Raw genomic sequence first — 334124 nt, forward strand, 5'->3', positions numbered from 1 at the left:
CTGACCGCCGATGCGCTGGCCGATGGCCGGCTGGTCGCCCCTTTCGGCGTGCGAGCTGAAAGCGGGCTCGGCTACTGGATGGTGACCTCGGCCACCAAAAGCGAAAGCCGAAAGGTGCGCGACTTCAAGGCCTGGGTCCGCGAGGAGATCGAAGCGACCAAGGCGCAGTTCCGGGCGCTCGACAGCGCCGCCTGAGCTCGTTTGAGCATGATCTTGTCCGAACGCCGCCATGCACTTTTCGCGATCATGCCTGGAGGCCCAGTCGATCGCGGTGGAAAGGCCGGGCGCAGCGGTCTATGTAAGGATCAGACCCCACAATCACGGCAGGCAGGATCATGACCACACATTCGCGCGGCGTCTCGGCAACCATCGACCCGGTGAAGCTCGACAGGCTGGCCGAAGTCGCCGTCAAGGTCGGGTTGCAGCTGCAGCCGGGACAGGACTTGGTGCTGACGTCCTCGATCGCGGCGCTGCCGCTGACCCGGCGCATCGTCGAGCATGCCTATAAGGCCGGCGCCGGGCTGGTGACGCCGATCTTCAACGACGACGAGATCACGCTGGCGCGTTTCCGCTATGGCGCCGACGCCGGCTTCGACCGCGCCGCCGGCTGGCTTTACGAAGGCATGGCGAAAGCCTTCGCCAACAATGCGGCGCGGCTTGCGGTGCGCGGCGAGGATCCGTCTCTGCTGTCGGCGCAGGACCCGGCCAAGGTGGCGCGGGCCAACAAGGCGAATTCGATGGCGTACCAGCCGGCGCTCGAAAAGATCACCGGTTTCGACATCAACTGGAACATCGTGGCATATCCGGATGTTGCCTGGGCTCGCCAAGTGTTCCCGGGCGAGCCCGACGATGTCGCGGTGGTGAGGCTCGCCGACGCGATCTTCTCGGCCTCGCGCGTCGATGTCGAGGATCCGATCGGCAACTGGAAGGCGCACAACGCGGCCTTGGCCGAGCGCACGAAATGGCTGAACGAGCACAATTTCCACGCGCTGCATTTCACCGGACCGGGCACCGACCTCACCGTCGGCCTGGCGGAAGGTCATGAATGGATGGGCGGCGCTTCGACGGCGAAGAACGGCATCACCTGCAATCCGAACATCCCGACCGAGGAAGTCTTCACCACGCCGCATGCGAGGCGCGTCGAAGGCCATGTCTCCTCGACCAAGCCGCTCTCCTACCAGGGCACGCTGATCGACGAGATCTCGGTGCGCTTCGAGGGCGGTCGGATCGTCGAGGCCAAGGCCTCGAAGGGCGAGGACGTTCTGAAGAAGGTGCTGGACACCGACGAGGGCGCGCGCCGGCTCGGCGAAGTGGCGCTGGTGCCGCATTCCTCGCCGATCTCGAAGAGCGGCCTGCTGTTCTTCAACACGCTGTTCGACGAGAACGCCGCCTGCCACATCGCGCTCGGACAGTGCTATTCGAAGTGCTTCGTCAACGGCGCCTCGCTCAGCCAGGACGAGATTGCCGAGCGCGGCGGCAACAAGAGTTTCATCCACATCGACTGGATGATCGGCTCGGACAAGATCGACATCGACGGCGTCGGCAAGGACGGCAGCCGCGTGCCGGTGATGCGCAAGGGCGAGTGGGCCTGAGAGACCCGACGCGGAGACAGCCTTGGACGTGGCGGTAAAGCGCGTCTACGAAGCGCCGGAGAGGAGCGATGGCCAGCGGGTGCTTGTCGACCGCGTCTGGCCGCGCGGCGTCTCCAAGAAGGACGCCGCGCTGGACCTTTGGCTGAAGAAGATCGCGCCGAGCACCGAACTGCGCAAATGGTTCGGGCATGATCTCGAACGATGGCCGGAGTTCCAGAAGCGGTACTGCGCCGAGCTGGACGGCAACGAGAAGGCTGTGGCGCAGCTGCGAGAACTGCTGCGCCACGGCAAGGTGACGCTGCTCTTCGGCGCGCATGACGAGGCGCATAACAATGCGGTGGCGTTGATGGGGTATTTGCGGAGGGATTAACCTCTCTCGTCGTCATCCTCGGGCTTGACCCGAGGATCCATGCCGTGACTGTCACCGAAGGACGCAACGGAGCAGAACTCTTAAACCGCCACAATGCTTTAGCGTCGCGGCATGGAATCCTAGGGTCTGCGCGCGTCGCTTCGCTCGTTGCTCGCCCTAGGATGACGAGGGATAGTGTGCCGCGCCTGACGAATCCTACTTCACCGCCTCTTCATAAACATCCGGCTTGAAACCAACCAAGATGCGGCCACCCACCTCCAGCACGGGCCGCTTGATGATAGTGGGCTTGGCGAGCATCAGCTTCTTCGCTTTCTTCTCGTCGAGCGCTTCCTTGTCCTTCTCCGGCAGTTCGCGAAAAGTCGTGCTGCCCTTGTTGAGCAGTCTCTCCCAGCCGACCTTATCGACCCAGCCATTCAGCCTTTCCGCCTCGATCCCTTCGGCGCGATAGTCATGGAAGCGGTAGGGAAGGTCGCGGCTCTCCAGCCAGACGCGCGCCTTCTTGATCGTGTCGCAGGTGGTGATGCCGTACATGGTGATCGTCAATTCGGACCTCGGGCGGATGGATTGCGAATCTGGCCGAATCCTAGGCTTGCCTTGCCCGCTTTGCCAGCGTGACTACGTGAAGACGATTTGGCGCTCTCCATGGCGGCCGGAATATCATCTTGGCCGCCATGTCTGATTTTCAGATCCTGCAACGAAGATTCGGAATGCCAGACGCCGATCGGCTTCAATAGTAGAAGCGCTCTTCGCTGATCTTGCCGTTCTTGACCGTATAGAGGCCAACCTCATCCATTTTGACGCGTTCGCCGGTAGATTTGGGCGTCACGTCAAAGGTGAAGCGCAAGGCGAACTGGTCGCCATTGACGTACGGGCCCTCGATCGAGCCGCCGTGAACCTCATGGTTCGCTTCCCACCATTCGCCCTTCTGCTTTACGGCGTCCCTGCCGCTGCAAACGGCCATGGGACCTTCCATCGCCTCGTAGCTGACGATGTTATCGGCATTGTATTTCGCGGCGGCGCCGCGGTTGTCGCCCTGCTTGAGGAGTTCGGTGAAATGCTTGGCGACTTCGGCAGTGGTCATGATTTCCTCCCGGTTTGGACAGACCCCAGATAGGGAGCTCCCTCGTGACCTGCCATCGCCGAAGCGTCGGTAGCTGACAAATCGTGTCAGGATCGAATGCCGGTCTGCTAATAACACCCGCGCTCGATCGCCAGCCGGCGCACCAGCGCCAGCACGGTGTCGATGGCGGGCGTCGGCTGGCCGGTCAGGCGGCCAAGCTCCTGCACTGCCGTTACCAGCGCGTCGACCTCCATCGGGCGGCCGCGTTCGAGGTCCTGCAACATCGAGGTCTTGTGCTCGCCGACGTCGCCGGCGCCCTTGATGCGCCGGTCGACGGGGATCAGGAAGCGCACGCCGAGGCGCTCGCCAATCGCCTGCGCCTCCAGCATCATGGCGCGGGCGACGGCCCGCGTGGCTTCATCTGCGACGATCGCCGCGAGCGTGCTGCCGGTCAGCGCCGAGATCGGGTTGAACGAAAGATTGCCCCAAAGCTTCACCCAGATTTCCGAACGTATGTCCTCGCGGACCGGCGCCTGCAGCCCGGCCTTGACCATCTCGCGCGCCAACACACTCACCCGCTCGCTCTTTTCGCCCGAAGGCTCGCCGAGCGAAAAGCGCGTGCCCTCGACATGGCGGATCCGCCCGGGCGCATCGACCTCGACGGCCGGATAGACGACCGAGCCGATGACGCGCCCGGGCCCGATGGTCTCCCAGATCCTTCCGCCGGAATCGACCGCATCAAGCCGCGTGCCTTCGAGCGCGCCGCCGGACTTGTAGAAGTACCACCAGGGCACGCCGTTCTGCATGGTGACGACGGCTGTCCCCTCGCCCAGCAGCGGTGCAATCTCGCCCAGCGCCGGCGCCAGCGAATGCGCCTTCAGCGCCAGCACCACGTAATCCTGAATGCCGAGTTCTTCGGACGTGGCCGCTGCCCTCACGCGCGCGATCGTCTCCTTGCCGTCCTCGATCAGGCGTAGGCCATCGGCCTCGATCGCTTCGAGATGCGCGCCGCGCGCCACGATCGACAGATCGACGCGGCCGGCAGTCGCCAGCTTGGCGGCGAGATAGCCGCCGATGGCGCCGGCGCCGAAGACTGTAATGCGCATCAGCTCAAACCGAGCTTCGCCGCGAGGCCTATGCGCTGCAATTTGCCGGTGGCGCCCTTCGGGATCTCGTCCAGGATCACCACCTTGCGCGGCACCTTGAAATCGGCGAGCCGAGTCGCGGCAAAGCCGCGAATGTCGGCCTCGCTGGCGCTCTGGCCTTCCCGCAGCACGACAGCGGCAGCCACTTCCTCGCCGAGCTTGTCATGCGGCATGGCGAAGGTGACGACCTGCGCCACCGCCGGATGATCCATCAGCACGCCATCGACCTCGACCGGCGAGATCTTTTCGCCGCCGCGATTGATGATCTCCTTCAGCCGGCCGGTGACGCGCAGATAATTGTCCTCGTCCAGCACGCCCTGGTCGCCGGTGTGGAACCAGCCATGCGCGAAGGCGCTGGCATTGGCGTCCGGATTCTTCTCGTAGCCGGCGGTGACGTTCGGGCCGCGAATGACGACCTCGCCGATCTCGCCGGGCTCGAGCAGCCTTCCATCCGGCGCCATGACGGCCACTTCCGGTCCGGCCGAGGCGCCGACGCTGCCCGGCTTGCGCAGTCCGGGTGGCAGCCGGTTGGACGCCATCTGGTGCGCGGCCTCGGTCATGCCGTAGGCCTCGATCACCGGGCAGCCGAAAGTCGCCTCCAGCTCTGCCATGACCTGCGCCGGGAGTGAGGCCGACGACGAGCGGATGAAACGCAGCTTCGCTTCGGCCAGTTGCCCGGGATTGCGCGCGGCGCGCGGCAGGATCGCCTGGTGCATCGTCGGCACCGCCGTATACCAGGTTGGCTTCGCTTCGGAGAGCCATTGGAAAAAGCGCAGCGCGTTGAAGCCCGGCGTGCAGAAGACGCTGGCGCCGGCGGCGAGCGAGGACAGCACCGCCGCGATCAGCCCGTGAATGTGAAACAGCGGCATGATGTTGAGGCAGCGGTCGGCCGAGCCCAGGCCCAGCGTGGCGCCGATATGCGCGGCCGAGGCGGCGAGGTTGGCGTGGCTGAGCGGCACCAGCTTCGGCCGCGATGTAGTGCCGGAGGTATGCAGAAGGAGAGCGGTGTCGCTGTCTTCGGCCAAGCCGGAGGCAACCGGCGGCCCGACCGGGCCGCCCTCGATGGTGAAGATGCCGGCCGGCGCGCCTTCAGGCACCGCCAGCCGCAGCACCGCAATGCCGAGGCGTTCGGCAACTTCGACCGAGGGTCCTTGCTCGTCCTTGCCGACAAGGATCGCCTTGACGCCGATGTCCCTCAGATAGAAATCGAGCTCGTCGGCCCGGTAGGCTGGATTGAGCGGCGCTGTGGACGCGGCTGCGGCGACCGCGATGAAGGCCGTTGCCATCTCCGGGCCGTTCGGCAGCACGATGGCAACGCGGTCGCCACGGCCGATGCCGAGCGTGTTGAGCCGGGTCACGGTCTCTTGGATCAGACGGCGCAGCCCCCCATGCGAGAGGACTGTCCGGTCGGGCGCGGCGATGGCTGGCGCATCTTCGGCGCCGGGCGCGAGGCGATGAGCAAGATCAAAGGGTTTTTCGCTTGTTGTCATGGTTCCAGACTATGTTTCGAACGATCGGCCGATGTCCAGCAAAGGGCTGCTCAGTATCCGAGCGCCAAGCCGTCCTTGCGCGGATCGGAGGCGCCGGTCAGCGTGCCTTTTTCCCAATCGATGAGCACCGCCTGCCCGCCGCCGAGCGGATGGTCTGGCTCGACAACACGATGGCCGCGGCGGCGCAGGCCTTCGACCGTATCGGGACGCACGCTTCGCTCGGCTTCCACGACGTCGTGATTGTAAAAGACGCGCGGCGCATCCAAGGCCTGCTGCGGATCCATGCCGAAGTCGATCATGTTGGTCAAAAGATGGACATGGCCGAAGGGCTGATAGCCGCCGCCCATGACGCCGAAGGGCATCACGGCACGGTCGTCCCTCACCATCATGCCCGGCATGATCGTGTGCATCGGCCGCTTGCCCGGCGCTATTGCGTTCGGATGCTTCGGATCGAGCCGGAACGAAGTGCCGCGGTTCTGCAGCACGACGCCGGTCTTCGGACCGACGACGCCGCTGCCGAAGGAATAATAGGTCGAGTTGATGAAGCTCACCGCGTTCCGGTCGCGGTCGACGACGGTGATGTAGACCGTGTCGCTGCCCGGCAAATCGACGCGCGGCAAATGCGTCATGGCGCGTTCCCGGTCGATCTCGGCGCGCAGCCGGTCGGCATAGGCGATGGAGAGGAGTTCCTTCACCGGCACCGCAACGTGATCCTGATCCGCGAGCAGATTGTCGCGGTCGCGATATGCCAGCCGGCCGGCCTCGATCTCCAGATGCAGGCGCTCTGCGCCATTCGGTTCAAGCGCGCCGAGATCGAAGCCAGAGAGCACGTTCAGCATCAATAGCGCGGTCAGGCCCTGATTGTTCGGCGGCATCTGCTGGATGTCATGACCGCGATAGGAGGTGCTGACCGGCGTCTTGTAGTCGCCTTTCGTCGCGGCGAAATCGTCCAGCGTATGAAGGCCGCCGAGTTGGCGAAGCCGACCGACGATGTCTTCCGCAACAGCGCCTTCGTAGAAACCGGCGCGGCCGCGCTTAGCGATGATGCGCAGCGTTTCCGCCAGTTCCGGCTGGCGATGCACATCACCGGGCTTTGGCGGCTTGCCGCCCGGGAGGAAAATGCGCGTCGCCACTTCGTCGGCCGACAGGTCGGTTTCCGGATCCTCCCAGTCGAAGGCGACGCGGTCGTGTACGACGTAGCCTTGTTCGGCGTAATGGATGGCGGGAGCGAGCGCTTCGGCTATGCCCTTTCGGCCATGGTCTTCCAACAGCCGACACCAGGCGTCGACGGCGCCGGGAATGGTGACCGCGTGCGCGCCCTGCTTCGGCAGCTCGCTGAAACCTCTCTCCAGATACCAGTCGACCGTAGCGGCCTGGGGCGCGCGGCCGGAGCCGTTGAAGGCGATCACATTGCCTTCTCCCTTCGGGCAGTAGAGCACGAAGCAGTCGCCGCCGATACCGGTCGATTGCGGCTCGACAACCGCCTGCACGGCCGCGGCGCAGACAGCCGCATCCATGGCGTTGCCGCCGGACCGCAACATGTCGATGGCGGCAAGTGTGGCGAGCGGATGCGAGGTCGCGGCCATGGCTTCGGTGGCGCGGACCGGCGAGCGGCCTGGAAACTGGAAATCACGCATTCTGTTCGAGGTATCCCTGTATTCTCAACGTCCGCGGCCGAAAAGCTGGGCGGCGGACAACAAGACGATCGATAGCACGATCAGGCAAGTCGAAATGGCGGCAATCGTCGGATCGATCTGGTCGCGCAATGCATTGAACATGCGGCGCGTCAGCGTCGTGGTCTCACCGCCCGAGATGAAGAGCGACACCACCACCTCGTCGAAGGAGGTGATGAAGGCAAAGAGCGCGCCCGAGACGATCGAGAAGCGCAACTGCGGCATGGTCACCTGGAAAAAGGCCGCGAAGCGGCCGGCGCCAAGGCTGCGCGCCACCATCTCCTGGTTCATGTCGTAAGAGCGCAGCCCCGACAGGACGGTGAGCACGACCAGCGGCAACGCCTGGACGGTGTGGGCGATGACGAGGCCGGTCAGCGTGTTGTTGAGGCCAATGCGGGCATAGAGAAAGAAAGTGCCGATGCCGATCAGGATGACCGGAATGATCAGCGACGCCGTGAGCAGCGCATTGATGGCGCCGGTCAGCCTGAGCGTGCCGGCGTTGATGGCATAGGCAGCTGCGGTGCCGAGCGGCGTCGCCACGATCGCGGTCATCACCGCCACCTTCACCGAGACGATGGTGGCGTCGCGCCATTCGACGGAACCGAAATAGCTCTCATACCAGCGCAGCGACCATTGCTCGGGCGGGAACTGCAGCAGCGTCGAGCCGGAGAAGGACATGATGACAATAATCACCGAGGGCGCGATCAAAAACAGCATGACGAGGCCGCCCAGCAGATAGAGCCAGAGGCGTTGCCAATGCGTTATAGGCAGGCTGCTTTCGGCGCTCATCGCTGGCTCCAAACGCCGGTGGCGCGCGCGCCGAGCAGCCACTGGAAGAAGCCGAGCAGCGCCAGCGTGACGGCAAGCAGCACGACGCCGAGCGCAGCACCCGCGCCCCAGTTCGAGTAGAGGCTGGTCGCCTGCTCCATGCGCATCGCCCACATGATGACCTTGCCGCCGCCCATCAGCGCCGGCGTGACGAAAAAGCCGAGGCAAAGCACGAAGACGATGACCACGCCGGAGGCGAGGCCCGGCAGCGACAGCGGGAAAAAGATCTGCCGGAAGGTGGCGGCGGGGCTGGCGCCGAGATTCATGCCGGCGCGCAGGCAGTCGACATCGATGGTCTTCATCGAAGCATAGAGCGGTAGCACCAGGAAGGGCAGCATGATGTGGGTCATGCCGATGACGACGCCGGCAAAATTGTTGGCGAGCGGCAGCGGCTGGGCGATCACGCCGAGATCGATCAGCCAATTGTTGATCAGCCCCTTGCGCTGCAGGATGACCAGCCAGGCATAGGTGCGCACCAGCACCGAGGTCCAGAACGGCAGGATGACGAAGATCAGGCAGATCGAGGCGGCGCGGCGCGGCAGTTGCGACAGCATATAGGCCAGCGGGTAGCCGAACAGCACGCAGGCGCCGGTGACAACAAAGGCAACCTTGAAGGTGGTCGCGAAGGTCTTGATGTAGGACGCCTGCTCGAAGAAGCGCGCGTAATTGGCGAGGCTGAGCTGGCCGCTCTCGTCGAACAACGACAACCAGAACAGCCAGCCGATCGGTACGATGATGACGGCGAATACCAGGAACAGCCCGGGCGACAGCAGCGCCAGAAGCCCCAGCGCCTGGCGCCTGGCATCCGAGCGCAATGCCCAGGCGTTGAGTTCCCCGTCCTGCCCGACGGCGTGACCAAGACTGGCGGACCCGACGCTCATTGATCCGACACCAGCACGACGTCCTGGGCATCGATGCCGAGCGCGATCGGCTCGCCCGGCGCCGGCAGCTTCGCCAGCACGTCGCTGCGACAATAGTCGCGCAGCGTCACCTGGCGGCCGTCGCGAAGCGTCGCATAGCAGATGAAGCTGTCGCCCTGATAGATGACATCGCCGACCGTTGCCGGCAGCGCGTTGACGGGACGTGCCTGATCCGCGTCGGCGAGCAGCCGCAATTTCTCCGGCCGCACCACCATCAAGTGCCGACCGGCGGACGGCGCCGGGTCATTCATGCGCAGCTTCCGATCCTCATACCAGACGCTGCCGTTGCGGCATTCGACCGGGATGAAATTGGATTCGCCGATGAAGCCGGCGACGAACTTCGTCTTAGGCCGGGCGTAGAGCACCTCGGGCTGGTCGATCTGCTCGATGCGTCCGGCATTCATGACCGCGATGCGATCGGACATGGTGATCGCCTCGCGCTGGTCATGCGTGACGTAGACCGTTGTCATGCCGAGCCGCCGATGCAGGTTGCGCAATTCGATCTGCATGTGCTCGCGTAAGCCTTTGTCGAGCGCCGACAGCGGCTCGTCCATCAGCACGATGCGCGGCTCGAAGACGATGGCGCGGGCCAAAGCCACGCGCTGGCGCTGGCCGCCCGAAAGCTGGTCGACGCGGCGCTCGCCGAGACCTTTCAGCTGCACCAGGTCCAGCGCCCGCTCGACACGCTCGGCCGTTTCCGCCGCCGATACGCGCCGCTGCTTCAGCGGAAAGGCGATGTTGTGGAAGACGTTCATATGCGGGAACAGCGCATAGTTCTGGAACACCATGCCGATGTTGCGCTTGTGTGGCGGCATGGTGATGATCTCCTCGCCGCCGACCGTGATCGAGCCGGCAATGGCCCGCACAAAGCCGGCCAGGATCATCAGCAGCGTGGTCTTTCCCGACCCCGACGGACCGAGCAGCGTCAGGAATTCACCGGCCGCGACATCGAGGCTGAGATCGCTCAGGATGGAGAGCGCGCCGAAGCGCTTCTCGATACCGTGGATGCCGATGGGAAGCGCTGTCGGCGCAAGAGACAAGAGCATCTCCTTCAACTCCGGATCATTGATAGCGCGGCGGAGCAGCGCCTCGTCGCGCCGCTCCGCCGCGCAGTCGTTATTGCTGGATCAGGTTGTTGAACTTCTCCGTCGCCTCGACGAGGTTGTCGCGCCAGAACTCGGGATCCTGAAGCACCTGCTTCTTGACGTTGTCGGGCGCGGAGTTGATGTCCTTGATGCGCTCCTGCGGGATCTTGCCGGTCTCGAAGGCCTTCTCGTTGGCCGGGCCGTTGTCGACATAGAGCGGCAGATTGGCCTGGAGGTCGGGGCTGACGAACTTGGCCAGCGCTTTCATCGCGAGGTCCTTGTTCTTCGAGCCCTTCGGGATGACCATGCAGTCGGCGGTAAGCACACCCTGGTCGAAGGAGAAGCTGACAGGTGCGCCTTCCTTCCTCAGGGTGCCGGCGCGGCCGTTCCAGATGCTCGCCATATCGACCTCACCGTCCTTGACGAGTTGCATGGCCTGCGCGCCCGAGGTCCACCAAGCGTCGATGTGACCCTTGACCTTGTCGACGGATTGCAGCGCGCCGTCGATGTCGACCGGATAGACCTTGTCGATCGGAGTGCCTTTGGCGAGCGCCGCGACGCTCAGTGTCTCCGTCGCCTGGCTGCCGGAGAGCGCCCGCCGGCCCGGGAATTTTTCCACGTCCCAGAAATCGGCCCAGGTCTTCGGTCCCTTGTCGCCGAAAACATCGGTTCGGTAGATCAGCACGACGGACGTGTAAGAGATGCCAACCCAGTCGTCATGGACGAGCTTCGGGTTGATGCCGCTGTTGTCGATGACGTTGTAGTCGAGCTTTTCGAACAGGCCCTCCTTGGAACCGCGCGCGCATTCGTCGGCGCCAAGCTCGGTGATGTCCCATTTCACCGCATTGCCGGTGACCTGCAGGCGCACGTCGTCGAGGCCGTTGGTGGTGTCCTGCTTGATGGTGATGCCGAGCTCCTTGGCCGTTGGATTGAAGAAGGCCTTGGTCTGTGCCTCCTGATAGGTGCCGCCCCATGAGGCGACGGTGATGGTGTCGGCGGCCGAGGCCGGAACGGCGGCCGAGGCCAGCAGGCCGGCTACGGCCAGACCGTGAATGCAAAGTCTCTTCGTCATTTTCGCTTCTCCAACCGGTGTTCCCATTATCGTTGATTTGGTATGCGAATTTGTATACAATTTTGACTGTAATTCTCCGGAAGCCGATGTCAACATGTGCCGAGCGTTTTTTGGGCGGCGATGAGTTGAGGCTTCGGGTCGGGAGCGTTTGATACGGCCCTGTTTCAAGCAGGAGCCAAAAGGCACTAGACTGCGAATCCCAGACTGACCGTTGGAGGCGGGACGCTTGAGCAAGGAGAGAAAGAACACGCTGCGCGATTCGGTGTTCGAGAAGCTGAAGGCGTTGATCATCACCGGCCAGATCCCGCCAGGCGGCCGCGTGACCGAGAACGAGATCGCCGAGCGCCTGAAGGTGAGCCGCACGCCGGTGCGCGAAGCCTTCAACCGTCTCGAGCGCGACGGCCTGGTGATCGGACGTCCGCGCCAGGGCTATATTGTTGCCGAGTTCAACCTGACCATGTTCCGCGAGGCCTTCGACATTCGCGAGCTGCTCGACGGGCGCGCGACCGAGCTGGCAGCGGCGAACGCGACCGCCGCCGACAAGGCGCGGCTGCGCGACATGCTCGCCGAATGCGAACGGTTGGCGGCAATCCCCGACCGCAGCACACGAGAGAAATTTGAGGAGCTGCAGGTCGGCATCGATCTGCACCGGGTGATCGCCGAGATCAGCGGCAACGAGATGCTGCACGGCATGCTTTGCGGCATCCTCGACAAATGCCAGCAATATGTGTGGACCGAGCTTCTGTGGCTGGACGAGTGGAAGCTCACCCGCGAGGAGCATACGGGCATCGTCGACGCGATCTGCGCCGGTGATGTCGCTTTGGCCGGCGAGCGCGCTCGCGCGCATGTGCGCGGCTCGCGCGAGAACATCCTGCGCCTGCTGCAGGCCAAGTCCGATTATCAGGGCTTTTTCGCCAAGGCTTCGTGAGGCCGGCGATCAGTTCGAGAGCACAGGGCAGTTGGCGCCACGCCGCAGGCTGATGTGCGCTACGTCGCCGATGCTGAATCGAAAACCGTCGGCGCGGCGTGGGGCATCGATGACGATTGCAGTCCCCTGCCCCAGTTCGACGTGAAGGCGCAGCGTGCGACCGTGGAAGACGATGCCACTCACCCGCGCCGGCGCGGTGCCTTCGGCGGCCTCGGTGGCCGCCTCAAGATCCTCCGGACGAACGCCGATGGTTCGTGCGTCGCCGACAGCCGGTGTCTCGCCGGTTTCCGGTATGGCCTCCAGCGGCAGCTCGCCGGCGGTAAAGCGCAGCCGCTCGCCGTCGCGCCCGACAAAGCGTGACTGCAGGAGATTCATGGTGCCGATGAACGAGGCGACGAACCGCGTCGCCGGACGGTCGTAAAGCGTCGCGGGCGGCGCGATCTGCTCGATGCGGCCCTTGTTCATGACGACGATGCGGTCGGAAATCGACAGCGCCTCGGTCTGGTCGTGCGTGACCATGACGAAGGTGGTGCCGAGCCGGGACTGAAGCCGCTTGAGCTCGACCTGCATCTGCTCGCGCAGATGCGCGTCGAGGGCCGACAGCGGCTCGTCGAGCAGGAGCACACGCGGCTCGCAGACGATGGCGCGGGCAAGCGCGACGCGCTGGCGCTGACCGCCCGACAGTTCGGAGATGCGGGCGCGCAGCTTGTCGGCTAGGCCGACCATGTCAAGCGCCTGACCGACGCGCTTGGCCTGCTCGGTACCGGACAGTTTGCGCAGCGAGAGGCCGAAGCCGACGTTCGCCGCGACGTCCATATGCGGGAACAGCGCATAGTCCTGAAAGACGGTGTTGACCGGACGGTCGAAGGGCCTCAGACCGGTGATGTCACCGCCTTCGAGCAGCACGTTGCCGCTGGTCGGGCTCTCGAAGCCGGCGATGACGCGCAGGCTCGTCGTCTTGCCGCAGCCTGAGGGGCCGAGCAGGGTCAGGAACTCGCCCGCCGCAATGTCGAGATCGACCGCATCGAGCCCGACCACGCCGCCCGGGAAGACCTTCGAGACGTTCTCTAGACGAACGAGCGCGTCAGGCGCCATCGCGCACCTCGGAGGGTTTTGTCGTGTTGACCCACAGGATCTGGCAGCGCTCGGCGCCCGGATTGCGGAAGGCATGCAGCAGCGTGCTCTTGAAGCCAAAGCTGTCGCCGGCCTTCAGCACATAGGCCGTGGCGTCAACCACCAGCTCGACCTCGCCCGTCATCACGAAGCCGAATTCGTGGCCGGCATGGGCATAAGCCTCGGCGGTGCCGCCGCCGGCCTCGACCGTCACCAGCATTCCGGTGAGTGTGGCGGCGGGCGGCGACAGCAGCGCCTTGGCGATGCCCTCGGACTTGACCGGGATTGCGCGCCGCTTGTCGGCGCGCACGCAGTAGAGGTCGTTGACCGCTTCATCGCCGTCGGCGATCAGGGCCGAGGGCTCGATGTCGAGGGCGGCGGCCAGCGGCCAGATCACCTTGACGCGCAGCGAGGACATGCCGCGCTCGATCTGGCTGAGCGCGCCGATCGATATGCCGGCCTTGGCTGCGAGCTCGGCCAGCGACAGCTTGCGCTCGAGCCTTAGCGCCCGCACGCGCCGGCCGACACGGACGTCGGCATCGTCCTTCGGTTTTGCCTCGTCAACAATGTCCATCAAATAGTCCTTGTTGTCTTTCCACCGGTGCGGCGCAGCGCCGCCAGGCTCCCCCTTCTCCCCTTGTGGGAGAAGGTGTCGCCGAACGCGACGGATGAGGGGTGTTCCAGCGAAGTAAGACGTCGGCGTTCCCTGGATCACCCCTCATCCGCCTCGGCGCTGCGCGCCGATCCACCTTCTCCCACAAGGGGAGAAGGCAAGTGCGCTCAGCCGCCGGCTTTCACCTTCTCGAACATCTTGGCGACGTCGTCGTTCTGCTTCATCGGTCCGGTGAAGATCGTGCTCTTCAGCATCACGTCGGGATCCGCCGGCAGCTGCAGCTTGTCCAGCTCGTCTTTCGACACGCCGGCGAAGGCGGTCGAAAGCGAGCTGCCATAGCCGTAGGACTGGATGAGGTACTTGCCCGAATCGGCGTCGAGCCGGCTGTTGATGAAGTCATAGGCGAGATCGACGTTCTTGGCGTCCTTCAGCATGACGAAGCCGCAGGCCCAGGTGAGCATGCCTTCCTTCGGCTTCATGAACTCGACCGGCACGCCCTGCTTCTTCAGCGATGTGGCCGACGCGTTCCAGGTCATGGCGGCGACCAACTGGCCGCTGGCCAGCGCCTGCTCGACCGAGGTCATGTCGGTGGTGTAGCTCGACAGCAGTGGCCGCTGCTCGCGCAGTTTCGCCGCGACTTTTTCCATCTGCTCCGGCGTCATGTCGAAGGGGTTCACGCCAGCCAGAAGTGCCGCGACGATCGGCGTGTCGTGCACGGCGTCGATGGTCGCCATGCGGCCGGCATATTGCTTGTCCCACAGAAGGTTCCAGCTCGCCTCGGGGTTCTTCACCAGATCGGTCCGGTAGAGGATCGAGGTGTTGCCCCAGTCCCACGGCACCATCCAGACCTTGCCGTCGCCTGCCTGCAAGTCGGGCAGGTTCTTGAACACCGGGAAGATCGAATCCCAGTTCTTGATGCGCTTGGTGTCGATCGGCTGCAGCAGGCCTTCCTTGTTCCAGCGCGCCACCTTGTCGTAGCAGGGATGGGCGATATCGGGCCGGAAGCCGGCCTTGACCTTGGTGAAGGCATCGTCGTCGTCGCCGAAGATCGTCGCCTCGACGCCGTCCGGATGCGCGGTAAGGAAGCTCTTGTTGAAGTCGGGCAGCTCGTAGCCCGACCAGGTGAAATATTGCAGCTTGTCGGCGGCCAAAGCGACGGTCGACGACAGCGCCAGGGCGAGTGCGGCTAGACCCGCGCGGGCCTTGTATCCCGTGATCGATTTCAGGTGGACTGTCATTTTCGTTCTCCTCTTCTTTGTTGTGGTTCAGGCTGGATTGCGGCGCGCGGCGCCGAGGCCGCGATGGCGCAGGATCTCGGCGAGGGTGGCGATGACGAAGGACACGGCCAGGATTACCGTTCCGAGCGCCATCACCGTGGGCAGCGAACGCGGGAAGCGCAGTTGGCTCCAAATGTAGAGCGGCAGCGTCGGCTCGGTGCCGGCGAGGAAGAAGACGACGATGAACTCGTCGAAGGAGGTCAGGAAGGCAAGCATGAAGGCCGACAGCACCGCCGGCAGGCTGAGCGGAAGCATGACGCGCCGGAACGTTGTCCAGTCCGACGCCCCAAGGTCGAGCGCCGCCTCGCGAATGGTCTTTGGGATCGCGGCGAATCGACTGCGCATCACCACCACCGTCGTCGGCAGCGCCACCAGGATATGGCCGAGCACGATTGCAACGCGCGACGGGCCGAGGCCAATGAGATTGACCAGGATCAAGAGCGAGATGCCGACGATGACGCCGGGGATCAGGATCGGCAGCCGGGCTATGGCACTGATCGTAGCCGCGAGCGGCGAGCGGCCGTAAAGGTCCATATAGGAAACGGTGATGCCGCAAAGCGTTGCCCCCGAGGCAGCAACGACACCGATGACGAGACTGTTGGCCAAAGCGCCGGACAGCGCCGGATTGCCGTAGAGGGTCTCGTACCAACCGAGCGTGAAGCCCTGCAGCGGAAACGCCGCCTGGATGGAATCGTTGAAGGAAAACAGCGGGATCAAAAGGATAGGCAGATAGAGGAAGACGAGATAGGCAAGCACATAGAGGCCGAGCCAGCGACCGCCCGCATTTGCCTCTTTGCGCGCCGCGCTCATGTGCGGCTGCCAAACCGGCGGTCGGCGCCGCGCGCGACCAGGACCACGCACAGGATGACCAGCATGACGCAGACCGACAGGGCCGCGCCGAACGGCCAGTCATTGGCCTTGCCGAATTGCGACTGGATCAGCGTGCCGATCATGGTGCTGGCCGGGCCGCCGACCATAGCCGGCGTGACATAGTCGCCGACGGTCGGCACGAAGACGACGAGAGCCGCCGCCAGCACGCCCGGCATCGAATTGGGCAGCACGACGCGGCGGAACGACGTGAACGGGCGCGCGCCGAGATCGGAGGCGGCTTCGAGCAGCGATTTCGGGATGGTATCCAGCGCCACGTAGATGGGCAGGATGGCGAAAGGCGCGTAGGCGTGCGCAAGCGTCACCACCACCGCCGCCGGCGTGTTGAGGAAGGCGAGCGTCGGCTCCGACCAGAGGCCGCTTTCGATGAAAGCCGAGTTCAGGACGCCGTTATAGGCAAGCACGATCTTCCAGGCAAAGACGCGCAAAAGGTAGCTGGTCCAGAACGGCAGCGTGACCAGGAAGAGCAGCAGGTTGCGCCGACGGCCGGCATGGAAGGCGAGGTAGTAGGCGACCGGATATGCAGTAGCGACGGTGGCGAGCGTCACCAGGCCGGCGATGACCAGCGAGCGCAGCGTCACCGTCCAGTAGAGCGGATCGGTGGCCACAGTTACGAAGTTTGCCGCCGTCAAGCCGGCGCCGAGCAGCGAGCCGTCATTGCTCCTGAAGGCAAGGAAGAGCACAAGGCCGAGGGCAAAGAGGATGAGGAAGAAGGTGACCAGCCCGCCGGGCAACAGCATGGCAAAGCGGAAGACCGGCGAGATGCGGGTTTCCGGCGATGGCCGCGCTGCAACGATGGTGGACATCTGCTAGCTGCCCATCGGATTTTGAAATCCGCCAATGATTTTTCATATTCCTGAAACTGTCAAGCTAAATCGGTGATGCGCTGCACGCGTTCAACTCAGCGCTCGAAGGCATCCAGCATCCGATACCAGGCGATGGTGGCGGCAACGCCGACCTGGCGGAAGGCGTGGAGCGGGATCGGCCGGATCGGCGACAGCGGGAAAGGCAATTGACTGACATCGCCGGTCGCGAGGTACCCCGCCATGCGCTTGCCCAGCGCGCTCATCAGTCCGACGCCCCTGCCCTGGCAACCGACCACGGCGAGCAGGCCCTTCTCCGGCTCATGCAGGTGCGGAAGATGATCCGGGGTCATCGCCACACGGCCGAACCAGCGCTTTTCGACGGCGATGCCGGCAAGCGCCGGATAGAGGCGCAGCAGCGCGCGTTCGCAATGCGCCCAGTCGGCCGCGCTTGAAGGCAGGGCCATGCGGCCGCGTCCACCCAACACCATCCGGCCATCAGGGCCCTTGCGGTAATAGACCAAGATGCGGCGGGAATCGGAAACGGCTTGCCCCCCGGGCAGGATGCTTGCCGCAAGCTCGGCCGGCAGCGGCGCCGTGGCGATCTGGAAGGAATGCAGAGGCACAATCGTCCGGGCAAGCCCGGGGAGCAGGCCGTCCGTATAGGCGTTGGTGGCGAGCACGACCGCCTTCGCGCGCAGTTCGGCGCCGCCTTGCGTGGAGACCCGCCAGACGCGCGCTTCCTTGGTGAGCCTCACCACCCGCTGCTGTTCGGCGATCCCGACGCCGACGTCCGATGCGAGGCGGGCAAGCTCGAGCGTGTAGGACAGCGGATCGATGACGCCGGCGCGGCGGTCGAGCCAGCCGCCAAGATAGCCCTTGGCGCCGGTCATCGCGGCGATCTCGGCCCGGTCGAGCAGCTTGACGTCGGCGCCGCGCGCCCGCCATTGCCGATCCCGGTTCGCCGCCGCCTTCAGCGCTGTCTCGGTGTGCGCGGCCTGGATCCAGCCCTTCCGCGTGAACGGCACCGCAAGCTTCTCGTCACGGATCACATCGAACACCGCGTCGGCCGTGGAGGCGGCGAAGTCGACCAGGGCCTCGCCGCGCTCCTTGCCAAAGTGCTCGATCAGCCATTCGGGATCATATTTGAGGCCGGGAATGACCTGGCCGCCGTTCAAGCCCGACGCGCCCTGCCCGATCGCGCCGGCATCCAGCACCTGGACGGAAAGACCGGCGCGGGCCGCGTGCAAGGCGGTCGACAGACCCATGATGCCGCCGCCGACGATCACCGCGTCGAGCGTGCCGTCGCTCGACAGCTCGGACTGGAACGCCGGAGCTGTTGGGGGCTTTTGCCAGATCGGATCGGAAAAGGCTGCGGGCAATTGGTCACCTGAGGCGCTGGAGGCTCGTGAAAATCCTATTGCTGATTTCATGAGCTTGAAAGGGGACCCGATGGGCCAGTCGGCGCTTGGCTATGTGACAGCATGCCATTGGCTCATAACCTCGCCATCGATGGGATAGACGTTTGCCTTAAATCCGGGGAAAGTGCCGCGCGACAATCGAGAGGACAGAAGACCATGACCGATTTAACCCGCCTCCCTGGCGACGGCCTTTTCGTCGGCCGCGCCAGGATCAGCGAAGCCTCCCATCCGCTGGTGGTCACGGTGCGCGCAGGCGAGGTCATCGACATCACGTCGAGCGCGGCGCCTACCGTGCGCGACCTCTGCGAGCTGAAGGACCCGGCCGCCTACGTGCGCTCGGCCCGCGGCGAGGCAATCGGCGCGCTGGAAGACATCGCAACCAACAGCTTCGAATCTCCCCGCGACGCCAAGAAGCCGATCCTGCTCTCCCCCGTCGACCTGCAGGCGGTGAAGGCTTCCGGCGTCACCTTCGTCGTCAGCCTGCTCGAGCGCGTCATCGAGGAGCAGGCGCGCGGCTCGGCGGAAAAGGCCGACGCCATCCGCGACGACATCGCCGGGCTGATCGGCCATGATCTCTCCAAGCTCAAGCCAGGCTCGCCGGAAGCGATGGAGATCAAGGCCAAGCTGATTTCGCGCGGGGCCTGGTCGCAATATCTGGAAGTGGGCATCGGCCCCGATGCCGAGATCTTCACCAAATGCCAGCCGATGGCCTCCGTCGGCTTCGGCGCCGATGTCGGGCTGCATCCGGTCTCCACCTGGAACAATCCGGAGCCGGAGATCGCCATGATCGCCGACAGCTTAGGCCGCATCGTCGGCGCCACGCTCGGCAACGATGTCAATCTGCGCGATGTCGAAGGACGCTCGGCGCTGCTGCTCGGCAAGGCCAAGGACAACAATGCTTCCGCCTCGCTTGGACCTTTCATCCGGCTCTTCGACGAGACCTTTTCCATCGCCGACGTGAAGCGCGCCACGGTGCGGCTCAGCGTCGAGGGCGAGGACGGATTTTCGCTGGAGGGCGCAAGCTCGATGGCCGAGATCAGCCGCTCGCCGGAAGAGCTGGTCAAAGCCGCGATGGGACCGCATCACCAGTACCCGGACGGGCTGGCGCTCTATCTCGGCACCATGTTCGTGCCGTCGAAGGATCGCGGCGAAAAGGGCAAGGGCTTCACCCACAAGGTCGGCGACATCGTCACCATCTCGTCGGAAAAGTTGGGCGCGCTGACCAACCGGGTGCGCCTGTCGCCCGACTGCCCGCCCTGGACCTACGGCGCCAGCCACCTGATGCGCGATCTCGCCAGAGCCGGTCTGATCTAGCAGCGGATCACAACGGCATACGCTTGCTCATCACTGGAGGCTGATGAGCGCAGCGGCGTTTGCCGGGAAAATATCACGGTAACTGATGCAATCTGATGGGATTGCTGATGGCGTGCGGAGCTGTGCCAACATCCATTGACGATCGAGGCTTGCCAGCGGCCGAAAAAGGGAATGCTCTAGAGGCGTCCGGTCGGCGCGGGCAGGAAGATGCGACACTTGAGGACCGCATCGCGCCTGATGTGGAGGTGGTTTTCAACATGGGAGGAAATCGATGCTTTCGAGGCTGAGACTGTTCGTGCTTGGCTTGATCGCGGCAATCGCCATTCCGGCGATGGCCGAGGCCAAGACCTTCTACTGGATTTCGCATGGCGGGCCGGCCGATCCGGTCTGGACCTACTTCCTGGCCGGTGCCAAGCAATGGGCGACCGACACCGGCAACAAGGTGAACACCTCGTTCCACAATGGCGACGTTGCCTCGCAGCAGGAGGCTGTTCGCGCCGCCATCTCGGCCAAGGCCGACGGCATCGTCACCACCAGCCCCGATCCGGGCAGCCTCGTCGAGATCGTCAAGGAGGCCCGCGCGGCCAACATTCCGATCATCAACTTCAACACGCCCGACCCGAAGGCCAACTTCAACGCCTATGTCGGCGGCGACAACGTCACCTTCGGCAAGCACTGGGCGCAGTATCTGGTCGACAAGGGCCTGGTGAAGAAGGGCGACTTCGTATGGATGCCGGTGGAGGTGCCCGGCGCCACCTATGGCGTGCAGGAAGAGGAAGGCATCAAGAGCGTGTTCGAGCCGCTCGGCATCACCTATGAGGTGACCGAGGCGACGCTCGACCAGGCCGAAGTGATCAACCGCATGGTCGACTATCTCACCGCCCACAAGGGCAAGGTGAAGGCGATCATCGGCCTCGGCGACCTCGTCACAGGCTCGGTCAAGCGCGTCTTCGACCAAGTCGGCGTCAAGCCGGGCGAGATCCCCGTTGTCGGCTGGGGCAACTCGCTCGACACCACCCAGGAAGTGCTGAACGGCTATGTCAACGCCGCGCAGTGGCAGGACCCGCAGGCGACCAGCTACATCGCACTTTCGATGGCGGCGATGGCGTCTGCCGGCATTCCTCCGGGCTTCAACGTCATCACCGGCGCGCTCTATGAAAAGGATACTGCCGGCGTTTATGACAAGATCCTGTCCGGCAAGTAATTGCTGACATTAACGGTCGCGGCTTTCGGGCCGCGATCGCTTCCTGGACCGTCGAGTCCTGACTGATCGCAGCGGGCTCGCCAATCATTCACATCGCGGGCCCAATGGAAAACCGTTCCTTCATCCAAAGTTTCATCGCGCGGCCGGAATTCGGGCCGTTGGTGCTGCTGATCGTCGAACTCGTCATCTTCTGGGGCATCAATCCGGATTTCCTGTCGCCGCAGAACATCTCGAACATCCTCGCCTTCACCGTCGAGCTTGGGCTGATCGCGCTGGCGATGACCTTGCTGATGACGTCGGGCGAATTCGACCTGTCGGTCGGCTCGTTGTTCGGCTTCTCGCCGGTGCTGATGTGGACGCTGTTCAACGGCGGGGTCACCTCGCTGGAGATGGGCTTAGCCATCGCGCTGGTGGTCGCGGCCTTGATCGGGCTTGTCAATGGCTGGTTCGTCACGCAGCTCAAGATCCCGTCCTTCCTGGTCACGCTCGGGATGCTGCTCGTCGTGCGCGGCACCGCGCTTTTCGTCACCGACGGCTTTCCGCAGCGCACCTGGAGCGCCGAAGGCAGCTGGCTTGCGGACATCCTGGTCGGCGACTTCTACATCGGCCCGTTCCGCATCTATGCCTCGCTGTTTTGGTTCATCGGCGCCGCGATCGCGCTCGGTTACGTGCTGACGCAAAGCCGCACCGGCAACTGGATCCAGGCGGCCGGCGGCAATCCCAACGCGGCGCGCGCCCGCGGCGTCAATGTCAGCCGGGTCAAGATCGGCCTGTTCATCCTGTCGGCGGTGATGGCCTCGCTCGCCGGCGTGATCTCGTCGCTGCGCACCTCGGCCGCCAATCCGAACAGCGGCACCGGCTACGAGCTCGAGGTCATCGCCATGGTGGTCATCGGCGGCACGGCGCTGACCGGCGGCCGCGGCACCATTATCGGCACGGTGCTCGGCATCCTGATCCTGCGCGTCATGCGCAACGGCATCGTGCTGATCGGCGTTCCGGGACTTGCCTACAACATCTTCATTGGCGCGATCATCCTCGGGATGATGGCGCTGCACTCATGGCTCGAACGCCGGCACCAGGCAGGGACTTGAAGACGATGGCCGAGCCTCTGATCCGCATGACGAACATCCGCAAGTCCTATGGGCGCGTACAGGCGCTGGTGGACGCCAGCTTCCACGTCAACGAAAAGGAGATCGTCGGCCTGCTCGGCGACAACGGCGCCGGCAAATCGACGCTGATCAAGGTGCTGTCGGGCGCGGTGCCGCTGACCAGCGGCGACATTTTCGTGCGCGGCAAGAAGGTGAATTTCCGCAGCACCAGCGACGCGATCGCTGAAGGCATCGAGACGATCTATCAGGACTCCGCGCTTGTCACGCAGCTGTCGATCGCCCGCAACCTGTTCCTGGGGCGCGAGCCGATCAAACCGCCGCGTTTCCTCAACCGCATGGACCAGGAGGCGATGAACACGGTGGCACGCGACCTGCTCAAGCAGGTCGGCATCTCCAAAAACATCCCGCCGACGACGCCGATCGGCTCACTATCAGGCGGCGAGCGGCAAGCAGTGGCGATCGCGCGCGCCATGCATTTCGACAGCGACCTCATCATCCTCGACGAGCCGACCAACAATCTCGGCGTCGCCGAGACGCAAGGGGTGTTGAGCTTCGTGCGCGGCGCCCGCGATTCCGGCCACTCCTGCATCTTCATCGCCCACAACATCCACCACGTGTTCCAGGTCGTCGACCGCATCGTGGTGATGCGCCGCGGCAAGGTGGTGGCCGATGATATCGATCCGAAGAAGACCACCGTAGCGGACGTCGAACGCGTCATCACCGGCATGTCGGACAAGGAGATCCGCGATGCGATTTCCGACGGCCCGCAGCCGCATGGCTGATTTGGCCTGACCTTGATTTTTAACTGGGGCTCGATCCTATCCCATGACCGGACCCATGAAAGCGACCGTAGCCGACATCGCCAGAAGCTGCGCCCTGTCGACCGCGACGGTCGACCGAGTGCTCAACAACAGGCCGGGCGCAAGCGCGGCCAACCGGCAGCGCGTCTTGGAGGCGGCAAAGCAGCTCGGCTATCTGCCGACGCTCGATCAAGTCGTGCTGCCGTCGAAGCCGGCGCATCTCGAATTCTTCCTGCCGATCGGCAGCAACGCCTTCATGGCCGACCTTGCCCATCATATCGAGGACTTTGCAGGGCGCCTGCCGCTGGTCGCCTCCTGCCGCATCCACAACCTCGCCGGCATATCGCCGGGCGCGCTGCAAGGCGCGATCGAGAACCTCTCGCTCAAGGCCAATGGCGTCGGCGTCATCGCCGTCGACCATCCACGCACGCGCAACATTTTGCGCGAGCTGGTCGAGGCCGGCATCCGGCTGGTCACGCTGGTTTCCGATGTGCCGGCGGCCCCTCGCTCGGCGTATGTCGGCATCGACAACCGGGTTGCCGGACGCACGGCGGCGCTGCTGATGGGCCGCTTCCTTGGCGGCCGGATCGGGCACCTCGCGATGGTCGTTGGCTCGCGCTCCTACCGCGGCCACGAGGAGCGCGAGATGGGTTTCCGCTCGGTGCTCGCAGAAGAGTTCCCCAATCTCACCGTCTCCAGCGCCGTCGAGATCAACGACGAGCCCGACGCCAGCTACAGCGCGACCATGAAGGCCTTGCACAACGAACCGGAACTGCTCGGCATCTACTGCGTCGGCGCCGGACGCTCCGGCGTGGCCAAGGCGTTGCTCGAGGCCAAGCCGCGCAGAAAGCCCGTCTTCATCTGCCATGACCTGACCAGGGAAACGCGCCGCTACCTCGTCGACGATCTCGCCGACGTGGTCATCGACCAGAACGCCCGGCTGATTGCCGAGCAAGCAGTGATCCGCCTGCTCGGCTCGATCGCCTCGTCGGCGCCGTACCTGACCAAGAAATTCATCGAGCCCCGGCTGATCATGAAGGAAAACGTGCCGGTGCAGTAGGCGCGAATGGCATCATGCCGTCGCCTCACTGATTTGTCAGACGATTGATCCGGCAAATCTGCACACCAGCTATGCACGTTTCGCAGTTGCCGAATGGTTGGGCAAATCGTAATCATTGCGGCGTCGGATGTCTTCCTCCTCCCAGACACCGGCGCTGAATGCGGTGCTCCTCCTCCCGCGCCGTATTCGAAATCGAAGCCCGCTGCCTCCTCCTCCCGGCAGCGGGCTTTTTCTTTGCCTGCACTTAGGCGGAGCGCCCCTCACCCGGATATTGCCGAGTCGAATTGCCTTGCAATTCGAGCAATCCGAACTCTCCTGGGGAGAGAGGAGACGGGTCAGCGCCGGCGCTAGCCTGGCCGCGAAGCGGCCGCATCAGGGGAAGCCGCCTTCAGCGTGCCCGGAACGAGGCGATCAGGCTCTCGGCCATGCGCACGAACTGCGCGCTCGGGCCCTCGGCGCCAACGCTCTGCATCGAGACGCGCGCGCCTTCGAGCAACAGCGACAGCGTATCGGCGAGCAACTCGGCCTGGCCGATGCCGGCATCGCGGCAGAGCGCAACCAGCTTCTCGCGCTGGGCTTCCTTCAGTTCCTTGATGACGCGCCGTGCCGGGTGATTGGTCTCGGTGAGCTCGACGGCGGCATTGGCCATGTCGCAGCCGCGACTGTCGGCGCTGAGCAGCTCTGAAGCCTTGCGGACCCAGGCATGCAACTGCGCGAGCTTGTCGCCGGGATGCTCGGCCTCGAACTCGTCCCATATCCTTGAAGCCTTCGCCGCCGTGGCGCGCAGGCATTCGATGATCAGATCGTCCTTGGATTCGAAGTGACGATAGAGCGTCATCTTGTTGGTGCCGGCAGCCTCCGTGATGGCGTCGACGCCGACGCCCTTGATCCCGTGCTTGTGGAACATGTCCTGCGCCGTTTCCAGGATGCGATCCCGGGGGCGGGAACGTTCCGCAACGCCGTCAGGCATCATGCTCTCCTTTCGTCGTTTCCAAAAAAACCAAGGTCACCTCTTGACTAGGGTGTTACCGGTCTGTAACTTTCAGATGTTACTTACTGGTAACACCTATATCACTCCCCGTCAAACGACAAGGCCCACCGATAGCCCTGCCAGAGTGAGATAGGACAGAAAACCTGCCTGTCATGCGGCTTCGGCCGGTGAAAACGAGAAAAAAGCGGTCCGTGATCATCCGATGCGGGCCGCAGCAAGGAGCCGCTCCTATGCAAAAGCGCAAAGACCTGACGATCGACGAAGCCATCCGGGATCCGATGATCCGGCTGGTGATGAAGGCTGATGGGGTCGATCCCAACGCCTTCGAACGGATGCTGCGCTCGCGCGCCGCGGAACAGGCGCCGGACGATGTCCTGCCATCCTTTTTGGAGGATTCCGGCTCCGTCCGGGCCCGGCGCCTGCGCCATTTTGCAAAACCGTTCGGCGAGGCATCCGCGTCATGGTGAACTTCTTCATCCACCGCCCGATCTTCGCATCGGCGATCGCCATCATCATGGTGCTCGCCGGTGCGATCGCCTATTTCCTGCTGCCGGTCTCGCAGTTCCCTGACATCACGCCCCCGCAGGTCGTGGTCAGCGCCCATTATCCAGGCGCCAGCGCGCAGGTGGTGGCCGATACGGTCACCACGCCGCTGGAGCAGCAGATCAACGGCGTGCAAGGCATGACCTATATGTCGTCGACGAGCTCGAATGACGGCTCCTCGACCATCACCATCACATTCGACGTCGGCTATCCGCTGAGCACCGCGGCCGTCGACGTCCAGAACCGCGTCTCGCAGGCCGCATCCTCCCTGCCGGCCATCGTCAACCAGGGCGGCGTCACGATCAAGAAGCAGAACCCGAACTTCGTTCTGATCGTCGACCTCACCTCGCCCGACGGCTCGGTCGATCCGGTGGCGCTGAGCAACCTCGCCTATCTCCAGGTCGTCGATCCGCTGAAGCGGCTGCCTGGCGTCGGCGACGTGCAGATCTTCGGTGAACGGCGCTATTCGATGCGCGTCTGGCTCGATCCGGACAAACTGGCCAATCTCGGCATCACCGCCGTCGATGTGCAGAACGCCATTTCCGAGCAGAACGTGCAGGTGGCGGCGGGCAAGATCGGCCAATCGCCGGCGCCGGCCGGCACCGCCTTCGAGATGCAGGTCAATGCGGTCGGCCGTTTGAGCGACCCGAAGGAATTCGGCGACATCGTCGTGCGCGCCAACTCGCAGAACGGCTCGCTCGTGCGTCTGCGCGACGTCGCCCGCATCGAGCTCGGCGCGCTGCAATATTCGTCATCGGCCTTCTTCGGCAAGGACCCGACCGTGGTGCTCGCCGTCTACCAGATGCCCGGCTCCAACGCGCTTGACCTGCAGCAGCGGGTCAAGGACAAGATGCAGGAATTGTCGGCGCGCTTCCCGAAGGGCGTCCACTACGCCATGCACTACGATACGACGCGCTTCGTCTCGGCCTCGATGCATGACGTGCTGATCACGCTCGGCGAAGCGCTGGTGCTGGTGGTGGCTGTCGTCTTTATCTTCCTGCAGAGCTGGCGCACCACCATCATCCCGACCATCGCCATCCCGGTGTCGTTGATCGCGACGCTGGCGGTGATGTACATGCTGGGCTTCTCGCTCAATATGCTCTCGCTGCTCGGCATGGTGCTGGCGATCGGCCTTGTCGTCGACGACGCCATCGTCGTGGTCGAGAACGTCGAGCGACAGCTGGAGGCCGGCCTCAAGCCGCTCGCCGCGACGCGCGCGGCGATGGCCGAAGTGACTGGCCCAATCATCGCCACCACCGCGGTGCTGATGGCGGTGTTCATCCCGGTCGCCTTCATTCCCGGCGTTTCGGGACGGCTCTACAACCAGTTCGCGCTTACCGTTGCGATCTCGGTCGGCATCTCCGCCTTCAACTCGCTGACGCTGAGCCCGGCGCTGAGCGCCGCGTTCCTGCGCCATCGCGGCGAAACGCAGTTCGTGCTGTTCCGCTGGTTCAATGCCGGCTTCGACTGGCTGTCGCATGCCTACGCGCATGGCGTGCGCATTCTGATCCGGCTGCGCTGGGCCATGCTCGGCCTGTTCGCGGCGGGCTTGGTCGCCACCTATTTCGTCTGGCAGAAGCTGCCCTCGACCTTCCTTCCGGTGGAGGACCAGGGTTATTTCTTCGTCGTCATCCAGTTGCCGGACGGCGCTTCGCTGGAGCGCACCGACGCGGTGGCGCAGAAGGCGCGCGACATCCTGCAGAACACGCCCGGCGTCGACATCGTCGGCTCGATCAGCGGCCTGAACTTCCTCACCAGCGCCGCGCAATCGAACTCGGCGGTGGAGTTCGCCATCCTGAAGCCGTGGGACGAACGCGGGCCCGACCAGAACGCATCGAAGCTGGTCGCCGAGGTGCGCAACAAGTTGCTGCAGATACCGGAGGCGTTTGCGCTCTCATTCGATCCACCCTCGATCCCGGGCCTCGGCACGACCGGCGGCTTCGAATTCCAGGTGGAAGACCTTTCGGGCCGCGGCAGCGCCGCGCTCAACGAGGTCACGCAGGCGCTGATCGCGGAAGCACGCAAGCAGCCGGAGCTCAATCCGCAGCAGCTGTTCTCGTCCTTCTCGACCTCGACGCCGCAGTTCAACTACGACCTCGACCGCAGCAAGGCGAAGCTGCTCGGCCTCAACCTGCCCGACGTGTTCAACACGCTGCAGATCTATCTCGGCTCCCTCTACGTCAACGACTTCAACCTTTTCGGCCGCACGTTCCGGGTGACGATCCAGGCCGACAAGGACGCGCGCGGAAACGCGAACGACATCTCGCGCCTCTACGTTCGCAATGCGTCCGGCGGGATGGTGCCGCTGAGCACACTGGGCAAGCTGGTGCCGATCGTCGGTCCCGAGACCGTGCCGCATTACAACAACAATGCATCCGCCCTCATCAACGGCGGCGCGGCGCCAGGCTTCTCGTCCGGACAAGCGGTCGCGGCGATGGAGCGGGCGGCGGCAAACGTGCTGCCGCGGGACTTCGGCTATGAATGGACCGGCATCACCTATCAGGAGCTCCAGGCCGGATCGATCGCCTCGATCGTGTTCGGCCTGGCGATCGTGTTCGTCTTCCTGATCCTGGCGGCGCAGTATGAAAGCTGGGCGATGCCCTTCATGGTGCTGCTCGCCGTGCCGCTCGCCTTGTTCGGCGCCTTCGTCGTGCTCTTGCTGCGCGGCATGCAGATCGACGTCTACTCGCAGATCGGTTTCGTCATGCTGATCGGCCTGGCGGCGAAGAACGCGATCCTGATCGTCGAGTTCGCCCGACGGCGCCGCGAGGAAGGCCTGACCATCGTCGAGGCGGCGATGGAAGCCGCGCGGCTGAGGCTGCGGCCGATCCTGATGACGGCCTTCGCCTTCATCCTCGGCGTGCTGCCGCTGATGTTCGCGACCGGCGCGGGCGCCGCCAGCCGGCAGTCGATCGGCACCACCGTCTTCGGCGGCATGGTGGCGGCGACGATCCTGTCGCTGGTCTTCGTGCCGGTCTTCTACGCGGTGATCGAGAAGCTGCGCGAGCGCGGCGGCGAGAGCGAACCTGCCGCGGGGCCTCAACATGCCCCGCACCAACAAGAGATTGAACCGACCGCCGAGCCCGTCCGGCTCGCCCAGGCGGCCGAATAGGATTGGAGACCAACATGCGTAAATGGAAAATCGCTTTGGGAACGGCGGTCGCGCTGGGCGCAATCTCGGTGGCAAGCGTGCACCTGCTCGACATGGGCAATCTCAGCCTCAGCGCCAGCACTGCGGGCGCGGCACCTGCGCCCAAGGCGTTCGTCATGCCGGTCCCGGTGGTCAACGTCGTCAAGAAGACGCTGCCGATCTATCTCGACTACGCCGCGCGCGTCGAGCCGATCCGCAACATCACCCTGCAGGCGCGCGTGCCGGGCTATCTGCAGGAGCAGACGGCGCAGGACGGCAGCGACGTCAGGCAGGGCGACCTGCTTTACCGGATCGCGCCCGAGGACTACCAGGCAGCGCTCGACCAGGCGAAGGCGCAGGTGCAGCGCGACGCGGCAGCGCTCGAATACGCGCGGTCCAACCTCGGCCGTGGCACCGACCTTGCCAAGGCCGGGTACCTCGCCAAGGACAGCTTCGACCAGCGCACCAGCAACTTGCGCACGGCCGAAGCCGCCCTTGCGGTCGACCAGGCGGCGGTGCGGACGGCCGAGCTCAATCTCGGCTATGCCGAGATCAAGGCACCGTTCTCCGGACGGATCGGCCGCAACCAAGCCTCGGTCGGCACCCTGGTGAGCGTCGCCGGCACGGTTCTCAACACGCTGGTGCAGCTCGACCCGATCTACGTCACCTTCAATCCGAGCGAGACCGACCTCGTCCAGATCGAGCAGGCGAAGGCCAACGGTCCGATTGCGGTCGACGTGCTGTTGCCCGGCGAGACCGAGCCCAGCCAGAAGGGCCAGCTCACCTTCATCGACAACACGATCGATCATTCGACCGGCACGATCACGGCGCGGGCGACGATCGGCAACGCCAAGTTCGCGCTGCTGCCCGGGCAGTATGTGCGCGTGCGGCTGCATGTGAAGGAGCAGCCCAATACGCTGATGGTGCCGCAGGTGGCGCTGGGTTCCAGCCAGCTCGGCAAATACCTGTACGTCCTCGGCAAAGACAACACTGTAGACCAGAAGCTGGTGTCGCTCGGCCCGACCGACGGCGATCTGATTTCCGTCACCTCAGGCATCTCCGAGACCGACCAGGTGATCACCGGCAATTTGCAGAAGATCGGACCCGGAATGCCGGTTTCTCCCTTGCCGCAAACGAAACCGGCCAGCTGATAATCCCATCAGTCCCGGTCCGACGGCGCCCTCGACACCCACATCGAGGGCGCCGTTTTGTTTGCGCGCCTGCAACCGGGAAAAAATCGATAGCCACCCTCTTGTTGGATTGTCGACAATCTGCTTGTCTTGCAGTCGGTTCATCCCGGAGTGGCCCACATGTCAAAGCTGGATTTCAGTCCGATCGCGGATACGACGCGCAGGGCCGAGATCGTCGCGCTGCTCAGGCGCGCCATTCTGACCGGCCAGCTGGAGCCTGGGCAGAAGCTCAACGAACTCCGCATTTCCGAGCAGATGCGGGTAAGCCGCGCGCCGCTGCGCGAGGCGATGCGCGAGCTGGTGCAGGAAGGCATCCTGACCAGCATTCCCTATGCCGGAACCTTCGTTGTCGACGTCGCCGCCAAGGACATCGTCGACGCCTATTCCCTCAACAAGGTGCTCGACGACTTTGCCATCCAGCTCGCCTGGCCGCAGCGCGACCAGCGCTTCTTCGACGAGCTCGACCGCCGCCACGAAGCGGTGAAGCAGGCGACGCGGGCGCTCGACACCACGCGCCAGATCGAGACGGCGCTGCAGCTGCACGGGCTGGTCTATGAGTGGGCCGACAATTCGGTGCTGCTCGAAACCTGGCAGCGGCTGACCAGCCGGCTGCAAATGTATTTCGCCCTGCACCAGCGTGCGCGGAACGAGCCGGTACCGGCCGAGGACCTGCACGAAACCTATGTGGCGCTGCTCAAGGGCACGGACATGCGCGCTGCCCAGCGCCATGCCCGCGAGCATATCGACAACGATTTCGAAGCGCTTCTTGCCTATGCGCGCAGCCTCGAAAAGCGCGCATCGAAGGGCGCCTGACAAACCCGCGGACAAACGGACACCAACGTGAAGATCAAGAGCATAAAAGCCTACCATGTCGTGCAGCCCTTCGTGGACGGACCCTACCGCATGTCCAAGGGCCGGGTCGCCGACTGTTTCGATGCGGTAATCGTCGCCATCACTTCCGACACAGGGGTGACCGGCTGGGGCGAGATGGCGCCGCTCGGCAATTTCTATTCTGCCGCGTTTCCGGCGGGAACGCGCGCGGGCGTGCCGGAGATCGCGCCGCATCTCATCGGCCATGACCCACGCGGGCTGGCCGGCATCGTCAGGTTGATGGACACGGTGTTCAAGGGCCATCCCTACGTCAAAGCCGCGCTTGATATGGCTTGCTGGGATCTCGCTGCTCGCGCGGCCGACGTGCCGTTGGTAGCGATGCTCGGCGGCCGCGAGAGCGAGACGGCGGAACTTTACCGGGTCGTGACCCACGGCACGGTCGACCAGATGGCGGCACTTGCCAAGCGCATCGTTGCCGAAGGCTACCATCGGCTGCAGGTCAAGGTCGGCGGCAATGTCGGTGACGACATCGAGCGCGTGAGCGCCGTCGCATCAGCCGTGCCGAAGGGCACGGTGATCTTCTGCGACGCCAATGCCGGCTGGACGCCCTACCAGGCGCGCCAGTTCGCCGATGCCACGCGCGGCATCGACTATACTTTCGAACAGCCCTGCACGACGATCGAGGAGAACATGTCGGTGCGCCGCATGCTCGACAAGCCGATGGTGCTCGACGAATCCGTCACCTCGCTGGGCGAGATGCTGGAAATCCATCGCCGTGGCGCCGCCGATGGGCTGACGCTGAAGATCTCGCGCCTCGGCGGCGTGACCCAGACGCGGCTGATCCGCGACGTCGCCGTCGATCTCGGTTTCATGATCACCGTCGAAGACACCGGCGGCGCGGAGATCGACACCGCCGCGATGGCGCATCTGTCGCTGTCGACGCCGGAAGAGCGCCGTCTGCATGCCATCGCCTTCCACGAATGGGTGACGGTGCGCACCGCCTCCAACAAGCCGCCGGTCGCGGGCAGCCGTATGGGCATTCCCGACGGCGCCGGGCTCGGCATCGACGTGGTGCCGGACCTGCTCGGCAAGCCGTTCTTCAAGATCGGCTGAGATGAAGATCGGGAGCAGCGCCGCAACGCCGATCGCGCTAGCAGGCTTTTCGCTGAGCTGAACTGGGAGATCGCCAAAAGGAAAGGAGACCGGCAAATATCGAATCGAGGCGGCCACGATTTCGATCGGGGCTGCACGCCCGAGCTAGGCATGCATCAAGAAAATCTGACTTTTCCGCTTCAAGGAGCGGATGGACCGGACCAAACTGCATGTTACAGTTCGTTCGACTGAATTCTTGACGATGGCCGGGACCGGAGAACTCCACGGAACGTCGTCAACCGGAATGCACTCGCCAACCACAAGAACTGGGGAAGGGTTTAGACCCATGAGCAAGAACTACCGCGTCCTCGATCTCATCCGGCGCAACCGCACGCCGCTTGAAAATCACCTCATCGACGGCCTCATCGACGGCCGCGTCAGCCGCCGCGATTTCGTGCGCCACGGCAGCCTGCTCGGCCTGTCGCTGCCGCTTCTCGGCCGCATCGGCATGGCCGCCGGCTTCGGCGCCGCGCCCTCGCTTGCCCGCGCCCAGGGCGCGCCGGGCGCCACCATCCGCGTCGGCAGCAGCGTGCCGGCCGCCGCGATCGACCCGGTCACCATCGCCGACGCCGGCGGCCTGCTCGTCATGCAGCAGGTCGCCGAATTCCTCTGCGTCGACGGCCCCGATCTGGTGCTCAAGCCGGCACTGGCCGAAAGCTGGAAGCCGAATGCCGATGGCTCGGTGTGGACGTTCACGCTGCGCAAGGGCGTCAAGTTCCACTCAGGCGGCGAGATGAAGGCCGAGGACGTGGTGGCCAGCATCGACCGGCTTGCCGATCCCGCCAACTCCTCCAACGCGCTGTCGGTGTTCAGCGGCATCCTCTCGAAGGGCGCCAGCAAGAAGGTCGACGAATACACGGTGGAATTCCATCTCGACGCGCCGAACGGCAACTTCCCCTATATGCTGTCGTCCGACAACTACAACGCCGTCATCATCCCGGCGAGCTACAAGGGCGATTACGAAAAGAGCTTCGACGGCACCGGGCCGTTCAAGCTGGAGAAGTACACGCCCAAAGTCGGCGCCTCCTTCGTTCGCAATGAGAACTACTGGGGCGAAAAGGCCCTGCCGGAGCGCACCGAATTCACCTTCTTCACCGATATCCAGCCTCAGATCCTGGCGCTGCAGGGCGGCCAGATCGACATCATCAATCAGATGCCGGTGCTGGCGGGCGTCGCCGTCCTCAACGATCCGAACGTGAACGTCATCAGCCTGAAATCGTCGGCGCATCAGCAACTGCATCTGCGCTGCGACGACGGTCCGATGAAGGACCCGCGGGTACGCCGCGCCATCGCGCTCAGCATCGATCGCAAGAAGTTGGTCGCCGGCCTGATGAAAGGGCGCGCCCAGGAGGGCAATGACAGCCCGTTCGCCGGGGTCTATCCGTCGACGGACACCAGCGTGCCGCAGCGCGAGCAGGACATCGCGCAGGCCAAGCAGCTGATGGAGGCGGCCGGCGCCGGCAAGGGGTTCAAAATAACGCTGACCACCGAGCGCTATCTGGAAATCCCCGAGTACGCGCAGCTGATCCAGAACTGGGTCAAGGAGATCGGCATCGAGCTCGAGCTCAACATCCTCGACCAGAGCGCCTATTACGGCGATGCGGTGTTCGGCAAATCGAACTGGCTGGATTCGGTGATGGGCATCACCGACTACGGCCACCGCGGCGTGCCGAACGTCTATCTCGCCGCGCCATTGAAGAGCGAGGGCACCTGGAATGCCGCGCATTTCAAGAACAAGGACTATGACCAGCTGGCGACCAGCTATATCGCGGCCCTCGACCTCGAGGCGCAGAAGGCTGTAGCCGGCAAGATCCAGAAGCTGCTGCTCGAGGAAACGCCGGTGATCTTCGGCTATTTCTACGACTACCTGACTGCGACGGCGAAAGGCGTGGCGGGCGTACAGCCCACCGCCATGTCACAGCTGTTCCTCGAAAAGGCTTCGAAAGCCTGACGCGAGGGAGCAAGCTTATCCCTGACATCCGGCTCTCGACGGAGAGCCGGCTCCAATAGGAGTATTCGCCATCCTCGGCTTCCTCATCCGGCGCCTGGCTCTGTCGCTCGTGACGCTGTTCCTGCTCAGCGTCATGGTGTTCCTGGGCGGCCAGGTGCTGCCCGGCAATGTCGGGCGCGCGATATTGGGGCCGTTTGCCGACCAGCGCGCCGTCGACGCGCTCAATCACTCGCTCGGCGTCGACCGGCCGCTGCTCGTCCAGTACGGAAGCTGGATCTGGAACTTCCTTCATGGCGACATGGGCACGTCCTACATTTTCCGCGCGCCGGTGGCGCCCTTCGTCATCGACGCTTTGGGCAATTCGATGAAGCTGGCGCTCGTCGCCTTCGTGCTGGTGGTGCCGATCGGCATCCTCGGCGGTGTCATCGCTGCGCTCAACCTCAACCGGCCGCTCGACCGCATCATCAGCCTCGGCGGACTGTCTGTGACGGTGCTGCCCGAGTTCGTCACCGGCATCATCCTGATCTTGATCTTCGGCGTCTGGCTGCGCTGGCTGCCGATCGCGGCGGCCTGGCCGAAGGGTGCCGGCGTCTTCACCCAGCTCTATTATCTCATCCTGCCGTCGCTGCCGCTGTTTCTGGTGCTGTTCGGCTATATCGCTCGCATGGCGCGGTCGGGGATGATCGAGGCGCTCGATTCCGACTATACGCGCACCGCGGTGCTTAAAGGTCTGCCGTGGCGCACGGTGATCTGGCGGCATGTGCTGCGCAACGCGCTATTGCCGACCATCACCGTCATCGCAACCCAGACCGGCTACCTCATCGGCGGCCTTGTCGTGATCGAGACGCTGTTCCGCTACCAAGGCATCGGCTCGCTGATCTTCACCGCCGCGCGCGGCAAGGATTTTCCGATGCTCGAGGCCGGCATCCTCACCATCGGCATCGTCTATGCGGTGGCCACATTGATCGCCGATTTCCTCTATTCGGTGCTCAATCCGCGCATCCGGCTGCGAGCGGAGCAATGAGCGCGACAGACACACCCGCTAACCTGCCAACGCCGGACGCCGCGACACAGCGCAGCCCCTGGGGCGAGGTGCTGCATTCGCTCTTGCGATCGGGAACCTTCCTCACCGGGCTCGGCATCGTCCTGCTCTGGATCGTCTGCGCGCTGTTCGGCGAGCATTTCGTCCCCTACGATCCGCTTGCCGACGACATCATCAACGCGCTGGCGCCACCGTCGGCCGAGCACTGGTTCGGCACCGACCAGATCGGCCGCGATGTCTTCTCGCGGGTCATCGTCGGCTCGCGCGATATCCTGACGGTGGCACCTTTGGCCACGATTCTGGCGACCATTGCCGGCACCGCGCTCGGGCTCGTCATCGGCTATTTCCGCGGCATCGTCGACGATATCGTCAGCCGTATCCTCGAAGCCTTCATGGCGATCCCGGTGGTGATCATCGCACTGCTCGCCATCGTCGCGCTCGGCACCTCCAAGATCACCGTGATCGTCGTCATCGGCTTGAGCTTCGCACCGATCATCGCCCGCACGGTGCGCTCGGCGGTGCTGGCCGAACGCGAGCTCGATTATGTCGCGGCGGCAAAACTTCGCCACGAAGGCGCGCTGCACACGATGTTCGTCGAGATCCTGCCCAACGTGATCCCGCCGATCCTGGTCGAGACGACGGTGCGTCTGGGCTATGCGATCTTCGCCGTCGCCACGCTTTCCTTCATGGGCTTCGGCATCCAGCCGCCCTCGCCCGACTGGGGACTCTCGATCTCCAGCAATTACGGCATGATCGGCGGCGGGTTCTGGTGGACGGTGCTGTTCGACGCGCTGGCGATCGCCTCGCTGGTGATCGGGGTCAACCTGGTGGCCGACGGCGTCCATGGAGCGTTCAATGACTGACAGGGACGCGCTCGAGCTCAACGATCTCTCGGTCGCCTATCGCGTCGGGCGCCGCAACCGGGCGGTGCTGCGCAATGTCAGCTTCAAGATCGGCCGCGGCGAGGCCTATGGGCTGGTCGGCGAATCCGGCTGCGGAAAGTCGACCGCGGCGCTGTCCGTGGTCCGCTACCTGCCGCGCAACGGCTCGATCACCGGCGGCTCGATCGCGCTCGACGGCCAGGATGTGATGAAGCTCGATGCCGAGGCGCTCAGACGCGCCCGCGCGGAAAGTGTCTCCATGGTCTATCAGGATCCCGGCAAGGCGCTGAATCCATCACTGCGCATCGGCCGCCAGCTCACCGAGATCTTCGAGCTTGCCGGCATGTCGGGACAGGCGGCGAGCGACAAGGCGATCGCGATGCTCAATCTTGTGCGCATCTCGGATCCGGCCAGTGTCATGCAGCGCTACCCTCACCAGCTTTCCGGCGGCATGCAGCAGCGCGTGGCGATCGCCATGGCCTTGGCCAACGACCCCTCGATGCTGATCCTCGACGAGCCGACGACGGGTCTCGACGCGACGGTCGAAGCCGAAGTGCTCGACCTCATCGCGCAACTGCGCCGCGAGCTTTCGGCCTCAATCCTGTTCATCAGCCACAACCTCGCCGTGGTCTCCAACATGTGCGACCGGGTCGGCGTGCTCTATGCCGGCATGCTGGTCGAGGAAGGCTCGACGAAGGACGTCTTCAACGATCCGCGCCATCCCTACACGGTCGCTTTGCTGCGCTGCCTGCCGCGCGGCGGCCAGCGCAAGGACCAGGGCCGGCTCGACACGATCCCCGGCTTCCTGCCCGGCATCGGCGCCACGATCGTCGGCTGTGCCTTCGCCGACCGCTGCGCGCTGGCGACCGAGCGCTGCCGCACCGAGCCGCCGCCGCTCTATGAGCTTGGAGGCGGCCGGCTGTCGCGCTGCCACTATCACGACAAGGCGCAGTCGCTGCCGCGCGCGACACCCGCCGAGATTGCCGCCGTCGCGCCGAAGCACGCACCGCCCGTGCTGCAGGTCGAGGGGCTGAACAAGACCTATGCCAGCCATGGTCGTGCATTGAGGGCGGTGAAGGACGTTTCAGTCAGCCTCCGGCCCGGCGAGGCGCTCGGGTTGGTCGGCGAGTCCGGCAGCGGCAAGACCACCTTCGCGAGGCTGCTGCTCGGCCTCGTGCCGCCGGACGAGGGCGGCAGCATCGAACTGGAGGGCAAGCAGTTGGCGCCGCGGCTTGCCAGCCGCTCGGAGGACCAGGTCAAGGCGGTGCAGATCGTCTTCCAGAATCCGGATTCGGCGCTCAACCGTTCGCATTCGATCCGGCATATCCTCAGCCGCGCTTTGAAGCGGTTGGGCGGGCTCACCGGCAAGTCGCTGGAAGCGCGCCTCGAAGAGCTCGTCCGCTCGGTGCGGCTCACCGACCGGCATCTCGCCGTCAAGCCGCGGCAGCTTTCGGGCGGTCTGAAGCAGCGCGTGGCGATCGCCCGCGCCTTCGCCGGCGATCCGCGCATCGTCGTCTGCGACGAGCCGACCTCGGCGCTCGACGTGTCGGTGCAGGCGGCGATCCTCAACCTCTTGGCCGACCTGCAGTCGAAGCAGGATGTGAGCTACATTTTCATCTCGCACGACCTCGGCGTGGTGCGCTATCTGTCCGACAAGATCGCGGTGCTCTATCTCGGCCGCATCATGGAGTTCGGACCGTCGGAAGCGGTGTTTTCCGGCCCGCATCACCCTTACACGGAAGCTCTGTTGTCGGCCGTTCCGAAACTCGACCGGACGGAAAGCTCGCGCATCCGCCTCGACGGCGAAATCCCGAGCGCGGCCAACCCACCCACGGGTTGCGTTTTCCACACGAGATGCCCGCGCAAGATCGGCGCGATCTGCGAGACGCAGGAGCCGGAACTAAGCGAGGCCGAGCCCGGGCACACAATCCGCTGCCATATTCCTTTCGCGGAGTTGGCAAGGCTGCAGAAGCCGAAGGCCGTGGAGCCGGCATAGTCGCCGCCAGCAAACGACAACGCCTGCTGGATTCGCTGCGCCGATGGCTGGCGCAAGGGCGGCAAGCGCGCTGACACCGGCGCGGCCCTCCGTCAGCGACGTCCACGGCGTCCGCCGGGCGGCAAACCTCGTTTCGCCGCATAGGGGTCCCTCGCGCCTCGATCCTGCCGGATCTCCCCCCCGCCCCGCATCGTCTCGGAGTCTCGTTTTAGCTCATTCCTAAGACGACCGCCGAAATGGCGGTTGAAATATTTTTCAAACGGTCATAGGAATGTTCAAAGAGTGATCGCGGCGCGGGCGGCGCCAAGGACCGGAGGAAGCGACATGTCCCATCCGCAATTCGCAGCGGAACTCCTGCAGCGCGCTGAGAAACAAGGACCGATCACCATCGGTCTCGCCGGCGCCGGACAGATGGGAACAGATATCGTCGTTCAGGTCGCACTCATGCCGGGCATGCGCATCGGCGCCATTTCGGAGGTCAGGCCGCAGGCGGCGATCGATGCGGCGCTGCTGGCCGGCCATGATCGTTCCGATATTGTGCAGGCGCCCAATGCCCCGGCCATTGATCGCGCCATCGAGGGCGGCAAGATCGCGGTCACCGAGGACCTGCATGCGCTCGCCGCCGCCGGCCGCATCGACGTGATCATCGACGCAACCGGAAATCCCAATGTCGGCACGCTGTTTGCGCTCGAGGTGATGAAGAACGGCAAGCATATCGTCATGCTAAATGTCGAGGCCGACATCACGATCGGCCGATTTCTGAAGGAAGAGGCGCGCAAGGCCGGCGTCGTCTACACAGGTGCGGCGGGCGACGAGCCTGCCTGCACGCTGGAGATCATCGGCTTCGCCAGAAGCCTCGGCTTCAACATCGTTGCCGCCGGCAAGGGCAAGAACAATCCGCTGAAGTTCGACGCCGTGCCGGCCGACTACGAGAAGGAGGCGGCCGAGCGCAACATGAATGCGCGCATGCTGGTCGAGTTCGTCGACGGCTCGAAGACGGCAATCGAGATGGTGGCGATCGCCAACGCGACGGGACTGGTGCCCGACGTGCCAGGCATGCACGGCCCTACCGCGACGCTAGAAGAACTCGCCAGCGTGCTCTGCCCGCGCGAGGATGGCGGCGTGCTTCATCGCAAGGGCGTTGTCGACTATTCGATCGGCAAGGGCGTCGCGCCCGGGGTGTTCTGCATCATCGAAACCAAGCATCCGCGCGTGCTGGAGCGAATGATCGACCTCAAGGTCGGCAGGGGCCCCTATTTCACGATCTTCCGGCCCTATCACCTCACCAGCCTGGAAGTGCCGCTGTCGGCGGCGCGCGCCGTGGTCTACAAGCGCGCCGACATGGAACCGCTCGACCATCCCGTGGCCGAGGCGGTGGCGGTGGCCAAGACCAGTCTCGGCACCGGCCAGTCGCTCGGCATGATCGGCGAGAACGACTACCGCGGCTTCGCCATGACTTGGGAGGACGCGCGCGCCAAGGGCGCGCTGCCGCTCGGGCTTGCCGAACGCGCCAAGGTGGTGAAGCCGGTCAAGGCCGGCGACTTCCTGACCTATGAAAACTGTGTACCCGACGATTCGATGGTGATAACCCAGATCCGCCGTCGTCTCGACCAGTCGGACGGACGGTTCGTAACCAACGCGGCCTAAAGCGCGTCGCGCGGAAACGGATCCAGGCGACGCGCTTTAGGTCCTTGTTTTTATGCATCTCGTTTTCGCAAAACCGCTGCACACTTTTGCGCGACATGCTCTAACCCTCCGGATCCCAGCCTGATGGACGATGTGGTAATCGGGATCGACGCCTCGACAACCGCCGTGAAGGCGATTGCTTTCGCGCGCGACGGCTCGGAGCTTTTCCAGGCACGCGAGACCTATCCGCTTTCCAATCCGGCGCCCGGCCATTTCGAGCAGGACGCCGAGCATTGGTGGGCGGCGCTGCTGTCGGCGCTGCAACAAGTCGCCAAGGCGATCGATGCCTCACGCGTTAAAGCCATCGCAATCGCGCACCAGCGCGAGAGCTTCACGCTGATCGACAACGCCGGCAAGCCGCTCATTCCCGCCATATTGTGGCTCGACGAACGCGCCCGCCGCCAGGTGGCGCGGCTTTCGGAAGAACTCGGCCGCGAGGCGATCCGCGACTGGAGCGGCAAGCCGCCGGACCCGACGCCGGCGCTCTACGCTTTGGCCTGGCTGATGGAGCACCGGCCGCAGGCGCTGGCGGAAGCGGCCGCGGTGGTCGACGTGCACGCGTTCTTCGTCCACCGGCTCACCGGGCGACTGGTCACCAGCACGGCGAGCGCCGATCCGCTCGGCCTGCTGGACATCGCGCATGGCGTCTGGCACCCGAGGCTGGTCGAGGCGGCGGGACTGCGGCCGGAGCAACTGCCGGAGCTCGCAGCCCCTGGCGCGGTCTGCGGCACGTTGTCGGAAAGCGTCGCGGCGGCGATCGGCCTGAAGGCCGGCACGCCGGTTATTGCGGGCGCCGGAGACGGCCAGGCGATGGGCCTCGGCATGGGAGTCTACGGGCCCGGCAAAAGCTATCTGTCGTTGGGCTCAGGCGTCGTCAGCGGAAATTATTCCGGTACGGTGACAACGTCGGATGCATTCCGCACGCTGGTTTCGCCGACCGGCTCCGGCTTCATGCTGGAGACGGTGCTGCGTTCCGGCATGCAGTTGGTCGACTGGATCGTGCGCACTACCGGCGCGCCTTCGGCCGCGGTGCTGGAAAAGGCTGCAAAGGAAGTCGCGCCAGGCAGCGACGGATTGCTCGTCATGCCCTATTGGGCCGGCGTCATGAGCCCTTACTGGGACGGCTCGGCGCGCGGCGCCATCGTCGGCCTGTCGCTCGATCACGAGCCAAAGCATCTCTTCCGCGCGGTGCTGGAGGGCATAGCGCTGGAGCAGGCGATCGCCACCGAGGCGATGGAGGAACAGACCGGCAAGGCCGACGCGATGATCGCGGCCGGCGGCGGCACCAATTGCGCACTGCTGATGGAAATCATGGCGAGCGTGCTCGAGCGCCCGCTCTTCGTCTCGCCGGTCAACGAAGCAGCGGCGCTGGGAGCCGCCATGCTCGCGGCCTCGGCAATCGGCTGGTTCGCGTCACCGGAAGAAGCGGCAAAGGCGATGGCGGCACGGCCGGCACGCCAGGTCGATCCTGTCGAGGCGCTTGTTCCGACCTACCGCGCACGCAAAGAAGTCTATCGTGATCTCTATCACGCGACACGCGATATCCACACGCGGCTCGGCGCGATTACCGGAACTACCGGCTAAGCAGCCCCTTGGCCGCGTCTTCGTCGGTGATCAGCACCGAGACCTTCGTATTCGCAAGTGCGGCGCGCATGACGGCGATCTTCTCCCGCCCGCCCGACACCAGGATGGTGGTCGGAATGTCGGAGAGATCCTGCAGCGGGTAGGCGCAGACGCGGCGGTTGACCTCATGGTCAACGATGCGGCCCTCGGCATCGATGAAGTGGCAGAGGATATCGCCGACCGCGCCCGCCGCCTGCAATTCCTCCAATTCGCTGGGCTTGATGAAACCGTAATTGGCGATCGGGCTGTCGTTGGAAAAGGAGCCGACGCTGAGCACGGCGATGTTGGCGCGCCGCGCCCTAAAGACCACATCCTGGACGCTGCGCTGGCTCATGAAGGCATCGCGCTGCTCCGGCCTGTCGGCATAGACGGGCACGGGCAGCAGATAGCATTCTGCGCCGATCTTCTCAGCGAATTCCCAGGCGCTCTCGGTCGGATTGAGCGGCTGCGCATGGGTGAGGCCGCCAAGCATCGAGACCACCGTGGTCCTGGCGATCGGCCGCCTGGGCAATTCGTTGATGGCGAATTTCAGCGTCCTGCCCCAACCCAGTGCGATAACGTCGCCCGCATTGACGTTGTCGGCGAGATAGGCGGCGGCGGCATGGCCGATCATCAGCGGCGCGTTGCTCCTGTCGGCAGCCGACGGCACGACCACCGCCTGGCTGAGGCCGAAGCGCTGCTTCAGGCGTTCCTCCAGCTGCACGCATTCGACGACGCTGTCGCGAATGCGGAACTGGACGACGCCCTCCTCGCGCGCGGCCGACAGAATCCGGTGCACCTTGATACGGCCGACGCCGAGGATCTCCGAGATCCGCTCCTGCGTCAGCCCTTCGACATAATAGTGCCAGGCGGCTCGGGCCTTGAGCTCGGCATCCGGAAAACGCGAGACCTTGTCGTTCTCGATCACCGCCATGCTTTATGCCTCCGTATGCGCTCGACTTCCCTATGGCAAACTGTCGGTTCACGCAAACTGCCGCCGAATGGCTGCGCGGCACTTGACAATTTTCTGATGAACGTTTTAGCTGAACAAAATTGCAGATCAAAGATAAATTGTTCACAAGGGAGGATGCCTGGTGAACAAGAGCGGAAGGCAAGGCACGCCTAACCGCTGACGGAGGAGACGAAGTGGCCGTGAGCAACGAGACGAGCGAGTTGAAGGCTGGCACCGGCGCCGCGCAGGCCGCTTCCGGTACGAAGCTTTCGGCGCTGTTTGCCGGAACGATGGGACCGCTGATCGGGCTGGTGCTGCTGTGCCTGGCCCTGGCGCTGACCACCGACACCTTCCTGACGGTACGCAATATCCTCAACGTGCTCGACCAGGTGACCGTCCTCGGCATCATGGCGATTGGCATGACGCTGGTCATCCTGATCGGCGGCATCGACCTTTCCGTTGGCTCGGTGCTGGCGCTGGCCTCGATGGTGATGGGCTATGTCGCCTATCCCGACTATCTCAATCTCGGCGTCCCGGCGGGCATCGCCGCGGCGCTCGTCGTCGCCGCCCTCTGCGGCCTGGTGTCGGGCCTGCTGGTGACGGTGACGAAACTGCCGCCCTTCATCGCGACGCTTGCCATGATGTCGGTGGCGCGCGGCCTCGCCAACATGATCACCGACGGCTCGCAGATCGTCGGCTTTCCCGACTGGTTCACCAACCTCTCGATCGTGCGCCACTTCGGCTTCCTGTCGGTCACCGTCGGGCTGATGATCGTGCTGGCGATCGTCTTCGCGATCTTCCTCAATTACCGCGCCACCGGCCGCAGCCTCTACGCGATCGGCGGCAGCGCCGAGGTTGCCCGCCTCTCCGGCATTCCGGTGAAGTCGCTGACCAACTGGGTCTACGCAATCTGCGCACTGCTGGCGGGACTGGCCGGCATCGTGCTCGCGGCCCGGCTCGATTCCGTGCAGCCGAGCTCGGGCGTCGGCTACGAGCTCGACACGATCGCCGCGGTGGTGATCGGCGGCGCCAGCCTTTCCGGCGGCATCGGCTCGATCGGCGGCACGGCGATCGGCGTCCTCATCATCGGCGTGCTGCGCAACGGCCTCAACCTGCTCGGCGTGTCACCCTTCATCCAGCAGGTGGTGATCGGCGTGGTGATCGCGCTGGCCGTTGCCACCGATACCTGGCGGCGGCGCCGCCAATAGGAATTCGCCCGGATGTCCGGGCGGAACGGATCGGTCGATCCGAGACTGGGACTGTCCGGCCGAGGGCGCCGCGATGCGCAGGCGGACAGATTGAACACCAACGGAGGAAAAACATGCTGACCAAACGTTCACTGCTGCTTGCGGCCGCGGCCATCGTCCCGCTGCTCGGCCTGTCCGATGCCGCCTCGGCCAAGGACGCCAAGAAGCTCGGCCTCGCCGTCGCCAATCTGCAGGCGGACTTCTTCAACCAGATCAAGCAGTCGGTCGAAGCCTATGCGAAGGAGAAGGGCATCGAGGTCATCACTGTCGACGCCAAGGGCGATTCGGCCACGCAGGTCAGCCAGGTGCAGGACCTCGTCACCCAGAACATCGACGCGCTGATCTATATCCCGGCCGGCGCCACCGCCGCGACGGTGCCGACCAAGACCGCGAAGGCCGCCGGCATCCCGGTGGTCAATGTCGACCGCAACGCCGACGGCGCGCCCGGCGACACCTTCATCGCTACCGACAGCGTCAACTCGGCCAAGGGCGTGTGCGACTACATCGCCAAGCAGGCCGGCGGCAAGGGCGAGATGGTGATCATCCATGGCCAGAAGGGCACGACGCCGGAAGTCGACCGCTCCAAGGGCTGCGGCGAGGCGCTCAAGGCCTATCCGGATATCAAGGTGGTCGGCGAGCTCTGGAGCGATCAGTGGCACCAGGACGAAGGCTTCAAGCTGGCGCAAGACCTGCTGCAGGCCCATCCGAACGTGTCGATCATCTTCGGCCAGGCCGACGCGCTGGCTCTGGGCGCCGCGCAGGCGGTCAAGGTCGCCAACCCCGACCACAAGGTCTGGATCGCCGGCTTCGACGGCGACGTTGCGGCGCTCAAGGCGCTGAAGGAGGGCGTGTTCGACGTGACCGCGACGCAGCAGACGCAAGGCATGGGCCGGCTCGCCGTCGACTCGGCGATCAAGATCGTGGCGGGCGAAAAGCTGCCGGCCGAGCAACTGCAGGACGCGACGCTGACCACCAAGGACAATGTCGCGCAATTCATCGAGAAGCATCCGTAAGGCGGCAACCGTTGAGAGAGCGCCACGATGTCCACTGAACCTCGCCAAAGCGAAAGCCCGCATAACGGGCTCTTCGTCAACGGCCTCTGCAAGAGCTACGGACCGGTGCAGGTCCTGGCCGATGCGAGCTTCGAGGTGCGGCCGGGCGAGGTCGTGGCGCTGCTCGGCGAGAACGGTGCCGGCAAATCGACGGTATCCAACATCATCGCCGGTTCGACCAAGCCCGATGCCGGCACCATCATCTGGCGGGGGAAGCCCTATTCCCCCGCCAATCCCGCCGCGGCCATCGAGGCCGGCGTCGGCATGATCCATCAGGAATTGAAGCTGCTGCCGGCCCTGTCGGTGGCGGAGAATGTCTATGTCGGGCGGCTGCCGATGCGGGGCGGCCGCATCGACCGGGCAACCATGAACGCGAAGGCCTCGGCGCAATTGAAGCGCCTCGGCCTCGACGTCTCGCCGGAGCGCAAGGTGCGCACGCTGCGCGTCGCGGCACAGCAGCAGGTGGAGATCGCCAAGGCGCTGACGCTGAATGCCGAGCTTCTGATCCTCGACGAACCGACCGCCGCGCTCGGCGGCGAGGAGACGGAGCTGCTGTTCAAGCAAATCCGCAAGCTCAAGGCCGAAGGCATGTCCTTCATCTATATCAGCCACCGGCTGGACGAGATCGCTCAGATCGCCGACCGTGTGGTGGTAATGCGCGACGGCCGCATCGTCGCCCGGCACGAGCGCGCCGACATCCCGGTGCGCACGGTCGTCGAGCAGATGGTCGGACGCAGCGTCGAACGCATGTTCCCGAAGCTGTCGGCGCCGGGTACCGAGACAGTGCTCGAAGTCGAGAACCTGTCCTCGCCGGAGCGCAGCTTCAACAATGTTTCGTTCGCGGTGAAATCGGGCGAAATCCTGGGCATCGCCGGGCTGATCGGCGCCGGCCGCACCGAACTGGTCAGGGCGATCGCCGGCGCCGATCCAATCTCGTCCGGCGCGGTGCGGGTCGCGGGCCAGCCTGTTCATCTCAGCGGCCCCGCGGCGGCGATCAGGGCCGGCGTCGTGCTGGTGCCGGAGGACCGCAAGGAACAGGGCGTCGTATTGGAGCAGACGATCGGCGAGAACCTCGCCATCGGCAATTTCGATCATGTCGCACCGAAGGGCTGGGTGTTTCCCAAAGCGGTTCAGAGGTTCGCCGAGGCCGGCATATCGAGGCTCGGCGTCAAGGGTCGGCCGAACCAGGCGGTCTCAAAACTTTCCGGCGGCAACCAGCAGAAGGTGATCATCGCCAAATGGGTGTCGCGGCCGCCCAAGGTGTTCATCCTCGATGAGCCGACGCGCGGCATCGACGTTGGCGCCCGCGCGGCGATCTACGACGTCATCGCCGACCTTGCCCGCTCGGGCATGGCCGTGGTGGTGGTGAGCTCGGATCTCGAGGAGGTGCTGGGGCTTTCGCACCGGGTTCTGGTGCTGAGCCGCGGCCGCCAGCGCGGCATCCTCGATCGCGACGAAGCAAGCAATGTCGCCGTGATGGAACTCGCCACGAGCTGAGGGCACGGCAGATGGGAATAAAGCGCAGCAGGTGATAGCCTCCCAAGCACCGGACCGCGCGGGGCGCCAGCAGGGCTGGCGCCCCTTCTTTCAGGGAGAGGGAGAAAGATGAAACTGTTCGATATTGATGGCGACGTGGCGCTGGTGACGGGCGCCGGCAGCGGCATCGGTCAAGCGATCGCCATCGGTTTGGCGGAAGCCGGCGCCGATGTCGCCTGCTTCGGCCACAGCTCGAAGGGCGGGCTGGAAGACACGGCCGACAAGATCAGGGCGCTCGGCCGCAAGGCGCTGGTGCTGACCGGAACTGTCACATCGCAGAGCGATCTCGCGGCAGCGGTCGAACGCGTCGAAAAGGAACTCGGCGCGCTGACGATCGCGGTCAACAATGCCGGCGTCGCCGGTGCCGAACCCGCCGAGACGCTGCCGATGGAGAAGTGGCAGAAGCTCTACGACGTCAATGTCAGCGGCGTGTTCCTGTCCTGCCAGGCCGAGGCGCGCGTCATGCTGCCCCGCCGCAAAGGCTCTATCATCAACATCGCCTCGATGTCCGGCTCGATCGTCAACCGCGGCCTGACGCAGGCGCACTATAATTCGTCCAAGGCGGCGGTGATCCACATGTCGAAGAGCCTCGCCATGGAGTGGGCCGATCGCGGCCTGCGCGTCAATGTGGTGAGCCCCGGCTACACGCTGACGCCGATGAACAAGCGGCCGGAGGTCGCCGAGCAGGTCAAGATCTTCGAGCGCGACACGCCGATGGGCCGCATGGCGAGGCCTGAGGAAATGGTCGGGCCGACCGTGTTCCTGGCGAGCCGGGCCGCGAGCTTCGTCACCGGCATCGACCTCATCGTCGATGGCGGCTTCGTCTGCTGGTAGGAGAAAGAAAAAGTGCAGAAGCGTTTCGAAGGAAAGACGGCAATCGTCACAGGCGCCAGCGGCGGCATCGGTGCGGCCATGGCGAGGCGTTTCGCGGCGGAAGGTGCGGCGGTCGTGATCAGCGCCATTGATCCGCGCGTCGACGAGGTCGCCGCCGGCCTGAAGGCTGCGGGCGCGAAGGTCGCCTCGATGCGCATGGACGTGACGAAGAAGGACGAGGTCGAAGCGCTTTACGATCTCGCGGAGAATGAATTCGGTCGGGTCGACATTTCGGTGCAGAACGCCGGCGTCATCACCATCGCCAAAATCGAGGCGATGACGGAATCCGAGTGGGACAAGGTGATGGCGGTGAACACGAAAGGCGTGTTCCTGTGCTGCCAGGAAGCGATCGCGCGCATGCGCAAGCACGGCCAAGGCGGCCGGCTGATCAACACCGCGTCCGGCCAGGCGCGGCAGGGTTTCATCTACACGCCGCATTACGCGGCGTCGAAATTCGGGGTTGTCGGCATCACGCAGAGCCTGGCCAAGGAAGTGGCCAAGGAAAAGATCACCGTCAATGCCATCTGCCCCGGCATCATCGACACCGACATGTGGGCCTATAACGACACCGCATGGGGCAAGCTGCTCGGCGACTACAAGCCGGGCGAGCTGATGGCGGAATGGGTGAAGAACATCCCGATGGGCCGCGCCGGCAGCGGCGAAGACGTCTCAGGCCTCGTCAGCTTTCTCGCCAGCGATGACGCGGCCTACATCACTGGACAGACCATCAATGTCGACGGCGGCCTGATCATGTCGTGAGAAGGCCTGCGATGCGTTGAGTGACCGCGGCGCCAGCCTCACTGCGACCCAGGCAGCCGGGTCGCGACAGCCGATTTCATCGCCGGTTCTGCGACATAAGACGGCTTGCCGCCGTGATTGCGCTCCTGTATCGCCACCGAATATGTTCACCTCGAGTGAAATAAATCGGCGGAAAGTTGAGGGCGCCATGGCGAAGAAGACGACCGACACCAAGCCTTCCAGCGCTAGCGCCCAAGCCAAGCCGTTGCCGAAGAGCGTCTCGGCGGACGGGCGAACCGTGCGAACCATCCGCGCGCCGCTGACGCAGAATCCGCACGCCGTCCGCGACACGCGCGAGAAAGTGCTGGAGGTGGCGATCGGCCATGAGGTGCGCGCCTTCCGCAAGAAGCTGGGCATCACCGTCGCCGATCTCGCGGCCGCCACCGACATTTCGTTGGGCATGCTGTCGAAGATCGAGAACGGCATCACCTCGCCGTCGCTAACCACGCTGCAGGCGCTGTCGCGGGCGCTCGGCGTGCCGGTCACCGCCTTCTTCCGCCGCTTCGAGGAAGAGCGCGCCGCCGTCTTCGTCAAGGCCGGCGAAGGCGTCGACGTCGAGCGGCGCGGCACACGCGCCGGCCACCAGTACAATCTGCTTGGACATATCGGCGCCAACACCAGCGGCGTGGTGGTGGAGCCCTATCTGATCACGCTGACCGAGGACTCCGACGTGTTCCCGACCTTCCAGCATGCGGGTATGGAGTTCCTCTATATGCTCGAGGGCGAGGTCGTATACCGGCACGGCAGCAATCTCTATCCGATGAAGCCGGGCGACAGCCTGTTCTTCGATGCCGATGCGCCGCATGGGCCGGAAGAACTGACACAGCTGCCGATGCGCTATCTCTCCATCATCTGCTATCCGCAGAACAGCACGACCTGACCAACCCGAACCCGGACATCGTTCGGTGACGCATTCGTCGAAGGTCCGACCTCGCGAAGCATTTCCGTGGCATTTCCACCAGCTCGTGCCGGCGTTGTGCCGTCCGCGGTAATTTTCCTGCAGGCAAATAGTTTTATCCACAGGCAATCCTGCGGCGGACCCCCAAACCGTTTACCGAACGGAAAACCGGCTTGACAACTTCGCGGTTCGGGCAGAACTTATGAAAAAAATTTCACTCTGTTGAAAGAGTGGACGCCCGGTCGATTGCGGGGCCGGACGTCGAGAAAAGGGGAAAAACCGATGTCCGACCTTAAGCAGCGCATCGAAGCGCTGTACCGTTCCGACGTGCGCGGATCCGTGCTCCTGATCGTCTGCCTTTGGGCGACGATCCTCTTCGTCCTCTTGATGACCTGGGCCTACATCCCCGACAGCGGGATCAAGCTCGTGGTGGTGATCGCCGCGGCCGCGGTGCTGATCTTCAACACCGCCGCCATCCTGGCGATGCTCAACCACTACAAGGAAGACAAGGATTTCATCTACGGCCTCGACATCAAGAACGCCGATGCGTTCCGCAACCGCCAGTCCTGAAGGGAGAAAGCATGTCCCGCTACATTCCGCCGGAGCAGAGCAAGGCCGGTCAGGTCTTCGACATCGCCGTCGTCGTCGTCGCCATTTTCGTGGCGCTTTGGTTGCCGCTGAAACTCGGCCTCGCGGGTGCTGCGAAATCGATCGACGTGCTCGACGCCAAGACCTGGGAAGCGCTCGGCCAGAACGCGACCATGGCCTCAATCTGGGAAAAGCTCGGCTACACGCCGGAGACCGCCCACGACATCATCCAGAACCGCTTCCATTACATCATCGACTGGCCGACGCTGATCATCATGGCGGTGGTGCTGATCGCCTATTTCGTCTTCATGTTCCGCGCCTCCGATCGCGAATATCGCGAGGTGATCAACGAGAAGTTCGACGGCAAGTAACCCGGGAACACGATCATGTGGATGACAGTCTCTTACGCATGCTGGGGCATCTCGATCCTGCTCGCGCTGTGGATGCTCTACGACTGGTTCAAGGTCGACACGACCTATTCCGAGGAGACGCTGACCTCCTCGCGCGAAGGCGAGCTTGAAGCCGTCTCCGAAAAGCACCGGATCTGAGTGGAGCCTCACCAATGACAGTCGCGGTTGAAACGAGAGAAACGGTGGTCCACGGCGACCGGGTCTCACTGCTACGCGTGCTTGGCCCCGCCCATGTCTGGGCGCTCGGCGTCGGCATCGTGCTGGTCGGCGAGTTCACAGGCTGGAATTTTGCCGCCGACAAGGGCGGCGCGCTCGCCGCGCTGATCGTCTGCTGGATCGTCGGCCTGCTCTACACCTCGGTCGCCATGATCGATTCCGAGGTGACGTCCACCGTCGCCGCCGCCGGCGGCCAGTACGCGCAGGCCAAGCACATCGTCGGGCCACTGATGGCTTTCAACGTCGCGCTGTTCCTGGTCTTTGCCTACACGATGCTCGAAGTCTCGGATGCGATCCTGCTCGGCGACACCATCGTTGCCAAAGCAGGTGTCGAGGGATTGACCCACAATTCCTTCATCGCCGCCACCATCGTCGTGCTGGCATGGCTCAACTATCGCGGCGTGCTGATGACGCTCAACGTCAACTTCGTCATCACGGCGATCGCCTATATCTCGATCGTCATCCTGTTCTTTTCGGTCAGTCCATGGACGCAAGGGGCGGTGCTGAAGCTCAACGAACTGGTCACTCCCGGCAACGCGCTGCCCTATGGCTGGATCGGCGTGATCGCCGCCTTCCAGTTCGGAATCTGGTACTATCTCGGCATCGAGGGCACCACGCAAGCGGCCGAGGAAGTGCGCTCGCCGGCGCGTTCCCTGCCCTATGGCACGATGGCCGGCATGATCACGCTTCTGATCGCCGCCGCCATGACCTGGTATGTCTGCGCCTCGCTGATGCCGTGGGAATATCTCGGCATCACCTATTATCCGCTCTGGGACGCCGGCAAGCTGACCGGCAGCCCGCTGCTCGAGAACCTGCTCTTCATCGCGACGCTGCTTGCAGCCCTTGCCTCGGCCAATGGCTGCATCAATGACGCCGCCCGCGCCTGGTTCTCGCTCGGCCGCGACCGCTACCTGCCGAGCTGGTTCTCGGCGGTGCATCCGAAGTATCGCACGCCCTATCGGTCGATCCTGTTCCTGCTGCCGATCGCGCTGGCCTTCGCCTTCATCGCCGATCTCAACCAGGCGATCACCTTCTCGATCCTGTCGGGCGTGCTGCAATACACCTTCATGAGCATCAACATCATGATGTTCCGCAAGAAGTGGCCGCTCGGCTCGATCCGCCGCGGCTACACGCATCCCTTCCATCCGCTGCCGGCGATCGTGCTGTTCTGCCTGTGCGTGGTGACCTTCTTCGCCATCTTCCTCGGCTTCGGCTCGCAGCTGATCGCGATGATCGCCTTCTACTTCCTGATCTCGCTGTGGTTCCACTTCTACCGCTACAAGTTCGTGCGCCGCGGCGACCAGTTCACCATGCCCTGGCCGAAGCCGCAGGGCTATTGAACGGAAAAAGACCCGCCGCCAGGCGGCGGGTCTTGGCGTGTCGAGATGTCTGAGTTGACGTCAGTCTTGTTTGCCGGGGCGATCGTATTTGCGGTCGTCCTTCACCTTGCCTGGCTTGCGCGCTCCAGCCGCAACAGGGCCAGGGCGGCGCTCGCCAAAGACGAGGCCGCCGTTCGCGCCGTCATTCGCGACGCGATCGACGTCTCCGACGGCACGGCCGGCGTCGCTACCTGGGCGGGTTCGCATAACGGCGAGCGCGCGCAGGTGCGCACCATCGTCGACACGCTCGCAACCAGGAAGCTTCCCACGCGCTGGCTCAGCGTGTCGATCACCGAGCCTGTCGCGGTGCCCGGTGTTTTCGATATGATGATGCGGCCGGGATCGCCGACGACCTTCTCCAATTTCGACCATCTCGAACACACCCTTCCGAAGACGGTGGCGTTCCCCGACGAGGCGGTGCTGCGGACAAACCGCAAAGGCGTCGTCTTCCCGCAGGAGGTGATCGCCGCGCATGCCGGGATCTTTGCCGAAGGCCACGCCAAGGAATTGCTGATCACGCCGAAGGGCGTGCGCATCGTGTGGCTGCTGGCCCAGGCCGATCGGGCGCGCTACGGTGTGTTCCGGCAAGCCGCTTTCGGCGACGCGAGGCTCGATCCGGCATTGATCGGAAAACTGCTCGGAGCCGCAGCCTCGGTTCGCGACGCGATCAACCAGTGCGAGAGGCAGGCCGCATGAGCAACGCCACCGAACCCGCCGCCCGGCCTTCGAACCCTTATCTTGTGCTGGCCTCCGCGATCGCCCTGCCGGGCAGCGGACATGTCATGCTCGGCTTGCCGGCGCGGGGCCTGCAGTTCCTGTTCTTCATGGTGATCCTCGGCTGGGTCACAACCAAGGTGGCGCCGGCGGATGCCAGCTTCATCGGTCGCCATGCCGGCGGGTTCCTGATCTATGCGCTGTCGATCCTCGATGCCTACAGGATAGCGCGCGTTCGCCACGCGATATGGGCCCACGGCCATCCCGACGGCGACAACGCTACAGGCGGCGCGAGAACGGAAATATAATCAGAGGAAAATTTCTTTCATGCCATTGAATTCGCGGATCTCATTCGGTACACCATCTGGAAGCCACAAACGTCGGAGGCTGACATGTGCGGAATCGTCGGACTTTTCCTCAAGGACAAGACGCTGGAGCCGAAGCTCGGCGCGATGCTGTCGGAGATGCTGATCTCGCTCAGCGACCGCGGTCCGGACAGCGCCGGCATTGCCATCTATGGCGCGGCGACCGGCAATGAGGCCAAGATCACCGTGCAGTCGCCGAAACCCGAGCGCGATTTCCGCGGCCTCGACGTCGAGCTCGCCAAGGGGGTCGGCGCGCCGGTGAGCGTCGCGGTGAAGTCGACGCATGCGGTTATCCGCACCACGCCCGACAAGGTCGACGCCGCGCGTGAGGCGCTGCAGTCGCTTCGGCCCGATATCCGCATCATGGGTGCCGGCGAAGCGGTCGAGATCTACAAGGAAGTCGGCCTGCCGGAAGCCGTCGTCCATCGCTTCGACGTGCGCTCGATGACCGGCACACATGGTATCGGCCACACCCGCATGGCGACGGAATCGGCGGTCACTACGATGGGCGCGCATCCCTTCTCGACCGGCGCCGACCAGTGCCTGGTGCACAACGGTTCGCTCTCCAACCACAACAATGTCCGCCGCGAGCTGGTGCGCGAAGGCATGACCTTCGAGACGGAGAATGATACGGAAGTGGCGGCCGCCTATCTCTCCAACCGGATGGCGCGTGGCAAGAATCTCGGCGAGGCACTCGAAGGCACGCTCTCCGACCTCGACGGCTTTTTCACCTTCGTCGTCGGGACCAAGAACGGTTTCGGCGTTGTGCGCGATCCGATTGCCTGCAAGCCGGCCGTGATGGCCGAGACCGACCAGTATGTCGCGTTTGGCTCGGAATATCGCGCGCTCACCAAATTGCCCGGCATAGACAATGCGAGGGTCTGGGAGCCGGAGCCTGCAACGGTCTATTTCTGGGAGCATTGAGTTCATGCCTGCAACACCCATGCCGAAGGCGCAGCGCGAGCAAGGCCATGCGAGGGTCTTCGACCTCGCTGAACAGTCGCTGCGCGAGCTGAACCAGGCGCTTCATCAGCTGACCCCCGGCTCGAACGAGACCGCCTGGGAAGTGCTCAACCCGAAAGGCAGCCATTCGGTCGCCGTCGGCGTCGACCGGCCGATCAGCATCGATGTGCGCGGCAGCGTCGGCTATTACTGCGCCGGCATGAATGACGGCGCCGCGATCACCGTGCATGGCTCGGCCGGCCCCGGCGTCGGCGAGAACATGATGTCCGGCTCGATCGTGGTCAAAGGCGATGCCAGCCAGTATGCCGGCGCCACCGGCCGCGGCGGCCTCTTGGTCATCGAGGGCAATGCTTCCTCGCGCTGCGGCATCTCGATGAAGGGCATCGATATCATCGTGCACGGCAATATCGGCCACATGTCGGCCTTCATGGCGCAGTCCGGCAATCTGGTGGTGCTGGGCGATGCCGGCGACGCGCTGGGCGATTCCATCTATGAGGCGCGGCTCTTCGTGCGCGGCAAGGTCGAAAGCCTGGGTGCCGACTGCATCGCCAAGGAGATGCGGCCCGAGCATATCGAACTGCTGCAGGGCCTGCTCGACAAGGCCGGCGTCACCGACGTCGAGGCTTCGGAGTTCAAGCGCTACGGCTCGGCCCGGAAGCTCTACAATTTCAATATCGACAACGCCGACGCGTATTGAGGCAAGATGACCTACCGCAACCCGCCAACGACGCCACGCAAGTCCGCGACCTTCGACGACTACACGCTTTCCGAAATCCGCCGCGCGGCCGCGACCGGCATCTATGACATCCGCGGCGCCGGCGCCAAGCGCAAGCTGCCGCATTTCGACGACCTCCTGTTCCTCGGCGCCTCGATCTCGCGCTATCCGCTTGAAGGCTATAGGGAGCGCTGCGACACCAGCGTGGTGCTGGGCTCGCGCCACGCCAAAAAGCCGATCGAGCTGAAGATCCCGATCACCATCGCCGGCATGAGCTTCGGCTCGCTCTCCGGTCCGGCCAAGGAAGCGCTCGGCCGAGGCGCGACGCTTTCCGGCACCTCGACCACTACCGGCGACGGCGGCATGACCGAGGAAGAGCGCGGCCATTCGAAGACGCTGGTCTACCAATACCTGCCGTCGCGCTACGGCATGAACCCGCGTGACCTGCGCCGTGCCGACGCGATCGAAGTTGTCGTCGGACAGGGCGCCAAGCCCGGCGGCGGCGGCATGCTGCTGGGACAGAAGATCTCCGACCGCGTCGCCGAGATGCGCACGCTGCCCAAGGGCATCGACCAGCGCTCGGCCTCGCGCCATCCCGACTGGACCGGCCCGGACGATCTCGAGATCAAGATCCTGGAGCTGCGCGAGATCACCGACTGGGAGAAGCCGATCTACGTCAAGGTCGGGGGCGCCCGTCCTTATTACGACACCGCGCTTGCGGTGAAGGCCGGCGCCGACGTCGTCGTGGTCGACGGCATGCAGGGCGGCACCGCCGCGACCCAGGAAGTATTCATCGAGAACGTCGGTCAGCCGACGCTCGCCTGCATCAGGCCGGCGGTGCAGGCGCTGCAGGACCTCGGCATGCACCGCAAGGTGCAGCTGATCGTCTCCGGCGGCATCCGCAACGGCGCCGATGTCGCCAAGGCGCTGGCGCTCGGCGTCGACGCGGTGTCGATCGGCACCGCCGCACTCGTGGCGCTTGGCGACAACGACCCGCGCTGGGAGACGGATTACAACGCGCTCGGCACCACGGCCGGCGCCTATGACGACTGGCACGAAGGCAAGGACCCGGCCGGCATCACCACGCAGGATCCCGAGTTGATGAAGCGCGTCGATCCGATCGCCGCCGGTCGGCGGCTCGCCAACTACTTGAAGGTGATGACGCTCGAGGCTCAAACCATTGCCCGCGCCTGCGGCAAGAACAGCCTGCACAATCTCGAGCCCGAGGACCTGGTCGCGCTCAGCATCGAAGCAGCCGCCATGGCCGGCGTGCCGCTTGCCGGCACCAACTGGATACCGGGGAAGAACGGCTTCTAGGACACACCATCCAGGATCACATAAGCGAGGAACTATAATGGGGAACGATCTCGCCGCATTCGCCAAGGAGAACGGCGTCAAATACTTCATGATCTCCTACACCGACCTGTTCGGCGGGCAGCGTGCCAAGCTGGTGCCGGCGCAGGCGATCGCCGACATGCAGAAGGACGGCGCCGGATTTGCCGGCTTCGCCACGTGGCTCGATCTCACGCCGGCGCACCCCGACATGCTGGCGGTGCCGGATCCGGATTCGGTGATCCAGCTGCCGTGGAAGCCGGAGGTAGCCTGGGTGGCGGCCACGTGCGTGATGGACGACAAGCTCGTCGACCAGGCGCCGCGCAACACGTTGAAGCGGCTGATCGAAGAGGCCGCCCGCGACGGCATGCATGTCAAGACCGGCATCGAGGCCGAGTTCTTCCTGATCTCGCCGGACGGCAGCGCTATCTCCGACCAGTACGACACGGCGTCGAAACCCTGCTACGACCAGCAAGCGGTGATGCGTCGCTATGACGTGATCGCCGAGATCTGCGACCATATGCTGGCGCTGGGCTGGGGTCCGTACCAGAACGACCATGAGGACGCCAACGGCCAGTTCGAAATGAACTGGACCTTCGATCACGCGCTGGCGACCGCCGACAAGCACTCTTTCTTCAAGTTTATGGTCAAGTCAGTTGCGGAAAAGCATGGGCTGCGCGCGACTTTCATGCCCAAGCCCTTCCAGGGCCTGACCGGCAATGGCTGCCATGCGCACATCTCGGTGTGGGACGAGACCGGCAAGACCAATGTCTTCGCCGACAATTCGGAGGAGCTCGGCCTGTCCGCCAAGGGCAGGAACTTCCTCGGCGGCATCATGAAGCATGCTTCGGCACTTGCCGCGATCACCAATCCGACGGTCAACTCCTACAAGCGCATCAACGCGCCGCGCACCATTTCGGGCGCCACCTGGGCGCCAAACACGGTGACCTGGACCGGTAACAACCGTACCCACATGGTGCGCGTGCCGGGACCGGGCCGCTTCGAGCTGCGTCTGCCGGACGGCGCCGCCAATCCCTATTTGCTGCAGGCAGTGATCATCGCTGCCGGCCTCGACGGCATCCGCTCGAAGGCCGATCCCGGCAAGCGCTACGACATCGACATGTACCAGTTCGGTCATACCGTGACGGATGCGCCGAAACTGCCGCTCAACCTGCTCGATGCGCTGCGTGAGTTCGACAAGGACAAATCGCTGAAGGCGGCGCTGGGTGAGGAATTTTCGTCGGCATATCTAAAGCTGAAGCAACAGGAATGGAATTCCTATGCTTCGCACTTCACGCAGTGGGAGCGCGACCACACGCTGGACATCTAAAGCCCGTCGGCCGTGCAATCCGATGCGATAGAGAAGAGTCGGCGTGGGCGAGCGGCCTCGGAATGATTTCATGAAATACTCGATCTTCTCGCTCGCCCGTGCCGCCCTCTCCGGCCACAAGACCTGGAAGCCGACCTGGCGGGATGCGGCTCCGAAGGATCGCTACGACGTGGTGATCATCGGCGGCGGCGGGCACGGGCTGGCGACCGCCTGGTTCCTCGCCAACGAGTTTGGCATCCGCAACGTTGCGGTGCTGGAGAAGGGCTGGATCGGCTCCGGCAATGCCGGCCGCAACACCACCATCATCCGCTCCAATTACGGCCTGCCCGGCAACACCGGCTTTTACGAATTGTCGATGAAGCTGTGGGAGCGGATGGAGCAGGATTTGAACTACAACGCGATGGTCAGCCAGCGCGGCGTCATCAACCTCTACCATTCCGACCCGCAGCGCGACGCCTTTGCCCGACGCGGCAACACCATGCGCATCAACGGCATCGATGCCGAGCTGCTCGACCAGGCGGCGCTCAGGAAGATGATGCCGTTCCTGAACTTCGACAATGCGCGCTTCCCGGTGCAGGGCGGGCTGTTGCAGCGACGCGGCGGCACGGCACGTCACGATGCCGTGGTCTGGGGCTACGCGCACGCGGCGAGCGAGCTCGGCGTCGACATCATCCAGAACTGCGAAGTCACCGGCTTCATGCGCGACACCAACGGCAAGGTCTCCGGCGTCGAGACCTCGCGCGGCCGGATCGGCGCCGGCAAGGTCGGCATGGCGGTCGCGGGCAGTTCCTCACGCGTCGCGGCGATGGCCGGACTGCGCCTGCCGATCGAGAGCCATGTACTGCAGGCCTTCGTCTCCGAAGCGATCAAGCCGCTCCTGCCCAACGTCATGACCTTCGGCGCCGGGCATTTCTATGTCAGCCAGTCGGACAAGGGCGGGCTGGTGTTCGGCGGCGACATCGACGGCTACAACTCCTATGCCCAGCGCGGCAATCTGCCTGTCGTGGAGGATGTTTGCGAAGGCGGCATGGCGCTGATCCCGATGATCGGCCGCGTGCGGCTTCTGCGCCAGTGGGGCGGCATCATGGACATGTCGATGGACGGCTCGCCGATCATCGACAAGAGCCCGGTCGACGGCCTCTATCTCAATGCCGGCTGGTGCTATGGCGGCTTCAAGGCGACGCCTGGCTCCGGCTTCGTCTTTGCTCATCTCATCGCCCGCGATCAATCGCACAAGGAAGCCGCCCGCTTCCGCCTCGACCGGTTCCAGCGCGGCGCCATGATTGACGAGAAGGGCCAGGGCGCCCAACCAAACCTCCATTGAAGACCCGACCATGCGCATAGTCTGTCCCTTCTGCGGCGAACGCGAACTCGGCGAGTTCACCTATCTCGGCGACGCCAAGCCGCAGCGCCCGCCTGCCGATGCCGGTGAAGACGCCGTCTACGACTACGTCTACCTGCGCGACGACATCGCCGGTCTGATGAGCGAGCATTGGTATCACGGCGGCGGCTGCCGGGCTTGGCTGAAGGTCAAGCGCAACACGCTGACGCATGAGATTTCGGCTGTCGAGCCGGCGGCGGGCGCCGGCTCCGCCAAGGTTGGTGCTTGATGCGCGGCAACCAGGCAAACCGTCTGCCCGCCGGTGGCCTTATCGACCGTTCGGCGCCGCTCAGCTTCCGCTTCGACGGTAAGACACTCTCCGGCTTCCAGGGCGATACGCTTGCCTCGGCGCTCGTCGCCAACGGCGTCAAGCTGGTCGGCCGCTCGTTCAAATATCACCGCCCGCGCGGCATCCTGACGGCGGGTTCGGAAGAGCCCAACGCTCTGGTCGAACTGCGCAGTGGCGCGAGGCGCGAGCCGAACACCAAGGCAACGACCGCCGAGCTCTATGAAGGGCTCGAGGCCGCCAGCCAGAACCGCTGGCCGTCGCTCAATTTCGACGTCATGGCGGTCAACCAGCTCTTCGCGCCGATTTTCGTCGCCGGCTTCTACTACAAGACCTTCATGTGGCCGGCGAAATTCTGGGAAGCGATCTACGAACCGGCGATCCGCCGCGCCGCCGGCCTCGGCCGCGCGGCGGGCATTCCCGATCCCGATCGCTATGACAAAGCATGGGCGCATTGCGACGTGGCGATCGCCGGCTCCGGCCCGGCCGGCCTCGCCGCCGCCGTTGCCGCCGCGCGCTGCGGCGCGCGCGTCATCCTGTGCGAGGAGGATTTTGTCCTCGGCGGGCGCTTGCTGGCCGATGGCGGTACGATCGACGGGCTGCCGGCGGCCGAATGGATTGCCCGTACCCTGGACGAACTCGCGGCGATGCCGGACGTTCGCATCATGACGCGCACGACGCTGTTCGGCGTCTATGACGGCGGTACCTATGGCGCGATCGAGCGCGTCAACGACCATCTGTCCCTACCGCCGGAGCATCAGGTGCGGCAGCGGCTTTGGCGTATCGCCGCCAAGCGCTGTGTCGTCGCGGCGGGCGCGATCGAACGTCCCATCGTCTTTGCCGGCAACGATAAGCCTGGCGTGATGATGGCGTCGGCCATGCGCAGCTACATCAACCGCTACGCCGCTGCACCGGCGCGACGCATTGCGCTGTTCACCAACAATGAGGATGGCTGGCGCACGGCGGAGGCTGCGATCGCAACCGGACTGCAGGTCGCTGCGGTGATCGATGGGCGGCCAGACGTTTCGCCGGCCCGTCGCTCGCTGGCCGGCAAGGGCGGCTTCCCGGTGCTCAACGGCTCAGTCAGTGGCGTCGACGGCGGCAAGAGCGGTGTGCGCAAGATTTCCGTGTCGCTGACCGGCGGCGCGCGCGCCGAAGTCGAGGCCGACGGGCTTGCCGTCTCCGGCGGCTGGAACCCGGTGGTCGGCCTCACCTCCTATCATCGCGGCCGGCCGAAATGGCGCGACGATATCGCCGCCTTCGTGCCGGACGGCGCGCCGCCCGGCATGGTGGCGGCAGGCGCGGCGAACGGCGCCTTCGGCCTTGGCGCCTGCCTGCGGGAAGGTTTCGAGGCAGGTGCGGCAGCGGCGCGCGATACGGGACGGAGCGGCAACGCCGGATCGGCGCCCCTCGCCGACGACGAGGCCTTTTCGCTGACGCCGCTCTGGCATGTCGCCGGCAAAGGCAAGGCCTTCGTCGACCAGCAGCATGACGTGACGGCGTCCGATGTCGAGCTGGCGCAGCGCGAGGGTTTCGAGTCGGTCGAGCATCTGAAGCGCTACACGACGCTCGGCATGGCGACCGACCAGGGCAAGACCTCGAATGTCGCCGGCCTCGCCATCATGGCGGCGGTGTCGGGTAAATCCATTCCCGAAACCGGAACGACGATCTACCGGCCGCCTTATGTGCCGGTCGCCATCGGCGCCTTCGCCGGTCACCATCGCGACGAGAATTTCCATGCGACGCGGCTGACGCCGTCGCATCACTGGGCGGCCGAACAGGGCGCGGTGTTCGTCGACACCGGCCTGTGGAAGCGCGCGCAATGGTATCCGTTGCCCGGCGAAAAAGACTGGCTGGAATCGGTGACCCGCGAGGTCAAGGCGGTGCGAAGCGGCGTCGGCTTCTGCGATGTCTCGACGCTGGGCAAGATCGACGTGCACGGCCCGGATGCCGGCGCCTTCCTGGACCGCGTCTATATCAACGCGTTCTCCAGCCTCGCAGTTGGCAAAGCGCGTTATGGACTGATGCTGCGCGAGGACGGTGTCGTCTATGACGACGGCACCACCTCGCGCCTGGCCAAGGACCATTATTTCCTCACAACCACGACCGCCAAGGCTGGGCTGGTGATGCAGCATCTCGAATTCTGCCGCCAGGTCCTATTCCCCGAACTCGACGTGCAGCTGACCTCGGTCTCAGACCAGTGGGCGCAATTCTCCATCGCCGGTCCGAAGACCCGCGATCTGATGAAGGAGATCGTCGATCCGGCCGAAGACCTGTCGAACGAAGGCTTTCCGTTCATGGGCGCGCGCGAAGTCAAGCTGCGCGGCGGCATCAAGGCGAGGCTGTTCCGGATCTCCTTCTCCGGCGAGATGGCGTTCGAGATTTCGGTGCCGGCGCGCTACGGCGAGGCTCTGGCGCGCAACCTGATGATCGCGGGAAAGCCGTTCGGCGTGACGCCTTACGGCACCGAGGCGCTCGGCGTGATGCGCATCGAAAAGGGCCATGTCGCCGGACCGGAGCTCAACGGCACCACAACGGCTGCCGATCTCGGTCTCGGCAAGATGATGTCGACCAAGAAGGATTTCATCGGCCGCGTCATGGCCGGCCGCGAAGCACTCGTCGCGCCGAACCGGCAGGTGGTCGTCGGCATCAAGCCGACCGACAAGGCGCGCCGCCTACGCTCCGGCGCGCACATCGTTCCCAAGGGCGAGACCCCCGGACCAGACAACGACCAGGGCTATATCACCTCGGTCTGCTTCTCACCGGTGCTCGACCAGTGGATCGGGCTCGGCCTCGTCGAGCGTGGCCGTGCGCGCATTGGTGAGATCGTGCGCGCTCATGATCCGCTGCGTGGCGAGGAGTACGATGTCGAGCTCTGCAATTCCGTCTTCTACGATCCGGATGGAGGGCGCCAGCGTGGCTGATTTTTCCTGGAACATCCGCAGCCCGCTCGAGCGCGCCCTGGTCGCCGGCCGTTGTGGCGCGCCGGGCGAAGCCGGCGTGTCGCTGACCGAGATCCGCAATTTCGACCTCGTTCAGGTGATGGCGCGTCGCGGCAAGGCGGCCGAGACGGTCAATGCCGCGAAGGCTCGCTTCGGCGTCGCCGCACCGGAAACACCCAAGGCGGCCGACACGGCCGACGCGACGCTGATCTGGTCAGGACCGGACCAGTTTCTGGTGCTGTCGAGAGGCGGCGGGCAAAGGATGGAGACCCTTGCCCGCGTGTTTGCCGGTTTGGCCTCGCTTTCCGATCAATCACATGCGCGCGCGTTGATCAGCGTTTCCGGCGACAAGGCGCGCACGATGCTGGCCAAGCTGTCGTCGATCGACCTGCACCCCGAAATATTCCCGGTCGGCACGGCAGCCGCCACCTCGATCGACCATACCAGCGTGACGCTCTGGCGCGGGAAGAACCGACAAGACGGCCAGGCCGTGTTCAACCTCTTGGTATTCGCAACCTTTGCCGAAAGCCTGTGGCATACGATGCTCGACTCGGCCGCGGAGTATGGCGTGACGGTCGCGCATTCCGAGGAATTGGCGTAGGCGCCTCGCCGAGCGCGCCGCGGCGGCGCGAGGCGTTCTTTCGATGCGCATCATCCGCCACCGGCTTTCGCCGATGGCGGATGATTCGAGGTTGCCACCTTCTTATTCCGCAGCCAGCGCCAGCTGCGGTCTTTCGATGCCTTCGACCTGTTCCGGCTCCTGCGCCTGCTCGCCTGTCTTGGCCTTCTTGGGCTCGCGGCCGAAGAACAGGGCATAGCCCGCCGGCAGCACCAGGATGGTGAGCACGGTGGCGACGAGGATGCCGCCCATCATGGCGTAGGCCAGAGGCCCCCAGAAGACGGCGCGCGAGATCGGGATCAGCGCAAGCACCGCGGTCAGCGCCGTCAGCATGATCGGGCGGAAGCGGCGCACCGCAGCGCCGACGATCGCTTCCGATCGATCCATGCCGGCGGCGATGTCCTGGTCGATCTGGTCGACCAGGATGATCGAGTTTCGCATGATGATGCCGAGCAGCGCGATGACGCCGAGGATGGCGACAAAGCCGAAGGGCGCGCCGCTGATCAGAAGGGCTGCCGCGGCACCGATGATGCCGAGCGGGCCGGTGGCCAGCACCAGCATCGACTTGCCGAAATGCTGCAGCTGGACCATCAGCAAGATGACGATGACGGCCAGCATGATCGGTGCCTTGGCGGCGATCGAGGCCTGGCTTTCGGCCGAGTCCTCCGCGCCGCCCTGGATCTCGATCTTGTAGCCGGGGGCAAGGCCGGCGCGCAGGTCCTTCATGTCGTTGTACATCTTGGTGACGACGTCGTTCGACTGCACGCCATCCGGCAACGTGGCGCGCACGCTGATGGTCGGCAGACGGTCGCGCCGCCACTCGATGCCCTGCTCCATCACGGGCACCACTTTCGCCACCTGGGACAGGGGCACGGAGCCGCCGAAGTCGGTCGGGATGTAGACGGAGTCGACCGAGGACAGCAGATGACGGGTCGCCTCCGGCTCGCGGGCGACGATCGAGACCGTCTCTTCGCCGTCGCGGAAATCGTCGAGCGGCGCACCGGACATGGTTGCCTGCAGCATCTGGCGAATGCGCTGCGATGTGACGCCTAGTGCCCGGGCTCGGTCCTGGTCGATCACCAGCTTCATCGCCGGCACCGGCTCCAGCCAGTCGTCATGGACGGCGCCGAGCAGCGGGTTTGCTTCGAACCTTGCCTTCACCTCGTCGGCGATGCGGCGCACCTCCTGGCGATCCGGCCCCATGATGCGCATTTGCACCGGCCAGCCGGTCGGCGGCCCGAGGAACAAACGATCGACCTTGGCGCGGATCGACGGGAAGTCCTTGGCGAGGATGCCTCGCATCTTGACGATCAGCCGCTCGCGCGCCGGCTCATCCTTGGCCATCACCAGAAGCTGGGCAAAGTTCGGATTGCGAAGCTGCTGGTCGAGCGGCAGGAAGAAGCGCGGAGCGCCCTCGCCGATATAGGTGGCGATGAAGCGCTTGTCCTGGTCGTCCATCATCTTCGCTTCGAGAGCCTTGGCTTGGTTCTCGACCTCCTTGATCGATGTACCTTCCGGCAGCCAGAGATCGACCAGGATTTCCGGACGTGACGACTGCGGGAAGAAGTTCTGCGGGATGAACTGGAAGGCCCAGAGGCTGGTGCCGAAAGTGACCAGCGTCATCGCCAGCACGATGATGCGGTGGCGCACGGCCCAGGTGACCGTCGCGCGCAGCCGCCGGTAGAAGCCGGTGTCGAAGACGTCGTGGTGGGTGCCGGCGTGCTTGCGCTGCTTCAGGATCATGTAGCCCAGCCAGGGCGTGAAATAGACCGCGACGAACCACGACACGACCAGTGCGATGCCGACGACATAGAACAGCGTGCGCACATATTCGCCCGCGGTGGAGGCCGCGAAGCCGACCGGGATGAAGCCCGCGGTGGTGATCAGCGTGCCGGTCAGCATCGGGAAGGCGGTCGAGGAATAGGCGAAGCTCGCCGCCTCGATCTTGACCAGCCCCTCCTCCAGCTTGCGCTCCATCATCTCGACGACGATCATGGCGTCGTCGACCAGCAGACCGAGCGCGATGATCAGCGCGCCGAGCGAGATGCGCTGCAGGTCGATGCCGATCTCGTACATGATGGCGAAGGTGGCGGCTAAAACCAGCGGGATGGCGATCGCGATCACCAGGCCGGAGCGCCAGCCGATCGACAGGAACGAGACGACGAGAACGATCAGCAACGCTTCGCCGAGCGCCTCCATGAATTCGTTGACGGCATCCTTGACCACCTCCGGCTGGTCGGAGATCTGGTCGACCGCAACGCCATAAGGCAGACCTTCTTCGAAGCGCTTGTAGGTCGCCTCGACATCCTTACCGACGTCCCTGACATTGAAGCCCTTGGCCATGACGACGCCGACCTGGACGCTTTCGTGGCCGTTGAAGCGGTACTTGCGCTCATAAGGGTCCTCGAGGCCGGAAGAGACCGTGGCGATGTCGCCAAGACGCGTCACCTGATTGCCGGCGCGCAGCCTCAGCTCGCGGATATCGGCGGCCTTGGTGACGTCGCCCTCGACCGAGATGCGAACCGAGCGCAAGCCGGTATCGACCGAGCCCGCCGGATCGACGGCGTTCTGCCCTTTCACGGCATTCTGCAGGTCAAGCACCGTCAGGCCGCGCTCGGCGAGCGCCTTGGAGGACACATCGATATAGATCTTCTCGGGCTGGTCGCCGATGATGACGGCCTTTTCGACGCCCGGCGTCGCCAGCAGCATGTCGCGCGCCTGAACGGCGAATTTCTTCAGCTCGGGATAGGTGAAGCCGTCGCCGCTGATCGAATGCAGCGTGATGAAGGTGTCGCCGAACTCGTCGTTGAAATAGGGGCCGAGCAGGCCCTGCGGCAGTTCGTTGGCGATATCGCCGACCTTCTTGCGCACCTGGTAGAAGGCATCCTTCACCTCCTCGGCGTTGGTGTCGCCCTTTACCTGGAGCGTGATGATGGCGCTGCCGGCGCGGGTGTAGGAGCGGACAAAGTCGAGATGCGGCGTCTCCTGCAGCTTGCGCTCGATCTTGTTGACGACCTGGTCTTCCATGTCCTGGATCGAGGCGCCCGGCCAGACTGCCTGCACGACCATGACGCGGAAGGTGAAGTCCGGGTCTTCCTTCTGGCCCATGCGCATCAGGCCGAGCGCGCCGGCCAGGATAATGAGGCCGAACAGGAAGCGCGCGATGTTCGGATGCCCGATCGCCCAGCGCGAGAGGTTGAAGGGACGCTTTTCAGTGCTGCTGTCCGTGGTCATGGCGCAGGTCCAGTCCAATTGGCGGCAAGGCAGCATGCCTTGCGGCTCATGAGTTCTCGGTGGGCTTCCGGGCGGCGAGCACCTCAAGCGGAGAGAGACTCGCAATCGCGCTCGACGCGGCCGTGGTGCGGGGGATACCAATGCCGCGTCTCGTCGATCGGGCGATTTCGCCGCCCGGAACCCATGCCCTGCCCGGCTCGCGGCTCACGGCAGCGAGGTCGGGAAAGGCGTTCTTTCGCCTGGTTAGCGCAGGCTGCTGGTGGCGGCGACGTCATCCTCCGCCGAGGCGGACTGCTGGGCGGCATCGCCGGAAGGCTTCACTTTCAGATTGTCGGTCATGAACTGTGTGCCGGCGGCCACCACCACGTCGCCCTGCTTCAAACCTTCGGCAACGGCAACGCCGTCGGCGGTGAAGTTCGCCACCTTGATCGGGCGCGGATGCACCGTGTCGGACGCGCGGTCGACCGTCCAGACGATGTGCTTGCCGTCCTTCTCAGCCATGGCGGTCAGCGGGATAGACACCAGCTGCGCCTTGCTGCCGACGGTCGCCGCGACATTGGCGGTCATGCCGAGCAGCACCCGCGGATCGTTGGGCAGCGACACCCGGACCGCAAAGGTGCGCGACTGCGGGTCGGCGCTGCCGGCCACCTCGCGGACCTTGCCGTCAAGGGTCAGCGCCTCGTCCGACCAGAAGCTCGCCTTGACCTCCTTGCCCGGCCGGAAGCCGGCGATGTCCATTTCCGGCACCGCGATCAGCACTTCCTTCTCGCCGTCGACGGCAACCGTCATGACCGGCGTGCCGGCGCCGACCACCTGACCGATATCGGCCGAGATGGCGGTGACGATGCCGGCCTTGCCGGCTTTGAGATCGGTGTAATGGACCTGGTTCTGCGCCTGGGCCAGGGTCGAACGGGCGGCATCGCGCGTCGCCACGGCCTGATCATAGCTCAGAACGGCCTGATCGAGCTGCGACTTAGGCGCGAAGTTCTTGGCATAGAGCTGCTCGGCGCGCTTCCTGGCGAGATCGACGGTCTCGACCTGCCGCTCGGCGGCGTCGAGGCTCGCCTCGGCGCTCTTCACCGACAGCTCGTAGTCGGAGGGGTCGACGCGGGCAAGCACGTCGCCCTCGTTCACATGCTGGCCGATGTCGACGAGACGCTCGGTGACCTTGCCGGCGATGCGGAAGCCGAGATTCATCTCGGTGCGGGCGCGCACTGAACCGGAATAGTCGAGCTGGCGCGTGGTCTCGGCCTCGCCGATCTCGACGACCTTCACCGGCCGGATGACTTCCTGGGCTTCCGCTTTCTTCTCTTGGCTGCAGCCGGCAAGCCCGAGCGCCGCGACAACGACGCCGACGACTGGGAGGCCCGCGGCCGGCAGCCTGCGGAGGATGGAACTGGACAAAGACACCTTAGCACTCCCGAACTGGAGATAAACGTCGACCGGCACCCGGCGGGGCAGCGGCTATTTCAAGGCTCTGATTGCGTAGTCGATGAGGTCGTCCGGCATTGCCCGGTTGGTCTTGGCAAGGCACTGAGCGACCATCTGCGGATGGCATAGGATGACGGTGGAGGCGCCGAAACAGCGCGAGGCGATCACCGGGTCCTGCTTCCTGAACTCGCCGGCCTCTATGCCGTCGCGGATAACGTCGGCGAGCAGGTCGTGGATGCGGTCGACATGCTTGTCGATGACGCCCCAGTCGCGCTCGAGCGCGACGATCACCATCTCATGCACCTTCTGGTCGTCGAGCATGACTTCCAGCGTCATCTTGTACTGGGCGTGAACGTAACGGCGCAGCCGCTCCTCCGCGCTGATCGGCAGGCGCGAAATCTCGTAGGCCATTGCGTAGCTGGCGCCGAGCATGCGGCCGCAGACGGCCTGGTGGATTTCGACCTTGGAGGCGAAGAAGCGGTAGATGTTGGCCGGCGACATGCCGAGATCGCGGGCAATGTCGGCAACGTTGGTCTTGCCGTAGCCGTAATGCCGGAACAGGCGCTCGGCACAGTCGAGAATGCGCGTCACATTCTCCTGTCTGGCGGGGTCGGCCACGATGTTGGCGGGTTCTGACATGGTGCTTTCGATTTACGAGTGACGAATTTCAATTTTCGTCACTCGTAAATCGAAAGCGGCCCGGAGTCAACGCGGAATCGATATGCGCGTGCAAAATGGTGACAGATGGTGACAGTTGCGAGGGTGGGCGTGGGTCACACTGACGACTAGCCATTGACGCCTGTGACGTCGTCATCCACGGGCGGAGCAAGGAGCGAAGCGACGCGCGCAGACCCGAGGATCCATTCCGTGACCTATGTCAAAGAATACAACGGTATCAATAGTGTACGCCAATATACATCTGACGTCCAATTCGCAACCGCTGGGACATCGCCGCATGGTCACGGAATGGATCCTAGGGTTTCCGCGACGTCGCTTCGCGACTGCTCCACCCTAGGATGACGAACTCAGAGGCCCTTCGCCATTTCCCTCAACCTGAACTTCTGGATCTTCCCCGTAGACGTCTTCGGAATCTCGGCGAACACCACCGCCTTCGGCACTTTGAAGCGGGCGAGCAACACACGGCAATGCTCGATGATCTCGGCCTCGCTCGCAACCTTGCCGGGCTTCAGCTCGACATAGGCGACAGGCACCTCGCCCCATTTCTCGTCTGCGCGGGCAACCACTCCGCAAGAGGCGACGGACGGATGCTTGTAGAGCGCGTCCTCGACCTCGATGGACGAGATGTTCTCGCCGCCCGAGATGATGATGTCCTTGGAGCGGTCCTTGAGCTGGATGTAGCCGTCCGGGTGCATGACACCGAGATCGCCGGAGTGGAACCAGCCGCCGGCAAAAGCCTCGTCGGTGGCCTTGCGGTTCTTCAGGTAGCCCTTCATGACGATGTTGCCGCGGAACATGACCTCGCCGATGGTCTGGCCGTCGGCCGGCGTCTCGACCATCGTCTCGGGGTTCATCACGATCAACCCTTCCAGCGCGGCGTAGCGCACGCCCTGGCGCGCCTTCTTCGCCGTCCTCGGGCCCTTCTCCAGCTCGTCCCACTCATTGTGCCATTCGTTGACGACGGCCGGCCCATAGGTCTCGGTCAGGCCGTAGAGATGGGTGACGGCGAAGCCGGCATCGGCCATGCCGGAAAGCACCGCCTCGGGCGGCGGCGCGGCGGCCGTGTTGAAGGTGACGGCCTGGGCGAACTGGCGCTTATCCTCGTCTTTCGCGTTGATCAGCACCGACATGACGATCGGCGCGCCGCAAAGATGGGTAACGCGGTGGTCGGCGATGGCGTCATAGATCGGCTTTGCCCGTACCCAGCGGAGGCAGACATGGGTGCCGGCTTGCACGGCGAGCGTCCAGGGAAAGCACCAGCCGTTGCAGTGGAACATCGGCAGCGTCCAAAGATAAACGGCGTGCTTGGCCATGCCCGCATGGATGGTGTTGGTGTAGGCCATCAGGGCGGCGCCGCGATGGTGGTAGACGACGCCCTTTGGATTGCCGGTCGTGCCGGAAGTATAGTTGAGCGAGATGGCGTCCCATTCGTCGTCGGGTATCGACCATGCAAAAGCCTCGTCGCCGCCGGCGACGAAGTCCTCATAGTCGAGCGAGCCGATCCGCTCGCCCTTCGGATAGGGCGCATCGGCGGCGTAGTCGGGGTCGTCATAGTCGATGACCAATGGCTTGGCCTTGGCCGATGCCAGCGCCTCCCTGACCACGCCCGAGAACTCGCGGTCGACGATCAGCACCTTGGTGTCGGCATGGTCGAGCTGAAAGGCGATGACGGCGGCATCGAGGCGGGTGTTCAGCGAATGCAGCACCGCCTTCACCATCGGCACGCCGAAATGCGCCTCCAGCATCGGCGGCGTGTTCGACAGCATCACCGTTACCGTATCCCCCTTGCCGATGCCATGCCTCGACAGCGCCGAGGCGAGCTTCAGCGACCGCCGCCAGAAATCGCGATAAGAGATGCGCTGGCTGCCGTGGATAATGGCGACATGGTCGGGATAGGTCTTGGCCGCCCGCTCAAGGTAGGTGAGCGGCGTCAGCGGCTGGTGGTTGGCGGCGTTCCGTTCGAGATCCTGTTCGTAGGGATTGGCCATCCCATCCTCCCCAAAAGTCTTTTCGAGCTTTCTAACCGCAGGCCCGCGATCATGCCATCCCCCTGAACGACCGGGAAATGCTATGACATGAGCGCTCGGTAGAAGAGCAGCCCGGAACATGCCGGCGCCGGAGGACGAATAACCCAGCAGGCTGGATTTGACTTTTGTCGAGAGCCGTGACTAATGTCAGCCGAGGAGGCGGCATGGCGATCCGACCGGCAGAACAGCTCATCCACAAGGCCGCCTGGCTTTACTATGCGCATGGCCTTCGCCAGGACGAGGTGGCGAACCAGCTTAAGATTTCGCGCGCATCGGTCGCCATGTATCTTCGCAAGGCGCGCGAGACCGGCATCGTCAACATCTCGACCTCGACGCAGCTTTTCACCGATGATGTCATGGCACGCAGGCTGGAGGACGCCTTCAAGCTCGACGCCGTCTGGATCGCGCCGGAAAACGCCTATGTCGCCGACCCGTCGACCGACATCGCCGTCCTGGCGGCGAGCGTCTTCCTGGAACTGGTGAGTAAAGGCGACCGCATCGGCGTCGCCTGGGGCCGCACGGTCTACACCATCGCCGACATCATGTCCTATGCCGATCTGCAGGACGTCACCGTGGTGCAGCTCTGCGGCAATCTCGGCGCGCCCTATTCCTACCGACCCGATCAGTGCACGATGGAGATCGCGCGGCGGCTGAACGCCAAGGGTCTGAATTTTTACGCGCCGCTGGTGCTGTCCACGGAAGAATTGGCAGAGGGCCTGCGCGCCGAGCCGGTGATCCGCGACCAGCTTGCCGGCATCGGCGACTGCGATCTCGCGCTCTATTCCGTCGGCGCCGTGGACGCCGACAGCCATCTGGTCAAATGCGGCGCGCTGACGCCGGCCGAAATGGCCGCGCTCCGCAAGGAAGGCGCGGCCGGCGTCATCGCCGGACAGATCATCGATGCAAGCGGCGAGGCGCTCGACTGTAGCTACAACCGGCGGGTCATTTCCGCCGAGCTCGCCTCGCTGCGCGCCATCGGGAAGCGGCTGATGGTGGTGCAGGAGGACAGCAAGTTCGAGCCGCTGCTGGCCGCAATCGCCGGCGGCCTCTGCACGCATCTGGTGGTCGGCGCACATATGGCCGGGCGCCTCCTCGATCACGCCGGCGCGGTCAGCAAAAAGGCCTCGTAGGAAACCACCCTCGCCGCGTCTGTCATCAAGACGTCGCGGCTTCCTGTTCATGAGCAGACAAAATACGGAATCGGACGGAACGACATGAAGAACCTTTGGATCGACGCTGACGCGGAAAAGATGGTTGCCGACTACGCCAAGCAGGGCGTCCGCCGCGACCTTGCGCTGCGCGTCTACACGACCCGCCTGCTCGGCGGAGAGCCGCGGCTGGTGCTGCATGGCGGCGGCAATACTTCCTGCAAGACCAAGGCCACCGATCTGGTCGGTGACGAATGGGACGTGCTTTGCGTCAAGGGCAGCGGCTGGGACATGGCCGTCATCGAGCCGCAAGGCTTGCCGGCGGTGAAGATGGGCGCGCTGCTCAAGGCGCGCGCGCTGGACACGCTCTCCGACGAGGACATGGTGGCGCTGCAGCGTTCCAATCTCATCGACCCCGCCTCGCCGAATCCATCGGTCGAGACACTCCTGCACGCCTTTCTGCCGCTTAAATTCGTCGACCATACGCATTCAACCGCGATCCTTGCCATCGTCGACCAGGAGAACAGCAAGGCGCTGGTGAAGACGGTGTTCGGCGACAAAATGGGCTACCTGCCCTACATCAAACCGGGCTTCGAGCTCGCCAAGGTCGCGGCGGACGTTTTTGACGCCGACCCCAGCGTCGAAGGCCTGATCCTCGACAAGCACGGCATCTTCACCTTCGGCGACGATGCCAAGCAGGCCTATGACCGCATGATCCACTATGTGACCATCGCCGAGGACTATATCGCCAAGAACGGCAAGCCGCAGGCGACCAAGGCGGCGCTGCCGGTAAAGCTCGCCAAGGCGAGCGACATCGCGCCGACTCTGCGCGGCGCTGTCGCAGTGGCGCGCGGCGAAGGCCGCTTCGACCGCATGATCAGCGATTTCCGCACCTCGGATGCGATCGTCGATTTCATCAATTCGGCCAGGATCGCCGAGCTGGCCGGACGCGGCGTGTCGACGCCCGATCTTTCGATCCGCATCAAGACCGGACCGATGGCGGTCCCGGCTCCCGACGCCGACAAGCTCGGCGACTACAAGGCCGCCGTCCGCAGCCATGTCGAGGCTTTCGCCAAGGACTACCGCGCCTATTTCGAGACCAACGACGCGCTGGATGACGTCAAGCGCACCATGCTCGACCCGATGCCGCGGCTGACATTGGTGCCGGGCCTCGGCATGTTCGGCCACGGCCGCACGCTGAAGGACGCGAAAATCGCCTCCGATGTCGGCGAGATGTGGATCGAGGCGGTGCGCGGCGCGGAAGCCATCGGCAATTTCCAGCCGCTCTCCAAGGCCGACCTCTTCCCGCTCGAATACTGGTCATTGGAGCAGGCCAAGCTCGCCTCGAACAAGCCGAAGCCGCTGACCGGCCAGGTGGCGTTGATCACCGGCGGCGCCGGGGCGATCGGCGCCGCGACGGCGAAGCTGTTCGCCGCAAACGGTGCGCATGCGGTCATCGTCGATCTCGATCCGGCCAAGGCCGCGGAAGCGGCAAAGGCGGCGGGTAACAATTCGATCGGGGTCGGCGCCGACATCACCAGCCCGGCCGAGGTGCGCGCCGCCTTCGACAAGGCGGTCGCGGTCTATGGCGGCGTCGACATCCTGGTCTCGAATGCAGGCGCGGCCTGGGAAGGCCGGATCGGCGAAATCGACGACGCGCTGCTGCGCAAGAGCTTCGAGCTCAACTTCTTCGCCCACCAGTCGGCGGCGCAGAACGCGGTGCGCATCATGCTCGAACAGGGCACGGGCGGCGTGCTGCTGTTCAACACCTCCAAGCAGGCGGTCAATCCCGGGCCGAAATTCGGCGCCTACGGCCTTCCCAAGGCGGCGACGCTGTTTTTGTCGCGCCAGTATGCCCTGGACTACGGCGCCTACGGCATCCGCTCGAACGCGGTCAACGCCGACCGCATCCGGTCCGGGCTTTTGACCGACGCCATGATTGCCAGCCGCTCGGGCGCGCGCGGTGTCTCGGAAAAGGAATACATGTCCGGCAATCTGCTCGGCCAGGAAGTGACGGCCGACGACGTGGCGCAAGCCTTCCTGCATCAGGCACTGGCCGAACGCACCACGGCCGACGTGACGACGGTGGACGGCGGCAATATTGCCGCGGCGCTGCGCTGAAGAAACAAGGAGATCTCCCTGAGCGGCCCGTCGCTTTCCCAGAACGACGGACCACTCTCTCCGTGTCGCGACCCAGGTCAGGACTGAAGCCCATTTCACGTCTGCTGGAAAACTGCTCCAACCGGTCAAAATCCGCGCAAATCTTTTGCTTATTGCTCGAACAGCTTTAAGGGGGTGCCTTGCCCCTCGCTTGCGGGACACAAAGCTGGAGCCGCTATGCAAACCAGGGAAGTGCCTTATTTCAGCCAGTGGGAATCGCCCGGCATGACTCTGCCGCTGTTGGCGGAGGGACCATCGGCTCTGCACCGCGACCCGCTGTGGCGCAATTCCGGCGCCGAAACGATTGAGGATTATGCACGCTGGGCCGTGAATGTCTGCGGCATGGCCTGCCTGAAGATGATCCTTGCCGCGCGCGGCGAAATTCATCCGACGCTTGAGCTCGCGCGCGCCTGCACGGCCTATGGCGGCTATGTCGTCAATGAAGGCGACGGTACGATCAAGGGGCTGATCTACGAGCCCTTCGTCCGGTTCGTGCGCGAACGTTTCGGCCTGCTCGCCGAGACGATGACGAATGTCGATGCGGCCACGGTGCCCGGTCTGCTTTGCAAGTGGCGCTACTTCATCGCCTCGGTTCATCCAGGTATCCGCTGGCCCGAGCGCGAGCCGCCGTCGAAAGGCGGGCATCTGGTACTGGTGACGGCCGCCTCGCCAGGCGAAATCCGCTTCCACAACCCTTCGGGACACGTCAGGCAGAGCCAGGCGGACGTCACGCTACCGCTCGCCAGTTTCGACCGCTTTTTCGCCCGGCGCGGCATCGCCGTCGGTTTCTGATCCTTGAGCATTGTGGAGATGTCGATGGCCGAAAAAAGACTGCGTATTGGTGTGCTCTTTGGCGGGCGGTCCGCCGAGCACGACGTGTCGGTGCTTTCGGCGAACAATGTCATGGGCGCGCTGGAGCCGGGGAAGTACGATGCCGTTCCGATCTTCGTCACCCGCGAAGGGCAATGGCTGCTCAGCCGCTTCGAGGACGGCGCGCTGGCGACACCGTCGAACGGAGCGGAGGTCTGTCTGGTGCCCGGCGGGCATGGCCGAATGCTGGCCGTTCCGGCCGAAGGGCCGCCTTACGAGTTGCCCGCGATCGACATTCTGTTTCCCGTCCTGCACGGTCTCCATGGCGAGGACGGCGCCGCGCAAGGACTGGCGGAGGTGGCGCGCGTGCCGCTTGCCGGCTGCGGCATTCTCGGTTCGGCCACGGCGCTCGACAAGGATATCGCCAAGCGGTTACTGAAGGCGGCCGGCCTGCCCACGGCACGGTCCAGCACCATCCTGCCCGAGGCCGCGCCTGGCTTCGCGGAGATCGAGCAGGCGCTCGGACTCCCGGTCTTCATCAAGCCGGCCCGCCAGGGCTCTTCCGTCGGCGTCAGCAGGGTCTCCGACGAAACGGGCTATCAGGCAGCGCTCGCCGAAGGCTTCAGGCACGACGGCAAGCTGCTGGCGGAGGAATTCATCCGCGGCCGCGAGATCGAATGCAGCGTGCTTGAGGACACGGAAGGTGGCCTCTTCGTCTCCCGTCCCGGCGAGATCGTGCCGTCCGAAAGCCACGGCTTCTACAGCTATGACGCCAAATATATCGATAAGGATGGAGCAGCACTTAAGGTGCCCGCCGAACTGCCCGAGACGATCGAAGGCGAGATCCGCGAGACGGCGGCGAAGGCGTTTCGCGCGCTGGGTTGCGACGCGATGGCGCGCGTCGACTTCTTCGTGAGACCGGACATGACGTTCCTGATCAACGAGCTCAACACCATTCCGGGCTTCACCGACATCAGCATGTACGCCAAGGCAATGGCGGCAAGCGACATCAGCTACCCGGAAGTCATCGACCGGCTGGTGGCGCATGGGCTGGCGCGTGCCGCCCAATCTACCTGAGCGACTCCGGGAATAAAAAGAGCGGCCCGAGAGCCGCTCTTTTGCCTTCAGGCGCGTGGCCTACTTGGCGTTGGGGTTCGGCATCCAGGCCGGCATGGCGACATCGGCATGGGCGAACTGCGGCAGCTTGGCCGACAGGTCTTCCATGTTCTTGATGTCCTTGTCGATAAGTTCCTTCTGGGTGATCAGCGTCGGCGGCACGATGACGTTGTGGCCGGGATCCTCGCCGGCGAGCAGCTGCGCCAGCGCGCGCACCGAGACCTGGCCGACGACTGCCGGGTTGGTCGCGGCGGTGGCGGCCCAGGCGCTGTCCGGCTCGCGCATCGCGGCGATGTCGGACGTCGAGATGTCGGCCGAGTAGATCTTGATGCCCTTGTTGAGGCCGGCCTCGTCGACGGCGATCTTCACCCCCTTGGCGAACTCGTCGTAAGGCGCGAACATCACCTTGATATCGGGATGCGCCTGCAGCACCGAGCGCGCCTGGTTGGCGACGGAATTGGCGATCGGATTGTCGAGCGTGCCGAACATGGCGACCTCGCTGATGCCGGAATGTTTCTTCTTCACGTCGACCCAGGTTTCGTTGCGGCGGTCGAGCGGGGCGATGCCGGCGACATAGACATAGCCGGCTTTCCAGGCGTCGCCATTGTCCTTGACCGCCTGTTCGAGCGCGAGGCGCGCGAGATCGCGGTCGGACTGCTCGATCTGCGGGATCTTCGGGTTCTCGACATTGACGTCGAAGGCGACGACCTTGATGCCCGCGTCGACGGCGCGCTGGGCGGCGTCCTTCATCGATTCTGTCAGGCCGTGCTGGATGATGATGCCCTGCACGCCGAGCGCGATCGCCTGGTCGACCATGTCGGCCTGGAGCGCTGCGTCCTGGCGGCTGTCCAGCACGCGCAGATCGACGCCGAGCGCCTTGGCCTGCGCCTCGACGCCGGAGAGATAGGCCTGGAAGAAGTCACCGGTGGAGAGATAGCGCACCAGCGCGATCTTGACGCCCGGCTTGTCGAATGGCGCCGGACGGTCCGCCGCCAATGCTGTGCCCTGCATGAGCAGCGCCGCGCCCGCGAGGCCGAGTGCGGCCTTCCCTAAAAGTCTCCTTGTGATGCTCACTTCTTCCTCCGTTTTGTTCTCAATGCCCCGGTCGAAACTATCTCTTGCCCCTGCCGGAAAGGGCGAAGGTGAAGACAAGGGCGACGACGAGAACCGCGCCCTTGACGAAATCCTGCGTGTAGTAAGGGGCGTTCATCATCGTCAGGCCCTGCAGCAGGACGCCGACGAACACCGCGCCGACGGCCGTGCCGAAAGCGTTCGGCTTGGCGGCGCCGAGCACCGCGTAGCCGATAAGCGCCGCCGCTACTGCGTCGAGCAGCAAATTATTACCCGAGGCGATATCGCCGCGTCCAAGCCGGGCAGCGAGCAAAATCCCGCCGATCGAGGCAAAAACTCCCGAAATGACATAGGCCCAGATCTTGTATGCCTTGACAGGCGCGCCGGCCAGTTCGGCGGCGCGTTCGTTGCTGCCGACGGCATACATCATGCGGCCGAAGCGGGTGTATTCGAGGAAGAACCAGATGAGCGCGGCGAGCACGATGAGCACCACCACCGAGACCGGGATCAGGTTCGGAATGAAGAAGTCGATGCGGTGGCGGCCGAGCGCCAGGAAGGCTTCCGAGAACTTGCCGTTGGCGACCGAGCCGTCGGGCATCGTCATGCCGGTGGCGATCGAGCGGCCTTCGGTCGGAATGCGTTGCAGGCCGAGCAGCAGGAACATCATGCCGAGCGTCGCGAGCAGATCCGGCACGCGCATGTAGACGATGAGCCAGCCATTGATGAGGCCGACGACCGCGCCGATCACGAGGCAGGCGATGACGGCGACGACGGCGTTCTGCTCCAGCACAACCATGGCATAGGAAGCCGCCATCATGGCGCTGGTGGCGACCGAGCCGATCGACAGATCGAAGCCGCCGACGACAAGTGTCGCGGTGACGCCGAGTGCCAGCACGCCGGTGATCGCGACCGACTGGAAGATGAAGACGGCGCTTTGCGGCGAGGCGAAGCCGTCGGCGGCGATCGCGAAATAGGCGATCAGCCCGACCAGCAGGATGATGAAACCATAGCGGATGGCATAGTCGCGCAATGTCATCGAACGCCCCCGCGCTGCTGCCCTCTCCGCCAAACTGGAACTCATGCCTGCACTCCAAGTCTCGTCATCCATGCGATCTCACGCCGCGCTGGTGAGCGGCCCGCCGGCCACCTCAGCCAGCAGCCGATCGAGATCGATGTCATCGTTCCTGTGCTCGCCGACGATCGCGTGCTCCGACATCACCAGGATGCGGTCGGCGGTCTCCAGGGCCTCGTCGATCTCTGTGACGAAGAGCAGTGTGGCGCGGCCGTCGGCGCTCGCCCTGAGCTTGGTTGCGATGTCGCGCCGAGCCGAAATATCGACGCCCTGGAACGGCTCGTCGAGGATGAACAGGCGCGAGGCCTGCGACATCCAGCGCGCCACCATCACCTTCTGCTGGTTGCCGCCCGAAAGCGCGGAAAGCTCGTCCTTCTCGGAGCGGCAGACGATGCCGAGCTCGCCGATCTGGCGGCGTGCGGCAGCCCGTTCTGCCCGCTTCTTCATGACGCCGAAGCCGGACATGCGCTTGAGAAACGGCAGGCTGATGTTGCGTTCGATGTTGAAGCCGCCGACGATGCCGCTCATCGCGCGGTCCTTGGCCACAAGGAAGACGCCGGCAGCGATCGCCTCGCGCGCGGATCCCGGTGCGTAGGGCTTGCCGTCCATATGCATGGTGCCGGCGAGCGGCCTGCGCACGCCGAACAAAGTTTCTGCGAGCGCCGTCTTGCCGACGCCGACCAGGCCGGTGATCGCCACCACCTCCCCAGCGCCGAGCGTCATCGAAATCGGTCTGGCGCCGGGCGCCAGCTGCAGGCCTTGGACGGTAAAGACCGCGCGCGCCGAGCTTCTGGCAATGACGCGGTCGAGCAGTATCTTGCGGCCGAGCATGGCGTTGACCGCGCCCTCATAGTCGAGCGGCTTCCGGTCGAACAGGCCGGAGACGACGCCGTCACGCATCGAGACGATGCGGTCTGCCAAGCGCCTGATGTCGGACATGCGATGCGAGATATAGAGGATCGCGACACCCTGCCCGCGCAGCCTGTCGATCAGCGCAAACAGCCGGTCGGCCTCGGCGCTCGACAGCGAGGAGGTCGGCTCGTCGAGGATCAGCACTTTCGGCTGGTGCGCCATGGCGCGGGCAATCGCGACCATCTGACGATCGGCGAGCGAGAGGTCCGCGACGCGTGCCTTAAGATCGAGCGTAAGCCCCATGCGGTCGGCTACGGTCCTGGCTTCGACGCGGACATTGGCGGGCCTGAACAGCAGCGATGCGCCCTTGCCGCTCAGCCGGTCGAGCGTCAGGTTGGTGGCGACGTCGAGATCGGCGACAACGCCGTCATTGATGTTCTGATGAACGGTGACGACGCCGGCGCGGATCGCTTCTGCCGGCGAGCCGGGATCGAAGGCCTGGCCGGCGAGCCGCATCGTGCCGCCGCCGCGCGCGTAAACGCCGCTGACGATCTTGACCAGGGTGGATTTGCCGGCGCCGTTGGCGCCCATCAGCACGGTGACCTCGCCCGCATAGAGATCCAGCGCGATGCCGCCAAGCACCTCGTTCTGGCCGAAGGATTTCCTCAGGCCGTCCACACGGAACACGGCATCTGCGCCCATTCGTTCCTCCCTGATCGATGACGCTATGGGCTCACTCGGCAATTGTCAACACGATTGACAATTGCCAGAGCGCTCCCTAGCTTGGCCCGGCCGCCGTGGCTCCGTTATCGTGGGACACCACGCGCAGGAGGGAGAGGATGACCGGGAAGTTCGAAGCATTGTCGGTGGAGTCGCTGCCGCAGCGGCTCGGCGAGACCACGGCGCTTACCGAGCGCATTGGCAAGGACGCCGGCCACTGGAAAGTACGCGAGGTCGGCGACGGCAACCTGAACCTCGTTTTCATCGTCGAGGGCGACCAGGGCGCGGCGGTGGTCAAGCAGGCGCTGCCCTATGTGCGCCTGGTCGGCGACAGCTGGCCGCTGCCTTTGAAGCGCGCTTTCTTCGAGTATCACGCCTTGACGAGGCAACAGCGCCGAGCGCCAGGCTCGGTGCCGGCGATCTATTATTTCGACGAGGACCAGGCGCTTATTGTCATGGAGTATCTGGCGCCGCCCTACATCATCCTGCGTCGCGCGCTGATCGACGGCCGCGAGCTGCCGAACATTGCGCGCGACATCGGCCTGTTCATGGCCCGAACGCTGTTCCGCGGCTCGGACCTCTCAATGCCGACAAAAGAGCGCAAGGCCGATCTCGCGCTGTTCGCCGACAATGTCGAGCTCTGCGACATCACCGAGAACCTGGTGTTCTCCGATCCCTATTTCGACGCCGAGATGAACCGGCACACCAGCCCGCAGCTCGACCGCCTGGTGGCCGAATTGCGCGCCGACCGCGACCTCAAGGTCGAGGCGCAGCGGCTGAAGCACCTCTTCGCCGCCAATGCCGAAACACTGCTGCATGGCGACCTGCATTCCGGTTCGATCATGGTGACCGACACCGAGACCCGGATGATCGATCCGGAATTCGCCTTCTACGGCCCGATCGCCTTCGACGTCGGCATGCTGCTCGCCAATTTCTGGATGGCCTTCTTCTCGCAGCGCGGCCATGAGCAGAAAGGTAGCCGGGATTCGATGCGCGCCTACCTGCTTAAGGTCACGGCCGAGAGCTGGGCGGTGTTCCGCGCCGAGTTTTCGCATTTGTGGCGAACCGAGCGCACCGGCATCCTCTACCAGAAGAGCCTGTTCGAGGATCAGGGCGACCTGCTCGGTTCCGAACAGGCGCTCGACCACATGCTTTCCGGCATCTGGACCGACCTGCTCGGCTTCGCCGGCATCGAGGTGCACCGACGTATCCTCGGTCTCGCCCACAATGCCGATTTCGAGACCATTGCCGACGCAGACCTTCGCGCCAAATGTGAAGCAAAGGCGCTGCGCTTCGGCCGCCACATCGCCGTGAACCGGCGTCAGATCCACAGCATCGACGAGGTCAACGCATTGGCCGCGCTGGTCGAACAGGAGAAGAGCCTTTGAACGTCGGCGAACGCCACTATCGTACAATTTGGCTCAGCGACGACAAACGCTCGGTCGACATCATCGACCAGCGCTGGCTGCCGCATGAGTTTCGCGTCGAGACGATCGGAACCGTTCCCGGCATCGCCACCGCGATCCGCGACATGTGGGTGCGCGGCGCGCCGCTGATCGGCGTCACCGCCGCCTACGGCGTCGCCATCCAGATGACCGACGATCCCTCGGACGAAGCGCTCGACGCGGCGTGGGAGACGCTGCACAAAACGCGACCGACGGCGATCAACCTGCGCTGGGCGCTGGACGAGATGCGGCGTTTTCTGAAGCCGCTGGCGCCGGGAGAGCGCGCCGAGGCCGCCTACCGGCGCGCCGCCGAGATCGCAGACGAGGATGTCGGGCTCAATCGCGCCATCGGCGAGAACGGGCTTGCCATCATCAAGGAGATCGCGGCGAAAAAGAAGCTTGGCGAGGCGGTCAACATTCTCACCCATTGCAATGCCGGTTGGCTGGCGACGGTCGACTACGGCACCGCCACGGCGCCAATCTATCTGGCGACGGAAGCCGGCATTCCGGTCCACGTCTATGTCGACGAGACCAGGCCGCGCAACCAGGGCGCCCAGCTGACCGCCTGGGAAATGGCCGGCCACGGCGTGCCGCACACGCTGATCGTCGATAACGCTGGCGGGCATCTGATGCAGCATGGCGACATCGACATGGTGATCGTCGGCACCGACCGCACGACGGCCAATGGCGACGTCTGCAACAAGATCGGCACCTATCTCAAGGCTTTAGCCGCCGCCGACAACGACGTCCCTTTCTATGTCGCGCTCCCCTCGCCCACCATCGACTGGACGGTCGCCGACGGGCTTGCGGAAATCCCGATCGAGGAGCGCGCGAGTGACGAGGTTTCGCTGGTGTGGGGTAGGACGGCCGACGGCAAGGTCGCGCAGGTGCGCGTCTCGCCCGACGCGACGCCGGCGGCAAACCCCGCCTTCGACGTGACGCCGGCTCGGCTGGTGACAGGGCTGATCACCGAGCGCGGCGTGGCGAAGGCTTCGCGCGAGGCGCTGAAGGCAATGTTTCCCGAGCGCAGCTAATCTTAGCCCGGTGCTCTCGGCCGTGCTCACGCCGCACAACTATCATGAGAGCGCCGAGCACCGCCGCTTCTTCCACGAGCATTTTTTGGTGAAGGGCAAGGAAGCGGCGAAGGCCTGCGTCGAAATCCTTGCCGCGCGCGAGCGGATCGCCGCTTAGGCTCGACTCGGGCCGGATTTCAGCCCTGCAACAAGAATTGCGGCCGAAAGGGCTTCAAAAGGTTGCGGTAGGTCAGAAATCCGGCCAGAAGCAACGGGGCCGCCCGCCCGGGCGGCCTTTTCAAACACGGGCTCGAACCAGATACGGGAGACTATTCGTTGGCTCGCATCACACTGAGACAATTGCTCGACCATGCCGCCGAACAAGGCTATGGCGTGCCTGCCTTCAACATGAACAACATGGAACAGGGCCTCGCCATCATGGAGGCGGCCGAGGAGACCAAGTCGCCGGTCATCCTCCAGGCGAGCCGCGGGGCGCGCGCCTACGCCAATGATGTGGTGCTGGCCAAGCTGATCGACGCGCTGGTCGAGATCCACCCCGACATTCCGGTCTGCATGCATCTCGACCACGGCAACAACGAAGCGACCTGCGTCACCGCGATCCAGTACGGCTTCACCTCGGTGATGATGGACGGCTCGCTAAAGGAAGACGGCAAGTCGCCGGCCGACTACGCCTATAATTCCGGCATCACGCGCCGCGTCGTCGATATGGCGCATTGGGGCGGTGTCTCGGTGGAAGGCGAGATCGGCGTGCTCGGCTCGCTGGAGAGCGGCGGCGGCGAGCAGGAGGACGGCCACGGCGTCGAAGGCGCCATCAGCCACGATCAGTTGCTTACAGACCCGGTGCAGGCCGAGCAGTTCGTGCGCGACACCCATGTCGATGCGCTGGCGGTGGCCATGGGCACCAGCCACGGCGCCTACAAATTCTCGCGCAAGCCGGATGGCGCGGTGCTGGCGATGAACGTGATCGAGGAGATCCATCGCCGCCTGCCCAACATGCATCTGGTCATGCACGGCTCGTCATCGGTGCCGGAGGAGCTGCAGGAGATCATCAACAAATATGGCGGCCAGATGAAGCCGACCTGGGGCGTGCCGGTGGAAGAGATCCAGCGCGGCATCAAGCACGGCGTGCGCAAGATCAACATCGACACCGACAACCGCATGGCGCTGACCGGCGCGATCCGCAAGGTGCTGACCGAGAACCCTTCCGAGTTCGATCCGCGCAAATATCTGACGCCGGCCATGGCGGCGATGAAGAAGCTCTGCAAGGAACGTTTCGAGCAGTTCGGCACAGCCGGCAACGCGCCGAAGATCAAGCCGATCCCGTTGTCGGAAATGGCCAAGCGTTACAAGTCCGGCAGCCTCGACCCGAAGTTCGGCTGAGCCACCTCCTCCCGCGACCGGGTTCCAGCTGGTCGCGGGAGCACGCCCGCCCTCCCACGGCACCAGTTCCGCGGAACCTCACGTCATCGGCATTGGCCAAGGAACCATCCATAGCCGAGCTTAGTTGAACTGTCCTGACGCAATGGAGGGTGCGCCGACCGGCGTCGCCGACGGGAAATGCTCGAGCCGCTCTGCTGCGACATGCCGCTTCATCCGACATGGCCGGATCTCGTTGCGCGGCTGTTGCTGACGCTGGTCGCGGGCTTCCTCATCGGCTTGAATCGCGAAGCGCGCGGCCATTCCGCCGGCCTGCGGACGACCATCCTGGTCGGCCTCGCGGCGTGCGTCGCCATGGTCCAGGCCAACATGCTGCTCGACGTTGCCGGCAAGGGACCGGACTCATTCGTGCGCATGGATGTGCTGCGCTTTGCGCTCGGCGTGCTCACCGGCGTCGGCTTCATCGGCGGCGGCGCCATCCTCAGGCGCGGCGATCTCGTCACCGGAGTGACCACCGCCGCCACCATGTGGATCATGACGATGATCGGGCTGGCCTTCGGCGGCGGCCAGTTCGGCCTCGGCGCGATTGCTACAGCATTGACGCTGGTGACGCTGCAGGCCCTGAAGTGGGTCGATCTCAAGATCCCGCGCGACCATAAGGCGATCCTTGCGGTCTCATGGCCGAAGACAGCCCCGCCCGACCTCCAGGAGATCGTGCGGCCGCTCGGATACGATGCCCGCTTCGTTGGCATGGAGCACGATGCCGACCGCGACCGCGTCGTGTTTTCCTTCCAAGTCAAATGGCGGCAGCCAGATGCAGTCGAGCCGTCAACTGAGGTGCTGGCGCTGGTCGGCCAACACTGCGAGATCGAGCGGTTTGAATTGATCAGCGAGAAAGCGCCCTGATCAGCGTCAGAAGGGTGGCGAACCTATTCGGCTGCGCTTGGCGTTTCCGAATCCGGGCGAATAAGCTTGATGTCCGCTCCCGCCGCCCAGGCGCCGATGTCCTCCCGGCGCAGCGCCGCCGCCATCATGTCGGGAAAATGGTCCGGCGTGCAGGCGAAGACCGGGACGCCCAATGCCGCGACCGAGCCGGCCATGGAAGAGTCGTAGCCGGGACGGCCCTGGTCGGTGAGCGCCAGGAGCACAACGACATTGACGCCCGACCGCACCAGCGCAGCCAGCCGACGAAGCAGTTCCTGACCGTTGCCGCCTTCGTAGAGGTCGGTGATGAGGACGAAATGCGCTTTGGTCGGCCGCTCGATGCGCTCGGCGCAATAGGCGACCGCCTGGTTGATGTCGGTTCCGCCGCCGAGCTGGACGCCGAACAGCACCTCGACCGGATCGCTGAGCTCGTCGGTCAGATCGACGATCGCGGTGTCAAAGCAGACCAGCTTGGTGCGCACGACCGGCAAGGAGGCCATCACGGCCGCGAAGATCGAGGCGTAGATGACCGAACTTGCCATCGAGCCGGACTGATCGACGCAGAGCGTCACTTCGTCGAGGTCGACCAGCCGACGCTGGCGGCGCATGAAGCCGACGAGCTTTTCCGGCACCACGGTCTTGTGGTCTGGCTGGTAGTGGCGAAGGTTCGCCGCGATAGTGCGCGGCCAGTCGATGTCGCGCTGCCGCGGCCTGTTGGTGCGCCTTGAACGGTCGAGCGCGCCGCGGATCGCCTCGGCGGTTTTCTGCTCGAGACGCTGCATCAGCTTGGCGACGATGTCGGAAATGATCGAGCGGGCAATGTCCTTGGTCTTTTCCGGCATCGCCGAGCGCAACGAGACCAGATCGGCAACGAGATTGACGTCGGCCTCGATCGCCTTGAGGAATTCCGGCTCCATCAGCATCTGCTTCAGGTTCAGGCGCTCGAAGGCGTCCTTCTGCACGACCTGGACCACCTGCTCGGGGAAGAAAGAGCGGATATCGCCCATCCATTGCGCGACGCGCGGCGCCGAACGGCCAAGCCCGCCGCGCCGCTTGCGCGGATCGCCGGCGTCGCCGCTGCCGTCGCCGTAGAGCGCATCGAGGGCTGCCGAAAGCCGCCGGTCCTCCTGCGACAGCGCCGAGGAGGACTCATCGTCGGCGCCGATCGCCAGGCGCCAACGGCGCTCCCGCGTCCCTTCGATCGGATGAAGATCGGGTCCGACCGTTTCATCATCCATGGTTGGGCTCCCCCGTAAGCAGCTTGCCGAGGAGACCAAAATGCCGGCGCCAGGCCTCGCCGCCATCGGGTGCCGGCGTCAGTCCGGCGGGCAGGCTCGCCCTGCGGCCGAGCACGGCCTCGATCAGGCGGCGGCGCTCCATGCTGTCGAGATTGGAAAATACGCGGCGCAGCAAAGGCAGATGCGCAACGAAGGCGTCCTCGTCGAGCGATGCCAGCCAGGAATCGACAGCGCCGCGCAGCCCCTCGTCATAGATCAGCCTCTGGCCGGCGCCGCTGAAGAAGCCTTCGAAAAAGGCGGCGGCATCGATGACCGGCGTTCCGGGCGACAGCCGCTTTGCCAAAAGGCCGGCCGTGGCCTCGGCCGAGAGGTGCCCGGCCTCGTAGAGCAGATGTGCGGCGCAGCCAGCAACGAGCGCCGTCGAGCGCGATGAATCGAGCACGGCCGCAAGGCCGTTCAGCCAGGCATCCAGGACATGCTCGTCCGGTTCGACCAGCCTGATCGCCTCGTCGGCCTTGCTCAGCGCCGCCATCAGCGCTGCGGCGGCCTGCGCGTCGAGATCGCGCGCGGCGTAAGGCAGCGCGATCGCGCCTTCGATGACCAACCGCTCCAAGAGGCCGGCAAGGCGCTGCGTCTCGGTTTTGCGCGCTTCGCCATAGCGGATGATGTCGGCAAGTGGGGGCACCGACGCAAGGAGCTCCAGGCATTCGCTGCTATGCGCCGCCTTCTCCTCGAGCGCGGCGAGGCCGGCCGCGGACGCCTCGCTCAAGGCGGCGGTGATCGCGCTTTGCACCAGCGTGGCCAGAGCATCGAGCGTCGAAGCGGCGCCGATCATCTGGACAAGCCGTCCGTTGGCGGCCTTCTCGATGGTCGGTCCGTAAATCAGGTTTTCGACCAGGCGCACGGCGTATTCCGGCTGCCAGGCCAGCAGCCAGCGCTCGCGGAACGTGCCGCGGCTGCGGCCGACATCCGTCAGCCTGCCCCAGTTCACGCCGAGCACGTTCAGCCGGTGCAGAAGCGTCGACCGAAAGAGACCGCTCTCGCTGCGCAGGTCGATGGAGAGCTCGCGCTCCAGTGCTTCAGGCTTGAGCCGCGCGGCCTTCTGGTTGCGCTGCAAATCATCGATCAGCGGCGCGAGCGGCGTGTCGGCTGGAATCTCGCCGACATCGGCGCCGAGCAGCAGCTCGGCCTCGACCATCTTCCACAGCAAGGCCTCGCCGTTGAAGAGCGCCGCGATCGAGGCCTCACGCAGTTCCTCGAAACCCGGTTTCGGGCGCTCGCGTATGGCGGCAAGCGCCCGCGCCAGACGCTCCGCCTCGATCAGCGAGGCGGTCGAAATTATATGGCCCTTGGCCCTGAGAACCGAAGCGACCCGCGCGAGCCACAGCACCGAAGCGTCATCCTGCCCGCGCGTCTGCCACAGGTGCTTGCTCCAGCCCGGCGCGACGACACCGGCGCCATAGCCATAACCCAGCGCCAGCCGCGGTCCGGTCCATGGCGCGAAGGTCATCGTGGTCTTGCGCCGGCCGATGCCCTTGAGCAGTGCCTGGTCGCTCTTTTGCGTATGCGCAGCTTGCAGGGCGGGCACATGCCACGCGCCGCAGACGACGGCCAGCGGCCCGTCGATTTCTTTGCGCGCAGCGGCGATCTCCAGCCGCATATGCGCCTCGCGCATGGCCTCGAATTTGCCAATGGACGTCTCGCCGTCGCGCAGCGTCGTCATCGCGTCGGCGATGGCAGCAAAGATCGGCCCGGGTGCGGGATTCTGCTCAATGATATCGGACCACCAGCTTTCGCCGTCCTCATAGCCGGCGGCGCGCGCTAAAGTGCCGATCGGATCAAGGATCCGTGAGCTTGCTTCGCTCTGCTCTTCGGTGGCCTCCGGTTCGTCCGCATCGGCGTCGGTCGAACCCTCGGGCCCGTGCTCGGCAAGCCGCGCGGCGGACGGCAAGTCGATGAAACGCAGCGCCGCCTTGTTGGCGACAGCCCACAGCGCCGCCTGATATTCGGGAGAGAATTCGGCGAAGGGCCAGAAGCGCGTCGCGGCGGGATCGTCCTCGGGGTAGCAAAGCAGTGCCACCGGCGGCTTCATGTCCGGGCTGGCAAGCAGGGGCAGCAAGGGCGAGGCATCCACCGGCCCCTCGATCAGCACGGCGGCCGGCTGCAATTCCTGCAACGCTCTAACCAGGCTCGCGGCGGAGCCCGGCCCATGATGGCGAATGCCGAAATAGCTGATGCCGCCTTGCGTCATGGCTCAGATGGCCGCGTTGAGCGCCGCGTAATAACCGGCGTAGTCCGGCCGCTTCTTCAGCACCGTCTCCAAATATTCCTCAAGCACGACCTTGTCCTGGACCGGGTCCTTGACGATGGCGCCGACCAGGCTTGGCGCCAGGCCTTCGGCGTGGAGCTTGCCGCCGTCGAACCAGGCCGCCTGGCTGAGGCCGCTGATCATCGTGGCGATCGCCTCGGCGGTGGAGAGCGAGCCCGACGGCGTCTTCAGCGTCACCTTGCCGTCGGCGGTCGCGCCGGAGCGCAGCTCGCGGAAGATGGTCAGCACGCGCGCGATCTCCTCGCCGACATTTTTCGGCACCGGCAGGTCCAGTCCGCCGGCCATCTCGCCGACGCGCCGGGACACGATCGAGACCTCTTCCGCCATGTCCTCCGGCAGCGGCAGCACCACGACATTGAAACGGCGCTTCAGCGCCGAGGAGAGTTCGTTGACGCCCTTGTCGCGATTGTTCGCGGTGGCGATGATGTTGAAACCGCGCTGCGCGTAAATCGAGGTGTTCAGCTCCGGCACCGGCATCATTTTTTCGGACAGCACGGTGATCAGCGTGTCCTGCACGTCGGAGCCCATTCGCGTCAGTTCCTCCAGGCGGCAGAGCTTGCCTTCCTGCATGGCGCGGTAGAGCGGCGTCGGCACCAGCGCCTCCTGGCTCGGCCCCTTCGCCAAGAGCTGCGCATAGTTCCAGCCGTAGCGGATCTGATTCTCATCGGTGCCGGCCGTGCATTGCACGATCAGCGTCGAGTTTCCCATGATGGCGCCGGCGAGATGTTCCGAGACCCAGGATTTTGCCGTTCCCGGCACGCCGAGCAGGAGCAGCGCCCGGTCGGTCGCGAGCGTCGCCACCGCGGTTTCCATCAATTGCCGACGTCCGACATATTTCGGGGTGATAAGCGTGCCGTCGCCCGCCTTGCCACCCATCAGGTAAGTGAGGACGGCCTTGGGCGACAGGCTCCAGCCGGCAGGCTTCTGGCGGTCGTCGTCGCGCGCGAGCGCCTGCAGTTCGGAGGCATAGACCTGCTCGGCCGGAAGGCGGATGGCTGCGTTCATGCGATCTTCTCCGGGTTCATCATCTCTCGGATTGCGAAGGGTTTCCGGCCAGCGCTGCATTGAGCCGCAGCAGGCCGATGGATGGGGAAGCGGGCGACAGGCCGGCGGCGATCACCTCGTCGATCAATTTTTCCGCCGCCTCCGGATTGGCCAGAAAGCCCAGGGTCTCGAGATATTGCTCGGCGCTTCGTTTCATGACGTCGTTGTCACCCGAGACGGCGGAACGCAGCGCTGGAAGCGTCTTGCTCCTTGCGAGGTCGCTCCATTCCAGCCAGCCTGCTTCCGCGCCTTCGACCAGGTTGAGCGCGGCCAGATTTTGCCCATCATCCAGGATCTGCCTGATCAGGACACGCTTCCTGCCGTTGTCCAAGCGCGACATGAGCTGGAGGACGAGAAGCGCCAGCCTGCCGCCGGCGGCGACAAGCAAATCCGCCAAACAGGCGACCGCCGCATCGCTGCCGGACACCGCGATCATTCGAACGAGAAAGAGATCGGCACCCTCATCGACGCCGAACTGCCATGCGCCAATGAAATCGGGCTCAGTCTTGCCGAATTGGGCGACGAGATCGCCGAAGTAACAGGACGCGAACAGGTCGGCGCGACGCGACTGTTGCGCAGGCGACTTGGGCTTTATCGGCGTGTAGGTGGTGCGGCGGCGGATGAAGCCGGATTTGCCTTCCTCAATGAAAGCGGCGAGCTCGGCTATCGAATCTTTCGACGCGCCATCCGCTGGATCGCTACGTTCACCCAACCTTGCCAGGAGCCGGCCGGCCGTTTCGCGCACCTTGCCTGAGCGATCGGCGGACAGGCTCTTTAGAAATGGAATGTCATCGGCACTCAAGCCGAAGCGCATCAGCTCCACGAGCGCAAGCCTGACCTCCGCCGGCTCGCTCGCTCCCTTGGTCTCAATCAACGTCCGCGCCAAGGGCATGGTGCGCCGTAATTCGACCAAAGCTGTACGGCGCGCCGCAGGATAAAAATCATCCCAGGTTTCAGCGGTGAGTTGTCCTCGTCGAGACTGCCTGTCGCCATCCGCGCCTGCTTGCCAGTCGACCCAGGGAGCATAGATATCTGGGCTTTCCTGATCCGACGCAGCAGGCATCCAATCCATCGGATGCAGCACGAAGCCTCGGCTGGCGACGAGTGTGGCCACGCGGGTCTTGAGCCTCGCATCAGCGGCGTATTTCAATGCGGCACGCAGCAACGGTCGCAGCCAATCAGGAAGCATCGGCAGCGCGAGCATCGGCAGCGGCGGACGGCGTTTCAAGGTTTTGGGCGCCGCCGGCCGAAGCGCGACATCCAGCGCCTGCGCGGCGATCGCCAAGAGCCGACGTTCCTGCTCGTCCGAGCTGGAGGCAGCCGCGAACTCCTTCCATTCGGCGGGCGCCAATTCGAAAGCGGCGCCGCCCGAAATCCAGTTGTCGCGAAGCCTCGCCAGCCCTGCCTGCTCGAGCTCGTTCATGAGAGATTGAGCCTCCCGATGCTGCTTTGTGAGGCCAGAAGCTCGAGCCTGGCGCCGTTCCACAGTGCTGCCGTGACTGTCAGATCGAGGCCAAGCAAGGTCTGGTTGACGGAGCCGGCGACTGGCAGGGCGATGCCATGCGAATCGTTCGCCGCCTGCCACCAGGCGCCATCCTTCTCGTCCAGCGCGATCGCGCCCGCCGGCAGGAGGATCGGACAGTCGGACAGCCACGGCGCGCCGTCCTGGAAAGCTGCATAGGCGGCCAGCGGATCGCCGGCAGCGTTCGGAGCAAAATCGGGCCAATTGCCGGGCGACGCATCGCCCAGGCGTTCTGCGACCAGTGCGCGAAGCGGAATTCGGGATGGATAGAACACCAGCCTCGCCTTGAAGCGGTCCCCCGGCGCGAAGGCGCCGGAGCGGCGCCCGGCCGAGGCCGGGAAGAAGTCCAGGAGGACGGCAAATCGTGGGATTGGGCTTTTCAGATCGAGCAGCCAGGTCGCGTGGCTGACCAGGCCGTCGCGACGGGCCTCGATCTTCTCACCCAGCACCTCCCAGTCGCTCTCGACCTTGACGGCATCCGGATTGGCAAGGATCTGGTCGCGTGTTTCGGATGTCGAGACCAGGCGCTTCAGCTCGGCATCGTCGGGCGCGGCACGCCAGGCCTTGGCGAGCAGCACCAGCTTACCCAGCTCTCGGATAGCGGCGTCCGGCCGCTCTTCGCTGCGCAGCGCCATCAGTTTCGCGGGCAGCTCGTCGATACGCCCGGCCAAAGCGGTCGCCTTGAGGTCTACAAGCCGCGCCGCGATGCGGCGGCAGCGCTCGCTGCTGGCGTCGACAAAACCGGCAAGGCCGAGCCGAAGCTGGTCGGCAACCCACTGATCCAATTCGTCGAGCGCTGCCGACACGGCACTTCGCGTGTCCTCGGCGCGCTTGCGCTGCGCCGCCTCGCGGCGCTCGGCGGCCGCGGCGTCTTCTACGGCAGCGCTTTGCTCGGGCCGCAACGCCTCGTCGATGCTTTTGCTTTCCGCGCTTGCCGGCGCCGGCGTCGGCGGCTGGCCCGACTTGCGGCGCCGCCCGAGCCAGTCATTGACCCATTCCGGCGTCTGGTCGACCCGATCGAAGCTGGCGGGCGCGGTGGCGCCGATCCACATCAGCCCCAGTATGTGCTTGCACGGAAATTTTCGCGATGGACAGGTGCATTTGTAGCCGTGGTCGCGGGCATCGAATGCGACGCGGTAGGGATTCGACCCCGAGCCCTGGCATTCGCCCCAGATGAGGCCCAGCTGTTCGTTTGTCTCGAGACGGGGCCAGTTCGACCGCTTGGTCAGCTTGGCGGCGGCGCCGAGTGAAGCCTGGTCGGGCGCGAGCGCCTCGATTGTTTTCAAATCCAGCTGCAAGCCGCTCCCTCATGACCCCCGAAGCATGATATCGCGACGATAGATACCTGTTTGCGGCGCGCTGGTGTAGCTCCAGCCGCTGAAAAGTTGACGCCCTGTCTAACGTTGCGTTGCCCTGTTCATCGTCAGGCGCGCGAACCCACCAGGACGGCGTGCACAGCATAGGCGCGGCGATCCTCGGCGCTGACGGCCAGCCGATCGGCACGCTGTCCATCGCCTCCCCTGTCTCGCGCGTCGACGATGCGGTGGCGGCCCCCGGGCGAGGCGGCGATCAGGGCGGCGAGGCTCATCTCGGCGCGGCTGACCGGCGAGGCATGACTCATCTTCCCCGTTGCGGCGAAGATGGTTAGGTGCTGCCGACGCCGTCCCGATGGCAGCTGGCGTCGTGCCCCAGCTTCTCCAAGCCTGACTTCATCATCTGCCTCCTCCACCAGTCGCTTCGCGTTCCGCAACCGGCGGATTTCGCGGCCGAATTCCTCACCGTCAAACAGCGTCCTGGTAAAATTCGATCGGCTGTCCATCGGGATCGGCGATGAAGATAAACAATCGTCCCGTGTATGGATCTGTTCGGATGGGCTCCACCTCGACGTCTCGCGACCGAAGCAGCTCGGCTGTCGCCTCGACCGAGGCGACCGAGAATGCAATATGCCTTAATCCACAGGCCTCGGGCCTGCTGGGCCGGCTTGGCGGATCAGGGAAACTGAACAGTTCGATCTGGATGGGACCGTGACGCAAATCGCACTTCCAAGACTGCCTTTCGGGGCGCCAGTTTTCGGCCAGAACGACGAAACCGAGCTTGTTCGTGTAGAACTGCTTGGAGGTCTCATAGTCATTGCAGATGATTGCGACATGATGGACAGCCAGCAGCATCAGATTGGCCTCCCGTAAAGCGTCGATAACGGCGACGCAGCACAGTCGCATCGGCTATGCCTTGGCGCAACTAGGTGGCGACACCGGCCATGCCGGCTCGGGCGAGCATATCTACAAAGTCCGGCTACCCTCCCTCAAGCCGGAGGGTTATCCGAGCGCTATCCACGCCGTCTTGAGGTCGGTGTACTTCTCGATCGCGTGCAGCGACTTGTCTCTGCCGAAGCGGGACTGCTTGAAGCCGCCGAGCGGTACCGTGATGTCGGCGCCGCCATAGGTGTTGACGTGGACGACGCCGGCATTGATGGCGCGCACCATGCGATGCGCGGTCGAACGCTTCGAGGTGCACACGGCAGAAGCAAGACCATAGACGGTGGCGTTGGCAAAGCGCACCGTCTCTTCCTCGCTTTCGAAGCGCATGACGCCGAGCACCGGCATGCACAATGTGATGTTCGGCCGCGTCGTCGACATCCGCCATGGCAGCGACGAGGCGGCGCTGCTCTATGTCGGGCGCAACTACATGCAGCCCAGCGCACTGGGAGTTTCGGTGGCTAGTCGGTCAGTCTGGCGCTGACTCCGACTCGATCAGGCTTTCCAGCATGTCCAGCAGGCGCTCGTACTGCTCGGCGCCGTAACGCTTCTCGATGGCGTCGTAGATGGCGGTGCGCTCGGGCGCCAGCTCCTCGATCAGCGCCACGCCGGCCGGGCTGATGGCGAGCAGAGCGCGGCGGCCGTCATCCTTGACCTTGTTGCGGGTGATGAATTCGCGCTCGTCCAGCGCTTTGATCATGCGGGTGAGGCTGGGCGGCAGGATCGAGGCGCGGTTGGCGAGCTCGGTCGCTTCCAGCGGACCGGTCTCGGCAAGCACGCGCAGCACGCGCCATTGCTGCTCGGTGATGTCGTGGCGAGCAAGCATCGGACGAAAATGCGCCATGATCACTTCGCGGGCGCGAAGCAGAGCCATGGGCAGGGAAGGGCGGGTGCTGGGCGGCAGCAGAGTCAACTCTCCGAAAGTTCCAGTCCAGTACGACTCGCAACAGAAATTAACGCTCGGATCGCAGCTATATCCGCGATTTCTCCGAGAGCGGCAATCCCGTCCCCGACGACCCAGTCGACATGGAGACCAAGCACTTGACATTCGGTCGCCAAGCCCTTGCCCCACATGGGGATCGAATATTCGGCGAATCTCGACGCGAAGGTCGAGATGAGCGAGCTTTGCGCGCTCGTTTCACGCATCATCCTCGAGACGCGGCCTGTTCGAGCCCGGCGCCGCGCGGGTGCGCGCCTTTCGTGCAGATCCCTATGCGATCGCGGACCGGCTCCCCGAGAACGGCTTCATCGAAATGGATTTCCGCATCGGCAGGGGCCGCAGCGCGGAGGAGAAGAAGCGGACCGGCGAGGCGATCTTCACGGGGGTCATCGCGCGCGTTCTATGTCGACACGCTCGGCCTGCAGGTGAGCGACGAGACCAGCGACGCGATCTATCTGCGCGCGCTTGAGGAGCGCGGCCACCCCAGCCCGCGCGAGGCAGACCTGCGCTGGATCGGCGCCATCGTGTCGCGCAACGGCGAGGTGGAGGAGACGGGGCTCGGCGCCGGCGTGCTCGATCATCCGGCCAAGGGCATTGTGTGGCTCGCCAACCGGCTTCACCAATACGGCATGCAAATTGAGGCCGGACAGGTGGTGCTGTCGGGCTCCTTCATCCGGCCGGTCGAATGCCGGCATGGCGATCGGATCGTCTCCGATTTCGGGCCCTTTGGTGCGATCCGCATCGCTTTCGCCTGACCGGCCGCGCGAATTTGCAAGCTGCGCGCTGCCCCAAAGAAAAAGGCCGGGCGCGAAAGCGGCCCGGCCAAGAAATGAAGGTCATAACCTTCAGAGGGGAACATCGCCCGGCGCAATGGGAGGAAAACACCGAGCGATGGCCTCTATTTGGGGCGGTTGCGGTATATTTTCCACGAACTGAATTCCAAAAACTGGCCGAAAGGCGAAAAAATTATCGCGCGGGCAGCGGCAAAGCTCAGCCGGCCGCCGCTGCCTTTTCCAGAAGATCGGCATAGTGCTGCCGGGCCACGTCGGGATGCGACCTCAGACGGCTCTTCAGCACATTGGTTCCGACGTTGCGGAAGAGCGGATTGTCGGGATCGCTGGCCGGCCCGCGCGCCTCAGCCGCCAGTTCCTGCGGAAGGTCGAGCAGCGGGATGGTCGCGTCGAGCCGGGCGCTGAAGAAGAACGGCACCGAAATCCGCTCGACGCCTGGCGGCGGTGTGACGACGCGGTGCACGGTTGCTCTCAGATACCCGTTCGAAGCGAGTTCGAGCAGTTCGCCGATGTTGGCCACGAGCGTTTGCGGAATCGGATCCACATTCACCCAGCTGCCATCATATTCGACCTGCAGCCCCTTGTTCTCGTCCTGCAGCAGAAGGGTGAGGAAACCGCCATCCTTATGCGCGCCGACGCCCTGGTCGTCACCGGTGGCGTCGCGGCCTGGGTAGCGCACGATCTTCATGCGGTGGTTGGGCTCGCTGCCATAGATCGGGTCGAAGGCGTCCTCCGGCTGATCGAGTGACAGCGCGAAGGCCTTGAGCAGCCGGATGGCTACCTCCGTCGCCTTGGTCTGCCAGGCAAGCAGCGCCGGCTTCAGTTCGGGCAACGCAGCCGGCCACTGGTTCGGACCTTGCAGCCGGGTCCAGGCCGGCACGCTCGGCCCTTGCGAAATGGTCGCGCGCTCGACGCCGATGTCGAGCTGCTCGCGCCAGTCGGCCTTGCCCCTGGTCAGCTCGCCGCCGGCACGCGTGTAGCCGCGAAATTGCGGCGACTTCACCATGTCGATGGCCAGCTTGTCGGCCTCCGACAAGGCAAAGAAGCGCCGCGCGGCATCCAGCACCGCGTCGATGTCCGGCTGCGTTATGCGGTGGCCGCTGAGATAGAAGAAGCCGACATCGCGAGCGGCGGTGCGCAGATCAAACAAGAAGGTCCGCAGTTCCGACTCGCCCTGCTCCAGTCGGTCGAGATCGAGCACCGGGATTATTCTGGCCATGGACAGCTTTCTCTTGGCGGCAACTCTCTGTTTTTCGCAAGTCCGGACGGAAAACCGATGCGCACTTTTCCTGGAATTGCTCGAGCAACCCCGCCGCACGATGACATGCGCGTCATTGCAGGTGAAGAAACGCGCCAACCAATCTCGTTGCAAATGGAGCAAGCCGCCGCTCAATTCCCGGGTTTTCGCGGCAAATTGCGTTCATTCGACTTCCGCTTCTCCCGTTTCGCCTATCCGCGATGATCCAGCCACGCGACCAGCCGGTCACACCACTGGATGCCGCAGACCAGCACGATCAGCACCACCACCGCCGCAACCATGACGCCGGTCTCGCGTCGGGGCGCGTTATTGCACGGTTCGTGGAATGGATCGTCAGAACGTCTCGACCCAGGGCCTCAGCTCGACCTCGAAGCTCCAGGCGCTGCGATGCTGGCGGTGGACTGCGAGATAGGTCTCGGCGATCGCGTCCGGCGAGAGGCGGCGATCCGGCCGGTCTGGCTCGGCCGCCTGCCCGGGCGGCTCGATCTGGCCGTCGATGATGAAATGCGCGACATGGATGTTCTTCGGACCTAGCTCGCGCGCCATCGACTGCGCCAGCCCGCGCAGCCCGAATTTCGGCATGGCGAAGCCGGCCGAGCCGGAGAAGCCCTTGAGACTCGCAGTGGCGCCGGTGAACAGGATCGAGCCGGAGCCGCGCGCAACAAGCCGGCGCGCCGCCTGCTGGCCGACGAGGAAGCCGCCATAGGCGCCGACGAGCAGGGCCTGCTTGACCGCCTCCGGATCGAGCTCGGCGATCGGGCCGCGCGTGCGGCCGCTGGCGTTGAAGACGGCAATTTCGAGGGAGCCGGCCTTGTCGGCCGCCTCGAACAGCCGCGCGACTGTGGCGGCATCCGACACGTCCGTCTCCACCGCCTGCGCACCCGTCTCCTGAACCAGCGCGGAGAGCTTGTCGACATTGCGGGCGGCCAGCACGACGCGAAAACCTTGCTTGCCGAGGAGCCGCGCCAGCGAAGCGCTGAGGCCAGCTCCAGCGCCGGCGATCACTGCGACATTGGCGGCCATGTCGTTCCTCCTGCGAGTACGCGTTTTTCAGTTGAGATCTATAATCGCACAAGCTCGCTCCTTCGGCGGCAAGAGGCAAGGACTAGGTTGCTCCGTTTTGGCAGTGCGACACAAAGGCGGTGCACGGTGAGAGGTCCCGGCGCATCCGAAAGACTTGCCTGTCGCGCCGATCCGTCCGACACGTGGTCCAGCGGCGATTCGAGGAACGACCATGGAACCAATCTGGGCCGTCGGCCTGATGACCGGTACGGTGCTTGACGGCAATATCGACGTGGCGCTGATTAAAACCGACGGCGAGCGCATCGCCGACACCGGCACATACACACTGGCCCCCTACCCGCAATCGATCCGCACCCTGCTCGAAGAGACCCTGCGCCAAGCACGCGTCTGGAATTTCGAGGGGCCGGAGCCGACGATTTTTCGCGAGGCGGAGGAGGCGCTGACGCGCGCGCAGTCGGCGGCGGTCAGGGATTTGGTCGAAAGCCAGGGCATGACGATGGCCGATATCGGCGTCGTCGGCTTCCACGGCCAGACGGTGCTGCATCGCGCCCCGCAGCCGCGACGAATCGGCCGCACGCGCCAGCTCGGCGACGGCGAGCTGATGGCCGCCCTGCTTGGCACCAAAGTCGCCTATGACTTCCGCACGGCCGATGTGGCGGCCGGCGGACAAGGCGCGCCGCTCGCTGCCGCGTATCATGCGGCGCTGCTCAAAGAGGCCGACGCCAGCGGCGACACCGCGGTGCTCAATCTGGGCGGCGTCGGCAACATCACCTGGTGGGACGGCAAAGACAACATCGTCGCCTTCGACACCGGGCCGGCCAATGCGCCGGTCAACGATTTCATCAAGGCGAAGGGCCTCGGCGAGATGGATCGCGACGGCAGACTGGCTGCCGCGGGTACGGTCGACGAGGCAAGGCTAGAGCGGCTGCTGCAGCATCCGTATCTGACGAAGCCTTACCCAAAATCGCTTGACCGCTTCGACTTCACCGCGGCCATGGCCGACGGGCTCGGCGCGGAGGACGGCGCGGCGACGCTGACGGCTTTCACCGTCTCGGCGGTCGGCAAGGCGCTCGATCTGTTGCCGCGCCGGCCAAGACGACTGGCGGTCAGCGGCGGCGGCCGCCGCAACCCGACCATGATGGCGATGCTCGGCCAGCGTGCCGGCGTCGAAGTGGTGCAAGCCGAGACGCTCGGCTGGAAGGGCGACGCGGTCGAAGCGGAATGCTTCGCGTTCCTCGCGGTGCGCGTGCTGCGCGGCCTGCCGATCAGCTTTCCGAGCACCACCGGGGTGCCGCAGCCGATGCGCGGTGGAAAGCTCGCGGGTTAAGACAACTTCTTCTGCAGGAAGATGCGGCTGCGGCCGACCGGAAAATCGGCGAGCGTGCCGAACGGCTGGTAGCCCTGGCGCTGATAGACCTTGGCCGCGGTCGGATTGAAAGTGTCGATCCACGCGGCCTGGCAGCCGCGCGCCAGCGCTTCCCGTTCGGCTGCGTCCAGCATGCTCGCGGCGATGTGCCGGCCACGCCAGGTTTCGTCGACCCAGAGCCATTGCACATAGAGCCAGCCCCAGGCGGTGTAACCGGAAATGCCGGCGACGATCGCGCCGGCGTCGTCGCGAACGAAGACGGCGAGCGTCTTCCGGCCCGAGGCACCGACATCGCTGTCGTTGAAGGCGGTCAAGCCCTCGCCGACACGGGCGAGATCCTGCGGCAAGGGCTCGGCGGTGATCTCGAGCGTCATCTTCATGGTGGCTCCGGTGCGGTTCGGAAGCCAGCCTTAGCCAAGGAGCGAAGCGACACGCAAGCCTATTGCCGGGCAGAGCGCCACGCCGCGGCCGATGCCGCCACCAGCATCAGCAAGGCGGCGACCAGGGCGCAGTTGGCGAAGCCGAGGGCGGTGTAGAGCGGGCCGAAACCGGCGGTGCCGACGGTTACGGCGAAATAGGTGACTGCGCTGTTCAGGCCCATGATCGTGCCGCGCCGCGCGGCGTCGAGCGCGGTGAGCCGCATCACCAGAACGTTCAGCCCGAAATGGTTGGCAAGGCCCCAGACGGCGATCGTCGCCATCAGCAGGCCGAAGGTGCCGCTGGCCGAGGCGATCGCCACATAGACGGCGGCGACCAGCAGATAGGCGAAGGGCATGACCCGACGGGCGCCGAGACAGTCGATGACGCCGTCGAGCAGCGCCGCCGCGCCGAAGCCGAGCCCGTAAGCGATCGCCGCCAGCCCGTTGGCGCTGACCGGCTCGCCGAGACCTTCATGGAGATGATCGCCGAGATAGCCGTAGACGCCATAGAAGGCGGTCATGAAGGCGCCGCAGGCGATCAGCAGCGGCAGGATTCCGGGCACAGCCAGCGCGCCGAGCGGCGACGGAGCGGGACCGCTTTTCCTGGTGTCGCGCAGCGAGCTGACCGACAGGCCGGCGACGGCGGCTCCGGCGAGAAGCGCGACAGCGGCGAAGACGGCCCGCCAATGGATCAGATCGGCAAGCACCGCCGACAGCGACACTCCGGCGACCATGGACAGCGTCCAGCCGGTCAGCACGACGCCGATCGTTCCGCTCTCGCGGCCGGGCGGCGCGATCGCTGCGGAGCTGGCGTAGATCGCCGGCATGGCGACGCCAGCAGCGATGCCGGCAACGAGCTGGGCCGCGACCAGCGCCGCCACCGTCGGCGCGAGCGCGCTACCCACCAGCGCCAGCGCAAGCAACAGCAGTGCGCCCTGCAGCATGCGGCGGGCGCCGATCCGGTCGATATAGCGGGCAAGAAAAAGCGCGCTGGCCGAGGTGCCGAGGCCGAAGGCAGCGGCGGCCGTCATCACCGCCGGCACGCTTGCCGCGAAGGATGCCGCGACGGCGGGCGCTATCGGCCCGAGAACCAGTGAGTTGGAGCCGATGACGGCGATGCAGCCGGTGAGCAGGTAGGCTGCGGCCGGGATCGGTGCACGGGACGCCGCAGTCAGAATCGCTGATTGCTCACTGTTCGACATATCTCCATAATGACCGAATTGAATTCAGCATCAATGGAGAATTTCCAATGGACTCAGAAACAGATGACGTTCAGCGGAACAAGCAGCCAACCCGTGAGGTCGACCCGATCGACCGAAAAATATTAGGCGTTCTGGTCGACGATGCGACCATCAGTTATGCGGAGCTCGGCGATCGCGTCGGCCTGTCGCCACCGGCGGCGCATGAGCGGGTGAAGCGGCTCAGGCGCAGCGGCGCCATCCGCGCCACCTCGGCGATCATCGATCCGAAGGCGGTGAAGAAGCCGCTGCTCGCCTTCGTGCACATCGATACCAGGGGCTGGGGCAAGACGCCGGAATTGATGGCGATCTCGGAATGCCCGGAAGTGGAAGAGATCCATTCGGTCGCCGGCGACACCTGCATGCTGCTCAAGGTACGCACCGAGGACACAAGGGCGCTGGAAGGCCTGCTGTCTCGTATCTACGAGACGCCGGGCGTGGTCTCGACGCGCAGCTATGTGGTGCTTTCAACCTATCTCGAACGGCCGGTCCAGCCAGAGATCACGGCCGAATGGCCGGCACCCAAACATATGGCGACGCCTGTCTACTAATCCGCCGGCTTACGGGATCGTGGCCCTGCGATAGGTATCGAGGACGCGCGTGACGCTGGCAATCAGAAGCTCATGCGCGGTCGGCGTGATCCGACCGGCGCCGACCTCGGCATCGAGATGGCCGAGATACTGGCTAATCAGGGGGCGTGGAATTTCACGCTTGCCGAGTGCCGCCAGCAGCGCTTCGGTCGCATGCTGTGCGTCGGGCAATGGCCAGTAGTAGCGGATGCGGTCGCTGAAGGAGAAATGCCGCTGCAGGCGCTGCTCGTCAGGCGATCCCGGATAATATTTCTGCCAATCGCCGGGCGAGGCCAGCATGATGCGTTCCATCGCGGCCAGCAAGCTTTCGCGCGAGGGATCGGGCGCGAGCGCGTCGGCGATGTGGCTCAGGCCATAGAGCGCCTCGCGCAACGCGAAGGTGAGCCAGGGGCCGACCTTGAGGATGGCGAAGCCGTCGCGCACGAGCGCGGCCAAAGCTTCCGCGGGCTGATAGTCGGTCGAATGCGCCTCGAAGACGAATTGCGGCTGGCTTTCCAGGGCCGCGACCAGCTTCGTCGCCCTCTCGGGCGCATAGGCGATGATGTCGGCATTGCCGAATTCGACGCCGGGCTGAACGACGACACCGACGGCCCGGGCAAAAGCGGCATCGAGGCCGAGACGGGAGAAGGCCTGGCGATGGAGCTCGACCGTGCGGAGCGCATCGGCCGGCTCGGTCACATGCATATGGTCGAGCGCTTCCAGCGCGCCGCCCGGAACCGGCACTTCGGTGCCGATGATGTAGACGGGTTTTTCACCGCCCGAGCGGGCGACCGCCGCCTCGGCAACCGCCGCAAGCTCGGCCGCGCGCGCGGCAATCGTCTCGTCGGCGAGTGCCACGGAATCGTCGGCACAAGCCATGCTGGTGTCGAGATGCAGCTTGGTGAAGCCGGCGGAGGCATAGGCGTCGATCATCGCCGCCGCCTTGTTCATCGCTTCCGCCGCGGGCAAATGCTTCCACGGATTCGGGCCGAGGTGATCGCCGCCGAGGATCAGCCGGTCGAACGGAAAGCCGGTCCTGCCTGCTTGCGTCTCGACGAAGGCTCGAAAGGCGGCCGGGGTCATGCCGGTATAGCCGCCCTCGTGATTGACCTGGTTGCAGGTCGCCTCGATCAGCACATCGGCGCCATTCCTCGCGCCGTGGCGGAGCGTCGCTTCGATCACCAGCGGGTGCGCCGAACAGATCGAGGCGATGCCGCCCTTCGCGCCTGCCGCGCGGCGAGCGGCGATGCCAGCAAATCTTGCCGTGGCGCCGGTCATGCGCGTGCGGTCGCTTTTGCGATGAAGGCCTCGACGTCGGCGAGCCGGTGAATGCCTTCCATCGGCCCCTTGCGGGTAACGGCGAGCGCGCCGCAGGCATTGGCGATGCGCAGTGCATCGGCGGGCGAGGCACCGCGCAGCCAGAAGGAAACGAAGGCGGCGCCGAAGCAATCGCCGGCGCCGGTCGGATCGACTTCCTCGACCACAAAGCCGGGCATGGCGAGCGTGCCCTTGCGGTCGTGATAAGTGGCGCCATCGGCGCCTTTCTTCAGCACGATGCAGGAGATGCCTCGCCCCAGCAATTCGCGGACCGCGGCCTGTTCGTCGCTGGCGGAGGAGAAAAGGAACAGTTCGTTGCCGCTCGGCAGGAAGACATCTGTCTGCGCGAGCACATGATCGAGCGCCTGACGCGTGCCGGACGCCTGCATGATCTCGCGACGGATGTTCGGATCGAAGGACACCGTGCCGCTCTTGGCCTTCACGGCCGCGATCGCGGCGAGTGCGACGTCGGTGGCGCGATCGGAAAAAAGCGAAGAGCCCATGACATGGACATGATCGGCTCCGGCCAAGAGCCGCTTGGCGGCATCGTCCATTTCCAAAAGGCCGGCGGCGCTGTTCCGGATATTGAAAACAAAATGCCTGGATGCATCGGTCCGGTAGGCGACGAAGGCGGTGCCGGTTGCATGGCCTTCACGGACGGCGATTGCCGAAACGTCGGCGCCGAGCGCGCTGAGCCGGTCGATGTTCAACTGGCCGAAATCGTCCCCGCCGACGGCGCCGATGAGACCCGCAGGCTGGCCGAGCGCCGCCGCTTGGCCGATGAAGATCGCCGGGGCGCCGGACGGAAAGGGGCCGGCCAGCGGACCGGGCTCGAGGAAGCTCTGGCCGATTGATTCCGCCATGATCTCGACGAGGATCTCGCCGGCTGAGACCAGCTTCTTCATCACGTCCTCCCAGCATTCGCCATGCATGGCTTTAGGGCTTGGAATACGGCCCCCTCTTTTTCACGTCAATTAATAAATTTACGCATGGAATAATTTCTCCGGACGCGTTGAAACTTGCGGAGCTTCCTGTAAAGTTTCAACTTGCAGACGCACGCCGATGCGCCGTATGAGCGCCGGAGCAGCGCCATGGGAGCGAGGTTCCATGCCGCGAGGGTTTGGATGCCGATGACTCACAAGACGATGGAGGAGTTCGCCCGTTCCTGCGGCGTCTCCAGGCCGACCTTGTCGAAATTCTTCGACGATCCGACCAGCGTCAAGCCGGCGACGCGAAAACGCATCGAGGATGCGCTGCGCTCGTCCGACTATCAGCCCAATCTGTTCGCGCGAAACCTCAACCGCAAGCGCACCCGCAGCATCGGCATCGTCGTGCCGACGGTGACCGACCCGTTCTATTCCGAGATGGTCAGCCGCATCGAACTCAGGCTACGCGACGAAGGCTATTGGCCGATCGTCATTTCCTCGCATGGATCGAGCGAACTGGAAGCCGAGGCGACGCGGACGATCTTGTCGTTGAAGGTCTCCGGCGCGCTGATAGCACCGCTCGGCCAGCGCTCGGACCAGCGAGCGATCGAGAAGCTGACGCAGGCGATCCCGATTGTCTATTTCGACACCTATCTCGAAGGCGGCACGCCTTTCGTCGGCAACAACAATGTGCAGAGCATGTCGACCATCGTCGACTATCTCTGCCGCTCGGGCGATGCCCCGGTCTATTTCGATATTCCGCACGTCAATCATAATTCGCGCGAGCGGGTGGAGAGTTATGTCAATGCCATGAAGCGGCTCGGGCAGGAGCCGCTCGTCTTCGGCAATACCGACGACTACACATGGGAGTTCGAACGGATCGGCTACGAACAGACGGAAAAGCTGCTCGGCAATGGCGGCCTGCTGGGCAAGACCATATTGTGCGCCAACGATCGTCTCGCCTTCGGCGTGATGGCGGCCGCCTTCTCGAAAGGGCTGAAGGTGGGCCGCAAGGCGGATTGCGACCTGCGGGTGGCTGCGCATGACGACCATCCGCTCAGCCGCTACACCTGCCCGGCGCTCACCACCATGGCGCAGGATTTCGCGGCGATGGCCGGAAGCAGCGTCGAGACGCTGCTTACCCTGCTCGACGAGGACGGCGCGCCCGTCGCGGCGAAGGTCAATCTCGACGCGACGCTGGTGATGCGCCAGTCGGCCTAGGGATACCGAACTCCCGCTGGGCGATCACGGCGCCTCAGGCAAGCAGGCTCGCCGCCTCGTCTTCGCCGAGCAGCGGCGGCTGGTCGACCGAGCCGACGACGGCGACGGAGTTCCGGCTTTCGCCGGAGGCGAGGATCGCTTCCATGACCTCGAGCACGTGCAGCGCCAGTTCGCCGGACGCGCGGGGTCTGCGCCCTTCCAACAGCGACCGCGCCAGGTCGGCGACGCCGAGCATGCGATAGTTGGCGCGGTCCGGTGCGGCATAGGGCCAGTTGCGCGCGCCGTAGAGCTCGCCTTCGCTCTCGAAATCCTTCCAGTCGGCGCCGTGCGCCGATAGCGAGACCGTGCCGCCAAACGTGTCGGGATCGGGTAGCCTGATCGAGCCTTCCGTGCCGTGCAGCTCGATCGGATGGTTGGAATGCTTGAAGACGTCCCAGGAGGCGCCGAAGGTGACGGTGGCGCCGCAGTGGAATTCGAGCAGCGACAGGATGTTGGTCGGCGTGCCGACCCTGAAGCTGGTGTTTTTGTAAGGGCCTTCGGCGGTGATCAGGCGCTCGTCCTGACCGCGCGTCGTCATCACCATGACGCGGGCGACCGGGCCGAGCAGGTTGACCAGCATCGTCAGGTAGTATGGCCCCATGTCGAACACTGGACCGCCGCCCGGCTGATAGTAGAATTGCGGATTGGGATGCCAATGCTCCATGCCGCGCCCCATCATGAAGGCGGTGCCGGTCACGGCGCGGCCGATCGCGCCCTCGTCCATTAGGCGGCGGGCACGCCGCCCGGCTGCGCCGAGGAAGGTGTCTGGAGCCGAGCCCAGCAGCAGATCGCGCTTCGCCGCCTCCGCGACCAGCCGGCGGCCCTCGCCGGCCGAGGTCGCCAGAGGCTTTTCCGTGAAGACGTGCTTGCCCGCGGAAAGCGCCGAATGGGTGATGTCGAAATGCGCCGACGGAACGGTGAGGTTGAGGACGAGATCGACCTCGGGATCGGCCAGCAGCGCATCGACCGGCAGCGCGCGGATACCGTATTCCCTGGCCCGTAGCGCGGCCATGTCGGCGGAAATATCGGCGCAGGCGCGCAGTTCCACGCCGGCGAAAAGTGCTGCGTTGCGCAAATAGGTCATCGATATGTTGCCGCAACCGATAACGCCGATACCGAGCTTCGCTCCTGACTTTGCTTGCATTTTCCTTCCGACCTCCCGATGCGGCATCGCCGCAAACAACCCGCTGCAACGGGCGGCGGACCATGTTCCCTACTCGCTATAGCGCATTTTAAATCTTGACGCGCGTAAAATTTTTATAGAGCATGTGAAAATGCTGGCTCGACATCCGAGGCCGCCAGCTCAAAACGATTGAGGAATTTTGCACTCATGAGCCTAGGAACCAAGGTGCGCCTTGCGCGCCTCTTCTCGCATCCGTCCGGGAAGCTTTTTGGCGGCGCGGTCGACCACTTTGTCGGCTACGGCGACGTGCGCAAAGGCGGGCTTGCCGATCTGCCCGGTGCGCTCGCGCGCGTCATGATGGGCAAACCCGACTACGTCAGCATCCAGCCCGGCACCGCGCGCCATCTGTGGCCGCAATATGCGGGCAAAGCGTCTCTGGTGATCCAGGCGGGCTGCTTCACCCCAGACGATCGCATCAGCGAGCTGATTGCAACGCCGGAGGATGCGGTGCGCGCCGGGGCCGATGCGTTGGCCGTTGCCATTCCGGTGCGCGGCGCGACCGAGGGTAAGTACATACGCTGGCTGACCGACTCGGTGAATGCGGCGGCACGCTACGGCATGCCGGTGGTGGCGCATATCTACCCGCGCGATTTCACCGACGGAGCAAAAATCGTCTTCACCCCCGACGAGATCGCCTATGCGGCGCGCATCGGCTACGAGTCCGGCGTCGACGTGATCAAGATAGGCTACACGGGCGATTTCGAGTCGTTCCGAGAGACCGTCCGGACCTGCCCGGTGCCGGTTGTGATCGCGGGTGGTCCGAAGACCGAGACGCTGCTCGGCGCCCTTCAGCAGACGGCGGACGCCATACGTGCCGGCGCGCGCGGTGCCGTGGTCGGTCGCAATCTCTGGGGGCATGGCGATCCGGAGAAGGCGGCACTTGCCTTTCGGAGCGTCATCCATGACGGCCTTTCGGCAGAAGACGCCCTGGCGAAGGCGGGTGCCTGAACGATGCCCACCGTCCCTTCAATCCTCGGCTTCGGCGCTATTGCGATCGACGACATCGTCTATGTCGATCAGCCGTTGTCGGCGGGCAAGGGGAAGGTTCTGCAAACTGCCCGAACTTTCGGCGGAAATGTCGCGACGGCCCTTGCCGCCGTCGCGCGGCTCGGCGGAACCGCCGGGTTCGTCGGATGGCTAGCCAGTGCCGCTGACGACGCCGTGCTGTGCGATCTCGTTGCGAGCGGAGTTGAAACCGCATTCGCGCCGCGCCACCCGCAGGCACGCCCGGTGCGCTCGCGGATCACCGTCGGCTCGGATGGGGAGAGGTTCATCGCGTATGACGACGAAGCGATGCTGGGCACCGCGCCAGACTTTCCGGACGAGGTCCTCAGCCGCGCGGCCGTCCTGATCGTCGATAGTTACGCGATCCGGTCGATGGATGTCGTGGCTCGGGCTCGCGATCTCGGCCTTGCAATCCTCGGCGATATCGAATGGAGCAGCGGCCCAGCCACCGAGAGGCTGATCGGGCTCTGCGACCATCTCATTCTTCCCCTCGGCTTCGCGCGGACTGCCACGGGCGGCCGATCGCCCGCCGAGATGCTCGACGCATTGTGGATGCCGTCGCGGTCCACCGTGGTTCTGACTGACGGCGGCAGGGGCGTCTATTATCGCGGACGCGACGAGGCAGGGCTCTGGCACCTGCCTCCGCACCGGGTTGCCGTCGTCGACTCGACCGGCGCCGGTGACTGCTTTCACGGTGCCTATGCCCATGCATTGACGCGCGGAGCCGAGACCGCAGGCCGGGTCGCATTCGCGGCCGCGGCCGCGGCCCTGTCGATAACGGGGCGTGGCGGGCGCGAGGCGCTGCCGACCGAGGGCCAGGTCACGGAACTCTTGGCATCGACGAAAGCCCCGTCGGCAGTCGAACTGAAATCGCACCTCGATACCGGAACATAGTTGAAACTATCCGAGGAACATTCGCAGGCGAACATAGGCCGATAATAATCATAAAAACGAGCGGCTTAGCCTTGTGGAGGGAGGAAGATGGCAGAAGTCATTCTTGAGAATATCTGCAAGACCTATGGGAACAACTTTCACGCAATCGACCAATTGAACCTGTCGGTCGAGGATGGCGAATTCTTGATTCTCGTCGGGCCGTCCGGCTGCGGCAAATCCACCGCGCTGCGAATGATCGCGGGGCTGGAGGACGTGACAAGCGGCAGCCTGCGGATCGGCGGAGTCGACGTCGTCGACATGCCGCCCAAGGACCGCGACATCGCGATGGTCTTCCAGAGCTACGCGCTCTACCCGCATATGACGGTGTTCGAAAACATCGCCTTTTCGATGCGGCTGGCAGGCAAGCCGAAGGCCGAGCGCAAGAAGCGGGTGGACGAGATCGCCAAAACCCTTCAGCTGACATCTCTGCTCGACAGCAAACCCGCGAACCTTTCAGGCGGACAGCGTCAACGGGTTGCCATGGGCCGCGCCATGGTGCGCGAGCCGGCCGCCTTCCTCATGGACGAACCCCTTTCCAATCTGGACGCGAAGCTGCGTGTTCAAATGCGCGCCGAAATCACCAGCCTGCAAAAGCAGCTCGGCGTCACGACCATATACGTGACCCACGACCAAACCGAGGCGATGACGATGGGGGACAGGGTCGCGGTGTTGAAGGGCGGCGTGCTGCAGCAGGTCGACACTCCCAAAAGACTCTATGAATCGCCGGTGAACGCCTTCGTTGCCGGCTTCATCGGTTCTCCTTCGATGAACCTGTTCGAGGGGACGCTGACGGGCGACGAACTGATGTCCGGCACCTTCGCCATCCGGCTGCAGGACGCAGCCTTCGTGCGCAGGCCGTCCTTGAGGTCGTATGCGGGGCGCAAGGTCGTGTTCGGGATCCGACCGGAGGATCTCTATGACAGCAGTCTCGAATCCGGCCGCAAGTATCAGACGATCCCCGCAAAGGTGACCTCGATCGAAGAACTCGGGTCCGAACACATCGTTCATCTCAGCATCGACGCGGTGCGGGTGGACTCCGGCGATCCGGACGCGGTGCACGATTTCGGCATGACCTCGAACGCGGTGGCGAAATTCGAACCGGTCAGCACAGTCCTGCCCGGCTCGGAGATCCGCTTGGCCGTAGACGACGCCAAGCTCCATTTCTTCGATCCCGAAACGCATCTGGCGATCTGAAGATTTGTCGCAGAGCCCGCAGGCAGGAGCGATGCGCCTGCGAAAGTACTCGTGAGAAGACTTCTGAATGAAGCAGACGATCGTCCGCATTGTGCGGTCGATCTTAAGAAGGAGGAGAAAATGACGTTTCGGATACGACCCGCGATGCTGAAAATGGCCGCGGCCGCATGGCTGCTCGGCGCAACCGGCGCCATGGCGGACACGACGCTGGAATTCACGCAGTGGTGGGAGCCAGAGCTGCCCGCAGGCTCCTTGCGCAAAATCATGGACGAGTTCGAGGCTGCAAACCCCGGGATCAAGGTGACGCTGGTCAGCGGCCCCTATGCGACCACGCGAGACCAGATCTCGGTCGGTGCTGCGACCGGAACGCTTAGCGACGTTGTCGGTCTCGATGGCGCCTGGGTGAACAATCTGAATGCGCAAGGTGCGCTTTCCGACATGAACCCGATGATGGATGCGAGCAAGTTCGACAAAGCCCAGGTCGCGGACATCATCAAGGTGGACGGCAAGGCCGTGATGTTCCCGGTCGCTTCGTTCGTCTATCCGGTGTTCGTCAATCTGGACCTCGCCGCCCAGGCAGGCGTGACCAAGCTGCCGTCGACCCGCGCGGAGTTCCTCGAAGCCGCCAAGAAGATGACCCATGCCGACAAGAACCAGTATGGCTGGGTGCTGCCGCTGTCGCTGCAGACGCCGTCCGGCGTTCAGAACGACATGATGTCGTGGGTTTGGGCTTCGGGCCAGTCGATGATGGCGAATGGCAAGCCCGACCTCGAGGGCAAACCGGTGGTGGATATGCTCAGCTTCGTGAAATCGCTCAACGACGCCGGCACCATCTCGCCCGGCATCGCCACCAAGACGGAACAGGAGAAGGTCGAGGAATTCGTCAACGACCGGGTCGGGATGATGATCGACTCGCTCGCGCATGTGAACCTCATTCGCAAACGCAATCCCAAGCTGAACTTCGACCTCATCCCGGTCCCGGTCGTGGAGAACTACAACGGCAAGCGCGGCCTTCCCTATGCCTCCTGGGGCATCGGTATCTCTGCCGGCTCGAAGCACCAGGAGGAGGCCTGGAAGCTCGTCCAATATCTGATGAGTGAAAAGGTGAACGCCAAGCTCGTGTCGCTTGCAAACGCCTTCCCGGGCAACGTCAACGCCAAGCCCGATTTCGTGACGTCCGACAAGGCATTCGCAAAGGCTTTCGAAATCTTCAAGACCGGTTATCTCGCCAACGAGTTCACGGGTCTGCCGGTGGCGGAAGACCTGATGACCCAGTTCGACGTGGAAGCCCAGAAGATGCTTGCCGGCGAGCAGTCTCCGGAACAAGCCGCAGCCAACGCTCAAAAGGGCTGGATGGCGAAATTCTGATCGGCCTGTTCCCCGTTCACTTTCCGACCGGGTGGCCTGACTTCGGGCAGGCCACCCGGCCACAACGGATCGGTGGACCCGTGTTCCGAAGCTCACCTTCTCTTGAAGGCGTATTTCAAGGTTGGCACATGACCCCGCAGAAGCGCTCCCATCACAGACTGAAACGAGCGGTCGCACCCTATTTCTATCTGTCGCCCTCGCTCCTCATAATCGGTCTTCTGATGCTGCTGCCGATGGTGACGGTGATTGCCTATTCGTTCCAGAACAGCGCGGTGCTGCGCCGTGACCCATCCTTTGCCGGACTGAAACACTACCAGGCGATCTTTGCCGATCCGGTGTTTTGGGCTTCGCTGTGGCACACGCTCTACTTCACTTGCATGAGTGTCGTTTTCCACATGACCATCGGCATGGTCTTCGCACTCATGCTGAACAGCGACCGCATCAATCCGATGCTGCGCAATATTCTGCGCGTGCTCTACATACTGCCTTGGCTGTTCACTGCGGTGATTATCGCCGTGATCTGGCGCCTCCTGCTTGAGCCGAACGGGGTCGTGAACAGCATTCTCATGCAGATGGGCATCATCGGTTCCAAGGTCGAGTGGTTTTCCTCGCCCGAGACCGCGCTGCACGCCGTCACCTTCGCCAATATCTGGGCGGGGTACCCGCTTTTCATGGTCAGCCTGCTCGCAGGCCTGCAGGGCATTCCCAAGGATTTCTACGAGGCCGCCGATATCGACGGCGCCAAGGCCTACCAGAAGCTGATCTTCATCACGATCCCGCAGTTGATGCCGATCATCATCAGCATCTCGCTGCTCGACTTCATCTGGACCATGCAGGTCTTCCCATTGATCTGGATAACGACGGGCGGTGGTCCGATCTACTCGACCGAGGTCCTCAGCACCTACACCTATAAGCTGGCGTTTTCGAGCTACAACCTGTCTCAGGCGTCGGCGAGCGCTGTGGTCATTCTGCTGATCTCGCTTGGCCTGACGCTGTTCTACGTCCGTTATCAAAAGGCTCGGTAGTCACCATGAGGAAAAGGCACACGCCGAAAGACAGGCTGATCACCGTCGCGCTGCATGTCGCGCTTGCCGCGGGGCTCTTTTTCGCGGCCTTCCCGATCTACTGGATGCTCAGCAGCTCGTTCAAATCGAATACTGAAATCTTTGCCCTGCCACCAACCATCCTGCCGAAGGCCTTCACGCTGGAAGCGTACGCAGCCATCGTTGGCGACCCGGTAAAGCTGCGCTTCTTCTTCAACAGCTACTTCGTGGCGGCAGCGGTGACCGTGCTGACGGTGCTGATCGCCTTGCTGGCGGCCTACGGGTTCAGCCGCTTCAACTTTCGCGGCAAGGGCAGCCTGAACACACTCATCATCAGCACGCAGACGATTCCGCCGATCACGCTTCTCATCCCCTTCTTCGGGCTTGTCGTCTCATATGGCATCTTTGACACCTATATCGCGCTGATCCTGACTTACCTGGTGTTTACGCTGCCCTACGCGATCCTGCTGATGACGGGATATCTCAACACCTTGCCCCGCGATCTCGATGAAGCGGTGGCTGTCGACGGCGGCACCAGTTGGACAGCGCTTTGGCGGGTGATCGTCCCGATCTCGCTGCCTGGTATCGTGGCGACGTCTGTCTACACCTTCCTGTTATGCTGGAACGAATTTCTCTTTGCGCTGACGCTGACCAAGTCGACGTCCATGCGCACCGTGCCGATCGGCATCCAGCTGTTGATGGGGCAGCACGCCTTCGAATGGAACCAGATGATGGCGATGAGCGTGCTCGGCTCGTTACCGCTTTTGCTCATCTACCTCGTTGCCCAGAGATTCTTCCTCGCAGGCATGACCGCGGGCTCGGTCAAGTAGGACGTCCCTCCCATGAAGACGCAGAGCGACACCAAGGAATGGGCGGTATCAAGGAATGAAAGAATGAACGTGAAAGACCTCAAAGTCGGCTGCCAGACTTTTACCTGGGAGATGCTCGGCGACCGTTTTGGCGGCGGCCCGGACGATCTCATCAAGGCGATTTCCGACGGCGGCTATGCCGGCATCGAGATCACCGACACGATGATCGGTCGCTATGCCGGCAAGCCTGCGGAGTTCGCCGCCGCGTTGAAGGCATCCGGCCTCATGCTGGTCTCGTTCGCCTTCGGCTCGAAGAGCGGCTTCACGCTCAAGGAGAAAATCGGCGAGGACCTCGAAACCGCCGGTCGCTGGATCGACTTCGCCGCCGCCTTTCCGGGAGCGCTGGTGTCGATGGGCTCGGCAACCGTCGTCTCCGACGGCCCGCGCGACCACAAATTCGCCATCGCCGCCGAGGTCTACAACAAGGCCGGCGAACTTGGGCGCAAGGCCGGCGTGCAGGTGGCTGTGCATCCGAGCTCGCATCACAACACGCTGCTCTTCGACCGCGCCGATTATGACCGCATCTTCTCCCTGCTTGACCCATCGCTGGTCGGCTGGGTGCCGGACACCGGACACATCTTGCGCGGCCGTCAGGACATGGCCGATACGCTCACCACCTATCGCGACCGCATTCGCTATGTGCATCTGAAAGACGTCGATGCCAACGGCAGTTGGGCGATGCTCGGCCAGGGTGTCTGCGACACGGCTAAGGTGATCGAGATCGCAAGCGCCGCGCCCAACTTCAACGGCTGGCTGGTGCTGGAGGAGGAATCCGAAACCGCCGCCGCCGATCCGGCTGGCGCGGTGAAGACCAATCGCCAGACCATGCGCGGCTACGGGGCTTGAGGCGATGATCCGCAAACAAGACCGTCGTCTTCGTGTCGGTGTGCTCGGCTGCGGGCCGATCGCGCAGTTCGCGCATCTGGAATCCTGCGTGAAGGCAGCCAATGCCGACCTCTACGCGATCTGCGACGCGGCGCCCGACCTGCTTGCGCGCATGAGCGCCACCTACGAGCCGCAAAAAATGTATGGCGACTATGACGAGATGCTCGCCGACCCCAAGTTGGAGGCGGTGATCGTCGCGACGTCCGACGCCTACCACGTGCCGATGTCGATCAGGGCGCTCGAAGCAGGCAAGCACGTGCTTTGCGAAAAGCCGATCGGCATTTCCGTCGAAGAAGGCGAGAGGCTGGCGGAAGCGGTCAAGCGCTCCGGCAAGGTGCTTCAGGTCGGGCATATGAAGCGCTTCGACCCGGCGCTGGAGGCGGCGCGCGATTTCGTGCGCGACGAGATGGGCGAGATCCTCGCGCTGAAGGCCTGGTATTGCGATTCCACTCATCGCTACACCAATACCGACGCCGTGCAGCCGCTGCCCGTCACCAGCAAGCTGGCGAGGAAGCCGGCCGGCAATCCGAAGGCGGACCTGAGACAGTATTTCATGCTGGCGCATGGCTCGCATCTGGTCGACACGGCGCGCTTCCTGTGCGGCGACATCACCGCCGTGCGCGCGCGGCTCAACCAACGCTTCGGCGCTTATTGCTGGTTCGTCGAGACGGAGTTCGCCAATGGGGCGCTCGGCCATCTCGACCTGACCGTTGCGGTGCGCATGGACTGGCACGAGGGCTTCCAGCTCTATGGCGAGAACGGCTCGGTGATCGCGAAGACCTTCAATCCCTGGTATTTCCGCGCCAGCGAGGTCGACATTTTTCATGAGAAGGACGCGACGTCGCGCAAGCCGCTCGGCGCCGACGGCCACTTCTTCCGCCGCCAACTGGAAGGCCTCGCCGGCACGGTGCTCAACGGCGCGCCGCAGCGCGGCGCTACCGTGGAGGACGGGCTCGCTTCGATCCGCGCCATGGTGGCGATCGCCCGCTCGGTCGAAAGCGGCCAGCGCGTTGAGCTCGCCGGCGTCACCGGAGCGGTCTGATGCAGGTCGGGGTGTTCGCCAAGGCTTTTCCAGGCGGCGAGCCGGCCGGCGTGCTCGCCGCCGTTCGCGAAGCGGGCTTCGCAGTCACCCAGTTCAACCTTGCCTGCGCCGGCCTGCCGTCGGTGCCGGACGATGTTCCAGACGCGACGATCCGCGCCATCGACGCAGCGGCCAAGGCTAGCGGCGTCGGTCTCGTCGCGCTGTCGGGAACCTACAACATGGCGCATCCCGACAGCCGGGTGCGCGATGACGGGCTGCGGCGGCTCGGGGTGGTCATTGAGGCAGCCGCGAGGCTTTCGATCCCGCTGGTGACACTGTGCACCGGAACGCGCAACGCCGAGGACCAATGGGCGCACCACCCCGACAATGCCGATCCCTCGGCTTGGGCCGACATGGCGCGGGAAATGGAGAAGGCGCTTCAGCTCGCCGAGCGCCACGGCGTCGATCTCGGCATCGAGCCGGAGCAAGCCAACATCGTGACCTCCGCCGATGACGCCGTGCGGCTGATTTCCGAGATAGGCTCGGAGCGGCTGCGCATCGTGCTCGACCCCGCCAATCTGTTCGAGCGAGCGAATGCCGACGAGGCACGCGGCATCGTTGCCGAAGCGGTCGAGCGCACGGCGGGTCATGTCGCGCTTGCGCACGCCAAGGACCGTTTCGCCGATGGGCGCTTCGCCACGGCCGGACGAGGCGTGGTCGACTTCGACGACTTCGTCGCTCGCCTGAGGGCCACAGGCTTCGACGGGCCGCTGGTGACGCACGGGCTTTCGGCCGAGGAAGCGCCGGGCGTCGCCCGCTTCCTCAAGGGGCTCATGTGATGGGCACGCTGCTGCGCGACGGTGCCACGCTGCATATGACCGACACCGGCGAAGGCCTGGCGGTCGTCTTTCAGCATGGGCTCGGCGGCGGCGAGGCGCAGGTCGCGCAGACTTTCCCCGCAGGCTTCCGGCGCATCACGCTGGAATGCCGCGGGCATGGCGGCTCTGGGCTTGGCAAGCGGCGGCCGTTCTCGTTCGAAATCTTCGCTGACGATGTGCTTGCCGCCGCCGATCGTGCCGGCCTCGACCGCTTCGTTGCCGGCGGCGTCTCGATGGGCGCCGCGATCGCGCTTCGCCTCGCCTGCCGTCATCCGCGGCGCGTCGCCGCCCTGGTCCTGGTGCGGCCGGCATGGACGTTTTCGCCGGCACCGCAGAACATGCAGCCGATCACCGAGGCCGCCGAGCTCATCCTGGAACACGGGGCCGACAAAGGGCGGACGATCTTCGCACGATCGGACACGGCCACGCGGCTCTACCGCGAGGCGCCCGACAATCTGTCCTCGCTGCTCGGCTATTTCGACCGGCCCGACGCCAAGGAGTTCGCGCAAGTGCTCGCCGACATCGCCGGCGACGGTCCAGGCGTTTGCGACCGCGACGTCGCGGCGCTCGACATTCCTGCGCTGGTCGTCGGCAACGCGATGGACGCGGTGCATCCGCTGTCGAGCGCCTACACGCTTGCCGCCGCGATGCCCCGCGCGGTCTTCGCCGAAATCACGCCGAAGGCGCGCAACAGCGCCAGACATTTCATCGAACTGCACGAGCAGATCAGTTCCTTCCTCCAGTCCAACTCGAATGCCCGGAGCCTCATTCCGTCATGACCGCCAAACCCGTCTCCGGACCCGCGGCAATAGCCGCACTGCCGCGCAACCGGCTTATCGGCGAATTCTCGCTGTGGTCGGCGGATCTCGCCAATATGGAGCGCGACCTGAAGCGCATCGAAGCCCATGTCGATCTGCACCATATCGACGTGGCGGATGCCCGCTTCACGCCAGGCTTCCTGTTCTTCCCCGACATGGTGGCGCGCATCGCCAAGCTGACGGCGAAGCCGATCCACGTCCATCTGATGGTCGAGGCCGAGATCGTCGAGGCTCAGACGCGCCAGTTCATCGAGGCTGGTGCCGATCTCGTAACCATCCATGCCGAGAATGGCGCGGCAGGCTTGCGCGCCGTGAAGCTGGCGCGTGAGCTCGGCGCGGAGGCCGGCGTGGTGCTGCGGCTGGAGACGCCCCTTGAAGCGATCGAGCCGTTCCTGCCACGCGTGGCCTTCGTGACGCTGCTCGGCACCTCGATCGGGGTCAAGGGACAGAGCCTGTCCGAGGAGGCCTGCCCAAGGCTGACCGAGGCTCGCGCGCTGATGAGGAAGGCCGGCCGCGAGGCCGACATCCGGCTCGCAGCCGATGGCGGCATCCGCCATGAGACGGTGCCGCTGCTGCGTGCCGCCGGCGCCGACACGGTGGTGCTGGGCTCGCTCGCTTTCGGCGATCCCGATCTCGCCCAGCGCATGGCCTGGCTGCATGGACTGAAGGCCGCCGCCTGATGAGCACGATCGCCCTTGCCTTCGATCTCGGCGGCACGGAACTGCGCGGCGCGCTGGTCGAGCGCAGCGGCGAAGTCGTTAAGCGCGTCTCGGCGCCGACGCTTGCCGGCGCCGGATCGGAAGCGGTCATCGGCCAGATCATCGCGCTTGCGGACAGGCTGCTTAAAGAACACCCGCAGGCAAAGGTCAGCGGCATCGGCATGTGCGCGCCGGGGCCGCTCGACCCCAAGGCAGGCATCGTCATCGGGCCGCCGACGCTCGCCGGCTGGCACAACGTGCCGCTGATCGACATCCTCAGCCGCCAGTTCGGCTTGCCGGTACGGCTGGAGAACGACGCCAATGCCGCGGCGCTCGGCGAGTGGCGTTTCGGCGCCGGCCGCGGCGCGGGCTCCTTGGTGTTCGTCACCGTCTCGACCGGCATCGGCGGCGGCGTGGTTGCTGATGGCCACATCTACCATGGAAGGCGCGGGCTCGCGGCCGAGATCGGCCACATGACGATCACCGGCGAAGGCGACCGCTGTTTCTGCGGCAACGTCGGCTGCTTCGAGGCCGTTGCTTCCGGCACCGCCCTCGGGCGCCGGGCGACGCGGCTTACCAAGCCAGGCGACGGCTCGGTGCTCAGACGTCTTTCCGACCACGGCGACGTCTCGGCCCGGCATGTCGTGGATGCCGCGCGCGCCGGCGACGCGGTCGCCTGCGAACTGGTCGAGACCGAGGCGAAATGGCTGGGCATCGGCTTCACCAATCTCCTGCATCTCTATTCGCCTGACCTGATCGTCATGGGGGGGGGCCTCGCAAACGGGTTCGATCTGCTGGCGCCGGGCATCAGGGCGACGGTCGAGGAACGCGCCATGCAAGCCTATCGCGACGTGCCGATCGTGCCGGCCGAGCTCGGCGATCGCGCCGGGCTGGTCGGCGCGGCAAGCCTGATCCTGTGGGAGGGCGAGCCGGGAACGGCGCTGGCGATGGTGCAGAACGAGCAAACGAAGCTCGGCGAAACGACCGGCGCTTCGGCCCGATCGATCATCGAACGGATGAAGGAGAGCGAAGGGAACTGAGACCGCCCGCCTTCCTATTGTCCGCGCCCGCCTCGGTCTTGGGCTGAGGTCGTGCCAGAAGATAAAGGGCGGCCACGTGCGTAATCATCAGCAGGGGCACATAGATGATCGGGATCGCGTATGCGGCGCCCAGCTGCCCGGCCTGCGCGGGCAGATGAAGCACGGTGCCGTGATAGTAGTCGCCGACGAGGTCGACTATTCCCACCAGATTGAAGGCCGCGACGGACGGCCAGAAGATCGAGGACCGCTTCACGCCAAGCAGCGCCAGCATGGCCAGCAGCCCGGTCGCGAAATCGCCATAGGCGGCAAAGACCGCGAAGTCCGCCGGGAGGTTCGGGCCAACCACGCCCGGAACCAGGAAGACCAGCCCGAAGAAGCGGAAGCTGTGCAGCGTCGCGATGGCGCGCTGCGCCTCGACGCGGTCCATGAGCCTGAGCCTCGGCCAGATATAGGCGCCGAAGCAGAGCAGCCACGGGACGTAGCCCAGGACGAGATGGATGTTGAAGATCGTGGCCGGCGTCATACTTGCCTCCCGTTAGAGATTGGCTGGAACGGCTTCGAATACCGCCTTCAGGATACCGAGACGGCCTTCCAACAGAGATTTAGCGAAGGCGGCGGCCCCGACGCCCGCAACCGCACGCGATCCAAATCGTCGGTCATTGCCACTTCCCTCCAGCCTTCCAATCGACAACACAGATACGACCGCTTTGTGCCGGGAATTATCCGCGATAATCTCAATGGGTCATGAAGCAAAACTTCACAGTCCGGCATGGCGCCCTCGACGGCGTCGAGGCGTTCCTGAGCGTCGCCAGGCATCGCAATTTCCGCAAGGCGGCGGCGGAGCTCGGCGTCACGCCATCGGCGATCAGCCAGGCGGTGCGGACTTTGGAAGCGCGCATCGGCGCCGCGCTGTTCGTCCGCACGACACGCAGCGTCGGCCTGACCGAAGCCGGCGAGCGTTTTTTCTCGCGCGCCCGGCCAGCCTTCGAGGAATTGGTAGCAGCAAGCGAGGTCGCGCGCGAAATCGGCCAGCGGCCGGCTGGACTTTTGCGCCTGTCGGTTCCGCCTGCGGTGGTGCCGACGCTGCTGGAGCCGATGATCGCATCCTTCTGCCAGGCCTATCCCGAGATTGAGCTGGAGATCGTCGCTAGCGGCGAGTTGGCGGACCTCGCAGCCGAGGGATTCGACGCCGGTATCCGGCTCGGCGACCTCATCGCGGCCGACATGGTCGCGGTTCGACTGACGCCGTCCTTCCCGATGGTGGTCGTCGGCAGTCCCGACTATCTACGCCAGCGAACAACGCCGGAGCGCATCGAGGATCTGCGCCACCATGCCTGCCTGCGCCTGCGCCGATCGAACGGTTCGGTCGCGCCGTGGCGCTTCGCCAAAGGCAACAAGGCGGTCGAGGCAATCGTTTCCGGGCCGTTCATTGCACACGACTATCCCACGCTGCTTGGCGCTGCGATCCAGGGCGCCGGGCTTGCCCAGGTGCCCAGCCCGATTGCCGCCGCGGCGCTCGCGGACGGGCGCCTCGAAACGCTGCTTTCGGCCTTCGCCGCGACATCGCCGGGTGTCTTCCTCTACTACCCGGAAAAACATCAGGTCCTGCCCAAACTGCGCGCATTCATCGATCACATCAGGCATCGAGGCGGCGCCGAGACCTCCCGAAAACGGCCACGGGAACGGCAGGCTCAGGTTTAGCGCATCAGGCCGATCGGGCAGCGATCCACGACTGGATGGGGTGGCGATAGCGCAGGCCGGCGTCAAAGTATCGGTGGTGCGGCTTCCGCAGGTGCATGACACGATGAAGCAAGGCCTGATCTCGCCGCTGGTGGCGCTGACCCGCGCCAGGGGTGTCAGCCTATCTCGGCCTAACGGGGCACACGCTTCCTTCAGGCGCGGAGCAGATCAGCGAGGCTGTCGGACTTCTCGACCTTGTCGGTGAGATCGAGCCCCGAGAGCAGATCGACCAGATGGCTGTTCATCAGCGCCGCGGCGTCGGCGCTGTCGCCGGCTTCAATGGCGTCGACCAGCGCGTGATGGGCATGTTTCTCGCAGGTCGCGTCGCGGCGTTTCCAGTAGAGCGCGATGATCAGCGAGGAATGCGAGACGAGGTCGCGCACGAAGTTGGTGAAGACCGAATGCGCCGCGATTTCGGCGATGCCGACATGGAAGCGCGCCGACAGCATGATGGCGTCGCTGTCGCGACCGGCATGCAGCGCCTCATGCTCCTTCTCCAGGTGCATTCGCAATTGCGCGATGTCGGAGGGCACCGCAGCCTTTGCGGCGAGCGCCGCCACCTTGGGTTCGATCAGTGCCCTCGCCTCGAACACTTCGCGCGCCTCGATCTTGGAGGGCTGTGCGACGAAGGCGCCGCGGTTGGGCTCCAGCCGCGCCAGCCGGTCATGCGCAAGGGCCTGCAAGGCGGCGCGGACGACGGTGCGACTCACCGAATAGATCGACGCCAGCTCGTCCTCCGGCAGCTTGGTGCCCGGGGCGAGACGATGGCTGACGATGGCGTCTCTCAGCCCATAGTAGATCGGCGACCAGCGCGCTGCCGGCTTGTCGTCGCGATCGGCTTCTCTGAGTACCGTCAACATGCTTTCAATGCGCAGGCCCGACGCGGCCCGCTCTGCCCCCAAATCGCCAGCGGCCGGTCCAATCTAATGGCGCTCGCGCCCCGGTCAATCCCGCGGGACCGATCTCCCGGGGCCACGTTTAGCCAGGCGAACCGGCGCCCGGGGGAGACGCCGAAGCGAAGATACCCGCGAAACGCTTGCCTCGCGGGGCGGTATAGCCGCCGATCTTCGATGTCTTCAAGCCGACCTTGAACAGGCTCTCGGCCAGGGTGACGGCGCAGACGACGCCGTCAAGCACCGGAACGCCATGCTCTTCCGACAGGCTGTGCGCAAGGTCGGCCATGCCGGCGCAGCCCAGCACGATCGCCTCGGCGTGATCCTCGCGAATGGCGCGCGCGATCTCGTCCGAGATCCGATGCCTGGCGTTCGAGCCTGGCCGTTCAAGCTCGAGCACGGCGACTTCCGACGAGCGCACTTTGGCGCAGCGCGAGGAAAGACCGTATTTCGCAAGGTTGTGCTCGATGGCGGGGACTGAGCGGGCAAGCGTGGTGACCACGCTGAACTTGCCGGCGACAAGGCTGGCGAGATGGAAGGCCGCCTCGCCGATGCCGATGACCGGCGCTTCGGTCGCGCAGCGCGCGGCGTCGAGCCCGGTATCGTCGAAGCAGGCGATCACATAGGCATCCGCCGCCGGCGCCTTGCTCATCTCGGCGATGATGCCCGGTACGGCAAACACCTCGTCGAAATAGCCCTCGATGCTCGGCGGCCCATCGGCCGGATTGACAGCGACGATCTCGGTTCCTGAGGACGCGACGCTTGTCGCCGCCTTGCCGATCTTGCCGGTCATCGAAGCGGTCGTGTTGGGGTTGATGACGAGTATGCGCATGGAAATCAGCCTCAGATCTCGCCGCCGAGATAAAGACGCTTGACCCGGTCGTCGCTCAGCAGTTCGGCGGAGTTGCCGCTCAGGGCGACGCTGCCGGTGGTCAGCGCATAGGCGCGCTGCGAAATGCGAAGCGCCATGCGGGAATTCTGCTCGACCAACAGAACGCTGACCTTCTCGTCGCGGTTGATGGCGACAATCGAGCGGGCGATGTCCTGGACAAGTTTTGGCGCGACTCCGAGCGACGGCTCGTCGAGCAGCAAAAGCTTCGGCTTGGCCATCAGCGCGCGGCCGATGACCAGCATCTGCTGTTCGCCGCCGCTCATCGTGCCGGCAGCTTGGGAGAAGCGCTCCTTCAGCCGGGGAAAGCGCCCCAGCACCATCTCCAAGGTCGCCGCGATCTCGGCCTTGCTCGAGCGCGTGAAGGCGCCCATCAAAAGGTTGTCCCTGACCGTCATATAGGGAAAGACGCGGCGCCCTTCCGGCACCATGGCGATGCCCATCTTGACGATCTCGTCTGGAGCGGCGCCGTCGATGCGCTTGCCGCTGTAGTGGATCTCGCCGGACCTAATCCGGTTGAGCCCGGTGATGGCGCGCAGGATCGACGACTTGCCGGCGCCGTTGGCGCCGATCAGCGCGACGGTCTCACCCTCATTGACCTCGAGCGAGACGCCCTTCAGCGCATAGACGTGATCGTAATAGAGTTCGACGCCGGCGAAGTTCAGGATCTGGTTCATAGCCCGATCGCCTCGTCTTCGCTGCCGAGATAGGCTTCGATGACCTTCTCGTTGGCCTGGATTTCCGACGGTGTTCCCTCGGCGATCTTCTGCCCGAAATTGAGCACCACGATACGGTCCGAGATCTTCATCACGGCCGGCATGTCGTGCTCGACGAGCAGGATGGTGAGGCCGAGATCGCGCAGGCGCCGCACCATCGCCACCATGCGCATCGTCTCGTCGTGATTCATGCCGGCAAAGGGCTCGTCGAGCAGCAGGATCGAGGGATCGGTGGCAAGGCCGATGGCGATGCCCAGCGCCCGCAAATGGCCATGTGGCAGGTTGCGGGCGATCTCGCTGGCAAGCGAAGCCAGGCCGAGCAGCGCCAGGATCTCGTCGGCGGACTGGCCGAAAGCCGCTTCGTCGGCCTTGGCCGTGCCGGTGCCGAGAAAGAAGCCGACGAGGCTCGCCTTCGAGCGCAGATGATGCGCGATAATGACGTTGTCGCGCACGCTCATGTTCTTGAAGATCGTCGTTTCCTGGAAGGTGCGCACGACGCCCTTGCGCGCGGCGATATGCGGCGCCATGCCGGAGATGCGTTCACCCTTCAGGCGGACCTCGCCGGACGTTGGCCTGAGGAACGACGAGATCAGCTTGAACAGCGTCGATTTGCCGGCGCCGTTCGGACCAATGACCGAGAGAATCTCCTTCTCGCGCACCGAGAAGGAGACGTTGTTAACCGCGACGAGACCGCCGAAGCGCTTGGTGATGCCGGAAACTTCGAGCATTTCGGCCATGGCTCAAGCCTTCTTCCGGGTCGGAACCGTGAGGCTGAGCAGGCCGTTTGGCAGCACCAGCATCAAAACGATCATCAGGCCGGAATAGATCAGGAGCTGGAATTGGCCGGTCTGGAACAAGAGGTCCCAGCCGAAATAGAGCACCAGCGTGCCGAGCATCGGACCGAACACGTAGCCGAGGCCGCCGAGGAAGCAGTTCAGCATGAAGTTGACGGAATCGGTGACCGTGAAGCTCGACGGATAGATCGACTGCGAGATGGCGGCGAAGATGGCGCCGGCGAGACCGCCGAAGAAGGAGGACACCGCATAGGCGATGACGCGCAGATAGGCGATGTTGACGCCGATCGAGGAGGCGAGTTCCTCGTTCTGCTGCAGCGACTGGCAGAGCTTGCCGATGCGCGAGTTGACCAGCCGATACATCACCGCGAAGCAGCCCACCATCAGCGTGACCGCCAGCAGGTAGAACGCGAGCCGCGAATTCTGCAGCGTGGCGAAGTCCGGGATGATGGTCAGCCCGAAGACCGAGAGCGCACCGGGCAGCGGGATGCTGACGATGCCCTTGGCGCCGTTGGTGATCGGCAGCGCCAGCGCCAAGAGCCGCACGACCTCGGTCAGAACCAGCGTCACCATGGCGAAATAGACGCCGCGCAACCGCAGGATCGGCAGACCGATCAGCACGCTCGCGCCGGCGCAGAAGAGACCCGCGACAGGCAGCGTCAGCCAGAACGACCAGCCGTGGTTCATCACCAGTATGGCCGAGACATAGCCGCCCATCAGCGCATAGGCGCCCTGGCCGATATTGATGCGACCGATGTAGAAGGTGAGCCACACGCCGGCGCTGGCGATGCTGAGCAGCGCCACCGAAGTCAGCGTGTAGTAGAGGTCGATGCGGCCGCTGGCCGAGATCGCGGCCGGCACGGCGATGAAGACGATCGCCAGGAAGGCTGCGACCGAAGCGATCTTCATGTTGCGATTGCGGGTCATGGCGCGATCAACCCCACGGCTTGCCCATCAGCCCGTTGGGGCGGATCGACAGAAACACCATCAGGGCGGCGAAGATGACGAGATAGGTGACGTCGCCATATTCGCGCAGCGCGGTGAGGCCAACCGATTCCATCATGCCGAGGATGAAGCCGCCGGCGATCGCGCCGCCGACGACGCCGGCGCCGCCGATCATCACCATCAGGAAGGCCTTGATCGAGATCGGGCCGCCAATGCCGGAATTGACGCCGGTGATGGTGACCAGCAGGCCGCCGACAACGCCCGCCAGCATGGCACCGAGCGCGAAGCCGATCATGGAATAGCGGTCGACCCTGACACCCATCAGCTGGGCCGCGACACGGTCCTGAGCGAGCGCGCGCATGGCGCGGCCGACCCGGCTGTACTGCATGTAAAGGACAAAGGCGGCGATGAAGACGATGGCCAGAGCGCCGACAACCAGGCGGTCATAAGGCATGATGATGCCGGCCTCGTTGAAGACGCCTTTGACGATCTTGGGAACGCCGCGCTGCTTCTCACCGAACATGAGCAGGATGACGGCGTCGAAGAAGAAGGCCGTCGCGGCGGCGAGCAGCATGGTGCTCTCCTCGCGGTGACTGCGGCGGATAACCGTTCGAAAGAGGAATTTCTCCATCAGCGCGCCGATGACGGCGAGCGTCACGCCGGAGGCCAGCAGCGCCACGACGAAAGGCAGGCCGAGTTGGCCGTAGACGGTATAGGTGATGAACCCGCCCAGAACGTACATCTGCCCGTGGGCGAAATTCAGCACGTTCATCAGGGCGAAGATCAGGGTTAGCCCGAGCGCGATCAGCGCGTACTGGGCGCCGAGATACAATCCGTTGGCGATGACCTGTTCCATGGATCCTTCGATCTTCCGCGGGGTCCGAGCATCGCCCGGACCCCCGGCATTCGGGAGGAAGTAACCTTAGGAACCCAAACCTAGTCGACGGAGCCGACGAACAGGGTCTGGAAAGCGCCGTCCTTGTATTCGTTGACCACCATCGGCACGGCTAGCTGACGCTTCTGGCCGAAGGAGGTCGCGCCGACATAGCTCAGCTTGGCGTCGCCCTTGAGAAAGGGGTTGGGCGCCGAGAAGGTGTCCATGGTCTTCTTGAATTCGTCGACATTGTTGATAGCGGCCGGATTGGCCTTCATCGTCTCGATGATGTACTCCAAAGCGTAGACCTTGGTATTGGACTCGTCGTTATACTCGCCGAACATCTTGGTGTAGCGGGCGACGAACTCCTTCATCTCGTCGGAAGCGATCTCCGGCGTCGAGGCACCGCCGACGGAGATGAAGCCGTTGGCGTATTCGCCGGCGCCCTCCTCCAGAACCTTGGCGTCCTGCGCCGTCTCGGTCGAGATCAGGCCCTCGAAGCCGAGCTCGCGGGCGGCGCGGATGAGCAGCGGCGCGTTGGCCGGCGCCACGCCGGACAGCACCAGCAGATCGGGCTTCAGCGCGACGATCGGGGTCAGCACCGGCGTGAAGTCGCGGGTGTCGTTCTGGTACGTGTCGTTCTGCGCGACGACGTCGAGCCCGAGCGCCTTGGCCGCCTCGACGCCGCTGTCACGCTGGCTGAGCGGGTCGGATTCGTTCGCGGCGACAAAGGCGATCGTCTTCACGCCCTTGTTTTCCTTGAGGTATTTATAGATCGCCGGGCCCGACTGGTAGTTGGCGATCATGCCGAGCACGGCGTTCGAGGCCGGCTTCTGGTAGAGCGCCTTCGGGAAGGCGTAGGGGAAATAGATGATGCCGTTGGCCTCGGCGACAGGGCGCACCGCAGCAGCGCCGTCATCGACATTGGGTCCGACGACATAGTGGATGCCCTCCTGCGCCATCTTCTCCATGCCGGCGATGGCGCGCTTGGGATCCTTCTGGTCGTCGAAGGTGACGATGTTGATGTTGTAGGTGTCGTTGCCGATCTTGACGCCGCCTTTTTCGTTGAGCCAGGCGGCGCGCGTCTGCATCGAGCGCACATTGGACGTGCCCCAGGCGGCGGCGGGACCGCTGGTGACACCAACAAAGCCGATCTTCAGTTCCTTGTTTTCAGCCTGCGCGGACGGGATGCCTATGGCGGCCATGGCCAGGGTCGAGACGGCGCCAAGCACCAGCGATTTCAAAGTCGAGCGTCGGTTGATCATATCGGTTCCCTTCTGGTTATCGCGCTTTTGTTTTTGCTCATTGGCTGCGCGGACAGCCTATGGGAAGCCGCCTGGGACAGATTGTCAACAGATTTCTTTGTTATTGTATACAATGTTTGGGCTGAATGTGTGCGACGGCAGAGCGGCCCAACCGCGGGGCAGGCTGAGGACTGGCTGTCCGAACGGCCAGCCACCTCGGCGAACGATCAGTTCGCGGCATGATCAATGGAGGCGGTCGCGGCTTGCCGACGGCTGGCCCGTACGAATGGCGCGGGGCAGACCTTATTTTCCGCAGTGATGGTCGTTGATTTTGTTCAGCGCGTTCGCGTCCGGCCCCCTCCGGTGGTACGAACATGCGCCCGCCGCCGAAGTGACCAGCATGGCGTCATAGTAGCGCGGTCCGCCGAACAGGATGTCGATGAGGTCGCCTTGGGCCGGAACGTAGCGCTCCTGCTCGACCGGGCGCTTGAGCTGCCGGTCGCCGGCGAACGCCGCGCCGGACACGCCAATGACCGTGGCCAGAACGAGAGCGGAGATCGCAAGGTTTTTCGTCATCGGCGGCACCCTTCCGGCCATTCGGATCAGCAGCATATCCAAAATCGGCAGCGGAGCAAAAGTTCCCCGACTCCACATTCAAAATAGCTTGGCCCGATTGGGCGCTACACTCCTTCCCCGGAGTTGCTGCGGCTACTCGAAGGAGTAGGTAAAACCTTCCTTGGACGCGCCGACGGTGACCTTCGTCATCTTCGCGCCCTCCAGCGAGCGGTTGAGCACGCCGCGGCTGAGCTCCGGCAGCAGCGTGTTGGTGAGGATGGCGTCGATCATGCGGCCGCCGGACTCGATCTCGGTGCAGCGCGCCTTGACCAGATTCATGACGCCGTCGCCGATGACCAGTTCGGCATCGTTGGTTGCTTTAAGCCGCCGCGCGATCTTGCCGAACTGATGGCGGGCGATCGCCTCGATCATCGAATCCGACAGTGGATAATAGGGTATGGTGACCACCCGACCGAGGAAGGCGGCCGGGAAAACTTTCAGCAGCGGAGTGCGCAGGGCCGCGTCGAGATCGTCGATGCCGGTCCGCACGGTGCCGCTCTTGGTGCGGTCCATGATGACGTCGGAGCCGACATTCGAGGTGAGCAGGATCAACGTGTTCTTGAAATCGATGCGCCGGCCCTCGCTGTCGTCCATCATGCCCTTGTCGAAGACCTGGAAGAAGATTTCGTGGACGTCCGGATGCGCCTTCTCGACCTCGTCGAGCAGGATCACCGAATAGGGTTTGCGCCGCACCGCCTCGGTCAGGATGCCGCCCTTGCCGTAACCGACATAGCCGGGCGGCGCGCCCTTGAGCGTCGAGACGGTATGCGCTTCCTGGAACTCGGACATGTTGATCGAGATCAGGTTCTGCTCGCCGCCATAAAGCGTCTCGGCAAGCGCCAGCGCGGTCTCGGTCTTGCCGACGCCGGAGGGGCCGCAGAGCAGGAATACGCCGACCGGCTTTTCCGGCGCGCCAAGGCCGGCGCGGCTGGTCTGGACACGTTTGGCGATCATCTCCATGGCGTGATCCTGGCCGACCACGCGTTCCGAAAGGGTCGCGGCCAGCCTGAGCGCTTTCTCGGTCTGGCTGGACAGCATCCGACCGGTCGGGATGCCGGTCCAGTCCTGCACCACGGCGGCGACCGCATTGCGATCGACCGAAGGCAGGATCAGCGGCGTCTCGCCCTGCGCCGCGGCAAGCTCCGCCATCAGCTCGCGCAGCCGCGCGAGATCGGCAGACGAACCGGCCGATCCCTCGGCGATCGTTTCTCCGACGACCGCCTCGGGTTCGACCGCCTCGCCCTTCGCCGCCTTGGCTTTCGAGCCCTTGGATTTCGCGGGCTTGGTTTCAGCCGCCTTGCTCTCGGGCGCCTTTGCTTCGGGAGTTTCGGACGCAGCCGGCTCAGCCGCTACGGTTTCCTCCCCGGCCTCCCCCCCCGCCGCATCGAGCGGCACACCTTCACCGCGCAGTTTAGCGCGCAGGTCAAGAATCTCGGCGACCAGTGCTTTCTCGCGATCCCAGCGCGCCTGGGCGGCGGCTAAGGTGGTCTCGGTTTCCGCCAGCCCGGCATCGACGCGAGCCTGACGGTCGGCGACCTCGATGCCGATCGCCGCCTCGCGGCCGATGATGCCACTCTCGACCTCCAGCGCCTGGCGGCGGCGCAGAATGTCCTCGACCTCGGCCGGCGTCGCATGCTGCGAGACCGCAACGCGCGCGCAAGCCGTGTCGAGCAGGCTGACGGCCTTGTCCGGCAGTTGCCTGGCCGGAATGTAGCGGTGCGAGAGCGCGACCGCCGCCTCGATCGCCTCGTCCAGTATCTGGACCTTGTGGTGCTGCTCCAGGACGCCGGCGACGCCGCGCAGCATCAGCACGGCCACAGCTTCCGACGGCTCCTCGATCTTGACCACCTGGAAGCGGCGCGTCAGCGCCGGGTCCTTCTCGATATGCTGCTTGTATTCGGCCCAGGTCGTGGCGGCTATGGTGCGCAGCTCGCCGCGCGCCAGCGCCGGCTTCAAAAGATTGGCGGCGTCGCCGGTGCCCGCGGCACCGCCGGCGCCGATCAGCGTATGCGCCTCGTCGATGAACAGGATGACCGGCACCTCGGAGGCCTGAACCTCGTCGATGACCGCCTTCAGCCGCTTCTCGAACTCGCCCTTGACGCTGGCGCCCGCCTGCATCAGCCCGACATCGAGCATGCGCACGCTGACATTCTCAAGCGTCGGCGGCACGTCGCCCTGGGCGATGCGGAGCGCAAATCCTTCGACCACCGCCGTCTTGCCGACGCCGGCCTCGCCGGTCAGGATCGGGTTGTTTTGGCGGCGACGCATGAGGATGTCGACGATCTGCCGGATTTCCGGGTCGCGGCCGACGACCGGGTCGATCTTGCCGTCGCGGGCGCGCAGCGTGAGGTCGGTCGCGTATTTGGCCAGCGCCGAATCTCCGCCCGGACCGCGCTTCATCGGCTGTTCGGCGGCGGCAGAGGCGGGAGGTGTGCCGGCTTCGAGCGAGCCTTCGGTGACATCGGCGAAACGGGAAACGACGCCGTCGGCATCGATTTTGTCGAATTCGGCGCTGATTTTCGACACCAGGCCTTCCAGTACCGGCGTCCTCAGGCAGGCCAGGAGGATATGGGCGCTGCGCACCTCCTCGACGCCGAACTCCAGCGTCGCCAGGTTCCAGCCTTCCTGGATGGCGTGGAAGATGTGATCGGAGAATTCCTCGACGGAGGTCGCGCCGTAAGGCAGCTTGTCGATGGCCCGGGTCATGTCAGCCGTCAGCCGGCTGACGTCCAACCCGGCATCGGCGATGATCATCTGCACGTCCGAGCGCTCGGACAGCACCAGTTGCTGGATGAAGTGGACGAGCTCCACATAAGGATTGCCGCGCAGCTTGGCCGTGTCGGCCGCGGCCTTGAAGGCGCGCACCCCCGTGGCGTTGAGCTTGGCGACCAGTTCCTTACGCTTGAAGCTCTGCGATGACCGGCGCTGTTCCATTCGAACCTGCTCCCGCAATCTGCCAACCGTACCCTGCCATATAAGCGGCGGCTTGACAAAGCCGTGTGACGGATAAGGCGTTTGGATCCATCCGGGCGGCACTGCCCGGTTACACAAGCTCTGCAATGTCGTGCAAGAAATACCGGATTGCGGTCCGGGCTATGCGAGCCATTTCACATACCCGGCCCGGCAATCGCGCAATGGGTTTTGCTGAAAGAAACGGTCGCGTTTAGCATCCGTTAGTTTTTGAGCAGCTGCTCAATTGTCGTGACGCGAGGCCGGTGGTAACGTTGCGTCACATAGGGTCTCAGGGCCGCTGGCTGGGGGTTAGTGTGATTGATCTCGCACTCTGGCTGAATCCTCTGAACGGTGAAAATCCGTCGGGAGAGGACTTGCGTAACGACCCGGCCTTTCATGAGCTGGAGCGCCTGACCGAACAGCAGAAAAAGGTCGAATACGAAGGAAACAACAAATCGGAAGTCGATGTTCCGGTCGACTGGTCCGTCGTACTCACCAAGGCGGAGGAGTTGCGGTCGCACGGGCGGGACCTGCGCCTCCTCGTCCTGGTTGTGCGTGCCCTTGCCAACGAAGAACAGCTGGGCGGGCTCGCCGAAGGCCTGACGCTGATCGCCCAAACCTTCGACAGGCATTGGGAAACGATGCATCCGGCACTGCGCTCTGGCGCCACGCCGCGCGAGGCTGCCTTGCGGCGCATCAATGCGCTGATCGACCTGCAAAACAGCCAGGACGGGCTGCTCAAGGATCTGCGCGGCATGGTCTTCTTTGCGCCGCGCACGGTCGGCCCGATCAAGGGAGAGGACCTGGAGAAGGGCAGCCTCGACGAACACGTCATGCTGCAGGAGGCTGCTTCGGGACTGGGCGCGGCGGAAAAGGCGGCGCTGGTGAGCGGCCACAACCAGCTGGTGAACCGGGTGCGCACCGGGTGCAAGGCGCAAGTCGATCAGGCCGGCGAGGCGATGACCTCGCTGCTCGCCGACGCCCGCGCGGTGATCGCCGCTCTCGACGAGGTCGACGCCGCCCTCAACAAGCGCATCGACGGCAATGGCCCCGCCATTCCGGAATTGAGACGCTTCCTGCAGCGATTGCTGACGACGCTGGAGCGGAATTCCGCCGCCGGTGCCGGGGCGAACGGGGCCGCAAAGCCAATCCCGCAGCCGGCGGAACCGGCAGCGCCCGGCCCAAACGGCCATGGCGCCGAAAGGATGGGCGCCGAAGCGAGGGGAGCCGAATCGATGGCAAGTGTCGCAAGCTATGCGGAACCGGGCGCCGGGCTGCCCGACCGGATCACCTCGCGCGACGACGTCGTCAAATGCCTGGATCTCGTCGTCGCCTTTTATGACCGCACCGAGCCGTCGAGCCCGATCCCGCATCTCGCCCGCCGCGTGCGCCGCATGGTGCACATGGATTTCGTGGAATTGATGGAAGATCTCGCCCCATCGGGGCTGAAGGAGTTCCGGCTGCTTGCCGGTGTCCCCGATCCGAAGAAGCCGGCCCAGAAGGATGAAAGGTAACAAGCATGCCAGCAGAGAGCAAAGCGAAGGTCATCGAAAGAAACCGCGCCCCGCGCGTGCAGATCGCCTATGACGTCGAGACCTACGGCAGCCCGACAACGATCGAACTGCCGTTCGTCATGGCCGTGATGGCCGATCTTTCCGGCGCTTCACAGACCAAGGAAGCGGTGAAGTCAGTGCTCGACCGCAACTTCGTCGAGACCGACGCCAATCGGTTCCCGAAGTTCATGGAGGCCATGGGGCCGCGGGTGAAGGCACGAGTAAAGAACACACTCCCGCAAGCCGAGGGCGCCGAGCGGGACGAAGAGCTCGCGATCGATCTCACCTTCTCCAAGATGGGCGATTTCGCGCCGGACAAGATCGCTGAGCAGGTCCCGCAACTGGCCGAGATCCTCAAGATGCGCCGGCAGCTCGAAGAGCTGCTCGGCTTCATGGACGGCCGCGTCGACGCCGAAAAGCGCATCGCGCAGCTTCTGAACAACGAACCGCTGCTGAGCAAGATCGCCGGCCAGGCGATTTCTGAGGGCAAGGGCGAGGAGTAAGTCATGGCTGAACAGCAAAAAACCGCAGCCGCCACCGCCGAGGCGGAAGCGATTGACCTCGGCGAATTCAGCGGCCTCCTGGAAAAGGATTTCAAGGTCAAGAAGGACGACAGCGAGAAGCTCCAGCAGCTGGTGCGCAACCTGGCGCTGGCGGCGCAGTCGCGCTCCGAAACCACCACCATCTCGTCCAATGCGATCAAGTCGATCAAGTCGCTGATCGCCGGCATCGACAAGATGCTGACGACGCAGGTCAACGAGATCCTGCACGCGCCGGAAGTGCGCGAGATGGAAGGCACCTGGCGCGGCCTCTGGTATCTCGTCAACAACACCGAGACGGATACGAAGCTCAAGATCCGGGTGATGAACATCTCCAAGGAACAGTTGGCCGACACGCTGGAAGACTATGAAGGCCAGATGTGGGACCAGAGCCCGATCTTCAAGAAGGTCTATACGGACGAGTATTCGATGCTGGGCGGCGAGCCGATCGGCTGCATTCTCGGCGCCTACGAATTCTCGAACCATCCGCGCGACGTCGGCCTGCTGCGCAACATCTCCGGCGTCTGCGCCTCGGCGCACACGCCCTTCATCGCCGCCGCCTCGCCGCGCCTGTTCCGCATGGACAGCTGGCAGGAACTGCCCAACCCGCAGGACCTGCAGATGATCGTCAACAACCCGGCCTATGCCTCGTGGCAGTCGCTGCGCGAGAGCGAGGACGCCCGCTATATCGGCCTCACCATGCCGCGGGTGCTGGCGCGCCTGCCTTACGGCTCGGAAACCGTTCCGGTGAAGGGTTTCACCTTCGAGGAAGAGGTGGGAGGCGACCACAACAAATATGTCTGGATGAACGCCGCCTTCCCGATGGGCGTCAACATCAACCGCAGCCACAAGCTTTTTGGCTGGGGCACACAGATCCGCGGCGTCGAAAACGGCGGCACGGTGCTCAACCTGCCGGTGCACGCGTTTCCGACCGACGACGGATCGATCGCGATGAAATGCCCGACGGAAGTCGCTATCGACGACCGGCGCGAAGCGGAGCTCGCCAAACTCGGCCTGATGCCGATCCTGCACCGGAAGAACACCGACCTTGCGGCCTTCATCGGCGCCCATTCGCTGCAGGACGACGAGACCCGAGCCGGGCGTCTGGTCGATCCCGACGCGCAGGCCAACGAGCGGCTCAGCGCCAACCTGCCCTACCTGTTCCCGGTCTCGCGCTTCGCCCACTACCTCAAGGCGATCGCGCGCGACAAGATCGGCTCGTTCAAGGAACGCACCGACATGCAGATCTGGTTGACCGAATGGATCAACCGGTACGTGCTGGCCAATCCAGCCTTTGCCGACGACAAGGCGCGCGCCAAGCGCCCGCTCGCCGCGGCCGAGGTCCAGGTCGACAGTGTCGAAGGCCGGCCCGGTTACTACAACGCCCGTTTCTATCTGCGTCCGCACTACCAGCTGGAAGGCATCAATGCCTCGCTCCGGCTGGTGTCCGAACTGCCGTCAGTGAAGGGGTGAAATCGCAAGCATAGTCATCTTGTTTGGTTTGAGAGCGGTGGAGAAAGACAATGCCTTCAATGAAGATCGATGGTTTTCTGAAAGTTCCGGACATCAAGGGTCCCAGCGTGCGCGACGGCCACGAAGATGAGATCGAAGTCCATGGCGTCGACTACAAGATGATCGCGCCTTACGATCCCAATTCGCTCTCGCGCCGCGGGCGCGTATCCTTGGGGATGATCAAGTTCACCAAGCATTACGACAAGGCGTCGCCTTACCTGAAGAAGGCGCTGTTCGACAACAAGGCGCTCGACGAAGTGGTGTTTTCGGCGCGCCGCACCATCGACGGCGAGACCAGCGATTATCTGGTGGTGACGCTCACCGACGCTTCGATCATGGAATACGACATGAAGCAGGCCGATGACGAGGCCGACCTGATCGAGGAAGAAGTGAGCTTCGCCTACAAGAAGATCAAATTCGTCTACGACAAGGACGACGAGATCGAAATGGATGTCTATGTCGGCAAGTGAGGCCAAAAGGGCCGGCGCAAGGGCGCAGCTCGCCGGCAGTTCGCGAGCAAAGCGCGAGGCGGTCCAGCCCTCCCTCTGGGACCGCCTCATCAACGACCTGCCCGGGCTGACGTCGGAGATCGAGGGGCTGCGTCGCCTGCTGGAAGAAGAACTCGGCGCCGAGCGCGTCGAGGCTCTTCTTGCCGGCAGCGCACGCACCATCGATGCCGATGCGGAACTCACCCCCGACCAAAAGCGGCGCCTGCACCGTCTGGTGTTCCAGGCCGAACATCGCGCCGAGATCGAAAGCCGCGGCGTGGTGGTGTCGGCGCGGGTGCTCAGGGAAGCCGTCCGGCGCGACATCGAAGCCTTGTTCAACACCGAGCGCTTCGAGTCCGTTCCGATGCTTTCCGATGCCGAGCACGAACAGCCCCTGGACGAGCTGCCGTCGCTTGCCGACTTTCCGGAGGTGCGCCGCAGCGTCGTGAACTACGGCGTGCCGTCCTTCTCCGGCCGCTCCTCGCGGGACTTCGACCGCGATACCCTGGCGCGCGAGATCCGCGCGGTGCTCGCCACCTTCGAGCCGCGGCTCAAGGAAAGCGCCACGACGGTCAATGTCACCCTTGGCGACAAGAGCGTCGGCCTGAAGATCGAGATCGACGCCGTGCTGATCATGACGCCGACGCCGGAGCGCATGCGGCTGCGCACCACGATCAATCTCGACAACGGCCTGGCGCGAACCGAATTCCGGGAGACCTGAGATGGATCGGGCCTTCGTCGAATATTACGAAGAAGAACTGACCCATATCCGGGCGCTCGCGGCCGAATTCGCCGATATGCATCCGGCAGTCGCCCGCAATCTTTCCCTCGACACCGTTCCCTGCCCGGACCCCTATGTCGAACGGCTGCTCGACGGCGTGGCCTTCCTTGCCGCGCGCACGCGGCTGAAGGTCGACGCCGAGCGCTCGCGCTTCTCGCGCGCCGTGCTCGACGTGCTTTACCCGGACCTGGTCACCCCGGCGCCGGCAACGGCGATGGCGGTGCTGAAACCCGGCCAGCAAGTGCAGTCGATGATCGCCGGTCATACAGTCGCGCGCGGCACACGACTGGTCTCCAGCCTGCATCCGGGGCTGTCGACGCGGTCAACCTTCAGCACCGCGCAAGAGATCACGCTATGGCCGATCGCGATCACCTCCGTCAGCTATTTCCAGGATCGCAGCGCGCTGGCTGCCGCCGGCATCGGCCCAGTCGCCGGCGCGCGCGGCGAGGCAGCGCTGCGCGTCGCGCTTGCGCGCACCGGAAAGGGCAAGCTCAGCGAGCTGTCGCTCGACCGTCTCGATCTCTATTTCGCCGGTCGCACCAAGGCGCCGCTCCTGTTCGACGCGATCTTCGGGGCCTGCTCGGCCGTCGGCGCGCGGGCGGAAGGAAAGACCAATCCGCTATCGGCGCTGCCCGAGCCCGAGATGGTCGGCATCCGCGACGACGAGGCGCTGATGCCGCGCACCCGCCCGACCTTCGAGGGCTACCGCCTGCTGCGCGAATATTTCATGGTCCCCGAACGCTTCCACTATGTGCGGGTCGCCGGCCTGCAGCCGGTGGTGCGCAGATGCGAGGCGGGGATGGAGATCATCTTCCTGTTCCGCCGCCCGGTGCCCGAGCTCGCCGACGTTGCGCCGGCCGATTTCGAGCTCTTCGTGACGCCGCTGATCAATCTCTTCGAGCGCGAATGCAACGTCATCGAGATCGATCCGCGCAGGACAAGGCAAGTGCTGCATGCCGATCGAACCAGAGCGCGCGATTTCGAGATCTTCCGCGTCACCCGAGTGGAGAATGCCGACGCGGAGGGCAGCGAGGCCGAGATTCCTGAGCTTTTCAGCCTGGGGCAGAACCGCGGCAGCGGCTGGGTGTATTCGACCGAGCGGCGCCCTCGCAGGGCCACCGAAGATGAGCGTCGCGACGGCCTGACCCGCACCTCCTACACGGGAGACGACGTTTTCCTCTCGGTGTCGCGCCCGGCCGGCAGCCCGGCCAACCGGCCGCTCAAGCGCCTCGACATCATGGCGCTTTGCACCAATCGCGACCTGCCGATCCTCGACGACACACCGACACTGACGCTAGAGACGGCGGACCCGGTGGAGGCCGTCAGGCTGCTCGGCGCGCTGCGGCCGCCCCAGCCGTCGATCCCGGCGTCGCTGCCGGCGGGCGCCGAAGGCGAATCCCGCGCCGACAATCTTGCCTGGCGGCTGGTGGCGCAGCTCTCGCTCAACTTCTTGAGTCTCGCCAAGGAAGGCCGCGGCGTCGATCCGCTGCACGCGCTGCTCGATCTTTATGCCGACCGCGGCGACCCGAGCCTCGCCCGCAACGTGCATTCGATCACCCGCATCGACTCGCGCCCGGTGATCGAGCGGCTCAAGATCGACGGGCCGATGTGCTTCGGGCGGGGCACGGAAGTGACGCTGCATGTCGACCAGTCGGTGCTGGCGGGCCAAAGCACGCTTTTGCTTTCGGCCCTGCTGGCGCGGCTGTTTGCCCGCCATGCCGGGATAAACGGTTTCGTGCGGACACGCACGCGGCTGCTGCAGAAGCAGGAGGATGTGCCATGGCCGATGACGCCCGGCAATCGCTACCTGATCTAGCACGACCCGCCCCGAGCGAAGCCGCCCCAGACGGAATCGGGGCGTTGTCGGAAAGCTTCGACTTCTTCGAGCTGCTGCGCCGGCTGGAGCAGAGGGGCGGGCTGTTCGGCTATTCCGGCCAGGCCAATCGCGAGCCGGCGCGGCTCGGCCAGCATGTCCGCCTGAGCTTCTCGGCCAGGGACGTGATGAAATTCCAGGAAGCGGGCGAAAAGGCTCCGGCGCGAGTGACCGTCGCCAATCTCGGACTGCTCGGGCCCGAAGGGCCGATGCCGCTGCATCTGACGCGCTGGGTGCTCGACCGGCTGTCGCAGCGCTGGTTCACCGGCACGCAAGCGGAGCAGACCAGCGACACAACCTTCGTCGACTTCGTCAACATCCTGCAGCATCGGATGATCGCGCTTTACTATCGCGCCTGGGCCGACGCTCATCCGGCGGTGCAGGTCGAGCGCTCGGTCGGCGGGCGCGTCCGCGCCATGCTGGAAGCAATGTCGGGGATCGGCCTTCCCGGCACCCAGGATGCCGAACTCGACGCGGTGCGGCTGCGCCAGGCCGGCTCGCTGGCCCGCCAGGTCGACGGTCCGGAACGGCTGACCTTGTTTCTTGCCACGGCCTTCAACGTGCCGGTCGAGATCAAGGAATTCGTCGCTTCCTGGATCACCATACCGGCGGCACTGCAGAGCCGCGTCGGCAAGGCCTATGCGGCGCTCGGGCGCGGGGCGACGATCGGCCCGCGCGTCTTCAGCCGCCAGAGCCGGATCGAGTTGCGCGTCGGCCCGCTCGATCTCGACGCCTTCAAGTCGTTCCTGCCCGGAGAGCGGCGCCTCGCCCTCTTCAAGAAAGCGGTGCGCGACATGATCGGCGAAGCGCTGGACATCGATTTGCGCATCGTGCTGGCGCGCGACGCCGTGCCGCCGCCGAAGATCGGAACCGTCCAGCTCGGCCGAACCTCCTGGCTTGCGCGCCCCGCCGAGAAGGGAGACGCCGACGATCTCAAGCTGCGCACGATCGTCGGCTGGCGGCCGGAAATGGCGGAGGCGGCCGCATGAGCCTGCTGCTGACGCTGGAACAAGGCCCGCGCTCCCAGGTGGTCAGGCAGACGAGGCTGGACGAAGGCGAGCTGGTGATCGGGCGCAGCGCCGATGCCGGCTGGCAGATCGATGATCCGGACATGTTCGTGTCGCGCGCCCATTGCAAGATCAGCGGCGGCCGCGACGGCTACTTCGTCACCGACACGTCGAGCAGCGGGCTGTTCATCGACGATTCCGACAGCCCGCTCGGCACCGGCAGGTCGGCACGGCTGCAAAGCGGCATGCGTTTGAGACTGGGCGACTACGTGCTCTATGTCGAGGTCCAGCCAAGCGCGAGCCAGACTTCGGTCAGTGAGGTCGCCAACCATTCCGCCGCCGCCTGGTCGGCGCCTCAGCCGCGATCTTCGCCCAGCATCGGCGGCGACGATTTCTTTTCGGCCAAGGTCGAGGAGGAGCCGCGGCGGCCGCGACCGGCCGATCTGCCGGACCCGTTCGAGCAGCCTGTGCCCGGCGCGTATGACCGCGCCTCGAACCAGCGCAGTTCGCCCGCCTTCGACGACCCATTCAGCCTCGACCCGGTGGCGACACCGGCCTCGGACGACGAGTCGGCAACTGGCCAGTCCGATCCGTTCGGCTTCGGCGACATGCCCTCGCGCGGCGATACGGCGCAGCCGGCGCCGAAACCGACCGGCTTCGACGACTTCGGCTTCGGTCCCGCCGCGACGCCTGCCTCCGCCAACGGCGCGCATACGGCCCGTCGCAGCGAGCAGCCGGCCGAAAAGCCGCAGGTCGCTCCTCCGCGGGACTTCCCGGCGCGCACGCCCGAGCCGCCTCCCCCGCCGCGCCCGGCTCCCGCGCCCAGGCCGTCCCGTGCAGCTCAGCCTGCGCCCGGCGATATGGCGCTGCGCGCAGCCTTCCTGCGCGGCATGGGGGTCGAGGAGGCCGATTTTCTCGGGCGCGACGCGATTGCCGAGATGGAAAAATTCGGGCGCGAGTACCGGCTGATGCTGGACGGGCTGATGCAGCTTCTGCGCAAGCGCGCCGAGGAAAAGGGCAGCGCGCGCGTTGCCCAGACTGTGGTCGGCGCCTCCGAGGTCAACCCGCTCAAATTCCTGCCGACGGTCGAGGATGTCATCGTGACCATAATCTCGGAGCGCAGTCCCGGCTTCCTCTCCGGCGAGGCGGCGATCGGCGATGCGGTGAAGGATCTCGCGCAGCACCACGTGCGCGCCTGGCGCGGCGTTCAGGCAGCGCTGCGGCGCATGATCGACCGCTTCGATCCGGCGACGATCGAGGAAGAGCTGAAATCCAATTCCGCGATCGGCAACCTGCTTGCGGGCGGCCGCAACGCCAAGCTGTGGGAGCTTTACCAGAAACGCCATCGCGACATCGCCCAAAGCGCGGAATCGAGTTTCCTGGGCGAGATCGGCGCAGACTTCAGGGACGCATACGAAGAGGAGTAGGACATGATCGATCGACGCGAATTCATCGTTGCCCTCGGCGCGACGGGGCTGCTTGCGGCTTGCCAGAGCGGCCCGCCGAAACCATCGGTTATCTCGGTCAACGTGACCGGTGGCGCCGGCATGAATCCGGGACCCGGCGGCGGCGATCGACCGGTGACTGTGCTGGTGATGCGGCTTGCCAGCACCGGCAAGTTCAATTCGGCCGATTATTTTGCGCTGCAGGGCGATGCGGGGTCCGCACTTGGAGCCGACCTTATCGGATCCGATTCGATCTCCGTCGCACCGGGCAAGACGGCGGCCAAGACCATCACGGTCGAACCGAACGCGACGGCGCTCGGCTTCGTCGCGCTGATCCGCGAACCCGGCGGACGCAACTGGCGCACGACCAAGTCGGTGTCGGCGGGATCGAAATTCACCATCAACGTCACGCTAGGCGGCGGCGGTATTTCCGCCTGACGGCGAGACAGAAGTTGGCAGTGCAGAGAGCAGCGGCATGAGCGACGCAAACAGGGTGCTATGGTCCGAGGGGCTCTTCCTGAGAACCCAGCATTTCCAGCAGCAGGACCGGTTCTTCGAGGCGATGGTGCGGGGCGCGCTGCAGGCCGGCCAGCTCCATACGTTCGGCTTCCAGCAGCTAACGCTCGATCAATCGCTGCTCGATGCAGGCCAGGTTTCTATCGTGTCCGCCCGGGGTATTTTCCCCGACGGCACGCCCTTCTCCATCCCGGAAATGATGGACGCGCCGAAACCGCTGCCGGTCACGGCGGATACCGGCGCCGGGCCGGTGCTGGTCGCGCTGCCGCTCGAGCCGCCCGGCGGCGTCGGTTTCGACCCGGCGCATGCCGCGTCGACCGGCGCGCGCTATCACGGCAGGATCGTGTCGGTGCGCGATTCCGTGCAGGGCGGCGCCGACCCGGAAGAGATCGAGATCGCCCGCCCGCAGGCGGTGCTGCTTGCGCCCGGCAAATCGGTCGGCGGCTATACCGCGCTGCCGGTCGCCGACATCAAGGGCGTGCGGGCCGACGGCGGCGTCTCGCTCGACGAGAGCTTCCTGCCGCCGACGCTGATCACAGGCGCGGTCGCCTGGTATCGGCAATTGCTGCAGGAGGTCGTCACCGGTCTCGACCAGATCGCCGAAGCGCATGGCAAGATGGTGATGGGCGGGCCCGGCCGCAGCGTCGAGGACCTGCTGATGCTCCACCTTGCCAATGCGGCCAAGCCGCGGCTCGCCCACATGCTGGCGCAAGATGTCTTCCATCCGGCCGAGCTCTATCTCGAGCTCGCCGGCCTCGCCGGCGAAATGGCGACTTATGGCTCCAGCTCGCGCCGGCTCGGGGAGCTGCCGGCCTATGACCACATGGCGCCCGGTCCTGCCTATATGGCCCTGGCGGACGCCTTGCGCTCGCTGATCCTCAGCCTGCGGTATATCGAGCCGAAATCGCGCGCGCTGCCGGTCATGCGGCATGCCACCAATGTCTGGAAGGTGCGCATCGACAACCCGAAGCTTCTGGTGGCCAGCCGCATCGTCATCCGCGTCGGCTCCGAACTGTCGGAAGACGCGCTGCGCAAGATCTTCGTCAACCAGGCCACCGTCGGGTCCGCCGACCAGTTCGAGGGGCTGTGGAAGTCGCGCCTGCCCGGCATTCCGCTGAAGCCGCTGCATTCGCAGCCGCGCGAGATTCCCTATGACGGCGACCGGCTGTGCCTGGAGCTGGACCAGAAGAGCGAGCATTGGGCCTCGCTGCTCGACGCCCCCGGTTTCGTCATCGGCGTTTCCGGCGTGCTGCCAAGCGAGCCGCAGGTCGACTGCTATTCGGTGAACAGGTGAGGCCATGAGCCGGGATGATCCTTTCGGACTGTCGGAGGATCGCGAACGCACGCGCATCAGGCTGACGGGCGCTTCGCCCCGGCCGATGGCGCCGCTGGCGCCGGGCGCGCCGGTGAAGCGCGCGCGCGCCCATCCCAATGTGCTGATCAATAGCTTCGCGCCGCTGCTCGAATTCGCGCCGGAGTTGGAAAGCGCGCTGGCGCCGGAGAACCCGGAAGTGCTGCGCACGCGCCTGCTCGAGGAGCTCGTGCGCGCACGCGATGCCGCGATGGCCGCGGGCTCGTCGCTGGAGCGGGCCGATCAGGCCGCCTGGGCGGTGGCGGCCTTGCTCGACGATCTCGCGCTCAACACGCCCTGGGGCGGCGCCAGCGCCTGGCCACGCCAGCCGCTGGTGGTGATGCTGCGCGGCGACGTCGATGCCGGCACGCAGTTCTTCTCGCGGCTCGACGAACTGGAGCGGCATCCGAACCGCGACCGCGAAATGCTGGAGTTGCAATATTATTGCCTGGCGCTCGGCTTCCGCGGCAAATATCGCGTGCCTGGCCGCGCCGGCGACCGCTCGCTCAATGCCGTTCGCGTGGCGGCGGCGCGCTTCCTGCGCAATGCCGATGCCGAAGATGCGCCGCTGTCGCCGAACTGGAAGGGCGTGATCGCCTCGGACGAGCCGCAGCGCTTCATCGTACCGATCTGGGTGATGGCGCTGGCGGCCGTGGTCATCGCCGCCGCTGCTTATGTCGGCCTGTCGATGGGGCTGAGCAGCCAGGCGGTCGAGCTCTCCGCCCTGGTCCGCGCTTTGCCGCCGCCCTCGCGGGGCGACGTCACCCGCGCCGCGCCCAAGGTCGACGCGCCCGAACCCGAGGCGCCGCAGCCGGAACCGGTCGATTTTGCGCTGCTGCCTGAATTCAAGGCCGAGGCGCCGGATGGTCTCAAGCCGGCGCTGAGCGGGACCGAGAGCGTGTCGCTGGCCAAGCTCGTCATCCAGTCTTCCAATCCCGAACTGTTCCAGTCGGCGCGGCCGACACTCACTCAGGGCTATGAGCCGCTGATCGAATCGATCGCCAAGGTGATCCTCGCCAATCAGGAACTCATCGGGAACGTCACGGTGGTCGGCCACACCGACAATGTGCGCCTGCAGAAATCCAACCCGCTTTCGTCGAACCAGCGGCTGTCGGAAGCGCGCGCCGAGACCATAGCCAACCTTCTGGTGCAGGCCGGCGTGCCGCAGGAGCGCATTCATTCGGAAGGCCGCGCCGAGACCGATCCGGTGGCCGACAACTCGACGCGCGAGGGCCGCGCGCTCAACCGCCGCGTCGAGGTCCTGGTCGAGAAGAGGCTCTGATGTTCATCCTGCGCTTCCTCTGGGCGGTTCTCACTTCGCGCTTCCTTTGGACGCTGATCGGCATCGCGCTGCTTTCCCTGCTGATCTGGGTGTTCGGCCCGATCGTCCAGGTCGGCCCGTATGCGCCGTTCGATTCCGACAATGTGCGCATCGCCATCATCGCCGGGCTGATCATCCTGTGGCTGATCTGGCTGATCATCGCGCAGCGCCGCGCGATCCGCGCCAACCGCATCTTCGTCGCCGAGATCGCCGCGCCCGTGGCGGAAAAGCAGCTCACTCCTGGCGAGGAAAGCGTTGCCGCAGTCGGCGCCAAATTCGGCGAGGTGATGGCGGAGCTCAAGCGACGCAAGCTCGGCGGCCGCAAATTCCTGCGCGAGATGCCTTGGTATGTCATCGTCGGACCGCCGGCCACGGGCAAGACCACGGCGCTGCGACAGTCAGGCCTCAACTTCCCGATCGATCTCACCGACGATCTGCAGGGCGTCGGCGGCACGCGCAATTGCGACTGGTTCTTCTCGGAGAATGCGGTGCTGATCGACACCGCCGGCCGTTATGTCCAACAGGAGAGCCAGCCGGATGTCGACGCGACGGAATGGCTGGGTTTCCTCGATCTTCTCAAGAAGCATCGTGGCCGCCGCGCGCTCAACGGCGTCATCGTCGCGCTGTCGATCGATGCGCTTTCGGAAGGGGACGAAGCCATCAAGGCGCATGGCCGCAAGATCCGCCGCCGGCTGGCGGAGCTGAACGACCGCCTCGAAATCCGCCTTCCCGTCTACCTGATGCTGACCAAGGCCGACCTGATCAAGGGGTTCGAGGCCTTCTTCGGCGGTCTCTCGACCGCCGCCCGCGAGCAGGTATGGGGGACGACCTTTCCGCTCGATGCCCGGATCGATGCCAAGACCGTCGAAAGAGAGCTCGCCGCGCTTGCCACGGAGCTGGAGCGGCGGCTGGTGCCGCGTCTGGAGGACGAGGACAAGCTCGGATCGCGCGCGGAAATCTTCCGTTTCCCGGCCCAGCTCGCCAGCCTCTCCGAGCCGATCCAGGTGCTGATCGAGGCGATGTTCGGCGAAAGCCGCTACGAGGAAGCCGCCTGGCTGCGCGGCCTCTATCTGACCTCGGCGACACAGGAAGGCGCGCCGATCGACCGGCTGACGGCGGCGCTGTCCTCCTCCTTCGGGCTGCCGCCGCGTCGCGCGATGCTGGCGCCGCGCGTCGAGAAGCGCAGCTTCTTCCTGCGCAATCTCCTGACCGAGGTCATCTTCAAGGAAGCGGGTCTCGGCACCTTCGACCCGTTAGCGCAGCGCCGCCGCGCCTGGATCTGGCGCGGCGCGGCTGCGGCTTGCGCGCTTGCCGCCCTTCTGGCGGGCGGACTGTTCACCTGGTCCTATCTCGACAATCGCAACGCGATCACCGAGCAGGCCGGCCAGTTCGAGGCGCTGCAGGCGCCGCTGACCGACGTCTCCGCCACGCCGGCTTCGGTGGAGCAGCCGACGATGGATGGGGCGCTGGCCGCGATGGATGCGGTAGCGACGGCGCGCACCGCACCGCCGGATGCTGTCCACAATTTGCTCGGCCCGACCGCTTCGGCCGAGCTCGTGCGCGCCCAGACCGACACTTACGACCACGCGCTGCGCAATGTGCTCGAGCCACACATGGTGGCGCTGCTCGAGGCCACGATGTGGCGACAGATCCGCGATCCGGATTTCATGCTCGGCGCGCTGAAGACCTATCGCATGATGACCGGCCTGTCGCAGATGGACACCGACTTCGTGCAGAACTGGTGGGTGAACAGTCTGCCGGAATTCGCGCCCGCCCCGCCCTTCCCGACCGCCGACGCCGAACAGCACCAGCTTGCCGCGATCCGCCGCATGGCGGTCGACGACAGCTACATCGCCCCGGACAAGGAGCTGGTGGCCGAGGCGCTGAAGACGGTGTGCACCATCTCGCTGCCGGAGCGCGCCTACAAGCAGTTGCTCGCGGATCCGGAAGTGGCAGCCGTCAAGGAATGGGTGCCGGCCAATTTCGCCGGCCCGAACGGCGCCAAAGTGTTCGCGCGCCGCTCCGCCAAGACGCTGCGCGTCGGCGTTCCCGGCGCCTACACCTATGCCGGCTTCCACGACGCCGTTCTCGATCGCGTCGAGGACGTGGCGGCGCAGGCGGCGCTTGATCGCGCGGTGTTTGCCGGCGGCTGCTCGGAGAATGCCGAGACCTCGGTCTCGGCGCTGTCCGAGGACATTCTGAAGCTCTACTACGACGACTACATTTCGCAGTGGGACAGCTTCCTGCGCGACATGCGGCTGGCGCCGCTGACCGACCTCAATGTCGCAAGCGAAAATCTCAAGGACCTTTCGAGCGCCGATTCCGCGCTGAAACGCCTCCTCACCGCCGTCGTGCAGGAACTCGATCTCACCCGTTCCGACGAAGCGCCGGCTGACAACAAGAACGGCGCCGCCGCCAAGAGCGGCTCGAAGCTGCTCTCCAAGCTCGGCAAACTCGGCAAGGTCGTGAAGACGGGAGCGAAATTACTGCCGCGCGCGGGCTCGGCCGAGCAGGTCGACATGACCGGCAGCCTGGTGGCCGAACACTTCAAGCCGCTCAAAGGCACGATCGCCGAGGTAGACGGCCAGCCGCCGGCGCTCGACGCAGCCGTGGTGGCGCTGACGGCGCTGTCCAATGTGCTGCAGACGGTGTCGGCCAACCCCGACCCGCAGGACGCCATCAAGAAGCAGGGCGGCCTGGCCGAGCTGACGGGGGCGGTCGCTAGACAGGCGCAGATCCTGCCTTCGCCGATCAACGACTGGCTGGGCGGGATTGCCGGCGACACCAGCGGCCTGTCGCAGAAGGCGGTCACCAACGAGCTCAACGCCATCTGGCGCGCCGACATCCTGCCCTTCTGCCAGGCGGCGCTCAACAACCGCTATCCGTTCAGCCCTGAGAGCGCGGTCGACGTCAATGTGCGCGACTTCCAGCGCCTCTTCGGCCCCGCCGGCCTGATCGACGCCTTCATCAACGACCATCTGATCAACTATGTCGACACCGCCAGCCAGCCGTGGAAATGGCGGGCCGATTTCGGCCTCGACGCGGCCGCGCTGGCGGCGTTCGAGCAGGCACGGCACATCCGCGACGACCTGTTTCCCGGCGGCACCGGCCCGGTGATGAACTTCACGCTGGAGCCAAAGGACCTGTCGCCCAACGTGGCGCGGGTGACGCTCAACCTCGATGGCCAGAACCTCGTCTACTACAACAACGCGACCCGGCCGCAGCCGATGACGTGGCCCGGCAAGGACGGCACCGGCGTGATCTCGCTCGCCTTCCAACCGGTCGACGGCTCGCCCGAGGTGATGCTCAACGAGACCGGCAGCTGGGCGTGGCTGAGGATGCTGCGCGGCGGCAAGTTCGCCGGAACCAACCTATCCGACGTCTATAGCCTGCGCCTCGGCACGAAAGGCATGTATGCCGATTTCGAGCTCAAGGCGGCCAGCGTCGAGAACCCCTACACACTCGAGATGTTCAAGAAGTTCACATGTCCGCCGCAGATATGAGCACCGGCTTCTACGGCAAGATGCCCGCCACCGGCGATTTCGTGACGCGGCGGCTGCCGGGCGATTTCGTGCGCGTCTGGGACCGCTGGCTGGCGCAGCAGATCGTCCCGCTGTTTGGCCACGATGCGTGGCAGACGGACACTGCCTTGCGCTTTCTCGCCGGCCCCGCCTCGTTCGGCGCCTCGGCCGGCGTCATCGTGCAGAGCGCCGACAAGGTCGGCCGACAGTTCCCGCTCAGCGTCGTCGCACGGCTTGCCGAGGCGCCGCTCAGGCTGGCCTATTCGGATGCCTGGTTCGACCGCATCGAGGAAGCGGCCTTCGCCGCGCAACGGGGCGAACTGACGCCCGACGAACTGGATGCCGCGCTGGGCGCCCTGCCCGCGCCGGCGGTCGATGAGGATGGCGATGTCATCGACGACCTCGTCATGTGGACCGCGCGCACGGATATCTTCGACGTCGACCCGCAGGCGCCGCAAAAGACGGTGGAGCGGATCTTCGCCGCGAGTTGGGAGACCGCGCCTGTCCTACCGTCAGCCTCTGTCGATTGAGGAGGATGACCAATGTGGCTTTTGTCGAACCACACGCCGTTCGCAGTGGAGCGCAACTGGACCCGCGATGAGCGCGGTCATGAGGTCTGGCTGGTAGCGATCAAGGGCTCGTTCGAAATCGATCCGGACGGCAAGCAGACATTGCTGAAAGACCAGACGCCGGTGACCAAGGCTCCGCTTTTTGGCGCGGATGCCAACGAACTCCTGGACGAAAGCGATTTCAACATCGAGAAGAAGCACACCGACGTGCTCATCGATGGGCATGTCTGCGCGCCTGAAGGCCAGCCTAGCCCGGAAGTGATCGCGCGTATCAAGATCGGCGACCTCGACAAGGCCATCAGGGTCATCGGCGACCGTGTCTTCGTGCCTGGCCCGGTTTCAGTTCGCACGACTCGGCCACAGCCTTTCTCCGAAATGCCGATCAGTTGGCGGCGGACGTATGGCGGCACGGATATGGAGGCGTCGAGGCCGGACTGGGACGAGCGTAATCCACTCGGCACCGGCTTTAGTGCCAATCCGCAAAGGCTTGTCGGCAAGACGGCGCCGAACTTCGAATATCCGGATGCGCCCTATCGCGATCATCGCAGCGGCAGGCCGGCTGCCTTCGGCCCGGTGGCACGGCACTGGCAGCCACGAGCGAAACACGCGGGTACATATGGCGATGCATGGGTAAAGACGCGAGACCCGCTCTTGCCGCTTGACTTCGACCGTCGCTACTACCAATGCGCGCCTGAAGATCAACAAACGAAGGCGCCGCTCATCGGATACGAAGACGTGCGTCTCGGCAACTTCACAACAGACGGCTTCTGGCAGTTCCTGCTACCGCGTGTGACCTTCGTCGTCACCACCGAGTTCTACGGCCGGCCAGATCGAAAACATGATGAGGCGACGATCCACACTTTGCGCATCAACCCAGATCTCAGGCAGTTTTCGATCACCTGGATGTCGACGCTGCCGGTGCCCTTTGACGAAGAGCGTTTGAAGAACACGACGGTGCGGATCAAGCGGCGGAGCGGTGTATCGCCGACTGTCGCTGCCACCGGTGTGTGGCTGGTGGACGATTTCTGATGGCTAAGGGGCAAACCATCGTGGTGGCCGGCGTCGGCGCGCGTACACCCCTCGGTTTCGACGCGGCATCAAGCGCGGCGGCAGTGCGGGCCGGCCTTTCGGCCATCCAGGACCACCCTTACATGGTCGACCGGTTCGGCGAATTGATGAAGGTGACGAGAGACAGCGGCATCGACATAATGCTCAATGGGCCGGACCGCGCCGTTGAAATCGCCTTTGCGCCGGCGATGGATGCACTGCAGCCGTTGCTCGCGGCGGCGCCATCGACGGAAGTGTCGCTGATCCTCTCGACCGGAGAATCTCGCCCCGGCCAACCGGAGGGCTTCACCGTTCAGGTCAATTCCAAGCTGCGCAATCGGCTTTCGCAGCATGTGATCCTGGAAGGCGGCGGATCTACCGCGGGCGGGCATGCCGGTGGCCTGCTCGCGATCTATCACAGCTGCAAACTGCTGCGCGACGGCAAGGTCAAGTTTTGCCTCGTAGGAGGGGTCGACACCTATCTGGAGCCGGAAACCCTCGAATGGCTGGACGAGACTGAACAGTTGCATTCTGAAGGCAATATCTACGGCTTCTGCCCCGGCGAGGCGGCGGGCTTCTGTCTGTTGACCACGTTGGCCAACGCCCGCGCCATTGGCTTGCAGCCACAGCTGGAGATCGTCGCGGCATCGACCGCGAGCGAAGAAAGCCGGATCAAGACTGAAACGGTAGTGCTTGGCGAAGGCCTGGGCGCGGCGTTCGGGACTCTGTTCGAGGATGCGCCAGCCGACCTGGTCGACCGCATCATCTGCGACATGAACGGCGAACGCTATCGCGGAAACGAATACGGCTTTGCCGTCATCCGTAATCCGGGCCGCTTCAGGAACGCCGCCGATTTCGAAACCCCAGCTGACTGCTGGGGCGATGTCGGCGCGGCCTCCGGGCCGCTCTTCGTAAGCCTCGTCATCGAGGCGCAAGCCCGTAACTATCAGAAAGGGCCTTTGTCGCTGATCTGGGCGAGTTCGGAAAATGGTGCCCGTTCGGCGATCCTGCTCGGCTCGCCCTGACGGCTGGACCGGCCATGGGACGTCGCGGTGACTACTGAACGTTGGGTACCGCCATCCAGTTCGATCCCGGTGAAAAGCGGTGCAGCCATGCGTCGGTGGCGCCCGCATTGGATATGAAGCCGTCGCCGGCCAGCGGACCGACCACGTCTAGGATGTATCCGTCCATCACCTCGGCCATGCGTTGGTAGACAAGCACCTTTTTGGCCAGCCGGTTGCGGTCGAGCGCATCCGGTTCGTTACCTAGCACGAATACTGTGGCGTGCCGCTGGTCAAACACCGTTACATCAGGATCGGCGCGCAGGTCTTCAGTGCGCGCAGCGACATTAAGATCGTCCCTGAAAGGGGAGCCCAGCGCATTCAGCCAACACGGCGATTTCAACTCGCTTCGCATCCTGAAGGGCGTGAGATCGAGCATATCGATATCGATGCCCCAGAAGCGTCGCGCCTTGGCATAGATTTCGGTGAAAGCCTCGTCCTTCTTGTCTCTTGCGAAGGCGAAGACCGGCCCACCATGCCCGGAAAAGACGTCTATGCGATCCACCAGTCTCCGCAGAAGCCCAGCCAATTGCCCGGTCGCGAAATCGAGAGGAAGGAGAAAGCGGACATACCAGGCCAGCCCCTGCTTCCTTCGCTTGAGCGCCTCGATGTTCAGGTTGAATGTTCCCTGCGCATCGTCAATCTCGCAACCATCCCAGAGCTGTGCCTCAACGGATCGGCCCTCGCTTATACGCTTTCGCGCCGCTTCGAAGAAGCTGTAGGGCGCGCGCCCGACCGTGCGCGCCGATTGCGTAAGGATCGGATTCGCGACCTGCGACCAGAATGGCAGTTCGGCGATCTTGAACAGCCTGATGCGGTCCTTAGGACAGACCGCGCGGTAGAGATCGAGAATCCAGTCGAAATCGTCGACTGTCAGTCTTTTTGGATAGATCACCACCTCAAACAGGACCTTGTTGAGGGGCGCATCGCCGACGATGCTCGATTTCAGAAGCGCGTCGGGAAACCCCGGTGGAGGTTTTCCCGGATCACTGACTGTCTTCATCGTCGGTATCCGCCCCTTCGCGCTCGACATCAATGGAGTGCCTCAGCGACTTTAGGAACTCGGTGAGGTATTCGTCGAAATCGCGGTATTCGCGCGTCAGCTTGCCGTCCTCATATTCCTTGAACGTCGCCTGTCCACCTGATGCCGGCGGCCACATGAAGAGATAGTTGTTGGTGTCCTCGCCCAGCACGACAGCGACTGCGTCCTCGGCCGGGTTCTCATCGCCAAAGTCCTCAAAGACCTCCCAGACCATTTCGAGCGTTTCCTCGAACCAGTCCTCGCGGCTTCCCCTGGTCCCCAAAATAGCGGCATCGCCGTCGAAGTCGGTCCAGCCGTCGTGCATCAAGAGGAATGCGCGATAGGAGGGCTCGATGGGAAAGCCGCACTTCTTCTCGAAGCGGGCTATGTCGTTTTCAGTCGCCGGCTCCGCCGGCGGATCGGTCATGTCCTCATCAAGCGTCAGCCTGTCGAGCTCGCGCTTGGCCTCCAGAAGCGCGGCCACCAGTTCCGCGCGCTTTTTCTCGTTCAGCATGATGGCTCCATCAACAGCAGTCTCCTCGCACTCCGGTATGCTGGTCGGGGCCGCTTGTTTTCAAATCGCTCATCGCGCCGCCGATCCATTTGTTCGGCCGGCGCGACATCCAGCGCAGATTGGAACCGCGTGTCGGATGGCCGTTGTGCTGGATTTCCTGGACGTGGTCCGGACTGAACAGCTTGTATTTCGGCCGGGTGCTTTCGGCCTTTTCCTTCAGCTTCTTCTTGCAGCCGGGCGAAACGTCGTGGAAGCCCATATCCTCGGGCTTGCCTTCGCCACCCGGGCCCTTGCCCAGCCTGGCGTAGCGCTTGATCGACTTGCAGACGTTGTTGCCTGAGTTTCTCGTGCCGGCGCCATCGGGCCCGTATCTCTTGCCAGCCTGTTTGACATCGGTGAACTCCGAGCTCTTTCTGCCTTTCAAAGCGTCATTGTATGCCTTGATCTTGGCGCAAATCTCTTCGAGCTCGCACTTGTCGTACTCCTTGCGCGGCCGCCCGGATTTCGTCTTTCCTTTCGGCGCTCCATCGCACAGGATCACCAGCACAGTGCCTTCGGTCTTGCTGCGCGGGTCGATATTGCCGCCGAGATCGACCGTGTTCTTGTCATTGTGGAACTTCTTGTCGGTATGACGGCAGGCATTCTGGCCGTCCATTTTCACGTCGAAGGAATAGGTGATCCAGTCCGTCGCCTTCATGTTGACGTTGGACTTCACGCCGCCGACAGTGCCGGGTTCGTCGCCATTGCTGCGGCTGTAGTGAGACCCCTTGATGGCAATCATCTTGCCCTTGGCAAAGACCGTCGTCGTGCCGTCGGAGAGCGATGACTGTTCGGCGATATTGGGGTAAGGAAGCGGAACCGGCCCACCCGGACTTGGCGTCTTGCAGACGTCCGGTATCGTCGCCATCGACAGGCCGACAGTGCCCTTGTAGGTCAGGCCGAGATTGTTGACGGAGATGTGTGATGGCATCGCCTTACAACCCCTTTGACCATTCTTTTACCCGTTCCGCCACCGGCAGATAGGGCGGGCTGTCGTCGAAATGCGTTGCGAATGCATCGCCCAACACTTCCGGCTCGACGGAGAACAGCTGGTCCTCAGAGCGCGCCTGCGGAAACAGCTCAAGAAAAGCGGCCCCCGCCGACGCGGCCAGAGCTGGCGCGCGCATCTGGTGGATTAGCCAATGCAGCAAGGTGCGGTCTCCCAGCATGCCGGCGCCGCGCACCGCCACCGCTGCCGTCTCAGGCGATTTCAGCAGCCCGCCCATCCAGGCCCGCACATCCTTATCGGGCGCTGCCTTGACCGCGGCCCGCAGCGCCCTCATGGCGTCAGGACCTCCACCAACCGCCACCTTGCGTAGCTCGGCACTTGCCAGGTCGCCGGAACCAAGTTCCGTCAAAGCCCACGCGGCCCAGAACCGGGGCTGCCCTTGGCCATCCTCAAGAGCTGCGCGCAATTCCTCGACCAGGTCGGTTCGCCGCAGCTTGCCGGCCAGACGGAGGCTGGCGGCGCGGACGCGGGCATCGGGATCGCGCACGAGCCGCGATAGCATCTGCTTGGGATCGACACCGTGCCCAAAGCAGGCCGAGATGCCCAGAAAGCGCTTGAACGCGTCCTGCGCGCTGATCCAATGGCGCACCTCGGCAGCGATTGCCTGTGGCTTGTGCCAAGCCAGCGCGCCAATCAGACCGCATGCGTCGTCTTCGCTTTGACGGCCGAGCTCGACAGCTTCGGCCAGACGGCGGCTCTCACTCTGCTCGATCGCCATCCAGGCGTAGAGGAACAGTTCGCCCTTGTCGGGGAAGTCCTCATAAGCGGCGACGACGATCGGCCAGGCGGCCGAGCCGGCGATGCGCAGACCATCGAGATTGGCTTCGAGACGGCCGTCGACCATGGCGACGACGGCAAGATTCGGCGGATCGGCCTGCATCAGCGTGTCGCGCTTCGCCCAGAAGAACGCGGCCTGTTCAGCGTGCTGCCTGACGATGCCGGCGACGATCGGCCGTTCCGGCTTGCCTTCAGCGGTCTGATTGCGGGTTGCAGCCATGTCAATTGAGGTCGATCGAGCCGCCACGGATTCGGTTGGCGGCACTTGCATGGCTGGTGACGTAGGTGCCGCGAATGGTGATGCGGCCATCCTTTTCCATGAGGATCGTCGCCTTGCCGCAGCGCAGCTCAATACGCTCGTCGCCGATGATGCGAACACGCTCGCCGTCGCGCAGGATTTGCGGCGCGGCGGTCTTGCGCGCCGGCTCGACGATGCGGCCGACAATCAGCGGCTTCATCGCATTGCCTTCCTGGAACAGCAAGGCAACCTCTTGCCCGATCATGTCGGCCGCCAGTTCGGTCAGGCTATGCGCAGGCAAAGCGGCTTCTTCCGGGTTGCCGGGGAACACCACCAGCGGCGAAGCGGCATCATCGAAACCGAGGAAGATGCCGATCACCACGCCATCGATGCGTTCGCGCAAGTTGCTCATCGCCACCCCCTCAGTTCTCGCTGATCTTCGAGGCTTTCATGACTATATCGCTCGATGCCTTGATGGTGATCTTGCCCGATCCCTTGATCGAGATGTCCTTGCCCTCAATTCCGATCGAACCGTCCTTCTTCATCATGATCTTAGCCGATCCGGTCTGGATCAGGATCTCGTCGCCGGCATTAATCACCAGCTTCTTGCCGACATTGATCGAACTGTCCTCTCCAACTTTGATCGAACTGCTCTTCCCAATGCCCAGCGAATGAGCGCCTCCGATGTTCGTCGAGTCATCCGCTCCGATACTGGCACTGCGTGCCGCGCCGACATTGAATGACTGGGCGCTCCCAATTGTCACGCTTTGATCCGCGCCGACATTGACGGTCTGCGCCGCACCGATGTCCCAACTGTCGGCGGCGCCAATACTGTGGCTTTGATTGATCCCAACGCTCACCGACCGCGACGCGCCGATCGTGTTCGTCTGCGAAGCGCCCACGGTCCTCGCCTCAGCCGCCCCAACCGTATCGACACGCGCCGCACCCACCGTCACCGTCTGCACCAGCCCAACCGTCTGCGAGTGGTTGGCGTCGATATTCTCCGTCGAATTCGCCACGACATGGATGGTCTCGTTCGCATGCACCGTCAGTGAACGGTTCGCCCCCACCGTTTCGGTGTCGTTGCTGCCGATGTTGGTCGTCTGGTCGACGCCGATCTTGACGGTCTTGTTGTTGCCGACGTCCTCGTCAAGGTTGTGGCCGACGGAGTGCTTGGCGTCGTGGTCGATGCGGTCGGACTGGTCGTGCTGCACCAGCTTGTTGCGGTCGTGCTTGATCAGCAGGTGGTGGTCTTTCTGCGCCTGGAAATTGACCAGTTCGGAGCCGGCCTTGTCCTCGAACATCAGCTCGTTGTAACCGCCGCCGCCCTTTGAGGAATTGGACTTCCAGCCCGATTGCGTCGCATTGCCCGGCAGCCCGTAGGGCGGCATCTGCGATGCGTTGTAGACCCGGCCAGTGATGATCGGCAGGTCCGGGTCGCCTTCGATGAAGTCGACGATCACCTCCTGGCCGATGCGCGGGATCTGAATAAAACCCCAGCCGCTGCCGGCCCAGGTTTGCGACACGCGCACGAAGCAGGAAGAGTTCTGGTCCTTCTTGCCGAGGCGGTCCCAGTGGAACTGCACCTTCACGCGCGCATATTTGTCGGTGAAGATTTCCTCGCCCGAGGGGCCCACCACCGTCGCTGTCTGTGGGCCGCGCATGATCGGCCGCGGGGTGATGCGCGGCGGCCGGTAGGGCAATGTGGCGGGCGCCACGCCGAGCACCACCTTGAAATTCTCGCTATGGGCCTCGTTCTGGGTCCGGTAGCCCGGATCGAACAGCCGGTACTCGGCGCTGATCACCAGATAGTCCTGGTTCTGGTCGTCGCGCGGAAAGCTTTCCAGCTTGAACTTGCAGCCAGAGAAGAGGCCGCGCACGGTGCCCACCGCCGTGCTGCGCTGGTGCACGGCCTGAAGCTCCTCGCGGCGAATTCCCGCAATCGCGTCGCCTCGCCCGACATCGAGATGCGCGCCGGGCTGGCGATAGTTTTCGCCCGCGGCCTCCTTGTGGCTGAACGGCTGGGCGGACTTCGCCATCAAATCCGCGCCGGGCTTCTCGAAATCAAAGTCGGTGTGGGCATAGGCCCCCGGCCGCACCGCGCTGCCTGGAATCCATTCGGTGATGTACTCGACGTCGCGCCGCGAGCCCTGGCCCTCGAAATTGTAGAGCACCTTCTCGTAGCCGGGTGCCGGCTTCAGCTTGCTCATCGCGTCGCAGAGCACCAGGGTATGCTTGCCCTCGTCATGCTCGAAGAAATAGAAGATGCCCTCGTGCTCAAGCAGCCGCTGCACGAAATCCAGATCGCTTTCGTCATACTGGACGCAATATTCGCGCTGCGGATAAGACCCTTGCAGCCGCTTCTCGAATTTCGCGATGCCGTATTTCGAGAAGATTTTCTCGACGATCTCGACCGCCGTCATATTTTGAAAGATGCGGCAATCGGTGGTGTTGCCGAGGAACCAGAGCCATGGCCTGACCATCGCCTCATAAAAGCCGAGCCTGTCCTCGATGCGGATGAGCTTGAATTCCGACACAAGCCCGCTGAACCAGCGTTTCGGATCGGATTCGCCCTCGACCGAAACGACGCCGCCCAGCATCTTCAGCGGATCGACGTCGTGGCTTTTGGAGACGAAGCCGACCGTATAGGCGAAACAACGGCTGATCTCGTCGCGCCCGACGAGATGGGTGAAGGTCAGCACATCGCCGCCAACGGGCGTCTGCACAACCGTGGCGCGTTCGTTCGGCATGGGTCGTGCCCCTCCTGGACGCGGCCGCCAGTATGATGGATTGAAGCCCCCGCTATGTTAACCGCATCACGTTCGGGAACTTTTCGCACCCATCGCACCGGACCTTTTTCAGCCTAGCACATGTTTGGTGGCGGCCAAATAACAGCTGTGGCTAAACCCGACATGCGCCGGTGTGAAACGCTCCTCTCCCGCCGCGCTCGCAAGCTGCTAGAATGCCAGAGCATTTCTCGGAACCGCGCATAGCGGTTTTCCGTCGGAGTTGCGTGAAAAACAAGCATTTGTTGACCAAGTTCGGCGACGCTTCCGGATGTTCATCTCGCTCCAGATCAGCAATGTCGACAGGCTGCCATCCGGCGCCGCCGCGAGCTACGCCGCCCGCGACCGCAGCTTCGAGATCGGCCGCGAGAATTGCGACTGGACGCTTTCCGATCCGGACAAGATCATTTCGGGCCGGCATTGCGAAGTCCGCTTCCAGGCGGGCGGCTTCTGGCTTTACGACATCTCGCGCAACGGCACCTTCGTCAACGGCTCCAGCCAGCGCATGGCCGGTCCGCACCGGCTGGCGCATGGCGATCGGATGCTGATCGGCCGCTATGTCGTTGCGGTATCAATTGACGAGGAAGGCGCCGCCGCCGCCCACCCGCGAACCCGGCCCGCGTCGACGCAACGCGAGCTGCCGCCATCGACGGGCAGACCGCTGGAGCTCGGCAAAGAGCCCTTCTTCAGTCGGACGGAACAGCGGCCCGGGACGGGAGCGGCATCGACATCTTCGGCGCTGCGGCCGCCCCCAGCGCCGGCGAAGCCGGGTGGCCAGCCGGCGGGAACCGATATGCTGCTGCAGGATATCGCGAAGGCGGCCGGCATTTCGCCCGACCTGCTTCAAGCGCGCGATCCGCATGAGGTGGCCGCCGAGATCGGTACCGTGCTGAGGACCACCATCGAGCAACTGTCGCTGCTGCTCAAGGCGCGCGCGGCGGCCAAGGTGCTGGCCAAGAACGCCAACCGCACGATGATCGGCGCCGAAAACAACAACCCGCTGAAATTCGTTCCCGGCACCGACGACATACTGGAGATCATGTTCGCCAAACGCCGGACCGGCTATCTCGACGCCGCGCACAGCGTCGAGGACGCCTTCCGGGACCTCAAGACGCATGAATTGGCAACTTACGCCGCCATGCAGGCAGCGCTTTCCAGGCTGCTCGACGACCTGTCGCCGGAGGCCATCGCCAGGAAGCTGCCGCCGGCCTCCTTCTCATCCAAGAAGAGCCAGGCGTGGGATGCCCTCGTCGCCACCTGGCGGACGATGGAGGAGAAGCATGAAAACGGCATGCTCGACGTCTTCCTGGCCTATTTCAGCGAAGCCTACGCCAAGGCCAGCAAGCAGAAGTAGTAGACCGGGGCTATGTGACGGGTCTCACAGAAGAAAGCGCTGCTTCGAGCATCCTGCTTTCCGATTTCAATCAGCTGCCTGTACGGTTAGGATAACGTACGGAAGCTTGCCTGGCGGGCAAAGCGGCGTGGCTTGGGGCGTGTGCAGCAATGTCATGTTTCGGCGAGATGAGCCTTTCCATCCGGCCCGCCGCCAAAGCTCGGCATGAAAAGCCGGCAGCCGACCTCATTTCCCGTCAAGGAAATGTTCGCCGCGCCACGACGGTGGATCGACGATGAGTTCGAAGGACGATCCCTCCCGGCCGGCGGACAAGACCGTCATCCGAGCGCCACGGCCTAGACAACGCTCGCCCGCGGCTCCCGCAAGTTCCTCTTCGGCTGGCGCTGAGCCCGCTGCGACACCCGCCAGGGAATCGACGGTTTTCGACCCCGGCGTCGGCCGGCGGATGCCGACAGGCTGGTCCTCCGGAACCGTGGTCGTTCAAAACCCGGTTCCCGGGGCTGCCGCTGCAGCGGCGGCGCCCGCGTTGCAACAGGAAATCCTGCTTAGTGCCGCGGATGGCGTGAATTACGCCGCGGCAAATCCAATCCTCGCGGCCGCGGCGCCCTTGCTGATGCTGTTCGGCCAGCTGCGGCTGATCCCGGTCGAGCGGCAGGCGGCCCCTTTGGCAGAGCACATCACCGAAGCGATCGAGACATTCGAGCGGGAGGTGGCGAAAGCCGGCATCGCCGAGGAAGACGCCCGGATTGCTAAATTTGCTCTATGCGAAACCGCCGACGATCTGGTCGGCAACGTGCCGTGGCCGAAGGACGACGGCTGGAGCGCGCACAGCCTGGTGGCTCGGTTATTCCACACCAAGCCCACCGGCGCCGGTTTCTACGAGGCGCTGAACAAGATCCTGGGCCGGCCGGAAGGTCATAACGACCTGCTCGAACTGATGCATGCCTGCCTCTCGCTCGGGTTCGAGGGGCAGTATCGTGGGAGGGTCGGCGAACGGGACGCGCTCGAACGCGTCCGGCGCGACGTCTACGACACGATCCGCTATTTTCAACCGCGCGCCAGGGACGACATCTCGCCCCATTGGCAAGGCATGGCGGCGGCGCTGTCAAAGTCCCGGGCGCGGTTGCCGCTATGGGCGGTCGCGGCCGCCGCCGCGACCCTGGTGACGGCGGCCTTCTTCGGATTACGGATCCTGATCACCGACGAGGGCGACGCAACAGCCGGCGAATTGCTGGCGCTCAATCCCTCGACGCCGGTCACCATCGAGCGCGCGAGCGTCGCTCCGGTTGCCGAGCCGGCTGTAGCCGCTCCGCCGGAAGCCACCCCGCCGCCTCCTGCCGTTCCCACCGTAACCCAGATCGACCGCATACGCGCCGCGCTCGCCAGCGAAATCGCCGGCGGCGGGCTGACGGTCGGCACCAAGGGCAACTTCATCGTGGTCGAAATCAGCAACCAGCTCTTGTTCACGCCCGGGCAAGCCGAGCTGAAGCCGGAGTTCCAGCCCATCGCCGCGGACATCGCCACGGCTCTCGATGCCGAGCCCGGACCAATATGGATCGTCGGCCACACCGACAATGTGAAGCCGAAGAAGTCGAGCCAGTTCAAATCGAACTTCGATCTTTCCGTCGCGCGCGCCAAAGCCGTCCAGTCAATGGTGGCGAACGAGCTCAAAGACCCATCGCGGGTCGCGGTCGACGGCAAGGGCGAGGACGAACCGATCGCCGACAATGCGACGGCGGATGGCCGCGCCAAAAACCGCCGCGTCGACGTGATGATCCCGAAGGAGGAGACGTTGTGAGCGCGCGCGGCGGGGAGCGGCACTGATGCGCTGGGTGCTGCGGCTGTTCAGCCTGCTCGCGCTTGCCGGCTTCTCGGCTGCGGTCTGGTATGCCGGGCCGCTGATCCGGTATGCCGATACACGTCCGCTCGGACCGGTCTGGCTCCGGACAACGATCATCGGCGTGGCCGTCGCGCTGCTCGCAATCTTCTACGGCATCCGCTTCTGGCAAGCGCGCAAGGCGCAGAAGGCGATTGAGACGGGCATCGTTCGCAGCGGCGACCGCAACGACGATTCAGGGGTGCTCGAAGCGCGTATGAGCGAGGCCATCGCGACCCTGAAGCAGTCGAGCGGCAGGCGCAACTTCCTCTATGAGATCCCCTGGTACATCATCATCGGCCCGCCGGGCGCCGGCAAGACGACGGCGCTGGTCAATTCGGGGCTGAAATTTCCGCTTGCCGGCTCCGGCAATGCCCAGCCGCTGGCCGGGGTCGGCGGCACGCGGTCCTGCGACTGGTGGTTCACCGAGGATGCCGTGCTGATCGATACGGCCGGCCGCTACACGACGCAGGATTCGGATGCCCAGCGCGACAAGGCGAGCTGGCTCGGTTTCCTTGGACTGCTCAAGAAGTACCGCACCCGGCAGCCGATCAACGGCGTGATCCTCGCCATCAGCGTCGCCGATCTGATCGGCTTCGACGACCAGCAGCTCGATGCGCATGTCACCGAGATACGAAGCCGGCTGCGGGAGTTGCACGAGACGCTGAAGATCCAGTTTCCGGTCTACCTGCTCTTCACCAAGGCGGACCTTATCGCAGGCTTCATGGACTATTTCGGCGATTTCGATGAAGTCCGCCGACGCAAGGTCTGGGGCGCGACGTTCCAGACCACCGACCGCAACAGGAACATGGTCGGCGAAACCTCGGCCGAGTTCGACGCGCTGGCCAGGCAGCTTGCGGACGAGATCGCCGACCGCCTGCAGGACGAGGCCGATCCGGTGGCGCGCATCGCGATCTTCGGCTTCCCGGCCCAGTTCGTCGCGCTGCGAACCCGCGTCGTGCGGTTCGTCACAAGCCTTTTCGATGCCTCGCGGGCCCAGGTAAATGTCAGCCTGCGCGGCCTTTATTTCTCTTCGGGCACGCAGGAAGGAACACCGATCGACCAGGTGCTGGGCGCGATCGGCCGCAATTTCGGCAGCGCTTCGCAGGCGCATCTTTCCGGTACCGGCAAGAGCTTTTTCCTGCATGATCTTCTGGCGAAGGTGATCTTCCCCGAGGCCGGCTGGGTCTCGTTCGACAGGACAGCGGAGCGGCGCGCCAGGCTCGCCAGGTTTGGCAGCCTCGCCGCAATCGCATTGGCAGCTTTTGCAGCGCTCGGCGTGCTGGGCCTCAGCTACTTTGCCAACGAGTCGCTGATCGGCTCCACGAGACAGGCGATGGCGCAGTATCGGGACGGCGCGGATTCGCTGCTCAGGAGCACGACAGTTACCGATGTCGACCTCGAAAACGTCATCGGCCCGCTCGATCAACTGCGCAACCTGCCGGCGGGATATGAGACCGCCGGCCAAACGAAGCCGATCGAGGAGAGTTTCGGGCTCAGCCAGCGGGAGAGGCTTCTGTCGGCGTCCAAATCCGCCTATCGGCAGGCGCTGGAGCGTAGCTTCCGCTCGCGCCTGCTGGTTCAGGCGGAGCGCACGATCCAGGCCAAGATGGCCGACCCGATCGCGCTCTACGAACCGTTGAAGATCTATCTGATGCTGGGCGGCAAGGCGCCCAAGGTCGACGACGAGCTGATCGTCTCCTGGATGAAGCAGGATTGGGAGGAAAACCGCTACCCCGGCGAGAACAACCGCGAAGGCCGCGCGCAGCTCGAAAAGCATCTGCGCGCCATGCTGGCGCTCGACGATGCCTACGACCCGGTGTTCGAGCTCAACCAGCCGCTGGTCGAGGCCGCGCAACGCTCGCTCGGACGCATGAGCCTTGCCGACCGCGCGTCGGCGCTGATCAGATCGGCGGTCTATGCGGCAAGGCTCCAGGATTTTTCCGTTGCCGCCAAAGCCGGTCCGGAGGCGCAGCTGCTGTTCGAACGCATGGACGGCGCAGAGCTCGCCGACCTTGGCGTTCCCGGCCTCTACACCAAGGCGGGGTTCAACGGTTTCTACCTGCCGCAGCTCTCGCGCATCGCGCAAATGCTGGTCGATGACCAGTGGGTTCTCGGCGGCGGCGGCGAGCAGGGCGGCATCGATCAGGACCTGCCCAGGCTCGGCCCCGAACTCATCGATCGCTACGGCAAGGAGTTCGCCTCCGCCTGGAACGGCGCGCTCGATCAATTGAAATTCAAGGCGATGCTGAAGGACAAGCCGCAATATATCACGCTCTCCGCCGCCGCCTCGCCGGACTCGCCGCTGGACCGGCTGTTCACGGCCATTGCCGATGAAACCGCCCTGACAAAAGACGGCGCCGCCTTCGCAGGCGACACCGGAACGGCGCAGCAGGACCCGGTCGTTATGGCCAAGGGTCTCGCCCGCATCGGTCTGCAGATCGCCGGCGGCAAGTCGCAGAGCCGCGCCGGGGCAAGCTCGTCCGCCACGCAGAATGCCGGCGCCACCGTCGAGGCGCAGTTCAGGCCGTTCCAAGCGCTGGTGAGCGGCTCCAGCGGTCGCCGCCCGCTCGATGCGCTGACGCAAAACTTCCACGACATCTACCAGAGCGTGAAGCTGGCAGCGGATGTCCCCGCGCAGACGGAGCGCGTCAACGCGAACCTGAAGCTGCAGATTTCGACGATGCGCGCCAATGCCTCGCGCCTGCCCAAGCAGCTCGCGCGCATGGTCGACGCGGCGGCGGACGAGTTCGAAGGCAATGTCGCCGAGACTTCGGTAGCCAACCTCAACCAGATGCTCGACGAGACGGTCACGCGCCCCTGCGAGGAAGCCGTCAACGGCCACTATCCCTTTGCCGGCGACGGCAGCGAGGAAATCTCTCTTGCCGATTTCGCCAAGCTGTTCGCACCGGGCGGCCTGATGGACCGGTTCTTTGCGCAGAACCTGGCGCCGCTGATCGACATGACAGGCCAGGACTGGACCTGGAAGCAGGAGGCCCGCTCCAGCCGCGACCTCGCCAAATCGACCTTGAAGGCGTTCCAGTCGGCGGCGGAAATCCGCAGCGCCTTCTTCCCCTCCGGCGGTTCGGCGCCGTCGGTCTCGATCACCTTCACGCCCTCCTCGCTGAACAGCGAGGTGGATAGCGCGGTGCTCAACATAGATGGGCAGACGGTGCAAAGCACGCAGGCCGGCAATGCGCCGAGCACGGTGACATGGCCGGGCGGCGGCGCTTCCGGATCCGCGAGCCTCAGCCTGACGCCGGAGATGCCCGGCCGCGAGTCCGCCCTCAAATTCGAAGGGCCATGGGCTCTGAAGCGCCTGCTGGACAAGGCGAGCGTCACCAGCAACGGCGCCGGTGCCGAGGCGCGCTTCGTGATCGGCGGACGCGACGTCGCCTACAAGATGGAGAGCGGCTCTGGCGCCAATCCCTTCCTGCTCCCGGCGCTGTCCGGATTCAGCTGTCCGAAGGCATTCTGAGATGGCGCCGTCATGGTCGATCGGATCGTTCCCGAGCAGCACCGTCTCTCGCCTTCATTTTGATACTCTAAAGTATGCGCTTGTGGCAAACTGGCCTGGGCACGCGGCCCATCGTTCGTCACAGAGGACGCTCGCGAAGCGCTTGGTGGCAAATTGAGCACTGTCGCCCTTTCCATTGAGAGTTTCGGCGTCAGCCACAAAGGCTGTGTGCGCGACCACAACGAAGACAACTATCTGGTCGAGCAACAAGCCGGCCTTTGGGTGGTGGCCGACGGAATGGGCGGCCATGAGGCCGGCGAGGTCGCTTCGGCCAGCATCGTCGACCACCTGGCGACGATCGGCATTGCGAGCTCGGCGCCGGACCTTCGCGCCCGTTTCGAGGACCGGCTGAGCCGCGCCAATGCCGAGATCCGCAACATATCGCGTTCGCGCGGCATCACCATCGGCTCCACCTTCGCCGCCCTGCTCGCCATGGAGGGGCGGTTCGCGGGCCTGTGGGCCGGCGACAGCCGCATCTATCTGGTACGCGGCGGCGCTATCTCGCAGATTTCCAGGGATCATACCGAAGTCCAGGAGCTGCTAGACCGGGGCATGATCAGCGCGGAGGAAGCGCTCACCTGGCCGCGCCGCAATGTGATCACCCACGCCGTCGGGGTCAGCGACGAACTCGAGATCGATTTTCAGCAAGGCGAGTTGATGCCGGGGGATATCTTCGTATTGAGCACCGACGGGCTCACCGCGCATGTCAGCGACGCGGAGATCGAAGCGGCGGTGAAGTCCGCGCCGCCGCAAGCCGCGTGCGAGAAGCTGCTGGAGACGGTGCTGGCGCGCGGCGGAACGGACAATGTCACCATCGTGCTGGTCAGGATCGGCGACGGACGCAACGGACCGCTCGATGCGGATCGGTCCAGGGGCTGAGACACATGAGCGACGACGACAGGACGCGGATTTCGCCGAACCTCGCAAATACCGGCGTCGGCACGCAGCTCAGCGGCATTTACGAGCTTGACGAGCGCATCGCATCCGGCGGCATGGGCGAAGTCTATCGCGGCCACAATATCCAGACCGGCGACCATGTCGCGATCAAGATCGTGCTGCCCGAGTTCGCGCGCGACCAAACCATCCTGTCGCTGTTCCGCAAGGAAGCCTCGATCCTCAACCATTTGTCGCATGACGCGGTGGTGCGATACCACGTCTTCACCATCGATCCGGGCATCGGCCGCCCCTACCTGGCGATGGAGTTCGTCGACGGCCAGTCGCTGTTCGATGTCATGCGGCGCGGCCCGATGGCGCCGCCGGACGTGCGTCGGCTTTGCCATCGCCTCGCCTCGGGCCTGAGCGCCGTCCATCAGGCCGGCGCGGTCCACCGCGACCTTTCGCCCGACAACATTATCCTGCCGGGCGGCCGGGTCGAGCGCGCCAAGATCATCGACTTCGGCATCGCGCGCTCGGCGAATGTCGGCGGCGAGACGCTGATCGGCGGCAAATTCGCCGGCAAATACAATTACGTCTCGCCCGAACAGCTCGGCCTTTATGGCGGCGAGGTCAGCGAGCAATCCGATATCTACAGCCTCGGCCTGGTGCTGGCCGCCGCGCTGCGCGGGAAGCCGCTCGACATGAGCGGCTCGCAATATGAGGTCATCGAGAAGCGCCGCACCGTGCCGGACTTGTCGGACATCGATCCCGATTTCCGCGAACTCATCGAAGCGATGTTGCAGCCGGATCCTCAAGACCGGCCCGCCAGCATGGCCGAGATCGCCAGGGCAACGCGTGACGACGATCTCGACGCGACCTTGCCGCCGCCCGGATCGTTTGCTCCGCGGGAACGATCCGGCTTGCCGCGCGCCGGCTGGACGGCCTTGCCAAACACCAGTCCCCCGGCTTCTGCTGTTCCCGACGAACCGCGTTTCGTTCCGCATGTGCGGCCTGCGCACCTGTCGCAACCGAGGCCGGCGCCGGCGGCGGCTCCGGCCAGTGCGTCAAGCCGACCTGCGGAGCGAAAGCCCTCGCGGATCCCGGCCATAACGGGCGGCGTCGCGGTTCTGGCAGTCCTGGCGGCGGCCGGCGTCTATTTCAGCGGCGCGTTGGTCACTCCGCCCGCCGTTGAAAAGCCTGGGCCTCTTACGCCGAAGCCGGCGGCAAAACCCGTCGCGGAAGCGCCCCAGCCGGTAGCGGAGGCACCGACGCCTCAGCCAGAAGCACCGCAACCTCGGCCGCAAGCGCCGGCCGAACCGCAGCCGGAAGAACCGAAGGCGGACAGCTCAGCCACCGTTGAGCCGGCAAAGCCTGCCGCTCCGGCTCTGCCGCAACCGCAAGACACGACACAACCCGTCCAGAAGCAGGCCGAGACTGAGCTGAAGCCGACACAGCCTGCCCTATCGGCTGCGCCGCAACCGCAGGACAAGACCGCCCAGAAACAGGCACAAGTAGAGACCGGACAGAAATCTGAGCCGACACCGCCTGCCCCTTCAGAGAGCTTGGCCAAAAACAACCAGGCGAAAGCCTCGCAGCCGGCGGAGCCCGAACCGGCTCAGCCGTCGGTCGAGAACTTGCCGGCACCCCTGCCGAAAGCAGCGGAAAACCAAAAGCCGTCGAGCCCGACGGCGGAAGCTGCTGCGGCGCCGGAAGCAAAACCGCCGGCGACGAAACCGAGCGCATCCGACCTCGTCGACGCTCTGTCCAAATTGTCGAAGTCGAAGACGCCGGCGCCGCAAGTTACGGAAAACCAAAATCAGGCGCCGGCTTCGACTGCGCGCCAGCCGGCAGCGCCCGAAGCGGCTACTCAGCCGGCAAGGCCGAAAGTCTCGACCACACAACCGGCACCACTGCCGCAGCCACCGCCGGCCAACAAGCCATCTCAAAATACCGACGTCGCAATCAATCTGCCAAAGCCCCAGGTTCCGCCGCCGCCAAACAAAACCGACGCGTTGGCTCAGCGCGCCTCTTGGGTGCGCGACTTCAGCGGCGGCAATTGCTTCTACGCGACCCTGACATCGGCAACGGGCACATCCGCGGCGATCGAGGGATTCGGAACGGCCGTGCAGCCTTTCGAGCAACTGCTCGGTGCGTTCCAGTCCAGGTTCAACGTCGAGCCGGACATCAGCGTGCGCCTGATTACCCCATCACAATGCGGCGTACCCACCTTCCTGCACCTTCTCGACCGAAGCGAGGCTGAACGACCGCAGCTCATGCTCGACCGGACGTCGGTGCCCGACGGATCACCGATCAGCGGCACGCTGGTGACGCGCGGGGGGCTCATCTCCAGCGTGTTGCTGATCAACCACAATGGCACCGCCTTCAACCTCGACAGCCGCATGGTCGCGCAGCCGGACAGGGCGACCTTCAAGATCGCCATCGATCTCGCCGCTGACGACAAGGCGGCCGGCAAGGCTTTGCCTCAGGTCATCCTGGTGATCACCGGGCCACGGGACGTCCAGGCCGCGATGTTCGCGGGCCCGACCCCCGCCTCGGAAGTGCTGCCCCGGATCCTTAAGGAGATCCAGACGGACGATTCCGGATTTTCGGCCACCGCCAAGTATTTCCGGCTTGGCGGATAGCGCGGACGCCGATGGTTCTCTGCCGCCTGCTCTCTTCCACCCTTTCCCAGTCACGCAAGGAGCGCGGACCGATCCGGCCTGTTGCTGATCGCATCGGCCGCATGAAGCTTGCTGCGCTTGCCGGCATGGCTTTGCTCTCCATGCTATCCGTCAACAAGGCACATGCCGAATTCACCGTCTGCAACCAGACGCTCGACGTCGTCAACCTCGCCGTTGGACAGAAGGTCGACGATGCCGACCAGACCGACGGCTGGTGGACGATCGGCGCCAACCAATGCGTCAACGTCATCCGCGAGGAGCTGACCAACCGCTACATCTACATCTATGCCACGGACGTCTTCGGCCATGCGATCCTCACCGGATCGATCGAGATGTGCATCGACCGGCGCCGCTTCTCGATCCGCGGCATCGACGAATGCTGGCAGCGCGGCCATATCGCGGCGCGCTTCGTTGAGGTCGACACGCAGGAGCAGGTGCGCTGGACCTATTTCCTGAGCGGGAACCGCCAGTGACGCACAGCATCGACACGAGCTTCAAACTGAAGAAGCAGGCGCGCCTTGCCGAGCGGCGGCGCAAGCTGTGGCGCTGGATTTTTTCCGGCGTTGCGGCACTCGTCCTCGTCTCGACAGCGACGGGTTTCTACCTCACACGCGATTACTGGTCCTTCGGCGACGAGGACGAGGAACTGCATCCGGTCGAGGGAAGGGATGACGTGCCGCCCGACGCTTCGGTCTATGTGCCGGCCATCATCGACCTCGCCGGCGATCCGATGTGGATCACGCTCGCGCCCGATGCCGACACGGCCAAGGGCAAGACGGTCGCGCGCCCGGCCGAGCTCGACAGTTCCGGCGCCTCGCCGCAGATCGAAATCCTGTCCGATGTAATGTTGAGCGCCAGCGAAAAATTCATGACGACGATCCCCTCGACGCAGGAGGATTTCGCCTTCTTCCAGGCGCAGCGGCAGACCGTGCCGAAATCTCCTGCAACGGCGCCGCAGGATCGGCAAGCCGCCCCCCTCGCTCCGGGCGCAGCCGACGACCAGCAAGGCGATCTTGAGAACGACCTTCAGGCCGCACCCGACGAGAGCGAAGCTCCTGCCAGTTCAGCGCCCAAGGCGGATGCCGATGATCCGGAAGCGGGCTGGGGCGAGACCGTCGACCAGGGCGAGGCCGCCCTTCCCGCTTTCAAGAAGACCCAGATCGAGAACAACACGACCGTTGCGACCGTCAGCAGCGAATACCAGCGCTTCGAGGCGACCGAGGACACATTCGTAAAAATCCTCAACGACCGCAGCCTGGACAGCGTCGTCGCCGATGCGCATTTCTCCGCCGACGACGCGAAGCTGGCGGGCGAAGCGCTGAAGACGCTGTTCAACCGTGACGGGCTGGGGGCGGGCTTTGTCGTGGCGATGCGCGGATTCAGGCCGAACCGCGAGACCACCACCATGTCGCTTATGCAGGTCTCGATCTACGCCAGGAATGTCTATGTCGGCACGCTGACGCGCAATGCTGCGGGCGCGTTCGTGTCGGGCGTCGACCCGTGGGTGCGGGAGGACCTTTTCAACTATTCAGGCGCATCCGACGAAGGCGGGCCCAAGCGCCAATATCGCCTGCTCGATGCGATATATTCGACGGCCGCCCGCAACAAGGTTCCGACCAGCGTGATCGGAGAGGCCATCATGTATCTGTCGCGAGGACAGGATCTCGACGCCTTCGCCAGCGAGGACCAGCGGCTGGTGCTGATCTACTCGCAGACGCCGCGCGGCCAGGGCGAAATCTCAGGACGGGTCCTCTATGTCGGCGTTCAGGGCACGGAGAAGACGCTCGACTGTTTCGTCTTCCAGCAGAGCGATGGCCAGTATGCGTGCGTGACGGGCAATGACGAGGTTCGCTCGCTCAACGTCACCAACGGCATGGTGACGCCGGTGAGCGGGGTGATGACCTCGACGTTCGGCCCGCGCAAACACCCGATCCTGGGCACCGTTCGCATTCATAAAGGCGTCGACTGGGCCGCTCCGGTCGGCACGCCGATCATGGCCGCCTTCGACGGCGAAATCACCTTCCAGGGCGATGGCGGCAGCTATGGCAATCTGGTGAAGATTGCACATGCCAACGGGCGCGAGACGCGCTACGCGCATATGCAGAAATTCGCCATCGCGAGCGGCGTCGGCACCAAAGTGAAGGCCGGCGACGTCATCGGCTATATCGGCACCACCGGACTTTCGACCGGCCCGCACCTGCATTTCGAGCTCTACCAGAGCGGCCAGGCGATCGATCCGCTGGGTACGGTCACCACGGTCGCCACCTATGCGTCCGGCGGCGCCGGCGGCGGCTACCGCGATGCTGCCGTCGAGACGCTGACCGACCGCATCGTCCATGTCGAAAGTGGCGGCAAAGCGCGAGCCAAGAACCCGCTCTCCTCGGCGACCGGTGCCGGTCAGTTCATCACCAAGACCTGGATCCGGATGATGAACACCTATCGGCCCGATCTCGCCCGCTCGCTGTCGACCGCCGACCTGCTCGCGCTCCGCTACGACGCCACGCTGTCGCGCGAGATGGTGCGCAATCTGGCGCGCGAGGGCGAAGCCTATCTTCGCGCCCGCGGCCACCAGATCACCGCCGGGCGGCTCTATCTCTGCCATTTCCTGGGCATGGAAGGTGCTGCCCAGGTTCTGGCGGCGCCCGGCTCGGCGCAATTGAGCGCAGTGCTCGGCTCCGCCGTGATCCAGGCCAACCCTTTCCTTACCGGAAAGACCACCAGCTACGTCGTCGACTGGGCCGAGCGGAAAATGGGTCAGAAGGTGACCCGCTTGGCATCGTCCGATCAGAACCAGCAGACGCCCACGACCCAGGTCCGACAGACATCGCCGGAGTTCGAGAAATACAAGCAAGCCGTCACGGCCCTGATAAGCTCGATCCAGGCCACCCTTTGAGGCCCTGTCGCGCTACCGTCGGTCGCTGTTCGCAGCGTGAGTGATTCGTGCGGCTTATTCCGTCCTGATCCGCATCTCGACCCGGCGGTTGACCGGATCGTAGGGATCGGCGACGCGCGGGTGCGACTTGCCGAGACCAATAGCTTCGAGCCGGGTGGCCTGTACGCCGTTCGCGGTCAGGAATGCGGCAACCGATTTCGCCCTGCGCTGCGACAGGTCCTGATTGTAGCGATCCGAACCCGAAGCATCGGTGTGGCCTTCGACAACGAAGCTGAACGAACTCAGCCGGTTGTCTTTCAGCGCCTTGGCGAACTCGTCGAGCTCGGTGCGCGCGGTCTGGTCGAGCTGGGCCGAATCCAGCGCGAAATTGATCATCATGTCGAGCCCGGTTTTGGTCGAGGCCGCGTTCTGGTCGTTCTTGCTCTTGCACTCTTCTTCAGTGCCGACGCAGATCCCCCGCGTCGCGCCGAGATTGCCCGCGCCGGTGAAGAACTTCACGATGTCTTCGGATTTCTGAAGCGGATCAGCGGAAACGTGCGTCGAAAAAAGCACGGCCGCCAATGCAAAGGCTGAACTGGCCCACCGCATGACCGTTACTCCCTGTTTGAGCGGATCTCGCTGCGACGGACGATAGCAAATCTCGCGCCGGTTGTCTGTGAACAAACACACGCTGCGAGCGCCGGTCATTTGCTAAGCTAATGCTTGACCAGCGCCTCCGCCGGGGCTTCAGTATCCCTATTCCTAATAAGGGCGTGGCAGCCATGGCGAGGGGGCTCCAGTTCAGGACGGCGCGGGATCTCTTCAGCGCTTGCCCCGCCATCGCCCGGGACATGAAAGCGGTCCCGACAGACCAGCCCTCGATCGAGTTTTGCCGGGCGCTGCTCGCCGGGCGCGTGCCGGAGGAAGCAATCACCTTCTGCGCCTATGTGCTGCCCGAGCGGGCCGCGATCTGGTGGGCGCATGAGTGCCTGAGCAACCTTGCCGAGCTCCTCGGCGACAGGGACCTCGAATTGCTGGCGCTCGTCGGCGACTGGGTCGGCCAACCCGGCAATCCCGACCATCGTGAGGCGGTGGCCCAGGCCGTGGAGGTGCCGCCCGCGACGCCGGTTTCCTGGATCGCTTTGGCAGCAGGCTGGCGCGACGGCGACTCGGGCATCGATCAGGCTACAGCCGAATTTCCAACCGCCCATGCCGTCAGCGCGGGGATACTGGCAGGCCTTGCGCGGGTATCGCTCGCGGACCGGTTTGCCGTGCTTTCAGCCTTCGTCGAAATGGGCATCGAGATGGCGGAGATGGAGGCGCAGCAGCAACCGGCCGATGCTTACTAGCCAAGCCTGCTCAAACTAGCCAAGCCTGCTCGAATGTCGGCGATCACGTATAGCCGCCTTGCGCCCCTTGGGGTCAACCTCCCCAGCCGCCGCCACCACCACTATTGCCGCCGCTACCGCCTCCGCCCATCGCTGGAATAACTGGAGGCGGAGCTTCAGTTGTTACCTCCGCCGGTTCGATCGGCTTCTTCGCGGTGACCTTCTTCTGCTGGATCACCTTTGGCGTGGTCGTTGTCCGAACGACTTTTTGCTTCGTCGTCGGCTCCGGTTCGACCTGGGGCGTCACGGCGGTGCACCCCGCGACAGCCAGAACTCCAGTTAGGAATGTTGCTATGATTGCCAGTTTCGATGCCCTGCCCACCATTGCCTCCTTGTTGATCAGAACAAGTCCCGACGCGGATTGGCTTGCTCCCAGACCGCTCTGGCCGTCTTGACCAGTTGAACGTCCAACGAGCCTTCCGCCGAAATCTTTGATTTGAGTTCCCCACGCAGCTGTTTCAGGGCCGCCGTTTTCGCTTTAGCTCCGAACTTCGCCAGCGTGGCCTTGGCATCTGGAATTTCGTTGCGAACATCGAGCGCCGCCGCGAAAGCAAGGTAACGTACGGCGAGAGGCTGGTCCGCCTTGTTGCCCCGCTGCAGTTCCAGAGCCGCGCGATCATATGCGGCCGACTGATCACCGCGGTCGGTCGCTACCTCGAAAAGGCGTTGCGCCTCAGCAAGGTCCTGCTGCACACCGACACCGTCCCTGTACATACGCGCCAAGCTGCCGGGAGCGTAGGGTTGGCCGAGATCCATGGATTTCTGGAAGAGTTCGAGCGCGCTCTTGGGATCCTTCTCAACCCCAGTGCCGGCGAGATAATTTCGGCCGAGCAGGTTCATCGAATACATGTCCTGCCGTTCGACGCCCGCTTTGAGGAAGGCCACGGCGCGAGCCGGATCGGCAGGTACGCCGTTACGACCTTCCGTAAAAATCGCGGCGAGGTCGTTCATGGCATAGGTGTGCCCCATCGCCGCCGCTTTGAGCAGCAGGTCCAACCCCTTGGTGGCATCACGATCGACGCCATAGCCGTTGAACAAAGCGCGACCCCACGAGGTCATTCCATACGGATCGCCCTTGTCGGACGCTGCGGCATAGAAGGTATTGGCCTGCTTGCGATTGACGGGCATTCCCGTTCCCGTGGCGTTGAGATAGCCAAGCTCGAACACCGCCCGGACATGCCCCATGTCGGCAGCCTCCTGGATCGCCTTCTTGGCCTCGTCGACCTTGCCGGCAACAAGCAGCGCACGCCCGAGCTGGTAGCGGAAGCGGGCGACGTCGGGATAGGCTTTCACCGCTGCCCGGCAGACATCCACGGCGTTGCTGCTGATTTCGTTCGGCAGCAGGCCGGGGACGACGCCCTGCAGGTCGAGAGGCTCGCCGGCCTCCCTGTCACAGGCGTCGACGCTTGGCGACAGTTTCATCGTCGCCGGCTTTGACGGCGTGTTGTCGGCCCTTATTTCGAAGCCGACGCTCAGCGGCTTGACGGCGCCGATCTGGGGTTCGTAGCGCAAGTGGTCGACTTCATCGGCCATCAGGCTTGAATCCGGAGACAAGGTCCGGTCCGGGAGCGACAGCGTTCCCGTTGCCGGATAGCTTGCAAGCTTCACGCTGACGGCGGGATCCTTGGTCGGGAAAACGAGCTTCAGCGGCACCGGGCCGACACCGACCGGGACGCTTACGTCACGGTTCTCGATCGCCTCGGCGGCGCCGGTGATGTGAATGCCGCGCTCCAGCACCTGCTGCTCCTGCTCGGCCTCGAGCGAAGCCATGAGCTGCTGCCCTTCGGCGGCGTTCCCGTTCTTGACCCGAAACACCAGGATACCTTGGGATTGACCGCCCCAATTGTCATGCGTGGCATAGGCCAGCATGTCGACCTCTTCGTGCGCGCCGGATCCTTTCGGCACGTCCAGCTTAAGGCGCGGCAGATCCTTGCCCGCAATCGGCTGTCCGATAGCGACAGGCTTGCCGTCCAGCGTCAGGCGTCCAAGCGCCGGCGGCCTTTCGATGCTGACGGTGACCGCGCCGCCGTCGACATCGACCGGCTCCGGAAGGTCAAGCGCCACCGGTCCGACGCCCGACGGCACGACCTTTTCCAGGACCGGCGGCAGCGCCGGTCGACTGGCGCGGCGCATCAGCACCACCTCGTCGATCAGCGACGAATTCTCCCAAGGAACCTGCTTGCCATCGGTGGCTTTGACCACGTCGCGGCGAACCGCCGCCATCACCGTGCGGATCTCCTGGTTGGGCGCCAGCGCCCGGCGCGAGAAGGCGGACGAGAACGGGCTGAGATCATCCGCTCCGTCATAGGCGACGGCTCCCGGCTCGGTGGCGAAGGCAATCAGCGTGTTCAGCGAGCTCTTCACCTGCGCAAGTCCGGTGCCGCCCGCGGCAATCAGCTGGTCGCGCAACCAATAGTCCTTGCGCGGGAACGGATTGTTGCGGCAGGCATCGAGGATGATCACCTGGATTTTCGATTTCGCCCGCAGCTGCTCCAGCACGTCGTCGAGCTTGATCGCCTGGACCTCGATGTCGGCCGCGGCCTTGAGCGAGGCATCGACCGGGATGAGGAAATTCTCGCCGCCGATCTGAAAACCGTGGCCCGAATAGTAGACGACGGCGAGATCGGCACCGTCCGCCGCGGCGAGATAGTTGCGGAACTGCTCCTCGAACCGAAGCTTGGTGAGATCCTTGGCGACGAACACGTCAAAGCCGGCCAGGCGGAATGTGTTCGACACATCCTCGGCATCCTTGTCCGGGTTCTTGAGAGCCGGGATGTCGCGGTATTCGGAATTGCCGATCACAAAGGCGACCCTGCGCTCCGCATGAGCTTCGAAGGCCGTGAAGCTCACGAGAACCAGGGCTGCAAGGAACGCGCAGCATCGCAGCATGGCAAATCCTTAACTGCTATGACCTGTCGGCCACAGGAACGCAGCTTGCGGCGCCGAGGTCTGTTAAAGAGTTCACAATCTGCCGGGACCAGAGCAGACCGCATGCATAACGACAGCGGGCATGCGTCTCATCCAACCAAGTACTAAATTACTCCAGAGACCTATTCACCGCAATGACAAGACGCGTTGGATCGCCGGATTGCGTCGCGGCCATCCAACTTCCGGTTCAGGGCTGCCGGGCGTTTGCGCTGCCTATGCCAGCCGCGCGGCGTGCCACTTCAAATGATCGTCCATGAAGGTCGAGATGAAATTGTAGGAATGATCGTAGCCCTCCTGCATGCGCAGCGTCAGCGCGATGCCTGCCTTTTTGCACGCCTCTTCGAGCAGCCAGGGACGAAGACCATCCTGGAGGAAGCCGTCGGCGCTGCCCTGGTCGACGAGCAGTTCGCCGTAACGATGGCCGTCCTCGATGAGCAGCGTGGCGTCACAGGCGCGCCAGCTCTTTTCGTCTGATCCCAGATATTTTTCCAGCGCCGGCCGCGACCAGCCCGCCGTCGTCGGCTGCACGATCGGCGCGAAGGCCGAGCAGCTCCGGAAGCGCTCAGGGTTCTTTAGCGCGATGGTCAGCGCGCCGTGCCCGCCCATCGAATGGCCGAAGATCGACTGGCGCGAAATGTCGACCGGGAAATTGGCGGCGACGAGCGCCGGCAATTCCTCAGTGACGTAGGAGTACATGCGATAGTTCTTCGCGTAGGGCGCTTGCGTGGCATCGACATAGAAGCCGGCGCCGCAACCGAACTGCCAATTGTCCTTCTCATCGGGAACGTCCGGACCGCGCGGGCTGGTGTCGGGGCAGACGACGACGAGTCCAAGCTCGGCCGCCAGGCGCCGGTATTCGCCCTTGTCCATGACATTGGCATGGGTGCAGGTGAGCCCCGAGAGATACCACAAAACCGGCAAAGGCCCGTCCTTCGCCTGGGGTGGCACGAAGACGGCAAAGGTCATGTCGCAAGCGCAGACTTCCGACGCGTGCGAATAGACGCCCTGGATGCCGCCGTGCGATTTGGACGTGGAAAGGACGTTCATCGGTTCTGCCTTCTCGCCGGGAATGTCCGGCCGACATAGCTGCCAGACTCCGCGCTCGCAACCTTGCACCTCGCCAAAATGACACAGACGCGCGATCGAGCCACAGAAGGGCGGACATTTCGAGCCGCTCTCGTTATGCGTCGCCTCTCAGGCGAGCCTTCGCGTGTTCTAGGGTCGGCAAGAGAGCATCCGGGCCGGATCGCAAAAAGAAGTCTTTTTCTGTCCTTTGCTTCGCCGAAACCGAAGCGGGGCGCTCGCTGGCAAGCGGGCAGGGAAAATTCGACGGATTATGGTCGGAAGCTATCCGCCGGTGCAATGCGGGTGGGGGTGCTCGCATTGCACCGGCGGCTCGGCAATCAGCGGATTGATGAGCAGATCGCGGTGCGCTGCCGCTCGCCGCATCGTCAAGCGATAAGCTGGTCGATCCTGATCGGCAGATCGCGGATGCGCTTGCCCGTCGCGTGGTAGACCGCGCTGGCAACGGCGGCGGCGGTGCCGACATTGCCGAGTTCGCCCAAGCCTTTGACGCCGGCCGGATTGACGGCGTGGTCTACCTCCGGGACCAGGATCACCTGCAGGTCCCTGATGTCGGCGTTGACCGGCACGAGGTAATCCTGCAGGTCGCGGTTGACGTAGCGGGCATAGCGCCTGTCGACCTCGGTCGCTTCATGCAGCGCCTGGCCGATGCCCCAGATCATGCCGCCCATCAGCTGGCTGCGCGCGGTGCGCGTGTTCATGATGCGGCCGGCCGCGAAAGCGCCGACGATGCGCGGCACACGGATTTCCCGAGTATAGCTGTTGATGCGAACTTCGACGAACTCCGCGCCGAAGGCGTATTTCACCGAGTCCTCGTCCTGATCGCCGCCATGGAATTCCGACTGACCGGCATAGAGTTTCTTCACTGCCTCAGGCGTCGCGCCTTTCGGGGCAAACTCGGCATATTCCTCGATCGCGCCAATTTGCATCGCCTTGAAGACGTCCTCGATCTTCGCGGACGCTCCGCCCCTGGCCGCAAGCTTGCCGCCGTCAAGGTCCAGTTCCTCGTTATGTGAGCCGGCAAGCGGGCCGCCTTCGGCCGTGGCTCCGGCGGAGAGCTTCGCCCGGATGGCATCGCAAGCCTTCAGAACCGCCGAGCAGACGCTTGCGGTGGAAATCGAACCACCTGAGACCGGGGCCGGAGGCAGGCTGCTGTCGCCCATTTCGACGGTCACCTTGTCGATCGAAACGCCAAGACGTTCCGAGGCCATCTGGGCGGCCACTGTCCGGACGCCGGTGCCGATCTCATGCGAGCCGCATTGCACCCGCACATCGCCATCCGACGTCAGGCGCACGCGCGCCGCGCATGGTGCCACCGCGGTGGGGTAGATGGCGGTGGCGCAGCCCATGCCGATCAGCCAGTCGCCGTCGCGCATCGCGCCGACCTTGGGGTCCCGCTTCGCCCAGCCGAAGGCATTGGCCGCCTGTTCATAGCATTGGATCAGCGAGCGGCTGGAGAAGGGCTTCTTGCCGATCGGTTCCGCCTTCGGCTCATTGATGCGGCGGAACTCGACCGGGTCCATGCCAAGCGCCACCGCCATCTCGTCCATCGCGTTTTCCAGCGCGTAGACGTAAGGTGTCTCGGGCGGCGAACGCATGTAGCCCGGCGTGTTGCGATCTGCCTGGACCAGCGACACATGCGTCAACACCGAGCCGTAGTCGTACATGCGGCCGGTCGCCGAGGTGCCGCCGACAACATAGGGATCAGGGCGCGATGTCACCTCCCATCCTTCGTGCGCGAAAGCGGTGATGCGGCCGTCCTCGCCGGCGCCGATCCGGATGCGGTGGCGGGTTTCGGCCCGGTAAGTCTGTGTGCCGAAAGCCTGCATGCGGCTCGTCACGCAGCGCACGGGACGCCCGAGACGTTTTGCGGCTACTGCGACGATGGCGGTGCGCGGCGTCATCGGTCCTTTTGAGCCGAAGGCGCCGCCGATGAAGGGACTGACGATGCGCACATTGGCCGGATCGATTTTCAATTCTCTCGCAAGTTCGGCCTTCCAGCCGGTGACGTTCTGGGACGGCTCGTGGACGATGAGCTGATCGCCCTGCCAAAATGCCGTCGTGGAGAACAGCTCGATCGGGTTGTGGTGCTGGGTGGGCGTTGAATACCGAGCGTCGATCCTGACCGCGGCGGCTGCATAGGCGGCGTCGAAATCGCCTGCTTTCACATCCTCCTTGAACAGCGGACTCTTGCCGGCGGCGGGAATGGTTTTGGTGCCGGGACTATCGAAACTCGCGGACGGCTTCTCTTCCTCGTAATCGGCGCGGATCAACTGGGCCGCCTCCTCCGCCGCCTCGAATGTCTCGGCAACGGCCAAGGCGATGATCTGGCCGTCGTGGAAAATCGTCCTGTCATGCAGCGGTCCGATCGAGGTCGCGCCGGCGTTGCCGAATTTCGGCTTCTCGACCTTGTCCATGTCGCCATAAGTGACGATGTCGAGAAGGCCGGGCACGGCACGGGCATCGTCCAGGTGAAGCTTCGTCACCCTGCCCTTGGCGATGCTGCTGGTGGCCAGCGCGCCATAGGCTAGGTTTGCCGTCGGCAGGTCTGCCGGATAGTGGGCTTGCCCGGTGACTTTCAGCCGCGCATCGACGCGCGGCAGCGGTTCGCCCATGTTCTCCTTGGGCTTCGGAGCGGCTGGGTCCATGGTCACACCTTCATGTCTCGCGTTTCGAGCAGCGCGCGCACCAGCGTCCGCTTGCCGAGCTCGATCTTGAACGCATTGTGCTGGCGCGGTTCGGCACCGGCAAAGGCAGCGTCCGCCGCCGCACCTGCCGATGCCTCGTCGAGCTTCTTGCCCTGCAGGGCCGCTTCGGCCTCGCCGGCGCGCCACGGCACCGTCGCCAGCCCGCCGAGCGCAATCCTTGCCTCGCGGACGCTGTCGCCGTCGAGGTCGAGCGCAACGGCCGCCGAGGCCAGCGCAAAGGCATAAGACTCGCGGTCGCGGATCTTCAGGTAGCGCGAGCGCCGGGCCCACGGTAAGGCAGGCACCTCGATGGCGGTGATGATCTCGTCCGCCGCCAGATCCGTCTCGATATGCGGCGTGTCGCGGGGCAGCCGATGCAGCCTGGCAAAGGGAATTTCGCGCGCTCCGCGAGACCCCTCGGCTCGAATAACGGCATCGAGCGCAATCAGAGCCTGGGCAAAGTCGCCGTGATAGGTGGCAATGCAGGCATCGCTGGCGCCCAGCACCGCGTGCTGGCGGTTGAAGCCTTCCATCGCCGCGCAGCCCGAACCCGGCACCCGCTTGTTGCAGGCCCAGGAGGGCTCGCGGAAGTATTCGCAGCGCGTTCGCTGCAGCATGTTGCCGGCAAGGCTCGCCATGTTGCGGATCTGGCCGCTTGCCGCCAGCCGCAAACTTTCGGCAATGACGGGATAGCGGCGTTTGACTTCGCCATGGTCGGCAGCCTCGCCCATCCGCACCAGGGCGCCGAAGCGCACGCCGTCGTCGGTAACCCTGATCTGCCTCAGCCCTGGCTCTTCGAGCCGGTTGAGGTCCAGCAGCCGGTTGGGCGCCGCCACCCCAAGTTTCATATAGTCTGCAAGATTGGTGCCGCCTGCGATGAACTGCGCGTTCGCCCGTGTCGGCTGGTCGTCCTCGGTGGTAAAGCGGGATGCGATGGCGACCGCGGCGGAGACATCTGTCGGCCGTTCATAGATGAAGGGGCGCATCGTCAGGTTCCTCTCGCCTGATCGCGCGCCTGGACGACCGCGGCGACGATGTTCGGGTAGGCCGCACAGCGGCAGATATTGCCGCTCATGTATTCGCGGATGTCGTCCTCGGAGTTGGCGTGGCCTTCGTTGACGCAGCCGATGGCCGACATGATCTGACCCGGCGTGCAGTAGCCGCACTGGAACGCGTCGTGGTCGATGAAGGCCTGCTGCATCGGATGCAGCTTGCCGTCGCTCGAGGCAAGCCCTTCGACGGTCGTCACCTCCTTGCCGTCGTTCATCACGGCGAAGCTCAAGCAGGAGAGCACGCGCTTTCCGTCCACCAGAACGGTGCAGGCGCCGCACTGCCCATGGTCGCAACCTTTTTTCGTGCCGGTAAGGCCGACATGGTCCCGCAGGGCGTCAAGCAGGCTAGTCCTGGCATCCAGCGAAAGCTTGTAAGGCTGCTTGTTGATGCGCAAGGACACCGCGACCTTTTCCCTCAAGCCGGAACGGGTCGCGGCCGGTTTTTCCGCTCTCGTTGGGGAGCTGAGCAAGGGCGCCGCCGCGGCGGCTGAGACAGTAGCTGTCATGAAGCTTCGCCGGCTGAGGCCGGTCGTGCTTGGCGCGGAAATTCGGGACATGGCTCGCTCCCAGGCTGGCTGTCATCGGGGCTGGCTATGGGGCGCTAACCTCTCAACGGGGGCATTGTTCCGAATTTTGCAGGCGAAGGCCCGGAAGCTCACGCGACTGTGACAGCATCGACGGAAGTCGGAGGCAGAGCACGCCGGGACAGCAGAGGAACGTTCCGCGCAAGGGAGGTTGACTGCCACGCGGCGGTGCGCACCGGCGCTGCGCAAGCTCGCACGACCGATCGAAAGTCACACCGGTAGATACCAATTCTCCAGTTGTCGAACCGTAGCTGAGCAATAAGGCTAACAGGCCCTGCCCAACGACAGGAGGGGTGGTTTCGAGCAGGGCATGGGAGCGGGGCTCTGGTTCAATGCTGCGGTCCTTGCGCCACCAGATGGAAGCTGTATCGGTCGCGCACGAACTCGTTGAAGAACCGGCCCTTGGACCGAGCAGCCTTGAATGCCGCGTGGGTCTCTGGCTCAACCTGCTCATAGTCATAGCGGTCGCCGCTCGGGACAAACCATACCGAAAGGATCTTCGTCGCCGGGTCGTAATAGATGTTCCGGATGGCGGTGGAAGGCATGACGAGCGCCCCGTTGGCCAATGCGTAATTCCCGGAGCTGTCAATGGGTTCCGTCGCACCGGCTGCCGACGGATCAGGGCCTTGCGAGACCTGCCGAATTGCCTATCTGAGGTTTATGCCGTCAACGAAATCGAGCGCCACGGCGCAAGTCCGCCAAGGAGATCTTTTCGGTGTCCCGAACAGCCTGCCGGAAGGATTCCGCTACCGGCCGGAGCTGATCACGCGCAACGAAGAAAGCGCGTTGGTGCGCTGCATCGAAGGCCTGCCGTTCAAGCCCTTCGACTTCCACGGCCATCTAGCCAACAGGCAGGTTGTCGGCTTCGGGCTGCGTTACGACTACGACCGCCGCGAGGTCGTGGAAGCACCGGCCATACCCGACTTCCTGCTGCCGCTTCGCGACAAGGTCGCCGACTTCGCCGGTCGGCCCGCGTCGGAGTTCTCGCAGGTGCTGATCAACGAATACCGGCCTGGCGCGGGCATCGGCTGGCATCGCGACAAGCCCCATTTCGAGCTCGTCGCAGGCGTCTCCCTGCTGGCATCCTGCAGTTTCCGGCTGCGCCGCAGGAACGGCGCGACATGGGACCGGCAGACGATCGAGGTCGAGCCGAGATCCGCCTATCTCATGGCCGGTCCGGCGCGCAACGAATGGGAGCACAGCATTCCGCCGCTCGCAGAACACCGCTACTCGGTCACATTTCGGACCTTGCGACCCAAGCTGTAAGTCCGACGTTCTGCCAGGCCGATATTCCAAGTCGCCCAATCAGGGGTCGAGCCATGGCGTGGTGTCCTCCACAGCCGTGCCGGCCTTTGCCGGATCGGACGGACGGCGCGCGACGAAGCCGCCGAAACCAGCTTGCGCCTGCAGCTTTTCGCCCGCGATCAGCGGCTCACCACGCAGCAGCACGGTGATCGGCTTGCCCGTCACCGCCTTGCCTTCGTAAGGCGAAAAGTCGACGCGCGAGTGCAGCATTTCGTGGCCGATGGTCCACTTGCGTGCCGGGTCCCAGAGCGCGAGATCAGCGTCCAGGCCGGGGGCGATGCGACCCTTGCGGTGGTCGAGACCGTAGATCGCGGCGGCATTGCGCGAGGTCAGATCCAGATATCGCTGCAGCGAAAGGCGCCCCGTCAGCAGCCCTTCGGAAAACAGCAGCGGCAGCCTGGTTTCCAGGCCCGGAATACCGCTCAATGTCGTGGTGAAACCTGGCTCCGGCGCCTTGCCGATCTTGTCGGCGAAATAATAGGGCGAATGATCGGACGACCAGAGGTCGATGCCGCCGTCCGCCAGCAGCCGCCAGAGATGCTCGCGGCTATGCGGCGTGCGCGGCGGCGGCGAAAAGACGAAGCGGGCAGCGTCCCTGCCTGGGCGGTCGAGGTCCGCGGCACCGAGGAAGAGGTATTGCGGGCAGGTTTCGGCCGCGACGTCGACGCCGCGCTGACGCGCCCGCGCGACCTCCTCGGCGGACTGCCGCGACGACACATGGACGATGGTCATGCGGGCGCCGGTCATCTCCGCCAGCGCCAGAGCCCGATGGGTCGCCTCGCGCTCCATGATCTCGCTGTGCGCCACGGCGTGATAGCGCATCTCGGTGCGGCCAAGCTCGATCAGCCGCTGCCGCGTGCGCCGAATGGCGGCATCGTTCTCGGCATGAACCATGACGATCCAGCCGAGCTTCCTCGCCGTATCGAGCACGGTGAAGAACAGGTCGTCGTCGACCGCGAAGCCCTGGTAGGTCATGAAAAGCTTGACCGAAGCAATGCCTTGCCCGGCCAATTGGCTAAGTTGTGCCTCGACGTTGGCGCCGGTCCCCATCGTCACCACCGCATGGAGGCCGTAGTCGATGATGGAACGGCCGGCCGCGCAGCCCATCGCCCGTTCGAGCGCATCCACCGTGGTCATATTTGGACCCGGCATGCCGAAGGGCACGATGCAGGTCGTGCCGCCGAATGCGGCCGAGATGGAGCCCGATTCAAAATCGTCGGCGTTACCGGCCCCGCCCCAAACAGGCTGGTCGAGATGGCAGTGGGCATCGATGCCGCCAGGCATCACCCACAGGCCCGCGGCGTCAATGGTTTGCCCACCTTGCAGGCCTGAATCGATCGCCGCAATGCGGCCGTCATCGATGCCGACGTCGCAATCCCGCCAACCGTCATCCAAAGCGACCCTACCGCCTTTTACGACCAGCTGATGCGAGCGCCGCGCCATTCGTGCCGCTCACGCCGCTGTGCTGTTGCGGGTCACCGGGCAGGCAAGCACCGGTCAGGCCCTCAGCCGCTTGCCATCGGGATCGAAGGGCGGCCTCTCGAGCAACACGGCATTGTGCGGCCGGCCGAGGATCGCGACGGTGACGGCATCGCCGGATTTCACCGAGCCCGCCTTCACATAGCCGAGCGCCAGCGACATCCCGACATGATAGCCGTAGGCGCCAGACGTGACCTGGCCGACCGGCGTGCCATCGGGAAGGAAGATCGGCTCGCCGCCCGTGGCGTCGGCATCCTTCGCCTCGATCGAGATCATGATCAGCTCGTCGCGGGCCGGCTTCGATGCCAGCGCGGCGTAGGCGTCGCGGTTGAGGAAGTCGCCCTTATCCATCTTGATAAGGCGGGCGAACTTGACCTCCTGCGGCCAGTATTCGGGCGAGTATTCGCGGCCCCAGCTGCCATAGCCCTTCTCGACTCTTAGCGACATCAGCGCGCGCGAGCCGACCGGCCCGCCGCCTTCCTGACGCGCCGCGTCGAGCAGGGCGTTGTAAAGAGCGGTCTGGTCCTTCTCCTCGCAATAGAGCTCCCAGCCGAGATCGCCGGTGAAGGAGACGCGCAGCGCAATGACATCGAGTCCGGCAACGGTGATGCGGCGCGAGGCCATGAAGGGGAACGACGCCGTCGTCAAATCGTCATTGGTCAAGCGCTGCAGCACCGCGCGCGACTTCGGCCCGGCGACGTTGAAGCCGCACATGTTCTCGGTGAGCGAACGGAACGTCGTGCCCTCCGGCAAGGGCAGCATCTTGAAGAAACGCTGATGATAGCGCTCGGCCATGCCGGAGCCGAAGACGCGATACTCGTCCTCCGCCAGCTTGGTGACGGTGAAGTCGCCGGCGATGCCGCCGCGCTTGCCGATCAGCGGCGTCAGGCAGGATCGTCCGACCCGCGAGGGAATCTTGTTGGCGAAAAGCGCGTTCAGCCAGGCCTCGGCGCCCGGCCCCTTCACCTCGTATTTGGCGAAGTTGGAGATGTCGATGATGCCGACATGGTCGCGCAACATGCGCGCCTCGCGGCCGACGGGGTGCCACCAGTTCTGCCTGGTGAAGCCGATCGTCTCCTCGCGCGGCTCACCGTCGATCGAGAACCACAGCGGATGCTCCCAGCCGAAGTTCAGGCCGAACACCGCGCCGTTTTCCTTCTGCATGGAATAGGCCGGCCGTGTGCGCACCGGCCGCCCAGCGGCGCGCTCCTCGTTTGGGAAATGGATCTTGAAGCGATGGCTGTACTGGTCCTGCACGCGCGCCTTGACGAATGCCTTGCCCGCCCAGTGGCCGAAGCGGGCGAGATCCCAGCCGAACATGTCGAGCGTCGGCTCGCCCTCGATCATCCACTCGGCCGCCAGGCGCCCGAGGCCGCCGGATTGCGAAAAGCCCGGAATGATGCCGGCGCAGCAGAAATAGTTGCGCAGCTCCGGCACCGGGCCGAACAGCGCGGCGCTGTCCGGCGACCAGATCATCGGTCCGTTGATCACCCTCTTGACGCCGGCAGCGCCGACCGCCGGCACGCGGGCGATCGCGCGCATCATGTTCTCCTCGATGCGTTCCAGATCGTCCGGGAACAGCTCGTGGCCGAAATCCTGCGGCGTCCCGTCCTCGGCCCAGAATTTCATCGCCCGCTCATAGGCGCCGATCAGCAGGCCGAGGCCCTCCTGACGCAGGTAATATTCGCCATCGCGGTCGGCGACCGAAGGCAGACGCCGGCCCATCGAGGCGATCTCTGGGATGGTCTCGGTGACGAAATACTGGTGCTCGGTCGGTATGAGGGGCAGCGCCAACCCGGCCATCGCGCCGACCTCACGCGCCCACAGTCCGGCGGCGTTCACCACCCATTGCGTGCGGACGTCGGCCTTGGTGGTGCGCACGATCCAGCTGCCGCCCGGCTGCTGCTCCGTTCCGGTCACCGCGGTGAAGCGGTGGATTTCGGCGCCACGCTGGCGCGCGCCGGCCGCGTAGGAGGCCGTCACGCCCGAAGGATCGACATTGCCGCCTTCGGGTTCGTACATGATGCAGCGTATGCCGTCGAAGTCGACGAGCGGGTGCAGCCGCTCGGCCTCCGCGCGGTCGACCTCGTAGAAGTTCATCTTGTAGCGGCGCGCTTTGGCTTCCTGCAGCCGGAGCTGATGTTCACGCGCCTCGGTCTGGGCGAGATAAAGCGATCCCGGCTGGAAGATGCCGCAGCCCTGACCAGTCTCCTTCTCCAGCTCCTTGTAGAGCGCCATGGTGTAATGCTGCAGGCGGCTGATATTGGTCGAGTCGTGCAAGCCGTGAATATTGGCCGCAGCATGCCAGGTCGAGCCCGAGGTGAGCTCGTCGCGCTCGAACAGCACGACATCGCTCCAGCCGTGCTTGGTCAGGTGATAGAGGATCGAGCATCCGATCAGGCCGCCGCCGATCACAACAGCCTGGGCATGAGTCCGCATTTACGTGTTCCTTGTGGCTGTGTGCCGGAGCCGGACGGCCGGGCGACGGGCCGGATAACAACAGGGGTCCGTGCTGGCTCTTGTGCCGACAACATGACCCCACTTTTTCGAACGCCGGCAATGTAGAAAGCTCGGGAAACGACTGTAAAGCCTGCTATTGGGGCTGGCTGCTGCTTTTCGGGGCAGTTAAGAGCAAAAAAAACGAGGTCATAGCCACTTCAATCTTCGTTTGTAGGCATAGAGGCCGGGTGTAGCTTTTGGCGGGGAATTGAGCAGCCGCGACCAGCGGCGCCACCAATGGGAGCCACCCGCCATGGACCTGCATTCCGAGCGCGGATACAGACCGGTCAGACCGGCATGCCTCTCGTCGTCCATGCGTCTTGACGGTCCGGCGGCGCGGTCGCGCCGCGGCCTTCAAAACCGGTTCCGCACCAGTCGAAAAGACAGCGCCGAAGCGCCCTGTCCGGCACGCGCATCGCGACAACTCGGAGGTTAAGACCTTGGACAAGACATCGCATCCCTATATTCCGACACTGCTCGATCAGCTTAACGAGGGCGAGATCAGCCGCAGGGACTTCTTGCGCAAGTCGACGCTGCTCGGGCTTTCGGCCGGCGCGGCCTATTCCATGGCCGGCATCATCGACCCGGCGACGCAAGCGCGTGCCGGCGACCTGCCGAAAGGCGGCAATTTGCGCATCGGCATGCGCTGCATGGAGATCAAGGATCCGCATCTGGCCGACTTCGCCGAAAAATCCAACGTCATCCGCCAGGTCTGCGAATATTTGACCTTTACCGACCGCAACAACATCACTCACCCCTATCTCTTGGAGAAGTGGGACGTCAGCGATGACCTGAAGGCCTGGACGCTGCACATCCGCAAGGAGGTGAAATGGCGTGACGGCAGGGCGCTTAATGCCGACGACGTGGTCTGGAACCTGAAGCGTGTCAGCGATCCCAAAGTCGGCTCCTCGGTGCTCGGCCTGTTCACCGGCTATCTCGTCGAGGAGTACGATACCGGCGAAAAGGACGACAAGGGCAATCCGAAGAAGTCGAGCCGGCTCTGGTCCGACAAGGCGATCGAGAAGGTCGACGACAGCACGGTGCGGCTGAACCTGTTCTCGCCGCAGATCGCGGTCGCCGAACATCTCTTCCACTATCCGATGTTCATCCTCGATCCGAAGGACAACGGCGCCTTCGGCCCGAGCGCCAACGGCACCGGTCCCTTCGAGATGGTTGAATACACGGTCGGCAAGGGCGCGAAGTACAAGGCGCGGGCCGATTATTGGGGCGGTGCTGCGCATCTCGACACGTTTGAATTCGTCGACCTCGGCGACAATCCCGGCGCCGGCATCGCGGCGATGGCGTCCAAGCAGGTCGATGGCCTGTCGGAAGCCGACGCGGTGCAGATCAATTCGATGAAGGCCTTCCCGCATGTCTCGGTCCACAAGGTCGAGACGACGCAGACCATCGTCATGCGCATGCATCCCGATGTCGAGCAGTTCAAGGACAAGCGCGTGCGCCAGGCCATGCGCCATGCGCTCGACCGCGACAAGATCATCCAGACCGTCCTGCTCGGCGCCGGCACGCCGGCCGAGGACCACCATGTGGCGCCGTCGCACCCCGAATATGCCGCGCTGCCCAAATGGCCGCGCGACGTCGAGAAGGCGAAGAAGCTGATGGCCGACGCCGGCCATGCCGACGGTTTCGAATTGGATTTGGTGACGCGGCCCGACCCGATCTGGGAGCTCAACACGACACAGGCGATGGCCGAACAGCTGAAGGACATCGGCATCAAGGCCAACATCAAGTCGCTGCCGAGCGCGCAGTACTGGGAAGTGTGGACCAGCGCGCCCTTCAGCCTGACCGCCTGGGGCCACCGCCCGCTCGCCATCATGACGCTCGGCCTCGCCTACCGCTCCAATGCCGCCTGGAATGAATCGCATTTCTCGAACGCCGAATTCGACAAGCTGCTCACCCAGGCCGAGGGCATTCTCGACCCGAAGGAGCGCAGCAAGGTGATGGAGAAGATCGAGCTGATCATGCAGGACGAGGGCCCGATCGTGCAGCCGTTCTGGCGCATCTTCTCGACCGTCATGGACAAGAAGGTGCAGGGCTTCGAACTGCATCCATCACAGTACATCTTCGCCAAGGATTATGCGGTCGCCTCCGCCTAGACCACGCTGCGCCCGGCCGGCGACAGAACGGCCGGGCGTTCCTTTCCACTCGCACCCAGAACGGAAACGTCCGGCTGATGGCAATATTCGTGGCGAAACGGCTGGCGATGATGCTGCTCACCATGGTCGCGGCGTCGTTTCTGGTATTCGCCGTCTGCGAGTTCACCCCGGGCAGCGTCGCGCGCAAATCGCTCGGGCCGTTCGCGACGCAAGAGCAGGTCGATTTCCTGACCAAGAAGCTGAGGGCCGACGATCCGCTGCTGGTGCGCTACGGGCGCTGGGCGGGCGTGCTGCTCGGCATCATTCCGGATCCGCTCCAGGACCCGAGCACCGGGCTCAATTTCAAGGATCCGCGCGGCGCGCAGTATTTCGGCAATTTCGGCTATTCGACGCTGAACAAGCTGCCCGTCAACGATGTGATCTGGAACCGGCTCGGCAATACGGCGATTCTGGCCGGGCTGGCCTTTCTGCTGATCGTCCCGCTGTCGATCGTTTTCGGCATCCTGTCCGGCCTGAAGGAAGGCGGCGTACTCGACCGGCTCCTGTCGGTGATCTGCATCACCTTCACCTCGATCCCGGAATTCGCGTCGGGCGTGTTTCTGGTCACCCTATTCGTCATTCTCTGGCCCGTGCTGCCGGGCACCAGCCCGCTCGATACAGAGGGCGGCTGGTCCGTTCCCTCGCAGCTCGTGCTGCCGGTGGCGGTGCTCGTCATCTATGATTTCGGCTATGTCGCGCGCATGATCCGCGTGTCCATGATCGGGGTGATGGAAAAGCCCTTTATCCGCACCGCGGTGCTGAAGGGAATGAGCACGCGCCAGGTCGTCATCGGCCATGCCCTGCGAAACGCGATGATCGCCCCGTTCACGGTGCTGCTCCTGCAGATCAACTTCCTGATCAGCGGCGTGGTGGTGACCGAACTCGTCTTCGCCTATCCCGGCTTCGGTCGGCTGCTGCTCGATGCCAGCCTGTTCGGCGACATCGCGACCATCGAGGCGGCCACGCTGATCACCGTCGCCATCGCGGTCACGACGCAATTCGTCGGCGATCTCGGTTACATGCTGCTCGATCCACGCATAAGATTGCGATGAGCGCACTGGTCGAGCAAAGAGCTATGGAGGCGACAGCCGTCAAGGCAACGGGCAGGGCACGCCTGAAATGGGCGCGCATCCTGCGCTCGCCTACCGCACTGGTCGGGCTGTTCCTGGTCGGCTTCTGGGTGCTTGCGGCGATCCTCGCACCGGTGCTGCCGCTCTATTCTCCGACCGAGCAGGATGTGATGGCGCTAGCCGACCCGACGCCATCGGCGGCGCATTGGCTCGGCGTCGACATTCTCGGCCGCGATGAGCTGTCTCGCCTGATCTTCGGCGCCCGCACCGTGCTGGTCGTCGCGCCGCTTTCGGTTGCGGTCGCCATGATCGTCGGCATCACGCTCGGCATGATCGCCGGCTATTACGGCGGCTGGATCGATGCCGTGATCAGCCGCCTTTCCGACATCATCCTCGCCTTCCCGGTGCTGGTCCTCTACGTCATCCTGATCGCCAATATCGGGCCATCGATAATCAACATCGTCATCGCCACGACGATTGCCTCGGCGCCAGGAATCGGGCGAATAACGCGCGGGCTGGTACTCGGCCTGAAGGAGCAGGAATACATCGCCGCCGCAAGGCTGCGCGCCGAAAGTACTTTATACATCATGCTTGTCGAGCTGTTGCCCAACTGCCGCGGCATGCTGATCGTCGATGCCTGTCTGCGCATCGGCTACACCATCATCACCATCGGCATCCTCGGCTTCCTTGGCCTTGGCCTGCCGCCGCCCAATCCCGACTGGGGCGGCATGGTCAAGGAAAGCACGACGGTGCTCAACGTCTGGCCTTTGATGTCGGTGCTGCCCTCAATCGCCATCGTCAGCCTGGTTCTGGGTTTCAATCTTTTGGCCGACGGCCTGCGGGAGGCCTGGAAGCCATGACGATGGTCGCCGAGCCAATTTCGACGAAAGGCGAGCGTGCGTCCGAGACGCCGCTCCTCGCTGTCCGAGATCTGCGCATCGAGTTTCGCGGGAAGGCCGAGACGATCGTTGCGGTGCCGAAGCTGTCTTTCGAGGTGAAGCCCGGCGAAAGCTTCGGGCTGGTCGGCGAATCCGGCTGCGGCAAGAGCACCACGGCGATGGCGATCATGGGCTATCTCGGTGCGACAGGCGTCGTCGCCAGCGGCAGTATCCGCTTCGAACGCGAGGAACTGGTCAACGCACCGGCGCATAAGCTTCGCGCCATACGCGGGCGGCGCATCGCCATGGTCTATCAGGACCCGATGAGCGCGCTCAATCCGGTCAAGACGATCGGCGCGCAGCTTGCCGAGGTGCCGATGCTTCATCTCGGCGCAAGTCGCGTCGAGGCGCTCGACATGGCAGCCGCCATGCTGAAAGACGTGCGCCTGCCCGATGCCGGCGACATGCTGAAGCGCTATCCGCACCAGCTTTCGGGCGGCCAGCAGCAGCGCGTCGTCATCGCCATGGCGCTGCTCGGGCGGCCGTCGCTGCTCCTGCTCGACGAGCCGACCACCGGTCTCGACGTGACGGTGGAGTCGGCGGTGATCGATCTGATCGGCGAGCTGCGCCGTCGCTATGGAACCAGCCTGCTGTTCATCTCGCACAATCTCGGTCTGATCGCCGAAAGCTGCGACCGGGTCGGCATCATGTATTCCGGCGAGCTGGTCGAGGAGGCGCCGACGTGCGAGCTGTTCGGCCGGCCACGCCATCCCTACACGCAAGGGCTGATCGACTGCATTCCCGATATCGGGCACGGCAAGCACAGTCGCACGCTTGCCGCCATTCCGGGCCATATCCCGCTGACGTCGGAGCGGCCGCGCGGCTGCCTGTTTGGTCCGCGCTGCGCCGGTTTCCGCGCCGGCCTGTGCGACCGGCCCGGCATGACGCTGGAACCGGTCGGCGAGCGGCATGTTGTGCGCTGCGTGCGCTGGCCCGAACTCGAGGTGGCTCATCGCGAGCTTCCGCCGCTATCCGGCGAGAGTGCGGCACCGGCAGCCGAGATCACTTTCTCCGACATCACCAAGTTCTATCACCTCGGTTACCACAAGACGCTGAAGGCCAATGAGGCCGTATCCTTCGAGGCCGGCAAGGCCGAGATCGTCGCGCTGGTCGGCGAATCCGGCTGCGGCAAGTCGACCCTGGCGCGTATCGTCACCGGCCTCGACCGCGCCACTTCGGGCGAAATCCGCATGGCTGGCGAAAACATCGCCGCGATCGAAGCGAGCGCGCGGCCGAAGCCCCTGCTGCAATCGATCCAGATGGTGTTCCAGAACCCGGACTCGACGCTCAATCCGTCGCACAGCGCCGGCTTCTCGATCCGTCGCTCGCTGAAGAAGTTCGGCATCCGCAAGGGCAAGGCGGCCATCGACCAGCGCATGCGCGAGCTGCTGGAGATGGTCCGGCTTTCGCCGGACTTCGCCGCCCGCCGGCCGAGCCAGTTGTCCGGCGGGCAGAAGCAGCGCATCGCCATCGCCCGCGCCTTCGCCTCCGATCCGTCGCTGATCGTCGCCGACGAGCCTGTGTCGGCGCTGGATGTCTCCGTGCAGGCGGCCGTGGTGACGCTGCTGCTCGACATCCAGAAGACCCGGCATGCGACGATGCTGTTCATCAGCCATGACCTGGCGCTGGTGCGCCACGTCGCCGACAAGGTCGTGGTGATGTATCTCGGCAAGGTGATGGAAAAAGGCACCGTCGAGGAGATCTTCGGCGGTGCGACCCATCCGTACACCGAGGCGCTGATCTCGGCGATCCGCAGCACCAAACCGGAAGGGGCAGAGCGCAACCGCATCACGCTGACCGGCGACACGCCGAGCCCCGTCGATGTCCCGCGCGGCTGCCGCTTTGCCAGTCGCTGCCATCGCAAGCTGGGTTCGATCTGCGACAGGGAACCGCCACCGATCCGCAGGATGTCCGCCACGCACGAGATCGCCTGCCACATTCCGGCGGAAGCGCTGGAGAGTCCCAGGCATCCGGACGAGGCGAGCGACCGTTCATGACGAGGCCAGCTTCACTGGGCCGCCTCTGGCGTCAGGCCGAACGGTCGCGCGCCATCCTGTCGATCATGGCGCGCATCTGCCTGGCCGGCACCGGCAGCGCCATGCTGACCACCGCGGTCTCGCTTGCATTGAGCGCGCCGGGAATCGACCCCTCCGAAGTGCAATTGGTGCTGACCGCTTACCCGGTCGGATTTCTCATCGGCTGCCTCGTCGCGCGTCCGCTGGTGTCGCGCGTCGGCCATGAGCGCGCCTTCTTCGCCATAACCGTGCTTGCAAGCCTCGCCGCCGCGGGGTTCGCGCTCACCGATTCCATGCCGGCATGGCTCTGCTTCCGACTGCTCGGCGGCCTTGCCATGGCGGCGATGTTCGTTGTCTGCGAAAGCTGGATCAACCTCTATGCCGACCAGCACAATCGCGGCAGGCTGTTTTCCATCTACATGCTGACGACGGCGGTCGCGGTGCTGTTCGGACAGCTGCTGCTGGAGATCGTCGGCGCGCATTCGCCGCATTTGTTCGCCGTCAGCGCGGCGACGGTGCTCTTGTCGGCGCTTGCACGGTTTGTCTCCAGGCCTTGGCCTGCCCTGCCCGCCGAGCAAACCGAGCCGTCCCTGGCCGATATCCCGGCGCATGACGAACGCTACGGCGTCATCCAGTTGCTGCGTCTCGCTCCGGTAACGGTGGTCAGCATCTTCCAGGCAGGCATCACCAACATGAACATCTTCGTGCTGACGCCAATCTACGGCGCCAAGATCGGACTGTCCGCCGCCGCCACTGTCGGCCTGGTGACGACCGTCAGCATTGCCGGCATGCTGGCGCAGACGCCTATCGGATGGCTGTCCGACCGGTTCGACAGGCGCATCATGCTGCTTGTCCAGGGACTGCTTTCCGTGTCGCTATGCGCCTCTATCGCCTGGCTGGGCAGCGGACCGCTACCGCTGCTCTTCCTGCTGTTCTTCCTCTATGGAGCAACCGCGCTCACGGTCTATCCTGTGGCCATCGCCTTCGCCAATTCGCGCATGCACAGCCGGCACATGGTGGCGGCTTCGGGGACGCTGCTTCTGCTCTATTCGATCGGCAACATCCTGACGCCGGGTCTCGCCGCGGGACTGATGGAGCGTACCGCGCCGCAGGCCATGCTGTTTGTGCTCGGCACCGGCGGCATTCTGGTGGCGGTTGCGGCTTGCATCAATCTGCGGCGGCGCCCGGTCAGTGTAGCGGTTGCGCAGCCGTGCGGAGGCGAGCCGTGAACAGCGCCCTTCCCCACCGTCTGGATGGCAAGTTCGTTCTGATCACGGGCGCCGCGAGCGGCATCGGCGCGGCGATCGCGCGCCGCTGCGCCGACGAGGGAGCCCGTGTCGCCTGCTCGGATCGGGACACAGCATCGACGAAGGCGCTTGCCGCCAGCCTTGGGCCGAATGCTCTGGCTGTCGACTGTGATGTCACCGATCCGGACTCGGTCCAAGATGCTGTCGACGCGACAGCTCAAGCATTCGGCCGGCTGGACGGTCTGGTCCACAACGCCGCGGCTCCCTCGACCGACGGCACCGTCGCCGACCTTGCAGTCGACAAGTGGCGGCTGGAAGTCGACGTCAGCCTGACCGGCGCGTTCCTGATCTCCAAATTCGCGGTGCCGCTGATGGCATCGAGCGGCGGCGGGTCGATCGTCTTCATCGGCTCGCAATTCGCGCGCGTCGCCGTCGGCAAGGCGGTGGCCTATTGCGCGGCGAAGGCGGGGCTTGTGCATTTGGCGAAGGCGATGGCGATCGACCATGCGGATCAGAACATCCGGGTGAACAGCCTGTCGCCCGGAGCGGTCGCGACCGCCCGCCTGCTGCAGCGCTGGTCCAGTCTGGAGGCGGCCGACAAGGGTCTAGGACCTGCGCATCTGCTCGGACGAATTGCCGAGCCCGAAGAGATCGCAGCCGCCTGCGCCTTTCTGCTTTCGTCCGACGCTTCCTTCGTCACCGGCACGGACCTCCTGGTGGATGGCGGCTATGCGGTGCGTTGAATCAATTTCCAGCATAGGAGGCTCCAAGACATGACCCTTCTCGTCACAGGCGGCACCGGCTTCGTCATGAGCGTGGTGGCGCGTGCCTGGCTGGACCGCGACCCTGGCGCGTGCGCCGTCATCCTGGATCGCGCCGGCCTCGACGCCGCGGCCGAAAGGCATTTCGCTCCGGTGCGCGACCGGCTCAAAGTGATCAGCGCGGATATCCTCGATCCGACGGGGTGGTCCGGCGCGCTCGACAACGAGCACGTCACCGCGATCGTACATGGCGCGACCATCACACCGATTTCGCGCGGCAGCGCCTCGGAGGCCAAGCGCCAGCCGGAGGCCGAGGACCCGGCTCGCATCGTCGATATCAACCTCATGGGCACCGTGCGCATGCTCGAATGGGCACGCGCGCGGGCCAACGTCAAGCGCTTCGTCTATGTCAGTTCGGGAGCCATCTATCGGCACAATGGCCCCGACTGGAGCGGCGAGCCGCTGCCGGAGGACGGCTACGTCGCGCCCTTGACGCTTTACGGCATCTCCAAATTCGCCTCCGAGATGGTGACCAACCGCTATGCCGACCTGTTCGGCCTGTCGGCGGTTTCGGTCCGGCTTGCTTCCGTCTACGGCCCGATGGATCGCGCGACCGAGAGCCGCAACTTCCGCCATGTCCCCAACCGTGTTGCGCACATGGCCCTGGCCGGCGAAACGATCCGGCCGAACAGTCTGGAGCCGGTGGGCGACTATCTTGCCTCGACAGATGTCGCTGCCGCGATCCTCGCGCTGCTCGATGCGCCGCGCCTCAATTACCGCCACTACAATATCGGCTCCGGCTCCAGCCAGACCATCGGAGAGATCATCGCCTGGGCAAAGGAGCGCAATCCGGCGCTGAAGGTTGAGATGACGCCCGGAGAAGACGCCAATATCGTACAGGACGTGTCGCTGAAAGGCGGCATGTGGGGCGCCTACGACATTGCGAGGATCATGCGCGATACGGCATGGCGGCCGCGCCCGGGCAAGGAGGCGTTCCACGCCTATATGGACTGGATTTCGGCCAACGAGACGAAGTGAGAGGGATTGCCATGACAAGCGCTGCCTCACAACCGGTCCAGCCGCGCGACTTCGTCGGCTATGGACCGAACCCGCCCTATGTCACCTGGCCGGGCGGCGCGACAGTCGCGATCAATCTCGTGCTGAACTACGAGGAAGGGTCGGAGTACAACTGGCTGGATGACGGCCGCAACGACAATTGGGGCGAATACAACAACCCCGGCCTTTCACTGCATCGCGACCTCGGCACCGAAACGCATTTCGAATACGGCAGCCGGGCCGGCGTCTGGCGGTTGGCTCGGCTGTTCGACCGCTACGATGTGCCGATCACGGTGTCGGCTTGCGCAGTGGCGCTGGAGAAGAATCCCGCCGTCGCCGAGTGGATGAATGCGCGCGGTCACGACCTGCTCGGTCACGGGCTGCGCTGGACCGATTATCCCGGCATGCCGCGCGAGGAAGAGGAGCGGCAGTTGCACGAAGCGATCGCACTTTACGAGAGGGTGCTTGGCCGGCGGCCGCTCGGCTGGAACTGCCGCTCGTTTCCAAGCGTCAACACCCGCGATCTGCTGGTGCGCGAGGGCGGCTTTCTCTACCACTCCGATCCCTGCAACGACGAGCTGCCCTATTTCGTCGACCATGGCGAGGAGAGAATCCTCGTCGTGCCCTATTCCAAGACGCTCAACGACAGCCGCTTCCTCATCGCGCCGGGTTACAGCAATCCGCGCGACTTCGCCGAGGATTGCCGCTCGGCCATCGATTACATGCTGTGGGAGGCCGAAGGGACGGGCGGACGGATGCTCAACATCTGCGTGCACGCGCGCTGGATGGGCCAGCCGAACCGGGCGTCCGGCCTGCGCGAGGTGATCGAGCACGTGCAAAAGACGCCGGGGGCGATCTTCATGCGGCGCGCCGACATCGCGCGGTACTGGCTGGACAATCACCGGACGTTTGCCGGCAAGCGTGCCGGCTGAACAGCGGAATGTTCGAAACACTCATCACCGGCGCGACGATCGTCAACGCAGATGGCGAAGCCCGCCGCGACATTGCCATCAACGCCGGCAGGATCGCGGCCCTGATCCAGCCAGGAGACGCGGCCGAAGCGCGGAAGGTGATCGACGCAAGCGGCTGTATGCTGCTGCCCGGTCTCGTCGATGGGCACGCGCATCTGCGCGAACCGGGACTGACCCACAAGGAAGACTTCTCGTCGGGCACGCATGCGGCTGCGCTCGGCGGCGTGACGACGGTGCTCGACATGCCGACCGACGAGCCCTGGACGGCGACGGCAGACCAGCTTGCCGAGAAGATGTCGATGGCCGAAGGCAAGCTCAACGTCGATGTCGGCTTCCAGGCTGTTGTCAGCGAGAGGCTGGACGGTCTCGAAAGGCTCGCGGCGCTTGCCCCGGTGTCGTTCGAGCTTTTCACGGCGGATGTCCCAGAGCCGTTTCTTTTTCCGACGGTGGACACCGTTCTTCACGCGCTGAAGCGGATGAGAGCGCTCAAGACGATCGTCGGCATCTCGCCCGGCGATCAATCGCTGCTGGTGGGCAGCGCCGCGCGCGTTCATTCTGGCGACATCGCAGCGTTCCGCGAAAGCCGGCCCCCACTGGCCGAGGCCAACGGCATCGCGCGGGCGCTGCTGGCGGCGGCCGAGACCGACGCGCGCGTTCATGTCCGCCAGATCAACTCGGCGCTCGGCGTCGAGACCTGGCGGCGCCTGCGCGATCTTGCCGATGCCAGCGTCGAGACGACACCCCAGAACCTGTTCTTCTGTGCGGACGATTACGAAAAGCAAGGCGCGCGGCTGAAGGGATCACCGCCTTTCCGGACAAGGCAAGATGTGCAGCGCCTCCGCGAGGCTGTAGCGGCCGGGCTGATCGACATCATCGCCAACGATCATGCGCCACACAGCCCTGCCGAGAAGGCCGCCAGCTATCCGGCTTTCGCGGACATCCCGGGCGGTATGCCCGGACTGCAGACGCTGCTCTCCGTCATGCTCAAGCTCGTCGACGAAGGCCTGATTGGGCTGCGCGACATCGCGCGCCTGTGCGCGGCCAATCCGGCCGACCGGTTCGGGCTTGGCCGGCGCAAGGGCAGGCTGGCCGTCGGCCACGATGCCGACATCCTCATCATCGACCCGACGCGAACCTTTGCCATCCGCGATGCCGACCAGAAGTCAAAGGCCGGCTACACGCCGTTTGACGGCTGGAGCGTTTCAGCCACCTTGCGGCAGGTGTTCCTGCGCGGCGAGGAAATCACGCGTGACGGCGCGCTGGTCAACCCGGGACAAGGCCAAGTGGTGCGGTGGGAAAGCTGAGGCAGGCAAGATGGGTCTTCTGGACGGCAAGGTTGCCATTGTCACCGGCGCGAGCTCCGGCATCGGCCGCGCCATCGCGCAACGCTACGCGCAGGACGGCGCGAAGGTGGTGGTCGCCGATACGCGCGAGGAAGCTATCGAAGGCGGCGAAACAACTGTCCGGCTGATCGAAGCGGCTGGCGGTGAGGCGATCTTCATCTCCACGGACATCGCCGATCAGCAGGCCGTCATAACCATGATGCGGCAGGCGGTGGACCGGTTCGGGCGGCTCGATATCCTAGTCAACAACGCCGCGGTCTATACCTCGACCAATCTGCTCCAGACCACGCCGGAGCAATGGGCGAAGGTGATCGACGTCAACGTCACCGGCTTCTTCTACTGCTCGCAACAGGCGGTGCTGCAGATGCTCAGGCAGGAGCCGGTCAACGGCGTACGCGGGCGCATCATCAATATCGCCTCGCAGCACGGTATGGTCGCCTGCCCGGGCGATTTCCCCTATTCGGTCAGCAAGGGCGCGATCGTGCAGATGACGCGCCAGATCGCGGTCGATCACGCCGAGGACCTGATCGTCTGCAATGCGATAGCTCCCGGCAAGATCATCACCGGCAAGCCGGGCATCGCCAACGACCCTGATGCGCTCGACTATTCGCGCCGCCGCACGCCATGGCCGCGGCTTGGCGAGCCGAACGATGTCGCCGGCGCGGCGCTTTTCCTGGCCAGCGACCTTGCGACATACGTCACCGGGATCAACCTGATGGTGGACGGCGGCTGGATGGCCGGCTGAGCGGTCATCGCGCGAAAGCAAAGGCCGGCTGCAAAGCGGCCAGCCTCCTTCCTATCCGACGATCACCACGATCGCAGCTACTTATTCGGCACTTCGTAGACCTTGCCGTGCCAAGGTGCTGCATCGATCTGGTCGAGGGCCATCACGTAAAGCTCCTTTTCATCGGGCCCGAAGGCGAAGTTCGGCATGGACGGCGACGGCACCGAAAGCGTGCGCAAGAGCTTGGCGTCCTTGTCCACCACTATGATCTTGCCCGGCGCGTCGAGGGAGCGCGGGCTCTGGCCGATATACATCTCGCCAGCCTTGTCCATCTTGATGCCGTCCGGCCAGATATGCGGCTGGTTCGGGAACAGATCGTCGAGCCGAAGGAAGACGCGACGGTTGCTCAAGCTGTGATCGGCCCCGACATCGAACTCGATGATGCGGTTGTCCTCGGTTTCGACCAGGTAGAGCATCTTGCCGTCGTTCGACATGACCAGCCCATTGGCATTGTGCAGGTCGCCAGCCACCTTCTTCACGCTGCCGTCCTTGCCGACGTAGTAGGCCGACGCGTCGATCAGCGGACCGCCCTTGCCGGAGCCGGTGAAGTAGATGCCGCCCTCCTTGTCCGGCGCGAAATCATTGGGGCCGCTGAACGGCTTGCCGTCGGTCTCCTTGTCGTAGGCCGGCAGCGTCTTGCCGTCGGCCGAGATGCGGCCGATCGTGTTGTTGTCGTAGCAGGTGACGACGAATTCGCCCGTCGCGGTCGGCAGCACGGCCGAAGGGCCGCAGCCATCCATCTTCCAGAAAATCGCGTTCTTCTTGCCGTCCCAAACGTCCACAGTGCCGCGGCCGTATTCGACGTAGAAGAGCTTGTCCTGGTACCAGATCGGGCCCTCGGCGAACCAAGCGTCGTCATTGATCACCTTGACGTTCGCGGCGTGTGCCGATGCGGTAAGAGCGAGGGCTAACACTGTGCCCAGCAAATGCTGTCTTGTCATGCGCTTCCCCTTTCTTTCGTTGAAATCCAGGCGCTTAGGGCTCGCCGGCGCCGATCTCCTCCTTGCGGCGCGCCACATAGGCGTCCAGCTCCTCGCGGATGGCTGGATCCATAACCGGTTTCTCGTAGTCGCTGAGTGCCTGCTGCCAGAGCTGCGTCGCCCGCTCCAGCGCATCGTGGCCGCCCGCTTCCTGCCAGCTGCCGTAATTTTGCCAATTGGACAGCATCGGCCGGTAGAAGGCGGTCTGGTAGCGCGCCATGGTGTGCTCCGACCCGAAGAAATGTCCGCCGGTCGGCACGGCCTTGATCGCCTCGAAGCCGAGGTCGTCCTCCTCGAACGGCATCGGCCGCAGGAACTCCATCATGTTCTGCAGGATCTCGACGTCGAGGACGAGCTTCTCGTAGGAGGCTGTCAGCCCGCCCTCCAGCCATCCGGCGGCGTGATAGATCAGGTTCGCGCCGCCGAGCACCGCGCCCCAGGTCGCCATCTCGGTCTCATAGGCCGCCTGCAGGTCGACGACATTGGAGGCATTGGCATTGGAGGTGCGGTAGGGAAGGTTATAGCGCCGCGCCAGCTGTCCGGCGACGATGTTGGCCTTGGCGTTCTCCGGCGTGCCGAAGGCAGGCGCGCCGGAACGCATGTCGACATTGGACGTGAAGGCGCCATACATCACCGGCGTGCCGGGATTGACCAGCTGCGTCAGCGTCACGCCGAACAGGGCCTCGGCATTCTGCTGCGCAAGAGCCGCGGCCAGCGTCACCGGGGTCATGGCGCCCATCAGGGTGAAGGGCGTGATCGTCACCGGCTGGCCGTGCTCCGCCATGGCGATCAGGCCTTCGGCCATCGCCTCGTCGAACAGGCGCGGCGAGTTGACGGAAATAATCGTCGTGACCCCCGGCGAATTGCGCAGTGCCTCGATGGTCGTGCCGCGTGCGATCGCCGTCATGGCGATGCTATCCATGGCGCGGCCGCGGCCGATCGCCGAGCAATGGAAGCTCAGATCCGACAGCGTGAGATTGGCGCGATAGGTGTCGAGATGGCGCGAATTCGCCGGCAGCTCCATAGGCGCCACCACCTGGTTGCCGATGATATGGATGGCGTTGAAATGATGCGCGAGGCGGATGAAGTTCTCATAGTCAGCCAGATTGCCCTGCCGGCGGCCGTTGATGCGGTCATGCACATTGGGCGGCCCGGCGACCAGCCCGAACACCAGCGAATTGCCGCCGATGCGGATCTGCTTGTCCGGATTGCGCGAGCTTAGCGAGAAGGACGATGGCGCGTTCCTAAGCGCTTCTCTGACGATACTCTCGTCGATCCGCACCGTGTTCTCGGCCCGATCAACGATGGCGCCCGCGGCCTCGAAGATACCCAGCACCTTCTCGCCCATGACGCGGATGCCGAGTTCGGACAAAATACGCATCGAGGTCCGGTGGAGCTTGTCCATCTGCTCCTCGTCGAGGATCTGCATCGGCGCGTAGGGGTTTGTGACGCGCTGCCAGGGCAGTTGCGCAATGCCGCCGCCACTGCGCCCGGCCGCTCTGGTGCGCCGTCCGCCGCTTCGCCTGTCATGCGCTGTCATCGGCCTGTCCTCCTTAATAGCCGCGTCCCGGATCGACGACATTCGCCAAAGGCTCGCCACGCCGGTAGCGGGTGAGATTCTCGGCAAACGTGCGTGCCGACTTCACGTCCCAGCCGTCGTAGACGGACGAGCAATGCGGCGTGACGATCACGTTCTCGTAGCCCCACAGCGGATGCGCCGGCGGCAGCGGCTCGACGGCGAAGACGTCGAGCGCCGCGCCCTTGATCCGGCCACCGTCGAGCGCCGCAAGGAGCGCCGCCTCGTCGACGACGCCGCCGCGGGAAACGTCGATCAGCACCGCCGAAGGCTTCATCGCCGAGAAGGCTTCGCTGCCCACAATGCCACGTGTGCTTTCGAGCAGTGGCACGGCGCACAAGATGAAATCGGCACGACCCCACAGGCTGGGCAGGTCGGCCATGCCGTGCACCTCATCGATGTGGTCGGTCGGTTTCGGGCTGGCGCGCACGCCCAGGGTCGTCATGCCGAAGGCCCTGGCCCGGATGGCGACCGCCTGCCCCGTCTTGCCGAGCCCAAGGATCAGCAGCGTCTTGCCCTGGATCGGCTCGACCTTGCCGGCCGTCCAACTCCTGGCAGCCTGCTCGCGCGCGAAGCCGCGCAGGCCGAGCGAGAAGGAAAGCATCGCGCCGAAGACATATTCGGCCATCATGTCGGCGGCGACGCCGGCCGAATTGGTTATCGTCACCTTTGTCGGATTCCAGGGGCGCAGGTGATCCGTGCCGGAGCCGCCGACCGAAACCCAGCGCACGGTTGGGCTCTCGACCAGCGCCGCACGCGGATAGCGCGATCCCCGGTCGAATTTGATGGTGAACACCACCTCGGCGCCGGTGTCCGCAATCAGGTCGGGAAGCGCCTCATAGCTGTCGCAGCCAAGCACCCTGATATCTGGATGGGTTTCCGCCAGCACCGCAATCGGCCCGTCCGGCGCGTCGCTGCTGACGATGATTGTCGGCCGCGCGGACATTTCAGCCCCGCCTCGGACCTGGAATGTGATCGGCAAGAGAACCCAGCGCCTCGAGCAAAGCCTTGCCTGCCTGCGGGCTGGTGTTCTCATGCGGCGCGCGCAGATTGAGCCAGCGCTGGTCGCCGGAGCGCACGGCAAGTGCCGCTTTCATGCCGCCGATCAGCCCGGCGGTCTGAACCGCCTTTCGAAATTCCTTTATGGCGGCATCGGCGGCCGAGACGTCGCGGCCGGCGCGCGCGCCGTCATAGACGGCGCGGATAGCCCTGGCGTTGAGGTTCACGGAAGCGGAAATGCAGCCCGCCGCGCCGGCGGCCAGGCCTTGGGTAAGCTGGCCCTCGGAACTCGGGAAGACGGAGACGTTGGGCGCCGCCGCGATCACGGCGGCGGTGTTGTCCCAGTTCCCGGCACTGTCCTTGTAGGCGACAACGGTTTCGGGAAATGCCGCGTTGAGCCGCGCCGTCAGCACCGGCGATACCGGCACCCCGGAATTCTGCGGGATGTGATAGAGGATCAGCTTGAGCTTCGGGCTGGCGACTTTCTCGACCAGTTCCGAATAGTAGCGCGCCTGCCCGTCATCGCCCGCCGCGGTGTAGAAGAACGAGGGCAGCACCATGACGCCAGCGCAGCCGAGTTCCAGGGCATGCCGGCTGAGTTCGAGCGTCTCGGGCAGCGCGGTAACGCCTGTGCCGGGCATCATCTTATCGGCCGGGATGCCGGCCTCGGCCAGCCACTCCAGGGCTTGCATGCGTTCGCGCGGCGACAGCGACAGCGCCTCGCCGGTCGTCCCAAACGGCGAAAGGTAATGCGCGCCCTGAGCAAGCACCCATTTCGCATGGTTGACCCACAGATCGCGGGCGACGCTGCCGTCTTTGTCGAAGGGCGTCAGGATGGGCGCAATGACGCCTTGTACGCTGTTCATCGATGGTTCTCCCGGGTCGTCGTGTCGCCGTCGGCGAGCTGCGCCGCCGCGTCGACTGTTCTGATAAAGAATGCTGTCGAGGCGATGTCAAAGAAGATGTCGAAGCCCCCCACGCTGCGCACAAGCACGGCTTCGAGATGGGCGACGCGCGTCTGCGCGATCTCGTCATCGGCAAAACGGGCAGGCCTGAGGTCCAGTGCGCAAAGCCTCGCCATCACCGCTTCTGCCGACTGGCCGGAAAGTCGCATCCAGCTCCAGCCCTCCTCGCGCCAGGACCAATAGCCGCGCGGGTCCTTCTCGACCTGCCAGTCGGCTATAAGCTTTGCGGCGGCGCCACCGGCCCCTATATCGTCAATCGCCAGGAAATCTTCGCTGCCAAGTCTTAGCAGCCTGACGCCGCCCTGTATGGCGATGCGATTGACGGGCGGTAAGGAGAGACCCTGCGCTTCGAGCCAGGCTGAACTGCCCGGACCCTTGATGCCGAAGCGCGATCGGGCCGCCAGATCGGTCACTATCAGCTGCCCATTTGGCAGAACTGCTTCAGCGGCCGAGCCGTTCGGCGACAGGGGAAATGTCCGCATGGCAAGACCGGCCATCGTTACATCTCCTGCCGGACGTTCTGCGGATCGACGAAGGCGTGACCGATCACCGGCACCTGCACCAATTCGCCGCTGCGACACTTCACCGTGACCTTGCTGCCGGGAGCAGCGTCGTCGATATGGACATAGGCCAGCGCGATTGTGTGGCCAAGCGTTGGCGAGAAGCCAATCGAAGTGATCTGCCCAACCGGGTTGCCGCCGCGCAGCACCAGGCAGGACTCGCCGGGGATATTGCTTGCACCCTCGAAAGAGAGGCCGACGAGCCGGCGCCTTTCGCCAAGCCTCGTCCGCATCTCGATCGACCGCTTGCCGACGAAGAAGGGCTTCTTCTTCGAAACCGCCCAGCCGAAACCGAGCTCGTTGGGCGTGGTCAGCGCGTCGGTATCCTGGCCGATCAGGATATGCCCCTTTTCAAGCCGCAGCATGCGCGAGGCCTCGAGTCCATAGGGACGCAAGCCATGCGGCTTGCCGGCCTCGGACAAAGCGTCCCACAGCGCGACCGCATAGCTCGAAGGACAGTGCAGCTCGTAGCTCACCTCGCCCGTGAAGCCGATCCGCATCACACGCACCGGCAGGCCGGCCAGCATGCCTTCGCGCCCGTGGAGATAGGGGAAAGCGTCGCGCGAGAAATCGATGTCGCCATCTAGCGCCTGCAAGACCTCACGCGCCTTCGGGCCGGTGACGTTCATGCCGGAAAATGCTGCCGTGACGTTGAGCACGTCGACCTTCAGCCGCCACTGCGCATTCCAGAACAGCATGTCGGCCTGCACGCGGGCGACGGCGCCGGTCGTCGCGGTGACGTAGAACAGGTCATCGGCGAGACGATAGGCGACGCCGTCATCGATAACCGTGCCCATCTCGTTGAGCATCAGGCAGTAGCGGACCCGGCCGACGCGCTGGTTGGCATGCGCCATCGTGTACATCCGATCGAGGAAGGCGCCGGCGTCAGGACCGCGGATCTCCAGCTTGCCCAAAGTCGACACGTCGAGCATGCCGACGCCGTTGCGGACCGCGGCGATCTCTTCGCGGACCAGGCGGTCTATCCGGTCTTCCGGCCCGTAAAAATACGGCCGCCACCAGGCACCGATCGGCTTCATGCGAGCGTTGAGTGCGAGATGGCGCGCATGCAGCGCGGTGCGCCGCTCCAACGGCTCGTGATGGCCGGCGAGCACGCCGAGCTTCTCCGGTCCGGTCGGCGGCCGCGCCGTGGTGATGCCCACCTCGCCAACCCTGCGCCCCGTCGCGACAATCCGCGCCGTGGCGAGCGCCGAATGCCTGCCTTGGCTCGGCCCCATGCCGACGGTGGAAAAGCGCTTCACCAGTTCGAGTTCGCGATAGCCTTCCTTGACCGCATTCCTGAGGTCCTTGACCTGCAGATCCTCATCGAAATCGACGAAGTCGCGACCTTTTGCGTTGCCGGCGAGCGGTTGTGCCCAGGCAGCTGGCTCGGGCTCGTATTCGTTCTGCACGTCAGGAGGATCGCCGTGGCCGAGCCGCTCCAGAGCCTCGCGCGCGGCGCGGCGGCCGTCGGCCATCGCAGACTGCAACCGCGATTTGCCGGCAACGGCGCCTGCCAGCCGGACGGCCGCGCCCACCGGCAGACTGAGCGTCATTCGCGCCGTCGCATCGTCGTAGCCGACCCTCGCTCCCGCATGGCAGGGCAACTGCCAGGCAGGCACCGAGCCGACGGAGACCGCCACGAGATCGCAGTCGATCCAGCGGCTGCCAATGCGGACTCGCGCGACGTGCTTGTTGCCGCGCGTCCCGGAAGCTTCCTCGATCGGGGCGCCTGCGAGGATCCCTATCCCTCTGGCCCGAAGCTCACCGGCGCGGTCGCCGGCATTTGGCCGAGGATCGACGATCGCGGCCAGTTCGACGCCAGCCTCGACCAGATCCAGCGCGCAGTCGTAGCCATCGTCATTGGCGGCCAGCACGACTGCCCGCCGGCCAGGCTGCACCGCGTAATGGCGGAGCAATCGTTGCACGGCGCCGCCGGCCATGATGCCAGGCAGATCGTTGTTGCGGAACACCGCCGGCTGCTCGATGGCGCCTGTCGCCAGGACAACCTCGCGGGCGCGGGTTCGGTAGAGCCGGTTGCCCTGGATCAGCGGCAGCCAATTGTCCTCATACCAGCCGTTGCAGATGGTGCCGGTCATGATGCGCAGATTGGGGAGCTTGGCTGCCTTGGCTGCCAGACTGAACAATATGCCCGGATCGCAGCGGCGATAGGTCAGCGAACCGCCAATTTCGGGATTGTCGTCGCACAACAGCACGTCGGCGCCGGCTTGTGCGGCCGAGATCGCAGCCGATAGACCCGCCGGCCCCGCGCCGACGACCAGCAGGTCGCAGTGAAGATGCGCCTTGTCGAAACTCAGATGCGGCGCCTTGACGTCGACGATCCCGAGCCCCGCCTTGCGACGGATCATCGGCTCCCAGAAGCGGAGCCAGCTGTCCTGTCTCGGACCCATGAAGGTGCGGTAGTAGAAGCCGACCGGCAGGAAACGTCCAAAGCGGTCGATCACCGCATCGCGGTCGTTTTCCAGGGAGCCGTTGACGTTCTGCGCCGTCACCATCATGCCGTCCTGGAGCGGCGTCAGGTCGGCGGGAACATTCGGCTCCGACGGCAATTGCACCAGCGTGTTCGCTTCCGCGCCGGCCATGGTCATGATGCCGCGCGGCCGGTGGTATTTGAACGAGCGCGACAGGACCCACTGGTCCGAGGCCGCCAGCGCGCTGGCGATGCAGTCGCCGGCAAAGCCATGATAAGCCTTGCCTTCGAAGGTGAAGCGGACAGGCCGCGTCCGGTCGAGGCGCGAGCCGTATGGCGTGCCAAGCCGCGTCATGGCCGGCTCCCAGGCGCATAGGTGCGGATGATTTCGTTGGTGACGACGTCGCGCTCGGCGAGGAAGAAGAAGTTGCTCGGCACGTGCCGCCACCACTCGACCACTACACCTTTTCGATTGTCCGCGCGAAAGAGATGCCTTGCCCACTCAGCGTCGGCGGCAGCATCCGCATCGGGCGCCTGCCGCAGCGGACCGAAGGACTGGAATTCGTCGATGTTGCGCGGGCCGTTCATGGGGCAGTCAAGCAGCTTCATGGTCAGTGGCTCGCCGCCGTGGCGCCCATTTCGTTGAGCAGTCGGAACTTCTCGAAGCGCTCCAGCGCAAACGGCTTCAGCAGGTCGGGAACCCGGCCCCTGGCGATGGTTTCCGCCATGCGCTTGCCGGCGACCGCAGTCGCCTTGAAGCCCCAGGTGCCCCAGCCGCAATCGAGCCACAGATTGGCGAGAGGGCTGGCGCCCATGATCGGGCTGTAGTCCGGCGTCATGTCGGTGATGCCGGCCCATTGCCGCAGCAGCCGCACACTTTGCAGGAAGGGAAAGAGATGCACGGCGCCTTCCGCCAGATGCTCCTTCATGTCCAGCGTCGAGCGGGTCGAATAGAGCTGGTACGGATCCGAGCCGCCACCGATGACGATCTCGCCGCGCGAGGATTGCACCAGATAGGTGTGCAGCGACACGGACGAGACCAGCGTGTGCAGCCAGGGCTTCAGCGGCTGCGTCACCATTGCCTGCAAGGGGTAGCAGCGGATCGGCAGTTCCACGCCGGCCATCATGGCGACATCGTAGTTCATGCCGCCGGCGGCGATGAGCACGGAGCCGCAGGCGATCCGTCCGCGGTTCGTCACCACAGCGCGCACCCGACCGGTCTCGACCTCAAAGCCTTGAACTTCGGTGCGCTGGTGGATTTCGGCGCCGCGGCGCGAGGCCTGCGCGGCGAAGCCCCAGGCAACCGCATCGTGGCGGGCCGTGCCGCCATCGGCATGCCAGAGGCCGCCGAGGATCTCGAGCGCGCCGCCGCGATCCATGTTGAGTTCGGGCACCAGCTTCTCGACCTCTTTTGCGTCGATCACCTCGGTGCGCGTGCCCATATGCTTGCCCATCTCGGCGCGCAGATGGAAGGCGCGCAGCGTCGCTTCCGTGTGTGCGAGCGTCAGCTGGCCGCGCTGCGAGAACATGACGTTGAAGTCGAGTTCCTGCGACAGCGCTTCGAAGAGCGAAACGCCTTCCTTGTAGAAGGCGACGCCTTCCTGGGTGATGTAATTGGAGCGGATCGTCGTGGTGTTGCGTGCGGTATTGCCGCCGGCCAGATAGCCTTTTTCGAGCACCGCGATGCTGGCGATATCATGGTATTTCGACAGATAATGCGCGCAGGCCAAGCCATGCCCGCCGCCACCGACGATGACCACGTCATAGGACGGCTTCAGCTCAGGCGTCGCAGGAATGTCGCCCGTCACCGGATAGTCGCGGCTAAGCCCGTATTTGAGAAGCCTAAGCGGCATGGCTGCCCTGGCCGCCAGGAGGATCGTAGACCAGAGCGGTCACCTCGGAAAACCGGTGGTCGGCGTCGGTCAGGCCGAGAATACCGTCCCGGATCGCGGCGGCCCTGGTCGAGCCGAGAACGGGCGACGCAAACTCGATGTACTTGGCGACGATATCGTCTTCGCTGAACGGGGCTTCGGGGCCGCCGCGTGCGTGGACATCTCCGGACTCCAGCTGCCGGCCGTCAACCGTCTCGATCTGCACGTCGGCCCAGCGCCCGGCGGGGAAACGGTCGCTGTGCTTCGCCGCCTCGTTCACCTCGACGCGCTTCAGCAAATCCGCGACGGCGGCATCGCGCAGACCCGAGCCCGAAATGTGCTCCACGCCGATTCGACCATAGTGGATCATCGTGGCCACGGCGAAGGGCAGGCTGTACTGCGCCTTTGATGTCGTGTCCGGCATGCCGGCAAACAGCGTCGCCGCATAGTGGAAGCTGTTGACATGGACTTTGCGTATGTCTTCCGGCCGAAGCCCATGCTGCAGGCAAAGCGCGCGCGTCGCGTCGATCGCCGCGTGGGCCCAGCGGCAGACCGGATACGGTTTTATGTATTGCCGGGTCATCTGCCAGAACAGGCCGAGGTCATCCCAATGTGCCGCGACCTCCGGCGCCTCGACCGTGATCGCCGGCGCGCCGGCGAAACCGGCTTCGGCAAGCACGGCGGCCGACAGGCCGACCAGCGCCCCCATGCCTGAGCCGTCATGCAGCATGGTCGGCGTTGCGATCTCGCGCATCATCTGGCTGCGCGGTCCGTGATACTCGGCGATGCCGAAAGCATGGCGCAGTTGATCGTCGTCAAGCGAAAGCAGGCGGGCCGCGACCGCCGCCACGCCAAGAGAATTCCACGCGCCGGAGGTGTGATAATCGGAGACGGTTGCGTGCAGCGCAATGCCGGCCCGCCCCGCGATCTCATAGCCGACGACGATCGCGGCCAGCGCCTCGGGGCCGGTCAACTCAGGCTTTTCTTCTGCGAGCGCAAGCAGCGCCGGGATAACCGCCACGCCGATGTGCCCCTTGGTCGGCGGGTAACCGTCATGGCCGTCGAGATTGTCGGTCTGGGTCGCCGCCGCGAAGGCGGCGCCGGCCATGCTGGCGCGCCTGCCGTCGAAGATCATCCTCGCCGCGTGCCGGTCGGCGCCGGAACCGTAGAGCATAACCGCGGCATCGCGCGCGATTTGTCCGGCCTGCATCGGGCCGGCGGCGATGGCAATGCCCATCGTGTCGAGGAACTGGAGGGCTGCCGATTTCAGAACGTCGCGCGGGAACGCGCCGGCCGACCTGCGCAGCACGAAGTCGGCAACACGGGCAAATACGGTGGAAGCAGACTCACCTTCCGCCGTCCGCTGGTCCATGGCGCCACCTTTCGCGTCCCGATCGCTCCAAGATAACTACGAATAATTTGGTCTCATGGGCCAGGCACGTAATTAGTTTGGCGCCATCGCACAAAAAAATCGGGGTCAAGGCGATTGCGGAGGCCAACGAAGCCGGTCTAGTTTTCGCTTCGCCAAGGAGCGATCGCATGAAGCCGCCACCCCCACTGAACTATATCCGCTCGTTCGAGTGTTCGGCGCGGCATCTCAGCTTCACCCTCGCTGCCAGCGAGCTCGGCTACACCCAGGCGGCGGTCAGCAATCATGTGCGGGGGCTGGAACACTATCTTGGCCGGCAGCTCTTCGTGCGCTATCCGCGCAGCCTGAAGCTGACCGAAATGGGCGAGGCCTTCCTGCCTACGCTGCGGCAGGCGCTCGACCAGATCGATCACGCCACGGAGGCGATCGTCGCCTCCTCGCGCAACAGGACGGTCGTCATCTCCTGCCCAATGAGCCTGGCCGAAAACTGGCTGGCCGGCTGCATGGCGGCGTTCCGGCAAATCCATCCGGAGATCGAGGTCGTTCTGCACGGCACGATCTGGGAAGACCTCAGCGAGCAGATCGCCGACATCACCATCTCGACCCGCCGCTTCGACGACCGCCCGCCGAGTGGCGTTCCGCTGTGGAACGACCAGCTCGCCATCCTCTGCGCACCCGGCCTGCTGTCCGGCCCGAAAGGGCTGCGCTCGCCGCGCGATATCCTCAACGTCGACTGGATCTTCGTGCATGGCCGCCAAGAATATTGGCAATGCATGGGCGACGCGCTGCAGATCGACATTTCGGATTATGAGAAAGGCATCACCACGAACGCCTCGAACATTGCGCTGGAACTGGCGGCAATGGGCGCGGGCTGCGTCGCCACGCAATATTCGCTGGCGAGAACCTATATCAGCCGCGGGCTTCTGGTGGAGCCTTTCCCCGTGCGAGCCGCCAGTCCATGGACCTATTATCTTTCGGAGAGCCAGCTCTCGAAAGGCAGCGTGGTGAGGACCGTCAGAGGGTGGATCATGGAACGAGCCAACGCCCATGTAGAAGCCGTTTAGGCTGACGGCTCGGCAACCATCCGTCCGGGGGAAGGAAGCAATCCGAAAACAACTACCCGAGGGTCTGACTTGCTAAGGCATAGGTCTTCGGCCTAGCCGAGCCGCCGTCGGAAAAATCGGCGAGGCATTTGCCCTTCGACATGGTCAGCACCGTGTCGAAGACCGGCATTCCGCTGTGCGACAGGAAGGCGGCGAACTCGCCATTGTCCATGTGCGTGTCGATCCTGAGGAAATATCCCGAATGGTCGGCCACGTGCGGCCTGACGACCGCCAGGGCGTCGGGGTCGCTTCCCGCCACCACCGGCCCTATGACATGGCCCCGTCCGAACGGTCGGCAGAGGGCAAAAGCGGTCAGCTTGTTCCCGTCGAAAAGCCCATAGCCGGCCGATTGCCCGAAGAGCTTTTCAACGAGCGCTGTGCGCCTCACGCCAAATCCCGCCGCGTCCAGCGCGATCGCTGCCGCAACATCGCCCGCGTCCAACGTCCGGACGCTACCGTGCGCCTCCGTCGGCCGGCCCGCTGTCGGCACGCGGGCGATGCCCTGGCATTGATAGACGGTCTTCTCCGGCTGGAAATCGAGGGAGAGATAAAGCCGCCGCGCAGCACGGGTTGCATTGAGGCGCAGATCGCGCCCGGGGATCCTGTCGAAGATCCGCTTCATCAGCCATTGCGCCGCCCCCTGCGTCTGAAGCCGCGGCGAGGTGATGACCATCCCCAAGGTGGCGAAATTGGCGCCGTGCGGGAACCACATGGCCGAACCGAGAGCCCGGCCGATCTCATCGAGCGCCACGAAGCCTTGGCCCGATTCACGCAGGAATTGCCAATCCTCGGCGCGATGCGGCCATCCCACCGACAGGGAGAGCGCGTGCAACCTCTCCAGGTCGACATCTTGGACGTCGCCGATACGCATGGAGAAGGCATCGATTTTCAAGCTCTCGGACGGCTTCACTTCCATGGCCCTGAAAGAACCCTCAAAAATAAAGAACCCTCAAAAATCAACGGGCGAGCAGACCGCTGCCCCGTGCCCGCCAACGCTAGACAAGCAAACCCCACAGGATTTGCTCGAAAGCCGTGCACCAACGCAAGATTCAACTGAAACACTTCCGCTTTCGGCATGCAATCGCGTGGGAACGCACCCATCCTCTGCGGAAATTCGCCAGCATGCGGCATCGATGCCGGCGAACCCTAACGCCTTGAGGGCTGGAATGGACGTCTTCGACATCCTCGACCGTCTCGTCGCCTTTCCGTCGGTCGCCGGCAAGCCGAACGGCGACATTGCCGGCTGGATCGAGGCTCATCTCACCGAACAAGGCGCGAAGGTCAGCCTGCTCCCAGGGCCAGAGGGCGACCGTTTCAATCTTTTCGCCACCATCGGCCCGGCCGAGGTTCCGGGCTACATCCTATCCGGCCATATGGACGTCGTCCCCGCCGGCGAGCCGCAATGGAGTTCGGCCCCTTTTTCGCTGCGCCGGGAGAGCGAACGGCTCTACGGACGCGGCACCACCGACATGAAGGGGTTTCTCGCCGCCGCGCTCGCCGCCGTGCCTGCGCTTGTGCGGCTGCGCCTCGCCAGACCGATCCACCTCGCCTTCTCCTATGACGAGGAGATCGGGTGCCGGGGCGTGCCGCATTTGATCGCCGGGCTGCCCGAGCTTTGCGCCAAGCCGCTCGGCGTCATCGTCGGCGAGCCGAGCGGCATGCGCGCCGTGCGCGGCCACAAGGGCAAGGCGGCCGCCCGCGTAATCATCAGCGGCCGCTCCGGCCACTCCTCGCGACCGGATCTTGGGCTTAACGCCATCCATGGCATGTCCGATGTGCTGAGCGCCGCCGTGAGTGAAGCGGAGCGGCTGATGCATGGCCCGTCCGACCCAACCTTCGAGCCGGCCTATTCCTCGCTGCAGGCCGGTGTGATCGCAGGCGGCCAGTCGGTCAACATCATCCCCGACAGCTGCACGCTCGACCTGGAGGCGCGCGCAATACCGGGCATCGAACCGGCTGGCTTGCTCACCCCGGTCAAGGCGCGGGCTGAAGCTCTTGCCGCTCAAGGCTATGTTGTTGAATGGAAGCCGATTAGCGCCTATCCGGCGCTGTCGCTGCCGCAAGACTCGGCTCTGGCGGGACTGCTGCGCGAATTGACCGGCGAAGCGCCTTTAGCCGCCGTCAGCTACGGGACGGAGGCCGGGCTTTACCAAGGCTCCGGGCTCGATGCGATCATCTGCGGCCCCGGCGATATCGGGCGCGCCCACAAGCCGGACGAATATATTCTCGCCAGCGAGCTCGCCGCCTGCCAGCAGATGATCGAGGCGCTGGGCGCGCGATGCGCGGCCTGAAGGAGCAGCCGGAATGACATTCCTCTTCAATTCCGACGCGCGGCGTGGCGCGATCTTCGCCGAGGCCTTCGCTAAGGAGTTGCCGGACCTCCCCTTCACGATCGATGCCGCTACGGTCGATCCCGACGCAGTGCGCTACCTGATCACCTGGACGGTGCCGGAGAACCTCGACCGCTACACCAACCTCGAAATCCTGTTCTCCATCGGCGCCGGCGTCGATCAGTTCCGCTTCGACGCGGTGCCCGCGCCGGTGAAGATCGTGCGCATGGTCGAGGAGGGCATCGTGCGCATGATGCAGGAGTATGTGACGCTCGCCGTGCTTGCGCTCCACCGCAACTTGCCGGCCTATCTGGCGCAGCAGCGCGCCGGAGAATGGCGCGACATCCCTCAGCCTCAAGCCGCGTCGCGCCGGATCGGCGTGCTCGGCCTCGGACAGCTTGGCCAAGCCGTCCTCGACCGGCTGAAACCTTTCGGCTTCCAGCTCTCCGGATGGAGCCGCTCCCCGCGGCGGCTCGAAGGGGTGACCTGTTATCATGGCGAGCTTGGGCTGGAGCAGATGCTGGCGGCCAGTGACATACTGATCTGCCTGCTGCCACTGACCGAGGAGACGCGCGGATTTCTGAACGCCGGCCTGTTCGCGAAACTGCCTGACGGGGCGGCTCTCGTTCATACGGGTCGAGGCCCGCAGCTCGATCACGAAGCGCTTGTCGCCGCGCTCGATAGCGGCCATTTGTCGTCGGCGATGATCGACGTGACCGATCCCGAACCGCTGCCCGCGGGACATCCGTTCTGGTCGCATCCGAAGATCATCCTCACTCCGCACATAGCCAGCGTGACCCAACCCGCGACCGCCGCCCAGGCCGTCATCGACAACATCAAGCCCCACCGCGCCGGGCTCGATCCCATCGGGCTCGTCGACCGGTCGCGCGGTTATTGAAACTCAACTGGAAAGGCCATCCTTTGTCCCTGCTCAAGTCCATCGATATCAACCCGAGCTTTTCGCCCCGCGAATCGACCGCGCTGCCGGAGCGGCTCATTGCCGGCAATCCCGCCTTCAAAACCTGGGCGCAGGACGTGGCCAAGGACGACCTTGTCCATACCGGCGTCTGGGAGGCCACGCCCGGCGAAACGCGCTCGATCAAGGGGGAAACCTTCGAGTTCTGCCATATCCTCGCCGGCGTGGTCGAAATCACGCCCGACGCCGGCGAAACGGTGACCTACCGGGCCGGCGACAGCTTCGTCATGAAGCCGGGCTTCACGGGTGTTTGGAAGACCATCGAGACCGTGCGCAAGATCTACGTCACAGTGGGCTAGCGAGCGCCCGCGCAGGCCCTGACCGCCGCGGAAGATTTTGCCGTCTCTTGTCCCCAGCACGCAACATTCGTCGGCGGCGGATCGCCGAACAGCGCATGCTGCGTGTCGGCACGGGCTAGGCTGAGGCCGATGCTGCCGAGTGGTTGCCCATGAGCCTGAGCTTCGATCCCGATACAATCTCGCTTCCCGTCGGCCACTTCATCGATGGAGAGCTGATTTCGGCCGGGGGTGCGATCGAAATGCGCCGTCCGTCCGATGGCAAGTCCTATGCCGCTTGCCCCGTGGCCGGTGCGGACTTGGTGGACCGGGCGGTGGAAAGTGCCAAGGCGGCGCTGAAAGCCAGCAACTGGGGCGGCGTCCGGCCGCGCGAGCGCACCAGGGCGCTCCACGCCTGGGCCGATTTGATGGAAGCGGAAGCCGAAACGCTCGCCAGGATCGAGGCACTGTCCTCGACCCGGCCCGTCGGCCAGCTCGCCGCCGGCGACATCGCCGTGACCGCCGAGCAGATCCGCTTCTTTGCCGAGTTCGCCGATAAGGAAGGCAGCGAACTCGCGCCGACCGACGACGCCAGTTTCGGCATGATCATGAGCGAACCCTATGGCGTCGTGGCAGCGATCACGCCCTGGAATTTTCCGATCTCGATGGCCGGCTGGAAACTCGGCCCGGCGCTGGCCGCGGGCAATGCAGTCGTGCTGAAGCCGTCCGAAATGACGCCGTTCTCGACCGTTCATTTGGCGCAGCTCGCCGTCAGAGCCGGCCTGCCGGCAGGACTTATCAACGTGGTGCTCGGCGACGGTCCCACGACCGGCACGGCGTTGACCGGCCATCCCGAGATCGCCAAGGTCAGCTTCACCGGTTCGACCCGCGCCGGCTCAGCGATCATGGAGAACGTCGCCCGCACCGGCGTCAAGCCGATGACGCTGGAGCTCGGCGGCAAGAGCCCGCAGCTCGTCTTTGCCGATGCCGATCTCGACAAGGCGGCGGCCGCAATCGCCGGCAGCGTCACCTTCAATGCCGGCCAGGCCTGCGTGGCCGGCACGCGCCTGATCGTCGAGAAGAGTGTGGCCGGCAAGCTGACGGCCTCGATTCTGGAAAAGATGAAGGCGGTGAAGCCCGGCCCGACCTGGGACGAGACGACGCGGTATTCGCCGATCATATCGGAACGGCAGCGGGGACGTGTCGACGCCATCGTGCGGGCCGCGGTCGAGGGCGGCGGCGAATGCCTGACCGGCGGCACCTTTATGGACAGCCCCGGCTATTTCTACGAACCGACGCTGATCGCCAATGTCGACCAGGTCAATCCGGCGATCGTCGAGGAAATCTTCGGCCCGGTCCTGACGGTCCAGACCTTCGAGGCCGAAGACGAGGCGCTGGCGCTGTCCAGCCATCCGACCTACGGACTGGCTTCCGGCCTGTTCACCGCCGATCTGTCTCGCACAATCCGTCTCGCGCGCAAGCTGGAAGCGGGCACGGTGTGGGTCAACCGCTACAGCCGCTCGCGCGACCACATCCTGCCGACCGGTGGCTACAAGCGCTCCGGCATCGGCAAGGACCTTGGCCGCGAGGCCTATCTCGCCAACCGCAGGACCAAGAGCGTCCTGATCAGCCTGTGAAGAGATGCCGATGAAGACCTACTCGATCGCCCTGATCCCCGGTGATGGCATCGGTCGCGATGTGACCGCCTCCGCCTGGACGGTGCTGGAAACCGTGGCCAAGCACTCCGGCTTTGCCCTGACCGGAACCGAGTTGCCATGGTCCTGTCGTTTCTTCAAGGAAACCGGCCGCATGATGCCCGAGGACGGCATCGAGACCTTGCGCCGCTTCGACGCAATCCTGCTCGGGGCCGTCGGATGGCCGACGGAGGTGCCGGATTCCGTCTCGCTCCATGGACTTTTGCTGCCGATCCGCAAGGCATTCGTGCAATACGCCAACATCCGGCCGCACCGGCTGCTGCCGGGTGTGAGGGGGCCGCTGCGAGCCGAGAGCTTCGATATTCTGTGCATCCGCGAAAACACCGAAGGCGAATATTCCGGCGCCGGCGGACGTGTGCATCAAGGCACGCTGGACGAGGTCGCGGTGGAAACCTCGATCTTCACCCGGGCCGGGGTCGAGCGCATCCTGCGCTTCGGCTTCGAGCAGGCACGGGCGCGGCGCGGCAGGCTGGCTTCCGTCACCAAGTCCAACGCGCAGAAATATTCGATGGTGTTCTGGGACGAGATCACGCGCAAGCTGGCCGCCGACTATCCGGACGTCGACGTGACCAGCTATCATGTCGACGCACTCGCTGCGCGCATGATCATGGATCCGCAGAGCCTCGACGTGGTCGTCGCTTCCAATCTCTTCGGCGACATACTGACGGATATCGGCGCGGCGATCCAGGGCGGGCTCGGCTACGCAGCTTCCGCCAACATCAACCCCGACCGCTCGGCGCCGTCCATGTTCGAGCCGGTGCACGGCTCCGCGCCCGACATCGCCCACCTCGGCATCGCCAACCCGATCGCCGCCATATGGTCGGGCGCAATGATGCTTGAACATCTGGGCGAAAAGGACGCAGCCGGCCGCGTCATGAACGCGATCGAAGCGACAACGGCGCGAGGGGTGGGAACCACGGCCGGCAAAGATCGTACGGACGCCATCACATCCGCCGTTGTCGCGGCGCTCACCTGATTTGCGAGGTCGTTTTCGATGAAAAGCCTGAAAGACAAAACTCTCTTCCGCGAGGCCGGTCTGATCGGCGGCAGATGGGTCGCGGCAGGTTCCGGCAGAACGGTCGATGTGATCGATCCGGCAACACAGATATCGATCGGCACAGTGCCCGACATGGCCGGCCCGGAGGCCCGCGCGGCCATAGAGGCCGCGGCTTCCGCCTATCGGGATTGGAAAAAGAAGACCCACGCCGAACGCGCCGCCCTGCTGGAGGCCTGGCATGGTCTGATGCTTAAGCATCTGGACGATCTCGCACTGATCCTGACCACGGAACAGGGCAAGCCGCTGGACGAGGCCAAAGGCGAGATCCACTACGGAGCGTCCTTCGTCAAATGGTTCGCCGAGGAGGCGCGCCGGATCAATGGCCACACCATCCCCTCGCCTACATCAGACCGCCGCATCATCGTCCTGAAGGAACCCGTCGGCGTGTGCGGCATCATCACGCCTTGGAACTTTCCCAATGCGATGATCACCCGCAAGGTTGCGCCGGCGCTGGCCGCCGGCTGCACGGTGGTGATCAAGCCCTCCGAGTTCACGCCCTATTCGGCGTTGGCGCTCGGCGTGCTCGCCGAACGCGCGGGTATTCCCGCCGGCGTCATCAACATCGTCACCGGCATGCCGGCCGAGATCGGCAACGAGATCATGGCGAATGAGACCGTGCGCAAGATCTCCTTCACCGGTTCGACCAGGGTCGGCTCGCTGCTGATGCGCGGAGCGGCCGACAGCGTGAAAAGGCTCAGCCTCGAGCTCGGCGGCAACGCGCCCTTCATCGTCTTCGACGACGCCGACCTCGACCTCGCCGTCGAGGGGGCGCTGGCGTCGAAGTTCCGCAATGGCGGCCAGACCTGCGTGTGCGCCAACCGCATTCTCGTCCAGGCCGGAGTCTATGACGCCTTCTCCGCCAAGCTCAGCGGCCGCGTCAATGCGTTGACGGTGGGACCGGGCACGCAGCCCGGTGTCGCCATCGGCCCAATGATCAACATGGCGGCGGTCGAGAAAATCAATCGGCACGTCGAGGACGCGCTTGCTAAAGGCGCGACGATCGTCACCGAGAAGCCGGTGCTGCCGGAGGGTCCTCAATATGTCGCCCCGCTGGTGCTGGCCGGTGCGACAAACGAAATGGAACTCGCCAGCGAGGAGACTTTCGGTCCGGTCGCACCGCTTTTCCGTTTCGAGACGGAAGAGGAAGCGGTCGCGCTTGCCAACGGCACACCTTACGGGCTTGCCTCCTACTTTTACACCGAGAACCTGAAGCGCGCCTGGCGCGTCGGCGAGGCGCTGGAGTTCGGCATGGTGGGTCTGAACACCGGCTCGGTTTCGATGGAGATAGCCCCCTTCGGCGGCGTCAAGCAGTCCGGCCTCGGGCGCGAGGGCGCGCAGGCCGGCATCGAGGAATATCTGGAACTGAAGAGCTTCCACATGGGCGGGCTGGGTTAAACCCCAGCCCCGATCACTGGATCCGGTCGAGCGCCTTGTAGTAGAGACCGACCATCGGCAGGAACCAGGGCTTGCCGGAATAGCCGGGAATGGCAGGCCACTCGAGCCCCTTCATCGGATTGCGGTCCGCGCGACCAAGCATGGCATCGGCCATGATCATGCCGAGATGGGTGGAAAGCTGGGCGCCGTGGCCGGAATAGCCCATCGCGTACCAGACCCCGTCATGGTAGCCGGCCCGCGGGAAGCGGTCCTTGGTCATGTCGACCAGCCCGCCCCAGCAATAGTCGATCTCCACCCTGGCGAGCTGCGGGAAGATCGCCGCGAGGCTTGCCCGCAGAATCTCTCCGCTCTTGGCATCGCAGCGCTGGTCCGATGTCGCCGAAAAGCGTGCGCGCCCGCCGAAGATCAGGCGCTTGTCCGGCGCAAGCCGGAAGTAGTTGCCGATGTTCATCGAGGTCACGCATGTCCGGTTGCCGGGCATGGTCGCGGCGATCTCGGCGTCGCTCAGCGGTCGCGTGGCGATGATGAAGCTGCCGACGGAAATGATCCTGCGGCGAAAATAGCCGAAATTCGGCGTGGTGTAGGCGCCGGTCGCCACCAGCACATTGTCGGCGCTGATGCGGCCGCGGGAGGTGGTCAGCTGATGCCGCGTGCCCGACTGCCTATGATCCGTCACCGCCGCATTCTCGTGGATGACGGCGCCATGGCGAACCGCGGCCGTCGCCAGCCCGGCCACGTAGCGGCCCATATGCATCATGGCGCTCTTCTTCGACAGCATCGCGCCATGGAAGGGCGAGCCGATCTCGGATTTGAGATCGTTCGGCGACAGCAGCGCCGTATCCGGATCCACCTCGGCATGGACGGCCTCGAAGTTACGGGCGATCGCTTCGAAATGCTGCGGCTTGGAGGCGAGCTTCAGCTTGCCGGCGCGGCGGAAGTTGCAGTCGATGCCCTCCTCGGCGACCAGCGCCTCGATCGTGTCGACGGAATCGTCCAGCGCCCGGTAGAGCGCGATCGCGCGCTCCTTGCCGAGTTCCGCCTTGGCCGAAAGGTAGCTGTGGGCGAGGCCGTTGTTCAGATGCCCGCCATTGCGTCCGGACGCGCCCCAGCCGACCCGCTCCGCCTCCAGCACCGCCACCTTGGCGCCGGCCTTCGCCAGTTGGCGGGCGGCGGCGAGGCCGGTGAAGCCGCCGCCGATGATGGCGGCGTCGTAGTGTCCCTCGACCGGGCCGTGCGCCCCGCCGGAAAAAACTGGAGCGGTGTCGTGCCAGTAGGAGACCAGCTTCATTTGCAATCCGTCAGTTTCAAAGCCCGACCACGCCCGGAAGACCGGAAATGTCGGCGATCTCGACATAGCCGTAATAGGGGTTGGCCGGCTCGTGGCCGCGATTGACCCAGACCTTGTTCTTGATCCCGAGGTCATGCGCCGACATCAGGTCGTAGCGGAACGAGGACGAGCAGTGAAGAACATCCTCCGGGCCACAGCCCAGCCTATCGAACATATATTCGAAAGCCTTGAAGCGTGGCTTGTAGGCCTGCGCCTGTTCGGCCGTGCAAACGGCATGGAATGGCGCGCCGAGCTTCTCGACATTGGACATGATCTGCGCGTTCATGGCGTTGGAGAGGATGACCAGCGGAATTTCCTTGGCAACCTTCGCCAGGCCAGCTGGAACGTCCGCGTGGGGTCCCCAGGTCGGGACACGCTCATAGACCATCGTGGCGTCGTCCGGGCTGAAGGCAACGCCGTTGCGCTTGCAGGCGCGCTCGAGCGCGTTGTGGACGACGTCGGCATAGGGCTTCCAGTCGCCCAGGATCTCGTCGAGCCGGTAAGCCGCGAAGTTCTTGATGAACGCCTGCATGCGCGGCTCGTCGAGTCGGCTGCCATAGAGGTCACGCGCCGCCTCCGCCATCTGGAAATTGGTCAACGTGCCGTAGCAGTCGAAGGTGATGTATTTGGGCCTGAAAGAAGCCATATCCGTCGATCTCCGGTGGAAGCACATCCGCGTTGGGACGTCTTTCATCATAGGCCGGCAGGAAGCGACCTACCTGACCGAAAAGCGCCTGCCGAAAGCAGAAAGTTCCGTATCCGCGGTTCCGTTTGGCACGCTGTAGCATCTTGAGCGTCGAAGGATGCCGCCGGTCGAGGCGCTAAACGCATCCAGTTCCATAGGGGCCAGCACAAGATGCGGCGCACGCCCTCAGCAACGGCGAATGATACCGCCGAAGTCGAGACCTTCAGACGATCTGCGGCGCACCGATGATCGAGACTTGGGGTCAGACTGAAAGGTGCGTCATGCAGCAAGGCGAGATCGAACTCCAGGACTTCGGGCCGGATCATATCGAGGGTGCAGTCGCGCTATCTCGGCAGGAGAATTGGCCGCATCGCCCGCAGGATTGGCAGATGGCGCTGCAGCTTTCGAGCGGCGCGGTTGCGCTCGACGACCAGGGCCGGGTCGCCGGGACAATCCTGGTAACGCCTTACGGCGCCGATTGCGCCATGATCAACATGGTGATCGTCGACAGGAACGCGCGAGGCAAAGGGCTCGGGCGCCGGCTCATGGAACAGGCCTTCGCCCTTGCCGGCGACCGTCCGCTGCGGCTCGTCGCCACGACCGACGGCATGCCTCTTTATGAGAAGCTTGGCTTCGTGCCCTCGGGCACGATTCTTCAGCATCAGGGCCAGGTGGCAGCGCTTGAGGCTTCCGACGGTGTGGAAGCCGCGGGCGCGCACCATCTGCCGGAAATCAAGGCCCTGGACCGTGACGCCTACGGCGCCGACCGTGAAGCTTTGATCGATGCGCTGGCCGAGCGGGGTGAATTCGCCGTCATCCGCCGCAGTGGCGTCATCGCGGCCTATGCCGCAATCCGCCCGTTCGGACGCGGCGAGGTGATCGGCCCCGTCATCGCCGGAAATGCAGACGACGCCAAGGCCCTGATCAGCTTTTTCGCCGCGTCTCGCCCTGGCGCTTTCCTGCGCGTGGATACCGAAAGCAGGACCGGCATCGCCGGCTGGCTCGGAGAAATCGGCCTCGCTCATGTCGGCGGCGGCGTCGCTATGGACCGTCCGGCCAAGAATGGGGCCGAACAGGCCAGGCCAAAAGTTTACGCCCTCGCCAACCAGGCGCTCGGATAGCCCGGAGGACAACAATGCTCGCCAATTCCCTGATCGAACTCGACCGCGCCCATCTCATCCATCCGGTCGCCTCATATCGCGGCCATGAGGCGCTCGGCGTGCGGGTGCTGAAATCGGCGAAGGGCGCTACCGTGACCGATGCGTCCGGCCGGCAACTTCTCGACGGCTTCGCCGGACTGTGGTGCGTCAATGCCGGCTATGGTCACGACAGCATCGTCGAAGCAGCGGCCCGGCAGATGCGCGAGTTGCCCTACGCCACCGCCTATTTCGATCTCGGCTCGGAGCCCGCCATCCGGCTCGCCTCGGAGCTGGCCGACCGGGCGCCGGGGGATCTCAATCACGTCTATTTCACGCTCGGGGGATCGGACGCGGTCGACAGCACGATCCGGTTCGTCCGCTACTACTGGAATGCCAGAGGCGAGCCTGAACGCGACCAGTTCATTTCCATTGAGCAGGGTTATCACGGATCGTCGGTGGTCGGCGCGGGCCTGACCGCCCTGCCCGCCTTTCATGCCGGTTTCGGCATTCCGTTCGAATGGCAGCACAAGATCCCCTCGCCCTATCCCTATCGCAATCCGGTTGGCGATGACCCGAACGCGATCATCGCCGCATCGCTCGCCGCGCTGAAGGCGAAGATCGAGGAGATCGGGCCGGAGCGGGTCGCCGCCTTCTACGCCGAGCCGATCCAGGGCTCGGGTGGCGTTATCGTCCCGCCGAAAGGCTGGATCAAGGCGATGCGCGAACTCTGCCGTGAATACGGCATCCTGTTCATCGCCGACGAGGTGATCACCGGTTTCGGCCGCACCGGCCCCCTGTTTGCCTGCACGGAGGAGGATATCGTTCCCGACTTCATGACCACCGCGAAGGGCCTGACCTCGGGCTATGTGCCAATGGGCGCTGTCTTCATGGCCGATCATGTCTATAACGTCATCGCCGATGGCGCAGGCGCCTCGGCGGTCGGCCACGGCTACACCTATTCCGCCCATCCGGTCAGCGCCGCCGTCGCGCTCGAGGTGCTGAAGCTCTATGAGGAAGGCCTTCTGGAGAACGGCGCCAGGGCCGGCGCGCGCTTGATGGCGGGCTTATCTGCCTTGAGCGACCATCCATTGGTCGGCGATGTGCGGGGTCGCGGCATGCTTGCCGCCATCGAGCTGGTGGTCGACAAAAAGAAGAAAACGCCGCTTCCGGCCTCGGCCATGCCGGCGCGGCGCGTCTTCGACAGGGCGTGGGACAATGGCCTGATCATCCGCGCCTTCGCGCATGGGGTTCTCGGCTACGCCCCACCGCTCTGCTGCACCGACGGCGACATCGATGCGATCATCGAGCGCACGCGCCGGACGCTGGACCAGACGCTGGACGACGCCGATGTCCGCCGGGCGCTTGCATGAAGGGCGACGCATTTTTCGCATCTCGAAATATCGCCGCGGCAGACGATTTCGCAATTTTGTGCCGCTACCTCGCGCCTTTTCGGCGAATCCAGCGCGGGGGAAGTGCCAGACTGCTTTTTAAGACAAGGCCAGAAAGCCCGGATTTCCGGGCTTTTGAAAAAGGCCGACGCCCCGGACAGCACGGAATTTTGTTCTGTTCAGCATCAGTAATTCGGCCGCGCGCAGAGGAGAGCCAGTCTTGGCCAGGGGCTTTAGCGAATTCAAATACATGACCTTCGATGTGGTCGGCACGCTGATCGACTTCGAAGGCGGCATAACGACCTGCCTGGCCGAGATCGCTGCGGAGGCCGGTGTCTCAATCGACGGCGAAGAAGCGCTGGCCCTTTACCGGCAGGCCCGCTACATGCCCGATGCCAATCTGTTCCCCGACGATCTCGTACGTGTGTACACGGTCATCGCACCGCGGCTCGGCCTGCCGGCCGAGGAGAAATACGGCGCCCGCCTGCGGGATTCGGCCAGCGTCTGGCAGGGCTTCTCCGACAGCAGGGCGGCGCTGGCCGACCTTGCGACGTCTCATAAGCTGATTGCCATGACCAATGCCCGGCGCTGGGCTCTCGACCATTTCGAGAAGCAGCTCGGATCGCCCTTTTTTGCCACCTTCACCGCCGACGATACCGGCACGGAAAAACCGGATCCCGCCTTTTTCCAGAAGGTCTTCGATTTCGTGGCGTCGCGCGGCGACAGCAAGGACGACATCCTGCACGTCGCACAAAGCCAGCATCACGACATCGGCATATCCCGGGCGCTCGGCATGACCAACTGCTGGATCGAGCGCCGTCATGCCCAGAAGGGCTATGGCGGCACGATCGAGCCCGAGCGCTTCACCGTGCCGGACTACCACTTCACCTCGATGGCCGCGTTTGCGGCGGCCGTGCGGGAGAGCATGAAAGAACGAACCTGAACCCAAGCCTGGAAAAGCCGCAGCAAGACGCGCGTCCTGACCAACCAACGAAAGGGGAATGACATGACCGACAAGATCACCAACTGGACCGGAGCAGACGATGCGATGGTCGAAAACGCCATCCGGCGAGGCGCGAGCCGCCGCGAACTCCTCAAAATGCTGCTGGCGGGCGGCGCCGCGGTTGCCGCGGGCGGCGTTGTGCTTGGCCGTGCCACGCAGGCCGTCGCCGCCACGCCGGTCTCCGGCGGAAATTTCAAGGCGGCCGGCTGGTCGTCATCGACGGCCGACACGCTCGATCCGGCAAAGGCATCGCTCTCCACGGACTATGTCCGCTGCTGCTCGCTCTATAACCGTCTGACCTTCCTCGACAAGGATGGCAAGACGCAGATGGAACTGGCCGAAAGCATCGACAGCAAGGACGCAAAGACCTGGACGGTGAAGCTGCGCAAGGGCGTCACCTTCCACGACGGCAAGGACCTGACGGCTGACGACGTCGTCTTTTCGCTCAAGCGCCATCTCGACAAGTCGGTCGGCTCCAAGGTCGCCAAGATCGCCGCACAGATGACCGGCTTCAAGGCGGTCGACAAATCGACGGTCGAAATCACCCTCGCCGATCCGAATGCCGACCTTCCGACCATCCTGGCGCTGCACCACTTCATGATCGTGGCCGACGGCACCACCGACTTCTCCAAGGGCAACGGCACAGGCGCCTTCGTGCTGCAGACGTTCGAACCGGGCGTCCGTTCGGTCGTCACCAAGAACAAGAACTACTGGAAGTCGGGCAAGCCCTATCTCGACTCCTTCGAATTCATCGCCATCAGCGACGACAGCGCCCGGGTCAACGCCCTGCTTTCCGGCGATATCAATTTTGCTGCCGCGATCAATCCGCGCGCAATGAAGCTGCTGCAGAGCCAGCAGGGTTTCGAACTGTCGAAGACGACCTCGGGGAACTATACGGACCTCAACATCCGGCTCGACATGGATCCGGGCAGCACGGCCGATTTCGTGACCGGCATGAAATACCTCGTCAACCGCGAGCAGATCGTGAAATCGGCATTGCGCGGCCTCGGCGAAATCGGCAACGACCAGCCCGTCTCGCCGGCGAACATCTTCCACAATGCGGACCTCAAGCCGAAGGCTTTCGATCCGGACAAGGCGAAGTTCCACTTCAAGAAGGCGGGCCTGCTCGGCCAGTCCATTCCGGTGGTCGCCTCGGACGCCGCGACCTCGTCGATCGACATGGCGGTCATCATCCAGGCCGCCGGCGCGGAAATCGGCATGAAGCTCGACGTTCAGCGGGTCCCATCCGACGGCTACTGGGACAATTACTGGCTCAAGGCGCCTGTCCATTTCGGCAACATCAATCCGCGCCCGACGCCGGACATCCTGTTCTCGCTGCTTTACGCCTCCAACGCGCCCTGGAACGAAAGCCAGTACAAGTCCGAGAAGTTCGACAAGCTGCTCGTCGAGGCGCGCGGCCTGCTCGACCAGGCCAAGCGCAAGGAGATCTACGGGCAGATGCAGACCATGATCTCCGAGGAAGCAGGCACCATCATCCCGGCCTACATCTCCAACGTCGATGCCCTCTCCAGCAAGGTGAAGGGTTTGGAGGCGAACCCGCTCGGTGGCATGATGGGGTACGCAATGGCGGAATACCTCTGGCTCGAAGCCTAAGAGGCGCCTGCAGGGGACCGGTCAGCCGGTCCCCTGCACTGCATTGCGCAAGATTGTTTGGCCGAACGCAACCGCAGGGAGCTTCCATGAAGTCTGGGGTTCTAAACCTCGTGCTGAAGCGGCTGGCGATCGCGATCGTCACCCTTCTGATCGTCCTGTTCGCCGTGTTCTTCGCCACCAGCATGCTGCCGGGCGACACGGCGTCGATCCTGCTTGGGCAGGCGGCGACGCCCGAGGCGGTCGCCGGCCTGCGCGAGGCCATGCATCTCAATGATCCGGCGATCCTGCGCTTCCTGCGTTGGCTTGTCGGTCTGCTCCACGGCGATCTCGGTACCTCCTACGCCAACGAAATGCCGGTCGCGGCCCTGATCGGCGGGCGCTTCGTCAACACCATGAAGCTCGCCGGCATCACCACGCTGATCTCGGTGCCGCTGGCGCTGACGCTCGGCATCACCGCCGCCATGTTGCGCGGCTCCGTCTACGACCGCACCGTCACCGTGCTTTCGATCGGCGTGATCTCCGTGCCGGAATTCATGGTCGCGACCCTCGCCGTCCTGCTCTTTGCCGTTTATCTGAAATGGCTGCCGGCGTTGTCTTCGGTCAACGAGGCGCACTCGCTTGCCGACCTCGTGCGCATCTATTCGATGCCGGTGATTACCCTCACCTTCGTCATCTCGGCCCAAATGATCCGCATGACGCGCGCCGCGGTGATCGAAACGCTCTCAACGCCTTATGTCGAGATGGCGCTTCTCAAAGGCGCCTCGCGCAGCCGCATGGTGCTCAAGCACGCCCTTCCGAACGCGCTTGGGCCGATCGTCAACGCGGTCGCGCTCTCGTTGTCCTATCTGGTCGGCGGCGTCATCATCGTCGAGACGATCTTCAATTATCCCGGCATCGCCAAGCTGATGGTCGATGCGGTCGCGACGCGCGACCTGCCGCTGATCCAGAGTTGCGCGATGATCTTCTGCCTTGGCTATCTCCTGCTCATCACGGCCGCCGACATCGTCGCCATCATGTCCAACCCGAGGCTCAGATGACAGTGGCGCGCGCGGCATCCACCCGACGGTCCTTCCTGGGCCACAGCTACAACCTCGTGGGCGTCGTGGCCTCGCTGGTCATTCTGGCGTGGACGCTGGTCGCGATCTTCGCGCCCTACATCATTCCCCATCCGATCGGCGATATCGTCGACGACGACTATTTCGGCCCGATGCGCCAGGGCCTGTGGCTCGGCTCGGACTATCTAGGGCGTGACATGCTCTCCAGGGTTCTCATGGGAGCACGCTACACCGTCGGCATATCGCTTGCCGCCGTCTCGATCGCCTGCTTTTCAGGGGTCGTGCTGGGGATGATCGCGGCCGTCACCGGCGGCTGGTTCGATACCTGCCTCAGCCGCTTCCTCGACGCCATGAACTCCATCCCCAGCAAGCTGTTCGGCCTTGTTGTCGTCGCCGCGGTCGGCTCATCGATCCCGGTGCTGATCCTGACGCTCGCCGTCATCTACATCCCGGGCGCCTACCGCTTCGCGCGGGCGCTTGCCGTCAACATCAACACCATGGATTTCATGACCGTCGCCCGCGTCCGCGGCGAGAGCACTATCTATCTCATCGGCTCCGAGATCCTGCCGAACATCATCCGGCCTGTGCTTGCTGACTTCGGCCTGCGCTTCGTCTTCATCGTGCTTTTGCTCTCCGGCCTGTCCTTCCTCGGGCTCGGTCTGCAGCCGCCTTTAGCCGACTGGGGCGCGCTGGTGCGCGAGAACATCGGCGGCCTGCCCTTCGCGGCCCCGGCCGTCATCGTGCCGTCGCTGGCGATCGCCAGCCTGACCATTAGCGTCAACCTCTTAATCGACAACCTGCCGCAGAAGATCAGGGACCGGGACGCATGACCAATCTCGTCGAGGTCAGAAACCTTCGGATCGAGGCAAAGACCGACGCCGGACGTCTGGTCGAAATCATCAAGGGCGTCAGCCTCGACATCGCCGATGGCGAGATCGTCGCCCTGATCGGCGAGAGCGGCTCCGGCAAGACGACGGTGGCGCTCTCCCTCATGGGCTATGCGCGGCCCGGCTGCCGGATTACTGGCGGCGAGATCAATGTCAACGGCAAGAACATGGCTGCGCTTACCGAGCGGGAACGCGCCAGGTTGCGCGGCACCGACATCGCCTATGTTCCGCAAAGCGCCGCCGCCGCCTTCAACCCCTCGTCGACCATCATCGAGCAGGTGATCGAAGTCACGCGCATCCACGGCCTGATGCCACCCGAGCAGGCGCGAAAGCGCGCGGTCGAGCTGTTCCGGGCCTTGTCGCTGCCTGATCCGGACGGTATCGGCGCCCGTTATCCGCACCAGGTTTCAGGCGGGCAATTGCAGCGGCTGGCGGCCGCCATGGCGCTGATCGGCGATCCCAAACTGGTCATCTTCGACGAGCCGACGACCGCACTCGACGTGACGACCCAGATCGACGTGCTCAAAGCATTCAAGTCGGTGATGAAGGCGGGCGGCATAGCGGGTGTCTACGTTTCCCACGACCTCGCGGTCGTCGCCCAGATCGCAGATCGCATCGTGGTGCTGAAGGGCGGCGAGGTGCAGGAGACCGGCACGACGGCCGGAATCCTTTCGGCTGCCCAGCATCCCTATACACGGGAATTGCTGGCCGCTTTCGAGCCGAAGTCGAGGCAGATACGGGCGGATGAAGATTCCGGACCAAAGCCGCTGCTTCGCATCGACAATCTGATAGCCGGATACGGCCCGGTGAAAGGTGACGGGCAGCCGGTTATCCGCGCGGTCGATTCCGTCAGCCTGGTCGTGGAGAAGGGCCGCAATCTCGGTGTCATCGGCGAGTCCGGTTGCGGAAAATCGACGCTGGCGCGCGCCATCGCGGGCATTCATCCGGCGGCGACCGGCGATATCGTCTTCGACGGCAAGGCACTGGAGCGCGCCGCCCGGAAACGCACTCGCGACCAGCTGCGCGAGATGCAGATCGTGTTCCAGTATGCCGATACCGCGCTCAATCCCGCCAAGCCCATTGAGGACATCATCTCGCGACCGCTGGCTTTCTATCACGGGCTCGACAAGCAGGCGCGCTCGAAGCGTGTCGACGAGTTGCTCGACATGGTGCGCCTGCCGAGGTCGCTGCGCTACCGTCATCCCTCGGAGCTCTCGGGCGGCCAGAAACAGCGCGTGAACTTCGCGCGCGCGCTGGCGGCCGGTCCGAAGCTCATCATCTGCGACGAAATCACCTCAGCGCTCGACACGGTTGTAGCGTCCGCCGTGATCGAGCTACTCAAGGAGCTGCAGCGCGAGCTGGGGCTCTCCTATATCTTCATCAGCCACGACCTCTCCGTCGTCGAGGCCATCTGCGATGAGATCATGGTCATGTACAATGGTGAGCGGGTGGAGCAGATCACGCCCGACAAGGTGAAAGCGCCCACGCACCCTTATTCCAAACTTCTGTTTTCCTCCGTGCCGAAGCTCGATCCGACCTGGCTCGACGGCCTCGTCCGCGACCCCGAGCTCGTCACTCAGTACGGCCACCGCTGACCAAACTGACCGGAGGGGATTCGCCGGACTACAATTGCGAGCAGAGCCGGTAGGCCTCATAGATTGACGAGTAGATGTCCCTGCTGGCGACCGCGTCTCCAATGCGGTGCAGGACGAAGGATCCTGGAGCTTGGAGCCCTTGCACCCCCTCTGTCGCCACTCCCGTCATGAGCGCGGTGTCGGTGACGCCCTCATTGGCGGAGCGGGCACGCAATTCCTGATAGGTATCTTCCACAGGTGCCGTGCCGCGCTCGACAATGAGTTGGGCCGCGGTCATTTCCGTTTCTGCACCGGTGAGCTCATGCCGGAACCGGGCGGCGATGCCGTTGCCGTGGCGCGCTGCCTTGATGAGCCGCAGATCGCCGACGACCCGGATGCCGAGTTCGGACGCGAGTTTGCGGAAACTGACCCGGTCCGGATAGGGTGTCTCGATCGCAAGCGTGTCGTCAGCCATGGCCAGGCTGACCGCATGTCCCAGGCGGGCAAGATGCAGGGCACAGGATATGGCGGCCTGGCGTCCAGTCTCATCGTAGATGAGCACATCGGCCTTCGCGGGCATGACCCCGGTCAAGATATCCCAGACGCTGTCGCAATGTTCAGCGCCCTCCAGCCACTCCATGTCCGGGATGCCGCCTGTGGCGACGATAACGGCATCCGGTTTCTCGGCAAGCACTCCATCTGCGTCCGCATAGGTGTTGAGGCGGACATCCACGCCCAGGCGCGCGAGCTCTTCGGCGCGCCAGTCGACTATACCGATCAGATCCTTGCGGTCGGAAGCCGAGGCCGCAACCAGCACCTGCCCGCCGAGCCGGGCCCCAGCTTCGAACAAGGTCACGCTGTGCCCGCGCTCGGCGGCGACCCGGGCCGCCTCCATCCCGCCCGGACCACCGCCGACGACGACCACCCGTTTCGGCGTTTCGGTCCGGTCAATGATGTGGCTGACGGTCGTTTCATGGCCGCTGGCGGGGTTGTGAATGCAATGGACCTTCTTGTACAGGCAGTAGGACGCGCCGACGCACGGGCGGATGCGGTCTTCTTCGCCCCGCATCACCTTGTTGACGATATGCGGGTCGGCAATATGCGCTCGAGTCATGCCGACCAGATCGACAAGGTTTGCGCGGATCGCGTGCCGCGCCGTGGCTACGTCCCTGATGGCGGCGGCGTGGATGACCGGCAGCCTGGTTTCCCGCTTGAACTGCCCAACCAACGGCAGAAACGGCGCGCTCCTGATAAACATGCCGGGCATATTCTGCTCGGCCAGCGACAAGTCGGTGTCCATGCGGCCGAAGATGCAGTTGAAGAAATCGACATGGCCTTCGCGCTCGAACAGCCGGGCGAAGGCAAGGCCTTCCTCGAAATCCGATCCGTCGTCAACCGCCTCGTCGATCACGAAGCGGATCCCGACGGCGAAGTCGTCGCCCACCGCGCGGCGGATCGCTTCGTGAACCATCAGCCCGAAGCGCGCGCGGTTTTCCAGCGAGCCGCCGAAAGCGTCCGTGCGCCTGTTGGTTCTGCGCGACAGGAATTGGCCGATCAGATGGCCGCCGGTGACGGTCTCGACGCCGTCCAGGCCGCCGTCAACGCAGCGCCTGGCGGCACTGGCGTAGTCCTTGACGATCCTGTCGATGTCCGCGGCGTCCATTTCTTTGGGGAAATTCCGGTTTCGCGTCTCGCGGACGCGTGACGGCGCAACCGGGGGCAACCAGTGACCGGCATAGGCAGTAGCTCGCCGGCCGAGATGCGAGACCTGACACATGACCGTCGCGCCGTGGCGATGAATTCGCTGCGACAGCGATTGGAGATGAGGGATGATGCGATCGCTGGAAAGATCCAGCTGACCGCCGCCCCAGCTCGAATCGGGCGACGTCATCGCCGAGCCGCCGACCATAGTCATCGCCAGGCCGCCGCGCGCCTTCTCTTCATGATAGCGCTGATAGCGCTCGAGCGGCAGGCCACCCTCGTCCAGCATTGAGGCATGACTGGTGCTGACGACGCGGTTGCGCAGCGTTAGACCCTTGAGCCGAAACGGCTGAAGCAGTGGATCGCCGGATGTGCTCCCCGCTTGGAATGCCGCTGCCGGCACATGCTGCTCCGAACCATTCATGAGGGTTATAGTTCGCGATTTGCAGGACCGCAGGAAAGCTTGAAAATTGTTGGGGCGGCTATACGCTTGGCGTATGGCTGGCTTCGCAAAACTCGTTCCATCCGCACGCGGACTCCTCGTTTTCGAGGCCGCTGTCCGTTCAGGAAGTTTCACGGCTGCAGCGCGCGAGTTCAACGTCACGCAACCCTCGATCAGCCGCAGCATCGCTCAGCTGGAGGCCGATCTCGGCGTGGCTCTGTTCACGCGCGGTCCAACGGGATTGTCCCCGACCCCGGAGGGGCGCGCCCTCTATTCGGCTGTACGGGAAGGATTTGACGGCATCGAGGAGGCGATCGGCACGATCAAGCGGAACAGTGCCGCAAAGCCGGTGGTTACCCTTTCGCTCTCGAGCTCTCTCGCTACGCACTGGTTCGTTCCGAGGTTAACGGCGTTCAACACGCGATTTCCCGACGTGGACCTGAGGTTCGAACTCATCGCCGGCGTTCTGCGAGGACCCGCCGAGAATGTCGAGCTTGCCACCAGAATCCTGGCCGACGACGACATCCACTATCACCGCTGGGCCTTCTCGCCGGAAATCATCGTTCCGGTGTGCAGCCCATCCTATCTGTCGCACCACGGCCGCTTGAACCATGACTCGGACGGCGAAGGTCATATCCTGCTTCATCTCACCGACGCCAAGGAGCAGTGGCTGGACGCCTGGGGCAGCGTAGCCCACCGCAAGACCAGCAGGGCGAAATGGCTCGAATTCTCGGACTACGCGGTCGTGCTTCAAGCCGCGATGAACGGAGAAGGCGTGGCGCTCGGCTGGCTCAGCAATGTCTCAAGGGCACTGCTTCAGGCAACGCTCGTTCCGGCCTCGGACAGGCAGATCAACACCGGACGGATCCATGAATTGATTGCACCTCGCTCACGGCCAGTGCGGCCGATCGTCTCCGATATCCGCGCCTGGATGATCGCCGAGATGCAAGCCGAGTTGAAAGCGTTGCGCGCACTATTGCAGCCCGGGGTCCTGTAGCCCGGACCGCAGCAGACAACTGCAGCGCCCGGCACAGCTACCCGCTGACTACATGGGAAACAGGCTGGGCAGCGGCATGTGCGATTTGACGATCGGCGACTTCAGCACCACGAAGCTGAAATACTTGTCGATGCCGATATCCATATCGGTCAGCCGCTCCATGATCGTCTGGTACTCGCCAATCCCGGCGGTCACGAATTTCATCAGATAGTCGTAACCGCCCGACACGAGGTGGCATTCGATGACCTGATCGATCTTCTCGACGACGGCGAGAAAGCGGGCAAAGTCCACCTGGCGATGGTTCTTCAAGGTGATTTCGGTGAACACGGTCAGTGTCTGGCCGAGCTTGCCGATGTTGACCTGCGCGGAATAGCCCTCGATATAACCTTCCGACTGGAGCTTCTTGACCCGCATCAGGCACGGGCTCGGCGACAGGTGCACCAGTTCGGCCAATTCCACATTGGTGATGCGGCCGTTCTTCTGCAATTCATGCAGAATCTTGATGTCGATCCGATCCAGTTTCACGTCCATCTCCGAAGAACGCAAGCCACAGCACAAAATGCCGCCACTTCTCTAGCCGTGACACTACCACAGCCCGCAGGCCTGTCTATCCGATGGGCCTGCTCTGACACGCAGGGACTCTCGATTTCATTGCGCGCTACGGAATAAAATTCTGCCTGAAGCATAACTGCGGCAGCGGCTGCCTGCGCAACGCGCTAGATTCGAGCCTCGAAGCAGAGAGAGGACCATGCGCGCGCCGCTGCAACAGATCGAGACATCCGGCGAACTGCCGCAATCCGCGGATGCGGTGGTGATCGGCGGAGGCATCGTCGGCGTCTTCGCGGCCTACTACCTGGCTAGGCGCGGCTTGAAGGTCGCGCTTGTCGAAAAAGGACGCATCGGCGCCGAGCAATCCAGCAGGAACTGGGGATGGTGTCGCCAGCAGAACCGCGACGCCCGCGAGCTGCCGATGGCGACGCGCAGCCTCGATCTCTGGGAGTGCTTTGCGGCAGAAAGCGGCCAGGACACCGGCTTTCGCCGCTGCGGCCTGCTCTATCTCAGCAATGACGAGGCGGAACTGGCCGGCTGGGCGCGCTGGCGTGACTTCGCCAGAACGGCGGGCGTCACCACGCACATGCTCGACAGCGCCGAGGCCAGCGAGCGGGGCCGCGCCACCGGAAGGACCTGGAAAGGCGGCGTCTTCTCGCCGACCGACGGGACCGCCGATCCGTCGCAGGCCGCGCCAGCGGTCGCCCGCGCCATCCTCCAGCTTGGCGGCACGGTGCATCAGAATTGCGCCGCGCGCGGTATCGAGACCGAGGGCGGTCGCCTGAGCGGCGTGATCACGGAAAGCGGTACGATCCGGACGAAAGCGGCGGTTTTGGCCGGTGGCGCCTGGGCGTCCTCCTTTTGCCGCCAGTTCGGTTTCCGGTTTCCGCAGGCCTCGATCCGCTCCTCCATCCTGTCCGTCTCGCCCGGCGCGGGGGGCTTGCCGGATGCGCTGCACACGGCAAAGATCTCGGCGACGCGGCGCGGTGACGGCGGCTACACCCTCGCCATAAGCGGGCGCGGACGCGTCGACGTGACGCCGCAGCAGCTGCGCTTCGCTTCGCAGTTCGTCCCCATGTTCCTGAAGCGCTGGCGCAGCCTCGCGCCCGGCGGGTTGCAGGGGGTGCGCTCAGGCCACGAAACGCTCCAACGCTGGCGGCTCGACCGGCCGACGCCGATGGAGCGGATGCGTATCCTCGATCCGATGCCGGATCAGGCGACCATCCGCCTGACCCATGCCCGCGCGCTCGAGCTGCTGCCTGCGCTGCGGCAGACGAAGATCAGCGCGGCCTGGGCGGGCTACATCGACAGCACCCCGGACGGCGTGCCGGCCATCGGCGAGATACACGCCGTTCCAGGCTTCTTCCTGGCTGCCGGATTTTCGGGTCACGGCTTCGGCATCGGACCCGGTGCCGGGCACCTCGTCGCCGATCTTGTCACCGGGTTGGAGCCGATCGTCGATCCGAAATCCTACGATCCGCGGCGTTTCGATGCTTCGGCGTGGGGCAAGGTCGCCGACTTCTAGTTTCAAACGCGACATTCCGACATCGCTTGGCAGGTGAACCCTCCGGATTGCATCAGCTCTCCCGAAGAAAGGCGCCGATGGGGGCAGGCCGGATGGGGGCCTGCCCGCGAAACCGGCCGACATCCTCGGGCCTACAGCCGGCGTGGGCTGCGATGAGTTCGGCGGCTGCCAACTGGCAATAACGCCCCTGGCAGCGCCCCATGCCGACGCGCGAGAGCGATTTCACCCTGTTGGCCTCGCCGCCGCCGAGAGTCGTGCCCTCGCGCACGGCCCCGGCAGTGACGTTCTCGCAGCGGCAGACGATCGTATCGTCGGGAAGCGCCCTCACCATCGCGCCTGGCCAAGGAAAGGCCTGGGCCAGACCGCGGGCAAAGCGCTCGAGCCGTGCGAGCCTGCGCAGGTCGGCGCCGACGGAGGGCACCGGGCTTCCAAGATCGGCAAGGCACGCCGCCGCGGCAAGGCGCCCGGCGATCTCCGCGCCGTCCGCCCCGAGAGGACGAGCCCCATCACCGGCCAGGTAGATGCCATTGCCGGCCCGTCCCATCCGGTCGGTCTTCGGGAGCCACTGCCGCCATTGCTCGTCATAGGTGAAGGCGCATCCCACAAGGTCAGTCAGATGAGTCTCCGCCCGCAGGTGCCAGCCGATCCCGATCATGTCGCATGGGGTGACGCGCTCCCGGCCGCCGGCGTCGCGCCAGCGCATCCCGGTGACACCCCGTCCATCGGCCTCGATTTGCAAAGGCGTCACGCCAGCGTGGTAGCGGCGACCAAGCCGCGCCCGCAGGGCCAGCCCGCGCAACGCCACGATTGGTCGGGCGGCAAGTCCCCAGAACCCGCGCATCTGCTGGCGCCAGGAAGAGGTGTCGAGCACCGCCGCCACATCCGCTCCGGCCTTGAGGAGTTGCATGCCAACCAGCGTCAGCAAGGGGCCCGACCCGATAAGCACGATGCGCCGTCCGAGTGCGACGCCCTGCGCTTTGAGCGCGATCTGCGCCGCGCCAAGGCTGTACACGCCGGCGTTCTGCCAGCCAGGGATCGGGGCGACGCGGTCTGAAGCGCCGGTGGCGAGGATCAGGCGGTCGTAGAAGACGACCTCCGCGCCGCCCTCCCCCAGCACATGCAGCCGCCCCTCATGCACGGCGATGACGGAGCTGCGCGCGCAATAAGTGAGCCGCCCTTCATCGGCCATCCGGTCGAAGAGCAAATGCAACGCGCGAGCCTTGTCCGCCTCAGAGCCGTACAGTTGCTCCGGAGTTCGGACGAACCCGGCAGGCGGGCGGCGATAGATCTGCCCACCCGCGCGGTGCCCTTCATCGATCACCACCGGATGGAGCCCGGCGTCGACCAGTGTCGCCGCGGCCCTTATGCCGGCGGGGCCCGCACCTACGATCACGATGCGCGGCGATGAGGGCTCGCTCACGGCCAGTTCTCCGGCGGCGTCGTGTGCAGCCGCATGCCTTCGACGACAAGAGTTGTGCACGCACGCAGGCGCGGTCCCCCTTCTTGCCATACCCAGCAGTCCTGGCAGGCTCCCATCAGGCAGAAACCTGCTCGCGGCTCGGGACCGAACTCGGAACTCCGCAGCGCATGTCCTGAAGCCAGCATTGCCGTCAGCACGGTGTCGCCGTCCAGCGCGTTGCGCGTCTCACCGTCGAGAAGGAATTGCACCTCCTCGCGATCGCGCTCGGCCAGCCGGACGATGCGGCCGACCGTGATCATTCGGCGGCCTCTCGTACCGGCCCCGGACGAGGCAGCTCGGGAAAACGTTCGCAGACCGCCTCGAGGGCCGCTTGGACGCCTTCCGGCCCGGAGCGACCTTTCATGCGGCGAAAAATCTCCGTCTTGGCGAAGAACCGCCAGTGGATCGGCAAGGCGTCCAGCAGAGCGTGGAGCCGGTCATAGGCGGCCGGCGTCCACTGCGCTTCGTAGCTGTCGCGCTCCGGCCCGAAATGGAAATGGCCGACGGACGGCGTGTGCCTCGCGCGCAGCCGCTCCGTCGCGCGCTCGTCGACTTCGCCGCCGCGGATAACGACCCCGTAGTCGCTTTCGGCTGCGGCCGGCGAGAGATAGCCGCGCCGCACATCCTCACCGACCCGCCAGGGCTCGCGCTTAAACGGGTCGCCGCGTCCGCCGCCGCCGGCGGATCGGATCTCGAGCACGTCGCCCGGCTGCAGCACCGCCGTGTCGATGTTGCCCAGCCGCCGCTCGCGGTCGGTGCCCGGATTGACGACCATGTCCGACAGGCCGGCCGCCTTGCCGCCCAGCACGCCCCAGGGACGGAAGAAGCTGCGGTCGCGATTGCGCGCCGTAATCCGGGAGTCGGGGGCAAAGACACGAAAAGCCATCTCGGTCGCCAGCCCGCCGCGCCAGCGGCCCGCACCGCCGCTGTCCTGGGCGAGCCCATATTTCACGAACTCGACCGGCGTCTCGGTCTCGGTGATCTCGATCGGCGTGTTCTTGAGATAGGCAGCATCGGCGCCCGATCCATTGGTGCCATCGCGATGCGGCATCGCGCCGCCGCCACCCACGACGGGGTTGACCGCCGCGATGACGCTCCTGCTGGTGCGCTCATCGATGGTCATGACGTTGACGATGCAGTTGTTGCCGGCCGGCGCCGCCGGCAAGCGCTCCGGCAGCACCTGTGAGAAGGCCCCGAAGATGACCGAGCGCAGCCGGGCGCAGGTGAGCGAGCGCATGCCGACGGCGGCGGGATGGACGGGGTTCAGCACCGAACCTTGCGGCGTGATGCAGGTGAACGGCCGGGTGAGGCCCGCGTTGAGCAGGATTTTCGGGTTGAGCGTGTAGAGCACGTAATAGACGCCGACGAGCAGCATCGTGTGGCGCGGGTCGCCGCCCGAAGGCACGTTGAGCGAGGAGCCGAGCTGCGGATCGGAGCCGGTGAAGTCGAGCACGGCCTCATCGCCTTTGATCGTCAGCGTCAGCTTCAGCCGGCAGGGATTGGCCTCGACCGAATCCTCATCGGCATAGTCGGCGAATTGCCAGGTGCCGTCGGGCATGGTGCGCAGCACGTCCCGCGCCTGCGCCTCGGCATGGTCAAGAAGAGCGGCAACGCCTTCGACGAAGCCGGCCTTGCCGAACTTCTTCACCATCGCCTGGATCTTGCGCTCGCCGGTGTTGAGTGCGCCGACCAGCGCCTTGATGTCGCCGATGTTGAGGTCCGGCTTGCGCACATTGGTGCTCATGATCCTGAGGATCGTGTCGTCGAAGACGCCTTCCCTCACCAGCTTCATCGGCGGAAAGCGGATGCCTTCCTGATGGATTTCGGTGAGCGCACGGCTGAGCGAAGCCGGCACAGCCCCGCCCATGTCGGTGTTGTGGATGTGCCCTCCCGTCCAGGCGACGATCTCGCCGTCGACGAAGACCGGCTTCCACAAATGCGTATCGGGCGCGTGCGTGGCGACGTGGCCGGAATAGGGATCGTTGGTGAAGGCGACGTCTCCCGGCCGGTAGTCGTTCACTATGGCGATCGCACGGTGATAGGAAAGCCCCGGATACCACGTGGCGCCGAGTTCCATCGGGACGGCGAAGGTCGCTCCCGAGCGATCCATCAGCATCACCGTAAAATCCTGCGTCTCCTTGACGAAGGCGGAGTGCGCGGTGCGGTGCAGCGTGTGGGCCATGTTCTCGGCCGCCGCGCGGGCATGGTTAGCCAGAACCTGAAGATTTGTGCGGTCGAACAAGGCGTCACTCCGCGAAAGTCAGAACGAGATTAAGGTGGCGATCGACCCGCGCCTGCGTTCCGGCGGGGAGAGCGAAGGTGGTATCTTCCTGGACCACCACCGCAGGCCCGTGAAACGCGCTGCCCGGCGCCAGGGTCTGGCGGTCATGGAGGTCGATGGTCTCGACGGTCAGACCGGTGTAGACCGGCACCCGGCGCGCCGGATGGGTCGGGACGTCGATCTCCTCGGTCTCGGGGAAGGAGAGCGCCGGACCTGCGCCTATCGCGGACAGCCGAACATTCACGAGCTCGATCGCGCCGTCCGGATCGTGGAAGTCGTAGAGCTGCTCATGGGTACGGTGGAATGCCTGCTCGATCGCGGCCGCATCGCCGTCCGCCAGCCATTGGGGCGAAAGGACGACCTCGATCTCATAGCTCTGGCCGAAGTAGCGCATGTCGCAGGAGAGTGTGAGTTGCGCGGCCGCATCGTGCTCCTGCGCCGCAAGCCAGTCGCGGCCCTCCTGCGCAAGCGCCTCAAAGGCCTCGCAGATTCCGGGAAGCGACGCGCCGGAAAGCGGGCTGAAGATGGTGCGGATGAAGTCCCCGCGCAGATCAGCCACCAGTCCACCTAGCGCCGATACCACACCGGGGCGGCGGGGCGCCATGACGCGCTTGATGCCGAGCTCGCGGGCCAGGAAGGCACCAAGCATCGGGCCGCCGCCGCCGAATGGCATCAGCGTGAAATCGCGCAGATCGACGCCGGCGCGCGAGGCGAGCTTCTCGACCTCGACGAACATTTCCGACACCGCGATGTCGAGGATCGCCTGCGCGGTCTGCTCGACCGGACGGCCGAGCCGCATCGCAAGTTCGCCGACCGCGCGATGCGCCAGTTGGGTCTCGATGCTGAGCTGGCCATAGGCCATCTCGCTATGGCCGAGCCATCCGCACACCACCATGGCGTCGGTCACCGTCGCCCGCTCGCCGCCACGGCCGTAGCATGCGGGTCCCGGCGTCGAACCGGCCGATTCCGGCCCGACCCGCAGCACTCCTTGCGCGTCGACGCTGGCGATCGAGCCGCCGCCGACACCGATCGAGCTCACCGACACGGAAGGGATATGGAGCGGAAATTCGCCGATCAGCTCGCCGGTGCCGAACTGCGGCTCGCCGTTTATGATGAGCGCGAAATCGGCCGAGGTTCCGCCGATGTCGAGGGTGAGAACCTTATCCTCGCCGGCCTGACGCGCCAGCCACGAGGCGCCGATGACGCCCGAGGCCGTTCCCGACAGCAGCATGTTCACGCAGGCGCGCTTGCCTTCGGCGGCGTTCATCAGCCCGCCGTTCGACTTCGTCAGCATCGGCCGGGCCGGCACGCCGCGATGCTTCAGCCGCTCTTCCAGCGCGGTCAGATAGCCGGAGACGCGCGGATGGACATAGCCATTGAGAATGGCGGTCGAGCTGCGCTCGTATTCGCGGATGACCGGCCACACCTCGGCGGAGGTGAAGACGAAGAGGTCGGGCGCCAGGCGCGCGATCGCCGCCTTTACCGAGGTTTCCTGCGCGGCGTTGCGCCAGGAATGAAGGAAGGACACGATGATCCCCTGCGCCCCGTTCGCTTTCGCGGCCGCGACCGCGCTCTCCACCGCCGCCGTGTCGGGCGCCTGGGATTCATTGCCATCGGCGCGCATGCGGGCCGGAATGCCGAACACCATGTCGCGCGAGATCAGCGGATCCGGCCGCGCGCAGAACAGCGAATACATGTCCGGCATGCGAAGCCGCGCGAGTTCGATCACGTCCTCGAAGCCGGCATTGGTGAATAGCGCCAGCGGCGCGCCCTTGCGCTGGATGATGGTGTTGATGCCGACCGTCGTGCCGTGCACGAAGCGCGTCATATGGGTCGCGTCGAAGCCTTCGCGTTCGGCTAGCAAGGTGAGCCCCGTCATCAGCTCGGCACCCGGATCTTCCGGCGTCGTCAGCACCTTCAGCGAAGCGACGCGTCCGGAGTTTGCTTCGAGCGCGCAGAAATCGATGAATGTCCCGCCGATATCGACGCCGACCTTCCAGTCGGCCTTCTTCAGCGCCTCATCCGTCGCAGTGGCTCCATCCATGATGCGTCCCTTTCCGTCTGCTCGGAAACTCGCACGAGCGGACAGTCACGGTCCAAGATGGATGATGGGCAAGAATATAAGTCGTACTTATACCTTGACGCTATGCTCGCCGACAACGGCGGAGCAGGCCGTGCGGATGTCATCGCGCATCGTTTCGTCGGCCCTCGAAAGGGCTCGTGCGCGGGACGTGAGCAGCGCGATCGGGAATTCCGGGCCGCCCGCCAGCGGCCTGACAGCGAGGCCGGAAAACTGGTGCCACGGCAGCAGCGCGTCGACGAGAGCCACGCCCAGGCCGGCCTGGACGAAGCCGACGGCAGAAATCGAAACGTCGATCTCCAGCGACGGTGAAAGCGCCACGCCTTGCGCGCGGGCCGCGTGGGCCAGCTCGTCGGCGGGACGCGTGTTGCCGCGATAGGATATCAGTTGCTGCCCGACGAGATCGGCGAGCGTCAGCTCGGGCTTATTCTGCAGCGCGTGTCCGCGCGGCAGCAGGCAGGCGAAGCCGACGCTGCCGATCACCTCGGCCTCGATATCGGGAGGCAGGCGGTCATCCATGGCCACGCCGAGGCTGGCATCGCCGGCGCGCAGCATGTCTACAATCGCGGCGATCGGCGCGCTATGGGAACGCAGCAGCATGTCGGGATGCTGCGCCCGAAATGCGGTGAAGGCGCGCGGCAATATCGCCATGGCCGGCGGCGGCGAGGCGGCGACCCGCACCAGTCCAGTCCGACCGAGACGCAGATCGGTGGTCTTGCGGCGCAGGCCGTCGAGCCCCGCCGACAGCCTCTCGGCATCGGGAAAGATCTCGAGCGCCTCAGGGGTCGGCCGCAGCCTGCCCTTGACCCGCTCGAACAGCGTGAAGCCGAGCTCGTCCTCAGTGTGGAGCAGTATCTGGCTGAGCGCGGGCTGGGAGATGTTCAGCATTCGCGCCGCGGCGGTCACGGTGCCCGCGCGCATGACGGCGATGAACACTTCGAGCTGCCGGGCCCGCATTCCTACTCCATAGGTAAAACTTATGGCTTTTATCCAAAGCCATCTTTGACGCATTGCCGCGGCGCCGACAAGATGGATCAGGATCAGCCCTCTGCGCTAAGGAACGACAATGGATGTGATCGTGCTGGGCGGCGGCCTGATGGGGACGGCTTCCGCCTATTTCCTGGCCAGGCGCGGCGCCCGCGTGACGCTGATCGAGCGCAACCGGATCGGCAGTGGAGCAACCGTCGCCTCCTTCGGCAACATCCGGCGCACGGGGCGTCATCTGTCGCAGCTTCCGCTGGCCCACCGCTCGCTCCGGCTGTGGGGCGAGGCCGAAAAAATGCTGGGGCGCGATGTCGAATTCCGCGCCACCGGTCACGTGCGGCTGATCTTCGATGAAGGCGGTCTCGCCGACATGCGCAGCTATGCCGAGGCGGCGCGTCCCTGGGGACTCGAGCTGGAGCAGCTCAGCCCGCGCGAGATCCGCGCGCGTTTTCCCGGCCTCGGTCCGGACGCGATCGCGGCGTCGTTCTCTGCGCATGACGGCAGCGGCAATCCGCGGCTGATCGCGCCGGCCTTCGCCGAGGCCGCCCGCAAGCTGGGCGCGAAAATCATCGACGAAGCTCGGGTCGAAAAGATCGAGCGGACCGACTCGGGTTTCCTTGTCGCCAGTTCAAAAGGCGCTTTCGCTGCAGAATGCCTGCTCAACACCGCCGGCGCCTGGGGCGCGCGCGTCGCCGCGCTGTTCGGCGAAGAGGTCCCGCTCGATGCCCGCGGTCCACAAATGGGTGTGACCGAGCCACTGCCGCACCGGATCCTGCCGGTGGTCGGCATCTGGACGCGCGACAAGGACTATGGCGCCTATCTGCGTCAGGTCGAGCGTGGCAACATCGTCTTCGGCGGCGCCGCCGAAAGGGTGCCGGTAGACCTCGATCCAGGCCATGCGACCGCCGACCCCATGCGCCTGCCGACGCAATTGCGCGCCGTCGCGCGGCTGCTGCCGGCGATCGCGCAAGTCGCGGTCATCCGCACCTGGTCGGGCTGCGAAGGCTATGTCCGCGACATGCTGCCGGTCATGGGACGCTCGTCGACGACGCCGGGCCTGTTCCACGCTTTCGGCTTCAGCGGGCACGGCTTCCAGCTCGGTCCGGGTGTCGGCGACGCCATGGCCGAGCTCATCACCACCGGCGACTGCGAAACGGCCCTCGACGATTTTAGGATAGATCGCTTCAATCGCGGAGCCTGACGAGGCGAGTCGATCCCCTGGGCTCAGGCGTCCTTTGACGCGGAAGAAGGGAGCTTCCATCTGTCCGGATGACGGCTTGTTGGGTGAGCAGAAAGGTCGCTTTCGGATGGCTCAGACTGGAGTTCGCCCCCAGCAAACCGCGGCCGCGGATTGGAGCGCGTGGGCGCTGCGCGACAAGCGATTCATAGGTGTCGTTGTACGAGCATTCCCCGATCGGCGATTCTTATCCCCATGCTTTGCTCAGCCCTATCGGCTTAATGTCGAACGCAGGATGCCGCGCAGAACATGGCGCGCTTCTACGGACTTTCCATCGAAACGACATTGTTTTGCGGCGCTTCGGCCAAAGGATGACGACTGAACCTAGACAGTAAGGAGCTTGCGTACATCGGGCCTGTCCAGATCCTCGGCGGGGCCGGTATGCACGATCTGGCCACGGTCCATGATGTTGACCTCGTCGGCAAGCTCGCGGCAGAAATCCAGATACTGCTCGACCAGAAGCACCGCGATCCCCGCCTGGTCGCGCAGATAGCGGATGGCGCGGCCGATGTCTTTGATGATTGATGGCTGGATGCCTTCGGTCGGCTCGTCGAGCACGAGCAGCTTCGGCCGCATCACCAGCGCGCGGCCTATGGCGAGCTGCTGCTGCTGGCCGCCGGACAAGTCGCCGGCGCGGCGGCCGAGCGTCTGCTTCAACCCTGGAAACAGCTCGAAGACATGAGCTGGAACGTTGCGGTCGGCGCGCTTCAGCGGTGCGAACCCCGATTCCAGATTTTCGCGCACCGTGAGCAGGGGAAAGATTTCCCTGCCCTGCGGCACGAATGCGATGCCCGACCGGGCGCGGTCATACGCCGCGCTCCGCTCGAGCGCTTTCCCCTCGAAGGCAACACTTCCGCTCGTCAGCCTATGATGGCCGACGATGGATCTCATCAGACTGGTCTTGCCGACGCCGTTGCGGCCGAGTACGCAGGTGATCTTGCCCGCGCCCGCTTTCAGCGAAACGCCGCGCAGCGCCTGGGCGGCACCGTAATGGAGGGTGGCGTTGGAGACTTCGAGCATGGTCAGCCCCTTCTCCAGCACCTGAGGAAGGAAAGGTCGAAACGATGCAACGAGACCCGCCAGATCATGCTCAGCGCCCCAGATAGACTTCGACGACGCGTTCGTCGGCCGAAACGAAATCGAGCGTGCCTTCCGACAGCACCGAGCCCTCGTGCAGGCAGGTGACCTTGACGCCGAGCTCGCGCACGAAATGCATGTCGTGCTCGACGACGACCACCGAATGGTCGCGGGCGATGTCCTTGAGCAGGCGCGCCGTCTCCTCGGTCTCCGCGTCGGTCATGCCGGCGACCGGCTCGTCGACGAGGAGCAGCTTCGGGTCTTGCGCCAGCAGCATGCCGATCTCCAGCCACTGCTTCTGGCCATGGCTGAGATTGGCGGCGACCTCCCCGCGCTTGTCGCCGAGGCGGATGATGCCGAGGATGTCGTCGATGCGCCTGGCCCCGGTCGGCGAGCCGCGATGGAAGAGCGCTGGAAAGATCGAGCGCGGCCCCTTCAGCGCCAGCATCAGATTGTCCTCGACGCTGTGGCTCTCGAAGACGGTCGGCTTTTGGAACTTGCGGCCGATGCCCATCATGGCGATCTCGGCTTCGTCATGCCGGGTGAGATCGACCCGACCGTCGAAGAATACCTCGCCCTCGTCCGGCCGCGTCTTGCCGGTGACAATATCCATCATCGTCGTCTTGCCGGCGCCGTTGGGTCCGATGATGGCGCGCATCTCGCCCTTGTCGAGCACCAGCGACAGGTTGTTGATGGCGCGAAAGCCGTCGAAGGAGACCGAGACGCCGTCCAGATAGAGGATGGTGTTCGACTTGCTCATGGTCGCTTACTCCGCCGGCTGCGGTTCGGGGCCGTTGGCCGACCACGCGCCCGGCGTTCTCGCCGCCGAGCGCTCGATCTTCGGCTGCGCTTCCGGCGGGTCGATGCCGGCTTCCGCGGCGAGCGAGGCCGCGCGCAGCGCCCTGGCCTTGCCTCGCCAGCTATCCCACGTGCCGACCACGCCCTTGGGCAGGAACAGCGTTACGGCGACGAACAACCCGCCAAGCGCGAATAGCCAGAATTCAGGCAGCACGCCGGTGAACCAGGATTTGCCGGCATTGACCAGGAGCGCGCCGATAATGGGGCCGACGATGGTGCCGCGCCCGCCGACGGCGGTCCAGATCACCACTTCGATCGAATTGGCGGGCTCGAACTCGCCGGGATTAATGATGCCGACCTGCGGCACGTAGAGCGCGCCGGCGATGCCGGCCATGACGGCCGAGACGCTGAAGGCGAAGAGTTTTACATTCTCGGCCCGCCAGCCGAGGAAGCGGGTGCGGCTTTCGGCGTCGCGCACCGCCATCAGCAGCTTGCCGTATTTGGAGCGCACGATCGCCGCGGTGACAAAGACGGCGAACGCCAGCGTCACGGCGCTTGCTGAAAACAGCGCCGCGCGCGTCGCGTCGGCCTGGATGTTGAAGCCGAGGATGTCCTTGAAATCGGTCAGGCCGTTATTGCCTCCGAAACCCATGTCGTTGCGGAAGAAGGCAAGCAGCAGCGCATAGGTCATCGCCTGGGTGATGATCGAGAGATAAACGCCGGTGACGCGGCTGCGGAAGGCGAACCAGCCGAATACGAAGGCAAGCAGGCCCGGCACGGCCAGCACCATCAGCACGGCGAACCAGAAATGGTCGAAGCCGTGCCAGAACCAGGGCAGTTCCTTGTAGTTCAGGAACACCATGAAGTCCGGCAGGATGGGATTGCCATAGACGCCGCGCGAGCCGATCTGACGCATCAGATACATGCCCATCGCATAGCCGCCGAGCCCGAAGAAGGCGCCGTGGCCGAGCGAAAGGATGCCGCAATAGCCCCAGACCAGATCGAGCGCGAGCGCCAGCAGCCCGTAGCAGAGATATTTCCCGACCAAAGAGACGATGTAAGGCGGAATGTAGAAAGCGCTTTGAGGCGACACCGCGAGGTTTAGCAGCGGCACGATGGCGGCCGCCGCCAGCAGGACGAGGATGGCGATCGCGATGCGCCGGTCGGCGCCGAAGAAGCGCTGCGTGATCATGCTTCCACCGCCCTGCCCTTCAGCGCGAACAGGCCGCGCGGCCGCTTCTGGATGAACAGGATGATCAGTACCAGCACGACGATCTTGCCAAGCACCGCGCCGGCGTACGGCTCGAGGAACTTGTTGACGATGCCGAGCGAGAAGGCGCCGACCAGCGTGCCCCAGAGATTGCCGACGCCACCGAAGACCACGACCATGAAACTGTCGATAATGTAGCCGCGGCCGAGATTGGGCGAGACGTTGTCGATCTGGCTGAGCGCCACGCCGGCGATCCCGGCGATGCCGGAGCCGAGCGCGAAAGTCAGCGCGTCGACCCAAGGCGTCCTGATGCCCATGGATGCGGCCATGCGCCGATTGGCGGTGACGGCACGCATCTGCAGGCCCCAGGGCGTTCGCTTCATGACGTAGAGCAGCACACCGAACACCAGCAGCGCGAACACCAGTATCCACAGCCGGTTCCAGGTGATGGCCAATTGACCGATGTCGAACGATCCCGACATCCAGGACGGATTGCCGACCTCCTGGTTCGTCGGGCCGAAGACGGTGCGCACCGCCTGCTGCAGGATCAGCGAGACGCCCCATGTGGCAAGAAGCGTCTCCAGCGGCCGGCCGTAGAGGAAGCGGATGACGCCGCGCTCGATGACGAGGCCGACCAGCGCCGAGACCAGGAAGGCGAGCGGCAGCGCGATGACCAGCGACCAGTCGAAGAGGCTCGGAAACGACGTGCGGATCACCTGCTGGACGACGAAGGTGGTGTAGGCGCCGAGCATCACCATCTCGCCATGCGCCATGTTGATGACGCCCATGACGCCAAAGGTGATGGCGAGACCGATAGCGCCGAGCAGCAGCACCGATCCGAGTGATATGCCGTACCAGATGTTCTGGCCGGCATCCCACAATGCCAGCGTCGAATTGATATGGCCGATCGCGGCGGTTGCCACGTTCTTGACCGCTCCCTGCGCGCCAGCCTCAACGGAGGTCAGCAGGGAAAGCGCATCGCGGTCGCCGCGCGCCGCGATGGCCGAGATGGCGGCGAGCTTGTCGGCTTCCGGCTTGTCGGAAACCAGAACCGACGCCGCGCGCGCCTGCACGAACATCGTCTTGACGGCTGGGTCGGTCTCAGCAGCGATCGCGGCATCGAGCGGTTCGATATTCGCCGCGTCGGGCGTCTTGAACATGGTCGCGGCGGCGGCAAGGCGCACGCTCGCGTCCTTGGCGCGCAGCGTCAGCGTCCCCAGCGCGTCGCGTATGGCGCGGCGAAGACCGTTGTTGACCTTGATCTTGGTGAGATCGGCCTTGGCGGCATCGGCGGACTTGTCGCCGCTGAAAGGATCGAGCAGTTCGACACCGCTCGCCGCGTCCTTGCCGATGAAGACCTGCGAATCGGCTTTGCGAATATAGAGGTTGCCGTCGGCGAGCGCCGACAGCGGCCTTTCGACGGCCGGATCGCCGCTGGCCGCGAGCTCGCGCACGATGGCTTCCGTGGCCGAGAAATTAGTCGCTGTAGCGAACTTGGCTATTGCCGCGCGAAGATCGGCCTCGCCTGCCTTCGAGGGCAGCAGGCTTGCCATCGTCAGCAGCAGCGTCAAGCCAATCGCGCGCAACAGGATCATCAGCTTCAGCGGATCTCGAACGTTTGAGATTTCTGCCCGGGCGGGACGCGAAGGCCCGCCCGGGCCGCGGTCTCGGATCGCGGGGCCACGCGGCGACCCGACAGACCTGGGAGGATCAGTTGGTGCCCTTGCCGCCGCACTTGCCGGTGGCGACGTTGAAGTTGCCGCAACTGAGCGGCGCGCGCCAATCGGAGATCAGGTTCTTGGAATCGGGCAGGTAGTCGGACCATTCGTCGCCCATCACAAGGCCGGGCGTTTGCGAGACGGTCTCGAACTGGCCGTCGGCCTGGATCTCGCCGATGAGCACCGGCTTCGTGATATGATGGTTCGGCATCATCGTCGAATAGCCACCGGTCAGGTTCGGCACCGAGACGCCGACCATGGCGTCGATGACCTTGTCCGGATCGGTAGTACCGGCCTTCTCGACTGCCTTCACCCACATGTTGAAGCCGATATAGTGGGCTTCCATAGGGTCGTTGGTCGTGCGCTTGTCGTTCTTTATGAACTTGTGCCAGTCGTCGATGAACTTCTTGTTCTCGGGCGTGTCGACGCTCTCGAAATAGTTCCAGGCGGCGAGGTGGCCGACCAGCGGTCCGGTGTCGAGACCGGCCAGTTCTTCCTCGCCGACTGAGAAGGCCATGACTGGAATGTCCTCGGCCTTGATGCCCTGGTTGCCCAGTTCCTTGTAGAACGGCACGTTGGCGTCGCCGTTGACGGTCGAGATCACGGCCGTCTTCTTGCCGGCCGAGCCGAATTTCTTGATCGCCGAGACTTCGGTCTGCCAGTCGGAGAAGCCGAACGGCGTGTAGTTGACCATGATGTCCTCGGCCGGCACGCCCTTCGACTTCAGATAGGCTTCGAGGATCTTGTTGGTGGTGCGCGGGTAGACATAGTCGGTGCCTTCGAGCACCCAGCGCTTCACCGAGCCGCCATCGGCGCTCATCAGGTAGTCGACGGCCGGAATGGCCTGCTGGTTGGGGGCAGCACCCGTGTAAAAGACGTTGCGCTCGCTTTCCTCGCCCTCATACTGGACGGGGTAGAACAGGATGTTGTCGAGCTCCGAGAACACCGGCAACACCGATTTGCGCGATACCGAGGTCCAGCAGCCGAAGACCGCCGCGACCTTGTCCTTGGAGATCAGCTCGCGCGCCTTTTCGGCGAAGAGCGGCCAGTTGGAGGCCGGATCGACGACAACCGCCTCGAGCTTCTTGCCGAGCAGGCCGCCCTTAGCGTTCTGCTCCTCGATCAGCATCAGCATGACGTCCTTCAGCGTCGTCTCCGAAATCGCCATGGTCCCCGAGAGCGAATGGAGGATGCCGACCTTGATGGTGTCGTCGGCCGCTCTGGCGGGAGCCGATATCGACAGGCCGGCAGCGATCACGCCGGCCGAAAACAATTTTGTTATTGTCGAGAAATTGCCCCTCATATTGCACACTCCCAAGCTGGTTGTTTTGCATTGCAACATTGCGGTGCAAGCGGCGTGCCAAACCTGACAGTCCAAAGTGCCGGGCAAAAAAATCGATCAGTTACAGTTGGTTATAATTTCAACTCAAGTTTTCAACGGCCGTTCCGCTTCAAGGCGTTGTCAAATTTTGGGCTTCTGCCTCTATTTTCATCGCAATTTTCTATTGCGTGTTTTTAAATCGCCGTTTGCCTTCTGCCGACCCCCGTAGTCGCACGGCGAGAGATGTTGGGAATTGAAATCTTTGCGCCGCGGGCGGCTAACAAGTGAGGGACCCGGTCCGTCTCGGCGGCGGGCTTTTCCAATCTGGAGCAAATTGTAAACCGCTCGATTGGTGTCGTCGGTGACGCGAACCCATTGGGTCTCGTCTCGCCGGTCCTGTACGTGGCGGCCGGTCACCCATTCAGCGGCTTCTTTAGGTGAGGTGGTCCTCGCGTAGGCAATACTGCATCCGTCCCCGACATCGTTTCAACGGTGTAGCTGGTCACCGGAAAGCTCTTCAATAAAGCGCCGCCAATGCATTGAAAGAGCCCGACGGTGTGAGGGACGGCTCTTTTGTCGGGTCTCCTCTGATCAGCCCGTTCCGATCGGGCCCGATATGCCATCCCGACGCAACAGCGCCGCCCAGCTACCGAACTTCGACAAGGGGCGAAGGTCCCAGGAGTTGTTCACCGGCGGCTTTTGTCGAGTGCCGCCGCTCGACAGGCGCGCGACAGGTGAACGAAATAGGCCCCCCTGACGCGTTTTCTGCACCCCACTACCTCCGAAGGCTCACGCGCGGCCTAGCCCGGCTTCTGTGGCAAATGGCAATGGTTCCAACATCGCCCCGCCCGATTTCACATGCCCTTCGCTTCGGCAGCGCAGACCAGCCGTCAGCGGGTTGGCGATAGCGCGTGAATTTCTCCTCGAGCGCCACGACTGCTTCGCCCTTGCTGCGTTCAGTGGCCCGCCCACCGACATGCGCGCGCCGGCCGCCGAACATTGGTCATGACGGTCCAGAACAACGTCCCGGCACTGGGCCCATCCGCCGCCAAGGATCCGACGCTATCGGAGCCGAGGAACGTCGGGGAGAATCGCAGGGACTCGGACTGCAAAGACGAGTGTCGCTGACTCGCCCCGGGTAACTCCGGCGGCTGTGCAATCGACTTTCCTTCGCGGCCGCCTAGCAGTTCGCGTCAGTCTGCGGATCGCACGCCTTGTTTTTCTGGCCCCGTGGCTTGGGCTTGGCCGCCTGCTCGGGCTCGGCCTGCTGCTGCTCGGCGGCGGGCTGCTCCTTCGCCTTCCGTTTCTCAGGCTTGGCCGCCTGTTCCGGCTCGGCCTGCTGCTCGGCGGCGGGCTGCTTCTTGGCCTTCGGTTTCTCAGGCTTGGCAGCCTGTTCCGGCTCGGCCTGCTGCTCGGCGGCTGGCTGCTTCTTGGCCTTCGGTTTCTCAGGCTTGGTAGCCTGTTCCGGCTCGGTCTGCTGCTGCTCGGCGGCGGGCTGCGTCTTGGCCTTCGGCTTCTCGGGCTTGGCCGCCTGTTCCGGCTCGGCCTCCTGTTCGGCGGCGGGCTGCTTCTTGCCCTTCGGCTTCTCAGGCTTGGCGGCCTGTTCCGGCTCGGCCTGCTGCTGCTCGGCGGCGGGCTGCTCAGGCTTGGCGGTCTCTTCCGGCTCCGCCCCATCGGCCCTTGCGCCTTCGGTCGGCTTCGATTTACGGCCAGCCTGAACCTGCTTCACCTGCTCGATGTCCTTTAGCTTAGCTGGTTTTGCCTTGGGGTCGGCTTTCACCTCACCTTCGAAGACCGCGACCATGTCATTTTCCAATTTGCCGGACTGCTCGGGCGCGTCGGTCTTGCTGACCTTGACGGCAGTCACATTCTGGTCCGTCTCCTTTTCGATCACATCAACATCAATGACTTTGTTGACCACCACGTTGTTCTGGATGGTCACGTCGCCGGCCGGCTGGGCCGCCTCGACAATCCGCACAAACTCGGACCTATCACGGATAACGGCGACAGAAACGTCGGCAGCAAGGAATTCGCGGCTAGGGACTACCACCCAGTAATAATCCGGCGTCGTGTCGAAGGTCACCTCGATTGAAATCAAGTCCGGATCACGGCGCGGCGGCAGCGGAGCCCAAATGATGTGCTCCCTGTCACGACGCCAAGTTACCCATGCTGGCGCCCAGCGAGTGCCCGGAACCCAGTACCAGCCGATATCGTCGGCATAGCCCCACCGGCCGTAATGGTACGTCGCCCAGCCGAATGGCTCGTCGGATACCCAGAGCCAGCCATACTCCTCTGTATAGACCCAATGGCCCAGGGTATACGGGCGCCAATCGTCAGGTACATCAACTGGCACGAAAACGGTCGCTCCATGATACGAGACCCAATCGCCATGGGACGACAGGTCTTCGTAGAATGTGCTGATCGAAACCTCGGTGGCGGCCCTTGCCTGCGACACTAGCGAGAATGGTGCAATCGGGTTGGGGATATCAACGACCGTAAGCAGACAGGCGGTTACGCCGCCCAGCATCAGCCGTACCGCATTTTGGGCAAGGACGCGTTTCATCCCAGTCTTCCTCCGAAACAGATGCGCCCTTCATCTTGAAAACTCACCCGCAATCGGATTGTTCCGCCTTGCTCCCGCCAGGGGTCGTGGACCTTGCAAATGGTAGCTATGGCGAGCCATTGAACGTAATCGCCTGATGGCCGAACTTCGCGGAAGCTTAAAGTACCGTCACCAGGTTTTGAGGGCTGATTTGCAGAATTTACCTTTATTTTTCAGCTGCTTGGCGTGGAAAAAGGTCCCGTCAGAAGCCCTCTATGACGTGACGGTACTGTCAAAAATCATCGTGGCAATGTGGGTGAGGTCCGGCAACCGGTACGGCACCTCCAAACGACGCACACCGATGACCGGCGAAAATTGCCGGCCAAAACCATCTTTTATCTCAGTGACTTAGATCGAACTCTAGCGCAATTTCAGCGGTGTTCGGATGGGCCTGAATCATTCCCACTCGATGGTGCCCGGGGGCTTCGACGTAACGTCGTAAACGACGCGATTGATGCCTTTCACCTCGTTGATGATCCGGGTGGCGGCGGCGCCCAGGAAGTTCATGTCGTAGTGGTAGAAATCGGCCGTCATGCCGTCGACCGAGGTCACAGCGCGCAGCGCGCAGACGAATTCGTAGGTGCGGCCGTCGCCCATCACGCCGACGGTCTGCACCGGCAAGAGCACGGCGAAGGCCTGCCAGATGGCATCGTAGAGGCCGGCCTTGCGGATCTCGTCGAGGTAGATGGCGTCGGCCTCGCGCAGGATCTCGAGCTTCTCGCGGGTGATGCCGCCCGGGCAGCGTATGGCGAGGCCAGGACCCGGGAACGGATGGCGGCCGATGAAGCTTTCGGGCAGGCCGAGCTCTCGGCCCAGCGCCCTCACCTCGTCCTTGAACAACTCGCGCAGCGGCTCGACCAGCTTCATGTTCATGCGTTCGGGCAGGCCGCCGACATTGTGATGCGACTTGATCGTCACCGACGGGCCGCCGGAGAAGGAGACGCTTTCGATGACGTCGGGATAGAGCGTGCCCTGCGCCAGGAAGTCGGCGCCGCCAAGTTTCTTCGCCTCTTCCTCGAACACCTCGATGAACAGGCGGCCGATGGTCTTGCGCTTCTTTTCCGGATCGCTCTCGCCTTCCAGCGCCGAAATGAAGCGGTCGGAAGCGTCGACCAGGATCAGCGGCAGGTTGTAATGCTGGCGGAACATCTCCACCACGCTTTTCGCCTCGTCCTTCCGCATCAGGCCGTGGTCGACGAGGATGCAGGTCAACTGATCGCCGACCGCCTCGTGGATCAGGAGCGCAGCGACCGAGGAATCGACGCCGCCTGATAGCGCGCAGATCACCTTGCCCTTGCCGACCTGCTTGCGGATCGCCTCGACCGCCTGCTCGCGATAGGCAGCCATGGTCCAGCCCGTGCTGAGGCCGGCGATATGGTGGACAAAGTTGCTCAGCAGCTTCGCGCCGTCCGGGGTATGGACGACCTCGGGATGGAACTGCACCGCGTAAAACTTCCGTGCCTCGTCGGCAATCGCTGCGAAGGGCGCGCCGGTGGAGGTGCCGACGATCTTGAATCCTTCCGGAATGGCGGTGACGCGGTCGCCGTGGCTCATCCAGACCTGATGACGCGTGCCCCTGGCCCAGACACCCTCGAACAGTGCGCAGTCGTCCTCGATCTCCAGGAAGGCCCGGCCGAACTCGCGGTGATGGCCGGCCTCGACCTTGCCGCCGAGCTGAGCGCACATCGTCTGTTCGCCATAGCAGATGCCGAGCACCGGAATGCCGGACGAAAAGACCTCGTCGGGCGCGCGGGGCGAGCCGATGTCGACGGTCGAGTGCGGGCTGCCCGATAGGATGACGGCCTTCGGCCGGATGCGGCGGAAGCCCTCTGCGGCTGACTGGAACGGAACGATCTCGCAGTAGACCCCGGCCTCGCGCACGCGCCGCGCGATCAGCTGCGTGACCTGGCTGCCGAAGTCGATGATGAGAACGGTGTCGGGATGTGTCGTCATGGCGAGCCTTTAAAGAAAGAACCGATTCGGCGCAATGGTGGCGCGTTGCGGCGTTCGGTCCTTGCCAAAACGCCTAAAGCGCGTCGCGTCGAACGGGGCCAGGCGACGAGCTTCAAGTTTCATCTTGATACATGTCGTTCTCCCAAAAGCACTGCGCACTTTTGGGCGACATGCATTAAGTAAGGCCGATCGCGCCGGACGCAATCGCCTGCTCTAGCAGACCTATCGCCGCCGCCAGCTTCTCGTCGATGACGTGCAGATACTCGGTCCAGTCGCCGACATGCCTGAGATCGACCGCGCCGTCGGAAATACCGCGCAGGCCGATCAGAGGCACGCCGAACAGCTGGCAGGCGCGCAGGCAGGCGAAGGTCTCCATGTCGACCATGTCGGCGTCGATCGCGTCATAGGCGGCGCCTGTGACGATGGCGCCTCCGGTCGACAGCGTCGCGGTCCTGATGCCGGGAATGAGGAAGGGCAGCGGCACCGTCACGGGCAGGTCGAGGAACGGCGTCGCGCCCTTCGCGAAGCCGAGCGGCGAAGCGTCGATGTCGCGGTAGCTCACCGACACGGCCTGGTAGATTTCGGTCTGTTCGAGCGTTCGGCTTCCCGCGGAGCCCAGCGATACGACGAGATCAGGCAGCGCATCCTCGGCCTTCAACGTGGCGAGCTCGGCGCCGAGGCGCACGCCGGCCTCGACCGGGCCGACGCCGGTCATCAGCGGCGTGAACAGCTTTTTGAGATGCGGACCGTATTCGGCCTCGGCCGCCATGACGAAGAGGACGGATTTTTCCCCTAACCGCGCAACGCTCGCCATGGATCACCCCTCGATGCCGTCGCGGCCAACCACCGTCATCATTGTGCCGGTCATGGTGGCGATCAGCTTGGCCTCGCCATCGGCGGCGAAAGCATAGGCCTGGCCGTCGGCAACAATGATGGTGCGGCCTGGCTTGGTCACCGAGCCGCGGAACAGGAAGCGCTCGCCCTTCCCTGGCGCCAAGAGGTTGACCTTGAATTCGATGGTCAGCACGCTGGAATTCTGCGGCATCAACGAGAAGGCGGCATAGCCGCAGGCCGAGTCCAGCGCGGTCGAGATGACGCCGGCATGCAGGAAGCCGTGCTGCTGGGTGAGCGAAGGGGCATAGGGCATCTCGATCTCGATGATGCCGGGCGTGACCAGCGTCAGCTCCGCGCCGATGGTGGCCATGGCCTTCTGGCGGGCAAAGGAAGTCCTGACGCGATCCTCATAGTCGGGAGCGGGTACGATCTTGGCTGCCATGGCCTTCGCCTCATTTTTGCTGGCGAAGCTTATTGCAGAGGCAGGCAGGACAGGCAATCTCTTATGTTGCAGCGCAGCAAATGCCGGCTGCCCTCATGCGGCCCTGCGCAGGGCGTGGAAATAGAACCCGTCAGTGCCACTGAGCGCCGGCGACAGCGAGATGCCACCGGCTTCGCCAATACGCGCAGCGCTCTCGTGGCCGGGGAAACGGCCGTCCCAGAGCTGGCGGTGGTCGACCGGCGCGAAGTCGCCGTGGCGCTCGCGGAAGGCTGCGACCTGCTCGCCGTTTTCGGCATCGAACACCGAGCAGGTCATGTAGACGAGCAGCCCGCCGGGCTTCACGAAAGCCTGCGCCATGTCGAGGATCGCCTGCTGCTCACCTTTGCGGGCATCGAGCTGTCTGTCCGTCAGCCGCCACTTGGCGTCCGGGCGCCGCCGCCAGGTGCCGCTGCCGGTGCAGGGCGCATCGATCAGCACGAGGTCCATATGACCGGTGAGCGGCGCGAGTTCCGCGGGCTTGCTGACGACCTGGATGTTGCGGCTGTGCGCGCGGCGGATGCGCTCGAAGATCGGCGCCAGCCGCACCTTTTCCGCATCATGGGCGAAGACTTGGCCGCGATTGTCCATCTCTGCCGAAAGCGCCAGGGTCTTGCCCCCGGCGCCCGCGCAATAGTCGAGCACCTGCATGCCTGGCCCGGCGCCGGCGAGCGCTGCTGCAAGCTGCGAGCCCTCGTCCTGCACCTCGAACCAGCCTTTCTGGAAGGCGGGCTCGGCCTGGACGTTCGGATGCCTGCCGTCGCCATTGATCGGCGGGATGCGAATGCCGTGCGGCGCGATTGCGGCAGCTGCTGCACCGGTGCCCTGGAGTTCCGTCAGCACCTTACCGCGGTCTGCCTGCAGCGCATTGACCCTGAGATCCAGCGGCGGGCGCATCGCGAGAGCCGCGCCCTCTTCGACCCAGGCATCGCCAAAGGCGTGTTCGAGGAGCGGCGCGCACCAGTCCGGAACATCGGCCCGCACGGCATCCGGCGCATCGGCGAGCCTGCCGGAGGCTGCCGCTTTCAGTTCGGCGGCGCTGAGCAGCGGCGGCGCGAATTTGTCGCCGTCGAGAGCGTCATTCAGCGACCGCGCCGTCTGGCCCCATTCCAGCAGCAACGCGCCGAAGCCGATGGCGCGCGGCGTCTCCTCGCCGAAGAGCCAGCCGGCCGAGCGCTTGCGGCGCAGCGCGTCGTAGACGATGTTGCCGATCGCCGCGCGGTCGCCGCCACCGGCAAAGCGGTGCGACAAGCCCCAGTCGCGCAAGGCGTCGGCCACTGGCCGATGCCGCCGGCCGATGTCTTCAAGCACTTCGATGGCCGCCGCCAGCCTTCCGCCCAGTCTCATTCCTGCTTCCGTCTATCGTTGCTTCCAGCCCTGCTCTTAGAGCCTTTCCGGCTCCGATTGAAACACTTCTCTTGCGGTGAAGCCAAAACGACCTGTCCCATGCCATCGTCCATGCAACAGGCGGAAGGTTCTTTCGCGGCAGTCGGCGGTCAGCGGATAACAAGAAAAACGCCTCGCACATGAAACTTCTCTAATGTCTTGACTGGCGGATGCAAAGCAAGACCACTGGCTTAACACTCAGCTTTCCAAGTTTTGCCGGCAGGAATACTCTTTCGCCTGTGATTCGCGACGCGGAAAACGCGTTTTGGCGGATCCCTATGAGGAGAGGGCAATGAAGACTTATCTCGGCAGAAGTTCTAGGCACGTTTCTGTTGGTGTTCATAGGCACGGCCTCCGTGGTCACGGGCGGCTTCGGCGGCGCACTGCCGCTCGGACAGGAAGGGATCGGCCTGGCGTTCGGCATCGGCCTGATCGCCGCGGCCTATGCGATCGGCCCGATCTCGGGCGCGCATCTCAATCCGGCGGTGACGCTCGGCGTGTTCCTTGCGGGGCGGATGCCGGCGAGGGAAGTCGTGCCTTACTGGATCGCGCAGATCATCGGCGCCATCATCGCTTCGCTGGCGCTGTGGATCATCGTCACCGGTCAGGCCGGCGGCCACACCGGGGGCTTCGGCGCAAATGGCTGGGACGAGGCGAAATGGGGCATCAGCTCGGCCTTCCTGTGGGAGCTGATCGGCACCTTCACCTTCGTCACCGTCATTCTCGGCGTCACCAACGCCAAGCACATGACGGCCTTTGCCGGCCTGGTGATAGGCCTGACGCTGGCAGGGCTCCACTTTGCCATGATCCCGGTGACGGGCACTTCGGTCAATCCGGCGCGCTCGATCGGCCCGGCGCTGTTTTTCGGGCGGGGCGGCGCTCGGCCAGCTCTGGCTGTTCATCGTCGCGCCACTGATCGGCGGGGCGATCGCCGGCATCGTCGCCAAGACTGGCATCTTCGAAAAAGACTGATACGTAATGCAAAAGGCGCGGGCATGAACCCGCGCCTTTTTTTTGGGAGCATGAGACCTAAAGCGCATCGCGATCTTTCAGTTTCGCTCCGTGCGCTTTAGTTGCCTTTGTGCCCAAAAGCGGCTCCCACTCTCGGGAGACATGCTTTACTTCGCGACCAGTTCGAAGCGGTCGAGATTCATCACCTTCGTCCACGCCTTCACGAAGTCCTTGACGAACTTCTGCTTGGCATCCGCCGAGCCGTAGACCTCGGCCAGCGCACGCAATTGCGAGTGCGAGCCGAAGATCAGGTCGGCGCGGGTGCCGGTCCACTTGACTTGCTTGGTCTTGCGGTCGCGCGCCTCATAGACCTCATCCGAGTCTGGCTCGGAGCCGGCCGCCGGATCCCAGATGGTCGCCATGCTGAGCAGGTTGATGAAGAAGTCGTTGGTCAGCGTGCCCGGCCTGTCGGTGAACACGCCGTGCTTTGAGCCGCCATGATTGGCGCCGAGCACGCGCAGGCCGCCGACCAGCACCGTCATTTCCGGCGCCGTCAGCGTGAGGAGCTGCGCACGGTCGACCAGCATCGCTTCGACGGACATGGGCAGCCTGCCGCGGACATAGTTGCGGAAGCCGTCGGCCCTCGGCTCGAGTGCCGCGAAGGATTCGACATCGGTCTGCTCCTGCGAAGCGTCCATGCGGCCTGGCGTGAAGGGCACGTTCACCTCATTGCCGCCGTCCTTCGCGGCCTTCTCGATCGCGGCGGCGCCGCCGAGCACGATCAGGTCGGCGAGCGAGATCTTCTTCTCGCCAGCCTGCGCCGCGTTGAACTCCTGCTGGATGGCTTCGAGCTTCGCCAGCACCTTCGAAAGCTGGGCCGGCTGGTTGACTTCCCAGTCCTTCTGCGGGCTGAGACGGATGCGGCCGCCATTGGCGCCGCCGCGCTTGTCCGAGCCGCGGAAGGTCGAGGCCGAGGCCCAGGCAGTTGAGACCAGTTCAGGAACCGTGAGGCCGGAGGCCAGGATCTTCGCCTTCAGCGCGGCGATATCCTCTTCGCTGACCAGTTCGTGGTCGATCGCCGGAATCGGATCCTGCCAGATCAGCTCTTCCTTCGGCACGAGCGGGCCGAGATAACGAACCACCGGGCCCATGTCGCGATGGGTGAGCTTGAACCAGGCGCGGGCGAAAGCGTCGGCGAACTGGTCCGGGTACTGGTGGAAGCGACGCGAGATCTTCTCATAGGCCGGATCGAAGCGCAGCGCGAGATCGGTGGTGAGCATGGCCGGAGCATGACGCCTGGAGGGATTGTGCGCGTCCGGAACCGTGCCGGCGCCGGCGCCGCCCTTCGGCGTCCACTGATTGGCACCGGCCGGGCTCTTCGTCAGCTCCCATTCGAAGTTGAACAGGTTGTCGAAGAAATTGTTGCTCCATCTGGTCGGCGTCGTGGTCCAGGTGACCTCCAGGCCCGAGGTGATGGCGTCGCCGGCAATGCCGGTGGCATGTTTGCTCGACCAGCCGAGGCCCTGCGCTTCGATGCCGGCACCTTCCGGCTCCACGCCCACCAGCGAGGCATCGCCGGCGCCATGGGTCTTGCCGAAGGTGTGGCCGCCGGCGATCAGCGCCACGGTCTCTTCGTCGTTCATGGCCATACGGCGGAAGGTCTCGCGGATGTCGCGGGCCGCGGCGACCGGATCCGGCTTGCCGTTCGGGCCTTCCGGGTTGACGTAGATCAGGCCCATCTGAACGGCGCCGAGATGGCCCTGCAGTTCACGGTCGCCGGAATAGCGCTGGTCGTCCAGCCACTTCGTTTCGGAGCCCCAATCCACGTCCTGCTCCGGCTCCCACACGTCGGCGCGGCCGCCGGCGAAGCCGAAGGTCTTGAAGCCCATCGATTCCAGCGCGACGTTGCCGGCAAGGATCATCAGGTCGGCCCAGGAGATCTTGCGGCCGTATTTCTGTTTGACCGGCCACAGCAGCCGGCGTGCCTTGTCGAGATTGGCATTGTCCGGCCAGCTGTTCAGCGGCGCGAACCGCTGCTGGCCGGCACCGGCGCCGCCACGCCCGTCGCCGATGCGATAGGTGCCGGCACTGTGCCAGGCCATGCGGATGAAGAGCGGTCCGTAATGGCCGAAATCGGCCGGCCACCAGTCCTGCGAGTCGGTCATCACATGGTGCAGGTCCTTGATCACGGCATCGAGATCGAGGCTCCGGAATTCGGTGGCGTAGTTGAAATCCTCGCCCATCGGGTCCGAGAGGTTCGACTGCTGATGAAGAACGCCAAGGTCGAGCAGATTCGGCCACCAATCCCGATTGGTCCTGCCGGCGGATCCATGCGCCACGGGGCATTTGCCAGCGCTGTTGTCGTCGGTTTTCGCGTCCATCTTACTCTCCAGGGTTTTGATTTTTCCGAGATTGATTCTGCGCAGATTTCGGGGCCGGCCAGCGGCCGCGCCAATCTGGAATGATTCCAGCCTAGGCCGGCTTGGCGATAAAGACAAATTGCCTTTCCTGTTCGTTTTGATAAGCTTTCCTTATGATCGGCCTCACCGTGCGACAGATGCTTTATTTCGACGCGCTGGCGCAGACGCTGCATTTCGGCCGCGCCGCGAAGCTTGCCGGCGTCAGCCAGCCGGCGCTCTCCGCCCAGATCGCCGAAATGGAAGAGCGGCTGAACTGTCTTCTGTTCGAGCGCGGCGGCAAGGCGGTGCGGATGACGGACGAAGCACTTGTGCTGCAGCCGCGCATCGAGCGCATTCTTGCCGATATACGTGACGTCGAGACAACCGCCCGGCGCGGCCGCCCTGCGATGGAAGGCCGCTTCCGGCTGGGCATAATTCCGACCGTAGCGCCCTATCTCCTGCCGTGGGTCCTGCCGGAATTGAAGAAGCATTTCCCGGGCCTGCAGCTCGAACTGCGCGAGGCGGTGACGGCATCGCTGGTCGAGGACAATGTCTCGGGCAAGCTCGACGCTTTCATCGCCGCGCTGCCGCTCGACCATCCGGGGCTTGTCACGGAAGAGCTCTTCCCGGACCGCTTCTTCCTTGCGGTGCCCGCCGGCGATCCGGCTTTCGCCTCGCCGCCCGTGCCGCCGGAAAGCCCGGCGCTGGAACGGCTGATGCTGCTCGAGGAAGGTCATTGCCTGCGCGAACAGGCTCTGGCCGTCTGCGGCAATGTTCGGCCGGTGGCGATGGCAAGCTATGGCGCCACCAGTCTCACCACGCTCTTGCAGATGGTGGCGCATGGGCTGGGCGTGACGCTGGTTCCGGAAATGGCGGCAAGCGCCGCCGGCGTCATGCCGGACCTCAAGATTGTGCCGTTCCAGGAGCCGATGCCGCAGCGCATGATCTGCCTCGCATGGCGGCGCAACAAGGTGCGCCAGGACGAATGCGTGGAACTGGCAAAGATCATACGGGGATTGGATCATGCGGTGCTGGCGAGCTGACCCTGGTTTCTGAGCTTTGCCCAATCCCAATTCTCAGCCAACGCCCCGTATCGGAAGCTTCTGCTGCTTACCGGAGCTAACGCTGCCCGCTTCGAAAATCCGATAGTGCGGGTCCCAACCTCGAGTTCTCTATCCCTCGTTCGATTGCAAGCCTTCACGGCACAAATATGAGAAATACGTAGGTAAAGAACACCACAATATGAACCATTCCGGTCAGGAATGTCGTTCTTTCGGTGCTGAAGCTTACGCTGCAAATGAAAAGCGCCAGGGCCAAAAGTACCGCATCAGCCGCCGGAAGCCCAAGGGTCAACCCTCGGCCTGTCAGCAGGCTGGCGGCCGCGACCGCCGGTATCGTCAGACCGATGGTGGCGCAGGCCGAACCCATCGCAACGTTGAGGCCGCGCTGCAGCTCATTGTTGAGCGAGGCGCGAACCGCCGAAATGGCCTCCGGCATCAAAACCAGCCCGGCGATCATCGCTCCCACGATACTGTCGGCCTGGGTCACCTGGTAGGCAACGAGCGTGTCCTCGACACCGGCGGCGACCTGCTCGGCCAGCATGACGATGCCGATCAGCCCGCTCAGCAGCAGCAGAACGCCGACAGAAAGGCTTTCGTGAAGGGCAGTTCGCATCGAAACGTCGTGCGCCTGTTCCTGGACGAAGTCGTCCCGGTGCCGAACGGTCTGGGCGAACACGAAGCTTGCATAGAGCAGCACCGAAAGGACGCTCACAAAACCAAGCTGGCCCGCCGAAAACGTGCCTGGATCCGTCGTCTGGGTGTAGGTCGGCAGGACAAGCGTCATGACAGTCAGCGCGATCAGAACCGCGAGATACGCGCTGGTCCCTTGCCGAACGATTGCCTGCTTGCGATGACGCCAGCCGCCAAGCGTGAGACACGTACCGACGACGCCGGTAGAGATAATCATCACCGTCGAGAAAACGGACTCGCGCGCCAATGTCGGGTTGTTCTCTCCATGCAGCATCATGGAAACGATGATCGACACTTCGATTGCCGTCACGGCAAAGGTCAGCACCAACGTCCCGTACGGCTCCCCCACGCGCCGGGCCACTGCCTCGGCGTGGTCGAGCACCACGAAAATGGTGATGAACATGATCGCACTCGAAAGCGCTCCAACGACAATCCTGATGTTCAGCGAACCTTCGTCCACCGAAAGGCCGCTGGCTCTGACCGCGACAGCCGTCACCAGGGCGGCCAATGGCATCGTGTAGGAAGTCACCGACCGCGCGAAACCAGTCATTGAAGCCCCTGCGTTTCCGCGAATTTAGCGGAAAAGCCTGTGGGAAGCACCCCAGCCGACATCATTGCGAAGTGGACGGACCGATCGCCCGGCGTTCGACTTCTTCCGGGAAGCCGATCCGCTGCTGCCGAGGATGCTCGAGGAGTTGCGGCGCCGGCTGTTCCAGCGCACCGAAACCTCGAGATGCCGTGGTCTACGCCGTTTCCCGCCCCGGCAATGACCAACCTCAAAGCATCCGCGCCAGGACTTTACGCGTGCGTGACGTGCTCCCCCTTGCCGGTCTAGGGTGAGGCGGCTTTAGGAAACGATCGAACGGCTTCTGGCATCGACGGTGTCAATCGCCTTGCGAACCGCCGTGCAGAATTTTCGCAAAAGTTCCGGTTCGTTCCCCAGCCGCTGGCGCAGGGAGAATGGTATCTCCAGCTGCGCTCCTTTGCCGGTCAATCCGCGATTGACGATGTTCAAATCGCCGATGCCTGGAAAAATATGGTTGTCCTTTTTTGTATTGAAGCCGGCTTCCTGAAGACGTCCAACTAACTCTGTAATCAGCGCAGCATCCTTGCCGCCCAAATAGACTGTCAAGGGATCGTCCCGATCCTGGCGACCATGGATAGCAACGACAATCGACTTCGCCCGCACCAAGTCGAGCGCGGATTCCTCGTCAAAGTTATTTGACGTTATGTGCAACTCGCGATTGTTGTGCGGCATCACTCCTTCAAAGCAATACAGATCCAGATCGCTCCCTGCCACCGTCTCGGCAATCAGGGAGGTGCGGGGCTCGATCTTCCCACCGTGCGGGGCGAGGACGATCGCATTGCCGGTTCGAGCGCCACGCCGCACGACGATGCGATAGTCCACGTTTTCGATTTTGGCGGCCTTCAGCGCCGCGAAATTTGGGAACTCGTTGTCCATAATCCCATCCAAACGCGTGGTCGGCAGTTGCGCTTCGAGCGCGTTTTGCGAAGGCTGAATATTTCCGGATCAATCCCGCCTCACGCCGTCTTCTGCGCCACCAGCCCCAGTTCCTCCACCATTGCCTCGCGCATCAGGAATTTCTGCGGCTTGCCGGTCACCGTCATCGGCAGCTCGGTGCGGAAGCGGATATAGCGCGGCACCTTGTAATGCGCGATCTGGCCGCTGCAGAAGGCCTTGATCTCCTCAGCGGTGGCGATCTGGCCGGGCTTCAGCACGATCCAGGCGCAGATCTCCTCGCCATATTTGTCGTCGGGAATGCCGAAGACCTGCACTTCCTTGATCTTGGGGTGGCGGTAGAGGAATTCCTCGACCTCGCGCGGATAGACGTTCTCGCCGCCGCGGATGACCATGTCCTTCACCCGGCCGACAATGTTGCAGTAGCCCTCCGCGTCGATCGTCGCGAGGTCGCCGGTGTGCATCCAGCCGTCCGCGTCGATCGCCTCGCGGGTCTTTTCCGCGTCGTCCCAATAGCCCTTCATCACCGAATAGCCGCGCGTGCAGAGCTCGCCCGGCTCGCCGACCGGGACGGTGGCGCCATCGGCGCCGATCGCCTTGACCTCGACATGCGGATGGATGCGGCCGACCGTGGAGACGCGCTTTTCCAGGGGGTCGTCGACGCTGCTCTGGAAGGAGACCGGACTGGTCTCGGTCATGCCATAGGCAATGGTCACTTGCGCCATATGCATCAGCGACACCACCTTCTTCATCACCTCTATCGGGCATGGCGAGCCGGCCATGATGCCGGTGCGCAGGCTGGAGAGGTCGAAGCTACGGAAATCGGCATGATCGAGCATGGCGACGAACATGGTCGGCACGCCATAAAGGCCGGTGCAACGTTCCTGCGCGACGGCCCTGAGCGTCGCGCCCGCATCAAAACCTTCGCCAGGGAAGACCATCGTGGCGCCCTTGGTGACGCAGCCCATCGTGCCCATCGACATGCCGAAACAATGATAGAGCGGCACAGGGATGCAGAGCCGGTCGTCGACGGTGAGCTTGATTGCCGAGGTGACGAAGCTGCCGTTGTTGACGATGTTCGAATGGGTGAGTGTCGCGCCCTTCGGCGCGCCCGTCGTTCCGCTGGTGAACTGAATGTTGATGGCGTCGCCGGGCTTCAGGCTTTCGGAGATGCGATCGAGGCTGTCATGCTCGTCGCGTCCGGCCATTGCCAGCACATCGCCGAAATTGAACATGCCGGGCGAGTTGTCCTCGCCCATGCGGATGACGATCTTCAGCGATGGCAGCTTCTTTGCCTCGAGCTTGCCGGGCTCGGCCTTGGCGATCTCCGGCGCCAGCGTCTCGATCATGCCGAGATAGTCGGAGGTCTTGAAGCTGACCGCCGTGACCAGCGCCTTGCAACCGACCTTGTTGAGCGCATATTCCAGCTCGCTGAGCCGGTAGGCCGGGTTGATGTTGACCAGGATCAGGCCGATGCGCGCGGTGGCGAACTGCGTCACCAGCCATTCCCAACGGTTGGGCGACCAGATGCCGACGCGATCGCCCTTCTCCAGCCCGAGCGCCAGGAAGCCGGCGGCCAGCGCGTCGACCGCATCCGACAGCTCGCTCCAGGTGAAGCGCTTGTCTTGGCCGACGAAGACGGCGGCATCGAGCGTGGCGTATCTGCTCACCGTATCGGAGAACATTTCCGGAATGGTTTTGTCGAGCAACGGCGTCGAACGGTCGCCCGAGACATGCGCCCTGCCGTCCATCGGAGCAATGAAGGTGCCATGCGTTCCGCGCCCGCGCAGATTGGTGGCGTTCATGAGCTCGTCGAGTTTGATCGCCATCGCCGTCACCTCCCGGGATGAGCCAGCCTATCAGCCTGCCGGGACGGTGGAAACCCGCCGAAGGTATGGGTTAAGCGACCAGCGCAGCCATCTTCGTGGCGATGCCACGCAACTGTGCCTCATCGGCCGCGTCGCGGACCTTCCTGGAAGCAACGAGACAGGCTTGCGACTTCAGGATTATTCCATCGCCCAGCACCTTGAGATGGTTGGCGCGCAGCGTCGAGCCGGTGGTGGTGATGTCGACGATGACGTCGGCAAGGCCGGCCGCCGGTGCGCCTTCGGTGGCGCCGAGGCTTTCGACGATGCGGTAGACCTGGATGCCGTGCTTCAGCGAAAAGAACTGCTGGGTCAGCCGCCAGTATTTGGTGGCAATCCTGAGCCGCCGGCCATGACGTTGGCGGAAATCGGCGGCGACATCATCGAGATCGGCCATGGTATCGACGTCGAGCCAGATATCCGGCACCGCCACGACGACATCGGCATGACCGAAGCCGAGACGGGCAACGATCTCGGCGCGTGCTTCCCAGTCGGCGAGGTTCTCGCGCAGCAGATCCTCGCCGGTGATGCCGAGATCGACCGCGCCCTGGCCGATCTCGCCAGCGATCTCGGACGCGGAGAGGAAGGCCACCTCGACATTGTCGAGGCCCTCGATCCGGGCGCGGTATTTGCGGTCGTCCTCGGGCAGAGCGACCGCCAGTCCGGCCTTGGCCAGGACTTCAAGCGACTGCTCCTTGAGACGGCCCTTGGATGGGATCGCCAGCGTGATCATCGCGTGGGCTCCCGTAATGCTTCGATGCGGTCGAGCCAGACCGAGAAGCCGACGCCGGGGATGGGCTTCTTCGCGCCGAGCAGCGTCAGCAGCCGATCGTAACGACCGCCGCCCGCCAGCGGACGGTCGCCACCTTGGGCAGCAATCTCGAAGACGAGACCGGTATAGTAATCGAGCGGACGGCCGAAGGCGGCGTCATAGCGGATCTTTTCGACCGGCAGGCCATGCGCCGCGATCGCCTCGGCGCGGGCGGCGAAATTTTCGAGCGCCGCGCCAAGGGACAGGCCGGCAGCGGCGGCGAATTTTTCCAGCGCCTCAGTTGCTCCGCCCAGCGCGACGTCGATCTCGAGAAATCCTTTCAACGCCGAGAACGCCTCGTCGGACAGCCGCACGCTGCGCAGTTGCGCCTTCTCGATCAGCCGCCGCGCGATGTCGGCCGGGGCGCGGCCCGAGGAGGCCGACAGCCCGGCCTCTTCCATGCCGGCGGCGATATAAGCGGCGAGGCCGTCGGTATCGCTGTCGAGCACCAGCAAGGCCACCGGACCCGACAGCTGGCTGTTGCGCGGCGGATTGGCGAGGTCGGCAAGGGCCGCTTCCAGCATCGACGCCGAGCCGAAGGCGCGGGCGAGGCGCATGCGCCAGCCACGCGGCAGGCCGAGCGCGGCCAGCACCGCCTCGAACAAGGTCTGGTCGCCGAGCGTGATGGCGAGCGGCACGCTGGGCAGCACCAGCGAGAGCAGCGCGTGCGCGTCGGCCAGCGAGCGCGCGTCAGCGGCGGCGGTATCACGATCGCCGAGATCCTCGATGCCGGCCTGGAAGAACTCGTTGCCGCCCTCGCGGCGCTGTCGGAACACCTCGCCGAGATAGGAATAGCGCCGCGGCGTGCCGGCCTGGCTGGCGATGTGGTCGAGGCAGACCGGAATGGTGAATTCGGGCCTGAGGCAGAGCGTCTTGCCGGTCTCGCTTTCGGTCAGGAAGATGCGGCGGCGCAGGTCCTCGCCCGCCATGTCGAGGAACGGGTCGGCCGGCTGCAGCACGGCCACCTCGACCGCGTGGGTGTCGCGCGCGGCGAAGAGTTTTGCGACGTCGGCGGCGATGGCGGGATAGCGGGAAGTCATAAACCGCCACCTCCCCTTCTCCCCTTGTGGGAGAAGGTGGATTGGCGCGCAGCGCCAAGACGGATGAGGGGTGCTGGAAGGAATGAGACGCCGGCGCTCCCTGGAACACCCCTCATCCGACCGAGCTTCGCTCGGCCACCTTCTCCCACAAAGGGAGAAGGAGAGGTTGGCGCCCTACTTCCCACGTGCCCGCTCCTCGGCCTGCGCTGCCAGGATCTTCTTCACCTCGGCGACCAGCTCGCTCTCCGCCACCGTCACCTGCGCCGGGCGCGCGGCGCGCCATTCCGCGTTATCGGTGATCTCGGCCGACAGGCGCGCGCCTTCGATCAGGTCCTTGATCTGCACCTCGCCCTTGACGCGCTCGTCGCCGCCCTGGATGACGGCGATCGGGCTGCCGCGACGGTCGGCATATTTCAGCTGCGCCTTCATGCCGGCGCCGCCGAGATACATTTCCGAGCGAATGCCGGCGGCGCGCAGATCGGCGACCATCTTCTGGTAGCGGCCGAGGCTTTCCGTATCCTTATCCATGACCAGGACGACGACCGGCGCAATGACGTCGGAAGTGTCGAGCTTGCCGAGGTTCTTCAGCGCCGTCATTAGCCGCGAGACGCCGATCGAGAAGCCGGTCGCCGGTACCGGCTCGCCGCGGAAACGCGAGACCAGCCCGTCATAGCGGCCGCCGCCGCCGACCGAGCCGAAGCGCACGATCTGACCTTCGTCGTTGGGGATCTCGGCCAGCAGCTCGGCCTCGAAGACCGGGCCGGTGTAATATTCGAGGCCGCGCACGACGGAGCGGTCCATCGCAACGCGGTCCTCGCCATATCCTGCAGCCCTGACCAGAGCTTCAATCGTTGCAAGTTCGCCGACGCCTTCCTGATACACAGCGTTGGCACCGACGGTGGAATGCTGGCCAGCCTGTCCGTTCCTTGCCGTTGCGAGAAGAACCGCTTCGGCCTGCGCGTCATTCAGCCCCGCGCCCTTTGCGAAATCGCCTTCGCCTTCCTTGCCGCCATCCCATCGTCCCGGGCCAAGCAGCAGCCTCACGCCTTCCGGCCCGAGCTTGTCCAGCTTGTCGATGGCGCGCAGCACCGTCAGCCTGCGCCCGGCATTCTCCTCACCGCCAAGCCCAATCGCCTCCAGCACACCGTCCAGCACCTTGCGGTTGTTGACGCGGATGACGTAGTCGCCGCGCTTGATGCCAAGCGCCTCCATCACGTCGGCCATCATCATCGCCATCTCGGCGTCGGCGGCGACGCCCGGCGTGCCGATGGTGTCGGCGTCGAACTGCATGAACTGGCGGAAGCGGCCGGGGCCCGGCTTCTCGTTGCGGAACACCCAGCCGGACCGGTAGCTGCGATAGGGTTTCGGCAGGCGGTCGTAATTCTCGGCGACGAAACGCGCCGTCGGCGCCGTCAGGTCGTAGCGCAGCGACAGCCACTGGTCGTCATCGTCCTGGAACGAGAAGACGCCTTCGTTCGGCCGGTCCTGGTCGGGCAGGAATTTGCCCAAAGCATCGGTATATTCGATCATCGGCTGGTCGACCGGCTCGAAACCGTAAAGCTCATAGACCGAGCGTATAGTCGCCATCATCTTCTCGACGGCGCGAATGTCTTCTGCGCTGCGGTCGGCAAAACCGCGCGGCAGGCGCGCTTTCGTCTTTTCCGATTTGTCGGCCATGGATGGGTCTTTTCGCTATGTGAACGCTGACTTATTTCGAGCGGGCGTGTCCTAGACGATACCGCCTTGGGCGGCAAGGGTTGGCGCCTTCCCTTCTCCTTGTGCGAGAAGGAAAGGCCGCGCCTTCGAAACAAAACGGCGCCAAGAACGAAACAATTGCGTCACCAGCGCGGCATGCTGCCGACACAATCAAGGACCATAAAGCGCGCCGAAATAAGGGTTCGGGCCATGACGACCACGGAAGACATCATCGAGAGCAAGCCGGTTGCCAAGCTCCGGCCGGCCGGCAGCGCCACCCCCAAGCCGGCGCAGCAGCCCGCAGGGCCGTTCGAGGTCGTGGCGGAAGCCCACAGGCCGACGGTGCGCGACGCGCTGGTGACCGGACTGCTGGTGATCTACCCGGCCTTTGCCGCCGTGGCGGCCATCATCGCCGGGCTGTTTCTGACAAGCGCCGGCAGCCTCTAATCTTGCCCACCCTCCAATCTGAGGACGCGTAGCGTCGGAGGCGATGAACTCGGTTTTGCGACCCGACCCGCGCCTTCGGCGCGACCTGCCCACAAGGGGGCCATAAGGGGCAGGTAGAGGTGACGCTATTTCGGTCTCTTGAACCTTTGCCGCTCGGCCTCCACCTCTGCCCGGCAGACACAGCCTTCGAGATGGTCGTTGACCAAGCCCATCGCTTGCATAAAGGCGTAGACGGTCGTCGGGCCGACGAAGCTCCAGCCGCGCTTCTTCAGTTCCTTCGAGATCCGGACCGAGACCGCCGTCGTCGGATTGGCGCGCAGATGGGCGAGGTCGACAACCGTCGGCCGCTCGTCAGGCCCCGGCTCGAACTTCCAGAACCAGGCGGCCAGCGAGCCGAATTCATCGGCCATTTCACGGGCGCGCCCGGCGTTGTTGATGGTCGAGACGATCTTGCCGCGATGGCGGATGATGCCGACATTGCCGAGCAGACGCTCGACATCCTTGTCGGTGAACGCCGCCACCTTGTCGAAGTCGAAATTGGCGAAAGCCTCGCGGAAATTCTCGCGCTTGCGCAGGATGGTCAGCCAGGAGAGACCAGACTGGAAACCTTCGAGGCAGATCTTTTCGAAGAGCCGGCGATCGTCCGCTACCGGCCGGCCCCATTCATGGTCGTGATAGTCCAGATAGTCCGGCAGATTGCCGTGCCAGAAGCAGCGCGTGATACCGTCGGGGCCGTCGAGCAGGCCGGCATGTTCTTGTTCCATTGTCGGGAAATCCGTCCGTTAATGCGCCAAAGCGTCGGTTTTACGGTGGCTTTACCAGATTCCTGAACCGGCCGGTAACCACACCACAAAGTTTACTGACAAGTCGGCATTTTACGCATTTCGATTCATGTTTTGCTTGCCGCTCAGCGCCAAGGATCGCCACGCCGAGGCCTTTTCCCCCTGCCTCGGACGAGTTCGACGATCAAGGTGCGTTCCGATGAAGACAGCGTTCACTTTCGTGCTCGGCGCAGCCGCGGTGCTTGCCGCCGGCGCGACGACCTCTTTCGCCAATGACCGTTATGCCGACAGGCCGCCCGTGATGGTGAGCCCCGACCTTTCAGCGCCTTGGGTGCTGCAGCTCGGCCATGCGCCAGGGATCGTGCGCCCGAGCCGCCAGGCGACCCAGCAGCCGCTGCGGCGGCTTTTCCAGGCGCAGCCCGACCAGCGGCGCACCGCAGCCGTGCGGCAGCCTGCCAAGCGCATGGTGATGCGGCCACAGATCAACCCGATCTACCTGCCTCAGGAAGTCGCCTATGACGGGCCGCAGAGGCCGGGCACGATCGTCATCGATACCCACCAGAACTTCCTTTATCTTGTCGAGAAGGACGGCAAGGCGCGCCGTTACGGTGTCGGCACCGGCAAGCCCGGTTTCGAATGGTCGGGCACGCACAAGATCACCGACAAGAAAGTGTGGCCGGACTGGCGCCCGCCGGCGGCAATGATCGCCCGCGAGGCGGCCAAGGGTCGCTACCTGCCGACCTATCTGGCCGGCGGCATCGAGAACCCGCTCGGCGCGCGCGCACTCTATCTCGGCAGCACGGAATACCGCATCCACGGCACCAACCAGCCCTGGACGATCGGGGGCGCGGTGTCCTCCGGCTGCATCCGCATGCGCAACGAGGATGTGGTCGACCTTTACGAGCGCGTCAATGTCGGAACAACCGTCGAGGTGATATAGTAACTGCGAATCAGCCGGTTAGGCGGCGCTGAGCAGTTTTGGCGGTTGCTGTTGCCCCCAAGCCATAGCGCGGTTTGGCGAGACATGCTTAGACTGGCATCGAGCTAACGGGGGACGGGCCGTGTGGGGATACGGTCAGTCACGAAGGGCAGCACGGGAGACCGCGCTGCCCTTTTCGTTTCAAGCCCGTCAACGGGTCGCCCCGGAAGCAGCATGTTTCGCATTCGGGGCTGATTTCCCAGCGCAACTCTGCTATTGCAGCGCACAATCTTGGTTTTACGCAATTCCGGACGGAAAACCGCCCTTCTGGAGTTGCTCCAGAAGGCAGAGGTTCCACCTATGACCCGGTCCGACGACAGCCGCTATCTCAGGGGCGGTCCGGTCGCCCAGCGCATCATCGCTTCGGTACGCGAGGAAGCGGCCATCGCCACAGCGGAAGGCTTCCCGCCGAAGCTGGTCTCGATCACCGTCGGCGACACCGACGCGGTCGACGTCTATGTGCGCAACCAGCGCGCCAAGGCCGGGCTTGCCGGCATCGGCTTCGAGGAACGGCGCTTTGCCGCCGACATCACGGCGGGCGAGCTGGAAGCCGCCATTCACGGCCTCAACGCCGATCCGCGCGTCACCGGTATCATCATCCAGCGGCCGGTGCCGGCGCATATCCCGATCAAGACGCTGCAGGCGGCGGTGCACCCGCTGAAGGACGTCGAGGGCATGCATCCGGCCTCGATCGGCAACATCGTCTACAACCAGCTCGATCTCGCGCCCTGCACGGCGGCCGCATCGGTCGAGCTTCTCAAGGAGACCCGCCTGGACCTCAAGGGGCTCGAGGTGGTGGTGGTCGGCCATTCCGAGATCGTCGGCAAGCCGATCGCCTTCCTGCTGATGAGCGAGGGCGCGACGGTGACGGTGTGCCATCACATGACGCGCTCGGTGGCCGCGCATGCGCGGCGCGCGGACGCGCTGTTCGTCGCCGTCGGCAGGCCGCGACTGATCAAAGCCGAGATGGTGAAGCCCGGCGCCTGCGTCATCGACATCGGCATCAATTCGGAAATCGGCCCGGACGGCGAGAGCCGCATCGTCGGCGATGTCGACACCGAGAGCGTCAAGGAGGTCGCCTCCTGGATCACGCCGGTGCCGGGCGGCGTCGGCCCGCTGACGGTGGCGATCCTGCTGCGCAACACCATGGTGGCGCTCAGCCGTCAGCGCGCGCTCTACCGCGCGACCTACGGTGTGGCGGACCAGCTGGCGGCTGAGTAGCTATTCCGCGCCACCCAGGCTGTTCTCGGAAACGCCATCGGGCTTCGGGCCGCCATAGGCCCAGTCGAGCAATTTTATCGTGTGCACCACCGGCAGCTTCGCCGCGGACGCGATCTGCGTGATGCAGCCGATATTGCCGGTGGCGACGATCTCGGCGCCGGTCGCTTCGATATTTTTCACCTTGCGGTCGCGCAGCTTGGCCGAAATGTCGGGCTGCAGGATGTTGTAGGTGCCGGCCGAGCCGCAGCAGAGATGCCCCTCGCGCGGCTCGCGCACGACGAAGCCCGCCTTGGCCAAAAGCTCCTTCGGCTGACGGATGATCTTCTGGCCGTGCTGCATCGAGCAGGCGGAATGATAGGCGACGATCGTGCCCGGCTTGCGCACCGGCTCAGGCAGGTCGAGGGCAGCGAGATATTCGGTGATATCCTTAGCCACCGCCGAGACACGAGCCGCCTTTTCCGCATAGGCCGGATCGAGACGCAGCATGAAGCCGTAATCCTTGATGGTGGTGCCGCAGCCGGACGCGGTGATGATGATGGTGTCGAGCCCGCCCTGGTCTATCGCGCGCGTCCAGGCGTCGACATTTTGCCTAGCCGACGCAAGAGCCTGATCCTCGCGGCCCATGTGGTGCACCAGCGCGCCGCAGCAGCCCTCGCCTTCCGGCACCACGACCTCGACGCCGAGCCGCGTCAGCAGCGAGACGGCCGCCTCGTTGATGGCGGGATCGAGCACCGACTGGGCGCAACCGGTGAGGATGGCGACGCGGCCGCGTTTCGTGCCCTGCCCCGCATGCACCCCGGGCGAGGCGATCGGCGATGCCGGCGGGATCGACGACGGCGCAAGCTCTAGCATGGCGGCGACCGGCTTCAGGGTCGGCAGCTTTTCCAACAGGCCGATCAATGGCCGGCCGAGCTGGGCGAGCTTCAGCGCGGCGCGGAAGCGGCCTGGATAGGGCAGCACGAAAGCCAGCATGGCGCGGATCAGCCGGTCGAGCAGCGGCCGTCTGTAGGTCTGCTCGATGTGGGCGCGGGCATGATCGACCAGATGCATGTAATTCACGCCTGACGGACATGTCGTCATGCAGGCAAGACAGGAGAGGCAGCGGTCGATATGGGTGACGATCTCCTTATCCGCCGGCCGGCCGTTCTCCAGCATATCCTTGATGAGATAGATGCGGCCGCGCGGCGAATCCAACTCGTTGCCGAGCGTTACATAGGTCGGGCAAGTCGCGGTGCAGAAGCCGCAATGCACGCATTTGCGCAGGATCTTCTCCGATTCCGCGACATGCGGGTCAGCGAGCTGCGCGGCTGAAAAATTGGTCTGCACGAAAAATGTCCTTATCGTCTAAGCATGATCTTTTCCGCAAACCGGTTTCCACTTTGCTGGATCATGCTCTCATTGACCGAGAAGCCAGCTTTGCGGGTCCCTGATCGGCTCGCCACGCTGCAGCGCCTGCAGGCCGAGAATGCAGCGGACGATGAACCAGACGGCAACCGCAAACATCAGCAGGAAGCCGATCGCGAGCATCATCAGGACCACCGAGATCAGCGCGTAGAGAAGGCCGATCCAGAACGTCCTGATCAGGAATGTGTAGTGGCTTTCGACATAGCCGCCCGCCTTGCCGCGATTGATGTAGGCAAGCACGAATCCGATAATGCCGGTGACGCCGACCACAAGGCTGGCGAGATAGAGAATGTAGATGACCAGCGCGTTGGTCTGGCCCGGCTCAAGCCAGCGATCGGTCTGGCGCGAGCCGCTGCCCGGGCCTGGATTGGCATTGCTCATGGTGCTGCTCCCTCCGTTGACTGAGGAAGAGTAGCAGAGCTGGAAGTAGGCGCCATGCGGCCGGGGTTGAGAATGTGCTTCGGGTCAAACTCGGCCTTGACCCGCGCGGAAAGCGCCGCCAGATGCGGCGGTTGCGGTTCGAAAACGGGGAGCGCCGCGCGATGCGAGGCAGACGCGCGCGCCAGCGTCGCGTGGCCGCCGCCATATTTGCGAATAAGACCGCGCAGCAGTTCCGCCTCTGGGTCGTCCTCGCGCATCGAAAGCCACACCAGCCCGCCCTGCCAATCATAGAAGGCATCGACCGCCGCCTGCATGCGCAGCGCCATCACCATATGATGCGCCTCAGACGGCGGCATCGAGACGCGCCAGACCGGCCTTGCGGCACCATCGGCGAAGGGCGCGCAGTCGCGGATGTCGCGCCAGATCGCCTTCGACGCTTCGCCGGCAATTTCCTGCAGCGGGCCGGCCTTGCTGAGCAGGTTTCGCAATGCCTCGGTACGGTAGACGACCGAGGGGCCAAAGCCTTCGACGCGCAGCAGCGTCGCGGCATCGCTGCCGAGATGGCCGGCGGCGACGCGCGCCGCGATCCGCTCGGGCAGGTGCGCGGCGCTCGAGACCTCGGCGCTGGAGCCCAGCGCCAGCGCCATAGCCGCAACGGCAGCATCGTCGAGCAGGCCTCGAATGGCCAAAGTCACCTCGGTTTCCGCCGCCGGCAGCACCTTGAAGGTGACGTCGGTCAGCACGGCAAGCGTGCCCCAGCTCCCCGCCATCAGCTTGGAAAGGTCGTAGCCGGTGACGTTCTTGACGACCCGGCCGCCGGACTTGAAGGCTTCGCCGCGGCCGGAAACCGCCGATATGCCGAGAATGTGGTCGCGTGCCGCACCCGCCTTGAGCCGGCGCGGACCGGATAGGTTCGAAGCCAGCACGCCGCCCAGCGTTCCCTTACCCGGCTCGCCGCCGAGCAGCGGCCCGTAATCCATCGGCTCGAAGGCGAATTGCTGGCCGTTCTCGGCAAGCAGCTTTTCGACTTCGGCGAGTGGCGTGCCGGCGCGTGCCGAAAGCACCAGCTCGGCCGGCTCGTAGAGCGTGACGCCGGTGAGCGTCGACAGGTCGAGCGTATGCTCGGTCTGCAGCGGCCGGCCAATGCCGCGCTTGGAGCCATGGCCGAGGATTTCGAGCGGGCTTTCCTCCGCGGCGGCCCATTGGATGGTGGAGAGGACTTCGGCGGGGCTGGATGGGGTGAAGGTGGTCATTGCAATCTCCGGTTCCTCCCCCCGCGAAGCGGGGGCGAGGAACCCAGATTCTGAGACGTTCCCATCAAAACCTCGGAATGTCCGGAAACGCCACCTGGCCCCGATGCACGTGCATGCGGCCGAGCTCGGCGCAGCGGCGGAGCTGCGGGAAGACCTTGCCGGGGTTGAGCAGATGGCTGGGATCGAAGGCGCATTTGACGCGCATTTGCTGCTCGAGATCGGTCTGGTTGAACATTTCGGGCATCAGATCGCGCTTCTCGACGCCGACGCCATGCTCGCCGGTGAGCACGCCGCCGACCTCGACACACAGCCGCAATATGTCGGCGCCGAAACTCTCGGCCTTGTCGAGCTCCCCCGGCACGTTGGCGTCGTAGAGGATCAGCGGGTGCAAATTGCCGTCTCCGGCGTGGAAGACATTGGCGACCCCCAACCCGTATTTTTCGGAGAGATCGCGCATGCCGGCGAGCACCCTCGGCAGCTCCTTGCGCGGGATGGTGCCGTCCATGCAGTAATAGTCGGGCGAGATGCGGCCGACGGCCGGGAAGGCCGCCTTGCGTCCGGCCCAGAAGCTCAGCCGCTCCTGCTCCGACTGCGATATCCGGCAGGTGGTCGAGCCATTGCGGTAAGCGATCGCCTCTACGAGACCGATCAGATGATCGACCTCGACGCTCGGCCCGTCGAGCTCGACGATCAGCAGCGCCTCGACATCGAGCGGATAGCCGGCATGGACGAAATCCTCGGCCGCGTGGATCGCCGGGCGATCCATCATCTCCATGCCGCCCGGGATGATGCCGGCGCCGATGATGTCGGCGACGCATTGGCCGCCCTGCTCGCTGGTCGGAAAGCCGATCAACAGCGCGCGTGCCGTCTCCGGCTTCTTCAGGATGCGCACCGTCACCTCGGTGACGACGCCGAGCAGGCCTTCCGAACCGGTCATGACGCCGAGCAGGTCATAGCCTTCCTGATCGAGATGGCTGCCGCCGAGCCGCACCACCTCGCCATTCATCAGCACCATCTGGATGCCCAGCACATTGTTGGCGGTAAGCCCGTATTTCAGGCAATGCACGCCGCCGGAATTTTCCGCGACATTGCCGCCGATCGAGCAGGCGATCTGGGAGGATGGATCGGGGGCGTAGTAAAAGCCCTCCTGCTCGACGGCGGTGGTGATGCCGAGATTGGTGACGCCCGGCTGGGCGACGACGACACGGTTCGGATAGTCGATCGCGAGGATGCGGTTGAAGCGGCTCATCACCAGAAGCACGGCATCCTCGAGCGGCAGCGCGCCGCCCGACAGCGACGTGCCGGAACCGCGGGGCACGACGCGGATGTTGCGCTCGTTACAATATTTCAGCACGCGGGAGACCTGCGCCACTGTCTCGGGCAGCACGACCACCAGCGGCAGTTGGCGGTAGGCGGTCAGGCCGTCGCTCTCGAAGGCGCGCATCTCGGTGGCCGTGTCGACAACGCCCTCGCCCGGCACGATGATGCGCATGTCGGCGACGATCTCGGCGCGCTTGCGCAGCGTCCCGGCATCTGGCTTGGGCATGGCAAGGCCGGACATCGAAGCCTCCTCCACTCGACTGGTCAAAATCTTTTACCAGCCGGGAGCATTCCTTGCAAACGCTGCTTTGGTCGAAATCGGATGGCGAACGACGGCCGAGCTTTCGCAGCGGCAATCTGCCGCTGGCTTCTGCCCGCTTGAGGGACCCTCGAGGGGAGATGGCCGCGAAGCGGTCAGGGGTTCGCCTCACGTAACCGCCGGCTCGTCTGGCGTCGAGGAAGATCCTGGAGCTTCTCGCGCCGCGCCCCCCTGTTGTCTTCGGGAAATCTCCCGGTCGAGGGGAAGTTTACTCGCCCGGATGCTTGGCCGGTTCGGAGTGCATCCTGCGCACGCGGCGCACGCCCCACCAGACGAGCAGGATGGCGACCGGCACCGAAGCCGCGGTGACGACTTCCGGCGGGAAGGCATGGCCGAAGCTCGACGCGCCTTTGGCGACATAGCCGATGAGGCCGACGACATAATAAGAGACGGCAGCGACGGAGAGACCTTCGACCGTCTGCTGCAGGCGCAACTGCAGCCTGGCGCGATTGTTCATCGAGGCCAGCAGGTCGCGGTTCTGCTTCTCGACGTCGACATCGACCCAGGTGCGCAGCAACGTGGTGGCGCGGGTGAGTTTTCGCGAGAGGTTCGCCTGGCGCTCCTCCACCGAGCGGCAGGTTCGCATCGCCGGCGCCATGCGCCGTTGCAGGAAGCCTGCCCAGGTGTCGTAGCCCTGTACCGACTCCTCATCCAGCGCCTCCAACCGCTCGCTGACGATGCCGTCATAGGCGCGGCTGGCGCCGAAACGGTAGAGGCTGGATGCCGCATCGGCCTCCAATTCGGCTGCAAGTTCGGTGAGGTCGGCGAGCAAGGTCTGGCTGTCGCGGGTCTCGGCCGCCTTCATTTCAAGCGTCGTCTGCGCCAGCCGGTCCTCGATGCGGCGGGCGCGGCCAGACAGCGTCAGCGCCAGCGGCAGGCCAAGCATGGCAAGCGTCCGGTAGGTCTCAATGTCGATGAGCCGTTGCGACAAGGCGCCGGTGCTCGCCGGCGTCAGGCCGCGGTCGAGCACCAGCATGCGGGTCAGCCCGTCGCCATCCTGGCGAAAGTCCGTGACGATGGCCGCCGCACCGCGCTCGACCAGCGAATAGCAGAGGCTGGTCGGATCGAAGCCGGCGATCAGCTTCTCGCTCGCCTGCGTCCATTTGCGGATTTCGAGCCGGATGCCGGAAATCACCGTTCCCGGCGGCGAGAAGCCGTTGCCGAAGGGCGAATCCTCCTGGCCCCGGCTGCTTTCGGCCAGCGGCCCTTCCCAGAGATAGGTCGAGAACTCCGTATGCCGTTCCCAGCGCAAGGTGCCCTTGCCCCATTTCATGGCATGGTGGCGGGCATGGCGTTCGGGCGCTGCGATGCCCAAGCGCCGCGACAGGTCCGACAGCACGGCAAGGTCGACGGCCGAGCCGCCTTCGGTCATGAAGGAGAGTTGGATGAGCACGCGCGGCTTCTCGACCAGCGGGTGCGGACGAGCATGGACCTCGCCTAGCGCGCCGGGGCGACCCTCATGGGCCGGAAAGCCCATGACGCTGCCCTGGGCACGCGGCTGGAATTCGAGATTGGCGTCCGACACGGCTGGTCCCCCTGGTTTCGACCCTTCGTGCAATCGCGTTGTCTTGCGGCAATCGGCAGGGGCCGTAAACAGCAAATTTCAGCTGCAGCCGATTCACAGAGCCGCCGGGGAGTCGACCTGATTCGGCGAATTGGATAAATAATTTGACCAGTTGGCGACGGAGGCTTAGATCTGCGCGACATCCATTCCGTTTCCAGGCGCGCTTCCATTGAGCGATATCTTCTCCAGGATCGAGCATTCGCGCACCGCCGACGAGGTGGTGCAGCAGATCGAGAGCCTGATCCTCGAGGGCGTGCTGCGCACCGGCGACCGGCTGCCGGGCGAGCGCGAGCTGGCGCGTCAGTTCGACGTGTCGCGGCCGATCCTGCGCGACGCGCTGAAGGCGCTGGAAGGACGCGGGCTGCTGACCACCAGACCGGGCGGCGGCACGCATGTCGCCGACGTCATCGGCCAGCTTTTCACCAGGCCGGTGACCGATTTGATCTCGATGCACCGCAAGGCGGTGACCGACTATCTGGAATACCGGCGCGAGGTCGAGGCAATCGCGGCCGAATACGCGGCGCGGCGAGCGACGCCCGAGGATCTGGCGCTGCTTGACCGCATCATGGCGCGCATGGACGAGGCGCACCGTACCGGCGACTTCGACGACGAGGCGGAAATCGACGTCGAATTCCACCACGCGGTCTGCGAATGCGCGCACAACATCATCCTCCTGCACACGCTGCGCTCCTGTTACCGGCTGCTCTCCGAGGGCGTGTTCCAGAACCGGTTGCTGGTCTTCACCGTGCCCGGCGCGCGCGAGGCGTTGCTTGAGCAGCACCGGGCAATCCACGCCGCGATCAAGGCGGCGGATCCTGCCGCAGCCCGCAAGGCGGCGATGGACCACATTACCTATGTCGAGCGCTCCATGGCTGAGGCCGAGCGCAGCGGCGACTGGCAGCGCGTGTCACGGCTGAGGCTCAGGCAGCGCTCGGAAGCCGGCGACATCGAACCGACACGCAAACGCTCCTAAGCACTGATCACGCGGGGACTACCATGAGCGACATCCTCACCATCGCCGACCTCAAGGACATGGCGCGCCGCAAGGTGCCGAAGATGTTCTTCGACTATGCCGATTCCGGCGCCTGGACGGAGAGCACGTACCGCGCCAACGAGGAGGACTTCGGCAAGATAAAATTCCGCCAGCGCGTGCTGGTCGACATGAGCAACCGCTCGCTGGAATCGACCATGATCGGTGAGAAGGTGGCGATGCCGGTGGCGTTGGCACCGACCGGGCTGACCGGCATGCAGCATGCCGACGGCGAGATGCTCGCGGCGCAGGCGGCTGAGGAATTCGGCGTGCCGTTCACGCTCTCGACCATGAGCATCTGTTCGATCGAGGATGTCGCCTCGGTGACCAAGAAGCCGTTCTGGTTCCAACTCTACGTGCTGCGCGACAAGGATTTCGTCGTCGATCTCATCGACCGCGCTAAGGCGGCGAAATGCTCGGCGCTGGTGCTGACGCTTGACCTGCAGATCCTCGGTCAGCGTCACAAGGACGTGCGCAACGGGCTGTCGGCACCGCCCAAGATGACGCTCGCCAACATTATCGATCTCGCCCTCAAGCCGCGCTGGTGCCTGGGGATAGCGGGCACGCCGCGCCGCACCTTCCGCAACATCGTCGGCCACGCCAAGGGTGTCGGCGACGTTTCTTCGCTGTCGTCCTGGACGACGGAGCAGTTCGACCCGCAGCTGTCCTGGAAGGATGTCGCCTGGATCAAGGAGCGCTGGGGCGGCAAGCTGATCCTGAAGGGCATCCTCGACAAGGAGGATGCGTTGATGGCGGCCGAGACGGGAGCCGACGCGATCATCGTGTCCAATCATGGCGGGCGGCAGCTCGACGGCGCCGCCTCCTCGATCTCAGTGCTGGAAGAGATCGCCGACGCTGTCGGCGATCGGATCGAGGTGCATATGGATGGCGGCATTCGCTCGGGTCAGGACGTGCTCAAGGCGCTCTGCCTCGGCGCCAGGGGCACCTATATCGGCCGGCCGTTCCTTTACGGACTCGGCGCGATGGGCAAGGCGGGCGTCACCAAGGCGCTGGAGATCATCCGCAAGGAGATGGACATCACGCTGGCGCTGTGCGGTAAGCGTCTGGTAACCGACATGGGCAAGGACCAGCTGCGGCGCTAGGGGCTTATTCACCGATCCGCCCTAGTTTCCCGTGATGACAGACACGGGAAGACGTCGCCTTGACTGAAGCCGGCATCCACTATCTCGACGCGCGCGGGCCGAAAGGCATACGCATCTATGCCATCGGCGACGTGCATGGCCGTCATGACCTGCTCGCCGCCATGCACAGCCGGATAGCAAGCGATCTGGAGTACGGACCAAAGTCCGATTGGCGCATCATCCATCTCGGCGATTATGTCGACCGCGGACCGGACTCGAGGAACGTCATCGAATTCCTAATCGAGGCGCGGAGCCGTGATCCCCGCAACATCATGCTTGCCGGCAACCATGACATCGGCATGCTCGATTTCCTTGCCAAACCCGATCCGGAGGGTCTGTTCATGCGCTATGGCGGCGTCCAGACGGCGGCGTCATACGGGGTGAAGCTCTCGACCGGCAGCAGCTGGTTCGGCAGGTCGGACGAGGCGCTGGCGCACGGACACGCGGCCTTGGTCGAAGCAGTGCCGCAAGCCCATGTCGACTTCCTGCGCTCGCTGTCTTTTTCAGCGTGCTTCGGCGACTTCTTCTTCTGCCATGCCGGCATCCGGCCGGGGGTGCCGCTCGAAAGCCAGAACGAGCAGGACCTGATCTGGATTCGCGACGTCTTCCACAATTACCCGGGGCTGTATCCCAAAGTGATCGTGCACGGGCATACGCCGGTGCCGGACGTCGAGGTGATGGCCAACCGCGTCAATCTCGACACGCTCGCCTGGCAGGCGGGAACGCTCAGCGCACTTGCCGTCGACGGCGCTGAAAAGCGCATTCTGACGGTCGAGGGAATGGCGTTCTGGCCATGACCCCAAGTGTGGGATCAGCTTTCCCTTTGTCGGGAAGGATCAGGCTCTAGCGAAGCGCGGCGGTGACGCCGTAGCCGTCGACGGCCTGGTGATTGTTTGCAGCGTCGGCAGAATAAATGCCGAGGCCGCACACGACGATGGCAGACAGCATTACAAAGGACAAAAGCGCTGCTTTCACGGACGTCATCTCTGGTTGAGCTTTCTGCATCTGTGCACGAGGCGGTTACCAATGCGTTGAAACGATAAAATGCGTCTCAATGTTTCGACGATTTCGCGCTTCTAAGCAGATTCTGTATCGCCGGTGTGTCGCTTGGATCACACAACAGCTTCATCGCGGTTGCACGGACGATACAGAGGGCGCCCTCTTAGGCGGGCGGCCGGACACAAACCAAGAATGAAGTGCGTTTTCCCCAGGCGGAACTGCCGCCGCGTGCCAATTATGTCACGCTCCGCGGCGGTGCGACGGTCAGATCGTCGCCACCCAGGCACGCGCGATCGCGAGCCCTGCGGCGTCGGCGTGCGGTCCGTTGCTAGCCATCTCGTAGTCGAGCCTGCCGGTCCAGTCGGGATGGCGCTCGGCGATCAGCGCCGCGAAGGAGGTGCTCCAGTCGCGCACCAGCGGGCGATCCGCCTCGAAATGGAACTGGAAGCCATAGACGGCGCGGCCAATACGAAAAGCCTGGTTCGCCGCGACATCATTGCCCGCAAGCCGCACGGCCTTCTCGGGTAGGTCGAACGTATCGTCGTGCCATTGGAAAGTCGGGAACTTTTCCGGCAAGGTGCCGAGAACAGGGTCGTGCTTGGCTTCGGCCGTCAGCGACACCCCGCACCAGCCGAATTCAACCGCACCGCCGATGTGGTTGTCGGCGCCAAAGGCGCGGGCGACGAGCTGGCCGCCGAGGCAGATGCCAAGCACCGATCGGTCCTTGCCGGCGAAATCGCGCGTCAATTCGAGCAAGGCGGGAAAATAGGGATAGTCGTCGTCGGCCAGCGCATTCTGCCCCCCGCCCAGAACCACCATGGCATCGTGACCGTTCGCGTCCCGGGGCAGCGGATCGCCTTGGTAGGGGCGGCGCAAGTCAAGCTCGGCGCCAGCCTCCGCGAGAGCGGCGCCGACTTGGCCGAGGCCGGTATTGTCGTAGTTCTGGACCACCAGCACCCGCATCCGCGAATCCCTGCTGACATGAAAATGACGGTGGGAGCGATATCATGCCGCCTCAGTTTCAGCCAAGCCACGCGCCGGAGAGAAAGCTATGCCACTGCAGAACCGGGTCGATCCGTTCGGCGCCATCCATGCCGTGCCCGAGCGCGGCCTCTTCACCGGCAATCGCGGTATCATCCATGACCCCGAGACAAAGACGCTTCTGAGGAAGCGTTGGGCGCTGCCGGCCTGGATCATCTGCGTCTGCCAATTCCGCGGCGTGGGACGCGAGCCGATGGGCCGCAATCGGCCTGGAGGAAAGGCCGGCTGGACCGAGCTGTTCTTTCTCGACGAGGTGACGGCGCTCGCGGCCGGTCACCGGCCCTGCTTCTACTGCCGGCGCGACCAAGCGAGAGATTTCGTGCGGCGCTTCGGAAAGGTCTTCGGCATTGCCGAACCGCGCGCGCCGATGGTCGACAAGCGGCTGCACAAGGAGCGGCTGGCCTCCGGCGGGCGTCCGCCGACCGTCTCATCGGACGAACTCGCCGGTTTGCCGGATGGAGCAGTCGTGGCCGAGGGTGAGACCGCCTACGCGCTCCGCGCCGGCAAGGCGCTCGAATGGTCCTTCGCAGGCTATGCCGAGCCCGTCTTGTTCAATCGCCTCGCCAGGCGATCGCTGCGACTGCTCACGCCTGCCACAAGTGTTTCGGTGCTGAGACATGGTTACGCGCCGGTCTGGCATCCGTCCGCCGATACTTGACGACAACCCGCGCCTCGCCCATTGCTCGGCCATGCGCGCCAACTACAAAATGCAGCGGCTGTTCGTGCCGGACGATCTCGGACCGGGCTTCGAATTCGATGCTGGACAGCAGCAGAGCCACTATCTCGCGCATGTGATGCGGCTCGGCGAAGGCGCGGAGGTCCTGCTCTTCAACGGCCGCGACGGCGAGTGGTCGGCTTCGATCGCCGCCAAGACCAAGAAAGCCGTGCGGCTCAAGGTGCTTACCCTGCAGCGGCCGCAGCCGCCGCTGCCCGATCTCGTCTATTGCTTCGCCCCGCTGAAGCAGGGCCGGCTCGACTATCTGGTGCAGAAAGCGGTCGAAATGGGTGCCGGCATCCTGCAACCGGTCATCACCCAGCACACACAAGTGGCCAAGCCTGGCATCGCTCGGCTGCGCGCCAATGTCGTCGAAGCGGCCGAGCAATGCGGCATCCTGGCGGTGCCAAAGGTGTGCGAAGCAGAGAAGCTGGAGCGGCTGCTCGGCGGCTGGGACAAGGAACGGCGGCTGATCTTCTGCGACGAGGATGCCTCGACCAACAATCCACTGCCAGCCTTGCAGAAGGTGAGCGAGAAAAAACTCGCGCTGCTGGTGGGGCCGGAGGGCGGCTTTTCCGATGACGAGCGCAGGATGCTGCGGGCGCTGCCCTTCGTCAGCGCCATTCCGCTCGGGCCGCGCATCCTGCGCGCCGACACCGCGGCGGTCGCGGCGCTCGCGGTGATGCAGGCGACGATCGGCGACTGGTGATCAAATCCAGTTGAGGCGTGGCTCAGGATTTTTCGCTTGATCGGCTACTGACATTTCGTCCATCTAGCGCCCGGCGGCTAGCTGACGGCTGCGGAGGGCTTTCCTATGGCGCGCGACACAACCGATATCCAGCCCATCGAAGGCATCGACGAACTCGTCGGCTATCTGGCGGCCGGCAACAAGCCGCGCGACAAATGGCGGATCGGCACCGAGCACGAGAAGTTTCCCTTCTATGTCGATGGCAACGCGCCGGTGCCCTATGGCGGCGAGCGCGGCATCCGCGCCATCCTGGAAGGCATGCAGGAAAAGCTCGGCTGGGATCCGATCATGGATGCCGGCCGCATCATCGGCCTAGTCGAGCCGACCGGCCAGGGCGCGATCTCGCTGGAGCCGGGCGGGCAGTTCGAGCTCTCCGGCGCGCCGCTGGAGACGATCCACCAGACCTGCCGCGAGGGCAACGCACATCTGGCGCAGGTGCGCGAGATCGCCGAGCCGCTCGGCATCCGCTTCCTCGGCCTCGGCGGCAGCCCAAAATGGTCGCTTGCCGAAACGCCGAAAATGCCGAAGTCACGCTACGAGATCATGACTCGCTACATGCCGAAGGTCGGCTCCAAGGGCCTCGACATGATGTATCGCACCTGCACGATCCAGGTGAATCTCGACTTCGAAAGCGAATTCGACATGCGCCGCAAGATGCAGGTGGCGCTGAAGCTGCAGCCGCTGTCGACGGCGCTGTTCGCCAATTCGCCCTTCACCGAGAGCCGGCCGAACGGGCTGCAGAGCTGGCGCGGCGACATCTGGCGCGACACCGACAACCAGCGCTCCGGCATGCTCGAATTCTGCTTCGCGCCGGATTTCGGCTTTGCCGACTATGTCGAATGGGCGCTCGACGTGCCGATGTATTTCGTCATCCGCGACGGGCAGTATCACGACATGACGCGCTACACCTTCCGCCAGTTCATGGCGGGTGCCGCGCACACGCAAGTGCCCGACGGCCTGCCGACGATGGGCGACTGGGCGAACCACCTCTCCACCCTCTTCCCCGATGTGCGGCTGAAGCGCTTCCTCGAGATGCGGGGCGCCGACGGCGGACCGTGGCGGCGCATCTGCGCGCTGCCGGCTTTCTGGGTCGGCCTGCTCTATGACGAGCAGGCACTCGACGCCGCGGAGACGCTGACCTCGAGCTGGACCTACGAAGAAGCGCTGGCGATGCGCAACGCCGTGCCGGAGCACGGGATTTCGGCGCCATTCCGCAACGCCACCTTGCGCGAGGTTGCCCGCGACGTGCTGGCCATCGCCCGCACGGGTCTGAAGAACCGCGCCAAGAAGAACCGCGACGGCTATGACGAGACCTCGTTCCTCAACACGCTCGACGAGGTCGTGGCGCGCGGCACCACCAGCGCCGAGGAGATGCTTTCGGCATATCACACGCGCTGGGGCGGCTCGATCGAGCCGGTGTTCATGGAATATGCCTACTGACCGTTCGCCGGCCACCTGAGCCGTGGCTCGGCAAAAGCTGCTTCAATCGGTGATGGAAACGCAATAGGCTCCTCCGTGAGGATATTGCGGAGGAGATCTCATGCCTTCCCTGTTCGATATTTTTTTGCAAGCCCAGAACGGCGCCGGCATGCAGGCGCTGGCCCAGCAGTTTGGCCTTTCGATGCAGCAGGCGCAGGCCGCGGTGCAGGCGCTGCTGCCGGCCTTCTCACAGGGGCTTCAGCGCAACACCGCCGATCCCTATGGAATGGGTGCTTTCATGACGGCGATGGCGAGCGGCCAGCACGCCAAGTATTTCGAGGACGCAACCCGGGCCTTCACGCCGCAAGGCATCGATGAAGGCAACGGCATTCTCGGCCATCTGTTCGGCTCGAAGGACCTGTCACGCGCTGTTGCAGCCCAGGCCGCTCAGGCGACCGGCCTTAGCCAGCAGGTGCTGCAGCAGATGCTGCCGGCGATGGCGTCGATGATGATGGGCGGATTGTTCAAGCAGACCAACAGCCAGATGCAGGCCGCCGGCGGCTTCGGTGGCGGCGGCAATCCTTTCGGCGAGATCATCGAGGAGATGATGCGGCAGGCGGGAGGCGGCGCACAGGCCCCGCAGCCGGCGCCAAATCCCTATGGCGACAATCCGCTCGGCAAGGTGCTGCAAGACATGTTCGGCGGCGGCGCCCAACAGCCGCAACGCCAACCGCAGCAGGCGCCGAACCCTTACGGCGACAATCCGCTGGGCAAGATGTTCGAGGAAATGCTGCGGCAAGGCGGCGGTTTCGGCACGCCAGACGGACAGCAGGCGCCGCAGCAATCCCAGCCGCAGCCGCAAACCAATCCGAGCGGCCGGCCGAGAAATCCATTCGACGACATCTTCGGCAGGATGTTCGAGACCGGCGCGCAGCAGCGCGAGGAATATCAGAAGGGCATGGAGACGATCTTCGACCAGTTCAAGCGCGGGATGGACCGACGGTAGGGCGCTCAACTCAAAAGAAAAATGCCCGGTCCTGGAGGGGAACCGGGCAATGTGCAGGCAGGCCGGCGGGGAACCGGCAGGGAGTGTGGGAGCCTGCATGAAACTTGGTCGCGCCGAGCCCTCGAAAGGTTCAGCGCGAGCGCAAACGCAGCCGGCGAAGCCGCTCAGGCGACCTTGCGGGCGAGGTCCTCGATCATATCGACGCGCTCTTCTGCGATTGCGCGCAGCTTCACCGTCGGATCGCGGCCGAAAGGCACGCTGACGGCGACGTGGAGGTCGGCGCGGGTCAGGCCGATGTCGGCAAGCTCGGCATCCGACATCTCGCCAAGGCGATAAAAGGCGCGGCGGTTTTTCCAGGCGCGGAAGGCATCGGCGACCGCATTGAGCACGCGGGTCGCAACGGCCGGACGCGTGGTGATGCGCGGGGTCTCGGAGGCGAATTCGATCGTGGTCATGTCAGTCTCTCCTTCGGAGTCGTGCAGACGAAACCATGCAATCGGCGCCTGGGAGGAGCGCCGTTGCGGTCTCGATACAGTTAACGTGACGCATGTCGTTGGCCCGCAACACGGGGGCCACTTTTGGGCGACATGCTGTGCCTTCATGTGGACAATGGCAATTTGCCACGCCGCGATTGATTAATCCAACGAATGTTTCTAATCTTTAGCATCAACACGAATGATGGATTGGACCGATGAAAGCGCCGCTCGATCTCGATCAGTTGCAGACCTTCATCTCGATTGCCGACACCGGCAGCTTCACGCGGGCTGCCGAGGAGGTGCACCGGACACAGTCTGCGGTGTCGATGCAGATGCGCCGTCTTGAGGAGCGGATCGGCAAGCCGCTGTTCGAAAAGGATGGTCGCACCAACAAGCTGACCGAGGAAGGCGACAGGCTGCTTTCCTATGCAAGGCGGCTGATCTACCTCAACCGCGAGACTTTGGCGGCCTTCGACGACCAGCGGCTCGAAGGCACGATACGGATCGGCACGCCGGATGACTATGCGGACCGCTTCCTGCCCGAGATCATGGCGCGCTTCTCGCGCTCCAACCCGCGTGTGGAACTCACCGTCATCTGCGAGCCGACGCCGGGCCTGGTCGAGCACATCAAGCGCGGCAATCTCGACCTCGCGCTGGTGACGCACAACGACACGCGCGGCCAGTCGGAGGTGGTGCGGCGCGAGCCGCTTCTATGGGTCACCTCGGCCAATCATGCCACGCATGAGCAGGAAATCCTGCCGATGGCGTTCGGCCGGCCGAACTGCATCTGGCGGCGCGCGGCGGTCGACGTGCTCGACCGGCAGAACCGCGAATACCGCGTGCTCTTCTCCAGCTTCTCGGCGACCGTGATCACTGCCGCCGTGCTTTCCGGCCTCGCCATCTCGGTGCTGCCGGAATGCGCGCTCAGGCCCGGCATGCGCGTGCTCGGCGAGGCCGACGGGTTCGACGCGCTGCCGGATTGCCGCATCGGCATCATGCGCGGCCAGACCTCGCAGCCGGAGATCGTCGATGCTCTGGCCCGCCATATCGCGGAAAGCCTGGACAATATTTCCGTGCCGGTCAGCGAAGAGACGGGAAGCTTCGACTTCGCGGCACTCGCCTTCGCCAAGATGAAGCGGACCAAGGCAAACCAGATCCTGCCTGGATGGTAGGGGTTCAGGCGCGAGCGGCGGCCGGCTGAATCTCGTCCGGCGAAGCTAGACCGGAAAGGCCGAGCAGTTGGACCGGCTCAAGCGGCGGCGACAAGAAATAGCCCTGGAGTTGCCGGCAGCCCATTGCGACCAGCAACATCTTCTGCGCCTCGGTCTCGACGCCCTCGGCGGTGACGTCGACCCCGAGCGCCATGGCAAGATCGATCAGGGCCTTGACGATCGCGGCCGAGTTGCCGTCGCCATCGAGAAGCCGCACGAAGGAGCGGTCTATCTTGAGCTTGTCGATGGCGTGGCGACGCAAGTAGCTGAGCGATGAATAGCCGGTCCCGAAATCGTCCAGAACGATGCCGACGCCCAACTGGCGCAAGGTGGTCAGAGCCGCCCTCGAAGCATCGCTGTTGTCCAGAAGCACGCTTTCGGTGATCTCGAACTGCAGGCGCTGCGGCGCCAGCCCGGTGTCGGCAAGGATCGACGCGACCTGTTCGGGAAAGCCGGCGTCGCGCAACTGCAGCGGCGATACGTTAACGGCGAGCCACGGCAGGTCGGTTCGCACGGCGAAACGGCAGGCCTCCTGCAGCACCCACGCGCCGAGTTGGCCGATCATGCCGCGCTCCTCGGCGATGGCGATGAATTGCGCCGCCGGCAATGCGCCATGCACATCATGCCCCCAGCGGATCAGCGCCTCCGCGCCGAGGATCGTCTTGCCGTTCGCCGCGAACACCGGCTGGTAGGCGAGCCCGATGCCGGTGCCGCCGTCGAGAGCCTTGCGAAGCTCGGTCTCGACTGTGCGCTTGCGCAAGAGCAGGTCGTCCATGTCGCCGGCGAAGACCTGGTGCCGGCCCCGGCCGTTCTTCTTGGCTTCGTAAAGCGCGATGTCGGCCTTGCGCAGCAGATCGTCGGCATCCGTTTCGACGCCGTCCGATAGCGCGATGCCGATCGAGGCGCTGACGAAGACCTGATTTTCCATGAGCTTGAACGGTTCCTGCAACTTCTGCAGCAGCCGCTCGGCGATATCCTCGGCGGCACGGATATCGCGGATGTCGACGAGGATCAGCGCGAACTCGTCGCCGCCCAGCCGCGCCACGGTGTCCACCTCGCGAACGGTGTGCTGGAGCCTGGCCGCTGTCTGACGCACAAGCTCATCGCCCGCCGGATGGCCGAGCGTGTCATTGATGTGCTTGAAGCGGTCGAGATCGAGGTAAAGCAGCGCCGCCCTTCCCATGTCGTGAACCGCAATATCCTGGCTGGCCTTGAGCAGGGCCCGCCGCAAGCGGTCCTCGAACAAAGCCCGGTTGGGCAGGCCGGTGAGCGTGTCGTGGAAAGCGAGATATTGCGCCTCGTCCTGGCTTGTCTGCAGCGCGGACGAGGCGCGGCGGAGCCTGCGCAGCAGAAACGCCAGAACGCCGGCCGCGACAAGCAGCGCCAAGACCAGCGCCGGGGCCATCTTGCGCACCAGCGTGAGACCTGGCCGTTCCTGGTCCCAGCCGACATAACCGAGGATGATACCGCGGGAATCGACCAGAGGCACCGCAGCGGCTCCGACCGATTGCGACAGCGGCACGAGACGCGCGCCGTCGAGCAGATATTTTTTGGCGATCTTGCCGATGACCGCGTCGTTGATGAACTCCACCGAAACGTGCAGATATTCGGTTCCGGGCGCCTGCGTGACCCGGTCCGTACTCGGCACCAGCGCCATGACGCTCAGGATCGCCGGTTTTCCTTGGAGCGACACAAGGTCCTCCGCGACCATCTTGGCCGGCTGGCCGGAAGCGTCCGCCTTCTGTGGCTCAGCCAGCATGCGGCGCAGCTTCTCGATGGATGGCTGCAAGGCAGGCTTGTCATCGCCATAGGCGGACGCATCGACCACCTTACCTTCCTGCATGGCATGGACCGGACGATTGGCGGCATCGAGAATGTAGACCCGGTTGTGACCGTAATAGGTATACATCCAGACGCTGAGGTTCTCCTCGATCCAGGTCCAATTGCCGGCCCTGACATTGGCGACCGCGTCATCCCAGACCGCAACGCTTTCCTGCTCACGCTGAACAGACGCAATCTGGTCCTTCAAACCCTCGTCGATGAATATCTTCTGCCGTTCGAGCGAGGCGTTGTCAGCCTGAGCCGCCGCGTAGATGCCGAAGCCGACGACCATGGCCAGCGCGAAGACGGCCAACGTCAGCACGGTCAGCGTCACCTGATGCGTCAAAGGTCTGGTGTTGGCGGTTGCGCTCATGTGTTTCCGGCTGGCTCTTGCTACCGCCAGTCAAAGCAAATCGGGCTTAAGATCGCGTTATAATATTAGCGAGATTTCAGCTCTGCCTTGACGCCGCCCGATAAGCGTTCCCCAATCAGAGCATGAGCGAAGCAGCAACCGAATCACGCAGCAATGCCACCGAATATACGGTGAGCGAGATTTCCGGCGCGTTGAAGCGCACGGTCGAGGATGCTTTCGGCAATGTGCGGGTGCGCGGCGAGATTTCCGGCTACCGCGGCCCGCATTCCTCCGGACACGCCTATTTCGCGTTGAAGGACGACCGTGCGCGGATCGAGGCCGTGGTCTGGAAGACCACGATGGCGCGGCTGAAATTCCGCCCCGAGGAAGGGATGGAAGTGATCGCCAGCGGCAGGCTGACGACCTATCCCGGAAAATCCAACTACCAGATCGTCATCGACAATCTGGAGCCGGCCGGCGCCGGCGCGCTGATGGCGCTGCTGGAAGAGCGCAAGCGGCGGCTGCAGGCCGAAGGCCTGTTCGATGCCGGCCGCAAGCGGCGGCTGCCATTCATGCCGCGCGTCATCGGCGTCATCACCTCGCCCACGGGCTCGGTGATCCGCGACATCATCCATCGCATCAAGGACCGTTTTCCGCTCACTGTGCTGGTGTGGCCGGTCCGGGTCCAGGGCGACACGACCGCAAAGGAAGTGACCGCAGCCGTCAACGGCTTCAACGCACTGACCTGGGACGGCGCAATCCGCCAGCCCGATCTCCTGATCGTGGCGCGCGGCGGCGGCAGCCTCGAGGACCTTTGGGGTTTCAACGACGAAGGGCTGGCGCGCGCCGTCGCCGCCTCGCGCATTCCGATCATCTCGGCCGTCGGACACGAGACCGATTGGACGTTGGTCGATTTCGTCGCCGACATGCGGGCGCCGACGCCGACGGGCGCCGCCGAGATGGCAGTGCCGGTCAAGGCGGAGCTCGAAGCGACACTGGCAAATCTCGGCGCGCGGCTTAGTGCCTGCACCTCGCGGCACCTGGATCGCAAGCGCCAGGCGGTGCGCGCCGCGGCGCGGGCTCTCCCCTCACCCGACCAGCTGCTGGCGTTGCCGCGCAGGCGCTTCGACGAAGCGACGAGCCGGCTCGGCCGCGGGCTGACGGTGAGCATCGAACGCAAGCGCGCAAGGCTGGAGCGGCAGCGGCTGACGCCGGCCACCTTGTCGCGCCGCCTCAATGAGACGCGCAGGCTGACAGGCCGCGACATCGCCCGCGCGCGGGCCGCGTTCTTCGCAGTCGTTCGGCAAAGCCGGGCGCGCTTTCAGCGCAACTCGGCAAGGCTGTCGCCGGCGCCGGTCGTCAGGCGCCAGAAGCTGCAGGCCGACACGCTGGCCGGACTGACCCGCCGCCAAGAGCAGGCGATGGCGCGGCGGCTTGACCGCCTGCGTGCCGCTCTTACCCAGGCCGACCGGCTGCTCACCACGCTGTCGCACAAGGCCGTGCTGGCGCGCGGCTTCGCGCTGGTCAAGGACGCCGATGGGACCGTCGTCAAGCGCGTCGCGGAGCTGGCGCCGGGTGCGGCGCTGCAGCTGGAGTTCGCCGACGGCAATGCAGAGGCCATCGCCACCAGCGGCGGCGCGCGGCCGAAGTTGGCCGCCAAGCCCTCGGGCAAGGCCAAGGAGCCGGGCAACCAGGGCTCGTTGTTCTGAAATGAGCAGGAGCGACCCGCATCTGCGCACGCCGTCGGGCAAGCCGCGCCTGCGCTCGTTCAACATCGCACTGGACGGCACGCCCGGCCGCTTCAACGCCATCACCGACGTGCCGGGCGTCGCGGTCGGCTATACGACGCTGATTGCCGGCGGGGGCCCGCTGCAAGTCGGGATAGGACCGGTGCGCACCGGCGTGACTGCGATCCTGCCGAGACCTGTCGGCGAACTGGCGACGCCGGTGTTTGCCGGCGTGTTCAGCCAGAACGGCAATGGCGAGCTGACCGGCACGCATATCATCGAGGAGACCGGCGCCTTCAACCTGCCGGTTACCATCACCAACACCCATTCCTGCGGCCTTACCCGCGACGGAACGCTGCGTTGGATGAGCCGGGTGCTGCCGGCGGCGCTCGACAGCGCCTGGGGCCTGCCGGTGGCGGCGGAGACCTATGACGGCTTCCTCAACGACATCAACGGCCACCATGTGAGCTTCGAGCATGTCGCCTCGGCGCTCGACGGCGCGACGGACGGCGCGATCGAGGAAGGAAGCGTCGGCGGCGGCACCGGCATGATCTCGTTCGGCTTCAAGGCCGGGTCAGGCACCGCCTCGCGCATCGTCGAATGGCAAGACAGAAGTTACACGCTCGGCGTGTTCGTGCAGGCGAATTTCGGCAAGCGGCGCAACTTCACCATTCGCGGCCGGCACGTCGGGCCGGAACTCACCGAGCCGGCGATCCGCGAAGGCACGCCGCGCGCCGAAAAGGGCTCGATCATCGCCGTCGTCGCTACGGATGCGCCATTCCTGCCGCACCAGATGAAGCGCCTCGCCAGGCGCGTGCCGCTCGGCATCGCCCTGGCCGGCGGCTACGGCTACCACAGCTCGGGCGATATCTTTCTTGCCTTTTCGACCGCCAATCGCGAGGCCGCGCTGGCGGCTTCAGGCCGCGTCGCCCGCGCGGAGTTCATTCCCGATGTCGATATCGACCCGTTCTTCGATGCTGCGGTGCAAGGGGTGGAGGAGGCGATCCTCAACGCGCTCGTCGCCAATGAGGACATGACCGGGCGCGACGGCAATTTCGTGCCGGCGCTGCCAAAGGCGTGGCTGAAGGACAATTTCGGCTAAGCCGGACGCCCGGCTGAGGTCAGACAAACCGCGCGCACGGTATCTTATTCGGACGGCTTGTCCGACGTCGTCTGTTGCTCGCTCTCCTCGGCGACTTCCTCAAGGCGCGAAGCGATCAGTTCCTGGATGTCGCCGACCTCTTCCTGGATGTCTTCCAGAAGGATGCCTTCCTCGGCGGCCTTGGCGCAGCACTCCTTGGCGAGAGTTTCGGCCTGCTCGTCGATCTTCACCGGCGAATGCTGGCATTGGACCTTTTCGCCAATCCATCCGCGCAAGAACTCGATCGCATGTTCACTCATACTGCTTTTCCCTAGCGGCAATGCCGGTTGGTAGTCATGAACGCTCGCGTCCCGCCACGGGACGCAGGCCCATTCGAGCCGAGTCGGCCCCTGCCGGCAAGACGTCTTGCCAATGGGACAAGATGCCTTGCCCATGGGACAAGATGTCTTGCCCAGGGTCCGCGGAGCCGAAGGACTGGAAAGGTTCGAGGGACACGTTCAGATTGTTGAGGATGATGCTTAGGCCAGGACCGTCAAAGATCCGCTCTGTTGTTTTTACTTGCTTTCTTCCGGTTTTTCAGACCGATTTCCGTCACAACACCACGCATTTACGGCGATCTCGCAGGCGCAGCCAAGGTGCGAGAAACCGAAAGCCGCCGCTATATAGTGATATCCCCATACAATGTCGACTCTGATCGTCGTGCCTGCTTCTTTCCGCCGCGTCAGGCAGGTGGCGGACAGCCTTCGGGGAAAGGTCTCGGCACCCCTGCTGCGCATCTGGGCATGACGCTGCGCCATACTTGGCAGGTGGCGATGACCATCGCCTCGACTTTCGTTGCCGCGACGCTGCAGCTTCTCATTCCACATTCGTTGCGGCGCGCCATCGACCAGGCGCAGGGCGTGATGGTTGCGGGCGGCGGGACGGCTGCCGAACAGGCGCTTCGGAACACGGCCGTGACACTGCTTGCAGTCAGTGTCGTGCAGGTCTTTTCACGATGGCGCAGAACGAGGCCGTCGGCCATCAGACCGGCTATGAGAGGCGCCTGGCCTTCTGCGAGGTGCGCGGGCTGCTCAGCCTGAGCTGCCCTTCGTCGCCCGGCGATGCTTCGTCACCCAATAGAGGATTGGGACGCGGCGGCCGGAAAAGCGACGTGACCGCCAGGAATCGATGGTACCGTTGGCTGGGCTCGAACCAGCGACCCCCAGATCCACAATCTGGTGCTCTAACCAACTGAGCTACAACGGCACATCCGCCTGAGCGCAATCCGAGGAGAAAATCATTCCCCGTGTCCGCTCCGTCGTCGGCGATGCGTCCAATACGGATTATCGGAGTCTAATTCAAGGCCTTTGATGAGGCAAAGATCCGATGAACGAACCCGCGCAGTCCTGATTGGGCAAAGAAAAGGCCGGCGGGAGGAGGTGCCGGCCTTTTCCTGTTACGAGCCAGCGGGAGGAGGAGCTGGCTGGTCACCCCGGAGAGTAAAGGGAGGAGGTTTCACACTCCGGGTATTCATCTCATCAATTCATCGCACATCTATTTGTCTGACGAAATGCGACGTTTTGATGCATCGTTGAGTTGCGCCTGAAATCAGGCCGCCTTGATGTCCTTGAACGCCTTCTCGAAAGCGGTCTTCACCGGCTTCGAGACGTCCTCGACAGCCTTGGAGGCGACGGCCTGAAAGTCCTTGGCCTGCTCGACGGCCATCTCAGCGCGCTTGCGCAGGAAGGCAGTCTGCAGCTCGACGACTTCCGACAGCGTCTTGGCGCCGACCAGGGCTTCAAGGTGCGAGAAGCTGGCCTCGGCATTGGCGCGAAGGATGGCAATGGTCTTCAGCGAGACATCGCCGGAAACGGTCTTGGCGGTCTCGTAGGTCGACTCCAGAACCTTCTGGGTCTCCTCGGCGCCGTTCTTCAGTTTGGTGTAGGCCTCTTTCGACTGCTCGACGCCCTTCTCGGCGAAGGCGCGGATCTGGTCGGTGGCTTTGGAAGCGTCAAAGCTCGGGAATTCAACGTTCTCGATGGTCTCAGCGGTCTTGGCAGTCTTGGACATTTTCCAACCTTTCAAGGGCAGCGGCTTTGACGGAAAGCCGTCTCGTTCATGTATGATGGCAATATAAAGGCAAGTTTTGTGCATTGCAATATCTTTGTTGCACTGCACCATAAAAAAATCGCCCCGCCATTAACCAAGAGCCCAGAGATTTCGGCCGATACACGGCATGGCTTGTGGACCTTGGTCCCGTACGCTTTTATTAACAAAGCGTTAACTCAAAAAGCCCGCCTGGAAGGTCTGCCAGCGCATGCCGCCTGAAAACTACTCCTTCCTCGACGTCGCCGTGCTCGACGCGGTGCGCCAGCGCTTCGCCGCCGGCGACGCGCTGGCCATACTCTCGGCCGATCTCGAGCAGGTGATCTGGGCCAACGGGCCAGGTGCCGCGGTATTCGGCTATCCGGACATCGAAGCAATCATCGGCGCTTCCGCGCGGCTGCCGCTAGTTGCCAGGCGGCAGATCATGGCGACCAGCGGCTTTCCGGATATCGGCAGCGACCGCGCCGTCACCGTGCGGCTGGCGACCGGCATGGTCAGCCGCGCCGTCGGCTTGCTCGCCAGCGCGGTAACGATGCCGGACGGCGAAAAGGCGATCATGCTGGCGATGCCCGCGGCGCAGACCGGCTCGCGCGGCGCCGCCGAAATCGCCAGCCGCGCCATTGGCGGCTTCACCGAGGCCGGACATTTCATCGCCTTCGTCGATGCCCAAGGCCATGTCGAGGCGGCTTCGGAGGGATTTGCCGCGCTCGGCATCAGGCCGGAGACGCTCGCTGCCCTGGTCGCGGACGTGGCAAGTGCTGGAGACCGCATCGTCAAGCGGCTTGTTCCCGGCGCAAGCACCTCCTACCCGGCCGGGCTTGCGCGCTTGACCGACGCGCGCCATCTCCTGGTGGTGATCGACGAAGACCAGCTCGACGGGGAGCGGAACGACCAGCCCGACGCCGGTAAGTCGGCAGCGCCGGAAGGCGCGCCCACCGTCTCCGAAGACAAAAACACCACAGTCATCGCCGAGCCGAGCCGAGAGAACAATACCCAGTCTCCGGCCGCGGCAACGGGCGAAAAGGCAGACGTGGTCCCGCCGGCGGCCACGGATGACGCCCGGCCAACGCAAAGGACCGCGGCCACGGCCGACCGCGCGCCGGATGCTGCGCTGGTAGGCGGTGCCGGCCCGGCGCAGCATGACCATTGGTATTTCAATGCCGGCGGCGACGATGTGAAGGGGCCGGAGAGGCCGCCACAGATCGGACCGGCGGAGGTCGCGGCCGCAAGCCGGCAGCACACCGCCGGAACGGCGGCCGAGCCGAGCGCGGCGCGCAACATCGACCGTTCGGCGCCGCCGCTGCGTTTCGTCTGGCGGACCGACGCCGAAGGTAAGTTCAGCGCGCTGTCGCCGGAATTCGCCGATATCGTCGGCAAACCCGCCGCCGATGTGATCGGTCGCCGCTTCAGGGATGTCGCGACGACTTTCGGCCTCGACGCATCGGGCGAGATCGCCACTCTGCTCGAGCGGCGCGATACCTGGTCGGGACGCTCGGTGCTGTGGCCGGTGGCGGGCACGGACCTGAAGATCCCCGTCGATCTTGCGGCGCTGCCGGTCTATGGCCGCAGCCGCGCCTTCGAAGGCTTCCGCGGCTTCGGCGTCGCGCGCAGCGGCGACGCCGTTGTCGACCCGGAAGCGCTCGGCATGGCGCTGGTGCCCAATGGCGCCGCTCCGACAGAACCCGAACCTGCCGCCGGGCAACCCGCGGCCGAGCCGGCGAAACCTGCCGACCCGTTCCTGGGCGAAGTGCCGGCGCTGACCATCGTGCCCAAGCCGGAGCGCCGCTATGCCGACAAGGTGATCCGGCTGGCCGAGCACAGGCAGCCGGCCAACGACAAGCAGCCGGGAAATGACAGGCCGGCGAGTGAGAAAGGGCTGTCGATCCTCGAGCGCAGCGCCTTTCGCGAGATCGGCGAGCGGCTGCGGAAGGACAGTTCGGGACCGGCCGAGCCGCCAAGCGGCGCAACCGCGGGTGCTCAAAAGCAATCAGATGCGGCTGCAACCGCCGACAAGGCTGCTCCCACGGCCGAACAACCGTTGGCCGGTGAGAGGAAGACCGATGGTACGGCCGAAGCGGAGACCGAGGCGGAAGATCAGAAGGATCTGGCTCGGCTCGATGGCCTCGATGTTCCCGAGGCAGCCGCTGGGAAAGACGAAACGCCCGCCGCCTCCGGGTCGCTGCTCAACTATGCCGGGCGCGAGAAAGCCGCCGATGAAGCGGAGGAAGCGGGTCCCGACAGGCGCCAAACCGCAGCGGCGGACAGGGCAGCTGAACCGACGGCCGAGCGGCCAGGAGCCGAAGCCCCTGCCCCTGAGGCAGGCGCTAGCGACGACGACGGCATGACCGCCGACGATTTTCGCGACGCGGAAGACAGCGAGGACTGGGTCGGTTCCGACCGGGATGGCGCCCTGCCCGCGGCTGAACAGCCTGGCGAAGCGAAAGCGCCGCCACCGAAAAGGCCGCGCCTCACGGTGCCGCCGCTCAAGCTCGAGGGCTTCGTGCCCTCGGCTTTCTCCACCGGGGAAGACGGCAGGGCTCCCGATACGTCCATCCTCGCCAGGCTGCCTGTGCCGCTGCTCATCCATTCCGGCGACGTGCTGCACTATGCCAATGAGGCGTTCCTGGAGCTCACCGGCTACGACGCGCTGGAAGACCTTGCCGATGCCGGCGGGCTCGGCGCGCTGTTCGCCGACCATTACGCCGATGATGGCGAGACCGACGAAAGCGACCGTTCGCTGAAGCTCACAACCCGCCAGAGCCAGGAATTCCCGATCGATGCGCTCCTGCGCTCGGTGCCGTGGCGCGGCGGTAAGGCGCTGATGCTGGTGGTGCGCCGCTCGGGCGAGGACGAGGCGCCCTCCGCCCATCTCAGCGCGGCCAATGACGAGCCGAACCAGCAGCCGGACGTGTCCGAGCTGAAGTCGCGAATCGCCGAAATGCGCACCATCATCGACACCGCCACCGACGGCGTGGTGCTGATCGGCCGCGACGGCAACATCCGCTCGATCAGCCGCCCGGCTGAAGCCCTGTTCGGCTTCGACAGCGACGAGATCGCCGGCAAGCCCTTTGCCTCGCTGTTCGCCATCGAGAGCCAGCGCGCAGCGCGCGACTATCTCGTCGGCCTTTCCGAACCTGGCGTGGCGAGCTTGCTGAACGACGGGCGCGAGGTGATCGGCCGCGAGGCGCAAGGGCGCTTCATCCCGCTGTTCATGACCATCGGCAGGCTGCCCAACGACAGCGGCTTCTGCGCCGTCGTGCGCGACATCACGCAGTGGAAGCGGGCCGAGGAAGACCTCACCCAGGCGCGCGCCGTGGCCGAGCGCGCCTCCTCGCAGAAGACGGATTTCCTCGCCCGCATCAGCCATGAGATCCGCACGCCGCTCAACGCCATCATCGGCTTTTCCGAACTGATGGTGGACGAGAAGTTCGGACCGGTGGCCAACGACCGCTACCGAGACTATCTGCGCGACATCAACCGTTCAGGCAACCATGTGCTCGACCTCGTCAACGACCTGCTCGACATCTCCAAGATCGAGGCCGGCCAGCAGGAGATGGCCTATGAGGCGGTGTCGCTCAACGACACGCTGGCCGAAACGGTGGCGATGATGCAGCCGCAGGCCAACCGCGAGCGCGTCATCATCCGCTCGAGCTTCGCCTCGCGGCTGCCGGAAGTGGTGGCGGATTTGAGGAGTGTGCGCCAGATTGCGCTGAACATACTTTCCAACGCCATCCGCTATACCCAGGCCGGCGGCCAGGTGATTGTGTCCACCGCCTACGAGACCTCCGGCGACGTCGTCATGCGCGTGCGCGATACCGGCATCGGCATGACGCCGGCCGAGATCGAGCAGGCACTGAAGCCGTTCAAGCAGATCAATGCGCTCAAACGCGGCCGCGGCGACGGCACTGGCCTCGGGCTGCCTCTGACCAAGGCGATGGTGGAGGCCAACCGTGCCCGCTTCACTATCACATCGACACCTGGCGAAGGCACGCTGGTCGAGGTCGTCTTCCCATCGACGCGCGTGCTGGCCGAATAACGATCCGCAAGACCGAGCTTCGGCCAAAGAAAAAGGCGTCCTGGAGGACGCCTTGGAAAATGGGATGCTGTCACAACGGGGCTTGAGCTGAACCTCAGGGGACGAGGAACGGGATTTCTCCCTCAAGTTACACGCGACTATCGGCGCCGTCCCTTAACAAGTCCTTACCGGGAGCCAAAAAAATTTACGAATGTGTACCACTCGTGAAATCTAGGTAAATTGGACCGACACTATTTCTTAACCATGCCGGGGAGGCCTAATCAGCAAGCTGCGGCAGGTTCCTGAACAGCTCCAGCGCCTCCGGATTGGCGAGCGCTTCCTTGTTCTTGATGGCGCGACCATGCACCACGTCGCGCACGGCAAGCTCGGTGATCTTGCCCGACTTGGTGTGCGGGATGTCGGTGACGGCAACGATCTTCGCCGGCACATGGCGGGGGCTGGCGCCCGAGCGGATTCTGGCGCGGATGCGCTTTTCCAGATCCTCATCGAGGCTCACGCCGGCGGCCAGCCGCACGAACAGCACGACGCGCACGTCGTTGTCGAAATCCTGGCCGATGCAGAGCGCCTCCAGGATTTCCGGCATCTGCTCGACCTGGTTGTAGATCTCGGCCGTGCCTATTCTCACCCCGCCTGGATTGAGCGTGGCGTCGGAGCGGCCATGGATGATCATGCCGCCATGCGCGGTCCATTCGGCGAAATCGCCATGGCACCAGATGTTGTCGAAGCGCTCGAAATAGGCCGCGTGGTACTTCTTGCCGTCCGGATCGTTCCAGAAGCCGATCGGCATCGACGGGAATGCCTTGGTGCAGACGAGTTCGCCCTTCTCCTGCCGGATCGGCTTGCCGTCGTCGTCCCACACGTCCACCGCCAGCCCGAGGCCCGGCCCCTGGATCTCGCCGGTCCAGACCGGCTCGGTCGGGACACCCAGCACGAAGCAGGAAACGATGTCGGTGCCGCCGGATATCGAGGCGAGATGCACGTCCTTCTTGATGCCGTCATAGACGAAGCGGAAATCCTCCGGCGACAGCGGCGAGCCGGTGGAAGAGATGGTCCGCACGCTTGCAAGGTCGTGGCTGTCGATCGGCTTCAGCCCTGCCTTGCGTAGGGAATCGATGAATTTCGCCGAAGTGCCGAAATAGGTCATCTTCTCGGCATCAGCGAAATCGAACAGCGCATTGCCGTCGGGGTAGAAGGGCGAACCGTCATAGAGCAGCAACGTCGCCCCCGAGGCGAGGCCCGAGACCAGCCAGTTCCACATCATCCAGCCGCAGGTGGTGAAGTAGAAAAAGCGGTCCCCGTCGAGCAGGTCGGCATGCAGCCGCTGCTCCTTGACGTGCTGGATCAGCGTGCCGCCGGCCGAGTGCACGATGCATTTCGGGGTTCCGGTCGTGCCGGAGGAGAACAGAATGTAGAGCGGGTGCGAAAAAGGCAGCCGCTCGAAGGCGAGCGGCCTGGCGGCAAAGGGCGAGAGCGCTCCTTCCAGCGCCTCGGCCTGGTCGATGGTAGCGGCGACATCGGCCGACGTGCCGAGATAGTCGACGATCAGCACCTTGCGCACGGTCGCGAGTTTCTCGGCCACCGCGCGGATCTTGTCGGCGACTTCGATGGCTTTGCCGTTGTACCAATAGCCGTCAGGCGCGATGAAGACGACCGGCTCGATCTGGCCGAAACGGTCGAGCACGCCCTGTTCGCCGAAATCAGGTGAGCAGGAAGACCAGACCGCGCCGATCGAGGCGGCAGCCAGCATGGCAGCGACCGTCTCCGGCATGTTCGGCATCATGGCGGCGATGCGATCGCCCTCTCTGACGCCGATCGACAGGAAGAGCTGCTGCAGGCGCGAAGTGAGCGCATGGAGCTCGTTCCAGGACAGCCGGCGCTCGACCTTGTCCTCGCCGCGGAAGACGATAGCCAGGCTGCCGCCGGTTTTTTTCAGAAGGTTCTCAGCGAAATTGAGTTTCGCGTCGGGAAAGAAGGCGGCGCCAGGCATCTTCTCGCCATCGACCAGAGCCCGCTCGCCCTTGTCGCCGACAAGTCCGCAAAAGTCCCACACGAAGTCCCAGAACGCTTCGCGGTCGTCGATCGACCAGCGGTGGAGCTCGGCATAGCTGGAGAAAGCCTGGCCAGACTTGCCAGCCGCAGCTTTCATGAAGGCAGTCATGGGCGCGGAGGCGATCCGGTCCTGCGTCGGCGTCCACAAGGGGGTGTCGGCAGCCATATCGTTCCTCCCAAAGCGCGTCGCGATTGCGGCAATTAAGCCTGATGTCGCCTGCGTCGTTGTCCAAAAACCGGCGTGGCGTTGGCGGACCGGACGGGCTTATCGCTTATGCATACCGCAGCGCAGCAGAGCAAGATTTTGTTGAAATGGCCGGCAAGGACACGGCGCAAACGCCATCGGAGGGCCATAAAGACTTGAAAAGCGTCGGCGCTCGGCTACACCCGTCGGGCGATTTGTCGGCAATGGAACTCACGGGGCGAGATGAGATCATCTTTGATCCGGCGCGGGGTATGGGTAATCGGCGTTGCGGTGCTGGTCATCGCGCTCGCCGTCGCTGCCTTGCCGCTGATTGCCTCGACGCGCATCGTACGCGACCGCATCGCTTGGGAATTGAGCGCCTGGAGCGGCTTTCGCGTGACGATCGACGGCTCGCCGCGCATCGAGGTGTGGCCTAAGTTCCGGGCAATCCTCAGCGATGTGACGCTGTCGCAATGGACGGAGACCGACGCGCCGCCGGTGATCGAAGCCGAGCGCGTCGAAGTCGATCTCTCGGCCATGGCCGCCGTGCAGGGCGACGTCCAATTCTCAACGGCAAGGCTGGTGCGGCCGACCATCAGGGTGGAGCGCAAGGCGAACGGCCTCTATCTGCCGCCGCTGCCGACCGGCGGCCGCATCACGCGCTCGATCGACACTGCGCGCGGCGTGGTCACCGCGAACCCGCAGAAGCCCGACCTCGGCAGACTCCCTTCCGATCCGTTCGGCATCGTCGAGTTCCGCGACGGCCGCGTCGTGACCTCGGTTGGCGGCAAGGATACCGAGATCCTGAGCAGCCTCAGCGGCCAGGTGAACTGGGCGGCGATGAACAGCGACGCCGCGCTCACGGCGACCGGCATATGGCGCGGCGAAAGCGTCCAGATCGATTTTTCCTCGGCGAAGCCGCTGGTGCTGTTTGCCGGAGGGGTCGCCCCCGTCACGCTCGCCTTCAAGGCGGCGCCCGCCACGCTTTCTTTCGACGGCGTCGCCTCGATGTCGGAGAACGGCTATCTGGACGGCCAGGCGAAATTCACCGCCCCGTCGCTGCGACGCCTGCTTGAATGGTCGCAGGCCGGCATGGCGCCTGGTGCTGCGATCGGCTCCGTCTCGGTCGCGAGCAAGGTGGCGGCCTCGGCGGGGCGCGCGAAGTTCGAGAACACGACGGTGGCGCTGGACAACAACCCCGGCATGGGAGCGCTGGACTTTTCGTTCAGCGAGCCCCGGCCCGTCATTTCCGGCACGCTTGCGTTCGATACGCTCGATCTTCGATCGGTCCTTTCCGCTTTCACGCCGATCGCTCCCGCCGGCCAGGCAGGCCCCGGCGAGTTCGACACCGGCTTCGCCGACAAGATCAACCTCGATCTCAGGCTGTCGGCGGCGCACGCCACTGCCGGCCCGATCCAGCTTGCCGATGTCGCCGCGACCGCGCAGGTCAAGAACGGGCTTGCCGTCTTCGACATCTCCGACGCGTCGGCCTTCAACGGCAACATCCAGAGCAGCCTGCGCTTCGACCGCAAGCCGGACGGCACTCAGGTCGAGTTGCGGCTTTTGGCATCGGACGTCGACACCGGCGCCTTCGCCACCGCGGCGGGGATGACGCGGCTGGTGCCGGCCGGAACCGGAACCGTCTCGGTCATTCTGAAGGGGCCGGGCAAGGCCTGGGACTCCATCTTCGAGAACGCCGACGGGTCTTTCTCGGCGACGTTCGGGCCGGGCTCGCTCAACGGCCTCAACCTGCCTGCCTTTCTCAAGCGCAACGAACAGGGCGGATTCTTCGCCCTCGACGACGTCGCCGACGGCTCGCTGCCTATCGACGGCGCCGAGATCAAGGCGAGCATCTCGAAAGGTGTGGCGCGGCTGGACAAGGCCGAGGTCAATGCACAGAAGTACAAGATCTGGCTTTCGGGCATCGCCTCCTATACCGGGCGCGGGCTGGCGCTCTCGGGCGGCATCATCCCAAATGGACAACCTGCGCAGCAACAGCCGGCCCAGCAACCGCCTACCGCCGGTCAGACAGCGGTGCAGGCGCCGCAGCCCCCAAAGCAGTCGTTGTTCTTCGTCGGCGGCAACTGGAGCACTCCGTTCATCTCGCCGATCAGCCGCGGCGTTTCAGGCCAATAGAACAAGGCGCAGGTCGCCCCCGTCTTTGTTCCCTATCCGCGTTGCGCCGCCTGCTCATCGCGCTGGCGCTGGACCTCGCGGCGCTTGTTGGCGATCGAGGCAATGATGACGCCGATCGCGACGACGGCGATCAGGATGGTGCAGGCGGCATTGATCTCAGGCGTCACGCCGAGGCGCACCTGGCTGTAGATCTTCATCGGCAGCGTCGTGGCGCCGGGGCCCGAGGTGAAGGAGGCGATGACCAGATCGTCGAGCGAGAGCGTGAAGGCCAGCATCCAGCCGGAGATGATCGCCGGCAAGATGACGGGCAAGGTGATCTGGAAAAAGGTCTTCACCGGCGGCGCGCCGAGGTCCATCGCTGCTTCTTCCAGCGAGCGGTCGAAGGAGACCAGTCGCGACTGCACGACGACGGCCACGAAGCACATGGTGAAGGTGATGTGGGCGAGCGTGACGGTGAAGAAGCCTCGGTCAAGCCCGACGGCCACGAAGAGCAAGAGCAGCGACAGGCCGGTAATGACTTCCGGCATCACCAGCGGCGCAAAGACCATGCCGGAAAATAGCACCCGCCCCTTGAAGCGTGTGTAGCGGGTCAAGGTGATCGCCGCCAGCGTGCCGAGCACGGTGGCAACGGTCGCCGAGATGACGCCGACGCGGGCTGTCACCCAGGTGGCGTCCATCAGGCCCTGGTTGTGGAACAGCGACACGTACCATTTCGTCGAAAAGCCGCCCCAAACGGTGACGAGCTTGGATTCGTTGAAGGAAAAGACGATGAGAAGCACGATCGGCAGATAGAGAAAGGCAAAGCCGAGCACGATCGAGGTGATGTTGAAGCGGCTCCAGGTGGCGTTCATTTGCCTTGCTCCTGGGCTTTCGCTTGAGCCTGCTGGAAGAACATGATCGGGACGGTCAGCACCAGAAGCAGGATGACCGCCACCGCCGACGAGACCGGCCAATCGCGGTTGGCGAAGAATTCGTTCCACAGCGTCTTGCCGATCATCAGCGTCTGCGAGCCGCCGAGGAGGTCCGGTATGACGAACTCGCCGACCGCCGGGATGAAGACCAGCAGGCAGCCGGCAATCACGCCCGGCAGCGACAGCGGGAAGGTGATCTTCCAAAAGGCACCGATCGGCGGGCAGCCGAGATCCTGCGCCGCCTCTATCAGCGAATAGTCCATCTTCTCCAGCGACGAGTAGAGCGGCAGCACCATGAAGGGCAGATAGGAATAGACGATGCCGATGAAGATCGCGGTGTAGGTGTTGAGGATGACCAGCGGCTGGCTGATCAGGCCAGTGGCGAGCAGCACCTGGTTGAGCAGCCCTTCGGGTTTCAGGATGCCGATCCAGGCATAGACGCGGATCAGGAACGAGGTCCAGAACGGCAGGATCACGAGCATCAGCAAGGTCGGCCGGATCGTCGCCGGCGCGCGCGCCATGCCATAGGCGATCGGATAGCCGACGATCAGCGTCAGCACCGTCGAGATGCCCGCGATGATCAGGCTGGTCACATAGGCGTTGAAGTAAAGCGCGTCCTGGGTCAGCCACGTGTAATTGTCGAAGTTGAGCTCGCGAAAGCCGGCGAAGAATCCGGAAATACCGTCGCCGAAATCGAGCACCGGGGTGTAAGGCGGCATCGAGATCGCCGTCTGCGACAGCGAGATCTTGAAGACGATGATGAACGGGACAAGGAAGAAGAACAGCAGCCAGAGATAGGGAATGATGATAACGAGACGGTCGACGAAGCCCTTCGCCAGCTTGGTCGGCAACTGAGCGGCGGTTTCAGCCGAGGAAGAGGCGGCGGCGATATTGGTCATGGCCGCCCTGTTACCTTGTCAGCACGACGCCGGCGTCCGGCCGGAAGGAAACCCAGGCGCGATCGTTCCAGGTCAGAGGGTCGTCGCTGACGCGGGCAGCGTTCAACGCGCTTGCCCGCACCATCTGTCCGTCGTCGAGCTTGATGTGGTAGACGGTCATGTCGCCAAGATACGCAACGTCATAGACTTCGCCTTCCAGCGCATTGACGGCATCGGCCGGCTTCCTCGACGATACCTTGATCTTCTCGGGCCGGATCGCGAAGACGATGTCGGCGCCCTTGGTGGTGTCGGCGGCATTCTCGACAACGATCTGCGCACCGGTCGCGCCGGTGATGCGCGTCGTATTCGCTGCCCGCTCGGCAACCTTGCCCTCGAACATGTTCACATTGCCGACGAAATGCGCCACGAAGCGCGACGTCGGGGCCTCGTAGATTTCCGCCGGCGTCGCCACCTGCATCACCTCGCCCCTGTCCATGATGGCGATGCGGTCGGCCATGGTCATGGCTTCCTCCTGGTCGTGGGTGACGACGACGAAGGTAAGCCCAAGTTCCTGCTGCAGGTCCATCAGTTCGAACTGCGTCTCCTCACGCAGCTTCTTGTCGAGCGCGCCGAGCGGCTCGTCCAGCAAAAGCACCTTCGGCCGCTTGGCGACCGAGCGGGCAAGCGCCACGCGCTGGCGCTGACCGCCGGAAAGCTGGTGCGGCTTGCGCTTGGCGAACTGCTCGAGCTTGACCAGCCTCAGCATCTCGGCGACGCGCTTTTCGATATCGGGAGCGGGCATGCCTTCCTGCTTGAGGCCGAAGGCGATGTTCCTTTCCACCGTCATATGCGGAAACAGCGCATAGGACTGGAACATCATGTTCACCGGCCGCTTATAGGGCGGAATGCCGCGCAGGTCCTGGCCGTCGAGCAGAATGCGCCCCGCGGTCGGCTCCTCGAAGCCGGCGAGCATCCTGAGCAGGGTCGACTTGCCGCAGCCCGAGGCGCCGAGAAGGGCGAAGAACTCACGTTCGAAGATGGTCAGCGACAGATTGTTGACAGCGGTGAAGTCGCCAAACTTCTTGGTCACCTTGTCGAACTGGATATACGGCTTGGCGCTCGGATCATTCCATGGCGCGAAATCCCTGCGGATGCTGCCAAGCGATTTCATGTCCCACTCCGGGTCTGTTTCGTTCCGCTGGAACGGTTCATGGTTTCGAGAAAACGCCGAACCGCTCCAGCTTTTTGTTTCTGACGCAATTCCGGGCGGAAAACCGTCCCACACTGTTGCTGGAATTGCTTCTAAAGAAAGCGACTCCGGCAGTTTCTGCCGGGGTCGCGTCTCGATGCTTATTGGCCGGTGACGATCTTGGTCCAGGTGCGCGTGATGATGCGCTGTGTCTTGGGATCGTAGGGCTGGACGGTGTAAAGCTTCTTGGTCGTCTCCTCGTCCGGATAGACCGAGGTGTCCTCCAGGAGGGCCTTGTCGACGAACTGCTGCGAGGCCTTGTTGCCGTTGGCGTAGAGCACATAATTCGAGGATTTGGCGATGACTTCCGGCGTCATCATGTAGTTGATGAACTCATGCGCTTCTGCGACATGCGGCGCGTCGGCTGGGATCGCCATCTGATCGAACCACATCTGGGCGCCTTCCTTGGGCACCGAATAGCCGATCTCGACGCCCTGCTTGGCCTCCTCGGCGCGGTTGCGCGCCTGGAACACATCGCCCGACCAGCCGATCGCCAGGCAGATGTCGCCGTTTGCCAGCGCGTTGATGTATTCCGAGGAATGGAACTTGCGAATATACGGCCGAACCTTGAGCAGGGCCTCCTCGGCCTTGGCGATATCGTCGGGCGAGGTGCTGTTTGGATCGAGGCCGAGATGTTTCAACGTGGCCGGAATGATGTCGGAGGGGGAATCCAGCACATAGACGCCGCAATCCTTGAGCTTGGCGAGGCTCTCCGGATTGAAGAACACGTCCCAGCTGTCGATCTTGTCGGTGCCGAGTGCCGCCTGCACCTTCTTGACGTTGTAGCCGAGGCCGACCGTGCCCCACATATAGTTGACCGAGTACTCATTGTTCGGATCATACTTTGCGGTGCGCTCCGAAATGACATCCCACATGTTGGAGATGTTCGGCAGCTTGGACTTGTCGAGCTTCTGGAAGACGCCGGCCTGGATCTGGCGCGCCAGGAAATTGGCGCTGGGCACCACGACATCATAGCCGCTGCCCCCGGCCAGCAGCTTCGTCTCCAGGATCTCGTTGGAATCGAAAGTGTCGTAGACGACCTTGATGCCGGTCTTCTTGGTGAAGTCCTCGATGATCGAGCTGTCGATATAGTCCGACCAGTTATAGACGTTGACGACGCGGTCGTCGGCATGGCCGCTCGCGGCGAAGAGCGCCAGAAAGGCCGAAGTCGCCGAAAGCAAAAGCGCTTTGCGGATCATGATATTCTCCTTTGGTGAGTGTTCCCGTGCCGGCTCGTCGCGACATGGGCGCGGGACGGCGTTTGTTTCAGACTATGGAGATTTCCGGAGAGCCACAAGCGCGCGCGCCTGGCAGTGCGCCGGATCGTTGAGTGACGGGCGCCGCCCTTGCCTCCTTTCCAGGAAGCTGTTCGGACGGCCTCAGCGGCGTTGGCCGCGGCGTAAGCAGAGATGTAACGATGCGGTCCGGCCTCGATGAGGCCGGCGGAGTCACTTGGCAAGATACGCCTGTCTTGTTGTTGCCGTAATTGCAGCCTGCCCGGCCCGCAGCGGAGTTGTCAATGGGGAAGACACGCGAGCATCAATTGGGAGACGGCAGCCCGGTGATGCCCGGCCGCTCGGGCCGGGTCTGCCGCTTGAACTCAAACGCAATATGAACAAGCAGCGCGGCGATGACGACCGCGCCGCCGATGATGGTGCGCCCCGACGGCACCTCGGAATGGACGAGCCACACCCAGATCGGACCGAGGATCGGCTCGAAAGTGCCGAGCAGCGCCGCGACGGCCGCGGGCACCAGGCGGGCGCCCATGGCGAAAAAAGCAAGACCGACGCCGAGATTGATGACGCCGAAGGCGAAGAGAAAGCCCATGTCGCGCCCGGAGACGGTGAATTCCGTGGCTTGCGAGGCAGCAAAAGCACCGGCGAGCAATGCGCCGAGGCAAGTGGCCGGCACCATGCGCACATGGGCAAAGCGCCGGGTGATCACGGTCGCGAACGACAACATCACCGCGATCAGCAGCGCCAGGCCATCGCCGATCGGCGAGACGGCGCCGTCAAGCGATTCCGAGACCATGATGGCCACGCCGGTGATGACGGCGGCAATGGCGACCCAGGTTCCTGGGGTCACGCGTTCGCGAAACAGTACCCAGGCGAGCATGGCCGCCAGAAGCGGGACACCGGCCTGCATCAACAAGATGTTGGCGACCGTCGTGTAGGCGAGCGCGACGATGAAGCTCGTGGAGGCGGTGGCGAAGCAGAGAGCGACGCCCAGCCCAGGCAGGCCCATGTCGCGGAACAATCTCCAGGTGCCGCGCCAGCCGTCGCGCCAGAGCATGAAGGCGACGAGGAAGCCCACCGCCCAGATCGAGCGCCAGAACACCACGGTCCAGCTGTCGCCGACATGGATGAAGCGAGCGATGGTGCCGCCAAAACTCCACATCAGCGCCGACAGGAAGACCAGCAGCATGCCGATCCGCTCCTCGCGCGGCGAGACGGCGGCCAAGGCAACGCGAGACGAGGCGGTATCGGTCATAGGCGAGACTGTCAGCGATTTGCCGGCGGCACGATCCACCACGGACGACCACACCATATCCCATTCGCGTAGCGCAAATGCTCGAGCCAGGCGTGATCCAGCATCCGCTGAAATGTAGGACAAAGCCGGCTTGCGGGCCGCCGAACCGCTGCGGCTGGCGGGGGTGCTACCCCTGGAAATCGAAGGCGCTGAGACCCGTCACCATCTCGTCGAGGCCAAGCGGCCGGGTCACCGGCGGCTCGGCGCGCGCCAGGCAGCCAACGCGCTCGCAGAGCCTGCAGGCCGGGCCGACCGGCGTTGCATATGCCGTGCTCTGCGCGGCCTTGGCGGCGGACGGTCCGGGCAGCGCCGCGCTGTAGACGATCTCGTCGCGAAAGCCGATGTCGCAGCCCAGCAGAAGCGCCGTGCGCCGCGGCCGCTCGGAGAAGGCGCCTTGCGGCCCTTCGAGCGTGCGGGCGATGCAGAGGAACTCGGCCCCGTCCGGCATTTCCACCGCCTCGACCAGGATCCGGCCCGGCTGCGAAAAGGCCGCATGGACAGGAAGCTTCGGACAGGCGCCGCCGAAACGGCTTTGCGGATAGCCCAGGCTGCCCGCCTTGCGGAAGCGGTTGCCGGCACTGTCGACCTCCAGCATGAAGAACGGTACGCCTGAGGCGCTCGGCCGCTGCAGCATGGTCAGGCGGTTTGCCGCCTGCTCGAAGGAGACGCCGAAGCGCGAACGCAAGACGTCGATGTCGTAGCGGGCGCGGACGGCCGCTGCATGAAAGGCGTGATAGGGCATCATCAGCGCGTGCGCCGCATAGCGGCCGAGCTCGAAACGGGCTAAGCGGCGCGCTTCGTCCGTGCCGAGCTTCAACGTCTGGATCTCGCCCGCCACGGCCACCGTCATGCGCATCAGGCTCGCCTCCATGGCGACCTCGCGCAGCTGATCGAAGGGGGAGAGCCGCTCTGACAGGAACAGGCGTTGCGAATGGCGATCGTAGCGCCTGCGCCAGTTCGGCATGGTGGCCACCGGCAGCACCTTGACCACGATGCCGTGCTCGCGCCTTAGCCACGCCTTCAGCGTGCCGAACAGGTCGTCGCCTGGATCGAGCAGCGAAATGAAGGCCTCGGCTTCCTCCTCCAGCGCGGCGAAATGGTTCGGCCTGCGCTCGAAAGTCTCGTGCACTTCGTCGACAGGCAGGCGCGTGCCGGACAATGCGGTCGCCCTGCCCTCCCGCGCCAGGAGTTCATTGAGATCCGACAGCCGATCGGCCTGCTCGCGATAGGCGCGAAACAATTTCACCATCGCGGCGGAAGCGTTCGGCGCGATCTCGGCGAGGTCGATCAGTTCCTGGTCGCCCGGCAGTTCGCCGGCCAGCAGCGGATCGCCGAACACTTCCTTCAGCGCCGCGATCGATCCTTTGGTCTCGCCCTGCAATTCGTGCGGGTCGATCTTGTAGGCCGACGCCAGCTTGAGGATCAGCTGCACCGTCAGCGGCCGCTGGTTGCGCTCGATGAGATTGAGGTAGGACGGCGAGATGCCCAGGCCTTCGGCCATCGCCGTCTGGGTCAGGCCCTTGGCGTTGCGAAGCCGGCGGATGCGCGGCCCGGCGAAAATCTTCTGCTCGGCCAATCGGCTACCTTGAAAAGAGTTTTACATAACGGCGCGCCGTCGCGGGCTCATCCAGCTTTTTACAATCATGACAGATTTACAGCCCCGACCTGTCAAACGCAACACCAGTTTTCCCGTATTTTAGCGGGCAAGCTCCGGTTTTTCTGGCGACTTTTGCGGCGCAATGTAAACAATGTAACACGTGAACGGCCCACAGATACGTCCCTCAAACGGGCCATCTAAACAAGCAAGACTGACCTGGAGCAATCGATGACTGATTTTTACAACCTCGTCCCGTCCGCGCCGGAGGGCCGTTTCGACGGCATCGAACGGCCCTATTCGGCGGAGGACGTGAAGCGGCTGCGCGGCTCGGTCCAGATTCGCCATACGCTTGCGGAGATGGGCGCGAGCAGGCTGTGGAAGCTGATCCACGAGGAAGATTTCGTCAATGCGCTCGGCGCCATGTCGGGCAACCAGGCCATGCAGCAGGTCAGGGCGGGCTTGAAGGCGATCTATCTGTCGGGCTGGCAGGTCGCGGCCGACGCCAACACCGCGTCGGCCATGTATCCGGACCAGTCGCTTTATCCGGCGAATGCGGCGCCGGAGCTGGTCAAGCGCATCAACCGCACGCTGCAGCGCGCCGACCAGATCGAGACATCCGAAGGCAAGGGTCTTTCGGTCGAGACCTGGTTCGCGCCGATCGTCGCCGACGCCGAAGCCGGCTTTGGCGGGCCGCTCAACGCGTTCGAGATCATGAAGGCCTTCATCGAGGCCGGTGCCGCTGGCGTCCACTATGAGGACCAGTTGGCGTCGGAGAAGAAGTGCGGCCATCTCGGCGGCAAGGTGCTGATCCCGACCGCAGCGCATATCCGCAACCTTAATGCGGCCCGGCTTGCAGCGGACGTGATGGGCACGCCGACGCTGGTGGTGGCGCGCACCGACGCGGAAGCCGCCAAGCTGCTCACCTCCGACATCGACGAGCGCGACCGGCCTTTCGTCGACTATGACGCCGGCCGCACGGTCGAGGGCTTCTATCACGTCAGGAACGGCATCGAGCCCTGCATCGCGCGCGCCGTCGCCTACGCGCCGCATGCGGACCTGATCTGGTGCGAAACCTCGAAGCCGGATCTTCAGCAGGCAAGGAAGTTCGCTGAAGGGGTGCACAAGCACCACCCGGGCAAGCTGCTCGCCTATAACTGCTCGCCGTCGTTCAATTGGAAGAAGAACCTGGACGACGCGACCATCGCGAAGTTCCAGAAGGAACTCGGCGCCATGGGCTACAAATTCCAGTTCATCACACTGGCCGGGTTCCACCAGCTGAACTTCGGCATGTTCGAACTGGCCCGCGGCTACAAGGAGCGCCAGATGGCGGCCTATTCGGAACTGCAGGAGGCGGAATTCGCGGCGGAGGTCCATGGCTATACCGCGACCAAGCATCAGCGCGAAGTCGGCACCGGCTATTTCGATGCCGTTTCGATGGCGATCTCCGGCGGCCAGTCTTCGACCACCGCCATGCATGAGTCGACCGAGCACGCCCAGTTCAGGCCGGCGGCCGAGTAATGACAACACCAGAGGAAACGCCCGAAGGGCACTTACGTCGAGGAGAACAGCAATGGCATCGATAAGCCGGGTCAAGGAACGGGCCGAAGAACAATCAAGCGCGATGAGCGTCGATCAGCAGGCGACGATCCGCATGCTTGCCAACGACCTGCACAGGCTCAACCAGTCTGTGATGAAGGCGGTCGAAGCAGGTGTGTCCGTCGAGCTGGTGCGCTCTGCCAGGCACCATGGCGGAGACGGCAACTGGGGTGATCTTTTGATCCCAGTGATCGTCACCCATCAGAACCAAGGCTGACGTAACGTCAACAATCACTCGCGAGTGTCTCCCGTGTGCTATACGTTCCGGGGGACGTTCGTTTTTTCGAATTGTGGCCGTGGCGCTGGGGAGAACTTGCGCCGGATTTTAGCAATTCTTCCTATATTATCATTTTCGACTATTTTTGCTTGACACCGCTGGCGATCTCGCGCCAATTGCGCGCTTAAGGTTTCAACCCTGCATTGAACCAGAGCCTCCGCCATACATGTGTCCCGCCAATCGTGACGACTCTGAAAAACCAATGAAACCGGCGGACCGTGGCGCGGCGGCCCGGCTGCCGGCGGATATCTCCAAGGTGCTGGTGGTCGGCAAATCGTCGATCAACCGGGTCGTCGTATCGAAAATCGTGGAAAAGTCCGGGCTGAAGCCGATTTCGGAGCCACCGGAGGCGGCCGAGAAAGCTTTGGCCGGCCTGGTTCCCGGCGCAATCATACTCGATGGCGGACCCGACGACAGGGATTGCGACAGGTTGCTGTCCGGCATCGACGCGCTGCGGCGCGCTTCCGGCAAGGCGCGGCCCGCCGTGATCCTGCTTTCAACCAGGAATGGCACGCCGGACAGCCTCGGCCTGTCGAGCGTGGTCGACGCCGTGGTCGCCAAGCCGATCACGCCCGAAAGGCTGCAACCAGTAATCGATCGCCTGGTCGGCCGCGGCTAGGCAGAGGCGACGCTCAGCCGGGCTTCGCTATTGCCTCGACCAGTGCCGGCAACTCGCCGAGATCTGCGATCTCGCGAAAACGCGGCGCCGCGACAGGCGCCTCGGCGTGTTCGATCGCCCAGGTCAATTCGTGCGGCACATGGATGCCCCAGCCACCGGCCTCGATGGCGGGAACCACATCGGACTTGAGCGAGTTGCCAACCATCATGCTGTTCTGCGGACCGTCGCCATGGCGGCTGAAGATGCGGGCATAGGTGGCTGCGCTCTTGTCGCTGACGATCTCGACGGCATCGAAGAGATCACCCATTCCCGACTGCGCGAGCTTGCGCTCTTGATCGAAGAGGTCGCCCTTGGTGATCAGCACCAGATGGTAGGAGCCCGCCAGCTTTTCGACCGTCTCGCGGGCATGCGGCAGCGGCTCGATCGGATGGCTCAGCATCTCGCGGCCGGCAGCCAGGATTTCGCCGATGACCGAACCGGGCACCTCGCCGTTTGTGATCGCGACGGCCGTCTCGATCATCGACAGCGTAAAGCCCTTAATGCCGAAGCCATAGAGGGCGAGGTTGCGCCTTTCCGCTTCGAGCAGCCGTGCCGCGATGTGCTCATGATCGCCGTGCTCGGCCAGCAAGGCGGCAAAACGCTTCTCGGTCAGGCGGAAGAACTGCTCGTTCTGCCACAGCGTGTCGTCGGCATCGAAGCCGATGGTGGTCAAACGTGGAGCGGACATGTGCGACCCTTTGCTTACAGGCTCATCTAGACCCTGTGGCGCTGCGCCGCCAGCAAGAAGACAGGCACGCCGGTTCCTTTGGGCTGCGGCTCGGCTTGCCTGTGGCGACGCGGGCGCCTCCCCTTTCCTTCCGCCACGGCGCCCGGCTATACTTTGAAATCCGCAACACAATCTGGTGAATGATGCCGCCTGAAAAAAAGGAAGTCCGTCCGTCGAGCCGGGGGGGACGCGCCCGCACGCCTGCCTTCTTGAAAAACGAACGCGGTGTGAAGAACTGGAAGGAAGCCAGCGCCTGGCTGGAATGGCGCGGCATCGAGGACATCGAGTGCATCACGCCGGACCAGGCCGGCGTCGCCCGCGGCAAGATGATGCCGTCGAAGAAATTCACCTCCAACACATCGCTGGCGTTGCCTTCAGCCGTGTTCATGACGACGATATCCGGGGGCTATCCGGAAGACGGCAATGGCTTCCACTATCCGGAGGACGACGGCGACCTGAAGCTCTTGCCCGATCTCTCGACACTGACCGTCGTGCCCTGGGAGGAAGATCCGACCGCCGCGGTGATCTGCGACCTCGTCCACCAGGATGGCCGCTCCGTCGAATTCACGCCGCGCAACGTTCTGAAGCGCGTGCTGGCCGCCTATGACGACCGTGGGCTGAAGCCGGTGGTGGCGCCCGAGATCGAATTCTATCTGGTACGCAAGAACCCCGATCCGGACTACCCGCTGACGCCGCCCGTCGGGCGCTCAGGGCGGCCGATCGGCGGCGGCGCCGGCTATTCGATCGCGGGCGTTAACGAGTTCGACGAACTGATAGACGACATCTACCATTTCTCGGAGCGGCAAGGCCTGGAGATCGATACGCTGATCCACGAGGAGGGCGCCGGTCAGCTTGAGATCAACCTGCGTCACGGCAATCCGATCGAGCTTGCCGACCAGGTCTTCATGTTCAAGCGCACGATCCGCGAGGCGGCGCTGAAGCACGAAATCTACGCCACCTTCATGGCCAAGCCGATCCAGGGGCAACCTGGCTCGGCCATGCATATCCACCAGTCGGTGGTCGACAAGAAGACCGGAAAAAACATCTTCTCGGCCGAAGACGGCGCCGAGACGGATGCGTTCTTCCATTTCATCGGCGGCATGCAGAAACACGTGCCGAACGCGCTGGTGATGCTTGCGCCTTACGTCAATTCCTATCGGCGGCTCACGCAGGCTGCGTCGGCGCCGGTCAACAACAAGTGGGGCTACGACAACCGCACGACGGCTTTCCGCGTGCCGCGTTCCGATCCAGCGGCGCGGCGCGTCGAAAATCGGATTCCGTCCTCGGACGCCAATCCCTATCTGGCGCTTGCCGCCTCGCTTGCCTGCGGGTTGATCGGCATGAACAACAAGGTCCAGGCCGAGCCGCCGGTGCTGACGACCGCCAACGAGGACGAGATCGACCTGCCGCGCAGCTTGCTCGAGGCCGTGGACCTTTTCGAGGCCGACAAGGAGCTTGGCGCCATTGTCGGCAAATCCTTCGCAGCCACGTATGCGGCCATCAAGCGAGCCGAGTTCGAGACATTCATGGAAGTGATCAGCCCTTGGGAGCGGGAGTATCTGTTGCTGAATGTGTGAGCGGCCACTTCGTCGAGTGAATGGGTGAATAGTGAATGGTGAGTAATTTCATATTGGATGGGTGAACGCAGCCAGAGCGCTCTAGCAAAGCATTCACTATTCACCATTCACCTGCGTTTCCGCATGCCTCGATGGGCGGGTATTCCGGCCACGGCATCATGCTGTCCAACTTCTTCGGCAAGCTCTACGCCGAGACGGTCGCGGGCAATCGCGACCGCTGAAGCTGATCGAGTATCTGAAGATTCCCGCCTTCCCGGACAGCTGTTGTTTACGCGCACCGCTGCTGTTTCTGGCGCTCAACTGGTTCGCACTGCGCCGCAGGATCTGAAGCCGGAACATGTGCAGAAGCTGTTAATTCGACAAGTCCGCTTCCCTAACGGCACGTTGCGGAATCCTTAACAAACGCGCAGAATTTCGCAAAAAGGCGCACTGATGCCATAATCGGCGGTAAAAGATGCCGGTTCTGGGCGATAAGACGGGGATTTGCGCGGGCCTGCCCGCTGGAAATTTCAGGACCGATGCCGATCAGCCGCGAATGGTTTGCGGCAAGATCGAAAGAACGTCGGCCCGGTTGTTGGAGGTGGTTTAGGTGAACGAGCCCTTCCGTTTCGGTGCGCCGGAACGACGGCACTTTGCCGTGCGGTTCGGCTATGACATGCGGTCCTCGTTCTGGCAGGGCCTGCAGTCGAACGCGCATCTGGTGATCGCGGCCGTCGGCACCGCGGCGCTGCTTGGCGTGGCGGCGGTGGCGCTTTGGCTGGCCTTGCCGGCCAATGAGCGGCAGGCGATCGCGAAAACGGAGCTGACCGTCCCCGCGATCCCGGTCAAGACGAAGAAAATCGCCCCGGCCGCGGCGAGCTCTGTCAGTGTCGCCGCCGCGCCGCAAGCGGCGCCCAAGGCCGATGCGGTTTCGCCCATGACTGCGGCCCGGGAAACTGCCATCCCGGCACTGGCTTCCAACAATCCCCGCTGGAACGGCACGGTTGGTGAACCCGCGCCCGCGGCGGATGCTCCGCCGGCCTCATCCGCTCAGGCAGCGGAGAAGCCGGCGACGCAGAACGACAAACCGGCGGTTGCCGCCTTCGCCGAATCCGGGTCCGGAAACGATGCTTCGGCCGCCCTGGCTGAGGTCGCGGCGCCAGCGCCGGCGGCTGCCCAACCGGCAGACGCAAAAAAGCCTGACGACAAAATGGATGCGGCCCAGACCGCCGCCATCCCGGACGCGAAGCCCCAAGTTGCCGAGGCCCAGCCGGCGTCACCCGAGGATGCGGCACAGGACGAGCCGAAGCCCGAAAACGCCGGCACTGGCACCAATGGACGCGTCCTGAGGGCTGTTACCATGCGTTCCGGCCCGAAGAACGGCGCCGCCGCGATCGTCACTGTGCCTGCCAAGTCAGCTGTGCAGGTGATGAGCTGCAAAAAATGGTGCGAGATCGTCTATAACGGCAAACGCGGCTGGATCTACAAGAGCTTCGTCAAGACCGGCGCCTGATTTGGACGCTCTTGGCGGCCTGACGCCGCCGCGACGTCGGTTCAGATGCAGCGCCCGCCGTCGACCTCCAGCGCCACGCCGGTGATGAAGGCCGCCTCGTCCGAAGCCAGCCAGAGCGCCGCGTTGGCGATGTCGAGCGGCGTCGACAGCCGGCCGAGCGGGATAGAGGCGCGGAATTTTTCGCGGATCTCCGGCGTGTCGGCGCCCATGAACTTCTCCAGCATGCCGGTCTCGCCGGCGACCGGGCAGAGGCAATTGACGCGGATGTTCTTCGGGGCGAGTTCGACCGCCATCGACTTGGTGGCGGTGATCGCCCATCCCTTGGAGGCGTTGTACCAGGTGAGGCCCGGCCGCGGCCTGATGCCGGCTGTCGAAGCCGTGGTCAGTATGACGCCGCCGCCCTGCCGGTCCATGATCGGCACCACGGCAAGCGCGGCATGATAGATCGCCTTCATGTTGACAGCGGTGATCAGGTCGAAGGTTTGCTCGTCGACGCCGAGCATGTCGCCGTTGCGATGGGTGTAGCCGGCATTGTTGACCATGATGTCGACGCGGCCGAAGGCGCTTTTGGCGGCATAAACCATCTCGTCGAATTCGGAGCGTTGCGAGACGTCGGTCTGGGTCCAGATCGCGTTGTCGCCGATTTCCTTCGCCACGCGCGCTGCGCCCTTGGCGTTGAGGTCGGCAACCACGACGCGCGCGCCTTCCTCGGCGAAGCGCTTCGCCATGCCCTCGCCGAAGCCCGACGCCGCGCCGGTGATGATGGCAACCTTGTTTTGCAGACGCATGGTTTTTCCCATCATTGAAGGGCCGGCGGTCGCCATTCTCCCTTAGCTTTCGTCACATTCAGGTTCTATGTTGCAGGCGCGAACGCTTCCGGAAAGCTGTTGCTTGCCGACAAGCCTCCCGGTGGCGCCAGTGTCAAGGCCGCATTTGGGCCCAATCGATTGTCCAGCGATTGGTCCCGGATGTGACACCATGACACTGGACGATTTAAATCGATTAGAATATATCAGCCCCGCTACCGGCTAGCGGCATCAAACCGGACTGACCATGACCAGCCAGATCATCCCTGTCGAACCTTTCGACTTCATCATCTTCGGCGGTACCGGCGACCTGTCGGAGCGCAAGCTTCTGCCCTCGCTCTACCACCGCCAGCGCGACCACCAATTTTCGGAGCCGACGCGCATCATCGGCACGTCGCGCGCGAAGATGAGCGATGCCGAGTTCCAGACCTTCGCCAAGAAAGCGATATCGGACCATGTGAATCCGGCCGACATCGAGCCGAAGGAACTGGACACATTTCTTGCTCGGCTTTCCTATGTCTCGGCGGACGCCACCTCCGGCGTCGGCTTCGACAAGCTCAAGAAGGCCATCGGCGACAGCGACCGCATCCGCGCTTTCTACCTCGCGGTGGCGCCGGCGCTGTTCGGCGACATCTCGCATCAGCTCAAGGAACACAAGCTGATCACCCCGAACTCGCGCATCGTGCTGGAGAAGCCGATCGGCCGTGACCTCGCCTCGGCACGTGCGCTCAACGACGCTGTGGGTGACGATTTCCACGAAAGCCAGATCTTCCGCATCGATCACTATCTCGGCAAGGAAACGGTGCAGAACCTGATGGCGCTGCGCTTTGCCAACGCGCTTTATGAGCCGCTGTGGAACTCCGCCCATATCGATCATGTGCAGATCACCGTGGCCGAGACCGTGGGTCTCGAGGACCGCGTCACCTACTACGACAAAGCCGGCGCGCTGCGCGATATGGTGCAGAACCACATCCTGCAGCTGCTTTGCCTGGTTGCCATGGAAACACCGTCCTCGATGGACGCGGACGCCGTGCGCGACGAGAAGCTGAAGGTGCTGCGGGCGCTGAAGCGCATCAACGGCAACGAGGCGCCGAAGCACACGGTGCGCGGCCAGTATCGCGCCGGCGCCTCCGCCGGCGGGCCGGTCAAGGGCTATGTCGAGGAGCTCGGCAAGGACAGCAACACCGAGACCTTCGTCGCCCTCAAAGCCGAGATCGGCAACTGGCGCTGGGCCGGCGTGCCTTTCTATCTCAGGACCGGCAAGCGGCTGGCGACCCGCGTTTCGGAAATCGTCATCGAATTCAAACCGATCCCCTATTCCATCTTCGGCGACAGCGCCGGGCCGATCTTCGCCAACCAGCTGGTGATCAGGCTGCAGCCGGACGAAGGCGTCAAGCAGTACATCATGATCAAGGATCCGGGGCCGGGCGGCATGCGGCTGCGCCAGATCTCGCTCGACATGAGCTTCGCGCAATCCTTCCACAGCCGCGCGCCGGACGCCTACGAGCGGCTGATCATGGATGTGGTGCGCGGCAACCAGACGCTGTTCATGCGTCGCGACGAGGTCGAGGCGGCCTGGAAGTGGATCGATCCGATCCAGAACGCCTGGGAAAGCGCCAGGCAGGAAGCGCAGGGCTATACGGCCGGCACCTGGGGTCCGTCGGCCTCCATCGCGCTCATCGAACGTGACGGACGGACATGGCACGAGAGCAATTGAGCGGGGCCGCTTACGCCTGGAACGGGTTTGCCGACCGCCAGCAGCTGGCGGCGGCCCTTGCCGGCCACGTCGCCGCCCGCCTGACCAAGGCGATCACCGACCGCGGCACCGCATTCCTCGCCGTATCCGGCGGCACGACGCCGGCAAAGTTTTTCGCCGCGCTCTCTTTAATCCCGATCGCCTGGGACAAGGTCACCGTGACGCTGGTCGACGAACGTTTCGTGCCGCCCTCCTCGCCGCGCTCGAATGCCGGGCTGGTGGCGGCCAACCTGCTCCAGAACAAGGCAGCGGCAGCGCGCTTCGTGCCGCTCTACCATGAGGCGGCGACCATCGAGGACGCAGCGGCGTCGGACAGCGAGCCCCTGCAATCATTGCCCTGGCCTCTGGATGTGGTGGTGCTTGGCATGGGTGCCGACGGCCACACGGCCTCCTTCTTTCCCGATGCCGGCAATCTCGCCGAGCTCATCGACCCGTCCTCACCGCGGATCGTGCTGCCCGTGCATGCGCAAAGCGCCGGCGAGCCGCGGCTGACGCTGTCGATGGCGCGGATCGTTGCCGCCGGTTTCATCGCGCTCCACATCGAGGGAGAGGACAAGCGTATTGCCTTCGACGGAGCGATGGGAGCGGGCATGAAAAAGCCCATCCGCAACGTGCTCGAGGCGGCGCCGATACCGGTAGAGGTGTTCTGGGCACCCTGATTTCACCAAAGGAACAGCCCCGGAGGCCGTGGGAGGACGTTTTCCGGGGCCCGAAAGGACCAGCCATGACAGCCAGACGCGACATCGAAGCCATCACGGAACGCATCCGCCAACGTTCGAAAGCCGGCCGCGAAGCCTATCTCGGCCGCATCGCGGAGGCGTCGGGACGCGCCGCCAACCGCGCGGTGCTCTCCTGCGGCAACCTCGCCCACGGCTTTGCCGTCTGCAGCCCATCGGAGAAGGTGGCGCTCGGCGGCGATCGCGTGCCCAACCTCGGCATCATCACCTCCTACAACGACATGCTGTCGGCGCATCAGCCGTTCGAGGCCTTTCCGGCGCTTATCAAGAACGCGGCACGCGAGGCAGGCGGCATCGCCCAGGTCGCCGGCGGCGTGCCGGCGATGTGCGACGGCGTGACGCAAGGCCAGCCAGGCATGGAACTGTCGCTGTTCTCGCGCGACGTGATCGCCATGGCGGCTGCGATCGGCCTTTCGCACAGCATGTTCGACGCCGCCGTCTTCCTCGGCGTCTGCGACAAGATCGTGCCCGGGCTGGTGATCGCGGCGCTCACCTTCGGGCACCTGCCGGCCGTCTTCATTCCGGCCGGACCGATGACGTCGGGCCTGCCGAACGACGAGAAGGCCAAGGTCCGGCAGCTCTATGCCGAGGGCAAGGCGGGCCGCGCCGAGCTGCTCGAGGCGGAGTCCAAATCCTATCACGGGCCGGGCACCTGCACCTTCTACGGCACCGCCAATTCCAACCAGATGCTGATGGAGATCATGGGCCTGCACACGCCCGGCGCCTCCTTCGTCAACCCGGGTACGCCGCTGCGCGACGCGCTTACCAGGGAGGCGGCGAAGCGCGCGCTGGCGATCACCGCGCTCGGCAATGCCTATACGCCGGTCGGGCGCATGATCGACGAGCGCTCGATCGTCAACGGCGTGGTCGGCCTGCACGCGACCGGCGGCTCGACCAACCACACCATCCACCTCATCGCCATGGCCGCGGCAGCCGGAATTTCGCTTACCTGGCAGGACATCTCCGACCTGTCGGAGGCCGTGCCGCTGCTCGCCCGCGTCTACCCGAACGGACTCGCCGACGTGAACCATTTCCACGCCGCCGGCGGGCTCGGCTTCCTGATCCGCGAGTTGCTCGACGAAGGCTTGCTGCACGAGGACGTGCAGACGGTCTGGGGCGAAGGCCTGCGGCCCTATGCTGTCGAGGCAAAGCTCGGCGCCGACGGCAGCGTCGTGCGTGAAGCGGCGCCGCTCGAGAGCGGCGACGAGAAGGTGCTGGCGCCGTTCAAGAAGGCGTTCCAGCCGACCGGCGGACTGAAGGTGCTTGCCGGCAACCTCGGCCATGCCGTGATCAAGACCTCTGCGGTCAAGCCCGAACGGCGCGTCATCGAGGCGCCGGCCAAGGTGTTCGACAGCCAGCAGGGGCTGAACGAAGCTTTCAAGTCGGGCACGCTGACCGGCGACTTCGTCGCCGTGATCCGCTTCCAGGGGCCGAAGGCCAACGGCATGCCGGAACTGCACAAGCTGACCACCGTGCTCGGCGTGCTGCAGGATCGCGGCCAGCGCGTCGCGCTGGTGACCGATGGGCGCATGTCGGGTGCTTCCGGCAAGGTGCCGGCGGCGATCCATGTGACGCCGGAAGCGGTCGAGGACGGGCCGATCGCCAGGATCCATGACGGCGACATCATTCGCCTCGACGCCGACGCAGGCACGCTGGAGGTGCTGGTGCCGGGAACGGAGTTCGCGCTGCGCCGCACGGCGGATGCCGACCTGATCGGCAACGAGTTCGGCTTCGGCCGCGAGCTGTTCGCCGGCTTTCGCCAACTGGTTGGCCGCGCCGACCACGGCGCCGCCGCCTTCGCAAATGCCTAACCTCAATCTGCTAAAAAAAGAGCGGCTCGGTGCCGCCGCTCGGAGCCGCCCTTTGTCGTAAGCGGTGTGCCATCGGCACCTAGACAAGAGGTCTCACGAGGTATTCTTGCCACTGAAGACCTCCGCCAAATAGTCAATAAACACCCTGACTTTACGTGGGGTGTGACGTCGCTGAGCGTAGAAGGCGAAGATCGGTTGCTCCATGGGTTCATGATCCGGCAGCAGCCGCACGAGGCGGTTCTCCGCTATATCCTGGGCGACCATGAAATCGCCCAAGAGGGAGTACCCCCCTCCCGCTAGGCAGGCGTTTCTCACCGCTCGCGCTGAGTTCATTGTCAATTGCTGCGGCACTTCGAAGTCAATGACCTTTCCTTGATGCGAAAACTTATGAACGCGCCCCCATTCCCCGCTGACCTGAGTAACGGATGGGCACGCTCTGATCTCGTCCAAGGTCCTGGGTGTCCCATATTGCTGGCAAAACTGGGGTGTCGCGACGAACACGATCCTCTGCGTGAAAATCCTCTGCGCAATCAGGGATGAATCGTTCAACGGTCCTACCCGGATGGCGACATCGAAGTGCTCGCCAATGAGATCAACCAAACGATTGCCAAGGTCGATTGAGACATCGAGCTGCGGGAACCGTCGCACGAACTCAGGAACCACTGGTGCCAGGCACTCATTACCAAAGGCCGTTACGCAGGAGACGTGGAGTTGGCCGCGAGGAGTTTCGTGGCATTCGCGTACTGCGCTCCGCATCTGATCAAGCTCCTCCAGGAGGCCGGTGCTCTTTTGCACGAACTCCATCCCGGCATCCGTCAGATTGATCTGCCTGGTGGTGCGGTTAAAGAGACGTACGCCGAGATCGGTCTCCAAGTCCGCCACAATGCGGCTTACCGAGGCAGCGGAAAGGCGCAAATCCCGGCTCGCAGAAGAGAAGCTGTTATGCCTGGCGACTGCCACGGCCACCTTCATGGCCTCGATCATATCCATCCGCCATTCTTCCGAAATTCAAAATAATGTCTCTCACCGTGCGCTCTTTAACACGGAAGCCGAAATCATGCATCAATGGGGCGAACGCTCAAATTGAGGAGATGGACATGTCCAAAAATCCTAGCTGGATACTTCGCAGCTACCCTTCCGCAATGCCCTCCGTCGAGAACTGGAGCCTGGAGGAGCGTTCAATTCCCGATGCCGCGGATGGTGAGCTGCTGGTGAAAACTCTGTGGCTCTCCGTCGATCCCTATATGCGCGGTCGGATCAGCCCCGCGAAGAATTATGCTGCTGGTTTTAGAATTGGCGACCTGATGTGTGGCGGCGGAATTGGCGAGGTAATTACGTCTGAGTCTCCAGACTTCAAGCCAGGCGACCTCGTGATGAGCGATCATTTTGGTTGGCAGCCGTTCAGCGTGATCCCGGCCGCGTCAGCCAAGCCCGTGACGACAACCGACGCTCCGATTCAGGCCGTACTGAGCTATCTCGGCATGCCCGGTCTCACCGCCTACTTTGCCCTCCTCAAAACCGCAACTCCGAAGGTGGGGGAAACGGTGTTGATCTCTGCCGCTTCAGGAGCTGTGGGGCAGATTGCGGGACAGATCGCGCGGATCAAAGGGTTCGACCCAGTCGCTGTTGCGGGCTCGGACGAGAAGCTGGAATGGTGCAGGGAGCTTGGATATCGGACTGGCGTCAATCATCGACGCTCCGCTGATCTCGTGGCAGATGTCGCGACCGCATGCCCTAGCGGCGTCGATGTCTTTATCGACAACACCGCCGGGCCGATTCACGATGCAGCCATGTTAAACCTCAACATCTTTGGCAGAGTGGTGATTGTCGGCACTATTGCCTTGGCCAACCGGTTTGACCAACCAGATATCGGTGTCAGGCATCTCAGAAGGACACTAATCACCCGTGCGCGGATAGAAGGATTCTTGCTCGACGACCACGAAGGAGAATACGAGACCGCGATTGCCGATCTGCTGTCATGGTACAAACAGGGACTGCTTCAGACACGGGAAGATGTTGCGGAAGGGATCGAGACCGTGCCCCACGCTTTCGTTCGGATGTTGAAGGGAGAGAACTTCGGCAAGCAACTGGTCAAGCTATGACGCTCTAACCAGGGTTGTCCGCTTCGGCCCGGCCCGATTTTTGTGCACGCGTTACTCAAGCGGATCGTTCCAAGGCAGCAGCTCATCGATCCGCCTCCGCTTGTGGCCGTTGACGATGGCGGTAAGCGTGGTGGTCAAGTAGGCCTGCGGGTCAACAGCATTGAGTTTGCAGATCTCCTCTGGCGCAGGCAAAACTAGGTTGCCCTGCCGGGCCAGCGTTCGCCAGGACGACAGATGGTTGGCCTCCAGCCCGTGGCGCTCCGCTACTTCGTTCACCGTCACGCCCGGACGCAAGCCCTCCGAAACGATCTGTGCCTTGACCTCATCCGGCCATTGGCGATGCGCCTCACGTCGGCCCCGCCGTGTCGTGAGAACCTCCAATGTCGTGTCCTGGAGAAACTGCTTCTCGCTCATCCATGGAACCTCGATCACAGATCAGGCGTCAGCGGACAACGTTGGGGGCAAAACAGCGGTTACCCTTTTTCGTTCGTTTGCGGACGGCGATGCCTACTGAACGGTGATCTCGCTCCGCTCGCCGGCCTTGATCGTCACCGGCATTTCCTTGTCCTGGCCCTGATCGGACATGTGCCGCACGACGACATAGTCGCCGGCGGGGATAGTCTGTTGCCAGCTGTCGCCATAGGTCAGGCCGAGCGACTTGCGCTTGCCCTCAGCATCCTTCTTTGACGAGAACACCTCGATCGAATAGGCGCCGGGCGCCGACATTGCCAGCACGCCGGCGCCGAGAGCCACCTTCACATCCTGGTTGTCGCCGGCCTTGATGCTGAAGGGCTGTTCGACAACGGCGAGATCGAGCGTGATTAGCGCGACATAGTCGTCCGGCGGCAGCCAGAACTTGCTGTCCGGACCGTAGGAGTGCTCCACGCTTTCACGCGAACCGTCGATCTTCTTCTTCGCCTTGACGATCTCGAAGCCGATGCCGGAATTGTCGGCCTTGTCGCCGCCGGCGGTGTAGTAGGCGTTAAGCACGGCATGGCCGACGCCGACCACGATATCCTTCTCGACCGTCTGTCCGGCGGCAAGCTGGATGGTTTCGGTCACCGTGCCGGCGCCGATCTGCACCGTCACCTTTTGCTCGCCGGCGGGCACGGTGGCCTTGGTGTCGCCATAGTGGGTCGTGCTGCCGCCCGGATAGGCGAAGTCGACACGCGCCTCGCCGCTGATCTCCGAGCCCTGGCTCGCATGCGGGTGGATAACCAAGGTTCCGGCGTTCAGCGTGAACAACGGGCTGTAGGTCTGGCCGGCTTCGATCTTGATCTTCTGCTCGCTCCTTGCCTCGTCGGCGCGACCGACGACAATGTAATCGCCCGGCTCGAGATTGATCTTGAGCTCGCCATACTCGGTCATGACCTGATCGCCGCGCGAGCCGTCGGACTTGGCCTTGTAGATCTCCCAGGCATTGCCGTCGGTGATGGCATCGCCGCCTTCAGCCATGACGACGCTCGGCGTGAAGTTGAATTCAGGCTTGGCGGGTTCGGGTGCAGGCGCCGGCGCCGGGGCCGGAGCAGGCTCTGGCGCGGGCGCCGGCGCCGCGACGGTCTCGACCAGCGCTTGCTGCAATGCCTTCTCGTCGGAGGCCTGGATGTATTTTCCGCCGGTGTTCTCGGCGAGGCAGGCGATCTGCCTGCCTTCGTCGGCGGTCAGGCCGAAGCCGACTACGTCGGCGGTGAAGTCGACGCCGGTCTCCTTCAGCTCCTTGCCGAGCGCGCACGGATCGCCACCGCAGGTCTCAAGACCGTCGGTGATGAGAACGACCGTGGCCTTGTCCTCGGTGTATTTCAGCGCTTCGGCGGCCTGCTTGACGGCCGCCGTCAGCGGCGTCTTGCCGAGGAATTTCATGCTGTCGGCGGCCGCCGAGATCGCGCTCGCCGAACCCGCCTGCGGCGGCACGATCAGCTCGATGTCCGCGCAGCTACCTTTCTGGCGATGCCCGTAGGCCATGAAGCCGATCTCGTCGTCGCCCGGCACCGACTGCAGCACCGTGCGCAGCGATTCGCGCGCGATCTCGAGCTTCGGCTTGCCGTCTATCTGGGCCCACATGGAGCCGGATGCATCGAGAATGATGATGACCTTGTTGGCGGCAAAGCCAAAGGTGGTCATCGACAAAAGGAGGATCGCCGCAGCAACGCTCCGTGCCAGTCCCGCCATGAAAATCTCCTGAGTGAACCCCCGTCCGCGCCGGGAAAGCTATTTGAGCCGGGCTTTGCAGACAAGTCCGATGGCCGGCAAGTCGCTCAATAGGTGGTTCGGCGCTCTTCCGACGGCGGACGGCCGAACTGCAGCCGGTAGCTTTGCGCGAAATAGGAGTGGGAGGTGAAGCCGGTGGCGATCGCGACGTCGAGGATCGGCATATTGGTCTGGCGCAGCAATTCGCGCGCCCGCTCGAGCCTGAGCCGCATGTAGTAGCGGCCCGGCGTCACGTTGAGATGGCGCAGGAACAGGCGCTCGACCTGGCGCACCGACAGGCCCGCCGACTTGGCAAGCTGCACCGCCGACAAAGGCTCATCGAGATGGTCGGCCATCAGCTCAACGATACGTCTCAGCTTCTCCGACTTGCCGGTGAGGTCGCGCTCAGGTCCGACGCGCTGGCGGTCACCGGCCGAGCGGATGCGCTCGTGCTGGAACTGGTTGGCGACGCCATTGGCGAGGTTGGAGCCGAAATCGCCGCGCACGATCTCCAGCATCAGATCGATCGAGGTGGTGCCGCCGGCGCAGGTGTAGCGCTTGCGATCGATCTCGAAAACGTTGCCGGTGCAGTTGATGTCCGGAAAACGCTCCATGAAGCCGGCGCGGTTTTCCCAGTGGATAGTGCAGCGGTAGCCGTCGAGCTGGCCAGCCTCGGCGAGCAGATAGGAGCCGACCGAGAGCGCGCCGAGCGCGTTGCCGCGGCGGCCCCAGCTGCGCAGCGCCGCCAGCACCTTGCTCTTGCCGGGGAACTCGGTGGTGAGCCCGACCGAGACGAACAGGATATCGACCGGCGGCATGTCGGCGACTGAATAGTCGATCTTGAGCGGAAGGCCGTTGGAAGCCATGACCGCGTCGCCATCTGCCGATATCGTCGTCCAGCCGTAATAATCACGGCCGAGCAGACGGTTGGCCGAGCGGAAGCAATCGATCGCCGCCGCCAGCGAGAACATCGAAAACTTGTCGACCAGCAGGAAGCCGAACTGCCGACCGCCCTGAACGGGATCGCCCATGACCGGCCGTTCAACAGGAGCAGTAAGATTCGGCAAGGATGCTGCTTTCCGATCAGAAGGACGGCCGCTTCAATCCGGCCGCGAGGTAGGCGGAAGCTACAGTGTTGGCCATCAGCATGGCAATGGTCATCGGTCCGACGCCGCCGGGGACCGGCGTGATGGCGCCGGCGACCGCGGCCGCTTCGGCATAGACGACGTCGCCGACCAGCCGCGACTTGCCTTCGCCCTTCTCCGGCGCCGGAATGCGGTTGATGCCGACATCGATAACGGTGGCGCCGGGCTTCACCCAATCACCCTTGATCATTTCTGGACGGCCGACGGCGGCGACCAGGATATCGGCGGTGCGCGCCAACGCCGGCAGGTCCTTGGTACGGCTATGGGCAATGGTGACGGTGCAGTTGGCGGCGAGCAGCAGATTGGCCATCGGCTTTCCGACGATGTTGGAGCGGCCGACGACGACTGCATTGAGGCCGGAAAGGTCCTTGCCGCGCACGCGCTGGATCAACAGCATCGAGCCGGCGGGCGTGCAGGGCACGAACGCCGTCTCGAGCTCGCCGGTACCGAGCTTGCCGACATTGATGAAGTGGAAGCCGTCGACATCCTTTTCCGGCGCGATCGTCTGGATGACGTTGCCGGCATCGATATGGCCGGGCAGCGGCAGTTGCACGAGGATGCCGTGGATCGACGGGTCGGCGTTGAGATCGCCGATGGTCTTCAACAGCTGCTCTTCGGTCGTCTCAGCCGGCAGCGTGTGCTGGAGCGAATGGAAGCCGCACTCCTTGGCCGTGCGCGACTTCGAGGCGACGTAGACCTGGCTTGCCGGATCCTCGCCCACGATCACCACCGCCAGACCGGGCCTGGTCGCGCCCTTGGCCGAAAGCTCGGCGGTCAGCGCCTTGACCTTCGATACCACGTCTGCGGCGACACTCTTCCCGTCGATCACTTCGGCCATCATTCACCTTCAACACTGTTGCGCGGCCAGGCTTGGCACGCAGCCCTGATCCTCAATCCAGCAGTCGGCACGCGAACGCGGCGCGCAAGCGGTCAAATGCCGCGCGGCATTTTCACGAAAATTCGACAGGCCAATCCCGTCAAAACGTCGTCGGATGCCGTAAACCCGAAACCGGCTGCTTTTATCGAAGGCCGCTTTTAGCGAAGACGGGGTGTTTTAGAAATAGCGGCGGCGCGAGCGGCTTTCGGTCAGAACGCGCACCGCCTCGCGGAATCGCCGGCAGGGCCGCAGCGTGCTTGGCCTACGACAAGTGTCGCTGCGACCTCTCTCGGCTCGCCGCCCCGACTGATCTGGCCGATCGATCTCCTTGAGACTGGACTTTTCCGCAACCGCGCGAGCGGCTAAGGAGAGCCCTCTTTGCGGAGGTTTCGATGACCATCAGGCTCGTTCTCGCCGGTTGCGGCAATATGGGTTACGCGATGCTCTCTGGCTGGCTGAAATCCGGCAAGCTCGAGCCGTCGGCGGTGTTCGTGGTCGAGCCCAATGCCGAGTTGCGCAGGCGAGCCGAACATCTTGGTTGCGGCGCCGCGGCCGACGCATCCGCAATTCCCGCCGATGCCATGCCCGATCTCGTCGTCATCGCCGTGAAACCGCAGGTCATCTGCGATGTGACGGCAAGCTACAAGCGCTTCGGCGACGGCAGGACCACCTTCGTCAGCATCGCCGCGGGCACGCCGGTCGCGACCTTCGCGGAGATCCTGGGCGGGCTCGCGCCGATCGTGCGCTGCATGCCGAACACGCCGGCGGCGATCGGCAAGGGCATGATGGTGGTGTTTTCCAACCCGCTCGTTCCCGACAATGTCAGGCGCTTCGTCGCCGAGCTGCTGTCGGCGAGCGGTGTCGTGACGACGATCGACGACGAGAGCCTGATGGACGCCGTGACCGCGGTCTCCGGTTCCGGCCCGGCCTATATTTTCCATTTCATCGAGGCGCTGACGGTCGCCGCCGAGAAGGCCGGCTTGCCGGCCGAGACAGCCAAGCTGCTCGCCCTGCAGACCGTCTATGGTGCAGCCTCGCTCGCCGCCGAAAGCGATGAGGAGCCGGGCGTGCTGCGCCAGCAGGTCACCAGCCCGAACGGCACGACCGCCGCAGCGCTTGCAGTGCTGATGGGCGAAGACCGGCTGACGAAGCTTTTGACCGACGCGGTGGAAGCGGCGCGGCTCAGATCGATAGAGCTGGGGAAGTAGTCCTGACGCCATACAGCATCTCGTCCTGCAGTTGGCGCAGGGCAAATAGCTTGGTCGTCTGGTCGGGCGCAGCGTTGTCGGCGGTCAGGAGTTCGCCCTTCCTGACCGGCTTCAGCACCTTGCCGCCTTCAAGCAGTCCGACCGGCACGGCACGGCTGGCGCGCGCCTCGGCGACCGTCATGGTCCAGGAGCGGTAGCAGGTCTCGCCGATGGCGTCGAAGATCTCGCCTGCGGCGAGGTCGCGCTTGGCGACCGCGCAGACCTCGGCCACCGGTGTAGGCAGCGGCACCATGTCGGGTTTGCCGTAGAGCATGATGCGGGCTGCGGTCAGCGGCACCTCCAGCGAGGTCAGGTGGTACGGCCTGAAGAAGCTGTAATAAGGGCCGTGGCCGACATGGAGATCGTCCATGCGCTCGACGACACGCGGATGCGTCGCCTCGACGATGACGAAGACGCCAGGCGCCACGCCCTTGCCGATCGTGTAGTCGACGATACCCTTCTTCGCCAGGATGCCGCCGTCCTCGCGCGGGATGAGCACCTTGGCCAGCTGATCACGGTCGGCTTTCGGGCCATGCATGCCCGGAACATCGGGCACCAGGCCGGTGGCGTTGGCGATGGCGCACATCTCGACCATGGTCTTGGAGCCGTCCACGAACTCGACCAGCATGCGCGGGTTCATGTTCCGGCGCAGCGCTTCATCCCGATAATCGTCGGGAACGGCGTCGTGGTTGAGCGGGTTGTTCTTGCCCTTGCCTGCCGAGACGATGGTATAACCGAGCGCCGAGGCGAACTCGATCAGCTCCATGCAGCTCGACGGCTCGTCGCCGGCGCCGACCGAATAAACAACGCCGAGCCGATCCGCCTGCTGCTTGAGGTAGCAGCCGATGGTCACGTCGGCCTCGACATTCATCATCACCAGATGCTTGCCATGCTGCATGGCCATCAGGTCGAAATCGGCGGCGACGCCGGGTTTACCGGTGGCATCGATGACGACGTCGATCAGCGGATTGGTGACCAGCATTTCATTCGAGGTGATGGCAATCCTGCCGCTTTCTATCGCCTGGTTGACCTTGGAGGCGGTCTCGGCTTCGGCAGCCATTGCATCGTCGCCATAGGCGATGCGGATCGCGTCACGAGCCGTGTGCGGGCGGCGCGTGGAGATGGCCGCAATCGAAATGCCCGGCATCAGCATGCCCTGGGTCACCAGATCGGTGCCCATCTCGCCGGAACCGATGACGCCGATGCGCACGGGGCGGCCGTCGGCGACGCGCCGGGCGAGATCGCGGGCAAGCCCGGTCAGGGCGACATTTGTCATACAAGAACGTCCATGCTTTGCTTCAGCCCGCAATACAGGGAACGATCCCCGTTTGCCAACAAAACCAGCCACCCATGGCAATTTCGTGCGCACGTCTTGCAGGACCGGCGCAGATTTCCCGCAGCAATCCGCAACCTTCAGGTGCTTCAAAGCCTGGCTTATGTCCGGAGGAAGGGCAGATGCCGCGGTTCATGCCAAGTGCCGATCTGACCGCCAAAGTTGGCACGGTGAGCGACGCCTCGGTCGATTCCTTTGTGCGGACTTACTGTTTATTTAGAGAAAATGGTGTTCGCGGTCGGCTTCAACTGAACGGCGCCCTCGGCGAGGATCGTTTTCTGTGCCATTTTTGCTACATCCGCCGGGACTAATGGCTGGAATCCGTGCTTTTGGAGCGCTCTAAATCAATAAGTCCTCCCATCCGCGAAAAATCTGCTAGATACTCGTTGCAAGCTCCGGTGGCAGGCTTGGGCGAAATAAGCGCTGACAAAAACAAAGGCGCGGGGATAGTCACGGGGTAGAAATGACCAGGACGGGTAAAGTGACCGTCGGCTGGCGCCTTGCGCTTGCCATGACGGTGTCGATGCTGGCTTGCGGAAGCGCCAGCGCACTCACGCTCAAGGAAGCTGTAGCCGTCGCCGTCGAATCCAATCCGGAGATTGGGCAGGCGATCGAAAACCGCGAAGCCATCGAATTCGAGCTGCGCCAGGCGAAAGGGCTCTATCTTCCCAGCGTCGATCTCGAAGCGTCGACCGGCGTCCGCCGTCTGGATAACGACTCCCGGCGAGCGCTCGACGAGGACCATGACGCGCTTTATCCAAACGAAGCGGACCTCACCGTCTCACAGACGCTCTATGACAGTGGCGCGAGACGGGCCGAATTGAACCGCCAGGCCTCGCGCGTCGACGGAGCTTCCTTCAGGGTGCTGGAACGGTCCGAATTCATCGGGCTTGCCGTCGTCCAGGACTATCTCGAATACATGCTGCAGGCGTCGATCGTCGCCGAAGCGAAGAAGAACCTCGGCTTCCATCAGTCTATACTCGGCGACATCAAGCAAGGCATCGCGGGCGGCGCGCTCAACGATGCCGACCGGCAGCAGGCCGAGGAGCGGCTTTACGCCGCCAAGGCGCGGATGCAGGAGGCGACCGAGGAACTGGAAGCGGCCAAGATCCGCTTCTTCAAGAATGTCGGCAAGCCGCTGACCAATCCGTCGCGGCCGGCCGATGTGGCCGGCGCGCTGCCGCGCTCGCTCGATGACGCGATCGGGCTTGCCAGACAGAACAATCCGCGCGTCCACATGGCCAACAGCGACATCGATGCGGCCGCGTCGCTGGTCGACGCCGCGCGGGCGAAATACGGCCCCACCATCACCGCCGAGGGTGTCGCCCGGGGCGGCTATGACATCGACGGCGACGACGGCGACACCAGCGACCTGCAGGCTCGGGTGGTGCTGCGCTGGAATCTCTATCGCGGCGGCATCGACAAAGCCAACGAGCAGGAGCAGATCCGCCGCACCAGCGAGCAGCGCCTCGCGCTGCATCAGGTGCTGCGCGAGATCGAGGAAGCCGTCCGCACATCTTGGGACCGCCGCTTCCGCCAGGCGGAACTTGCGCAGACGCTGCGGCTGCAGGCAGCAACCAACGAAAGGCTGGTTGCCTCCTACCGCGAGCAGTTCAAGGTCGGACAGCGCTCGCTGCTCGACGTGCTCGATGCGCAGAACACGCGCTTCAACACCGCGACGCTGGCCGACACCTCGTCCTACGCGTCGCTGTTTGCCCAATACCGGCTGCTGGCCGCGACCGGGGAGTTGCTGAAGACGCTGAACATCCAGCCGGCCAAGCAGGCAGCCGCCTACGCGCGCAGCGAATTCGGCACGCCGGCGACAGCCGATACCGAAACCTATGCGCGCACACCATCGGAGCAGAAGAACGATCTGCCGTTCGACATCCTCGCGCCGGTCAGGAAGAAGTAGCCGATGTAAGCATCGATCTCTGGTCCTTCGGGCGGATCGTGAACCAGCAACCTAATATCATCTCGCCCAAGGAGGCTTTCAAAGCCTGCTTCTCGGCGATTGCAGCCTATCTCGGCCGGCCGAGCGCAGAGACCGTGCTGTTTGCCGGGGTGCCGATTTCGGACACGCTGATCGAGCCGGACGACATCAGGCATCTGGCCGAACGGATCGGTCTCGAGGTCCAGGCGTTCAACCATCGCGATTTCGTGCGCGGCCGGGTCGATCTTCCGGCCATCGTCTTCCGCGCCAGCCAACTGCCGGTTGCGTTGCTCGCCGAAACGGAAACTGGGCAATTTCTAACGGCGCCGCAGGAAAACGGCCGCACCACGATCGGCAAATCGGAGCTTGCCGAGAGCTACATCAGCGGTGGCGCCTCATTCTCGATCACCTATGCCAACACCGCCGAGGAGATGACGGTCGGCACGGCGCCGAGGATCGAAAGACGCCATTGGCTGACCGGAACGATGGGGGCGTTCTGGCGCACCTACTCGAAGGTCGTGCTGTCGGCGGTCTTCATCAACCTCTTGGCGATCGCCTCGCCGATCTTCACCATGAACGTCTACGACCGCATCCTGCCGAACAAGGCGATCTCGACGCTCTGGGTGCTGGCGCTCGGGATCGGCGCGGCCATCCTGTTCGACCTGTTGCTGAAGACGGCCCGTGCCTCGCTTATCGACTATGCCGGGCGCAAGGCGGATCTCAGGATTTCCTATCTGCTGTTCGAGAAAGTGCTCAACTCGTCGCTTTCGGCGCGGCCGGGATCGACCGGCGAATACGCGAATCGTGTCACACAATATGAGTTCGTGCGCGAGTTCTTCACCTCGAATACCATAAGCGTCTTCATCGACACGGTTTTCGTCTTCGTCTTCCTGCTGGTCATCTACGCTATTGGCGGCTGGCTGGTGATCATACCGGCGCTCGCCTTCGTCATCGCCGTCATTGTCGGTCTGGTGACACAGAGGCGCATCGGCAGGCGGGTCGCCGCCTCGATGAACGAATCTGCCCAGCGCCAGGCGCTCCTGGTCGAGTCCATTTCCACGCTGGAGACGATCAAGTCGCTGCGCGCCGAGGCCTATCTGCTGCGCAAATGGGGCGAGCACTCGAAGAACGCCGCCAACACCTCGGAGAAGATAAAGGAGCTTTCCGCCGCTGCCGGCAACATCACCGGCGCCATCCAGCAATTCGTCACCGTCGCCCTGGTGGTTGCCGGCGCCTATGCCTTCTCGGAAGGCCAGGTCTCGACGGGCGCGATTATCGGCACGGTCATGCTGGCGGGCCGCGCGGTCGCGCCGCTCGGCCAGATCGCCATCACGCTCTCCCGCTTCCGGCAAGCCGTGCTGTCGCTCAGGATCGTCAATACGATCATGTCGCAGCCGGAGGACCGGCCCGACACGGTCGGCTTCGTCAACCGGCCGATCCGCAGCGGCGCGATGCTGTTCAAGAATGTCGGCTTCGCCTATCCGGGCACCGAAAACGAGGTTCTGAACGGGCTCAACATCGCAATCCGGCCCGGCGAGCGCATCGGCATCATCGGCCGCATCGGCTCCGGCAAGACCACGATGGGCCGCCTGATCGGCCGGCTGTTCCTGCCGACGTCCGGAGAGCTGCTGCTCGACGGCATCGACATCCGCCAGTACCACCCGTCCGAAGTTCGTGCCGCGGTCGGTATCGTCGCGCAGGCCGGCGACCTGTTTTCGGGCACCATCAAGGAAAACCTCCTGATGGCCGCGCCGGACGCGACCGACGAGGAGATCATCGATGCGGCGAAGGCCGCTGGCGTCGACGACTTCGTCTCTCGCCATCCGCGCGGCTACGACATGAATGTCGGCGAGCGTGGCACCAATCTGTCGGGCGGCCAGAGGCAGGCTGTGGCGATCGCGCGGCTGCTGCTGACCAAGCCGAAAATCGTGTTCCTGGACGAGCCGTCGGGTTCGATGGACCTGGCCTCGGAACGGCAGCTGATCAGGCAGCTCAAGGTGGCGTTCGACCGCAACACGACGCTGATCGTGTCGACCCATCGCTACAGCATGCTGGAGCTGGTCGACCGCCTCATCGTCATCGAGCAGGGGCGCGTGGTCGCGGACGGAGCAAAGGAACAAGTCATCCAGGCATTGCAGAAGGCGAATGCCTGACCGGGACGTTGGGGAATGTTAGCAAAAGACGACCGGCCGCCGCTTTTCGCATCGGCGTCGGTATACATCATAGGGGCACTGTTCGTGGCCTTCACCGCCTGGGCATCCTTTGCCGAGGTCGATGAGATCGCGCGCGGCGACGGCAAGGTCATTCCCGCTTCCAAGACGCAGATCATCCAAGCCAGCGAAGCCGGCGTCGTCCAGGAAATCGCTGTCAAGATCGGCCAGACCGTCAGGAAGAACGATCTGATCATCCGCCTCGACAACACAGGCAACACCTCGAGCCTGGGTGAGGAGCAGGCCAAGGCGCGGGCGCTGCAGGCGCGCATTGCCAGGCTCAAATTCGAGCAGAGCGGCAATCTCGAGGGCGCGTTCCCCTGTCCGTCCGACATCCAGAAGACTGCCCCGGAAATCTGCGACAACGAGCAGAAGCTGCTCGTTGCGCGCCGGGACAACTTCCAAGTCAAGCTGTCGGTGCTGAAGTCGCGTCTCGATCAGCGCGAGAAGGAACTGGACGAGGCAACCGCCAATTCCGACCGCCTGTCCAAGAGCCTCGCCGTCAGCGACCAGGAAACGGCGCTGGTCGAATCGATGGTCAAGAAAGGCCTGATGGCAAGGACCGAACAGATTCGCGTCGAGCGGGAGCAGACCGATCTGCGCGGGCAGCTCAACCTTGCCGGAGAGACCATTAAGAAGAGCAAGGCGGCCATCACCGAGGCGCAGCTTCAAGTCGACGAGCTCGGCCTGCAATTGCAGCAGGAAGCATTGAGCGACTTGACGCAGGCGCTGGCGGACCTCTCTGTGGTGGACGAAACCATTCGCGGCGCCACCGACAAGGTGGCGCGCACCGATATTCGCTCGCCTGTCGACGGCATCGTCAACACGCTCGATGTCAACACGCTCGGCGCTTTCGTCCAGCCGGGCGCGGTCGTGGCCGGCATCGTGCCGACCTCGGAGACGCTGCTGGTCGAGGCGCGGGTCTCGCCGCGCGACGTCGCCTTCATCCAGCCGGATCAGGACGCGCTGATCAAGGTCACGGCCTACGACTTCTCGATCTTCGGCGGCATCGAAGGCAAGGTCTCCAACATCACCGCCGACAGCCTGGTCGACCAGAAGACGGGCGAGCCCTACTATCAAGTGCGCGTCGCGACCGAGAAATCCACGCTGCAAAGGAACGGCAAGACTTATTCGATTATCCCCGGCATGATCTGCTCGGTCGATATCAAGACCGGGCGCAAGACGATCCTCAACTATCTATTGAAGCCCATCAACAAGGCGCGCCAGGAGGCGATGAGTGAACGATAGCGCCGCACGCCCCGACACTCCGCGCGACCGGCTGCTGCCGCCGCTTGCAGCCGAGGATTTCGGCCCGGAGTTCCGCGTCGTGGCGCGTGGCGGCGTGCGCCGCGGCATCCGTTTGGAGCGCGCTTTCTGGGTGTCGCTGAAGCAGATGGCCGAAAGCCGCAAATGCACGATCGGCATGCTGGTCGCGGAGATCGCCGAAAATCATCCCGACCAGGGCAATCTCACATCGGCGATCCGGGTCGCATGCATGCGCGGCCTCGCCGAGGAAAGCATGGAACTGCGCAAGCTCGCTTCGATCCGGACCATCAACGCGATCCTGGTCGCCTGCCCCTCGCCCGCCTTCGCGCTGTCTTCGTCGAAAAAGATCCTGACCTTCAATGCCCCGTTCCAGCAATTGGTCAGGCGCCAGTTGCCGAACGCGCCGGGCGACGACGGCAGGCAGGACCTCAAGCTGGCGCTGGACCTGAACGTCGTCGACATTTTTGCCCGTCTCGACGCCAATGGCGAGACACCCGTCACCACCGGCTTCGTCATCGGCGCCGGCGAGCGCCGCTACAGGGGCCAGCTCAGCGCGGTGCGCGCGCCGGTCACAGAGCCGGAGCTGTTGATGGCGTTCGTCTCAAACGGTTGAAACAGGCGAGCCGCCTATTTCGTTGCGAAACCGGAGCCTGCCGACGTGACCGTCACATCGGGCGAAGCGCCTTCGCCGGGCGCCACTGTCGCGAAACCGCCGGCGATGTCGGCGATCTGTGCGCCGGCTTTCGTGCCGTGGATCCAGGCGCGGTCGGTGCTGAAGGAATAGAGCGGGACATAATCGGGAAGATCGCGGTCCATCGTTACAACGTTGCTGAGGCTGTCCAGGATGAAGGTGCCGCTTCCGGTGCTCACCGACAGCACCGCGTGAAAGAATTTCCGGCGGCGATCCTGCAGCACGACCAGCGACATGCTCTGCGCCGGGATCCCGGCGCGCAACAGCGCCGCCATCTTCAGGATCGCGAAATCCTCGCAATCGCCGGCGCGATGCTCGAGGATCTCCGACGGCTTCGCCCAGTAGTCGAGCTTGCCGTAGACGACGCTGTCCTTGCGATAGGCGATCAGCCGGTTGATGCTGCTGTTGACGAAGTCCAGCTTGTCGCGAAAAGCCTTGTTGGCTGCAATGCCGACGATCTCGCCAAACGCAGCGTTCTCACGATCGCAGGCACTTCCGGCCGTGCAGTCGATAATCGCCTTGTAGACAGGCGCCCAGCGCGCGGCGACCGGGAAGTTGCGCATGGACAATGCGACCGACCCGAACACGCCGGGAATGATCGCCCCAGTCTGAATCGGGTCAACCTGGATCGGGTCAACCTGGATCGGATCGATGCCGGGGGCGGCCTCTCCACTCGCAGAACCTGACGCCGGGTGGACTTCGAGAGGCGCATAAGCACTGGCGGCACCGCCGACCCGGTAGGCGGCAAAAGGCTGCCATGGCTGCAATCTGACCAGCGAAACGCCGCCGAGATCGGCCGGCGCAGGCACCGATTGAGAGGCGGCGACGGAGACTGCGCTGGCGGACGACGCATTCGGCAGACTGGCCAGGCCGATTGCCAGCAGCAGAACCTTGACCCTCGACGCCGACGAGGCAGCTTTTTGTATTTTCATGACGCCCACCTTTGACTGTGGACGCTAGCGATCTTGTCTCAAATTATCGGAAAGGAAGGTGGGTAAGTTTCCGCGAATCAATCTATTCTGCTTTGTTTCAAATTTTATTCAAATTTATACTTGAATTTGTCGAACTGCCGCCGCGCTCCCCAGCCCGTCTGGCGGCGGCCCTGAGGATATATAGCTGGATATATCACTGCGATTTACCAAGTGTAAAAAAAGCAAATCCCTACATACTCAAGTATATCAAAAAGATTGAAGCTCTGTTGCAAAGTTCGAGCCCCGCATGTCTCTTGCCGGGAGATGCCGAAGGGGGCTTGAGCTATGACGACCAGTATCGAATTCGACGCCGTTTCAAATTTCTCGGACGAGCACGCGACTGTCGGCGAACAGCCGATTTCGGGTGTCATTTCGGGTGTCCAAGTCGCCCAGGCCTCCGGCGGCCAGACGGCACCAGCGGCAGGCGAACCTGTGCCGGTCGATGTGGGAAGCGGCGCGCCGGCAAAGGGCGATGGCAACGCCCAGAACGCACAAAGCACAGCCAAGCCGGCGGCGGACGGCAACGCTCCTGCCGCCAACGCCCCTGCCGGAAACGCGCCAGCACCGAACACGGCAGTCTCGAACGTTGCGCATGAATATCACGCCGAGGCCGGCAATGTCGTGAAGCTTCCGGCCAATGTCTCGATCGACGACATCAAGGTCGACGGGCACAATCTGGTGCTGGTGCAGCCGGACGGCGCCGAGATCGTCATCAAGGACGGCGCGCTCAACGTACCGACCTTCATCATCGGCGATGTCGAGGTGCCGCGCGTTGCCCTGATCGCCGCGCTCGAAGCCAGCCATGTCGATGTCGCCTTCGGCGCCGACGGCTCGATCTCGGCCGGCGGAAATGGCGCCCCAGGCAGCGCCGGCGGAGACTTCTCGGTGCCTCCGGGCGGGATCGGCGACGGCTTTGGCCTGACGGCACTGCTGCCTCCGACGGCATTGGCGTTCGGACAGCCGGAGAACCGTGAACTGTTCCCGTCCCTGCTGAAGCCGGACTCCACGCCGTCGATCCTCGACCTCACGCCATCGGCCTCAGGCGGCGACACCACAGTCAATGAGAAGGGCCTGCCGACAAGCTCGGGCTCGGAAGGCTCGGGCGAGGCGCAGAATCCCGCGCCCGGCACCGATCAGTCCGAGATCAACACCGGCAGCTTCACCATCAATTCGCCCGACGGCGTCGGCTCGCTAACCGTTGCCGGCCAGGTTATTACCGGCGCTCAGCTTGCCAACAGCGCGTCGACGCCGATCAACATCACCACGCCGCTCGGCAACACGCTGACCATCAATGGGTACGATGCTGCCACCGGCCAGGTGAGCTACACCTACACTCTCGTCCACAGCGAGCCCCATCCCGGCGCAGGCATGGATTCCATCTTCGACAACATGACGGTGACGGTCACCGACACCGACGGCGACGTCTCTCTTCCGGCCACGCTGTCGGTCCAGATCGTCGACGACGTGCCGACGGCGAACGCGGATGCCAACAGCGTCGCGGCGGGCAGCCATGCCCAGATCACAGGCAATGTGATCACCGGCGCCGGCGAAACCGATCCGTCCACTAGCGCAGATGTGAAGGGTGCAGACGGCGCCAGTGTGACCTCGGCCAGTGGCACGGGCGCGGCGCAGGACGTGACGTCGGCGGTTACCGGCACCACGATCGCGGGACAGTACGGCACGCTGACGCTCTATTCGGACGGCCACTACACCTATGAACGCGCGGCGAACACGCCCGGCGGCGTCAGCGACGTGTTCCACTACACGCTGACGGATGGTGACGGCGACCAATCGGACACCACGCTGACCATTAATATCGGCAATGAGCCGCCGAAGCTGGGGGATATCCCGGCCGCGGGCGCTGACGGAGCGGTCGTCTACGAGGCGGGACTGGCGACCGGCACGCTGCATGACGGCTCGAACGCGGTCAGTGGCACGGTCGGCTTCACGTCGCAGGATGGGGTGAAATCGGTATCGCTGGGCGGCAACCCGCTGTCGAGCGACTCGGGCAATCCGACTACGTTTACGGATCCCACCACCGGCGGCACGGTGAGCGCGTGGTACGAGTACAACAGCGCGACCGGCGCGGGCACGATCCACTACAGCTACACGCTGACTTCGGACTACCACAGCGCCACAGGCGGCGACGGCGCCAATACCGAAGCGACACCCAGCTTCGAGGTCGTTGTCACCGACCTGGACAACCAGCCCGCCTCTGGCAACCTGGTGATCAATGTCATCGACGACGTGCCGACGGCGAAAGCCGATACCGACGCCGCGCAGTCCGGCGAGACGGTGACCGGCAATGTCGAGACCGGCACGAGCACGCACGGCACCGGCGCGGCCGACACGGCGGGCGCCGACGGGATCGCCTCGATCTCCTGGACGGGTTCGATCACGAACGCCGGCGTCACGACAGTGACGGGCACCTATGGCGTGCTGACGGTCCAGGCCGATGGCAGCTACAGCTACAAGGCCTTCGCCAACACGACGGGAACGGACACGTTCCATTACACGATCACGGACGGCGACGGCGACACCTCGCCCTCGACGCTGACGATCAATGTGACGAACGGCCAGCCGCAGCCGGTTGCGGCGACGGGCCAGGTCGACGAGTCCGGTCTTGCCATCATCGGCAGCCATGCCGGGGATCCGGCGCATCCGGTCACGGCGACCGGCACCCTGACGCTCGGCGATCCGAACAGCCCGGTCGTGACCGGCGCGAGCGGCGCAGGCGGCTCGGGCGCGGCCGACGGCTCGACGCACATCCAGGGCACGTATGGCTATCTGACGATCGACAGCTCGGGTCACTACACCTACACGCTGACGACGCCCGAGACGAACGCTCCGGCCGGCAATAACGGCACCAACATCCAGAGCGGCACCGACGCCTTCACCTATACGGTGCAGGACGCCTTCGGAAACACCAACACCTCAACCATCACCATCTCCATCAAGGACGACGTGCCGACGGCGAAAGCCGATACCGACGCCGCGCAGTCCGGCGAGACGGTGACCGGCAATGTCGAGACCGGCACGAGCACGCACGGCAGCGGCGCGGCCGACACGGCGGGCGCCGACGGGATCGCCTCGATCGCCTGGACGGGTTCGATCACGAACGCCGGCGTCACGACAGTGACGGGCACCTATGGCGTGCTGACGGTCCAGGCCGATGGCAGCTACAGCTACAAGGCCTTCGCCAACACGACGGGAACGGACACGTTCCATTACACGATCACGGACGGCGACGGCGACACCTCGCCCTCGACGCTGACGATCAATGTGACGAACGGCCAGCCGCAGCCGGTTGCGGCGACGGGCCAGGTCGACGAGTCCGGTCTTGCCATCATCGGCAGCCATGCCGGGGATCCGGCGCATCCGGTCACGGCGACCGGCACCCTGACGCTCGGCGATCCGAACAGCCCGGTCGTGACCGGCGCGAGCGGCGCAGGCGGCTCGGGCGCGGCCGACGGCTCGACGCACATCCAGGGCACGTATGGCTATCTGACGATCGACAGCTCGGGTCACTACACCTACACGCTGACGACGCCCGAGACGAACGCTCCGGCCGGCAATAACGGCACCAACATCCAGAGCGGCACCGACGCCTTCACCTATACGGTGCAGGACGCCTTCGGAAACACCAACACCTCAACCATCACCATCTCCATCAAGGACGACGTGCC

General features: G+C 64.4%; 278 protein-coding genes, 1 tRNA gene and 10 pseudogenes (1 of these 289 cut by a window edge). 156 read left to right on the forward strand and 133 right to left on the reverse strand.

What is annotated here, in order from left to right:
* The 3 genes from CK222_RS15435 to CK222_RS15445 form a co-directional block, all read left to right on the forward strand.
* On the forward strand, positions 1-195 hold the 3' portion of the coding sequence (locus tag CK222_RS15435; protein ID WP_095800928.1) for a LysR substrate-binding domain-containing protein. The gene continues 720 nt to the left of window position 1, outside the view; only the last 195 of its 915 coding nucleotides appear in the window; its start codon lies beyond the left edge, outside the window; the stop codon is at positions 193-195.
* Positions 196-335: 140 nt separating this feature from the next.
* Positions 336-1592: an aminopeptidase gene (locus CK222_RS15440; RefSeq protein WP_067327798.1), complete on the forward strand. Its 1257-nt coding sequence runs from the start codon at positions 336-338 to the stop codon at positions 1590-1592.
* A 22-nt stretch (positions 1593-1614) separates the two neighbouring features.
* Positions 1615-1962: a DUF488 domain-containing protein gene (locus CK222_RS15445; RefSeq protein ID WP_095800929.1), complete on the forward strand. Its 348-nt coding sequence runs from the start codon at positions 1615-1617 to the stop codon at positions 1960-1962.
* Positions 1963-2157: 195 nt separating this feature from the next.
* Here the strand turns inward: CK222_RS15445 and CK222_RS15450 are convergent, their stop codons facing one another.
* The 9 genes from CK222_RS15450 to CK222_RS15490 form a co-directional block, all read right to left on the reverse strand.
* The gene (locus CK222_RS15450; protein ID WP_082954003.1) at positions 2158-2505 is read right to left on the reverse strand and encodes an ArsC family reductase; all 348 of its coding nucleotides are present in this window, start codon (positions 2503-2505) and stop codon (positions 2158-2160) included.
* 184 nt (positions 2506-2689) lie between these two features.
* Positions 2690-3043: a nuclear transport factor 2 family protein gene (locus CK222_RS15455; RefSeq protein WP_066988871.1), complete on the reverse strand. Its 354-nt coding sequence runs from the start codon at positions 3041-3043 to the stop codon at positions 2690-2692.
* A 107-nt stretch (positions 3044-3150) separates the two neighbouring features.
* Positions 3151-4128, reverse strand: a complete 978-nt coding sequence (locus CK222_RS15460) for a 2-dehydropantoate 2-reductase (protein WP_095800930.1) — start codon at positions 4126-4128, stop codon at positions 3151-3153.
* Positions 4128-5657: an acyl--CoA ligase gene (locus tag CK222_RS15465; RefSeq protein ID WP_095800931.1), complete on the reverse strand. Its 1530-nt coding sequence runs from the start codon at positions 5655-5657 to the stop codon at positions 4128-4130. Before CK222_RS15465 ends, CK222_RS15460 begins: the two co-directional genes overlap by 1 nt.
* 50 nt (positions 5658-5707) lie before the next feature.
* On the reverse strand, positions 5708-7294 hold the full coding sequence (gene ggt / locus CK222_RS15470; RefSeq protein ID WP_095800932.1) for a gamma-glutamyltransferase: 1587 nt from the start codon (positions 7292-7294) through the stop codon (positions 5708-5710).
* A gap of 24 nt (positions 7295-7318) precedes the next feature.
* Complete coding sequence (locus CK222_RS15475; protein WP_067327792.1) at positions 7319-8119, reverse strand: ABC transporter permease; 801 nt, start codon at positions 8117-8119, stop codon at positions 7319-7321.
* Complete coding sequence (locus CK222_RS15480) at positions 8116-9039, reverse strand: ABC transporter permease (RefSeq protein WP_067327791.1); 924 nt, start codon at positions 9037-9039, stop codon at positions 8116-8118. The genes CK222_RS15475 and CK222_RS15480 overlap by 4 nt, the downstream gene beginning before the upstream one ends.
* Complete coding sequence (locus CK222_RS15485; RefSeq protein WP_095801115.1) at positions 9036-10118, reverse strand: ABC transporter ATP-binding protein; 1083 nt, start codon at positions 10116-10118, stop codon at positions 9036-9038. The genes CK222_RS15480 and CK222_RS15485 overlap by 4 nt, the downstream gene beginning before the upstream one ends.
* 76 nt (positions 10119-10194) lie before the next feature.
* Positions 10195-11235: an ABC transporter substrate-binding protein gene (locus tag CK222_RS15490; RefSeq protein WP_095801116.1), complete on the reverse strand. Its 1041-nt coding sequence runs from the start codon at positions 11233-11235 to the stop codon at positions 10195-10197.
* A 226-nt stretch (positions 11236-11461) separates the two neighbouring features.
* Here CK222_RS15490 and CK222_RS15495 point away from each other — a divergent pair, with 226 nt between their 5' ends.
* Positions 11462-12163, forward strand: a complete 702-nt coding sequence (locus CK222_RS15495) for a GntR family transcriptional regulator (RefSeq protein ID WP_066988885.1) — start codon at positions 11462-11464, stop codon at positions 12161-12163.
* 9 nt (positions 12164-12172) lie between these two features.
* On the opposite strand, the gene CK222_RS15500 is transcribed toward CK222_RS15495, so the two are convergent.
* The 6 genes from CK222_RS15500 to CK222_RS15525 all read right to left on the reverse strand — a co-directional run bounded on the left by CK222_RS15500 (position 12173) and on the right by CK222_RS15525 (position 18239).
* Complete coding sequence (locus tag CK222_RS15500; protein WP_095800933.1) at positions 12173-13258, reverse strand: ABC transporter ATP-binding protein; 1086 nt, start codon at positions 13256-13258, stop codon at positions 12173-12175.
* Positions 13248-13850: a cupin domain-containing protein gene (locus tag CK222_RS15505; protein ID WP_066988889.1), complete on the reverse strand. Its 603-nt coding sequence runs from the start codon at positions 13848-13850 to the stop codon at positions 13248-13250. Before CK222_RS15505 ends, CK222_RS15500 begins: the two co-directional genes overlap by 11 nt.
* Positions 13851-14056: 206 nt before the next feature.
* Positions 14057-15127 (reverse strand): ABC transporter substrate-binding protein, encoded by a 1071-nt coding sequence (locus CK222_RS15510; RefSeq protein ID WP_066988891.1) that lies wholly within the window; start codon positions 15125-15127, stop codon positions 14057-14059.
* Between the two features lie 27 nt (positions 15128-15154).
* Positions 15155-15976 (reverse strand): ABC transporter permease, encoded by an 822-nt coding sequence (locus CK222_RS15515; RefSeq protein ID WP_067327787.1) that lies wholly within the window; start codon positions 15974-15976, stop codon positions 15155-15157.
* Complete coding sequence (locus tag CK222_RS15520; protein WP_095776234.1) at positions 15973-16860, reverse strand: ABC transporter permease; 888 nt, start codon at positions 16858-16860, stop codon at positions 15973-15975. The genes CK222_RS15515 and CK222_RS15520 overlap by 4 nt, the downstream gene beginning before the upstream one ends.
* Before the next feature lie 95 nt (positions 16861-16955).
* Positions 16956-18239, reverse strand: coding sequence for an FAD-dependent oxidoreductase (locus tag CK222_RS15525; RefSeq protein WP_095800934.1), 1284 nt, complete (start codon positions 18237-18239; stop codon positions 16956-16958).
* Positions 18240-18434: 195 nt separating this feature from the next.
* Between CK222_RS15525 and CK222_RS15530 the strand changes: the two genes are divergently transcribed.
* From CK222_RS15530 to CK222_RS15550, 5 genes are all read left to right on the forward strand, one after another.
* Positions 18435-19592, forward strand: coding sequence for a fumarylacetoacetate hydrolase family protein (locus CK222_RS15530; protein ID WP_095800935.1), 1158 nt, complete (start codon positions 18435-18437; stop codon positions 19590-19592).
* Between the two features lie 271 nt (positions 19593-19863).
* Positions 19864-20796 (forward strand): substrate-binding domain-containing protein, encoded by a 933-nt coding sequence (locus CK222_RS15535; protein WP_066988900.1) that lies wholly within the window; start codon positions 19864-19866, stop codon positions 20794-20796.
* A 104-nt stretch (positions 20797-20900) separates the two neighbouring features.
* The gene (locus CK222_RS15540) at positions 20901-21887 is read left to right on the forward strand and encodes an ABC transporter permease (RefSeq protein WP_095776237.1); all 987 of its coding nucleotides are present in this window, start codon (positions 20901-20903) and stop codon (positions 21885-21887) included.
* 5 nt (positions 21888-21892) lie between these two features.
* Positions 21893-22687 (forward strand): ATP-binding cassette domain-containing protein, encoded by a 795-nt coding sequence (locus CK222_RS15545; RefSeq protein WP_095801117.1) that lies wholly within the window; start codon positions 21893-21895, stop codon positions 22685-22687.
* Positions 22688-22742: 55 nt separating this feature from the next.
* Entirely contained in the window at positions 22743-23765 is a 1023-nt protein-coding gene (locus CK222_RS15550; RefSeq protein ID WP_095800936.1) for a LacI family DNA-binding transcriptional regulator, read from the forward strand.
* Positions 23766-24153: 388 nt separating this feature from the next.
* On the opposite strand, the gene CK222_RS15560 is transcribed toward CK222_RS15550, so the two are convergent.
* Entirely contained in the window at positions 24154-24735 is a 582-nt protein-coding gene (locus tag CK222_RS15560) for a TetR/AcrR family transcriptional regulator (RefSeq protein WP_095801118.1), read from the reverse strand.
* Positions 24736-24908: 173 nt separating this feature from the next.
* On the opposite strand from CK222_RS15560, the gene CK222_RS15565 reads away from it, so the two are divergent.
* From CK222_RS15565 to CK222_RS15615, 11 genes are all read left to right on the forward strand, one after another.
* Positions 24909-25223, forward strand: a complete 315-nt coding sequence (locus CK222_RS15565; protein WP_245322299.1) for a hypothetical protein — start codon at positions 24909-24911, stop codon at positions 25221-25223.
* A complete protein-coding gene (locus tag CK222_RS15570; protein WP_095800938.1) occupies positions 25217-28411 on the forward strand; it encodes a multidrug efflux RND transporter permease subunit in 3195 nt (1064 codons plus the stop codon). The genes CK222_RS15565 and CK222_RS15570 overlap by 7 nt, the downstream gene beginning before the upstream one ends.
* 14 nt (positions 28412-28425) lie before the next feature.
* On the forward strand, positions 28426-29580 hold the full coding sequence (locus CK222_RS15575; protein WP_095801119.1) for an efflux RND transporter periplasmic adaptor subunit: 1155 nt from the start codon (positions 28426-28428) through the stop codon (positions 29578-29580).
* A 159-nt stretch (positions 29581-29739) separates the two neighbouring features.
* Positions 29740-30432: a GntR family transcriptional regulator gene (locus tag CK222_RS15580; protein ID WP_095800939.1), complete on the forward strand. Its 693-nt coding sequence runs from the start codon at positions 29740-29742 to the stop codon at positions 30430-30432.
* Positions 30433-30459: 27 nt separating this feature from the next.
* Positions 30460-31563, forward strand: coding sequence for a mandelate racemase/muconate lactonizing enzyme family protein (locus tag CK222_RS15585; protein ID WP_095800940.1), 1104 nt, complete (start codon positions 30460-30462; stop codon positions 31561-31563).
* Positions 31564-31888: 325 nt separating this feature from the next.
* Positions 31889-33553, forward strand: a complete 1665-nt coding sequence (locus CK222_RS15590; protein ID WP_095800941.1) for an ABC transporter substrate-binding protein — start codon at positions 31889-31891, stop codon at positions 33551-33553.
* 85 nt (positions 33554-33638) lie between these two features.
* Entirely contained in the window at positions 33639-34577 is a 939-nt protein-coding gene (locus CK222_RS15595) for an ABC transporter permease (RefSeq protein ID WP_280951768.1), read from the forward strand.
* Entirely contained in the window at positions 34574-35458 is an 885-nt protein-coding gene (locus CK222_RS15600; RefSeq protein ID WP_067327775.1) for an ABC transporter permease, read from the forward strand. The genes CK222_RS15595 and CK222_RS15600 overlap by 4 nt, the downstream gene beginning before the upstream one ends.
* Complete coding sequence (locus tag CK222_RS15605) at positions 35451-37472, forward strand: ABC transporter ATP-binding protein (protein WP_245433048.1); 2022 nt, start codon at positions 35451-35453, stop codon at positions 37470-37472. Before CK222_RS15600 ends, CK222_RS15605 begins: the two co-directional genes overlap by 8 nt.
* A 324-nt stretch (positions 37473-37796) precedes the next feature.
* On the forward strand, positions 37797-39119 hold the full coding sequence (locus CK222_RS15610) for a homoserine dehydrogenase (protein WP_095800944.1): 1323 nt from the start codon (positions 37797-37799) through the stop codon (positions 39117-39119).
* A 123-nt stretch (positions 39120-39242) separates the two neighbouring features.
* Positions 39243-40742, forward strand: a complete 1500-nt coding sequence (locus CK222_RS15615; protein ID WP_095800945.1) for an FGGY family carbohydrate kinase — start codon at positions 39243-39245, stop codon at positions 40740-40742.
* On the opposite strand, the gene CK222_RS15620 is transcribed toward CK222_RS15615, so the two are convergent.
* Positions 40732-41694 (reverse strand): sugar-binding transcriptional regulator, encoded by a 963-nt coding sequence (locus CK222_RS15620; RefSeq protein ID WP_095800946.1) that lies wholly within the window; start codon positions 41692-41694, stop codon positions 40732-40734. The genes CK222_RS15615 and CK222_RS15620 overlap by 11 nt on opposite strands.
* A gap of 293 nt (positions 41695-41987) precedes the next feature.
* On the opposite strand from CK222_RS15620, the gene CK222_RS15625 reads away from it, so the two are divergent.
* The 20 genes from CK222_RS15625 (at position 41988) to CK222_RS15720 (ending at position 61338) form a co-directional block, all read left to right on the forward strand.
* Complete coding sequence (locus tag CK222_RS15625) at positions 41988-42920, forward strand: ABC transporter permease (RefSeq protein WP_245433061.1); 933 nt, start codon at positions 41988-41990, stop codon at positions 42918-42920.
* A gap of 113 nt (positions 42921-43033) precedes the next feature.
* Positions 43034-43972, forward strand: a complete 939-nt coding sequence (locus CK222_RS15630; RefSeq protein WP_095800947.1) for a sugar ABC transporter substrate-binding protein — start codon at positions 43034-43036, stop codon at positions 43970-43972.
* 27 nt (positions 43973-43999) lie between these two features.
* A complete protein-coding gene (locus CK222_RS15635; protein WP_095800948.1) occupies positions 44000-45508 on the forward strand; it encodes a sugar ABC transporter ATP-binding protein in 1509 nt (502 codons plus the stop codon).
* Positions 45509-45616: 108 nt separating this feature from the next.
* Positions 45617-46381 carry an SDR family oxidoreductase gene (locus CK222_RS15640; protein WP_095800949.1) on the forward strand — a complete coding sequence of 255 codons (765 nt, stop codon included), beginning with the start codon at positions 45617-45619 and terminating at the stop codon, positions 46379-46381.
* A gap of 12 nt (positions 46382-46393) precedes the next feature.
* A complete protein-coding gene (locus CK222_RS15645) occupies positions 46394-47179 on the forward strand; it encodes a glucose 1-dehydrogenase (protein ID WP_067327767.1) in 786 nt (261 codons plus the stop codon).
* 187 nt (positions 47180-47366) lie between these two features.
* Complete coding sequence (locus tag CK222_RS15650) at positions 47367-48098, forward strand: helix-turn-helix domain-containing protein (RefSeq protein ID WP_067327766.1); 732 nt, start codon at positions 47367-47369, stop codon at positions 48096-48098.
* Positions 48099-48398: 300 nt separating this feature from the next.
* Positions 48399-48686 carry a hypothetical protein gene (locus tag CK222_RS15655; protein WP_066988933.1) on the forward strand — a complete coding sequence of 96 codons (288 nt, stop codon included), beginning with the start codon at positions 48399-48401 and terminating at the stop codon, positions 48684-48686.
* A gap of 11 nt (positions 48687-48697) precedes the next feature.
* Positions 48698-49075, forward strand: coding sequence for a hypothetical protein (locus CK222_RS15660; RefSeq protein WP_095800950.1), 378 nt, complete (start codon positions 48698-48700; stop codon positions 49073-49075).
* 15 nt (positions 49076-49090) lie between these two features.
* A complete protein-coding gene (locus tag CK222_RS15665) occupies positions 49091-49252 on the forward strand; it encodes a hypothetical protein (protein ID WP_082953998.1) in 162 nt (53 codons plus the stop codon).
* 14 nt (positions 49253-49266) lie between these two features.
* The gene (locus tag CK222_RS15670; RefSeq protein WP_067327764.1) at positions 49267-50670 is read left to right on the forward strand and encodes an amino acid permease; all 1404 of its coding nucleotides are present in this window, start codon (positions 49267-49269) and stop codon (positions 50668-50670) included.
* A gap of 45 nt (positions 50671-50715) precedes the next feature.
* Positions 50716-51405, forward strand: coding sequence for a hypothetical protein (locus CK222_RS15675; protein WP_095800951.1), 690 nt, complete (start codon positions 50716-50718; stop codon positions 51403-51405).
* Entirely contained in the window at positions 51402-51731 is a 330-nt protein-coding gene (locus tag CK222_RS15680; protein ID WP_095800952.1) for a hypothetical protein, read from the forward strand. Before CK222_RS15675 ends, CK222_RS15680 begins: the two co-directional genes overlap by 4 nt.
* Positions 51732-51815: 84 nt before the next feature.
* A complete protein-coding gene (locus tag CK222_RS15685; RefSeq protein ID WP_095800953.1) occupies positions 51816-52712 on the forward strand; it encodes a glutamine amidotransferase family protein in 897 nt (298 codons plus the stop codon).
* Between the two features lie 4 nt (positions 52713-52716).
* Positions 52717-53448, forward strand: a complete 732-nt coding sequence (locus tag CK222_RS15690) for a GXGXG domain-containing protein (protein ID WP_176477652.1) — start codon at positions 52717-52719, stop codon at positions 53446-53448.
* A gap of 6 nt (positions 53449-53454) precedes the next feature.
* Positions 53455-54783, forward strand: a complete 1329-nt coding sequence (locus tag CK222_RS15695) for an FMN-binding glutamate synthase family protein (RefSeq protein WP_066988947.1) — start codon at positions 53455-53457, stop codon at positions 54781-54783.
* 37 nt (positions 54784-54820) lie between these two features.
* Positions 54821-56128 carry a type III glutamate--ammonia ligase gene (glnT, locus tag CK222_RS15700; RefSeq protein WP_066988949.1) on the forward strand — a complete coding sequence of 436 codons (1308 nt, stop codon included), beginning with the start codon at positions 54821-54823 and terminating at the stop codon, positions 56126-56128.
* A 70-nt stretch (positions 56129-56198) separates the two neighbouring features.
* Positions 56199-57452, forward strand: coding sequence for a sarcosine oxidase subunit beta family protein (locus CK222_RS15705; RefSeq protein ID WP_095801121.1), 1254 nt, complete (start codon positions 56199-56201; stop codon positions 57450-57452).
* Between the two features lie 10 nt (positions 57453-57462).
* Positions 57463-57738 carry a sarcosine oxidase subunit delta gene (locus CK222_RS15710; protein WP_095800955.1) on the forward strand — a complete coding sequence of 92 codons (276 nt, stop codon included), beginning with the start codon at positions 57463-57465 and terminating at the stop codon, positions 57736-57738.
* Positions 57738-60719, forward strand: coding sequence for a sarcosine oxidase subunit alpha (locus tag CK222_RS15715; protein ID WP_095800956.1), 2982 nt, complete (start codon positions 57738-57740; stop codon positions 60717-60719). The genes CK222_RS15710 and CK222_RS15715 overlap by 1 nt, the downstream gene beginning before the upstream one ends.
* A complete protein-coding gene (locus CK222_RS15720) occupies positions 60712-61338 on the forward strand; it encodes a sarcosine oxidase subunit gamma family protein (RefSeq protein WP_095801122.1) in 627 nt (208 codons plus the stop codon). The genes CK222_RS15715 and CK222_RS15720 overlap by 8 nt, the downstream gene beginning before the upstream one ends.
* Positions 61339-61440: 102 nt before the next feature.
* Here the strand turns inward: CK222_RS15720 and CK222_RS15725 are convergent, their stop codons facing one another.
* From CK222_RS15725 to CK222_RS15740, 4 genes are all read right to left on the reverse strand, one after another.
* Positions 61441-64590 carry an efflux RND transporter permease subunit gene (locus CK222_RS15725; protein WP_095800957.1) on the reverse strand — a complete coding sequence of 1050 codons (3150 nt, stop codon included), beginning with the start codon at positions 64588-64590 and terminating at the stop codon, positions 61441-61443.
* Between the two features lie 243 nt (positions 64591-64833).
* Positions 64834-66000, reverse strand: coding sequence for an efflux RND transporter periplasmic adaptor subunit (locus tag CK222_RS15730; RefSeq protein ID WP_095800958.1), 1167 nt, complete (start codon positions 65998-66000; stop codon positions 64834-64836).
* Between the two features lie 54 nt (positions 66001-66054).
* Entirely contained in the window at positions 66055-66660 is a 606-nt protein-coding gene (locus tag CK222_RS15735) for a TetR family transcriptional regulator (RefSeq protein WP_067327751.1), read from the reverse strand.
* Positions 66661-67046: 386 nt separating this feature from the next.
* Positions 67047-68687, reverse strand: coding sequence for an acyl-CoA synthetase (locus CK222_RS15740; RefSeq protein WP_095800959.1), 1641 nt, complete (start codon positions 68685-68687; stop codon positions 67047-67049).
* A gap of 203 nt (positions 68688-68890) precedes the next feature.
* On the opposite strand from CK222_RS15740, the gene CK222_RS15745 reads away from it, so the two are divergent.
* The 4 genes from CK222_RS15745 (at position 68891) to CK222_RS15760 (ending at position 73921) form a co-directional block, all read left to right on the forward strand.
* Positions 68891-69856, forward strand: a complete 966-nt coding sequence (locus CK222_RS15745) for a sugar-binding transcriptional regulator (RefSeq protein ID WP_095800960.1) — start codon at positions 68891-68893, stop codon at positions 69854-69856.
* A gap of 84 nt (positions 69857-69940) precedes the next feature.
* Positions 69941-71995: a bifunctional aldolase/short-chain dehydrogenase gene (locus tag CK222_RS15750; protein WP_095800961.1), complete on the forward strand. Its 2055-nt coding sequence runs from the start codon at positions 69941-69943 to the stop codon at positions 71993-71995.
* Positions 71996-72211: 216 nt separating this feature from the next.
* Positions 72212-72826 (forward strand): hypothetical protein, encoded by a 615-nt coding sequence (locus CK222_RS15755; RefSeq protein ID WP_095800962.1) that lies wholly within the window; start codon positions 72212-72214, stop codon positions 72824-72826.
* An 18-nt stretch (positions 72827-72844) separates the two neighbouring features.
* Positions 72845-73921: a D-alanine--D-alanine ligase family protein gene (locus CK222_RS15760; RefSeq protein ID WP_095800963.1), complete on the forward strand. Its 1077-nt coding sequence runs from the start codon at positions 72845-72847 to the stop codon at positions 73919-73921.
* 60 nt (positions 73922-73981) lie between these two features.
* On the opposite strand, the gene CK222_RS15765 is transcribed toward CK222_RS15760, so the two are convergent.
* The 3 genes from CK222_RS15765 to CK222_RS15775 form a co-directional block, all read right to left on the reverse strand.
* Positions 73982-75034 (reverse strand): substrate-binding domain-containing protein, encoded by a 1053-nt coding sequence (locus tag CK222_RS15765; protein WP_066988974.1) that lies wholly within the window; start codon positions 75032-75034, stop codon positions 73982-73984.
* A gap of 37 nt (positions 75035-75071) precedes the next feature.
* A complete protein-coding gene (locus CK222_RS15770) occupies positions 75072-76067 on the reverse strand; it encodes an ABC transporter permease (RefSeq protein WP_067327737.1) in 996 nt (331 codons plus the stop codon).
* A gap of 78 nt (positions 76068-76145) precedes the next feature.
* On the reverse strand, positions 76146-77657 hold the full coding sequence (locus CK222_RS15775) for a sugar ABC transporter ATP-binding protein (RefSeq protein WP_095800964.1): 1512 nt from the start codon (positions 77655-77657) through the stop codon (positions 76146-76148).
* A 137-nt stretch (positions 77658-77794) separates the two neighbouring features.
* Between CK222_RS15775 and mtnK the strand changes: the two genes are divergently transcribed.
* The 5 genes and pseudogenes from mtnK (at position 77795) to CK222_RS15800 (ending at position 82437) form a co-directional block, all read left to right on the forward strand.
* Positions 77795-79063, forward strand: a complete 1269-nt coding sequence (gene mtnK / locus CK222_RS15780) for an S-methyl-5-thioribose kinase (protein ID WP_095800965.1) — start codon at positions 77795-77797, stop codon at positions 79061-79063.
* Positions 79060-80154 (forward strand): S-methyl-5-thioribose-1-phosphate isomerase, encoded by a 1095-nt coding sequence (gene mtnA / locus CK222_RS15785; protein WP_095800966.1) that lies wholly within the window; start codon positions 79060-79062, stop codon positions 80152-80154. Before mtnK ends, mtnA begins: the two co-directional genes overlap by 4 nt.
* A gap of 7 nt (positions 80155-80161) precedes the next feature.
* Positions 80162-80311: pseudogene (locus CK222_RS15790) on the forward strand (6,7-dimethyl-8-ribityllumazine synthase); the annotation flags it as partial.
* 158 nt (positions 80312-80469) lie between these two features.
* A complete protein-coding gene (gene fba / locus CK222_RS15795; RefSeq protein ID WP_066988983.1) occupies positions 80470-81534 on the forward strand; it encodes a class II fructose-bisphosphate aldolase in 1065 nt (354 codons plus the stop codon).
* A gap of 177 nt (positions 81535-81711) precedes the next feature.
* Positions 81712-82437, forward strand: a complete 726-nt coding sequence (locus tag CK222_RS15800; RefSeq protein WP_095800967.1) for an MgtC/SapB family protein — start codon at positions 81712-81714, stop codon at positions 82435-82437.
* Between the two features lie 23 nt (positions 82438-82460).
* Here CK222_RS15800 and CK222_RS15805 read toward each other — a convergent pair whose 3' ends face one another.
* The 8 genes and pseudogenes from CK222_RS15805 to CK222_RS15840 all read right to left on the reverse strand — a co-directional run.
* Entirely contained in the window at positions 82461-83693 is a 1233-nt protein-coding gene (locus tag CK222_RS15805; RefSeq protein ID WP_095800968.1) for a VWA domain-containing protein, read from the reverse strand.
* Positions 83686-85944, reverse strand: coding sequence for a DUF5682 family protein (locus tag CK222_RS15810; protein ID WP_095800969.1), 2259 nt, complete (start codon positions 85942-85944; stop codon positions 83686-83688). Before CK222_RS15810 ends, CK222_RS15805 begins: the two co-directional genes overlap by 8 nt.
* A 3-nt stretch (positions 85945-85947) precedes the next feature.
* Entirely contained in the window at positions 85948-87027 is a 1080-nt protein-coding gene (locus tag CK222_RS15815; protein ID WP_095800970.1) for an AAA family ATPase, read from the reverse strand.
* 19 nt (positions 87028-87046) lie between these two features.
* Positions 87047-88552 carry a DUF5691 domain-containing protein gene (locus tag CK222_RS15820; RefSeq protein ID WP_245433050.1) on the reverse strand — a complete coding sequence of 502 codons (1506 nt, stop codon included), beginning with the start codon at positions 88550-88552 and terminating at the stop codon, positions 87047-87049.
* Complete coding sequence (locus CK222_RS15825) at positions 88486-89874, reverse strand: SWIM zinc finger family protein (RefSeq protein WP_245433051.1); 1389 nt, start codon at positions 89872-89874, stop codon at positions 88486-88488. Before CK222_RS15825 ends, CK222_RS15820 begins: the two co-directional genes overlap by 67 nt.
* Positions 89875-90011: 137 nt before the next feature.
* Entirely contained in the window at positions 90012-90209 is a 198-nt protein-coding gene (locus CK222_RS15830; RefSeq protein WP_095800973.1) for a hypothetical protein, read from the reverse strand.
* Between the two features lie 160 nt (positions 90210-90369).
* Positions 90370-90756 (reverse strand): VOC family protein, encoded by a 387-nt coding sequence (locus CK222_RS15835; protein WP_095800974.1) that lies wholly within the window; start codon positions 90754-90756, stop codon positions 90370-90372.
* A 147-nt stretch (positions 90757-90903) separates the two neighbouring features.
* Positions 90904-91188 (reverse strand): annotated as a pseudogene (locus CK222_RS15840) (aldehyde dehydrogenase family protein); the annotation flags it as partial.
* Between CK222_RS15840 and CK222_RS32290 the strand changes: the two are divergent.
* Entirely contained in the window at positions 91172-91327 is a 156-nt protein-coding gene (locus CK222_RS32290; RefSeq protein ID WP_156751111.1) for a hypothetical protein, read from the forward strand. The pseudogene CK222_RS15840 and the gene CK222_RS32290 sit on opposite strands and share 17 nt — an antisense overlap.
* On the opposite strand, the gene hpaR is transcribed toward CK222_RS32290, so the two are convergent.
* A complete protein-coding gene (gene hpaR / locus CK222_RS15845) occupies positions 91313-91717 on the reverse strand; it encodes a homoprotocatechuate degradation operon regulator HpaR (protein WP_095800975.1) in 405 nt (134 codons plus the stop codon). The genes CK222_RS32290 and hpaR overlap by 15 nt on opposite strands.
* A 189-nt stretch (positions 91718-91906) precedes the next feature.
* Between hpaR and CK222_RS15850 the strand changes: the two are divergent.
* A pseudogene (locus CK222_RS15850) lies at positions 91907-92162 on the forward strand (5-carboxymethyl-2-hydroxymuconate isomerase); the annotation flags it as partial.
* A gap of 109 nt (positions 92163-92271) precedes the next feature.
* Positions 92272-92538: pseudogene (locus CK222_RS15855) on the forward strand (2-oxo-hepta-3-ene-1,7-dioic acid hydratase); the annotation flags it as partial.
* A 235-nt stretch (positions 92539-92773) separates the two neighbouring features.
* Here the strand turns inward: CK222_RS15855 and CK222_RS15860 are convergent.
* Positions 92774-93793 carry an isopenicillin N synthase family oxygenase gene (locus CK222_RS15860; RefSeq protein WP_095800976.1) on the reverse strand — a complete coding sequence of 340 codons (1020 nt, stop codon included), beginning with the start codon at positions 93791-93793 and terminating at the stop codon, positions 92774-92776.
* Positions 93794-93850: 57 nt separating this feature from the next.
* Between CK222_RS15860 and CK222_RS31640 the strand changes: the two genes are divergently transcribed.
* A complete protein-coding gene (locus tag CK222_RS31640) occupies positions 93851-94036 on the forward strand; it encodes a hypothetical protein (RefSeq protein WP_141245810.1) in 186 nt (61 codons plus the stop codon).
* On the opposite strand, the pseudogene CK222_RS15865 reads toward CK222_RS31640, so the two are convergent.
* Together CK222_RS15865 and CK222_RS15870 are read right to left on the reverse strand one after the other, a co-directional pair.
* Positions 94024-94131 (reverse strand): annotated as a pseudogene (locus tag CK222_RS15865) (ABC transporter permease); the annotation flags it as partial. The gene CK222_RS31640 and the pseudogene CK222_RS15865 sit on opposite strands and share 13 nt — an antisense overlap.
* A 34-nt stretch (positions 94132-94165) precedes the next feature.
* On the reverse strand, positions 94166-94855 hold the full coding sequence (locus CK222_RS15870; protein ID WP_095800977.1) for an SDR family NAD(P)-dependent oxidoreductase: 690 nt from the start codon (positions 94853-94855) through the stop codon (positions 94166-94168).
* A 211-nt stretch (positions 94856-95066) separates the two neighbouring features.
* Between CK222_RS15870 and CK222_RS15875 the strand changes: the two genes are divergently transcribed.
* The gene (locus tag CK222_RS15875; RefSeq protein ID WP_095800978.1) at positions 95067-96182 is read left to right on the forward strand and encodes an anhydro-N-acetylmuramic acid kinase; all 1116 of its coding nucleotides are present in this window, start codon (positions 95067-95069) and stop codon (positions 96180-96182) included.
* Here CK222_RS15875 and CK222_RS15880 read toward each other — a convergent pair.
* Together CK222_RS15880 and CK222_RS15885 are read right to left on the reverse strand one after the other, a co-directional pair.
* Entirely contained in the window at positions 96179-96601 is a 423-nt protein-coding gene (locus CK222_RS15880) for a GNAT family N-acetyltransferase (RefSeq protein ID WP_066989003.1), read from the reverse strand. The two genes, CK222_RS15875 and CK222_RS15880, sit on opposite strands and share 4 nt — an antisense overlap.
* A gap of 59 nt (positions 96602-96660) precedes the next feature.
* Positions 96661-97842: an MFS transporter gene (locus tag CK222_RS15885; RefSeq protein WP_095800979.1), complete on the reverse strand. Its 1182-nt coding sequence runs from the start codon at positions 97840-97842 to the stop codon at positions 96661-96663.
* Between the two features lie 47 nt (positions 97843-97889).
* On the opposite strand from CK222_RS15885, the gene CK222_RS15890 reads away from it, so the two are divergent.
* On the forward strand, positions 97890-98429 hold the full coding sequence (locus CK222_RS15890) for an Lrp/AsnC family transcriptional regulator (protein WP_095776664.1): 540 nt from the start codon (positions 97890-97892) through the stop codon (positions 98427-98429).
* Positions 98430-98438: 9 nt separating this feature from the next.
* On the opposite strand, the gene CK222_RS15895 is transcribed toward CK222_RS15890, so the two are convergent.
* Both CK222_RS15895 and CK222_RS15900 read right to left on the reverse strand, forming a co-directional pair.
* On the reverse strand, positions 98439-99725 hold the full coding sequence (locus tag CK222_RS15895) for a D-tagatose-bisphosphate aldolase, class II, non-catalytic subunit (protein ID WP_095800980.1): 1287 nt from the start codon (positions 99723-99725) through the stop codon (positions 98439-98441).
* Positions 99722-100669 (reverse strand): sugar kinase, encoded by a 948-nt coding sequence (locus tag CK222_RS15900; protein WP_095776665.1) that lies wholly within the window; start codon positions 100667-100669, stop codon positions 99722-99724. The genes CK222_RS15895 and CK222_RS15900 overlap by 4 nt, the downstream gene beginning before the upstream one ends.
* A gap of 219 nt (positions 100670-100888) precedes the next feature.
* On the opposite strand from CK222_RS15900, the gene CK222_RS15905 reads away from it, so the two are divergent.
* The gene (locus tag CK222_RS15905; RefSeq protein ID WP_095800981.1) at positions 100889-101911 is read left to right on the forward strand and encodes a LacI family DNA-binding transcriptional regulator; all 1023 of its coding nucleotides are present in this window, start codon (positions 100889-100891) and stop codon (positions 101909-101911) included.
* A 34-nt stretch (positions 101912-101945) separates the two neighbouring features.
* On the opposite strand, the gene CK222_RS15910 is transcribed toward CK222_RS15905, so the two are convergent.
* Positions 101946-103094, reverse strand: coding sequence for a Gfo/Idh/MocA family oxidoreductase (locus tag CK222_RS15910; protein ID WP_095800982.1), 1149 nt, complete (start codon positions 103092-103094; stop codon positions 101946-101948).
* Positions 103095-103280: 186 nt separating this feature from the next.
* On the opposite strand from CK222_RS15910, the gene CK222_RS15915 reads away from it, so the two are divergent.
* The 12 genes from CK222_RS15915 to CK222_RS15970 all read left to right on the forward strand — a co-directional run bounded on the left by CK222_RS15915 (position 103281) and on the right by CK222_RS15970 (position 114885).
* Positions 103281-104081, forward strand: coding sequence for a class I fructose-bisphosphate aldolase (locus CK222_RS15915; RefSeq protein WP_095800983.1), 801 nt, complete (start codon positions 103281-103283; stop codon positions 104079-104081).
* A gap of 3 nt (positions 104082-104084) precedes the next feature.
* Positions 104085-105032 carry a PfkB family carbohydrate kinase gene (locus tag CK222_RS15920; RefSeq protein ID WP_095800984.1) on the forward strand — a complete coding sequence of 316 codons (948 nt, stop codon included), beginning with the start codon at positions 104085-104087 and terminating at the stop codon, positions 105030-105032.
* Positions 105033-105119: 87 nt separating this feature from the next.
* Positions 105120-106265 carry an ABC transporter ATP-binding protein gene (locus tag CK222_RS15925; RefSeq protein WP_095800985.1) on the forward strand — a complete coding sequence of 382 codons (1146 nt, stop codon included), beginning with the start codon at positions 105120-105122 and terminating at the stop codon, positions 106263-106265.
* Between the two features lie 120 nt (positions 106266-106385).
* The gene (locus CK222_RS15930; RefSeq protein WP_095800986.1) at positions 106386-107633 is read left to right on the forward strand and encodes a sugar ABC transporter substrate-binding protein; all 1248 of its coding nucleotides are present in this window, start codon (positions 106386-106388) and stop codon (positions 107631-107633) included.
* Between the two features lie 128 nt (positions 107634-107761).
* Complete coding sequence (locus tag CK222_RS15935) at positions 107762-108658, forward strand: sugar ABC transporter permease (protein WP_095800987.1); 897 nt, start codon at positions 107762-107764, stop codon at positions 108656-108658.
* Between the two features lie 5 nt (positions 108659-108663).
* Entirely contained in the window at positions 108664-109506 is an 843-nt protein-coding gene (locus tag CK222_RS15940; protein ID WP_095800988.1) for a carbohydrate ABC transporter permease, read from the forward strand.
* Positions 109507-109569: 63 nt separating this feature from the next.
* Complete coding sequence (locus tag CK222_RS15945) at positions 109570-110391, forward strand: sugar phosphate isomerase/epimerase (RefSeq protein WP_095801123.1); 822 nt, start codon at positions 109570-109572, stop codon at positions 110389-110391.
* 4 nt (positions 110392-110395) lie between these two features.
* Positions 110396-111472: a Gfo/Idh/MocA family oxidoreductase gene (locus CK222_RS15950; RefSeq protein WP_095800989.1), complete on the forward strand. Its 1077-nt coding sequence runs from the start codon at positions 110396-110398 to the stop codon at positions 111470-111472.
* Positions 111472-112290 carry a sugar phosphate isomerase/epimerase gene (locus tag CK222_RS15955; RefSeq protein ID WP_095800990.1) on the forward strand — a complete coding sequence of 273 codons (819 nt, stop codon included), beginning with the start codon at positions 111472-111474 and terminating at the stop codon, positions 112288-112290. The genes CK222_RS15950 and CK222_RS15955 overlap by 1 nt, the downstream gene beginning before the upstream one ends.
* Positions 112290-113108 carry an alpha/beta hydrolase gene (locus tag CK222_RS15960; protein ID WP_095800991.1) on the forward strand — a complete coding sequence of 273 codons (819 nt, stop codon included), beginning with the start codon at positions 112290-112292 and terminating at the stop codon, positions 113106-113108. Before CK222_RS15955 ends, CK222_RS15960 begins: the two co-directional genes overlap by 1 nt.
* A complete protein-coding gene (locus CK222_RS15965) occupies positions 113105-113827 on the forward strand; it encodes a ribulose-phosphate 3-epimerase (protein WP_095800992.1) in 723 nt (240 codons plus the stop codon). Before CK222_RS15960 ends, CK222_RS15965 begins: the two co-directional genes overlap by 4 nt.
* Positions 113827-114885, forward strand: a complete 1059-nt coding sequence (locus CK222_RS15970; protein WP_245433053.1) for an ROK family protein — start codon at positions 113827-113829, stop codon at positions 114883-114885. Before CK222_RS15965 ends, CK222_RS15970 begins: the two co-directional genes overlap by 1 nt.
* Here CK222_RS15970 and CK222_RS15975 read toward each other — a convergent pair.
* Entirely contained in the window at positions 114851-115408 is a 558-nt protein-coding gene (locus CK222_RS15975) for a hypothetical protein (protein ID WP_095800993.1), read from the reverse strand. The genes CK222_RS15970 and CK222_RS15975 overlap by 35 nt on opposite strands.
* Positions 115409-115629: 221 nt before the next feature.
* Between CK222_RS15975 and CK222_RS15980 the strand changes: the two genes are divergently transcribed.
* Positions 115630-116586 (forward strand): LysR family transcriptional regulator, encoded by a 957-nt coding sequence (locus tag CK222_RS15980; protein ID WP_095800994.1) that lies wholly within the window; start codon positions 115630-115632, stop codon positions 116584-116586.
* Positions 116587-116777: 191 nt separating this feature from the next.
* On the opposite strand, the gene CK222_RS15990 is transcribed toward CK222_RS15980, so the two are convergent.
* The 9 genes from CK222_RS15990 to tssH all read right to left on the reverse strand — a co-directional run bounded on the left by CK222_RS15990 (position 116778) and on the right by tssH (position 126529).
* Positions 116778-117485: a GntR family transcriptional regulator gene (locus CK222_RS15990; RefSeq protein ID WP_095800995.1), complete on the reverse strand. Its 708-nt coding sequence runs from the start codon at positions 117483-117485 to the stop codon at positions 116778-116780.
* Between the two features lie 118 nt (positions 117486-117603).
* A complete protein-coding gene (locus CK222_RS15995) occupies positions 117604-118350 on the reverse strand; it encodes an aspartate/glutamate racemase family protein (protein ID WP_095800996.1) in 747 nt (248 codons plus the stop codon).
* Between the two features lie 11 nt (positions 118351-118361).
* Positions 118362-119084 carry an ABC transporter ATP-binding protein gene (locus CK222_RS16000; RefSeq protein WP_066989044.1) on the reverse strand — a complete coding sequence of 241 codons (723 nt, stop codon included), beginning with the start codon at positions 119082-119084 and terminating at the stop codon, positions 118362-118364.
* The gene (locus CK222_RS16005; protein WP_095800997.1) at positions 119081-119860 is read right to left on the reverse strand and encodes an ABC transporter ATP-binding protein; all 780 of its coding nucleotides are present in this window, start codon (positions 119858-119860) and stop codon (positions 119081-119083) included. Before CK222_RS16005 ends, CK222_RS16000 begins: the two co-directional genes overlap by 4 nt.
* A gap of 3 nt (positions 119861-119863) precedes the next feature.
* The gene (locus CK222_RS16010) at positions 119864-120844 is read right to left on the reverse strand and encodes a branched-chain amino acid ABC transporter permease (RefSeq protein WP_095776296.1); all 981 of its coding nucleotides are present in this window, start codon (positions 120842-120844) and stop codon (positions 119864-119866) included.
* Positions 120845-120851: 7 nt separating this feature from the next.
* The gene (locus tag CK222_RS16015; RefSeq protein ID WP_095800998.1) at positions 120852-121718 is read right to left on the reverse strand and encodes a branched-chain amino acid ABC transporter permease; all 867 of its coding nucleotides are present in this window, start codon (positions 121716-121718) and stop codon (positions 120852-120854) included.
* A gap of 80 nt (positions 121719-121798) precedes the next feature.
* Entirely contained in the window at positions 121799-123001 is a 1203-nt protein-coding gene (locus CK222_RS16020) for an ABC transporter substrate-binding protein (protein WP_095800999.1), read from the reverse strand.
* Between the two features lie 282 nt (positions 123002-123283).
* Positions 123284-123592 carry a hypothetical protein gene (locus CK222_RS16025; RefSeq protein WP_245433063.1) on the reverse strand — a complete coding sequence of 103 codons (309 nt, stop codon included), beginning with the start codon at positions 123590-123592 and terminating at the stop codon, positions 123284-123286.
* Positions 123593-123688: 96 nt separating this feature from the next.
* On the reverse strand, positions 123689-126529 hold the full coding sequence (gene tssH / locus CK222_RS16030) for a type VI secretion system ATPase TssH (RefSeq protein WP_095801000.1): 2841 nt from the start codon (positions 126527-126529) through the stop codon (positions 123689-123691).
* Between the two features lie 332 nt (positions 126530-126861).
* Between tssH and tssA the strand changes: the two genes are divergently transcribed.
* From tssA to CK222_RS16105, 15 genes are all read left to right on the forward strand, one after another.
* Complete coding sequence (tssA, locus tag CK222_RS16035; protein ID WP_067327623.1) at positions 126862-128061, forward strand: type VI secretion system protein TssA; 1200 nt, start codon at positions 126862-126864, stop codon at positions 128059-128061.
* A 5-nt stretch (positions 128062-128066) separates the two neighbouring features.
* On the forward strand, positions 128067-128603 hold the full coding sequence (gene tssB / locus CK222_RS16040) for a type VI secretion system contractile sheath small subunit (protein WP_066989057.1): 537 nt from the start codon (positions 128067-128069) through the stop codon (positions 128601-128603).
* A 3-nt stretch (positions 128604-128606) separates the two neighbouring features.
* A complete protein-coding gene (tssC, locus tag CK222_RS16045; protein ID WP_066989059.1) occupies positions 128607-130112 on the forward strand; it encodes a type VI secretion system contractile sheath large subunit in 1506 nt (501 codons plus the stop codon).
* 59 nt (positions 130113-130171) lie between these two features.
* Positions 130172-130621, forward strand: a complete 450-nt coding sequence (locus tag CK222_RS16050) for an Hcp family type VI secretion system effector (protein ID WP_170950255.1) — start codon at positions 130172-130174, stop codon at positions 130619-130621.
* Positions 130608-131360, forward strand: a complete 753-nt coding sequence (tssE, locus tag CK222_RS16055; protein ID WP_095801001.1) for a type VI secretion system baseplate subunit TssE — start codon at positions 130608-130610, stop codon at positions 131358-131360. Before CK222_RS16050 ends, tssE begins: the two co-directional genes overlap by 14 nt.
* A 1-nt stretch (position 131361) precedes the next feature.
* Positions 131362-133236: a type VI secretion system baseplate subunit TssF gene (tssF, locus tag CK222_RS16060; protein WP_095801002.1), complete on the forward strand. Its 1875-nt coding sequence runs from the start codon at positions 131362-131364 to the stop codon at positions 133234-133236.
* Positions 133200-134282: a type VI secretion system baseplate subunit TssG gene (gene tssG / locus CK222_RS16065; protein WP_095801003.1), complete on the forward strand. Its 1083-nt coding sequence runs from the start codon at positions 133200-133202 to the stop codon at positions 134280-134282. Before tssF ends, tssG begins: the two co-directional genes overlap by 37 nt.
* On the forward strand, positions 134279-135727 hold the full coding sequence (tagH, locus tag CK222_RS16070) for a type VI secretion system-associated FHA domain protein TagH (protein ID WP_095801004.1): 1449 nt from the start codon (positions 134279-134281) through the stop codon (positions 135725-135727). The genes tssG and tagH (CK222_RS16070) overlap by 4 nt, the downstream gene beginning before the upstream one ends.
* Positions 135728-135730: 3 nt before the next feature.
* Entirely contained in the window at positions 135731-136183 is a 453-nt protein-coding gene (gene tssJ / locus CK222_RS16075) for a type VI secretion system lipoprotein TssJ (RefSeq protein WP_066989071.1), read from the forward strand.
* A 37-nt stretch (positions 136184-136220) separates the two neighbouring features.
* Positions 136221-137555 carry a type VI secretion system baseplate subunit TssK gene (gene tssK, locus CK222_RS16080; RefSeq protein WP_067327608.1) on the forward strand — a complete coding sequence of 445 codons (1335 nt, stop codon included), beginning with the start codon at positions 136221-136223 and terminating at the stop codon, positions 137553-137555.
* A 4-nt stretch (positions 137556-137559) separates the two neighbouring features.
* Entirely contained in the window at positions 137560-138894 is a 1335-nt protein-coding gene (tssL, locus tag CK222_RS16085) for a type VI secretion system protein TssL, long form (RefSeq protein ID WP_095801005.1), read from the forward strand.
* The gene (gene tssM, locus CK222_RS16090; protein ID WP_095801006.1) at positions 138894-142436 is read left to right on the forward strand and encodes a type VI secretion system membrane subunit TssM; all 3543 of its coding nucleotides are present in this window, start codon (positions 138894-138896) and stop codon (positions 142434-142436) included. Before tssL (CK222_RS16085) ends, tssM (CK222_RS16090) begins: the two co-directional genes overlap by 1 nt.
* Complete coding sequence (gene tagF / locus CK222_RS16095) at positions 142418-142984, forward strand: type VI secretion system-associated protein TagF (protein ID WP_095801007.1); 567 nt, start codon at positions 142418-142420, stop codon at positions 142982-142984. The genes tssM (CK222_RS16090) and tagF overlap by 19 nt, the downstream gene beginning before the upstream one ends.
* A 12-nt stretch (positions 142985-142996) precedes the next feature.
* Positions 142997-144052 carry a DUF2169 domain-containing protein gene (locus CK222_RS16100; RefSeq protein WP_095801008.1) on the forward strand — a complete coding sequence of 352 codons (1056 nt, stop codon included), beginning with the start codon at positions 142997-142999 and terminating at the stop codon, positions 144050-144052.
* Positions 144053-144174: 122 nt separating this feature from the next.
* Positions 144175-145095, forward strand: a complete 921-nt coding sequence (locus CK222_RS16105) for a beta-ketoacyl synthase N-terminal-like domain-containing protein (RefSeq protein WP_245433055.1) — start codon at positions 144175-144177, stop codon at positions 145093-145095.
* Positions 145096-145126: 31 nt separating this feature from the next.
* Here the strand turns inward: CK222_RS16105 and CK222_RS16110 are convergent, their stop codons facing one another.
* From CK222_RS16110 to tssI, 6 genes are all read right to left on the reverse strand, one after another.
* Positions 145127-146164 carry a type VI immunity family protein gene (locus CK222_RS16110; protein WP_095801010.1) on the reverse strand — a complete coding sequence of 346 codons (1038 nt, stop codon included), beginning with the start codon at positions 146162-146164 and terminating at the stop codon, positions 145127-145129.
* Positions 146118-146666: an SMI1/KNR4 family protein gene (locus CK222_RS16115; protein WP_095801011.1), complete on the reverse strand. Its 549-nt coding sequence runs from the start codon at positions 146664-146666 to the stop codon at positions 146118-146120. Before CK222_RS16115 ends, CK222_RS16110 begins: the two co-directional genes overlap by 47 nt.
* 10 nt (positions 146667-146676) lie before the next feature.
* On the reverse strand, positions 146677-147636 hold the full coding sequence (locus tag CK222_RS16120) for a DUF4150 domain-containing protein (RefSeq protein WP_095801012.1): 960 nt from the start codon (positions 147634-147636) through the stop codon (positions 146677-146679).
* Positions 147637-147640: 4 nt separating this feature from the next.
* Positions 147641-148594: a HEAT repeat domain-containing protein gene (locus CK222_RS16125; RefSeq protein ID WP_245433057.1), complete on the reverse strand. Its 954-nt coding sequence runs from the start codon at positions 148592-148594 to the stop codon at positions 147641-147643.
* Positions 148595-148712: 118 nt separating this feature from the next.
* Positions 148713-149141 (reverse strand): DUF6484 domain-containing protein, encoded by a 429-nt coding sequence (locus CK222_RS16130; protein WP_095801013.1) that lies wholly within the window; start codon positions 149139-149141, stop codon positions 148713-148715.
* Positions 149142-149151: 10 nt separating this feature from the next.
* Entirely contained in the window at positions 149152-151479 is a 2328-nt protein-coding gene (gene tssI, locus CK222_RS16135) for a type VI secretion system tip protein TssI/VgrG (RefSeq protein ID WP_095801014.1), read from the reverse strand.
* A gap of 307 nt (positions 151480-151786) precedes the next feature.
* Between tssI and tagH (CK222_RS16140) the strand changes: the two genes are divergently transcribed.
* The 7 genes from tagH (CK222_RS16140) (at position 151787) to CK222_RS16170 (ending at position 164712) form a co-directional block, all read left to right on the forward strand.
* A complete protein-coding gene (gene tagH, locus CK222_RS16140; protein ID WP_095801015.1) occupies positions 151787-152869 on the forward strand; it encodes a type VI secretion system-associated FHA domain protein TagH in 1083 nt (360 codons plus the stop codon).
* A 526-nt stretch (positions 152870-153395) separates the two neighbouring features.
* Entirely contained in the window at positions 153396-154667 is a 1272-nt protein-coding gene (gene tssL / locus CK222_RS16145) for a type VI secretion system protein TssL, long form (protein WP_348628811.1), read from the forward strand.
* Between the two features lie 25 nt (positions 154668-154692).
* Positions 154693-158223: a type VI secretion system membrane subunit TssM gene (gene tssM / locus CK222_RS16150; RefSeq protein ID WP_176477653.1), complete on the forward strand. Its 3531-nt coding sequence runs from the start codon at positions 154693-154695 to the stop codon at positions 158221-158223.
* A gap of 153 nt (positions 158224-158376) precedes the next feature.
* Positions 158377-159141: a protein phosphatase 2C domain-containing protein gene (locus tag CK222_RS16155; RefSeq protein ID WP_066989102.1), complete on the forward strand. Its 765-nt coding sequence runs from the start codon at positions 158377-158379 to the stop codon at positions 159139-159141.
* Positions 159142-159146: 5 nt separating this feature from the next.
* Positions 159147-161780: a serine/threonine-protein kinase gene (locus CK222_RS16160; protein WP_095801018.1), complete on the forward strand. Its 2634-nt coding sequence runs from the start codon at positions 159147-159149 to the stop codon at positions 161778-161780.
* Positions 161781-161881: 101 nt separating this feature from the next.
* Positions 161882-162292: a DUF1036 domain-containing protein gene (locus tag CK222_RS16165; RefSeq protein WP_095801126.1), complete on the forward strand. Its 411-nt coding sequence runs from the start codon at positions 161882-161884 to the stop codon at positions 162290-162292.
* Positions 162289-164712: a M23 family metallopeptidase gene (locus tag CK222_RS16170; RefSeq protein ID WP_095801019.1), complete on the forward strand. Its 2424-nt coding sequence runs from the start codon at positions 162289-162291 to the stop codon at positions 164710-164712. Before CK222_RS16165 ends, CK222_RS16170 begins: the two co-directional genes overlap by 4 nt.
* Before the next feature lie 54 nt (positions 164713-164766).
* Here CK222_RS16170 and CK222_RS16175 read toward each other — a convergent pair whose 3' ends face one another.
* Positions 164767-165300: an OmpA family protein gene (locus CK222_RS16175; RefSeq protein ID WP_176477658.1), complete on the reverse strand. Its 534-nt coding sequence runs from the start codon at positions 165298-165300 to the stop codon at positions 164767-164769.
* A 173-nt stretch (positions 165301-165473) separates the two neighbouring features.
* On the opposite strand from CK222_RS16175, the gene CK222_RS16180 reads away from it, so the two are divergent.
* The gene (locus CK222_RS16180) at positions 165474-166040 is read left to right on the forward strand and encodes a hypothetical protein (protein ID WP_176477654.1); all 567 of its coding nucleotides are present in this window, start codon (positions 165474-165476) and stop codon (positions 166038-166040) included.
* 73 nt (positions 166041-166113) lie between these two features.
* On the opposite strand, the gene CK222_RS16185 is transcribed toward CK222_RS16180, so the two are convergent.
* From CK222_RS16185 to CK222_RS16215, 7 genes are all read right to left on the reverse strand, one after another.
* A complete protein-coding gene (locus CK222_RS16185; RefSeq protein WP_245307621.1) occupies positions 166114-166326 on the reverse strand; it encodes a hypothetical protein in 213 nt (70 codons plus the stop codon).
* 92 nt (positions 166327-166418) lie between these two features.
* Positions 166419-168968 (reverse strand): caspase family protein, encoded by a 2550-nt coding sequence (locus tag CK222_RS16190; protein ID WP_095801021.1) that lies wholly within the window; start codon positions 168966-168968, stop codon positions 166419-166421.
* A gap of 252 nt (positions 168969-169220) precedes the next feature.
* Positions 169221-170054: an S-formylglutathione hydrolase gene (gene fghA, locus CK222_RS16195; RefSeq protein ID WP_095801022.1), complete on the reverse strand. Its 834-nt coding sequence runs from the start codon at positions 170052-170054 to the stop codon at positions 169221-169223.
* A gap of 404 nt (positions 170055-170458) precedes the next feature.
* Entirely contained in the window at positions 170459-172738 is a 2280-nt protein-coding gene (locus CK222_RS16200) for a xanthine dehydrogenase family protein molybdopterin-binding subunit (protein WP_095801023.1), read from the reverse strand.
* Between the two features lie 2 nt (positions 172739-172740).
* On the reverse strand, positions 172741-173763 hold the full coding sequence (locus CK222_RS16205) for a xanthine dehydrogenase family protein subunit M (protein ID WP_095801024.1): 1023 nt from the start codon (positions 173761-173763) through the stop codon (positions 172741-172743).
* Between the two features lie 2 nt (positions 173764-173765).
* Positions 173766-174386: a (2Fe-2S)-binding protein gene (locus CK222_RS16210; RefSeq protein WP_095801025.1), complete on the reverse strand. Its 621-nt coding sequence runs from the start codon at positions 174384-174386 to the stop codon at positions 173766-173768.
* Between the two features lie 356 nt (positions 174387-174742).
* Positions 174743-174958, reverse strand: a complete 216-nt coding sequence (locus CK222_RS16215; RefSeq protein ID WP_067328004.1) for a KTSC domain-containing protein — start codon at positions 174956-174958, stop codon at positions 174743-174745.
* Between the two features lie 115 nt (positions 174959-175073).
* Between CK222_RS16215 and CK222_RS16220 the strand changes: the two genes are divergently transcribed.
* Positions 175074-175679, forward strand: a complete 606-nt coding sequence (locus tag CK222_RS16220; protein ID WP_067327538.1) for an alpha-ketoglutarate-dependent dioxygenase AlkB — start codon at positions 175074-175076, stop codon at positions 175677-175679.
* A 39-nt stretch (positions 175680-175718) separates the two neighbouring features.
* On the opposite strand, the gene hydA is transcribed toward CK222_RS16220, so the two are convergent.
* Entirely contained in the window at positions 175719-177161 is a 1443-nt protein-coding gene (gene hydA / locus CK222_RS16225) for a dihydropyrimidinase (protein WP_095801026.1), read from the reverse strand.
* A 54-nt stretch (positions 177162-177215) separates the two neighbouring features.
* The gene (locus CK222_RS16230; protein WP_095801027.1) at positions 177216-179636 is read right to left on the reverse strand and encodes an FAD-dependent oxidoreductase; all 2421 of its coding nucleotides are present in this window, start codon (positions 179634-179636) and stop codon (positions 177216-177218) included.
* A 500-nt stretch (positions 179637-180136) separates the two neighbouring features.
* Here CK222_RS16230 and CK222_RS16235 point away from each other — a divergent pair, with 500 nt between their 5' ends.
* From CK222_RS16235 to CK222_RS16280, 10 genes are all read left to right on the forward strand, one after another.
* Complete coding sequence (locus tag CK222_RS16235; protein WP_095801128.1) at positions 180137-181810, forward strand: ABC transporter substrate-binding protein; 1674 nt, start codon at positions 180137-180139, stop codon at positions 181808-181810.
* A gap of 77 nt (positions 181811-181887) precedes the next feature.
* A complete protein-coding gene (locus CK222_RS16240) occupies positions 181888-182901 on the forward strand; it encodes an ABC transporter permease (RefSeq protein WP_066989127.1) in 1014 nt (337 codons plus the stop codon).
* Positions 182898-183779 carry an ABC transporter permease gene (locus tag CK222_RS16245; RefSeq protein ID WP_245299494.1) on the forward strand — a complete coding sequence of 294 codons (882 nt, stop codon included), beginning with the start codon at positions 182898-182900 and terminating at the stop codon, positions 183777-183779. The genes CK222_RS16240 and CK222_RS16245 overlap by 4 nt, the downstream gene beginning before the upstream one ends.
* Positions 183776-185854 carry an ABC transporter ATP-binding protein gene (locus CK222_RS16250; RefSeq protein WP_095801028.1) on the forward strand — a complete coding sequence of 693 codons (2079 nt, stop codon included), beginning with the start codon at positions 183776-183778 and terminating at the stop codon, positions 185852-185854. Before CK222_RS16245 ends, CK222_RS16250 begins: the two co-directional genes overlap by 4 nt.
* The gene (locus tag CK222_RS16255) at positions 185851-187101 is read left to right on the forward strand and encodes an MFS transporter (protein ID WP_095801029.1); all 1251 of its coding nucleotides are present in this window, start codon (positions 185851-185853) and stop codon (positions 187099-187101) included. The genes CK222_RS16250 and CK222_RS16255 overlap by 4 nt, the downstream gene beginning before the upstream one ends.
* The gene (locus CK222_RS16260) at positions 187098-187862 is read left to right on the forward strand and encodes an SDR family oxidoreductase (RefSeq protein ID WP_095801030.1); all 765 of its coding nucleotides are present in this window, start codon (positions 187098-187100) and stop codon (positions 187860-187862) included. The genes CK222_RS16255 and CK222_RS16260 overlap by 4 nt, the downstream gene beginning before the upstream one ends.
* A 30-nt stretch (positions 187863-187892) precedes the next feature.
* Complete coding sequence (locus CK222_RS16265; protein WP_095801031.1) at positions 187893-188918, forward strand: NAD(P)-dependent oxidoreductase; 1026 nt, start codon at positions 187893-187895, stop codon at positions 188916-188918.
* An 11-nt stretch (positions 188919-188929) separates the two neighbouring features.
* Positions 188930-189868: a polysaccharide deacetylase family protein gene (locus tag CK222_RS16270; protein WP_095801032.1), complete on the forward strand. Its 939-nt coding sequence runs from the start codon at positions 188930-188932 to the stop codon at positions 189866-189868.
* An 8-nt stretch (positions 189869-189876) separates the two neighbouring features.
* Complete coding sequence (locus CK222_RS16275; RefSeq protein WP_095801033.1) at positions 189877-191211, forward strand: dihydroorotase family protein; 1335 nt, start codon at positions 189877-189879, stop codon at positions 191209-191211.
* A gap of 10 nt (positions 191212-191221) precedes the next feature.
* Positions 191222-191995: a glucose 1-dehydrogenase gene (locus tag CK222_RS16280; protein WP_067327509.1), complete on the forward strand. Its 774-nt coding sequence runs from the start codon at positions 191222-191224 to the stop codon at positions 191993-191995.
* A gap of 77 nt (positions 191996-192072) precedes the next feature.
* Here the strand turns inward: CK222_RS16280 and CK222_RS16285 are convergent, their stop codons facing one another.
* The 9 genes from CK222_RS16285 to CK222_RS16325 are packed head-to-tail and all read right to left on the reverse strand — an operon-like array spanning position 192073 to position 202785.
* Entirely contained in the window at positions 192073-192975 is a 903-nt protein-coding gene (locus CK222_RS16285; RefSeq protein WP_176477655.1) for an SMP-30/gluconolactonase/LRE family protein, read from the reverse strand.
* Positions 192976-193009: 34 nt separating this feature from the next.
* Complete coding sequence (locus CK222_RS16290) at positions 193010-194554, reverse strand: trimethylamine methyltransferase family protein (RefSeq protein ID WP_095801129.1); 1545 nt, start codon at positions 194552-194554, stop codon at positions 193010-193012.
* 13 nt (positions 194555-194567) lie between these two features.
* A complete protein-coding gene (locus CK222_RS16295; protein WP_095801035.1) occupies positions 194568-195536 on the reverse strand; it encodes a D-2-hydroxyacid dehydrogenase in 969 nt (322 codons plus the stop codon).
* A gap of 1 nt (position 195537) precedes the next feature.
* On the reverse strand, positions 195538-196455 hold the full coding sequence (locus CK222_RS16300; protein WP_095801036.1) for a dihydrodipicolinate synthase family protein: 918 nt from the start codon (positions 196453-196455) through the stop codon (positions 195538-195540).
* Positions 196452-197051, reverse strand: coding sequence for a hypothetical protein (locus CK222_RS16305; protein ID WP_095801037.1), 600 nt, complete (start codon positions 197049-197051; stop codon positions 196452-196454). Before CK222_RS16305 ends, CK222_RS16300 begins: the two co-directional genes overlap by 4 nt.
* 2 nt (positions 197052-197053) lie before the next feature.
* Positions 197054-199897, reverse strand: a complete 2844-nt coding sequence (locus CK222_RS16310) for a 2Fe-2S iron-sulfur cluster-binding protein (RefSeq protein ID WP_095801038.1) — start codon at positions 199895-199897, stop codon at positions 197054-197056.
* The gene (locus CK222_RS16315) at positions 199894-200151 is read right to left on the reverse strand and encodes a sarcosine oxidase subunit delta (protein ID WP_066989149.1); all 258 of its coding nucleotides are present in this window, start codon (positions 200149-200151) and stop codon (positions 199894-199896) included. Before CK222_RS16315 ends, CK222_RS16310 begins: the two co-directional genes overlap by 4 nt.
* A 2-nt stretch (positions 200152-200153) precedes the next feature.
* Positions 200154-201395, reverse strand: a complete 1242-nt coding sequence (locus CK222_RS16320; RefSeq protein WP_095801039.1) for an FAD-dependent oxidoreductase — start codon at positions 201393-201395, stop codon at positions 200154-200156.
* A complete protein-coding gene (locus CK222_RS16325) occupies positions 201385-202785 on the reverse strand; it encodes an MmgE/PrpD family protein (protein WP_095801040.1) in 1401 nt (466 codons plus the stop codon). The genes CK222_RS16320 and CK222_RS16325 overlap by 11 nt, the downstream gene beginning before the upstream one ends.
* Before the next feature lie 167 nt (positions 202786-202952).
* Between CK222_RS16325 and CK222_RS16330 the strand changes: the two genes are divergently transcribed.
* Positions 202953-203846 carry a LysR substrate-binding domain-containing protein gene (locus CK222_RS16330; RefSeq protein WP_095801130.1) on the forward strand — a complete coding sequence of 298 codons (894 nt, stop codon included), beginning with the start codon at positions 202953-202955 and terminating at the stop codon, positions 203844-203846.
* 52 nt (positions 203847-203898) lie between these two features.
* Here the strand turns inward: CK222_RS16330 and CK222_RS16335 are convergent, their stop codons facing one another.
* Positions 203899-204801 (reverse strand): GNAT family N-acetyltransferase, encoded by a 903-nt coding sequence (locus CK222_RS16335; RefSeq protein ID WP_067327482.1) that lies wholly within the window; start codon positions 204799-204801, stop codon positions 203899-203901.
* A 250-nt stretch (positions 204802-205051) separates the two neighbouring features.
* On the opposite strand from CK222_RS16335, the gene argE reads away from it, so the two are divergent.
* The 6 genes from argE (at position 205052) to CK222_RS16365 (ending at position 211633) form a co-directional block, all read left to right on the forward strand.
* The gene (gene argE, locus CK222_RS16340) at positions 205052-206176 is read left to right on the forward strand and encodes an acetylornithine deacetylase (RefSeq protein WP_095801041.1); all 1125 of its coding nucleotides are present in this window, start codon (positions 205052-205054) and stop codon (positions 206174-206176) included.
* A 13-nt stretch (positions 206177-206189) separates the two neighbouring features.
* Positions 206190-207113 (forward strand): glyoxylate/hydroxypyruvate reductase A, encoded by a 924-nt coding sequence (locus CK222_RS16345; protein WP_095801042.1) that lies wholly within the window; start codon positions 206190-206192, stop codon positions 207111-207113.
* 23 nt (positions 207114-207136) lie between these two features.
* Positions 207137-207490, forward strand: coding sequence for a cupin domain-containing protein (locus CK222_RS16350; protein ID WP_067328000.1), 354 nt, complete (start codon positions 207137-207139; stop codon positions 207488-207490).
* Positions 207491-207639: 149 nt separating this feature from the next.
* On the forward strand, positions 207640-209103 hold the full coding sequence (locus tag CK222_RS16355) for an aldehyde dehydrogenase family protein (RefSeq protein WP_095801043.1): 1464 nt from the start codon (positions 207640-207642) through the stop codon (positions 209101-209103).
* A 10-nt stretch (positions 209104-209113) separates the two neighbouring features.
* Positions 209114-210157 (forward strand): tartrate dehydrogenase, encoded by a 1044-nt coding sequence (locus tag CK222_RS16360; protein ID WP_095801131.1) that lies wholly within the window; start codon positions 209114-209116, stop codon positions 210155-210157.
* Positions 210158-210175: 18 nt separating this feature from the next.
* Positions 210176-211633 (forward strand): NAD-dependent succinate-semialdehyde dehydrogenase, encoded by a 1458-nt coding sequence (locus CK222_RS16365; RefSeq protein WP_095801044.1) that lies wholly within the window; start codon positions 210176-210178, stop codon positions 211631-211633.
* Positions 211634-211646: 13 nt separating this feature from the next.
* Here the strand turns inward: CK222_RS16365 and CK222_RS16370 are convergent, their stop codons facing one another.
* Positions 211647-212921 (reverse strand): FAD-binding oxidoreductase, encoded by a 1275-nt coding sequence (locus tag CK222_RS16370; protein WP_095801045.1) that lies wholly within the window; start codon positions 212919-212921, stop codon positions 211647-211649.
* A gap of 16 nt (positions 212922-212937) precedes the next feature.
* The gene (locus CK222_RS16375; RefSeq protein WP_095801046.1) at positions 212938-213606 is read right to left on the reverse strand and encodes a haloacid dehalogenase type II; all 669 of its coding nucleotides are present in this window, start codon (positions 213604-213606) and stop codon (positions 212938-212940) included.
* A 320-nt stretch (positions 213607-213926) separates the two neighbouring features.
* On the opposite strand from CK222_RS16375, the gene CK222_RS16380 reads away from it, so the two are divergent.
* From CK222_RS16380 to CK222_RS16410, 7 genes are all read left to right on the forward strand, one after another.
* Complete coding sequence (locus CK222_RS16380; RefSeq protein ID WP_095801047.1) at positions 213927-214766, forward strand: GNAT family N-acetyltransferase; 840 nt, start codon at positions 213927-213929, stop codon at positions 214764-214766.
* Between the two features lie 14 nt (positions 214767-214780).
* Entirely contained in the window at positions 214781-216154 is a 1374-nt protein-coding gene (locus tag CK222_RS16385) for an aspartate aminotransferase family protein (protein ID WP_095801048.1), read from the forward strand.
* Positions 216155-216392: 238 nt separating this feature from the next.
* On the forward strand, positions 216393-217115 hold the full coding sequence (locus tag CK222_RS16390; RefSeq protein ID WP_095801049.1) for an HAD-IA family hydrolase: 723 nt from the start codon (positions 216393-216395) through the stop codon (positions 217113-217115).
* Positions 217116-217178: 63 nt separating this feature from the next.
* Positions 217179-218789: an ABC transporter substrate-binding protein gene (locus CK222_RS16395; RefSeq protein ID WP_095801050.1), complete on the forward strand. Its 1611-nt coding sequence runs from the start codon at positions 217179-217181 to the stop codon at positions 218787-218789.
* An 86-nt stretch (positions 218790-218875) separates the two neighbouring features.
* Positions 218876-219826, forward strand: coding sequence for an ABC transporter permease (locus CK222_RS16400; protein ID WP_066989177.1), 951 nt, complete (start codon positions 218876-218878; stop codon positions 219824-219826).
* Positions 219823-220674: an ABC transporter permease gene (locus CK222_RS16405; RefSeq protein WP_095801051.1), complete on the forward strand. Its 852-nt coding sequence runs from the start codon at positions 219823-219825 to the stop codon at positions 220672-220674. Before CK222_RS16400 ends, CK222_RS16405 begins: the two co-directional genes overlap by 4 nt.
* Positions 220671-222326 carry an ABC transporter ATP-binding protein gene (locus CK222_RS16410; protein WP_095801052.1) on the forward strand — a complete coding sequence of 552 codons (1656 nt, stop codon included), beginning with the start codon at positions 220671-220673 and terminating at the stop codon, positions 222324-222326. The genes CK222_RS16405 and CK222_RS16410 overlap by 4 nt, the downstream gene beginning before the upstream one ends.
* 28 nt (positions 222327-222354) lie before the next feature.
* Here the strand turns inward: CK222_RS16410 and CK222_RS16415 are convergent, their stop codons facing one another.
* On the reverse strand, positions 222355-224430 hold the full coding sequence (locus CK222_RS16415) for an NADH:flavin oxidoreductase (RefSeq protein WP_095801053.1): 2076 nt from the start codon (positions 224428-224430) through the stop codon (positions 222355-222357).
* A 73-nt stretch (positions 224431-224503) separates the two neighbouring features.
* Between CK222_RS16415 and CK222_RS16420 the strand changes: the two genes are divergently transcribed.
* Positions 224504-225445 (forward strand): LysR family transcriptional regulator, encoded by a 942-nt coding sequence (locus tag CK222_RS16420; RefSeq protein ID WP_095801054.1) that lies wholly within the window; start codon positions 224504-224506, stop codon positions 225443-225445.
* 48 nt (positions 225446-225493) lie between these two features.
* Here CK222_RS16420 and CK222_RS16425 read toward each other — a convergent pair whose 3' ends face one another.
* A complete protein-coding gene (locus tag CK222_RS16425) occupies positions 225494-225970 on the reverse strand; it encodes an Lrp/AsnC family transcriptional regulator (RefSeq protein ID WP_066989429.1) in 477 nt (158 codons plus the stop codon).
* Between the two features lie 223 nt (positions 225971-226193).
* Here CK222_RS16425 and CK222_RS16430 point away from each other — a divergent pair, with 223 nt between their 5' ends.
* Entirely contained in the window at positions 226194-227519 is a 1326-nt protein-coding gene (locus CK222_RS16430) for an FAD-binding oxidoreductase (RefSeq protein WP_095801055.1), read from the forward strand.
* A gap of 52 nt (positions 227520-227571) precedes the next feature.
* Here CK222_RS16430 and CK222_RS16435 read toward each other — a convergent pair whose 3' ends face one another.
* The 5 genes from CK222_RS16435 to CK222_RS16455 form a co-directional block, all read right to left on the reverse strand.
* Complete coding sequence (locus CK222_RS16435; RefSeq protein ID WP_095801056.1) at positions 227572-228939, reverse strand: FAD/NAD(P)-binding oxidoreductase; 1368 nt, start codon at positions 228937-228939, stop codon at positions 227572-227574.
* Positions 228936-229238, reverse strand: coding sequence for a (2Fe-2S)-binding protein (locus CK222_RS16440; RefSeq protein WP_095801057.1), 303 nt, complete (start codon positions 229236-229238; stop codon positions 228936-228938). Before CK222_RS16440 ends, CK222_RS16435 begins: the two co-directional genes overlap by 4 nt.
* Positions 229235-231220, reverse strand: a complete 1986-nt coding sequence (locus tag CK222_RS16445; RefSeq protein ID WP_095801058.1) for a hydantoinase B/oxoprolinase family protein — start codon at positions 231218-231220, stop codon at positions 229235-229237. The genes CK222_RS16440 and CK222_RS16445 overlap by 4 nt, the downstream gene beginning before the upstream one ends.
* A gap of 4 nt (positions 231221-231224) precedes the next feature.
* Positions 231225-233303, reverse strand: a complete 2079-nt coding sequence (locus tag CK222_RS16450; RefSeq protein WP_095801059.1) for a hydantoinase/oxoprolinase family protein — start codon at positions 233301-233303, stop codon at positions 231225-231227.
* A gap of 87 nt (positions 233304-233390) precedes the next feature.
* Positions 233391-234296 carry a LysR family transcriptional regulator gene (locus tag CK222_RS16455; protein ID WP_095801060.1) on the reverse strand — a complete coding sequence of 302 codons (906 nt, stop codon included), beginning with the start codon at positions 234294-234296 and terminating at the stop codon, positions 233391-233393.
* A 109-nt stretch (positions 234297-234405) separates the two neighbouring features.
* Between CK222_RS16455 and CK222_RS16460 the strand changes: the two genes are divergently transcribed.
* Positions 234406-235524 (forward strand): FAD-binding oxidoreductase, encoded by a 1119-nt coding sequence (locus tag CK222_RS16460; RefSeq protein WP_095801061.1) that lies wholly within the window; start codon positions 234406-234408, stop codon positions 235522-235524.
* 360 nt (positions 235525-235884) lie between these two features.
* Here the strand turns inward: CK222_RS16460 and urtE are convergent, their stop codons facing one another.
* The 10 genes from urtE to CK222_RS16510 form a co-directional block, all read right to left on the reverse strand.
* A complete protein-coding gene (urtE, locus tag CK222_RS16465) occupies positions 235885-236580 on the reverse strand; it encodes an urea ABC transporter ATP-binding subunit UrtE (protein WP_067327999.1) in 696 nt (231 codons plus the stop codon).
* 70 nt (positions 236581-236650) lie between these two features.
* Positions 236651-237397: an urea ABC transporter ATP-binding protein UrtD gene (urtD, locus tag CK222_RS16470; RefSeq protein ID WP_095801062.1), complete on the reverse strand. Its 747-nt coding sequence runs from the start codon at positions 237395-237397 to the stop codon at positions 236651-236653.
* 6 nt (positions 237398-237403) lie between these two features.
* The gene (gene urtC / locus CK222_RS16475; protein ID WP_095801063.1) at positions 237404-238627 is read right to left on the reverse strand and encodes an urea ABC transporter permease subunit UrtC; all 1224 of its coding nucleotides are present in this window, start codon (positions 238625-238627) and stop codon (positions 237404-237406) included.
* Positions 238624-240240 carry an urea ABC transporter permease subunit UrtB gene (urtB, locus tag CK222_RS16480; RefSeq protein WP_095801064.1) on the reverse strand — a complete coding sequence of 539 codons (1617 nt, stop codon included), beginning with the start codon at positions 240238-240240 and terminating at the stop codon, positions 238624-238626. Before urtB ends, urtC begins: the two co-directional genes overlap by 4 nt.
* Positions 240241-240355: 115 nt before the next feature.
* On the reverse strand, positions 240356-241666 hold the full coding sequence (gene urtA / locus CK222_RS16485; protein WP_067327408.1) for an urea ABC transporter substrate-binding protein: 1311 nt from the start codon (positions 241664-241666) through the stop codon (positions 240356-240358).
* A 1198-nt stretch (positions 241667-242864) separates the two neighbouring features.
* Positions 242865-244247 (reverse strand): DUF6600 domain-containing protein, encoded by a 1383-nt coding sequence (locus CK222_RS16490; protein WP_141247069.1) that lies wholly within the window; start codon positions 244245-244247, stop codon positions 242865-242867.
* A 435-nt stretch (positions 244248-244682) separates the two neighbouring features.
* On the reverse strand, positions 244683-246239 hold the full coding sequence (guaA, locus tag CK222_RS16495) for a glutamine-hydrolyzing GMP synthase (RefSeq protein WP_067327399.1): 1557 nt from the start codon (positions 246237-246239) through the stop codon (positions 244683-244685).
* 175 nt (positions 246240-246414) lie between these two features.
* On the reverse strand, positions 246415-247053 hold the full coding sequence (locus tag CK222_RS16500; protein ID WP_095801066.1) for a 5'-methylthioadenosine/S-adenosylhomocysteine nucleosidase: 639 nt from the start codon (positions 247051-247053) through the stop codon (positions 246415-246417).
* 3 nt (positions 247054-247056) lie between these two features.
* Positions 247057-247515 carry a PaaI family thioesterase gene (locus CK222_RS16505; RefSeq protein WP_066989431.1) on the reverse strand — a complete coding sequence of 153 codons (459 nt, stop codon included), beginning with the start codon at positions 247513-247515 and terminating at the stop codon, positions 247057-247059.
* Between the two features lie 93 nt (positions 247516-247608).
* Positions 247609-248898, reverse strand: coding sequence for an RsmB/NOP family class I SAM-dependent RNA methyltransferase (locus CK222_RS16510; RefSeq protein WP_095801067.1), 1290 nt, complete (start codon positions 248896-248898; stop codon positions 247609-247611).
* A 331-nt stretch (positions 248899-249229) separates the two neighbouring features.
* Between CK222_RS16510 and CK222_RS16515 the strand changes: the two are divergent.
* Positions 249230-249909: pseudogene (locus tag CK222_RS16515) on the forward strand (MIP family channel protein).
* Positions 249910-250055: 146 nt separating this feature from the next.
* On the opposite strand, the gene katG reads toward CK222_RS16515, so the two are convergent.
* Entirely contained in the window at positions 250056-252269 is a 2214-nt protein-coding gene (katG, locus tag CK222_RS16520) for a catalase/peroxidase HPI (RefSeq protein ID WP_095801068.1), read from the reverse strand.
* A gap of 152 nt (positions 252270-252421) precedes the next feature.
* Here katG and CK222_RS16525 point away from each other — a divergent pair, with 152 nt between their 5' ends.
* A complete protein-coding gene (locus tag CK222_RS16525) occupies positions 252422-253330 on the forward strand; it encodes a hydrogen peroxide-inducible genes activator (protein WP_095801069.1) in 909 nt (302 codons plus the stop codon).
* Between the two features lie 154 nt (positions 253331-253484).
* On the opposite strand, the gene CK222_RS16530 is transcribed toward CK222_RS16525, so the two are convergent.
* From CK222_RS16530 to hisS, 6 genes are all read right to left on the reverse strand, one after another.
* On the reverse strand, positions 253485-254588 hold the full coding sequence (locus CK222_RS16530) for an ionic transporter (RefSeq protein ID WP_095801070.1): 1104 nt from the start codon (positions 254586-254588) through the stop codon (positions 253485-253487).
* Positions 254589-254885: 297 nt separating this feature from the next.
* Entirely contained in the window at positions 254886-255500 is a 615-nt protein-coding gene (locus CK222_RS16535) for a poly-gamma-glutamate hydrolase family protein (protein WP_095801071.1), read from the reverse strand.
* Between the two features lie 80 nt (positions 255501-255580).
* Positions 255581-257347: an AMP-binding protein gene (locus CK222_RS16540; protein ID WP_095801072.1), complete on the reverse strand. Its 1767-nt coding sequence runs from the start codon at positions 257345-257347 to the stop codon at positions 255581-255583.
* A 70-nt stretch (positions 257348-257417) separates the two neighbouring features.
* Positions 257418-258116 (reverse strand): ATP phosphoribosyltransferase, encoded by a 699-nt coding sequence (gene hisG, locus CK222_RS16545; protein WP_095801073.1) that lies wholly within the window; start codon positions 258114-258116, stop codon positions 257418-257420.
* On the reverse strand, positions 258113-259234 hold the full coding sequence (locus CK222_RS16550) for an ATP phosphoribosyltransferase regulatory subunit (RefSeq protein WP_095801074.1): 1122 nt from the start codon (positions 259232-259234) through the stop codon (positions 258113-258115). Before CK222_RS16550 ends, hisG begins: the two co-directional genes overlap by 4 nt.
* A 174-nt stretch (positions 259235-259408) precedes the next feature.
* Positions 259409-260911 (reverse strand): histidine--tRNA ligase, encoded by a 1503-nt coding sequence (gene hisS / locus CK222_RS16555; RefSeq protein WP_095801075.1) that lies wholly within the window; start codon positions 260909-260911, stop codon positions 259409-259411.
* A 228-nt stretch (positions 260912-261139) separates the two neighbouring features.
* Between hisS and CK222_RS16560 the strand changes: the two genes are divergently transcribed.
* On the forward strand, positions 261140-261376 hold the full coding sequence (locus CK222_RS16560) for a hypothetical protein (protein WP_095801132.1): 237 nt from the start codon (positions 261140-261142) through the stop codon (positions 261374-261376).
* A 125-nt stretch (positions 261377-261501) separates the two neighbouring features.
* On the opposite strand, the gene CK222_RS16565 is transcribed toward CK222_RS16560, so the two are convergent.
* The gene (locus tag CK222_RS16565; protein ID WP_095801076.1) at positions 261502-262140 is read right to left on the reverse strand and encodes a DNA-3-methyladenine glycosylase I; all 639 of its coding nucleotides are present in this window, start codon (positions 262138-262140) and stop codon (positions 261502-261504) included.
* A gap of 217 nt (positions 262141-262357) precedes the next feature.
* Here CK222_RS16565 and CK222_RS16570 point away from each other — a divergent pair, with 217 nt between their 5' ends.
* Entirely contained in the window at positions 262358-263098 is a 741-nt protein-coding gene (locus tag CK222_RS16570) for a L,D-transpeptidase (protein WP_095801077.1), read from the forward strand.
* Between the two features lie 339 nt (positions 263099-263437).
* The gene (locus CK222_RS16575; RefSeq protein WP_095801078.1) at positions 263438-264358 is read left to right on the forward strand and encodes a bifunctional 5,10-methylenetetrahydrofolate dehydrogenase/5,10-methenyltetrahydrofolate cyclohydrolase; all 921 of its coding nucleotides are present in this window, start codon (positions 263438-263440) and stop codon (positions 264356-264358) included.
* On the opposite strand, the gene glcF is transcribed toward CK222_RS16575, so the two are convergent.
* The 5 genes from glcF to CK222_RS16600 all read right to left on the reverse strand — a co-directional run bounded on the left by glcF (position 264359) and on the right by CK222_RS16600 (position 270560).
* Positions 264359-265684 carry a glycolate oxidase subunit GlcF gene (glcF, locus tag CK222_RS16580; RefSeq protein ID WP_095801079.1) on the reverse strand — a complete coding sequence of 442 codons (1326 nt, stop codon included), beginning with the start codon at positions 265682-265684 and terminating at the stop codon, positions 264359-264361.
* A gap of 69 nt (positions 265685-265753) precedes the next feature.
* Complete coding sequence (locus tag CK222_RS16585) at positions 265754-266143, reverse strand: DUF4870 domain-containing protein (protein ID WP_095801080.1); 390 nt, start codon at positions 266141-266143, stop codon at positions 265754-265756.
* Positions 266140-267396, reverse strand: a complete 1257-nt coding sequence (glcE, locus tag CK222_RS16590; protein WP_095801081.1) for a glycolate oxidase subunit GlcE — start codon at positions 267394-267396, stop codon at positions 266140-266142. Before glcE ends, CK222_RS16585 begins: the two co-directional genes overlap by 4 nt.
* Before the next feature lie 64 nt (positions 267397-267460).
* Positions 267461-268957 (reverse strand): FAD-linked oxidase C-terminal domain-containing protein, encoded by a 1497-nt coding sequence (locus CK222_RS16595; RefSeq protein ID WP_095801082.1) that lies wholly within the window; start codon positions 268955-268957, stop codon positions 267461-267463.
* 286 nt (positions 268958-269243) lie between these two features.
* Positions 269244-270560 (reverse strand): DUF3422 family protein, encoded by a 1317-nt coding sequence (locus tag CK222_RS16600; RefSeq protein WP_067327348.1) that lies wholly within the window; start codon positions 270558-270560, stop codon positions 269244-269246.
* A gap of 208 nt (positions 270561-270768) precedes the next feature.
* On the opposite strand from CK222_RS16600, the gene CK222_RS16605 reads away from it, so the two are divergent.
* Genes CK222_RS16605 through CK222_RS16615 form a run of 3 tightly spaced genes read left to right on the forward strand, consistent with a single transcriptional unit; the run spans position 270769 to position 273568 of the window.
* On the forward strand, positions 270769-271572 hold the full coding sequence (locus CK222_RS16605; protein ID WP_095801083.1) for an FCD domain-containing protein: 804 nt from the start codon (positions 270769-270771) through the stop codon (positions 271570-271572).
* 23 nt (positions 271573-271595) lie between these two features.
* Positions 271596-272732: an alpha-hydroxy acid oxidase gene (locus CK222_RS16610; RefSeq protein WP_095801084.1), complete on the forward strand. Its 1137-nt coding sequence runs from the start codon at positions 271596-271598 to the stop codon at positions 272730-272732.
* A gap of 59 nt (positions 272733-272791) precedes the next feature.
* Positions 272792-273568, forward strand: coding sequence for a metallophosphoesterase family protein (locus tag CK222_RS16615; RefSeq protein WP_067327338.1), 777 nt, complete (start codon positions 272792-272794; stop codon positions 273566-273568).
* Positions 273569-273614: 46 nt separating this feature from the next.
* On the opposite strand, the gene CK222_RS33370 is transcribed toward CK222_RS16615, so the two are convergent.
* Positions 273615-273746 (reverse strand): hypothetical protein, encoded by a 132-nt coding sequence (locus tag CK222_RS33370; protein WP_275955501.1) that lies wholly within the window; start codon positions 273744-273746, stop codon positions 273615-273617.
* A 288-nt stretch (positions 273747-274034) separates the two neighbouring features.
* On the reverse strand, positions 274035-274733 hold the full coding sequence (locus CK222_RS16625) for a type 1 glutamine amidotransferase (protein ID WP_095801085.1): 699 nt from the start codon (positions 274731-274733) through the stop codon (positions 274035-274037).
* An 88-nt stretch (positions 274734-274821) separates the two neighbouring features.
* Between CK222_RS16625 and CK222_RS16630 the strand changes: the two genes are divergently transcribed.
* The 4 genes from CK222_RS16630 (at position 274822) to CK222_RS16645 (ending at position 278699) form a co-directional block, all read left to right on the forward strand.
* Positions 274822-275469 carry a hypothetical protein gene (locus tag CK222_RS16630; RefSeq protein WP_095801086.1) on the forward strand — a complete coding sequence of 216 codons (648 nt, stop codon included), beginning with the start codon at positions 274822-274824 and terminating at the stop codon, positions 275467-275469.
* Positions 275470-275500: 31 nt separating this feature from the next.
* Entirely contained in the window at positions 275501-276235 is a 735-nt protein-coding gene (locus CK222_RS16635) for a 16S rRNA (uracil(1498)-N(3))-methyltransferase (protein ID WP_095801087.1), read from the forward strand.
* Positions 276236-276340: 105 nt separating this feature from the next.
* Positions 276341-277714 carry a glutamate--cysteine ligase gene (locus tag CK222_RS16640; RefSeq protein ID WP_095801088.1) on the forward strand — a complete coding sequence of 458 codons (1374 nt, stop codon included), beginning with the start codon at positions 276341-276343 and terminating at the stop codon, positions 277712-277714.
* Positions 277715-277814: 100 nt separating this feature from the next.
* Positions 277815-278699 carry a DUF937 domain-containing protein gene (locus CK222_RS16645; protein ID WP_095801089.1) on the forward strand — a complete coding sequence of 295 codons (885 nt, stop codon included), beginning with the start codon at positions 277815-277817 and terminating at the stop codon, positions 278697-278699.
* 164 nt (positions 278700-278863) lie between these two features.
* Here the strand turns inward: CK222_RS16645 and CK222_RS16650 are convergent, their stop codons facing one another.
* Positions 278864-279154, reverse strand: coding sequence for a DUF1127 domain-containing protein (locus CK222_RS16650; RefSeq protein WP_095801090.1), 291 nt, complete (start codon positions 279152-279154; stop codon positions 278864-278866).
* Positions 279155-279390: 236 nt separating this feature from the next.
* Here CK222_RS16650 and CK222_RS16655 point away from each other — a divergent pair, with 236 nt between their 5' ends.
* Positions 279391-280347: a LysR substrate-binding domain-containing protein gene (locus tag CK222_RS16655; protein WP_066989268.1), complete on the forward strand. Its 957-nt coding sequence runs from the start codon at positions 279391-279393 to the stop codon at positions 280345-280347.
* 4 nt (positions 280348-280351) lie between these two features.
* Here the strand turns inward: CK222_RS16655 and CK222_RS16660 are convergent, their stop codons facing one another.
* Entirely contained in the window at positions 280352-282580 is a 2229-nt protein-coding gene (locus CK222_RS16660; RefSeq protein WP_095801091.1) for an EAL domain-containing protein, read from the reverse strand.
* Positions 282581-282702: 122 nt separating this feature from the next.
* Between CK222_RS16660 and xseA the strand changes: the two genes are divergently transcribed.
* Positions 282703-284268: an exodeoxyribonuclease VII large subunit gene (gene xseA / locus CK222_RS16665; RefSeq protein ID WP_095801092.1), complete on the forward strand. Its 1566-nt coding sequence runs from the start codon at positions 282703-282705 to the stop codon at positions 284266-284268.
* Position 284269: 1 nt separating this feature from the next.
* On the forward strand, positions 284270-285388 hold the full coding sequence (locus CK222_RS16670) for a P1 family peptidase (protein WP_095801093.1): 1119 nt from the start codon (positions 284270-284272) through the stop codon (positions 285386-285388).
* A 44-nt stretch (positions 285389-285432) separates the two neighbouring features.
* On the opposite strand, the gene CK222_RS16675 is transcribed toward CK222_RS16670, so the two are convergent.
* Complete coding sequence (locus CK222_RS16675) at positions 285433-285687, reverse strand: DUF768 domain-containing protein (RefSeq protein ID WP_067327302.1); 255 nt, start codon at positions 285685-285687, stop codon at positions 285433-285435.
* A 483-nt stretch (positions 285688-286170) separates the two neighbouring features.
* Here CK222_RS16675 and CK222_RS32900 point away from each other — a divergent pair.
* Positions 286171-286445: pseudogene (locus CK222_RS32900) on the forward strand (ABC transporter ATP-binding protein); the annotation flags it as partial.
* Positions 286446-286556: 111 nt separating this feature from the next.
* Here the strand turns inward: CK222_RS32900 and CK222_RS16685 are convergent.
* Both CK222_RS16685 and CK222_RS16690 read right to left on the reverse strand, forming a co-directional pair.
* Positions 286557-286633: transfer RNA gene (locus tag CK222_RS16685), tRNA-His, on the reverse strand.
* A 342-nt stretch (positions 286634-286975) separates the two neighbouring features.
* A complete protein-coding gene (locus CK222_RS16690; protein ID WP_067327297.1) occupies positions 286976-287437 on the reverse strand; it encodes a phasin in 462 nt (153 codons plus the stop codon).
* A 48-nt stretch (positions 287438-287485) separates the two neighbouring features.
* Here CK222_RS16690 and CK222_RS31650 point away from each other — a divergent pair, with 48 nt between their 5' ends.
* Together CK222_RS31650 and CK222_RS16695 are read left to right on the forward strand one after the other, a co-directional pair.
* Positions 287486-287695 (forward strand): hypothetical protein, encoded by a 210-nt coding sequence (locus CK222_RS31650; protein WP_127248319.1) that lies wholly within the window; start codon positions 287486-287488, stop codon positions 287693-287695.
* A complete protein-coding gene (locus CK222_RS16695) occupies positions 287685-291509 on the forward strand; it encodes a PAS domain S-box protein (protein WP_095801094.1) in 3825 nt (1274 codons plus the stop codon). The genes CK222_RS31650 and CK222_RS16695 overlap by 11 nt, the downstream gene beginning before the upstream one ends.
* Before the next feature lie 256 nt (positions 291510-291765).
* On the opposite strand, the gene CK222_RS16700 is transcribed toward CK222_RS16695, so the two are convergent.
* Positions 291766-293724 carry an acetoacetate--CoA ligase gene (locus tag CK222_RS16700; protein WP_095801095.1) on the reverse strand — a complete coding sequence of 653 codons (1959 nt, stop codon included), beginning with the start codon at positions 293722-293724 and terminating at the stop codon, positions 291766-291768.
* 261 nt (positions 293725-293985) lie between these two features.
* Here CK222_RS16700 and CK222_RS16705 point away from each other — a divergent pair, with 261 nt between their 5' ends.
* Positions 293986-295878, forward strand: coding sequence for an AsmA family protein (locus tag CK222_RS16705; RefSeq protein ID WP_095801096.1), 1893 nt, complete (start codon positions 293986-293988; stop codon positions 295876-295878).
* Between the two features lie 32 nt (positions 295879-295910).
* Here CK222_RS16705 and CK222_RS16710 read toward each other — a convergent pair whose 3' ends face one another.
* The 6 genes from CK222_RS16710 to CK222_RS16735 form a co-directional block, all read right to left on the reverse strand.
* Positions 295911-296729 carry an ABC transporter permease subunit gene (locus tag CK222_RS16710; protein ID WP_067327282.1) on the reverse strand — a complete coding sequence of 273 codons (819 nt, stop codon included), beginning with the start codon at positions 296727-296729 and terminating at the stop codon, positions 295911-295913.
* Entirely contained in the window at positions 296726-297688 is a 963-nt protein-coding gene (locus CK222_RS16715) for an ABC transporter permease subunit (RefSeq protein ID WP_095801097.1), read from the reverse strand. Before CK222_RS16715 ends, CK222_RS16710 begins: the two co-directional genes overlap by 4 nt.
* A gap of 10 nt (positions 297689-297698) precedes the next feature.
* On the reverse strand, positions 297699-298838 hold the full coding sequence (locus tag CK222_RS16720) for an ABC transporter ATP-binding protein (RefSeq protein ID WP_095801098.1): 1140 nt from the start codon (positions 298836-298838) through the stop codon (positions 297699-297701).
* A gap of 179 nt (positions 298839-299017) precedes the next feature.
* Positions 299018-300115 (reverse strand): polyamine ABC transporter substrate-binding protein, encoded by a 1098-nt coding sequence (locus CK222_RS16725; protein WP_095801099.1) that lies wholly within the window; start codon positions 300113-300115, stop codon positions 299018-299020.
* 340 nt (positions 300116-300455) lie between these two features.
* Positions 300456-301406 carry a DMT family transporter gene (locus CK222_RS16730; RefSeq protein ID WP_067327997.1) on the reverse strand — a complete coding sequence of 317 codons (951 nt, stop codon included), beginning with the start codon at positions 301404-301406 and terminating at the stop codon, positions 300456-300458.
* Positions 301407-301572: 166 nt separating this feature from the next.
* Positions 301573-303021: an XRE family transcriptional regulator gene (locus CK222_RS16735; RefSeq protein WP_095801100.1), complete on the reverse strand. Its 1449-nt coding sequence runs from the start codon at positions 303019-303021 to the stop codon at positions 301573-301575.
* A gap of 249 nt (positions 303022-303270) precedes the next feature.
* Between CK222_RS16735 and aceA the strand changes: the two genes are divergently transcribed.
* The 3 genes from aceA to CK222_RS16750 all read left to right on the forward strand — a co-directional run bounded on the left by aceA (position 303271) and on the right by CK222_RS16750 (position 305534).
* On the forward strand, positions 303271-304560 hold the full coding sequence (aceA, locus tag CK222_RS16740; RefSeq protein WP_067327261.1) for an isocitrate lyase: 1290 nt from the start codon (positions 303271-303273) through the stop codon (positions 304558-304560).
* Positions 304561-304612: 52 nt separating this feature from the next.
* Positions 304613-304855, forward strand: a complete 243-nt coding sequence (locus CK222_RS16745) for a hypothetical protein (protein ID WP_066989302.1) — start codon at positions 304613-304615, stop codon at positions 304853-304855.
* Positions 304856-305117: 262 nt separating this feature from the next.
* Positions 305118-305534: a response regulator gene (locus CK222_RS16750; RefSeq protein ID WP_164747267.1), complete on the forward strand. Its 417-nt coding sequence runs from the start codon at positions 305118-305120 to the stop codon at positions 305532-305534.
* Between the two features lie 13 nt (positions 305535-305547).
* Here the strand turns inward: CK222_RS16750 and CK222_RS16755 are convergent, their stop codons facing one another.
* Entirely contained in the window at positions 305548-306261 is a 714-nt protein-coding gene (locus tag CK222_RS16755; RefSeq protein ID WP_095781924.1) for an HAD family hydrolase, read from the reverse strand.
* 182 nt (positions 306262-306443) lie between these two features.
* Between CK222_RS16755 and CK222_RS16760 the strand changes: the two genes are divergently transcribed.
* The 3 genes and pseudogenes from CK222_RS16760 (at position 306444) to CK222_RS16770 (ending at position 309369) form a co-directional block, all read left to right on the forward strand.
* Complete coding sequence (locus CK222_RS16760; protein WP_095776675.1) at positions 306444-307877, forward strand: glutamine synthetase family protein; 1434 nt, start codon at positions 306444-306446, stop codon at positions 307875-307877.
* 128 nt (positions 307878-308005) lie between these two features.
* Positions 308006-308205 (forward strand): annotated as a pseudogene (locus CK222_RS16765) (FAD-dependent oxidoreductase); the annotation flags it as partial.
* Positions 308206-308466: 261 nt separating this feature from the next.
* Complete coding sequence (locus CK222_RS16770) at positions 308467-309369, forward strand: SH3 domain-containing protein (RefSeq protein WP_095801101.1); 903 nt, start codon at positions 308467-308469, stop codon at positions 309367-309369.
* Positions 309370-309410: 41 nt separating this feature from the next.
* Here the strand turns inward: CK222_RS16770 and CK222_RS16775 are convergent, their stop codons facing one another.
* The gene (locus CK222_RS16775) at positions 309411-310157 is read right to left on the reverse strand and encodes an SDR family oxidoreductase (protein WP_095801133.1); all 747 of its coding nucleotides are present in this window, start codon (positions 310155-310157) and stop codon (positions 309411-309413) included.
* 265 nt (positions 310158-310422) lie between these two features.
* On the opposite strand from CK222_RS16775, the gene zwf reads away from it, so the two are divergent.
* The 3 genes from zwf (at position 310423) to edd (ending at position 314479) form a co-directional block, all read left to right on the forward strand.
* Complete coding sequence (gene zwf / locus CK222_RS16780) at positions 310423-311892, forward strand: glucose-6-phosphate dehydrogenase (RefSeq protein WP_095801102.1); 1470 nt, start codon at positions 310423-310425, stop codon at positions 311890-311892.
* Positions 311874-312590, forward strand: coding sequence for a 6-phosphogluconolactonase (gene pgl / locus CK222_RS16785; RefSeq protein ID WP_095801103.1), 717 nt, complete (start codon positions 311874-311876; stop codon positions 312588-312590). The genes zwf and pgl overlap by 19 nt, the downstream gene beginning before the upstream one ends.
* Positions 312591-312655: 65 nt before the next feature.
* Positions 312656-314479, forward strand: a complete 1824-nt coding sequence (gene edd / locus CK222_RS16790) for a phosphogluconate dehydratase (protein ID WP_095801104.1) — start codon at positions 312656-312658, stop codon at positions 314477-314479.
* A gap of 93 nt (positions 314480-314572) precedes the next feature.
* Here the strand turns inward: edd and CK222_RS16795 are convergent, their stop codons facing one another.
* Positions 314573-315469, reverse strand: coding sequence for a LysR family transcriptional regulator (locus CK222_RS16795; RefSeq protein WP_095801105.1), 897 nt, complete (start codon positions 315467-315469; stop codon positions 314573-314575).
* Positions 315470-315576: 107 nt separating this feature from the next.
* On the opposite strand from CK222_RS16795, the gene CK222_RS16800 reads away from it, so the two are divergent.
* Positions 315577-316581 (forward strand): NADP-dependent oxidoreductase, encoded by a 1005-nt coding sequence (locus CK222_RS16800; RefSeq protein ID WP_095801134.1) that lies wholly within the window; start codon positions 315577-315579, stop codon positions 316579-316581.
* A 51-nt stretch (positions 316582-316632) separates the two neighbouring features.
* Here CK222_RS16800 and CK222_RS32905 read toward each other — a convergent pair.
* From CK222_RS32905 to folD, 5 genes and pseudogenes are all read right to left on the reverse strand, one after another.
* A pseudogene (locus CK222_RS32905) lies at positions 316633-316758 on the reverse strand (transposase domain-containing protein); the annotation flags it as partial.
* A 48-nt stretch (positions 316759-316806) separates the two neighbouring features.
* A pseudogene (locus CK222_RS32910) lies at positions 316807-316995 on the reverse strand (transposase); the annotation flags it as partial.
* A 93-nt stretch (positions 316996-317088) separates the two neighbouring features.
* Positions 317089-318750: a VWA domain-containing protein gene (locus tag CK222_RS16815; RefSeq protein WP_095801106.1), complete on the reverse strand. Its 1662-nt coding sequence runs from the start codon at positions 318748-318750 to the stop codon at positions 317089-317091.
* Between the two features lie 86 nt (positions 318751-318836).
* The gene (locus tag CK222_RS16820) at positions 318837-319799 is read right to left on the reverse strand and encodes a GlxA family transcriptional regulator (RefSeq protein ID WP_082953990.1); all 963 of its coding nucleotides are present in this window, start codon (positions 319797-319799) and stop codon (positions 318837-318839) included.
* A 52-nt stretch (positions 319800-319851) separates the two neighbouring features.
* A complete protein-coding gene (gene folD, locus CK222_RS16825) occupies positions 319852-320751 on the reverse strand; it encodes a bifunctional methylenetetrahydrofolate dehydrogenase/methenyltetrahydrofolate cyclohydrolase FolD (protein WP_095801135.1) in 900 nt (299 codons plus the stop codon).
* Positions 320752-321182: 431 nt separating this feature from the next.
* On the opposite strand from folD, the gene proC reads away from it, so the two are divergent.
* Entirely contained in the window at positions 321183-321998 is an 816-nt protein-coding gene (gene proC, locus CK222_RS16830) for a pyrroline-5-carboxylate reductase (RefSeq protein ID WP_095801107.1), read from the forward strand.
* Here proC and CK222_RS16835 read toward each other — a convergent pair.
* A complete protein-coding gene (locus CK222_RS16835; protein WP_095801108.1) occupies positions 321973-323313 on the reverse strand; it encodes an NAD(P)H-dependent oxidoreductase in 1341 nt (446 codons plus the stop codon). The two genes, proC and CK222_RS16835, sit on opposite strands and share 26 nt — an antisense overlap.
* Before the next feature lie 179 nt (positions 323314-323492).
* Here CK222_RS16835 and CK222_RS31655 point away from each other — a divergent pair, with 179 nt between their 5' ends.
* The 5 genes from CK222_RS31655 (at position 323493) to CK222_RS16855 (ending at position 329389) form a co-directional block, all read left to right on the forward strand.
* Positions 323493-323681, forward strand: a complete 189-nt coding sequence (locus CK222_RS31655; RefSeq protein ID WP_141247070.1) for a hypothetical protein — start codon at positions 323493-323495, stop codon at positions 323679-323681.
* 212 nt (positions 323682-323893) lie between these two features.
* Positions 323894-325282, forward strand: coding sequence for a TolC family protein (locus CK222_RS16840; protein WP_066989439.1), 1389 nt, complete (start codon positions 323894-323896; stop codon positions 325280-325282).
* A gap of 38 nt (positions 325283-325320) precedes the next feature.
* Complete coding sequence (locus tag CK222_RS16845) at positions 325321-327453, forward strand: type I secretion system permease/ATPase (protein ID WP_095801109.1); 2133 nt, start codon at positions 325321-325323, stop codon at positions 327451-327453.
* A 15-nt stretch (positions 327454-327468) separates the two neighbouring features.
* Complete coding sequence (locus tag CK222_RS16850) at positions 327469-328758, forward strand: HlyD family type I secretion periplasmic adaptor subunit (RefSeq protein WP_066989331.1); 1290 nt, start codon at positions 327469-327471, stop codon at positions 328756-328758.
* On the forward strand, positions 328748-329389 hold the full coding sequence (locus tag CK222_RS16855; protein ID WP_095801110.1) for a ribbon-helix-helix domain-containing protein: 642 nt from the start codon (positions 328748-328750) through the stop codon (positions 329387-329389). The genes CK222_RS16850 and CK222_RS16855 overlap by 11 nt, the downstream gene beginning before the upstream one ends.
* Before the next feature lie 14 nt (positions 329390-329403).
* Here the strand turns inward: CK222_RS16855 and CK222_RS16860 are convergent, their stop codons facing one another.
* A complete protein-coding gene (locus tag CK222_RS16860; protein ID WP_095801136.1) occupies positions 329404-330399 on the reverse strand; it encodes a transglutaminase-like cysteine peptidase in 996 nt (331 codons plus the stop codon).
* Positions 330400-330723: 324 nt separating this feature from the next.
* Between CK222_RS16860 and CK222_RS16865 the strand changes: the two genes are divergently transcribed.
* Positions 330724-334124, forward strand: a 3401-nt coding sequence (locus tag CK222_RS16865) for a tandem-95 repeat protein (protein WP_141247071.1), incomplete at its 3' end; no start/stop codon positions are given.

The organism is Mesorhizobium sp. WSM3866, from assembly GCF_002294795.1.
GTDB lineage: Bacteria > Pseudomonadota > Alphaproteobacteria > Rhizobiales > Rhizobiaceae > Mesorhizobium.

Bases quoted from the DNA above. Each gene is read 5' to 3' on its own strand.
- CK222_RS15440 (WP_067327798.1), top strand. From the start codon at position 336: ATGACCACACATTCGCGCGGCGTCTCGGCAACCATCGACCCGGTGAAG.
- CK222_RS15455 (WP_066988871.1), bottom strand. From the start codon at position 3,043: ATGACCACTGCCGAAGTCGCCAAGCATTTCACCGAACTCCTCAAGCAG.
- CK222_RS15460 (WP_095800930.1), bottom strand. From the start codon at position 4,128: ATGCGCATTACAGTCTTCGGCGCCGGCGCCATCGGCGGCTATCTCGCC.
- CK222_RS15465 (WP_095800931.1), bottom strand. From the start codon at position 5,657: ATGACAACAAGCGAAAAACCCTTTGATCTTGCTCATCGCCTCGCGCCC.
- ggt (WP_095800932.1), bottom strand. From the start codon at position 7,294: ATGCGTGATTTCCAGTTTCCAGGCCGCTCGCCGGTCCGCGCCACCGAA.
- CK222_RS15475 (WP_067327792.1), bottom strand. From the start codon at position 8,119: ATGAGCGCCGAAAGCAGCCTGCCTATAACGCATTGGCAACGCCTCTGG.
- CK222_RS15480 (WP_067327791.1), bottom strand. From the start codon at position 9,039: ATGAGCGTCGGGTCCGCCAGTCTTGGTCACGCCGTCGGGCAGGACGGG.
- CK222_RS15490 (WP_095801116.1), bottom strand. From the start codon at position 11,235: ATGACGAAGAGACTTTGCATTCACGGTCTGGCCGTAGCCGGCCTGCTG.
- CK222_RS15500 (WP_095800933.1), bottom strand. From the start codon at position 13,258: ATGGCGCCTGACGCGCTCGTTCGTCTAGAGAACGTCTCGAAGGTCTTC.
- CK222_RS15505 (WP_066988889.1), bottom strand. From the start codon at position 13,850: ATGGACATTGTTGACGAGGCAAAACCGAAGGACGATGCCGACGTCCGT.
- CK222_RS15510 (WP_066988891.1), bottom strand. From the start codon at position 15,127: ATGACAGTCCACCTGAAATCGATCACGGGATACAAGGCCCGCGCGGGT.
- CK222_RS15515 (WP_067327787.1), bottom strand. From the start codon at position 15,976: ATGAGCGCGGCGCGCAAAGAGGCAAATGCGGGCGGTCGCTGGCTCGGC.
- CK222_RS15520 (WP_095776234.1), bottom strand. From the start codon at position 16,860: ATGTCCACCATCGTTGCAGCGCGGCCATCGCCGGAAACCCGCATCTCG.
- CK222_RS15530 (WP_095800935.1), top strand. From the start codon at position 18,435: ATGACCGATTTAACCCGCCTCCCTGGCGACGGCCTTTTCGTCGGCCGC.
- CK222_RS15535 (WP_066988900.1), top strand. From the start codon at position 19,864: ATGCTTTCGAGGCTGAGACTGTTCGTGCTTGGCTTGATCGCGGCAATC.
- CK222_RS15540 (WP_095776237.1), top strand. From the start codon at position 20,901: ATGGAAAACCGTTCCTTCATCCAAAGTTTCATCGCGCGGCCGGAATTC.
- CK222_RS15545 (WP_095801117.1), top strand. From the start codon at position 21,893: ATGGCCGAGCCTCTGATCCGCATGACGAACATCCGCAAGTCCTATGGG.
- CK222_RS15550 (WP_095800936.1), top strand. From the start codon at position 22,743: ATGAAAGCGACCGTAGCCGACATCGCCAGAAGCTGCGCCCTGTCGACC.
- CK222_RS15560 (WP_095801118.1), bottom strand. From the start codon at position 24,735: ATGCCTGACGGCGTTGCGGAACGTTCCCGCCCCCGGGATCGCATCCTG.
- CK222_RS15565 (WP_245322299.1), top strand. From the start codon at position 24,909: ATGCGGCTTCGGCCGGTGAAAACGAGAAAAAAGCGGTCCGTGATCATC.
- CK222_RS15570 (WP_095800938.1), top strand. From the start codon at position 25,217: ATGGTGAACTTCTTCATCCACCGCCCGATCTTCGCATCGGCGATCGCC.
- CK222_RS15575 (WP_095801119.1), top strand. From the start codon at position 28,426: ATGCGTAAATGGAAAATCGCTTTGGGAACGGCGGTCGCGCTGGGCGCA.
- CK222_RS15580 (WP_095800939.1), top strand. From the start codon at position 29,740: ATGTCAAAGCTGGATTTCAGTCCGATCGCGGATACGACGCGCAGGGCC.
- CK222_RS15590 (WP_095800941.1), top strand. From the start codon at position 31,889: ATGAGCAAGAACTACCGCGTCCTCGATCTCATCCGGCGCAACCGCACG.
- CK222_RS15600 (WP_067327775.1), top strand. From the start codon at position 34,574: ATGAGCGCGACAGACACACCCGCTAACCTGCCAACGCCGGACGCCGCG.
- CK222_RS15605 (WP_245433048.1), top strand. From the start codon at position 35,451: ATGACTGACAGGGACGCGCTCGAGCTCAACGATCTCTCGGTCGCCTAT.
- CK222_RS15610 (WP_095800944.1), top strand. From the start codon at position 37,797: ATGTCCCATCCGCAATTCGCAGCGGAACTCCTGCAGCGCGCTGAGAAA.
- CK222_RS15615 (WP_095800945.1), top strand. From the start codon at position 39,243: ATGGACGATGTGGTAATCGGGATCGACGCCTCGACAACCGCCGTGAAG.
- CK222_RS15620 (WP_095800946.1), bottom strand. From the start codon at position 41,694: ATGGCGGTGATCGAGAACGACAAGGTCTCGCGTTTTCCGGATGCCGAG.
- CK222_RS15630 (WP_095800947.1), top strand. From the start codon at position 43,034: ATGCTGACCAAACGTTCACTGCTGCTTGCGGCCGCGGCCATCGTCCCG.
- CK222_RS15635 (WP_095800948.1), top strand. From the start codon at position 44,000: ATGTCCACTGAACCTCGCCAAAGCGAAAGCCCGCATAACGGGCTCTTC.
- CK222_RS15640 (WP_095800949.1), top strand. From the start codon at position 45,617: ATGAAACTGTTCGATATTGATGGCGACGTGGCGCTGGTGACGGGCGCC.
- CK222_RS15650 (WP_067327766.1), top strand. From the start codon at position 47,367: ATGGCGAAGAAGACGACCGACACCAAGCCTTCCAGCGCTAGCGCCCAA.
- CK222_RS15655 (WP_066988933.1), top strand. From the start codon at position 48,399: ATGTCCGACCTTAAGCAGCGCATCGAAGCGCTGTACCGTTCCGACGTG.
- CK222_RS15660 (WP_095800950.1), top strand. From the start codon at position 48,698: ATGTCCCGCTACATTCCGCCGGAGCAGAGCAAGGCCGGTCAGGTCTTC.
- CK222_RS15665 (WP_082953998.1), top strand. From the start codon at position 49,091: ATGTGGATGACAGTCTCTTACGCATGCTGGGGCATCTCGATCCTGCTC.
- CK222_RS15670 (WP_067327764.1), top strand. From the start codon at position 49,267: ATGACAGTCGCGGTTGAAACGAGAGAAACGGTGGTCCACGGCGACCGG.
- CK222_RS15675 (WP_095800951.1), top strand. From the start codon at position 50,716: ATGTCTGAGTTGACGTCAGTCTTGTTTGCCGGGGCGATCGTATTTGCG.
- CK222_RS15680 (WP_095800952.1), top strand. From the start codon at position 51,402: ATGAGCAACGCCACCGAACCCGCCGCCCGGCCTTCGAACCCTTATCTT.
- CK222_RS15685 (WP_095800953.1), top strand. From the start codon at position 51,816: ATGTGCGGAATCGTCGGACTTTTCCTCAAGGACAAGACGCTGGAGCCG.
- CK222_RS15690 (WP_176477652.1), top strand. From the start codon at position 52,717: ATGCCTGCAACACCCATGCCGAAGGCGCAGCGCGAGCAAGGCCATGCG.
- CK222_RS15695 (WP_066988947.1), top strand. From the start codon at position 53,455: ATGACCTACCGCAACCCGCCAACGACGCCACGCAAGTCCGCGACCTTC.
- glnT (WP_066988949.1), top strand. From the start codon at position 54,821: ATGGGGAACGATCTCGCCGCATTCGCCAAGGAGAACGGCGTCAAATAC.
- CK222_RS15705 (WP_095801121.1), top strand. From the start codon at position 56,199: ATGAAATACTCGATCTTCTCGCTCGCCCGTGCCGCCCTCTCCGGCCAC.
- CK222_RS15710 (WP_095800955.1), top strand. From the start codon at position 57,463: ATGCGCATAGTCTGTCCCTTCTGCGGCGAACGCGAACTCGGCGAGTTC.
- CK222_RS15715 (WP_095800956.1), top strand. From the start codon at position 57,738: ATGCGCGGCAACCAGGCAAACCGTCTGCCCGCCGGTGGCCTTATCGAC.
- CK222_RS15725 (WP_095800957.1), bottom strand. From the start codon at position 64,590: ATGACCACGGACAGCAGCACTGAAAAGCGTCCCTTCAACCTCTCGCGC.
- CK222_RS15735 (WP_067327751.1), bottom strand. From the start codon at position 66,660: ATGTCAGAACCCGCCAACATCGTGGCCGACCCCGCCAGACAGGAGAAT.
- CK222_RS15740 (WP_095800959.1), bottom strand. From the start codon at position 68,687: ATGGCCAATCCCTACGAACAGGATCTCGAACGGAACGCCGCCAACCAC.
- CK222_RS15745 (WP_095800960.1), top strand. From the start codon at position 68,891: ATGGCGATCCGACCGGCAGAACAGCTCATCCACAAGGCCGCCTGGCTT.
- CK222_RS15750 (WP_095800961.1), top strand. From the start codon at position 69,941: ATGAAGAACCTTTGGATCGACGCTGACGCGGAAAAGATGGTTGCCGAC.
- CK222_RS15755 (WP_095800962.1), top strand. From the start codon at position 72,212: ATGCAAACCAGGGAAGTGCCTTATTTCAGCCAGTGGGAATCGCCCGGC.
- CK222_RS15760 (WP_095800963.1), top strand. From the start codon at position 72,845: ATGTCGATGGCCGAAAAAAGACTGCGTATTGGTGTGCTCTTTGGCGGG.
- CK222_RS15770 (WP_067327737.1), bottom strand. From the start codon at position 76,067: ATGACATTGCGCGACTATGCCATCCGCTATGGTTTCATCATCCTGCTG.
- CK222_RS15775 (WP_095800964.1), bottom strand. From the start codon at position 77,657: ATGGGCGCAGATGCCGTGTTCCGTGTGGACGGCCTGAGGAAATCCTTC.
- mtnK (WP_095800965.1), top strand. From the start codon at position 77,795: ATGACCGGGAAGTTCGAAGCATTGTCGGTGGAGTCGCTGCCGCAGCGG.
- CK222_RS15800 (WP_095800967.1), top strand. From the start codon at position 81,712: ATGCTCGAGCCGCTCTGCTGCGACATGCCGCTTCATCCGACATGGCCG.
- CK222_RS15805 (WP_095800968.1), bottom strand. From the start codon at position 83,693: ATGGATGATGAAACGGTCGGACCCGATCTTCATCCGATCGAAGGGACG.
- CK222_RS15810 (WP_095800969.1), bottom strand. From the start codon at position 85,944: ATGACGCAAGGCGGCATCAGCTATTTCGGCATTCGCCATCATGGGCCG.
- CK222_RS15815 (WP_095800970.1), bottom strand. From the start codon at position 87,027: ATGAACGCAGCCATCCGCCTTCCGGCCGAGCAGGTCTATGCCTCCGAA.
- CK222_RS15830 (WP_095800973.1), bottom strand. From the start codon at position 90,209: ATGAGTCATGCCTCGCCGGTCAGCCGCGCCGAGATGAGCCTCGCCGCC.
- CK222_RS15835 (WP_095800974.1), bottom strand. From the start codon at position 90,756: ATGCTGCTGGCTGTCCATCATGTCGCAATCATCTGCAATGACTATGAG.
- CK222_RS32290 (WP_156751111.1), top strand. From the start codon at position 91,172: ATGACGCCGAGCACCGGCATGCACAATGTGATGTTCGGCCGCGTCGTC.
- hpaR (WP_095800975.1), bottom strand. From the start codon at position 91,717: ATGGCTCTGCTTCGCGCCCGCGAAGTGATCATGGCGCATTTTCGTCCG.
- CK222_RS15860 (WP_095800976.1), bottom strand. From the start codon at position 93,793: ATGGCCAGAATAATCCCGGTGCTCGATCTCGACCGACTGGAGCAGGGC.
- CK222_RS31640 (WP_141245810.1), top strand. From the start codon at position 93,851: ATGCGCACTTTTCCTGGAATTGCTCGAGCAACCCCGCCGCACGATGAC.
- CK222_RS15870 (WP_095800977.1), bottom strand. From the start codon at position 94,855: ATGGCCGCCAATGTCGCAGTGATCGCCGGCGCTGGAGCTGGCCTCAGC.
- CK222_RS15875 (WP_095800978.1), top strand. From the start codon at position 95,067: ATGGAACCAATCTGGGCCGTCGGCCTGATGACCGGTACGGTGCTTGAC.
- CK222_RS15880 (WP_066989003.1), bottom strand. From the start codon at position 96,601: ATGAAGATGACGCTCGAGATCACCGCCGAGCCCTTGCCGCAGGATCTC.
- CK222_RS15885 (WP_095800979.1), bottom strand. From the start codon at position 97,842: ATGTCGAACAGTGAGCAATCAGCGATTCTGACTGCGGCGTCCCGTGCA.
- CK222_RS15890 (WP_095776664.1), top strand. From the start codon at position 97,890: ATGGACTCAGAAACAGATGACGTTCAGCGGAACAAGCAGCCAACCCGT.
- CK222_RS15895 (WP_095800980.1), bottom strand. From the start codon at position 99,725: ATGACCGGCGCCACGGCAAGATTTGCTGGCATCGCCGCTCGCCGCGCG.
- CK222_RS15900 (WP_095776665.1), bottom strand. From the start codon at position 100,669: ATGAAGAAGCTGGTCTCAGCCGGCGAGATCCTCGTCGAGATCATGGCG.
- CK222_RS15905 (WP_095800981.1), top strand. From the start codon at position 100,889: ATGCCGATGACTCACAAGACGATGGAGGAGTTCGCCCGTTCCTGCGGC.
- CK222_RS15910 (WP_095800982.1), bottom strand. From the start codon at position 103,094: ATGCAAGCAAAGTCAGGAGCGAAGCTCGGTATCGGCGTTATCGGTTGC.
- CK222_RS15915 (WP_095800983.1), top strand. From the start codon at position 103,281: ATGAGCCTAGGAACCAAGGTGCGCCTTGCGCGCCTCTTCTCGCATCCG.
- CK222_RS15920 (WP_095800984.1), top strand. From the start codon at position 104,085: ATGCCCACCGTCCCTTCAATCCTCGGCTTCGGCGCTATTGCGATCGAC.
- CK222_RS15925 (WP_095800985.1), top strand. From the start codon at position 105,120: ATGGCAGAAGTCATTCTTGAGAATATCTGCAAGACCTATGGGAACAAC.
- CK222_RS15930 (WP_095800986.1), top strand. From the start codon at position 106,386: ATGACGTTTCGGATACGACCCGCGATGCTGAAAATGGCCGCGGCCGCA.
- CK222_RS15935 (WP_095800987.1), top strand. From the start codon at position 107,762: ATGACCCCGCAGAAGCGCTCCCATCACAGACTGAAACGAGCGGTCGCA.
- CK222_RS15940 (WP_095800988.1), top strand. From the start codon at position 108,664: ATGAGGAAAAGGCACACGCCGAAAGACAGGCTGATCACCGTCGCGCTG.
- CK222_RS15945 (WP_095801123.1), top strand. From the start codon at position 109,570: ATGAACGTGAAAGACCTCAAAGTCGGCTGCCAGACTTTTACCTGGGAG.
- CK222_RS15950 (WP_095800989.1), top strand. From the start codon at position 110,396: ATGATCCGCAAACAAGACCGTCGTCTTCGTGTCGGTGTGCTCGGCTGC.
- CK222_RS15955 (WP_095800990.1), top strand. From the start codon at position 111,472: ATGCAGGTCGGGGTGTTCGCCAAGGCTTTTCCAGGCGGCGAGCCGGCC.
- CK222_RS15960 (WP_095800991.1), top strand. From the start codon at position 112,290: ATGGGCACGCTGCTGCGCGACGGTGCCACGCTGCATATGACCGACACC.
- CK222_RS15965 (WP_095800992.1), top strand. From the start codon at position 113,105: ATGACCGCCAAACCCGTCTCCGGACCCGCGGCAATAGCCGCACTGCCG.
- CK222_RS15970 (WP_245433053.1), top strand. From the start codon at position 113,827: ATGAGCACGATCGCCCTTGCCTTCGATCTCGGCGGCACGGAACTGCGC.
- CK222_RS15975 (WP_095800993.1), bottom strand. From the start codon at position 115,408: ATGACGCCGGCCACGATCTTCAACATCCATCTCGTCCTGGGCTACGTC.
- CK222_RS15980 (WP_095800994.1), top strand. From the start codon at position 115,630: ATGAAGCAAAACTTCACAGTCCGGCATGGCGCCCTCGACGGCGTCGAG.
- CK222_RS15990 (WP_095800995.1), bottom strand. From the start codon at position 117,485: ATGTTGACGGTACTCAGAGAAGCCGATCGCGACGACAAGCCGGCAGCG.
- CK222_RS15995 (WP_095800996.1), bottom strand. From the start codon at position 118,350: ATGCGCATACTCGTCATCAACCCCAACACGACCGCTTCGATGACCGGC.
- CK222_RS16000 (WP_066989044.1), bottom strand. From the start codon at position 119,084: ATGAACCAGATCCTGAACTTCGCCGGCGTCGAACTCTATTACGATCAC.
- CK222_RS16005 (WP_095800997.1), bottom strand. From the start codon at position 119,860: ATGGCCGAAATGCTCGAAGTTTCCGGCATCACCAAGCGCTTCGGCGGT.
- CK222_RS16010 (WP_095776296.1), bottom strand. From the start codon at position 120,844: ATGACCCGCAATCGCAACATGAAGATCGCTTCGGTCGCAGCCTTCCTG.
- CK222_RS16015 (WP_095800998.1), bottom strand. From the start codon at position 121,718: ATGGAACAGGTCATCGCCAACGGATTGTATCTCGGCGCCCAGTACGCG.
- CK222_RS16020 (WP_095800999.1), bottom strand. From the start codon at position 123,001: ATGATCAACCGACGCTCGACTTTGAAATCGCTGGTGCTTGGCGCCGTC.
- CK222_RS16025 (WP_245433063.1), bottom strand. From the start codon at position 123,592: ATGCTGCTGATCCGAATGGCCGGAAGGGTGCCGCCGATGACGAAAAAC.
- tssH (WP_095801000.1), bottom strand. From the start codon at position 126,529: ATGGAACAGCGCCGGTCATCGCAGAGCTTCAAGCGTAAGGAACTGGTC.
- tssB (WP_066989057.1), top strand. From the start codon at position 128,067: ATGCCAGCAGAGAGCAAAGCGAAGGTCATCGAAAGAAACCGCGCCCCG.
- tssC (WP_066989059.1), top strand. From the start codon at position 128,607: ATGGCTGAACAGCAAAAAACCGCAGCCGCCACCGCCGAGGCGGAAGCG.
- CK222_RS16050 (WP_170950255.1), top strand. From the start codon at position 130,172: ATGAAGATCGATGGTTTTCTGAAAGTTCCGGACATCAAGGGTCCCAGC.
- tssE (WP_095801001.1), top strand. From the start codon at position 130,608: ATGTCGGCAAGTGAGGCCAAAAGGGCCGGCGCAAGGGCGCAGCTCGCC.
- tssF (WP_095801002.1), top strand. From the start codon at position 131,362: ATGGATCGGGCCTTCGTCGAATATTACGAAGAAGAACTGACCCATATC.
- tssG (WP_095801003.1), top strand. From the start codon at position 133,200: ATGGCCGATGACGCCCGGCAATCGCTACCTGATCTAGCACGACCCGCC.
- tagH (WP_095801004.1), top strand. From the start codon at position 134,279: ATGAGCCTGCTGCTGACGCTGGAACAAGGCCCGCGCTCCCAGGTGGTC.
- tssJ (WP_066989071.1), top strand. From the start codon at position 135,731: ATGATCGATCGACGCGAATTCATCGTTGCCCTCGGCGCGACGGGGCTG.
- tssK (WP_067327608.1), top strand. From the start codon at position 136,221: ATGAGCGACGCAAACAGGGTGCTATGGTCCGAGGGGCTCTTCCTGAGA.
- tssL (WP_095801005.1), top strand. From the start codon at position 137,560: ATGAGCCGGGATGATCCTTTCGGACTGTCGGAGGATCGCGAACGCACG.
- tssM (WP_095801006.1), top strand. From the start codon at position 138,894: ATGTTCATCCTGCGCTTCCTCTGGGCGGTTCTCACTTCGCGCTTCCTT.
- tagF (WP_095801007.1), top strand. From the start codon at position 142,418: ATGTCCGCCGCAGATATGAGCACCGGCTTCTACGGCAAGATGCCCGCC.
- CK222_RS16100 (WP_095801008.1), top strand. From the start codon at position 142,997: ATGTGGCTTTTGTCGAACCACACGCCGTTCGCAGTGGAGCGCAACTGG.
- CK222_RS16105 (WP_245433055.1), top strand. From the start codon at position 144,175: ATGGTCGACCGGTTCGGCGAATTGATGAAGGTGACGAGAGACAGCGGC.
- CK222_RS16110 (WP_095801010.1), bottom strand. From the start codon at position 146,164: ATGTCGAGCGCGAAGGGGCGGATACCGACGATGAAGACAGTCAGTGAT.
- CK222_RS16115 (WP_095801011.1), bottom strand. From the start codon at position 146,666: ATGCTGAACGAGAAAAAGCGCGCGGAACTGGTGGCCGCGCTTCTGGAG.
- CK222_RS16120 (WP_095801012.1), bottom strand. From the start codon at position 147,636: ATGCCATCACACATCTCCGTCAACAATCTCGGCCTGACCTACAAGGGC.
- CK222_RS16125 (WP_245433057.1), bottom strand. From the start codon at position 148,594: ATGCAGGCCGATCCGCCGAATCTTGCCGTCGTCGCCATGGTCGACGGC.
- CK222_RS16130 (WP_095801013.1), bottom strand. From the start codon at position 149,141: ATGAGCAACTTGCGCGAACGCATCGATGGCGTGGTGATCGGCATCTTC.
- tssI (WP_095801014.1), bottom strand. From the start codon at position 151,479: ATGCCGAACGAACGCGCCACGGTTGTGCAGACGCCCGTTGGCGGCGAT.
- tagH (WP_095801015.1), top strand. From the start codon at position 151,787: ATGTTCATCTCGCTCCAGATCAGCAATGTCGACAGGCTGCCATCCGGC.
- tssM (WP_176477653.1), top strand. From the start codon at position 154,693: ATGCGCTGGGTGCTGCGGCTGTTCAGCCTGCTCGCGCTTGCCGGCTTC.
- CK222_RS16160 (WP_095801018.1), top strand. From the start codon at position 159,147: ATGAGCGACGACGACAGGACGCGGATTTCGCCGAACCTCGCAAATACC.
- CK222_RS16165 (WP_095801126.1), top strand. From the start codon at position 161,882: ATGAAGCTTGCTGCGCTTGCCGGCATGGCTTTGCTCTCCATGCTATCC.
- CK222_RS16175 (WP_176477658.1), bottom strand. From the start codon at position 165,300: ATGCGGTGGGCCAGTTCAGCCTTTGCATTGGCGGCCGTGCTTTTTTCG.
- CK222_RS16180 (WP_176477654.1), top strand. From the start codon at position 165,474: ATGGCGAGGGGGCTCCAGTTCAGGACGGCGCGGGATCTCTTCAGCGCT.
- CK222_RS16190 (WP_095801021.1), bottom strand. From the start codon at position 168,968: ATGCTGCGATGCTGCGCGTTCCTTGCAGCCCTGGTTCTCGTGAGCTTC.
- fghA (WP_095801022.1), bottom strand. From the start codon at position 170,054: ATGAACGTCCTTTCCACGTCCAAATCGCACGGCGGCATCCAGGGCGTC.
- CK222_RS16200 (WP_095801023.1), bottom strand. From the start codon at position 172,738: ATGGACCCAGCCGCTCCGAAGCCCAAGGAGAACATGGGCGAACCGCTG.
- CK222_RS16205 (WP_095801024.1), bottom strand. From the start codon at position 173,763: ATGCGCCCCTTCATCTATGAACGGCCGACAGATGTCTCCGCCGCGGTC.
- CK222_RS16210 (WP_095801025.1), bottom strand. From the start codon at position 174,386: ATGTCCCGAATTTCCGCGCCAAGCACGACCGGCCTCAGCCGGCGAAGC.
- CK222_RS16215 (WP_067328004.1), bottom strand. From the start codon at position 174,958: ATGCCTTCCACCGCCATCCGGAACATCTATTACGACCCGGCGACGAAG.
- CK222_RS16220 (WP_067327538.1), top strand. From the start codon at position 175,074: ATGCCGTCAACGAAATCGAGCGCCACGGCGCAAGTCCGCCAAGGAGAT.
- hydA (WP_095801026.1), bottom strand. From the start codon at position 177,161: ATGGCGCGGCGCTCGCATCAGCTGGTCGTAAAAGGCGGTAGGGTCGCT.
- CK222_RS16230 (WP_095801027.1), bottom strand. From the start codon at position 179,636: ATGCGGACTCATGCCCAGGCTGTTGTGATCGGCGGCGGCCTGATCGGA.
- CK222_RS16240 (WP_066989127.1), top strand. From the start codon at position 181,888: ATGGCAATATTCGTGGCGAAACGGCTGGCGATGATGCTGCTCACCATG.
- CK222_RS16245 (WP_245299494.1), top strand. From the start codon at position 182,898: ATGAGCGCACTGGTCGAGCAAAGAGCTATGGAGGCGACAGCCGTCAAG.
- CK222_RS16250 (WP_095801028.1), top strand. From the start codon at position 183,776: ATGACGATGGTCGCCGAGCCAATTTCGACGAAAGGCGAGCGTGCGTCC.
- CK222_RS16255 (WP_095801029.1), top strand. From the start codon at position 185,851: ATGACGAGGCCAGCTTCACTGGGCCGCCTCTGGCGTCAGGCCGAACGG.
- CK222_RS16265 (WP_095801031.1), top strand. From the start codon at position 187,893: ATGACCCTTCTCGTCACAGGCGGCACCGGCTTCGTCATGAGCGTGGTG.
- CK222_RS16270 (WP_095801032.1), top strand. From the start codon at position 188,930: ATGACAAGCGCTGCCTCACAACCGGTCCAGCCGCGCGACTTCGTCGGC.
- CK222_RS16275 (WP_095801033.1), top strand. From the start codon at position 189,877: ATGTTCGAAACACTCATCACCGGCGCGACGATCGTCAACGCAGATGGC.
- CK222_RS16280 (WP_067327509.1), top strand. From the start codon at position 191,222: ATGGGTCTTCTGGACGGCAAGGTTGCCATTGTCACCGGCGCGAGCTCC.
- CK222_RS16285 (WP_176477655.1), bottom strand. From the start codon at position 192,975: ATGACAAGACAGCATTTGCTGGGCACAGTGTTAGCCCTCGCTCTTACC.
- CK222_RS16290 (WP_095801129.1), bottom strand. From the start codon at position 194,554: ATGACAGCGCATGACAGGCGAAGCGGCGGACGGCGCACCAGAGCGGCC.
- CK222_RS16295 (WP_095801035.1), bottom strand. From the start codon at position 195,536: ATGTCCGCGCGGCCGACAATCATCGTCAGCAGCGACGCGCCGGACGGG.
- CK222_RS16300 (WP_095801036.1), bottom strand. From the start codon at position 196,455: ATGAACAGCGTACAAGGCGTCATTGCGCCCATCCTGACGCCCTTCGAC.
- CK222_RS16305 (WP_095801037.1), bottom strand. From the start codon at position 197,051: ATGGCCGGTCTTGCCATGCGGACATTTCCCCTGTCGCCGAACGGCTCG.
- CK222_RS16310 (WP_095801038.1), bottom strand. From the start codon at position 199,897: ATGACGCGGCTTGGCACGCCATACGGCTCGCGCCTCGACCGGACGCGG.
- CK222_RS16315 (WP_066989149.1), bottom strand. From the start codon at position 200,151: ATGAAGCTGCTTGACTGCCCCATGAACGGCCCGCGCAACATCGACGAA.
- CK222_RS16320 (WP_095801039.1), bottom strand. From the start codon at position 201,395: ATGCCGCTTAGGCTTCTCAAATACGGGCTTAGCCGCGACTATCCGGTG.
- CK222_RS16325 (WP_095801040.1), bottom strand. From the start codon at position 202,785: ATGGACCAGCGGACGGCGGAAGGTGAGTCTGCTTCCACCGTATTTGCC.
- CK222_RS16330 (WP_095801130.1), top strand. From the start codon at position 202,953: ATGAAGCCGCCACCCCCACTGAACTATATCCGCTCGTTCGAGTGTTCG.
- CK222_RS16335 (WP_067327482.1), bottom strand. From the start codon at position 204,801: ATGGAAGTGAAGCCGTCCGAGAGCTTGAAAATCGATGCCTTCTCCATG.
- argE (WP_095801041.1), top strand. From the start codon at position 205,052: ATGGACGTCTTCGACATCCTCGACCGTCTCGTCGCCTTTCCGTCGGTC.
- CK222_RS16345 (WP_095801042.1), top strand. From the start codon at position 206,190: ATGACATTCCTCTTCAATTCCGACGCGCGGCGTGGCGCGATCTTCGCC.
- CK222_RS16355 (WP_095801043.1), top strand. From the start codon at position 207,640: ATGAGCCTGAGCTTCGATCCCGATACAATCTCGCTTCCCGTCGGCCAC.
- CK222_RS16360 (WP_095801131.1), top strand. From the start codon at position 209,114: ATGAAGACCTACTCGATCGCCCTGATCCCCGGTGATGGCATCGGTCGC.
- CK222_RS16365 (WP_095801044.1), top strand. From the start codon at position 210,176: ATGAAAAGCCTGAAAGACAAAACTCTCTTCCGCGAGGCCGGTCTGATC.
- CK222_RS16370 (WP_095801045.1), bottom strand. From the start codon at position 212,921: ATGAAGCTGGTCTCCTACTGGCACGACACCGCTCCAGTTTTTTCCGGC.
- CK222_RS16375 (WP_095801046.1), bottom strand. From the start codon at position 213,606: ATGGCTTCTTTCAGGCCCAAATACATCACCTTCGACTGCTACGGCACG.
- CK222_RS16380 (WP_095801047.1), top strand. From the start codon at position 213,927: ATGCAGCAAGGCGAGATCGAACTCCAGGACTTCGGGCCGGATCATATC.
- CK222_RS16385 (WP_095801048.1), top strand. From the start codon at position 214,781: ATGCTCGCCAATTCCCTGATCGAACTCGACCGCGCCCATCTCATCCAT.
- CK222_RS16395 (WP_095801050.1), top strand. From the start codon at position 217,179: ATGACCGACAAGATCACCAACTGGACCGGAGCAGACGATGCGATGGTC.
- CK222_RS16400 (WP_066989177.1), top strand. From the start codon at position 218,876: ATGAAGTCTGGGGTTCTAAACCTCGTGCTGAAGCGGCTGGCGATCGCG.
- CK222_RS16405 (WP_095801051.1), top strand. From the start codon at position 219,823: ATGACAGTGGCGCGCGCGGCATCCACCCGACGGTCCTTCCTGGGCCAC.
- CK222_RS16410 (WP_095801052.1), top strand. From the start codon at position 220,671: ATGACCAATCTCGTCGAGGTCAGAAACCTTCGGATCGAGGCAAAGACC.
- CK222_RS16415 (WP_095801053.1), bottom strand. From the start codon at position 224,430: ATGAATGGTTCGGAGCAGCATGTGCCGGCAGCGGCATTCCAAGCGGGG.
- CK222_RS16420 (WP_095801054.1), top strand. From the start codon at position 224,504: ATGGCTGGCTTCGCAAAACTCGTTCCATCCGCACGCGGACTCCTCGTT.
- CK222_RS16430 (WP_095801055.1), top strand. From the start codon at position 226,194: ATGCGCGCGCCGCTGCAACAGATCGAGACATCCGGCGAACTGCCGCAA.
- CK222_RS16440 (WP_095801057.1), bottom strand. From the start codon at position 229,238: ATGATCACGGTCGGCCGCATCGTCCGGCTGGCCGAGCGCGATCGCGAG.
- CK222_RS16450 (WP_095801059.1), bottom strand. From the start codon at position 233,303: ATGGATGGAGCCACTGCGACGGATGAGGCGCTGAAGAAGGCCGACTGG.
- CK222_RS16455 (WP_095801060.1), bottom strand. From the start codon at position 234,296: ATGCGGGCCCGGCAGCTCGAAGTGTTCATCGCCGTCATGCGCGCGGGC.
- CK222_RS16460 (WP_095801061.1), top strand. From the start codon at position 234,406: ATGGATGTGATCGTGCTGGGCGGCGGCCTGATGGGGACGGCTTCCGCC.
- urtE (WP_067327999.1), bottom strand. From the start codon at position 236,580: ATGCTCGAAGTCTCCAACGCCACCCTCCATTACGGTGCCGCCCAGGCG.
- urtD (WP_095801062.1), bottom strand. From the start codon at position 237,397: ATGAGCAAGTCGAACACCATCCTCTATCTGGACGGCGTCTCGGTCTCC.
- urtC (WP_095801063.1), bottom strand. From the start codon at position 238,627: ATGATCACGCAGCGCTTCTTCGGCGCCGACCGGCGCATCGCGATCGCC.
- urtB (WP_095801064.1), bottom strand. From the start codon at position 240,240: ATGATCCTGTTGCGCGCGATTGGCTTGACGCTGCTGCTGACGATGGCA.
- urtA (WP_067327408.1), bottom strand. From the start codon at position 241,666: ATGAGGGGCAATTTCTCGACAATAACAAAATTGTTTTCGGCCGGCGTG.
- CK222_RS16490 (WP_141247069.1), bottom strand. From the start codon at position 244,247: ATGAAACGCGTCCTTGCCCAAAATGCGGTACGGCTGATGCTGGGCGGC.
- guaA (WP_067327399.1), bottom strand. From the start codon at position 246,239: ATGACGACACATCCCGACACCGTTCTCATCATCGACTTCGGCAGCCAG.
- CK222_RS16500 (WP_095801066.1), bottom strand. From the start codon at position 247,053: ATGGCGAGCGTTGCGCGGTTAGGGGAAAAATCCGTCCTCTTCGTCATG.
- CK222_RS16505 (WP_066989431.1), bottom strand. From the start codon at position 247,515: ATGGCAGCCAAGATCGTACCCGCTCCCGACTATGAGGATCGCGTCAGG.
- CK222_RS16510 (WP_095801067.1), bottom strand. From the start codon at position 248,898: ATGAGACTGGGCGGAAGGCTGGCGGCGGCCATCGAAGTGCTTGAAGAC.
- katG (WP_095801068.1), bottom strand. From the start codon at position 252,269: ATGGACGCGAAAACCGACGACAACAGCGCTGGCAAATGCCCCGTGGCG.
- CK222_RS16525 (WP_095801069.1), top strand. From the start codon at position 252,422: ATGATCGGCCTCACCGTGCGACAGATGCTTTATTTCGACGCGCTGGCG.
- CK222_RS16530 (WP_095801070.1), bottom strand. From the start codon at position 254,588: ATGACTGGTTTCGCGCGGTCGGTGACTTCCTACACGATGCCATTGGCC.
- CK222_RS16535 (WP_095801071.1), bottom strand. From the start codon at position 255,500: ATGGACAACGAGTTCCCAAATTTCGCGGCGCTGAAGGCCGCCAAAATC.
- CK222_RS16540 (WP_095801072.1), bottom strand. From the start codon at position 257,347: ATGGCGATCAAACTCGACGAGCTCATGAACGCCACCAATCTGCGCGGG.
- hisG (WP_095801073.1), bottom strand. From the start codon at position 258,116: ATGATCACGCTGGCGATCCCATCCAAGGGCCGTCTCAAGGAGCAGTCG.
- CK222_RS16550 (WP_095801074.1), bottom strand. From the start codon at position 259,234: ATGACTTCCCGCTATCCCGCCATCGCCGCCGACGTCGCAAAACTCTTC.
- hisS (WP_095801075.1), bottom strand. From the start codon at position 260,911: ATGGCCGACAAATCGGAAAAGACGAAAGCGCGCCTGCCGCGCGGTTTT.
- CK222_RS16560 (WP_095801132.1), top strand. From the start codon at position 261,140: ATGACGACCACGGAAGACATCATCGAGAGCAAGCCGGTTGCCAAGCTC.
- CK222_RS16565 (WP_095801076.1), bottom strand. From the start codon at position 262,140: ATGGAACAAGAACATGCCGGCCTGCTCGACGGCCCCGACGGTATCACG.
- CK222_RS16570 (WP_095801077.1), top strand. From the start codon at position 262,358: ATGAAGACAGCGTTCACTTTCGTGCTCGGCGCAGCCGCGGTGCTTGCC.
- CK222_RS16575 (WP_095801078.1), top strand. From the start codon at position 263,438: ATGACCCGGTCCGACGACAGCCGCTATCTCAGGGGCGGTCCGGTCGCC.
- CK222_RS16585 (WP_095801080.1), bottom strand. From the start codon at position 266,143: ATGAGCAATGCCAATCCAGGCCCGGGCAGCGGCTCGCGCCAGACCGAT.
- glcE (WP_095801081.1), bottom strand. From the start codon at position 267,396: ATGACCACCTTCACCCCATCCAGCCCCGCCGAAGTCCTCTCCACCATC.
- CK222_RS16595 (WP_095801082.1), bottom strand. From the start codon at position 268,957: ATGTCCGGCCTTGCCATGCCCAAGCCAGATGCCGGGACGCTGCGCAAG.
- CK222_RS16610 (WP_095801084.1), top strand. From the start codon at position 271,596: ATGAGCGACATCCTCACCATCGCCGACCTCAAGGACATGGCGCGCCGC.
- CK222_RS16625 (WP_095801085.1), bottom strand. From the start codon at position 274,733: ATGCGGGTGCTGGTGGTCCAGAACTACGACAATACCGGCCTCGGCCAA.
- CK222_RS16630 (WP_095801086.1), top strand. From the start codon at position 274,822: ATGCCACTGCAGAACCGGGTCGATCCGTTCGGCGCCATCCATGCCGTG.
- CK222_RS16635 (WP_095801087.1), top strand. From the start codon at position 275,501: ATGCGCGCCAACTACAAAATGCAGCGGCTGTTCGTGCCGGACGATCTC.
- CK222_RS16640 (WP_095801088.1), top strand. From the start codon at position 276,341: ATGGCGCGCGACACAACCGATATCCAGCCCATCGAAGGCATCGACGAA.
- CK222_RS16645 (WP_095801089.1), top strand. From the start codon at position 277,815: ATGCCTTCCCTGTTCGATATTTTTTTGCAAGCCCAGAACGGCGCCGGC.
- CK222_RS16650 (WP_095801090.1), bottom strand. From the start codon at position 279,154: ATGACCACGATCGAATTCGCCTCCGAGACCCCGCGCATCACCACGCGT.
- CK222_RS16655 (WP_066989268.1), top strand. From the start codon at position 279,391: ATGAAAGCGCCGCTCGATCTCGATCAGTTGCAGACCTTCATCTCGATT.
- CK222_RS16660 (WP_095801091.1), bottom strand. From the start codon at position 282,580: ATGAGCGCAACCGCCAACACCAGACCTTTGACGCATCAGGTGACGCTG.
- xseA (WP_095801092.1), top strand. From the start codon at position 282,703: ATGAGCGAAGCAGCAACCGAATCACGCAGCAATGCCACCGAATATACG.
- CK222_RS16670 (WP_095801093.1), top strand. From the start codon at position 284,270: ATGAGCAGGAGCGACCCGCATCTGCGCACGCCGTCGGGCAAGCCGCGC.
- CK222_RS16675 (WP_067327302.1), bottom strand. From the start codon at position 285,687: ATGAGTGAACATGCGATCGAGTTCTTGCGCGGATGGATTGGCGAAAAG.
- CK222_RS16690 (WP_067327297.1), bottom strand. From the start codon at position 287,437: ATGTCCAAGACTGCCAAGACCGCTGAGACCATCGAGAACGTTGAATTC.
- CK222_RS31650 (WP_127248319.1), top strand. From the start codon at position 287,486: ATGTATGATGGCAATATAAAGGCAAGTTTTGTGCATTGCAATATCTTT.
- CK222_RS16695 (WP_095801094.1), top strand. From the start codon at position 287,685: ATGCCGCCTGAAAACTACTCCTTCCTCGACGTCGCCGTGCTCGACGCG.
- CK222_RS16700 (WP_095801095.1), bottom strand. From the start codon at position 293,724: ATGGCTGCCGACACCCCCTTGTGGACGCCGACGCAGGACCGGATCGCC.
- CK222_RS16705 (WP_095801096.1), top strand. From the start codon at position 293,986: ATGAGATCATCTTTGATCCGGCGCGGGGTATGGGTAATCGGCGTTGCG.
- CK222_RS16710 (WP_067327282.1), bottom strand. From the start codon at position 296,729: ATGAACGCCACCTGGAGCCGCTTCAACATCACCTCGATCGTGCTCGGC.
- CK222_RS16715 (WP_095801097.1), bottom strand. From the start codon at position 297,688: ATGACCAATATCGCCGCCGCCTCTTCCTCGGCTGAAACCGCCGCTCAG.
- CK222_RS16720 (WP_095801098.1), bottom strand. From the start codon at position 298,838: ATGAAATCGCTTGGCAGCATCCGCAGGGATTTCGCGCCATGGAATGAT.
- CK222_RS16725 (WP_095801099.1), bottom strand. From the start codon at position 300,115: ATGATCCGCAAAGCGCTTTTGCTTTCGGCGACTTCGGCCTTTCTGGCG.
- CK222_RS16730 (WP_067327997.1), bottom strand. From the start codon at position 301,406: ATGACCGATACCGCCTCGTCTCGCGTTGCCTTGGCCGCCGTCTCGCCG.
- aceA (WP_067327261.1), top strand. From the start codon at position 303,271: ATGACTGATTTTTACAACCTCGTCCCGTCCGCGCCGGAGGGCCGTTTC.
- CK222_RS16745 (WP_066989302.1), top strand. From the start codon at position 304,613: ATGGCATCGATAAGCCGGGTCAAGGAACGGGCCGAAGAACAATCAAGC.
- CK222_RS16750 (WP_164747267.1), top strand. From the start codon at position 305,118: ATGAAACCGGCGGACCGTGGCGCGGCGGCCCGGCTGCCGGCGGATATC.
- CK222_RS16755 (WP_095781924.1), bottom strand. From the start codon at position 306,261: ATGTCCGCTCCACGTTTGACCACCATCGGCTTCGATGCCGACGACACG.
- CK222_RS16760 (WP_095776675.1), top strand. From the start codon at position 306,444: ATGCCGCCTGAAAAAAAGGAAGTCCGTCCGTCGAGCCGGGGGGGACGC.
- CK222_RS16775 (WP_095801133.1), bottom strand. From the start codon at position 310,157: ATGCGTCTGCAAAACAAGGTTGCCATCATCACCGGCGCGGCGTCGGGC.
- zwf (WP_095801102.1), top strand. From the start codon at position 310,423: ATGACCAGCCAGATCATCCCTGTCGAACCTTTCGACTTCATCATCTTC.
- pgl (WP_095801103.1), top strand. From the start codon at position 311,874: ATGGCACGAGAGCAATTGAGCGGGGCCGCTTACGCCTGGAACGGGTTT.
- edd (WP_095801104.1), top strand. From the start codon at position 312,656: ATGACAGCCAGACGCGACATCGAAGCCATCACGGAACGCATCCGCCAA.
- CK222_RS16795 (WP_095801105.1), bottom strand. From the start codon at position 315,469: ATGGATATGATCGAGGCCATGAAGGTGGCCGTGGCAGTCGCCAGGCAT.
- CK222_RS16800 (WP_095801134.1), top strand. From the start codon at position 315,577: ATGTCCAAAAATCCTAGCTGGATACTTCGCAGCTACCCTTCCGCAATG.
- CK222_RS16815 (WP_095801106.1), bottom strand. From the start codon at position 318,750: ATGGCGGGACTGGCACGGAGCGTTGCTGCGGCGATCCTCCTTTTGTCG.
- CK222_RS16820 (WP_082953990.1), bottom strand. From the start codon at position 319,799: ATGGGCGATCCCGTTCAGGGCGGTCGGCAGTTCGGCTTCCTGCTGGTC.
- folD (WP_095801135.1), bottom strand. From the start codon at position 320,751: ATGGCCGAAGTGATCGACGGGAAGAGTGTCGCCGCAGACGTGGTATCG.
- proC (WP_095801107.1), top strand. From the start codon at position 321,183: ATGACCATCAGGCTCGTTCTCGCCGGTTGCGGCAATATGGGTTACGCG.
- CK222_RS16835 (WP_095801108.1), bottom strand. From the start codon at position 323,313: ATGACAAATGTCGCCCTGACCGGGCTTGCCCGCGATCTCGCCCGGCGC.
- CK222_RS31655 (WP_141247070.1), top strand. From the start codon at position 323,493: ATGCCGCGGTTCATGCCAAGTGCCGATCTGACCGCCAAAGTTGGCACG.
- CK222_RS16840 (WP_066989439.1), top strand. From the start codon at position 323,894: ATGCTGGCTTGCGGAAGCGCCAGCGCACTCACGCTCAAGGAAGCTGTA.
- CK222_RS16850 (WP_066989331.1), top strand. From the start codon at position 327,469: ATGTTAGCAAAAGACGACCGGCCGCCGCTTTTCGCATCGGCGTCGGTA.
- CK222_RS16860 (WP_095801136.1), bottom strand. From the start codon at position 330,399: ATGAAAATACAAAAAGCTGCCTCGTCGGCGTCGAGGGTCAAGGTTCTG.